This window comes from Streptomyces sp. NPDC042371, assembly GCF_056437465.1.
The window spans coordinates 223,925-685,297 of sequence record NZ_JBWKAP010000004.1 but is presented as its reverse complement, the minus strand read 5'-3'; the positions used below and the strand labels follow the sequence as shown (position 1 = coordinate 685,297).

Genomic DNA, 461,373 nt, shown 5'->3' with positions numbered 1-461,373 from the left:
TTCGAGGCGGGACCGCCGCAGTACGTCCCACAGCTCGTCCTCGCTCGCGCCGGGCCTGGCGAGGAGCAGGTTGTCGCGGACGGACTCGTGGAAGAGGTGACCGTCCTGCGTGACCATGCCCAGCGTGGCCCGCATCGACTCGGCGGACAGGTCACGCACGTCGACGCCCCCGATGCGCACGGCGCCCTCGTCGGTGTCGTACAGGCGCGGCAGGAGCTGCGCGATGGTCGACTTGCCCGCTCCGGAGGAGCCGACGAGTGCGACGGTCTGGCCGGGCTCGGCGCGGAAGGAGAGTCCGTGCAGGACCTCCTCGCCGCCGCGGGTGTCGAGCGAGGCGACCTCTTCGAGGGAGGCGAGGGAGACCTTGTCGGCGGCCGGGTAGCCGAACCGGACGTTGTCGAACTCGATGGCGACGGGCCCTTCGGGCACCGGCACCGCGGCCTCCTTCTCCTCGATGAGGGGCTTCAGGTCGAGCACCTCGAAGACCCGCTCGAAGCTGACGAGCGCGCTCATCACCTCGACCCGCGCACCGGCCAGTGAGGTCAGCGGCGCGTAGAGCCGGGTGAGGAGCAGTGCGAGCGAGACGACGGCGCCCGGCTTCAGCGACCCTTCCAGCGCGAAGTACCCGCCGAGGCCGTAGACGAGCGCCAGCGCGAGGGCCGACACCAGGGTGAGGGCGGTGATGAACGCGGACTGCGCCATGGCGGTGCGTACGCCGATGTCCCGCACCCGGTGGGCGCGTGCGGCGAACTCGGCGGACTCGGCACCTGGTCGGCCGAAGAGCTTGATGAGGGTGGCACCGGGCGCCGAGAAGCGCTCCGTCATCCGCGTGCCCATGGCGGCGTTGTGGTGGGCCGCCTCGCGCTGGAGCTTGGCCATCCGCGTGCCCATCCGGCGTGCGGGGACGACGAAGACGGGCAGCAGCACCAGCGCGAGCAGCGTGATCTGCCAGGAGAGCGTCAGCATGACGACGAGGGTCAGGAGCAGCGTGACGACGTTCCCGACGACGCCGGACAGCGTGTTGCTGAACGCCCGTTGCGCGCCGACCACGTCGTTGTTGAGACGGCTGACCAGCGCACCCGTACGGGTGCGGGTGAAGAAGGCGACGGGCATGCGCTGGACGTGGTCGAAGACAGCGGTGCGCAGATCGAGGATGAGGCCTTCGCCGAGGTTCGCCGACAGCCAGCGGCTCAGCAGGCCGATACCGGCCTCCGCGAGGGCGATCGCGGCGATGACCAAGGCGTAGCGCACCACGGTCGAGGAGTCGGAGCCCGATACGATGGCGGTCACGACATTGCCTGCCAGGACGGGTGTTGCCACGGCGAGCAGTGCGGTGACGATGCTCAGCAGCACGAACTGCCAGATGCGTCGTCGGTGGGGCCGCGCGAAGGTGCCGATGCGGCGCAATGTGGCCCGGGCGAAGGGGCGTCGGTCCTGCTGGGCGTGCATGACGCTGTACATCTGCGTCCATGCGGTCGTTTCCATGCTCATACAGGGAACGTTAGAACCTCAACTAAACTTGAGGTCAAGCCCCTGTCCATGCCGGGCAGTGCTTTCACCCGCCTTTCGCCGGTTCGCGCCTCTACCTGTCCGCCCCTTCGCCCGTCCACGTCGCGGCTAGCCGAGTTCGAGCGACGTGGTGCCGAAGACCCGTTCCGCGGCGAAGTCCCTGATGGGGCCCGTGTACATGCGGGCCGTGTCGAAGGTGGGCTTCATGCCGCGGGCCTCGGCTAGCGCCACGGCCTCGGGATTGGACTCGGGCACGTCCATCGCGACGGGCGCCCCGTCCGCGTCGGCCACCAGCGCGTCGAGGAGCGCCTCGGCGTCGGCGCGGGTGTCCGCGAAGAGCGGCCCGACACGGAGGGCGTCGCGGCCCCGGCGGATCACTCCGTACCCGGTCAGGCGACCGTCGACGATGCGGGCGAGCGCGCGGTGGCCCGGTCCGGCGAGCCAGGACTCCAGGAAGCGGGGCCGGTCCGCGGGCAGACATGCGCTGTCGTACGCCATGAGTGCCCGCAGGCCCGCCGCCTCGACGGGGCGCACGTACCGGTCGGGGACGTCGACCGCGGGCAGCGGGCCGATGTAGCGCAGCGTGCCGTGCCGCCACTCGAAGCCGGAGCGGCGGTAGTTGTCCTGCTGGTCCGGTACGCCGTCCAGGCCCACGACCCGGCTCCCGGCATGGGCCAGCCCCGCCCGCCAGGTGGCGAGGCCGAGGCCGCGGCCCCGGAGGTCGGGGCGGACCAGGTAGTGACCGAGAAAGGCGTAGTCGTCCCCGTAGTTGACCACGGAGATCGCGGAGGCCGGTTCGCCGTCGAGGCGGCCCAGGAAGAATCCGTCGGGGTCCTGCGCGTGGAACGAGGGGGCGTCGGCGAGGCCGGGGTTCCAGCCTTCGTCCGCCGCCCAGCCCGTCACCACTCGCCAGTCGTCGAGCGTCGCCCGTGAGATCACGAGCTGCCCGGGGGCCGAATCCTTCATCGTTGCACCCTTCTCGATCCGACACGGTGGGCCGTGGAGAACCGCACCGGGTGCATCCTGCCCGACCTGAGGTCAGCCGATGCCCGCCACATGGCGGTCCCGTGCGGCGCCCAGTCCGGCCACGACCTGCGGGACAAGGAGGACGAGCAACAGGACGAGCGGCACGGCCCAGCTGTGCGAGACGTCGTGGACGGCGCCGAGGAGGGTGGGGCCGGTGGCCGCGAGGATGTAGCCGAAGCACTGGGACATGCTGGAGAGCTGGGCCACGTGCCGGGCGTCGGGGGCCCGTTGCACGATGAACAGCAGCGCCAGGCTGATGGCCGCGCCCTGGCCGAGGCCGAGCAGCGTCATCCACAGGTAGGCGCCGCCGACCGGTGCGGCGAGCAGCCCCCCGAAGCCGAGCGCGCAGAGGACGGCGCCGAGCGCGGCCAGGGTGCCCGAGCGCAGCCTGCGGCCGACGATCACCGGCGCGAGGAAGGAGCCCGCGATGCCGAGCAGCGAGGAGAAGGAGAGCATCCAGCCCGCGTCACCCGGGGCCATTCCCGCGTCCTGGAACACGGTCGGCAGCCAGGCGGCGGCCGCGTAGTAGTTCAGGGACTGCAGGCCCATGTACGCGGTGACCTGCCAGGCCAGCGGGGAGCGCCACAGGCCGCGTACCGGGTGGGCGGCCTGCCGTGCCGCCGCCGCGCCGACCCGCGTGCGCGACCGGATCTGCGGCAGCCACACGAGCAGCGCGACGACCGCGAGCGCGCCCCAACAGGCCAGGGTGGTACGCCAGTTCATGCCACTGGACTGCTGCACGGGCAGCGTGACACCGGCGGCGAGGGCCGCCCCGCCGAACAGCGACATCGAGTAGAGGCCCGTCATCAGACCGGCCTTCGCGGGGAAGTCGCGCTTGATGAGGCCCGGCAGCAGGACGTTGGCGACGGCTATGCCCGCGCCGATGACGACGGTGCCCGCGAAGAGCGCGACGACCGAGTCGAGCAGACGCAGGGCCGTGCCCGCGCAGATCAGCACCATGGTGCCGAGCAGCGACCGCTCCATGCCGAGGCGGCGGCCGAGCCGTGGCGCGACGGGTGCGAGCAGGCCGAAACAGAGCAGCGGGAGCGCGGTGAGCAGGCTGGTCGCGGCGGCCGACATGCCGCTGTCGTCGCGGATGGTGTCAGCGAGCGGGGAGACGGCGACGAGGGCGGGGCGCAGGTTGAGGGCGAGCAGCACGACGCCGATGGCGAGGTGGAGCGCGTGGCGTCCGGCCGCCGGGGGCTGGGCGGGGGCCGGGCCCGGCGGCGCCTCGGTGGTGCTTTCGCGTGCGGCCTCGGCGGTCGCCGGTGCTGCCTCACTCATGTGCTGCTCCTGATTCGTTCCTGTCGCGCCCGGCTTCGGGGCCGGTGTGGGGCTGCTCGCGCAGTGCGGCCATGCCCTCGTTGAGGTGGGCGAGCACCGCGGCCTCTGCGGCGTCGGCGTCCCGCGCCTCGATGGCGTCGACGATCGCCTCGTGGCCTTCGAGCTGGTGGCGCACGGAGTCCGGGACGGGTGCGCCGATGACGGACTGGACCGTGGAGCGCAGGGCGTCGCTGAGGTATCCGTACAGCTCGGCCAGGACGCTGTTGTGCGCCGCGTCGGCGACCGTGCGGTGGAAGGCCATGTCCGCGTCGACGAACGCCGCCGTGTTCCCGCTCTCCCACGCCAGGCTGCGCTCGACGAGCGCGGCCCGCAGCGTCACGAGGTCCTCGTCGGTACGGCGCTCCGCGGCATGGCGGGCGGCGTCCCGCTCCAGGGAGGCACGGACTTCGTACGCCTCCAGGACGCCCGCACGGCGCAGCCTGCGCTGCACGGCCGCGCCGAAGTCGCTGTCCGCGCGCACATAGGTGCCGTCGCCCTGGCGGGGCTCCAGCATGCCGGTGTGCACGAGTGCGCGCACCGCTTCCCTGACGGTGTTGCGGCCCACGGCGAGCTGCTCCACGAGCAGCGGCTCGGCCGGGATCTTCTCGCCGACCTGCCACTCGCCGTCACTGATGAGGCTCTCCATCTGGGCGATGACGAGGTCGACGAGGTTGGTCCGTGCGGCGCTGCGCAGCGGCATCGGTCGGCACCTTCCCTCCTGAGGGCGCCCCCAGATCTCCGACTGTTTTCCGAGCGAAGACGCCAACCATGGGAACATCCCATGTTTCACAGACATGGGAACATCCCATGTTTTTGACTGTCAAACGAGGTGAGCGGACGCCGGACCCCCGGGAGCGGACGGAGGGCCCCGGCACTCCGCCGGATTCGCGGATTCACACCTGCGTCAGCACCCTCCATTGAAGGTTTTACCTGCCGAATTTGGTCTAGACCTTGACAGGTTCAGACCATTTTCGCTTGAGTCACGACACCCCCATCGGCGGCGCGGCCCCCGCAGACCACGCCGCCCATAAGGAGAGTTGGCATGATCAGACGCATCACCAGCTTCGCGGCCGCGCTCGCCGCACTCGGCGCGATGATCGTCCTCGGCCCGGCCGCCACCTCGGCGTCCGCCGCCGAGTGCGCCGCGCCGTGGAACTCCTCGTCCGTCTACACGGGCGGCAAGTCCGCCTCGCACAACGGGCACAACTGGACCGCCAAGTGGTGGACCCAGAACGAGGCCCCCGGCCGCTCCGACGTCTGGGCCGACCAGGGCACCTGCGGCGGCGGCACGGGCCCGGGCGACCCCGACCCGTCCGGCTTCGTCGTCAGCGAGTCCCAGTTCAACCAGATGTTCCCGAACCGGAATTCGTTCTACACGTACAAGGGCCTGACGGACGCGCTCAAGTCCTACCCGGCCTTCGCGAACACCGGCAGCGACACCGTGAAGCGCCAGGAGGCCGCGGCCTTCCTCGCCAACGTCAGCCACGAGACCGGTGGCCTGGTGTACGTGGTCGAGCAGAACCAGAGCAACTACCCGCACTACTGCGACAAGACCCAGCCCTACGGCTGTCCGGCGGGACAGGCCGCCTACTACGGCCGCGGCCCGATCCAGCTCAGCTGGAACTTCAACTACAAGGCCGCGGGCGACGCGCTCGGCATCGACCTGCTCAACAACCCGTACCTGGTCGAGCAGAACCCGGCCATCGCCTGGCAGACGGGCCTCTGGTACTGGAACACCCAGAACGGCCCCGGCACCATGACCCCGCACAACGCCATGGTCAACGGCGCCGGATTCGGCGAGACCATCCGCGCCATCAACGGCACCCTGGAGTGCAACGGCGGCAACCCCAACCAGGTCCAGAGCCGCATCGACCGCTACAAGGCCTTCACTCAGATCCTGGGCACCACCCCGGGCGCCAACCTGAGCTGCTGACGCCCCGGCCACACGGCCACCACGGCCATCTCCGAGCGCCGCACCCCTCCAGTGCGGCGCGACCCCGCCGCCGGGCGGGCCCGCACCCACGGGCCCGCCCGGCGCTCGGGCCTCCGTCAGTCCCGCTGCGCCACCAGCCGGAACACCGGATGCCGCGCCGCCTCGGCGGCGAACTCCTCGTCCGTCGACTCGTCCGTCACGTCGAAGTAGGGCCGGGTGACGGGCACTTCCCGCCAGTACTGACGCAGCACCGGCACGCTCTCGGCCGGTCCGAGCTCCACCACCCGTACGGTCTCCGACCTGCCGCCCCGACTGAGCCCGAGCTGCCCGGCCGCGCGCGCATTGCGCACCCACTCGCTCACCCCGTAGGCGGCGACGACCCACCGCTCGCCACCGGCCGCCATCACGTCGACCGGCGTGGAGTACACCCGCCCGGACTTCCTGCCGCGCACGGACAGGTTGTACCGGTACGCCTTGCCGATCCCGCGCCGGGTCATCGCGTGGAACACCCGGTTGATCATGCGCGTCCCGGCGTTCATGCGGTACGCCTTGGCCATCGCCCCTCCTCGTGTCGAACGGTCGGAGCCTACGACGTGCCGAGCGGCGCGCGGCTCCTACGCCGCGGCGAGCAACTGGGCGGCGGCACCCCGGGCCTGGCGCGCCGGTTCGGGCGAGCCGGAGATCGCGGCGGCCGTCATGGCCCCCTCCGCGAGCAGGACCAGCGGGCCGACGGCCGACGCGGCCCCGCCCGCGGCCCGCACGAGGCCCGCGAGGTAGTCGCGGAAGGCGTCCTTGTGCGCCCGGACGGTGTCGGCGACGGCGGGGTCCACCGCGCCGAGTTCGCCGAAGGAGTTGACGAAGGCGCAGCCCCTGAAGTCCGGCTCGGAAAACCATGCGTACAGCCAGTCGTAGACCGCGAGGACGCGCTCCTCGCCGCCCTCCGTCCCGCTCACTTCCACCTCGTCCACGTACGCGGCGAGCCGTCCGCGCCAGCGCCGGTCGCGGCGCTCCAGGCAGGCGAGGACGAGCTCCGTCTTCGACGGGAACACCTGGTAGAGCCGCTTGAGCGAGACGCCCGACGCGGTGCGGACCTGGTCCATGCCGACCGCCTGGATGCCGCGTTCGTAGAAGAGGGCTTCGGCGGCGTCGAGGAGCCTCGTCCGGGCTTCCGCGTGTTCCATGGGGTTCCCCGTCGGTCGAGAACGTGCGTTCTCACACCGTACACCGGCGCACGCAGGGCTTCGGCGCTCCCGCATCGTTGCGCGAGAACGTTCGTTCTCCTAGGGTGGCGCTCCTCGACGGAGAACGACCGTTCTCCCCGTACCGCAGGGAGCGAGCCATGACCACGACCACCACCCGGCCCCCCGTCCCGCCCTTCACCCGGGAGACCGCGATCGAGAAGGTCCGCCTGGCCGAGGACGGCTGGAACAGCCGCGATCCGCGGAAGGTGGCCCTCGCCTACAGCGAGGACTCCCGCTGGCGCAACCGCGCGGAGTTCGTCACCGGGCGCGCGGCCATCGTCGGCCTCCTGTCCCGCAAGTGGGACCGCGAGCTCGACTACCGGCTCATCAAGGAGCTGTGGGCACACGACGGCCCCCGCATCGCGGTGCGCTTCGCCTACGAGTGGCACGACGACTCCGGGCACTGGTACCGCTCGTACGGCAACGAGAACTGGGAGTTCGACGAGAACGGCCTGATGCACACCCGCCACGCCTGCATCAACGACCTGCCCATCAGCGAGAGCGACCGCCTCTACCACTGGCCGCTCGGCCGCCGCCCCGACGACCACCCCGGCCTCACCGACCTCGGTCTCTGAGCCCGGGAGCGCACCACGCAACCCGGGTGTTTGCCCCGCACACACGGGGCACCCGGTCGGCGACAGCGGTTCGGTCCCGCGCACGGCGCGGGACCGAACCGTCCGCCCGGGCGGCCGACTCCCGCATGCCCCCGTACGCATGTCGGCCTACGGTGGAAATCCCGGGGACGCATCGCGCGCGGCCGCACGGCCGCGCACCTCACTGGAGGCACGACATGACCCTCGCCGCTGGCGGAGCCACGTCACTGCTGTTGATCGTCGGCGTGGTGATCGTCGCCGTCCTTCTGTTCCTCTTCTGGTTCGGGAGGCGGCAGGTCGCCCGCCGCCCCGCCCCACCGCAGGAGCCCCAACCCCGCGCGGACTCCTGGGAGGAGCCCGACGAGCACCCCGACCACCACCGTCACGGCCGTCCTTCCGAGTCCCGCTAGGCCGCCCAGGCACCCCCGAGCCCGAGGAGGAACCGCATGCCCATCGCCACGGTCGACCCGGCCACCGGCGAGACCCTCGAAACCTTCGAGGCGCTCCCGGCCGACGAGATCCAGCGCCGTCTGGCGACGGCCGAATCGGCGTACGCCCGCCACCGCACCAGCGACTTCGCCGAACGCGCACGCCTGCTGAACCGCGCCGCCGACCTGCTGGAGGACGACACCGCGGACATCGCCCGCACCATGACGACCGAGATGGGCAAGCCGGTGAAGGCCGCCAGGGCCGAGGCGGCGAAGTGCGTCAAGGCCATGCGCTGGTACGCGGAGCACGCCGAGGCCCTTCTCGCGGACGAGCACCCGGCCCCGAACGACGTGAGCGACTCGGGTGCCTCCCGGGCGATCGTGCGTTACCGTCCGCTCGGCGTCGTCCTGGCCGTGATGCCGTGGAACTTCCCGCTCTGGCAGGTCGTCCGCTTCGCCGCCCCCGCCCTCATGGCGGGCAACGTCGCCCTGCTCAAGCACGCCTCGAACGTGCCGAGGACCGCCCTCTACCTCCAGGACCTGTTCACCCGCGCCGGTTACCCGGAGGGCTGCTTCCAGACGCTCCTGATCGGCTCGGGCGCCGTCGAGGACATCCTGCGCGACCGGCGGGTGGCCGCGGCGACCCTCACCGGCAGCGAGCCCGCCGGGCGCTCGGTGGCGTCCGTCGCGGGCGACGAGATCAAGAAGACCGTCCTGGAGCTGGGCGGCAGCGACCCGTATCTCGTGCTGCCGAGCGCCGACGTCGAGCGTGCCGCCGCGACCGCGGTGACCGCCCGGGTGCAGAACAACGGTCAGTCCTGCATCGCCGCCAAGCGTTTCATCGTGCACGCCGACGTCTACGACGCCTTCCGCGAGCGGTTCGTGGCCGGGATGCGCGAGCTGACCGTCGGCGACCCGATGAGCGAGGACACCGATGTGGGTCCGCTCGCGACCGAGCAGGGCCGCACGGACCTGGAGGAGCTGGTCGACGACGCGCTGGGCGGCGGCGCCACCGCGCTGTGCGGCGGGCAGCGGCCCAAGGAGCAGGAGCGGGGCTGGTACTACTCCCCCACCGTCCTCGCGGACGTCACCCCGCAGATGCGGATCCACCGCGAGGAGGCGTTCGGTCCGGTGGCCACGCTGTACCGCGTCGCGGATCTGGACGAGGCCGTGGAGCTGGCCAACGACACGCCGTTCGGCCTGAGTTCCAACGTGTGGACCCGAGACGACGCCGACGTCGAGCGGTGCGTACGCGATCTCCAGGCGGGCGGCGTGTTCTTCAACGGCATGACCGCATCCCACCCGGGACTGCCCTTCGGCGGCGTCAAGCGTTCCGGCTACGGCAGGGAGCTGTCGGGCCACGGCATCCGTGAGTTCTGCAACGCCACGACGGTCTGGCACGGCGCGTAGTCGTGCGCGTGGTCGTGGAGTGAAAGCCCGTCGTGGCGTGAAAGCCCGGACCCCCGCGCCCCGCGGGGGTCCGGGCGGCTCACGCCGACAGCAGCGAGTCGTCCAGGGGCCTGGCGCCCGGCAGCCGGTACCCGGCCGCAACGACCGCCGCGTCGACATCGCTGGTGCCGGTCGCCAGGCACAGGCTGTAGGCGACGTCCTCGTACGCCTGGCGGCTCTCCGCACTTCCCTGGTCGGCCCTGAGCAGGGCCAGGGTCTTGTACCGCGCCAGCAGGTCTTCGAGGACTACGGGGTGCGCCAGCAGCACGAGAGGCCTCCACGGGGGTCGGGTGCGACGTTCGCTCTGCCTTCCGGGTGCCCGCCCGCGACGCCTCGAATCACGGGCAGCGCCTCCGTTTGTCGTCCCGGCGGTTCGTGGTCAGACTCGATGCTGTGGACGCCTCGAACAGCAAGGCCACGGAGACCCACGACAACGACCGCCGCGAGACCGAAAGCGAGCGCGCCGACCGCCGGTGGGCCGAACTGATCCAGGAAGTGCGGGTGGCGCAGACCGGTGTGCAGATCCTGTTCGGCTTCCTCCTGACGGTCGTCTTCACGCCCCGGTTCGCCGAGCTCGACGACACCGACCGGACCATCTACATCGTGACGGTGATCCTCGGCTCGACGGCGACGGGCGCCCTCATCGGTCCCGTGTCGTTCCACCGCATCGTCGCGGGGCGCAGGATCAAACCGCACGCGGTGGTGTGGGCGTCCCGGCTGACCCTCGCCGGGCTGGTCCTCCTCCTCGGCACCCTGACGGCGTCGCTCCTCCTCGTGCTGCGGGTCGCCACCGACAACACCGTGGTGCCCTGGCTGGTGGCCGGCGTCGTCGCCTGGTACCTGCTGTGCTGGTTCGTGCTGCCCGCGTGGGCGCGGCACAAGCACACGTCGGCGGACTGACTCCGGACCGATCCGACCCGCCCCGCCAGACGCCGCGATCAGGTGTGGATCAGGCCAGCCGGGGCACTCAGTGCCGGAACCCAAGCAGGCAGCAAATCCGCATCGTTCCCATTAAGTCACCATGAGGCATGTTCCAGGTGGTGGCCGACGGTGGACGGGCGGAGTGTAGAAGGAGGACCCCCTGGTGAAGTTCCCGCCGACGGGAGATGCCGCATGAGCACGCACACGCGGACGCCCACACCCACCCCGGCACGTACCGGACGTACGACTCGCCCGACAGGCCGGGCACGTCTGATCACCCTGCCCGGCGTGTACGCACCGCAGCACGACACCGAACTGCTGGCCCGCGCCCTGCACCGCGAGCGCATCGGTGGCGGCACTTCCGTACTGGACCTGGGAACCGGCTCGGGGGCGATCGCCGTGACAGCGGCCCGGCAGGGGGCGCGGGTGACGGCCCTCGACATCTCCTGGCGTGCGGTCGTGACCACCCGCGTCAACGCGTGGCTCTCCGGGCAGTCGGTCACCGTCCGCCGCGGCGACATGACCCGTGGGATGCCGACGGACCCGTACGACTTCGTGGTCAGCAACCCGCCCTACGTACCCTCTCCTTCCCCGCTGCTCCCCCGGCGCGGCGCGGCGCGGGCGTGGGACGGCGGACCCGTCGGCCGTGCGGTCGTGGACCGTGTCTGCGACGCGGCTCCCGGCGCCCTGCGTCCCGGTGGCGTCCTCCTGATGGTGCACTCCGCGCTGAGCAACGTGGATGCCACCCTCGAACGGCTCGCGGACCGGGGCATGGCACCGGAGGTCGCCGACCGGGAGTTCGTGCCGTTCGGGCCGGTGCTGCGCTCCCGCGAGGCGTGGTTGCGCCGCCGCAGCCTCCTCGAAGACGGCGAGACCTGCGAGGAGTTGGTGGTGATCCGTGCCGAGCGCCGCTGAACGCCCCCGCCGCGTCACGGTCGACCACGAAGGGCCGCTCCTGGTGGAGGGCCCGGTGGAGGTGGTCGGCGACGACGGGACCGTCTCCGTCTCCTCGCGCTTCGCCGTGGCCATCTGCACCTGCCGCCGCAGCCGTACGTACCCGTGGTGCGACACGAGCCACCGCCGCCGGGTGCGGCAGCACGAGGACGAGCCGTCACCTTCGGACACCGAAGAACCGGAGGCCTCCGCATGACGGCTCCCGCCGCCGAATCGCGCCGCCGGAGCCCGGAGCTGCCCTCTCCGCGCGGTGATCTGTCCCGCGCGGTCATCGCCGCGCTCAGGGACGGAACCCCCGTGCCCGAGCCGCGGGACGCGCAGGATGCCGACGCGTACGGGGACGACCTCCAGCTCGCCCTCTACGTCCTCTACGAACTCCACTACCAAGGGTTCTCCGGAGTCCCCGACGACAGGGAATGGGACCCGGCCCTGCTGGCCCTGAGCCACGTCCTGGAACAGCGCTTCCTGGGCGCCCTGCACACCGACGTGCCCCCGAGTGACGACGCCGAAGGGGCGCTGGCCGCGCTGCTCGTGGAGCCCGTCGGGCACGACGACGCGAGCGTCAGCCACCATCTGCGGCGCGACGGAGAGGCATGGCAGCTCAGGGAGTACGCGGCGCTGCGCTCGCTCTACCATCTGAAGGAAGCCGACCCCCACGCCTGGGTCATCCCGCGGCTGCACGGCAGGGCGAAGGCGGCGATGGCGGCGATCGAGTACGACGAGTTCGGCGCGGGCCGTGCCGAGGACATCCACGCCCGGCTCTTTGCCGAGCTCATGGCCGACCTCGGCCTCGAGACGTCCTACGGCCACTACCTGGACTCCGCACCCGCCGAGGTCCTCGCCACGGTGAACCTCATGTCCCTGTTCGGCCTGCACCGCGCCCACCGCGGGGCGCTCGTCGGGCACTTCGCCTGGGTCGAGGTGACGTCGTCGCCCGGTTCGCGGCGGCTGGCCGAGGCGCTGCGCAGGACCGGCGCGGGACCGGCGGCGCAGCGCTTCTACGACGAACACGTGGAGGCGGACGCCGTGCACGAGCAGGTGGTCCGACGGGACGTCGTCGGGGGTCTCCTCGCCGCCGAGCCCGGCCTCGGGGCGGACGTCGCCTTCGGCGTCCGTGCCACGGGATTCCTGGAGGACCGCCTCGGCACCCGCCTGCTGCAGGCGTGGCGGCAGGGGCGCAGCGCTCTCCTCGTCCCGTTCCCCGGTCCGCCCGGCGCCGCATCTGAGTGAGTGTCAGCCGCCCTCGACGCCGGTCGCGGTGTGCGTACCCGACCGGCTTCGAGTGCGTGTCCGAGACGCGGACGCATCCCCGGTCGGGGGATTCCGCACGCAGCCGCCGGTGTCCCGTTCAGTCGTCCTCGTGCTCCCCGGGCGGCGCCCCGCGGTCCGCCCCGGTCAGGCGCAGCTGCACCTCGACCTCCTGGTCTCCGGACGCCGTGCCTGCGGCCGTCACGACGAAGGCCGACGCGAGGGCCGCGCGCAGCCGGGACACCGCGACGGGACCGCCCTGCAAGTCCGCGGTGACCGAGCCCGCGAGCAGGACGCCCGGCACGGCGTCGGGACTGTGGTCGGCGAGGAAACCGCCGGTCCAGACCTCGGGCCACGGCTCCCCTGTCTGGCGTGGCGCGTCGGCCCCGCGGTCGGAGGGGAAGTGTCCGCGCAGCACGTTGAACACGGTGTCCGCGTCGGCCGGGGAGCACTCGCCGAGGGCCACCTGCACGAGGTCCGCGGACGGGGGTTGCGGCGATTCCGGGTGCTCCCCGGCCGTCCGGCGCGTCACAGCTCCCCCAGCGCGGGCAGGAGCTTCTTCTCGGCCCATTCGATGAAGGGGCGCTGGTGCTCGCCGCCCACCTGGACGAGGGCGATCTCCGTGAAGCCCGCGTCGGCGTAGGGACGTACGGCTTCGACGAAGTCCTCGACGTCGTTCCCGCACGGGATCTGTTGCGCGATGTCCTGAGGGGTGACGAACTGCGTGGCACCGGCGAACCCCGAGGGTCCGGGCAGCTCGGAGTTGACGGGCCAGCCGCCCACCGACCAACGGAACTGGTCGTGGGCGCGGGCGACGGCGGCGTCCTTGTCGGTGTCGTAGCAGACGGGCAGCTGGCCCACCCGGGGCTTGCCCCGGCCTCCGTGCCGGTCGAAGGAGTCGAGCAGCTCGGATTTGGGCTCGGTGGCGATGACGAGGTCGGCGTGGCGTCCGGCCAGCGCGCAGGAGCGCTCGCCGGAGACGGCGATGCCGATGGGCGGCAGTTCGTCGGGCACGTCCCACAGCTTGGCGTTCGACACGTCGAAGTGGGTGCCCTGGTGGTTCACGTTGTCGCCGGTGAAGAGCGCGCGGATGATGTCGACCGCTTCTTCGAGCATGTCGATGCGGACGCCCGCGGAGGGCCAGCCCGCACCGACGATGTGCTCGTTGAGGTTCTCGCCCGAGCCGAGCCCCAGCCGGAAGCGGCCCTCGGAGAGCAGCTGCATCGTCGCGGCCTTCTGCGCCACCACGGCGGGGTGATAGCGGACCGTCGGGCAGGTCACGTACGTCATGAGGGGGATCCGCGAGGTCGCCTGCGCGGCCGCCCCGAGCACGCTCCATGCGTACGGGGAGTGCCCCTGCGAGTCCAGCCACGGAAAGAAGTGGTCAGAGGTGACCGAGAAGTCGAACCCCGCTGCCTCCGCCGCGACCAGGTCGTCGACGAGCGCGCGCGGACCGGCCTGTTCAGTCATCATTGTGTAGCCGATTTGCACCATAAATAATCGGTTTGCCGAACTGTTCCCGCTGAAACCTCTGGCGGTCCGCCGCTCCACCGTACGGCTGGGGGCGCGGTACGGGGGTAGAGGGAACGTCAGCCCCAAACCAGCAAGGAGGCGGTCCCCTTTGCGCACTGTAGGAGTGGAGGAGGAGCTCCTCCTGGTCGACCGGGAGAGCGGCGAGCCCAGGGCTCTGTCCTCGGCGGTCCTGGCCCGGGCGGCCAGGGACACGGAGGTGCGCCGCCAGCCGTCGGCCCAGCAGCCCGACGACTACCGCGAGCCCGAGGAGGAGACGTTCGAGAAGGAGCTCCACGGCCAGCAGCTGGAGTTCGCCACGCAGCCGCGCACGAGCATGGACGACCTCGCGGAGGAGGTCGCCCGGTGGCGCGGGGACGCGGCGCGGCACGCGGGCGACGTGGGCGCCGCGGTCGCCGCCCTCGCCACCTCGCCGCTGCCCGTGAACCCCTCGGTGAACCCGGGCAGCCGCTTCCAGTGGATGGAGGAGCAGTTCGGGCTGACCACGCAGGAACAGCTGACGTGCGGCTGCCACGTCCATGTGTCGGTCGATTCGGACGAGGAGGGCGTGGCCGTCATCGACCGCATCCGGGCCTGGCTGCCGGTCCTGCTCGCGCTGAGCGCCAACTCACCCTTCTGGCACGGGAACGACAGCCTGTACAGCAGCTACCGCAGCAGGGTGTGGGGCCGCTGGCCGATGGCGGGCCCCACCGAGATCTTCGGCTCCGCCACCCGGTACGAGGAGCAGGTGGCGGAGATGGTCGCCACCGGCGTGCTGCGCGACCGGGGCATGGTCTACTTCGACGCCCGGCTCTCGCACCGCTACCCCACGGTCGAGATCCGAGTGGCGGACGTCTGCCTGGAGGCCACGTCGACGGTCCTGATCGCCACCCTGGCGCGAGCGCTGGTCGAGACGGCCGCACGCGAGTGGCAGGCCGACCGCCCACCTCCGGCACACGGCGTAGCCTCACTGCGCCTCGCCGCATGGCAGGCGGCCAGATCCGGCCTGGACGGCACACTGCTCCATCCGACGACCCTGCGCCCCGCACCGGTCGACGAGGTGGTGTGCTCGCTCGTCGACCACGTACGGGACGCCCTGGAGGACACCGGCGACCTCGGCCGGGTGCGCGGAACCACCGAGGACCTGCTGAAACACGGGAACGGGGCGCGCGTGCAGCGGGATCTGCTGCGGCGGACGGGCAGTCTGCGGGAGGTGGTGACGGAGTGCGTGCGCCGGACTCGTCCGGGGTGATCGGGTGGCAGGACGGGACGCGGCGACATACCCGAAGGCCAAGAACTTCCGCACCCCGTGATCACCCCCTGAGCTCCGGCCGCGGCGCCGACCGATTCCGCCGACCGGAGGCGGGGGCTGAGACGATCGGTGGCATGACACACACCAGGTTCCATATACACGTGTCCCCCGGTCGTGCCGTCACCCCTGAGGCACGGTGACTGCGCCCGCCGCCTTCCTCGGCGGCTCCGAGCTGTTCCGGCTCAGCGCCGAGGTGGCTCATCTCAATCACGGGTCCTTCGGGGCCGTCCCGGTTCCCGTCGCCCGGGTCCACCGGTGTCTGGCCGAGGAGGCCGCCGCGGATCCGGACGCCTTCTTCCTCGGCGTACCCGACCGGCTCGCCGAGGCACGTGGGCGGATCGCGGACCGGCTCGGCACCGATCCCGAGGGGGCGGCCCTCGTCACCAACGCCACCGAGGCCGCGGGGCTCGCGCTCGATGCGCTGCGGCTTGCGCCCGACGACGAGGTGCTGGTCACCGATCACGGCTACGGCACGGTCGTCGCGGCCGCGGCCCGCCGGGCCCGCGTCGTCACCGTCGCCCTCGACCCGGCGCTCCCCGACGAGGAGGCGGTGCGCAAGGCCGTGCTCGCCGGGCTCACCCCGCGGACCCGCGTCGCGCTCCTCGACCAGATCAGCTCGCCCACCGCCCGGCCCATCGCCACGCCCGCGCTCCTCGCCGACCTCGCCGAGCGCGGGGTGACCACGGTGGTGGACGGCGCCCACGCCCCCGGCATGCTCGCCGACCCGCTCGCAGGGGCCCCCGACTTCTGGTTCGGCAACCTGCACAAGTGGGGGTACGCCCCGCCGGGCAGCGCCCTGCTCGCGGTGGCCGCCGCGCACCGGAACCGGGTGCCCGCGCCCGTGCCCTCCTGGGAGGACGACCGCGGCTTCCCGCGCGCCGTCGAGTACCGGGCCACCGCCGACTACACGGGCCTGCTCGCCGCGCCCGAGGGCCTCGACCTCATCGCCTCGCTCGGAGCCGACCGCGTCCGTGCCCACAACAGCGCCCTCGCGGCGTACGGCGCCGAACTCCTCTCCGGGCTGCCGGGGCTGTCCCCGCTCCCCGCGGACGAGCGGCTGGCCATGCGGGCGCTGCGGCTGCCGTCCGGCCTGGCCCGCACCCCGGCCGAGGCGGCGGCCCTGCGCGAGGAGATCGCCGCCCGCCTGGGCTTCCGCGTCCTGATCTGGGCCTGGCCGGGCGGCGGTGGCATCCGCGTGTGCGGGCAGATCTACAACACGCCGGACGAGTACGAGAGGCTGGTGACGGCGCTGCGGCCCCTGCTCGACGGGCGTTGAGCCCCCCACCGGCGCAGGGTCAGCGTCGTCCGCCGAACTCCCAGTCGTGGACCTCGATGTCGGCGTACCGGCCCGGGGACAGGACGGCGCGTGCCGTGTCCGGGTCCGGGGCCCGGAGCAGCACCGCCGTACCCAGCCAGGTGGCGCCGTCGTCGGACAGCAGCGGCCCGTACGCGACCAGCTCGTCCCGGTCGGGCGGCACGGCGAGGTCGGCGAGTTCGGCGGACGGCTCCGGGGCGAGGCCGATCACCAGGTACCGGTTGCCGCCGGTCCTGCCACCGGGGAACTCCCACATGGTGCGCCCCAGCATGTTGCGCCACCGGCGCAGCAGCACGTCCCGGTACGCACCGGCCTGGTAGTTGGGCTCGTCGAAGGCGAACGCGCGGGCGGCGGCAGGGTCCGGCAGGTCGACGATGTGCACGCTGCCGGTGGGCGTCTCGCCGTCCTCGGCGAAGGTCGGGCCGCGGGCGATCAACTCCTCGGCATACCCGTCCATGTACGACCAGTGCTCCTCCCCCAGCTTCTCGCGCAAGGAGAGGGAGCCGGGCCGGTCGCGGTGGTAGCAGAAGAACTCCATGGGCGGAGACCTTGCCCAACGTACGGCGGCATCTCAAGCGGTTTCGGCGCCGGACGACGTACGGCAGATGCTGGTGAGCGGCGCCTCCGTGGTCCAGCCGAGCGATTCGTAGAGGCCGCGCCCCTCGACCGTCGCGCCGAGCACGCCGGTCCTGGCGCCCGCCCTGATCGCCTCGTTCGCCAAGGTGTGCATGACCGCGCGCCCCAGGCCCCGGCGACGGTGCGCGGGGGACGTCTCTATCTGGTCGAAGACGACGGCACCGGTGCGCGTGGGTCCTGCGGCCTGGCCGCGGGCGGCAAAGCCGCCGTCGGCGGCCAGGACGAGGACGCGGGCGACGTCGCCCCGGCTCCACGTGCGCACTTGGTAGCCGACGGGGACGTCCGCCGTGGACGGGCGCAGGGTCGTCGACATCAGGAAGTGGGGGTCGTCGATGGTCCAGCCGGGGGTGAGCCAGGGGGCGACGGTCTCCGCGGACGTGAACAGCTTGAGCCACGTGCCGGGAGCCGTGGCCTTCTCCAGGACCCTGCGGACGATCGCCTCGTCGGCGTCGGGCAGGACGTGCCGGGTCACTTGCTGGGGCAGGCCGACGTCGACCGTGAACCCCCAGGGCTCCTCCACCGGGGGCGCGGCCCCGCGTGAGATGACCCACCCGTCGACCCACGCCCGAACAATCCCGGTATCCACGCGACCTCCACACGTAACAGGTGCTGATCGAAACAGCACCTTACGCGTCAGAGGCTCCGGCCGCCCACGCCCCCTACTCCCCGTCCTCGTGCTCCTCGTTCTCGAAGTGCAGCGCGATGGAACGCAGCACATCCGCGGACGTCACGTCCGTACGCCCCTCGTCATGGACTTCGGCGAGCTGCGCGAAGGAGAGGGCGAAGGCGGACGTGATCTGCTCGATGACGGGACCCAGCTCCTGGCCCACCACCGCGGCGACCTCGATCGGCGTGGCGTCGGCGGGGATCTCGATGGGCGGCAGCATCTCCTCGAGCATCGCGCCCACCGCACCGCTGTTGTCGATCTCGCCGTCCGGGTTCTCGCGTGCCTGTCGGCGCATCTCAAGCGCCTCGGTCAGGATGCCGACGACTCTTTGCATGATCTCGCGCTGCTCCATGCCTCGAAGCCTAGACGCTGACGGATCACAGTCCCCCGAACAGCCACCCCGAATGCACCCGCGGGTCCGCAAGGTCATCTGGACCCCGAGCGATGGACACGACAAGATACGGTTGCCAAGCGGAAGCCAACTGGCTGTTTTTAACAGCCATTTGGCTGAAAATGCATGCCGTGGAAAGCCCACCGCAGCCTAGGGAAGCCAGGACGTATCGATGAGTACGGTGAGACAGGTCGGACCCCCGACGAGGTCTCGATGCGGCCACCGGCTCGGCTCCCCGGTCCCGCCCCCTGCCCGGTCGGCTCCCAGAGGCGTACGCCAACCCATGCGGCTCCTCTCGTAGTTGGCACCCGCTCCACCCCACCCGGCGGCCATGCGTGCCATGGCGGATCGCATGCACCGGGTGGCACCTCGGCCCGGACGTGATGTCGGCCACGGCCCGTCCCGCTCCGGCCGCAGTCACCCCGTCCAGTCGGCGGCACACGGCCGCCTCCCCCCTTTGACACCTTGAGGACGTGATGACAGACCTCATACAGGCCACCACCGTGGTGCCCTCGGTACTGGCCCTGGCCGCCGGCGGCACGGCCTGGCGGTTCTGGGACCAGCTCCGAGGCGAGCGCGCCGAGAACGGCCGCCTTCGCGGACAGGCCGAGGAGATCGCCAGACGGCAGCACGCCACCGAGCACGTGCTCGCACAGCTCGCCGGAGGCGTGATCCCCAGGCTGGGAACCGAGGCGGAGCGGCTGGGCACGGGCCACGGCGTGGACATCGAACTGCCCGAGGCCCTGGTGAACACCTCACTGGCGCAGCGGCTGACGGAGCTTGCCGATTCCGCGGCGCACACGGTGCGCAAGGTCCAGTACGACGCGCAGACCAGCACGAGCGCCCAGATCGCCGAGGCGCGCGAGGGCGCGCAGGGCGAGGCCTCCCGCGCGCGCCAGAGCGCCGAGGACTCCAGCCGGGCCGCTGTGCGTGCCGTCTCCTCCGCGATGGTGGGCATGGCCTCGAAGCTCAGCCAGCGGGTGAGCCAGGGCGTGCGGCGACACGAGGGCGGTGAGGCGTACGAGACGTTGGTCGGCATCGATCACCCCACGCAGCAGATGCTGCTCGTCGCCCAGAACTACGTGGTCCTCTCCGGCGGCAAGCTGTCGCGCCGCTGGCCCGCCACCCCGATGACCGATGTGGTGCGGGCCGCGATGGGCAGCATCGAGGAGTACGAGCGGGTCGAGCACCAGGAGCTGGGCGTCACGGTGACCAGCCGGGCGGTCGGGCCCATCGTCCACGCGCTGGCGGTGCTCCTGGACAACGCGGTGCGCTACTCCCCCTCCTCCGCCCGGGTGCACGTCGCCTTCCAGGAGGGGCACCACGGGGTATCGGTCATCGTCGACGACGCCGGTCTGCGCATGAACGAGGAGCAGTTGACGTGGGCCAGGGAGATCCTCACGGGTGTCCGCCGCGACGACATCAACCAGCTCGGCGCGCATCCGCAGACGGGTCTGCGGGCGGCGGCCGCCCTCGCAGGTGACTACGGGTTCCGGATCGACCTGGAGGCGCCGAACCCCTTCGGTGGCACGCGCGTGTACATGTTCATCCCCAAGAGCCTGCTGACCACGTCTGCCCCGCCCGCTCCCGCTCCCGCGCCCGTCTCCGTGCCCGCTCCCACGCCTGCGCCCGCACCCGTGCCCGTCGCCGAGCCCCCCAGGCGCACCACCGCCAGTGGGCTGGCCGTCCGGAGGCGGACGACCGCTGCCGCGAGCCCGCGCCCGTCGTCGTCCGAGGCCGGAGCGCCGGCGCCGGGGCGTCCCTCCATCGCCGCCGCCTGGGCGAAGGGCACGCGCAGCGCGCGCACCGAAGACCCGTCCACCACGCAAGAAGGAGCATGACCGTGACCACCGGCAACGAACTTGGCTGGCTGCTGGACCGCGCGCTGGGGTCCATCGACGGCGTCCAGCACGCGGTGCTGATGAGCTCCGACGGTCTGCTGCACTCCCGGACGGCCGGGATCGGACAGGACGAGGCGGAGAAGTTCGCGGCGATCACCGCGGCCGTCCGCGCCGCCGCGCTGGCCTATGACGAGGAGACCGGCGGCGGGGGCACCCGGCAGGCGCTGATCGAGCTCACCAACCACGTGGGGCTGATCACCCAGGCCGGCGGCAACACCATGCTGTCGGTGCAGACCAGCGGCCCCGATGCCGACATCGGCCTGATCACCCATCACATGCTGGAGCTGGCCCAGCGGGTGGGCCATGAGATGAAGGTCGCGCCGCGGCAGCCTTCCGAGCTCGGCCTGCCGACGAGGTGAGCGGGCCGCGGCGGGACCCGGACCTGGTCAGGCCCTACGTCCGTACCGACGGGCGCATTCACGCCGATCCGGATGTGCGCCTGGAGACCGTGGTGCTCGCCGCGAGCGGGTCCAAGGAAGGCCTGGGCGCGGACGCCCGGCGGGTGATGGGCCTGTTCACCCACTCCCAAGGCGGGGGCCTGGCGGTCGCGGACATCGCGGCCGCCCTGGAGTTCCCTCCTTCCACGGTACGCATCCTCGTCTCCACCCTCATCGACGAGGGCCTGTTGACCCGCCCTGTCGCCGCGGTTGAGGACCAACCACAAACCGATCTGCTCCAGGAGGTACTGCGTGGTCTCCGCGCCATCGTCTGACGGCCTCGTCTATGTGCCACGCGGCGTGACCCGGTCCGCGAAGATCGTGATCTCCGGGAGCTTCGCCGTCGGCAAGACGACGTTCGTGGGCAGCGCTTCCCAGATCCCGCCGTTGCGCATGGAGGAACGGATCACCGAGGCCAGTGCCGGGGTGGACGATCTGGCGCGCACCCCGCGGAAGACGACCACGACGGTCGGCATGGACTTCGGGCGCCTGCACCTCAGCGACGCCCTCGTGCTGTATCTGTTCGGCACGCCCGGCCAGGGCCGTTTCCGCCCCATGTGGGCGGGGCTGACCGAGGGGGCGCTCGGCGCGCTGGTCCTGGTCGACACCCGCAATCTGGAGGCCTCCTTCGAGATCCTCGCCCTCCACGAGGAGCAGGGCACGCCGTACGCCGTGGCGATCAACCTGTTCGACGGGGCGCCGCACTACGACCTGGACGAGATCCGTCAGGCCCTCGACCTGGACCCGCGCACGCCGCTGACGACGTGTGACGCGCGGGACGGCACCTCCAGCGTGCTGGCCCTGATCACCCTCTGCGAGTACCTGACCGAGTTGCACGCACCTGTTTTGGAGCCCCGCCCGTGACCAGCCCGACCACGATCGAAACGGCGCCCGAGCGCCGGATCGCCCTGCACGAGGCCGAGTTCGCGGCCGACCCGCACACCGCGTACGCACGGATGCGGGACGAGTTCGGGCCGTTCGTCCCGGTGGACCTCGTCCCCGGGGTGCCTGCGACCCTCGTCATCGGCTACGCGCAGGCCCGGCGCATCCTCAACGATCCCCTGCGGTTCCCGGCCGACCCGCGGGTGTGGGAGCAGTCCGTCCCCGCGTCCTGCCCGGTCCGCCCGATGATGGAGCACCGCCCCAACGCGCTGCGCTCGTCGGGTCCCGCGCACACCCGCTACCGCTCGGCGAACAGCTCCGCGATCAACGGCGTCGACCAGCACGAGCTGCGCACGCTGGTCGAGCAGGTCGCCGACGCGACGATCGCCGAGTTCCGCGAGGCCGAGGGGGCGGATCTGCTGACGCAGTACGCCTGGCCGATCGCCTTCCGCGTCCTGAGCGCCCTGCTCGGCTGCCCCGACGAGATGGGCCGCCGCATCGCCGACGGCATGGCCAAGATCTTCGAGGGCGTGGACGCCGCCAGCGGAAACCAGATCCTGTCCCAGGCGGTCGCCGACCTGGTGGACCTGCGCCACCGGCAGCCCGGCAACGACATCACCTCCCGGCTCCTCGCGCACGACGCGGCCCTCGACGACATCGAGATGGCCCACCAGCTCGTGACGCTCTACGGCGCCGGGATCGAGCCCCTCACCAACCTGATCGCCAACACCGTCCTCAAGGTCCTCACGGACGACCAGTTCTCCGGGGACCTGCACGCGGGAGGCTCCTCCGTCCGCGAGGCGCTCGACACGGTGCTCTACACCGACCCGCCGCTGGCGAACTACTGCATCAGCTATCCGCCGCACCCCGTCGACGTCGACGGGTTCCTGCTGCCCGCGCACCAGCCGGTCGTCATCTCGATGGCGGCCTGCAACAACGATCCCGCCCTCGGGGACCAGCGCACCGCGAGCAACCGCGCCCACCTGTCCTGGAGCACCGGGCCGCACGCCTGCCCGGCGCGCCCGCACGCCTACCTCATCGCCGAGACGGCCATCACCCATCTGCTCGACGCGCTGCCCGAGATGGACCTCGCCACCGCCCCCGAGGAGCTGGTCCGGCGCCCCGGACCGTTCCACCGGGCGCTGACCGCACTGCCCGTCCTGTTCCCCGCCTCCGCATCCGTCTGAAGGGACACACCATGGCCCTGTCCACGCAGCCGATCATCCTCGACCCCACCGGGGCCCGCGCACACGACGAGCACCGCCAGTTGCGGGAGCACGGCCAGGCGGTCCGGGTCGACATCCTGGGCGTGACCGCCTGGTCCGTCTCCGACCCCAAGCTGCTCAAGGAGCTGCTGACCAGCCCGGACGTCTCCAAGGACGCCCGTGCCCACTGGCCGGAGTTCACTGACACGATCCAACGGTGGCCGCTGGCCCTGTGGGTCGCGGTGGAGAACATGTTCACCGCCTACGGGGCCGACCACCGGCGTCTGCGGCGCCTGGTCGCCCCCGCCTTCAGCGCCCGCCGCATCACCGCGCTGAAGGAGAACATAGACACGGTCGTCACCGGCATCCTCGACCGCCTCGACGCCCTCCCGCCCGGCGAGACCGTCGACCTGCGCGAGCACCTCGCGTACCCGCTGCCCATCGCGGTCATCAGCCGGCTCATGGGCGTACCGGCCGAGCAGCAGGACGCGTTCCGCCGGGTCGTCGACGGCGTCTTCGACACCACCCTGACCGCCGAGCAGTCCGAGGCGAACACCAAGGCGCTCTACGAGGCCCTGCATCTGCTCATCAAGTCCAAACGCCACGAGCCCGGCGACGACATGACCTCCCTGCTCATCACCTCGCGCGACGAGGACGAGGAGGGCGGCATGTCGGAGGACGAGCTGCGCGACACCCTGCTGCTGATGATCAGCGCCGGGTACGAGACGACGGTCAACGTCATCGACCAGGCGATCACCCAACTGCTCACCCACCCCGACCAGCTCGCGCTGCTCCGGTCGGGCGAGGTCGACTGGAACGACGCCGTCGAGGAGACCCTGCGCTTCGAACCGGCGGTCAGGCACCTGCCGCTGCGGTACGCGGTGAACGACATCTCCCTGCCCGACGGGCAGATCATCCCCAAGGGAGAGGCGATCCTCGCGTCCTACGCGGCCGCCAACCGGCACCCCGACTGGCACGGTGAGAGCGCGGACGACTTCGACATCACCCGCACGGTCAAGGAGCACCTCGCCTTCGGCCACGGAGTCCACTTCTGCCTCGGCGCCCCGCTCGCCAGGCTGGAGGTCAGCACGGCCCTGAGCCTGCTCTTCGACCGCTTCCCGCAGCTCGAACTCGCCGTGCCCGTAGCGGAGTTGAAGCCGCTCGGCTCCCTGCTCAGCAACGGCCACCAGACCCTGCCCGTCCGCCTCAGGCCCACCGGCGCCTGAGGCGGACCGAGAGCCGGGGCCGGGCACCTTGCGTGCCCGGCCCCGGCTTCCTCACGCCGAAGCCCGTGAAGTCCGCGAACCCCGCGTACGGTCGACGCACCACGCGGTGAGGCCCACCAGCACGGCCGCCCCGACCGCGTAGACGGGCAGCCACAGGGTCGTCGTGGCGGACAGGCAGTCGGCGACGGCCGCATGGCTCTGGACCGCCTGCGCGTCGGCCAGGGCGGCGCCATCGCGACCGGCCAGATTCGCGAGCGCCGCCTCCGTCCGGATCCGCTCGTAGGCGCCGAGCGCCCCGCACCTGTCCCGCGTGCCCGGCATCGGGAAGAGCCAGGCCCAGCGCTGCAGCATGGGAGCCAGCGCGATCGACAGGCACAGGCCGACGACCAGTGAGTACGCCGCCAGGTTCCGCGCGTACGCGGCCCGCAGGCCCGGCACGTACCGCGGCAGGCGGTAGAAGCAGAAGATCACCGCGAGCAGCGTCGCCCCCACGTACGTGGCGAACCACTGCCAGGAGCCCTGCGCGAGTATCGCCGTCAGGACGGCGGCGAGTGCGATGCCGATGACTCCCGGCTGATCGGATGCGTCACTGTGATCGTCCACGGTCCCAGCATCCAGGGAAGGCACGCCCCCACCCCGAAGCCATACCGAACCGGCGCAAAAGGCTGCCCGGTCGGACGGTTGGGCGACGGACCTCCACCCCGCCCCCGCGAGACGGGAGTGACACGTGGTGTGCGGGGGTAGTGCGCGGTGGACCAGTGTGTGCAAGGAAAGGGCGACGACGCATGAACAGATACGTCTCCAAGGGCTCCGCGTGGGCGATCCTCGCGCTGAGCGCGGCCCTGGTGTCGACCGCGCTGGGCCCCACGGCGAACGCGGCGGCGCCGAAGGACGCGGGCGAAACCACGAAAACGGCGGCCGCCGCGCGTGAACGGGCTTGCCCCATCGTCTACTTCGACCTGGGCGAGACCCTCGTGCACACCGCCGACGACGGCAGCACCAGCTATCAGCCCGGTGCCGCCACCTATCTGCGTGCCCTGCGCGCACGCGGCATCCCGGTCGGCCTGATCACCAACGTGCCGTCCTCCTGGGGCGCGACCGACGCCGAGCGCGCCGCCAGGCTGCGGCAGGAGGTCGACTCCACCTGGCAGGGGTCGGCGCCCTTCGCGTGGCAGGACTTCGGCGACCGCGTCCTCACCCCGCGCACCGAGGCGGAGCGCAAACCGGCCCCCGCCCTCTGGCAGCGGGCGAAGGCGGGTTCGGGCCACTGCCGGGTCGTCTATCAGGCGGAGACGGCCGAGGAGGTCAGAGCTGCTTCCGCACTCGGCTTCGTGCCGTACCAGGTCGGCCGTCCGCACCGACCGGCGTTTCTCCCGGTGGGGCTGGTGGAACTCCTGGGCCTGCGCTCTCCCGCCTGACCATCCCGCTGCGCAGCAGCAGTTGGAAGACCCCGATCAGCACCGCGGTCGCGAGCGCGCTGTGCCACAGCAGGGCGTCCAGGCGCCCGGCGGCCAGATAGGCGCCCGCGGCGATCGCGGCCAGGGCACACACCGCGCGGTCCACGATGCTCTCGACGGAGAGCAGCGTGGCGCGCGGTGCGTCCGCGGGCACCGCGTCGTTCACCAGCTTGCGCTGGATGGGGTACGCGAAGCCGGTCCCGGCGGCGAACAGGCAGAGCAGCACGACGACGGCCCACGGCCCGCCGAACGTCATGGCCGCCAGGCTGGCCGCGAGCGCGAGGCTGAGGAGCGAGACCCAGGCGACCGGCGGCAGGCGGCGGCTCAGCCACTGCGGGCGGGCCGAGGCCACCGCCTCCGCGACCGTCATCGCCGCCATCACACCGCCGTGCGAGGCCTCCGCGATGCCGTGGTCGAGCAGGATCGGCTGGAAGAGGTTGACCTGGCAGATCCGGGAGAGCGTGAAGATCGCCACGCCCTGCACCATCACCAGGGCCAGCCACCGCGAGGAGGCGACACAGCGCAGCGCGGTGCCCGCGTCCCGCAGGAACGCGCCGCCCCCGCGCCCGCCGTCCGTCTTCTCCGTGCCGCCGTCCGCCCCCGCGAGGCGGGGCAACGCGACGGCGCACACGAGGGAGCCCGCCGCGCTCGCGGCGCTCAGCACGTACGGGGTCGGGTGCGCCACGGCCATCAGGGGCCCGACCAGCGGCCAGCACACGACCTTCGCCACCAGGCCGAGCGCCCGTGCGGTCCCCTCCGCCTTCAGATAGTGCTCGCCGCACTTCTCGGCGCGCAGACCGTCGTACAGGTAGGCGCTGGCCGCTCCCGAGGTGAGCGAGCGGCCCGCGGCGATGGCCAGGAAGTGGACGAGGAAGCCGGTGTACGAGGCGCTGACCACCGGCGCCAGGTTGGCCGCCGTCATGACCACCGCTCCGGCCCGCAGGCAGTTGCGGGTGCCGATCCGGTCGGCGATCAGACCGGTCGGGATCTCGAACAGGCAGAAGGCCACGTAATAGATGCTCTGGATGCCGAAGATCTGCCCGTCGGAGAGCCCGGCCGCCTTCTGGTAGGCGTAGAACACCGGCATCCACCACAGCAGGTTGAACAGCAGCTGGAAGCCGTAGTTGAGGTGGATGATGCGGCGGGCGGTGTCCGTGAGGCCGGTGGTGCCCGTCTTGCCGGAGGCGGCCCTCACAGCGCGTACGGGCGGATCTGGACCAGCCGGAAGTCGCCCCGGTCGGTCATCAGCCACTCGATGTCCAGCGGCCGGTCCACGTCGCTCGCGCTGAAGTGGGACTGCAGGAGCCGCCCGGTCAGGGACAGGTCGGCGAGCCTGGCGCGGGTCGCGGCGGAGAGCCCGTCGCCCCAGGAGCCAAGGGCGACGGTGCGGCCGCCGCCTTCCACGGTGTTGTACAGGTACTGCTGCGGCAGGACCGAACCGTCGACGACCTGCTCCGGGGAGCCGGGGGAACAGTTGAGGTAGACGTTGCGGAAGTCCTCGCGGCGGGTCGGATTGCAGGTGACAAGGACGCCGCCGAGCGAGGCGGGGACGTACTCCTGGATGATGACGCCCATGTAGGTGTCGTCCAGTGAGATGCCGACCTGGTGGCGCAGGCGCACGCTGCGGGACGAGAGCAGCGAGGCCCACACCTGGCGTACGGCGTCCAGGAGTTCGCCGGTGCCGTGGACGGTGGTGACGGAGTCGTAGACGCCCGCCGCGGAGAACCCCGGCAGGTCCTCGGCGTTGGACGAGGAGCGCACCACCAGGCGCCCGCGCGAACCGGCGGGGGCGGGAAATGCCTGGCTGAGCTGGCGGATGACCGACTCGGGGACGGGCGTCTGCCGGATCAGGTGCTGGAGTTGCAGGCAGAGCGAGTCCAGGACGTCGGTGGCGTCGAGTTCGAGTGCCATCTTGAGCTTGCCGATGCCCTGTTGCAGGACGGTGGACGAGGCCAGGAAGCGCTGCTGGAGCGCGAAGGGCAGCGCGACGCCGTTCGGGGCGCTCACCGCGTCGGCCACGAACTCGGCGGCCCTGGCGCGCAGTTCGCTCTCGGTGGGCGCTCCCGCGTGGAACGCGCTCAGGCCGAGGCGGGCCGCGAGGTGCCCGTAGAGGTGCTCGCGCGGCGGACGGGGCCGTCCGTAGAACGCGGTCAGGTCGGCCGTGCGGCTGTCGAGCACGTGGTGCAGCTCGCCGAGGTGGGCCGCCTTGGTGCCGTAGCGGTCGCGGTCGGTGCTGCGCAGCCGGTGCAGGGCCAGCACGGGGGCCTCTTCGAGCAGCGGCGGTTCGAGCCGTATGCGCTGCTGGTGCCAGGCCGGGGCGCGCAGCGCCGGTTCGTGGTCGAGGCGTTCGAGGGATATCTCGTCCTCGCGCACCCGGTAGCGGACCCATGCGCCGTCCAGGCCGTCCTTCTCGACGAGCTGTTCCAGGTCGCGCACGATGGCGTTGGGTATGCCCCAGCCCGAGGCGAGGACGTTGGTGTGGGAAAGCGGGGTGATGGGCGCGGTGTTGAGGAATCCGGCCACCCGGGGCACGTCGTCCGGCAGGCACGGCATGGCCACGATGTCCGCCCAGCCGAGCCCGTTCTCCGCCGCCGCGTACTCGTCGTGCGTGCGGAAGAACCGCAGTCGGCCGGTGGCCTCGCCGGGGTTGAGCGGTGTGCGGGCCCGGGAGCCGAAGAGCTCGTGACTGAGGATGCGCGGCACGCTCAGCTCGTTGATCGCCGCGAGCTCCTCCTCCTGCCCGTGGTTGGCGGGCTTGAGCAGCAGCGGGAGCCTGCCGTCGACGCGGGTGCGCACGAACTCGTAGAAGAAGGAGAGCAGTTCGCCGTGCATGGTGTCGGCTTCGGTCGTCTCCAGGACGAGGAAGGTGCGTTCGCGGCCTTCGGCGTCCTCGTCGGTGTGCAGGGAGAGCACACCGAGCAGGAAGCGGCGCCCGGGGTCCATGTAGACGGAGGCGTTGAACGCGTCGAGGTCCGCGTCGAGCGCGGTGAGGTCCATGCCGAGGATGCGGGTGGCGATGTAGTTGACGTGGAAGGGGTGCGCGGCGGTGTCGAGTAGGTGCCAGGTGTTCTCGGCACGGTCGACGACGACTTTGAGGTACGGATGCCCCGCAAGGACCCCGGAGAGGGTGCGGAAGAGCGGCAGGGAGAGGTTCTCTCCGACGACCGTGCGGTCGGTGGCCGGTTCGGCGGCGCCGGTGAGCAGGGGGGCGGTCATGCCGGGACCTCCTCGGGCCGGGCGGCGGGCAGCACCTGGGGCAGGGCGTCCACCAGGGCCTCGAAGTCGCGGAGCACGGTCCGCGGGGTGGCGGCGGAGAGCAGGCACAGGGCCGCCATGGTGTTGGCGCCCGCGGCCGGGTCGTACACCGGCACGACACTGCCGTCGGCGAGGGAACTCTCCGCGACCACCGAGAGCTCGCTGCCCCGGCTGAGGGGTATGTCCGCCGACACGGAGGGAAAGTCCCAGACCTTGCGGTCGTGCCAGGCCTCGCCGTCGCCGTCCACCGCGAGGACGACGAGGGAGCCCGCCGCGCCGCGCGCCCGCTCCGGGGTGAGGGCCTGCTCCGGCCACTCGACCGGGCGTCCGATGAGCTGGTCGACGAGCATGCCGACAAGGTCGAGTCCGAAGACCTCCTCGATCTGCGGCACGGTCATCGCGCCGCCGAACCGGGCGGCCGTCTCGATCAGCCACATGCTGCCGTCGGCGCCGAGCTTGATCTCGGTGTGGGTTCCGCAGTCGCGCAGGCCGAGGGCGTCGACCGCGCGACGCGCCAGGTCCACGATGCGGTCCTGGGCGTCCTTGGGCAGGAGGGCGGGGGTGATGCTCGCGCGTTCGGTGAACGGCTCGACCGTGGGCATCCGGCCGCTGAGGCAGACCGGGTGGAAGGTGCCGTCCGCCACGACGCCCTCGACGCTCACGTAGTCGCCCCAGCCGGGCTCGTCGAACCAGTCCGCGACGGTGCCGGTGACGATCTGCTCGACCACGAAGTCCGCGTCGGCTTCGGCCACGTGCAGTTCCGCGTAGCCGAGCTGGGCCGATTCGGCCATCACGTCGCGGGAGCGGGCCCAGGCGGCCGACGCCTCGTGCGGGGAGCGGATGATCTGGTGCGCGGTGGACCCGGCGCTCCAGGCCGCCTTGAGGAGCAGCGGTCCCGGCAGCTCACGGGCCGCCGCGTGCAGGTCCGCCTCGGTGGCGACGGGGCGGAACTCGGGCTGGGGCAGGCCGTGTCGGAGCCAGGTGCGCCGCATCAGCCGCTTGTCGCGGGCGAGCGCGGCGGCGTCACCGGCGCCCGCGAGGCCGAGCGCCTGGCACGCCTCGGCGACGGCCACGACCGCGTACTCGGAGAAGGTGAGCACCGCGTCCGCGCCGACGGCCTCGGCCCGCGAGACGATCAGGGACACCAGGTCGGAGGGGTGGACGTCGCCAGGGGTGTCGCCAGGCGCGTCGTCGGGTGTGACGACCGAGGCGCACAGTCTCCGGGCGGGGTCCGCCACGGCGGGAGGCAGAGCGCTGAGCGCCAGCAGGTGCACTTCCGCCCTCGCGGCCGTCCGGGACAGGACGTGACCGAGCGGCGGACCACCCTTGGCATGCACTAACAGCACCTTGCTCACTGAAGTTCGTCTCCATTCGTCGCGTTGTTACGGATCGCCGTATGCGTTCGGGATGCGCGGTTGATGCGTGGGTGACGCGTGGTCGCTCCGTGTCGAACCCGGGGGAATCCTCCGGTCCACGTAGCGGGGCGTGTTCACCCGCTTACTCAAGGGGACCAGGCGCCGGACGTCCGCGACGCCTCTGTGGACACCCGCGACTCAGGCAAATGCCTGAGTCTGCCCGCTCCCCGTCTGTGGCACTTCGGCCGAGAACGGGGCGTGTGCGAGGCGTGTACGGGATATCCAGAGCAATGTGACTGCGCGTCAGCCAGTCGTATACGGACGGAGACCGCTGTGGACCAGAGCCAGCACCCTGAAGAGGGCCCGACCCAGGGCAGATACGCGGCCTTCGCGGACCTCGTCGACCTCGCTCCGGCCGCCGCCTTCATACGGGACAGCGCCGGACGCTATCTGTGGGCCAACCACGCCTACGCGCACCTCTACGGCACGGTCCCGGAAGGCATCGTCGGCAAGTACATCGAGGACCTCGACGCGCCCGCGGAGGCCGACCAGTTCCGCGCCCTCGACCAGGAGATACTCAGCCGGGGCACACCGGTGCGCCACACCCTCGGCTACCGGCGCCACGACGGCAGCGCGGGCCGGGCGGTGGGCCACCGCTTCCCCGTACAGGAGAGCGCGCGGACCTGCGTCGCAGGGATCTACGTGGACGTCACGGATCATCTGCGCGCCACGGTCCAGTGGCAGGAGGCCGAGGAGAACCTGCAGGCCCTGCGTGACCACAGCGGACTGCCCTGCGCGCTGCTCTCCGCGAACGGGCGGGTCATCGAGGCGAGCGCGGCGGCCGCCGAACTGTTCCAGCTCAGCCCGCACGACCTGGTGGGCCGCCGCGCACACACGCTGCTCGCGCCCGAGCCCGACCTCGACCGGCTGCACCGCCGCTGGAAGGGCCTGATATCCCGCCGCACGAGACGGGTGGAGACATCCGCGGTGCTCGTGGACGCACAGGGGCTGCAGCGCCGCGCACAGCTCCACCTGACGACGATCGGGCACTCCGCCTCACGGGCCAGGCACGTCTGGGCCGTCGTCACGCACCAGAGCCTCGCCCACGAGGCCCATCCGTCGCTGACCGCCGCACAGATCCGCATCCTCTCGCTGCTTGCGGAGGGCAGCAGCAACAGCGACATCGCCACGTCGCTGAAGCTGTCCCGGCAGACGGTCGACTACCACCTCAGCCGGCTGCGGCACGTCCTGGGCGCGGCGACCCGGCCCGCCCTCGTCGCCCGCGCCTACGTCCTGGGCATCCTGGCGCCCCGCGCGTGGCCGCCGCGCTCGGCCACGGCGGCCCATCCGCTCAGCACGGTCTGAACTACGATTCCCTCAGCGGATGTTGACGTCGATGCACGCGTAGAAGGCGTTGGACGTGTCGCCGATGTTCCACACCGCGAGGATCTTGTGCCTGCCGGTGGAGTTGCCGAGGTCGACTTGGTGCGAGACGGTCGCCGGGGGCTGCTGGTTGTGGCCGTCGATGGTGGCCACCTTGGTGCCGTCGACGAAGTACTCGTAGTTCGCGGTGCGGTGCCGGGCGGTGAACGTCCACGTGAAGGTCTGCGTCCTGCTGACGTCGCTGACCTTCCAGCCCTTGCTGTCGTTGTCCAGCTCCGCGAACCGGGAGTTGCCGCCGCTGCAGCTGCGCAGCCCCTTGGGGCCCTCGACGCTCTGCGGTTCGTACTTGATGTCGCCGCAGGGCACCGTGCGCGCGGCGCACTGCGCCTGGCGGCTGGCGGGCGCGTTGACGTATCCGTGCGCGCTGGCCGAGCCGGTCGGCAGCGTGAGGGCGAGGATGGGCGCAAGCCCGGCCCCTATCGCTGCGGCTGTCTTCCGCTTCTTGTCCATGCGTACTCCTTCACGGGCAGGGCTTCATGGGGGTGCGCGGCGTGAAGTGCTCTCGTGGAGCGGGTTGAGCAGTGGGGCGGTGGGGCCGGAGGTTCACGGCTGCCGATTAGTCCAGACCATAGACTTCGGCCGGTCGCGGTCAAGATTGAATTCCGGCCACACCGCGGAGACCCGCTGCCTACGCTCCAGTTACACGACGGGGAAGTCGAAGTAGGCATCCGGGTAGGGCTCGTTCCGGAGGGTGTAGTGCCACCACTCGGAATCGTATGCACGGAAGCCGCACGTCTCCATGACGGACCGAAGGTGCCGACGGTTCCTCGCCTCGTCCTGCGTGATCCCTTTCGCCCCATGATGCGAAATGGAATCCATCAGGTCGTGGTCGCCGCCCATGGGAGCGAGCTCGCCCGTGGCCAGTTCAAAGAGCGTCAGGTCGACCGTGCTGCCCCGGCTGTGGCCCGACTTGGCGGCGACGAATCCCATCTCGAACATGTCGGTTCTGCCGATGTTCGGATAGTGCCGTGCCTTCGTCAGGCCGTCTTCCGGCTGTTCCGACCAGCGCAGGAAGCAGTCGACGGCGCGCTGTGGACGGTATCCGTCCCATAGCAGCAGGCCGAAGCCGATGGATTCGGCCTTCTCCCGGGCCAGTTCCAGGGCCGTGCACAGAGCCCGCGTGCCGACGATCCGGTTGGCCAGATACCCGTCCACCGGCTTTCCGGTGAAGTTGTCCCAGGTGGCGTACTTGGCGTCCCAGCGGATTCCGGACGCCACCTCGTCCACGAAGACGAAGTCCTCCTTCACCGGATTTTCCCTGTCAGCGCCAACGACACCACCCGGTCGATCACTTCACCGAGCGGAACCCCTGCGGCGGCCATCATCCTCGGGTAACGGCTGTACGACGTCATGCCCGGAAACGTGTTGACCTCGTTGAGGACTACCGTGCCGTCCTGCTTGAGGAACAGGTCCACGCGCGCGAGCCCCCTGCACCCCAAGGCGCGGTACACGGCCTTGGCGGTCTCCTGGACGAGCGAGCGCGACTCCGCCGGAATGTCGGCGGGAACGATGGCCGTCGAGTTGTCGGAGCCGGTTTCGGGCTCGTCCTCCTGATGGATGCGGAAGAACCCGTGCGAGAGGGCGATCCGGTCCACCTCGCCCACCATCAGGTCCAGTTCGTTCCCCAGCACGGCGCAGCCTATCTCGCTGCCGACGACAGTCTCTTCGATCAGCACCTTCGAGTCGTACCGCCTTGCGTTCTCCACCGCGCCCCGCAGTTCCGCTTCTCCGGACACCTTGGTGACGCCGAAGGACGACCCCGAGCGGGCCGGTTTCACGAAGACCGGATAGGTGAGCCGACCGGGATCGATGCTCTCGCCCGCCGTGAGGGTCCAGAAATTCGGCGTGGCGATGCCCGCGCTTCCGGCGACGACGTACGCAAGGGACTTGTCCATGCACAGCGCGGAACTCTGCACATCGCAGCCCACGTAAGGGATGCCGGAGAGCTCCAGCAAGCCCTGCATCGCGCCGTCCTCGCCGAGCTTGCCGTGCAGGACGGGCAGCACGACGTCCAGCGGGATCGTCTCGCATCGTCCCTGGTCCGAGTCCTGGACGAGGAGTCCGTGCACGCTGCTGTCCGGAGACAGCACAGCCGGACGGCAGTTCCCGCTCTCCCACTCCGCGTCCGGTCCTTCACAGAGATTCCAGGCGCCGTCCCTCGTGATGCCGATGTAGAACGGTTCGTACTTCTCCGCATCGAGGTTCCTTGCGACCTCCTGCGCGGACTTGACGGATATCGGGTGCTCTTCCGAACGTCCCCCGAATACGATCCCGACCTTCAACTTATCCATGCTGACCCCCACTTTCGAATGTCAAGCAGTTGATGATGGAGTTCTCGACGGTGTCGCTCAATGCGTGATCCGTGTAGTAGGCGATGTGCGGACTGATGACCACGTTCGGCAGTTCCTGCAGCCGCAACAGCGCCTTGCTTTCAATGGGCCTACTGCGACGGTCGGCGTAGAAGACGCCCTCCTCCCCCTCGAGGACGTCCAATGCGGCACCGCCCAAGGCGCCGCTCACCAAGGCAGACACCAGCGCCTCGGTATCAATCAGCGCACCCCGTCCCGTATTGATGATGTACGCGCCATGCTTCATCTGCTCCATACGCTCCCAATTCAGCAGATGGTGCGTAGCCGCGGAAAGCGGTGCGTGGAGCGTGACCATGTCGCTCTGCCGAAGCAGTTCATCGAGCGGCACGTATTCAGCGGCACCCTTGGGGTGATTGTCATGGGCGAGGACGCGACAGCCGAAGCCCCGCAGCCTGTCGATGACCGCAGCGCCGATGCGACCCGTCCCGATCACCCCTACCGTGAGATCGCGCAGCTCTTTCCCGCGCGCTTCACTCGGCCTGTAGTCGTGGAGGTCCGCGCGCCGGAGGACGGATTTCGCATCCCGCACCGCCATCAGCATCATCATCAGCGTGTAGTCGGCCACGCTGTCCGGCGAGTAGGTGACGTTCCCGACCGAAATGCCTACGTCACCTGCGTATTCCACATCGATGTGGTCGTACCCGATGCTTCGCGTGGAGATGTACGTGACACCGGCTTGCCCGAGCGCGAGCAGAGTGGAATTTGCGATGCGCGTCTTGTGGCCGACGCTGATGCATCGGCTTCCAGAGGCCAGTGCGATATTGGCTTCGGATACCGGCGCGTCCGTGATGGTCGGCGTCACGCCGAAGCAAGGCGCCAGCTCTCGGAACAAGACCGCCTCATCCGGGCCGCACCCATAGACGGTGATTCGGGACGGATCACTGTAGGTCATGCCTCCAGTCAAGGCGCCACGGTGTTGCCGGAACGTATGTGGTTTTCGATATGTTGGCGATACACCGCGGCGTTTTGACTGAGGCAATGACCTACAGGCAGACAACATGATCCCCCTCAGCCTCGGCGAGATCGCCGCAATCGTCGGCGGCAAGGTCGAGGGCGACAGCTCAGCGACCGCGCCGACCGTGACCGTGACCGCTCCCGCCGTGATCGACGGCCGCAAGGCCGTGCCGGGCGGCCTCTTCGTCGCCTTTCCCGGCGAGCACCACGACGGCCATGACTACGCAGGTCAGGCCTGCCGTGCCGGTGCGGTGGCCGTGCTCGGCTCCCGGCCCACACCGCTGCCCACCGTCGTCGTCAGGGACCCCCGGAGCAGCCTGCAGGCGCTCGCCTCCCACGTCGTCGCCCGGCTGCGCGACGGGCTGACCGTCATCGGGCTGACCGGCTCCCAGGGCAAGACCGGCACCAAGGACCTGCTGACCGCCGTGGTTTCGAGCGCGGCACCGACGACCGCCACCATCGGCTCGCTCAACAACGAGCTCGGCGTGCCGCTCACCATGTTGCGTGCCGACGCGGCCACCCGGTTCCTCGTCCTCGAAATGGGAGCCCGGCACATCGGCGACATCGCCCGGCTCACCGGCCTGGTCGCGCCCGACATCGGCGTCGTCCTCAACGTCGGCCGGGCCCACCTCGGCGAGTTCGGGTCGCGCGCCGCCATCGCCACGGCCAAAGGGGAGTTGGTGCAGGGGCTGGCCCCCGGCGGCACCGCCGTCCTCAACGGCGACGATCCCCGGGTAGCCGCGATGCGCTCGCTCACCGACGGTCCGGTGCTCACCTTCGGCCGGGCGGCACACGCCGACGTACGCGTGCTCGGCCTGACCCTCGACCGGCTCGGGCGGCCGACCTGCACGCTGCGGACCACCGACGCCTCGGCTCGCTGCGCGCTGCCGCTCGTCGGCGCCCACCAGGCTCTCAACGCGTCGGCCGCCGCGGCTGCGGGGCTGGCGGCCGGGGTGCCTCTCGACATCGCCGCGGCGGCGCTGGCCACGGCCTCGCTGTCGGAGTGGCGCATGGAACTGCGCGACCTCACCAGTGGCGCGATGCTGCTCAACGACTCCTACAACGCAGGGCCCGACTCCACCCGCGCCGCCCTGGACGCGCTCGCGGCGATCCAGTGCGGGCGCCGGATCGCCGTCCTCGGCGAGATGCTCGAACTGGGCGAGGCCAGTGCGGCCGAACACCGTGCCGTCGGGGCGTACGCCGCCGCCCGGGCCGATGCGGTCGCCGTGGTCGGCGAGGCCGCCCGGCCGATCGCCGACGGCGCGGGCGAGGGAGCGGTGGTGCTTGCCGACAACGACGCGGCCGTCGACTGGCTGCGCGGCCGCCTCGCCGCCGACGACGTGGTGCTCGTCAAGGCCTCCCGCGGGGCACGCCTCGACGAGGTCGCCGCCGCGCTCACCTAGCCGACCAGGCCGAAGTCACCCCAACTGCCGTGCTCATCCCGCGCCTTGGAACTCAGCGCCCGCGCCGCCTCATGTGGAGGTCGAAGGCCCGGTAGACCATCGGCCGCAGCGGCAGGTCCCACTCGCCGACGTACCGCACCGCCTGCCCCCCGGCGCCGACCTTGAACCGGATCAGTCCCACGTGCGCGTCGTCGGCGTCGAGGGTCGGGGTGATGCCGCGCAGGTCGTAGACGTCACAACCGGCCGCCAGGGAATCGCGGATCATCGCCCACTGGCAGGCGTTGGAGCCGCGCACCTCACGCTTCTCGGTGGCGGAGGCACCGTAGGCGTACACCGCATGGGCGCCGACGCGGACCAGAAGGGTGGCGGCGACCAAGTCGCCTTGGTGGTGGGCCAGATAGAGCTTGATCCGCTCGGGGTCCTCCGCGCGCAGCGCCGCGAACATGGTCTCGAAGTAGCGCAGCGGCCGGGGCGTGAAGCGGTCGCGCTCGGCGGTGTGGACGTAGAGGTCGTGAAACGCCTTCAGGTCCTCGCCGACCGTGACCTCGACCCCCTCCTTGGCCGCCTTCTTGATGTTGCGGCGCCAGAGCTGGTTCATGCCCCTGAGCAGGTCGTCCTCGGTCCTGCCCGCCAGCGGAACCTCGTACTTGAACTGCGGGTGCCCGACCCCGAAGCCGTCCTCCGGGTTCTGCGGCAGCCAGCCGCCGTCCCTGAGTCGCCCCGTCACGCGGACGCCGACCGGGTTGTCCCACTGGCTGGGCATGTCGGTGAGCCGCTCGATGCCCGGGTCGGCGATGCCCTCCTTGACCTGCGCGGCGCTCCAGGTGTTGGTGCACACCGACGGGCCGAGCCGGATCGCGAACGCGCCGCGCGACTTGAGGTACGACGCCAGCGGGTCGAGCCACGCGCCGAGATCGCCGGTCCAGTCGATGGCCGGGCCCTCGGCGAGGTAGGCCAGCGTGAACCGGTCGAACCGCGGCACCGGGCGGTGCAGGACGAGCCCGGCGCCGACCAGGCGCCGCCCGTCGAACCAGCCGAGCGACTCGCTGCGCCACTCGGTCTTGACGTGGGCCCATGCCGGGGTCTGCAGGAAGCTGACCGAGCGTTGGGTCCGCACGAACGCCAAGTGCTCCGCGGCGCTGATCGGTTCGACGGTCGGGCGCACGCCCGCTGCTCGTGCTGGTTCGCTGGAGGACATGCCGTCAGTCAAGGCGGGGCGGTGTTGTCGGCACGTATGCGGTTTTCGATACGCCGACGATATGCGGACGACGTGTACCGGTGTTCACCAGCTGATTCCGGCCGCCACCGGCAGGTGGTCGCTGCCGGTCTCCGGAAGCTGCCACGCGCTCGTCGGTTCCACGCCGCGGACCAGGATCTGGTCGATCCGCGCCACCGGGAACTTCGCGGGCCAGGTGAAGCCGAAGCCGTTCCCTGCCTCGTCCTGGACCGAGCGCAGCTGCGAGGTGATGCCGTGGAGCGCGCGGTCGTCCAAGGCGCCGTTCAGATCGCCGAGCAGCACCACCCGCTCGTTCCGCTCGGCGGCGAGGGCCGCGCCGAGCGCCCGGGCGTTCCGGTTCCGCGTGGCCGTCCCGAAGCCCCCCTCCGGGGTGACCCGTACGGACCCCAGGTGGGCCACGTACACGGCGAGGGGCCCCTGGTCCGTGGCCACCGTGGCGCGCAGCGCACGGATGTCGACCAGCTTCTCCGCGGCCGGCTTGGCTTCCCCCAGCGGCCCGACGTCCTGCTCGGTGTCGACCGGCCGGATGTCGGACAGCGGCAGCTTGCTCCACAGCCCGACCGTGCCCTGCACCGTGTGGTGCGGGTACGCCTTCGCGAGCTCCTTCTCGTACGTGCCCCTGGCCTGCTGCGAGATCTCCTCGATGGCCAGCACATCGGCACCGGAGTCCACCAGGTCGCGGGCGGTACCGACGGGGTCGGCGTTCTCCGCGGCGACGTTGTGGCTCGCCACGGTGAGGTCGCCGTCCGACTGGGCCTTGTCGACGAGCAGCCCGCCGAAGAGGCTCAGCCACACCGTGACCGGCAGCAGCAGCGCGGCCACCGCGGAGGCGGAGCGACGCCACAGCGCGACGGCCAGCAGCACGGGGACGAACAGGCCGAACCACGGAAGGAAGGTCTCCACCAGGCTGCCGAGGCCACCGCGGTCGGTGATCTGCGCGTGCATCAGCATGAGCAGCCCCAGCAGGAGCGCCAGCGCGGCGGTCACCTTGCCGTGCTGCCACGGCCCCGGCCCGGAGAGGGCGTGGATCGCCCGCTGCATGCGGGCCCGCGAGGCCCCGCCGATACGGCTGGTCCTGTCCGCCTCGGCCGCCTCGGCCGCCTCGCCCGTCGGGGCACCGGTGGCCGCCGGGCTGCTCTGCTCGATTTCGGCCGTGTCCAGCTGCGTCATCGCCTGTCCTCGCTCACTGCTGCATCCTCGGGTCCTGCGTGGGGTCGGCGTACATGCGCGGGCAGGCTCGGTCGTCGATCGCATCGGTGCTCAATTCGTAGTGCCATGGTTCGTTCCGGTAGATCTGGCACAGGCCGTACTCGGTGCCGTGCCCGGACAGCCACTCCGTCGCGTCGGAGCCCCCGATGTCGACCGCGTCCCCCGACACATGAGGAGACGTCGAAGCGGTGGCCACCCAGCGGGCGGCCTCGCGTTCGGATCCGTATTCGGAGACCGCATCGGCGAGCAGCCGACTCTGGTATTTCGGGGAGCGCCAGCCGCTGTTGACATGGAATTCGACTCCCTCGGCCGCGGCGGCGGTCGCTGCCCGGCGCAGGGCCTTGCGCAGTTCCGGATCGAGTTTGGCCACGGCCGGAATCGAGTCGTCGAAGACGGTCACGCCGTCGGGGACGACACCGTCGGCCCTGCCCGGGGCCGCGCGTTTCTCGCTGCCAGCCATGTCCGAGGGCGAAGCGGAAGGCGAGCGGGACGGGGACGGCGCGGGCGGCAGAGAAGGTCTGGACAGGGATGATCGGGTCGAGGACTTCGACGTCTGGAAGGCGAGGACTCCCGCCGTGATCATTGCTATGACGGCTGTCAGACCGCCGAGGACCAGCCAGCGAACCCGACGGGGCGTCGTTCGTGCTGATGCTGGGGTTCGAGTCATACCGCCAGTCAAAGCAAGACGATGTTGCCGACGCGTATGCGGTTTTCGATATGTCGACGATATGTGTCGGCTCGTATTCTGAAGAACATGCGTGTCTTGATCGTCGAGGACGAGCCCTATCTCGCAGAAGCCATCCGCGACGGCCTGCGGCTGGAAGCGATCGCGGCCGACATCGCGGGCGACGGCGGCACCGCGCTGGAGTTGCTCAGCTTCAACACGTACGACATCGCCGTCCTGGACCGCGACATTCCGGGGCCGTCCGGTGATGAGGTCGCCAAACGCATCGTCGCCTCCGGCAGCGGCATGCCGATCCTCATGCTCACCGCCGCCGACCGTCTCGACGACAAGGCCTCCGGGTTCGAGCTCGGAGCCGACGACTACCTGACGAAGCCCTTCGAGCTACGGGAACTCGCGCTCAGGCTCCGAGCACTCAACCGCAGGCGGGCCCACAGCAGGCCTCCCGTGCTCGAGATCGCCGGGCTGCGCCTCGACCCGTTCCGCAGGGAGGTCTACCGGGACGGCCGCTTCGTCGCCCTGACCAGGAAGCAGTTCGCCGTGCTCGAAGTGCTCGTCGCCGCGGAAGGCGGTGTCGTCAGCGCCGAGGAGCTGCTGGAGCGCGCGTGGGACGAGAACGCCGACCCGTTCACCAACGCCGTACGCATCACCGTGTCGGCCCTGCGCAAGCGGCTCGGCGAACCGTGGATCATCGCCACCGTGCCGGGCGTCGGCTACCGCATCGAGGCGCAGCAGCCGCGGACCGGGGACGAGGCGGCGGACCGTGCCTAGGGAGCGGTCCATGCCGAGGGAGCGGTCCGTGCCCAGGGAGCGCGGGATGAGTGTCCGTCTCAAGCTCACCCTGAGCTACGCCGGATTCCTCATGGTCGCCGGTGGCCTGCTGCTCGCCGCCGTGGGGGTGTTCCTCCTGCGACAGGGGTGGCTGCAGACCAACGAAGAGGGGGCGTGGAGGGTATCTCCGGGCACCGACTTCGTGCGCGGTTTCGCCCCGATGGCGGCCGTGGTCATGGCGTTCCTCCTGGTGTTCGGCCTCCTGGGCGGTTGGCTCCTCGCGGGCCGCATGCTCGCCCCGCTGGACCGCATCACCCACGCCACCCGCACGGCCGCGGCCGGATCGCTCTCGCACCGCATCCGGCTCCCGGGCCGCCAGGACGAATTCCGCGAACTCGCCGACACCTTCGACACGATGCTGGCGCAGCTCGAAGCGCACGTCGCGGAGCAGCGGAGGTTCGCGGCCAACGCCTCGCACGAACTGCGCACACCGCTCGCGATCTCGAAGACGCTGCTCGACGTCGCCCGCACCGATCCGAACCACGACAGCGGCGAAGTCATCGACCGCCTCACCGCGGTCAACACCCGGGCGATCGACCTCACCGAGGCGCTGCTCCTGCTCAGCCGTGCCGACCAGCGGTCCTTCACCCGCGAGCGCGTCGACCTGTCCCTCCTGGCGGAGGAAGCCACCGAAACGCTCCTCCCGCTCGCGGAGAAGCACGGCACCACCATCGAGACCGTCGGCGACATCGCCCTCACGACCGGCTCGCAACCGCTGCTCCTGCAGCTGACCATGAACCTCGTGCACAACGCGATCGTCCACAACCTGCCGGATCAGGGCACCGTGTGGGTGACTACCAGCGTCCGCCCCGGCACCGTGGTGCTCACCGTCGAGAACACCGGCGAGCGACTCGCCCCGGAGCTGGTCTCGACGCTCACCGAACCCTTCCAGCGCGGCACCGAACGGATCCACACCGACCACGTCGGCGTCGGCCTCGGCCTGGCCATCGTCAAGACCATCACCCGGGCCCACGACGGCACCCTCACCCTCGCCCCGCGCCCCGACGGCGGGCTCCGCATCACCGTGGAACTCCCCGCGAAATCCCCGTACGCCGACAGGTGAAGGGCGACCGGACGGCCGCATCCCCCCGCGCCACGGCCGTCCGGCCACATCCACTTCGGGCCACCGATGGACGGGGCCGAGGTGGAGCTTGTTCGTGCTCGCTCACGGACAAGGTTGGCTCAGCGGGTGACCGAGGGTCGACGTGATTTGGCCTAGCCCGAATAACGACATCTTGATCAGGCTCTGCGTATGCCGCTCCGTATCCACTTCACCGCCGCAGACCTGGCCCGCACCCGGCTGGCCGAGGGGCCTCGACCCATGCTGGAGCTGGACATCGCGTTGCGACTGCTCCAAGAGGGCAGCCATCCGAGCCGGTTCGGGGCCTGGCGCAGGCAGTCGCTGCGCCGTCTGTCGCCGAAGGTGAGGCGACTGTTCGAGCTGATCCCGCCGACGGGCTGGACCGTGGAGTTCCTCGACCACACCGCGGCCTGAGCGGCTGTTACGTGAGACGCCCGAAGAGGTGATTGGCCGGAGAGCCGGGATCGTCTCCGTAGAAGAACTCGGACGCGGCCCTGTGATACTCGGTCCGCGACAGGGCTCCTGAGCCGTCGAGGTCGAGCGCGTTGAACACCTCGGCGCACTCCTCGTCGGCGGCCCGTCCCGTGCTTCCGAAGATGTGCGTGAACTCGGTGAGGCTGATCGCGCCGTCACCGTCGACGTCGGCCAGATCGAAGAAGCGGTCGGCGACCGGCGCGAGCTCCTCGGGGTAGCGACCGCGATCGACGAACGCGGCGGCGAACGCCTCCGTCATCTCCGCCGAGGTCACCCTGTCGTCCTTGTCGGCGTCGAGGGGGGCGATCACGGACTCCCAGAACTGGTGCATGGTGTCGTGCATCCGCATGCCCTGAGGGGAGTCGGAGGCAACGCCCCTGGCCTGGAGGTAGCGGTCACTCATGAGGACGACGTCCTGCCGCGTTATCGCACCGTCGCCGTCGACGTCCGCGGCGCGGAACCATCGCTCGTACTTGCGTTTGCGCAGCTCATTCATAGGCGCAAGGTAAATCCGCGGCAGCGGTTGGGCCAGGTCGATTCCCGGTCGCCATAACCACCACCGGTGCCGTCGCCACTGTGAAGAAGTGAGGTCAGTGGGTACGCGGGCGACACCGCCGGAGTTCGGGCGTCGGCCTGCCGGTCACGAGTTCGTCCGCCACGAGCCTGCCGACGGTGGGCGCCAGCGCGACGGCGGAGTGCAGCACGGCGACGTAGACGGATCGGTCGCGTGTCGCATATCCAATGAGAGGTCCGTGGGCGGGTATGGGACGTCTGGCGGTCCGATAGCCCAGCAGACGGCACTGATCACTGCCACGGAAGGTCGCCCGCAGCCGCAGGAGCGCGTCGTACGCGGCCCGTTCACCGGGTGCGGCCCGGCCCGCACCGTGCGACAGAGGCAGCAGCAGCTCGCCGTCACGCACTTCCCGCACCTCCAGATCAGGTCGGGCCACGATGGTCCTGACCAGCCCCGGCGGTGCCGCGACCCGTACGAGGGTGGCCGGTGAGGCGGCAACGGGAAGATCGACCGGCAACGGCTCGCACAGCCCGGGGACGCTGGTACCCGCGGTGAGCACGACAGTTGCGGCGGCGTGGGGCCCGGTCGAGGACAGCACTCCCGCGACCCGTTCACCGGACATCCGCAACGAGGTGACGTCCGTTTCGTACCGCACGGTGGCTCCGTAGGCCCTGGCCGCGGCCACGAGTGCGCCGGTCATCGCCGTCGCGTCGACACCGGCGTCGCCGGGAATGTGGATGGCCTGGTCAGGAGGGTTCCGGAGGGCGGGCTCCAGAGCGGCGATGTCACTGCGCCCGACACGGAACTGTCCGGCTACAGGCCGCAACTCCTGCTCCGGCCCGCCGCCCCAGTTCAGCGAGCCGGTCCGGCGGAGGGTGACGTGGGGCAGCTCGGCCTCCAGGCGCCGGTAGTCCGCGAGCACGTACTGACGCAGATCCGCCGCTCCCCCTGGCTGGTCCCCGCCCGCCCCGCTGACCCAGGCGAAGGAGTCCGCGGTGACCCCGGAGGCGGGGCCCGGCCCCTGCTCGAGCAAGGTGACCGGAACGCCCCGACTCGCCAAGTGGTAGGCCACGGAGGCACCGACGATTCCCGCCCCGACAACTAGAACGTCTGGCATGAGGTCATCCTTTCGCCGGAAACGATCGAGGGGCCCATCCGGAAGGGCGCGTTGGTGGCGTGGACCGTCGCGCGCCCCCCCTCATGGCGGCGAACCCTGAACGTCCGCCTGTGAGATCTCCAGCAATGCCTCGTTCTCATACGCGTTCACATCGTCCACGTAAGGGGTCCCGCTTTCGCGCCGACTACAGGAAGTCACATGCGCGGTGAGGGTGTCATCGTGCAGCCCTCCCACCGACAGTGACACATAGCTGAACACGGGCCATTCAAACGTGCCCGGGACGGCCCTCAGCGCCGCGTGCGAGTAGCCGAGGCAACGACGGATGAGGAGCGCCCGGCGATTGGGGCCCGCCCGGGGAAGCCGGTGATCCGGGTGAAGTGCGGACGGCAGGGCGCGAGGCGTGCAGCCTCACTCAGCCGAGGTCGGACAGCAGGTCGTTCAGGACCGCCTCCTCCTCCACCCTGACGCCCGACTCCTCCAAGGCATCCGCCAGGTCCGGGTCCCACGGGGCCTCGGCTCGCGTGCCGGTGAGGGGCGGGCCGCCGGTCAGGGTGCGCGTCGCCGCACGGTAGTGGGCGACCGTGTAGCGCCATGGGCTCCAGGGGACATGGCGCAGCAACGCCGTGGCGATGCGTAGGCCACCCCAGTCGAAGTCCCCGTGGTAACGCAGGCGAGCGCCGTGTGCGTCAAGATGACGAAGGAGCGTGACGGCCGCGGCGGACGGCTGTCCTTGGAGACAGACCAACGGCGCGGAATCAGCACCGTGGCTGTCGGCGGCCGCGGCGAGCACAGCGGGGTTCTCGCAGATCCGGACCGTCGGCGGTGCGGCGTCGGGTGGGTGCCGGGTCAGCTGCCGCAGGGTCAGTACGACGGGCTCGCCCGCATCAGCCATCCAGTCCAGAGCCGGTGTGCCTCGCAGGTTCAGGGTGAGCACGGTGGAGGAGAGCGCGTCCCGCAACAGTCCCGCCGAAGCCCACGCCTCGCGACGCCACTGTGTACCTCTTCCGTCCGGGAAGCCGGTCAGGGCCCGGGCACCGGAGAGGGTCAGCGTGCAGAGCGGCGTTCCGTCATCCAGCGCGTGCGCGCCGTCGAGGAAACGGGACGCGAACGTGGGCAGCGCCACCGGCGGGTCCGCCGGCAGGGCACGCAGGGCCGTGGCCGCCTTACCCAGCAGGTCGGCTGCTGCGGCAGGGGTACCGGCGAGGCGCCGGACCAGCCCCTCACTCCGGATTCGGTCGACCCAGTTCCGGAGCGCGGGGATGTCTTCCGCGAGCGCGTCCACCGGTGCGTAGGCCTCACGCCATGCCCGCTCCTCCTCGGCACGGACCGAGCCGAGCAGCCGGACAGGGCCGGTGAGCGCGGTCAGGGCCGCCGCCAGCCCCGCCGGGCTGATGCCGGAGCGGCGCAGGAGTTCGTCCACCGCATCGAGGCGGATGGACAGGGACCGCCCGCTCCCTGGGGCGCGCCCCAGCAGCCTTTCAGCAGCGGATCGTTGCGCCTCGGTCGGCTCACTCAAGGACACCGAACCGGTGAGCGGCTGACCACGTTCCAGGCGTCGGTGCACCCGGTCGACCAGCCAGTCGAGTCCGGAGTCGCCCAGCAGCCTGCGCAGCCGTACATCGTCGACCGTCACGTCCTGGCCGGGGGTCAGCTCCACAGCGGCTCCGTGATGGACGCGTCCGCTCCTGCGCGTGACCGGGGCACTCGCTGGGGCTGGGGTCGCAACGGCTCCGCGCCCCGCGACCTCCGGGTACCGTCCCACTCCCAGCGCGTGACGAGCACCGCCGCGACCTCGTCGATCCGCGACAGCTGGGCGATGGCGATGCCGGGCACCTGGGGGTAGCAGGCCCACTCGCGTTCACTGGTCATGACGACGTCGAGGTCGAAGGCGTGCAGCAGGCCCAGGCACTTGGCGCGCGAGTCGTCGTCCACTCCCGCGAACGCCTCGTCGAGAGTGACCAGTCGCGGCGCGTAGGGGCTTCCCGCGCTCGCGTAGTGGGAAGAGGCAGCCGCGAACAGCGGCACGGAGACCGCAAGCACCCGCTCGCCGCCCGATGCGGGTCCCGTAGCCGGGACCCAGCGACCCTGCTGGTGCCGTTCGACCCCGAACTCGTGCCACGTCCGGTAGTCGAGAGCGGCGGTGAGATGCTCAAGCCAGCTGCCCGACGCGTCGTCAGTATGCTGCCGCGCGATTTGCTCCTGAAGGAACTCCCCCACAGCTCCACGGTCCTCAGCGGTCCACACGTCGGCCGACCTGCGCAGCCGGTCCCTGGCCTGGGCGAGCCCTGCGGGAGCCTTGCGGGATGCCCGCCAGACCAGGCGCAACCGCATGCCGGTGGAGGTCGGCCGCTCCTCCAGCTCTTCGTTCATGTCCCGTACCCGCCGTTCGGCCGCGCCGATCAGGTCCTGGAGCGTGCCTGCCACCTCGGTGACCAGGTGAGTCTCCAGGATGTCCCGTTCGCGCGCGGACAGAATGCGGGAGAGCTCGCCGACCTCGACAGCCAGCGCGTCGGCCAGTTCCGGTACGGCTCGTTCGCGGCCCTGGTAGACGATGTCGACGACCATGCCCTCTTCCACCATGCGGGCGGAGGCGCTGTGCCCGTGCCGGGACAGCGTGTCCTGGAGAGATTTGAGTTCCTCGCTGAGCCGGCGCTGCACTCGCTCCCACGCGCTGTCCGAGTCGTCGGTGGCGGACAGGTCCGCGTCGATGGCACGGGCCAGCGCGATGGCGGGGGTGGCTGCCCATGCGTCGCCGCCCGCGGCGGGCAGCTGGATATCGGGCAGCGCCACGGCCATCAGACCGGTTTCGGTGAACCGCTGGAGCGCGGCGATGGCTTCCGTGCGCGCCTCGGCGGCCTCCTTGAGCGCTTCGCGCAACTGCTCGATCCGGCCCTCGGCCTTACCGGCGGCCCGATCCGCCTCCGCATGACGGTTCCGGCTGAGGCGCTGCTCACGCTCACAGGTACGCAGCGCCTCAGCGGTCTCCGCGAGCATGCGCTGAAGTTCGGCGACGGCTGTGCCGACCGTGGCGTGCAAGGTCGTGAAGCGTTCATCGGCAACGGCCGCCGCGCGCTCCGCCTCCTTCGCACGGTCCACGAGTTCCGTGGCCCGCTCCGAGGCGCGTTCCGCTTCAGTACGTTCGTCCGCCGCCTGGCCTGCCGCCTCGCCGCGCTCACGCAGTGCGGGCCAGAGAGCGGCCAGGACCTCGGCGAGGAAGCCGAGCGCCTGACGCACCGCGGTCAAGCCCTCCTGCTCGGCGGGCAAACCCAGGTCCCCGGCGGTTCCTGCGAGGTCGGCTGCGGCCAACTCGGCACGCTCAGCCGCCTCTTGGAGGGCGGTGACCCGCTCCTCGCGCCGTTCGTCGATGCGGTGCAAGGAGTCGGCGCCAGCGCTCACGCGCGCGTGCGCCCGGGCAAGTGGGCCCTCGTCAGGTACGTCGGCCAGCTCGGCGTCAAGGATGCGGCGACGGGCGGCGAGGGTGGTAGCCAGCTCGACCACGACCTCCAACTGCTGCTGCAGCGAGTCGAGTTCGACACCGAGAACCGCGATACGAGATCGCCTGGCGGCCTCCCGCGCACCCTCGCCGATGTATTCGGCAGCGGGCTTGGCCCACCGGCCGGTGAGCGCACCGACCCGGAAGCTCCCGTCCAGCGCCACCCAGGTAGGTGCTTCTCCGCCCCGCTCATCGACCGCCGGGCCGGTCAGCCCTGCGCCGACCGACGCGAGCAGCCGTGCAACAGTGCCCTCGCCGACGGCCGCGGCCCCGGCATCTCCGTGGTCGACGGCCGGTCGCAACAACTCCGCGAGTGACGTTCCCCGTACCGGCCCCGGGACAGGCGCCAGGAGCACCTCGTGACAGTCGGCCGCGAGCAGCACACCGTCGGGGAGCACCCAGGCGTCCAGCATCCCGGAGGCTTCCAAGGCTGCCTCAAGACCGGCGCGGCACTCCTCGGGCACCTCGTCCCGGAAGTCCACCAGTCGCCACAAGGGGGCGCCCGTCAGCCCCTCACGCAGACCGGCACTGCGGGTATGGGGCGGCTGTGGCTGACGTCCTCCGCCGGCCTCCAGCGCCGCCAGCTCTCGCCGCACCCTGTCGGCCTGCTCGGTGAGGTCGGTGCGTCGTCCGCGGACCTCGGCAGCCTGCCCGGCCAGGTGCGCGGACGCTGCGCCGTGGGCGTGCGCGGCCGCCGTCCTCGCCGGGTAGGCGCCATCGAGATGGCCCACCCACTCCTGCAGCTCGTCCAGCATCCCCGGCTCGTCAGGAAACTCGAGCTCGCTCCAGTCACGAGCATGGTCACGAACCTCGTCGACCAGTGCCCGACCGGCTCGCTCCGCGTCCCGCTCCGCCCGGTCCAGCTCAGCCGCAGCGACGGCGCGGTCGGCATCGGTCTCATCGAGTCGGACGGCCTGCTTGCGCCGTTCCTCCGCAGCACGAGCGGATGCCTGCGCGAGGCCCTCCACATGAGTCAGAGCGCGTCGGCCCCGTTCCACGGATTGTTCGACGGAGTGCCGCAGTTCGCTCGGTTCGAGCCAGACGTCTCCGGGCAGGGCGACCCTGGCGTCGGCGGCGGCCTCGCACGCCTGCCGGTAGATGCCCTCGACGCCCTGCTCAGCCGCGCTCAGACGGTTCTCGGCGGCGCCGAGCCTCTTCAAACCCTTGGCACGCAAGCCGAGCGCCTGGTCCCGGTCGCCGCGCGCACGCTCTGCGGCGTGCGCGGAGCGTTCCGCCTCCTGATGCGCCTGGTCCAAGTCCCTGGCACTGCGCATCTCAGGCCCCTCGCGCAAGACGGCGTCCTGCGCGCGCAGCCTGCTCTGTCGCTCCTCCAGCATGCTGGTCGCCTCCGCGGCGGCCCGCCGCTCCTCCTCTGCCGTGGCCTGCTGGCTCTGTGCCTCCACAAGGTCCCGTTGCCGGTGCTCGTAGCGGGAGTGCTCGACGCGGGGCAGGCGGGCCCGGCGGCGGGTGGCGATCTTGGCGTAGCGCCGGTAGTGGTCCAGGAAGTCGGCTGCGGCACGCTCGGCAGCAGTGGCGGCGGCGAGCTCGGCCTTCTCCTCGTCCAGCGAGCGGAACGCCTCGGCCACGTCGGCGATGACGGCCTGGTCAACCGGGGGGAGGGCCTCGGTGAGCGCACGGGAGAGAGCTGCCTCGTTGGGCCGCTTGGACAACTGGGGCTGGCGCAGCTGGACGAGCAGGTCGACCAGAGCTCCGTACCGCTGCTCCCCGAGCCCGAAGAGAGCTTCGTCCACCGCTCTGCGGTACGTCTTGGCCTGGTCGTACACCATGCCCTGCCCGCCGATGGCCTCCACGAGGCGGTCCCGCGCGAGGGCCGTGCCCGTGGCGTCGACCAAGCTGAGGAACTCGTCCCCGGATGTGCCGGGGCCGTGCCGGACGCGCTGGCCGGTGACCGCGTACCAGTGCCGTGCGATACCGCGCCCGCTCACCGCTTTAAGTCCACACAGCAGCGTGCGGAAGTGGTTCTCTCCGCTGTCCGCGTCGAGCCTGCCGAATTCGATCCAGGTGTAGCCGAGGCGCTCGGAGTGCGGATGGTCACCGTCGAGCAGAAGGTTCCACTCCATCCGCTTGCCCGGATCGCCGTCCGGTTCGACCCGTCGCGGGCTCAGGTCAGCGTCGAGCAGGAAGGGCAGGGTGAGCGCCAGCACCTTGGACTTGCCGGTGCCGTTGTTGCCGCGCAGCAACAGACGCCCGTCGCGGAAGTGGAATTCCTCCACGTCGTAATGGAACAAATCGACGAGCCCGATCCGCAGGGGCTGCCAGCGGGCCCGGAGCGGCTCGGGAAGTGTGGTGGTCACTCCTGACCGGCCTTTCGTTGTGTCGGCGCGTGCCCGAGACCACGGTCGATCACGACCGGTTCACCTACCGCGTAGCGGGCCAGGGCGGGGCGGGGGACGGCGCCGTCGGCGGTACGGGCGACCAGGCCGAGAGCGGTGAGCCGAGCGATGGCTTGCTCCACGAGTTCGGCCTCCATACCCGGTTCCCGCGCCGACTTGGCCCAGAACCCGCCGTGCTCGGCGGCGAGTTCCCGTACGCGTTGAGTGAGCTGCTCGGTCGTGACCGGCCCGCCTGCCCTGGCCAGGAACTCCGCGAGCAGCAAGGTGATGTGGCCGTAGGTTCCCTGCTCGGGCATCCGTACATCAGTGAGGTCGTCCTCGGCATCGACCATGGCGATGCCTTCGGCCCGGATCTCGGGTATCAGACCTGTCAGGTCGGTCACGCGGGCGGTGAGGAACCCCCGCTGCCGCGTGAGATAGCTGAGTTCGGCGTCGCTCAACTCGTCGTAGTAGAGCACCGGGTCGTCCAGGAGTCTGCGGGTGAGTGTCTGCCGCACCGCGCGGAAGCGCAGCTCGTCGCTGTCGAGTGCGGTTTCGGCGACGAGGTGCGCGAGCCGTTCGGCGGGCGCCTCGGCCTGCACCGTGGAGGGGCCACGGCGCGTGGCGAGCAGCCCTGCCAGCACGCGCCGCTCGACGTCGTACAACACGTCGCCCGCTCCGTTCACATACGCTTCCTCATCTCCGGCGACCCGGCGCAGCACTCCGAGGCCGAGCAGGAGCCGTACGACCGCGGCGAGGTCGAGGCGCTCGTCCCTGCGGTCCAGGGTGAACTGGATACCTGCCGTGGCGAGCCGGGGGTCGGTGGCGTCGAGGACGACCTGATCGGCGAGACGGCCGAGGGCGATCTGCGACTCACCGCGCTCGAGGGCGGCCAGGGCCAGGCAGAGCAGGACGTAGCGACGGCGGGTGAACGGGGCGGCGGCGCGGGTCGTCTCGCGGGCCGGGTGCGTGGCGTCGTGGAGGACTCCGGGGATCTTGCGCAGCCGGGCGGTCTCGGCATCCGCATGGAGAGGCCAGCCAGTGTTGCGGTCGAACCACTCGCGGAGCTCCGAGGCATGCCGTCGTACGAGCCGGAACTCCTCCGCGTACCTGCCCTTGGAGAGGAGAAGGGGCTGTTTCAGCAGCGCGCGGGCGGCTTTGCGGAGCTCAGCGGCGTGTTGTCCGTCGAGCACCTCGGCCAGGGGCGTGGTCATCAGTCCATTTCTCCGTGCATCAGGCCATCGGTCAGGTCGACGATCTCGATGAGGTGATCGGGCCCGCGGAAGGTTCCGGACTGTGTGTGGATCTCCGCCGTCGAACCGTCGGCCAGCGCGCTGAGCCGGATCTCCATGGAGCCGTCATTGCTGGTGGCCACGGTGTGCCGCATGCCGGGGCGCCACGTGGCCAGTGCGTCTCCGAGCAGTTGGAGGAAGAGCCCGAAAGACAAGGGGTCGAGCTCGCCGAGCTCGGAGAGCCGGACGGTTCCGTCCGTGACGAGCCGTGCCCTGGCCGCGGCGGTCTCCGCGACCTGCTTGGCCGCCACCTCTGCCAGATGGCGACGCCGCTCCTCGCGGTCCTCGACTTTGCGGGGTTTGCCACGTCGCTCGTAGCTCCCGGTGCGGCGCAACTGCGGGCTGATCCGCAGAGGCTCGGCGGCGGCCCAGGGAGTGCCGGCGGGAACCGGTGCGGCCGTCCGTGCGGCCAGGGTGTCCGCGTCGATCGTGAGGTGACGGGCAGGATAGAGCCCGAAGGCGGCCCGCCACAGTCGGTGCCTCGACGCGTCGTCGGAGGCCTCGGCGAACCACCGGGCGAGCGTGCGGAAGTCAGCGGACCGGTCGGACCGCCCGGCCCGGCGCTCCCCCAGCACACGGACCACTGCCAGCATCTGCGGAATCGCCCCCAGGGCTCGGCTGCGCAGCAGACGGGCCTGCGATTCGCGTCCGTCGCGGGTGAGGAACCACGCCGCAAGACCGTCCCAGCGCCTGGCCCAGTGCGCGTAGGCCTCCCCGGTGGCGTGATCCCCCTCCTCGGGCGCCGCGTCGGCTGCTTCCCGCTTGGCCGCAGCCCTGAGGAGCACCTCGATCCTGCCGTGCTCCTCCAGGTCCAGGATCAGTTGGGCGATGCGCCCTCCCAGGGTGATCAGGTCCTGGATGAAGCGCTCCAGATACTGGATGAGCCGATCCTTGTAGGCGAGGAAGACTTCTTCCTCCACCTCATGCAGGTCGATGGTGCGCTGCAACGAGCCCATGAATGCACGTGCGTTGTCGGCAAGGGCGGCGAACCGGCTGGCGAGCGCGTCGAGCGCGAGATGCGTCTTGCCGGGATCCGGCTGCTCTTCGGCGGTGAGTACGAGGAGCGCTCGCAGTTGCGTGACGATGTCGTGCAAGGCGATGGCCTGGAGGGCGCCGCGCCGTCCGAGCGCTTCGTCGTACGTGGCAAGGGCCTCCTCGGCGGCTTCCCCCGCCTGTGTGAGCTGGTAGATGAACCGCTTGCGGTAGAAGTCCTCGACGGCGGTGACCCGGCCCATGTCGGGGTCGGCCCGCAGGTTCCCCCACACGACCAGCTTGTCCAGTGCCTTGACGACCCCGTCGAGCTCACCAGGCCGAACTTCACCAGGTAACGCTGCATGCACATCCTCGGGCCGCAGGTGCACGGCAAAGCGCTCTTTGGCCACGACGAACGCCCGCATCACGTGCCGATAGAGCACGGTGTTCTGCACGGTGAGATGGGCGAAGGGGCTGAACCCCTCTGGTTCACCGGCCGGAGCGGCGGCGGCAATGGCAGTCATCACCAGCCATTTTGTCGTGGCGGCAGCGCCCGAGGTTGCGGACCGAAGCACTTGGCTGATTAACGCCGACTCGCAAACCCGGAGCAGCACCCGGATGAGGCTGACGTCTGCCACGGAATCCGCCGGTCCTTCCACGCATGCGTCAGCTGAGCGCCAGAATCAGCTGGGCGGACGAATGCCGAAATACCCGGAGGCCAGGCGCCCTTTGCGGTCAGCGCATCCCCGCTCCCAGAATTACTCCCGAACACGAAGTAGGGGCCATCCGAAGATGGCCCCTACTTGCGACGTTTCCGTCGGGACGACAGGATTTGAACCTGCGACCCCTTGACCCCCAGTCAAGTGCGCTACCAAGCTGCGCCACGTCCCGGTGTGTTCGTCGCGGTGTGTGTTCCGCGTGATCACAGGTAGAACTCTACCCCACACCGAAGGGTGCTCCGTCCTGCGGTGACCGCCGTCAGGGACGCGCGACAATCGCCGTATGAGCTCTGCACCTGGACCGTACGACAGTGGCCGCGAGCGCGATCGTGACGAGGAAGGACGGGCCCGCAACCAGCGGCCCCGAGACGGGCTCGGGCGGCCGTTGCCCTACGGGGCCGACGGGGTGCCGCGGCAGCCGGAGGGTGTCGTGCGTACGCCCGAGGAGTCCGTGCGCGAGGCGCAGGCGCTGCTCGACGCCGGGCATCCCTTCCACGCGCACGAGGTCTTCGAGGACGCGTGGAAGTCGGGGCCCGAGGAGGAGCGCGCTCTGTGGCAGGGGCTGGCGCAGCTTGCCGTCGGCCTCACGCACTCGGCCCGCGGCAACACCAGGGGCGGGGCACGGCTGCTGTTGCGCGGGGCAGGGGCCGTTGCCGACTGGAGCGCGCGAGCCGGGCAGGAGCGGCCGTACGGGATGGGGGTCGCCGAACTGGTTACGTGGGCGGAGGCGTTGGCCGAGGTCCTTGAGCGGGAGGGAGTCGCGGTGGACGCGGCCGCTCACGCGCCGCGGCTGCGGGGTGCGGCGGAAGGATAGGGGGTAGGGGGCCCGGGGGGGGACGTCCCCGGAGGGGGCTTGGAGGCGTCAGCGCTCGCTCTCCCGCGTGGCCTGGCCAGCCCGCCCAGCCCGTCCGACCTGCGACGTGTGGAGTCATGCCGTGCCGCGCGGCGCGCCCCGCCGCGTGGGTGCCTCACCCCGCACCACCCCACCCCCCACCGTCACCGAACCGGCCTCACCCCACATGCACACCCCCCGCCCCGGTGTGAGGGTGGCCGTGTGACCACCACCGATCAGTCGGCCGCGGCCGTGCCCGCTCCCGCCGAGGCCCAGGCGCCGCCCGTTCTCGACCGGCGGCGACGGAACGTCGTCTTCGTGACGATCATGCTGGGCATGCTGCTCGCCGCCCTCGACCAGACCATCGTCGGCACCGCGCTGCCGACGATCGTGTCGGATCTGGGCGGGGCCGAGCACATGTCGTGGGTCGTCACGTCGTATCTGCTCGCGGAGACCGTCGCCACGGTGCTCGTCGGCAAGTTCGGTGACCTGTTCGGGCGAAAGGTCGTCTTCCAGGTCTCGGCGGTCATCTTCATCACCGGCTCCTTCCTGTGCGGCCTGTCGACGAACATGACGCTGCTCATCGCCTGGCGGGCGATGCAGGGCATCGGCGCGGGCGGCCTGATGGTCACGTCCATGGCGCTGATCGCGGATGTCATCCCGCTGCGCGAGCGCGGCAAGTACCAGGGCGCCATCGGTGCCGTCTTCGGCGTGTCCACCGTGATCGGGCCGCTGCTCGGCGGGCTCTTCACGGATCACCTGAGCTGGCGCTGGGCGTTCTACGTCAACGTACCCATCGCGATCGTCGTGGTTCTCGCGGCCGCCCGGACCATTCCCGTCGTGAAGTCGGCGGTGCGGCCGGTCATCGACTATCTCGGCATCGCGCTCGTCGCCGTGGGCGCGAGCGCGCTGATCCTCGCGACGAGTTGGGGCGGCAACCAGTACGCGTGGGGGTCGCCGACGATCATCGGCCTCTTCGTGGGCGGTCTCGTCGCGCTGGCGCTGTTCTGCGTCGTCGAGACGAGGGCCGCGGAACCGATGCTGCCGATGCGGCTGTTCGCCAACCCGGTCTTCACGGTCTGCTCGATCCTCAGCTTCATCGTGGGCTTCGCGATGCTCGGCGCGATGACGTTCCTGCCGACGTATCTGCAGTACGTCGACGGGGACTCCGCCACCATCTCGGGCGTGCGGACGCTGCCCATGGTGGTCGGGCTGCTCATCGCCTCCATCTTCAGCGGCAACGTCGTCAGCAAGACCGGTATCTATAAGGTCTTCCCGATCGTGGGAGCGCTGGTCATGGCGCTCGGGCTGTATCTGCTCTCGCTGATGGGGAGCGCCACCAGCACGTGGCTGGAGTCGCTGTACATGTTCGTGCTGGGCACCGGCATCGGTCTGTGCATGCAGGTCCTGACGATCGCCGTGCAGAACACCGTCGCGTACGCGGATCTGGGCACGGCCACGTCGGGCGTCACCTTCTTCCGTACGCTCGGCAGCTCGTTCGGCACCGCGGTGTTCGGCACGATCTACGCCAACACGCTGGCGCCGAACCTCAAGGACGGGGTCGCCGCGGCCGCGCGGGCGAGCAGCGGTGATCCGGTCGCCATCGGCAAGGCGGCACAGAACCCCGGCGGGCTGCACGAGCTACCGGCCGCCGCTGCCGCGCCCATCGTCAAGGCCTACGCGGACAGCCTGCACACCGTCTTCCTGTGGACGGTTCCGGTGGCGCTGCTCGGGTTCGTGGTGGCGCTCTTCCTCAAGCAGGTCGAGCTGCGCGACAGTGCGCGCATGGGCGCCCCGGACATGGGCGAGGGCTTCGCGCAGCCGAGCAGCGGCGACTCCGGGCACGTGCTGGAGCGGGGCGTCGCCGCCATCATCCGTAATGTCGGCATGTCCACCGCGCGCGGGATCATCCGGGACTCCGACACGCGCCTGGACATCGCGGGCGCCTGGGCGGTCATGCAGGTCGCGCTGTTCACCCGAATGGTCGGGCACGCGAGTCTGGGGCTGATCGCCGCCCGGCGCAGGATTCCGCCCGAGGTCCTGGTGCCCGTCTTCGACCGCATGGTCGAGGAGGGTTATCTGACCCGTACTGGCACGTACTTCTCGCACACGCCCGCCGGGGAGCGCGAGGCGGAGGTCATCTCCAGGGCGTGGGGCTCCTGGCTGGGCGAGGAAGTGAAGAAGGACATCGGGCGGCCCGCGGACAAGGAACTCGCCGCGGCGGTCGACGTCATCGCTAAGCGGCTGCTCGCGGAGGATCTGGAGCAGGGGCTCTCACCGGAGACGGCGGGCGCCAGGGTCAACGGGCGCTGAACGGGTGGCGGCGCGAACCCGTTGCTCAGCGCAACAGCAGTTGCAGGCCGCCGAGCACGGTCGCGCCGATCACCAGCTGCTCGAAGAGCCGCTGGTTGATGTGGTGCACCGTGTACTTGCCGAGGATCGCGCCCGGCACCACGAACAGCACCAGGGCCGCGTCCAGGAGCAGCGACCGGGCGTCGATCAGCCCGAGGCTCACGCTGAAGGGCACCTTGGAGGTGTTGACGATCAGGAAGAACCACGCGGACGTGCCCAGGAAGCCCAGCTTGCGGAAGCCCGCCGAGAGCAGATACATCGACATCACCGGGCCGCCCGCGTTGGCGACCATGGTGGTGAAGCCGCCCAGGACGCCGTAGGAGGGCGCTTTGAGGCGGCTCCCTCGTGAGCCCTCCGCGTCCTCCGCGCCCTCCGGGTCCCGGCGGGCCGACGACCTGCGGCGGCGCGCGATGGTGACGCCCGCCATGAGCAGCAGGATCGCCCCGATCGACGTACGCATCACGCCGTCGTCGGCCCACATCAGGAAGACCGTGCCCGCGACCACTCCCCCGGCGACGGCGGGGAACAGTCGCCAGAGGGTGGGCCAGTGGGCGTGCCTGCGGTAGGTGAGCACGGCGAGGACGTCACCCGCGATCAGGATGGGGAGCAGGACTCCGGTGGACGCGCGGGCGGGCAGCACGGCGGCGAACACCGCGAGGCTGATGGTGTTCGCCCCGCTGACGGCCGTCTTCGAGAAGCCGACGAGCAGCGCCGCCACGGCCAGCGCGGCGAACTGTGCCGCCGAGAGGTCCCAGCCCACGCCGCTCCTTCCGTACCCGATCCCATCAGGGGAATTCTTACGCGCCGTAGTGGGCGCGCAGTTCCCGCTTGAGCACCTTCATGCTCGGGCCGAGCGGGAGTTCGTCGGTGAATTCCACCAGGCGCGGGTACTTGTGGCGGCCCAGGTGCTCCTTGGACCACTCGATGATCGTCTCGGCGAGTTCGGGCGTGGCGTCGGCGGCCGCGACGACGACCGCGCAGATCTCCTCGCCGTGCACCGGGTCGGGCAGGCCGATCACGGCGGTCTGGGCGACGGACGGGTGGCGCATCAGGACCTCTTCGACCTCGCGCGGGTAGACGTTGAAGCCGCCGCGGATGATGACGTCCTTCTTGCGGTCGACGATGGCGAGGAAGCCGTCGGCGTCCTTGGTGCCGAGGTCTCCGCTGCGGAACCAGCCGTCGACCAGGGCCTCGGCGGTCGCCTCGGGGCGCCCGAGGTAGCCGGAGAAGACGTTGTGGCCGCGGATCACGACCTCGCCGAGCTCGCCGGTGGGCAGCAGTTCGACGCGGTCGTCGACATCGGCGCGGGCGATCTCCACGTCGACGCCCCAGAGCGGGTGGCCGATGCTCCCTGCCTTGGTGCCGAAGTCGGGCTGGTTGACGGAGGCGGTCGGGGAGGTCTCGGAGAGGCCGTACCCCTCGTACACGGGCGTGCCGAAGGCCTTCTCGAAGCGTTCGAGCACGGCGACGGGCAGCGAGGCGCCGCCGGAGATGCAGATCCGCAGCTTGGGCAACCGCTCCGCGGCCTCGGCCGCGGCCACCAGGCCCACGTACATGGTGGGGACGCCGTGGAAGGTGTTGACGTTCTCCGCGACCATCAGCTCGATGGCCCGCGCGGCGTCGAAGCGCGGGAGGAGTACGAGGGTGGCGCCCGCCCGCCAGGTCGAGTTCATGGAGACGGTCTGGCCGAAGGCGTGGAAGAGCGGCAGCGCGCCCAGGGCGGTGTCGTCGGGGCGGATGTCGTTGGCGTCGAAGGCGTTGACCGTCGCGTTCATGACCAGGTTGAAGTGGCTGAGCACGGCGCCCTTGGGGACGCCCGTGGTGCCGCTGGTGTAGAAGACGACGGCCGGGTCGTCGGCGTCGCGCGTGACGTAGGTGGTGAGGGGCTCGGTGGCGCCCGCCAGGGCCTCCAGCTCGCCCTCGGCGCCGAGCCGCACCATCCGCACGTCGGTCGCTTCGGCGGCCGCCGCGCCGGTCGCCGCCTGGGCCGGGTGGCAGAGGAGCAGGGTGGCGCCGCTGTCCCGCAGGACGTGCTCGACCTCTTCCGCGGAGAGCAGCAGGTGGACGGGGACGACGACGCCGCCCGCGGCGAGGATGGCGTAGTAGGCCTGCGGGAACTCGGCGGTGTTGGGCGCCATCAGGGCCACGCGGTCCCCCGGCCGCACACCGAGCTTCGCGAGGGCTGCGCCCTGGGCACGCGCCTCGCGCCACAGCTCCTTGAACGTGAGGCGCAGTTCGCCCTCGACGAGGGCGGTGCGGTCGGGGTGGCGGCGGGCGGGCTCGGCGAGGATCGCGGCAAGGGAGAGCGTGGCCATGAGGGAGGAGGCTCCGTTTCCGAGGGGCTTGCGGCTTGCGGCTTGCGGTGGGCAATAGGCGTTGGGCGGACTGTTCTCGGGGGCGGCGCACGCGCCCCGCCCCCTTCGTAGAGCGCGGCGGGCTGTCGCCGGTTCGGCCGCCTCCGAAGAGAAACGGCACACACCGGACCGCCACGGGGGCCGCGACCGGGGGAAACGGCACGCACCCGCTTCCCCCGGTCGCGGCCCCCGCGGCGACGACCGCCGTCAGTCTCGCTCGACCAGGAGCGCGCTGCCCTGCCCGACGCCCACACACATGGTGGCGAGGCCGCGCGTGGCTCCCGTGCGGCGCATCCGGTGCAGCAGGGTGGTGAGGATGCGGGCGCCGGAGCAGCCCAGCGGGTGGCCCAGCGCGATCGCCCCGCCGGTCGGGTTGACCAGTTCCGGGTCGATGCCGAGGGCGTCGACGCAGGCGAGCGCCTGGGCCGCGAACGCCTCGTTGAACTCGGCCTCCTGGAGGTCGTCGATGTGCCAGCCGACGCGGGCGAGCACCTTGCGCGTGGCGGGGACGGGGCCGATGCCCATGACGTCGGGGTGGACGCCCGCCGAGGCCCCGGCCGTGTACCGCCCGAGGGATTCGAGGCCGAGCTCGTTCAGGGCCTCCTCGCTGACGAGCAGCAGCCCGGCGGCGCCGTCGTTCATCGGCGACGCGTTGCCCGCGGTGACGGTGCCGTCCTTGCGGAAGACCGGTCGCAGGCCGCTGAGCTTCTCGTACGAGGTGTCCTCGCGCACGCACTCGTCCGTGTCGACGACGATGCCGTCCGGCCGCGTGACGGGGAGGAGTTCGTCGTCGAAGTGGCCGTCCTTGCGGGCGGCGGCCGCGCGCTGGTGGCTGCGGAGCGCGAAGGTGTCCTGGCGTTCGCGCGAGACGCCGTAACGCCCGGCGACCTCCTCGGCGGTCTCGCCCATCGCGAGGACGCCGTGCAGGTCCTTCATCCTCGGGTTGGTGAGGCGCCAGCCGAGGCGGGTGTCCGCGGTCTCCATGCGGTGCGGCAGCGCCTCGTCGGGGCGGGGCAGCACGAAGGGGGCGCGGCTCATCGATTCGGAGCCGCCCGCGAGGACGATGTCCGCCTCCCCGGCGGCGATGGTGCGCGCGGCGGTCGTGACGGCTTCCAGGCCGGAGGCGCAGAGCCGGTTCACGGTGGCGCCTGGCACGGACTCGGGGAGCCCCGCGAGGAGGGCGGCCATCCTCGCGACGTTGCGGTTGTCCTCCCCCGCCTGGTTGGCGGCGCCCCAGTAGATGTCGTCGATCCGGGCGGGATCGAGCTGGGGGATGTCGGCGAGGAGTCCCCGCACGACGCCCGCTGCGAGGTCGTCGGGGCGGACGGAGGAGAGGGCGCCGCGGAGTTTGCCGATGGGGGTGCGGCGGGCGGCGGCGAAGTGGACGGTGCGCACGATACGGCTCCGGATCGTTCTGCGGGTCACGCTGCTTCGGTTCTGCGGGTCACGCTGCGCAACTGGGTGGCTGGTGGCCGGGGAGCTGAGCCAGCGCATAAATTAGCGCTGCTAGTTTTGGAGTCTATGCGGGAGGCGGGGGCCAAGGGAAGAGGGACCTGAAGAGGGTCGAGGCAGTCGGCCGCTCGGCGCCTCCCGCCGGGCCTAGGGCCGTCAGCCGAGGGTGATCCGGACCGCGCCGCCCCTGGCGTCCACCCGTGCCGTCCAGCCCCCGGGCACCCGGAACGGCCGGTTCGGGACGGCCGGGCGGCGCGTGCGGGTGCGGTGCAGGGTCCTGCCGTCCTGTGTGATCACCAGTGTCGGACGCGCGACGAACTCGGTCGTGCGGAGGGTGAAGCCCGCCGCGGGCTCGTCCGGCGTCAGACGGTTCGGGGCGATCCAGGCGAGCGGGGCGGCGACCCGCAGCCGCACCGCCGCCGAGGGCCAGTCGCCGTCGGAGAGGTAGCGCCGCACCGCATCCGCCGCCATCGTCCCCTCACGCGCCACCGTGCGTGCCGGTTCGGCCGCGTGCAGCACGTTGCCGACCGCGAAGACGCCGCGCCCGTCCGTGCGGAAGGCGCCGTCGACCGCGGGGCCGCGCGTGCCGGGGTCCAGCAGGAGACCGGCGCGCCGGGCCAGTTCGTGGTCGGGGACGAAGTCCCCGGTGAAGACGACGGTGTCGCAGGCGACGTGTGCCGTCCGCCCGTCCCGGTGCCGGAGCCCGACCCCGGAGAGCCTGCCGCGGCCGAGGAGTTCGACCACGGTGGCGTCGGTGAGCAGGGGCACGCCGTGCCGCAGCCGCGCGTCGAGGGCGCGGGCCGGGCGCGCCTGGTGCCGCGGGTGCTCGGTGACCAGCGCGGCGACGGCGACCCCGGCGCGCCGCAGGGTGTCCAGGGCGGTGAAGCTCACCGGTTCCGCGCCGACCACGACGGCGCGCGTCCCGATCCGCTGCCGGTGGAGGTCGGCGGCCTGCTGGAGCTCGCCCGTGGTGTACACCCCCGCGGGCCGGGTGCCGGGCACCAGGCGTGCGGCGCGCGGGCGTTCGCGGGCCCCCGTGGCGAGGACGACCGCGCGGGCGGTGATGCGCTCCAGGCCACGGGGGCTCGTGGCGTCCACGGTGAGCGGCGCCGACCACGCGGTGACGCTGACGCCGGTCCGCAGCACGGCGCCGGTGCCGACGGCCGCCGCCACACAGCGCTCCGCGTACTGCGGCCCCGTCATCCCGAGGCGTCCGAAGCCGCCGTGCAGACAGTGCCGCGGTATGCCGCCCGCCTGCCGCTCCCGGTCCACCACCTCGACCTCGCCCACGCCCGACGCGGCGAGCCCGGCCGCCGTGGCGAGGCCCGCTGGCCCCGCGCCGACGACCAGCACGTCGACGATGCGCTCCCGCCTCATCCGGTACCCATTTCCGCACCCCGTTCGTAGAGTTCCCGCACCTCGGCACCGCAGTAGAAGCCCTGGCAGCGTCCGCTCCGCGCCCGGGTGCGGCGCCGCAGGCCGTCCGGGGAGCCGGGCGGGATCGTGGCCGCGAGGGCGTCGCGGATCTCGCCGCGCGTCACGCGCTCGCAGTGGCAGACGACGGCACCGTACGCCGGGTCGGCCGCGATGAGGTCGGCGCGCTGGTAGGGGCGGGGGAAGGCCTCGCCGAGGTTCGGCATGGAAATCGTCTCCAGATTGCGGGGTTCTGCGAGGTCCAGGCCGTTTCCGGCGAGGAGCTCCGTGACATGGGCGGCGATGGCCAGGGAAGCGGTGAGGCCGGTGGAGCGGATGCCGCCGACGGTGACGTAGCGCTGTTCCTTGTGGGCGCTGATGCGGTAGTCGTCGTGGTCGGTGGCGGCGCGGAGTCCCGCGTAGACCGCGGTGACCTCCTCGTCGAGCAGCTCGGGGAGGATCCGGCGGCCCTGCTCGCGCAGCGCCGCGATGCCCTCGGCCGTCGACCCGGTGGCCGCCTTGTCGTCCAACTCCTCTGCGGTGGGCCCGAGAAGAACGTTTCCGTACACGGTCGGGGCCACGAGGACGCCCTTGCCGAGCGCCGTGGGGACGGGCAGCAGGATGTGCCGCACCAGGTCGCGGGCGAACGTGTCGTAGACGATGAGCTGGCCCCGGCGCGGGGTGACGGTGAAGTCGTCGTGGCCGAGCAGCCGGTCGACGGTGTCGGCGTGCAGACCGGCTGCGTTGACGAGGTGCCGGGTCCGCAGGGTGCCGCGGCTGGTCGTCAGGAGGTGTGGGTCGCCCGTCGGATCGACCTTCTCCACACGGCAGTTGAGGAGGAGGTCCACTCCTGCGCGCACGGCCTGGGTGGCGTACGCGAGGGTGGTGGTCCAGGGGCAGATGATGCTCTCGCCGGGGACGTCGAGCGCGCCGAGGGCGCCGGGGCCGAGGCGCGGCTCGCGCGCCCGGACCTCGGCGGGGCCGATGACGCGTGCCGCGTCGTAGCCGTTGCGCTCCGCCTTCGCCAACAGGCCGGGCAGCGCATCGAGTTGCTCGGCGTTCCAGGCGACGAGGAGCGCGCCGACCGGCTCGACGGGAATCCCGGACTCGGCGGCGTACGCGGCGAGCAGCCGCTGCCCCTCGCGGACCAGGCGGGCCTCCAGGGAGCCGGGCACCGCGTCGAATCCGGTGTGCAGGATCGCCGTGTTCGCCTTCGACGTGCCTTCGCCGACGTCGTCGGCGGCCTCGACGAGCGCGACGCGCAGCCCTGGATACCGGGCCAGTTCGCGCGCGACGGCCGCGCCGACGACTCCCGCGCCGATGACGGTCACGTCGTACGTCACGTCCGGCGGCGCGCCACGCCTGGTCACCGTCATCAGGGCGTACGATCCAGGAGCGCCGCCACCGCCGAGCGGAACCCGGCGAGGCGTTCGGCCGCGAGGTCCGCGCCGATGCGCGGTTCGTAGACGGCGGCGGGCCGCCACTCGGGGACGGCTTCGGCGACCGCGAGGGCGGGGTCGAGGCCGATGCGGGCGACGGCGGCCGCGCCGAGCGCGGTGACGTCGGGCAACGCCGATACCTCGACGGGGAGTTGGAGGAGGTCCGCCTGGGTCTGCATGAGCAGGGCCGAGCGGGTCAGGCCGCCGTCGACGCGCAGGCTCGTCAGGGGCTCCCCCAGGTCGGCGGCCACGGCGTCGGCGAGCGCGGCGACCTGCGCGGCGATGCCCTCGCACAGGGCGCGCACCAGGTGGCCCGGGGTGGTGTCGAGGCCGAGGCCGGTGATCGAGCCGCGCAGGTCGCCGCGCCACCAGGGCGCCGCGAGACCGGCGAGCGCGGGCACGAAGGTGACGCCTCCGGCGTCGGGGACGGCCGAGCCCACGGGGTCGAGGTCCTCGGCGCCCGCTATGACGCCGAGGCCGGTGAGCCAGTGGACGGCGGACGCGGCGGTGTAGACCTGCCCGTCGAGGCAGTAGCTGGTCCGGCCCGCGAGGCGCCAGGCGACGCAGCTGACCAGTCCGGAGTCTCCGCGGCGCGGGCGCGGGCCGGTCTGGGCGAGCAGGAACGCTCCTGTCCCGTACGTGCACTTGGCGCTGCCCGGCGCGGTCACGTCCTGGGCGAGCAGGGCGGCCTGCTGGTCGACGAGGAGGCCGGTGAGGGGGATCTCGGGGCCGAACGCGGTGGTCGTGCCGTACTCTCCCGCCGCGTCGACAACCCGGGGCAGGTGTTCGTCGGCGAGCCCGTAGAGGTCGAGGGCCCGTGGTGACCAATCGACGGTGTCGAGGTCGAGGAGCTGGGTGCGGCCCGCCGTCGCGGCGTCGGTGACGTAGGCGCCGGTGAGGCGGTGGACGAGCCAGGCGTCGCTGGTCGTGACCACGCCGTGGCGGGTGCGGTGGCGACGTATCCACGCCATCTTGGGCGCGGCGAAGTAGGGGTCGAGCGGCAGTCCCGTGAGTTGCCTCAACTCCTCCGCGTGCTCGGCCAGTTCGGCGCAGACCGATGCCGCCCTGCGGTCCTGCCAGACGAGGGCTTCGGTGAGGGGCCGCCCGGTCGCCGGGTCCCAGGCGAGCACCGTCTCGCCCTGGTTGGCGAGGCCGACGGCGGCGACCGGTTCACCCGCGTCCGCCAGCGCCGCGCGGCCCGCGTCGACGACGGACGAGAACAGTTCGGCGGGGTCGACCTCGACCAGACCGCCGGGGAGGCAACGGGGGTGCACCGGAGCCGTGCCCGATCCGATCACGCCGCGCTCCGGGCAGACCACGAGGGCCTTGGTCCCGGACGTGCCCTGGTCGACGGCGAGCACTGGCCTTCGCGCCGGATCCGCCTCGTAGGTGATCACCGCGGAAGCCTGCTACAGGGTCCAGCAGGGCGTCAAGGGACCGACCGCCTTACAGGGGACGGTCGTTGAGGATCTTCTGGAAGAGCCGGTGGTCGCGCCAGGCGCCGTTGATGTAGAGGAAGGACGGCGCGACCCCGTACTCCTCGAAGCCGCACTTCGTGAGCACGCGCTGCGACGCGGTGTTGTGCAGGAGGGTGCCCGCCTCGACGCGGTGCAGGCCGAGTTGGGTGTCCGCGGCCTCGCAGACGTGCCGCGCGGCCGCGGAGGCGAGGCCGCGGCCCACGTGCTCCGCGTCGATCCAGTAGCCGAGGTTTCCGCTACGGGCCGGGCCGAGCACGATGTTCGACACGGCCGCGTGGCCGACGATCTCGGCGCCGCTCACGAGCACCCAGTGCGCCGACCGGCCCGCGCGTCCGTCCGCCAGCTGCACCTGGACCCGCTCGACCTGCCCTTCCTCGGTATAGAAGGCGGCGGACCTGTCCGGGTCCCAGGGGTCGAGGTGGTCGCGGTTGCGCCGGTAGGCACGGGCGAGCGGCGCCGCGTCGCCGAGCGCGACGGGCCGGATGAGGACGTCATTGGCGAGGTCGACCGCTCCACTGATCATGCGCCAATCGTACGAGTGGCCGACCCGGGAGCGTCAGCGTCCGCCCGCGACCCGAAGCACGGTGCCCGTCGCGTACGAGGCCTCGTCCGAGAGCAGCCAGGCGACGGCCGCCGCGATCTCCGACGGCTGCCCCGCGCGCCCCAGCGGAATGCCCGCCGAGAGCTTCGCGGGACGCTCGGGGTCGGCGTGGAACTCGGTCCAGATGACGCCGGGGGCGACGGCGTTGACGCGGATGCCGTCCCCGGCGACCTCCTTGGACAGACCGACCGTCATCGTGTCGACGGCGCCCTTGGCGGCGGCGTAGTGGACGTACTCGCCGGGGGCGCCGAGGGTGGCCGCCGCGGAGGAGACGTTGACGATCGCGCCGCCGCCATTGGCCTTCATGTCCCGCACCGCGCGCCGGGCGCAGAGCAGATATCCGAGTACGTTCACTTCGAGCGCCCGGCGCATGCCGTCGGCGTCGGCGTCGGCGAGGGGCCCGACGGGGCCGCTCACCCCGGCGTTGTTGACCAGGCCGGTGACCGGGCCGAGCTCGGCCGCGGTGTCGAAGAGGCGGTCGACGTCGGCCTCGTCGGCGGTGTCGACCTCGACGGTGAGGCAACGACGGCCAGCCTTGCGAACCGCCTCCGCGGCTTCCTCTGCGGCGGCCGCGTTCGAGCGGTAGCCGATGACGACGTCGTGGCCGTCCTCGGCGAGACGGGCGCTGACAGCGGCGCCGATACCGCGACTGCCGCCGGTGACGACGGTGACGGGGTGGTGCTGCACGGGGGACCTCCGGCTCTGGGTGGCTGCTGTCGCGCCGCCCGGACGCGGGGATCGCCCGCGTCCGGATCACGCCGTCATCCTACGAACCGGTGATCTTCGTCAGCGGCGAGGGGGCTCGGCCACGCGCACGAGCGTCGTACCCACCGTGTCGCGGCTCAGCCGCAGCCGGTTTCCCCGGGGCTGCCACTGGGCCGGTCCCCTGTGCTCCCGCAGAAGACGGCGCAGCCGCTCCGGGTCGTGGGTCCACACGGTGGCGGGGACGCCCCGGGTCGGACCGAGCACATGGAGGACGATCAGACCGTCGTCGCGGACGTCGTGCGAGGAGAGGAGCACGTCACAGGTGTCGAGCTCGTGGTCGTCGTGCTCGCGGGTGCCGTACGGGTGCGTCATGGTGCGCCTCCGGAGTCGTGGACCCCGGTGTCGCCGACCCCGGTGATCCGCCGTTCCCCGCGCACGTCGCACGGGGCGGGTCGTCACCCGGGGCACCCGCGACGGAGCGGGGTGCCGTCCAGCGAGCCGGGGCTTGACACTGGAACTCGTGACCCGCCCCGACCGTAACACGGGGCTACTGAGGCGTCGCCGGGATTACCGCGTCCTCCGGGGCGGCCGCCTCCGCGGGCAGGCTGTCCATGAACGAGCTGACCGAGAAGACCGCGTTGCCGGGTCCCGCGGGGCCGTAGCCGGGGGGCGAGGAGAGGCCGTTGGCCTCCATCGTGGCGCGGTAGGCCTCCAGGAGCCGCACGTGGTACTCCAGCGGCGCGCCCTGCGGGTTCGCCTTGCCGAGCGGGGTCGTGGGCTCCGGGCACCAGGTGGTGAAGCGGGGCGTGATGCCGCGCGACATGAAGTACTGCAGGCCCTCGACGGTGGAGTCGATCGCCTCGCCGACGGTCTTGAAGCCGAAGGGCTCCGCCATCTCCACGCCCGCCACGAAGTTCGGGATGACGTTGCGCGGCCCGAACACCTCGGCGGAGTCCAGGATGCGGCGGTGCCACTCGTCACGTCCGACGTAGCGCTCCTTGCCGGGGCAGTACCGCTCGAACAGGTACGGGTCCCACACCTCGTAGTTGGGGTGGTAGATCCGCACGCCGTAGTCGTGGAAGCGCTGGACGTCCTCCTTGGGCAGGGCCTGGGCGACGACCTTGCCGATCCAGCGGCCGGGGAAGCGCTCCTCGATGGCCTTCGCGTACTGGCCGTAGAAGTCGGCCTCGTCCTTGCCCTGGAGCCGCGTGGTGATGGCGCCGCCGGTGAGCGTGTACGCGGTGGAGGACTTCGCGGTGTCGTACTTGTCGATGATGGCGAGGGCTTCGAGGACCTCGTCCATCGGCTTCACGCCCGTGTAGGGACGCCCGGCCGCCTTCTGCTGGCGCCAGTTGTGGTTGATGTCGCAGTACTGGCACTCCTCCTTGGCGCCGAAGTACTGGCAGACCCGGAAGACCGTCAGGTAGATGAGGTAGCCCCACTGGATGGTGGGCGCCACCTCCATCACGGACTTGCCGTTCTCCAGCGTGTGCCGGTAGTAGTCCGGCATCGGGGGCAGGCCGACGTCGGAGATCCGCGCCCCGTCCAGGTACAGGCCGAGCACGCCGTTGTCGTCGGCGGCGACCCGGTAGGGCGAGGACGGGTTCACCCGCACGGAGACGACGGTGCGGCGCAGCTCGTAGGGGCCGCCGGTGAGGACGATCTCCTCCGGCGGGCGGCGCAGCGCGGCGGCGCCCAGTTCGGGGAGCGTGCCGTGGTCGAAGGAGAAGATGAAGTACGACTTCGGCTTGACCTCGCCCTTCTCGTTGTCGCTGAGCGCCGACTCGTCGAAGGCGATGCCGCCGCGCAGCAGATCCTCCTTGATCACGGCTTCCCGCGGCACGTGCGGGAACCGCTCCATGAGTGACTCGATGAGCTGGGTACGGCTCTCGCTGCGGCTTGGCATGGGCCGGGCACCTCGGATCCTGTTCGGTCGATCTGTCCCGTCCACGCTAATACCCGGCGGATCCGTTCCGGATCCGACTCCGGTCTCAGACCGGCTGCGCCGCAGGTCTAGGCTCCTGGTGGCATGCCCCCAGCCCTTCACCTCGACGAGCGCCGCCCGGTCCCCGGGCCGCCGCTGTCGGCGGCACGCTTCCCGGTGGCCCCACCGTCACGGCCGCCAGCGTCGCTCGCGCCCGTGTCCCCATCAGCGCCGGGCCTTCATCGCGACGTCCTTGTCCTGCCAGGCGTAGAGCGTTCCGTCGATCCGGGCGCCGGACCACGTGCCGCAGTTCCTGTCCGCCTTCGACGCGACGTCCGAGGGGAACCAGTCGGCCTTGAGCCGTGGCTTGCCCTGCGACTCGCCCTTGACGCACTGCTTGGGGAAGGTGCCGTCCGGCGTCGTGAACTTGATGATCCGGTCGTCGCCGGTGGTCGACATGACGTAGTCGATGTCGGTGGCGTCGTCGGGCAGCCAGCGCGGCACGGACTTCCTGTCGCTCTTCGCCGCGGCGCCGTCCTTGTAGGACGACTTCTCCTGGTGGTCGTCGAAGGGGTTGCTGGAGCCGCTGCCGCAGGCGGTCAGGGCCGCGGCGAGGGCGGCGGCGCCCAGCGCGCAGAGTGTCGTGCGGGCCGCGCGGGGGCGGCGGGGGTTCGGGCGGTGCGTGGTGCGAGGCATGGTGGTCGCGCTCTCCTGGGCGTCGGGGCCCGCTTACGCGGAGCCGGAGTGGCCCGCTTCCGCGGAGCCGGAGTGTCTGCCTCCACGCTCGCCGCCCCGGCCCCTCGCGCGCCTCGCCCCTTCGGTGGATCGCGCGGGCCCCGGTCAGGCTTTCGGCTGATCCACGGAATGCGACCTCATGCGTACATTCGGTACGTGGATGATCACCGCTCACCGCCCGGCGCGGCGCCCACCGGGCCAGGCCCCCACCCCGGCGGACCCGGCACCGGCGGACCAGGCTCAGACCCCCGAACCCGCACAGGCCCCCGTCCCGGCCCGGCCAGGGCGTTGCTGTTCGGCGTCCCCGTGGTGTTCCTGTGGCTCCTCGACCTGGTGTCGAGCCAGCCCGACGGTTCCTGGCTGCCCCTGGTCTCCGGGCCACTGGCCGTCGCCGTGCTGCTCGTGCGGGGCAACCCCCGCATCGAGGTACGGGCCGCCGCGGCGGCGCTGGTCTCCGGCGGGCTCACGCTCGGCCTGGCGCTCGGCCATGTCCAGGTGGGCAGCTGGGGGCTCCTGGAGTCCTTCGCGCTGCTCGCCCTGCTCACGGTCACCACGCGGACGGCCCGGCTGCCCGTCGGGTACGTCCTGTGTGCGCTGCTCACGCTCGCCGTGGCGGTGGCGCCCGTACGGACCGGGTTCGAGTCCGAGGCCGAGACCTTCGCGTTCATGCTCACGGTCGCGGCGGGCGGCGCGCTCGCGCTCGGCGGCTATCTGCGCTCTCTGGACGGCAGGCGGGCGCTCGCGGTGAGCGCGACGCAGGAGGAGGAGCGCCGCCGCATCGCCCGCGATCTGCACGATTTCGTCGCCCATCACGTGACCGGGATCGTCGTCCAGGCGCAGGCTGCGCGTGCCGTCCGCGAGACCTCTCCCGAGCAGCTCGAACCGCTGCTCGCCGGGATCGAGAAGGCCGGTACGGAGACGCTCGAATCGATGCGGCGGCTCGTGCACGTCCTGCGCGCGGAGCCCGGCGCCACGACCCGGCCCGCCGACCTGCTCACCGAACTGGCCGCGCTGGTCGCTGCCCACGGCGACGCCGCGACCCTGGAGGTCACGGCGCAGGTCCGCGCCGCCGCGCTCGCGCCCGAGGTCGAGACGTCCGTGCACCGCGTCGTCCAGGAGGCGCTCACCAACGTCACCCGGCATGCGCCCGGCGCCGGTGACGTCCGGGTGCGCGTGGCGAAGGACGCGGGACGGCTGGTGGTCGAGGTGTCCAACGGCCCGGCTCCCCACGACCGCGCCAAGGATCGGACCCCGCCGGGCGGCCGCGGCGGTCTCGGCCTGATCGGCCTGCGCGAGCGGGTCGCGGCGCTCGGCGGCGACCTGGACGCGGGGCCGCTGCCGGACGGCGGCTGGCACCTGCGCGCCGCGCTGCCGGACGGCGGCTGGCACCTGCGCGCCGCGCTGCCAGCCAGTTGAACAGCACGCTGTGCGGCACGGGCTGCCCGAAGTCCCTCGCGGCACCGGGCGGAGGACCTCCCGTTGGCTCGGCGGACAGCCGCCCGCCAGGGCGCATGCCCCCGGTCACGGACCCGCGCCCGGACCCCCCGCGGCGCTCGGTGGTGATCATGAGGGCGTGCGGAAGTGCCCCCTGGCACAGGCCGTCCGCGCAGGCGCGCCCCGGCCCGCCCTACTCTTCTCCCTCCCGGCCCGCCCTACTCTTCTCCCTGTGGAAGAAATGCCGCAGAACCACCGCCCCGCGAGCCAGGTGCGCGTCCTCATCGCCGACGACCAGGAAATGGTGCGGACGGGATTCCGGCTGATCCTGTCCGCGCAGCCGGGCATCGAGGTGGTCGGCGAGGCGGGCGACGGCGCCGAGTGCGTCGAGCTCGCCCGGCGGCTGCGGCCCGACGTGTGTCTCGTCGACGTCCGGATGCCGAAGCTGAACGGCCTCGAGGTGACCCGGCTGCTCGCCGGTCCCGGCGTCGTCGAACCGCTGCACGTCGTGGTCGTCACCACCTTCGACCAGGACGACTATCTGGACGACGCGCTGCGCGGCGGCGCGGTCGGGTTCCTGCTCAAGGACGCCGGGCCCGGGCTGCTCGTGGAGGCGGTGCGCGCCGCCGCCCGTGGCGACGCGCTGGTGTCCCCCGCCGTGACGCTGCGGCTCCTGGAGCGCATGGCGGGCCGGCACGGCCCGCACTGCGGCGCGGCGGCTGTCGGGCCCGCGCCCGAGGTGCTCTCGGAGCGCGAACTCGACGTGGCGAGGCGCGTCGCGCGGGGCCGGACCAATCAGGAGATCGCCGAGGAGCTGTGGATCTCCGTGGCGACCGTCAAGACCCATCTGGCCAACATCCAGACGAAGCTGGCCGTGCGCAACCGCGTGGAGATCGCCGCGTGGGCCTGGGAGTCGGGCCAGGTCGGCGGGCGCTGACCGCCCGGCCGACCCGGTGACCGCCCGGCCGACCGGAGCCCCCTCAGTCGACCGGTGACCCCCTCAGTCGACCGGCACCGACACCGGCACGCCACCACGTGCCGACGCGTACCCGGCCGCCACGACGCGCAGAGTGCGCAGCCCGCCCGCACCGTCGGCGACGTCCATGCCGTCCTCGCCGGGACCGTGCAGGAAGGCCCGCAGCATCCGCTCGTCCAGGTCGACGCCGAACGGCAACTCCGTGCCCTGCCCCCGGCGTTCGCTGAAGCCGTGCACCTTCTGGTCGAAGGCGTCCATCTCCAGGGTGGCCCGCTCGCCGACGACCGTGAGTTCCAGGCCGCCCCAGGAGTGGTGGGAGCGGGGGTGCGACCAGCTGCAGTCGATGGTGACGACGGCGCCGTTGGAGTAGGTCACGCTGACCAGGCCGCTGGTCTCGGCGTCGACCTCGCCGGCGTACAGGAGATTGTTGGTCTGCGCGTAGACCTCGACGGGCCTGGCCGCTCCGAAGAGGTCGTCGAGCAGGTCGGCGATGTGCACGGTGTGGTCCATGAGGGCGCCGCCGCCGGAGAGCGCAGGTTCGGCGAACCAGCGGCGGTCGCGGGTCGGCATGGAGCCGTTGTTCGCGCCGGACACCGCGAGGACCCGGCCCACGTCGCCCGAGGCGAGGGCGGCCTTCACGGCCGCGTAGGCCGGGCTGAAGCGCACCGGGTAGGCGACCGCGAGCCGCACCCCGGCGTCACGGCAGGCCGCGACCATCGCCTCGCCGTCCTCGACCGTGGCCGCCAGAGGCTTCTCGCACAGGACTGCCGCGCCGTGCGCGGCGGCGCGCTCGACCAGGGGGCGGTGCCGCGCGTTCTCGGAGCAGACGATCACCGCGTCCGGGCGCCAGGCGAAGGCTTCCTCGTACGTGTCCGCGTACGCGACCCGCGCCGCGTCGGCGAGCGCGCGGCCCCGCACCTCGCCGGGCGCCGCGAGGTCGGTGTCCGGATCGCTGCCGAGGACTTCGATGCCGGGCATCCGGGACAGCAGCCGGAGGTAGCTCGCCGCGTGGACGTGGGCGAACGACAGGACGGCGACCTTCATCGCGCTGCCTCCCCGATCTCGGTGCTCTCAGTGCTCTCAGTGGGCGCGGTGATCTCGATGACGCGGCCGGTGCGGCTCGACTCCACCGCGGCCTCGGCGATCCGCACGGCTTCGATGCCGTCGCGGGTGCTCACCCGTGGCGCGGGGCCGCCGTCGTGCCAGGACGCGGCGAACTCGCGGAGTTCGGTGAGGAAGGGGCTCTCGGTCATGGGGCTGGTCGGGATTCCCTCGTTCGCGGCGCGCACGCCCTGCGCGGTGATCCGGAAGCCGGGGACGGCGGTGGAGTCGTGGTGCAGGAGGCCGTCGGCTCCCGCGACCCGGAACGTCGTGCGGAACTGCTGGTCGGGCAGGCCCCACAGGCCGTTGATGTGGCTGATGGCGCCCGACGCGTGGGTGAGGACGGCCGACGCGGTGACGACCTCGGGCGGGGTGCCGGTGGCGTGTTCGACGCCGCGGGTCCGTGCGTGCACGCGGACCACGTCGCCCGCGACCCACCGGGCGATGTCGATGTCGTGCACCATCAGGTCCATGATGACGCCGCCGGACTGGGCGGGGTCGCCAAACCACGGGGCCCACTGGGGCCTGGCGCCGCCGCGCGTGAAGCGCAGGACGGCGAGTTCGCCGAGGTCGCCGCGGGTCACGGCCTGTCGCAGGGCCGCGTACGCGGGGAAGTAGCGCACCACGTGGGCGGGGTGCAGCCGTACGCCTGCCGCGTCGGCGGCGGCCCCGATCTCCTCGGCGTCGCGGGCGGTGAGGGCCAGCGGCTTCTCGCAGACGACGTGGCGGCCCGCGGCGACGGCCGCGAGGGCGAGTTCCTTGTGGGTGGGGGTCGGGGTGCAGACGTCGACGGCGCTCGCTTCGGCGAGGAGGTCATCGAGGTGGTCGAAGGACCGGACGTCGTACCCGCGCTCGGTGTACTCGGCCGCGAGTTTCTCCGCCGAGCCGTCGACGGTGTGCACGCTCACCCGGGCGCCGAGCGCCAGCCAGCCGGGCAGATGGGCGCGGGCGATGCCGCCTGCGCCGAGCAGGCCGATGTGAAGCGGTGGCATAGGGGAACCGCTGCCTTCCGTTGGGGGTGGGTCAGCTCTTGGAGCCGGACAGGGCGACGCTCTGGACGAAGTACCGCTGGAGGAAGACGTAGACGAGCAGCATCGGCAGGCTCGCGATGAGCGAACCGGCCATCATCACCGGGTAGTTGGTCTCGTACTGGCCCTTGAGGGAGGTCAGTCCCGCGCTGATCGGCATTTCCTGGGGGTCGGTGTTGACGACGAGCGGCCACAGCAGGTCGTTCCAGGACCACATGGCCGTGATGACGGCGAGGGCGGCCAGGGCGGGCCGGATCAGCGGCAGCATGATCGACCAGAAGATGCGGAAGGGGCCCGCGCCGTCGATGCGGGCGGCCTCCTCCAGCTCCTTGGGGAGCGTGAGGAAGAACTGGCGGAGCATGAAGGTGCCGAATGCGCTGAACATGCCGGGCAGGAAGAGCGCGGGGGTGGAGTTGAGCAGGCCGAGCGACTGGATGATGTCGTACTGCGGCAGGACGAGCAGTGAACTCGGCACCATCAGGACGGACAGGAAGAGCGCGAACAGGACGTTACGGCCGCGGAATTGCATGCGCGCGAAGGCATAGGCGGCGAGCGAGCAGAACACGAGCTGGCCGAGGGTGCGCCCGACGGTGTTGATCAGGCTGTTGGTGAGCATTTCGCGGAACGGCAGCGCGGTGAAGACCTCGTCGAAACTCGACCAGTTCCAGGTGTCGGGCAGGAACGTGGGCGGCACCCGTGAGGTCTCCGCGAGGGTCTTGAGCGCGGTGAGCAGCTGCCACAGGAACGGGAAGACCATCACGAGCGCGCCGAGGGAGAGCACGGCGTGGGTGGCCACGGATCCGGCGTTGAAGCGCTTTCGGGCGGCGGGTTCGACCGGCGTGTGTGCGGCAGGCGTGTCAGGCATAGTTCACCCACCTCTTCTGGATACGGAACTGGAGATACGTCAGGGCCGCGATGACCAGCATCAGCAGGAAGGCGAGCGCAGCCGCGGCGCCCTGCGCGTTCTCGATGAAGGCCCATTTGTAGAAGAGGCCGACGACGGACTGCGTATCGCCGATCGCGGGATTCTTCTCGGCCATCATGATGTAGATCAGGTCGAAGGTCTGCAGGGAGTTGATCATGCAGATGACGGAGGCGAAGAAGATGGTGGGGCTGAGCAGCGGGAGCGTGATGGTGAAGAACCGGCGCAGCGGCCCGGCCCCGTCGAGCTCCGCGGCCTCGTAGTAGTCCTGCGGAATTCCTTTGACGCCCGCCATGAAGATGACCAGGTAGTAGCCGGTGGTCGACCAGACCATCACCGTGCCGATCGCGTAGACGGCGGTGGAGGGGTCGGAGACCCAGTAGTTGCGGTCGATGCCGAACCAGCTCAGCATTTCGTTGAGGAGCCCGAAGTCGCCGTTGTAGAGCCAGTTCCAGACCAGGCCGACGGCGACGGGCAGCGTCACGAACGGCAGGAAGTACAGGGCGCGGTAGACGGAGACGCCGCGCAGTCCGCGCCGGTTCAGGAGGGACGCGACGACGATGGCGATGGGCAGTGCGGTGAGCCCGATGACGCTGTAGATCAGGGTGTTGCCGAGCGCCTGCCAGACGGTGACGTCCTTGACGACGCGCAGGTAGTTGTCGGTGCCTATGAAGGTGTGGCCGCCGAACGCGCCGAACTCGGTGAAGCTGAAGTAGAAGGTCTGCAGCAGCGGCCAGAAGTAGAAGACGGCGAAGCCGAGACCGAGCGGCGCGATGAACCAGTAGGCGGCGCGTTGGTTGCGGGCTCCCGGGCGTGCGCCCGACGCGGACGCGGGGCTGCGGCCGGCCGCCTTGGCGGCGGCCGTCGCGGGAAAGACACTCATCAGTCGCGTTCCTCCTTCAGGGCCCGGTCCATCTGCTCGCCCAGCGTGCGGGCGGCGCTCTCGATGCCGCCCTTGCCGCTGAACGCGGCGCCCAGCAGCGGGTATTGGAGGTTCTCCCAGACCGCGGTGTTCTTGGAGCTCGGGTAGGGAACCGCGTACTCCTCCATCTCGATGAAGTGCTTGAGGTCGAATTCCGGCATCGACTTGATCCAGGCGTCCTGCGTTCCCTCGTACGAGGAGATGGTGACGCCCGCCGCGGCCTGGATCTCGGCGGCCTCACGGCCCGCCATGAAATGCACGAACTTCCAGGCGGCCGCCTTCTTGTCGCTCTTGGCGGAGATGACGTTCGCGAGGCCGTGGATGATGGTGGCCCTGCGCCGCCCCTTGGGCAGGACGGCGATGCCGCCGTGGTCCTTGAGCGCGGGTACGGCGTACATCTGCCCCGCCATCGCGGAGAGGTCGTAATTCATGGCGACCTTCTCCGACCAGTAGCGCACGCGCCCGATGGACTCGACCATCGCGCTCTGCGGGGGTGACCAGCCACGGTCGATCATGTCAGTGAGGAAGCGAAGCCCCGAGATGGACCGTTCGTCGCCGAAGCCCGAACGGCCGTCCTCCAGGACATAGCCGTCGGCCGCGCACATGGTCGGATAGAACTTCATCTGCCGGTCCATCTCGGCGGCGAAGCCGTGCACGCGCTGTCGGGGATCGGTGAGTTCGGCCGCCGCGTCGCGCACGTCGTCCCAGGTCCAGGTCTCGTCCGGGTACTTGATGCCCGCCTTGTCGAAGAGCCGCTTGTTGTACCAGAGGCCGATGGTGTCGAAGTCCTTGGGCAGGCCGTACTGCGTGCCCCGGTAGGCGTAGAGCTTCACCAAGGCGTCCGGGTGGCGGTCCACCGGGGTGGCGTCGGCCTTGACGTGCCCGGAGAGCGGTTCGAGGACGCCGTTGGCCGCGTACAGCTGGAAGTTGACGGCGTTCATCCAGAACACGTCGGGTGCCGTGCCGCCGCGCATGGACGTCTTGAGAGTGGTCCAGTAGCTCGCCCAGGGCGTCAGCTGGATCCGCACGGAGATGTCCGGGTTCCGCTCCCGAAACGCGGCGATGACCTTCTCCATGCCCGGCACCTGCGCCGGGTCCCACATCCCGTACGAGAGCGTGGTCCTGCCACCGCTGTCCGTGCCGCCGCCCCCTTTGGAGCAGGCGGCGAGCAAGGGGGCCGCCAACGCCCCGCCGAGCAGAGTCCTTCTGCGCATGTGCGCCTTCGCCTCCCGATGAGTCGTCGGACGCCCCGCGGCCCGCCCGCGCGGGGGCGGGCGGGCCGCTACGGCGCCGTGTCCGCGAGCAGGTCCTCCTCCACTCGGTCGAGCGCCTTGCGTACGGCGCCGATGGCCACGTTCCGCTCGCCGAGCGTGCTCAGCGCGATCCGCGGGACGTGCAGGGTCATGGGGTGCAGCCGCTCCTGGAGCAGCGGCACGAGGTGGCGGCCGACGGGGGCCGCCCCGCCGGTCAGCACGATCAGTTCCGGGTCGACGGCGAGCGCGAGCGCCGCGATGCCCGGGGCGAGGCGGCCCGCGAAGTCCGCGACGGCTGCCAGCGCCCGTGGATCGGCGGTGTCCGCGGCGCGGGCGAGCGCGGCCACTTCGGACTCGCCGTCGCGCCGCGCGCCCGGCCACTTGAGGGCTTCCTGGGCGGTGCTCATGCCGAGCAGGGGCAGCATGCCGAGTTCGCCCGCGCCGCCACGCCTGCCCCGGTGCAGCCGTCCGCCGATGGTGAGGCTGCACGAGACACGGTGTCCGGTGAGTACGCAGACGACGTCAGCGGCGAGGGTGGCCGCGCCCTGCCAACGCTCGGCGAGGACCGCGAGGTTCACGTCGTTCTCGACGAGGGTGTGGCCCGGCCCGCCGTCCTGGAGCAGCCGTCCGAGGTCGACGCCCGACCACTCGGGCACCACCACGGAGGTGACGACTCCGCCCGTGTCGACCACGCCAGGGACGCCCACGCAGCGGGCGAGGACGGCGGCGCGGCGCGGGGCGTGGGTGTCCAGGAAGGTCTCCGTGGCGTGCCGCAGCAGGTCGAGGCGGGCGCTGCCGCCGAGCTCCGGGTCGATGTCGCGGCGCTGCACGGCCAGGACGGTGCCGCCCAGGTCGGCGAGGAGCAGCACCATTTTGTGGAGCCCTATGTCGGCGCCGAGCACGCATCCGGCCTCGGCGCGGAAGCGGAAGCGGCGTGCGGGGCGGCCCGGTGGGCGCTCGCCCGCCTCCTCCGCTGACTCGCCGACGAGCCCCCGTTCGGCCAGTTCCTCGACGGCTGCTTCCACGGTGGGCCGGGACAGGCCGGTGCTCGCGGCGAGTTCGGCGAGGGTGCGGGGGCTGCGGCGGTGCAGGGCGCGCAGCACGACGGTGGTGTTCAGCCGCCGCAGGGCGTTCAGATCGTGCCCCCGTGCCCCGTTCCGCATCAGTCCTCATCCCGATTCCGCGCGGCGGCAGCCCGGTTGACGGGCTGCGACGTCCGGCGCCCCGCCGAATTAGAGAGGAGACTTGCATATCCGAAGCGGTCCGGGAACCCCTGCGGCAACGGTCGGTCGAAGTGCGTTTCGAGCGTGTCGACCGGGGTGACACGGCGCAAGCGTGCAGATGCCATCGGGCGGACGGACGAGGCCGGGTGGACGGACGTGACCGGTTCGTGAAGATCCAGGTGGGGGTACGCGCGCCTGCTGTGTCGGGATGGGGCAGGATGACGTCCGCGCCGGGTGGAACTCCCGCACGGAGCCCCCGCCCCGGCGTGACCGCACTCCCCGGAATCGAGCAGGTATCACAAGGTGACGACACATCACATACGCCGCATTCAGGCGCCCTCTCCCCTGACGACGGGAGCGAACTGATGACCCGTACGCTCACACTGCACGACTGGATCATGGCCGGGATCGCGGTGGCCGCGGGCGTCGTGGCCGGGCTGCTGCTCCGTGCGCTGCTGCGGTGGCTGGGCGAGCGGGCCAGCAGGACCCGGTGGAGCGGTGACGACGTCATCGTCGACGCCCTGCGCACCCTCGTCCCCTGCGCGGCCATCACCGCGGGGCTCGCCGCCGCGGCGGGCGCGCTGCCCCTCGCGCCGCGCACCGGGCGCAACGTGACCATGACGCTCACCGCGCTGCTCATCGTGGCGGGCACGCTGACGGCGGCCCGGATCGTCACCGGCCTGGTCAGATCCCTGGCGCAGTCCCGCTCCGGAGTGGCCGGGTCGGCCACCATCTTCGTGAACATCACGCGGGTCGTCGTGCTCGCGATGGGCTTCCTCGTCGTCCTGCAGACCCTCGGCATCTCCATAGCGCCCCTGCTCACCGCGCTCGGCGTCGGCGGTCTCGCGGTCGCCCTGGCGCTGCAGGACACGCTCGCCAACCTCTTCGCGGGCGTGCACATCCTCGCGGCGAAGACCGTGCAGCCGGGCGACTACATCCAGCTCAGCAGCGGGGAGGAGGGTTACGTCGTCGACATCAACTGGCGCAACACCACGGTGCGTCAGCTCTCCAACAACCTCGTCATCATCCCCAACGCCAAGCTGGCGAGCACCAACATGACCAACTACAGCCGCCCCGAGCAGGAGCTGTCGATCATGGTGCAGGCCGGGGTGAGCTACGACAGTGACCTGGAGCAGGTCGAGAGGGTCACGATCGAGGTCGTGGACGAGGTGATGACCGACATCACCGGCGCGGTGCCCGACCACGAGGCGGCCATCCGCTTCCACACCTTCGGGGACTCGCGGATCAGCTTCACGGTGATCCTCGGCGTCGGGGAGTTCAGCGACCAGTACCGCATCAAGCATGAATTCATCAAGCGCCTGCACCAGCGCTACCGCGCGGAGGGCATCCGCGTCCCCGCCCCGGCGCGCACGGTGACCGTCCAGCAGGGCGAGCTGCCGCCGCCGCTGGGCATCCCGCACCAGCGGGACGCGTCGGTCTCCTCGCAGCTCCACTGACCGATCCGCGCTGGCCCGACTGGGCCGAGTGGCCGACCGCTCGGTGGCGGCTCCCCCGGACCCGTGTTCCACTCGCGGGCATGGGGCACGACCACGGTCCGTCCGCGGCGACGACGGGCGGCACGCTCAGCGGCACGTACCGCAACCGCCTGCTGTGGACCATCGGCATCAGCGCCTCGATCACCGTCATCCAGGTGGTCGGCGCCCTGCTGTCCGGCAGCCTCGCGCTGCTCGCCGACGCCGCGCACAGCCTGACCGACGCGGTCGGCATCTCCCTCGCGCTCGGCGCCATCACCCTCGCCCAGCGCGCACCGACGCCACGGCGCACGTTCGGCTTCTACCGGGTGGAGATCTTCTCCGCGGTCCTGAACGCGGCCCTCCTCGTCGCCATCTTCGTCTGGGTCCTGTGGTCGGCGATCGGCCGGTTCAGCGAGCCGGTGGAGGTCAAGGGCGGCCTGATGTTCGTGGTCGCGGTGGGCGGGCTCCTCGCGAACCTGGTGGGCCTGTGGCTGCTGCGGGACGCCAAGGACAAGAGCCTGAATCTGCGCGGCGCGTATCTGGAGGTGCTCGGGGACGCGCTCGGCTCGGTCGCGGTGATCGTGGGCGGCCTGATCATCCTGCTCACGGGGTGGCAGGCCGCCGACCCGATCGCCTCGATCGTCATCGGCCTGCTGATCGTGCCGCGGGCGTACGGGCTGCTGCGGGACTCCGTGCACGTCCTGCTGGAGGCGACCCCGCAGGACGTCGACCTCGGCGAGGTGCGGCGGCATCTCCTGGAAGAGCCTGGCGTGGTCGCCGTGCACGATCTGCACGGCTGGACCGTCACCTCGGGGATGCCGGTGCTCACCGCGCATGTGGTGGTCACGGAGGCGGCTCTCGCGAACGGGTACGGGGAGCTTCTGGAACGACTGCAGCGCTGCGTCGCGGGCCACTTCGACGTGGCCCACTCCACGCTTCAGCTGGAGCCCGAGGGACATTTCGAGGAGGGCGGGGCGCTGCACAAGTGAGCGAGGCGGGCCCACCCTGACTACTGGGCCGGTCCGCTCGGTCTGCCCGGGTGGCGCGCACCGAAGGCCGTCGCCACCGCCGCCCGCACCTCGGCCTCACCGGGCGCCCCGACGCCCCGTTCGGCGGCCATCTCCGCGAGCGAGGTCATCGCCGCACGGGGCAGCCCGCACGCGGTGAAGCGTGTGAACTCGTCCAGGTCGGACGCGATGTTGAGCGCGAACCCGTGGCCCGTGACGCCGCCGCGGATGCGCATCCCGATCGACGCCAGCTCGTCGTAGGAGTGCTCGAACTGCATCAGCATGCTGGACCGTGTGGTCATGTAGGTGCTGATGGCGCCGGGAAGACCGCCGAGCACCACGCCGACCAGACCGATGACCACTGTCACGTCGACTCCTCGTCCCCCGGACCCAAGAAGCCCAAGAAGCCCAAGAAGCCCAAGAAATGGCGCACCGAAATCGAGCCGCCACCAGGAAACAGGAAACGCCCCTCCCAGCGCGTCGATTCGCGCATATCCGAGGCCCGTTCCCTATGTTGATCCGACGTAGAGCGCACTGCCTGCCTCGCCCCCCTGAGCTCAACACCTGAACACGGAAGCCACATTGAAGTCGACCATGAAGCACCTCAAGCACGTCTCGGCCCTCTCCGGAGCCACCGCCGCCCTCCTGGTCCTGTCGACCGTCACCGCCGCCGCGACACCGACGCCGCCCGCACCGTCCGCACCTCACCCGACGCTCACCGCCAAGGCATCGGCGAGCAGCGTGCGGGTTTCCGAGGAGTTCCGCATCACCGGTGAGAGCCACGACATGCCGACCGGCACGCGCGTCACCCTGCAGCAGAAGCAGGGCGCGAAGTGGGTGCCGCTTCCGGCTTCGGTGAACACCACGCCCCAGGGGACGTACAACATGCGGGTGGTGCTGGGTCTGGAGGGTCCCAACGCGCTGCGCATGACGGGCGGCGAGGCCGTCTCGCCGGTCGTGAATGTCACGGTCCGGCCCTGAGCGCGCTGGCACTCTTTCCGTATGGGAATACATGATCAGTACGGGTTGACGCGGATCATCAACGCCAGGGGGACCTACACCCCTCTCGGCGTCTCGCGCAGCGACGGCAGGATCGCGGCCGTCGTCGCCGAAGCGCTGGGCGAGTTCTTCGTCATGACGGAGTTGCAGGACGTCGCGAGCGGGGTCATCGCCGGGGTGACGGGCGCGGAGGCCGGGGCCGTCGTGCACTGCACCTCCGCCGGCCTCACGCTGTCCGTCGCGGCGGCGATGACGGGGGATTCCGCGGAGCGCGTCGCCGCGCTGCCTGACAGCTCCGCCATGCCCGCGCGCGTGGTGCTGCCCGCCGGGCACACGGTCGACTACGGCCATCCCCTGCTGCAGGACATCCGGCTGGCCGGTGCCACTCCCGTCCCGGTGGGGACGGCCGCCGAGTGCTCCGTCGCGGATCTGGAGGAGGCCCTCGCCCACCCGGACACGGCCTGCCTCCTCCTCGTGTCGTCCCGGCTCGTCCGGGGCGCGGACATCCCCCTCGCCGAAGCCGTCGCCGCCGCGCACCGCCGCGGGGTGCCCGTCGTCGTCGACGGCGCCGCGCAGGATCTTCGGGTCGGGGAGCTCCTCGCCACCGGCGCCGACCTCGTGCTCGTCAGCGGGCAGAAGTATTTGGGGTCCCCCACGGCTGGCCTGGTGATGGGGCGGGCCGGGATGGTGCGTGCGGTGCGGGCGCAGGAGAAGGGCATCGGCCGCGCGATGAAGGCGAGCAAGGAGGCCGTACTCGGCGTGCTCGCCGCCCTCCAGGTGCGGCAGGAGCTGGACTTGGACGCGTGGCGGCGCGCGCAGGCGGACAAGGCCGCGCGGTTCGCGGAGCGGGCCGGTGCCCTGCCGGGCCTCGACGCGACGCTCGCCCCCGATCCGACCGGGCTGCCCTTCTCCCGCGTACGCCTCGCCGTCGACCCCTCGCAGGCGGGGCAGGACGCCGCCGCTCTGGCCTTGGCCCTGCAAGCGGGGTCTCCGCAGATCTGGGTCATGACGGAGGAACGGGAGGGGGCACGGGGGGAGACCGTTCGTGAGCTGGTTCTCGAGCTCGTTCCGCTCACGGGTGCGGAGATCGACGTGGTGCTGGATCGGCTGGCCGCCGCCCTTCCGCCGGGCGACTGAGCCGCCTCACCCCATCGCGGCTCGACCACAACTCCCTTGCATTGTGGGGCTGTTGAGGATGGCGGGGCTACTGTAGTTGTTGACGTTCACGTGGCGTCGCTCCCACGATGGAAGCCTCCCTGATGGGGAGCCCCACACTCTTCCGTGGAGGTTCTTGTGCGCTCGTCCTCATGGCTCGGCGGCCTCGCGGCCGCCGTGCTCACCCTGACCGCGCTCCCGGTCTCCGCCGCCCGCGCCAACGCCGAGCCGTCACCTCCACTGGAGATCCCCGCGGCCCAGCTCGCCGACGCCCTGCACTGCGGGACGGACCTCCAGGACATGCGCGCGGCCAGCGACAAGCCGACCGTCCTCTTCGTCCCCGGCACCGGCCTCAAGGGCGAGGAGAACTACGCCTGGAACTACATGGCGGAGCTCAAGAAGAAGGGCTACCAGTCCTGTTGGGTGGACTCCCCCGGCCGCGGGCTCAGGGACATGCAGGAGTCCGTCGAGTACGTGGTGTACGCGACGCGCGCGATCCAGGAGGCCACCGGCCGCAAGGTCGACCTCGTCGGGCACAGCCAGGGCGGGCTCCTGACGGCCTGGGCGCTGCGCTTCTGGCCGGACCTGCCCGAGAAGGTCGACGACATGGTGACGCTGGGCTCCCCCTTCCAGGGAACCCGGCTCGCCTCCCCCTGCCGCCCGATCGCCGAGGTCGCGGGCTGCCCGGCCTCTGTCCTGCAGTTCGCCCGTGACTCGAACTGGTCGAAGGCTCTCGGCGCCGACGGCACGCCCATGCCGGAAGGCCCCTCGTACACCACCGTCTTCTCCTACCTCGACGAGTCCGTGGTGGCCGACGGGCAGCCCGCGTCGCTGCCGGGCGCCCGTCGCATCGGCGTCCAGGACATCTGCCCGGGGCGGCCGTGGCCGACGCACATCGCCATGGTCGTGGACCAGATCAGCTACGACCTCGTCGCCGACGCGGTCGATCACTCCGGCCCCGCCGACGCCGCCCGCATCGACCGTGCGCACTGCGCCAAGGCGATCATGCCGCTCAACAGCGAGGAAGCCGTCAACGCCCTGCCCGGCCTGCTGAACTACCCGATCGAGCTGCTGATCCACAGTCAGCCCTGGGTGAAGGAGGAGCCCGCACTGCGCGACTACGCGCGATAGGCCCGCGGACCCGCACACGCACAGGCCCGCACACGCACAGGCCCGCTCACGCACAGGCCCGCTCACGCACAGGCCCGCTCACGCACAGGCCCGCTCACGCACAGGCCCGCTCACGCCGCGAGCGGGATGATCGTGCGGTACTTGCCGCCCGACGCCTGCCGCGGCGGCTCCTCCGCCCGCTCCACGGTGACGTTGTCCAGCTTGTTGTCGGCCAGGAGATGGGTCAGGCCGTCGTGAGCCTTCCGCCACACGTGGTCCGCGTCGGCGCCGGGGGCCCTGACCATGCGTACCCGCAAGGTCGCGGGCGCGGTCTGCTCGATCTGGAAGAGCTCGACGCCCGGCATGCGGTCGAACAGGCTGCTGAAGGCCAGCGGGGTGAGCCTGACGTCGTCGCCGCGGCGCGTCGGGAAGGTGAGGATGTCGCCGACCCGGCCCTGGACCCGGATCGCGGGCGACGGGGTACCGCACGGGCAGGGGTCGGGGCGGAGCATGACGCTGTCCCCGAGGTCGTAGCGGAGGAATGGTTGTACGCGATTGGCGAGGTTGGAGATCAGGACGGTGTGCGAGAACTCCCCCGGCGGGGTCGGCCGGTAGTCCTCGTCGACCGGTTCGAGCACGGCCCAGTCGTCGTTGACGTGGTACCAGCCCTCGGCGCAGCCGTGACTGAGGTACGTGCACTCCGTCGCGCTGTACATCGTGCGCACCTTGGCCCCGAAGGCCTGCGCGATGCGGTCGGTGTCGCTGTCGCTCATCGTCTCGCCCGCGGGCTCGATCAGCACCGGGTCGATGTGCAGGCGGCCCGCCTCCTGTTCGGCGGTGAGCAGCATGATCGTGCTGGCGTAGCCGATGACGAAGGCGGGGCGGTATGCGTTGAGTTGCGCGACCAGGTGTGCGAGCGGCTCGTGCACGGAGAAGGCGCGGAGCAGCTTGCTGCGGCCGCCGCCCTCCTGGGTCATGCGGGAGTATCCGGCGAAGCCGACGTAGTGCCCTTCGGTGGCGACGAGTTGGGCGAAGCGGCCGCCGTGCAGCACGGCCCTGGCGATGCCGAGCGGGCCGAGCCAGGAGGCGAGCGCCCGGGAGGAGACGGCCGAGGACACGTTCATGTACCGGTCGTCGAGCACGAACAGGCCGCGCCTGCCGCTGGTGCCCGAGGTGGTGGCCACCAGGTACCTGCCGAGGAAACGGCGGCCGATCAGACCGGGGTCGTCGGTGAACGCGCGGACCTTCTCGAAGGTGATGTCCCGGTCCGTCGCCCAGTCGTCGAAGCGGTCCATCAGCTTCTTCTTGTCGGTGACCGGCAGCAGCGTCGGGTCCTCGATCCGCTCGGGCAGGCCGCGGTAGAGCTCGCGGTAGTACGGCGACGCGGAGCGCGCGCAGGCCACCAGGTCGGCCAGTCGGTCGCCGCGCCGCCGCGCGACATCGGCCGCTCCCTGCTTGCGGGCCTTGCGGACGTCCCGCGTCAGCCACGCCATGCTCTCGGTCATCGTCCTGTACTCCTTCGGTGGCAGGTCCCGGCCCGCGGCCGGCTTGCCGGAGGGCAGCGGGCACCCATGCGTCGGCCTTCGCGGATGGCCCGCGGAACGGCACACCTTGAACAACGCATAGTCGCCCCAAAAGGTGACAACCCCGCTGGCGCGCCCGGGCCGGTCGAGTGGCCAGCTGCCGCCGGTTCACACGGGGCTGGATCCAGCCACTCGACTCCCGTTTCCCGCCCCCGCAGCCACCCCGCACAGATGCCGTCACGTGCGGCGCAGGCGCCTCAGAGACCAAATCAAGGCCAATCCCGACGAGCCGGGACGACAAGAAAACAACAAGCCACAATCGGAGTCCCGGCGAATCCGAGCGGCCGCCAGGCGCGGGAAAGAGATCGTTTCCGCTTGATGGCGCGAAGGTGGATAAGCGGTGCAGGCCAACGGCGGGGAAGAGAATCAAACCAATGGAGCGTAATGATCCCGCAAAGAATTGCGCGTTCATTGTCGAGCCCGCTTCCAGGGAACCTCGACCGGATCAAAAGCGCGGGCCCCGCCTGCACACCCCAGCAGGCGCACCCTCCTGACCTGCCACTGCGCCCGCCCCACCAGCCCCCCGGCCGCGTAACGCAATGTCCGCGCCCCTCCGAGGCCAGACTTCACCCGGTGCAATGTTAAGCATTCATATTGAAATTTACCCTAAACTTGCCGCCGCTGATTCGATCACACGAGAATCGCTGCATAAAGCATGGGGAATGTCTTATTCCGCCCTGTTGCCGACTTAGCGACGTTGCCCTTTAAACTTTGAGCTGTGCATGATCAGGAGCGGCTGTGTGATGCGGCGACACCGTTCCTGGCGAAGGGATAGATCTTGTCTGCCTCCCCCCCACCCCAAATGTCGGACCCCTGGATACGCTGTTTCCGGCCCCGGCCGGAAGCGGACGTCCGACTGGTCTGCTTCCCCCACGCGGGCGGCTCGGCCTCCTACTACCACCCCCTCGCGGTATCCCCCACCCTGCTCCCGGACGCCGAAGTCCTCGCGGTGCAGTACCCCGGAAGGCAGGACCGGCGCAGAGAGCGCCTCCTGGACGGCATCCCCGAGATGGCCGATCTGATCACCGAGGCACTCGCGCCTTACGACGACCGTCCGCTGGCCTTCTTCGGGCACAGCATGGGCGCGGTGCTCGCCTTCGAGGTCGCACAGCGGCTGAGCGAGCGGCCGGGCGGCCAGCCCTGCGGGCTCTTCGTCTCGGGCCGCCGGGCGCCGTCCCTCTACCGGCGGGGCACCGTACATCTCCTCAACGACGCCGAGTTGGTCGGTGAGCTGCGCAGGGCCGGGGGCACAGACCCGCGGTTCCTGGACGACGAGGAGCTGCTCGCCGACATCATCCCGGTCGTCCGCAACGACTACCGGGCGATCGAGCTGTACCAGTGGGCTCCGGCGCCCCCGCTGACCTGTCCCGTCACCGCCCTGGTCGGCGACCGGGACCCGCAGGCCTCGCTCGACGACGTGGAGGCCTGGCGGAAGCACACCGAAGGACCGTTCGGCCTCGAGGTCTTCTCCGGAGGCCACTTCTATCTCAACACGCACCAGCGCGGCGTCGCGGACGTCATCTCCGAGGCCCTCGCGGCCGGTGCGCGACGGCACGCAACAGCGAGGGGGAACGCTCAGTGAGGTACGAAATGCTGGGCCCACTCCGCATCAAGGACGACAGCAACTACGCCACCATCAATGCACAGAAAGTGGAGATCGTCCTCACGGTCCTCCTCATCCGCGCCGATCAACTCGTCTCCCTGGAGCAGCTGATGCGGGAGATCTGGGGCGAGGAACTGCCCCGGCGCGCCACCGCCGGGCTACACGTGTACATATCCCAGCTCCGCAAGTTCCTGAAGGTGTCGGGCACGGCGGGCAACCCCGTCGAGACCCGCGCGCCGGGGTACGTGCTGCACAAGAAGCCGGAGGACCAGATCGACGCCCAGGTCTTCCCCGAACTGGTCGACGTGGGAAGGTCGTTGCTCAGGGAGAAGCACTACGACGAGGCGGCCTCCTGTTTCGGGCAGGCGCTCGCTCTGTGGCGCGGCCCGATCCTCGGGCAGGGCGGGAACGGTCCGGCCGCCAACGGCCCCATCGTCGACGGGTTCTCGACCTGGCTGACCGAGATCCGCCTGGAGTGTCAGGAGATGCTGGTCGAGTGCCAGCTCCAGCTCGGCCGGCACCGGGAGGCCGTGGGCATGCTGTACGCCCTCACCGCGGAGAACCCGATGTGCGAGGCGTTCTACCGGCAGCTCATGCTGGCGCTCTACCGCTCCGAGCGGCAGGCGGACGCGCTGAAGGTGTACCAGTCGGTGCGCAAGACGCTCAACGACGAGCTCGGGCTCGAACCGGGGCGCCCGCTCCAGGACCTGCAGCGGGCCATACTCTCCGGCGACATGCACCTGATGTCACCACCCCTCGCGATGTCCGGCCACTGACCGGACATCGCGGTGCGGGTGGGCCTCACGGGGCGTACGTATGCGGAGGAGACGTACGTACTCAGAAGGCGCACTGAAGGTGCTTGATGCCCTCGATGAAGCTGGAGTCCAGCCTGCGGGGCTGCCCCACGGCACGAATGCGGGGCAGCGCCGCAAGCAACTCCCGGTACAGGACGGTGACTTCCATCCGGGCCAGATGGGCGCCGAGGCAGACGTGCGGGCCCACCGCGCCGAACGTGACGTGGGCGTTCGTCGCGCGCGTGATGTCGAAGCGGTACGGGTCCGGGAAGGTGCCCTCGTCGCGGTTGCCCGACCAGTAGAACAGGAAGATCCGGTCGCCCCTGCGGAACCGGTGGCCGTTCATGTCGCAGTCGCGGGTCGCGACGCGGCGCATCCAGTTGATGGGCGTGGAGACCCTGAGGATCTCCTCGACCGCGTCCTTCGCGTACGTGTCGAAGTCCGACAGCAGCAGCTGCTTCTGCTCGGGGTGCTCGGTCAGCAGCACCAGGGCGTGCGAGATCGCGTTCCTGGTGGTCTCCATCCCGGCGATGACCAGCAGGATGAAGAACGAGACGAGTTCCTGGCGGGTCAACTGCTCGCCGTCCGCCTGCACTTGCACCAGCTTGGTGATCAGGTCGTTGCCGGGGACCGCGAGCCGCTGCTCACGGAGCCCCGCGATGTAGTCGCCCAGTTCGCGGGACGCCTCGATCACCGCGCGCTCGGAGTCCGCCCGGTCGGGCACGTAGTCCGGGTCGAGCGGGCCCACGATCGTGTTGGACCGGTCGAAGAGGAAGTCGTGGTCCTCCTCCGGGATGCCCATCATTTCGCTGAGCACGGCGATGGGCATCTCCGCGGCCACGGGCCTGATGAAGTCGCCGGGACCGCGCGCGACGAGGTCGTCGATGATGCGCCGCGCGGTACGGGTCGCCACGGCCTCGAACTCGGGAATCATGTTGCGGCCGAACGAGCGCGAGACGATGCGGCGCAGCCGTGAGTGCCCCGGGTTGTCCATGTTGATCATCGAGCCGTAGTACTCGTCGAGCTCGGGCGGCAGGCCGATGATCGTGGTCGCACCGTTCGATGAGAAGTCCTGCGGCCGACGGCTCACCTCCACGATGTCCGCGTACTTCACCAGCGCGTGGTAACCGAAGGCCCAGGGCACTCCGGGCATGCTCTGCTGGATGAACGCCGGATGCGGCAGCTCGCGCATCTGCTCGAACAGCGCCACGCGTTCCTCGTACGGCCGCGCCCAGAACGACGGGTCGACCAGGTCGGGGAAGGTGGCGGCCGGCTTGCTATCCGTGATGGGCACGATGCCTCGCTTCGCGTTGTCCGGACCGACACCGGCACACCTTGGCAGGGCCGTCTTAAGCGCTCCTAAGAAGCACCTGCCGCGCCCGCCCGCACCTCCCACCAGTGACGACGGCCCGGGACGACGACGTACACAGCCGAGTATTAGGAGGGCTTTAGCGTCGTCGACGAGTCTGCGGTCCGGCGGGGTCCCGCCTGCCCGATGCTCACGCCGATCTCCCGGCTGCCCGGTCATCGAGTCAGGGGCGCTGCTGTTCTCGCGGAGAGGGGCGGTTGTCACCGGGATGGCGCACACCGAAGAGAAGCTTCTTGAATACCTCAAGCGTGTCACTGCGGACCTGCGTCAGACGGAACGCCGACTGCAGGACGTCGAGTCGGCGGGCCACGAGCCGATCGCGGTCATCGGCATGGCGTGCAGGCTGCCCGGCGGAGTCAGGTCCCCCGACGAGTTCTGGGACCTGATTTCCACCGGCGGCGACGCCGTCGCCCCGCTGCCCGGCAACCGCAACTGGGACCTCGACGCCCTCTACGACCCGGACCCCGAGAGCACCGGTACCAGCTACGTCCGCGAGGGCGGCTTCGTCGACGACGCGGGCGACTTCGACCCCACCTTCTTCGGCATCGGACCGAGCGAGGCCATGGCCATGGCGCCGCAGCAGCGGCTCGCCCTGGAGACGGCCTGGGAGGCCATCGAGCGCGCCGGTATCGACCCCCTCGCCCTGCGCGCAAGCGACACCAGCACCTTCATCGGCTGCGACGGCCTCGACTACGCCCTGGGCGCCTCCGAGGTACCCGAGGGCACCGCCGGATACTTCACCATCGGCAACTCCGGCAGCGTCACCTCGGGCCGCGTCGCCTACACCCTGGGTCTCGAAGGCCCGGCGGTCACGGTCGACACCGCATGCTCCTCGTCACTGGTCTCCCTCCACCTCGCCGCCCAGGCACTGCGCACGCAGGAGTGCTCGCTGGCGCTGGCGGGCGGTACGTACGTGATGTCGTCACCCGCCCCGCTGATCGGGTTCAGCGAACTGCGCGGCCTGGCCCCCGACGGCCGCTGCAAGCCCTTCTCCGCGGGCAGCGACGGCATGGGCATGGCGGAGGGCACCGGTGTGGTGCTGCTGGAGCGTCTGTCCGACGCGCGCCGGAACGGCCACAAGGTCCTTGCGGTGGTACGGGGTTCGGCTGTGAACCAGGACGGTGCGAGCAACGGCTTGACCGCCCCCAACGGTCCCTCCCAGGAACGCGTCATCCGCGCGGCCCTCGCCAACGCCCGCCTCTCTGCCGAGGACATTGACGCGGTGGAGGCCCACGGCACCGGCACCACACTCGGCGACCCCATCGAGGCCGGGGCCCTCATCTCCGCGTACGGGCAGGAACGCCCGGAGGACCGGCCGCTGTGGGTCGGCGCCGTGAAGTCCAACATCGGCCACACGCAGATCGCCGCGGGCGTGGCGGGCGTCATCAAGATGGTCCTGGCCCTGCAGAACGACCTGCTGCCCGCCATCCTCCACGTCGACGCCCCCTCGCCCCACGTGGAATGGGACGGCAGCGGGCTGCGCCTGCTGACCGAGCCGGTGAAGTGGCCTCGCGGCGAGCGGGCGCGGCGGGCGGGGGTGTCTTCCTTCGGCTTCTCCGGGACCAATGCGCATTTGATTTTGGAGGAGGCGCCGGAGGAGGAGGTGCGGGGCGAGGTATCCGGGGCCGGGGCTGATCCTTTGGTGGTGCCGTGGGTGGTTTCTGGGCGGACGCCTGATGCGTTGCGGGAGCAGGCGCGACGGTTGGGTGAGTTTGTAGCGGGCGATACGGAGGCGTTGGCGGGGGAGGTCGGGTGGTCGTTGGCGACGTCGCGGTCGGTGTTCGAGCACCGGGCCGTGGTGGTGGGCCGGGACCGGGATGCGTTGACGGACGGTCTTGAGGCGTTGGCTGCGGGTGAGGTGTCCGCGGATGTGGTGTCCGGGGCGGCGGCGTCTGCGGGTGCGGGGCCGGTGTTGGTGTTTCCGGGGCAGGGGTCGCAGTGGGTGGGCATGGGGGCCCAACTGCTGGATGAGTCGCCGGTGTTCGCGGCGCGGATTGCTGAGTGCGAGCAGGCTTTGTCTGCGTACGTGGACTGGTCGTTGCGTGACGTGTTGCGCGGGGACGGCAGCGAACTGGCGCGGGTCGAGGTCGTGCAGCCGGTGCTGTGGGCCGTGATGGTGTCGCTTGCCGCGGTGTGGGCGGATCAGGGGATTACTCCGGCTGCGGTGATCGGGCACTCGCAGGGTGAGATGGCTGCCGCCTGTGTGGCGGGGGCGTTGTCGTTGGAGGATGCGGCACGGATCGTGGCGGTACGCAGCGACGCGCTGCGGCAGCTCCAAGGCCACGGCGACATGGCTTCCCTGGGCACCAGCGCCGAACAGGCCGCCGAGCTGATCGGGGACGACCGCCCGGGCGTGACCGTCGCCGCCGTCAACGGGCCTTCTTCGACGGTCATTTCGGGTTTACCGGAGGAAGTGGCTGCCGTAGTCGCCGACGCGGAGAAGGCCGGGCTGCGGGCCCGGGTCATCGACGTCGGCTACGCTTCCCACAACCCCCAGATCGACCAGCTCCACGACCTGCTCACCGAACGCCTGGCCGACATCCAGCCCGTGCCGACCGACGTGGCCTTCTACTCCACCGTCACCGCCGAACGCCTTAACGACACGACGGCGCTGGACACCGCCTACTGGGTCACCAACCTTCGCCAGCCGGTCCGTTTCGCCGACACCGTCAAGGCGTTGCTGGCTGACGGCTATCGCCTGTTCATCGAGGCGAGCGCGCACCCGGTGCTGAGTCTCGGCATGGAGGAGACCATCGAGCAGGCGGACGCCACCGCCACCGTGATCCCCACTCTCCGCCGCGACCACGGCGACACCACCCAGCTCACCCGCGCCGCCGCCCAAGCCTTCACCGCAGGCGCCGACATCGACTGGCGGCGCTGGTTCCCGACCGAACCCACCCCACGTACCGTCGACCTCCCCACCTACGCCTTCCAGCACCAGCACTACTGGCTCGAACGCTCCGCCCGTGCCGGAAACACCCTCGGCTCCGAGCACAGCGCGGCCGAGACGCAGTTGTGGCAGGCGGTCGATGAGCTCGACCTCGGGCTGCTGGCGGAGACGCTGGCATCGGAGGAGGGCAGCGACGAGGCCGTGCGGGCGCTGGAACCCGCGCTGCCGGTACTGCAGGGCTGGCGACGTCGGCACCGGGAGCAGTCGACCATCGATTCCTGGCGCTACCGCGTCACGTGGAAGCACCACCCCGATGCCTCGGCACCCCAACTGGGCGGCGAATGGCTCCTGTTCATGCCTGACGACAAGGCGGAGCACCCCGCCGTACGAGCCACCGCGGAGGCGCTGGGTGAGCACGGCGCGTCCGCCGTCCGGCTACATCCGGTCGAAACCGGCCGGGTTCGGCGCGAGACGCTGGCCGCGGTGGACACGTCCGGGTGCGCCGGAATCGTCAATCTGCTGGCTCTGGACGAGCGACCGCACCCCGAGCACCCTGCCGTGCCCGCGGGACTCGCGGCGACCACCGTCCTGATCCAGGCCCTCGCCGACAACGGCACGACCGCCCCCCTGCACACCGTCACGCAGGGAGCCGTCTCCACGAGCGCCACCGACCCGCTCGCCCACCCCCTCCAATCCCACGTCTGGGGACTCGGACGCGTCGCCGCCCTCGAACACCCCCGCCTGTGGGCCGGGCTCATCGACCTACCGGCCCGCGTCGACCCCCACGCCCTCGCCCGCCTCGCCACCGCCCTCCTCCCGCAGGAAGAGGACCAGACCGCCATCCGCCCCACCGGAACCCACACCCGGCGCCTCACGCACGCCCCCGCGCCTGGCACCGCTGCCGACGTCACCTGGCAGCCCCGGGGCACCACCCTCATCACCGGTGGCACCGGCGGCATCGGCGCCGTCCTCGCCCGCTGGCTCGCCCGCGAGGGCGCCCCGCACCTGCACCTCACCAGCCGCCGCGGCCCGGACGCACCCGGAGCACGGGAACTCGCCGCCGAGCTGCAGGGGTTGGGCACCTCCGTCACCATCACCGCCTGCGACGTCAGCGATCCGCGCCAGCTCCGGGGCCTCCTCGACCGTACGCCGCCCGAGCACCCCCTGACCGCCGTCATCCACGCCGCGGGCATGACCGATCTGACGTCGATCACCGATCTGACGACGGCGCGCCTGGACGAAGTGCTCGGGTCGAAGTCCGATGCGGCCTGGAACCTGCACGAGCTGACGCGGGACATGGATCTCACGGCGTTCGTGATGTTCTCGTCCGGCGCCGGTGTGTGGGGCAGTGGCCAGCAGGGCGCGTACGGCGCCGCCAACCACTTCCTCGACGCGCTGGCCGCGCACCGGCGCTCCCAGGGCCTGGCCGCCACCTCGATCGCCTGGGGACCCTGGGCCGAGGCCGGTATGTCCGCGGACCCGGAGTCACTCTCGTACTTCAAGCGCTTCGGCCTGCTTCCGATCGGCCCGGACCTGGGCGTCAAGGCACTGCACCAGGCGGTCGGCGCGGGCGAGGCAACGCTGACGGTGGCGAACTTCGACTGGGCGAAGTTCACGCCGACGTTCACCGCGCAGCGGCCCAGCCCGTTCCTCGACGACCTGCCGGAGAACCAACGGGAGGCCGAACAGGCCGGTTCCGCGGCCGAGACCAGCGCGTTCCGCGAGGAGCTCGCGAAGACGCCCGCGTCGCAGCGGCACGGCTTCCTGGTCCAGCACGTCCGGACGCACGCGGCCGCCACCCTGGGCCGCACGGTGGAGGACATCCCGGCGGCGAAGCCGTTCCAGGAGCTGGGCTTCGACTCGCTGACCGCCGTGCAGCTGCGCAACCAGCTCAACAGCACGACCGGGCTCACGCTGCCCGCCACCGTGATCTTCGACCATCCCACCTCCGAGTCCCTCGCCTCGCATCTGCGCGGGCAGCTCGGCGGTGACGACGAGACCACCGGCGAGGGCAACGTGCTCGCGGCGCTCGACAAGTGGGACACGGCGTACGGCACGGCCGGGATGGACGAAGCGGCCCGTCGGCGCATCGTGGGCCGTCTGCAGGTACTGGTCTCCAAATGGAGCCCGGCGCAGGACGGCCCGGAGGACGGCGACTCCGCCCACGCCGACCTGGAGACGGCGAGCGCGGACGACATCTTCGACCTCATCTCCAGCGAGTTCGGGAAGTCCTGATCCCCGACTCCCCCGGCCCGACCCGGACCCCGCCCCCGACCTCACTCACCCCCCCACTCCCACCCCATCCACGTCCACGTCCACGTCCACGTCCCCCGTCACGTCGCGCCAAGGAGCCTGGGTCAGATGTCGAACGAGGAGAAGCTTCTCGATCACCTCAAGTGGGTCACCGCGGAGCTGCGCGAGGCCCGCCAACGGCTCCGCGACAAGGAATCCGCCGAGCCGGTCGCCATCGTCGGCATGGCCTGCCGCTTTCCCGGCGGCGCCCGGTCCGCCGACGACCTGTGGCGGCTCGTGCGCGACGGGGGCGACGCGGTCTCGGGGTTCCCCGACGACCGGGGGTGGGACCTGGAGTCCCTCTACCACCCGGACCCGGAGCACCCGGGCACCAGTTACGTGCGGGACGGCGCCTTCCTGTACGACGCGGGCCGCTTCGACGCCGACTTCTTCGGCATCAGCCCGCGCGAGGCCGTCGCGATGGACCCGCAGCAGCGCCTCCTCCTGGAGACCGCCTGGGAGGCGATCGAGCACGCGGGTCTCAACCCGCACGGCTTGCAGGGCAGTGACACCGGTGTCTTCACGGGAGTCAGCGCCCACGACTACCTGACGCTGATCAGCCAGACGGCCAGCGAGGTCGAGGGGTACATCGGCACCGGCAACCTCGGCAGTGTGGTGTCGGGCCGCATCTCCTACACACTGGGGCTCGAAGGCCCCGCGGTGACGGTCGACACCGCATGCTCGTCGTCCCTGGTGGCGATCCACCTGGCCGCACAGGCGCTGCGGCAGGGCGAGTGCTCGCTCGCGCTGGCGGGTGGTTCGACGGTGATGGCGACGCCCGGCTCGTTCACCGAGTTCTCGCGGCAGCGCGGACTCGCGCCCGACGGCCGGTGCAAGCCGTTCGCGGCCGCCGCCGACGGTACCGGCTGGGGCGAGGGCGCCGGAGTGGTGGCGCTCGAACTCCTCTCCGAAGCGCGCCGCCGCGGCCACGAAGTCCTTGCGGTGGTGCGGGGTTCGGCCGTCAACCAGGACGGTACGAGCAACGGCCTCGCCGCCCCCAACGGCCCCTCCCAGGAACGCGTCATCCGCGCCGCCCTCGCCAACGCCCGCCTCTCCGCCGAGGACATCGACGCGGTCGAGGCCCACGGCACCGGCACCACGCTCGGCGACCCCATCGAGGCCAGTGCGCTCCTCGCCACCTATGGGCAGGGGCGGCCCGACGACCGGCCGCTGTGGCTCGGCTCGATCAAGTCGAACATCGGCCACACGCAGGCCGCCGCCGGTGTCGCCGGTGTGATCAAGATGGTCATGGCCCTGCGCAACGACCTCCTCCCCACCTCGCTGCACATCGACGCGCCCTCACCGCACGTCCAGTGGGAGCAGGGCGGCGTACGGCTGCTCTCCGAGCCCGTGGAGTGGCGGCCGGAGCGCACGCGGCGGGCGGGCATCTCGGCGTTCGGCATCTCGGGGACGAACGCGCATCTGATCCTTGAGGAGGCGCCGCGGGAAGAGGCGGCTGCGGAGGGGGCGACGGTGGACGTTTCCACTCCCCCACCCGCAGCGCCGGGTGCGGTGGTGCCCTGGGTGGTTTCCGGGCGGACGTCCGATGCGCTGCGTGAACAGGCGGGCCGCCTGGGCGAGTTCGCTGGATCGTCCGGCGTCGGGGAAGCGGGTGCCTCGACGACCGAGGTCGGCTGGTCGCTGGCCACGAGCCGGGCTGTCCTCGAACATCGTGCCGTGGTCGTGGGGCAGGGCTCCGCCCAGTCGATCGCTTCCCTGGGGGCGCTGGCTGCGGGCGAGGCCTCCGCGGACGTGGTGACCGGGGTCGCGGGCGATATGGGTCCGGGGCCGGTGTTGGTGTTTCCGGGGCAGGGGTCGCAGTGGGTGGGCATGGGGGCTCAGCTGCTGGATGAGTCGCCGGTGTTCGCGGCCCGGATCGACGAGTGCGAGCAGGCTCTGTCCGCGTACGTGGACTGGTCGTTGCGTGAGGTGTTGCGCGGGGACGGGAGTGAGCTGGCGCGGGTCGAGGTTGTGCAGCCGGTGCTGTGGGCCGTGATGGTGTCGCTGGCTGCGGTGTGGGCGGATCAGGGGATTACTCCGGCTGCGGTGATCGGGCACTCGCAGGGTGAGATGGCTGCCGCCTGTGTGGCGGGGGCGCTCTCGCTGGAGGATGCGGCACGGATCGTGGCGGTACGCAGTGACGCGCTGCGGCAGCTTCAGGGCCACGGCGACATGGCTTCCCTGGGCACCAGCGCCGAGCAGGCCGCCGAGCTGATCGGGGGCGACCGGCCGGGCGTGACCGTCGCGGCCGTCAACGGGCCCTCCTCGACCGTCATCTCGGGCCCACCGGAGGAAGTCGCTGCCGTCGTCGCCGACGCAGAGGAGCGTGGCCTCCGGGCCCGGGTCATCGACGTCGGCTACGCCTCCCACAACCCCCAGATCGACCAACTCCACGACCTGCTCACCGAACGCCTGGCCGACATCCAGCCTGCGCAGACCGACGTGGCGTTCTACTCGACGGTCACGGCCGAGCGGCTCACCGACATGGCGGCCCTGAATACCGGCTACTGGGTCACCAACCTCCGCCAGCCGGTCCGTTTCGCCGACACCATCGACGCGTTGCTGGCCGACGGCTACCGCCTCTTCATCGAAGCCAGCCCCCACCCCGTCCTCAACCTCGGCATTCAGGAGACGATCGAACAGGCCGGTGTCACGGCCACCACCGTGCCCACCCTGCGCCGTGACCACGGAGGCCGCACACAGCTCACGCATGCCGCCGCGCAGGCGTTCGCGGTGGGGGCCGAGGTCGACTGGCGGCGCTGGTTCCCGGCCGAGCCCAGCCCTCGTACCGTCGGCCTGCCCACCTACGCCTTCCAGCACAAGCAGTACTGGGTGGAGCCGCCCGCGGCGGTGGCGTCCGGGGGCGGCGGGCACGATCCCGTCGAGGCCCGGGTCTGGCAGGCGATCGAGGACTTGGACATCGACGCCCTCGCCAGCAGTCTGGAGATCGAGGGGCAGGCGGAGACCGTCGGAGCGCTGGAGCCCGCGCTGCCCGTCCTCTCGGCCTGGCGTCGCCGTCACCGGGAGCAGTCCACGGTCGACTCCTGGCGCTACCACGTCACCTGGAAGCACCTGCCCGCCGCGGCAACGCCGGAGCTCGCCGGGACCTGGCTGCTGCTCGTGCCCGCCGCGCACACCGACCACCCCGCCGTCCAGGCGACCGCACAGACACTGGCCGCGCACGGCGGCGAAGTACGGCGTCACGTACTCGACGCCCGCGCCGTGGAACGTGCCGCACTGGCACAGGAGTTGCTCTCGGTGATGGGCGGGGAGCAGCACGCCGGAATCGTCAATCTGCTGGCCCTGGACGAGGAGCCGCACCCCGAGTTCCCTGCCGTGCCCGCCGGACTCGCCGCGACGACCGCTCTCGTCCAGGCCCTCGGCGACAACGGCGCCGACGTTTCCGTACGCACCCTCACGCAAGGTGCGGTCTCCACCAGCGCCACCGACTCCCTCACCAACCCCGTGCAGGCCCAGGTCTGGGGTCTCGGGCGCGTCGCCGCCCTGGAGTACCCGCGGCTGTGGGGCGGGCTCGTCGACCTGCCCGCTCGTATCGACCATCAGTCGCTGACCCGGCTGGCGGCGGCGCTCGCCCCTCAGGACGAGGATCAGATCGCGATCCGTCCCACCGGAGCCCACGCCCGCCGCCTCGCCCACGCGCCCGCCACGACCCCGAACAGTGGCCTGAGCTGGGAGCCCCGGGGCACCACCCTCATCACCGGTGGCACCGGCGGCATCGGTGCCGTCCTCGCCCGCTGGCTCGCCCGCGAGGGCGCCCCGCGCCTCCTTCTCACCAGCCGCCGCGGCCCGGACGCACCCGGCGCACAGGAACTCGCCGCCGAGCTCGAGGAGTTGGGCACCTCCGTCACCATCACCGCCTGCGACGTCGGCGACCGTGAGCAAGTGCGCCGCCTCGTCGACGGCGTCCCCGCCGAGCACCCCCTCACCGCCGTCGTGCACGCCGCGGGCGTACCGAACTACATCGGCCTCGGCGAGGTGACGGGCGCCGAGCTGGACGAGGTGCTGCGCCCCAAGGCGCTGGCCGCACTCCATCTGCACGAGCTGACAAGGGAGTTGGAACTCTCCGCGTTCGTGATGTTCTCGTCCGGTGCCGGTGTGTGGGGCAGCGGCCAGCAGGGCGCGTACGGCGCCGCCAACCACTTCCTCGACGCGCTGGCCGAGCACCGGCGCTCCCAGGGCCTGGCCGCCACCTCGATCGCCTGGGGACCCTGGGCCGAGGCGGGGATGGCCGCCGACCAGGCGGCGTTGACGTTCTTCAGCCGTTTCGGTCTGCACCCGCTCAGCCCGGTCCTGTGCATCAAGGCGTTGCACCAGGCACTCGACGCGGGCGCGACGACGCTGACGGTGGCGAACTTCGACTGGGCGCAGTTCACCTCGACCTTCACGGCGCAACGGCCCAGCCCGCTCCTCGCCGATCTGCCCGAGAACCGCAGGGCGAGCGCGCCCGTGGCGCAGGAGGATGCCACGGAGGCGTCGTCGCTGCAGCAGGAACTGACCGAGGCGAAACCGGCACAGCAGCGGCAGTTGGTGCTGCAGCACGTGCGCTCGCAGGCGGCGGCCACGCTCGGGCACTCGGACGTCGACGCCGTGCCCGCGACCAAGCCGTTCCAGGAGCTGGGCTTCGACTCGCTGACCGCGGTGGAGCTGCGCAACAGGCTGAACAAGAGCACCGGTCTGACCCTGCCGACCACGGTCGTCTTCGACCACCCCACGCCCGACGCGCTCACCGACGTCATCCAGGCCGAGCTGTCGGGCGACACGGCGTCCGCGGAAGCGGCGCGGACGACCGCTGCCGCCGCCGACGACGAGCCGATCGCGATCGTCGGCATGGCCTGCCGCTACCCGGGTGACGTCCGCTCCGCCGAGGAGCTGTGGGACCTGGTCACGGACCGCAGGGACGCCATGAGCGGCTTCCCCGACGACCGGGGCTGGGACCTTGAGGCGCTGTACAACCCGGACCCGGAGAGCCGCGGCACCAGCTACGTGCGCGAGGGCGGCTTCCTCTACGACGCGGGCGACTTCGACGCCGCCTTCTTCGGCATCAGCCCCCGCGAGGCCGTCGCGATGGACCCCCAGCAGCGACTCCTCCTGGAGACCGCCTGGGAGGCGATCGAACGCGCCGGGCTCGACCGCGAGGCCCTGAAGGGCAGCAACGCCGGGGTGTACACGGGCCTGACCATCTACGACTACCTGGCGCTCGTCGGTGAACGGCCCACCGAGGTGGAGGGCTACATCGGCACCGGCAACCTCGGCTGTGTCGCCTCCGGCCGGGTGTCGTACGTACTCGGCCTCGAAGGCCCCGCGATGACCATCGACACCGGGTGCTCGTCGTCGCTGGTGGCGATCCACCAGGCGGCGCACGCGCTGCGGCAGGGCGAGTGCTCGCTCGCCCTCGCGGGCGGCGCGACGGTGATGGCCACGCCGGGCTCCTTCGTGGAGTTCTCCCTGCAACGCGGGCTCGCCAAGAACGGGCGGTGCAAGCCGTTCGCGTCCGCCGCCGACGGCACGGGATGGGCCGAAGGGGTCGGCCTCGTCGTCCTCGAACGCCTCTCGGAGGCCCGGCGCAACGGCCACAACGTCCTTGCGGTGATCCGCGGTTCAGCCATCAACCAGGACGGTACGAGCAACGGGCTCACGGCACCCAACGGGCAGGCGCAGCAGCGCGTCATCCGGCAGGCCCTCGCCAACGCGCGCCTCTCCGCCGACGACGTCGACGCGGTGGAGGCGCACGGCACGGGCACCATGCTGGGCGACCCCATCGAGGCGAGTGCGCTCGTGGCCACGTACGGCAAGGAGCGGCCCGAGGACCGGCCGCTGTGGCTCGGCTCGATCAAGTCGAACATCGGGCACGCGCAGGCGTCGGCCGGTGTCGCCGGTGTGATCAAGATGGTGATGGCGCTGCGGAACGAGCAGCTGCCCGCCTCGCTGCACATCGACGCGCCCACGCCGCACGTCGAATGGGACGGCAGCGGAGTCCAGCTCCTGTCCGAGCCGGTCGCCTGGCCGCGCGGCGAACGCCCGCGCCGCGCCGGGGTGTCCGCGTTCGGCATCTCGGGCACGAACGCACACCTCATCCTGGAGCAGGCCCCGGAAGCGCCGGAGCCCGCGCCTTCCCCGTCGGACGCGGCCGACGCTCCCGCCGGAGTGGTGCCGTGGGTGGTCTCGGCGCGCGGCGAGGAGGCGCTGCGGGCCCAGGCCGCTCTACTGGCCGAGCGCGCGACGGCCGACCCCCAGCTGGTGTCGCCCCTGGACGTGGGCTGGTCCCTGGTCAAGAGCCGCTCGGTGTTCGAGAACCGGGCGGTGGTGGTGGGCCGGGACCGCGACGCGCTCCTCACCGGACTACGTTCCCTGGCGGCGGGCGAGCCGTCACAGGACGTCGTGGAAGGCGCTGTACAGGGCGCCTCTGGGGCGGGGCCGGTGTTGGTCTTCCCAGGGCAGGGGTCGCAGTGGGTGGGTATGGGGGCCCAACTGCTGGATGAGTCACCCGTGTTCGCGGCCCGTATCGACGAGTGCGAGCAGGCGCTGTCAGCGCATGTGGACTGGTCGTTGCGTGAGGTGTTGCGCGGGGACGGCAGCGAACTGGCGCGGGTCGAGGTCGTGCAGCCCGTGCTGTGGGCCGTGATGGTGTCGCTGGCCGCGGTGTGGGCCGATCAGGGGATCGTCCCGGCCGCCGTGATCGGACACTCACAGGGCGAGATGGCCGCCGCCTGTGTCGCGGGCGCGCTCTCCCTGGAGGATGCGGCGCGGATCGTGGCGGTACGCAGCGACGCCCTCCGCCAGCTGCAGGGGCACGGCGACATGGCCTCCCTGGGCACCAGCGCCGAACAGGCCGCCGAGCTCATCGGGGACCACCGGCCCGGTGTCAGCATCGCCGCCGTCAACGGACCTTCTTCGACTGTCATTTCGGGTTCACCGGAGGAAGTCGCTGCCGTCGTCGCCGACGCAGAGGAGCGCGGCCTCCGGGCCCGCGTCATCGACGTCGGCTACGCCTCCCACAACCCCCAGATCGACCAACTCCACGACCTGCTCACCGAACGCCTGGCCGACATCCAGCCTGCGCCGACCGACGTGGCCTTCTACTCCACCGTCACCGCCGAACGCCTCAACGACACCACGGCGCTCGACACCGGCTACTGGGTCACCAACCTCCGCCAGCCCGTCCGCTTCGCCGACACCATCAAGACGTTGCTGGCCGACGGCTACCGCCTCTTCATCGAAGCCAGCCCCCACCCCGTCCTCAACCTCGGCATGGAAGAAACCATCGAGCAGGCCGACATGCCCGCCACGGTGATCCCCACCCTCCGCCGCGACCACGGCGACACCACCCAACTCACCCGCGCAGCCGCCCAGGCCTTCACCGCAGGCGCCGACATCGACTGGACGGGATGGTTCCCGGCGGTTCCGTTGCCGCGGGTGGTGGATCTTCCGACGTACGCCTTCCAGCGGGAGCGGTTCTGGCTGGAGGGGCGGCGGGGGCTCGCCGGGGATCCGGCGGGGCTCGGGCTCGCCTCTGCGGGGCATCCGCTGCTCGGGGCCGCCGTGGAGCTCGCGGACGGCAGCAGTCATCTGCTGACCGGGCGCATCTCGCCGCGGGACCAGACGTGGCTGGCCGAGCACCGGGTCATGGACACCGTGCTGCTGCCCGGTTCCGCCTTCGTGGAGCTCGCGCTGCAGGCCGCGGTGCGCGCGGGCTGCGAGGAGCTGGCGGAGCTGACGCTGCACACGCCGCTCGCCTTCGGGGACGAGGGCGCGGGCGCGGTGGACCTCCAGGTGGCGGTCGGCTCCGTGGGCGAGGACGGGCGGCGGCCTGTGTCCGTCCACTCGCGGCCCACGAGTGAGGGCGAGGAGGCCGTGTGGACCCGGCACGCCGCCGGTGTGGTCGCTCCCGCGGGGCCGGTCGACGGGGACGTCTCGCTGGGCGGGGCCTGGCCGCCGCCCGGTGCCACACCCGTCGGCGGGCAGGATCCTTATGGTGAACTCGCCTCGTACGGCTATGACTTCGGGCCCGGATCGCAGGGGCTCGTGACCGCCTGGCGGCTCGGCGACGACCTCTACGCCGAGGTGGCGCTGCCCGAGGCGGAGAGCGGCGGGGCCGACCGCTATCAGGTCCATCCGGTGCTGCTCGACGCGACGCTGCACGCGCTGATCCTGGACGCGGTCACCTCGTCCGCCGACACCGACCAGGTGCTGCTGCCGTTCTCGTGGAGCGGGCTGCGGGTGCATGCGCCGGGCGCGGACAAGCTGCGGGTACGTATCGCACGTACCGCGCCGGACCAGCTGGCCCTGACCGCCGTGGACGACGGTGGAACGCCGGTCCTGACGCTGGAGTCGCTCACGGTGCGGCCGGTGGCCGCCCATCAGATCGCGGGTGCCCGTGCGGCGGACCGGGACGCGCTGTTCCGGCTCGTGTGGACGGAGGCGGCCGCGCGGGCCGATGCGGGTGGCGGCGGCGCCGTGCGTGCCGCTGTCGTCGCGCCCGCCGGGGAACCGCTGGGTGCGGCGCTCGCCGACGCGTTGTCCGGGGCTCCTGTGCGGGACACGTTCGCCGCGCTGCGGGACGGTGTGGCGGGTGGGGACGAGACACCCGATGTCGTGCTCGCCGTGTGCGCCACGCCCGGTGCGGGTGGCACACCTGGCGTGAGTGGTGCAGGTGATGCGAACACAGATGCGGCCGGGTATGCGCGGCTGGCCGCCGTGACCCTGCTGTCGCTGCTCAAGGAGTGGGTCGACGATCCCGCGTTCGCGGCGAGCCGCCTCGTCGTCGTCACCCGGGGCGCGGCCGCGGCGCGGCCGGGTGAGACCGTCGGTGATCTGCCGGGCGCGTCGCTGTGGGGTCTGGTGCGCAGTGCGCAGGCCGAGAATCCGGGGCGCCTCACGCTGCTCGACCTGGATGCGGTGGAGGCGGTGGAGGCTTCCCTCACGGCGCTGCCGGGCGTACTTGGCTCCGGGGAGCCGGAGTTGGCGCTGCGGGACGGGCGGGTGTTCGTGCCGCGGCTCGTACGTGATGACGCCTCCGCCCGACTCGCGCCGCCGGTCGGGGCGCCTACGTGGCGTCTCTCCGGGCATGAAGTGCCCGGGCCCGGACGGCAGTTGGCCCTGGTCGACGCGCCCGAGGCCCGGCGGGTCCTGAAGCCGCACGAGGTGCGGGTCGCGGTGCGGGCGGCCGCGCCGGACCCGGGGCCGCTCGCGGCGGGCCAGGTCGTAGGTGCAGGTGTCGTGACAGAGGTCGGCGGCGAGGCCGGTCCCGTAGCGGTCGGCGACCGGGTGATGGGCTTGTTCGCCGCGGTGGGGCCGGTGGGCGTCACCGATGCCGCGTTGCTCACGACCGTTCCGGCCGGGTGGAGTTGGGCGCAGGCGGCCGGATCCTTGGGCGCCTATGTGGCCGCGTACCACGTACTGGCGGATGTCGTCGTGCCGCGCGGCGGGGAAACCCTGTTCGTCGCGGAGGGGACCGGCCCCGTCGGGCGGGCGGTGACGCGCCTTGCGCGGCGCTGGCGTGCGGAGGTCGTGGACGGGGCGGCCGACGTCACCATCGGTCGTGACGGGAGGCTGGTGGTCGACCGGGCGGGCGCCCCGGACGGCGGGCAGGCGGTCGCGCCGCCCGAGCCCGGGCGCGTACGGGAGATCCTCGCCGAGCTGGCGGATTCGGCGGATCCGGCGGACCTGCCGGTCGCCGACGCCGTCGCCGTATCCGTCTCCGGCTCCGTCGCCCTCTCCTCGGAGTCGGCAGGGTCGAGTGGCGGCGGCCTCGTGCCTCTCGACGTCACCGCGTGGGACGTCCGGCAGGCCCCCGCCGCGGAGGCCGCCCCGCCCTCGGCGGGCACGACCGTGTACACCCTGCCCGTCGCCTTCGACCCCGAAGGCACCGTCCTCGTCACCGGCGGCACCGGGGCACTCGGCGCCCTGGCCGCCCGCCACTTGGTGGGCCGCCACGGAGCCAGGCATCTGCTCCTGTCCAGCAGGCGCGGCGCCGACGCGCCGGGCGCGCTGGAGCTGGCGGCGGACCTCTCCGCGCTCGGCGCGCGGGTCACCTTCACCACCTGCGACCTCGGTGACCGGGAGGCCGCGGCCGCCCTCCTGGAGTCGGTGGCGCCGGAGCACCCGCTGACCGCCGTCTTCCACTGCGCGGGCACCGTCAGCGACGCGGTGGTGCAGAACCTCACGGCCGAGCAGGTCGAGGAGGTAATGCGCGTGAAGGCGGACACCGCGTGGAACCTGCACGAACTGACGCGGGACGCTGACCTGTCCGCGTTCGTCCTGTACTCCTCGGTCGCCGGGCTCCTCGGCGGCCCCGGCCAGGGCAGCTACACGGCCGCCAACGCCTTCCTGGACGCGCTGGCCCGGCACCGGCAGGACGGCGGGGCGGCGGCGACCTCCCTGGCGTGGGGCTACTGGGACCTGGAGAACGGGATGTCGGGGCGGCTCACCGACGCCGACCGGGCACGCCACGCCCGGGCCGGTGTGGTCGGGCTCGGCGCCGACGAGGGCCTCGCCCTCCTCGACACGGCCTGGGCGGGCGGTCTGCCGCTGTACGCGCCGGTCCGCCTGGACCTGGCCCGGATGCGCAGGCAGGCCGAGAGCCGCCCCGCACCGGCGCTGCTGCAGGACCTGGTGCGCGGCGCCGGGAGCAGGAGCGGCGGCGGATCCGTCTCGGCGGGCGCGGCCGCGCTCCTCAAGGCGCTCGGCGCGATGTCCGACGCCGAGCGGGAGGAGGCGCTGCTCGACCTGGTGTGCACGCACATCGCGGCCGTCCTGGGATACGACGCGGCCACGCCCGTCAATGCGACGCAGGGGCTGCGGGAGCTCGGGTTCGACTCGCTGACCGCGGTGGAACTGCGCAACAGGCTCTCGACCGCGACCGGGCTGAAGCTGCCCGCCACGTTCGTCTTCGACCACCCGAACCCGGCGGAGCTGGCCGCGCATCTGGGCCAGGAGCTCGCGCCGCGCGCGGCGGATCCGCTCGCCGACGTCCTCGCGGAGTTCGAGCGGCTGGAGAACTCGCTCCTCGCGGTCTCCTCGCAGGACGGCACGGCACGGACCGAGCTGGCCGGGCGGCTGCGGGCCACGCTGGCCCGGCTCGACGTGCCGCGGGAGACAGCCGCCGAGGTCGCGGTGGCCGCGGTGGCCGCCCGCATCCAGGACGCATCGGCCGACGAGATCTTCGCGTTCATCGACCGGGACCTCGGCAGGGACAGCGGCAACGGACAGGGCAACGGACAGGCAGTGGAGGGACAGCGATGAACGAGTTCGCCCGCAAGAAGCGCGCCCTGGAGCACAGTCGGCGGATCAACGCCGGGGACCTGGACGCCGTCGTCGAGCTGTACGCGCCCGACGCCGTGGTCGAGGACCCGGTCGGCCTGCCGCCCCTGACCGGGCACGACGCGCTGCGCGCCCACTATGAGTTGCTCCTCTCCGCGCATCTGCGCGAGGAGGCGGCCGAGCCCGTCGCCGGTCAGGACGCCGCGCACGCGCTGATCCGGATCACCTCCGTCATGGACTACCTGCCCCTGGGGCCGCAGTACGCCGAACGGGGCTGGCTCAAGGCCCCCGACGCCCCGGAGACGGCGCGCATTCGGCGTACGGCGATGCTCGTGATCCGTATGGACGCGTCCGGCCTCGTCCGGCACCTGAAGTCGTACTGGGGCACATCCGATCTCACGGTCCTCGGCTGAACCGCAGGCCCGCGATGACTTTCCACAGGTCTGCCCACCCTTCCTGGAGGTGCCATGCCCGACGAGGCCGCGCGCAAGCAGATGGCCGTCGACTACGCCCAGCGGATCAACGCCGGTGACATCGAGGGCGTCCTCGACCTGTTCACGGACGACATCGTCTTCGAGGACCCGGTGGGACGGCCGCCGATGGTGGGCAAGGACGATCTCCGCAGGCACCTCGAACTGGCCGTCTCCTGCGGTACGCACGAGGTGCCCGAGCCGCCGATGACGTCGATGGACGACCGCTTCGTGGTGACGCCGACGACGGTCACCGTGCAGCGGCCGCGGCCGATGACCTTCCGCATCGTCGGCATCGTCGAACTCGACGAGAACGGGCTCGGCCGCCGGGTCCAGGCGTTCTGGGGAGTCACCGACGTGACCATGGACGGGCCCGCCGCCGACACCACCCACCCCGAAGGGATCCGCGCGTGACCACCACCCGACCCGCCCACGCCGTCGTACTGGGTGCCAGCATGGCAGGCACCCTCGCGGCCCACGTTCTGGCCCGCCACGTCGACGCCGTCACCGTCGTGGAGCGCGATGCCCTGCCCGAGGAGCCCCGGCACCGCAAGGGGGTCCCGCAGGGCCGCCACGCCCACCTGCTGTGGTCCAACGGCGCCCGCCTCATCGAGGAGATGCTGCCCGGCACCACCGACCGTCTCCTGGCGGCCGGCGCCCGCCGTCTCGGCTTCCCCGAGGACCTGGTGACCCTGACCGGGCAGGGGTGGCAGCACCGCTTCCCCGCCACCCAGTTCGCGCTGGTCGCCAGCCGCCCGCTGCTCGACCTGACGGTACGTCAACAGGCCCTGGCACCCGCGAACATCACCGTCCGGCAGCGCACCGAGGCCGTCGAGCTCTCGGGCAGCGGGAGCCGGGTCACCGGTGTCGTCGTGCGCGATGTGGACAGCGGGGCGCAGGAACCCCTCGAAGCGGACCTGGTGATCGACGCCACCGGCCGGGGCTCGCGCCTCAAGCAGTGGCTCTCCGAGCTGGGCGTGCCCGCCCTCGAAGAGGACGTGGTGGACGCGGGCGTCGCCTACGCCACCCGCCTCTTCACGGCCCCGCCCGGCGCGACGACCCACTTCCCCGCCGTCAACATCGCCGCCGACGACCGGGTGCGCGAGCCCGGCCGGTTCGGTGTGGTCTACCCCATCGAGGGCGGCCGCTGGCTGGCGACTCTCTCCTGCACGAGGGGCGCGCAACTGCCCAGCAGCGAGGAGGAGTTCCTCCCCTTCGCGGAGAACCTGAACCATCCGATCCTGGCCGAGCTCCTGCGCGACGCGGAGCCGCTCACCCCGGTCTTCGGCTCCCGTTCCGGCGCGAACCGCCGCCTGTATCCGGAGCGGCTCGACGCATGGCCGGACGGGTTGCTCGTCATCGGGGACTCACTGACCGCGTTCAACCCGATCTACGGGCACGGGATGAGTTCGGCCGCGCGCTGTGCCGACACGATCGACCGCGAGTTCCGGCGGAATCCGCAGGGCGGCGCGGGGTCCGCGCTGCTCCTCCAGAAGGCGATCGGCGCGGCCGTCGACGACCCGTGGATCCTGGCCGCGACCAAGGACATCGACTACGTCAACTGCCGTGTTTCCGCGACGGATCCGCGGCTCATCGGCGTCGACACGGAGCAGCGGCTGCGGTTCGCGGAGGCCATCACGGCCGCCTCGATCCGCTCGCCCAAGGCGTCCGAGATCGTCACGGACGTCATGAGCCTGAACGCGCCGCAGACCGAACTGGGCTCCAACCGCTTCCTGATGGCGATGCGCGCCGACGAGCGTCTTCCGGAGCTGACGGCTCCCCCGCTGAGCCCGGAGGAGCTGGCCGTGGTGGACCTGGATCCGGCCAAGATCACGCCCGCGGCCGTACGCTCCTGACGCGTCGCCGCCCCGCTGTACGGCCCCTGAGGGCCGTCGGTCATTCCCACCCCTAATAGCCAATGCGGAAGTGCGCCGTTTTTACAGTTCCCTTGATGTTCTGTTAAAAGCTGCCCTTGTCACAGACCTTGTTGAAGGGCTGAGCACTGGGCCAGAGTTCATGCCGCAGCGAGCCCCACGCTCGCTGCCAGGCAGGAACCCACCCCCCATTTTTCCGTATTACCGGAGAGTTCCTGCCTGCCATTCGGAAGGAATCAGTGTGTCGCATTCTCGTAGATACAGATTCGCCGCCGTGGCCGCTCTGCTCTCGACAGCAGTGGTCGTGGGAACCCAGGCCACGGCGCAGGCACAAGCACCGGCGACGGACTCCGCACCCGTCGCGCGCTACCAGCCCGAGATGGTGCGGGCGCTCGCCGCGTCGCTCGGTGTGAGTGAGAAGGCCGCGGCCGACCGGCTCGACCGGCAGGCCGCCCAGCAGGCCCGGCTCACCGAGCTGAGGAAAAGCGGGATATCCGAGGACGGGGCGTTCTTCGACGCCTCCGGCAAGCTGACCGTCAACGCCGACGACAGCGCCGATGTCACCGCCATCGAGAAGGCCGGACTCGACGCCCGCGTGCCCGCCCGCGGCCAGGACAAGCTCGACGGCATCAAGGCGCGGCTCGACGCCGCGGCCGACCGGCGCGCCCCCGCCGGTGTCGTCGACTGGTCCGTGGACCTGGCCTCGGACCAGGTCACCGTCAAGGTCAACAGCGACCGCGGGGCGGCCGCCAAGGCGTTCCTCGCCAAGGCAGCGACGTACGGCTCCGCCGTCAAGATCGTGCGGGACCAGGAGAAGCGCGTGCCGCAGGCCGCGATCTCCCCCGGCAGCAAGATGACGATCAACGACACCAACGGCTGGTGCTCCGTCGGCTACGGCGCCCACGACCGGTCCGGCAAGCAGTACCTCGTCAGCGCGGGCCACTGCGTCGCCGGTCTGCCCACCCTGCGCTACAACGGCACCGCGTTCGCCAAGGGCACCCACACCCGCTTCGCGGTCGGCACCAACAGCGTCGACATGGGCGTCGCCGCCATCGGCTCCGGTCACTCGATCACGACCAAGGTCGGCACCTGGGGCCAGGCGGGCAACGTGGCCGTGAACGGCAGCAGCCGCGCCTCGTCCGGTGCCGCGCTCTGCAAGTCCGGCGCGACCACCGGCTGGACGTGCGGCAAGGTCGGTTCGTACAACGTCTCCGTCACCTACGTCGACCAGAACGGCGGCCCCGACACGGTCGTCACGGGTCTCGCCACCTCCACCGTCTGCACCGAGGGCGGCGACAGCGGCGGCGCGTACATCTCCGGCAACCAGGCCCAGGGCATGACCTCCGGCGGCCCGGTGAACCAGCAGTGCACCGGGGGTGTGAACTCGCGCGGCTCCTCCTACTTCCAGCCGCTCGACGACGCCCTCTCTTACTACGGGCTGACCCTCAACACCAACTGACCGGCCTTCGGGGGAAGACCAGGGGCCGCCCACCGGCTAAGGTGGGCGGCCCCTGGTCGCCTGTGTGGCCTGAAACCACCGTTGAGCCGCGTTCATCGGAGCGAGGGATCGAGGACCCAAGAGCCGATGGTGCCTCCCGCCCGCCGAAAGACGCCATGCCGAACATCCCCCACGCCGAAGGGCCCGATACGACCTTCGCGACCGTGTTCCGTCAGGCCCTCCAACAACGTGGGCTGCCGCTGGAGCGCATACGCGACCACCTCAGGGCCCAGCAGATCACCGTCAGCCTCGCCACGCTCAGCCACTGGCAGCGCGGACGCAGCCAGCCGGAGCGCGCCCAGTCCCTGCGCGCCGTCGACGCGCTGGAGCCGCTGCTCAACCTCCCCACCGGCACCCTGCGCTCACTCCTCGGCCCGCACCGGCCGCGCGGCGGTCCCCCACCGCTCGACCCGACCGTCGCCCGCACGGTCTACGGCGAGAACTCGGACGTGGAACAGGCCCTCGGTGACGCGTTCCCGCAGTTCAACGAGGGGCTGCGACCGCTGACCGTCCAGGAGACGGTGAGCCTGGACGAGCACCGCTCCATTCACGAGACGTCGATCACCACCGTGGTGCAGGCCGTCCGCGACGCCGTCCAGCATCTGACCGTCGTCCACTTCCTCGACTCCCCGAAGGCGGGGACGGTCGACCTCGCCGTCCCGTTCGGGCCGCCGCCGCGCAGCCGGTTCCTGCCGGAGCTCGGCTGTGTGGCGGCCGACATTCCCCTCGGGCGGCAACTGGCCAGAACCGAGACCGCGGTGGTCACCTACACCCTCAGGGCCGCCTCGGACGTCTCCCACCAGCACGAGCGCCGCGTCACCACGGCGCTGCGGACCTACCTGCTGCAGGTCCGCTTCCACCCCCGGGCGCTCCCGACCGGCTGCTGGAGCTATCAGCGCGAGCAGATCGGCGCCGAACCCCGGCACCGTCGCCGCACCGCTGTCGACGCCTTTCACACGACCCACCTGCTGCCCACGCACTGCAAGCCGGGCGTCTACGGGATGGAGTGGGAGTGGCCGGACTGACAGCGGCGTTCGGCCGCCGGGGCTACAGCCCCATGTCGAGCGCCAGGCACGAGTAGTACTTCCACGAGCCCTCGGGGTGGTAGGCGCCGGGCTCCGTGCCGCTCCGACCGGTCGCCGCCGCCTCGGTCATGTCTTCGAAGCGGATGCGCTCGGGGAGGTGGCCGTAGCGCTCGTGACGTGCCGCGGCAGCGGCCGCGGTACTTGTGCCGACGAGTTCCTTGTCCATGGGAATCTCCACTTCGCTGTGCGAGTCGTCAGGCCGACCGTCAGGCGGTTCGTCACCACTCTAACCGGTGACGGGCATCGAAGGCGAGTAGCCTGCGCATAATCACGCGAAGCAGGAACCGACACCTGCTACGCTCCGAATTGACTTGGACCAACTCGAGCGAGGAGTCGCAGACGTGGTGGGTGAAGACGACATCTCCGGATGAGATCCGGATGTGACAGGCCAGCGGCCGGCACCATGAGTGCGCTGTCGGCGTGGCCCTCTTCGTCGTTCCCCCTTGCCACCCTGCCCAGGGCAGAGCTCTGTACTGCCCTCGACACCTCGAGGTTTCCTCCATGTCCTTCGACGCCGCCATCACCTGCTCGAACCTCTCCTTCGCCTGGCCCGACGACACCCCGGTCTTCAGTGACCTCTCCTTCACCCTGGCCACCGGCCGCACCGGCCTGGTCGCCCCGAACGGCTCCGGCAAGAGCACCCTGCTCAAGCTGATCGCCGGTGAGCTCAAGCCCGCCACCGGCTCGGTGTCGGTCGGCGGCACGCTCGGCCACCTCCCGCAGAGCCTCCCCCTGACCGGCACCCTCACGGTCGCCGAGGTGCTCGGCGTCGCCCCCGTCATCCAGGCCCTCAACGCCGTCGAGTCGGGTGACGTGAGCGAGGCCCACTTCACCACCATCGGCGACGACTGGGACATCGAGGAGCGCACCCGCGCCCAGCTCGACCGCCTCGGCCTGGCCGACCTGGACCTCGACCGTCGCCTGAGCACGCTCAGCGGCGGCCAGATCATCTCCCTCGGCCTCGCCGCCCAGCTCCTCAAGCGCCCCGACGTACTGCTCCTCGACGAGCCGACCAACAACCTCGACCTGGCGGCCCGGCACAAGCTCTACGCCGTCCTGGAGAACTTCACCGGCTGTCTGCTGCTGGTCAGCCACGACCGCCCGCTGCTCGACCGCATGGAGCGCATCGCCGAGCTGAGCGGGGACGAACTGCGCTTCTACGGCGGCAACTTCGGCGCGTACGAGGAAGCCGTGCGCGCCGAACAGGAGGTCGCCGAGAAGAACATCCGCAACGCCGAGCAGGAGCTGAAGCGCGAGAAGCGCGAGCTGCAGCAGGCCCGCGAGCGGGCCGACCGCCGCCAGAGCAACGCCGCCCGCAACCTCAAGAGCGCCGGTCTGCCCCGCATCTTCGCGGGCAACATGAAGCGCGGCGCGCAGGAGTCCGCGGGCCGGGCGGGCCAGATGCACGCGACCCGGGTCAGCGAGGCCAAGGCCAGGCTCGACGAGGCCGGACGCGCGCTCCGCGACGAACAGCGCATCACCCTCGAACTGCCCGACACCCAGGTACCGGCCGGGCGCAACCTCTTCCTCGGCGAGGGCATGCAGGTCCGGCACGCGGGCCGGGCCGTGTTCGCCGACGGCGGCGTCGACCTGGCCGTCCGCGGACCCGAACGCATCGCGCTGACCGGGCCCAACGGCGCCGGAAAGACCACCCTGTTGCGCCTGATCACCGGCGACCTCGCGCCGGACGACGGCGAGATCAAGCGCAACGACGGCCGGATCGCGTACCTCTCACAGCGCCTCGACCTGCTGGATCCGGACCGCACCGTGGCGGAGAACTTCGCCGCGTCCGCCCCTGAGCGGCCCGAGGCCGAGCGGATGAACCTGCTCGCCCGCTTCCTCTTCCGTGGCCCGCGAGCCCACCTGCCCGTCGGCGTGCTCTCCGGCGGCGAACGGCTGCGCGCCACGCTCGCCTGCGTGCTCTGCGCCGAACCAGCCCCGCAACTGCTGCTGCTCGACGAGCCGACCAACAACCTCGACCTGGTCAGCGCGGGTCAGCTGGAGAGCGCACTCGACTCGTACCAGGGCGCCTTCGTCGTGATCAGCCACGACGAGCGCTTCCTCACCGAGATCGGGGTGAACCGCTGGCTGCGCCTTGCCGACGGCACCCTCAGGGAGACCGGGGCGCCCGCGGTGTGAGCCGTCGGTGAGTGACCTGGCCCGCGCCGAGGCGCCACGCCCGGCGGGCCGACCACCGACCACCGACACCACAGGAAACGGCTCCCCATGCCCCATTCCCGTACCCAGGCCCAGCCCCGGACCCGGCCCCAACCTGCCCTGCTCGCCCATGAGATCGTGCGCAACCTCGGCGGGCGTCGCGTCATCGACGGCGTCTCCCTGACCGCCTCCCCCGGCCACCGCATCGGCCTGATCGGCGAGAACGGCGTCGGCAAGTCCACGCTGCTGCGGGTCCTCGCGGGCGCGGACGAGCCCGAGAGCGGCAGCGTCTCACGCCCCGCCGACCTCGGCTTCCTGCACCAGGAGATGCCCTTCGACACCGGATCGACCATCGCCGCGGTCCTCGACGAGGCGCTGCGCGAAGCCCGCGAGGACCTGGCGGAGCTCCAGCGGCTGAGCGAGGAGATCGCCGAAGCCCCCGAGGACACCCCCGGCCATCAGGAACTCCTCGACGCCTACGCCCGGCGTCTCGAACAGGCCCAGGACCGCGACTCATGGGACGCCGACCGCCGAGCCGCCCTGGTCCTGAAGGGACTCGGCCTGGGCGCGCTCGCGCACGACCGCACGCTCGGTTCACTGTCCGGCGGGCAGCGCGGCCGCCTCGCGCTGGCCGCGCTGCTCGTCCGGCGGCCGACGGCACTGCTCCTCGACGAGCCGACCAACCACCTCGACGACGGCGCCGCCGCCTTCCTGGAGGAGCAGCTGCGCGACCTGCCGGGCACCGTGGTGGCCGCCAGCCACGACCGCGCCTTCCTCGACGCCGTCTGCACCGACCTGATCGACCTCGACCCGGCGGTCGACGGCCCGGTCCGGTACGGCGGCAACTACACCGCGTACGTGAGCGCGAAGCGCGCCGAGCGGGAGCGCTGGGAACAGCGTTACGCCGAAGAGCAGGCGGAGCTGGCGCAGTTGCGGCACGCGGCGGGTGTCACCGCGCACCGGGTGGCCCCTGACCGGGGACCGCGCGACAACGAGAAGATGGGCTACGGCCACCGGGCGGGCCGGGTGCAGAGCCAGATCTCCCGCCGCGTGCGCAATGCCGCGCGACGCCTGGACGAGCTGGAGCGCGCCCAGGTGGCCGCGCCGCCGCGCCCTCTGCGGTTCGCTGCGGGGGCGCTGGCCGCCGCTCGGCCGGAGGAGGACTCGCAGCCGCTGGTCGCGCTGCGCGACGTACGGGTGCCCGGTCGGCTCGCGCTGGACGTCCTGGATGTGGCGGCGACCGAGCGACTGCTGGTCACGGGCGCGAACGGGGCGGGCAAGTCGACGTTGCTCGCCGTGCTCGCCGGGCGCCTCGCCGCCGAGGGCGAGGTACGCCGACGGCGCCATCTGACGGTGGGGCTGCTCACCCAGGACACCGTGTTCGACCGGCCCGACCGTACGGCCCACGACACCTACGCGCGGGCACTGGGTCCGGAGCGGGCCGAGGCGGTCCCGCTGGTCTCACTCGGCCTCGTACACCCGACCGACCTGGACAAACCCCTCGGCACCCTGTCCGTCGGGCAGCGGCGACGGTTCGCCCTGGCCCTGCTCGTGGCCCGTCCGCCCCAACTGCTGCTGCTCGACGAGCCCACCAACCACCTCTCCCCACGCCTCTGCGACGAACTGGAGGAAGCCATGGGCTCCGGCCCCGGGGCGATCGTCCTCGCCAGCCACGACCGCTGGCTCCGGCAACGGTGGCAGGGCCGCGCGCTCCGGTTGAGGGCGTAGCGGCGCGGCGGTGACCTTCGTTGCGGCTCGCGGTGGTCACCTGTCAGGATGGTGACGTGAATCTCGACCACGTCTTCGTCTGCGGACACCCGGCCCTCGACTTCGCGGCCACGCTCCGCGCGCGGCGCTCCGCCCGGTTCGAGATGTTCGTGACGCCGGACCGGCTCAATGCCTGGTACCTGGAGTCCGGGCTCGTGGACGCGATCACGCCCGGCGAGGAGAGTGACGTCCGGGCGGCGACGGCCGTACGCGAGGCGGTGTACCGGCTCCTCACCGACCGCCGCCTCGGCGAGGGCTTCGACCCCGAGGCGCTCGCCGTGCTCAACGCCGCCGCCCGCCGGACCCCCGTGACGCCTCAGCTCTCCCTGGCCGGGCGGCACAACGAGGCGACCCCCGAACAGGCCCTGGCGACCGTGGCCCGCCAGGCCGTCGAACTGCTCGGCGGCCCGGACGTCCCGTTGCTCAAGGAGTGCGGCAACCCCGAGTGCACACGGGTCTACATCGACCGCTCCCGCGGCATGCGGCGCCAGTGGTGCGGCATGGAGTCCTGCGGCAACAAGATCAAGGCCGCCGCGTACCGGGCACGGAAGAAGACGGGTGACCCGTCGGTCATCCCAGTACCGCCTGCAGATCCAGCCGCTTGACGTCGAGCTTCCGGTAGATCCTGGTCAGGTGCTGTTCGACGGTGCTGACCGTGACGTACAGCTGCCGGGAGATCTCCCGGTTGGTGAACCCGTCGGCGGCCAGCTCCGCCACGCGGCGTTCCGCTCCGGTCAGTTCGGCGTCGGGCTCGGCGTCCGGTTCGGGGTGGCCGGGGCGTTGCGGTGCCGCCGGGGTGGTCGCGGGCGGGGGCACGCTGCCCCAGCGCCGGGCCAGGAGCTGGGCCTTGCGGGCGAGCAGCCGCGCGCGTTCCGTCTCGCCCCCCGCCCGTGCGGCCGCACTCTGCTCGGCCACGGCCCGGGCCAGCTCGAAGGCGTCACCGGCGCCGCCGAGCACCGCCACGGCCTCGTCGAGCAGCTCGGCCCGGCCGGGAGCGGGAGAAGTGGCCGCCCGCAGGCGCAGCGTCATGCCCCAGGTGCGGCCGTCGGCGGGCGCGGGCAACGTCATCTGGTCGTCGACGAGTTGGCGGGCCAGGAGTGCTTCACCGAGGGCCAGGTACGCCTCGGCGGCGCCGAGCCGCCACGATTCCAGTGCGGGCAGGTCGATGCCCCAGCTGCTCATCCGCGTACCGCAGGCGTAGAAGTCGCACAGGGCCGCGTAGTGGCAGCCGGTGGCCAGGTGGTAGCGGCCCCGCGCCGCCAGGTAGTGCAGTCCGGTGCGGGTCTGGAACACCGCCTGGGGGACGGGCCGTTCGAGGAGGGCCGCCGCGCCGTCGACGTCTCCGAGGACCGCCTTCGCCTGTACGGCGGCTGCGAGCGGCAGGCCGATCGCGGCGCCCCAGCCCTTCGGGCCCAGCAGGTCGAGCGCGGTTCCGGCGCGCCGCTCCGCCGCGGCCGGGTCGCCCTGGCGCAGGTGGATGAGGGCACGCCACGCGGTGAACCATGCCTGCCAGGTGGGGCTGTTGCGTTCGTTGGCCTGGGCGATGAGCCCGTCGCACCAGGCCGCTGCCCGGTGCGGCCGGTCGCGGTAGGTCAGGGTGGCGAGGGCGGCGGTCTGGACGGCGAGGGTGCGGGGGCCGAGCCGGTAGCGGTTCAGGGCGCGTTCGGCTGCCTCGATCGGTTCGGCGGCCCCGGCTACCTCGATCGGTTCTGTCGGCTCTGTCGCGTCACGTTCGCCGCCGTGCAGGAGGTCGTTCATCAAGGTTCCCGCGCCTTGCAGTTCGGGGGTGACGGCGGGCGGGGCCGAGCGTTGCGCGGACAGGACGCCGGATCCCAGACGCTCCTTTACGTGGCCGGGGTAGAGGTAGGCGCCCCACAGCCACGGGGTGTCGAGGTCCGCGGCGTTCATGGACGGTGCGCCCGCCGGGCCCGGTCCGGTGAGCGCGCTGATCGCGTCCAGGCCTTCGTCGACCCGGCCGTGCCAGAGGAGGTGGGTGGGGAGGGGGGAGGTGCAGGTATCGGGGGTGGAGTCCGGGGTGGAGACTTGTGCTGAGGTCGGGTCGGGGAGGTGGCGCAGGACCTTCGCGGGGTCCAGGCGCCACTCCGCGTCGGCGAGCGCGCCCACGATCCCGTTCCGCTGCTCATGCCCCTCGCACCGCCGGAACGCGGCCCGCAGATATCCCACGCCCGTCTCCACCTGGTCGTCCTCCAGGGCGAGCCGAGCCGCCTCCTCGAACACGGGCACCGCCCACGGCGTGTCCGACCGGTCGGCGGCGACGAGGTGGGCGGCGACCTCGTCGGCCGGGGCGCCCTCCTCGTGCAGGAGGGCCGCCACCCGCCCGTGCAGCGCACGACGCTCCTCCGTCGGCATCCCGTCCAGGACCGCCGCTCCGAACTCCGGATGGCACAGGCGACCCTCGTGCAGCACCTCCGCGACGGTCAGTTGGTGCACGGCGCGAGCCGCGGAGGCCGCGTCCACGTCGAGGAGCCGACCGACCAGGGTCGGGGCGGCCTGCTCCCCCAACACGGCGACTGCCCCGGCGACTTCGGTCACCGGCGCCTCGTGCCGGTACAGGAAGCTGAGCACCGCCCGCCCGAACGCCTCGCCCGCACGGCCCGTCGACCGGTGGTCGTCGGCCAGTGCCCGTACGAGGAGCGGGTGGCCCGCGCTCATGCCGTGGACGACGGGCGTGAGGTCCTGGGCCGTCTCCTCGTCGAGATGCCGCGCCAGCACGGCTGCCACCCCGGCCTTCGACAGCGGCTCAAGGCCGATCCGCCGCAGCGCGGGCTCGTACAGGAACTCGCTGCCGAGCAGGGCGTTGCCCGCCTTCTGATGGACGTACTCGGTGAACAGCACATGGAGCCGCGGCGAGCGCAGCCTGCGCACGATGTGGAGCAGGCACTGCAGTGAAGCCCCGTCGGCGTGGTGGGCGTCGTCGACGGCGATCAGGACGGGCCGCTCGGCGGCCAGGCCGCGCAGCGCCTCGCACAGCCCGCGCAGCGCGGGCGAGGACGGAACGGGCGGGGCCGTCGCGGGCGGGGTCGTCACGAGCGCGGAGGCTGCCGCTTCGTCGCACCACGCCAGAGTACGTTCGACCGTCTCGGCGGGCAGTTCCGGACAGCCCCGCACCAGTTGCTCCAGGACTCCCAGCGGCAGGTCGCGCTCGGCGCGGCAGGCGGTGGCGGTCAGCACCGACGCGTCGGGCGCGACACGCTCCGTCCACGCCCTCAGCAGCGCGGTCTTGCCGGTGCCCACCGCACCGCCGAGCACCACCAGGCTGCCGCGGGTGTCCGCCGCGTCCTCGTACGCGCTCTGCAGGGCCGCCAGTTCCTCGGCCCGTTCCACCAGGTCGACCGAGCCGTGCCGGGCGACGCGCGTCACTGTGTGCCCCACTCGCGGTCGATCAGCGCGAACATGTCGTCGGCGCTCGCGGTCGACAGGTCCTCCTCCGTCTCGCCCTGCCCGTCCTCGTCGGCGGGTCCTGCCCCCGCCGCGGTGTCCGGTTGCTTCCACAGCAGGGTCTGCAGCCGCCGGATCAGGCCCTTGCGGCGGGGGTCGTCCACCGCGAGTCCGGCGAGGGCCTCTTCCAGGTCGTCCAGATGCCCGGCCACCGGGAGCTCGCCCGCGCCGCCGTCGGGCAAGACCCTGTCCAGCAGGTGTTCGGCGAGAGCGCGGGGTGTCGGGTAGTCGTAGACCAGCGTGGCGGGCAGCCGAAGCCCCGTGGCGACGCGCAGCCGGTTGCGCAGTTCCACCACGACGAGGGAGTCGAAACCCAGGTCCTTGAATGCCTTCTCCGGCTCCACCTCCCGCCCCGGCTCGTACCGCAGGACTCCGGCGACCTGTTCGCGGACCACGTCGAGCAGCTTCCCGGTCCGCTCCCGTACGGGCAGCGCGGCCAGCTCACGGCGCAGCGCCGACGCGTTCTCGGCGCTCTCGGCGCTCTCGGCGCTCTCCGACGAGGCGTCAAGGACCCGCCGGGCCGCGGGGACCTCTTCGAGCAGGCGGGTCGGCCGGGCCAGGGTGAACAGCGGCGCGAACCGCTCCCATTCGATGTCGGCGACCAGTGTGTGCCCCCGGCCGCCGTCGAGCACGCCGTGCAGCGCGCCGAGCGCCAGCTGGGGTGCCAGCGGCGGCAGCCCCTGGCGCCGGGACAGCCCGGCGGCGCTGCGCGCCGGGTCGCCGTCGTCCGGCAGATCCAGATCCCAGATGCCCCACCCCACGGAGACCGTCCGGGGGCCATCGGCGCCGTGCCGCTGCGCCAGTGCGTCGAGGTAGGCGTTGGCGGCGGCGTACGAGCCGTGCTCCCTGCTGCCGAGCGTGGCCGCCACGGAGGAGAAGAACAGCACGGTTTCCACGGAGCTGGTAGTGGTCAGGTCGCCCAGCTCCACGGCCGCGGCCGTGGCCGCGTCGAGCGCGTCGGGCGTGACGTCGGCGAGGGGCGCGAGCTCGCCCGGCAGGGAGGTGTGGATGACGGTCTGTATGTGTACGTCGGTCAGGTCGGCGAGAGCGCGGCTCGGGCTTTGGCTGCCGCCGCACGGGGCAGCAGCCAGCACCGTCAACTCGGCTCCTTGCGAAGCGAGTTCGGCATGGAGCTCGCTGTCCTGGCGGCTTCCGCGATCCTCCTCGGGGGCCGTGTCCAGGAGTACGACGTGTTCGGCACCGGACGCGGCGAGCCACCGCACGACCTGTTCCGTCAGTCGGCCGACGCCGCCCGTGACCAGGACGGCGCCCTCCGGCCGCCAGCTTCCGACGGCCTCGTCGCCGCCCGGCGCGTCGGGCACGAGACGACAGCCGAGGATCCCGCCGCGGCGCAGCGCCACCTGGTCCTCGCCGCTGTCCCCGCACAGCACCGCGCACAGCGCGGCCGGGTCGAGCGCGGCCGGGTCCGCGGGAAGGTCCACCAGACCGCCCCACAGCTCCGGGTGCTCCAGGGCCGCCACGCGGCCGATTCCCCAGACGGGGGCCTGTTCCGGCGAGACGACGGGATCGGTGTCGCCGCACGACACCGCGCCCCGGGTGGCGCACCAGAGGGGCACCTCGACTTCGGCGTCGAGGAGGCCGTGCAGCAGGGTCAGGGTGGTCGAGGTGCCGGTACCGGCAGCAGTATCCGTCCCGTCGCCGAGCGCCAGCAAGGAGAGCACTCCGCCGATCGGTGTGTCGTCGTCCGAGCACGTCGACCGCCACGAGCGGATCAGGTCCGCCAGATCCGTACGGCCGCAGCCCGGCCCGACCTCGACGAGACGCACCGGCATACCCGTCTCCTCCAGCGCCCGCACGCACGTACGCGACCAGGCGGCTGCCCCGCCCTCGGGGGCCAGGACCAGCCAGGCCCCGGTGCCCGGTGCTGATGCCTGGAGGTCGGCGCGCCGCCAGTCGACGCGGTACCGCCAGGCATCGACGGTCGACCGGTCGCGCCGCTCGCGCCGCCACGCGGACAGCGCCGGGAACACCGTCTCCAGGGCGGTCCTGTGCTCGTCGTCCTTGAGGTGCAGGGTGTCGCAGAGTGCCTGGACGTCCGCGCCTTCGACGGCCGCCCAGAACCCGGCCTCCTCACCATCCGCCGGAGACGGGGCCGCGGGCGCCACGACGTCGGACAGCCAGAACCGCCGCCCCTGGAAGGGGTACGTGGGCAGCTCGACGGTGCGGGGCGGCGGGTCGGCCGGGAAGAAGCCGGACCAGTTCACGGCGATTCCGGCCGTGTGCAGGCGGGCCATGGCCTGAGCGAAGGCGACGTCGTCCGGCAGGCCCGAGTGCAGGGAGGCGGTGACGAGGGGCTCGAACCCTCCCGTCGGGTCGGCGACAGCGTCGAGGGTGTGCTGGGCGGCGGTGGCCAGGACGGGGGATGGGCCCAGCTCCACGAACACGCTTGCGCAGTCGGCTACTTCGGCGATGGCGGGCTGGAAGAGGACGGCCTGCCGCACGTGCTTCGCCCAGTACTCCGGGGCGGTGATCTCCTCCCCCGCCTCCGCACCGGAGACATTGCTGATCAACGGGATCTTGGGGGTGACGGACTCCACGCCACGTATCGCCTCGGTGAACTCCGTCAGCATCGGCTCCATCAATGCGGAGTGGAAGGCATGGCTGACCGAGAGGGACTTGGTCTTGCGTCCCTGCTCCCGCCAGAGCGCGGCGACCTTCTCCACCTCATCCGCAGGGCCCGAAATGACAGTGGAGTCGGGGGTGTTGACCGCCGCGACACTCACATCCGAACCCTCCAGGCCCGCCGCCAACTCCTCAGGCGTGGCCTGCACCGCACACATCGCCCCACCCTCAGGCAACGCACCCATCAAACGGGCCCGCGCCCCCACCACCCGGCACGCATCCACCAGGCTGAACACGCCCGCCACATGCGCCGCCGCGATCTCACCGATCGAATGCCCGACCACCACATCCGGCCGCACACCCACCGACTCCCAGAGCCGCGCCAAACTCACCTGCAGCGCAAACAACCCCGCCTGCGCCCACATCGTGTGGTCCAACCGCTCTTGCAGGCCCTGGAACACGACTTCGCGGACCGAGCCTCCCAACTCTTCGTCCAGCAGGCCACACACCTCATCAAAGGCGGCAGCAAACACAGGGAACCGCTCATACAACCCGGCCCCCATCCCCACCACCTGACTGCCCTGACCACTGAACAGCCAGACCACGTCCTTCCCGGCACCGACCGGCGCCGGAGGCGGGCCCGCCAGTGCCGGATGCGGCTCCTCGGCCGCCAGCGCCTCAAGACCGGCCACCAGATCGGCGCGCTCCGCGCCCACGACCACGGCCCGGCGCTCATGCAGCGCACGCGTACTCAGCAGCGACCAGCCGACATCGACTGCGGTACCTGGCTGGTCGCCTTCCGGGGCCTGTTCGGCTAGAGCGAGAGCCAGACCGCGAGCCTGCGCCCGCAGTGCTTCACGGCTGCGGGCCGAGACCACCCACGGCACCACGAGATCCTGCCGGGGCTCAGAGTCTTCAGCGGCGGACGGCGTGGGCGCCTGCTCCACGATCAGGTGGGCGTTGGTGCCGCTGATGCCGAAGGAGGAGACGCCCGCCCGGCGGGGGCGGTCGGTCCGGGGCCACGGCACGGGGGCGGTGAGGAGCTGCACTCCTCCGCCCTCCCAGTCCACGTGGGGCGTGGGCCGGTCGATGTGCAGGGAGGCGGGCAGCTCTCCGTGGCGCATCGACATCACCATTTTGATGACGCCCGCGACGCCCGCAGCGGCCTGCGTGTGGCCGATGTTCGACTTCACCGAGCCGAGCCACAGCGGCCGGTCCGCCGGGCGGTCCTTCCCGTACGTCGCGAGGAGCGCGTGGCCCTCGATGGGGTCACCGAGGGTGGTGCCGGTGCCGTGCGCCTCCACGGCGTCGACGGCGTCCGGGGTGACGCGGGCGTTGGTGAGGGCCTGGCGGATCACCCGTTCCTGGGCGACGTCGTTGGGGGCGGTGAGACCGTTGCTCGCGCCGTCCTGGTTGACGGCGGATCCGCGTACGACACCGAGGACCTGGTGCCCGTTGCGGCGGGCGTCGGAGAGGCGCTCCAGGAGGATCAGGCCGACGCCCTCGGAGAATCCCGTGCCGTCGGCGGCCTCGGCGAACGGCTTGCAGCGGCCGTCCGGGGCCAGCCCCCGCTGGCGGGAGAACTCCACGAACGCCGTGGGCGTGGACAGTACGGTCACGCCGCCCGCCAGAGCCAGGCCGCAGTCGCCCTGGCGCAGCGCCTGACAGGCCAGGTGGATCGCCACCAGCGAGGCCGAGCACGCCGTGTCCAGCGTCACGGCCGGACCCGCCAGGCCGAAGGTGTAGGCGATGCGGCCGGAGATGACGCTGGAGAGGGTGCCCGTCGTCGCGTAACCCTCGACCTCCGGCGGCACCCGCCCACCGGACATGTGGTCCTGGCTGGACACGCCCGCGTACACGCCGGTGAGCGTGTCCCTGAGCGTGGCGGGATCGATGCCCGCCCGTTCGAACAGCTCCCAGGACACTTCGAGCAGCACGCGCTGCTGCGGGTCGGCGGCGAGCGCCTCGCGCGGATTGACGCCGAAGAAGTCGGCGTCGAAGCGCGCGGCGTCCCGGAGGAATCCGGCTTCCCGTACGTAGGTCGTGCCCGGGTGGTCCGGGTCCGGGTGGTAGAGGTTGCCCACGTCCCAGCCGCGGTCGGTGGGGAACTCCTCGATGGCGTCGCCCTGCGAGGCCACCAGGTCCCACAGCTGTTCCGGTGAGGCCACGCCGCCCGGGTACCGGCAGGCCATCGAGACGATGGCGATCGGCTCCCGCTGCCGCTCCTCCATGTCGCGCAGGCGCTGCCGGGTCTGCCCGAGATCCGCCGTCACGCGCTTCAGGTAGTGGCGGAGCTTGTCCTCCGTACCCGGATTGTCCTTCGCACCCGGCATGTCTTCTCCACTCCTGGTCAAGTCCACTCCTGGTCCAGTCCACTCCTGGTCAAGAGGGCAGTTCTCGGTCGATCAGCTCGAAGAGCTCGTCGTCCGACGCGGATTCGAGGTCGTGGTCGTCGCTCTCGACGGCGTCCCCACCGGTGTCGCCCGCCGTGCCCGTCGCACCCGTCGCGCTTCCTGTGTCGTCCAGGCGCCACAGCAGGCTCTGCAGGCGCGCCACCAGACGGCCGCGCGTGCCCTCGTCGTGCGCGTGCCCCACGATCACCGTCTCCAGCTTGTCCAGCTCTCCGAAGAGCGGCGCCGACGGGTCCGCCCCCGCGGGGCACAGCTGTGTGCGCAGCTCTTCGGCGATGGCCGACGGGGTGGGGTGCCGGAAGATGAACGTGGCGGGCAGGCGCAGGCCGGTCGCGGCGGACAGCCTGTTGCGCAGTTCGACCGCGGTGAGGGAGTCGAAGCCGAGGTCCTGGAAGGGGGCGTCGGCGCGCACCGCGTCGGTCCCGGCGTGCCCGAGGACGGCCGCCGCGTGCGTCCGCACCAGGTCGAGCAGGGTGCGGTGCTGCTCTTCGGCGGTGAGCGCGGACAACTTGCCCGCCCAGTCGATGTTCTGCCGGGCCGCCGTCGCGGCGGTCGGCCGTGCGGGTCCCCGGCCCCCGGCGAAAGCGCGGAGGAGGGCGGGGAGGGCCGTGACGGGTTTGCTCGCCAGGACGCGGGGGTTGAGGTCGGCGGCGACCAGGTGGGGGCGGCCGTGGCGGTGTGCGGCGTCGAGCAGGGCGAGGCCGTGGGCGGTGCTCATCGCCTTGACGCCGATGCGGCTCATCCGTGCGATGTCGGTGGTGCTGAGGCCGCCTGTCATGCCGCCCGACCCGGCGCCGGTCTCGGCGCCCGTCGCGCTGTCTCCCTTGCTCGCTCCCGTATCGGCGGAGGCTTCCCAGAGGCCCCATCCGACCGAGAGTCCTGCCTGACCCTGCGCCCGGCGGTACTGCATCAGCGCGTCGCAATAGGCGTTGGCCGCCGCGTAGTTGGCCTGCCCCGGGCTGCCGAGCGTCGCAGCAGCCGACGAGAACACCACGAACAATCCCAGACGCATCCCGCGCGTCGCCTCGTGCAGGTTCGCCGCGGCAGCCGCCTTCGCCGCCCACACCCGCGCCAGGCCCTCGGGCGTCTGCGCCGTCACCACCGCGTCCTCCAGCACACCCGCCGCATGCACCACACCGGTGAGCGGATGCGAGGGATCCGTCTTGCCCACCAGCTCCGCCACCGAAGCCGGATCGCCGACATCAGCCGCGACGACGCCTACCTCGGCACCCAACTCGGCGAGTCGTGTGACCAGTTCGCGGATCCCGGGGGCGTCGCGGCCGCGGCGGCTGGCCAGCAACAGATGCCGCACACCCCACTCCCGCACCAGGTGCTCGGCCACGACCTGCCCCAGCACACCCGTGCCACCAGTGATGAGGACGGTGCCGTCGGGGTCGAGCGGTGCCGGTACGTCGAGCACGAGCTTGCCGGTGTGCTTCGCCTGGCTCATGAACCGGAACGCCTCGCGTGCCCTGTCCAGCGGCCAGGAACGTACGGGCAGGGGGGCGAGCGCCCCTGACGCGAACTTCTCGCCCAGCTCTCGCATCATGACGTCGATGCGGTCCGGCCCGGCGTCGGTGACCAGGTCGTACACGGTGTACGTGACGCCCGGGTACTCCGCGGCCACGCCGTCGGGAGTCCTGAGATCGGTCTTGCCCATCTCCAGGAACCGGCCGCCCTCGCCCAGCAACCGCAGGGAGGCGTCGATGAAGTCGCCGGTGAGGCTGTTGAGTACGACGTCCACGCCCTGGTCGTCAGTGGCCTGCCGGAATGCATCCTCGAAGTCGAGGTCCCGGGAGGACGCACGGTGGGCGGCGTCGATGCCCATCTCCTCCAACACGGCATGCTTGGCCGGACTCGCGGTGGCGAAGACCTCCGCTCCGAGATGCCGGGCGATCTGCACCGCAGCCATCCCCACACCACCAGTCGCGGCATGGATCAAAACCCTCTCGCCCGCCTTCAACCCGGCCAGCTCCACCAACCCGTACCAAGCCGTCAGGTACGCGACCGGCATGGCGGCCGCCTGGCGCATGTCCCAGCCCTGCGGGACCGGCGCGACCATCCGCGTGTCCGCCACGGCCGTCGGGCCGAAGGAACCGTGGAGTACGCCCATCACGCGATCGCCGACCGACAGGTGCGTGACGTCGGGGCCGACCTCCGTCACGACACCGGCACCCTCGCCGCCCAGGCCGATCTGGCCAGGCACCATGCCGAGGCTGACCAGGACGTCGCGGAAGTTGATGCCAGCGGCGTGGATACCGAGGCGCACCTGGCCCGGTGCCAGGGGCTCCAGCACCTCGGGGTAGGCGACCGGCGCGACGCTCTCCAGCGTCTCGGCACTTCCCTTGTCCAGCCGCCAGGCGCGTTCTGCGGGCGCGGCGATGAGGGCGCCCCCCGTTGCACGGACCAGTCGTGGGATCAGCAGTACGCCGTCACGCAGGACGAGTTGGGGCTCGTCGAGGTCTTCGACGGCTTGGCGCAGGAGGTGCTGCGGCAGCGCGTCGATAGCTATGTCTGTGTCGAGGGCTATGTCTGTGTCGAGCAGGACGAAGCGGCCCGGGTTCTCCGACTGCGCACTGCGCACCAGGCCCCACACGGCAGCCGAGGACGCATCCACGTCACCGTCACCGTCACCGTCACCGTCACCGTCACCGTCACCGTCATCAGCCTGCGTAACCACCGCCCTCCGCGTCACCACGACAAGACGGGACTCGACCAACTCCGGCACAGTCAGGAACTCCTGCACCAACGCCAGCACCCGATCGGCAGCCGCCAGACCGTCACCGGCGGAGGCTTCGAGGGGCGCCAGCACCGCCCACGGCGCCTCATCAGCCGCCTCCGAATCACCCACTCCAGACACCACGTCGGCCAGGCCGACGCCGTCCGAGAGCGCGACCCAGCCGCCGCTGTCGGACACGTCTGCCTGCGGAGCCGGAAGCGGTGTCCAGTCCACGACGAACAGGCCCTCGTCCTGTACCTGTGCCTGTGCCTGTGCCTGTGCGGACTGCAGCTGCCCGATGTCGGCGGGGCGCAGCGTCACCGATCCCACGCTCAGGACGTTCGCCCCGGTGGCGTCGGTGACAAGTACCCGTACTTCCCGCTCGGTCTCGTCGTGCTCGCCGGGCGACAGCCGCACACGTACGGTGCCCGCTCCGGCGGCCCACAGGGAGACCTGGTTCCAAGTGAACGGCAGCCAGACCTTGCCGTCGTCCTGCGGCTGATGCTCGGACCAGTCGAGCAGCAGGGCCGGGTGGAGGGTGGCGTCGAGGAGGGCGGGGTGGATGCCGTAGCCGTCGTGCGCTCCGGCGGCCTCGGGGAGTACGACCTCGGCCAGGAGATCCTGACCGTGCCGCCACACTGCCTGCAGCCCTTGGAAGGCCGGACCGTACGCATAGCCCGCGTCGGCCACGCGCTCGTAGAAGCCCTCCAGGTCCACCGGCACGGCGCCCGCTCCGGGCCACGTACCGACCAGCCCGCCGTCCGTCTCAGGCTCGGCTTCCGGGGCGAGTACGCCGGTTGCGTGGCAGATCCACGAATCGTCCCCGCCCACACCATCCGTATCGGCATCGGAGCGACTGTAGACCTGAACGCCACGCCGCCCGTCATCAGCGGCCTCATCGACGACCACCTGCACCCGCAGACCCGACGCCTCAGGCACCACCACAGGCGCCTGCAACATCAACTCCTCCACCACCGCACAACCGACCTCGTCCCCGGCCCGCAGTACCCACTCGACCAGCGCGGCACCCGGCACCAACACCGCCCCGGCCACCTCATGATCAGCCAGCCACGAAGCCCCCGAACGCGACAACCGCCCCGTCAGCAGGCAACCACCCCGGTCCGCGAACTCCACCGCCGCACCGAGCAACGGATGCCCCGCCGCCACCAGACCCAGACCCGCCGCATCCCCACTGCCCACACGACCCGTCAGCCAGAACCGCTCCCGCTGGAAGGGGTAGGTGGGCAACTCGACAGTGCGGGGCGGCGAGTCGGCCGAGAACAAGACCGACCAGTCGACGTCCACACCGGCGATGTGAAGACGGGCCATCGCGTCCACGAACGCCTGCTCGTCGGGGCGTTCACCGGCGAGCGAGGAGACCAGGACCGGCTCGGGGCCCTGAGGATCGGTGATGTCGTCCAGGGTGTGCTGCGCGGCCGTGATCAGCACAGGAGCCGGACCCAGCTCCACGAACACACCCGCACGATCGGCCACTTCGGCGATCGCGGGCTGGAAGAGGACCGCCTGCCGCACATGCTTCGCCCAGTACTCCGGGGCGGTGACCTCCTCCCCCGCCTCCACACCGGAAACGTTGCTGATCAGCGGGACCTTCGGCGCCGTGAACTCCACGCCACGTATCGCCTCGGTGAACTCCGTCAGCATCGGCTCCATCAATGCGGAGTGGAAGGCATGGCTGACCGAGAGGGCCTTCGTCTTACGACCCTGCTCCCGCCAGAGCGCGGCGACCTTCTCCACCTCATCCGCAGGGCCCGAAATGACAGTGGAGTCGGGGGTGTTGACCGCCGCGACACTCACATCCGAACCCTCCAGGCCCGCCGCCAACTCCGCGGGCGTGGCCTGCACCGCACACATGGCGCCACCTTCCGGCAGCGCACCCATCAAACGGGCCCGCGCCCCGACCACCCGGCACGCATCTTCCAGGCTGAACACGCCCGCCACATGCGCCGCCGCGATCTCACCGATCGAATGCCCGACCACCACATCCGGCCGCACACCCACCGACTCCCACAACCGCGCCAAACTCACCTGCAGCGCAAACAACCCCGCCTGCGCCCACATCGTGTGATCCAACCGCTCCCGCGCACCCCGGAACACGACTTCGCGGACCGAGCCTCCCAACTCTTCGTCCAGCAGCCCACACACCTCATCAAAGGCGGCAGCAAACACCGGGAACCGCTCATACAACCCGGCCCCCATCCCCACCACCTGACTGCCCTGACCACTGAACAGCCAGACCACATCCCCGCCCGCGGCCACCGCGCCCTCGCGGGACTCCGTCAAGGTCGGATGCGCCTCACCGGCGACCAACGCATCGAGGCCTGCCAGCAGTTCGGCTCGCGCGTGTCCAGCCACCACGGCGCGCTGCTCGAACAGTGAGCGCGAGCGCAGCAGCGACCAGCCCACATCAGGCACCGACACAGCCTCGTCACCCGCCACCGCGTCCCGCAGACGCCGTGCCTGATCACGCAAGGCCTGCGGGCTGCGCGCCGACACGGCCCACGGGACCAGCACGCCCGCACCCTCCGGGCCAGCCTCCGACACCGCACCCACACCCGCAGGCTCAGGAACGTGCTCGACGATCACGTGCGCATTTGTGCCCGACGCGCCGAAGGAGGAGATGCCCGCACGACGGGGGCGCCCTTCTACCTCCGCCTCCGGCCACGGCACCGCACGCGCCGCCAGCCGAACCGCACCCGCATCCCAATCCACATGCGGCGACGGCTCATCCACATGCAGACTCGCCGGAACCACACCCCGCCGCATCGCCATCACCATCTTGATGACACCCGCAACACCCGCAGCCGCCTGCGTATGACCAATGTTCGACTTCACCGAACCCAGCCACAACGGACGCTCCACCGCACGCCCCTGCCCATAAGTAGCCAGCAGCGCCTGCGCCTCGATCGGATCACCCAGCGTCGTCCCCGTACCGTGCCCCTCCACCACATCCACATCAGCCGACACCAACCCACCACTGGCCAGCGCCTGGCGGATCACCCGCTCCTGCGACGGACCATTCGGCGCCGTCAGGCCATTGCTCGCCCCGTCCTGATTGACCGCCGAACCCCGCACCACCGCCAGAACCTCATGACCATGACGACGCGCATCCGACAACCGCTCCAACAGGAGTACGCCCACGCCCTCGCCCCAGCCCGTGCCGTCGGCCGCCGCGGCGAAGGGCTTGCAGCGGCCGTCGGGGGCCAGACCGCGCTGGCGCGAGAAGCCGGTGAAGACCTCGGGTGTCGCCATGACCGTCACGCCGCCCGCGAGAGCGAGGTTGCACTCACCCTGGCGCAGCGCCTGGGCAGCGAGGTGAATGGACACCAGCGACGACGAACACGCCGTGTCGACCGTCACCGCCGGGCCCTCCAGGCCCAGGGTGTAGGACACCCGGCCGGAGACGACGCTGCCGGAACCGGCCAGCATGGAGTAGCCCTCCAGCTGGGCGTCCTGGGCCAGGCCTGCGGCGTAATCGTGGTACATGACACCGACGTAGGTGCCGGTCAGGCTGCCCTTGAGCGTGGTCGGGTCGATGCCCGCCCGCTCGAACACCTCCCACGACGCCTCAAGCAGCAGGCGCTGCTGCGGGTCCATCGCCAACGCCTCACGCGGATTGATGCCGAAGAACGCCGCGTCGAAATCACCCGCGTCCGGGAGGAAGGCTCCCTCGTCGGCGTAGCTGGTGCCGGGGTGGTCCGGGTCGGGGTGGAAGAGGCGGTCGAGGTCCCAGCCGCGGCCGGTCGGGAACTCGCCGACCGTGTCCACGCCTGCCGCGACCAGGTCCCACAGCCCTTCGGGCGACGCCACTCCGCCCGGGTACTTACAGGCCATGGCGACGATCGCCACCGGGTCGTCCGTCGTGGCGGCAGGCAGCGCGACGGGCGCGGCGGGTGTAGTGGCCGCGCCGCCCAGGCGGGTGCAGAGGTAGGCCGCGAGAGCCTGGGGGGTGGGGTGGTCGAAGGCCAGGGTGGCGGGCAGGCGGAGGCCGCTGGCCGCCGAGAGGCGGTTGCGCAACTGGACCGCCGTGAGCGAGTCGAAGCCCAGGTCCTTGAAGTTGGCCTCGATGCGTACGTCGGACAGCGACCGGTGGCCCAGCACCGCCGCCACGCACTCGCGTACGACGTCGGTGACGACAGCCCGGCGCTCCGCCTCGTCCAGCCCCGCGAGACGCCGCTCCAGCGCGCCCTTGTCCACGGCGGCGTCGGCCGCCGCCTTCCGGCGGGTCCGGCCCGTGAGGTTCCGCAGGATCGCCGGTACGTCGTCCGCCGACAGTCCGCCCACGTCGATGCCCGCCGCAACCACGAGCGGCGTGTGGGACGCGGCGGTGCGCGCCGCGTCGAGGAGGGCGAGGCCCTGGTCGTCCAGCAGCGGCTTCACGCCGCCCGCGCGCAGCCGCGCCAGGTCGGCGTCGTCCAGGTGACGGGTCATGGCGCTGCCGCGCGCCCACAGACCCCAGGCGATCGACAGGCCGGGCAGGCCTGCCGCGCGGCGGCGGGCGACCAGAGCGTCCACGAAGGCGTTGGCTGCCGCGTAGCCCGCCTGGCCCGCGTTGCCGAGGACACCGGCCGCGGAGGAGAACATGATGAACAGGTCCAGCGGAAGGTCCGCGGTCGCGGTGTCCAGGTTGGCGGCGACGGAGGCCTTGGCGGCCCAGACCCTGGCGAGTTGGTCGGCGGTCTGCGCGGTGACCACGGCGTCGTCCAGGACACCGGCCGCGTGGATCACACCCGTCAACGGGTGCGCCGGGTCGACCGACGCGACCAGCTCAGCCGCGGCCGCCGCGTCCGTCAGGTCGGCCGCGACGATTCGGACTGCGGCGCCGAGGCCGGTGAGCCGGTCGGCGAGTTCGCGGGCGCCGGGTGCGTCGGAGCCTTGTCGGCTGACGAGCAGGAGGTGCCGCGCCGACCAGACGCTGACCAGGTGTTCGGCGACGAGGCCGCCCATCATGCCGGTGCCGCCCGCGATGAGGACGGTGCCGTCGGGGGCGAGGGGCGCGGTGTCCGGCGCGCCGGGTGCGGGCGCGGGAGCGTTGTCGGTGGCGGCTGCGCGGGCCAGGCGGGGGGCCAACGCCACTCCCCCGCGGACGGCCAGTTGGGGCTCGCCGGTCGCTAGGGCACCGGCGATGGCGGCCCGGTTCGCGCCCTCGCCTTCGCCCTCACCCTCGTCCGCTATGTCCAACAGGACGAATCGGTCCGGGTGTTCGGCCTGCGCGGCACGTATCAGACCCCACAGCGCTGCCGCGGGTACGTCGATGGCCGAGGTGGCGGTGGTCCCGTTGGCCGCGGCGTCCGCCGGTACCGCCACCGCGCCATGCGTGAGCAGTACGAGCCGGGTCTCGGCGAGACGCGGCTCGGCAAGCCAGTCCCGCAGCAGGCCCAAGACGCGCTCGGCGAGGACCCGGCCACGCGCGTCAACCGTCCCGGAGTCAGAGCCAGAGCCAGAGCCAGAGCCAGAGTCTGAGTCGGAGGTAGGAGCGATGGGCTCGACCATGACCGTCTTGGCGGCCGCCTCCCCCTCACTCAGCTCGTCCAGGGCGGCCAACAGGGCTGCCATGTCCGGGTAGCGGAGGGTGTTCGGACCTGCCCAGTCAGGTGCCTCGTCACCGAGCACCACCCAGTCGTCGCCGCTCTCCCCCACGGCCGACGCCAGGGGCACCGTCGTCCACTCCACGGTGAACAAGTTGGGGGTGACGCCGCCCGTCCGACCGGCCGAGCGCAGCCGTTCGGGGTCGGCGGGGCGCATGGCCAGGGAGTCGACGCTGAGCACGGGCGCGCCCGTGGCATCGGCAACCGTCACGCGCAGCGCGCCGCCGCCTTCACCCTGGCCCTCATCCTCGTCCTCGTACGGGGTCAGCCGCACCCGTACGGTGGCCGCGCCCGTGGCCCACAGGGACACTCCGTTCCACGCGAACGGGAGGCTGAGGCCCGTTCCGGCCTCTCCTGCGGAGGTGTCGCCCTCTCCCTCGCCGTCGAGGAGCAGTGCCGGGTGGAGCGCGGCGTCCAGCAGTACGGGGTGGATACCGAAGCCGTCCTCGGCTCCCGCCTGCTCCGGCAGCTCCACCTCGGCGAGCAGGTCCTGACCCTGCCTCCACACGGCACGCAGGCCCTGGAACGACGGACCGTACTCGTACCCTGCCGACGCGGCCTGCTCGTAGAGTTCGCCGATCTGTACCGGCTCGGCGCCCGTCGGCGGCCACTGTCCGCCCAGCCCGTCGGGTACGTCGCCGGTCTCGGGGCTCAGCACACCGGTCGCATGGCACAACCAGTCCTCGTCCCGGCCCTGCCCCTGGTCGGGCTCGGACGCGGACTCCGATTCGCTGCGCGAGAAGACACGCACCTCGCGTCGGCCGCCCTGCTCGTCGGCCGCACCCACGACCACCTGGACCTGAAGGCCCCCGGAGCCCGGCAGCGCCAAGGGCGCCTGGAGCGTCAGTTCCTCCAGCGTGGGGCAACCTGCCTCGTCGGCGGCCTGCAGCGCCCACTCGACCAGTGCGGCGCCGGGCACGAGCGTCGTACCCGCCACCGCGTGGTCGGTGAGCCAGTCGCCGCCACCGGAGGCCGACAGCCGACCCGTCAGTACGAGCGCACCGTCGGCGAGACCGAGTGCGGCGGGCAACAGCGTGTGCTCCAGCCGCCGCAGCCCCGCGGAACGCACGTCACCGACACCGTCCACCGGCAGCCAGTAGCTGCGGCGTTGGAAGGCGTAGGTGGGCAGGTCGACGGTACGAGGGGTGGGCTCGGTCGGGAACCAGCGCCGCCAGTCGATATCGGCGCCCGCTGCGAAGGCCTGGGCGGCGGCGCGGGTGAGCTGGGTGGTGTCGCCGTGGTCGCGGCGGAGAGTGGGGATCACGGAGGCGGAGACGTCCGCCTGCTCGATGGTCTCCTCCATGCCGAGACTCAACACCGGGTGCGCGCTCGCCTCGATGAACAGGCGGTAGCCGTCGGCCAGCAACGCGTCGATGGTGTCGGCGAAGCGGACCGGCTGGCGGAGGTTGGTCACCCAGTAGCCGGTGTCCAGGGCCGTGGTGTCCGCAAGGCGTTCGGCGGTGACGGTGGAGTAGAAGGCCACGTCGGTCGGCACGGGCTGGATGTCGGCCAGGCGTTCGGTGAGCAGGTCGTGGAGTTGGTCGATCTGGGGGTTGTGGGAGGCGTAGCCGACGTCGATGACCCGGGCCCGCAGCCCGGCCTTCTCCGCGTCGGCGACTACGGCAGCCACTTCCTCCGGTAAACCCGAAATGACCGTCGAAGAAGGCCCGTTGACGGCGGCGACGGTCACGCCCGGGCGGTCGTCCCCGATCAGCTCGGCGGCCTGCTCGGCACTGGTGCCCAGGGAAGCCATGTCGCCGTGCCCCTGCAACTGCCGCAGCGCGTCGCTGCGTACCGCCACGATCCGTGCCGCATCCTCCAACGACAACGCCCCCGCGACACACGCGGCAGCCATCTCACCCTGCGAGTGCCCGATCACCGCAGCCGGTGTAATCCCCTGATCCGCCCACACCGCAGCCAACGAGACCATGACGGCCCACAGCACCGGCTGCACGACCTCGACCCGCGCCAGCTCACTGCCGTCCCCGCGCAACACCTCACGCAACGACCAGTCCACGTACGCAGACAAAGCCTGCTCACACTCAGCAATCCGGGCCGCGAACACGGGTGACTCATCCAGCAGTTGGGCCCCCATGCCGACCCACTGCGACCCCTGCCCCGGAAAGACCAACACCGGCCCCGGCCCCACATCACCAGCCACAACCCCGGACACCACATCCGCGGAAGCCTCGCCCGCGGCCAGTGCCTCAAGTCCGTCGGCCAGCGCAGCGCGATCGGCTCCCACCACCACAGCCCGGTGCTCGAGGGCCGACCGCCCCGTGGCCAGCGACCAGCCGACCTCCGTGGGCAGCGCCTCCGTGTCGCCCGCCACGAACTCGCCCAGCCGCCGCGCCTGCTCCCGCAACGCGTCCTCGGACCGCCCGGAGACCACCCACGGCACCACCGCACCCGGCACCACCGCACCGGGCGCCGCTTCGGGCCTCGCCGCGTCGGCTTCCTCGGACGTGTCTTCAGGTGCTTCTTCCAAGATCACGTGGGCGTTCGTGCCCGAGATGCCGAAGGAGGAGACTCCGGCCCGGCGTGGGCGTTCGCCGCGCGACCACGGGACAGGCTCGGTGAGGAGACGTACTCCTCCGCCGTCCCACTGGACGTGCGGGGTCGGCTCGTCGACGTTCAGGGTGGCGGGCAGTAGTTCGCGCTGCAGGGCCATCACCATTTTGATGACGCCCGCGACGCCCGCCGCGGCCTGCGTGTGACCGATGTTGGACTTCACCGAGCCCAGCCACAGCGGACGGTCGTCCGCACGCTCCTTGCCGTACGTGGCGATGAGCGCCTCGGCCTCGATGGGGTCGCCGAGCTTCGTGCCGGTGCCGTGCGCCTCGACCACGTCGATCTCGGACGTGGAGAGGTGGGCGCCGGCGAGCGCCTGGCGGATGACGCGGCGCTGAGAGGGGCCGTTGGGCGCGGTGAAGCCGTTGCTCGCGCCGTCCTGGTTGATAGCCGAACCGCGAATCACGGCAAGGATGTTGTGGCCGTTGCGCCGAGCGTCGGAGAGGCGCTCGAGGAGGATCAGGCCTGCGCCTTCTCCCCAGCCCGTGCCGTCGGCCGCCGCGGCGAACGGCTTGCAGCGTCCGTTGGGGGCCAGGCCGCGCTGGCGCGAGAAGCCGGTGAACACCTCGGGCGTGGACATGATGGTGACGCCGCCCGCCAGGGCGAGCTCGCACTCGCCCTGGCGCAGGGCGTTGGCCGCCAGGTGCATCGCCACCAGCGAGGACGAACACGCGGTCTCGACGGTCACCGCCGGGCCCTCCAGGCCGAGCGTGAACGAGACCCGGCCCGACAGGACGCTGGGCGCGGTGCCCGCGTACCCCTCCGTCGCCTTGCCGCCCGCGTCACCCTGGGTCTGGTTTCCGGTGGTCGCGGCGCCGACGTAGACACCGGTGGGGCTGCCCTTGAGCGAGGCGGGGTCGATGCCCGCGCGTTCGAGGGCCTCCCAGGACGTCTCCAGGAGCAGGCGCAGTTGCGGGCTGCTGGCCAGGGCCTCGCGCGGGCTGAAGCCGAAGAAGTCGGAGTCGAACCGGTCGGCGGCGTCGAGGAAGCCGCCTTCGCGGACGTAGCAGGTTCCCGGGTGGTCGGGGTCCGGGTGGTAGATGCCCTCAAGGTCCCAGCCGCGGTCGGTGGGGAAGGGCGCGATGGCGTCGTCACCGGCGGCGACCAGGTCCCACAGGCCTTCGGGGGTCTCTATGCCGCCGGGGAAACGGCAGGCCATGCCGACGACCGCCACCGGCTCCTGCCGACGGTCCTCCACCTCGCGCAGACGCTGCCGGGTGTCGTGCAGTTCGGCGGCGACCCGCTTGAGGTAGTCGACCAGTTCCTCTTCACTCGCCATGAGAGTTCACCCAGCCTTCAGCGTGGTTGTCGCGCCGTGCACGGTCGGTTCACACACCCAGTTCTTTGTCGATGAAGTCGAGGACCTGGTCGGTCGTGGCAACCTGGAGCTGCTCCTTCGTACTGCCCGAGCCGGGCACGGCACTGGCCGCCTTCCACTTCGACAGGAGCGACTCCAGTCGGGACGTGACCGCGTCGGCGTCGAGGTGTTCGACGAGGGCGGAGGACAGGGCGTTCTCGAGTTTCGCGAGGTCACGGAGGAGCGGGTCGGTGGCCTCCTGCCCGGCGGGCGTGTCGCCGTCGGGAGCGAGTTGCGCGCCGAGGTGTTCGGCGAGATTGTCCGCGTCCGGGTGGTCGAAGACGAGGCCGGAGGGCAACCGGAGGCCGGTGGCGGCGGACAGCCTGTTGCGCAGTTCGACCGCGGTGAGCGAGTCGAATCCGAGCTCCTTGAAGGTACTGCCCGGTGTGAGGCTGTCCGTGTGGTGCCCGAGGACGGTGGCGGCCTGCTCCCTGATGAGCCGCACCAGCGTGTGGTGGCGGTCGGACGGCGGCAGGGCGGCGAGTCGGCCCGCCAGGTCGGCGGGCTGCCCGCCCGCCGTCGCGGTGGGCCTGCTCGCCCCGCCCTTGGTGGGGGCGGCGAGGGCGCGCAGCAGGGCAGGCCTGGTGTCGACGGGGTGCGTGGCCAGGGTGCGCAGGTCGAGGTTGAAGCCCACCAGGTGGGGGCGGCCGTGTTGGTACGCGGCGTCGAGCAGGGCGAGGCCGTGGGCGGTGCTCATCGCCTTGACGCCGATGCGTGCCATTCGGGCCACGTCGGTGGTGCTGAGGCCGCCTGTCATGCCGCCGGTGCCGGTGCCGGTGCCGGTCTCGGCACCCGTCTTGGCCCCTGTGGTGCTGTCTCCCTTGTCCGCTCCCGTGTCGTTGGAGGCTTCCCAGAGGCCCCACCCGACCGAGAGTCCTGCCTGACCCTGCGCCCGGCGGTGCTGCATCAGCGCGTCGCAATAGGCGTTGGCAGCGGCGTAGTTGGCCTGCCCGGGGCTGCCGAGCGTCGCCGCCGCGCTGGAGAACACGACGAACAGTCCCAGACGCATCCCGCGCGTCGCCTCATGCAGGTTCGCCGCGGCAGCCGCCTTCGCCGCCCACACCCGCGCCAGACCCTCGGGCGTCTGCGCCGTCACCACCGCGTCCTCCAGCACACCCGCCGCATGCACCACACCGGTGAGCGGATGCGAGGGATCAGTCTTGCCCACCAGCTCCGCCACCGAAGCCGGATCGCCGACATCGGTCGCGACGACGCCTACCTCGGCACCCAACTCGGCGATTCGTGTGACCAGTTCGCGGATCCCGGGGGCGTCGGGGCCGCGACGGCTGGCCAGCAGCAGATGCCGCACACCCCACTCCCGCACCAGGTGCTCGGCCACGACCTGCCCCAGGACACCCGTGCCACCAGTGATCAGCACCGTGCCCTCGGGGTCGAGGGCAGGCGGGACCTCAAGCACCAGCTTGCCCGTGTGCTTCGCCTGACTCATGAACCGGAACGCCTCCTGCGCCTTGCCCAGCGGCCAGGAACGTACCGGGAGCGCCTTAAGCCGATCTGAGGCGAACAACTCGCCGAGCTTGTCCAGCATCCGCCCGATGCGTTCGGGCCCGGCGTCGCCCACCAGGTCGTACACGCTGTACGTGACGCCCGGGTACTCCGCGCCCACCTCTTCAGGAGCGCGTACGTCGGTCTTGCCCATCTCGAGGAACCGGCCGCCCTCGCCCAGCAACCGCAGGGAGGCATCGATGAACTCGCCCGCAAGGCTGTTGAGTACGACGTCCATGCCTTGGCCGTCGGTGGCCTGCCGGAATGCGCCCTCGAAGTCGAGGTCCCGGGAGGAAGCACGGTGGGCGGCGTCGATGCCCACCTCCTCCAACACGGCATGCTTGGCCGGACTCGCGGTGGCGAACACCTCCGCCCCCACATGCCGGGCGATCTGCACCGCCGCCATCCCCACACCACCAGTCGCGGCATGGATCAACACCCGCTCGCCCGCCTTCAACCCGGCCAGCTCCACCAACCCGTACCAGGCGGTGAGGAAGGCCGCGGGCATACCGGCCGCCTGGCGCATGTCCCAGCCCCGCGGGACCGACGCGACCATCCGTGCATCGGCGATCACCACGGGGCCGTACGCGCCCTCGAACACGCCCATCACCCGGTCGCCGACCGACAAGTGCGTGACGCCGGGGCCGACCTCCGTCACGACACCGGCACCCTCACCACCCATGGCTCCGTATGCGGGAACCATGCCCAACGCGACAAGGACATCGCGGAAGTTGATCCCCGCGGCGTGCACCGAGACGCGGACCTGTCCGGGCGCCAGGGGTTCGAGTACCTCCGGGCAGGCCACTGCCGCCAGGTCGTCCAGCGACCCGTCGTTCACCATCCGCAGGCGCCAGGCCGCCTCGCCGGGCGGCGCGACGATGTCGGCGGAGCGGTGCGCCTGGGTGAGGCGCGGGATGTAGAACTGTCCCTTGCGAAGGGCGAGTTGCGGCTCGTCCAAGTCCTCGACGGCATGGCGCAGTACGGACTGCGGCAGCACGTCGTCATCGATGTCGAACAGGTCTGTGTCGAGGAGGACGAAGCGGCCCGGGTTCTCCGACTGCGCACTGCGCACCAGGCCCCACACGGCAGCCGAGGACGCGTCCACGTCACCGTGACCGTCACCGTCATCAGCCTGCGTAACCACCGCCCTCCGCGTCACCACGACAAGACGGGACTCGACCAACTCCGGCACAGCCAGGAACTCCTGCACCAACGCCAGCACCCGCTCAGCCACCGGCAACCCACCAACGGCAGAAACATCAACAGGAGCAAGCACCGCCCACGGCACCTGATCGCCCACCGCCGACACCACATCAGCGAGAACGGCACCGCCCGAGAGCGTGACCCAGTCCCCTCCCTCCCCCGCCTCGCCCAGAGGCGACGGAAGCGGAAGCGGCGTCCACTCGACGGCGAACAGGCCGCGTACGTCACGCTGTTGTGCGGCGGCGAGTTGCCCCGGCTTCACGGGACGCGTCCGCAAGGCGTCGACGCTGAGGACGAGCCCGCCGGTCGTGTCCGTGACCGTCACACTCACCCCGTGGTCGGCGTTCTCCCCGACCGGACGGAGGCGCACACGGACGGTCGTGGCACCTACGGCCCGCAGAGACACCCCGGTCCACGCGAACGGCACGTAGAGCTGATCGTCCCCGGCACCTTCCTCGAAGTGCGACGCGAGGAGAGGGTGCAGAGCGGCGTCGAGGAGAGCGGGGTGGATGCCATAGCCGTCGTGCGCTCCCGCGGCCTCGGGGAGTACGACCTCGGCCAGCAGATCCTGACCGTGCCGCCACACTGCCTGCAGCCCTTGGAAAGCCGGACCGTACCGGTATCCGTCCTCCGCGGCCCGCGCGTAGAAGTCCGCCTCGCCCAACGGCTCGGCACCGGCCGGTGGCCAGGCTCCGGTCATCTCGTCTGCGGCAAGGGCGATTTCGGGAGCGAGTACGCCGGTTGCGTGGCAGATCCACGAATCGTCCCCGCCCACACCATCCGTATCGGCATCGGGACGGCTGTAAACCTGAACGCCACGCCGCCCGTCATCAGCGGCTTCGTCGACGACCACCTGCACCCGCAGACCCGACGCCTCAGGCACCACCACAGGCGCCTGCAACATCAACTCCTCCACCACCGCACAACCGACCTCGTCCCCGGCCCGCAGCGCCCACTCGACCAGCGCGGCACCCGGCACCAACACCGCCCCGGCCACCTCATGATCAGCCAGCCACGAAGCCCCCGAACGCGACAACCGCCCCGTCAGCAGGCAACCACCCCGGTCCGCGAACTCCACCGCCGCACCGAGCAACGGATGCCCCGCCGCCACCAGACCCAGACCCGCCGCATCCCCACTGCCCACACGACCCGTCAGCCAGAACCGCTCCCGCTGGAAGGGGTAGGTGGGCAACTCGACAGTGCGGGGCGGCGAGTCGGCCGGGAAGTACAGGGACCAGTCCACGGCGACTCCGGCCGCGTGCAGGCGGGCCATGGCCTGAGCAAAGGCCACGTCGTCCGGCTGCCCCGGGTTGAGGGAGGCGGTGACGACAGGCTCGGCACCTTGCGAATCGGTGATGTCGTCCAGGGTGCGCTGAGCAGCCGTGATCAGCACAGGAGCCGGACCCAGCTCCACGAACACACCCGCACGATCGGCCACTTCGGCGATGGCGGGCTGGAAGAGGACCGCCTGCCGCACATGCTTCGCCCAGTACTCCGGGGCAGTGACCTCCTCCCCCGCCTCCACACCCGAGACGTTACTGATCAGCGGGACCTTCGGCGCCGCGAACTCCACGCCACGTATCGCCTCGGTGAACTCCGCCAGCATCGGCTCCATCAATGCGGAGTGGAAGGCATGACTGACCGAGAGGGACTTCGTCTTACGACCCTGCTCCCGCCAGAACGCGGCAACCCTCTCCACCTCATCCGCAGGACCCGAAATGACAGTGGAATCAGGCGTGTTGACCGCCGCGACACCCATATCCGAACCCTCCAGGCCCGCCGCCAACTCCGCGGGCGTGGCCTGCACGGCACACATGGCGCCACCCTCCGGCAGCGCACCCATCAAACGGGCCCGCGCCCCGACCACCCGGCACGCATCCACCAGCCCGAAAACACCCGCCACATGCGCCGCCGCGATCTCACCGATCGAATGCCCGACCACCACATCCGGCCGCACACCCACCGACTCCCACAACCGCGCCAAACTCACCTGCAGCGCAAACAACCCCGCCTGCGCCCACATCGTGTGATCCAACCGCTCCCGCGCACCCCGGAACACCACCTCCCGAAGCTCACCCGAGCCAACCCCCAACTCCCCTTCAAGCAGCCCGCACACCTCATCAAAGGCGGCAGCAAACACAGGGAACCGCTCATACAACCCGGCCCCCATCCCCACCACCTGACTGCCCTGACCACTGAACAGCCAGACCACGTCATCGCCCACCCGAGCCTCCGAGGAGGGCGGCCCGATCAGCGCCGAATGCGGCTCACCCGCCGCCAGCGCCTCAAGCCCGGCCACAAGATCGGCGCGCTCCGCCCCCACGACCACGGCCCGGCGCTCATGCAGCGCACGCGTACTCAGCAGCGACCAGCCGACGTCAGACACCGACACAGCCTCGTCACCCGCCACCGCGTCCCGCAGACGCCGTGCCTGATCACGCAAGGCCTGCGGGCTGCGCGCCGACACCAGCCACGGAACCAGCACACCCGCACCCTCCGGGCTGACCTCCGGGCCGACCTCCGACACCACACCCGCAGGCTCAGGAACAGACGAAGGAACGGACTCAACAATCAGATGCGCATTCGTCCCCGACGCACCGAACGAGGAGACACCCGCACGACGGGGGCGCCCCTCCACCCCCGCCTCCGGCCACGGCACCGCACGCGCCGCCAACCGAACCGCACCCGCCTCCCAATCCACATGCGGCGACGGCTCATCCACATGCAGACTCGCCGGAACCACACCCCGCCGCATCGCCATCACCATCTTGATGACACCCGCAACACCCGCAGCCGCCTGCGTATGACCAATGTTCGACTTCACCGAACCCAGCCACAACGGACGCTCCACCGCACGCCCCTGCCCATACGTCGCCAACAGCGCCTGCGCCTCGATCGGATCACCCAGCGTCGTCCCCGTACCGTGCCCCTCCACCACATCCACATCAGCCGACACCAACCCACCACTGGCCAGCGCCTGACGAATCACCCTCTCCTGCGACGGACCATTCGGCGCCGTCAGACCATTGCTCGCCCCGTCCTGATTCACCGCCGAACCCCGCACCACCGCCAGAACCTCATGACCATGACGACGCGCATCCGACAACCGCTCCAGCAAGAGCACGCCCACACCCTCGGAGAAGCCGACTCCGTCGGCCGCGGCGGCGTACGGCTTGCAGCGGCCGTCGGGTGAGAGGCCCCGCTGGCGCGCGAAGCCCGCGAACATGTCCGGGTCCGCCATGACCGTCACGCCGCCCGCCAGGGCGAGGTTGCACTCACCCTGGCGCAGCGCCTGGGCAGCGAGATGAATGGACACCAGCGACGACGAGCATGCCGTGTCGACCGTCACCGCCGGGCCCTCCAGGCCGAAGGTGTAGGCCACCCGGCCGGACACCATGCTGCCGGTGCTCGCGAGGTAGGCGTAGCCCTCCAGTTGGGCGTCGGCCTCGGGGAACGACTTGGCGTAGTCGTGGTTCATCAGGCCGACGTAGGTGCCGGTCAGGCTGCCCTTGAGCGTGGTCGGGTCGATGCCCGCCCGCTCGAACACCTCCCAGGACGCCTCAAGGAGCAGACGCTGCTGCGGGTCCATCGCCAACGCCTCACGCGGATTGATGCCGAAGAACGCCGCGTCGAAATCACCCGCGTCGGGGAGGAATCCGCCTTGGTCGGCGTAGGTGGTGCCCGTGTGTTCGGGGTCCGGGTGGAAGAGGCGTCCCAGGTCCCAGCCGCGGTCGGTGGGGAATCCGCCCATCGCGTCCGTGCGGGAGTCGAGGAGGTCCCACAGTTCTTCGGCGGAGCTGACGCCGCCCGGGAAGCGGCAGGTCATAGCGACGATCGCCACCGGGTCGTCCGTGTCGGTGTCGGTCGTCCCGGGGCGTCGGCGAGGGGTCACGGGCGCCGGTGCGGGCGCCGCCGTGCCTGCCAGGCGGTGGACGAGGTGGGTGGCGAGGGCCTGGGGGGTGGGGTGGTCGAAGATGAGGGTGGCGGGGAGCCGTATGTCGCAGGCGGCCGAGAGTCGGTTGCGGAGTTCCACCGCGGTCAGCGAGTCGAAGCCCAGGTCCTTGAAGGCGATATCGACGCTCACCCGGGCGGCGGAGCCGTGGCCGAGGACGGCCGCGACGTATTCGCGTACGACATCGGTGAGCAGTTGCAGACGTCCGTCCGCGTCGAGGCCCGCGAGGCGTGCCGCGAGCGCGCCGTCGGCGAGGCCCTCGGAGGCGACCCGCCGCCGTGTGGCGGGGGCGGTGAGCGTGCGCAGCAGTGGGGACAGGCCGTCGGTCACGGCGCGCGGGTCGAGGTCGGCGGCGACCACGTAGGCGTGGTCGTGGGCGCGGGCCGCGTCGAGCAGGGCCAGGCCGCCCTCGTCGGTCAGCGCGGCGAAGCCGGTGCGCTTCATGCGCGCCAGATCCGTGTCGCTGAGCTGCCCGGTCATGCCGCTGGTCGCCTGCCACAGGCCCCAGGCGATGGAGAGGCCCGCGAGTCCCTGGGTGCGGCGGTGCTGTACGAGGGCGTCGCAATAGGCGTTGGCTGCCGCGTAGTTGGCCTGGCCGGGGCTGCCGAGCGAGGCGGCCGCGGAGGAGAACACCGCAAAGAGGCCGAGCCTCATCTCCCGCGTGGCCTCGTGGAGCAGACGTGCCGCCGTCGCCTTCGCCGCCCACACCCGCGCGAGGCTCTCGGGCGTCTGCGCGGTGACCACGGCGTCGTCCAGGACACCGGCCGCGTGGATCACACCGGTCAACGGGTGCGCCGGGTCGACCGACGCGATCAGGGCGGCGACCGATTCCGCGTCTCCGACATCGGCGGAGGCGATCTGCACGGTTGCGCCCAACTCTGCTAGCTGGGACTGGAGTTCGTCGCTGCCCGGTGTTCGGTCTCCTCGTCGGCTTGCGAGGATGAGGTGGCGTACGCCCCACTCCCTGACGAGGTGTTCGGCCACCAGTCGGCCGAGTACTCCGGATCCGCCCGTGATGAGGACCGTGCCGTCGGGGTCGATCTCCTCGGTGCCAGGTGTCGCCTGCGAGCCGGGTGCTTCTCCGCCCTGCTCACCCTCTGCTCGGGTCAGTCGGGGTACTCGTATCTCGCCGCCGTGCAGGGCGAGTTGGGGCTCGTCCAGTTGTGCCGCGTCCATCGCCGCGGCGAGCGTGTCGTCGGGGCCGAGGTCGATCAGCGTGAAGCGGTCGGGGTTCTCCGACTGGGCGCTGCGGACCAGTCCCCATACGGCCGCGGCCGCGACGTCCACGTCGCCGCTCCCGGGGGTCCCGTCTTCGTCGTACGCCACCGCGCCTCGTGTCACCAGGACCAGACGGGAGTCGTGCAGCGGTGCGGCGAGCCAGGTCTGTACGAGGTCGAGGACGTGGGTGGCGAGGGCCAGGCCGTCGTCGGCCGGGTCGGGCTCGACGGGGGCGGCGACCAGCTGCGGCGCCGGAGCACCGGCCTCGACGGACGCCAAGAGGTCCGTGAGGTCCGTGAGGCTCGTGAGGTCCGCGGCGTTCTCACCAAGAGTCACCCAACCGTCGGGGGCCGCCTCCACGGGACCGCCCGCGTCCTGCGGAGGTGCGAGCCACTTCAGGTCGAACAGCCCGTGGCGTTCACGGGTGCCCGCCGCGGCGAGCCGGGCCGTGTCGGTCGGGCGCGAGCGCAGGTCGCGGACGGTGAGCACCGGGGCGCCCACGGCGTCGGCCACGGTGATCCGAAGGCCTTGGTCGATGCGCTCGCCGAGCAGGGTGAGGCGCACCCGGACCGTGGTGGCCCGTACGGCGTGCAACGCCACGTCGTTCCACGCGAACGGCAGCCAGACCGCCGCGGCTTCGGCGGGCGGCAGCAGCAGGGCCGCGGGCTGCAGGACCGCGTCGAGGAGGGCCGGGTGGATGCCGAAGCCGTCCGGGTCGCCTGCCTCCTTGGGCAGCGTCACCTCGGCCAGGACGTCCCTGCCGTGGCGCCACAACGCCCGTACGCCGCGGAACGCGGGCCCGTAGCCGTATCCGGTGCGGTCGGCCTGTGCGTAGAGCTCATCGGGGTCCGCGGGCTCGGCGCCCGCCGGGGGCCACGCGCCGTCCAGGGACTCGACCCCGGTCACGCCCCCGTCCGCGGAACCGGGCTCGCCCTGAGGCAGCTCCGGGCCGACGAGACCCGTCGCGTGGCAGGTCCAGGGCCGTGTCGACGCGAAGGCGTCCTCGTCATCGGGGCGGGAGAACAGCCGTACGTCGCGTCGGCCGTCGGAGGCGGCCGCGTCCACGACGACCTGGATCTGCAGGGCGCCGGTGTCGGGCAGGACGAGCGGTGTCTGGAGCGTCAGTTCCTCCAGGGCGGGGCAGCCCGCCTCGTCGGCGGCCCGCAGCACCCACTCCACCTGGGCGGCGCCGGGCACCAGCGCGTGACCTGCCACGACGTGGTCGTCCAGCCACGCGGCCGACTGCCGCGACACCCGGCCGCTCAGCAGGTGTACGTCGCCGCTGGCGAGGCCCACGGAGGCGCCCAGGAGCGGGTGCCCGGACGCGGCGAGGCCGAGCCCCGCGGGGTCGCCGGAGCCTCCGGCGGTGGGGGCGATCCAGAAGTCCTGGCGCTGGAAGGCGTAGGTGGGCAGGTCGACGGTACGAGGGGTCGGCTCCGTCGGGAACCAGCGCCGCCAGTCGACGTCGGCGCCCGCCGTGAACGCCTGGGCCGCGGCGCGGGCGAGTTGGGCGCTGTCGCCGTTGTCCCGGCGCAGGGTCGTGACCACCGAGGCGGACACTTCCGCCTGCTCGATGATGCTCTCCAGCGCCAGGTTGAGGACGGGGTGCGGGCTGGCCTCGATGAACAGTCGGTAGCCGTCGGCAAGGAGGGCTTCGATGGTGTCGGCGAAGCGCACCGTGCGGCGCACATTCTGCACCCAGTAGGCGGAGTCCAGGGCGGTGGTGTCGGTGAGGTGTCCGGCGGTGACGGTGGAGTAGAACGCGACGTCGGTGGCGGCGGGCCTGATCCCGCCCAGGCCCTCGGTGAGCTGATCCAGGATCGCGTCCAGCTGTGGTCCGTGCCCCGCGACGTCGGAGGCGACGGCGCGGGCCCGCAGTCCGCGCTCCTTGGCGTCGGCGACGACGGCTTCGATGCCCTCGGGCGGGCCCGAAATGACGGTGGAGGACGGCCCGTTGACGGCGGCGACGACCACCCCCGGGTGACCGTCGATCAGGTCGGCGGCCTGCTCCTGGCTCATGCCCAGGGACGCCATGCCGCCGCGCCCGGACAGCTGCCGCAGCAGGACGCTGCGGACGGACACGATGCGCGCCGCCTCCTCCAGGGAGATGGCGCCCACGACGCACGCCGCGGCTATCTCACCCTGTGAGTGGCCGACGACCGCGGCGGGTTCGATTCCCTGGTCGGCCCAGACGGCGGCGAGGGCGACCATGACGCCCCACAACACGGGCTGGACGATGTCGATGCGGGCCAGCTCGGACCCGTCCCCGCGCAGCACGTCCGTCAGGGACCAGTCGACGTACGCGTCCAGGGCCTGCTCGCACTCGGCGATGCGGGCCGCGAACACCGGGGACTCCTCAAGGAGCCGGGCACCCATGCCCACCCACTGGCCGCCCTGTCCGGGGAAGACCATGACCGGCCCGGGCCCCGTGACGCCGACCGCTGCGGACACCACGTCGGGCGAGGCCTCGCCGTCGGCCAGTGACCGCAGTCCGTCGAGGAGTGCGGCGCGGTCCGCGCCGACGACCACGGCCCGGTTCTCGAACACCGACCGCGTCGTGGCCAGCGACCAGCCGATGTCCGCGGGCGACGCCTGCCGCTGTGCGTCGTCGTCCACGTGCTCGGCCAGCAGCGCGGCCTGTGCCCGCAGCGCCTCCTCACCGCGTGCGGAGACCACCCACGGCACCACGGCGGGCTCGGATGCCTGCTCCGACGCCTCGGGAGCCGCAGGTTCCTCGGGTGCCTCCTCCAGGATCACGTGGGCGTTCGTCCCGGACATGCCGAAGGCGGACACGCCTGCGCGGCGCGGGCGTTCGCCGCGCGGCCACGCGACCGGCTCGGTCAGGAGCCTGACCGTGCCGGAGGACCAGTCGACGTGCGAGGTGGGCTCGTCGACGTACAGCGTGGCGGGCAGCAGTTCGCGCTGCAGGGCCATCACCATCTTGATGACGCCCGCGACGCCCGCGGCGCCCTGCGGGTGGCCGATGTTCGACTTGACCGAGCCGAGCCACAGCGGGTGGTCGTCGTCGCGTTCGCGCCCGTAGGTGGCGTGCAGCGCTCCGGCCTCGATGGGGTCGCCGAGCCTGGTGCCGGTGCCGTGGGCCTCGACCGCGTCGACCTCGGCGGCTCCCAGGCCCGCGTTGGCGAGGGCGGCGCGGATGACGCGTTCCTGTGAGGGGCCGTTGGGGGCGGTCAGGCCGTTGCTCGCGCCGTCCTGGTTCACGGCGGAACCGCGGATCACCGCGAGGACCTTGTGGCCGTTGCGGCGCGCGTCGGAGAGACGCTCCAGGAGGATCAGTCCCGCGCCCTCGGAGAAGCCCGTGCCGTCGGCCGAGGCGGCGAACGCCTTGGAGCGACCGTCGGGCGAGAGCGCACCCTGGCGGGAGAACTCCGTGAACGCGCCGGGCGTCGACATGATGGTCACGCCGCCCGCCATGGCCAGGTCGCACTCGCCCTGCCGCAGCGCCTGGGCCGCCAGGTGCATCGAGACCAGCGAGGAGGAGCACGCGGTGTCGACGCTGACCGACGGGCCCTCCAGGCCGAGGGTGAAGGAGATGCGCCCGGAGAGGACGCTCAGCGCGTTGCCGATGAGGAGGTGGCCCTCCACCGCCTTGTCGGGCTGCGCGCCACCGAAGCCGAGCACGCCCGCGCCGATGTAGACGCCGGTGGGCGTCAGCTTCAGTGTCGCCGGGTCGATACCGGCCCGCTCCAGGAGCTGCCAGGCCGTCTCCATCAGCACCCGCTGCTGCGGGTCCATCGCCAGCGCCTCGCGCGGGCTTATCCCGAAGAACGAGGCGTCGAAGCCGGGGGCGTCGTGGAGGAAGCCGCCGCGGCGCACATAGCTCGTTCCGGGGTGCTCGGGATCCGGGTGGTAGAGGCCCTCCAGGTCCCAGCCGCGGTTGGTGGGGAAGTCGCCGACGGCGTCGCCGCCCGCCGCGACCAGTTCCCACAGGGCTTCGGGCGTGCGGGTGTCGCCGGGGAAGCGGCACGCCATGGAGACGATGGCGATGGGTTCCTGGGCGCGCTCCTCCACCTCGCGCAGGCGCTGGCGGGCCTGGCCGAGGTCCACTGTGACCCGCTTCAGGTACTGACGGAGCTTCGCTTCCGTACTCGACGCTCCGGTACTCGACACTCCGGTACTCGACACTTCAGTACTCGACATCGAACGTCACTTCTCCATCAGCGAAGGGCACAGGGGAACAGAGAGGGCTCGGGAGAGGGATCAGGACAAGGCTCGGGAGAGGCCGCAGGTCACAGCTCTCGGTCGATGAACTCGAACATTTCGTCGTCGGACACGTCGTCGAGCGCGTCCAGGTCCGCCGCACTCGTCACGCCCGCCGCGCCCGACGTGGCACCGCCGCCGGTGCCGGGGCCCGAGCCGTTCAGCTTCGACAGCAGGGTGTTGAGACGCCTGGCGACCCGACCGCGCGCCTCGTCGTCGAGGGCGAGCGTGACCAAGGAGGACTCGATCCTGCCGAGTTCGTTGAGCACCGGGTCCGCGGCGTCCTTCAGGGGCTGCGGTGCGCCGTCGGGCGACAGCCGCTCCCGGAGGTGGTCGACGAGGGTGGCCGACTCGGGGTAGTCGAAGACGAGTGCGGCGGGCAGTTTGAGGCCGGTGGCCGCCGCAAGCCGGTTGCGCAGTTCCACGGCGGTGAGGGAGTCGAAGCCGAGCTCCTTGAACGACGTGTCCGGGCGGATGGAGTCGTGGTCGGCGTGCCCGAGGACGCCTGCGACGTTGCCCCGTACGAGGTCGAGCAGCAGACGGCGCTGTTCGGCGGGAGGCAGACCGGCGAGGCGCGCGGCGAGCCCGTCCGCCGAGGCCGCGGCGCCCGCGGCCGCGGTGCGGCGGACGCTCCTGGCTCCCGGGGCCGTACCGGCCAGGGCGCGCAGGAGTGCGGGCCGGGACGCGGCGGGCTGCGCGGCGACGGCGCGCGCGTCGAGGTCCACCGCGACGACGTAGGGGCGGCCGTGGGCGCGGGCCGCGTCCAGGAGGGCAAGGCCCTTCTCGGTGGTCAGCGGGGTGAATCCGGTGCGCTTCATGCGCGCGAGATCCGTCTCGCCGAGGTGCCCGGTCATGCCGCTCGCCGTCCGCCACAGGCCCCAGCCGACCGAGAGGCCGGTCAGTCCTCCGGCCCGGCGGTGCTGGACGAGGGCGTCGCAGTAGGCGTTCGCCGCGGCGTAGTTGGCCTGCCCCGGGCTGCCCAGCGTCGCTGCTCCCGAGGAGAAGACCACGAACAGGCCGAGGCTCATCTCCCGCGTGGCCTCGTGCAGATGACGTGCCGCGGTCGCCTTCGCCGCCCACACCCGCGCGAGGCTCTCGGGCGTCTGCGCGGTGACCACGGCGTCGTCGAGGACACCGGCCGCGTGGATCACACCGGTCAGGGGGTGCGCCGGGTCCGTCTTGCCGACGAGGTCCGCCACGGCGGCCGGATCGCCGACATCGGCCGCGACGACGGTCACCTCGGCACCCAACTCGTACAGCCTGGCGGCGAGTTCATCACTCCCGGGCGCCTCGGGACCACGCCTGCCCGCCAACAGCAGGTGTCGTACGCCCCACTCCTTGACCAGGTGCTCGGCCACCGCTCCGGCCAGCACCCCGGTCCCGCCGGTGATGAGGACCGTGCCGTCCGGATCGAGGGTGGGCGGGATCTCAAGCACCAGTTTGCCGGTGTGCTTCGCCTGGCTCATGAACCGGAACGCCTCGCGTGCCCGGCCCAGCGGCCACGTCCTGACCGGCAGCGGCGCCAGCACCCCGGACGCGAACAACTCGCCCATCTCCGCCAGCATTTCCCCGATCCGCTCGGGTCCCGCGTGCGGCACCAGGTCGAAGGCCCGGTACCACGCACCCGCATGGTCGGCCGCGACTCGGTCGGGATCGCGCTTGTCGGTCTTGCCCATGTCGACCATGCGCCCGCCCTCCGCGAGCAGCCGCAGCGAGGCATCGGTGAACTCCCCGGCCAGGCTGTTGAGTACGACATCCATGCCGCGCCCGCCCGTCGCCTCCCGGAAAACTCCCTCGAAGTCGAGGTCACGGGACGAGGCACGATGGTCCGCGTCGACACCCATGCCGTCGAGCACGCCGTGCTTGGCAGGGCTCGCGGTGGCGTACACCTCGGCGCCGAGGTGGCGGGCGATCTGGGTGGCGGCCATGCCCACGCCGCCGGTTCCGGCGTGGATGAGCAGGGACTCGCCCGCCCGGAGCCGACCGAGGTCCACGAGCCCGTACCAGGCCGTCAGGAACACCACGGGCACCGCCGCGGCCTCCTCCAGGCTCCAGCCGTCCGGCACCGGCACGACCATCCGGGCGTCCGCGACCGCCAGCGGGGCGAAGGCCCCCTCGAACAGGCCCATCACGCGGTCGCCGACGGCGAGCCGGGTGACGTCAGGACCGACCTCCGTCACATGCCCTGCACCCTCGCTTCCCGCGAAGGTGCCCTTGTCGGGATACATGCCCAACGCGATCAGCACGTCACGGAAGTTCATGCCCGCCGCCCGCACGGAGACCCGAACCTGACCCGGCTCCAACGGCACGAGCGCCTCCGGGGCGTCGATCACCGACAGGTTCTCGAGGGTTGCCGTGCCAGAGGTGCCGAGACGCCAGGCGGACGACCCGACCGGCGGGACGAGTTCCTCGGGGGCGCGTGCGGGGTTCATGCGGGGGACGAACAAGGCGCCCTTGCGGAGGGCGAGTTGCGACTCTTCGAGGACGGATACGGCGTGGCGCAGGGCGGGCTGTGGAAGCGGGTGGTCCAGAGGGTTGCCGCTGCCGTTCGCGTTCTGCACGTCAACGTCTACGTCGACGTCGAGCAGGACGAAACGCCCGGGGTTCTCCGACTGGGCGCTGCGCACCAGCCCCCAGGCGGCTGCGGCGGACGCGTCCACGTCGTCGTCACCGTCGGTGGCCACCGCCCCGCGCGTCACCACAAGGAGACGGGACTCGGCCAACTCTGTCGCTGCCAGGAACTCCTGAACCTGCGCGAGCACACGCTCGGCGACCCGCAGGCCGTCGCCGTCCGCAGCGGCCTTGACGGGAGCCAGCACCGCCCACGGCACGTCGCCATCGGCGGTCGACACCACCACATCGGCCGGTCCGGCACCGCCCTGGAGGGCAACCCAGTCGCCCCCCTCCACCGCTTCGGAGGGCGGCGGTACGGGAAGGGGGGTCCAGTCCACGGTGTAGAGCCCGTCGACACCGCCACGGGCCGCCGCCACCAGCTGGCCGGGGTCGGCCGCGCGAAGGGTCAGCGCGTCCACGCCCAGGACGGGCGCGCCGGTGCCGTCCGCGATCACGACCCTCAGGTCACGCTCGGCCGACTCCCCCTGCGGGGAGAGCCTGACACGGAGGTGGGTGGCCCCGTCCGCGCTCAGCGACACTCCGTTCCACGCGAACGGCAGCCACATCTGCCCGTCCTCGGGCCGGTCGAGGAGCATCAGTGGATGCAGGGCGGAATCGAGCAGCGCAGGGTGAATCCCGAACCCGCGGTGGGGGCCCGCCTGTTCGGGCAGCTCCACCTCGGCGAGCAGCTCGTTCCCGTGCCGCCACAGCGCCCGCAGCCCTTGGAACGCGGGCCCGTACTCGTACCCCACCTCCGCCGCCCGCGCGTAAAAGCCCTCGACGTCCACGGCTTCAGCGCCGACCGGCGGCCACTGCCCGCTCAACCCCTCTGACCGTGTGGGGAGTTCGGAGCTCACCACACCGACCGCATGGCACAGCCAGTCGGCGCCGCCCTCCTGATCAGGGCGCGCGTACACGCGTACGTCACGTCGTCCGCTCTGCTCGTCGAGCGCTCCCACGGTCACCTGTATCTGCAGGCCGCCCTTCTCGGGCAGCACGAGCGGCGCCTGCAGCATGAGCTCGTCGAGCATCGCGCAGCCCGCCTCGTCGGCGGCCCGCAGCACCCACTCGACCAGCGCGGCCCCCGGCACCAGCGCGGTTCCCGCCACGACGTGCTCGGCCAGCCAGGACGGGGCCTTGCGGGAGAGCCGTCCTGTGAGCAAGTACGAGTCGGCCTCCGCGAGTTCCACGCAGGCACCGAGCAGCGGGTGCCCGGCGGAGGCCATACCGAGATCGGCGGCGTCCCCGGTAAGTCCGGTGGGCTGCTCCAGCCAGTAGTGCTGGTGCTGGAAGGCGTAGGTGGGGAGGTCGACGGTACGTGGGGTGGGTTCGGTCGGGAACCATCCCGTCCAGTCGATGTCGGCGCCTGCGGTGAAGGCTTGGGCGGCTGCGCGGGTGAGTTGGGTGGTGTCGCCGTGGTCGCGGCGGAGAGTGGGGATCACGGTGGCGGTGGCGTCCGCCTGTTCGATGGTTTCTTCCATGCCGAGGTTGAGGACGGGGTGAGGGCTGGCTTCGATGAAGAGGCGGTAGCCGTCGGCCAGCAACGCCTGGATGGTGTCGGCGAAGCGGACGGGCTGGCGGAGGTTGGTGACCCAGTAGCCGGTGTCCAGGGCTGTGGTGTCGGTGAGCCGTTCGGCGGTGACCGTGGAGTAGAACGCCACGTCGGTCGGCGCAGGCTGGATGTCGGCCAGGCGTTCGGTGAGCAGGTCGTGGAGCTGGTCGATCTGGGGGTTGTGGGAGGCGTAGCCGACGTCGATGACCCGGGCCCGCAGCCCGGCCTTCTCCGCGTCGGCGACCACTGCGGCCACCTGCTCCGGCGGCCCCGAAATCACTGTCGAGGACGGGCCGTTGACGGCGGCGACGGTCACGCCCGGCCGGTAGTCCCCGATCAGCTCGGCGGCCTGTTCGGCGCTGGTGCCCAGGGAAGCCATGTCGCCGTGGCCCTGAAGCTGGCGGAGGGCGTCACTGCGTACCGCCACGATCCGCGCCGCGTCCTCCAGCGAGAGCGCACCCGCGACACAAGCGGCGGCCATCTCGCCTTGCGAATGCCCGATCACGGCAGCCGGGACGATCCCCTGATCCGCCCACACCGCAGCCAACGAGACCATCACGGCCCACAGCACCGGCTGCACGACCTCGACCCGCGCCAGCTCACTGCCGTCCCCGCGCAACACCTCACGCAACGACCAGTCCACGTACGCGGACAAAGCCTGCTCGCACTCGTCGATCCGGGCCGCGAACACCGGCGACTCATCCAGCAGTTGGGCTCCCATCCCCACCCACTGCGACCCCTGCCCCGGAAACACCAACACCGGCCCCGCACCCGCAGACGCCGCCGCCCCGGACACCACATCCGCGGACACCTCACCCGCAGCCAACGCCTCAAGACCGTCCGTCAACGCATCCCGGTCCCGGCCCACCACCACGGCCCGGTGCTCGAACACCGACCGCGACGTCGCCAACGACCAACCAACATCCCCCGCCAACGCCTCTGTATCGCCCGCCACAAACTCACCCAACCGCCGCGCCTGCTCCCGCAACGCATCAGGCGTCCGCCCAGAAACCACCCACGGCACCACCACGGGATCAACCCCGGACGAGACAGGACCAGCCAGGTCCTCCGGCGCCTCCTCCAAAATCAAATGCGCATTGGTCCCCGAGATCCCGAACGAAGACACCCCCGCCCGCCGCGCCCGCTCACCACGCGCCCACGGGACCGGCTCGGTCAACAGGCGTACACCGCTCCCGTCCCACTCCACGTGGGGAGTCGGTTCGTCGGCATGGAGTGTCGCGGGGAGTTGTTCGTGGCGCAGGGCCATCACCATCTTGATGACGCCCGCCGCACCCGCCGCGGCCTGCGTGTGGCCGATGTTGGACTTCACCGAGCCCAGCCACAACGGCCGTTCCTCCGGGCGCCCTTGGCCGTACGTAGCCAGCAGGGCCTGCGCCTCGATGGGGTCACCGAGCGTCGTTCCGGTGCCGTGGGCCTCCACGACGTCCACGTCATCGGGGCTGCGGCCCGCGCCCGCCAGGGCGGCGCGGATCACACGCTCCTGCGAGGGGCCGTTGGGGGCTGTCATGCCGTTGCTCGCGCCGTCCTGGTTCACGGCGGAACCGCGGATCACCGCGAGCACCTTGTGGCCGTTGCGGCGCGCGTCGGAGAGGCGTTCCAGGACGACGAGTCCGGCACCCTCTCCCCAGCCCGTGCCGTCGGCCGACGCGGCGAACGGTTTGCAGCGGCCGTCGGGGGCCAGGCCGCGCTGGCGCGAGAACTCGACGAAGGTGTTCGGGGTGGCCATCACGGTCACGCCTCCGGCGAGGGCGAGCGAGCACTCACCCTGGCGCAGGGCCTGGGAGGCGAGGTGCATCGCGACGAGCGAGGAGGAGCAGGCCGTGTCCACCGTGATGGCGGGGCCCTCCAGGCCGAAGGTGTACGCGACCCGGCCGGAGGCGACGCTCGGGGTGCTGCCGGTCATGATGCGTCCCTCGAAGCCGTCCGGCTTGCGGGCGAGGAAGCGGGAACCGTAGTCGTCGTACATGATCCCGGTGATGACGCCGCACGGGGTGCCGCGCAGGGTCGCCGGGTCGATGCCCGCGTTCTCGAAGGCCTGCCAGGCGGTTTCCAGGAGGAGCCGCTGCTGCGGGTCGGTGGCGGCGGCCTCGCGCGGGCTGATGCCGAAGAAGCCCGCGTCGAACCGGGCGGCGTCGTAGAGGAAGCCTCCTTCTCGGGTGTAGCTGTGGCCGACCCGGTCGGGGTCGGGGTCGAAGAGTCCTGCCGTGTCCCAGCCGCGGTCCTCGGGGAACGGTCCGATGGCGTCGGTGCCGGTGGCCACGAGGCGCCACAGTTGCTCGGGGGAGGTCACGCCGCCCGGGTAGTGGCAGGCCATGCCGACGATGGCGATGGGGTCGTCGTCGGTGGCGGTGGTGCGCGCCGAGGGTACGGGCGCGGCCGGGGAGGTGTGCGGGGCGGCGTCGGGGAGGTGGCCGCGGAGGTGGCGCACGAGGGCGGTGGGGCTGGGGTGGTCGAAGATGAGGGTGGCGGGCAGGCGGATGCCCGTGGCGGTGGAGAGGCGGTTGCGCAGTTCCAGGGCGGTGAGCGAGTCGAAGCCCAACTCCTGGAAGGCGCGGCCCAGTTCGAGGGTCTCAGGTGCGGGGTGGGTCAGCACGGTCGCGATCTGCTCGCGGACGAGGTCGCTCAGGGCGCGGTCCCGGTCGGCGGCGGACATCCGTGTCAGACGGGCGCTCCACGAGGTGGGGGCCGCCGCGTTCTCTTCGGCGGCGGCCTCGGCGGTGCGGGGCGTGCGGACCAGGCCCCGCAGGGCGGGCTGAAGGGCGCGGGCGGCGGCCTGGCCGCGCAGGACGGCGCGGTCGAAGCGGGTGGCGAGGACCGTGGGGTGCGGGGCCGTCAGGGCCGCGTCGAAGAGGGCCAGGGCCTGCTCGTCGGTGAGGCCCGCGACGCCGGTGCGGTGGATGCGGGCGCGGTCGGCGTCGCCGAGCCGGGCGGCCATGCCGCCGGACGCGGATTCCCACAGGCCCCAGGCCAGGGAGGTGGCGGCGAGGCCTTGGGCGCGGCGGTGCTCGGCGAGGGTGTTGAGGAAAGCGTTGGCGGCGGCGTAGTTGGACTGGCCGCCGTTGCCGAGGACGGAGGCGCCGGAGGAGAAGAGGACGAAGGCCGCCAGGTCCAGGTCGCGGGTGAGTTCGTGCAGGCTCCAGGCCGCGTCGGCCTTGGGTGCCAGGACGGCGTCGAGCCGGTCGGGGGTCATCGACGCGATGAGGCTGTCGTCGATGACGCCCGCGGTGTGGACGACGGCGGTGAGCGGGTGGGCGGAGGGGATGTCCGACAGGAGTGCGGCGAGCGCTTCGGGGTCGGTGATGTCGCAGGCGGCGACGCGTACATCGACGGCATCGTCCACGCCGTCTTCCACGGCATCGCCGCCGTCTTCCACGCCGTCGCCCGTCAGGTCGGCGCGCAGCTCCGCGACGCCTTCCGCCGCCTCGCCGCTGCGGCTCACGAGGAGCAGGTGGCGGGCGCCGTGCGCGGTGGCCAGGTGCCGGGCGACGGCCCGGCCGAGGCCGCCGGTGCCGCCGGTGATGAGGACGGTGCCGTCCGGGGCGAAGTGCGGCTCGGCGGTGTCCGTCGGGGGCGGGGTCACGGCGAGGCGCGGTACGAGTGCGGTGCCCGCTCGCAGCGCGAGCTGTGTCTCGGCGTGGGTGGTCGCGGCGGCCAGGGCGGCGGGCAGGGCGTGGCGTGAGGCGGGGTCCTGGTCGAGGTCGACGAGCAGGACGCGGTCGGGCTGTTCGGCCTGCGCGGCCCGGACCAGGCCCCAGAGGGGGGCGGTGGCCAGGTCGGCGGGGGCGTCGTCGGCGCGGGCGGTGACGGCACCCGTGGTGAGGACGACGAGGCGGGCGGTGGTGAGGGTGTCCGCGGTGAGCCATGCGCGCAGGAGGTCGAGGGTGTGTTGGGCGTGCGCGCGTACGCGGGCGGGGAGGGCAGCGGCTGCCTCCGCATCGCCATGGCCGGTGGCGTCGTCACTGCGGCCGGTGGCGTTTACCTGCCCGGTCGCGTCGCCCAGGCCAGTCGCAAGGCCCGGGCCGATCGCGTCACCCAGGCCGGTGACGTCCGCCCGGCCGCTCTCAGCGGGCATGGGTGCGAAGACGATGTCCGGTACGGGTTCGCCGTTCTCGACGGCGGCTGTCAGGGCGGCCAGGTCCGGGTGATGGTGCGCGGTGGGGGCCAGGCCCGAGTCGTCGGATCCGAGCACGGCCCAGGTGGCGGCGGGCGGCGCGGTGTCGGGCAGCGGCAGTTGCTGCCAGTCCAGGTGGTGCAGCGGGGGCGCCGCGGCGGGGTGGGCGGCACGCCAGCGGTTGGCGGGGACGATCCGCAGCTGGAGGGCGTCGATCGTGGCGACGGGGGCGCCGTGGGTGTCGGCCAGCGTCAGGCGCAGCCGGTCGTCGCCCTGGGGGCTGAGACGGACTCGCAGCCGGGTGGCGCCGGTGGCGTGGTGGCGGATGCCGCTGAAGGAGAACGGCAGCCGCACCGGGGCGTCCGTGCCGCTTCCGCTGTCGTGGTAGAGCTCGTCGACGGCGTGCAGCGCGGCGTCGAAGAGGGCCGGGTGGAGGGCGAACGCGGCCGCGTCGGCGCGCTGTTCGTCGGCGAGGCGTACGTCGGCGTACAGGTCGTCGCCGAGCCGCCAGGCGGCGTGCACGACGCGGAAGGCGGGCCCGTAGCTGTAGCCCTGGGCGTCGAGGCGGGCGTACAGCGCGTCCACGTCGAGGGCGGTGGCGTCGGCGGGCGGCCAGGCCGTGGCATCGAGAACAGGGGCGGAGGCGGGGGCGGGGGCGGGGGCGGGGGCGGGGGCGGGCGATTCGGTGGTGCGGCCCGTGGTGAGGATGCCGGTGGCGTGGCGGCGCCAGCCGTGCGGGTCCCCGGTCTCGCCCGTCTCGTCGTCGTCCGCCGCGTCGGCGGGCCGGGAGTGGATGGTGAGGGTGCGGCGGCCGGAGTCGTCGGGGGCACCGAGGGCGACCTGAACCTTGACGGCGTCGGCGCCCGCCCCACTCCCGGCTCCAGCGCCCTCACTGGAGTCATCGAGCAGCAGCGGCGATTCCAGGGTCAGGTCGTCGATGGTGTCGCAGTCGGCGTGCCGCCCGGCGAGCAGGGCGAGTTCGACGAATGCGGTGGCGGGCAGTGGTACGCCGCCCGCGATCGAGTGGTCGGCGAGCCACGGTTGCGTACGCAGGGACAGGCGCCCCGCGAGCAGGAGGCCGCCGCCGGCCTGCCGGATGACGGCGGGCAGGAGGGGGTGGCCGGTCTCCCGGAGGCCCGCGGCGCGGGCGGGGGCCGCGGCGTCGGGGGTGACGCGCCAGTACCTGCATCGCTGGAACCGGTAGGTGGGCAGCGGCAGTTGCTCCGCGTCGTCGGGGACGAGGGCGCCGAGGTCGGCGGGTTGCCCGTCGGTGTGGAGCGCGGCGACGGCCCCGAGCAGCGTGCGGGCCTCGTCGTGCCCGGAGCGCAGGGCGGCCACGACGACCGGCTCACCCGCACTCTCCCCGGCCTCCTCGCCCGTCCGGGCAGGGAGGCAGTCCTGGACCATGGTGGCGAGGACGGGATCGGGCCCCAACTCCAGGTAGCGCACGACGCCTTGGTCACCCAGAGTGCGCAGCCCGTCGTGGAACCGCACGGGGCGGCGCACGTGCCGCACCCAGTACTCGGGGTCGGCGAGCAGCTCCGCGTCGGCGAGGCGGCCGGTGAGGTTGGAGACGACGGGCAGCGTCGGCGCGTGGAAGGTCAGGGTGCGGGCCACGGCACGGAAGTCGTCGAGCATCGGCTCGATGAGCGGTGAGTGGAAGGCGTGGCTGACGTTGAGGCGCTTGGTCTTGAGCCCGCGCCCGCGCAGCGTCTGCTGGAGGTCCGCGACGGCGGCGGCGGCGCCGGACACGACGACGGCGGCGGGGCCGTTGACAGCGGCGAGCGAGAGGCTCTCCTCCCGTCCGGCGAGCAGCGGCAGTACGTCGTCCTCGGCGGCCTGCACGGCGAGCATCGCGCCGCCCGTGGGCAGGGCCTGCATCAGGCGTCCGCGGGCCGCGACCAGCGTGCAGGCGTCCGGCAGGGTGAGCACCCCGGCGACGTGCGCGGCGGCGATCTCGCCGACGGAGTGTCCCGTCAGATGGCTCGGGGCGATCCCGAAGGAGGTGACCAGGCGGTACAGGGCGACTTCGAGGGCGAACAGGGCGGCCTGGGTCACGCCGGTCCCGTGCAGTACGGCGGCCTGCGCGGTGTCGGCGGGAGCCAACAGGACGTCCCGCAGGGGCTGTTCGAGCAGCGGGTCCAGCTGGGCGCACGTCTCGTCCAGGGACTGCGCGAAGGCGTCAAAGGTGGCGTACAACTGGGCGCCCATGCGGGGGCGTTGGCTGCCCTGACCGGTGAAGAGGAAGGCGGTGCCACCGCTCCTGGCGGGGCCCGCGGCGCGGACGAGAGCGGGGTGGGTACGTCCGGCCGCGAGGGCGCCGAGTGCGGCGACACGCTCGTCGTGACCGGTACCGAGCACCACGGCGCGGTGCTCGAACAGGGTGCGGCGCAGCAGGGTGGCGGCGATGTCGGTGGCGGAGGGGTCGGTGACGGAGGGGTCACTATCGGCCGTGGAGCTGTCGGCGTGGTCGGCCTGGTCCACATGGGCGGCGACGTAGCCTCCCAACGCGTCCGCCTGGGCGCGCAGCGCGTCGGATGTGCGGGCCGAAAGCAGCCACGGCACCGGCGTCCGCCGCTCCTCGCGGGAGCCTGCGGCGCGGACGGCTCCCCCCGAATCCGCATCGGAATCGGAATCGGGATTGGCATCGGCGTCGGCCGGGGGCGCCTCCTCAAGGATGAGGTGGGCGTTCGTGCCCGAGATGCCGAACGAGGAGATGCCCGCCCGGCGGATCCGGTCGCCCTGCGGCCAGGCCACCGGCTCGGTGAGCAGGCGCACCGCGCCCGACTCCCAGTCGGCGTGCGGGGTGGGCTCGTCGGCGTACAGCGTCGCGGGCAACGTCCGGTGCCGCAGCGCCTGGATCATCTTGATGAGGCCCGCCGCGCCGGCCGCGCCCTGGGTGTGGCCGATGTTGGACTTCACCGAGCCGAGCCACAGCGGCCGGTCCGCGTGCCGATCCTGCCCATACGTGGCCAGGAGCGCGTCGGCCTCGATGGGGTCGCCGAGCCGGGTGCCGGTGCCGTGCGCCTCGACCGCGTCCACCTCCGCGGGCGAGAGCCGTGCCCCCGCGAGGGCGGCGCGGATCACGCGCTGCTGGGAAGGTCCGTTGGGGGCGGTGAGTCCGTTGCTGGCGCCGTCCTGGTTGACGGCCGAGCCGCGGATGACGGCGAGCACCCGGTGACCGGCCCGCCGCGCGTCGGAGAGGCGCTCCAGGACGAGGAGTCCGGCGCCCTCGGAGAACGCGGTGCCGTCGGCGTCGGCGGCGAAGGGCTTGCAGCGGCCGTCGGCGGCCAGGCCGCGCTGGCGGGAGAACTCGGTGAACACGTACGGGGTGGGCATGACGGTGACGCCGCCCGCGAGCGCCAGGTCGCACTCGCGCCGCCGCAGCGCGTGCGCGGCGAGGTGCACGGCGACGAGCGACGACGAGCAGGCGGTGTCGATCGTCACCGCGGGCCCTTCGAGGCCGAAGGTGTAGGCGAGGCGCCCCGAGAGGACGCTCGGGGCGCTGCCGGTGACGAGGTATCCCTCGGCGGCCGCGTCGATGTGCGGGGTGCCGAAGCCGGGCAGCGCCGCACCCGCGTACACGCCCGTGCTGCTGCCCTGGAGTGACTGCGGGTCGATGCCCGCGCGCTCCAGCGCTTCCCAGGCGCACTCCAGGAGCAGTCGCTGCTGCGGGTCGAGGACCGCGGCCTCGCGCGGGCTGATGCCGAAGAACTCGGGGTCGAACCGGTCGACGTCGTGGATGAACCCGCCCTCGCGGGCATAGCTCGTGCCCGGGTGGTCGGGGTCGGGGTGGAAGAGGCGCTCCAGGTCCCAGCCGCGGTTGTCAGGGAAGGCGCCCAGGGCGTTGCCGCCCGCGGAGACCAGGTCCCACAGGTCTTCGGGGGTGCGGACGCCGCCGGGGTAGCGGCAGGCCATCTCCACGACGGCCACCGGTTCCTGGTCGCGCTCCTCCGCCTCGCGCAGCCGCTGCCGGGTGGCGTGCAGGTCCGCGGAGACACGCTTGAGGTAGTCGACCAGTTTCTCTTCGCTCACCATGTGCGCTTTAGCTCCCCGCCCGTGATCGCGGGGTGTGCGACCGCGGCATGCGGCTCACACCCCGAGTTCGTTGTCGATGAAGTCCAGTACCTGCTCGGCGGTGGCCGTCTCCAGCTGGTCCACCGCGTCCTCGCCGTCCGCCGCGGCCGCGGCAGCCGTGGTCGCCGCGAAGCGGGCGAGGAGTGCCTCCAGGCGGGCCGCGACGGCCGCCTGGTCCAGGCCCTGCGCGACGGCGGCGGACAGGGCGTGCTCGACCCTGGCCACCTCCTGAAGGACCTGGGCGGTCATGTCACTGTTGGTGGCCCGTGTCCCGTCAGGGGCGAGCCGTTCGGCCAGGTGGGCAGCGAGCACGTGGGCCTGCGGGTAGTCGAAGACCAGGGCCGCGGGCAGCTTCAGGCCGGTCGCCGCCGCGAGCCTGTTGCGCAGTTCGACGGCGGTGAGCGAGTCGAATCCGAGCTCCTTGAACGGCGTGTCCACCTGCACCGCGTCCGGGTCGGCGTGTCCGAGGACCCCGGCCGCCTGGGTGCGGACCAGCGAGGTGAGGAGGTCCAGTTGTTCCTCGACGCTGAGGCCGTCGAGCCTGCCTGCCCAGTCCGTCGCCTCCCCGGCGGCGGCCGCGGTGGGGCGGGCGGCAGCAGGTGGTCCCGCGGCCGCCAGTGTGCGCAGTACGGCGGGGAGCGGGGCGTCGGAGGCGGCAGGGACGCGGGCGTCCAGGTCCAGGGCGAGCAGGTCGGGGCGCCCGTGGGCGCGTGCGGCCGCCAGGAGGGCGCAGCCGCGGGCCGCGGTGGTCGGCTTGATGCCGTAGCGGTCGATGCGGGCCCGGTCGGCGGCGGACAGCGTGCCGGTGAGGCCGCTGGTGGCCTCCCACAGCCCCCACGCCACGGAGAGACCGGCCAGCCCCTCCGCACGGCGGCGCGCGGCCAGCGCGTCGCAGTAGGCGTTGGCGGAGGCGTAGTTGGCCTGTCCCGGGGTGCCCATGGTGGAGGCGAAGGAGGAGAAGAGGACGAACAAGCCGAGCCTCATCCCCCTTGTGGCCACGTCCAGTTGGTGCGCGGCGGCGGCCTTGGCCGCCCACACCCGGGCGAGGCTTTCGGGGCCCTGCGTGCCGATCATGGCATTGTCGAGCACACCGGCGGCGTGGACGACTCCGGTGAGCGGATGCGCAGGGTCGATTCCGGCGATCAGTGCGGCGACGGCTCCCGGCTCGCTCAGGTCGACGGCGGAGAAGGCGACTTGGGCCCCCACCTCCTCTATACGTGCACGGAGTTGCTCGGTCCCTTCGGCAGCACCTCCGCTGCGGCTGACGACGAGCAGGTGCCTGCTCTCGCCGGTGCGTGCCAGGTGTTCGGCCACGGCGGCGCCGATGGTGCCGGTGCCTCCTGTGACGAGGACGGTGCCGTCGGGATCGAGCGGTGCCGGTACGTCGAGCACGAGCTTGCCGGTGTGCTTCGCCTGGCTCATGAACCGGAACGCCTCGGGCGCCCGCCCCAAAGGCCGTGCGGAGACGGGCAGCGGGACCAGCGTCCCGGCGGCGAAGAGCCCGCCGAGCAGGTCGAGCATCCGCCCGAGCCGCTCGGGCCCGGCGTCGGCGACCAGGTCGAAGGCCCCGTACGACACTCCGGGGTGCTCCAGCGCGACCAGTTCGGGTTCACGCGGATCGCTCTTGCCCATCTCGACGAACCGCCCGCCCTCGCCGAGCAACCGCAGGGAGGCGTCCAGGAGTTCACCGGTGAGGCTGTTGAGTACGACGTCCACGCCACGGCCGCCGGTGGTGCGGCGGACGGTGTCCTCGAACGCCGCGTCCCGGGAGGAGGCGCGGTGGGCGGCGTCGATGCCCATCTCCTCCAGCACGGCGTGCTTGGCCGGACTCGCGGTGGCGAAGACCTCGGCGCCCAGATGCCGGGCGATCTGCACCGCAGCCATCCCCACGCCACCAGTAGCGGCGTGTATCAGGACCCGTTCGCCCGCCGTCAACCCGGCGAGCTCGACCAGCCCGTACCAGGCCGTGAGGAACGCGGCCGGGGCGGCGGCCGCCTGTCGCGTGTCCCAGCCAGCCGGTACAGGGGCCAGCATGCGTGCGTCGGCGACGGCCCACGGGCCGAAGGCGCCCTCCTTCAGCATGCCCATCACACGGTCGCCCGCCGAAAGCCGGGTGACGCCCGGCCCGATCTCGGTCACCACACCGGCCGCCTCGGTGCCGGGCAGCGCGTCGGCGTCCGGATACATGCCCAGAGCGATCAACACGTCCCGGAAATTCACCCCGGCCGCATGCACGGCGACCCGGACCTGACCCGGCTCCAACGGACGCAGCACCTCGTCGCAGGCCACCGCCTCGACGGCGTCCAGCGTCCCGGACTCCCCACCCACGAGCCGCCACGCCCGCGCCCCGGGCGGCCCGGCCAACTCGGCCGACGCGTCGGCACGCGCCCACCTGGGCACGAGCACGCGGCATTCTCGTAGGGCGAGTTGGGGCTCGTCGGCGTCCGCCGCGCACCGCACAGCGTCCAGGATCTCCGCGCTCGCTGCGCGGTCGAGCGGGTCGTCGGTGTCGTGTGGACCGTCGATGTCGAGCGGACTGTCGGAGTCGAGCGGACTGTCGGTGTCGAGCAGGACGAACCGGCCCGGGTTCTCCGACTGCGCGCTGCGGACGAGGCCCCACAGGGCCGCGCCCGCCGGGTCCGGGGCGCCGCCCGGCACACCGGAGTCGTCATCGGGACCAGCCGCACCCCTGGTCACGAAGACCAGCTGAGCCTGCTCCAGACCGGGCACGGCCAGGAACTCCTGGACGACGCCCAGCACACGTCCTGCCAGGGCGAGTGTGTCCTCATGCGTCACGGCATGTGAAGTGTCCACGGGGGCCAGGACCACGGAGGGCGGGGTGGTGGCGGCGTCGGCGAGCCCGCGTACGCCTTCGGCACTCAGCCCGACGAGCGTCACGCAATCGGAGGCATCGGTCGCGCCGGGACCACCCACGGCCGCCGGGCCGGAAAGCGGCGTCCACCGCAGTTCGTACAGTCCGTCGGCGCCGGACCCCACCGCCGCCCGCACCTGCCGGGCGCTGGTCGACCGCAGCCGCAGCTCCGCCACGTCCAGCACGGGCGCACCGGCGGGATCGGTCACCGCCAGCGACACCGTCTCCTCGCCGCTCCCGCTCAGCCCACTGATCCTCACGCGCACGGTCGTGGCGTCCGTGGCCCACAGCGCCACACCGCTCCAGGTGAAGGGCAGCAGCACCTGCCCACTCGCGGCCCCGGCCCCCGAGGCTCCGGCCAGCCCTCGTTGTGCGAGCAGCGGGTGCAGGGCGGCGTCCAGCAGCGCGGGGTGGATGCCGAACCCGGCAGGCGGACCGGCCTGCTCGGGCAGCTCCACCTCCGCCAACAGGTCCTCACCCTGCCGCCACATCGCACGAAGTCCGCGGAACGCCGGGCCGTACTCGTATCCGGCGGCGGCGACGCCTTCGTAGAACTCGCCCACATCCACCGGTTCGGCCCCCGCCGGGGGCCACTCCCCGGCCTGCCGCGGCGGACGCGCCCCCGATTCCCGCCCGAGCTCGCCGACCGCATGACACACCCACGCGGCGGCGCCATCCTGCTCGGGCTCAGGACGCGAGTACACGCGTACGTCGCTCCTGCCCTGCTCGTCCGCAACACCCACGACGACCTGGACCTGGAGGCCGCCGGTTCCGGGCAGCACCAAGGGCGCCTGGAGCGTCAGTTCATCCAGCATGGCGGCGCCCACCTCGTCGGCGGCCCGCAACACCCACTCGACCAGCGCGGCCCCCGGCACCAGAACGGTCCCGGCGACGACGTGCCCGCCCAGCCAGCCACCGCGCTCGACGGAGACCCGGCCGTTCAGCACCACTCCCCCGTCGGCGAGCGCGACCGCGATCGGCAACTGCGCGTGCCCCGACCCGCTCGGCCCCTGTTCCCCGACGGCACGCTTCACGGTGTCGGCCAGCCAGTAGCGGCGGCGTTGGAAGGCGTAGGTGGGGAGGTCGACGGTACGGGGGGTGGGCTCGGTTGGGAACCAGCGCCGCCAGTCGACCTCCGCGCCCGCGGTGAAGGCCTGAGCCGCTGCGCGGGTGAGCTGGGCGGCGTCGCCGTGATCGCGGCGCAGAGTGGGGATCACGGTGGCGGAGACGTCCGCCTGCTCGATGGTCTCCTCCATGCCGAGACTCAACACCGGGTGCGCGCTCGCCTCGATGAACAGGCGATAGCCGTCGGCCAGCAACGCGTCGATGGTGTCTGCGAAGCGGACGGGCTGGCGGAGGTTGGTGACCCAGTAGCCGCTGTCCAGCGCCGTGGTGTCCGCAAGCCGCTCGGCCGTGACCGTCGAGTAGAACGCCACGTCCGTCGACACCGGCCGGATGTCGGCCAGGCGTTCGGTGAGCAGGTCGTGGAGCTGATCGATCTGGGGGTTGTGAGAGGCGTAGCCGACGTCGATGACCCGGGCCCGGAGGCCGCGTTCCTCCGCGTCGGCGACGACGGCGGCCACTTCCTCCGGGGGGCCCGAAATGACCGTTGAGGACGGGCCGTTGACGGCGGCGACGGTCACGCCCGGCCGGTCGTCCCCGATCAGCTCGGCGGCCTGCTCGGCACTGGTGCCCAGGGAAGCCATGTCGCCGTGGCCTTGGAGCTGGCGGAGGGCGTCACTGCGCACCGCCACGATCCGCGCCGCATCCTCCAGGGAGAGCGCGCCCGCGACACAGGCGGCAGCCATCTCACCCTGCGAGTGTCCGATCACGGCGGCCGGGACGACCCCCTGATCCGCCCACACCGCGGCCAGCGACACCATCACGGCCCACAGCACCGGCTGGACCACCTCGACCCGCGCCAGCTCACTGCCGTCCCCGCGCAACACGTCACACAGCGACCAGTCCACGTACGCAGACAGCGCCCGCTCGCACTCGTCGATCCGGGCCGCGAACACCGGCGACTCATCCAGCAGTTGGGCCCCCATACCCACCCACTGCGACCCCTGCCCCGGAAACACCAACACCGGCCCCGGCCCCACATCACCAGCCACAACCCCGGACACCACATCCACAGATGCCGCGCCAACAGCCAACGCCTCAAGACCGTCCGTCAACGCATCCCGGTCCCGACCCACCACCACGGCCCGGTGCTCGAACACCGACCGCGTAGTAGCCAACGACCACCCGACCTCCGTCGGCAGCGCCTCCGTGTCGCCCGCCACGAACTCGCCCAGCCGCCGCGCCTGTTCACGCAACGCTTCAGGCGTCCGCCCGGAAACCACCCACGGCACCACCACACCCGCACCACCGGCCCCGGACGCAACAGGACCAGCCACCTCGCCCGGCACCTCACCCTCAGGCGCCTCCTCCAAAATCAAATGCGCATTGGTCCCCGAGATCCCGAACGCGGACACCCCGGCGCGACGCGGATGGCCGGTCTCGGGCCAGAGGGTGGGCTCCGTGACGACCTCGACCGCGCCCGCGTCCCAGTCGACGTGCGGGCTGAGTTCCTCGACGTGGAGGGTGGCGGGCAGCACGCCGTTGCGGATCGCCATGACGGTCTTGATGACACCGGCGACACCGGCGGTGGCGTGCGTGTGGCCGATGTTGGACTTGAGGGAGCCGAGCAGGAGGGGCCGCTCACGGTGTCGGCCGTAGGTGGCGAGCAGCGCTCCGGCCTCGATGGGGTCGCCCAGCTTCGTGCCGGTGCCGTGCGCCTCGACCGCGTCCACCTCGGCGGGGGTGAGCCGGGCGCTGTCGAGGGCGGCGCGGATGACCTGTTCCTGTGCGGCGTCGTTGGGGGCGGTCAGTCCGTTGCTCGCGCCGTCCTGGTTGACGGCCGAGCCACGGATGACGGCGAGTACGTTGTGGCCGTTGCGACGGGCGTCCGACAGGCGCTCCAGGAGGATCAGGCCGATGCCTTCGGAGAAGCCGGTGCCGTCGGCCGCGGCGGCGAACGGTTTGCAGCGGCCGTCCGGCGCCAGCCCGCGCTGGCGGCAGAACTCGGTGAACATCAGCGGACTCGACAGCACGAGCACACCGCCCGCGACGGCCAGGTCGCACTCGCGCTGACGCAGTGCCTGGCTCGCCAGGTGGATGGCGACGAGGGAGGCGGAGCAGGCCGTGTCGACAGTGACAGCGGGGCCTTCGAGACCGTAGTTGTAGGCCACACGGCCGGAGATGACGCTGGTGAGGCTGCCAGTGGTGGCGTGTCCCTCGAACCCCTCCGGGATGCGCGGGAGTTGGGACATGTAGTCCTCGCTCGACACCCCCGCGTAGACGCCGGTGCGACTTCCCTTGAGGGAGACGGGGTCGATGCCGGAACGCTCGAACAGCTCCCAGGACGTCTCCAGCATCAAGCGCTGCTGCGGGTCCATCGCCAGCGCCTCGCGCGGGCTGATGCCGAAGAAGTCGGCGTCGAAGGAGCCCGCGTCGTCCACGAAGCCGCCGTGGCGCACATAGCTGGTGGCGTAGTTGGCCGGGTCCGGGTGGTAGAGCGCCTCCAGGTCCCAGCCCCGGTCGGTGGGGAAGTCCTCGATGGCGTCCTTGCCCGCGGCCACCAAGTCCCAGAGGTCCTCCGGCGAGGCCACGCCGCCCGGGAAGCGGCAGGCCATCCCGACCAGCGCCACCGGCTCGTGCCTGCGGTCCTCCTCCTGCACCAGGCGCCGACGCGTGTCGTGGAGCTCGGTGGTCACCCTGCGCAGATACTCGACCAGTTGCTCTTCACTCGCCATGGGGGGTCACCCGGCCTTCGGAGTGGGGGTGGCGCGCGAGGTGTCGTGCCCGACACCCAGCTCGTTGTCGATGAAGTCGAAGATCTGGTCGGCGGACGCGGCCTTGAGCCGGTCGGCGGCGCTGTCGTCGTCGCCCGCCGTGACGTTCGTGGTCTTCCAGCGGGCGAGCAGCGCCTCTAGCCGGGTGGTGATCTCGCCCGTCTCCCCTTGGGACAACTGGGCGGCGAGCGCGGCCAGGCTGCTCTCCATGCGGGTCAGGTCGCTCAGCACGGTGCCCGTGGCGGGTGGTCCGGACTGCGCCGCGGCGGCCGCCGCCCCGCCCCCGGCGGGCCGCTCGCTCCGGCCGCCGGTCAGCCGCTCGCGCAGGTGTCCGGCGACGGCCGTGGGGGTGGGGTGGCGGAAGACGAGGGCGGTAGGCAGGCGCAGGCCGGTGTCCTCCACGAGCCGGTTGCGCAGCTCGACTGCTGTCAGCGAGTCCAGGCCCAGCTGTTTGAACGTGGCGTCGCCGCGCAGCGCCTCCGGGTCGGTGCGGCCGAGGACCGCGGCGGCGTGGGCCCGTACGGCATCGGTGAGCAGCCGGAGTTGTTCGGCGGTGGACAGGGAGGCCAGGCGGGCCGACCAGTCCGTGGGGGGCCTGCGGTCGGCGGCGGTGCGCCGGGCGGGGGCCTGCGGTGCGGCCAGCGCACGCAGGGGCGCGGGCAGGGCGTCGGCGCCTTCGGAGGCCAGGGTGCGTACGGCAAGACGCACGCCGGTGAGCGGGGTGCCGCCGTGTGCGCGTGCGGCGTCGAGGAGAACGGGCAGTTGTGTGGGCTCGGTTCCCTTGATGCCGGGGGTGCCGGGGCTCGGCTCGGGGGGTGGGCCGTAGGTGAGGGACACGCCTGTCGTGTCGGCGGTGTGCCTGCGCAGGGCGAGTGCCTCGCGGAATGCGTCGGCTCCGGCGTCGGCCGTCGGCCGCGGGATGCCCAGGTCCGCGCCTGCCGGGGACAGTACGGCGAACAGGGCGAGCGGGAGGTGGGCCGTCGCGGCGTGCAGGGCGGCGGTGACACCGGCCCTCGCCGCCCACCCGTCGGCGAACGACCCGGGCGTCGAGGTCCCGGTGGCGTGGACGACCGCCGTGACGGGGTGGTCCCCGTCGACCGCCGCGACAGCTTCGGTCAGGGTCGTCGCCGGATCCGCGGGGTCGATGGCACCCAGGCGCACGGTGGCACCGATCTCTCGCAACTCCCCTACCACCAGGTCCAGTTCACCGGTCCCGGAGACGTAGCCCTCGGAGAGAATCAGGAGATGCCTGCACTGCTCGGTGCGTACTAGGTGTTCGGCGAACGCAGCGACCGGCGCGCCCGCCGAACCGACGAGCAGCACGGTGCCGTCCGGGTCGAGCGGCCGCGTTTCGTCCGTGGTGGACGCTGTCTTTGACGACGCGGTGAGGCGGGGCGCCAGGAATCGGCCGCTGCGCAGAGCCAGTTGGGGCTCGTGCGCGGCAAGCGCCGTGGCCACGGCCTGCTCCAGGGAAGCGTCCCCCGCCACGATGTCGGCATTCGTGTCGATGAGGAGGAAGCGGCCCGGGTGCGCGACCTGCGCCTGGTGGACCAGCCCGCGCACCGCAGCGGCCGCAGGTGCGGGCAGGGGGTCGTCACCCGTGGCGACGGCGCCGTGCGTGAGCAGCACCAGAGGGGTGTCGGCGAGCCGTTCGTCGGCGAGCCACCGGTCGATGAGCGCGGCGGTGCGCTGCGCCGCGGCCAGCGCCACGGCTGCTTCATCCGCTCCCGGGGCGGTGCCTGAAGTATCCATGTCGACGAGGACGACAGATGGAACCGGAGCCCCCGCCTCAGGGACAGCCTTCTCCACCGCCGATACAGACAGAGGAACAGGAGCAGGAACAGATTCCGCCACTGATACCGGCACCGTCACCGGCATCCACTGCAACGCATACAGATCGGACGACGCACGCCGCCCGGCCCCCCGCATCTCCCGCGCCCCTGCCGCGACCACGACCAGGCCCTCGCAGGTCAGCACCTCCGCGCCCGTCGGATCGCTCACGGCGACCTGCCAGGTCCGCCCGGCCCGTTCGGGCAGGGGCCCGTCGTCGTCCAGGGGCGAGAGGCGGACACGTACGGACGTCGCGCCGGTCGCCCAGAGGGACACCCCGGTCAGACTGAACGGCAGCCACACCTGGTCGTCCCCGGTCGGCGAATCGCCGAGAAGCGCGGGGTGCAGCGCGGCGTCGAGGAGAGCCGGATGGATGCCGAACCCGGCACCCTCCGGAGCCCCCTGGGGAAGTACCGCCTCGGCGAACAGCTCCGCGCCCCGCCGCCACAGGGCACGCAGCCCCGTGAAGGCAGGCCCGTAGCCGACGCCGGTCGCGGCGGCCCGCTCGTAGAAGTCACCCAGGTCGACCGGCTCGGCACCGGCGGGCGGCCACACCCCGTCCGAGGCGTCCGCGTCGACGACGCCCGTGGGCTCGGCGACGAGCTGTCCCGCCGCATGACACGTCCACGCCGCACCGCCCCCGTCGGGGGCATCCTCGTCATCGGGTCGTGCATAGACGTGAACATCGCGACGCCCGCCCTGCCCACTCTCCCCATCCTGCACGCCACCCTGCTCGCCCCGCGAGTCAGCCGGACCCACCACGATCTGCACCTGCACGCCCGCCGAGTCGGGCAGCACCAGGGGCGCCTGGAGCGTGAGGTCCTCGACGCCCCCGCAACCGGCCTCGTCGGCGGCGCGCAGCGCCCATTCCATGAGCACGGAGGCGGGCACGACGGCGGTGCCGAAGAGGGTGTGCTGGGCGAGCCAGGGGTGGCTGTGCCTGCTGATGCGACCGGTGAGCAAGTGCACGTCACCGTCGGCGAGTTCGGTGGCCGCGCCGAGGAGCGGATGTCCGGCCGCGGCGAGGCCGAGGGCCGCCGCGTCCTGGCTCCCGGCGGCGGCCTCCAGCCAGTAGCGGCGCCGCTGGAAGGCGTACGTGGGCAGTTGCAAGGTGTACGAGGACGACTCCGGCCCCGACGCTCCACCCGCGGGGAACCAGTTCTCCCACTTGACCGCACACCCGGCGCCGAAGGCCTGGGCCAGCGAGTGGGCGAAGCGGGAGAGGCCACCGTCCTCCCGCCGCAGGGTGGGGACGGTGACGGCCTCGGCCCCGGCCTCCTCGAAGGTTTCCTGCAGCCCGAGCGTGAGGACCGGGTGGCTGCTGGCTTCGATGAAGATCCGGTGTCCGTCGGCGAGGAGCGCGGTGACGGCGTCGGCGAACCGGACCGGGCGGCGCAGGTTCGTGACCCAGTAGTCGGTGTCCAGAGCCGTGGTGTCGATGCGGGTTCCGGTGACGGCCGAGTAGAACGCCACGGGGGCCTGGACGGGGCGGACGCCCGCCAGGATCCGAGTCAGTTCGTCGGTGATGCTGTCGACCTGCGGACTGTGCGAGGCGTAGTCCACGTCGATGACGCGACCCCGCAGCTCGCGCGCCTCGGCGTCCGCGACGACGGCGGCGACCTGCTCGGGCGGTCCCGAAATCACGGTCGACGAAGGTCCGTTGACGGCGGCTATGCCTACTCCGGGGTGGCCGTCGATGAGTTCGGCGGCCTGTTCCTGGCCCACGCCGAGGGAGGCCATGGCGCCCGCGCCGGAGAGGTGTCGCAGCGCCCGGCTGCGCAGCGCCACGATCTTGGCGCCGTCCTCCAGAGTGAGCGCCCCGGCCACGACCGCCGCGGCGATCTCGCCCTGGGAGTGGCCGACGACGGCGGCCGGGGTGACGCCCTGGTCGGCCCAGACGGCAGCCAGCGAGACCATGACCGCCCACAACACGGGCTGGACGACCTCGACCCGGGACAGTTCACTGCCGTCACCGCGCAGCACGTCGCTCAGCGACCAGTCGACGTACGGGGAGAGCGCCTGCTCGCATTCGGCGATGCGCGCCCCGAACACCACCGATTCCTTGAGGAGTTGGGAGCCCATACCGACCCACTGCGACCCCTGCCCCGGAAAGACCAGTACCGGTCCGGGGCCCGTGTCACCAGCGGCCCCCGACACCACGTCCGGCGAAGCCTCCCCCGCGGCCAGCGCCGCCAGACCGGCGGTCAGCGCCTTCCGGTCACGGCCCACGACGACGACCCGGTGCTCGAACACCGACCGCGTCGTGACCAGCGACCGGCCCACGGCCTCGGAGGACGCGGACGCGGCAGCGCCGACCGCCACGAACTCCCCGAGTCGGCACGCCTGTTCACGCAGCGCGGCACCGGTACGCCCGGACACCACCCACGGCACCACCACGCCCGACGAACCCGTACCCGTACCCGAGCCCACCTCGGGCGTGTCTCGCTCCGTGCCCCCGGACTGCTCTCCGGGCCCCTCTTCGAGCACCAGATGCGCATTGGTCCCTGAGATGCCGAAGGACGACACCGCGGCGCGGCGCGGACGGTCGCCGCGCGGCCAGCCGACCGGCTCCGTGAGCAGGCGTACCGCACCCGTCGACCAGTCCACGTGCCCGCTCGGCTCGTCGACGTGGAGGGTGGCGGGGAGCCGCTCGTGCCGCAGCGCCAGCACCATCTTGATGACACCGGCAACACCAGCAGCGGCCTGCGTGTGACCGATGTTCGACTTCACCGAACCCAGCCACAACGGACGCTCCACAGCCCGCCCCTGCCCATACGTAGCCAGCAGCGCCTGCGCCTCGATCGGGTCGCCCAGCGTCGTCCCGGTGCCGTGTGCCTCCACGGCGTCGACCTCGTCGGCCGCGAGCCGGGCGTCCGCGAGCGCGGCGCGGATGACGCGCTGCTGGGAGGGGCCGTTGGGCGCGGTCAGGCCGTTGCTCGCGCCGTCCTGGTTGACCGCGGAGCCCCGGATCACCGCGAGGACTTCATGGCCCTTGCGCCGCGCCGCGGAGAGGCGTTCGAGGAGGACGAGGCCCACTCCCTCGGCCCAGCCCGTGCCGTCGGCGCCCTCCGCGAACGGCTTGCAGCGCCCGTCGGGGGCCAGGCCGCGCTGGCGCGAGAACTCGGTGAACATGCCCGGCGTGGCCAGGACGGTCGCGCCCCCGGCCAGCGCCAGGTCGCACTCGCCGCGCCGCAGCGCCTGCGCCGCCAGATGGAGCGTGACCAGCGACGAGGAGCAGGCCGTGTCCACCGTCAGCGCGGGCCCTTCGAGGCCGAAGCTGAACGAGAGACGGCCCGATGCCACGCTGGGAGTGCTGCCGGTCAGCAGGTAGCCGTCGGTGGACTGGGACGGTTCGTGCAGCCGGGGGCCGTAGTCCTGACCCGTCATGCCGACGAACACGCCGGTGGGGCTGCCCTTGAGGGCCCGCGGGTCCAGTCCCGCCCGCTCGAAGGCCTCCCAGGCGCATTCGAGGAGCAGCCGCTGCTGCGGGTCGACGGCCAGCGCCTCGCGCGGGCTGATGTCGAAGAACTCGGCGTCGAAGTCGGCGGCCTCGTACAGGAATCCGCCCTGCCGCGTGGAGCTCGTGCCCGACCGGTCGGCGTCGGGGTGGAAGAGCCGTTCCAGGTCCCAGCCGCGGTCGGTGGGAAATGCGCCGATCGCGTCGGCGCCGCCCTCGACCAGCCGCCACAGGTCCTCCGGCGTACCGGCACCGCCCGGGTAGCGGCAGCTCATGGCGACGATGGCGATGGGGTCCTCGACCGGATCCCCGTCCGGTTCCACGTTCCGGCCCTCGTCCGACGCTGCCGCCCCCGTGAGCTGCGCTCGCAGGTGCGTCACGACGGCCAGCGGGGTCGGGTGGTCGAACGTGAGGGTCGCGGGGAGCGGAAGTCCGGTCGCCGTGCCGAGCCGCTCGCTCAGTTCGGCGGCGGCCATGGAGTCGAAGCCCAGCTGCTTGAAGGTGCGGGCGCTTTCGACCGTCGCCGAGGTGGCACCGAGCACGAGGGCCACCTGCTTGGCGACCAGGCCCAGGAGCGTGCGCTCCTGATCGGCGACGGAGAGCGCGGCAAGCCGCCCGCCGAGCTCGCTCCGCACGTCAGGTTCCGCCGCGCCCGGCGCCCCGGCCGGGGCAGAATCAGAAGACGAAGCAGGGGCAGGAGCTGCTGCAGCGGCAGACGCAGGCGGCACCGCTGCCACATCCGGCCAGTACCGCTCCCGCTGAAAGGCATACGTCGGCAGACCCCATCGGCCCGCGCCACCACGCACCTCGTACGCGCCAGTGAAGTCCACATCGGCGCCCCGCACATACGCCTGCGCCAGAGCCGCCATGAACGTGACCGCCTCATCGCGCCCGCGGCGGCACGCAGCCACCGCCACGGAACGCGGACGACTCGGGGCGCCGCCCGGATCCGCAGCGACGGGGAAGCACTCACGGGCCATCGCCGACAGCGGCGCGTCAGGACCGAGTTCGACGAACGTGGTCACCCCGCGCTCGCACAGCCCCCGCACCCCGGCCAGGAACCGCACGGGCTCCCGCGCATGCCGCGCCCAGTACTCGGGAGCGGCCTGCTCGCCCCCGTTCGCGGCCACGGGCTCGCCGGTGACGTTGGAGACGAGAGGGATGACCGGCGCGTGGAAGGTCAGGCCCGCGGCGACCGTGCGCAGCTCGTCGAGTACGGAGTCCATGTGCGGCGAGTGGAAGGCGTGGCTGACCTTCAGGCGACGGACCTTGCGGCCGCGCGCCTGCCAGGCGGCGGTCAGTTCCTCGACGGTGTCGCGGTCACCGGAGACCACGACGGAGTCGGGTCCGTTGACGGCGGCCACCGCCACGCGCGCCTCGTGCCCCGCGAGCAGCTCCGCCGCCTCGTCCGCGGTCGCCTGCCAGGCGGCCATCGCGCCGGGCGCCCGTACCGCCTGCATGAGCCGTCCACGGGCGGCCACCAGGGCGCTGGCGTCCGCCAGGGAGAGGACACCGGCCACGTGTGCCGCGGTGATCTCGCCGACCGAGTGGCCGAGGACGTAGTCGGGGGTCAGGCCGAAGGAGGCGGCGAGCCGGTACAGGCCCGTCTCGATCGCGAAGAGGGCGGGCTGGGTGTACGCGGTCTCGTCGAGGAGCGCCTGGCTCTCGGCGTCCTCGCCGAGGACGATCTCGCGCAGCGGGCGGTCCAGATGGACGTCCAGGGCCGCGAACGCCTCGTCGAGCGCGTCGGCGAAGGCAGGGTATGCGGCGTACAACTCACGTCCCATACCGGGGCGTTGTGCGCCCTGACCGCTGAAGAGGAAGGCCAGCTTGCCGTCGGCGTCCGCCTCGCCGCACACCACTCCGGCGGTCTCCTCGCCCGCGGCCAGCGCGTCCAGAGAGCCCAGGAGTTCGCCGGTGTCGCCGCCGAGCAGGACCGCGCGGTGGGAGAGGGGGGCGCGGGTGGTCGCCAGGGCGTGGCCGACCCGGGCGGCGTCGGGGGTGGGGCGGGCGGCGAAGTGTGTGCGCAGCCGTTCGGCCTGGGCGGTCAGCGCGGAGGCGCTGTGGGCGCTGACCGGCCACGGGGTCGACGACGGCCAGACCCTGGGACGTGCGGCGGCCGCGACCTCCCCACCCGAACAACCTCTGACGGGCTCCGCGCAAACAGGCTCCGCAGCCACCACAAGGTGACCGTTCGTGCCCCCCATTCCGAACGAGGACACCCCGGCGATCAGGGGCTGTTCGGGGCGCGGCCAGTCGGCCGTCTCCTGCTGGACGGCCAGGCCGAGGTCGGTCAGCGGGATGGCCGGATTGGGGGTGGTGAAGTTCAGGCTCGGTGGGAGCTGCCGATGGTGGATGCTCAGCGCCGTCTTGAGGAGTCCGACGATGCCCGCGGCGGCTTCGAGGTGGCCGACGTTCGTCTTGGCGGAGCCAACGGCGAGCGGCGTGGTGCGCGCCTGGTCCTGTCCGAGCGCGGCGCCGAGCGCGGCGGCCTCGATCGGGTCCCCGACGGGGGTGCCGGTGCCGTGCAGTTCGACGTACTGGACCTGGTCGGGCGTCACCCGGGCCCGGCTGCACGCCAGGCGCACCACGTCGCGTTGCGCCTGTCCGCTGGGCAGGGTGAGCCCGTCGGTCGCCCCGTCGCTGTTGACGGCGCTTCCGCTGATCACGCAGTACACCGTGTCGCCGTCGCGTCGCGCCGCCGCGAGCGGCTTGAGCACCACGAGTCCGCCGCCCTCGCCGCGGACGAAACCGTCGGCCCGGGCGTCGAAGGTGTGGCAGCGGCCCGTGGCCGAGAGGCCGCCGAAGCGGGCCTCGGCCAGCTCGGTGGACCGGGGCGAGCAGATGAGGTTGACGCCGCCCGCGAACGCGGCCTCGCACTCGCCGCGCCTGATGCTCTCGCAGGCCAGGTGCACGGCGACGAGCGAGGATGACTGGGCGGTGTCGACGGTCAGGCTCGGTCCTGCCAGGTGGTACGCGTACGAGATGCGGTTGGCCAGAATGCTGCGGTGGACTCCGGTCATGGTGTGGCGGGTGACGGCGTCCTGTCCGGTGCGGTTCAGGACGTCGGCGTAGTCGTCCCAGAGCGCGCCGACGAAGACTCCGGTGCGGCTGCGGGCCAGGGCGGGCGGCCTGATGCCCGCGTCCTCCAGCGCTTCCCAGCTCAGTTCGAGGAGGAGCCGCTGCTGCGGGTCCATCACCACGGCCTCGCGTGGGCTGATGTGGAAGAAGGGCGCGTCGAAGCCGTCGATCCGGTCCAGGAAGCCGCCGGGTCCGCGAAGGCCGGAATCGGCTTGCCGTTGTTCGGGCGGGGCGTCGCGCACGGCGCTCCTGCCCTCGCTCAACAGCTGCCAGAACGCCGCCGGGTCGGCTGCTCCGGGCAGACGGCAGGCCATCCCGACGACCGCCACGGGCTCGGGGCCCGCAAGGGGCTCGGCTCCCGCGATCGGCTCGGGTCCCGCGCTCGCGCCGGACGAGGACGTGGCCATCACGTCAGCTGCGTTCGAACGCGGAACAACTGGCTGCCAGAAAACATCAACGGCGCTCCCGGTCCGAAATCGGAGATCGCTTCGCGTACCGGGCTCATCGTGAGCGGGCTCTCTAAAGGCGAACCAAACCCCGGCTAGCCGTCCACCGCTTTAGACGGGCGCTATGGGCTGCGGCCAGCATCGGGTGCGCCGCGGGCACCGGCGGAGTGCCCGCGCGGCGGCGGACCGAGAGGGAGAGCGATGGACAGGGGCACGGCGCAGGCACCGCGGAACACGGGGGCCGGGGTGTGGTTGCGGCGGTACCACGATTCCTCGTCGGCACCGGTGCGGCTGGTCTGTTTTCCGTTCGCGGGCGGCTCGGCGAGCTACTGGTTCGGCCTCTCCGGGCTGCTCTCGCCCGGCATCGAGGTGCTGGCCGTGCAGTATCCGGGGCGGCAGGACCGGCACACGGAGCCGTGCCTTGAGTCGGTGGCCGGGCTCGCCGACGGTGTCGTGGCCCAACTGCCGTCCGACGGCGTGCCGTTCGCACTGTTCGGGCACAGCCTGGGCGCCATCGTGGCGTTCGAGGTGGCGCGGCGGCTGCGGGATCCTGGCGGGCCCGGTCTCCCGGTGCACCTGTTCGCCTCCGGCGGGCTGGCCAGGCCCTATCGTCCTGCCGGGCGGTCGGGGGCCCTCGGGGACGCGGACATCATGGCGCATCTGCGGGCGATGGGCGGCACTGACGAACGGTTCTTCAGCAGCCCGGAGCTGCAGGAGCTGATCCTGCCCTCGCTGCGGGCCGACTACCGGGCCGTGGCTTCGTACGAGGCACCGGGGCCGGAGCGTCTCGACTGCCCGATCACGGCGCTGATCGGGGATTCCGACGAGCGGACCTCGCCCGAGCAGGCCGCCACGTGGCGGGAGCGCACCGGTGCGGCGTTCGATCTCCGGGTGCTGCCCGGCGGTCACTTCTACCTCGACGACTGTCAGGAGCAGGTGGCTGCCGTGGTGACCGCGGCGCTGACGGCGGGCAGCGGCGGCTGACGCGTACACGTACGGCCCATGCTTCGGGACGGGCCCGGACAAGCCCCTGGCGTGCTCCGTCGAGGGAAGCCGGAGCACGCCAGGTTGGACCGGACGCGGCAGCCGGGGGACGGAGGCCGCGCGCGGTCGTGCTGCCCGTACGCGACAGCGGGGGACTGTCGCGTACGGCGTCTGGTCGGAAGGCGGACGCGAGGCCCGCCCCCTTCGGTCAGGGCCGCAGGTCTTCCAGGCAGTAGAGCGCCTCGTCCAGAGTGGCCGCGAAGTCCATCTCCGGGTCGTTCGCCCAGTCCAGGGAGACCTGCAGCATCACACCGAACAGGGCCCCGGTGTAGGCGCGGACCGCGGGGTCACCCGGGTCGCGCCCGGACCGCTTGGCCACCTGCTCGCTGAGGAGCTGCATGGTCTGGCTGATGTTGCCCAGGCTGGCCCCCCAGAGCTCCGGCTCGGAGAGGATGAGCACGAAGCGCTCGCGCTGCAGGGCCAGTTCCTGCTCGGTGATGTCCTTCAGCATCGACCTGATGGCCTGCCGCTCGGCCTGAATCGGCGTCAGGTCGGGCGACTGGGCCTGGAACATCATGGCGAAGGGCAGGTCGTAGTCGTGCGAGAAGACCAGGTCCTGCTTGGTCGCGAAGTAGCGGAAGACGGTGCTGGGGGCGACCTCGGCGGCTTCGGCGATCTGCTCGATGGTCGTGGCGGAGTAGCCCTGTTCCCTGAACAAGCGCACCGCCTCCCGCTGAATCGCGGCCTTTGTTCTGGCTTTCTTGCGTTCTCTCAGACCAGGCACTGTTTTGCCCTGGTCAGACTGCGTCTGCGGCTTCATGCTCAGATTCTGCGGTCTTGGCGGTGCTCTGACCAACCTGGCGGGGCAGCCACACCACCGCCAGCAGCACGCCGAGCAGTCCCAGGCCTCCGGAGACGACGAGCACCACGTCAAGGGCGTGGACGTACGCGGAGCGCACCGAGTCGGCCAGTCCGTTGGACTTCAGCGCACGGGCCACGGCGAGACCGCCGAAGACGGAGTCCTTGACGGCGCCCTGTGCCTGCTCGGGCACTCCGTCGAGGTCGAGCTTGCCGCGGTAGCCGGAGTTGAGGACGGAGCCGAGGATGGCCGCGCCGAAGCTGCCGCCGAGGGTGCGGATGGACTGGTTGACGCCGGAGCCGACGCCCGCGGTGTCCTCGGAGAGCGCTCCGAGTGCCGCGTCCATGGCGGTGGGCAGGGCGATGCCGAGGCCGAGGCCGTACGCCGCCGTCCATGCGGCTGCCAGGCCGGTGCCGCTGTTGATGTCGGTGGTGGCGCCGTAGAAGAGGGCGGCGGCCAGGAGTGCGAAGCCGATGCCGACCGCGGTCTTCGGGCCGAGGGCCTTGGCGACCTTGTTGGCGACGGTGACGCCGACGAGCAGACCGCCGACCATCGGCAGGAGCCGGAAGCCGCTGCCCATCGCGTCGGTGCCGAGGACCGCTTGGTAGTACTGCGGCATCGTGAAGAGCACGCCGAACATCGTGAAGTTGATGACCGTGCCGAGCATGGTGCCGGAGGTGAACCGGGCCGAGCGGAACAGCGAGAGGTCGACCAGCGGGTCGGCCACCCTCTTCTCCCAGAACACGAAGATCACGATGGCGAGGATGCCGCCGAGCGTCGGCACGAGCGTGGTGACGTCGGTCCAGCCCTTCTCGCCGCCCTGGATCACGCCGTACGTCATCGCGGCGAGCCCCACGCTGGAGAAGACGAGTCCGCCCACGTCGAACGGCTTGGCCTCCTTGGCCTTGGACTCGGGCAGCCAGGCGTACACCGCGAGGAAGGCGAGGATCACCACCGGCACGTTGATCAGGAAGACGGAGCCCCACCAGAAGTGGTTGAGCAGGTAGCCGCCGAGGATCGGGCCGAGCGGATACGCGAGCATCGCCGCACCGGCCACCGCTCCGATGGCCTTGGGTCGCTCCTCGTCGGAGAACATCACCGGCAGGAGCGACAGTGTGGTCGGCATGATCAGCGCGGCCCCCAGGCCGAGCACCGCACGCGCGCCGATGAACGCGCCGGAGGTCGTGGCGTAGGCACAGGCCAGCGAGCTGATACCGAAGATCACCAGAGCGGTGAGCAGCACCTTCTTGCGCCCGAACCGGTCACCGAGCATGCCCGCGGGGATCATTCCGGCCGCGAACACGAGCGTGTACGAGGTCACGAACCACTGCAGCTCGACGTTGTTCGCACCGAGATCGTCGGCCATGGCCGGCAGCGCCAGGCTCAGGATCGTCACATCGAAGCCCACGACCATCGAGGCGAGTACGAGAGCCCCGACGGCCCACCACCGCCGTGCACCCAGATCTGCTGACACGAGAGTCGACCTCCTAAAGAGAGCTCAATATCTAGTCGGAGCGTACTCTCATTTTTTATGTCGCGGTACCACCGGTTCCGTATGGAAGGCGTCAAGACTCGGGAGCCCCCCCCTACTAGGGGTGGCGGAGGGGGCCCTTAGGGGCTCTTGAGGGGCAGGGGTGGGGTTGTGACCCCCCGTGCCGCGCCGTGACGCTGAGGTCGTGACGAAGAACGCGACGACCAAGAAGCCCCCGACGGTGAACAAGACCGTCGCCCCCGAGCCCAGCGACATCGGCCACTACTACGACCACAAGGTCTTCGATCTGATGACTCAGCTCGGAGACGGCAACCTGCACTACGGCTACTGGTTCGACAGCGGCAGGCAGGAGGCCACGTTCGACCAGGCCATGGTCCAGATGACGGACGAGATGATCCGCCGCCTCGACCCCGCCCCCGGCGACCGCGTCCTCGACATCGGCTGCGGCAACGGCACCCCCGCCATGCAGCTGGCCCGCGCCCGTGACGTCGAGGTGGTCGGCATCTCCGTGAGCGCCCGCCAGGTCGAGCGCGGCAACCGCAGGGCGCGGGAGGCGGGCCTCGCCGACCGGGTCCGGTTCGAGCAGGTCGACGCCATGAACCTGCCGTTCGACGACGCGTCGTTCGACCACTGCTGGGCCCTGGAGTCCATGCTCCACATGCCCGACAAGCAGCAGGTCCTCACCGAGGCCCTGCGCGCGGTGAAGCCCGGCGCGCGGATGCCGATCGCCGACATGGTCTACCTCAACCCCGACCCGAGCCGCCCGCGCACCGCCACGGTCAGCGACACCACCATCTACGCCGCGCTCACCGACATCGGGGACTACCCCGGCATCTTCCGCGCGGCGGGCTGGACGGTCCTCGAACTGACCGACATCACCAGCGAGACCGCCAAGACGTACGACGGCTACGTCGAGTGGATCCGCGCCCACCGTGACGAGTACGTCGACATCATCGGCGTCGAGGGGTACGAGCTCTTCCTGCACAACCAGGCCGCCCTCGGCAAGATGCCCGAGCTCGGGTACATCTTCGCCACCGCGCAGCGCCCCTGACACCACGTCACCCGGCTCCGCTCCTCCACCCCAAGGGCCCGCCTGTGAAGAACCTCCGCATCCCCGTGTCGCAGACCGTCTCCCTCAACGTCAGGCACCGGCCCGCAGACGGACCGGGAGCCGCGGGCCGCCCGTTCCTGCTGCTGCACGGCATGCTCTCGAACGCCCGGATGTGGGACGAGGTCGCCGGACGGCTCGCCGCCGCCGGGCACCCGGTGTACGCAGTCGACCACCGCGGCCACGGCGAATCGGACGCGCCACCGGACGGCTACGAGAACGCGGCCGTCGTCACGGACCTGGTCGCGGCGGTCACCCTCCTGGACCTGCCCGGCGCCCTGGTGGCCGGGCACTCCTGGGGCGCGCACCTCGCGCTGCGCCTGGCGGCCGAACGCCCCGACCTGGTGGCCGGTCTGGCCCTGATCGACGGCGGCTGGTACGAGTTCGACGGGCCGGTGATGCGCGCCTTCTGGGAGCGCACCGCCGACGTGGTGCGGCGCGCCCAGGAGGGCACCACCAGCGCCGCCGACATGCGCGCCTACCTGAGGGCCACGCACCCCGAGTGGTCGTCCACCTCCATCGAGGCGCGCCTCGCGGACTACCGCGTCGGTCCCGACGGCCTGCTCGTCCCGCGCCTCACCTCGGAGCAGGTCATGTCGATCGTCGAGAGCCTGCAGCGCGAGGCGCCCGCCGACTGGTACCCGAAGATCGCCGTGCCGGTGCGGCTGCTGCCCCTCATCCCGGCCATCCCCCAGCTGTCCAACCAGGTACGCGCATGGGTGGCCGCCGCGGAGGCGGCCCTCGACCAGGTCAGCGTGCGCTGGTACCCGGGCTCCGACCACGATCTGCACGCCGGTGCCCCCGACGAGATCGCTGCCGACCTCCTCCTGCTGGCACGCGGTCTTCCGGCGCCCGCGAGAGCGCCGCGTCCCAGCGGCAAGGCAGGAGTTAGACCCGCTTAAGCAGCCGCGGCAACCCTGACAACGGCAGCGTGCGGCTCACGCCTGCCCACCTCGTCCCACCTGAGGCTTCACGCGCGAGAACAGGAAGGCTGACCATTCCCGTGGCGAACGAAGAGAAGCTCGTCGAATACCTCAAGTGGACGACCGCCGAGCTGCACCAGGCCCAGCAGCAGCTGCGCGAGCTCAAGGCCGCACAGCACGAACCGGTCGCCGTCGTCTCCATGGCCTGCCGCCTGCCCGGCAGCACCCGCACCCCGGACGACCTGTGGGACCTGGTGTCCGAGGGACGCGACGCCGTCACGGGATTCCCCGACGACCGCACCTGGGAGCTCCCCGAGGACCCCCCGTACGCGCAACTCGGCGGCTTCCTCGACGACGCGGCCGGTTTCGACGCGGGCTTCTTCGACATCGGCGCGACCGAGGCCGTGGCCACCGAGCCCCTGCAGCGCCTGATGCTCCATCTCGCCTGGGAGACCGTCGAGCGCGGCCGCATCGCCCCGCACACCCTGCGCTCCACGCTCACCGGCGTGTACGTCGGCGCCACCGGGCACGACTACGCGACGCGCCTGGACACCGCGCCCGACGAGCTGCTGCCCTACCTGGGCGGCGGCACGTCCGGCAGCCTCGTCTCCGGCCGCATCGCCTACGCGCTCGGCCTCGAAGGTCCCGCCATCAGCGTGGACACGGCCTGTTCGTCCTCCCTGGTCGCCCTGCACCTGGCCTGCCAGGCGCTGCGCCGCGGGGAGTGCGGACTCGCCCTCGCGGGCGGCGGCACGGTGATGTCGACGCCGCACACCTTCCATGCCTTCGCCCATCAGAAGTCCCTTGCGCAGGACGGCCGTTGCAAGCCGTTCGCGGCCGCGGCGGACGGCATGGGGCTGGGTGAGGGGGTCGGCCTGGTCCTCCTCGAGCGGCTCAGCGACGCGCGGCGCAACGGGCACCCCGTGCTCGCCGTCATCCGTGGCTCCGCGGTGAACCAGGACGGTGCGGGCTACGGCCTCGCGGCTCCCAACGGCCCCTCCCAGCAGCACGTGATCCGCGCCGCGCTCGCCGACGCCGGGCTCACCCCCGACCAGGTCGACGCCGTGGAGGCGCACGGGACGGGCACACCCATCGGCGACGCCATCGAGGTGCAGGCCCTCCTCGCCACGTACGGCGCCAACCGCTCCCCCGACCGGCCCCTGTGGCTCGGCTCGGTCAAGTCCAACACCGGGCACACGCAAGGGGCCGCCGGTACCGCGGCGCTCATCAAGATGGTGCAGGCGCTCAAGCACGACACCCTGCCCCCGACGCTCCACATCGACCGGCCCACCCCCCTTGCCGCCTGGAAGAAGGGCGCGGTCCGGCTGCTCACCGAGGCTGTCGACTGGCCGCGCCGCGACGAGCCCCGCCGGGTCGGCATCTCCGCCTTCGCCACCTCCGGCACCAACGCCCACCTCATCCTCGAAGAGCCTCCGACGCCCGACACGGCCGCCGACGCCGTCTCGCCCGCCCTCCCGGTGGCCTGGACCCTGTCCGCACGTACCCCCGAGGCCCTCCAAGCGCAGGCGAAGGCACTCGTCACGCACCTGACGTCCGCCGACCCCGCGCCCGCCCCCGTCGAGGTCGCCCATTCACTGGCCGTCACCCGCAGCCCTCTGGAGCACCGGGCCGTCCTCACCGGCACGGACAGTGCCGATCTCCTCGCCGTCGCCCGTGCCGTGGCCGCCGGGGACGACCATCCCGACCTGACCCGGACCCCCCTCGACTCCGCCGCGAAGAAGACCGCCTGGCACTTCGACGGCCTGCCTCCCGCCGACGCCACGTCGGCGGCGTCAGCGGTCGCCGACCTCCGCGCGGCCTTCCCGCTCTTCTCGACGGCTCTCGACGAGGCCCTGGCCCTGCTAGGCACCCACCTCGCCACGCCCCTCACCGCCGACCCGTCGGAGCCCCTTCACTTCGCGGTCCACACTGCACTCGCCCGCCTGCTGCTGGCGGCCGGGGTCCACGCCCACACGCTCACCGGCACCGGCGTCGGCCACATCGCGGCCGCATACGCGGCGGGCGTCCTCGACCTCGACGACGCGTGCCGCCTGGCCGCGGCCCACACCACGGCCACCGCCGAGGCACCGCCCACCCCCGAGGCGTACGAACCCGCCCTCAAAGAGCTGACGTTCCGGCCCGCGACGCTCGCGCTCGCCAGCACCGCCCCGGCCGACACGCCCGTCACCTCCCCCGGCTACTGGCACCACCACCTCACCGCCACCGCCCCCTCCCCCGGCCACGCCCCCGAGACCCACACACTCCTCGACCTGGGCACGTTCCCGCCGGACGCCTCCGCCGTGCGCACCGTCCTGACGGCGCTCGCGCGACTCCACACCTCGGGCGGCACGGTCGACTGGACGCCGCTCACCCGGCGCACGCCGCACCCGCGGACCCTCGACCTCCCGACGTACCCCTTCCAGGCCACGCGTTACTGGCTGCACGACCACACCACGCACACCGCGGTGTGACACACGGTGTGACACGTCAACACCCCACTCACACAGGAGCATTCATGACCAGCACCGACAACACGCCCGGCCAGGACGCCACCGAGCTGGAGAAGCAGCTCGCCGCGGCCAACCCCGAGGAGCGCGAGCGGCTCCTCACCGACACCATCCGCACGCAGGCCGCCACCCTCCTCAACACCACCCTGAGCGACGACAGCAACTTCCTCGAGAACGGCCTCAACTCCCTCACCGCCCTCGAACTCACCAAGACGCTGATGACCCTGACCGGCATGGAGATCGCCATGGTCGCCATCGTCGAGAACCCCACCCCCGCGCAGCTCGCCCACCACCTCGGCCAGGAACTCGCCCACACCACCGCGTAGACCCCCGGCCACCCCGAACACCCCCGCCCCCGGACGCGCGCGGCTCCCCGGGGGCACAAACACAGCCTGGCGAATATACGGTCCAGGTCATGATCACTCAGATAGTGACGCTGGTGGGTGTGCTGATCGGTGCCCTGACGTCCTACTTCTCCGTCACCATGGCCGAACGCGCCAAGCACCGGCGCGCGTTGGCGACACGCTGGGACGAGCGGAAGCTCAACACGTACATCGAGTACGCCGCGTGTGTGAAGGAAGTCGCCGACGCCTCGAAGTTCGCGCGCCTGGCCGAGGTGGGATCAGACGCGTTCGATCAGTTCATCGCGTCCATGGAAGAGGGAGAACGCAGGCGCTCGGCGCTCTTCGAAGCGCTGGTCCTGTTGGCCGCCCCGCAGGTCGTGTCCGCCGCGCACGAAGTAAACCTCGCGGTCTGGCAGATGGAGAAGCAGGCGCGGGCACACCAGCCCCCGCCCGTACGCGGCGACCTCCACGAGCGCCTCAACGCCTACCACGAGAGCGCACGCCAGGACCTGGGCATCAACGAGGAGGCGTGGCGCATCCCTTGAGTCCTAGGCCGTCTCCCGGTCGTCCGTCTCGGTCGCTACGGGGCCTCGTCGGGGTCCGTGATCCCGAGGTCGACACGCATGACGCGGCGCATCCTCCACAGGGGAGCCCACAACTGCTCCAAGGCCTCCCGGGCGGTCTCCAGGTTCTCCCCCTGCTGGGCCGTGCCCACGTCGAGACGCATCAACACGCCGTACGCATCGCCGAGATGACGGTTCGCGGTGCTGGCCGCCTCGGCCACACCGTCGGGCAGCACCATCTGGGCCTCCGCGTTCCGCATGCGCTGCTCACGGCGCGCCCGTGCCAGATCCGCCCGCAGTTCCTCGGTCACCTCACCCTTCTCCAGGGCGTGGAAGACGTTCGTCATCACGTTGGCCAAGTCGCGGGCACCGGCGCTGAGCGTGGCGTAGCAGGCGCGGCGCGCCTCCAGCCGAGCCTGCCGGGTGGCGTACTCGCGCTCGTCCTGTTGCAGCTGCCTGACGTGATCCAGTTCGCGGACCCTGGTCCGGTCGGCACTGCGCTGCGTGACCACGGTGGCGGCGAGGGTGCCGCCAATGCCCAGCACGGTGATCACGATCTGACTGATCGAGCTGTCCAACCCGGCCCCCTCCCTTCCCCGGTGTTCGGCTATCCCGCGTGCAGCCCCTGGTACTCGTGGGCCTCCGGCATGCCCCGCCCCTGTTCCTACGCGATCCGTGCGAGTTCGAGCAACTGCTCGGTCTGGTCGAGCTGATGCCGGAGACAGCCGCTCCACGCATCGTCGGCCTGATCGCGCCCGTGACCGTCGTGTCCGACTTCGAGGAGAGCCTCACCCGCACGGCGGCCTCCCGCTTCGGCCTCGCCGCCACCGTCTACACCGACGACCCCGACCACATCGCGGCAGCCGCACGCCTGCGCGTGGGTGTCGTCCGGATCAACCAGTGGCAGGGCGGCGGCCCCGAGCGGCTGTACGAACCCGCCCGCGACAGCGGCATGGGAGCCACCGGGGCCCGTGCCGCGTACGACGCGGCGACCCGGTCCGCCGCCGTGCACATCGCCGCCACCGCCCCGGCGGTCAGCCGATGACCGCCGCCAAGGAGGCCGCGGCGCGGAGTGTCCGCGCCGACCTGTACCTGATACGTGCGCGGTAGAAGCGCGCCTCACGCAATGCCGCCGCGGGGACGCGCCGCGCCTCGACACACACGCCGCGCCGCGTGGCACGCTGACCCCCGTGGATCCGTGATCGTCGAGGAGGTTGACCACGTGGCGCAGCAACAACCGGCGGAGACTGCCGGTGCCCCGGACATCCGCGCCGAGGAGAACCGGCTGCGCAAGGACCTCGGGTTCTGGGGTCTGACCGCGATCGGCTTCTCCAACATCCTCGGCTCGGGCTGGCTCTTCGCCGCCATGTACGCCGCCCAGACCGCAGGACCCGCGGCCCTGCTCTCCTGGATCGCGGCCGGTCTGCTCTGCGCCCTTGTGGCCCTGGTCATGGTGGAACTCGGCGCCACCAGGCCGGAAGGCGGCGGCACGGTCCGCTGGCCGCTGTACGCGAACGGCCGCCTTGTCGGCACGGTCGTCGGCTGGTCCGTGATGCTCTCCGTGGGCGGCACCGCGGCCGAGATCAGCGCGATCATGCAGTACGCCGCCCACTACGTGCCCGGGCTCTACGACGGCGGCAGCCTCACCGCGTCGGGTCTGGGCGTCGCCACCGCGCTGAGCGTGCTGCTCACCGCGCTGAACTGGTTCGCGGTGCGGATGTTCGCACGTATGAACAACCTCGTGACGGTGTTCAAGGTCGTCGTCCCGGTGCTCACCGTGGTCGCCCTGTTCCTTTCCGGCACCCACTCGGGCCGCCTCACGGACCACGGCGGGTTCGCCCCGTACGGTTACGCGGCCTGCCTCACCGCACTCGCCGGCGGCGGCATCGTGTACTCCGTGAACGGGTTCCAAGCCCCACTGGACTTCTCCGGAGAAGCCCGCAATCCACGCCGCAACGTACCCGCCGCCGTCCTCACCGGCATCGGCCTCGCGGTACTCGTCTACCTCGGGCTCCAACTCGCCTTCCTCTACACGGTGCCCGACTCGCTGCTCGCGCACGGCTGGCAGGGGGTCAACTTCGAGTCGCCCTTCGGTCAGCTCGCCCTCGTCCTCAACCTGCACTGGCTCGCCACACTGCTCTACGCCGACGCGGTGGTGTCCCCGGGCGGCTCCGCCTACGTGGGCGTCGCGATCGACGCCCGCCACACCTACGCCCTCTCGAAGAACGGCCTGCTGCCCCGCTTCTTCATGCGCATCGACCCTCGCTCCGGCATCGCGCGCCGCGCCCTGGTCCTCAACCTCGCGGTCATCATCGTGTTCATGCTGCCGTTCGGCGGCTGGCAGGACATCGTGAGCGTGATGGGGGACATGTACCTGATCATCTACGCCGCCTCTGCGGTGGCCGTGGCGTCCTTCCGGGCCCACGACCGGGAGCGTGGCGTACCGCTGGCGGACGGCCGCATGCCAGGGGTGCGCTGGATCGCGCCGGTCAGTTTCGCCGTGGCGACCGAGTTCATCTACTGGTCGGGCTGGGACGACCTGCGGCTCGCCCTGCCTCTCGTCCTTGCCGGTGTCCCGCTGTTCCTGCTGCAGCGGCGCAGGACGGCAGGCAGTCCCCCGGCCGAGGAACTGCGCCAGGGCGCCTGGCTCGTGTTCCACCTGGCGGCGCTCGCCCTGCTGTCGTGGCTGGGCACGTTCGGTGGCTCCGGGCATCTGCCCGCGCCGTACGACTCGGTCGTGGTGGGCGTCGTCGCCTTCGCGGTCTTCGGGTGGGCGGTGCGTTCCGGCGCCGCCCACCTCCGCATGAACCCCGCTCACTGAGCCGACTGCGTCTGTTCCGCCCAGGCTCGGGCGAACCGTTCCTGAACGGGGACCGGGGCGGTGACCGCTGCGGCGTCGTCCGCCGGAGCGCCGTCCGCCGGGGCGGGCGGCGCGGGGCGGGGCGCCTTCGCGGCGGTGAGTTCCTTGCGGACGGCGCGGTGGTGGTCGAGGGTCCAGGTGTTCCAGCGGCGGATCGTGCGGTCGGCCGGGCGGTCCAAGGCGTGCAGTTGGAGGTGGAGGGCCGCCGCGTCGCGGCGCACGCCGAGCGCCGCCGCGGCCTCTTCCACCAGGGCCGGGACGCTGAACAGCGGGTTGGTCTCGTACTGGCCCGGCGGGACCGGGGTGACGGCGGACCGGTCCGCAAGTCGGCGCAGGGCGGTGCGGAGATCGGCGGGAGCGTCGTCCGTGAGCCGGTCGACGAGGGCGCGGGCACCTGCCGAGGCCGGGTCGCCGACCGGGCGTTCGTTGAGCGCCCACGTGACGGCGGTCGCGGCGGCCCGCACCCCGTCGGCGTCCAGGGGCTCCGGGGTACGGCCGGTGAGCAGGGCGGTGGCCCAGCTCTCGGGGAGGCCGCGGTCCGCGGCGACGGCGGCGGCGTGGCTGCCGTCGTCGGCGTACGGGGCGGTGTCGAGGAGTCGGGTCCAGGCGGCGGCCGTCCGGTCCGCGGCGGCGGTCATCCCGCCGGGTGCCCACAGTTCGGCCGGGTCCGAGGGCAGGGCTGCCGCGAGCACGGCGCACCGGCCGACCCGACCGAGCCGCCCCAGAAGCCTTTCGTACGCCCAGACGGTGTCCTGGTCCGCCTTGTACGGCTTGGTGCGGAACAGCTTGCGGTGCTCGTCGTAGTCGTCTCTGCCGGGGAAGCCGTCGAGGACCAGGGCGGCGACCGGGCGCGGCACTCCGGTGCGCCAGCGGAACAGATCCACAGCCTCATCGGGCACCGGCAGCGGTCCATGCTCGGCGAGCAGGGCCAGCAGGCGGGCAGCCGGGTGGTGTCGTCGCCGGTGATGGTGTGGGTCTCGCACTCCTCGGCGTCGGCGGCGCGGTGGAGGAAGGGGGCGAGGCCGCTGCGGACCCGGCCGGAAGCGATCAGGGCGCCGCCTGCGCGGAGTTCGGCGATCCGCTGCTCGGGGGCGCGGCCGGTCCGCCAGCCGCTCTCGGCCTCGGCGAACGGCTGTCGGCTCCACACGCCGAGCAGGGCGGTGAGTGCCTGCCGCTCCGCGTCGGGGGTGGCGGCGGTGGCGACGCGCCAGGCCACCGCGTCGATCCGGCCGGTCAGCACCGCCCACTCGGGCGGGACGGCGGGCAGGGCGAGCACCCGGACCTCGTCCTCGATCTCGCCGCGCAGATACCTGCCGTCGGCGGCGACCGCGGTGAGGAGTGCGGGCTGGGGCTGCGGCGGCTGCGCATCGTAGGAACGCACTTCGGGCAGCAGGCCGCGCAGGGCGGGGGCGAGACGGGTGTCGGGTGCCGGGTCGGGCAGGTCGACGACCGGCCCTGACCGCATGACGGCGACCCGGTGGGACAGTTCCCTGCGGCGGCGCAGTACGTCGGCGGCGAGCCGGGCGGCGCGGTCGACGCCGTCCCGGATCCGCGGGTCGGCCACGCCGGGCAGGCGGTGGAGCGCGTCCTCACCGCTCCCGGGGTGCAGGAGCTGGCGCAGGTCGGTGTCGGCAACGGCCCGCAGGGCTTTGGATGATGCCTCGTCGCGGGGGACGAGGAAGTGCCAATAGGCGGGCGGCGGCATCGGCCCGGCCTGCTCGCCGAGGGTGGCGCGTTTCGGGGCGCGGTCACGGCTGCCGGGGAAGCCCCGTACCTGCCAGAGCAGGGAGTTGTCCGCGGCGGCGTGGCTGCGGACGGTGGTCTCGCCGGTCATGACGGCGTCCTCCCCGCCGAGGGGAAGAGCGAGGATGCCCCAGGGGCGGCGGCCCCAGCGGCTGCTGTGCCTTGATCGTGCCAGTCGGCACTGACAGGGCTGCTGTGGCCCCGACTTCACACGCGAGGCGCCCCGCCCGTACCGCTCCACAGAGGGGTGCCCACTGCCATGATGCAGACCATGACCATGACCCTCACCACCCCCCGTCGCATGTTCGAGCTCCTGGAGCCGATCTGCCTGGTCACCTTCTTCGCCGAAGAGTGCAACGAGGAGCTGGCGGCCCTGGGCCACCGCACCTACTGGGACGGCTACTTCGCCAGCCGCGCCGCACCGCTGGGGCGGGTCCCCGCACAGGTCGTGCACGCGGCGTTCTACAACTTCGCCGACGGGGAGGCCGCGCGGCACATCCCGAGCGCGTGGGAGACGATCCCGCCCGAGGCGTCCGTCGCCGCGCGGGAGCGGGGCAGCGCCGCCTCCGTACGACGGATCCTCGGCGCCGAGCTGGCCGACTCCCCGGGCCTGCTGCGCGCCGCCGACCTGACCACCAAAGCCGCGACGAGCGCGCCCACGGAAGGCCGCGTGATGTACGCCGGGATGCGCACCCTCCCGGTGCCGAGCGACCCGGTCGCCAGGCTGTGGCACTCCGCGACCATGCTGCGCGAGCACCGCGGTGACGGGCACATCGCCGCTCTCGTCGGCGCGCGCATCGGCGGCACGGAGGCGCATGTGCTCAGCGCACTGGACCTCGGGATCCACCCGCCGGAGTCGTTCGGCCGCATCCACCACCTGCCGAAGGAGCGGCTGGCCGCGGTCATGGAGGGCTTGCGCGAGCGCGGGCTCGTCGACGCCGAAGGCCGGTTCACCGAGGCAGGCCGTGAGACCAAGCAGCACATCGAAGCCCTGACCGACGAACTCGCCGCCGCGCCGTACGAGGCCCTCTCTCCCACCGAGCTCGACGAGCTGGTCACCGAGCTCGAACCGATCACCGCGACGCTGGTGGCAGCGGGGTCCCAGTGACGAGGAGCGACTTACGGGGCTCCCACGGGAGCGCATCCCGTTCCCGAATCCGCTCGGGAAAACGAAGTAGGGGCCACCCGAAGATGGCCCCTACCTGCGACGTTTCCGTCGGGACGACAGGATTTGAACCTGCGACCCCTTGACCCCCAGTCAAGTGCGCTACCAAGCTGCGCCACGTCCCGATGCCCGTCTGACCTGGGGTTTCCCCTGGCTGAACGCGCACCGAAACAATACCGCACTCCGACCCGTGATCGCTCACGCCTTTCCCGGTCGGGCGCCGGGCACGGATCGGAACAAGCCGCCCGGCCCCGGATCCCGGGCCCGGCGACGGGGCGGCGGGGGCAGCTCGCGTGACCCAGATCACCGGTCGCGGCCGCCGTCGTGCCCCACCCTCGCGCGCCCCACCGAGAGCGTCGGGCCGGACAGGACGGGGGCGTCCGCCCTGACCAGGCCGCTGATCGCCGGTATGGCGAACAGGGCGGCACAGACCGTCACCGTCATGACGCCGCCCGTGAGCAGCACCGCCTCCGCGCCGAAGGCGGCCGCCGCGGGGCCCGCGAGGGCCTGGCCCACGGGCAGCATGGCGAGGGAGCCCGCGACGTCGTAGGCATGGATCCGGTTGAGGACGTCCGGCGGGACCTGGGTCTGGACGCTCGTCGCCCACATCACTCCCCAGAAGGAGACGCCCGCACCCGCGACGGCCGCGCCCGCCGACATCAGCGGGACACTCAGCTGGGCGCCGACGGCGGTGGGGAAGGCGGCGTAGGCGACCAGGGCCACCGCCCCGGCCCTGAGCATGCGGCGGGGGCGCAGCCGCAGGGCCAGGAGGCCTCCGAGGACGGTGCCCGCCCCCAGGGCGGAGTTCACCAGGCCGTACGCGCCCGAGCCGTGCTCCTGGACGACGAGGGTCGCCACCAGCGGCACGGTCGGCCCCGTGGTCGTGATCATCAGCACGCTGAAGACGGCGATGACGCTCCACAGCCAGGTGCGGGACCTGAACTCCCGCCAGCCCTGCACGAGGTCCGCCCGGAAGCCGTTGCTGTGCGGCTGCGACCCCGGGCGTGCGGGCGGCAGGCGGAGCAGGAGGAGGCACAGGGCACTGAGTCCGTACGTGGCCGCGTGGGCGGCGAAGACGGCGCCGGGCGAGGCGAGGCCGACCAGGACACCGGCGGCGGCCGGACCCGCGAGGGACGCGGTCGACTCGGCCACGCGGATCGCGCCGTTCGCCTTCTGTACGTCGTCGGCGAGGCGCGGGACCGTGCTGGCGACGCCCGGCTGGAAGAGTGCGGCCGCCGCGCCGTTGACCGCGCCGATCGCGCAGATCTGCCACAGGACGACGTTGCCGGTGAAGAAGAACACCGCCGCGAGCGACTGGGTGCCGAGTCGGACGAGGTCGGCGCCGATCATGAGCAGGCGCGTGCTGAAGCGGTCGGCGAAGACCCCACCGAAGATCACCAGGCCCGCGAAGCAGACGGTCGTGGCCGCCATCGCGAGCCCGACCGCTCCGGCGCCGTGCCCCTGCTTCAGCAGTCCGGCGGCAAGAGCGACCGGCAGCATCGTGTCGCCGAGCTTGGCCACCGTGCGGGCCGCGAAGAACAGTCCGAAGTCGCGCGACCAGATGGGGCGGGCGGCCTCGTTGCCTCCCGCCGGTGCCTTCGATCCCCCTGGTATCCCCGGTTTCCCTTGTGCCCCCGAACCCGTCGGCACGCTCCCCCACCCCTCCCCTATGGCAACGGTGGGATCATGCCACGGAGCACAGACAGCGCTCTCTATAAATAGAGCTACGAATAAGTGCCGTCGGTGCTCCGCTCAGTGCCGTCAGTGCGCCGCGGGCGCCACTCCCAACTCGGGGTGCTCCTCCAGGAGTCGGGGCGGCGCCGCCTGGCGCCAGGAGTCGGCCAGGATGTCCGTGAGCTCGGCGGCGTCCAGGGCGGCAAGCCGCACCCGTACCCAGGCCGAGCCCGCCTCGTGGGCGGCGACCCAGAACTTGTCCGGCTCCGCGAGGACCAGCTCGTCACGCTCGACCTTCGGGCAGCGCACGGCGAACGACGTCTCGTCGTCGGGCACCGTCACGAACATCTTCCCGGCGACCCGGAACGTGGGCATGCTCCACGCGATCTTCTCCACCGTCTCCGGCAGGGCGAGCGCGATGCGGCGCACGTCGTCCGAGGTGACGCGGGCGCGGGATCTGGACTTCGACATGCCATGAACCGTAGCCAACGGCACTGACAACGCCACCGGCAGCGGCATCGGCATCGGCATCGGCATCGGCATCGGCATCGACGGTCACCCCGTGACACCCTCCAGCACTCAGAGCACCCGCTCGTCCAGCCACGCCGTCAGGTCCTCCTGGACCTCGTCGCGGTTGGTCTCGTTGAGGATCTCGTGGCGGGCTCCCGGGTAGCCCTTCCAGGTGAGGTCCTCGGCGCCCGCGTACCGGAAGTCCTCCAGGAGCTCGTTGACGAGGGTCATGCGCTGGTTGCAGGGGTCCTGCTCGCCGACGGCTATGTGGATCGGCAGGTCGGCGGGGGTGCGGGCGATGTTGCGCGGGTCGTTGACCTTCCGTACGGCGCGCACCCAGTCCAGAGAGAGGCCCGCGGAGAAGGCGAAGCCGCAGCGTTCGTCGGCGGCGTAGGCGTCGACCTCGGACTCGTCCCGCGAGAGCCATTCGAAGCCGGTGCGATGCTCGTACGGGTCGTTGAACGAGGCGAAGAGGTCGGGGACGTACGAGGAGGGGGCGGCTCGTCCGTGTTCGGCCACCTCGCGTTCCAGGCGGGTGATCGACCCCTCGATCTCGGCGCCGGGCAACGAGCGGAACGTGCCGGAGAGGATCACTCCGGCCAGTCCGTCGGCGTACTCCTGGGCGTAGTCCCGCGCGAGCATCGAGCCGAGGCTGTGCCCCAGGAGGAAGAACGGGGCGCCGGGGTGCAGCGTGCGCACCTGGTCGCCGATGGCCTTGAGGTCGTCGACGATCGCCCGCCAGCTGTCGGCGCCCTCGGGGCCTGCCGTACCGGACGTCACTCCGTAGCCACCGGTTGCCTGGGCGGTGGCGCCGTGGCCGCGGTGGTCGGAGGCGATCACTCCGTAGCCGTGCCCGGTCAGGTGGCGGGCGAAGCGGTCGTAGCGCAGGGCGTGTTCGGCGGCTCCGTGCGCGATCTGCACGTACGCCCGGGGCCTGCCGTCGGCCGGCAGCCAGGTGTACGTGGCGACGGGCACGCCGTCCGCCGCGTTGAGCACTCCCGCGGTGTACGCGGGGGCGGAGGCGGGAACGGAGGCGGAGGCGGAGGCGGTGGTGTCATCGGCTCGGTCGGGCATCGCGCGGGCTCCCTGGTGGGTACGGTCGGCGGTCTGCCGGGCAGCTTCCCCCGCGCGCGGGACGTCATGCGGCCCTTCCGCCCCTTTCGGCACGCCCGGTCCTTTCGGCACGCCCGGTCCTTGCGGCTCGCCCGGTCCTTTCGGCTCGCCCGATCCTTTCGGCTCGCCCGATCCTTGCGGCTCGCCCGATCCTTGCGGCTCGCCCGATCCTTGCGGTTCTTCCGGTTCTTCCGACCCATTGACCCTTCACGGAACCGGAACCTACCCTGAGTCCCGCGCTGTGAAAGCGCTTTCTAATCGGCGCTTTCCCGCACCACGCAACTCACCGCACACCCGGCGACCGGCAGCCGGCCATCAGCCAAGCCAGCCCAGGGAGCGCCATGAGTTCCATGAGTTCCGCGAGTTCCGCGGCTCCGAGGAGAGCGCCGAGAGGCGCACCGAGAGCCCTGCTCGTCTTCGTCGCCCTGCTCGCGCTCGTCGTGGGCCTCGGGATCGCGGCCCCGCCGCGCGCCGAGGCGGCCCCCGCCTTCCGTGTCCTGGTCTTCTCCAAGGTCACGAACTACCCCCACGGCTCGATCCCGGCGGGCATCGACGCGATCAAGAAGCTCGGCGGCGAGAACGGCTTCGAGGTCGAGGCCACGGACGACGCCGGGGCGTTCACCGACGCCAATCTGGCCCGCTTCCAGGCCGTCGTCTTCAACAACACCAACTCCACGCCCGAGAAGGGCGACCTGCTCGACGCGGCGCAGCGCGCCGCGTTCCAGAAGTACGTCCGGGCGGGCGGCGGCTGGGTCGGGCTGCACGCGGCGTCGGCGAGCGAGCGCGACTGGGACTGGTACGAGGGCCTGGTCGGGGCGATCTTCGACAAGCACCCCGCCGTCCAGAAGGGACGGGTCAAGGTCCTCGATCGCGCGCACCCGTCCACGAAGGGCCTTCCGGAGCTCTGGGAGCGCGAGGAGGAGTGGTACAACTGGCGCACCAATCCCACGGGGAAGGTGCACACCCTCGCGCAGATCAAGGTGCGCGACGGCGTCACCGGGCTCGACGAGGGCGCCGACCACCCGTGGTCCTGGTGCCAGAACTACGACGGCGGCCGCTCCTGGTACACGGCGGGCGGGCACGCCGAGTCGTCCTTCAAGGAGGAGGGGTTCCTCCAGCACATCCTCGGCGGCATCCAGTGGGCCGCGGGTGACAAGCCGGGCGACTGCACGGCCACCAAGACGGGCGCCTTCCAGCGCACTCCGCTGGCCACCGCGGACCTCGCCGACCCGTTCGAGCTGGCCGTCGCGCCGGACCGCAGGGTCTTCTTCGTACAGCGCACCGGAAAGCTGAAGATCATCGACCAGGAGACGCTCAAGGTCTCCACGGCGCTCGATCTCGCGTACACGCCGGAGATGACGAGCCAGTCGGACGGGCTGCTCGGTCTCGCGCTGGATCCGGATTTCAAGGACAACCACTGGCTGTATCTGCTGCACTCCGACAAGACGGAGAAGCGGATCAACCTCTCCCGCTTCACCGAGGCGGGCGGGAAGGTCGCGGCGTCGTCGGAGAAGCGTCTCCTTACGATCCCTACGTGGCGCGGCGAGGGCCGGGCCAATTCGCACATGGCGGGGTCGATCGCCTTCGACAAGAAGGGCGATCTGTACGTCGCGACGGGCGACAACACGGATCCGTTCGCGTCGGACGGTTTCGCGCCGATCGACGAACGCGAGGGGCGCCGCGCCTGGGACGCGCAGGGCACCGCGGGGAACACGAACGATCTGCGCGGCAAGATCCTGCGGATCACACCGAAGGACGACGGGACGTACGGCGTGCCGGAGGGGAACCTCTTCCCGCCCGGTACGGACAAGACGCGTTCCGAGGTGTACGCGATGGGGCTGCGCAACCCCTTCCGCATCACCACGGATCCGATCAGCGGCGCTCTGCTGATGGCCGACTACGGCCCGGACGCGAAGAAGGCGGTGGCGGACCGCGGCCCCGAGGGGACGGTCGAGTACGACCGGATCACCAAGGCGGGCAATTATGGGTGGCCCTACTGCATCGGCGACAACACGCCGTTCAACGACTACGACTTCGCGACGAAGACGTCGAAGGACAAGTTCGACTGCGCGAAGATCGTCAATGACTCGCCGAACAACACGGGCCTGCGCGAACTGCCGCCTGCCAAGGCCGCGAACGTCTGGTACGCCTACTCCGAGTCCAAGGAGTTCCCCGAGCTCGGCACGGGTGGCGGCGGCCCGATGAGCGGCCCCGTGTACGACTACGACGCGGCGAACCCGTACAAGACGAAGTTCCCCGAGTACTTCGAGGGGAAGTGGCTCGCGTACGAGCTGACCCGGCAGTGGTTCAAGACGTTCTCGATCCAGGAGAAGGACCAGTCGTTCTCCGACCCTCGCTTCCCGCCTGCCAAGAAGGGCGATCTTCAGTCCATCAACTCCGTCTTCTCCGACATGAAGTGGAATCAGCCCTTCGATGCCGACTTCGGTCCTGACGGGGCGCTCTACGTCATCGACTTCGGGCTGGGCAGCGGCACGGGCCGCGGCGGCAGCAACGAGGGCTCGGGCATCTACCGCATCGACTACGTGGCGGACGGCCGCCTCCCGGACGCCCGGGTCACCGCGACGCCTGACAACGGGCGCACGCCCCTCACCGTGAAGTTCTCCAGCGAGGGCTCGGGGCTGCCGGACGGCACACCCGTCACGTACGCCTGGGACTTCGACGGCAACGGCACGACCGACTCCACCGAGGCGAACCCGACGCACAAGTACACGACGAAGGGGCAGTTCACCGCCCGTCTGAAGGTGACCGGGCCCAAGGAGCTGAGCGCTCTCGCGGTACGGGACATCACGGTCGGCAACACACGGCCGGAGGTGACGATCCAGCAGCCGCCGAACGGCGGGACGTTCAGCTTCGGGGACACCATCCCGTTCAAGGTCAAGGTGACGGACCGGGAGGACGGCCGGATCGACTGCGAACGGGTCGTCGTGCAGTCCCAGTTGGGGCACGACACCCATCTGCACCCGCTGGACAACTACAAGGGCTGCGCGGGCGAGATCGTGACCGATGCCGGTGACAGCCACGGCCCGGGGCAGAACCTGTACTACGGCATCACGGCGCAGTACGAGGACAAGGGGGCGGGCGGCGTGCCCGCGCTGACCGGCTCCGCTTCGCTGACGCTGCGGACCTCCTACCGCGAGGCCGAGCACCGGACCGCCACGGGCGGCGCGCACGGCGGGGCGGACACGGGCGACCGCGCGGACGCGTCCGGCGGCAAGCGGCTCATCGAGATCGAGGACGGGGACTGGGTCTCCTTCGACCCGGTGCACCTCAAGGGCGTCGACTCCGTGACCGTGGGGGCGGCTTCGGGCGGTCTCGGCGGTGACGTCGAGTTCCGCGCCGGGTCTCCGACGGGCGAGCTGCTCGGCAAGGTGAGCGTGCCGAACACCGGCGGCTGGAGCAACTTCATCTCGCCGACCACCGAACTGGCCGCCCACGACGGCACGACGAAGCTGTACGCCGTCTTCACCAACCCCCAGTGGTCGTCCGACAAGCCCGACCTCCTCACGGTCGACTGGCTGCACTTCAACGGTCCCGGGGTCGAGAAGAACGCCGGTGCGAAGGTGACCGTCAAGGCGGCGCCGGACACAGGCCCCGCGCCCCTCGCCGTCAAACTCACCAGCACGGTGAAGCTCCCTGCGGGCCGCACCGCGGCCACGTACCACTGGGACTTCGGCGACAACTCCAAACCCGGCGGCACGGAGAGCGGCAGCGCCGAGCACGCGTACGCGCGCGCGGGGACGTACACGGCGCATCTGACCGTCACCGACGACAAGGGCGACACGACGACCGGCGCTGTCCGGATCACGGCGAAGTGAGGACGACCATGACCCCGACCGGATCTCCGAGCGCGTCTTCCGTCGACGGCGCCAGACGAGCCTTTCTCCGTACGTGCGTCGGTACGTCCCTGGGGCTCGCGGCAGCGGTCGGCGGGGCGCTGCCCGCGCGGGCGGCGGAGCGGGCGCACAAGCGGCGTATCCCGCGCGGCGGCATCGGAATGCACCTGTACACGATGCGCGACGTACTGGCGCGGGACTTCGCGGGCACCCTGGAGCAGCTCGCCGACATCGGCTACGCGACCGTGGGGGTGAGCGGCCGCCACGGGTACGACGCCGCCGGGATCCGGCGGATGCTCGACGCCGTCGGCCTGCGCGCCGTCCTGGAGCACGTCGCCTATCCGACGCTCACCGGCAGCGGGCTCCCCCAGGCGCTCGACGACCTGCACGCCTTGGGCGCCAGGTGGCCCGTGGTGCCGAGTCTGCCCGGCGCGCTGCACACGCCGGACGGCTTCCGGGAGGCGGCGCGGCAGTTCAACCTGATCGGGCGCGCCTCGCGCGAGACGGGGCTCGGCCCCGTGCTGTTCCACAACCACGGCACGGACCATGTGGTGGTCAACGGCACGAACCTGTACGACGTCCTCCTCACCGAGACCGATCCCGAGCTGGTCGGCTTCGAGCTGGACGTGTACTGGGCGGTGAAGGGCGGCGCCGATCCGGCGACGTACTTCCGGCGCCATGCGCACAGGTTCCCCGCGCTGCACGTGAAGGACATGGCGGCCGACGGCGGCTTCGCCGATGTCGGCTCGGGGACGCTCGACTTCGCCGCGATGTTCGCCCACGCGCGCGTGGGCGGTGTCCGGCAGTGGCTGGTGGAGCACGACTCCCCCGCGGACCCGTTCGCGACCGCGCGGAACAGCTACGCGTATCTGGCGGCGCTGCGCTACTGACGCGCCGCCCGCTCCGGCTCGGCGCCGGTCATCCGGCGCCGAGCCGCTTGTAGAAGAGGGTCGTCGCGTGGAGGGCTCCCGAGGGGTCCGTCGCGTAGTCGGGAATGGTCCCGGCCTCGGTCCAGCCCGCCCTGCGGTAGACGGTCTCGGCGGGGCTGCCGGTCTCGGTGTCGAGGACGAGGAGGGTCACGCCCGCCTCCGTCGCCGTCTGTTCCGCGGCGGCCAGGAGGGCGCGGGCGAGGCCCTGTCCGCGGGCCTCGGTGTGCACCATCAGCTTGGCGATCTCGGCGCGGTGGCGGCCGTTGGGCTTGTCGGTGAAGGCGACGCTGACGGTGCCCGTGATCCGTCGGCCGTCATCGCCCTCGCCGCGGGCCGCCCAGACGGCGAGGCTGCCCGCCTCGACGGCCTGGGCGAGTCCGTGCCACCAGGTGCGCGCCGCGGTCCGGTCCAGGTCCGCGAGGAAGCCCAGCGAACTGCCGCCCCGCACGGTGTCGAGCAGCAGCTCGGCCAGGTGACCGGAGGCATCACGGAGCCCGGCCGCGTCGAGGCGCTCCAGGCGCGGGCCGTCAGCCCTGAGGCCGCCCGTGGCCGGGCCGAGGGTCACCGGGCCACTGACCATCGGACCGCCGGGCACGGGCCCCCGGCCAGCAGGCCACTGGCCACCGGACCGCCGGTCACGCGGCCACAGGTCACCCGGCCACCGGTCACCAGCCCCCTGCGCACCGGAACACCGGCCACCGGACCGCCAGCCACCGAACCACTGCACACCGGACCACCGTTCAAGGCTTCACCACCACGAGCGCGTACCGCACCGCCTCCTCGCCCGCGCAGCGGAACCGCGACGCGCCCCACAGCCGGAAGCGCAGGCAGTCGCCGGTGCGCAGGGTGTGCGGCTCGCCCTGCACCGTGACTTCCAGGGCTCCTTCGAGCACCCAGATGTGCTGCTCCAGGCCGGGCACGGGCGGCCGGTCGTAGGCGATGTCGGCGCCCGGCTGCAGCCGTCCCTCGACCAGTTCGCCGCGCATCCCGGTGCGGGGCGGCGAGACGGCCCAGCGCATGAAGCCCGCCTCGTCGTCGGCCCAGACCGCCTGGTCGACGGCGCGCACCAGTTGGGCGGGCTCCGCCTCCACTTCGCTGAGGAGCTGCGACATGGTCCGTTCGTAGACGGCGCAGAGCCGGTTCAGGAGGGCCGCGGTGGGGCTGATCTCCGCGCGCTCGGCGCGGGACAGGGTGGAGCGACTGATCCCGCTCAGTTCGGCCAACTCGCCGAGGGACCAGCCGCGTTCGGCGCGCAGCTCGGACAGCCGGGCGGCGAGGCGCGCGTCGACTCCATCTCCGTCGTTTTCCATATTCGGGACGCTATCCCGGATATGGGATGGCCAACAAGGTCGCTGGTGTGTGGGCTGCGTCTCGGTCCGAAGGCGCGGAAGGCACGGAAGGCACGGGACGACGCGTCCCCCCGTTCCACTCTCAGTCGTGCGCCGACACCGCCCCCAGCAACCCCCTGACCCGCCCGGTCGCCTCGCGGAACTCGGTCGAGGCGAGGGTCTCCGCGTACCCCCGCTCCGGCTGCAGGCCGACCTCGATGACCTCCGTCACCGTGCCGGGGCGCGGGCTCATCACCACCACGCGGTCCGCCAGGTACACCGCCTCGGCGATCGAGTGCGTCACCAGGAGCACGGTGGTGCCGGTCTCACGCCAGATGCGGTTCAGCTCGACGTTCAACTGCTCCCGCGTCAGCGCGTCGAGGGCGCCGAACGGCTCGTCCATGAGCAGCACGGGCGGCTCGTGCAGCAGCGCACGACACAGCGCCACCCGCTGCTGCATGCCGCCGGACAGCTCGTGGGGGTAGGCGTCCTCGAAGCCGTCGAGCCCGGTCATCCGGATCAGATCGTCGCCGCGCGCGCGTGCCCACTCGGTGGGGAGCCTGCGCATCTCCGCCTGGAGGAGGATGTTGCGCCGCGCCGAGCGCCAGTCGAGCAGCGCGGCGCGCTGGAACACGTACCCGATGTCGGGCCGCGGCCCCCGCACCCGCTCACCGCCGAGGAGCACCTCGCCCGACGACGGCGACAGGAGTCCCGCGACCAGTTTGAGCAGCGTCGACTTGCCGCAGCCCGAAGGGCCGACGATCGCCACGAACTCTCCGGCGCCGATGTCGAGCGAGACGTCCCGCAAGGCGGTGACGTCCTTCTTCTTCGTACGGAAGCGCACGGCGACGTCGTCGATCCGCACGGCGGGCGCGGCCGCCGCGACGTCCTCCCGCGCAAGTCGGCCGGTCTTTCTGAGCGTCGCGTCGTTGGGCATGATCACCCCTTGATCCCCTTGGCCGAATCCCAGTACTCCGCAACGGACTTGGGGTTCTCGACCAGGCCCGCCTCGGAGAAGACGTCGATGGTCTGCTTCCAGTCCGCCTCGGTGTTGGCCCCCGGCGCCTTGCCCTTCGTGGCGTCGGTGTGGAGGAGCGTCAGGGTCGTCTTGAACTGTTCCGACAGGACGTCCTTGGGCGGGAGTTGTTCGGACGCGCCCTCCATCGCCGCGACCGCGGGGCCCGCCTTCTTCTCGGCCGTCGCCCACGCCTCACTGACCGCGGCGGTCATCCGCTTGGCCAGGTCGCCCCGGCCCTGGAGGGTCTTGCTGCCCGCGATCAGGCCGTTGGAGTAGAAGTTCAGGCCGTGTTCGGAGAAGCGGAGGTAGGAGACGTCCTTCTCGGCCTTGCTGCGCATGGTGGGGCCCTGATCGCTCGCGTACCCGAGCAACGCGTCCGTCTTGCCGGATATCACCGCCGCGATCTTGCCCGCGGGGTCGGTGTTCTGGACCTTGACGTCCGAGAGCTCCATGCCGTTCTTCTGCAGGAAGATCGGGAAGGTCTTGGTGAGCGCGTCGCCCGCCGTACCGGCGACCGTCTTGCCCTTGAGGTCGGCGGGCGACGCGACGCCCTCGGCCTCGAAGGACTGCACGGAGGCGGGCGTGGTCTGCAGGAACACCCCGAGGCTCTTCACCTTGACGCCCTGGTCGACACCGGCGAGCACGGCCGGTGTGTCGGCCCACCCGAAGTCGGTCTGCCCGGCACCGGTGGCCTGCACGGTCTTCTGGGACCCCTGCCCCGCCCTGATCTCCAGGTCGATGCCGTGTTCCTCGAAGATCTTCTGCTTCTTGCCGTAGTAGAACGGCGCGTGCTCGCCGTACGGGTACCAGTTGAGCGTCAGGGTCACCTTGTCCAGCTTCTTGCCGGAGGCGCTGGTGCTCGTCTTGTCGTCGTCACCGCAGGCCGTCGCGGTCGCCGCGACGAGCGCCAGGGGGACGAGGCCGGTGAGGAGTCTGCGCGCGTGCATGGGACGGCCCTTCTCGCGTACGGAGGACATGGCGGGGTGGGATCGGGGGCGGGCGCTGGGGGCTTCGGTGTGTGGCCGGGACTCAGTACGCGGTGGTCGCGGCCTGGTCCCTGCGGCTCGCGTGCCACGGGAGCAGCAGCTTCTCCGCGATCTCGACGAGCACGAACAGGACCACGCCGATCAGTGACATGACCAGCAGTCCCGCGAAGAGCATCGGGGTGTCGAGGTTGCCGTTGGCCTGGAGGATCACATAGCCGAGGCCCTCGTTCGCGCCGACGAACTCGCCGACGACCGCGCCGGTGACGGCGAGCGTGACGGCCACCTTCAGACCGGAGAAGAGGTGCGGGAGCGACGCCGGGAAGCGGATCTTGAGGAAGGTCTGCCAGGGCCGCGCGCCCATGGTGGCGGAGAGCTGCAGCATTTCGGGGTCCACGGCCTTGAGTCCGGTGACCATCGAGATGACGACGGGGAAGAAGGCGATCAGGACGGCGATGAGGATCTTCGGGGCGATGCCGAAGCCGAGCCAGACGACGAACAGCGGGGCGATCGCGATCTTCGGGACGACCTGGGCGAAGAGGAGGATGGGGTAGAGGGTCTTCTCGACGGTCGTCGAGGCGACCATCAGGACGGCGGCGAGGATGCCGACGGCCACCGCGATGACGAAGCCGAGCAGGGTCTCGTACGTGGTGACCCAGGTGTGCTGCCACAGGTAGTCGGGCTTGTCGATGATGACGTCGAAGGTGGCACCCGGCGAGGGCACCAGATAGGCCTCGACCATCTCGGTGGCGGCGATCACCCACCAGGCGGCGAAGCAGACGACCAGCAGCGCCAGGGGACGCCAGCTCTTCTCGGCGGCCTCGGCCGTACGCTGCCGGAGGCCCGGCCGTTGTCGATCCACAACACCCGCCGTCTTCACGGGAGTTGCTGACACTGTGCTCTGACTCACGGTGAACTCCCCTGACATTCCCTGGTATGCGGTGAACTTGGGAGGCAGTTGCGTGGACCGGCGGGGCCGGTGCGGAGCTCTGTGGTGCGGAAATCCCGGAAACCGCTTTCAGAAAGCGCCTTCAGAAAGCGCTTTCTGATAGACTGCCCGCCACGCTAATGACTGGCTGACCGCAGGGTCAATAGGTCGGACCTGAGTTTCGCGGCGCGCCACGGCCCTGGGGGGTGCGGTGAGGGAAGCCGAGCGCGGTCTGCACGTCACGCTGGACGCGGTCGCCAGGACCGCGGGGGTATCGTCCGCCACCGCGTCCCGCGCCCTGAACGGCACGGCCCGGGTCCGCGACGACCTGCGCAGCCGGGTCCTCGCCGCCGCGGACCGCCTCGGGTACATCCCCAACGCCCATGCGCAGGCCCTCGCCAGCTCCTCCAACAACACGGTCGGCGTCATCTGCCACGACGTGGGCGACCCTTACTTCGCCGCCATCGCGAGCGGCGTGATGGCCGCGGCGGCCGAGCGCGGGCTGCTCGTCATGCTGGCGAGCACGTTCCGCGAACCGGGGCGCGAGATCGCGTACGTCTCGATGCTGCGCGCCCAGCGGGCCCGCGCCGTGCTCCTCATCGGCTCGGGCTTCCAGGACGCTTCCTGGGAGCGGGAGTTGGCGGCCGAGCTGACGCCGTACGCCCGTGGCGGGGGCCGCGTCGCCGTCGTCAGCCGGCACCGCAGCCTGCGGGTGGACACGGTGCTGCCCGAGAACCGTGCGGGCGCGGCGGCCCTGGCCCGCGCGCTCCTCGGGCTCGGTCACCGGGACTTCGCCGTGCTCACCGGCCCCGAGCGCCTCACGACGGTCGCGGACCGGCTCGCGGGGTTCCGCGCGGCGCTGGCCGAGGCGGGCGTCGCGCTGCCGCAGGAGCGCGTCGTGGAGGGGGCGTTCACCCGGGACGGCGGCTATGCGGCCGCGCGGGAGCTGCTCCGCCGCGGCCACCCGCCGACCTGCGTCTTCGCGGTGACGGACGTGATGGCAGTCGGGGCGCTCGCGGCGCTGCGGGAGCGGGGTGTGCGGGTCCCCGACGACGTGTCGCTCGCGGGCTTCGACGACATCCCTCTCGTACGCGAGCTCACACCGCCGCTGACGACGGTGGCGCTGCCTCTGCCGCTGATGGGGCGGGCGGTGCTGGAGCTGGCCCTGCGGGAGCCGGTCGGGCGGCGGTCGCGGGTGGAGCGGGTGCGGGGCGAGGTGGTGCTGCGGGGAAGCACGGGGCGGTGCCCTTGAGGGGTCGGCGGCCTGCGCGCTCCGACTGCACGGCACGGCACCGCACGGCATCGGAATCTGCATCGTGAAATCTGAATCGCCGAAACCGGCCACGCCCGTAAAGGCGTGGCCGGTGGAATTCGGAAATGGCCATGGTGCGGAGATGGCCACCTGTTTACCGAGTCATCGACCCGTATTTACCCGAGCCATCGGCTCGAATTCAGCCGAGCCAATCACTGGTCACAGGATTTCGATGTCCTTCACCTTCGGCGGGCGGTGCGGGAAGGTGATGTCGGTCCACCGGTTGATGCGCACGGAGTCGCCATTGGCGTCGTAGTAGACCAGGTCGTTGTTGCCCGTGGAGATGCGGTCGACCCACCAGTTACCGAAACCGGTGCGGCCCTTGTTGGCGTAGCAGTCCACGCTCGAGCGGCCGTCGCCGCTGTGCGACCAGATCTTTAAGAAGTTCTCGCCGCCACGGCATTCGACGTGGTCGATGGCGAAGGCGTTGCCACTGGGCATCACCACGGTGAACGCGGCGGCCGCGGCGATCGCCACGGTTGCGGAGCGGGCGACCCTCTTGGTTTTCGACAGCACAAGTACTCCCTGATTTCGGGCCCGGGCACGGCCATTCAACGACCATTTCCGGGAAACGTTTTGCGCTTGCACGACGACGATCCTGTAGATCTCCTGTACATGGCAATCTTTGAAATGGCGCACGGCCGAAATACATCGCCCAATGTCCTAATCGGTGTCATTCAGGTGATTTGATGGCCCTTAGGGCCAAGAGTTCGGGCAGAACGGGCGAAGAGAGTGGGAATCAGATGGATCTGCAACTGACCGGAAAGGCTGCCCTGGTGACGGGAGCGAGCCGCGGCATCGGTCTGGCCACCGTGACGGCGCTCCTTGACGAGGGCATGCGCGTCGTGGCGGCGGCCCGCACGATCACCCCGGAGCTCAGGGCCACCGGAGCGACGGGCGTCGCGGTGGACCTGACCACGGCCGACGGGCCCGCCCGGCTCGTGGAGCAGGCCAGGTCCGAGCTCGGCGGGCTCGACCTCCTCGTCAACAACGTGGGCGGCGGGGACGCCGACGCAGGCTGGACGGGGGGCTTCCTGAGCTGCACCGACCAGCAGTGGTCCGACGCGTTCGACGTGAACTTCTTCGCCTCGGTCCGCACCACACGGGCCGCGCTGCCCCACCTCACCGCCGCCCGTGGCGCGGTCGTCAACGTCTCCTCCACCAGCGCCATAACCCCGCACGCCGGGCCGATCACCTACTCCACCGCGAAGGCCGCGCTGACCGCCTTCGGCAAGGCCCTGGCCGAGGAGTTGGGGCCGCGGGGCGTGCGCGTCAACACGGTCTCGCCGGGCCCCGTCCGCACGGCCATGTGGGAGAGCCCCGACGGCTACGGCGCACAGCTCGCCGAGTCCGTGGGAGTGCCCCACGCCCGGCTTCTGGACGGTCTGCCCGACACCGCGGGCATGGTCACCGGCAGGCTCGTGGAGCCGTCGGAAGTCGCCGCGCTCATCGCCTACTTGGGCTCGCCGGTCGCCGCCAGCATCACCGGGGCGGACCACGTCATCGACGGCAACTCGGTCAAGACGGTGTGACGCGAAGACGGCGCTGAGGAGGGGAAGCCGCGCTCAGCCCGCCGCCTCCCCCAGCGCGTCGAGCACCGGGCGGATCAGCGGGTGGTCCTCGGCGCCGCACCGCACCGCCGCGAACACCCGGCGCGTGGGAGCCGCGCCCTCGACGGGGCGCACCACCACGCCCGACACGTCCATGCCCCGCAGCGCCGAGCGGGGCACGAGGGCGACCCCCGCACCGGCCGACGCCAGTGCGACCACCGCACGGAAGTCGTCCGACCAATGTTCCAGCAGGGGTTGAAATCCGGCCTGTTCGCAGGCGAGGACGACCACGTCGTGGCAGGGGTTGCCCGCGAAGGGGCCGATCCACCCGTCCTTGGCGAGCTCGGCGAGGGCCACCCGTTCCGCGTCCGCGAGCCGGTGGCCGCGCGGGAGCACCGCGTCGAAGGGTTCGGCGTAGAGGGGGACGCGGGTGAGCCGCGGGTCGTCCGCGCCCGGCGCGCCCCGGTACTCGACGGCGACGGCCACGTCCACCTGCCGGTCCAGGACCATCGGCAGGCTCGCGTCGCCCTCCGCGTCCTGGACGCGGACCCGGATGCCGGGGGCGGAGACGGCGAGGCGGGCCAGGGCGGGGGCGACGACCAGGCCGATGCCGGTGGCGAAGGCCGCGACGGTCACGGTCCCGGCCTCACCGGTGCTGTACGCGGCGAGCTCGGCCTCGGCGCGCTCCAGCTGGGCCAGCACCGCGTTCGTGTGCGTGAGCAGGATTTCCCCGGCCGCCGTCAGACGTACGCCGCGCGCCGAGCGCTCGACGAGACGGTGGCCGGTCTCCTGCTCCAGGGCGGTGAGCTGTTGGGAGACCGCCGACGGGGTGAGGTAGAGCGCGGCGGCAGCCGCCGTGACCGTGCGGTGGTCGGCCACCGCACGGAGGATGTGCAGCCGCCGCGCTTCGATCATGCTGCCGATTCTCCCAAACCGGCAGCCGCCTCCGCACCACGGGCCCCCTCCGGAGCCTTGGGCGCGTCAGGCCTTGCCGGTCTCCTGCGCCAGCTCCGCCCGCGCGGCCACGAACGCGTCGACCGCGCGGTTCACGTCCTCGGTGGAGTGCGCGGCGGACAGCTGCACACGGATGCGGGCCTTGCCCTGGGGCACCACCGGGTAGGAGAAGCCGATCACGTACACGCCGCGCTCAAGGAGCAGCTCGGCCATGCGTCCGGCCACCGACGCGTCGCCGATCATGACCGGCGCGATGGCGTGGTCACCGGGCAGGATGTCGAAGCCCTCCTCGGTCATCCGCGAGCGGAAGAGGGCCGTGTTCGCGGCGAGGTGGTCCCGCAGGTCACCGGCCGACTCCAACAGGTCGAGGACCTTCAGGGAGGCCGCGGCGATCACCGGGGCGAGGGTGTTCGAGAAGAGGTACGGGCGCGAGCGCTGGCGCAGCAGGGCGACGATCTCGGCGCGGGCGGCGACGTAGCCGCCGGAGGCGCCACCGAGGGCCTTGCCCAGCGTGCCCGTGATGATGTCGACGCGGTCCATGACGCCGTGCAGCTCGGGCGTGCCGCGGCCGCCGGGGCCGACGAAGCCGACGGCGTGCGAGTCGTCGACCATGACCATGGCGTCGTACCGGTCGGCGAGGTCGCAGATCTCCGCGAGCGGAGCGACGTAGCCGTCCATGGAGAAGACGCCGTCGGTGACGATCAGCTTCCGGCGGGCGCCGCCTTCCACGGCCTCCTTCAGCTGCTGCTCCAGGTCCGCGAGGTCCCGGTTGGCGTAGCGGAAGCGGCGGGCCTTCGACAGGCGGATGCCGTCGATGATCGACGCGTGGTTGAGGGCGTCGGAGATCACCGCGTCCTCGGCGCCGAGCAGCGTCTCGAAGACGCCTCCGTTGGCGTCGAAGCAGGAGGAGTAGAGGATCGTGTCCTCCTGGCCGAGGAAGGCGGACAGGCGCGCCTCCAGCTCCTTGTGCACCTCCTGCGTGCCGCAGATGAAGCGGACGGAGGCCATGCCGTAACCCCAGCGGTCGAGCGCCTCGTGGGCGGCGGCGACGACGTCGGGGTGGTCGGCGAGGCCGAGGTAGTTGTTCGCGCAGAAGTTGAGGACCTCGCCAGGGCGGCCGCCCGAAGTGACGGCGACCGTGGCGGACTGCGGCGTGCCGATGACGCGCTCGGGCTTGTGCAGCCCGGCGGCGCGGATCTCGTCGAGGGTGGCCTGGAGGTCTTCGCGTACGGAGTCGAACATGCGGAATCCTTGAGGTCGGGGGGTCGCTGGTGTGGACGGCGCGGGGCGGACGGCGAAGGTCAGGCGGTCCAGTCGAGGATGACCTTGCCGCCGCGGCCGCTCGCCGCGTCGTCGAAGGCGGCCTCGAAGTCGCGGTGGCCGTAGCGTCCCGTGATGACGGGGGCCAGGTCGAGGCCGCCTTCGAGCAGCACCGACATCGCGTACCAGGTCTCGAACATCTCGCGGCCGTAGATGCCCTTGATGGTGATCATCGAGGTGACGATCCGCGACCAGTCGACGGCGAACTCCTCGGCGGGCAGGCCGAGCATGGCGATCTTGCCGCCGTGGGTCATGTTGGCGACCATGTCGCGCATCGCGCGCGGGTTGCCGGACATTTCGAGGCCGACGTCGAAGCCCTCGCGCAGGCCGAGCTCGCGTTGGCCGTCGCCGATCGTCGAGGTCGACACGTTCAGGGCGAGGCTGGCGCCGACCTTGCGGGCCAGCTCCAGGCGCTCCTCGCTGACGTCGGTGATCACGACGTTGCGGGCGCCCGCGTGCCGGGCGACGGCCGCCGCCATCAGGCCGATCGGTCCTGCGCCCGTGATCAGCACGTCCTCGCCGACCAGCGGGAAGGAGAGAGCCGTGTGCACGGCGTTGCCGAAGGGGTCGAATATCGCGGCCACGTCGAGGTCGACGGGGGTGCGGTGCACCCACACGTTCGACGCGGGCAGCGCCACGTACTCGGCGAAGGCGCCGTCCCTGCCGACTCCGAGGCCGACCGTGGCGCGGCACAGGTGGCGCCGCCCGGCGAGGCAGTTGCGGCACTTGCCGCAGACCAGGTGGCCCTCGCCGCTGACCCGGTCGCCGGTCTTGATGTCGGCGACGTCACGGCCGGTCTCCACGACCTCGCCGACGAACTCGTGCCCGACCACCAGCGGCGCGGTGATCGTCTGCTGTGCCCAGCCGTCCCAGGCCCTGATGTGCAGATCGGTTCCGCAGATCCCGGTGCGCAGCACCTTGATGAGGACGTCGCCGTGGCCGATGACCGGCTCCGGTACGTCCTTCAGGCTGAGACCCGGCTCTGCCTTCTCCTTGACCAGCGCCTTCAACGCCACGGCTCCCGTCGTACGTCGCTTCTTCCCCCGACGACACAGGAATCTTCCCTACGGGGGCGCCCCGGTCCATCGAGGATTTCTTAAGCGCCGCCGCAGCTTTCCTTCAGACCCGGCGAACCCCGGCGAAAAGGCGGTCCGGTCAGCGGGTCTGGCCGCGCTCGAAGTAGGCGATCAGCTCCGGGTCGAGGCCGGTGACCTCGCGGGGCGTCCCGCCGTCCCGCAGCGACTGCGTCGCCCGCACACCGGCCGCGACCGCCATGCGCGCCGCGACGGGTGACGTGTCGGTGCGCCCTCCCTCGCGTACGAAACGTACGAACTCGTCGATGAGCAGCGGGTCCGCGCCGCCGTGCCCGCCGTCGTCCTGCGCGTCCGGCACCGCGTACACGGCGTCGGCCTCGCCGCGGTAGCCCGACCGGCGCGCGTTCCACACCTTGACCGCTCCCCCGGGGCCGTCGCCGAAGTTCTCCAGGCGCCCCTCGTCGCCGATGACGGTGTAGTTGCGCCAGTAGTCGGGGGTGAAGTGGCACTGCTGGTAGGCGGCGAGGACTCCGTTGTCCAGGCGCATGTTGACCAGGGAGACGTCCTCGACGTCGATGACGGGGTTGAGGTCGCGCTGGGTGTGCGGCGGCCAGTGGCCGTCCCGGGTGAACCAGTCGTCCGTCTTCGGCTCGCCCTGCTCGCGGCGGTGCGGGTTGTCGCCGTAGACCATGAGGTCGCCGAGGGCCTGCACCCGGCTCGTGTAGCCGCCCGCGAGCCAGTGCAGGACGTCGATGTCGTGGGCGGCCTTCTGCAGCAACAGCCCGTTGGTGTACTGCCGTTCGGCGTGCCAGTCCTTGAAGTACCAGTCGCCGCCGTAGCCGACGAAGTGGCGCACCCAGACGGTCTTGACCGCGCCGATCTCGCCGCGCTCGATGATGTCGCGCATCAGGCGGACCACGGGCATGTGGCGCATGTTGTGCCCGACGTACAGGCGCGTGCCCGTCTCGTGGGCCGTGCGCAGGATCTCGTCGCAGGCCTCGACGCTCGTCTCCAGGGGCTTTTCGACGAAGACGGGCTTGCCCTCGCGCAGCGCCTCGCAGGCGAGCGCCGCATGGGTGTGGTCGGGGGTGAGGACGACGACCGCGTCCACGTCCGGGTCCTCGACGACCTTGCGGTGGTCGCTGGATATCAGCGCGCCGGGGAAGGCCACGGCCGCCTCGGCCCGGGCGGTGGCATCGGGGTCGGCGAGCGCGGTGACGCGGGCGCCCGCGTCCGGCCGGTGGGCGGTGCGGGCGAGCGAGCCGCGCAGTCCGTAGCCGAGAACGCCGAGACGGAGGTCGGTCATGGAACTTCCTTCGCTTGAGCCGGTGTTGCGGGTGCTGACTTCGGGGTGCGGGTGCCTGCCCCGGGGTGCGGGCGGGGCGGACGAGCTTGATCCTTATCTATCCGGCCCCGCCCGCCCCTGTCGAGGGGCCCGACGCCCCGGCTATGCCCGATGCCCCTGTTGTGGATGGACGAGCACGTGGGCGAGGGCGACGCGCCCGCTCCCCGTGAGCCTGATCCGCACGAACCTCGCCGACTCCTCCTCCCCGAAGTCCCGGAGCGTGGGGCGCAGCGCCTTCCCGGTGATGTGCCGGGTCGTGGCGTCGGCGAAGTCCGCGGTCCTCGCCAGCTGTACGTCGAAGTCCGCCGTGGCCGTCGACGCGCCGTTCCACACCTCGACCTGTCCGACGCGCCGCATGTCGCCGAGGTCTACCTGCCACCAGGCGCCCGGCTCGGCGAGCGTGCGGGTGTCGGTGGAGGTGTCGCCGTCGACGGCGTACGCGGCCGGGGCCTCGCCGTCCGTGGAGGACTGGGTCGCCCGGCCCGCGCGGGCCAGGTCCGGGCGCAGTTGTTCGGCGCCCTCCGGGCGGGCGCCCGCGCGCCGCGCCACGGCGAGCGCTTCGGCGGGCAGCCGGTCGAGTTCGGTGTGGTTGTCCCGCATCGTCGAGCCCGTGCCGCCGAGGGCGGGTGTGTCGGTGTCGGTCCAGTTGCCGGTGGCGTGGTTCTGGATGCCGTAGTCGGCCCAGTTGGAGACCCACTTGTAGCCGACGCGGGTCAGGACGTTCCCTTCGACGCGGATGTACGAGGACTGCTCGTCCAGGTAGATGCCGTTGCCGTCGCGTTCGGTGTTCCCGTACGCCGAGCGGTTGATGTAGTTGCCGGAGACGACCGTGCCGGGCTGGGCGCCCTGTGTGTAGATCGCGCCGCCGTCGTGCTGGTCGTGCTCGACCCGCATGACGTCGGTGATCCGGTTGCCGGTGACGCGGTTGTCGCGCAGGACCGATTTCCGTGCCTCGGGCTGGTTCCAGCCCCAGCCGACGGAGATCCCCGAGTAGGGCAGGTCGGCGAGGGTGTTGTGGTCGACGCTCAGCTCCGCCTCGTATCCGGCCCAGATGCCCACGGAGTCCGTGTACTCGACTCCGGTGCGGCGGACGGTGTTGTACGCGACGGTGTTCCGCTCCCCGGCCAGCTCGGGCCGTGGGTCGGGCTCGGTGTCGCCGATGTAGGCGGCGCCCGAGGAGAGGTCGGTGAAGCGGGAGCGGGTGACCGACGAGTCCTTGGTGCCCGCTTCGAGGACGACGCCCGCGCCGCCGAGGTGGGTGAACTCGGCGCGGCCGACGGCCACATGGCGGCCGCCCCGCACGGTGAGCGCCGCCGCGGGCTTGGTGTAGTGACGGCCCGCGTGATCGACGGGACCGGTGGCGCCGGTGAGGGTGAGACCGGCCTGCGTTCCTGCGTAGCCCTCGTCGGTGGCGGGCTGGTGGTAGGCGGCGTACGCGAAGCCGATGCCGTCGACGCGGACGTCGTGGGCGCCGTCGAGGACCATGAGTTGCTCGGTCACGGGGGTGACCACGTGGGCGCGGCGCGGGTCCTCACCGGCGCGCGGCAGGTAGGTGACGGTGCGGTCCTCGGCGTCCCACACGAACTCACCCGGCTCGTCGAGGAGTTCGCGGGCGTTCTCGAAGAAGGCGACGCCGTGGTAGCGGGCCGAGTCGACGGTGGTGGAGTCCCAGGCGGGGCCCGTGCGGTCGGTCCCGCTCGACGAGTTGGCCCAGCAGGGCTGCGCGAAGGTGATGCGGTCGCCCGCCACCCCGGTGATCCGGCAACGGTAGTTCCGCCAGCGAACCTTGACGACCGCTTCGGCTCCGGTCGGCCGCTTCCAGTGCGCAATGCCGGTGGCTTCGGCGCCCGTCATGCCGTCCTTCGTGACGTCGCAGGTGGCGGCGGCACAGGCCGCGCCCCGGGCCCGGACGGCGCGGCGGCCGTCGACGAAGAGCTGGCGGGGAGCGACTCCTTCGGGGACGGCCGCGGTCCAGGTGCCGTCGCGGCTCTTCGCCCAGCCCTGGACCGCGCGGCCGCCGGAGAGCACGGGGTGGGCGCCGGGAGCCGCGGTCCAGGTGACCGGGTGCCCTGCGCGCCCGGAGTCGGCGGCGCCGAGCTTCAGCGACGCATTCAACTCGTAGGTTCCGTCGGCGAGTTCGACGCGCACATCGCGCGCCTCGCTTCCGTTGAGGGTGCGCGCGGCGTCCCGGGCGCCGGTGAGCGAGCAGGGGCGTACGGCGTTGCAGGCGTCGCCGGTGCCGTGCGGGGCGGCGTGCAGGACGCGTGGTCCTGGCTCCGCGGCGGCCCCCGGGGCGGCCAGGGCGCCGAGCGCCATCGCGGAGGCGAGGGCCATGGCGAGAGCGCCGGGCCGACGTCTCAACAGCCTTGGACGCGCAGGCCAGTTACTCACTTGGCCACACCCCAGTCGGGATGCCCAGGCATCGGCGGGTTGTCGAGGTCGTAGAGCCAGTGGTGCAGGAAGGTCCCGGTGGACGGGTCCCCCGTCACCTTCACCGCGTTGTCGATGAAGTCCTGCGTGGCGGCGTTGCCGTGCCGGTGCTTCGTCAGCCACGCCTTCATGACGGCGTCGAACTCGTCCTGTCCGATCTGCTGCCGCAGGGCGTAGAGGGAGACGGCGGCGCCGTCGTAGATGTTGAAGCCGCCGAGCCCCGTCGGCTTGCCGGGCGGACCGTCGGTCTTGCGGACCGCGTCGAGCTTCTCGTACGCCGTCTTCATCTTCTCCTCGATGGGCTGGAAGCCCTTCTGATCCGCCCAGACGGCCGCGTAGAAGACGGCGGGCCCCTCATTCAGCCAGGCGTCCTGCCAGGTGGCGGGGGTGACGGAGTCGCCGAACCACTGGTGGGTCAGCTCGTGGACCATGGTGGTGGAGTAGGTGGGGCGCTCGAACCAGCCGGGGCCGAAGAGGGAGAGGGTCTGGTTCTCCAGCGCGTCGCCGTAGCCGTCGCGCACGATCTGCACGCCGTACGTGTCGAAGGGGTAGCGCACGCCGAGGGTCTTCTCCAGCCAGGCGAGCTGACCGCCGCTCTCCTCGGCGATGGGACGGTACTTCGCGAGCTGGTCCTCGGGCACGAGGTGGCGCAGCTTCACGCCGTGCGGGCCGCGCCCGTACAGGTAGGTCTGCTTGTTGACGGACATGCCCAACAGCTCCGGTGCCATCGGGGAGTTGAGGGAGAAGTCCCAGGTCTCCTTGGCGCCGGGGGCCTTGCGCCGGGCGGTGAGGTTGCCGTTGGCGGCGGGCGTCCAGCCTTTGGGCGCGGTGAGGTGGAAGGTCCAGGTGGCCTTGTCGGACGGGTGGTCGTTGACGGGCGCGAAGGTGTCGGCGCGCGACGCCTGGGCGGCCGATGCGAAGCCGCCGTCGGACATGTGGCGCCAGCCGGGCAGGCCGACGGGCTTCGTCTTTCCGTTGCCGTGGTAGGTGACCTCGACATCGAAGGAGCGGCGGTCGCGCAGTGCACGTGCGGGGGTGACCGTGAGCTCCTGGCCGGTCTTGCCCGCGGCGAGGGACCAGGTGGCGGGCGAGCCGTTCACCGTGATCCGGTCGATGGCGAGCGAGTCCACGTCGAGGTTGAAGGACGAGAGGTCCTGGGTGGCTCTCGCCCGGATCTTCATGGTGGCGGCGAAGTCGTACGTCACGGGCGTGAAGTCGAAGGAGAGGTCGTAGTGGCGGACGTCGTAGCCGCCGTTGCCGAGCGTCGGATACAGCGGGTCGCCCACGCCGTCCGAGCCGGGGGTGGGGGTGAGGGGTACGGCGTGGGCGGGGGCGGCGAGCGCGAGGGTGGCGGCCGCGGCCGCCGTCGCGATGGCGGCACGCACGGTTCGGGTCCTTTTCTCAGCCATGGGGCGGCAACGTAGTAATCGCTTACTGTCGCCGTCAACACCCTCGACCGACTGACCCCTTGGACATTTCCTCGCCGTCTCTCTGGCGCCGGAGCGAATCTCGGTACACGCTTACCGTCCCCCGAAGGGGCGCGGGGAACTCCGCGGCAAGCCACGGCGAACCCGCACCGCAAGGAAGGACGACCGAACATGGCAGACGCGTCGACGCACGGACACGGCCCTGCGCGACGGGCGACGATCATCGACGTCGCGCAGCGGGCCGGAGTCTCGTCGGCCACCGTCTCGCGGGTCCTCAACGGCAATTACCCGGTGGCCGGAGCCACGCGTGACCGCGTCCACGCGGCGGTGGACGAACTCGGCTATGTGGTCAACGCCCACGCCCGCGCACTCGCGGGAACCTCCAACCGCACCGTGGGCATCATCGTGCACGACGTCGTCGACCCGTTCTTCGCGCACATCGCCCGCGGCGTGGAGCGGGCCGCGTCCGAGGCGGGTCGGCTCTGCATGGTCTGCTGCACCCACGGCGACCCGCAGCGCGAACTCGCCTTCGTCGACCTGCTGCACGAGCAGCGGGCGAATGCGGTGGTCCTGGTGGGCGGCGCGCACCAGGACCGGTCGTATGCGCGCGAGGTGGCCCGCAGGGCTCGCGGTCTGCACGCGGGCGGGGCGCGGCTCGTGCTGTGCGGGAGGCCTTCGGTGGGGCACGGCGTGCCGACGCTGTCGGTCGAGTACGACAACGAGGGCGGCGCGTTCGCCCTCACCGACCACCTGCTCACGCAGGGCCACGAACGCATCCTCTACCTCGGCGGGCCGCCCCGCCTCTCCACCACCCACGACCGGCTCGCCGGGCACCGCAGGGCGCTGGCGCTGCGGGGTGTGCCGACGGTTCCCGAACTGGTGCACACCGGGGCGTTCAGCCCCGCCTTCGGTCATCGCAGACTGACCGAACTCCTCAGGTCCGGGCTGGAGTTCAGCGCGGTGTTCGCGGCCAACGACATGGTGGCCATCGGGGCGCTGCAGGCCCTGGAGGAGGCCGGGATCCGCGTCCCCGAGGACGTCTCCCTCGTCGGATACGACGACGTGCCCGCGGCCGCGACGCTGCGGCCGCGCCTGACCACCGTGCGGGTGCCGCTGGAGGAGATGGGGCGGCAGGCGGTGCGGATCGCGGTGCCCGACGCGGAGACCGAGGCGTGGCGGCCGCCCGCCGAGGGCGGGGTGCGGCTCGGCACGCACATCGTCGTCCGGGACTCGGTGGCGGGACGCGCGCGCCGCTGAAAGCGGTTAACCCGTGATGAGTGGGCGCAGAACCGTGGTCGGCGCAGAAAGAACGTAGAAAGATTCCGACCCCTCTTGCGCGCCATAGCAACCGCTTACATGCTGTCGCGGGATCGGCTCACCACATGTGCCCCGAAGCCTTCATGTGCCCCCGACACCTCTGGGAGTTCGCATGCCCACGCTGCCCACGCCTGTCTCCGACTCCACCGGGCCCAGCCGTCGCACGCTCCTCGCGGCGGGGGCGGCGTCCGTCGTCGTGCCGTCGGCGGCGAGCGGCACGGCGTGGGGCGCCGAGGCCCCGACCGGTTCCGAGGACGCCTACGACACCCTGCTCGCCCGCGCCGCCGCGCAGCTCACCGGCGGCGACTTCGACGCGGCGGACCCGGACTTCGCCGCCGCCCTCAAGACGCTGGACACCCAGGCTTCCGGCTGGTGGCGGCAGTTGGACCGGTCGGCGGGCAGGACCGCGCCGTGGGCCGACCTATCCCCCGCCTCCGACCCCGGCAACTTCGGCCAGAGCTACACCCGCCTGCGCACCCTCGCGACGGCCTGGGCCACACCCGGTACCTCGCTCAGCGGCAGCACGGAAACCCTCGACGCCCTGCTCGACACGCTGCGCTTCCTGCACACCACCGGCTACCACCCCGGCCGCCCGGAGTCCGGCAACTGGTGGTTCTGGGAGATCGGCGCGCCCCGCGCGCTGCTGGACACGTGCGTGCTGCTGCGGGCGCACCTCCCTGCCGACGACCTGTCCGCGTACACCGCGACGGTCGCGAAGTTCTGCCCCGACCCGGACCGACGCGCCAACACGCCATCCCTCGCCGAAACCGGCGCCAACCGCGCCGACAAAGCCGTCCTCGTGGCCCTGCGCGGCCTGCTCACCTGGGACGCGGCCACGGTCGCGCTGGCCCGCGACGGACTGTCCGACGTCCGGGACGGCGGCCGTAACAGCCTCTTCCAGTACGTCACTTCGGGCGACGGGTTCTACGAGGACGGGTCGTTCGTGCAGCACGGCTCCGTCGCGTACACGGGAACGTACGGCAGCGTCCTGCTCGGCAGCGCTGGCCAGCTGATCGCGCTGCTCACGGACTCCCCGTGGGCCGTCACCGATCCGAAGACGTCCGTGCTGTACGAAGCGGTGGACCGGACGTTCGCGCCGGTGGTGTTCGACGGGCTGATGATGGACGCGGTGCGCGGCCGGGCGATATCCAGGGAGAAGGCCAGGGACCACAACGACGGCGCGGCGACGCTCTCGCACGTCCTGCAGCTGGCGTCCGGCGCCCCGGCCGACTACGCGCGGCGCTGGCGGGCCATGGCCAAGGGCTGGCTCCGCCGCAACACGGCCACGCCCTACCCGAGCCTGGTGGGCATCCCTGCGCTGGCCCGTGCCAAGGCCGTCCTCGACGACGCCTCAATCCCGGCCGACGACCGGCTCACCGGGCACTTCGTCTTCGCGGACATGGACCGGGTGGTGCACCGCAGGCCCGGCTGGGCCCTCGCCCTGTCGCTCTCCTCGAAGCGCATCGCCGCCTACGAAGCGGGCAACGGCGAGAACCTGCACGGCTGGTACACGGGCGACGGCATGACCTATCTGTACGACGGCGACGACCTCGGCCGGTTCGGGGACGGCTTCTGGGCGACCGTAGATCCGTACCGCCTGCCGGGCACGACCGTGGACACCCGGGCCCGCGCCGACATCGGCTCGGGCGGCGGCACCGGCACGTACCGCCCGAAGAACGCCGTGGCGGGCGGCGCCGTCCTCGACGCACGTCACGGGGCGGCGGCCATGGAGCTGCTCGCCGACGGAAGCACGCTGCGGGCCCGCAAGGCGTGGTTCTGCCTCGACAACGTCGTCGTCGCGCTCGGCGCGGGCATCTCCGCGCGCGACGGGCGCACGATCGAGACGGTCGTCGAGAACCGCAATCTGTACGCCGACGGGCCCGCGCGGCGACTGACCGTGGACGGGCGGGTGCAGCCGGGGCACGACGGGTGGTCGGCGCGGCTGTCGGACACCCGATGGGCGCACCTGTCAGGCACCGGCGGCTACGTCTTCCCCGACCACGACGGCCGCGCGGCCGACCTGGGGCTGCGCGCCCTGCGCGAAACACGCGTCGGCGCGTGGCGGGACATCAACACCGGTGCCGACACGGGCGGCAGCACGTCGCCGGTGACGCGCCGCTATCTGACCCTCTGGCTCGACCACGGCGTATCCCCCGCCGACGCCTCGTACGCCTACGTCCTGCTGCCCGGCGCGAGCGCGGCCGCCACCGCGGTCTGGGCGCACGCCGGGCCCGTGCGGATCGTGGCCAACGACGTGACCGTGCAGGCGGTCGAGGCGCGGCGCGACGGGCTGCTCGCCGCGCACTTCTGGGCGCCCGGCCGGGCCGGGGGACTCTCCTCCTCCGGGGCCTGCACGGTCCTCGTGCGGCGCGGGCACGGGGGCGTGTCCGTGGCCGTCGCCGACCCCGGCCGCGCGGAGTCGACGCTCGACGTCGAGCTGCCCTTTCCGGTGCGCGGGGTGGTCCGTGCGGACGACACGGTGGCCGTCCGGCCGGGGAGGAGGCCCGTGGTCACCGTGCGGGTCGGTGGCTCGCGTGGGCGTACGCATGTCGCCGAGCTGCACTGAGCCCGGCCGTTCGGAGTAGGTCCCGTGTTTTCTGCAGGCGCGTCGTGGCTTGTCGCGCAACTCCCCGCGCCCCTTACGGGGCGCTCCCTCACCGACCGAAGGAGTGCACCCCATGAGATCCGCTCCCCTCCACCGTCGCACCGTCCTCGGCACTCTCGCCGCCGCCACCGGTGTCGCGCTGCTGCCCGGTACCGCCCGTGCGGCGCGGGGCGCCGTCGCCGTGCAGCTCACCGCCCGCGTCTCCGCCGAGTCGCAGCGGGTGCGGCTCGGGGCAGCCCAGCGCGCCAGTGACTTCTTCACCACGGGGACGTACGCGCCCGCGGGCACCGCGGTCACCGTCACCGTCTCCGCACCGGACGGTGTCCTGCCGACCCTGCACATCGGCATCCCCGACTACTACTCCACCCCCAACGCCCCGCGCGCCTATCCCCTGAAGGCCGGGACCAACACCGTCACCGATCCGCACGGCGGGCCCGTCCACGTCACGATGACGGGCAGCGGCGAGCGCGCCACGGTCACCTTCGGAGCCGGTTCCGTGCCCATGCCCACCTTCACGCACGGCTCGACCTCGGAGTCCTCCTTCCGGTCCCAGCTGGACTCACACACCGCCGCCGGATACGTGCAGCTCCGCTCCGCGCACGCCATCGTCACGCTGTCCCGCGCCACCGCACTGCAGTACCGCGCCGAGAACCATGCCGCGCTCCTCGACACGTACGAGCAACTCCTCGCGTCGCACGCGGTGTTCAGCGGACTGAGCGGCACCAGCGGCACGCACGCCCGCAATCCGCTGCCGTACCACTTCGTGAACGTCACCAAGGTCGCGTCGGGCGTGGGCGCGTACGCCACGCATGGGTACACCGGCTATCCGGGCGCCGCCATGAAGTACGTCGCGGGCGTGGACGGGCTGCGGACCGGCGGCTGGGGCATGTACCACGAACTCGGCCACCAGCATCAGCAGTTCGCGTACAAACCGGGTGCGCTCACCGAGGTCACCTGCAACCTCTACTCGCTCGCCGCGCAGCGCACGCTCGGCCAGGCGTCCCGGCTGCTCGTCAAGGACTCCGCGGGCAAGGACGTCTACGACCGGGCCTTCGCGGCCCGCGACGCAGGCAGCGACTACACGTCGCTCGACGTCTGGTCCAAGCTCGTCCCGCTGTGGCAGCTGCACCTCGCGTTCGGCACCGGCGTCTGGCCGCAGTTGCACAAGCTGATCCGCGCCGACAACCCCGCCGCCGCCACGGACGCGGACCGCTACGACCACCTCGCGGTGTACGCGAGCCGGGCCACCGGACGCGACCTCACCGGCTTCTTCACCGGCAAGTGGCGCTTCCCCGTCACCTCGGCAGGCACGGCCCGCATCGCCGCGCTCGGCCTGCCGAAGCCCACCGTCGACGCGAGCACCTACCGCGAATAGCGTCACCCGACCCGCACCCACCACCGAGGAGTCATCGACCCCATGCCCGCACCGCACCTGATCCTGCCGCCCACCGACCGCGTCCTGTCCCCGCTCACCGGCTGGACCCGGGCGCACTGGGAGGCGCTCGCCGACCGGCAGCTGGAGGCGCTCGTCCCGTACGCGACACCGGGGTTCGCGCAGTACCGGCTGCCCGGACGGAACAGCTGGTCGGGGGTCGTGTCGGACGGCCTGGAGGGGTACGCGCGCTCGTTCCTGCTCGCCTCCTTCCGGATCGCGGGAGCGGGCGGCGAGGCCGATCCCCGCCTCGTCGAGCGCTACGCGCAGGGCCTGGCGGCGGGCACGGACCGCGAGAGCGGCGAAGCCTGGCCCGAACTCACCGACTGCTCCCAGCAGATGGTGGAGGCCGCGTCCATCGCCGTCGGACTGCACGAGACCCGCCCCTGGATCTGGGACAAGCTCGACACCCGGGTCCAGGAGCGGGTGGTCGACTGGTTCTCCGGCTTCGTCGGCGGGAAGACCTGGGACAACAACTGGCGGCTGTTCCAGGTGGTGTCCGAGCAGTTCCTCGCCTCGGTCGGCGCCCCGTACAGCCAGGCGGACATCGACGGCGGCCTCGACCGCATCGAGGACTGGTACCGCGGCGACGGCTGGTACAGCGACGGCGACGGACGCAACTTCGACTACTACATCGGCTGGGCCATGCACCTGTACCCACTGCTGTGGGCCAGGATGACCGGCGGGGACGTCGGCGGCCGCGCCGAGGTCTACCGGGAGCGCCTCACCCGGTTCCTCACCGCCTACCCGCACTTCTTCGGCGGCGACGGCGCCCCCGTCCACCAGGGCCGCTCCCTCACCTACCGCTTCGCGACCGCGGCCCCCGTGTGGATGGGCGCCCTGGCCGACTGCACTCCCCTCGCACCCGGCCTGACCCGGCGCCTCGCCTCCGGCACGGCACGGCACTTCGTGGAGCGGGGCGTGCCCGACGAGCGGGGGCTCCTGCCGCTCGGCTGGTACGGGACGTTCCTGCCCGCGACGCAGGCCTACTCCGGCCCGGCCTCGCCGTACTGGGCGAGCAAGGGCTTCCTGGGCCTGCTGCTCCCCGCCGACCACCCGGTGTGGACGGAGCGCGAAGTGCCGCTCCCCGTCGAGGAGTCCGACCAGTACACGGCGCTCCCCCAGCCCGGCTGGCTGCTGCACGGCACCCGGCACGACGGCATCGTCCGCCTGGTCAACCACGGCAGCGACCACAACCTCCTCGAAGGCCCGGCCACGGACGACCCCCACTACGCCAAGTTCACCTACTCGACGGCGACCGCCCCGGAGACCGCCCCGCGCGCGTGGGAGCGCGCCGTCGACGGCCACCTGGCGCTCGTCGCCCCGGACGGCACGCCCTCGCGCCGCCTCCGCATCCACCCGCTGAGCTGCGAGGGCCGCGTGGCCGCCTCCCGCCACACGGCCCAGTACCCGGGCGGCGGCGAAGAGTTCCCCGTCGAGACGACGAGCGCGCTGCACGGCCCGTGGGAGATCCGCGTGCACCGCGTGCAGGCACCCGCGGGGGCGACCGTCCGCGAGGGCGGCCACGCGGTGGCGGACGAGACGCAGCCGCACGCCGAGTGCGGCCCCGGCTGGGCGCTCACCCGCACGACGACGGGCCTGACCAGCGCGGTCGTCGCCCTGCACGGCTGGGACGAGGAGGCGGGCATCGCCCGCGAGGTGGCGGCCAACGCGTACGGACCGCACTCCGCGACACCGTTCCTGACGTCCGTGGCCCACCCGGGCGGCCACAGCGTCCACGTCAGCCTGATCGCCCTGTCCCGGGACACGGTCGGCCCGCTCGCCCTGCGGGAGTCCATCACCTGCGCCGTGGACGGCGACACCGTCCACGTCCGCTTCCCCGACGGCACCGGACTCGTCCTGTGACCCGGATCGGTCCGTGTCCGATCCCGCCTATCGGGAGAACCCATAAATACCGCTTATGGGTGCATTAATAAGACACATCTACTCAGACAGGTCGCCGCCTTCGAGGCTGGGTCGCATCACCGCACGACGACATGACGGTGCGACAGCGCAACGAGGGATGACGTAGTGAACCTGAAGTACCTGGCCGCGATCGCCACCGCCGCCGCGATGGCTCCGGTGTTCCTCGGGGCCACGCCTGCGGCGGCGGACGAAGCCCTCGACTCGGCCGTGACGGTGCCTGAGCGGAGTCCGGAGGAGATACCAGAGGAGATACCCGCGGAGAACGGGCCGGTCCCGACCGAGGATGCGGCGGAGGGTTCCGAGCGTCCGGCCGACGCAACCGAGGAGCCCGCACCCCCCGCTGCCTCCCCCACCGCATCCCCTGCTCCGCGCAACGCGGAAATCCATACCCCTGCGCCCCCGAACGTCAGCCTGGAGGGAGTCCCGGACGCCGTCGAGGCGGGCGGCGACTGGATGAACTTCTCCGTCGTCATCGACAACACGTACGACGAGGGGCACGCCTGGAACCTCGACTTGGCTCTCAACACTGTCGGTCAGCACCTGTACGGGAACGACCTCCAGGTCCAGGTACAGGTCGACGGCGTCTGGCGCGACGCGGAGGTTACCAGCTCCCCTGAACTCGGCAACCTGGATCTCGATCTGCTGGTGGAGTTCCAGTTGCCGACGGGCCGGACCGTCGTCCCCCTCCGCATCCGCGCCTCGGCGGACGCGCCGCTCATCGACTTCTTCATGGGCCCGCGGGTCTATGACGAGGAGGTGCAGTCGGACGAAACCTACTGGGCGTGGTCGAAGATCATCGCTCCTGCCGAGAGCGGGGAGAAGCCGGGAGACGGCGAGAAGCCCGGGGGCGGGGAGAAGCCCGGGGACGGCGAGAAGCCGGAGGACGGCGAGAAGCCCGGCAGCGGGGACGAGCCCGGCAAGGAGGACCAGCCCGGTGCCGGTCACACGGGCAAGGACGACACGAGCGGGGGCGGCAACGCCACCGGCCCCACCGCGCCCGGCACTTCAGAGGGCGGCGCCCCCGGGGGCGGGAGCGGTGCCGTCGTGCCCGCTGCCGAGCACCCCGACGTGACCCGCGACGTGACCCGCGACGACACCGGCGAGACCGCCGCGGTCGGCTCCCTCGCCGCAACCGGGAGCGACGCCGGAACCGGCTGGATGGTCGGCGTCGGCGGCGCCTCGATCGTCCTGGGCACGGCCCTGGCCGCCGCGGCCCACAGACGTCGCCGCGCCACCCACTGAACGGCACGCGTCGAGGACGGCGGCCGGAACCGACGAGGAAGGATTGGGCGAGTGTTCGATCGGTGGGGTGTGTGGGATGTACTGCCGGAGAGCGCGCGGCGACGCTGGGCACTGGAACCCTTCGAGGGCGTGGGCCCGCTGCGTTTCGGGATGCGCCCCGACGACGTCACCGCGGCGCTCGGCGGCATCACGCAGAACCCCCAGCACCACACGCGTGCGGCTCTGTCGCGGGACCGGTACGGCACGGTCAAGGGGGAGTGCTGGGGGCTGGGGCTGACGTTCTACTACGGCCTGGATGAGCGGCTGCGGGGCATATCGGTCGATGCGCTGAAGGGCCCCCAGGTCTTCGCGGACGGCACGGCGCTGGTCGGCCGCGTGCCCTCGGAGCTCGAACAGTGGATCATCGGCCGTGCCGAGATCCGGGAGCCGTTCTCGGAGCTGTTCTACGTGAACCTCGGTGAACCGGGATCAGCGAGCCTCGGCGTGGTGGTCTGCGTCCAGCGGACGGGCGACCACCTGCTCACGCGCCCGGTGTTCCTCCCCGCCGAGGGCATGAACGCACCGCTGGACTTCCTCCCCTCCGAGGCATGGACGACTCACTGAGTACCGGAAAGCACCACGTCCACACCTCGTACGCCACCACCACTCGCCCCTCCTCGTACACGACGGGAGATCCGCCATGCGCGACACAGCCACGCACGCCATCTTCCTGGGCTACCGCACGGCGCCCGGGCAGCGCCCCGTCGACGTTCTGGTGACCGCCTCCCGCAGTGCCGAGGATCCCTGGTTCGTGCGCCTGTGCTGCATCGACGAGCAGGCCTGCGAGATCGCCACGTGGAGCTTCTCCCTTGGCGCCCTCTTCGACGGCCTGACCGACCCGGTCACCGACGAGGGTGTCACCGTCCAACCGGTCGGCTTCGCCCTGCTGTTCTCCCTGGGCGGCAGCCGCACCCGCCGCTCGGTCGTCCAGCTCGACCGGGCCGAGTTCGCCGCCTACCTCGTCCGTGTCTGCCTCTCCGACACCTGACCGGCCACGGAGATCCGTTCAGATACCGCCCGCCTCCCGCCGGTGGATCTGCTCGACCAGCTCCGCGGCCATCCGCTTGATCGTGTCGAGCCCCGCCGTGCCCCAGCGGCGCGGCTCGACGTCCACGACGCTCACCGTGCCGAGCACCGTCGCCGTGCGGTCGATCAGCGGCGCGCCCAGGTAGGAGCGGATGCCGGTCTCGTCCACCACGGGGTTGCCCGCGAACCGCGGATAGTCGCGGACGTCCTCCAGGACGAGGGCCTTGCGGCGCACCACCACATGCGGGCAGTACCCGTGGTCGCGGGGCAGATAGCGGCAGGCTTCGCCGTCCCGGTTGCCCGGAGCGTGCAGACCCGCGAAGAACTGCTGGGTCTCGTCGAGGAAGTTGACCATGGCGTACGGCGCGCCGGTCAGCTCGGCGAGCCGGTCCGCGAAGGCGTCGAAGGCCGGTTCGGAGTACTGCCCGATCCCGAGCCCGCGCAGCCGTCGCACCCGTGCGGGCGCCTCGTCGTCCACGGGGGTGAGCAGGAGGCGCCCGGTCGGGTCATGCATCACGTGTGGGCTCCGTAGCTGGCCGCCGGGGCGTGGTTGAGGAGGTGTTTGACGAGGATGAGGAGGGTCTGGATGCCGGAGCTGGAGATCCGTGCGTCGCAGCGCACGACGGGCACCTGCGGGTCGAGGTCGATCGCGGAGCGCACTTCGTCGGGCTCGTAGCGGTAGGCGCCGTCGAATTCGTTGATCGCCACGATGAAGCCCATGCCGCGCTGCTCGAAGAAGTCCACGGCGGCGAAGCAGTCCTCCAGGCGCCTGGTGTCGGCGAGCACCACCGCGCCGAGGGCCCCTTCGGAGAGTTCGTCCCACATGAACCAGAAGCGCTCCTGACCCGGCGTGCCGAAGAGGTACAGCACGTGTTCCGGGTCGAGCGTGATTCTCCCGAAGTCCATGGCGACGGTCGTCGTGGTCTTGTTCTCCACGCCCGACAGGTCGTCGGTGGCCTCGCTGACCGTGGTGAGCAGCTCCTCGGTACTCAGCGGCGCGATCTCGCTGACCGCGCCGACGAAGGTCGTCTTGCCTACCCCGAAGCCGCCCGCGACCAGGATTTTCAGTGCGGTGGGGAAGGGGTCAGAGCTGTCGTCGTAATCCATCGAGCACTGCCTCCAACAGGGACCGGTCAGTGGGGTTGTGGTAGAAGTCCGGGGCCTTCTGGGTGAGGGCCCCGCAGTCGAGGAGATCCGAGAGGATCACTTTGGCCACGACCGCGGGCAGCTTCAGCTGGGCCGCGATCTCGGCGACGGAGGCGGGTGCCTCGCACAGACCGAGTGCCGTGGAGTGCTCGGGCCCGAGGTAGCCGAGCGGTGTGGAGCCGGTCGCCATCACCAGGGAGAGCAGGTCGAGCTGGCTGGTCGGTCTCGTCCGTCCGTTGCTGACGGTGTAGGGGCGGACCAGCCGCCCCGCGGCGTCGTCGAGCCAGGGCCCGTCGTGCGGGGCCGCCATCGTCAGCGCCTCATTGACGCGGGTTCGCCGGCGGGTTGCCGGGGGGCGGTGATCAGATACGGGCGCACGCTCTTGACCAGCATCGCCATCTCGTAGCCGAGGACGGCCGCGTCCGCGTCGCGCCCGGCGAGCACGGCCAGACAGGTGCCCGAGCCCGCGGTGGAGACGAACAGGAGGGTGGAGTCCAGCTCCACGACGACCTGGCGGACGTCCCCGCCGTCGCCGAAGCGGATGCCCGCGCTGCGCCCCAGCGAGTAGAGCCCCGAGGCGAGGGCCGCCATGTGGTCGGCGCTGTCCGGGTCGAGGCCGTGCACCGACTTCACGAGTCCGTCGGAGGAGAGCAGCACGGCACTGTGCGTGTGCGGCACGCGCTGCACGAGGCCGCTCATCAGCCAGTCGAGATCGGATACATGGCCGGTCGGCGCATCGCTCGCCATGGTGGATCGACTCCTTGAGGTACAAACGTACGTAGGTCTGCGCAAGCAGCGGTGGTGGGCGCTGATCGGGCCCGATGTGCTGGTCAGCCGCCGTGTCCTTGCCCGTCGTGCGGGGCACCGGCCTGGTGCTCCCGCGGCGTGGGGTCGCGCGCGTCCTGCGCCTGGGCGAGGCCGATGCCGCGCTGGAACGCGGCCATCAGGCCCGGGTCGTGGCCGACGAGCTGGTCGCTCTCGGGCCGCGGCGAAGGGGAGTCCCGAAGCTGGGGTGCGATGTGTTCCTGGGCGCGCCGCTTGGGGAGCTGCGGTCTGCCGACCCGGCCGCGCACGGCGCCGTTGCGGGGCGTCGGCGGTGCCGCGGTGTGCTCGGCGGCCGCCTGCCGGTCCTCGGGCCTGATGCCGGGGGTGGCATCGGCGGGCGTCGGCCGGTCCTGGCGGGAGCCGCGCACGGGGAGGGGCACGTGCGCGGCGCCGTTCGCGGTGCGCGGGTGGAGCGGCACGGGGGTCGGCTGCGGGGCGGGGCGGTGCGGGGTGGTGCGGGGCTCCGGGTGGGCTTGGGACTGGGTGGGGTGGGGCTGCGGCTGGGACTGGGGCGACTGAGGGGTGGGGTCCGGCCAGGCGGGGACGTCGTCGTGCACGGGAGCACGCGTGTCGTGTACGACGGCACGCGCGCCGTCCCCCGCGGCCTGCCCCGCGTCCCCTGCGGCGCCCTTCGCCGCCGCCTCGGCCGCCGGGCGGCGGCGGGTGACCGGGTCGGCCTGCTGCTCCGCGCCCAACAGGTCCTGCGGCAGGATCAGTACGGCCTGGACGCCGCCGTAGATGTTGGTCTGCAGCCGCACCGCGACACCATGCCTGCGGGCGAGCGCGGAGACCACGAAGAGGCCGATGCGGCCGTCCTGCAGCAGGCTCGCGACGTCGACCTGGTCGGGGTCCGTGAGGAGGCGGTTCATCTTGTTCTGCTCGGTGACGGGCATGCCGAGGCCGCGGTCCTCGACCTCGACGGCGATCCCGGCGGTCACGAGGTTGGCGCGCAGCAGGACCTGGGTGTGGGGGGCGGAGAACACCGTGGCGTTCTCGACGAGTTCGGCGAGCAGGTGGATGACGTCGGCGACGGCGTGGCCGCGCAGGGTGCCCTCGATCGGCGGCACCAGCTTGACGCGGGAGTACTGCTCGACCTCCGCGATGGCCGAGCGCATCACTTCGGTCATGGAGACCGGGTTGCTCCACTGGCGGCGCGAGACGGCGCCGCCGAGCACGGCGAGGTTCTCTGCGTGCCGCCGGATGCGGGTCGCGAGGTGGTCGACGTGGAAGAGGCCCTTGAGGAGTTCGGGGTCCTCGACCTCGTTCTCCAACTCGTCGAGCAGGGAGATCTCGCGGTGCACGAGCGACTGCAGCCGCCGGGCGAGATTGACGAAGACCTCGACCTTCTGTTCGCTGCCCGCGTGGCTGGAGAGCTGTGAGGCCTGCACGACGGCGCCGACGGCGGCGTCCTGGGCGCGGTTCAGCTCCTCGGCGAGCTGGTCGAACTCGTCGCCACCTGACCTGAGACGGGCCGGTGCCCCGGAGGGCTGCGGCTGGTCGCCGCGGCGCAACTGTTCGACGACTTCACGCAGTTCGGCCTGGCCACGGGCGGTGGCGCGGCGCAGCGTGACGACCCGGTCGCGCACGGACTTGGCGGCGCGCTCGGCGGCGATGACGGCCGTCGCGATGGCGGCCAGGCCGACCAGGGCGGCCGCGGTGAGGACGGCGAGCAGGGCCGGGCCCGGCCGGGCGCCGGTCGAGCGCAGGGTGAAGAGCACGGCCGCGCAGGCGCTCAGGCCCACGGCGACGGTCGGCAGCACGGCGATGCGCAGGAGCTGCGGCCGTATGTGGGTCTCGGGCAGTGCGGCGGCGGTCCGGCTGCCCGGTCTGCCGTGCCGACCGCCCTCACGGCGGTCTGCGCGGGCGGCCGGTGCGCGTAGGTGAGACATCTGCGTCCTCGGTACGTTGCGACGAGGGTCCGGCGCTCGGCCCGACTCCCCTTTGCGGCGTGGTTGCGGCATCGCCGTGCCGGTCGGCAGGTCGCGACGTCAGCCCTGCGTCGTGATCCCTGCGTCGCCCGACGGCCACTCACGGTAGTCGGCAACGCATCACGTGCGGTGGGCAGTTGACAAAGTCTGCGGTGCAGCGTCCCGCTCTGGTATGACGCCTCGCACGTGGGTCCGATTCGCATCGCACGCAGGGACGATTCAAGTCCCGCCGCCGCGCCCCGCGTTCCTGCTGTAATAGCACTATGCATCTCAACCCTTACGGCCAGGACGCGGTGAAGCTGGCCGCCGAGCTGGCCAACCGCCGTCCGCGCAGCGCCGAGGAGCTTGCGGACCGCTGCCGCGCCGCCGGGCTGACGCTGGAGCACCCCGTCGCGCACGACGACCTGGCGCGCACCCAGGACACCCTGGACGCCTGGGAGAAGGTCGTCGACACCACCGCGGAGCCCGAGCGGGCCGCGCTGGTCAACGCCATGCTGGCGGCGGCCGCCGCCTATCCGCGGCTGACCGACCACGCGGACAGCGGCTGGCACCTGCACTACCGCGAGGAGCGCCAGCCGCTCGGCGACCTGCTGTTCTCACTGATCGCGGTGGGCACCGCGCTGCATCTGGCGGGGCGGGGCATGCACCGGCTGCGGCGGTGCGCCGTGACCGAGTGCGTCACGATCTTCGCCGACACCTCGCGCACGGGGCGGCAGCGCTACTGCTCCCAGCGCTGCGCCAACCGCGACGCGGTACGCAGACACCGCGCACGAGCCGCGTGAGCCACGTAGACCAGGCGTGCTATCCGACAGGCGCCGCCTCGGGCTCGCCGCTGCCCGACGGGTGCGCCCCGGTCCCGGCCGCGCCGTCCGCCACCGCAGGCTCCGGCCAGCCGTCCTCCGGCGTGATCGCGACGCCGCGCCACCAGGGCGCTTCCGGCACGGAGCCCGCCCCGGGCTCGAAGGGCTCGCCGGGGGTGGGCAGCGCGATGGCGGCACCCGCCCGGCGTGCCGCGGCCATGGTGCCCTCGCCCGGCTCCGACCAGGCGTGCGGGGCGAGGTTGAACGTCCCCCAGTGGATCGGCAGCAGCACGCCCCGCGGCTGGCCGCCCTGGAGGTCCAGGTGGGCCCGCACGCCCTCCTCGGGCGTCATGTGGATGTCGGGCCAGAAGTCGCTGTACGCGCCGATCTGGATCATCGTGGCGTCGAAGGGCCCGTGCTCGGCGCCGATCTCCTGGAAGCCGTCGAAGTAGCCCGTGTCGCCGCTGTGGTAGACGCGGTGCTCCGGCCCCGCCACCACCCAGGACGCCCACAGCGTGTGCTGCTGGTTGCGCAGGCCGCGGCCGCAGAAGTGGCGGGCGGGGGTGGCCGTGAGGGTCAGCCCCGCCACCTTCGCCGACTCGTGCCAGTCCAGCTCGCGGAGCCGGTCCGCCGGTACGCCCCACCGCTCCAGGTGGGCGCCGACGCCGAGCGGCACCGCGAACACCGTGTCCGTGCCGACGAGGGCCTTGATCGTGGGCATGTCCAGGTGGTCGTAGTGGTCGTGCGAGATCACCACGACGTCGACCGAGCCGAGCGCCGCCAGCGGCACCGGCACCGGGTGCAGCCGCTTGGGCCCCGCGAAGGAGAACGGCGAACACCGCTCACCCCACACCGGGTCGAAGAGGACCCGCTGCCCGTCGATCTCGGCCAGCACACTGGAGTGCCCCATCCAGGTGACCCGCAAGCCGCCGACCGGCGGCTTGGCGAGGTCGGCAAGGGTGGTGGCGTGCACCGGGACCGTTCCGGCGGGGCCGCGGCGTACGCGCTCCTCCTTGCGGAAGTAGATCTTGGCGAACTCCAGGGACGAACCGGTCGGCCGGGTCCGTGCCCCCACGGGGTTCTGGAAGGATCCCTCGGCCACCGAGAAATTCGGTGACCTGCGGATTCGGGCCAGCCGGGCACCCGCGGGATCCGCTCCGAAAGCAGCGGACCGCAGCGAGCGCAGCCCGGGGAACAGGGACCGGGACACGGGACCTCCTGAGGGGGGCGGATAGGCCTCCCCATTATGTCCACCGGCTCCGGCTGAGTCCTGCGGGGCACCGGTACACGGCGCCCCGCCGTCTCCAGGGCACCCGATCACCGAAGCTCGTACACCGCCGTCACCGAGACCTCGTCCTGGATCCGCCCCGGCGCCACCGGCACCCCCTCCTTCGAGAAGGAGGCCACCGGGACCGGCACCGGCCGGGGCCGCCCGCCGTCGCTCTCCTCCAGCGAGACCAGACGGCCCAGCCTGCGGCCGCTCAGCTCGGCGTACTGCGCGGCCTTGGCCCTGACGTCCTGGTACGCCGACTTGCGGGCCTTGGCGCGCAACGCCTGCGGATCCTTGACGTCGAAGGCCACCGAGTGGATGCGGCTCGCGTCGCCCGGCGCGTCCACGACCGCCTGGACCACGGCGCCGGTCTTCTTGATGTCGCGGATGGTGAGGGAGAACATCTGCGTGGCCCGGTAGCCGACCAGCTGCTCGTCCTCCCCCCTGGCCCGGTACTGGTTCGACTCGGCGTCCTGGTCCCGGTACACCGAGGTCAGCGACAGGTTCTCCGTCCTGATGTCGCGCTCGGCGACCCCCGCGGCACGCACCGCGGCCAGCAGCGCCTCGGCCGCGGCGCTCTGCTCGGTGAGCGCCTTGTCCGCGGTCGGCCGGGTGACCTCGATCCCCGCGGTGAGCACCGCGATGTCGGGCGCGGCCGAGGCGGCGCCCACCCCGGTGACGGTCACCGTCGCCGGGGCGGGGGCGGCAACGGCGGCCGGGGCCGCGGCGGGGGCGGCCTGGGCGGCGACGGCGGGGGCGCCCGGCAGCCCGAGAGCGGCGAGCCCCAGGACGAGGGCACTGACGGAACGTACGGAACGTACTGAGCGCATGACGAGGGTTCCTTCCGGCTGACCGTCCCTGCGGGGGGCGGTTCGCCGTCATCCCAGCACCGGCACGCCCGCGCGCCCCCGCGCCACTCCCGCTCTGTCACCTCACCGGCCGACTCCCCTTACGATGGCGGGCGTTCGCCCCACTATGCCGTCCAGCGCACCTCGGAAGAGCGGAGTGACCGGTTGCCAAGGTCGACGAGTTACGCGAGTGCCCACCGCGAGAGCCTCCTGCACCCGACGGCCTTCTGGGGCCGCGCCGCCGAGGCCATCGACTGGTACGTTCCGCCGGCCACGGTCCTGGATCCCGACGCGCCGTCCGCACCCCGGTGGTTCGCGGGCGGCGAGCTGAACACCTGCCACAACGCCCTGGACCGGCACGTCCTGGCCGGACACGGCGACCGCACGGCGCTGATCCACGACAGCCCCGTCACCGGCACCGTCCGCAGCCACACCTACCGCGAACTGCTCGACGAGGTCGCCCGGACCGCCGGGATGCTCACCGAACTGGGCGTCGGCAAGGGTGACACCGTCGTCCTCTATCTGCCGATGGTGCCGGAGGCGGCGGTCGCGATGCTGGCGTGCGCGCGCATCGGCGCCGTGCACTCCGTGGTGTTCGGGGGCTTCGCGCCGCCCGAGCTGGCGGCCCGCATCGACCACGCGCGCCCCAAGGTGGTGCTCTCGGCGTCCTGCGGCATCGAGGTGGACCGCGTCATCGCGTACAAGCCGCTCCTGGACGCCGCCCTGGACCTGTGCACGCACCGCCCGGACGCCTGCGTGATCCTCCAGCGGCCGCAGGAGCGGGCGGAGTTGCGCGCGGGGCGTGACATCGACTGGGCGGACGCGGTGCGCTCGGCACCCACAGCCGACTGTGTGCCGGTGGCCGCCACGGACCCGCTCTACATCCTCTACACCTCCGGCACGACGGGCTCCCCCAAGGGCGTCGTCCGCGACAACGGCGGCCACGCGGTGGCGCTGCGCTGGAGCATGGAACACATCTACGACGCCAGGCCCGGCGAGGTCTTCTGGACGGCGTCCGACGTGGGCTGGGTCGTCGGCCACTCGTACATCGTCTACGCGCCGCTGCTCGCCGGGTGCACCACGCTCCTGTACGAGGGCAAGCCGGTCGGCACGCCGGACGCGGGGGCGTTCTGGCGCGTCGTCGCGGAGCACAAGGTGCGCACCCTGTTCACCGCGCCGACGGCGATCCGTGCCATCAAGCGGGAGGACCCCAAGGGCACGCACGTCGCCGGGCACGACGTGTCGTCCCTGCGCGCCCTCTTCCTGGCGGGCGAGCGCCTGGACCCCGACACCTACCACTGGGCGCGCGAGCTCCTGGACATCCCCGTCGTGGATCACTGGTGGCAGACCGAGACAGGCTGGCCGATCGTCGCCAACCCCCTCGGCATCGAGGCGCTGCCCGCCAAGCCGGGCTCTCCCGGCAGGCCGATGCCCGGCTGGGACCTACGCGTCCTGGACGAGGCGGGCGAGCCGTGCCCGCCCGGCACGGACGGCACCCTGGCCCTGCGCCTGCCGCTCCCGCCGGGCAGCCTCACCACGCTCTACCGCGACGACGAGCGGTTCGCCGCCACCTATCTGAGCCGCTATCCCGGCCACTATCTGACGGGCGACGGCGGCCATCTCGACGAGGACGGCCACGTCTTCGTGATGGGGCGCCTCGACGACGTCATCAACGTCGCGGGGCACCGGCTGTCCACCGGCGCCATGGAGGAGGTGCTCGCCGACCACCCGGACGTGGCGGAGTGCGCGGTGGTGGGCGTCGCGGACGAGCTCAAGGGCGAGCTGCCGCTCGGCCTCGTCGTGCTGCGCCAGGGCGTGGACCGGCCCGCCGCCGAGGTCGAGGCCGAGCTGCGCACCCTGGTGCGGTCCCGCATCGGCGCCGTCGCCACACCGCGCCGCGTGGTGACCGTGCCGCGGCTGCCCAAGACCCGCTCCGGCAAGATCCTGCGGGGCACGGTCCGGGCCATCGCCGACGGCCGGGACTACACCGTTCCGGCGACGATCGAGGACCTCGGCGTCCTGGCCGAGATCACCGAGTCGCTGCGGGCGGGCGACCGGTGACCACCGTGCAGCACCCCGGGGTGGAGCTCTCGGCGCGAGGGATCGAACTCGTGCTGCCGGGTGGCGGTGTGGCGCTGTCCGGTATCGACGTGCCGACGGTGGGCCCCGGGCAGGTGCTCGGCGTCGCGGGTGGCAGCGGCGCGGGAAAGACGCTGCTCCTGGAGGTGCTCGCGGGGCTGCGGGTGCCGCGGGGCGGGCGGGTCTCGGTCCGGGCGGCGGCGGTGACCGGCGACACCGGCGACACAGCCAGGGAACGTGCGGGCGAGGGAGAGCCGCTGCGGTACGGGTTCGTGCCGCAGGACGACATCGTGCACCGCGCGCTGCCGCTGCGGACGGCGCTGGAGTACGCGGCCCGGCTGCGCGGCACCGATGCCGGCGATGTGCCGCTCGTCCTGGACGAGTTGGGACTCGGCGAGGCCGCCGGTCAGCCGGTGCGGACCCTCAGCGGAGGTCAGCGCAAACGCGCCAGCATCGCGATCGAGCTGCTCTCCCGGCCCCAGCTCCTCTTCCTGGACGAGCCGACCTCCGGACTCGACCCGCTCGCGGGGGCGCAGCTGACCAGGTACCTGGTCCGGCTTGCGGCGAGCGGCGTCACCGTCGTGTTCACCACGCACACGCCCGCCGATCTGCACCACTGCGACCAGGTGATGTTCATCGCGCCGAACGGCAGGCCGGGCCCTTCGGGCACCCCGGCCGAGCTGGCGCGGCTGTCGCCCGACGGCACCTTCGAGGCGCTCTACTCCATGGAGCTGCCAGGGGAGATGCCGTCGGCCAGTGAGGCGCCTCCCCGGGAAGAGCCGCCGGAACCCGCCGCCGCCCGCGCCCGCTTCTCCCCCGCGACCGGACGGCTGCGCCAGTGGGCCGTCCTCACCGGCCGCGATCTGCGGCTCCTGCGGCACGACCGGCTGACCGCCGCCATCACCATCGGGTCACCGCTCATCATCATCGCGATGTTCGCGCTGCTGTTCCGCCCGGGCGTCTTCGACCCCGACCACCCGGCACCGGCCGCCTCCGCGATGGTGCTGTTCTGGATCGCGTTCGGCGCGTTCTTCTTCGGGCTCGCCTATGGACTCCCGCAGATCTGCGGCGAGTTGGCCGTGGTGCGCCGGGAGCGCAGAACCGTCCTGCGCCTGTGGCCCTATCTGCTGGCCAAGCTCACCGTCCTCGGGCCCGTCCTGCTCCTCGCGGACGCGCTGCTGCTCGTGGTGCTGCGCGCGCTCGACCGGCTGCCGAGCGCCGACCTGTCCGTCCACGCCTCGCTGTTCGCGACGACGGCGCTGGCGTCGTTCGCCGCGCTCGCGCTCGGCCTGTGCTGCTCCGCCCTGGTCTCCGAACCGAGCCAGGCCGCGCTGGTGCTCCCGCTGCTGTGCTTCCCCCAGGTGCTGTTCTCGGGGGCGTTCGTGCCGGTGCCGAACATGGCGGCGGGTGGGCGCTGGATCAGTGTCGCGATGACCAACCGGTGGGCGTTCGAGGCGCTCGGCTCCGGGGCCGGTCTGGAGGAGCTGTGGCGGGGTGGCGGCGCGGAAGGGCGGACGCTGCTCGACTCGTACGGGGACAGTTTCGCGAGCCCGGCGTGGGTGGGCTGGGTGATCCTCGCCGGGTGCGCCGTCGCGCTGCTCTGCGCGGCCTGGCTGGTACTGCGGCGGCGCTGTCCGACGTCGGCGCACTGGCTCAGCACGTCAGACGGGGGGCCAGTGCGCCCCTGACCGGGGTGGCGGCGGCGAAGGTCTCGTACAGGAACTCTAGGAACCGGTCGATGTCCGCGGTGACGTTGGCGATGCCGGGCGAGACGCGCACCGCGCCGCCGGAGGGCAGGCCGAGCCGCCGGATGTATCCGTCGATGGTCGCGGCGCGCCACCGTCCCGTGCCGGTGCGCCGCAGCAGGCGCGGCGTGATGGTGAAGGCCTCCTCGCCCGCGCCCGGATTGCAGAAGCAGCCCGTGCGGACCGAGATACCGGCCGCGGCGCACTCGCGGGCCACGATCCGCTCGTCGACGACCCCGCCCTCGGTGTCCAGGACGTTGAGCGCGACCGTCCCGCCGCGTCCTTCGGTGCCGCGCGGGCCGTAGAGCTGCACGAGGGGTCGGCCGCCCGGGTGCCGGAGCGCGGAGAGACCCTGCAGCAGGCGTCCGGTCAGGCGGTTCACGTGTGCGGCCACGGCATCGGCGCCCACCCCGTCGTACCAGTCGAGTCCGGTGGCTATCTGCGGGACGGCGTGGAAGTCGGGGGTGCCGTCCTCGAAGGCCGCGGGCGCCTGGGCCATGCGGTGCCAGCGTGCCTGGGCGCTGACCACCTGGATCGTGCCGCCCGCGAACCAGGGGCGCCGCAGTCCGGCGAGCGCCTCGCGCCGGGCCACCAGGCTGCCCACGCCGGACGGATAGCCGAAGACCTTGTACCAGCTCGCGACGGTGAAGTCGGCGGGCACCCGGCGTAACGACAGCTTCCCGGTCGGCAGGTAGGCCGCCGCGTCGAGGAGCGTGTGCCAGCCCGCCGCCCGCGCCCGCGCCACCCACTCCAGCGGATGCCGTACGCCGCTGAAGTTGCTCTGCGCCGGATAGCAGAACAGCCCGCGGTGCCGTCCGGTGAGCGCCCTGCGCAGCGCCGCTCCGGAGACCCGCAGCTCGTCCCCCGCGAACGGCACGAGGCCCACTTTCGCGCGGGCGGCCCGCGCGAACTCCCGTACGCCGTTGACGGAGTTGTGGTTGTCCTGGGTGAGCAGCAGGGCTCCCGTGCGCCGGTGGAAGGGGTAGGCCTCGGCGACCAGCTTGACGGCCTGCGAGGCGTTCGCCGTGAACACCACCGTGTACTCGGCCGGATCCGCGTCAAGGAACCGCAGGACCCGGAGCCTGGCCTCCTCGATCAGCTCGGTCGACGCGATGGACGCGGGGCTCTCGGTGTGCGGATTGCCGAACGCCCGGCCGCTGAGCCGCGCGGCCTGCGCCTGCACGAGGCCGCGGGGTACCGGCGCGGCGCCGGTGTGGTCCAGATAGATCTGCCGCGTCTCGTCGAGGTAGCCGAAGTCCTCCGCGCGCAACCGCGCGAAGACGGCCTCACTCGTTCCGTTCTCCCTCACGCCACCCCCGTCCCGCACGCGCGACGCCATCGCGCGCGTACGTCTGTCCCCTGCACCTGTCCGCAGCGTCTGCCATCCGTCCCCGCCTGTCCAGACCACCCAGGACGGGCCATGGTTGTCGGGACGACTACGCGAGCGACCCGGTCCGCACACGCCGAAGGCGCCCCGGGAAGGGCGCCTTCGCTGTGCACAGAGCCGCCCGTCGGGCGGTTCGTCCACTCAGGGAGCGGCCTCGATCTGCAGCTTGAGGGCGTCGATGTTGCGGAAGCCCTTCGCCTCGACGTGGTCCCCCGAGCTCTCGCCCCGGATGCGGCGTCCGATCCAGGGCACCAGGTACTCGCGCGCCCAGTGGATGTCGTCGCGCCGCACCTCCAGCGTGCCGCGCGGCGGCAGCGGCGGCCACGCCTGGTCGGGGTCCGCGGGCACGTCGAGCCCGAGGACCTGCCCGGCGCGCAGCGCCACGCGCGTGTGGCCCTCGGCGGAGAGGTGCAGCCGGTCGCCGTCCCACGCCCTGCGGTCCTGGACGGTCTTGAGGGACCACAGGTCGAGGACGGGGCAGCCGTACCGGTCCGCGATGGCACGGACGTGCATGTTGTACGTGGCGATCTTGCCGCGCAGGTGCTTGAGCAGCGCCACGCCACGGGTGTCGAAGCCGGTGGTCACCATGACGGTGCCGACCGCCGACGAGAGGTCGGCGACGGCGCGCTCGAACCGCTCGGCGACCTCGTCGGGGTCGGTGCCGGGCCGGATGATGTCGTTGCCCCCGGCGCAGAACGTCACCAGGTCGGGGGCGAGCTCCTTGGCGCGCGGGAGCTGGTCCTCGACGATCTGGTCGAGGAGCTTGCCGCGGACGGCGAGGTTGGCGTACCGGAAGGTGTGCTCGGGCAGCCGGTCGTCCAGGAGGACCGCGAGGCGGTCGGCCCAGCCGACGAAGGTGCCGTCGGGGCCCGGGTCGCCCACGCCTTCGGTGAAGCTGTCGCCGACCGCTGCGTAGGAGCTGATTACGCCGTTGTTGATGGGGTGATTGATGAAGGTTGTCGACTCTGCGCTCACGAAGTCACATCCTTCACCTCCCTAAGTGACCTACGCCACCGTAGGGAGGGGTTGACGGTGCGTGAGATAAGCCACCGGTCAAGATTCACCCAATTTCGGAATAAGTATCAGCACTCCACGACGCCCAGGTCGGCCGCGTCGGCCTCCCTTTCCGGTTGACATGCAGCCATTCGGCTGCCAATCATGGAGATGCAGCCGTTCAGCTGCATTACTGGGGGTGGCGAATAATGGACGCGGCGTTCAAGGCGCTGGCCGATCCGAGCCGGCGGCAGCTGCTCGACCGGCTGCGGGACCACAACGGACAGACCCTGCGGGAGCTGTGCGCGGGCCTCGACATGGCCAGGCAGTCGGTGAGCAAGCACCTGGCCGTGCTGGAGGCCGCCGAGCTGGTGACCACGGTGCGGCAGGGGCGGGAGAAGCTGCACTACCTCAACGCCGCTCCGATCAACGCCATCGCCGAACGATGGATCAGCCGGTTCGACCGCGACCGGGCCAACGCCCTCGCGGACCTCAAGACAGCATTGGAGCAGCCGACCATGAGCACCGAAAGCGGCACCGACAGCAGCACCTTCTTGTACACCACGTACATCCGCACCACCCCGGAGCGGCTCTGGCAGGCCCTGACCGATCCGGCCTTCACCCGCAGGTACTGGGGCGTGAGCTTCGGCACCGACTGGACCCCCGGCTCCCCCATGACCTGGACCGAGACGGGAGCCACGACCGAGGACCCCGAGCAGGTCGTCCTCGTCCACGAACCGCACCGCAAGCTGGCGTACACCTGGCACACCTTCAGCCCGCAGTGGGCCGAGGCCAACGGCATCAGCGAGGAACTGCGCGCACGGCTCGCGAGCGAGCGCCGTTCCCAGGTCACCTTCGACCTCGAAGCCGAGGGCGACCAGGTGAAACTGACGGTCACCCACGAGTTCGACCGGACCGGCACGCTGCAGTCGATGTGCAGCCAGGGCTGGCCCGCCATCCTCTCCAGCCTCAAGACCCTCCTGGAGACCGGCGAGCCCCTCGCCTGAGCCGCTCAGGGGCTCCGCGGAGGGTTGATTGCCCCAGGAAGCCATGTCGTATCGTCGAAGGCGCACCCACCGGCGAGTCGCGCCGGACGCAGAGCCCGAGGAGAGCCCGTGACGCAGCAGTTCCCGCCGGCAGAACTGTCGGAGCCCGAGCTTGCCGGAGTGCGCAATTTCCGTGACGTGGGCGGGCTGCCGACGGTGGACGGCCGCCGCGTCGCCCGGGGCAGGCTCTTCCGCAGCGGTCACCTGGCGCATGCCACCGCCGCCGACGCCGCGTTCCTCTCCTCGCTGGGTCTGCACACGGTCTTCGACTTCCGCAACGAAGCCGACCAGCGCCTGGAAGGGCCGGACGTCGAGCTGCCGGGCGTGCGCAACGTGAACCTGCCGCTGACCGACCCGGCCGACGGCGCCGAGTTCTGGAAGATGGTGCGCGACGGCGACCTCGACCAGCTGCGCTCGATCCTCTCCGGCGGCCGCGGCGCCGACCGGATGGGGATCGCGTACCGGACGATCATCAAGGAGCGCACCGCCGAGCACAGCAAGGTGCTGCACGCGCTCGCCGAGGACAGCGTGCCCGCCCTGATGCACTGCGCTGCGGGCAAGGACCGCGCGGGCCTCTCCATAGCCGTCACGCTCCTCGCCGTCGGCGTGGAGCGTGATGCCATCGAGGCGGACTACCTCGAGTCGAACGTGAAGCACCGCCGCTACAAGGTGCACCGCTCGGACAGCTCGCCGAACGCGATGTCGCCCGAGGTCATGGAGCTCCTCGACCCGCTCTTCGACGCCCGCGCCGAGTATCTGGCGGCGGCGTACGAGACGATCGAGGAGACGTGGGGCGACGTGGACACCTATCTTTCCGTGGGCCTCAAGGTGAGCGCCGAGACCCGCGAGCGCCTGCGCGAGCGCCTCCTCGACTGAGCCCGACCGAGCGGCGGCTACTGGTTGTTCGCGCCCAGCTCGAACAGCAGGTAGAGGAAGGCCGCGAAGAGGTGGCCCACCGCCACATAGATGATCAGGCGGACCCAGAGCCCACGGGGCAGCTTCTCCTCCATGGTGTTGCGGGCGGGCCGCTCCGGCTGCACAGGTCCCTGCTCTTCCGGTTCCGTCATGTCGGGTCTCCCTGGGTGGGGCCACCGAGGCACAGCGCGGTGGCGGGGCTCTGCAGCAGTGTGTGGACGAAGAGGAGATCGGTGCCGCCGCGGTCGGCGGCGGCGATCCGGTGCGGGGTCAGCGAGTCGAAGTGCGCGCTGTCCCCCGGCGCGAGGGTGTGCGCGGTGTCCCCCAGGTGCAGCCGCAGCCGCCCCCGCAGGACGTACAGCCACTCCTCGCCGGGGTGGACACGCACGATGTCGCCCTGCGCCCCGTGCGGCACGTGCACGCGCAGCGCCTGCATGCCGCGGCCCGGGGCGCCCGCCTGCCAGTAGGTCCAGCCACCGGCTGCGGTCGGTTCCATGTCCGAGGCACGGACGACGGCGTCCCGGTCGGCGACCGTCTCGCCGAGCAGCTCCGAGACCGTCGTACCGTAGACACGCGCGAGCGTGAGCAGCATCGGCAGTGAAGGCTGGCGCTGCCCGGTCTCCAGGCGGGACAGATGGGCGGGCGAGAGCCCGGCGGTGCGGGCCGCGGCCTCCAGCGTGAGGGAGGCGCGGCGGCGCAGTTCACGCAGCTGGGGCGCCACGGCGGGGAGCGCTTCGGCCGCCTGGGGCGGCTCTACTGGCTCCGTGGGCTCGGCAGGGCTCATACCCTGATTGAGCCAGAGCCTTGCCTCTCGGGCAACTTTCTTGCCCGAGAGGCAAAAAGGGTCCTAGCGGTTCGCGACCGCCTGCTTCACCAGCGTCCTGCCGAAGTCCCACATCAGACCGCCGCCACTGTGCGCGTCGTCCATCACGGCGGTGAAGGCGGCCACGAAGCGGTCCACCTCCCGCTCCCCCACGGTCAGCGGCGGGATCAGCTTGATGACCTCCAGGTGGTCCCCGGAGACCTGGGTGAGGATCCGGTGCTTCTGCAGCAGCGGGACGACGACCATCTGCGCGAAGAGCCCCTTGCGGGCGGCCTGCAGCATCGCCCAACGGCCGCGCAGCTTGAGCGACTTGGGCCGCCCGAACTCGATGCCGATCATCAGCCCGCGGCCGCGCACCTCGCTCAGCAGCTCGTAGCGGTCGACGAGGGCGGCGAGCCGGGACCTGAGCAGCTCGCCCGTGACCGCGGCGTTCTCGACGACCTTCTCGTCCTCCATCACGGACAGGACGGCGAGCCCGGCCGCCATGGCCTGCGCGTTGGAGCCGAAGCTCGCCGAGTGCACGAGCACCCGGTCCATCGACGAGTAGACCTTCTTGAAGATCCAGTCCTTGCCCAGCGTGGCGCCGACCGGCACATAGCCGCCCGACAGCGCCTTGGCCACGCAGACCAGGTCGGGTTCGACGCCCTCCTCGTGCTGGTAGGCGTAGAAGTCGCCGGTCCTGCCGAGGCCGGTCTGCACCTCGTCGGCGATCAGCAGCGCCTTGTGCCGGTGCAGCAGCTCCTGGGCGGCGCGCAGATACCCGGGCGGCGGCTCGTGCACCCCCTTGCCCTGGATGGGCTCGACGATCAGCCCGGCGACGTCCCCCTTGGCCAGCTCCTTGCGCAGCGCGTCCAGGTCGCCGAGCGGGACCGCCGTGTCGGGCAGCAGCGGCGCGAAGCCGTCCCGGAACCCGTCCTCGCCGTTGACGGAGAGGGACCCCGTGGTGAGCCCGTGGAAGGCGTGCGCGCAGTAGAGCACCCGCGGCTTCCCGGTGGCGTACCGCGCGAACTTCAGCGCCGTCTCGACCGCTTCCGTGCCGCTGTTGCCGAAGAAGACCCGGTCCAAGTGCGGGCTGTGCTTGAGCAGTTGCTCGGCGAGCAGGCCGGGCAGCGGCTGGCAGTCGAAGCGGGTGAGGTCGGCGAGCGAGGCGTCGAGGACGTCGTGCAGCGCCTTGCGTACGACGGGGTGGTGCCTGCCGAGACCCATCACGCCGAAGCCCGCGAGCATGTCGAGGTAGTCGTTGCCCTCGGCGTCCCAGAAGTACGCGCCCTCGGCCCGCTCGTAGACCTTGTCGAAGCCGATGGTGTGCAGCATGCGCGGCAGTTGGTGGTTGAGGTGCCGGGCGTGCAGTTCGTACCGTTCGGCACCCCGCTCGGCGAGGAGTCTGCCGAGGTCGAACTCCTTGGCGTCCTTGGTGTCGAACTCCTTGGTCATACGCTGTACTCCTTGCCTGAACCCTGCTGGTCGGCGCCCTCCTTGGCGGTCAGCGAGGCGCTGATCCGGCCGGCGATCTCGACGGGGGTGAGCCCCAGATCGGCGAGGACCTCGCCCCTCTTGGCGTGCGCGAGGAACTGCTCGGGGATGCCGAACCGCCGTACGGGCACGTCCACTTCGGCCTCGCCGAGCGCGAGCGCGACCGCCGCGCCGACCCCGGCGGAGCGGCTGTTGTCCTCGACGACCGCGACGAGCCGGTGGCGTGCGGCGAGCCCGGGCAGCTCCGGGTCGACGGGCTTGACCCAGCGCGGGTCGACGACGGTGCAGCGCAGACCGCGCTCCCGGAGCAGCTCGGCGGCCTGCAGACAGACGGGCGCCATCACCCCGACCGCGACGAGCAGCACCTCCGCGTCCGGCTCCCGCAGCAGCACGTCAATGCCGCCGAGCCGGTCCACGGCGGGGATCGCGGGCCCCACCGACTCCTTGGGGAAGCGCAGGAGCGTCGGCGCGTCGTCGACGGCGACCGCCTCGCGCAGCTGCGCCCGCAGCTGGTCGGCGTCGCGCGGCGCGGCGATCCGCAGCCCCGGCACGACCTGGAGGATCGACATGTCCCACATGCCGTTGTGCGAGGCACCGTCGACGCCCGTGACCCCGGCCCGGTCGAGCACGAAGGTCACCCCGCACCGGTGCAGCGCGACGTCCATCAGGAGCTGGTCGAAGGCGCGGTTGAGGAAGGTGGCGTACACCGCGACGACCGGGTGCAGGCCGCCCGTGGCGAGCCCGGCAGCGGACACCGCGGCGTGCTGCTCGGCGATGCCGACGTCCCAGATCCGGTCGGGGTAGGCCGCCGCGAACTTCGTCAGGCCGACGGGGCCGAGCATGGCCGCGGTGATGGCGACGACGTCGTCGCGCTCGGCGCCGATGCGGACGATCTCGTCGCCGAACACGGAGGTCCAGGACGGGCCGTTGGACGGCGCGAGCGGCTCGCAGGTGAGTGGGTCCATGACGCCCACGGTGTGGAAGCGGTCCGCCTCGTCGGCGAGCGCGGGTTCGTAGCCGCGGCCCTTCTCGGTGAGGCAGTGGATGAGCACCGGGCCGTGGAAGCGTTTCGCACGTCGCAGCGCCGACTCGACGGCGCCGATGTCGTGCCCGTCGATCGGTCCGACGTACTTGAGCCCCAGGTCCTCGAACATGCCCTGTGGCGCGAAGGCGTCCTTGAACCCCTTCTTGGCGCCGTGCAGCGACTCGTACACGGTCTGTCCGACGACGGGGGTGCGCTGGAGGATGTCCTTGCCCCAGGCGAGCACGCGCTCGTAGCTGTCGGTGGTGCGCAGGGTGGCGAGGTGGTTGGCGAGGCCGCCGATGGTCGGGGCGTACGAGCGTTCGTTGTCGTTGACGACGATGATCAGCGGCCGGTTCTTCGCGGCCGCGATGTTGTTGAGCGCCTCCCAGGCCATGCCCCCGGTGAGCGCGCCGTCCCCGATGACGGCGACGACGTGCCCCCGCTCGCCGAGCACCTGCCGCGCCTTGGCGAGGCCGTCCGCCCAGCCGAGCGCGGTCGAGGCGTGGCTGTTCTCCACGATGTCGTGCTCGGACTCCTCGCGCGAGGGGTAGCCCGAGAGGCCGCCCTTGCCACGGAGCTTGGAGAAGTCCTGCCGCCCGGTGAGCAGCTTGTGCACATAGCTCTGGTGGCCGGTGTCCCACACGAGCCGGTCGACCGGCGACTCGAAGACCCGGTGCAGGGCGATGGAGAGCTCCACGACCCCCAGGTTGGGCCCGAGGTGGCCGCCCGTCCTGGCGACCGCGTGCACCAGGAACTCCCTGATCTCCCCTGCCAGTTCGTCGAGCTCGGCCCCGGAAAGTCCCTTCAGGTCCCGTGGCCCCCGGATGGTGTCGAGAATGGTCATGCTCGAGCCCCCTCTCTGGTTGTTCTCAGCTCACGGTGACGTCGGGCGCCCCCGACGGGACGCCGTCGTCCGCCATCTGCGCGGCGATCTTCATGGCCTCCTCGATGAGGGTCTCCACGATCCTGGCCTCGGGGACGGTCTTGATGACCTCGCCCTTGACGGAGATCTGACCCTTGCCGTTGCCGGAGGCGACGCTGAGGTCGGCCTCGCGCGCCTCGCCCGGGCAGTTGACGACACACTCCATGAGGGCGACGCGCAGCGGCACCTCCATGCCGTCGAGCCCGGCGGTGACCTCGTCGGCCAGCTTGTGGACGTCGACCTGGGCGCGCCCGCAGGACGGGCACGAGACGATCTCCAGGCGGCGCTGACGCAGGCCCGGCGACTCCAGGATCTTGGCGAGCAGCCGCTTGTCGAGCGAGCCCGCGTGCACGCCGATCCGGATGGGCGTGCCGGTCCGCGCGGCCGCCAGCGCGATGTCGCGGACCTTGTCGTCGAACTGCTTGATGTTGCCCGGGTTGACCCGGACCGCCGCACAGCCCGCGTCGATCGCCGCCTGCGTGGGGCACGCCACCCGCACGACCTCACAGCCGGAAGCCGTCAGCTCCGCGATCTGCTGCAGCGTCGCCCCGATGTCGGACGTACGCGTCGTCGTCATCGACTGCACCGAGACCGGCGCACCACCCCCCACGGCCACCGGTCCGACCTCTATGCGCCGCGAGAGGCGGCGCTCGGAGATCGGCCGGACCGGCAGCTCCGGGAGGCCCAGGGAAACGGGCTCTCCTGGGGTCACGACGTCACCCGCGGTTTCCGGAAACCGTCTCGCGGGCCGCACGGATGGACTCCTTGAGGGAACCCATGGTGGCAAGGACGGCGGTCGGCTCGTAGCCGCAGTGCGCCATGCAGTTGGCGCAGCGCGGGTCCTTGCCGCGGCCGTACTTGCTCCAGTCGGTCTCCTCGATGAGCTCCTTGTACGTGGGGACGTACCCGTCGCTCATCAGGTAGCAGGGGCGCTGCCAGCCGAAGAGCGAGTAGTTCGGGATCGCCCACGCCGTGCACGGGAAGTCCGCCTTGCCCTCCAGGAAGTCCAGGAAGAGCGGCGAGTGGTTCAGGCGCCAGCGCCGCCGGTTGCCGCCCGCGAAGGCCTTCTTGAAGAGCTCGCGGGTCTGGTCGACGCCGAGGAAGTGCTCCTGGTCGGGCGCCTTCTCGTAGGCGTAGGCGGGCGACAGCATCATCTCGTCGACCTCCAGCTCGTCATTGAGGTAGTTGAGCACCTCGATGATGTTCTGCGGAGTGTCGTTGCTGAAGAACGTCGAGTTGGTGGTGACCCGGAAGCCGCGCTTCTTGGCTTCCTTGATGGCCGCCACCGCCTCGTCGAACACGCCCTCCTTCGCGACGGACTCGTCGTGCCGCTCCCGCATTCCGTCGATGTGCACGGCGAACGCGAAATACGGCGAGGGCGTGAACTTCTCGATCTTCTTGCGCAGCAGCATGGCGTTGGTGCAGAGGAAGACGTACTTCTTCTTGGCCACCAACTGCCGCACGATCTCGTCCATATGAGGGTGCATCAGCGGTTCGCCACCGGCGATGGACACCATCGGCGCGCCGGACTCGAGCACGGCGCCCACGGCCTGGGCCACCGGCATGCGCTGCTTGAGCACCCCGGCCGGGTGCTGGATCTTGCCGCATCCCTCGCACGCGAGGTTGCACGCGAAGAGCGGCTCCAACTCGACAATCAGCGGGAACTTGTCCCGCTTGCGCAGCTTCTGTTCAAAGAGATACGTCGCGACCTTGATGGTCTGGCGCAGCGGCATGGCCATCTGGCTCACCTCCGAGGGAGCAAAGAAGAACGGTGCCATTCGAAAAAAGCGGGGAGCACGGCACGAAGAACGCGGAAAGCTGATATTCCACCGCGCACCGTGCCGATGCGGACGAGTTCGTGCTGTGGGGCATCCACGACCACCCGGACGGCCGCAACGGGCCGCTGCCCGGTGCGTACGGCACTGTGCAGCGTCGCGGCGGACTCCATGTCCACGGCGATGGCGCCGGTGGCCAGGAGATCGCCGCGCTCGTGACCGCGGACGACGTGGTCGGATCCGGTGAGCGGTCCGGTGTGCACGGTGCGGCCGGGCACGGCCCGCACCAGCTCCTGGACCAGCAGCCCGGTTCCCGTGCAGGGCGTGCTGCCGCGCGTGTCCCTGGTCTCCTCGGCGACGACCAGGTCGCCGGGGTGCATACCGGGGGCGAGTCCGGCACAGAAGCCGGTGGCCAGTACGGCCGCGTCGCGCAGGTTTTCCTTTCCGAGCGCACCGGTGACGGCGCGCTCGGCGTTCTGGGGGCCCATGCCGGTGCGCAGCACGGTCATGCCGCCCGGCGCGCCGTTGCGGTCGCCGGTGCGCAGGGCGAGGTGCTCGATGCCGAGCGCGCAGGCGATCAGCAGCGGCGCGGGGCCCGGCCGCGGGGCCGGGTTCCGGTCCATCAGCTGCCCTTGCCGAGGTCGGCGCCGGAGCCGCCCGCGAAGGGATCTCCGTTGACGTACCTGCCGAGGGCGGTGAGCGGGAACACCTGTCGGTACAGGTGGTAGTTGATGGAGAAGTCCCAGGGGAAGCCGGTGCCGGTGAAGTACGGCTCGTCCCAGGAGCCGTCGGCGAGCTGCGTATCGACGAGCCAGGCGATGCCGCGCTCCGCGGGCTTGGCCTCGCTCTCGCCCGCCGCAAGCAGGGTGAGCAGCGCCCAGGCGGTCTGCGAGGCGGACGACGTGCCGTGGCCCACCCAGCCCCGGTCGCGGTAGGAGCGCAGGTCCTCGCCCCAGCCGCCGTCGTCGTTCTGCACCGACTCGACCCACCGCACCGCGCGCCGGATCGCCGGGTGCGATGCGGGCAGCCCCGCCGTGACCAGCGCGGGCACCACCGACCCCGTGCCGTAGATGTAGTTGACGCCCCAGCGCCCGAACCAGGCGCCGCACTCCTCCTGTTCGGCGAGGAGCCACTCGATGCCGCGCCGGGTGCGCGGATCACGGGACTTCCCCTCGACGGCGAGCATCTCCACGACGTGTCCTGTGACGTCGGCGGAGGGCGGGTCGATGACCTCGCCGAAGTCGCAGAACGGCAGGCGGTTGGGGAAGGGGCTGGTGTTGTCGACGTCGAAGGCGCCCCAGCCGCCGTTCTTCGACTGCATGCCGAGGTTCCAGCGCACTCCGCGGTCGATGGCGTTCTCCAGGCGCGCCTTGTCGGGATGCGCGACCCGGCGCAGCGCGAGGGCGACTTCGGCGGTGTCGTCGATGTCGGGGTAGTTGTCGTTGTGGAACTCGAACGCCCAGCCGCCCGGCACAAGTCCCGGCCTGCGCACCGACCAGTCGCCGGGCCGCACGATCTGCTCGCCGAGCATCCAGTCGGCGGCCTTGACCAACTGCGGGTGGTCCGCGGGCACTCCGGCGTCCGCGAGCGCGATGGTGGCCAGGCAGGTGTCCCATACGGGCGACTGGCAGGCCTCGATCATCCGGGAGCCGTCCTCGCGCCACACGGCGAACCGGTCGAGCGAGGCGAGCCCGGCCTTCAGGACGGGGTGGTCCAGGTCGTAGCCGAGCAGGTGCAGCGCGATGACGGAGTAGACGGCGGGCGGCTGGATCCCGCCCCAGCAGCCGTCGTTCTCCTGCCGCTCGATGATCCAGCGGGCGGCGCTGTTCATCGCGGCCTTGCGCAGCTTGCGCGGGGCGACCTTGTGGTAGACGTGCAGCGCCTTGTCGAGCCGCTGGAACACGCCGTCCCAACTCGCCACGGGGGCAAGGGGCTTGACGGGGCTGGGGACGCGCGCGTCGGTGTGCAGCTCGTCCAGGGCGAAGGGCGCGGGACGCACCGGCCGCTTGGCGGACACGACGGTGAGCGGCACTATCGTCTGCCGCGCCCAGCAGCCGAAGTCGTAGATGTTGAGCGGGACCCACTTGGGGAAGTAGATGAGCTCCGGTGGGAGTTCCGGCAGGTCGTCCCACTTCCACCAGCCGAAGAGGGCGAGCCAGATCCGGGTGAAGACCCGGGCCTCGGCGATGCCGCCCCGTTCCCGGATCCACGCGGAGGCCTTCGCCATGTGCGCCTCGTCGGGCCGGTCACCGGCCAGGCGCAGCGCGACGTACGCCTCGATGGTCGTGGAGAGTTCGCCGGGGCCGCCGAAGAACGTGGCCCAGGTGCCGTCGTCACGCTGCTCGCCGCGGATGAAGAGCGCGGCGGCGCGGGTGGTGTGCTCGTCCCGGATGCCGAGGAACTGCCGCAGTAGGAGGTCCTCGGCGTCCATGGTCACATTGGTCTCGAGGTCGCCCTTCCACCAGCCCTGGGCGTCCTGCCGGGAGAGCAGGAAGTCGGTGGAGCGCTGCATGGCGCGCGCGGCGGCGTCACGCGGTGCTGCCGTCGTGGCGGTCGTATCGGTCAGGTCGACGGGTTCGGTGGACTGGCTGGCCGAGGCTGCGCGGGGCGTGGCCGCTCCGGTGCTTCCGTCGGTCGTCGCTGTCATGGCTTCCCCTTCGTGCAGTGCGATGGCTACGTCTGCTGTGGGTCCGCCGTCGGCCGACGCGTCACGCCGGCCGGCGACTGCCTGTGGGTCCGGGGGTCACCCCCCGGATAACCCGGATATCCGCGCGATGGTGATCATCTCTCTCGTACGACGACGAAATCGGCGAGCGCGACGAGTTGCGCCCGGATCCGGTCCGGCATCTGGACGTGGTCCAGGGCTTCGATGGCGATGGCGTGCTGGCGCCTGGCCTCCTTGGCGGTCCACTCACGGCCGCCCGCCTCCTCGATCAGGGCGGCGCGCGCGGCGAACTCCGACTCGGAGAAGTTCTCGAAGTCGCTGCTCTTGGAGTCGGCGGTGAGCAGTTCACCGAGCCGCTCGGACGCGGGACCACCCGCGGCGAGAGCGGCGACCACGGGCAGGGACTTCTTGCGCTGGCGCAGGTCGCTCCACGTCTGCTTGCCGGTGGCCTCCGGGTCGCCCCAGATGCCCAGCAGATCGTCCACGGCCTGGAAGGCGAGGCCGAGGTGGTATCCGTACTTCTCCAGCGTGTCGGCGGTGTGGTCGTCCGCGCCGCCGAGTACGGCACCGATGGAGACGGCGCAGGCGAGGAGGGCGCCGGTCTTCTTGCCCTCCATCTCCAGGCACTCCTCGACGGTGACCCGGTCGCGGTGCTCGTAGCTGATGTCCTGTGCCTGGCCGTCGATCAGCGCGCGCGTGGCGGTGATGAGGCGGCGGGTGGCGCGGCCCGCCTCGACGGTGCCGAGCTCCAGGAGGACCTCGTTGCCGAGCGCGAAGAGGGCGTCACCGACGAGGATGGCCTGTGCGGGGCCGTGCACCTTCCACACCGTGTCGCGGTGGCGGCGCTGCTCGTCGCCGTCCATCAGGTCGTCGTGGAGCAGTGAGAAGTTGTGCACGAGCTCGACGGCGACCGCGCCGGGGACGCCGACCTCGGGAGCCGCGCCCGCGGCCTCGGCGGAGAGCAGGGCGAGCGCGGGACGCACGGCCTTGCCACCGTCGCCGTCGGAGGGGTTGCCCGCCGCGTCGATCCATCCGAAGTGGTAGGCGGCCACGGTGTCCATGGGCGGTGCGAGACGGTCCACCGCGGCCCGCAGCACCGGGGTGGCCAGCGTCCTTCCTTGCTCGAGCAGTGAGGTCACGTCCACCGTGTCGGCAGCCGTTTTCTCGGCCGAGGGCACAGTCGGCACAGTTTCTCCTCTTGTTCCGGTGCTGTTTCTCTGGGGACCTGACCCCAGAAGGTCGAGCTTCACGCCGCCGCCTCCTCGAATGCGAAGAGGTGATCACGGGGGCGGTCGAGGGTGGAGAGGGCGGCCTCGGCCGCGCTGATGCCGCTGCGTACGGCGCTCTCCATGGTCGCGGGCCACCCGGTGGCGGTCCACGCGCCCGCGAGGTACAAGCCGCGGGCGTTGGTGCGGGCACCGGGGCGGAGCCTGCCGACGCCGGGGGTGGGCGCGAAGGTCGCCGTGCGCTCGCGGGTGACGAAGAAGTCCCGTACCTCCGCGCCGTGCGCCGCGGGCAACAGCCGCTCCAGCTCGGGCAGATAGCGTTCGCGCAGTGCGGCGACGGGCGCGTCGATCTCGTCCTGCGCGATCGACTGCGAGAGCGCCAGATACTGCCCCTCGGCCAGCCCGGAGGCCTCGGTCCGGTCGAAGACCCACTGCACGGGGGTGCCGATCGCGGCGAAGAACGGCCGCTTCAGCACCTTCCTGTCGTACACGACATGGATGTTCAGGATCGGCGCGGTGTCGATGTCGAGCAGCCGGTCGGGCTGGTCGAGCGCGCCGTCGGGGAGGAGGTCGTGCGTCTCGTGCTGCGGCACGGCGAGCACGACGGTTTCGGCCTCGATGGTCTCGCCGGGAACCTCCACGCGCCAACCGCCGTTCTCCGTACGGGAGATGGAGGTGACTCGTGCCTTTAGTTCCGTACGGACTCCCGCTGCGTCGAGCGCCTTGCGGGCCAGCGTGTCATGCAGATCACCGAGGGGCACCCGGGCCCAGCCGATGTCGGCGGCGCCCGGTTCCGAGAGCAGCCCGGTCTTGAACACCATCGCGGCGAGCCCGAGTGAGGCGTCGCCCGCGGCGGCGTTGAGCGTCGCGACGCCCACGAGGTCCCAGAGGGCCTCGATGGCGCGCGCCGACTGACCGTGCCGGGCGAGCCAGCTGCCGAAGTTCTGGCCGTCGAGCACGGGATCGGACGGGTCGAGCCCCTTGAGGGCGAGCGCCGCGCGCCCCACCTTGGCGCGCTCGGCGACCGACAGATGGGGATAGGTGGCGAGGCTCGCCGCGAGGTGCAGCGGCACGGGGAGCGCGGCGCGCCTGAGGCGCCCGAGCCGGTTGCGGTCGGCGTCGAGGACGGGCACGTCGAGACGTTCCTGCACGGGTGCGAGGTGTGCGCCTTCGATGCGGTCGAGGAACCATCGGTAGGCGGTGCAGCAGCGCAGATAGACGTGCTGTCCGTTGTCGACGGTGAGTGCGCCGCGCTGGAAGGAGAAGGCGAGGCCGCCGAGCCTCGGCCGTCCTTCGAGCAGGGTGACGCGCAGGCCCGCGTCGGCGAGCGCGAGTGCGGTGGTGACCCCGGCGAGGCCGCCGCCGACCACTACGGCGGCCGCCCCTGCGGAGCGGCCTTCGGCGTCCTCGATCAGCCCCTCGGGCTGCATGTCTTTCCTCGTCATGCACCCACCCCTTCGGCCGTTGCAGTCTGGGACGCGACCATGGAGCGGAGGGTTGCCCGCCGCTTTGCGAACGATGCCCCAACTGCCCCACGATCACTCCGGATGCGCATCACACACGCCTCCGGACGGTCTGTCGTGACACGTTCCGCGCGTCGAGACCGGACAGCCCGCGCACGGCGACGTACGCCTTCTCGCGCCCCGGCAGCGAGACACGGCCACGCAGGACCGCTTCCGGCTCCCGCTCGATGCGGTCGAGGAGCCTGCGGTAGATCCCGGCCATGGCGGCCACACAGGCGCCGCTGCGCCGGTCCAGCATGGGCAGCAGGCGGTAGCCCTCGGCGAACAGGGCACGCGCGCGGCGCACCTCGAAGTGGACGAGCCCTGCGAAGTCGGATCCGGCGGGCGGCTCTGAGCCAGAGAACCCGGCGGAGCAGCCGAACTTGGCGAGGTCGTCGGCGGGCAGGTACGTCCGCCCGTCCTGGGCGTCCTCGCGAACGTCCCGGAGAATGTTGGTCAGTTGGAGTGCGAGACCGAGCGTGTCGGCATACTCCGGCGCGCGCTCGGCGTGCAGCGCTCCCCGCTCCGTGCCGAACACCCCGAGCGAGAGCCGCCCGATGGCCCCGGCCACACAGCGGCAGTAGACCTTCAGGTCCTCCCACGTCTCGTACGTCTCACCGCGTACGTCCTTCAGGACGCCGTCGATCAGCTCGTCGAGGCCTTCCATCGGGATGGGGAAGTGCGCGGCGGCATGCGCGAGGGCGACGGCCACGGGGTCGGTGTCGTCCTCCTGGACCCCGCCCGCGCGGATCCGCGCGACCAGCGCCCGGGTGTCGTCGAGCCGCTCCGCCTTGACGTCCGGCGGGAGCGCGCCGTCGCCGATGTCGTCCACCCGCCGGGAGAGGGCGTAGAGCGCGGACATCGCACGCCGCTTGGGCGTCGGCAGCAGCCTGATGCCGTACGCGAAGTTGCGCGCCTGCTGGCCGGTCACGGCCTCGCAGTAGCTGTACGCGGCGAGCACCGACGCGGACACCTGCAAATCAGACTCCACGGCCCGGCTCACCCCTCTCCTCGCAGCACTGCACCCGCCTCGCGCAGCAAGCGCGGCTTCGTCGGCTTGGGTGGTCCGGGCAGGACGTCGTAACCGGCGGTGACGATCGCCCCGGCGGCCGCCCTCCCCCCTGCCACGAACCCGGCCAGCAGCAGCTTCAGCCTGCCGTGGACGCTACCCACCAGGGGGGTGCCTTCATTCAGCAGGCCGCGGGCGCGTTCCACTTCGAATGCGACCAGCGCGCGCGCCGACGCGCCCGCTGTCGGCAGGGCCAGATCTGACTCACTCACGTGGAACCGCTTCATGTCCTCGACAGGCAGGTAGATGCGGCCGCGCCGCAGGTCTTCGGCGACGTCCTGGATGTGCTCGACGATCTGCAGGCCGGTGCAGACGGCGTCCGAGCGGCGGACGCGCTCCGGGGTCTCCGTTCCCGTGATGGCCAGGACGAGACGGCCGATCGGGTTGGCGGAGAGCGCGCAGTACGCGACGAGGTCGTCGTACGTCTCGTAGCGCGTGATGAGCTGGTCCTGGCGGTTGGCCTCGATCAGCGCCAGGAAGGGTGCGGCCGTCAGAGTCCCGCGCCGGGCGGCCGGTCGCAGCGCCCGGACCAGCGGGTGGCCGGGTTCGCCGCCGTCGAAGACCTTGCCCAGGTCGGCCGCGACGGCGTCGAGGAGCGTCAGCGGGTCGTCCGCGTCGGCGTCCAGGCCGAGGTGACGGGCGTGGGCGGCCTCGGGAGCCAGATCGCCGTCACCGATGTCGTCGATGAGACGGACGACGCCGTAGACGGCCATCAGGTCGTCGCGCCAGCTCCGGGGCAGGAAGAAGGGTGCCACCGGAAAGTTCTCGTCCGCGGCCTTGGCGAGGACGGCGGAAGCATCGCGGAGCTGGAGATCATCCGTAGCCATTGCCGTCACATCTCCCGTTCTACACTGCCGACCCAATACATCCTATTTCGGACACGCCGCCCGGCTCTCTCCGAGGTGGGCCGTGCTCCGAGGCGGGGCGCCGCGCGATATCGCCCCACTTGCCGCGAATCAGCACCTGTACAGCTTACGTTGTACAACCCAACGCGCATCGTCGGGGTGTTCGGCGCATCACAACAACACACCGATTGACGTCAATCTTCCTTTACCGGCAGTGAGTTGGGAGCACCAAGTGGCTCCGGGGACACCATGTCACGACAGTGCCCCGCCAGGTTCCTCCAGGCGGGGCACTGCTGCCGAACGGGTGGTGGTCCGGTGGCTCGATCGGGCTACTTGCCCGTGAACTTCTCGTACTCCTTTATGACCTCGTCGGTCGGCCCGTCCATGCGCAGCTCGCCGCGTTCCAGCCACAGCACGCGGTCGCAGGTGTCGCGGATCGACTTGTTGTTGTGGCTGACCAGGAAGACCGTGCCCGCCTCCTTGCGGAGCTCGCGGATGCGGGCCTCGGAGCGCTTCTGGAACTTGCGGTCACCGGTGGCCAGGGCCTCGTCGATCATGAGGACGTCGTGGTCCTTGGCCGCCGCGATGGAGAAGCGCAGGCGGGCCGCCATGCCGGAGGAGTAGGTGCGCATCGGAAGGGTGATGAAGTCGCCCTTCTCGTTGATCCCCGAGAAGTCGACGATCTCCTGGTAGCGCTCCCTGATCTGCTCGCGGGTCATGCCCATCGCGAGGCCACCGAGGATGACGTTGCGCTCGCCCGTCAGATCGTTCATCAGGGCCGCGTTGACGCCGAGCAGCGAGGGCTGGCCGTCGGTGTAGACCTTGCCCTGCTCGGCGGGGAGCAGGCCCGCGATGGCGCGGAGCAGGGTGGACTTGCCGGAGCCGTTGGAACCGATCAGGCCGATGGCCTCGCCGCGGTAGGCGTTGAAGCTGACGCCGCGCACGGCGTGCACCTTGCGCACCCCGCGCTCCTCGCCGCGCCTGAGGATGCGACTCAGGGCGGACGTGGCGCTGCCCTTGCCCGTCTTCGCGCCGTTGACGCGGTAGACGATGTGCAGCTCGTCGGCGATGACGGTGGGGATGTGCCCCTTGCCGGCGTTCGCGTCGGGCTTGTCGCTCTTGTTGGGGGTCACGTCGTCAGCCACGGCCGTACCGCTCCTCCGCCTTCCAGAAGTACACGAACCCGACCGCGCCGATCAGCACGGCCCAGCCGACCGCGAAGGCCCACACGTGCGGCGGGAGGTACGAGGAGTCGTACTTGTCGATCATGGCGAAGCGGATCAGGTCCATGTAGATGGAGGCCGGATTCCACTGCAGCACGTCCCCGACCCAGCCGGGCACGTCCTTCTTGGTCGCGAGCATCGCGGGGATGCTGAACATGACGCCCGATGCGTACATCCAGGTCCGCATCACGAACGGCATGAGCTGCGCCAGGTCGGGCGTCTTGCTGCCCATCCGGGCGAAGATCAGCGCCAGTCCCATGTTGAAGACGAACTGGAGCACCAGCGCGGGCACCACCAGGAGCCAGGACAGGGCCGGGAAGATCCCGAACGCGCACATGATCAAGACGAGCACGATCATCGAGAAGAGCAGCTGCTGGAGCTGCTGGAGCGCGAAGGAGATCGGCAGCGAGGCCCGCGGGAAGTGCAGGGCCCTGACCAGGCCGAGGTTGCCGGAGATCGCCCGCACGCCCGCCATGACCGAGCTCTGCGTGAACGTGAAGACGAAGACACCCGTCACCAGGAACGGCACGTAGATCTCGTGCGGGATGCCCTCCCGGGCGCCGAGCAGGAGCCCGAAGATGAAGAAGTAGACCGCCGCGTTCAACAGCGGCGTGGCCACCTGCCACAGCTGGCCGAGCTTGGCCTGGCTGTACTGGGCGGTCAGCTTCGCCTGGGAGAAGGCGAGGATGAAGTGACGCCGTCCCCAGAGCTGGCGGACGTACTCGAAAAGTCCGGGCCGGGCGCCGCTGACGGTCAGACCGTACTTGGCGGCGAGGTCGGCCCGGGAGAGCCCGTCATCGGGCGACGGAGTCGACGGTGATGCTGTCACCGTGACCCCGCCGTCATGCGTTGTCTCACTCACGAGTGGAAACTTTCGTCTTCAGAAGCGCAGCCGGTCGGGCGTAGGCGTGGGCCAGGGACCGGGGTATGGCCCGAATGCTCTCAGACCCGAGCTTGTCAGATGACGGGAGGTCGGCCCAGTCGGGTCAGCCGCCACACCGTACGCCACTTCATGGGCCTGCGAGGGCCGCAGGGCGTGGTCCAGCCCTCCTTGAACCCGCCGAACCAGGCCTTCAGGGCCGGGCCCGAGGGGCGCCGGGCGAGGGTGAGGAGCATCCAGACACCGAGGTAGACGGGGACCAGCGGCGCGGGGAGGTTGCGACGGGCCAGCCAGACGCGGTTGCGGGCCACCATCCGGTGGTAGACCGCGTGCCGGGAGGGGGCCGTCGTGGGGTGGAAGAGGACCATGTCGGAGCGGTAGTCGATCATCCAGCCCGCGTTCAGCGCGCGCCAGGCGAGGTCCGTCTCCTCATGGGCGTAGAAGAACTCGCCGGGCAGCCCGCCGACCTCGGCGAGGACCTTCGTACGGACGGCGTTGGCGCCGCCCAGGAACGTCGTCACGCGCGAGGAGCGCATCGGGTCGGCGGCCCGCAGCCGCGGCACGTGGCGGCGCTGGGTCTCCCCCGTGTCCGGGTCCGCGATGCGGAAGCTGATGATGCCGAGCTCCCGGTCTGCGGCGAAGGCCTCGCGGCACAGCCGCGCCGTGTCCAGGGTGGCGAGCAGGCCGTCGTCGTCCAGGAAGAGCAGGATGTCGACGTCGGTGCCGCCCGGGCCGAAGGCCTCGATGCCGACGTTGCGGCCGCCGGGGATGCCGAGGTTCTCCGGCAGCTCGACGGTGCGCACGCCTTCGGGGACGTCGGGCACGGGGGCACCGTTGCCGACCACGACCACCTCGACCGGGTCGCCCTCCTGCTTGGCGACCGAGTCGAGGAGGGCGCGCAGCTCCTGCGGCCGGTTGCCCATCGTGATGATGACGGCGCCGACCTTGAGCTTCTCTGCCGGGGTGTTCACTTCAACCTGCTCGATACGAGGATGGACACGAGGTGGAGCAGGGTCTGCAGCAGCGCGATGCCCGCGAGCACGGCGACACCGAGACGCGAGAAGAACAGGTCGCCCCGCGCCTGGTCGACGAACGCGATGACCAGGATCAGCAGGGAAGCCTCGACCCCGAGGATCAGCCGGTGGAACTTCAGCGCAGCGGCGGCCCTGCGGGCCAGCGCCATGCCGGAGGAACGCGGCTCGGCCGCCGACTCCTTGACCGGCTCCTTGCCCGTCTGGTGGCGGGCGACGCCGACGAGGTCGGTCTCCGCCTTGATCAGGATCGCGCCGAGGGCGGCCAGGGTGCCGAGGAAGGCCCACAGCCAGTCGATGCGTCCCGAGCCCCAGATGTCGGCGGCGCGCAGACCGAAGCCGACCAGCACCGCGGCGTCGCACAGATAGGCGGCGACGCGGTCCAGGTAGACGCCCGCCATCGAGTACTGCTTCTTCCAGCGGGCGATCTCACCGTCCACGCAGTCGAGCAGCAGGTAGAGCTGGACCGCGAGCACGCCGAGCACGGCGCCCGTGATGCCCGGCACCAGCAGGGCCGGGGCGGCGAGGGCGCCGGCGACGGTCATCACGTAGGTCAGCTGGTTGGGCGTGACCTTCGTGTTCACCAGGTGCCGGTCGATGCGCAGGGAGACCTCGCGCATGTAGAGCCGGCCGGCCCAGTGTTCGCCGCTCCGTCGGTCCTTCACCCCCGGGGGGTGAACAACCGGGCGGAGCTCAGCTACCGATGGTTTTTGCATAGTCGGCGTATGCGTCCCTGATCTGGTCGGTGGACAGGTCGAGGTGTTCGAGGATCGTGTAGCGGCCCGGGCGGGTCTGCGGAGCGAACTCCACGACCTTGACGAACTCGTCCACGGTGAAGCCGATCTCCTCCGGCAGCACGGGCAGGCCGTGGCGGCGCAGCACCTGAGCCATGAACGCCGACTCCTCGCGGGCACCGCGCAGGTGCATCGCGAAGGCCGCGCCCAGGCCGCACTGCTCGCCGTGGCTGGCGGCGCGCTTGGGGTAGAGGAGGTCGAAGGCGTGGTTGATCTCGTGGCAGGCGCCGGACGCCGGGCGGGAGTCGCCCGACACGGACATCGCGATGCCGGTGAGGACCAGGCCCTCGGCCAGCACCTGCAGGAAGGCGTCGTCGCCGACACCGCCGGGATGGCGGAGCACGGCTTCGCCCGCCTGGCGGGCCATGGCGGCCGCGAGCCCGTCGATGTCCTCGCCGCGCTCGCGGGCGGCGAGCTCCCAGTCCGCGATCGCGGAGATGTTGGACAGGGCGTCGCCGATGCCGGAGCGGACGAAGCGGACGGGCGCCTCACGGATCACATCGAGGTCGATGACGACCGCGATGGGGTTCGGCACACCGTACGAACCGCGTCCCGCGTCGTTGTCGAGGGTCGCGACCGGCGAGCAGAGGCCGTCGTGCGACAGGTTCGTCGCGACGGCGACCAGCGGCAGGCCGACGCGCGCCGCGGCGAACTTGGCGCAGTCGATGATCTTGCCGCCGCCGAGGCCGACGATCGCGTCGTAGCGGCCCGACTTCTTGATGGCGTCGGCGAGCTTGATGGCGTCGTCGAGCGTGCCGCCACCGACCTCGAACCACTCCGCGCCGCCCAGCGAGGGCATCAGCCGCTCACGGAGCACCGCACCCGAGCCACCGCTGATGGCGATGGCGAGCTTGCCGGTCGACGAGCAGATCCGCTGGTCGGCGAGGACACCGGCCAGGTCGTCGATCGCCCCCGGCCGGATGTCGACGACGACCGGCGAGGGGATGAGCCTCGTCAGTACTGGCACGCGATCTCCCGGCCCTTGGCGAGGTCGTCGTGGTTGTCGATCTCGACCCACTTGACGTCGCCGATCGGGGCCACGTCGACCTTGAAGCCGCGGTTGACGAGCTCCTGGTAGCCGTCCTCGTAGTAGAGGTCGGGGTCGCGCTCGAAGGTGGTCTTCAGCGCGTCGGCGAGCTCGTCGGCGGCGGAGCCCTCGATGAGGGTGACGCCGATGTACTCACCGGTGGCCGTCGCCGGGTCCATCAGCTTCGTGATCTTCTGGACGCCCTTGGTGTCGTCCACGATGACCTTCATCTCCTCGTCGGCGAGCTGCTTCACCGTGTCGAGGGCGAGGATGATCTTCTGGCCGTTGCCGCGGGCGGCGAGCAGCGTCTTCTCGACGGAGACCGGGTGCACGGTGTCGCCGTTGGCGAGGATCACGTCGTGCTTGATGGCGTCACGACCGCACCACAGGGAGTAGGCGTTGTTCCACTCCTCGGCCTTGTCGTTGTCGATGAGCGTCAGCTTGAGGCCGTACTTCGCCTCCAGGTCCGCCTTGCGGTCGTAGACGGCTTCCTTCTTGTAGCCGACGATGATCGCGACCTCGGTGAGACCGATCTCGGCGAAGTTGCCGAGCGTCAGGTCGAGGATGGTGGTCTCACCATCGACGGGCACCAGGGCCTTGGGCAGGGTGTCCGTGTAGGGACGCAGACGCCTGCCGGCGCCTGCCGCAAGGACGAGGCCGATCATGCGGGTTCTCCTTCATCGTGTACGGCGGGTGCGCCCCTTTTCTCGGCAGCGACCCAGAAGCGGATGCTCTCGACGAGCACCACGAGTGCCACGGCCACGGCGAGTGCCGTGAGCGCGACGGTGAAATCTGCGGTGGGCAGCAGGGCAACGGCGAGCGCGACCACGAGGGTCCTGCCTTCTTGGCCGCCGATGGCCCGCACCAGCCAGCGCGGGGGCGCGCCGGTGCCGCCCTTGATGCGGTACACCGTGTCGTAGTGATGGTAGGCGACCGCCGACACCAGTCCGAAAGCCGCGGGCAGCGCCCCGTTCACATCGGCTTTGGCCGCCAGTACCAGGACCGTGCCGTATTCGGCGGCGCGGAAGAAGGGCGGCACCAGCCAGTCCAGGGGGGCCTTGAGAGGCCGCGCGAGCGCCAGGCCGGACAGGACCACGTAGATCACCGCGGCGACGACGACCCACGGGCTGCCGTACGAGGTGAACGCGGCGACCGCCACGACCGCGGCGCCGCCGAGGAAGGCGAGCACGGGTGCGGGCAGGATGCGTCCGCGGCGCCCGATGGCGGCGAAGGCGGAGGCGAGCGTGCCGTTGTCGGCGAGGTCGCCGAGTGCGTGGGCGGCGCGGTCGGTGCGGGTCGCCTTGCGGGTCAGCGAGCGCAGGACGCGTCCCGCGGTGGTGTAGCAGGCGGCGAGGGCGCAGCCGACGATCAGGACGACCAGGGTGATGCGCGGGGTGGTGACCGCGGTGAGCACGGCGATCATCGCCCAGCGCTCGCCGATGGGCAGCACTATCATCCGGCGCACCCAGACCGTCCACCCGACGCTGTCGAGCTTGTCCGAAAGGGCGGCGGTGGGGCTGGTGTTGGCGGCCGCGGCCGTGCTGGCCGTGCTGGCCGTGCTGTCGGAGTTCGCCTCGTTGAAGGAGAAGTCCACGACGTGCCGACAGGTCTGCAGCACCATGGCGCCGAGCGCGAGCGCCCACACGTCGTCGCCGTCGGCGTTGGCGGCGCCGAGCGCGAGGCCCGCGTAGTACGCGTACTCCTTGGCGCGGTCGAACGTCGCGTCCAGCCAGGCGCCGAGCGTCGAGTACTGCAGGGAGTAGCGGGCGAGCTGCCCGTCCGTGCAGTCCAGGACGAAGGAGAAGAGCAGCAGGAGGCCCGCCGCGACGAAACCGGCGCGCGTCCCGGTCGCCGCGCAGCCCGCCGCGATCAGGGCGGTGAGCAGCGAGGCGGTGGTGACCTGGTTCGGGGTGAGGCCCCGGCGGGCGCACCAGCGGGCGATGTAGCGCGAGTACGGGGAGATGCAGTACGTCGTGAAGAAGCCGTCCCGCGACTTGACCGCGGTGCGCAGGCGTACCGCCTCGTCGTCCACGGCGGCGACGGCCTGACGTGCCTCGTTCCGCGTCTGCGGGTCGTCGGGCACGGTGGCGACGAGGGTGCCGAGGTCGGGGCGGTGCACGTCCGTCGCGCCGGACTCCATCGCCGTGGCGATGTCGTCGGGGAGCGGGGCGAGCGTCATGACGCCGCCGGTGGCTCCGGTGCTCGCGGTGCCTGCGGTCGTCCGCAGGGCGCGCGTCAGTTCCGCGCGGGCCTCCGGCTTGGCGGTGACGGCGCCGGGCACCGTGGCGGCGGCGAAGCGGGGGTCGGTGAGTCCGAGGCGCAGCGCGTGGACGTGTCCGACGAAGCGGGCGTCGACGACGGCGACCCGCTGGTCACCCGGTACGGCGGCGAGCAGCGCCTCGGCGTCCGCCGCGTCGGAGGCGACCCGCACATCGAAGCCGAGGGACCGCAGATCGCCTTCGAGCGGCGACCCGGGGACCGGCTGACCGGTGAGGATGGCGGTCGACAGACGAACTCACTCCTTGAGTACCGGCGCGGCTCGCGCCGGGCACATGCGTAAGGGGAGCGCCCCTGGCCATGGCGGCCGGGCGGCACGTCGGCAGAGGCTATCGGATGATGGGAAGCGGGCGTTCATCACCCGTTCACGCCCCGATAAGGGCGGCCTGCGAGGGCCTCGGCCTTCGCGATCATCATGGTGGATGGGGGGCCGCGCCCACAAACCGCACCCCTGCCGGTGCCCGGCTTGCCCGTATAGCGGCACATGCCCCCGCACGGCGTGTGCGGGCGGTTCGCTTAGGGTGGGCGCCCATGACATGGCTGATCACAGGCGGAGCGGGTTACATCGGGGCACATGTGGCGCGGGTCATGGCCGGTGCCGGGGAGGACGTCGTCGTCCTGGACGACGTCTCGTCGGGGGTGCCGCAGCGGTTGCCCGCGGACATGCCCCTCGTGAAGGGGTCCTCGCTGGATGGGGACCTGCTGCGCCGGGTCTTCGCCGAGCACGACGTCACCGGTGTGGTGCATCTCGCGGCCCGCAAGCAGGTCGGGGAGTCGGTGGAGCAGCCGCTGCGCTACTACCGGGAGAACCTGGGCGGCCTCACGACGCTGCTCGAAGCGGTCGCCGAGGCAGGCATCAAGCGCTTCGTGTTCTCCTCTTCGGCCGCGGTGTACGGCAATCCGCCGGACGCGGACCTCGTGGGCGAGGACACGCCCTGCGTCCCGGTCAGCCCCTACGGCGAGACGAAGCTCGCCGGTGAGTGGCTGGTGCGGGCGGCCGGGCGGGCGCACGGCATCGGGACCGTCTGCCTGCGCTACTTCAACGTGGCGGGCGCCGCGGCACCCGAGCTCGCGGACACCGGGGTCTTCAACGTGATCCCGATGGTCTTCGACCGGCTGCGCCAGGACGAGTCGCCGCGGATCTTCGGCGACACCCACCCGACGCCGGACGGCACCTGCGTCCGTGACTACGTCCACGTCTCCGACCTCGCCGAGGCCCATCTCGCGGCGGCCCGTCGGCTCACGGAGGACACCAAGGGCGCCGCGGGCGATCTGACGGTGAACATCGGGCGGGGCCAGGGTGTTTCCGTACGCGAACTGATCACCGTCATCGGCGAGGTGAGCGGGGACACCCGTCCGGCGCTCGTCGAACCGGCCCGCGAGGGCGACTCCCCGCGCGCCGTGGCCGACGCCCGTCTCGCGGCGGCGGAGCTCGGCTGGACGGCCCGGCGCGGGGTGCGCGAGATGGTCGAGTCGGCGTGGGCGGGATGGTGTTTGCACCACCCGGAAGCGCGCCGCGGATGATCGTTCCGACGCCCTGACCTGCACCCCGTCCCCCAGTCGGCAACCGTTGCCATTTCCGCAGGTCAGCGCAGTGATAACGGTGTTCAGTACCGCGTTGCCAGATACCCCCCACCCGTAGTTCACTGTGGTCGCGCGACAGTGGAATGCACGCCGACGACGGATGCGGGAGGGCGGCTCAATGGGGGCTGGGCACGATCACGGACACACACACGGGGCACCGACCACGGGGACGGCGGCCAACGCCTACAAGGGGCGACTCCGTATCGCCCTGACCATCACGATCACGATCATGGTGGCCCAGATCGTGGGCGGGCTGATGGCGGACTCGCTCGCGCTCATCGCGGACGCGACGCACATGGCGACGGACTCGCTGGGCCTCGGCATGGCCCTGCTCGCGATCCACTTCGCGAACAGGCCGCCCACCGGGAACCGCACCTTCGGCTATGCCCGCGCGGAGATACTCGCCGCGCTCGCCAACTGTCTGCTGCTGCTCGGCGTGGGCGGGTACGTGCTGTACGAGGCGGTCCAGCGGTTCTTCACGCCCGCGGAGACCCAGGGCGACCTCGCCCTCTACTTCGGCATCTTCGGCCTCGTCGCGAACATGATCTCGCTCTCGCTGCTCATGCGCGGCCAGAAGGACAGCCTCAATGTGCGCGGCGCCTTCCTGGAGGTCGTGGCGGACACCCTCGGCTCGCTCGCGGTGATCGTCGCCTCGGTCCTGATCATGCTCACCGGCTGGCAGGCCGCCGACCCGATCGCCTCGCTCGTCATCGGCTTCATGATCGTCCCGCGCACGGTCAAGCTCCTCAAGGAGACCCTGAACGTGCTCCTGGAGTCGGCACCCAAGGGGGTCGACATGGCGGAGGTGCGGTCGCACATCCTCGAGCTGCCGGGCGTCGAGGAGGTCCACGACCTGCATGCCTGGACGATCACGTCGGGCATGCCGGTCCTCTCCGCCCACGTCGTGGTGAGCTCCTGGACCCTCGACGCGACCGGCCACGAGAAGCTGCTGCACGAGCTGCAGGGCTGCCTGGGCGACCACTTCGACGTCGAGCACTGCACCTTCCAGCTGGAGCCGAGCGGCCATGCGGAGCACGAGGCGAAGCTCTGCCACTGACGCCAGGACCGCCCGGATTCCCTTCACGGGTCCGTGCTCTTGTGGGACAGTCGACGGGAGGTTTCACAAACGCACTTGCTCCGGGGGAAAGCAGTGTCACATCCACGATCTCCCGCACCACCCGGCCCGCCACGGCCCGGCCACGACCCCGATCCGGGGGCCCGGCAGCGGCCGTTCTGGCAGATGGTCACCGCCGTCATCGGCGCGCTGGGCGCGGTCGCCGCGGCCGTCATCGGGGTCAAGGTCGCCGACGGCGGCGAGGAGAAGACGACCGCCGCCGCGCAGAGCACACCGCCCGCGCCAAGGCCGAAACCGTCCCAGCAGTGGAAGGACGGCAACGAGTTCTTCCTGAACGTACCGGCGCGGCCGTACGACCTCGACAGTCCCTGGGCACACATCGACCCACAGGTCTCCGGCTCGGACGTGCAGGTCGTCGGGACCGACAGGAACACCCTCGCGGTGCTGAACGGCGCGACGATGGCGGTCATCACCGAGAGCGGCAAGCCGACCGTCGAGGAGTGCCGGACCCGCGTCTCCGAGACCGAGATGAAGTCGGCCATCATCGAGATCGGGCAGTCCTACTGCTTCAGGACGACCGACGAGAACACGGTCCTGATGCAGGTCAAGCGCCTGCAGAACGATGAGAACGGCATCCGGCAGGTCGTGGTGGCCAACAGCTTCGCCGACGGCTAGCGGTGTCGGCGGTGTTAAAGCGGTCCGAGTAATCTGCGTTCTTGAGTTCCCCGGAGGTGGGTTGATGACTGTCGTGGCTGGCGCTGCTCTGCGCGGCGACATGTGCATCCCCACTTTCCGGGCACGCGTCTGACTTCTCCTACACCGCTCGTACGTCTCGTACGCCACTCGTACGTCGGGTCCGCGGGTCCTTCACTCAAGGATTTCCACGTTGACTGACAACACTTCCGTCGCCCATGCCTTCTTCGCCCTGCACCACGGGCTTCCGCGGCAGGGTCCCGGCTCCGATGCCACCACCAGGCGGCTGCTCTCCCTCGCGGGTGCGCTGCCCGAGCGGCCGCGCGTCCTCGACCTGGGCTGCGGCCCCGGCCGGGCCGCGCTCCTGCTCGCCGCCGAGGCCGGTGCCGAGGTGACCGCCGTCGACCTCCACGAGCCGTTCCTCGACGAGCTCCGGGCCGCGGCCGAGGCACGCGGCCTCACCGGATCGATCACCACCGTCAACGCCGACATGGGGGAACTCCCCTGTCCGGACGGTTCGTTCGACGTCCTCTGGGCCGAGAGCTCGGCCTACAGCATCGGCTTCGACACCGCGCTGCGCACCTGGCGGCGCCTGCTCGCCCCCGGCGGAGTGCTCGTCCTCACCGAGTGCGAGTGGACGGCCGCCGAGCCCTCCGCCACCGCCCGCGCCTTCTGGGAGCAGCACTACACGCTGCGCACCGGCGAGGCGAACGTCCGGGCCGCGACCGGCGCCGGGTACGCCGTGCTCGGCGTGCACCCGCAGCCCGAGTCCGACTGGGCGGAGTACTACGGGCCGCTGGCCGCACGCGCGGACGCGGCGGATCCGGGTGCTCCCGGCATGGCTGAGGCGCTGACCGCCACCCGCGAGGAGCTCGCGATGCGGCGTGACCACGGGACCGATTACGGCTACACCGGCTATGTGCTGCGGCCCGTGGACTCCTGGCCGACCCGCCCGGAGACCGCGGCCGACATCGCCGCCGTGCACGCCCTGAACACCGCCGCCTTCGAGGGCGGTGCGGAGGCCGATCTGGTCGACGCGCTGCGCACGGACGACGAGGCCTGGCTGCCCGGCCTGTCGTACGTCGCCGAGGCGCCCGACGGTTCGGTGGCCGCGCATGCGCTGATCACCCGCTGCCGGGTGGACGGGACACCGGCCCTGGCGCTCGCGCCCGTCGCCACCCTGCCCGAGTACCAGCGGACGGGAGCCGGTTCGGCGGTCGTGCGCGCCGTGCTCGATGCGGCACGCGCGCGTGGAGAGCGGATCGTCCTCGTGCTGGGGCATCCCTCGTACTATCCGAGGTTCGGTTTCAAGCCCGCTTCCGGGTACGGAATCCGGCCGGGCTTCGAGGTGCCCGACGACGCGATGATGGCTCTGGTCCTGAACGGATCCGACGATTCCGCGCAACTGCCGCGGGGCACGATCACCTATCCGGCTGCCTTCGGGGTCTGACCCGCCCCGCGTGTCCCGCCGTGCTCCGGCGCGGCAGGACATGCGGGTTCCGTTAAGTGCCCGCGGTGTCCGGAACGTACGGCAGACTTGGGGTTCGAAGACCGAAGCGAAGGATGCGTATGCCGATCACACCTGCCACCGCGGCGAACAGCTCGTCGAACGGCACCGGAGAAGCGATCTTGCTCGAACTCGTCGACGAGGACGGCAGGACGATCGGCACAGCGGAGAAACTCTCCGCGCATCAGGCGCCCGGGCAATTGCACCGGGCGTTCTCCGTCTTCCTCTTCGACGAGCAGGGCAGGCTGCTGCTGCAGCAGCGCGCCCTCGGCAAGTACCACTCCCCCGGAGTCTGGTCGAACACCTGCTGCGGGCACCCCTACCCGGGTGAGGCCCCGTTCGCGGCGGCCGCCCGGCGTACGTACGAGGAGCTCGGGGTCTCGCCCTCGCTGCTCGCCGAGGCGGGCACGGTGCGCTACAACCACCCGGACCCCGACTCGGGGCTCGTGGAGCAGGAGTTCAACCACCTGTTCGTGGGCATGGTGCAGTCCCCGCTGAACCCCGACCCGGCCGAGATCGGCGGGACCGCTTTCGTGACCGCGGCGGAGCTGGCCGAGCGGCACGAACGAGACCCGTTCTCCGCCTGGTTCATGACCGTGCTCGACGCGGCACGGCCCGCGGTCAAGGAGCTGACGGGCCCCTCGGCGGGCTGGTAGCCACCCACCCGCCGGGCGGTCAGCCGCCGTTGGGCTTCAGGGGCAGGGCCGCCCAGATGACCTTGCCCCCGCTCGCGGTGTGCTCGACGTCGCAGGCGCCGCCCGCCTCCCGCGTGATCTCGCGGACCAGCAGAAGACCGCGCCCGCCCGTCTGCCCGTGGTCCGCCACCAGGGCCGTCGGGCGGTAGGGGTGGTTGTCCTCGACGGACACCCGCACCCACTCGGCGCCGATCGCGACCTCCACGGCGAGCATCGGCGACAGCAGGGCCGCATGGCGCACCGCGTTGGTCACCAGCTCGGAGACGATGACCAGCAGGCCTTGGACCAGGTCGTCCGTCGCCGGTACGCCCTGCCGGGCCAGCAGGTCCCGCACCGCGTGCCGGGCCTGGGGCACGGAGGCGTCGACGGCGGGGGCGGTGAAGCGCCACACACCCTCGTACGGCACCGATCCGCCGCCCCTTGGGAGGGGGCGCTGCCCTCTCCCGTCGTTCCCCATCGTCCGGTCGCCGCCCTCGCGCTCGATTGTTGCCACACGTCGAGTGTTGAGAACGCGCTGGTCCGGACCGCGCCACTGACCAGAAGTCAGCGAGTATCGACGGGATTTGACCGCCTGGGTCGGACACCGTCAGCTGTGCGACTGGTCCTGCCCTCGTTGTTCCGCCTTGAAGCGTTCTTCAGGTTGTACGAGGCTGACGATCCGGCGGCCGCCGATTCCGGTGGCGATCAGGCCGAGGCCGTCGAAGAGCAGCGTCAGGGAGAAGAAGCACCCGATCACGTACTGACTGCTGCTGGGCCAACCGGCGAGGACCAGGATACCGATCAGCAGGCCGAAGGCACCCTGCAGCAGCGTCAGGGCGAACTGCGGGCCGCGTACGACCATGCTGCCGACCAGCCGGAACACACCGCCCGTCAGGAAGAGCAGGGCCGCGAACATGGTCAGCGCCTCCGCCGCCACGTCGGGCCTGCGGATGACCACGACGCCCGCCGCGAGGTTCAGCGCGGCGACCACGACGCCCAGCCAGAAGAAGCTGCTGCCCCGCGACTGGACGGCGTGCAGCAGGCCGACGATGCCGCCGATGAGCAGGAGCCAGCCGAACAGGAGCATCGAGGTCAGCGTGGCGACACCGGTGTAGACGAGGCCGACGAGTCCGGCCACGGCCAGGACCACGCCGAGCAGGGCGAGCCAGCCGAAGCTGCGGCTGACCGTCCTGGCCTCCGAGGCGGCCGTGTCGTCCCTGTCGTCGCTATCGTCCCTGGGTCCGGCCATCAGCGTCTCCCTCTCGCTCGGCCCCCTTCTTGATCGTACGTTCGAGGGGTGCGGATAGCATCCGGCGCATGGAGCCGCAGCTGAGCCACACCGTCACGGACGGCGTCGCCACCGTCCTCATCGACCATCCGGCCAAGCGCAACGCGATGACCGCCGACATGTGGCGGCAGGTGCCACCGCTGTTCGAGGGCCTCGGCGCCGACCCGGCCGTGCGCGCCGTGGTCCTCACCGGCGCGGGCGACACGTTCTGCGCGGGCGCCGACATCTCCACGCTGCGGGAGTCGCCCGGCACCGCGCAGGACCTCGCGGTGCGGGCCGAGGACGCCCTCGCGGCCTTCCCCAAGCCGACGCTCGCGGCGGTGCGGGGCTACTGCGTGGGCGGCGGCGCGCAGCTGGCGGGCGCGTGCGACCTGCGGTTCGCGGACGAGGGTGCCTCGTTCGGTGTCACTCCGGCCAAGCTCGGCATCGTCTATCCGGCGTCGTCCACGCGCCGCCTGGTGTCGCTTGTGGGGCCCGCCACCGCCAAGTACCTGCTCTTCTCCGGAGAGTTGATCGGCGCCGAACGGGCGCTGCGCACCGGCCTGGTGGACGAGGTGCTGCCGTCGGGCGAGCTGGACAAGCGGGTCGCCGAGTTCACCCGGATCCTCGTGTCGCGTTCCCTCCTGACACAGGCGGCCGCCAAGGAGTTCGCCACGGGCCGCACGGACCGGGACGCGTACTGGACGGAGCAGGCGCGCGGCAGCGGCGACACCGCGGAGGGGGTCGCCGCCTTCCTGGAGCGCAGGCAGCCGCGCTTCACCTACTGACCGAAGCGGCTCCCGGCCCGGAACTTCGCGACGATGTGCGCGGGCGCCTTCTCCGGGGACCCGGCGTCGTAGGGCGGCTGGGGGTCGTACTCGGTCAGCAGCTGTACGGTCTGCGCGTGCTCGTCGCCCGCGATCTTCCCGGCCAGGGTGAGGCCCATGTCGATGCCCGCGGAGACACCGGCCCCGGTGACGTACTTGCCGTCAAAGACGACCCGCTCCCCCGTCGACTCCACGCCGAGCCGGTCCAGCTCGGCCAGCGCGAGCCAGTGCGAGGTGGCGCGGCGGCCCTTGAGGAGGCCCGCGGCGGCCAGCGCGAGCGAGCCCGTGCACACCGAGGTCGTCCAGGTGGTGGTGGCGTCGACCGCGCGGAGCCAGCCGAGGAGCGCCTCGTTCTCCATCTGGTCGCTCTGGCCGGGGCCGCCGGGCACGACCACGATGTCGGGCCGCTGGACCTCGGCGAAGGACTTGTCGGCGACAAGGGCGAGGGAGCCGTTGTCGTCCCGCACGGGGCCCGCCTGCTCGGCCACGAAGACGGTCTCGGCGCCCGGGAGGCTGCTCAGGGTCTGGTAGGGGCCGATGGCGTCCAGGACGGTGAAGCGCTCGTACAGGGCGATGGCGATCTGCATGGTGTCCCTATCGGTGTGAGTGGGCGTGCCGGGTGGGTGCGTGGACCGGTGCGGCAAGTGCGGCCGGTGCGGGGTGGAAGCGGCGGCGGTACTCGGCCGGTGCCGCGCCGAGCAGCTTCACGAAGGCGCGGCGCATGGCCTCCGGGGTGCCGTAGCCGCAGGCGCGGGAGATCTCCTCGACCCCGTCGGAGGTGTCCTCCAGGAGGCGTCGGGCGTGTTCGATGCGGACCCGCTCGACGTACTTGCCCGGTGTGAGGCCGGTGTCCGCCTGGAAGGCGCGGGCGAAGTGGCGGGGCGAGAGGCGGGCGCGCGCGGCGAGCGCGTCGACCGAGAGGTCGTCGGCCGGGTGCTCGGTGATCCACTGCTGGACCTCGCGCAGCGGCTCGCGCCGCGCGGTCTGCGCGGCGAGCTGGACGCTGAACTGCGCCTGGTTCCCCGGGCGCCGCAGGAAGACCACCAGATGGCGGGCGACCGTGAGGGCCACCTCGCGACCCAGGTCCTCCTCCACGAGCGCCAGGGCGAGGTCGATGCCCGCGGTGACCCCGGCGGACGTCGCGACATGGCCGTCGCGCACGTAGATGGGGTCGGGGTCGACCTCGACGCCCGGGTGGTCCCTGGCGAGCCGTTCGCAGTACGCCCAGTGCGTCGTCGCCCTGCGCCCCTCCAGGAGCCCCGCCTCGGCGAGCCTGATCGCGCCGGTGCAGACCGACACCAGGCGCTCCGCGCGCGGGCCGTGCTCGCGCAGCCAGCCGGTCAGCTCCGGGGCCTGCCCGCGGGTGCCGAGGCCGCCCGGGACCAGCAGCGTGTGCGGCTCGGGAGCGTCGGCGAGCGTGGAGTCCGGGACCAGGGTGAGGCCGCTGGACGTGCGCACGGGCCCGCCGTCCAGGGAGGCGGTGCGGACTAGGTAGCCGCCCTTGGGGTCGGCCGTGCAGAGCCCGGCCCCCGTGAACACCTCCACGGGGCCCGTGACATCAAGGCTCTGGACGTCGTCGAAGAGCACGACCAGGACGATTCGCTGCGCCATGCCCTAGATTCTTCGCCCGGCCCGCGATGTCCGCAATGACAAAGACCCCACCTTTCCTGCCATCTCGCCGAACCATCTCACGCGCCACATACTGACCAGTAGGTAACGTGCACTCATGACCTCTTCGACGACTTCCTCCTCGTCCGCCGCACTGGAGTCGCGGGCCGGGCGCCGCTGTCACAACGTCCTCAACCCGCTGCACTCCGCGCACTACTTCTCGCCGGACGTGAACCGGGAGCTCAGCGGCCTCGGGATCACCCACCGCAGCGCCGTCAACTTCGCCGTGCGCGCGGCCGCGCTGGGCGCCGTCGGCCCCGGGACCGTGACCGCCGCCTTCTACAACTACAAGTACGAGCTCGTGGCCGCGCACGTCCCCGAGGTGTGGCGGACCGCCTCGCCCGAGGACATCCTGGCGGCGCGCCTGCGGGGCGTCGACACGACGCTGCGGCGGCTGCTCGGCGAGGAGCTCGTCGCCTCGCCGGAGATGGCGGAGGCCGCGGGCCTTGCGCTGCGTGCCACCGAGGCCTGCACCCGCGGCGCGCGCCCGCTGTACGCCGCACACGCCGACCTGCCCGTCCCCGAGGAGCCGCACCTCGCCTACTGGCACGCGGCGACGCTGCTGCGCGAGCACCGCGGCGACGGCCACCTCACCGTGCTGCTCGGCGCCGAACTCGACGGCCTCGAAGCCATGGTGAGCCACACGGCCACCGGCAAGGGCACCCGGCCGAAGTGGGTCTTCTCCACCCGCGGCTGGAACCAGGAGGAGTGGGACGCGGCGACGGACCGGCTGCGGGACCGCGGGCTGCTGGACGGCGAGGGCGAGTTGACGGAGGACGGCGTGGCGCTGCGCCGGGACATCGAGGCCGAGACGGACCGCCTCGACCGCGCGCCCTACGAGCACCTCGGCGCCGCGGGCATCGAGCGTCTGACCGAACTCGGCACCCTCTTCGTCGGCAAGGCGATGCAGGCCGGGGCGTTCCCCGCGGACCTGCTCGGCAAGCGCTGAGCGGGTGCGCGCCCGGCGTCCGCCGCCCGGCGCGCATGGCTTCGCGCGACCGAGGTACCCGTTCGTCCACCGGCTCCGCCGACCCCCGGCGGCGTCGGGGACGAAAGGGGAGTACTCATGTTCCGTGCCATCGCGGACGTCCTGCGCCAGATCGGCGCCGCCATCGCCACCGTCGTCACGCTGCCGTTCCGGGCACTGGCCCGGCTGTTCGGCGGAGCGTCCCGTTCCGCGGGGCGGGGCGGGCGGCGGTCGGGACACACGGGCCGGGCCAGCCGGGTCTGATCACCCTCTGTCGGCGCCACCTGCCACAATTGCCCGGCAACCTCAGCGAGAAGGCGGTACCGGAACGTGGCAGCTTTGAAGACGTCCACCCCAGCATCCATCGAAGGCAGGATCGCCGAGGAGCTCGGCGTACGGGAGCGGCAGGTGAAGGCCGCCGTCGACCTGCTCGACGGCGGCTCCACGGTGCCCTTCATCGCGCGCTACCGCAAGGAAGCGACCGAAATGCTCGACGACGCGCAGCTGCGCACGCTCGAAGAGCGCCTGCGCTACCTGCGCGAGCTGGAGGACCGGCGCGCCGCGATCCTCGAATCGGTCCGTGAGCAGGGCAAGCTCACCGACGAGCTCGAGGCGCGGATCCGGGAGGCGGACACCAAGGCACGCCTGGAGGACATCTACCTGCCCTTCAAGCCGAAGCGGCGCACGAAGGCGCAGATCGCCCGCGAGGCGGGGCTCGAGCCCCTGGCCGACGGGCTGCTCGCCGACCCGACCGTGGAACCGCAGGCCGCGGCCGCCGCGTTCGTCGACGCCGACAAGGGCGTCGCGGACGCGCAGGCCGCCCTGGACGGCGCACGGGCGATCCTCGCCGAGCGGTTCTCCGAGGACGCCGACCTGATCGGCGAGCTGCGCGAGCGCATGTGGGTGCGCGGCAGGCTCGCCGCGAAGGTCAGGGACGGCAAGGAGGAGGCGGGCGCCAAGTTCGCCGACTACTTCGACTTCGCCGAGCCCTTCACCGACCTGCCCTCGCACCGCATCCTCGCCATGCTGCGCGGTGAGAAGGAGGAGGTCCTCGACCTCGTCCTCGAACCCGAGGAGCCCGCCGCCACGCCGGGCACCCCGTCCTCGTACGAGGGCATCGTCGCCCACCGCTTCGACATCGCCGACCGCGGCAGGCCCGGCGACAAGTGGCTCCAGGACACGGTCCGCTGGTCCTGGCGGACGCGGATCCTCGTGCACCTCGGGATCGACCTGCGGCTGCGGCTGCGGACCGCCGCCGAGGACGAGGCGGTGCGGGTCTTCGCGTCGAACCTGCGCGACCTGCTGCTTGCGGCGCCCGCGGGCACCCGCGCGACGCTCGGCCTCGACCCCGGTTTCCGTACGGGCGTGAAGGTCGCCGTCGTCGACGCGACCGGCAAGGTCGTCGCGACCGACACGATCCACCCGCACGTCCCGGCCAACAAGTGGGACCAGTCCCTCGCGACGCTCGCGCGGCTCGCCGAGGAGCACGGGGTCGACCTGATCGCCGTCGGGAACGGCACGGCGTCGCGCGAGACCGACAAGCTCGCCGGTGAACTCATCACCAAGCACCCCGAGCTGAAGCTCACGAAGGTGATGGTCTCCGAGGCGGGCGCGTCCGTGTACTCGGCTTCGGCCTTCGCCTCGCAGGAGCTGCCCGACCTGGACGTCTCGATCCGTGGCGCTGTCTCCATCGCGCGGCGCCTCCAGGACCCGCTGGCCGAGCTGGTGAAGATCGACCCCAAGTCGATCGGTGTCGGGCAGTACCAGCACGACCTGTCCGAGGTGAAGCTGTCGCGCTCCCTCGACGCGGTCGTCGAGGACTGTGTGAACGGCGTGGGTGTGGACGTCAACACCGCCTCCGCCCCGCTCCTCTCCCGGGTCTCCGGCATCGGCGCGGGCCTCGCGGAGAACATCGTGGCGCACCGCGACACGAACGGCCCGTTCAAGAGCCGCAAGGGCCTCAAGGACGTCGCCCGGCTCGGCCCGAAGGCGTACGAGCAGTGCGCGGGCTTCCTCCGCATCCGCGGCGGCGACGACCCGCTGGACGCCTCCAGCGTGCACCCCGAGGCCTACCCCGTGGTGCGCAAGATGGTGAAGTCGGCGGGCGGGGAGGTCGGTTCGCTGATCGGCAACACGGCGGCGCTGCGCTCCCTGAAGCCGGACGCGTTCGTGGACGAGGTCTTCGGACTGCCCACGGTCACGGACATCCTGAAGGAGCTGGAGAAGCCCGGACGCGACCCGCGGCCCGCCTTCAAGACGGCGACCTTCAAGGACGGGGTCGAGAAGCTCTCCGACCTGGCCGCCGGAATGGTCCTCGAAGGCGTCGTGACGAACGTGGCCGCGTTCGGGGCGTTCGTGGACGTCGGCGTCCACCAGGACGGCCTGGTGCACGTGTCCGCCATGTCCAAGACGTTCGTCAAGGACCCGCGGGACGTCGTGAAGCCCGGCGACATCGTCAAGGTGAAGGTCATGGACGTCGACATCCCGCGCAAGCGGGTCTCGCTGACGCTGCGCCTCGACGACGAGGCGAACGCCTCCGGCGGGGACGGGGAGCAGCCGAAGCGGGGCGGGGGCCGTCCGCCTCAGCAGCGGCAGCGCGGCCAGGGCGGTGGTTCGGGCGGCGGTCAGGGCCGACGCCAGCAGGGCCAGGCGCAAGGTCAGGGCCAGGGGCAGCGGGGCGGTCGCGGGCAGAAGCCGCAGCGGCAGGGCCCGCCGCCCGCCAACGACGCGATGGCCGATGCGTTGCGGCGGGCCGGGCTGGTCGACCCGAAGCGGCGCTGATACGACGCCGTAGGACAGCGAGGGGTGGAGGTCAGAGTGGCAGTTCCGCCACTTTGCCCTCCGCCACCTCCAGGCGGCGCGTCACGCGGACCGCGTCCAGCATCCTGCGGTCGTGCGTGACCAGGAGCAGGGTGCCCTCGTAGGCCTCCAGGGCCGTCTCCAGCTGCTCGATCGCGGGCAGGTCCAAGTGGTTGGTCGGCTCGTCCAGGACGAGGAGGTTGACACCTCGGCCCTGGAGCAGCGCGAGGCCCGCGCGGGTCCGCTCGCCCGGGGAGAGCGTGGCCGCCGAGCGCAGCACGTGGTCCGCCTTGAGGCCGAACTTGGCGAGCAGCGTGCGGACTTCGGCCGGTTCGGTGTCGGGGACGGCCGCGCAGAACGCGTCCAGCAGGGACTCCTCGCCGTGGAACAGGGCGCGGGCCTGGTCGACCTCGCCGACCAGCACGCCCGAGCCGAGGGCGGCGTGGCCCACGTCCAGCGGCACGCGTCCCAGGAGGGCCGCAAGCAGTGTCGACTTGCCCGAGCCGTTCGCGCCGGTGATCGCCACGCGGTCCGCCCAGTCGATCTGCAGGGTGACCGGGCCGAGCGTGAACGTGCCCCGGTGCACCTCCGCGTCGCGCAGGCTCGCGACGACCGCGCCGGAGCGGGGTGCGGCCGCGATCTCCATGCGCAGCTCCCACTCCTTGCGGGGCTCCTCGACGACGTCCAGGCGCTCGATCATGCGCTGGGTCTGGCGGGCCTTCGCCGCCTGCTTCTCGCTGGCGTCGCTGCGGAGGTTGCGGCCGATCTTGTCGTTGTCGCCGCCCGACTTGGCCTTGCGGCGGGCGTTCTTGACGCCCTTGTCGGCCCAGGAGCGCTGCATCTGGGCGCGGCCCTGGAGCGCGGCCTTCTTGTCGGCGTACTCGTCGTACTCGTCGCGGGCGTGCCTGCGGGCCGTGTCGCGCTCCTCCAGGTACGCGTCGTAGCCGCCTCCGTAGAGGTTGATCTGCTGCTGGGCCAGGTCGAGTTCGAGGACCTTGGTGACGGTGCGGGTGAGGAACTCGCGGTCGTGGCTGACCACGACCGTGCCCGCGCGCAGACCGCGGACGAAGGACTCCAGGCGTTCCAGGCCCGCCAGGTCGAGGTCGTTGGTCGGCTCGTCCAGGAGGAACACGTCGTAGCGGGAGAGGAGGAGGGAGGCCAGTCCGGCGCGGGCCGCCTGGCCGCCCGAGAGCGACGTCATGGGCTGGTCCAGGCTCACGGCGAGGCCCAGGGAGTCGGCGACCTCCTCCGCGCGCTCGTCGAGGTCCGCGCCGCCGAGCGCGAGCCAGCGCTCCAGGCTGTTCGCGTACGCGTCGTCCGCGCCCGGGGCGCCGTCCACGAGGGCCTGGGTGTCCTCGTCCATGACGCGCTGGGCCTCGGCCACGCCGGTGCGGCGGGCCAGGAAGGCGCGGATGGTCTCGCCCGGGCGGCGCTCCGGCTCCTGGGGAAGGTGTCCCACGGAGGCGGTGGGCGGCGAGAGCCGCAGCTCTCCCCCTTCGGGGGCGTCAAGGCCCGCGAGCAGCCTCAGCAGGGTGGACTTGCCCGCTCCGTTGGCACCGACCAGACCGATGACGTCGCCTGGGGCGACGACGAGGTCCAGTCCGGCGAACAGGGTGCGGTCGCCGTGGCCGGCGGCGAGGTCTTTGGCGACGAGGGTTGCGGTCATCAGGGGGCAATTGTAGATCTGCGCGTGGGGCGGCCGGTGCGCCTGCCCGGCGGGGGCGCCTAGCGGGACGTGGGGCTGACCAGGACGTGCGTGGAGGTTCGGGCCACCACGTAGGCAGAGCCCTTCGTGGCCTTGGGGGTCAGGGGGACCTGGTGGCGCCCGGGCTCCAGGACCTCGTCGAAGACCTCGTGGATGTGGGTGCGGGACAGGCGGTCCATCCGGTACGCCGTGAGCTGGACCCGGCACGTCGATGTGACGTCCAGCTCCGCCGAGCGGGGACCGGCCGCGAGGCGGGTGAGGCGGCGCTGTTCCTGGGGGCTGCGGTCCAGGGCGTACTCGATCTGGGCGACCAGGAGCGGGATGATCGGGGCGAGGCCGTCCACATAGGCGACCGGGACGTCCGCGCCGTCGAAGACGGCGCGGACGGACTGCCGGGTGGCTTCGGGCACCGTGGGACCGAAGGCCACCGCCCCGTACGTGCGGAGTTCGTCGGGTGCGACACCCGTCGCGTCCGACGCGATCTCCGCGCCGATCCCGATCGTGCGGAGCGCCGCGGCGAGCTTGGCGAGGGTCGCCACCCGGGCGCCGATGAGGAGCACCCGGCGACGGGCCTGCGGGTCGTCATCCGCGAGCAACTGCCCCAGCGCCGCCCGGTATTCGTCGCCGTGGAAGCGGAAGGGCCCTATGCCGTGGTAGCCGTTGAGCTCCAGGTCGGCCCGTTCCGTGGTCTGCCAGGCGAAGTCGCGCCAGACGAAGTCGTCGGCGCCGTCGGCGCTCTTCTCGATCACGGCCGTGACCGCGCCGCACTCCAGGCCCTCGCACTCGGGGCAGCCGTATATGACGTAGCGCCCCTCCTCCAGCGGAGCCTGCGCCTCCAGGAGCAGTCGGCGGACATGGGCGGTGAAGATCGCCGGTGGAATGTCGGAGGCGAGCGGCGACACCGCGTCGAGGTCGGACAGTTGGAAGAGGAGGGGGCGGCCGTTGACGATGAAGTCGACGAAATCCCGGTGCACTTGGTAGTCACCGTTGGCGAGAACCCCACCGGCGCGCATGGCCGGTGCCAGACCGAAGGTCGCGTACTCGGCAGACATGCTGTGAGTATCCCCACCTGACGTGTGATGTGAGCACGGCATCGCACATTCCGATACGTTCCCGGGATGGCTGATGACGATGTGATCGTGGTGGGCAGTGGGGTCGTCGGGCTCACCACCGCGATCGTGCTGGCGGAGCTGGGGCGGCGGGTGCGCGTGTGGAGCCGGGAGCCCGCCGAGCGGACCACCTCGGCCGTTGCGGGCGGCCTGTGGTGGCCCTACCGCATCGAGCCCGCGGATTCGGCGGGCGAGTGGGCCCTGCAATCCCTCGTCGTGTACGAGGAGTTGGCGGGGCGCGGTCCGCTCACCGGCGTACGCATGGTCGAGGGCGTACATGCCGAGACGGGTCTGGACGAGTTGGGGGCGTGGGCCTCGCGGGTGGGCGGGCTGCGGGTCGCGGCACGGGCGGAGTACGCGGGACGCGGGTTGTGGGCGCGGCTGCCGCTCATCGACATGCCGGTCCATCTCGCCTGGCTGCGGGGGCGGCTGCGCGCCGCGGGCGGCGTCCTGGAGGAGCGTGCGGTCGGGCGGCTCGCGGAGCCTTCGGCCGAGGCGTCCGCCGTGGTGAACTGTTCGGGGCTCGGCGCGCGCGATCTCGTACCGGATGAAGGGGTGTATCCGGTGCGGGGGCAGCTCGTCGTGGTGGAGAACCCGGGGATCGAGACGTGGTTCACGGCCGCCGACTCCGCGTCGGCCTCGACGACGTACTTCCTGCCGCAGCCGGGCGGTCTCGTACTCGGTGGGACCGCGGAGGACGGCGACTGGTCGGCCGATCCTGACCCTGCCGTGGCGGACGCCATCGTCGCGCGGTGCGCCGCGGTGCGTCCTGAGATCGCCGGGGCCCGTGTCCTCGCGCACCGGGTGGGGCTGCGCCCGGCCCGGCACCGCGTACGTCTGGAGCGTGAGCGGACTCCGGAGGGCGGGGTGCTCGTGCACAACTACGGGCACGGCGGTGGTGGTGTGACGGTGGCCTGGGGTTGCGCCCAGGAGGCGGCGCGGCTGGTGGGCGCCGCCTCCTGAGGCGGCCGGTCAGCGGGAGGCGACCGGGTCGTTGTCCTGTTCCGGGCCGTCGCCGTCGTCGCTGGCGGGGCCGATCTGGAGCTCGAAGTCACCGTCGTGGTGCTCGTGGCCGGCGATGACGGCCTTCTCCAGGACCTCGGTGCCGTGCTCGCCGCGCACGATCAGCGGGTCGTGGCGCAGGTCCCGCATGAGGGCCACGCACATGCCGATCATCACGATGGTGAACGGCGCCGCGACCAGGATCGTGAGGTTGCGCAGGCCGGTGAGCGCGTCGTCCGAGCCGTCGCCGATCAGCAGCATGACCGCACCGACGGCGCCGGTCACGATGCCCCAGAAGACCACGACGAACCGGCCGGGTTCGAGGGCGCCCTTCTGGGAGAGCGTGCCCATGACGATGGACGCGGCGTCGGCGCCCGACACGAAGAAGATGCCGACGAGGATCATCACGAGCAGGCTGGTCACGGTGGCGATCGGGTATTCGTGCAGCAGGCCGAAGAGCTGGGCCTCCTGGGACATCTCACCCTTGAGCCCACCGCGGTCGGAGACGGTCATGGCGGTGCCGCCGAAGACCGCGAACCAGATGAGGCTGACGGTGCTCGGCACCAGGATGACGCCGCCGACGAACTGACGGATCGTACGGCCGCGGCTGATCCGCGCGATGAACATGCCGACGAAGGGCGTCCAGGAGATCCACCAGGCCCAGTAGAAGACCGTCCAACTGCTCAGCCAGTCCGCGACGCCCTTGCCGCTGGACGCCTCGGTACGGCCGATGAGCTGCGGCAGGTCGTTGAGGTAGGCGCCGATGGAGGTGGGCACCATGTCGAGGATGATGACCGTGGGGCCCGCGATGAAGACGAAGAGGACGAGCAGCCCGGCCAGCACCATGTTGATGTTGGAGAGCCACTGCACGCCCTTCTCCACACCGGAGATGGCGGACGCCACGAAGGCCAGCGTCAGCACGGCGATGATGACGACGAGCAGGCCGGTGCTCGCGTCGTCCATCCAGTCGAGGACCTCGATGCCGCTGCCGATCTGCAGGGCGCCGAGGCCCAGCGAGGCGGCCGAGCCGAAGAGCGTGGCGAAGATGGCCAGGATGTCGATGACCCGGCCCCAGGCGCCGTGTGCGTGCTTCTCGCCGATGAGCGGCTCGAAGACGGCACTGATGGTCTGTCGCCGGTTGCGGCGGAAGGTGCTGTACGCGATGGCCAGGCCCACGACCGCGTAGATCGCCCACGGGTGGAGCGTCCAGTGGAAGAGGGTGGTGGCCATCGCGGTCTCCATGGCCGCGGGCGCGTCCGCCGGGTCGGTGCCCGGCGGTGGCGAGGTGAAGTGGGCCAGGGGCTCGCTCACTCCGTAGAACATCAGGCCGATGCCCATACCGGCGCTGAACATCATGGCGACCCAGGAGACGGTGCGGAACTCCGGGTCCTCACCCTCCCGTCCGAGGGTGATCTTTCCGTACCGGCTGACGGCCAGCCAGAGCGCGAAGACGACGAACCCGGTGGCGGTCAGCATGAAGAACCAACCGCCGTTGTGCATCAGACCGTTGAGCATGTCCGTGGAGACATTCTCGAGCGAGTCCGTCGACACCGCGCCCCAGACGACGAACGCGAGCGTGAGCACGGCGGTGACGCCGAACACCACCCGGTCCGTCTGTGGGGATCGGCCGCCGTGGTGGGGCGCCATGATCTCCGACGCCCCTCCCCCGTCGTCCGCTTTATGCTGATCCTGCGTCACAAGTGACACCTTTCAAGGGGTCTGCATTGAGTCGAGACTTTGTTCTCCGTTACCCCCTACCACATGTGACGCACCTCTCACCTTTTCAACAGGCCATGTCGGGCGTACCTGTGACCATGTGATACGGCGCACGCTCGTCGAGCAGCAGCGGCACGAGGGCCCGCGCGGACTGCCGCAGCGGCACGTACGCGCCAGATTCGGTGCGCTTCACGGTGACTCCGTGCAGGGCAAGTTCGTCCTTGATGTCGCGGTACTGAGCGGCGCTCAGACGGTAACCGCAGGGCGGGTCCTGGATGATCTCGGACGGCTCGGCGGGGTCGTTGTCCGCGCCGCCGACGTAGACCGGGCCGCGGTCGCGGAAGCCCTCGGCGCGGGCCGCTCCGGTGGCCGCCTCCAGCGTCCCGCGGCGCTCGTCCGTGAAGTCGAGCAGGCCGCCGAGCGCGGAGCGTTGGGACGTCACGCGGCGCCGGTTGTTCAGCGCCTCGTCCCTCTTCTCCGCGTCCGTGAGGGGATCGACGCGGCTCTCGATCAGCAGCCCGGCGGCGTGCTTGATGCCGGACATGTTGCGCAGGATGCGCTCCTGGCCGTCGCCCGCGGTCTGCTTGATGGGGTCGCCGGTGACGGGGTCGGTCCAGATGCCGTACGTGCCCGTGCTGTACCCGTCGCCCTCGGCGGCCGGTCGCACGTACGCCTTCGACAGCGTCTGCGCCTCGCCGTGCACGGCCTCGTCGGTGTTGAGGTTGCGCGGCCAGAGGTCGAACAGGTCCTTCTCGTAGTACTTGGGAGTGGACCCGTACTCGTGCAGGTCGTAGATGACGTCGGGCTTGCGGTCCCTGATCACCGCGGCCATGGCGCGGGCCTCGGCGGTCTGCAGGGCGAGGTGGTCGCGGTTGATGTCGGTGCCGTCGGAGTTGCCGCGGGTGTCGGCGGCACGCCCGTCCGGATTGGCGGTCGGCACGACGAGGAGCGTGGTGCGGCTGAGGAAGCGTTTCGTCTTCTTGTCCTTCGCGTACGCCAGGTCGCGGATCGTGGACAGACACGCCTCGCGGCCCGACGGCTCGTCGCCGTGCTGGCTGCAGATCAGCAACACCGTGTTCTTCGCCGGGCGTTCGCCGATGCGCACCAGCTGCACGGGACGGTCCTGCTTGGTCGTGCCGATGCGGGCGACCGAGACCCGCTTCGTGGCCCGGTCCACGGTGGCGAGGAGGTCCTGTTCCTCGGGCTGCGTGGTCCAGCGCGCCCCGTTGGTCTCCTCGAATCCGGTACGGGGCGGGGTCGGCGTCGCCTGGGCGGGCGCCGTCAGGAGTGGCGCGGCGAGTGCGGCGGTGGCGCAGGCGAGCGCCAGGGAGCGGATACGCGGAGTCATGAAGTGCTGCCTCCCGGGACGGGGTTGATGCGACGCGGCGGGGCCACGCCGTCGAGACGGGATGCGCGGGGGATGACGTTTGCGGAGGTGGTGAACGCGTCCGCGCCGCCGACCAGGGGCAGTTTCGCCGAGGTGCGGGCCAGGTCGACGGTGAGCGTCGGGGTGTCGGCGGGGGGTTCGATCAGATTCCGGTCGGTGCCCGCCACGATCAGCGCGAGCCGGTGGCCCTTGGGCACGACGTGGTCGGTGGCGGCGAGGTCGAGGGTGATGGTGTGCGGCTTGCCCGGGGTGAGCGGGCGGCCGTGGCCTGCGTCGGCCCAGTTGCCGAGGTCGGCCCAGCCCCGGCTGAAGATCGTGTAGTCGACGTCGGCGGTCTTCGCGCGCGTCTCCTTGAAGCAGGAGCTGTCACCCGTGGTGCTCGCTCCCCAGCACGTGCGTTCGGGAAGGGTGGTGATGCCCTCGCCCGTGGCGGCGTAGTCCCGGATGGTGTCGGGGCCCAGGTCGACGAGGACCGCGGAGAGGTGCGCGGTGCGGGTCGTCGGGGTCGCGGTGACGGTCACCGTCGAGGAGCCGGACAGCCTGAGGTCACGGGCGAGCGGTTTGCTGGTGAAGCCCGCCTTGCCCGGTGTCGATGTGTCGATCTGCTCGGCCCAGGCCGTCTCGCTCAGGCGCGGGTCGTCGGTGAACGTCTCGGTGCCCTTGCCGGGCCGGATGCCGAGGGTGCCGACGCCCGGCGCCGTGCCCTTGGCGGGGCGGAGCTGGACGGCGCGGGTGCCGCGTGGCGGCCAGACGCGGTCGGTGCTCCAGCGGTCCGGGGCGCGCTCGATGTCGGCCATCGGCTCGCGGTCGACTCCGTTGTCGTAGCCGAGGAGTTCATGATCGAACCAGCGGTGCAGGGTGCGGACCCAGTCGGCGCGGCGGAAGTCGAACGGGTCGACGTGGCCGGTCTGGCTGAGCCAGATCTTGCGGTCGACGCCGTTCTCGGCGAGCGCGTCCCACCACTGGCCGAAGTGCTTGGTGCGGACGTTGAGGTCCTGCATGCCGTGGACGACGAAGACGCTGGCGCGCACCTTGTCGGCGTCCGGGACGTGGTCGCGCTCGCTCCACAGCGGGGTCCAGTCGCCGGAGCGGGGTGCCCCGTCGACCAGGCGCTGCTGCACGGCGCCGCAGCGGGCGCGGGCCTCGGGACTCTCCACGAGGTTCGCCAGCCGGTCGGGGCCGCTGCCGTAGAGCGGGGCGCCCTTGGCGAAGTAGTAGTCGTACCAGGAGGAGATCGCGCCGATCGGGACGATGGTCTTGAGGCCGCGCACTCCGGTGGCGGCCACGCCCTGCGCGACGGTCCCGTCGTAGCTCTTGCCGATCATTCCGGTGGCGCCGTTGGTCCAGGTGGCCTTCGTGCGCTCGCCGCCGGTGCGGCTGGTGTAGCCGTGGGCGCGGCCGTTCAGCCAGTCGACGACGGCCTTGGCGGAGCGGACGTCGGAGCGGCCGCCGACGTCGACGCAGCCGTCGGAGCGGTTCGTGCCCGCGAGGTCCACGGCGACGTAGCCGTAGCCGCGGGGCACGAAGTAGTTGTCGTAGTACAGCGGGAGCTGGACCGGGTCGCCGTTCTCGTCGTACGTCTTCAGCTGGCTCTCGTTGCCGCGTCCGCAGCAGGAGTAGTACGGGCTCGCGTCCATGATCACGGGTATCCGGCGGCCCGTGCGGTCGAGTTCACGGGGTCTGACTATGTCGACGGCGACGCGGTCGGCCTTGCCGTCCGCGTCGCCGTCGATCCCGATGTCGACCCATACGGATTCGCGTATCGCGTCCTCGTACGAGTACACGGGTCTGCTCTCGCCCGGTGTGCGCGGGGCCGGGGCGGCCCCCTGCGCTGCGACCGGGGACATGAGGGTGGCGATCAGGGCGGCGAGGGCCGCCGTCAGCAGTGTTCTCCACAGGATGCGGGTGCGTCGCGCACGTATCGGCATGGCGCGGAAGCTACACCGGTGAACTCCTGTGCGACAGAGGGCCGCACGCAGCAGCGACAGGTGCATGGGACATCCAGGCACATGTCGGCCGAATGGCAATCGTGTGACGTATGGGGCCATGGACATGACGCATGCGGAAGGGGCTGAATAGGCTCCACGTTCAAGACGAAAAGATGTTGTGCCCCTACGACTTGGAGCTCTTGTGCACCGCAGACTCATCGCCCCGGGCGCTCTCGCGGCCTCTCTCCTGCTGGCGATCCCGGCATCGGCAGCGGACTTCTCCCCCGGGGCCCCGGGCATCGGCGACCCCTATTACCCGGCGAGCGGCAACGGCGGATACGACGTCTCGCACTACGACCTGCGGCTGAAGTACCAGCCCAAGACCGACCTGCTCGAAGGCACGGCGACGCTCAACGCCCGCACCACGCAGGACCTCTCGCGCTTCAACCTCGACTTCGGCCTCAAGGTCTCCGAGGTGCGGGTCAACGGCAAGAAGGCGAAGTTCGCGAAGACCGGCGACCAGGAGCTGGAGATCACGCCGTCGGCCGGGCTGCCCAAGGGCACGCCGATCACCGTCGTCGTGCGGTACTCGGGCAAGCCGTCCGAGCTGAAGATCAACGGCTACACGGCCTGGCACCGCACGCCCGACGGCGGCGTCGCGGCGCAGGAGCCGGAGGCCGCCGTGTGGTGGTTCCCGTCCAACGACCACCCGCTGGACAAGGCGACGTACGACGTGTCGGTCTCGGTGCCGGACGGCACCCAGGCGATCTCCAACGGTGTGCTGCAGTCGCAGAGTTCCAAGCTCGGCTGGACCCGCTACAACTGGCGCTCCAACAAGCCGCAGGCCAGCTATCTCAGCACGCTCGCGGTGGGCAAGTTCGACATCACGACCGACAAGACGGAGTCCGGCCTTCCGGTCCTCAACGCCTACAGCAAGGACCTCGGCGACAACGCGGGCTCCGCGCGGGCCAGCATCGAGCGGACCACCGAGATCGCCGAGTGGCTCGAGACGCTCTACGGCAAGTACCCCTTCAACGCACTCGGCGGCTACGTCCCGAACGTGAAGAGCAGCTACGCCCTGGAGACCCAGACCCGGCCCTTCTACAGCCCCTCCGCGTTCGCGAACGGCTCCAACGCCTCCATCGTGGTCCACGAGCTGGCCCACCAGTGGTACGGCGACAGCGTCTCCGTGGACGGCTGGAAGGACATCTGGGTCAACGAGGGCTTCGCCCGCTACAGCCAGTGGCTGTGGTCGGAGAAGGAGGGCGAGGGCACGGGGCAGGAGCTGGCGGACTACGTGTACGCCCAGCACCCCGCCGACGACCCGTTCTGGACGGTCAAGCCGGGTGACCCGGGCCCGGACAACCAGTTCCACGGCGCGGTCTACGACCGGGGCGCGCTGGCCCTGCAGGCCCTGCGCAACGAGGTCGGGGACGACACCTTCTTCGCCATCCTCAAGGGGTGGCCGCAGAAGAACGCGTACGGCAACGCCAAGGTGAGCGACTTCGTGAAGTACGCGGAGAAGGTCTCGGGCAAGCCGCTCGCGGAGCTCTTCGACACGTGGCTCTACCAGCCGTCGCGCCCCGCGGCTCCCGCCGTGCGCGAGGCCGGGATCGCCCGGTCGGCGGCCGCTCCGGCCAAGCCGAAGTCGTGGAAGCAGATCGCGGCGACGAACGGCGTGCACGACCACGGGCACGATCACTGACGGTCTCATGCGCCGCGCCGTCGGGGCTGGTTCCCGGCGGCGCGGTGGCGCGCTTCTCCTCTCAGCGGGCCTCGGCGTACGCCTCCAGGATGACGTCCAGGACCGCGTCCGGTTCCCGCACCGTCGGGAAGTGGTCGCTGTGCGCGAGCCGCACCACGCGGCAGCCCGGAATGCGCTGGGCCATCGCCTCGTTCACGCGGACCACCTCCAGCTGGTCGCGCTCCCCGATGACCAGGGTGCAGGGGACGTCGAGCTCGCCGAGACGGTCGTAGGCGGGTGGGTCCGGCACGTGGTGCGGATGTACGGCGAACCACGCCGGGACCACCGCCTTGAGCAGCGCCGTCACCTCGGGGTCGGCGCCGGTGCCCGCCGCCGCGGAGACGCGCCGCATCATCGTCACGATGCCGTCCACGTCGCCCGCCTGGGCACGGCGGCCGACCTCGGCCATGAACTCGGGCGGGAGGAGATCCTCGGCCCCCGTGACGCCCGGGACGATCAGCGCGAGGCTCGCCACCCGCGCGGGGTCGCGGAGCGCCAGGCTGATCGCTGTCGCGCCGCCCATGCTGGATGCCGCCAGGACGGCCCGGCCCACGCCGTAGTGGTCCAGGACGGCGATCAGGTCCTCGACCAGCGAGAACGGAGCGGTCGGTGCGGGCGACCTGCCGTACCCCCGTGCGTCGTAGCGGATCACGCGGTGCCGCTCCGTGAGGCGCGGCAGGATGCCGTCCCAGATGCGGGAGTCGCCCACGCCCGGGTGCAGAAGGACCAGGGGGAGGCTTCCGCCGCCCGTGCCGCTCGGTTCACCCGAGTCGTGCGACCACACTTCGCCGTCTTTGACCGAGACCATGACGTCCATGGCTGCGAGTCTCCGGGCGCGGGGTCCTGGCCGCCAGTGCCGTCGGCGGACGAGGGCGTGAATGCGTACGGCTAGCGGCCGGAACCCGTTGGATCGCTTCCGGGGCCCGTCGGCGGGTCGGTGCGTCGGTCGGGGTGTCGGCCGGTGCGCGGGTCCGTGCCGGGGTCGATGCCCGACGCGGCACCCGACGCGGCGCCCGGTGTGACGCCCGGCCCCGCCGGAGGCCCGGTGAGCGGGTCGGCCGCGATGCGCCCCGCCACCTCGGACGCCCACTCGGAGATCTGGCGGCGCAGCTCGGCCTCCGCCTCGGCGCGCTCCGCCTCCCCCCGGGCCTGCCCGGTGGCCGCGGGGCCGCCGCCTTCCCGGCGCCCGCGCCCGTGCGCCTCCGAGAGCAGCATCGACGGCCTCGCTCTCCGACTGCCGGGCGGAGGGGGTTCCGTGGGGGCGAGGGCGCGCGCGACGCGGGGCAGGAATCGTGCGAGAAGGAGCCAGAGCGCACCGCACAGGACAGCGGCGAGCGCCAACTCCTCGGCCCTCGGGTTGACCGGCCCGAGTTCCAGGGGGATGAACTGCATGTCGGAGCTCTACCCGCTCATCCGTGCGCAACAACGCACACATGCAAGGCAGTTGTACGGAGAGGGTGCGGCCCTGGTCGGCGGCGGGGCGCCTCAGCCCCCGAAGTCGTACACGGTCACCGCGATCCCGCGCGCCCCCAGGCGCCCGGCTATGAGCGGCTCGATGCGGGACCACTTGCCTCCCGCGAGCCCGCAGCCGATGCGCGGCATGTGCACGGAGGCGCCGAGCTCCTCGGCCTTGTCCGCCAGGGCGGCGAGGGCCGTGTCGATCGCCTCGTACCGCACGGGGACGCCCTTGCTGCCGGTGCGCATGCCCCGCTGCCCCACCATGTTGGCGACCCACAGGCCGCGGCCGACGTCGACGAACTGGACGGCGCCCAGGCCGAAGTCGTTCTTCGCGCGCTGCCGGTGCCAGGCGCGGTACGCCTTCTCCGGCTCGGGCCAGCGGCGCGAGAGCGCGAGCACAAAGCCCTTCCCCCAGCCCCCGAGGTCGTTGCAGACGTGGGCGATCAGCTTGGTGCCCTTGCCGAACGGCGCGGTGGCGTCACCCCGGACATACGTGATCTCCGACATGACGCCACCGTACGGGCTGCCACTGACAGCCCAGGACCAACTGACAGCCCAGGACTAACGGTCCTGCGGCCCCGTGAGGCTCTGGGCCTCGCGCGCCACCTTGCGCCGGACGCCGAACCAGCCCGCGACCAGGGCCAGGCCCACGACCGGGATGAGGAACAGCGTCTTGCGGCCGACCTCGGCGTCCTTCCACATCAGGCAGAGGACGGCGAGCAGGAAGGCGATCGTCACGTACTCGGTGACACCGCTGAAGGGGAGCTGGAACTTCGGCCGGGTGATCTCGCCGCGCTTCGCGCTGCGCACGAAGGCGAGGTGGCAGACCATGATCGTGATCCAGGTGCCGATGATGCCGAGCGAGGCCACGTTCAGGACGATCTCGAAGGCCTTGCCCGGGACCACCTTGTTGAGGCCGACGCCGACGACTCCGAGGGAGGCGGTGAGCAGGATGCCGCCGTAGGGGACCTGGTTGCGGTTCATCTTGGCGGTGAACTTCGGGGCGGAGCCCGACATCGCCATGGAGCGCAGGATGCGGCCGGTGGAGTACAGGCCGGAGTTGAGCGAGGACATGGCGGCGGTGAGGACCACGAAGTTCATGACGTCGCCCGCGGCCGGTACGCCGATCTTGGAGAGGACCGTCACGAACGGGCTCTGGTCGGCCGTGTACATCACGCCGGGCAGCAGCAGCGCGAGCAGCACCACGGAGCCGACGTAGAAGAGGCCGACGCGCCACATGATCGAGTTCACCGCGCGCGGGACGATCTTGTGCGGGTCCTTGGTCTCGCCCGCCGCGACGCCGACCAGTTCGAGGGAGGCGTACGCGAAGACGACGCCCTGCATGACGATCACGACCGGCATCAGGCCGTTCGGCATGAGGCCGCCGTGGTCGGTGATCATGTTGAGACCGGGCGTCTCGCCGCCCACCTTGTGCTGGCTGGCGAGCAGCCAGATACCAATGATCATGAAGGCGCTCAGCGCGGCCACCTTGATGATCGAGAACCAGAACTCCATCTCGCCGAAGTACTTCACCGAGACGAGGTTCACCGCGAGCACGATCGCGAGGGCGATCAGCGCCAGCACCCACTGGGGTATGTCGGTGAAGAAGCTCCAGTAGTGCGTGTAGAGCGCGATCGCCGTGATGTCCGCGATACAGGTGGTCGACCAGTTGAGGAAGTACATCCAACCGGCGAAGAACGCGCCCTTCTCGCCGAGGAACTCACGCGCGTACGAGACGAACGAACCGGACGAGGGCCGGTAGAGGACCATCTCGCCGAGCGCCCTGACGACGAAGAACGCGAAGATGCCGCACACGAGGTAGGCAAGGGCGAGCGCGGGGCCCGCCGAGTGGAGGCGGCCGCCCGCCCCCAGGAAGAGGCCGGTGCCGATCGCGCCACCGATCGCGATCATGTTGACGTGACGGGCCTTGAGGTCCTTGCTGTATCCGGCGTCTCCCGCGTCCGCGGGGGCCTGGGTCGCATCCGTGCCGGGTGCGTCCAGGGTGGCCGAATCTACGGCTTCCTTGCTCACGTGGTGGATCTACTCTCTGGTGCCCGGAAGAGCTCCGGGGTCCGGATGTGCTCCGGCCCGCGCACCCCTGACGCGCGCGGACCGACGGGACACCTTCCCCCAGAGATCGCCCCCACGCGGTGGCGCACGTCACATAGCGGGACTTCTCACATGGTGGTCAAGGGGTGTACAGACCCTCGATGACCTGCATGTACTTGTCACGGATCACCCTGCGGCGCAGCTTGAGGGACGGCGTCAGCTCGCCGGTCTCCGGTCCCCATTCCTCGGTGAGCAGCCGGTAGCGCTTGATCTGCTCGGTGCGGTTCAGGCGCGCGTTGGCGGCCTCGACCGCGCGGGCCACCTCCGCAAGCACGGCCTCGTGGGTGGCCGGATCCCCCTCAATACCGCGCGCGACGGCCCAGGCCGGGGCCATCTCCTGGTCCAGGACGAGCAGCGCCACGAGATAGGAGCGGCCGTCCCCGTGGACGAGGGCCTGCCCTATCAGCGGGTGCTCCTTGAGCGTGTTCTCGACGAGGGCGGGCGAGACGTTCTTGCCCGTCGACGTCACGATCATTTCCTTCTTGCGGTCGGTGAGCCAGAGGTAGCCGTCCTCGTCGAGCCGCCCGATGTCCCCCGTGGCGAACCAGCCCTCCGTGTCGCGGGCGTCGTCAAGGCCTCCGTCGGGCCGCAGATAGCCGTCGAAGACGGTGGCGCCGCGCACGAGGATCTCGCCGTCCTCCGCGATGCGTACGTCGAGACCCTCCAGGGGGCGGCCGACCGAGCCGAGCCGGAATCCGGCGGGGCTGTTCGTCGTGACCACGCCGGAGGTCTCGGTGAGCCCCCACGCGTCCATGATCACGAGCCCGAATCCGGCCCAGAAGCGGGACACGTCCAGCGGCATCGGCGCGGAGGCACTCGCCGTCCACACGAGCCGGTCGAATCCGGCCAGTGCGAGCAGCGGATCGAGGACTTCCCGCCGGGCCCGCTCGTACGCATCCTGCAGTTCCGCCGGGGGCTCCTCGCCCCGCTCCCGGCAGGCGACGTGCGCGCGTGCCGTCTCGTTGGCGGCCTCGATGACCCGGCGCCGCTCCTCGGGCAGCCCGGCGAGCGCCGCCCGTACGGAAGCGGCGAGCTTCTCCCACACGCGCGGGACGCCGAAGAACTGGACCGGATGCAGCTCGCGCGCGGTGGCGGCCACCTGCGCGGGGTCGGCGCACAGGTAGACGTGCCCCGCGCGCAGCACCGGCAGGTAGATGCCGAGCAGGCGCTCCGCGATGTGCGCGAAGGGCAGGTAGCAGATGTGTCCGACGTGCTCGGGGAACTCGATGACGCCGTCCAGGGCGATGCCGCCGAGGAGCAGGTTCCGGTGGGTGAGGCGGACGCCTTTGGGGTCGCCCGTGGTGCCCGAGGTGTAGACGACGGTGAGGGCGTCGGTCGGGCGGTCCTCGCGCCAGGCCTTCTCGAAGGCGTCGGGGTCGAAGAGGCGGCTGCCGGTGGCGTGCAGGGAGCCGTACGTGCGGTGCTCGCCCGCCTCGGCGGCCTCCACGACGACGAGGCGTTCCAGCGGGGCGGTGTGGTCCGCCAGGAGGGGCTCCCAGCGCGGCAGTTCGCGGGCGCCCTCGACGATCGCGAAGCGGGCCCTGCTGTGCCGGACGATGTGCGCGACCTGCTCGGGGGCCGCGGTGGCGTACACGGTGACGGGGACGGCGCCGAGGTGCACCAGGGCGAGGTCGCTCAGCCAGTGCTCGGGGCGGTTGTTCATCATCATCAGGACGTGTCCGCCGCGCTCGACGCCGAGCGCGGCGTAACCGGCGGCGAGGACCGCGACCTTGCGCCGCGCCTCGCGCCAGGTGAGCGTCGACCACTCCTCCCCCACGCGCCAGGAGAGCGCCGGAAGTTCTCCGTGGTCCTCGGCATTGCGGAGCAGCAGGGCGGGGAGCGTGATGTCGGCGGGGTCCCCGGGGAGTCGCAGGATCGTGGTCATGACCGCCTCCTGGTGCCATCGATTGGGCCGGAGGGTTTCACAACACTGGTGTGCCAGCAATACTGTTGCACCGGATTGACGCACGAAGCGGGGAGACGTCCCCCGAGCCGACCGGGGAGGGATGGCGCCGCCAATGACGACCGACACCGAGGGCGTCACGACCGAGGCCGAGGAGCCGACGCTCACGGTCGACGAACTCGCCGCGCGCGCGGGGGTGACGGTCCGCACCATCCGCTTCTACAGCACCAAGGGACTGCTGCCACCACCGGTGATCGGCCCGCGCCGCGTCGGCCACTACGGCCAGGAGCACCTGTCCCGGCTCGCGCTCATCGAGGAGTTGCAGCACCAGGGCATGACGCTCGCCGCGATCGAGCGGTATCTGGAGCAGCTGCCCGCCGACCTGAGCGCGCACGACCTGGCCATCCACCGCGCCCTGGTGGCGTCGTGGGCGCCCGACTCGGCGGAGGACGCCCCGCGAGCCGAGCTCGAACGCAGGGCGGGCCGCCCGCTCGGCGACGAGGACCTGGACCGGCTCGCGGCGATGGGCGTGGTCGCAAGGACCCAGACCCCGGGGACGTACCGCGTGGACCCGGGCCTGCTGCGCCTGGGCGTGCAGCTCCTGGACGTACCCATCGCGCACGAGACGATCCTGGCGGCGCGCACGGTCCTGATGGAGCACACGCGCTCAGCCGCGCACGAGCTGTCCCGGCTCTTCCGCGACGAGGTCTGGGGGCCCTACCGCGAGCGCGAGTCGGACCCCGAGCACGTGGCGGCGATGCGGTCGCTCTCGGCGCACATGCAGCCGATGGTGGTGCAGGCGCTGGTGACCGCGTTCCAGCGCTCCCTCAAGGAGGAGCTGCGGGAGTGGCTCAAGGAAGGCTGAGCCCTTCCCCACGGGCCACTCCCCCACCGGCCACTCCCCCACCAGCCTCCGTCACACCTTGACGTGGACCGCCGTCGCGCTCGGCGTCTCGTCCCGCGTGGCCTGCGCAAGGCGCTCGGCGTAGACCTCGGACAGGGCTGCCAGGTCCTTCCGTCCGGCCGCCCGGCCCGCGGTGTCCCGCAGGTCGAGCGTGCCGATGTACTCGCCCTGGCGGATGACCATCGTGACGGTGTTCTGCTTCGCGGACGACTTGTACGCGTAGACGGTGCTCTCGTCGCCCTGCGGAGCGCCGTCGAGGGCCGCGACCTCGCGCTTGCTGTGCTGCACGTAGCTCTCCCAGGAGGCGAAGGCCCGCTCGGCGGCACGGGTGTTCCGGTACGCGATCAGGTCGTAGCTCGCGCCCTCGGCCTTGTTCGCGGTGAGGTACCCCACCCGGCCGTTGGCGACGGCTCCCTTGCACTTGCCGCCCGGGTCCTTGCACAGGGAGGGGGCCTTGGCCCGGGTGTGCAGTTCCGTGCCGACGTGGCGCAGGGCGGCGGGCATCGTGTCGAGGGGCGGCAGGATCTCCTGGGCCCGGCGCGCGGCGCTCAGCGACCCGGTACCGGTGCCCTTGCCGCCCGTGGCGCCGCCGACGGTCCGGCTGTGCGAGGAGGAGGATCCCCGCTTGTGCTTCTTCTTGTTCTTCTTGCCTCCGCAGCCGGTCAGGGCCAGCGAGAGGACCAGCACTCCGACGCCGACCGCACGCGTCGTTCCCCCGGTCGTGAACCGCACAGCGGTCACCCTTCAGTTGTCGTGATCATGACGTACGACAGCATACGACGCGACAACCATGCCTCCGGTTCCACCCCTGACCAGGCAGAACCGGAGGCACCCGGCGGGATCAGCCGTCGCTGAACTTCTCGCCGCTCTCCGCCTTTTCGACCAGCAGCGCGGGCGGCGCGAACCGGTCTCCGTAGCGCTCGGCGAGTTCACGCGCGCGTGCGACGAAGCCGGGCAGGCCGCCTTCGTAGCCGTTGATGTACTGCAGCACGCCGCCCGTCCAGCCCGGGAAGCCGATGCCGAGGATGGAGCCGATGTTGGCGTCGGCGACCGAGGTCAGGACGCCCTCCTCCACCAGGCGCACGGTGTCGAGCGCCTCGGAGAAGAGCATCCGCTCCTGCATGTCCTTGAACGGGATCTCGTGCCCCGGCTTGGTGAAGTGCTCGCGCAGCCCCGGCCAGAGCCCGGCGCGCTTGCCGTCCACGTACTCGTAGAAGCCCGCTCCCCCGCTCCTGCCGGGGCGCTCGAACTCGTCGACCATGCGGTCGATGACGGTGTCCGAGGGGTGGCCCGCCCAGGTGCCGCCCTCCGCCTCGACGGCCCGCTTGGTCTCGTTGCGGATCTTGCGGGGCAGGGTGAGGGTCAGCTCGTCCATGAGCGAGAGGACCTTCGCCGGGTATCCGGCCTGGGCCGCGGCCTGTTCGACGGACGCGGGCTCGATGCCCTCGCCGACCATCGCGACGCCTTCGTTGATGAAGTGCCCGATGACGCGCGAGGTGAAGAAGCCGCGCGAGTCGTTGACGACGATCGGCGTCTTGTTGATCTGGCGCACCAGGTCGAAGGCGCGGGCCAGCGCCTCGTCGCCGGTCCGCTCGCCCTTGATGATCTCGACGAGCGGCATCTTGTCGACGGGTGAGAAGAAGTGCAGGCCGATGAAGTCGACGGGCCGGGAGACGCCCTCCGCCAGCGTGGTGATCGGCAGGGTCGAGGTGTTGGAGCAGAGCAGCGCGTCCGGCTCGATGACGTCCTGGATCTCCTGGAACACCTTGTGCTTGAGCGAGGTGTCCTCGAAGACCGCCTCGATCACGGCGTCGCAGCCCGCGAGGGCCTGCGGGTCCGCGGCCGGTGTGATGCGGGCGAGCAGCGCGTCCGCCTTCTCCCGGCTCGTACGCCCCTTGGCCACGGCCTTGTCGCAGAGCTTCTCGGAGTAGCCCTTGCCCTTCCGCGCCGCCTCGGCCGACACGTCCTTCAGGACGACCTCGATGCCCGCGCGGGCACACGAGTACGCGATGCCCGCGCCCATCATCCCGGCGCCGAGCACGGCGACCTTGCGGACCTGGCGCGGCTCGATGCCCTTGGGGCGGTTGGCGCCGGAGTTGACGGCCTGGAGGTCGAAGAAGAACGCCTGGATCATGTTCTTGGCGACCTGGCCGGTGACCAGCTCGGTGAAGTACCGGGCCTCGATGGTCAGCGCGGTCTCGAAGTCGACCTGGGACCCCTCGACGGCCGCCGCGAGGATGTTGCGCGGGGCCGGGTAGTTGGCGCCCGCCGTCTGCTTCTTGAGGTTGGCGGGGAAGGCGGGCAGGTTCGCCGCGAACTTCGGGTTGGCCGGGGTGCCGCCGGGGATGCGGTAGCCGGGCTTGTCCCAGGGCTGCTGCGACTCGGGGTTGGCGTCGATGAAGGCGCGGGCCTTCTCCAGCATCTCCTCGCGCGTGGCGGCCACTTCGTGGACGAGGCCGTTCTCCAGGGCGCGCTTCGGGTTGTACTGGGTGCCCTGGAGCAGCACCTTCAGGAGCGCGTCGGTGATGCCCATGAGGCGCACGGTGCGGGTGACGCCGCCGCCCGCGGGGAGCAGGCCGAGGGTGACCTCGGGCAGGCCGATCTTGGAGCCGGAGACGTCGAGGGCGACGCGGTGGTGCGAGGCGAGGGCGATCTCGTAACCGCCGCCGAGGGCCGCGCCGTTGATCGCGGCGACGACGGGCTTGCCCAGGGTCTCGATGCGGCGCAGCGAGTTCTTGATGGCGGTGCCCGCGTCGAACGCCTCCTGGGCGTTCTCCGGGCCGACCTTGATCATGTCCTTGAGGTCGCCGCCCGCGAAGAAGGTCTTCTTGGCGGAGGTGTAGATGAACCCGCGGATGGCGTCCTTGTCGGCCTGGACGGCGGCCTCCGCGCGGTCGGCGATCGCCGCGATGGACTCCTTGAACGCCTGGTTCATGGTGTTCGCGGACTGGTTGGGGTCGTCCAGGACGAGGGTGACGACGCCGGTGTCGTCCTGTTCCCAGCGGATGGTGGTGCTCTCGGTCATGTCTTCTTCTCCGTGAAGTCTGATGTCGGGCGGTATCCGGGGAGGGCGGCGGAGGATCGTGGCCGACTGACCGCCGGTGGGGGCTGGTCGCGCAGTTCCCCGCGCCCCTGAAAGGCGCACTCCGTGCGCCTTCATGAGGCGCGGCGAAGCCGCTGCCTCAGGGGCGCGGGGAACTGCGCGAGGACGGACCACCGGCCCGCAGTCGGCAGATGTCGCCGAGCCCTACGGCGCTACAGCCGTTCGACGATCGTGGCGATGCCCATCCCGCCGCCCACGCACAACGTGGCCAACCCGTACCGGAGGTCCCGCCGCTCCAGCTCGTCCACGAGCGTGCCCAGGATCATCGCCCCGGTCGCCCCCAGCGGGTGACCGAGAGCGATCGCGCCGCCGTTGACGTTCACCTTGTCCAGGGAAAGACCCATGTCCTTGACGAAGCGCAGCACGACCGCGGCGAACGCCTCGTTGATCTCGACGAGGTCGATGTCGTCGATGGTGAGACCCGCCTTGGCGAGCGCCTTGCGCGTCGCGGGCGCGGGCCCGGTGAGCATGATGAGCGGGTCGGAGCCCGACACGGCCGCGGAGACGATCCGCGCGCGCGGGGTGAGACCGTAGCGCTCGCCGACCTCCTTCGTGCCGACGGCGACCAGCGAGGCGCCGTCGACGATGCCGGAGGAGTTGCCCGCGTGGTGGACGTGGTCGATCTGCTCGATCCAGTGGTACTTCTGCAGCGCGACCGCGTCGAAGCCGCCCAGGTCGCCGATGTCCTTGAAGGACGGCTTCAGCCTGGCGAGGGAGTCGGCGGTGGTGCCGGGGCGCAGGTGCTCGTCGTGGTCGAGGACGACGAGGCCGTTGCGGTCCTTGACCGGCACGACGGACCTCGCGAAGCGGCCGTCCTTCCAGGCCGCGGCGGCGCGCTCCTGCGAAAGGGCCGCGTACTCGTCGACGTCGCGCCGCGAGAAGCCCTCGACGGTGGCGATCAGGTCGGCGCCGATGCCCTGCGGCGCGAAGTCGGTCTCGAAGTTGGTCATCGGGTCGGCGAACCAGGCGCCGCCGTCGGAGGCCATCGGAACGCGCGACATGGATTCGACGCCGCCCGCGAGCACCAGGTCCTCCCAGCCCGAGCGGACCTTCATCGCGGCGAGGTTGACCGCTTCGAGGCCGGAGGCACAGAAGCGGTTCTCCTGGACACCGGCGACCGTGTCGGGCAGCCCGGCGGCGATGGCCGCGATCCGCGCGATGTCGGAGCCCTGGTCGCCGACCGGGCCCACCACGCCGAGGACGATGTCGTCGATGGCGGCCGGGTCGAGGTCGGGGAAGCGGGCCTGGATCTCGTGGATCAGGCCGACGACGAGGTCGATGGGCTTGGTCCCGTGCAGGGCGCCATTGGCCTTGCCGCGTCCGCGCGGGGTGCGGATCGCGTCGTATACGTACGCTTCGGTGGTCACGCGTGAGCCTTTCGGGGGTGTCCGGGAGGGTGTGGTGTCCGGAAGGGTGAGGGGTCCGGGAGGCCGGGGGTCAGCCAAGGAGGGAACGGCCGATGATCTCCTTCATGATCTCGGTCGTGCCGCCGTAGATGGTCTGGATGCGTCCGTCGGTGAAGGCCTTGGCGACGCGGTACTCCGTCATGTAGCCATAGCCGCCGTGCAGTTGCAGACAGCGGTCGGCGACGCGTTTCTGCAGTTCGGTGGCCCACCACTTCGCCATCGACGCATGCACGGCGTCGAGTTCCCCGTTCGAGTGATCGACGATGCACCGGTCGAGGAACGTACGGGTGACGGCGCACTCGGTGGCCATCTCGGCGATCTCGAAGCGGATGTGCTGGAGCTTGGCGAGCGGGCGCCCGAAGGCCTCGCGCTCCTTCACGTACGTCGTCGTGATGTCCAGGAGGTGCTCGGCGGCGGCGATCCCGGCGACGGCTATGCCCATGCGCTCCTGCGCGAGGTTCGTCATCAGGTGGATGAAGGCGCCGTTCAGCTCGCCGAGCAGGTTCTCCTTGGGGACGCGTACGTCGTTGAAGAAGAGCTCGGCGGTGTCCTGGGACTTCTGGCCGATCTTGTCGAGGTTGCGGCCCCGCTCGAAGCCCTCCGCGCCCCGCTCGACGACAAGGAGGGACAGGCCGTGGGCGCCCCCTTCGGGGGACGTCTTGGCGACGACCACGACGAGGTCGGCGAGGATGCCGTTCGAGATGAACGTCTTGGAGCCGTTGAGCACCCAGTGGTCGCCGCGGTCCTCGGCGGTGGTGCGGATGCCCTGGAGGTCGGAGCCCGCGCCGGGCTCGGTCATCGCGATGGCCGTGATGATCTCGCCGCTGCAGAAGCCGGGCAGCCAGCGCCGCTTCTGCTCGTCGGTGGCGAGGGAGGTCAGGTAGGGGCCGATGATGTCGTTGTGCAGGCCGAGCGCGAGTCCGGCGGCGCCCGCGCGGGTGAACTCCTCGGCGAGGACCGCGGAGTAGCGGAAGTCGTCATTGCCGCCGCCTCCGTACTCCTCAGGGACGGCGAGGCCGAGCAGCCCCTGCTTGCCTGCCGCGAGCCAGGCCTCGCGGGAGACGATGCCGTCCTTCTCCCACTGCTCGTAGTGCGGGAGCACCTCCTTGGCGAGGAAGGTGCGGACGGTCTCGCGGAACGCGTCGTGCTCGGCGGCGAAGATCTGCCGTTTCATCTGTACGTGGCCTCCTGGAGCCCTGTGAGAGAAGCTGCGAGCCCGGTCAGAGCCAGCCCTTGACGGTTGCGATCGACTTGGCGGGTTCGGGGCCGACCGGGATGACGTTGAGCATGGTGACGCCCGCCTCGCGGAAGGCCTCGACGCGCTCGCGTACGTAACCCTCGGGCCCGCACAGCGACATGAGCTCGCAGAACTCGTCGGGGACGGCCGCTTCGGCTTCCTTCTTCTTCCCGGCCAGGTAGAGCTCCTGGATGCGTGCGGCCTCTTTCTCGTAGCCGTACGCGACCGCGAGGTCGTTGTAGAAGTTCTTCCCCTTGGCGCCCATGCCGCCTACGTAGAGGGCGATCTGCGGGCGGGCGAGGTCGCGCACGGCCGCCGCGTCGTCGCCGATGGCGAGCAGTCCCCCGGCGACGGTCTCCAGCGGTGCGAGGGCCGGATCGCGCTTCTCCTTGCCCGCGGCGAGCGAGGCGCCCCACACCTGGTGGGCCTTTTCCGGCAGGAAGAGGGTGGGCAGCCAGCCGTCGGCGATCTCGGCGGTCATGCGGACGTTGGCGGGGCCCAGGGAGGCGACGTACAGCGGGACTTCGGGGCGCACCGGCCTGGTGAGGATCTTCAGGGGCTTGCCGAGCCTGCCGCCCTTCTCCGGAGGCAGCGGCATGTCCGTGATGCCGTGGTGGTCGATGACTTCGCGGCGCAGGATGCGGCGGGTCAGCTCGATGGCCTCGCGGGTGCGGCCGAGCGGCTTGTCGTACGCCTTGCCGTGCCAGCCCTCGACGACCTGCGGGCCCGAGGCGCCGAGCCCGATGATCGCACGCCCGCCGGAGACCGCGTCGAGTCCCGCGGCGGTCTGGGCGATGAGGGCGGGGGTACGGGAGTAGACGTTGAGGATGGCGGCGCCGATCTTCATGCGCTCGGTGCGCGCCGCCAGATAGCCCATGATCGTGGGCGAGTCGAAGCCGTACGCCTCCGCGACCCACACGGCGTCCAGGCCCGCGGACTCCAGGGCCGCGACGCTGTCGGCCGCTTCGCGCGGGTCGCCCGCGTAGGCGAGCGGTGCCGAGATCCGCATCAGTGGTCTTCCTCTTCGGTCGAGGGGCGCGCGAGGGCCGGTACGTCCCAGTCGTGGGCCACGTCGGCGGTGTCGGCGCCGGGCTGTGCGGGGCCGCTGCGGACCTGGGTCGGGGTCGCGGAGAAGCGGGGTGCGGGGGCGGGCTGGGTGATGCCGCCGTGGTCGGTGAAGGTGCCGCGGGCCGCGAGGTGCGGGTGTTCTGGCGCCTCGCGCAGGGACAGCACGGGCGCCACGCACGCGTCTGAGCCCTCGAATACGGCCGTCCACTCGTCGCGCGTACGTTCCTTGAAGCGGGCGGCGACGGCGTCGCGCAGCTCGCCCCAGCGGGCCAGGTCCTTGCGGGCGGGCGCGTCGTCGGTGAGGCCGAGCAGGGCGATGAACTCGTCGTAGAACTGCTGCTCCAGGGAGCCGACGGCCATGTAGCCGCCGTCCGCGGTCTCGTACGTGCCGTAGAACGGACAGCCGCCGTCGAGGAGGTTGGCGCCGCGGCGGTCCTGCCAGCCACCGGCCGCGAGCATGCCGTGGATCATCGTGGAGAGGTGGGCCGCGCCGTCGACGATGGCGGCGTCCACCACCTGCCCCTCGCCGTGCTCGCGCGCGTGGTGCAGCGCGGCGAGGATGCCGACGACGAGATAGAGCGAGCCGCCCGCGTAGTCGCCCACGAGGTTCGCGGGGATCGCGGGCGGCTCGTCGGGGTTGCCGATCATGCCGAGGGTGCCGGTGATCGCGATGTACGCGATGTCGTGTCCGGCGCTCAGGGCGAGCGGTCCTTCCTGACCCCAGCCGGTCATCCGGCCGTAGACCAGCTTCGGATTGCGGGCGCGGCAGTCGTCGGGGCCGACTCCTAGACGCTCGGCCACGCCCGGCCGGTAGCCCTCGATGAGGACGTCGGCGCGCTCGACCAGGTCGAGGGCGCGGGCCGCGCCGTCGTCCGCCTTGAGGTCGATGACGACGGAGCGTTTGTTGCGGTTGGTCACGTCGTACTCGGGGTTGATCGCGAGGCCGCCGCCGTCCGGCCGGTCGACGCGCACGACGTCGGCGCCGAGATCGGCCAGCAGCATGGCGGCGAACGGGCCGGGCCCGATGCCCGCCAGCTCCACCACGCGCACTCCGGCGAGCGGTCCGTGAACGCCCTTGCCCGGCACTGTCATTGAGCCCCCAGCACTGTGACACAACTGATGTAACACCAGTGATGCTAAGAACGTGTTCCACCGCGCACAAGCCCCTGACGAGCAAGCGCTTAGCCAATTCTGGCCCGCCCGACCACGGGACCCGTGCGGCGCCTAGCCTGAGTGCATGGATTCCGTACTGGTCAGCGCATGTCTGCGGGGAGTCCCGTGCCGCTACGACGGCCGCGACAAGGCCTCACCCGAGCTCGACGAAGCGGTGGCGGGCCGCGCGGTCGTGTCGTTCTGCCCCGAGGCCGCGGGAGGCCTGCCGACGCCGCGCCGCCCGGCCGAGCTCGTCGGCGGCGACGGCCACGACGTCCTGGACGGCACGGCCCGGGTGGTCGAGGACACCGGGCGCGACGTGACGGCGCAGTTCGTGGACGGCGCACAGCGCGCACTGGCCGCCGCGCGCCACGGCGGGTGCACGGAGGCGCTCCTGATGCCGCGCAGCCCTTCGTGCGGCCGCGGGGCGGTGTACGACGGGTCGTTCGGCGGCAGGCTCGTGTCGGGGGACGGGGTCACGGCGGCGCTCCTGGAACGGCACGGCATCACGGTGCGGACGGCCCCCGGGGCGTGAACGCGCCAGGTCGCGGTCACCTCCTGGAATCGGCGTCCGCCGCTCACGCTAGCCTCGGCCACCCACAACAGCACGGGGCCCACGACGGAGAGGTGCCATGACCGGTCGCATCAGCAAGGACAGCGAACGCGCATACGACATCGTGCTCTTCGGAGCGACGGGTTTCGTGGGAGTGCTCACCGCCGAGCATCTCGCCGCCCACGCCCCCGAAGGGGTGCGGTGGGCCATCGCCGGGCGCGACACCACGAAGCTGGCAGAGCTGCGGAAGCGGCTTTCCGCGATCAATCCGGCGTGCGCCGAACTCCCCCTGGTCCGCGCCGACGTGGCGGACCCCGCCTCCCTGCGGGACATGGCCACCCACGCGCGCGTGGTCGCCTCGACCGTCGGGCCGTACCTGACGTACGGACAGGATCTCGTCGCGGCGTGCGCCGAGGCGGGCACGGACTACGTGGACCTGACGGGTGAGCCGGAGTTCGTCGACCTCATGTACGTGAAGCACGACGCCCGCGCGCGGGAGACCGGCGCGCGGCTCGTGCACTCCTGCGGCTTCGACTCGGTCCCGCACGACCTGGGGGCCTACTTCACCGTGCAGCAGCTGCCCGAAGGGGTGCCGCTGCGCGTGGACGGGTTCGTCCGGGTGGGCGCGCGGTTCTCCGGCGGCACCTTCGCCTCCGCGCTCAACCAGTTCGGGCGGGGTCCGCAGATGCTGGCCGCCGCGAAGGACCGCCGACGGCACGAGCCGCGTTCGGTGGACCGCAAGGCGTACGCGCCGCCGGGCGCGCCCCGGTACGCGGGCGCGATCGGCGCGTGGGCCCTTCCCCTGCCGACGATCGACCCGCAGGTGGTGCAGCGCTCGGCGCGCGCCCTCGACCGGTACGGGCCGGACTTCCGCTACCGGCACTACGCGGCCGTGAAGACGCTGCCGGTCGCCCTTGGCGCCCCCGTGGCCCTCGGCGGCCTCCTCGCGGTGGCACAACTGCCGCCCGCACGGCGGTGGCTGTCCGCGCGCCTGAAGCCGGGCGACGGGCCGAGCGAGACGCGGCGGGCCTCGTCGTGGTTCTCGGTCAGGTTCGTCGGCGAGGGCGGCGGGAAGCGGGTGTTCACCGAGGTCTCGGGCGGCGACCCCGGGTACGACGAGACCGCGCGGATGCTGGGCGAGTCGGCGCTGTGCCTCGCCCTCGACTCCCTGCCGCCGACGGCGGGGCAGGTCACCACGGCCGTGGCGATGGGCGACGCGCTGATCACCAGGCTGCGGGCGGCGGGGCTCTCGTTCCGGGTCGTCGCGGAGCAGGAGACACGCGCTGAGCAGTAGGCACGCCCTATGGAGATGCCCCGCACGTTCCCGTGCGGGGCATCTCCATAGGGCCTGATGTGCGGGGGTCAGGCCACCGGCACCGGGTACGTCGGGTACTCCACCCCGGAGACGTACTGGACGACTCGGATGACCTGGCACGAGTAGCCGAACTCGTTGTCGTACCAGAGGTAGAGGATCGCGTTGTCGCCGTCGACCTTGGTGGCGCCCGCGTCGACGATCGAGGCGTGGCGCGAGCCGACGAAGTCCATCGACACCGCGTCGGGCGCCGTCGTGAAGTCGATCTGACGCTTCAGCGGCGAGTGCAGCGACACGTCGCGCAGGTGGTCGAGGACCTCTTCGCGGGTGGTCTCACGGCCCAGGCGCAGGCTGAGGATGGCGATCGAGACGTCCGGCACGGGCACCCGGATCGAGCTGCCGGTGATCGGGGCCTTGAGGTCGGGCAGCGCCTTCGCGACGGCGGAGGCGGCGCCGGTCTCGGTGATGACCATGTTGAGCGGCGCGGAACGACCACGGCGGTCGGCCTTGTGGTAGTTGTCCAGCAGGTTCTGGTCGTTGGTGAACGAGTGGACGGTCTCCACGTGGCCGCGCACGACGCCGTACTCGTCCGCCATCGCCTTGAGCGGCGGGACGATCGCGTTGGTGGTGCAGGAGGCGCAGGACAGGATCTGCTCGTCCGGCTTGATCGTGTCGTGGTTGACGCCGTGCACGATGTTCGGGACGTCGCCCTTGCCGGGGGCGGTCAGGACGACCTTGTCGATGCCCGGGCGCAGGTGCTTGGAGAGGCCCTCGCGGTCGCGCCACTTGCCGGTGTTGTCGACGAGGATCGCGTCCTTGATGCCGTACGCCGTGTAGTCGACCTCGGACGGGTCGTTGGCGTAGATCACCTTGATCTCGTTGCCGTTGGCGACGATCGTGCTGTTCGCCTCGTCGACGGTGATCGTGCCCTGGAACTGGCCGTGGATCGAGTCGCGGCGCAGCAGCGAGGCGCGCTTCACGATGTCCTCGGCGGCCCGCTCGCCGCCCCCGCGCACGACGATGGCGCGCAGGCGCAGGCCGTTGCCCGAGCCGGACTTCTCGATGAGGAGACGGGCGACGAGGCGGCCGATGCGGCCGAAGCCGTACAGGACGACGTCGCGGCCCTCGCTGCGCTCGGCCTTGTTGGCGCCGATGGCACCGGCGACGGCCTCCGCGGTGAACTGCTCGACGGTCAGTCCGCGGTCGTCGGCCTTGTGGGCCTCCGCCAGCAGGGCCAGGTCGATCTGCGACGGGCCGAGGTCCAGCGTGGTGAGGGCCTGCAGGAACGGCAGCGTCTCGGTGACCGAGAGCTCCTGACCGGCGATCTGCCGGGCGAATCGGTGGGTCTTCAGGATGCTGACCACCGACTTGTTCACCAAGGAGCGGCTGTGCAGCAGGACCGTCACGTCCCGCTCGCGGTGCAGCTTCCCGATGATCGGGATCATCGACTCCGCGATCTCCTCGCGGTGCTTCCAATTGGTGAACGAGTCGTCATTGACAGTCACAGGAGTATCTTTCGAGCTAGGCGGCGCTCATATGCTAACCCGCTCGCCTTTGCGCCTCTCAACCGGCTGCTTCCCGCAGCACGGAGCGGCACAGCGCGTCCGCGCGCCGCGTCGACTCCGGAAGCCGGTAGCGGGGCGTGAGCCGCAGGGCGTGCTCGCAGGCGTTGGACAGCGTCACCCGGTGTCCCGCCGAGACGAAGACCGGCTTCACGCCCTCCCGCGTGCGCAGCGCACGGCCCACCTCCTCCGCGCCGTCAAGCAGCGGCGCCGCGCTCCCCCGCGGGGCGGCCGGATCTTCGTACGAGAAGGCGAAGGGGTTCTTGGCGACGCCCATCGTCGGCAGTCCCGTCAGGACGCCGAGATGGCTCGCGAGGCCGAAGCGGCGCGGGTGGGCGATGCCGTAGCCGTCGCAGACGACGAGTCCGGGGTCGGACCGCAGCCCGGCGAGCGCGGTGAGCACCGTGGGGATCTCGCGGAACGCCAGCAGACCCGGCACATAGGGGAACGTCACCGTGCCGACCGCCGTCGCCTCCTCGACCACGTCGAGCGTCGCGGCGTCGAGGACGACGACCGCCGCGGCGACGATGTCCCGCTCGTCGTCGTAGGCGACGTCCACGCCGGTCACCCGCCCCGTGCCGGGTGGCGGGCCCGTTTCGTCGAGGACGACGCGGGTGCGCAGTTCGTCCTGGACGGCGCGCGCCGTCCGCTCGTCGGTGGGCCAGTCGGAGGGCGTCGCGTAGCTGGTCATAATGCCGGGCAGCCTAGTTGGCGCGGAATCACCCCTCCCCTCGGCCGACCGTCACGGTCGAGGACGACCGGCATTAAAGACGCGTAAAGATTGCCGGATTCCGGCAATGAACGGCTCGGGGCCGGTATGTCACGATCCCTCTGTACCGAGGTGGACGGCTCGACGGGGGAAGTGATCCGATGACGGTGTTTCTCGGTCTCGGCATCGCGGGAATCGTGCTGCTGACGCTCTCCCTCCTCCTCGACGGGGTCCTCGAAGGACTCTTCGGAGGAGCGGGCGCACTCGACGGGCTCTTCGACGGGCTCCTCTCCCTGCCGGTCATCGCCGGATTCGTGTCCATGCTCGGCTTCGGCGGGGCGCTCGTGCTCGGCACGACCGGCCTCGGCGCCGGTCCCGCCGCCGTCGCGGGAGCCTGCGCGGGGACCGGGGCGGGCTGGGTGACGTGGAAGCTCACCCGCGCCCTGATGCGCGACCAGACCGCCCCCACACCGCGCGGCAGCGACCTCGTGGGCACCGCGGGATCGGTGGTCACGGCGATTCCGGCCGACGGCTACGGCGAGGTGCTGCTGCACCTCGCGGGCCAACGCGTGAAGTACGCGGCCCGCAGCGCCACCGCCGTGGCGCGGGGCACCGAGATCTGGGTCGACGCCGCGCTGTCGCCGACCTCGGTGGCGGTCCGGCCCGTCGAACGCTGAGCGTCACCACTCATCGGCAATTCAGTCACACCAGTCACACCACTCACCAACCTTCGCAACCGATCTGCCGTCCCCGGGTGGCAAGGGGGGAATGCACCATGAGTCCAGTCCTGATCTCGGTCGTGGGAGTCGTCGTACTCCTCGTCCTGTTGGCGCTCGTCGTCATCACGCGCTACAAGGTCGCCGGGCCCAGCGAGGCCTTCATCGTGACCGGACGGCGCGGCAAGAAGTCCACCGATCCGGACACCGGCCGGATCATGACCGACAACAGCGGCCAGAAGGTCGTGGTCGGCGGTGGCGTCTTCGTCGTGCCGTTCGTGCAGCAGAAGTTCACACTCGACCTGTCATCGCGGCACATCCCGATAGCCGTGCGCGGCGCGGTGACGCTGCGCGGCGTGAAGGCGAACCTCGAAGGCGTCGCCATCGTCAAGGTCGGCGGCACCGAGGACTCGATAAGGGCCGCGGCCCAGCGCTTCCTCGTGCAGCAGAACGGCATCGTCGGCTTCACCCAGGAAGTGCTCTCCGGCGCGCTGCGCTCCATCGTGGGGCGCATGTCGGTCGAGGACATCATCCGGGACCGTGCCGCGTTCGCCGGTCAGGTCGCCGAGGAGGCCGAGGCCAGCCTGTCCGGGCAGGGCCTGGTCCTCGACGCCTTCCAGATCCAGGACATCACCACCGAGGGCTCCTACCTGGAGGACCTCGGCCGCCCGGAGGCCGCCCGCGCCAAGCAGGAGGCGGACATCGCCGAGGCCGTGGCGCGCCGGGCCGCCGAGCAGGCGCGGCTGAAGGCCGAGGAGGAGATCGCCGTCGCGCAGCGGACCTTCTACCTCAAGCAGGCGGAGATCAAGGCCGAGACGGACGAGGCGGCGGCGCGTGCGAGCGCCGCGGGACCGCTCGCCGAGGCGGCCCGGCAGCAGGACGTCCTCACCGAGCAGGAGAAGGTCGCCAAGCGCCAGGCGGCGCTCACCGACAGCGAGTTGGACACCCAGGTCCGCAAGCCCGCCGACGCCGCGCGCTACCAGGCGGAGCAGGAGGCGGAGGCCCGCAGGATCGGTCTGGTCAAGCAGGCCGAGGCCGACGCGGAGCGGGCTCGTCTCACCGGTGAGGGCGAGAAGGCGCACCGTGCCGCGCTGGCCGACGCCGTACGCCTGGAGGGTGAGGCCGAGGCCGCCTCGATCGGCGCGCGGGGTGCCGCGGAGGCCGAGGCGATGCGCAAGAAGGCCGACGCGTTCGCGCAGTACGGTGACGCCGCCGTCCTGCAGATGCTCGTCGAGGTCCTGCCGAGCGTCGTCGCCAAGGCGTCCGAGCCGCTGAGCGCGGTGGACAAGATGACGGTCATCTCGACGGACGGGGCGGGCCAGCTGTCCCGCACGGTCGCCGACAACGTCGCCCAGGGCGTCGAACTCCTCAGCTCCACGACGGGGGTCGACCTCGCCGAGCTCCTCAAGGGCATCACGGGCAAGGGCACGCCGGGCAAGAGCACGACGGCCGCCGTCCCCGCGTCCGCCGCCGCGTCCGCCTCCGTCAACGGCAAGATCGACGTCACCGACTAGGCGCCCGAGGGCGACTCCTCGCGGCCGCATACCCTTCGATCATGGACTGGGCACTGCGTTCCGCGGGGACGGCGGACATAGAACTCATAGCTGAACTGCGCGCGATCGTGATGCGGCCCGACCTGGCGCGTCTCGGCCGGTTCGATCCGCACCGGGTGCGGCAGCGGCTGCGGGACTCGTTCTCCCCGGAGCACACCTTTGTGATCGAGAGCGGCGGCGGGTTCGCGGGGTGCGTCACCCTGCGGCCCGCCGCCGACGGGCAGTGGCTGGAGCACTTCTACCTCGACCCGCGGCTGCAGGGACGGGGCCTCGGTTCGGCGGTCCTCGGCTCGCTCCTGGAGCGGACCGACGCCGAGGGCGCGACCGTCCGGCTCGACGTGCTGCAGGGCAGCTCCGCCCGGCGGCTGTACGAACGCCACGGGTTCGCGGTCGAGACGGAGGACCCGGTCGACGTCTTCATGGTGCGGGACGCCCGGGTAGCCTCGCGATCATGTTCATTCTCGAATTGACCTACACCGCGCCGGTCTCCGCCGTCGACGAGCAGCTCGCGGCCCACGTCGCCTGGCTCGACCAGCAGTACGAGGCCGGTGTCTTCATCGCCTCTGGCCGCAAGAACCCCCGCGACGGCGGCGTGATCATCGCCGTCGCGGAGGACCGCGCGGCCATCGAGAAGACCGTCGCGGAGGACCCGTTCACGGTGGCCGGGGTCTGCGAGTACCGCGTCACCGAGTTCTACGCGACGAAGACGGCCGACGCCCTGTCCGCGTACCGCGAGCAGCTCCCCGCATGAGGCCCTTCTAGCGCCGCCCCTCCAGGCGGGCGATCCGCCCCTTCTCCCCCGCGGCCCAGCAGCCCCGGTCGGGGGTGCAGTCCACGGTGTCGTACGACCCGGAGTCGACCGTCCGCCAGCTCCGCCCGCCGTCCGTCGTGACGTCGGTACCCGTCGGGCCCACCGCGAGGGCCGTGGAGCGGCTGTGCGGGAACCACGCCACGCCCGAGCGGTAGGCGGGCGGCGGCCGCCCCGCCGGGTCCCAGCTGCGGCCGCCGTCCCGGGTGACCGCCGCCGCCTTCGGCGAGGCCTGGTCGGCGCGGTAGTCGCCGCCCACCGCGATGCCGTGCGTACGGTCGCGGAAGGCGAGCCCGAAGACGCCGCGTGCGGGGTCGCCCGCCGGGATCGGCGCGTCGGTGGCCCGCCAGGTCAGGCCGCGGTCGGCGGAGTGCAGGACCCGCGCGCGGGACGCCCCGCCCGTGGCCAGCCACACGTCCCGCGGCCCCGATGCGACCAGGCACTGGCCGCTCGCCGCGAACCCCGCCTCGCCCTCCTGGGCGGCGGGCATCCCGGCGTCCGGCAGGACCTTCCAGGACCGGCCGCCGTCGGCGGTGGACAGGATGCGGAACCTGCCGTCGACGGGATCGCTCATCGCCAGGCCGTGGCGGCGGTCGAAGAAGGTCATGCAGTCGTAGAACGCCTTGGCGTCGGTGTTGCGGAACGACTCCGTCCAGCTGGCGCCGCCGTCTTCGGTGCGCAGCACCCGCGACGCCTCGCCCTCGCCGATGGCGAGCACCACCGCGCGGCGGCCGTCGAAGGCCTCGATGTCGCGGAACTCCAGATCGGCGGCGCCGGGCGGAGACACTTCGCGCCAGGTCTTGCCGCCGTTGGATGTACGCAGCACGGTCCCCTTGGTACCGGCGACCCACGCCGTGTCACGGCTGACCGCGGCGAGCCCGCGGAAGCGGGCGTCGGTGCCGCTGTCCTTGAGCTGCCAGCGCGGTTTCCGGTCCGGGTGGTGCGCGGCGCCGTCCGCCCCCGCGGCGCCCGGTGCCGCGAGGACGGTTCCGGCGAGCATCGCCCCGCACAGTCCCGTCAGTAGCATCCGCCTCGTCGACTTCGTCTTCCCCATGCCCCTCATGGCGGGCGAAGCTAGCCGACGCGCGCGGCCTCGTCCAGATGGCCTGAAGGTGTCCCCCATGGGGTGGTCACCGGGAACCGCGGGCCCCGCCAGGGTGTCGCGGTGACAGAGGTCACTCGCTCCGACCCACCCTCCGTGTGCACGGATTCCATCTTTCCTTCGTCTATCCAAGTGCCGACCCCAGTCGTCCAGCAGTCAGTGAGGGAGCAGGCGTTGTCCACCGTCATCGAGCAAGCCGTAGAGGCCCGCCTGGTCGCCGCCGCGCCGCGGATGCCCACCATTCCCGCCACGCTCCACTACGACCGGCAAGATCCGTTCGCCGTGCGCATGAGCTTCCCCGCTCCCGCGACTCTCGAGGGAATCGAGGTCTACTGGACCTTCGCCCGCGATCTCCTCGTCCTCGGCGTGGAGCGGGCGGCGGGCGACGGGGACGTGCGCGTGCGTCCGTACGGTTTCGACCGCACGGTCGTGGAGTTCCACGCCCCCGAGGGCACCGCGATCGTCCACATCCGCACCGGGGACCTCCGCCGCTTCCTGCACCGCACGATGGCGCTGGTGCCGGTCGGCCAGGAGCACCGGCACGTCGATCTCGACCAGGACCTGGCCGAGCTGATGCGGGACGCGTGCTGAGCTCGCCGTAGCCCCACTCCCCACGGCCGGGCACTCCCGACGGCCGAGGACTGCCGACAGCCGAGCTGCCCGGACTCAGCCCCCTCCGCCGCCGTTCGACGAGCGCGCCATCTCCGCAGCCGCGACCGCCGAGGCCAGCGCCTTGCCCAGGGCGCGCATCAGCTCGGTCAGCTCGGGCGACGCGCCGCCGCCGCGGTCCGTCAGCTCCGCCAGCCGGTCCTTGTACCGCCTGCGGTCCTTGCCGGTGGCGAACGGCCGGACCTTGCCGGTGGCCGCGCACATCACGAGGGCCGCCTCGCTCGCGGGCACCTCCGCGACCGGCTGGGTGCCGCGCAGCACCGTGCCCGCGTCGGCCTGCAGCGCCTCCGCGTAGCCCGCGCGCTCCAGCTCCCAGTGCCGGGTGGGAAAGACGCCGAGGACGCGCCTGCGCTCCTGGCGCAGATAGCCGTGGGCGGTGAGCTGGTCGCGCACCTCGTCCAGGGTGGTGCGGGAGCGGTACGTCAGCCAGCCGCGCCACTTGCGCGGCCGGGACCCCTCGATGAGTGCGGCCAGGGAGTCGAGCACCGTGTCGCCCGTGCGCGCGCCGACCACCGGGGTGACGATGCCGTCCGTCTCGACGACCACACCGCGCTGGGCCAGCTCCGCCAGCGCTCCTGCGCGGATGACGAGGTTCAGGTCGGGGCCGCCGGTGAACCTCTCCTTCTCGCCGCTCCAGGCCAGGAGCAGGAGCTTGGCGGGCAGGGACAGCGTGCCGTAGTGCACGGCGCCTCCTCGGTCGGCGGCCATGGAGCCGGGCGTGGCCTCACTGGCCTCACGATAAAACGTTGACGCGCCCCACGGCGCTCCGTACGGTGTATAGCGGTTCTGTTGCCGTCGATAGGAGTAGGACGTTGCTCGTCTGAGGTCATGAGACATCGCGTCACGCAGCTTTGACTGCCGTGCACGCCGTGTGCGACCTCGGCATCACGAGCCGTCCCGTCCCCCCGGCACAGGCCTTTTTCATTCTCCGGCCTCACCTCCGCCGCGGTGTCTCGAACGCGTTGCCCCTGACCACGCTTCACACCACGCAACCGCGAGGCCTGTATGTCTACCTTCCCCACCTCCATCAGCTGTACGTCGCTGTCCTTCGGCTGGCCCGACGGCACCGGCGTCTTCGACGGCCTCCAAGTGGCCTTCGGGCCCGGCAGGACCGGTCTCATCGGCGTCAACGGATCAGGGAAGTCAACCCTGTTGAAGCTCGTCGCCGGTGAGCTGACGCCGACCGACGGCGTGGTGCGCGTCGCCGGTGACGTCGGATACCTGCCGCAGAACGTCACCCTCGACACCGGTCTGCGCGTCGACGAGGTGCTCGGCATCGCCGCGACCCGCGCCGCGCTGCACGCCATCGAGGCGGGCGACGTGCGCGAGGAGCACTTCACCACGGTCGGCGACGACTGGGACGTCGAGGAACGCGCCGTCGCCACCCTGGATCAGCTCGGGCTCGGCCACATCGGCCTCGACCGCACCACGGGCGAGGTGTCGGGCGGCGAGTCGGTGCTGCTGCGCCTCGCCGCGCTGCTGCTGCGCCGTCCCGACGTACTGCTGCTCGACGAACCGACCAACAACCTCGACCTGTACGCCCGCAGGCGCCTTTACGCGGCCGTCGAGGCGTGGTCCGGCGTCCTGGTCGTCGTCAGCCACGACCGCGAACTCCTCGACCTCGTCGACCAGATCGCCGACCTCCGCGAAGGGGAGGTGAGCTGGTACGGGGGCAACTTCAGCGCGTACGAGGAGGCCCTCGCCGTGGAACAGGAGGCGGCCGAGCGCATGGTGCGCGTCGCCGAGACCGATCTGCGCAAGCAGAAGCGCGAACTGGCCGATGCCCAGGTCAAGTTGGCCCGCCGCAAACGGTACGGCCAGAAGATGTGGGACCAGAAGCGCGAGCCGAAGGTCGTCATGGGTAACCGCAAACGCGCCGCCCAGGAGTCGGCGGGCAAGCACCGCATCATGCACGAGGAGAAGCTCGCCGAGGCCAAGGAGCGCCTGGACGACGCCGTCGAGGCGGTGCGGGACGACGACGAGATCCGCGTCGACCTGCCGCACACCCTGGTGCACCCGGGGCGCACCGTCCTCACCCTCAGCGGCCTCGAACTCTGCTACGGCGCCCGCGTACAGGGCGAGTTCGAGCTGCGCGGACCCGAGCGGATCGCGCTGATCGGCCGGAACGGCGCGGGCAAGACCACACTCCTGCGCACCATCGCCGGAGAGCTGGCACCGGTCTCCGGCGAAGCCGTGACGCACGTGCCGATGCGCTTCCTGCCCCAGCGCCTCGACGTGCTCGACGACGCGCTGACCGTCGCCGAGAACGTGGCGGCGTACGCTCCCGATGCCACCAACAACCGCATCAGGGCGCGGCTGGCCCGCTTCCTGTTCAAGGGGGCCAAGGCCGACCAGCAGGCGGCGACCCTGTCGGGCGGCGAGCGGTTCCGGGCGGCGCTCGCGGCGCTGCTGCTCGCGGAGCCCGCGCCGCAGCTGCTCATGCTCGACGAACCGACGAACAACCTCGACATGGCGAGCGCGAAGCAGCTGTCGACGGCCCTGGACTCGTACCAGGGCGCACTGCTCGTGGCCAGCCACGACCTGCCGTTCCTTGAGTCCATCGGCATCACGCGGTGGCTGCTCCTGGACGGAGAACTCAAGGAGATCACTCAGGAAAAGAAGACAGAAGCTGTCGGGTATTCCGCATAGCTTCGATGCATGGACCAGGACAACCAGGACAAGCTCCAGGACACGCACCAGTACATCGCCATCGACGGAGCCCGTGAGAACAACCTCAAGGAAGTGAGCCTGCGCATCCCCAAGGGCAGGCTCACGGTCTTCACGGGCGTGTCGGGGTCCGGGAAATCGTCGGTCGTCTTCGACACGATCGCGGTGGAGTCGCAGCGCCAGCTGAACGAGACCTTCACCTGGTTCGTCCGCAACCGGCTGCCGAAGTACGAGCGGCCGCACGCGGACGCCATCGAGGAGCTCTCCCCCGCGATCGTCGTCGACCAGAAGCCGGTCGGCGGCCACTCCCGCTCCACCGTGGGCACGATGACGGACATCTACTCCGTGATCCGCGTGCTGTTCTCCCGGCACGGCACGCCGGGCGCGGGCTCCGCGGCGGCGTACTCGTTCAACGACCCCTCGGGCATGTGCCCGGAGTGCGACGGGCTCGGGCGCACGGTGCGGCCAGACTTCGACCGCATCCTCGACCCCTCCAGGTCCCTGGCGGACGGCGCGATCCTCTTCCCACCGTTCGCCGTGGGAACCTGGCAGGGCCAGACGTACACGAACACGCCCGACCTGGACACGCAGAAGCCGGTCGGCGAATTCACCGCGGCGGAACGGCAGTTCCTGCTGCGCGGCGGGCGCGCGAAGAAGAAGGTGAACGTCAACAACACGGGCGGCGCACGGGACATCGACTACGAAGGGCTCGCCGACCGCTTCGAGCGCCTCTATCTGAACCGCGACCTGTCCTCGCTCTCGCAGAAGACCCGCGACATGGCACAGGCCTTCCTGAACGAAGGGACCTGCCCGGCCTGCCACGGGGCCCGCCTGAACCCGGCGGCGCTCGCCACCCGCATCAACGGCCTGGGCATCGCCGACTGCACCGGCATGGAAGTCACCGACCTGATCGCGGAGTTGGGGCGCATCGACGACCCGGTGGCCGGTCCGATCGCGGCGGCGGCCGTGGCGGCCCTGGAGCGGATCGAGGCGATCGGGCTCGGCTATCTCAGCCTGGACCGCGAGACGTCCACGCTCTCCGGAGGCGAGGGACAGCGCCTGAAGATGGTGCGCCACCTCGGCTCCAGCCTCACCGGCATGACGTACATCTTCGACGAGCCGAGCGTCGGGCTGCACCCGCGCGACGTGGGACGCCTGAACGATCTCCTCCTGCGGCTGCGCGACAAGGGCAACACCGTTCTGGTCGTCGAGCACGACCCCGACGTGATCGCGATCGCCGACCACGTCGTCGACATGGGCCCGGCGGCCGGCACCGACGGCGGCCTGGTCGTCTTCGAGGGCACGCCGGACGAGCTGCGCCTGGCCGACACCCTCACCGGCCGCCACCTGCGGCACGCCACCGGCATCAAGGAGCACCCGCGCGAGGCCGTCGGCGGCCACTGGGTCAAGGACGCCGATCTGCACAACCTCAAGAACGTGAGCGTACGGGTGCCGACCGGGGTCCTCACGGCGGTCACCGGCGTCGCCGGATCCGGCAAGAGCACCCTGGTGTCGAAGGCGTACACCGAGGCGTACCCGGACGCCGTGGTCGTGGACCAGTCGTCCATCGGCATCTCGGGCCGCTCGACCCCGGCGACGTACCTCGGGATCATGGACACGCTGCGCAAGGTGTTCGCGCGCGAGACCGGGGCGAAGGCGAGCCTGTTCAGCTTCAACTCCCATGGTGCGTGCGAGCGGTGCCAGGGGCGCGGGATCATCTACAGCGACCTCGCGTTCATGGACCCGGTGACCACGACGTGCGAGGCGTGCGAGGGGCGCCGCTTCAAGGAAGAGGTGCTGCGGCTCACCGTCGGCGGCCGGTCCGTCGTAGACGTACTGGAGATGACGGCGGATCAGGCCCTGGAGTTCTTCGAGCGCTCCGGCGACGCGTCGGTCCAACGCCGACTGCGGGCCCTGCGGGACGTGGGCCTCACCTACCTCACGCTCGGACAGCCGCTGAGCACGCTCTCCGGCGGCGAGCGCCAACGCATCAAGCTGGCCACCCAGTTGCACCGCACGGGCACGACGTACGTCCTGGACGAGCCGACCACCGGACTGCACATGGCGGACATCGAAGGGCTGCTCGCGATGCTCGACCGGCTGGTCGACGCCGGGAACACGGTGCTCGTCGTCGAGCACAACCTCGACGTCGTCAAGCATGCGGACTGGGTGATCGACCTGGGCCCCGACGGCGGCAAGCACGGCGGGCGGATCGTCTTCGAGGGGACGCCCGCGCAGCTCCTGCGGGCCGAGGGTTCGTTCACGGCGGAACACCTCCGCGGCGCCCTGGGCGAGGACGGGCCGCGCGCTGCATGATGTTGCGGCACTGCCCGCCCGCGTGAGGAGAGCCGCCCGTGCCCAGCAAGAAGGCCCTGATCCGCCGCCCGAGTCCGCGCCTCGCCGAAGGCCTGGTCACCCATCTGCAACGCACTCCGGTCGACACGGGGCTCGCGGCGCGGCAGTGGGAGGCGTACGTGGAGGCGCTGACCGACCACGGCTGGGAGACCTTCGAGGTGGAGCCCGCCGACGCCTGCCCCGACTCGGTCTTCGTGGAGGACGCGGTGGTGGTCTTCCGGAACGTGGCACTGATCGCCCGGCCCGGCGCCCGGTCCCGGCGGGGCGAGACGACCGGCGTCGAGGAGGCGGTGGGCAGGCTCGGCTGCTCGGTGAACTGGGTGTGGGAGCCGGGCACGCTGGAGGGCGGCGACGTGCTCAAGATCGGCGACACGATCTACGTGGGGCGCGGCGGCAGGACCGACGCCGAGGGGGTGCGGCAGCTGCGGGCCGTCTTCGAGCCGCTCGGGGCGCGGGTCGTCTCCGTCCCCGTCACCAAGGTCCTGCATCTGAAGTCCGCGGTGACGGCGCTCCCCGACGGGACGGTCATCGGATACGAGCCGCTCGTCGACAGCCCCTCGCTGTTTCCCCGCTTCCTGCCCGTACCGGAGGAGGCGGGCGCGCACGTGGTGCTGCTCGGCGGCTCGAAACTGCTCATGTCGGCGAGCGCGCCCCGGAGCGCGGAGCTGTTCGCCGATCTTGGATTCGACCCGGTTCCGGTGGACATCAGCGAGTTCGAGAAGCTCGAAGGCTGTGTGACGTGCCTCTCAGTTCGGCTCCGCGAACTGTACGCCTGACCAGCAATGAGGCCTCAGTGGCGGCAGAGACAGGTGAGGGCCTGGCTCACCACCTCTTTACGGCGGGTTTAACCTACGGCAACGTAACCTACGACACCGTAGGTAGTGCACCGCTCGCACCGCCCGTCGAACTCTATGTACTCCCGTCCCCCTGGAGCCCCCGTGACGATCACCTCTCCCCACCTCGGCAGCACGGACAGCTGGACCGACGCCCGGCTGCTGTACGCGCTGGAGGAAGTGGTCGAGCAGGAACTCAATCGCCACCTGAAGGTGGCCAAGGACTGGATGCCCCACGAGTACGTCCCGTTCTCGGACGCCCGGAACTTCCCGGGCATCTTCGAGGACGGCGAGGCGTGGGAGAAGGGCCAGTCCCCGGTCACCGACATCGGCCGCATCGCCCTGGTGGTCAACCTGCTCACCGAGGACAACCTCCCCAGCTACCACCACGAGATCGCCTCCCTCTTCGGCCGCGACGGCGCCTGGGGCACCTGGGTGCACCGCTGGACCGCCGAGGAGGGCCGCCACGGCATCGTGATGCGCGACTATCTCCTCGCCTCCCGCGCCGTCGACCCGGACCAGCTGGAGCAGTTCCGGATGGCGCACATGAGCGAGGGCTTCGAGTCGGACAACCGCCACTCGATGCTGCACTCGGTCGCGTACGTCGCCTTCCAGGAGCTGGCGACCCGCATCTCGCACCGCAACACCGGCCACCAGTCGGGCGACCCGGTCTGCGACCGCATGCTGGCGCGCATCGCCACCGACGAGAACCTCCACATGGTCTTCTACCGGAACCTGCTCAAGGCCGCCTTCGAGCTCGCGCCCGACCTCACGATGCAGGCCGTGCGCGACGTGGTCGTCAACTTCCGCATGCCGGGCCACGGAATGCCGGGCTTCGAGCGGGCCGCCGCGCAGATGGCCATCGGCGAGGTCTACAACATGCGCATCCACCACGACGACGTGCTGCAGCCCGTGCTGCGCTTCCTGAAGGTCCTGGAGATCGACGGGCTGGGCCCCGAGGGCCTGCAGGCGCAGGAGGAGCTGGGCTTCTTCATGGGCGGGCTCGATGCCGAGGCGTCGAAGTTCGACGAGCGGCTGGCCGCGCGCAAGGCGCGGCTGGCGGCGCGCGGCGCCTGACCGCCACCCTGCTCAGCGGTCCTCGGTCACGGCCCTTCGTCGGCGCCCGGCAGGGGCCGGACGGTGAGGATCTGCTCCGCCCGGCCGACCGGGCCCGCGAGGTCGTGCAGCACGGAGCTCGTGACGCCCTGCCCCGTGGGACCGAAGGTGACGCTGGTGTCGAGTCCGACCCAGCGTCCTTCGGGCTGCCGGTGGAAGTGGGCCGTGAGGTCGACGTTCGGGTACATCCAGGCCGTGGGCGGCTGACGCACCGCGATGCCGTTGGCGGTGTCGAGGAGCGCGACGAAGGCGGCGAGCGGTCCCGTCGGCTGTCCCGCGACGAGATCGAGTCCGGTGGAGATCCACGCCGTCGTGCGGCCGGGCCGCGGGGGCGCGAGCGGACGGACGTCGAGCGAGGCGATGTACCCACCGGGCCAGGTCTCGGTCATCGGCCAGGACGCGAGCCCGTCGGGTGGTGTGAGCGCGTCCGCCCCGCCACCGGCGACCGCCGCGGTGTCGCCGGAGCCGAGCAGCCAGGCCCTGGCCCGCACCACGGGGCGGTCGGCGATGAGCACGACCGCTTCGAGCAGTTCGATGGTGCGGCCGGGACGTATGGTCTCCACCCGGATCTCGCACTCGTCCAGGGCGAGGCGCCCGAGGATGTCGAAGCTGATACGGGAGAGCACGAGGCCGTCGCCGACACCGCCGGGACGCGCGGCCAGGTGCCGGTCGATCGCGTGGGCGACGAGCCCGCCGAGCGGACTGAAGTGCTGTTCCGCGGGGTCCCACGCACCGCTCGCGTGAGCCGTCGGCTTGTAGCGGTGGTCATCGATGGGCTCGTAGTAGCTGCCGGTGCTCAACGGTGCGTACCTCTCGGGACTCGACGGGCTCGCTGGGATCAGGGGCATCAGGGGCATCAGGAGGCTCAGGGGGCGAAGACCGTGCTGGACAGGATCACATGGACGGCGGTGCCGCCCAGAATGCTCAACAGCGCGTTGCGCCGCCACAGATGGAGGCCGACGGTGACGGCCACGGCCACCACGGGAGCCAGGGCGCGCGGTTGTGTGAGCGGCAGATCGCGCAGGCAGTAGACGACCAGGATCAGCATCACGCCCGCGGGCATGCGGGTGCTGAGGTACTGGACGGTGCCGCTCTCGCGCAGCGGGGCGAGGGCCGCGAAGGGCAGGGCGCGCAGGGCCCAGGTGACGGCCGCGGTGACGATGACGGCGGCGATCGCGTAGGAAGCGTCAGGCATGGCTCTGCGTCCTCCGGGTGGCCAGGTGGCGGGCCAGGAGCCCGAGGGTGAACAGGGCGAACGCGGCCAGGAGCAGCTCGCCGGGGAAGAGCAGCCGGGCGAACAGGGCGCTGAACAGGGCGAGTACGGGCGTGGGCAGGTCGCCGCGCAGCTCCTTCACCGCCTCCACGGCGAGGACCGTGAACAGCGCGGTCAGCGCGAAGTCCAGGCCCCTGACGCTGTCGGGGATGAGCGAGCCGAGGAGCGCTCCGGCGATCGACCCCGCCACCCAGTACAGGTGCAGCAGGAGCTGCAGTCCGAGGATGCGTCGGCCCGGCCAGGAGCTCGCGCGCTCCCCCGAGGTCAGGGCGTACGCCTCGTCGCTGAGCGCGAAGGTGCCGTACGCCTTGCCGAGCCGCCCTTCGACGCGGTGCAGCGGGTAGGACAGCGAGTAGAAGACGTGCCGGACATTGACCATGAACGCGGTCGCGGCGATCGAGGCCAGCGGGGCGACGGCGGCGACCATGCCGATGAGCAGGAACTCGAACGAGCCCGCGTAGACGAGCGCGGCGGACAGGCCCGCCCACCACCAGTCGAGGCCGGACTGGGTGACCAGGGCCCCGAAGGCGAGACCGAGCGGCAGGAACGCGAGTCCTACGGAGGCGGTGTCGCCGAGCGCGGTCCGTAGCCCTGAGAAGGGCCGGGGGCTGGATATATCGGCGGGGGCAGGGGCGGGGACAAGGGCGTCGCCGACGACGGGTGGAGCTGTTCGCATGCCGACATTTTATAAAGATCCAAGCCTAATATGGTTGCTAATAGTGGCCCTACAATGACCTCGTGAGCAATGAAATTCGCCTCGATGCGCTGGACCACGAAATTTTGTTTCATCTGCGGCAGGACGGCCGCCTGACCAACGTCGAGCTGGCCAAACGCGTCGGCCTGACCGCGCCGCCCTGTCTGCGCCGGGTCAAGCGCCTGGAGGAGGCGGGCGTGATCGCCGGGTATCACGCCGTGATCGACACCGCGGCGCTCGGCCGGGGCCTCGAAGTCCTCATCGACGTCGAGGTCAGCGCGAACGACCGCAAGACCTATCTGGAGTTCGAGGAGGTCGTGGCCTCCTACGAGGAGGTCATAGAGGTCCGCCGCATGTTCGGCCGCCCCGACTACTTCATCCGCGTCGCCGTCGCCGACCACGCCGCCTACGAGGCCTTCCTCACCGGCAAGATCACCGGCCTGCCGTGTGTTCTGCGCGTGGACTCCCACCTGACGATGAAGACGGTGAAGCCGGGCCCCTGACCCCGGGCCCATGACCGGAGGACCCGATTTACGAACGCCTCTCGCGGTGCAACGGTGGGCGAGGGGGTGAACCCATGGCGCAGATGGCGCAGACCCATGAGTGGATGTTCTACGAGGTCATGTGGCGCAGCTGGGCGGGCCGGGCGACGGTGCCCTATCCCGTGCCGTGGTGGGCGCAACAGGCCTTCCGGCGCTGGAGCGACGACTTCGACTCGGGGACGTACGAGTCGAAGGAAGCCGCCCTGGCCTCCAACGCCCTGTACCGCTACTGGCACATGGTGGGCGTGAAGGACCACCGTCAGGAGTCACTGATCGGCCAGGCCGGTGAGATCGAGCCGGTCTACGACAAGTACTGCCTGTTCTTCTTCCTCTACGACCCGGCGACGGGCGCCCTGCACCTGCCGCAGCTGCCCGGCGACGGCACGGTGTCCCAGCGCATGGAGGCGCCGCACCTGCCGGTCGTCCTCACGGATTTCCGCGCCCCGGACGGCGTCGAGATCGTGCAGCGCACCTTCGCCACGGCCGTGGGCGCGCGGCAGCGCGATCTCGTGGTGACCCGGGTGACGGTGGGCACCGCGACCGGACAGCCGCGCGACGGCTGGCTGTGCGCGGCAGTGATGCCCGCGGGCCCGAGCGGCTTCCAGCGGCACGACCGCAACGGTCGGCAGATCACCGACCGGAGGCTGACGTTCCTGCGGCATCTGCCCGCGGAGAACCGGGTGGAGACGAACAGCGGCTGGGGCCCGGTGTTCGACACCGCGCCCGAGCAGTACGGCGTGTACGGCAACCCCGACTTCAGCTACGAACCCGCCTCGTATCTGGCGCACAGCCCGTTCCACGACCTGGTCAACGGCGGCAAGCTGAACGGCGCCGGGCAGGCGCAGGACCAGGTCGCGGGGTTGTGCAGCGCGGCGTTCGCGTGGCCGTTCCGGGTGATCGACGACGAAGTGTTCGAGCTGGATGTGCGGCTGCCCGTCGATCTGTACAGCGGGGCCGACGACCTGGCCGAGATCAGGGCCGTACCGGCCGGTGAGCTGGAGGAGGCCAACCGGGCGTTCTGGACGACGAAGCTGCTCGGCCAGGGACTGCAGCCGGAACTGCCGCGCACCGTCTCGCACTTGGCCGACCTGTTCCGCGAGTCGCGCTCGCAGTTGCTCATCCTCTCCGACCACGGGGAGATCCACCCCGGCCCCACGGTGTACGACTCGTTCTGGATCCGCGACTCGTCCGTGGAGGCCATCGCCTGTTCGCTGGTGGGGGACGGCGCGCTCGCCGAGCACCAGTTGGGCACGCACTACCCGCTGAAGTTCAACCGCGGCACGGGCCGGATCGGGCCCTGCGCCGAGTACGGCTTCTACGGCGGCCCGCACGAGCGGGACGACCGCGAATGGGACAGCAACGGCCAGGCGCTCTGGGCGATCGGCCGCTTCGACCGCACCAGGGGCCGCACCGCCGCGTTCGGCGCGAAGCTCTACACGCCGTACGTGATCGACGGCGCCCGGTGGCTGCGGGACAACCGCGACCAGTACGGGCTGCTGCACAGCGGCTGGAGCGCCGAGCACCTGGGCGAGCGCGACAAGCCGCACTACTGGGACGATCTGTGGGCGCTGGCCGGTCTGTACGAGGCGGCGCGGCTCGCGGAGCGCATCGGCTCGCCGGACGTGCCCGAACTGTGGGCGGCCTTCGACGACCTGAAGCGGGCGACGGCGGCCTCGGTGCGCTGGGTCCTGGCGGAGCAGCGCAGGCGCGGGGCCTGGGAGACGTACATCCCGACGGGGCCCGGCGACGTCGGCAGGCTCGACTCGACGATGATCGGCACGGCGGCGTTCTTCCATCCGCTGCGGCTGCACATGGGCAGCAAGCTCGGCACGGACATCGACGCGGCGGCGCGCTGCACGCTCGACACCATGTACGCCCACTTCGTGCGGGGCGGATACCGGCACGAGGCGGCGTGGAACGCCTACGGGCCCTACCTCACCACGCAGTTGGCGCACGCGTATCTGCTGGCGGGTGACCCGGCGCGGGCGGACGCGCTGCTCGGCTGGGTCGTCGGGGCCGCCTTCCCGCGGACCGAGGAGCGTGCGGTGGCGCTCGGCGCGTGGAACGAGCAGCACGCCTTCACCATCGCTTCGGACTTCCACGAGGTGCCGTCCCGGCACTGGTACATGGGCGACATCCCGCACGGCTGGGCCGCCGCGGAGTATCTGCTCCTGCTCCGCGACATCCTGCTGTTCGAGGCGGACGAGGACCGCGATCCGCATGTGTACATCGCGCCCGGCGTCCGTCCGCACTGGGTGCCGGACGGCGAAACGGTGGCCGTCGAGTCCGCCCCGACGCTGTTCGGCGCGCCCTTCGGCTACCGGCTCACGCACGACGCGGGCGACCGAACGGTGACGGTGGAGGTGACCGAGGCTCCGGATCGGGTGCGGTACGTCTATCCGTGCCGGTTCGGGTCCGTGCGGTCGGTGTCGGCGGACGGACGGGGACTGCCCGTCTCCGGTGACGACGTGCTTGTCCCCGCGGGGACACGGCAGTTCGTGGTCACGTACTCCTGAGAACGCCTCAGGACTCCTGGGAACACCTGAGAACCCGCGGGCTCCATGGTCACTGAGGAGCTCGCGGGTTCGGGGAATCAGGCGATCAGGCAATCAGGGCGGATCAGGCGCTGGGTTGGCGTCTGAGGGCGTACCGCTCCTTCTCGGAGAGTCCGCCCCATACGCCGAACCGCTCGTCGTTGTTCAGCGCGTACTCCAGGCAGGCCGTGCGCATGTCGCACATCTGGCAGATGTCCTTCGCCTCACGCACCGAGCTTCCGGGCTCGGGGAAGAAGAAGTCTGCTCCTGTCTGGGCGCACAGCGCCTGCTCCTGCCAGGCGAGTTCGGGCTCGGCTGTCATCTCGATCTGCATGACACCGATGCTGTCCCACCGCGCGAAACAACCGATCAACGAACGATCAACGAACGACTGGTCGGCTTCCGGGAGGCTGTGCCCGGCCGGTGGCCCCGGGGAGGACTGCCCGGCGGCGGGCACGGCGAAACCGCCCCTCGGCACCCGGTTCCAAACCGCATGACCGGGCGCCGAAGGCTACCGCCTGCCCCTGCCGCTGCCCTACTGGCCCTCTCCGGGAGACGACGGCTGCAGCACCGCGAACCTCGCGCCCGCCGGGTCCGCGAGCTTCGCGAAGCGGCCCACGCCCTCCATCGAAACGGGCTCCATGCGCACCTCGCCGCCCGCCCGCCGCGCCGTGGCCATGGCGGCATCGCAGTCGTCCACCTGGAAGTACGGCAGCCAATACGCCGTCTCCTCCGCGGGGTCGCTGTCCAGCGGCACGATGCCGCCGAACATGTCGTCCGGGGTGCCGTCCGCCGGGTGCACCATCGTGTACGAACCGCCGGGGAAGGGCGCCTCGGTGGTACCCCAGCCGAACACGGCGCCGTAGAACGCGGTGGCCGCGGCGACGTCCGGGGTGTACAGCTCGGTCCAGACCAGGCCGCCCGGTTCGTTCAGGACATCGAGGCCCTTGAGCTGCCCCTGCTGCCACACGGAGAACGGGACGCCCGCGGCGTCGGTGAGGCCCGCCATGCGGCCGAGGTCGAGGATGTCCACGGCCCCGAAGAGCGTGCGGCCACCTGCCTGTTCGACCGCTTTCACCGTGGCGTCCACCTCCGGCGTGCGGAAATAGAGCGTCCAGGCCGGTGGGGCTTCGTCGGCCGACATGGCCATGGCGCCCGCGGCGGTGCGGCCCGCGAGCTGATACTGGCTGTAGCCACCCACATCCGCGGCGCCCTGCTGGAGCTCCCAGCCGAACAGCTCGCGGTAGAACCCGCTGACGCTGCTCAGGTCCGGGGCGCACATGTCCACCCAGATGGGTGCACCTGTGACGAAACGGTTATTGAGCATGATCGACTCCTTTGTCGCATCTCGCTTCCGCATCCCTGAGTCTGGCACCCGCCACTGACAATCGGCCCACCCCCGCGCTCACGTCGTCATTTGATGAAGGGACAACATTTTTGAGAGCGCTCTCAGTCACAACTCTTGACGTCGCAATCGCCCGCCGAGACAGTGGTGCCCCCCACACAACATCCCCCCACGCAACCGCGCAGGAGACTTTCCGTGATATCGCGTCGAACGTTCCTGACCACCACGGCCGCCGCCGCGGGCGCCCTCACCTACCCCGTCTGGGGAAGCGCGCTCAGCCCCGGCGCCCAGGCGGGCGGCAAGGCCGCGCCCGCCACCTGTGAGCTGGCCCTCGCGAACAATTCGCTCCCCGGCCAGGTGCGCGCCTACGTCACCGGCCACGAGCAGGGCACCGACCGCTGGGTGCTGCTCAAGCCGGACGGCGGCGTCTACCGCCCCGATTCGCCCTCGGCGCCCCAGACCCCGCTGCCCGTCGACTGCGCCATCCCGCTCGGCGCCGCGGGCTCGGCCCCCAAGGTGCTGACCCTCCCCCAGATGTACGGCGCCCGCGTCTACTTCGTGCGCGACGACAAGCTGGACTTCTTCCTCAACCCCGGCCCCTCCCTGGTCGAGCCCGCCTTCGCGACCCGCGAGGACCCCAACTACGGCCGCACGTGGTCGTTCTGCGAGTTCACCTTCAACCCGCAGCAGCTCTACGCCAACATCAGCTACGTCGACCTCGTGACCGCGCTGCCCATCGGTCTGACCCTGGAGGGCGACGACAAGCACACCGTCGCCCCGCTGCCCGACGGCGCCGTCGACAAGATCGCCGCGGACCTGGCGGCGCAGACGGGGAAGGACGGACAGCCCTGGGACAAGCTGGTCATCCGCGGTGACAACGGTGAAGTCCTGCGCGTCATCTCGCCGCAGAACCTCATGGCGCCGTACTTCGACAAGCCGGACCAGATGCCGTTCCGCGACCTGTGGAACAGCTACATCGACAAGGTGTGGGAGAAGTACCGCGGCACGGACCTCAAGATCGACCTGCAGGGCGGCCGCGGCGTGTTCACCGGGCGGGTCCAAGGCGACGTCCTGACCTTCAACGGCGGCCACGCCTTCCCCAAGCCCACCTCGAAGGACATCTTCACCTGCAACCACGGCCCCTTCGCCAACAACCCGAACGACCCGGACGACAAGAAGGGCCTGCTCGCCCGGCTCGCGGCGGGCTTCAATCGAAGCATCATGCTCACCCACCCCGAGCAGCCGAACGGCACGAGCTCTGCGGACTACTACCAGGACCCGGTGACCAACCACTGGTCACGGGTGGTGCACGCCAACTCCCCCATCGGGTACGCGTTCCCGTACGACGACGTGCGCCCCGACGGACAGCCCGACGTGTCGGGAGCGGCGCACGACGGCAATCCGCGCCGCTTCACGGTGAGCGTGGGTTCCTAGCCCTCAGGGTCCAGACCCGTTACGCGGAGGCCCTGCGCACGAGTGACGTCGGCAGGACCACACCGGCCGGCTCGGCGGCGTGCTCCGCGCCTCCCCGGCCACGCAGCAGCATCCCGGCCATCAACCGGCCCATCTGCTCGATGTCCTGACGGACCGTCGTCAGCGGCGGCTCGGTCTGCTCGGCCACCGCAAGCATGTCGTCGAAGCCGACCACCGCCACGTCGTCCGGCACCCTCCGGCCCCGCTCCCGAAGCACCCGGAGGGCGCCGGACGCGGTCAGGTCGTTGGCCGCGAAGACGGCGTCCAACTCCGGTTCCCGGTCGAGGAGTTCCCTCATCGCGCGCTCCCCGCCCGCCGGGGTGAAGTCGCCCTCGGCGATCAGTCCCGGATCGACGTCGTCGGCCAGCGCTTCGCGGTACCCGTCGAGCCGGTCGACCGCGGAGGTCTGGTCGAGGGCTCCCGTGATGTGCGCGATACGGCCGCGCCCGAGACCGATCAGATGCCGCACCGCATCGCGCGCACCGCCCCGGTTGTCGCAGTCCACGTACGACGCACCGGGCTCGCCCTCCTCGGCCTGGGGCCAGCCGGGGCGCCCGCCGAAGACGGTCGGGAGGCCCGCGCGCCGGATGATGCCGGGCAGCGGGTCGTCCAGGTGCAGCGAGAAGACGAGGGCTCCGTCGACGTGTCCGCCCGCGAGATAGCGGCCGACCCGCTCGTGGTCGTCCCGCCCCTCGGTGAGCAGCAGCACCAGCTGGATGTCGTGCGCCGTCAATTCCTGGCTGATGCCGCGCAGTTGCAGCGCGAAGAACGGGTCGGCGAAGACCCGGGTCTCCGGCTCGGCGATCACCACGGCGACCGCGTCGTGGCGCCGCGTGACCAGGCTGCGGGCGGCGCGGTTGGGGACGTAGCCGAGCTCGTCGACCGCCCGCCGCACCTTCTCGGCGAGCACCTCCCGCACCCCCGGGTCCCCGTTGACGACGCGCGAGACGGTGGCCCTGGAAACCCCGGCGCGAGCGGCCACGGCCTCCAGGGTGGGGCGCGGTTCCTCGGTCACCTTCGGTCACTCCTCCCTGACGATGTCAGGAGGCATCTTCCCGTATCGGGGGCGAAGGGTGTGCGGGGAAGGCGGACGAATTCGATCAGCCTGTCTACTCCACCTCGATGCCGAAGTCCCGCACGAGCTCCTCCAGACCGCCCGTGTAGCCCCTGCCGCCGAGCACGAAGTCCCAGTCCCCGGTCGACCTGCGGCGGAACGAACCGAGCACCAGCGCGGTCTCGCGCGGGCGGCCGTCGGAGACCTCGAGGTTTCCGAGCTCGGTCAGTTCGGGGTCGAGCAGGCGGATGCAGGCGTCCGAGAACCCCGAGAGGTCGGCGTCCGGGTTGGTCTCGGGATCGACGGCGGCCACGAGCACGAGCCGGTCGGCCTCGTCCGGCAGCCCGTCGAAGGCGACGCAGACCGAGGCCTTGTCGGGTGCGGCGGCGGCGACGACGCGGACGGAACCGTCCGGGGTCTGCGGGTTGTTGTAGAAGACGAAGAAGTCGTCGCCGATGACACGGCTGCCGCGGCAGACGAGTGCGCACACGTCCAGCGCGACGCGGCCGGACCACGACATGCCCAAAACGTTGTAGTCGTCGGGCAGCCGGGTGTCCGGCGCCGAAGGGGCCGCCTGCGCCGCGCCATGCGGGGGCCCCTCGCCGAGCCGCCCGCGCAGACCGTGCCGATGCAGCAGATCGACGAGCTCGGCACCCGAGATCAGTTCCAGCGGCTTCCCGTTGGCGAACGTGTGGGAGCCGGGGCCGAACCCCGACGTCGTCACGAGGACACCCTTGTTGACCCCGGCGTCCTGCACCGTCCCGTACAGGTCGCGCACGGCGGTGGGCGGCACCGTCCTGCGGTAGCGCTTGACCTGAACGACCATCTTGCCGCCGCGGATCGGGGTGGGATCGAGGGCGTCGACGTCCACACCGCCGTCGTGGGAACGCGTCGTCGTCACCGCCTGCATTCCCATGGCCCGGAAGAGTTCGGCGACGAGGTTCTCGAATTCGACCGGATCCATCTCGTACAGATCGGGTTCCTCGTCGCCACCGTGGGCGATGACGCGGTTACCGACATCCTGCGGGCGTCGGCTCGGCCTGACCGAGGTGAATTGGTCGGGTCGCGCCGAGAGCTGCCCTCTCAGCCCGTCGGTGAGACAACTACCCGCGTCCACCTGTGCCAGATGCAGCTCGCGGAACGAAGAACGCGACGCCATCACGGTGGCGAGGAAGAAGCGGCTCGGCCGACCTGTCGTGGGGTCGTATCCGTCGACGAATCCGTTGAGGACCACGGAGTCGAGCGCACCGAACTCATCCGCGGCGAAAAGCTCGTGCAGCACCAGCAGCATGCACTGGGCCAGCACCTCGCGGTACAGCGCACGGCACTGTCCTGCCGGGCGGGCGATTTCCCTGTCCTGGTCGGTCCCGTACATGTACCGAACCGTTTTGATCACCGGGACAACGCTGTAGGAAGGCAGCTCCCAATCGAGCACCAGTTGACTGGCAACAGGGTCATAGGCGGCCGCGACCTGCCGCGGAAATCCCTCCGGCCATCCCATCGAAGCGTATAAAGCGGCGGAGAAGTACTCGACGACCGCATCGGGATCCCGCCGCCGCACTCCCTGGGTCACCGCGACGACGCCTGCGTTGTGCGCGCGCACCTCCGCAAGCTGACTGTCGGCCCACGCCTGGTACTCCCGCCGGTACGAGGCCAGCTGCTCCTGCCTGTGCGCCTCCGCCGCCTGGGCGGCGTCGCGGACACGCTCATAGCGCGCACGCGCTTCGGCCTGCGCCTGCACCCGTCGGCTCGCGGTCCATCCGCCCTGCGCCTGGTACTGATTCAGGTCCGGCAGCGGTACGGGCTGGGCCAATGGCCCCGGGGCGAAGGGCTGGACTTCCTCGGGCCGCAGGAGAGAGGAGGCCTTGAAGGGTTCGTCCCGACAGCCCGCGGCGAGGAACCCTCGCAGGGCCGCGACTTGTGCGTCCAGTTCCTCCGTGCGCCGCTGCGCCTCCGCCTGCCGGTACTCGCGATGGCTCTGGGCGGCGCGCCGCTGAAAGGCCCGTGCCTGCTGGGCCTCCTGTCTCCCCCGACTGGCTTCGGCTTCCGACTGGCGCTGCTGCTGCCGTTGCATTTCGGCCCACACGCCGACGAAACCGGTAGAACGACGACTCATGTGCTGCAGCCCCCCGGACATTGGCAGCCGAACGCGAACTGGTTGTCCCCACAACCAGTCGCAACAGAACGACTGTACCGAGCGACGGCCACGCCGCATATCCACTCGGCGAAGGCGGGCTTAGGCAGGCGGAGGCAGGCGGAGGCGGATGTCGGCAGGCGAAGCGCGCTGCGCATACCCTGCCCCCATGTTCAAGAAGCGGAGAGAACGCAAGCAGGCCGAGCTGCACGAGGAGCTGGGAGCTGCTCTGCGGGATCCGGACGCGGCGGTGCGGGCCAAGGCGGCGGTCGACGCCGCGGAGGCCGCCGATCTGGAGTGGGCGCTTCGGGAGCTGGCCTCGGCCGTGGCGCGCGAGCCGTGGACGGACGACTTCCACGAGACCGTGGTGGACGGCTTCTGCGCGGCGCTGCGCCGCGACGCCGCGGTCCGTCAGCGCGTGGAGGGGATCTTCGCCGGGCACCTGGACGACCCCGAGGGCTGCCTTCGGGCGTGGACCGGCTTCGTCGAGGAGATCGGCGGGCCCCCGGCCCCGCGGGAGGTCGGCGAGGACGTACGGGACGACATGCGGGCCCGCCTCACGTACCTGCGCGGCCAGGGCTGGACCCCGGAGGGGCTCGACGGCGCCGGACGGCCCGGCAGCTTCACGCGCGAGCTCGCGTTCGACTTCGCCGTCCTGCTGACGTCGCTCGTGGTGCGCAGGAACGAGCCGCTGCCCGCGGAGGACGCGGAGCGCGTCCGAGCCGAGACCCGCGCGATCCTGGAGCGGGCCCTGGCCACGGCCCCCGACAGCGACGTGCGTCTCGAACTGATCGCCCCCCTGTGCGACTCTCCCGACGACGAGGCGTGGACGGACCGCGCACGGCACGGCCTCCAGGTCGACGAGACGCTGGACCTCTGCATGAGCGCCGACGCCGCCCGGGCCACCCTGGGCGTCGAGACCCTGCACCACCAGGTCATGCGGGACGACCTGCTGCGGCGCGGGCGGACCCGCGAGGCCCTGGACCACCTGCTGGCCCGGGAGCAGGACCCGTTCGTCCTCAACCAGCTCCTCGGCTGCTACGTCCAGCTGCACGCCGCCGCCTCCCTCCCCGACCCGCCGGTGGACCTCTTCCTCGACCGGCTGCGCCACACCGACACCACCATCCGCTCCACCGCCGCGTTCGGCCTCGGACCGCTGACCCTCGGCACGCCGGAGGAGGGCCGGGTCGTGGACGCCCTCGTGGCACTGTTGGACGACGACCCCGAGGACGAGGTCCGGGGAGCAGCCGCCGAGAGCCTGGTGGGGCTGGACCGCGGCGAGGAGCCGGTCTCCCGGACGGTCTCCGACGCCCTGGAACGGCACGCCGACGCCTCTTCGCCGAAGATCCGGGCCGCCGCCCTCCAGCACGCCCTGGAGAACGGCGCCACGGACGCGTACGACCGGCTGCTGCGCGAGTTCGACTCCCCCGACGTGGACTGGAAGTTCCTGTCGGCCTATGAACTCGCCGCCATGGAAAGGGACTTCAGCCTGCCGGACGACATTCGCCCGCGTCTCGTCGAACGGCTGGAGCGGCTGGAGGCGACCGGATGGGCGGCTCGCTGCGAGGACCCGGAGGGCTATCCCGGCCCGGACGATCGTGCCGAGCTGCTGTCAGGGCTGCTGGAACGGCTCCGCGCCCGCGCCTGAGCCGCCGCGTCTAAGCTCCGCGCATGCGAGAAGACACCCCGGGGCTGGTCCACAAGGGCATCAACTACGACACCGGCACCAACTACTCCGAGAACGGCCTGTCACGCAAAGAGGCATCCGGCGACCTGATCCGGCAGCACATGTCGGTCATCCGGAACGATCTGAACTGCACCTCGGTCAGCCTCTTCGGCACCGACATCGGGCGGCTGACCGAGGCGGCCGTCGCGGCGCTCGACCTGGGACTGCACGTCAGCCTGCAGCCGCGCCTCATAGAAGCGGCGCCCGACGCGATGCTGGAGCACCTCGCGGCGGCCGCCGCTGCCGCCGAGGAGTTGCGGCAGCGGTACGGCAGGGTCGCCCTCACCCTCGGCTGCGAGCTGACGGTCTTCGGCTCGGGGATCATCCCCGGCGACACACACGCCGACCGGTCCGCCAAGCTGGCCGACCCCCAGTGGTGGCCGCGTTTCCCGGAGTTCAACGAGCAGCTGAACGACCTGCTCGGACGCGCTCGTGAGGTGGCACGGGCACGCTTCGGCGGCGAACTGACGTACGGAGCGGGTCTGTGGGAGGACGTGGACTGGGACGGCTTCGACCTCGTGGGGCTGAACTACTACCGCATGGCCTACAACGACACCGACTACGCCGAGGGCCTCCGGCGATTCCACCGGCACGGCAAGCCCGTCGTGATCACCGAGTTCGGCTGCTGCTCCTTCGACGGCGCCGCCGCGATGGGCCCGGCCGGTTACGGCATCGTCGACTGGTCGGCCGATCCCCCCAGGCTTGCGGGCTCGTTCACCCGCAACGAGCAGGTGCAGGCGGACTACCTGGCACAGCAGTTGGAGCTCTTCGCGGCCGAGAAGGTCCACGGGGCGTACGTCTTCGAGTTCATCGCGCCGAAGCCCCACTCGGCCGACCCGCGCCACGACTTGGACATGGCCAGCTTCGGTGTGGTCAAGGCGGTCGGGGACGGGTGGGAGCCGAAGGCCGCGTTCCACGAACTGGCCAGGTTCTACGGCTCCCACTGAGCCCGCGGCTGCGCGCCGCCCCCTCGGAACGGACCATCTAGTGGTGGGCGTGCTCCCCGGAGGCGGCATCGCTCGACGAGGGCTTCGACTGCGCCGACGGCTTCGAGGACGATTCCGATGACGACTTCGACTTCGGCGCCGCCGCATGGTGCGGCTCATAGTCCGGAATCGTCCCGTCCGCCTTCTTCACCAGGAACAGCCCCGCCATTCCCATGTCGGAGTGGCTCTGCACGTGGCAGTGGTACATCCACGCCCCGGCCCCCACACCCTCGCCCGCGATGACCTGGAAGCCGAAGGAGTCGCCGGGGCCCGTGATCTTGTCGTCGAGGATCTGGCTCGGGTCGTCGGGTCCTGTGAGCAGGCCCGTGCGGTTGTCCGCCCAGCGATGACCGTGCACGTGGAACGTGTGGTAGTACTCGCCGTGGGTGATCGAGACGAACTCGACGCGGTCACCCACGGTGGCCTCGAAGGCGGGGGTGTCGTGGCCCGCCTTGTTGTTGATCGTCATGTCGTTGAACACGATGGTGAACGTCTTGTCCGGCAGCAGATCGCCCTTGCGCCGCACGATCAACGCGCCGTAGAGGCCCTTTCGCACACCGCCGGTGCCGTGATCGGTGCCGACGACGTGGTCGTGGTAGTGCCAGTAGCCCGCGGTGCCGGGGCGCCAGGTGCCGTCCTTGCGGCGGCCCGGCGCGTGCGTGCGCCAGGTGTACGTGCGCTTGCCGCCCGGCTCGACGTGGCTCCTGGTGTGTCTCGTGCCGTCGCTGGAGATCTCGTAGTCCATGCCGTGCACATGCAGGCTGGCGTCCACGTCCATCGTGTTCTCGAACTCGATGTGCAGGGTGTCGCCCTCGTTCAGCTCGATGAGCGGGCCGGGTATGGATGCCTTGCCCTTCTCCAGGCCGTACCCCATCTGCCCGTCCGCGAGTTTCTCCGCGTACATCTTGATGCGCTTGACCTCGCCGCCCGCGGGCGCGGTCTTCGGCGGCGCCTCGGCCGTGCTCGCGTCGGGCGCACTCGCCACCGACAACGATGTCACCCCGGCCGCCGCTGCCGCGCCGCCGACGAGCATCCGACGGTTGAAGCTGCGCCTGTCCAGATCCCGTCGGTTCAGTCGGTCCATGACGAACTCCCCACTGCGGTACGGAGACTGACGGGGCGCAGGAGGCCCCCGAGACGGCCACACGGTATCGGCCGGATCTTTGTTTATCCACACGCAGGACAAAGTTGGTGCTATCGCGGTGATACCTATTGGCGCCGCGCGAAAAGAGGTCTAGCTTCGTCGGCGCTGTTGCTGTGACCGACGAGGGGTGGGTGTACTCATGCGGCGCACACCGCATCAAAGGCCCTTGACCGTACGAGGGTTGAGCAGAAATCGACGCAGACCGGACCGCAAGCGCCGGGCCTGGGCGGCCGCGCTGCTGTCCGGCGCCCTGGTCACCGGGGCGCTCTCCGCGCAGGCCGCTTCCGCGCGGCCGTTCCCCGAACCGCCGTTGACAACGATGTCCCTGCCCTCGCCGCCCGGCGGGGCCAACGTCAAGGTCCTGGTCTTCCACGGCTCGGCGGCGGGCGGCGACGAGTCCCCCGTCGTCAACGCCGGTATCGAGGCCATCGAGAAGATCGGGCAGACGGGCCCCGCGGCCCAGCGGTTCAAGATCGTGGCGACGGATGACGCGTCCGTCTTCACCGACGAGCGCAAGCTCGGCAAGTTCAACGCCGTGGCCTTCCTCACCGGCGGCGGTGACGTCCTCGACCCCGAGCAGGAGGCGGGCCTGGAGGCCTACATGGAGGCCGGAGGCGGCTTCCTCGGCATCCATGACGCGGCCCGCGCCGAGCCGTACTCGAACTGGTTCACCGGCCTGATCGGCGCCCGTCCCGCCGACGCGAGCCCGGCGGACGTGCAGCGCGCCACCGTCGAGGTGGGCGACCGCGAGAACCCGGCGACCAAGGACCTGCCCCTCCAGTGGAAGCGCCCCGACCGGTGGCTGAACTGGGCGAAGAACCCCTCGGGCGACGTCCACACGGTCGCCAGGGTGCGCGAGTCCACGTATCAGCCTGGCGCGGGCAAGAACGGCTGGGACCACCCCGTGTCCTGGTGCCGGGACTACGACGGCGGCCGCTCCTTCTACACGGGGATGGGCGGAACGGCGGCTTCGTACGACGAAGCGGACTTCCGCAGCCATCTGCGGGGCGCCCTGCTGTGGACCACCCGCATCGCGCGGGCCGACTGCCAGGCGACGATCAACTCCAACTACAAGGCGGAGCGGCTCACCCAGCCCAACCAGCCGGGCAAGAACGACCAGATCGGCGAGCCGCACGGGCTGGTCACCGCACCCGACGGCAAGGTCTTCTACATCGGCCGCGGCGGCGCCGACTCCTCGCAGCCGGTCGTCACCGACTGGAACAAGCCGGACGTCGGCAAGGGCACGGGCGAGATCCACGTCTACGACCCCAAGACCAAGAAGTCGACGCTCGCGGGCGCGCTGACCGTCTTCGGCAACAAGGGCGGCGGCGACGAGCTCATCAAGGTCGAGGAGGGGCTCCTCGGCATAGAGCTCGACCCGAAGTTCGAGCAGAACGGGTGGGTGTATCTGCACTACACGCCCCACTCGAAGATCAACCGCGAGACGCACATGGCCGAGCGCTACGTCTCCCGGTTCACGCTCGACCGCAGCACGGACAAGCTGGACATGGGCAGCGAGAAGGTGCTCCTGAAGTGGCCGGTGCAGATCCACAGCTGCTGTCACGCGGGCGGCGGGATGGCCTGGGACTCCAAGGGCAACCTCTACATCGCGACCGGTGACAACAACTCCTCGGGGTTCACCGACGGCTACTCGGGCAACAACCCGCAGCCGAACTTCAAGGGCGTCTCCTTCGCCGACGCGCGCCGCACCGCCGGTAACACCAACAACCTCAACGGCAAGATCCTGCGCATCCACCCGGAGGCCGACGGGACGTACACGCTCCCGCAGGGCAACCTCTTCACTGGCAAGGAGCCGGACGAGGGCGGCGGCAAGACGCGCGGTGAGATCTATGTGATGGGCGTCAGGAACCCGGCGCGCATCTCCATCGACAAGAAGACGGACACGCTGTACGCGGGCTGGGTCGGCCCGGACGCGGGCGCGCCGTCGACGACGTGGGGGCCCGCCAAGTACGACACGTTCGCGGCGATCACCCATGCCTCCAACCGCGGCTGGCCGTACTGCATGGGCAACAACCAGCCCTACCGCGACCGCAATCTGCCGGACCCGACGAAGCCGCTCGGCTGGTACGACTGCAAGAACCTCAAGAACGAGTCGCCCAACAACGACGGCCTGGTGAACATCCCGCCTGCCGAGCCGAACAACATCTGGTACTCGCCGCAGGGCGGCGGCGTCGACTACCCGCGCGACGCGAAGGGCGTGCCGAGCTACAAGACGGCGGAGCAGAAGATCCTCCTGCCGTGGCTCAAGGGCGGCGGCCAGGCCACGATGAACGGCCCGGTCTACCGCTTCGACGCGGCGAACGCGAGCGCCGACAAGTGGCCCTCCTACTGGGACGGCAAGTGGTTCGTCGGTGACTTCTACGACTCCGACCAGCCGCGGCACGCGGTGGTGACGGATCCGAAGACGGTCGGCAACGGCGGCCTGCCCGTCCACGCCGAATCGCTGAAGAAGATCATTCCGATCGGCAACGACGGCATCAAGAACCTCATGGACTGGAAGTTCGCGCCGGACGGCTCGCTGTACGTCCTCGACTACGGCCGCGGCTTCTTCACCTCGGACCCCAAGTCCGCGCTGTGGCGCGTGACGTACAAGGGCGGGGCGGCGACACCGGCCGCCGACGACCTGGCCAGGAAGGCGGAGTGATGCGTTCCCCCAGCTCTCGCACGATCGGGACCATACGGAAACGAAGACTGTACACAGCGCTGTTCGCCGCGCTCCTGATGGTGCTCGGCCTGACGTCGACGGCGGCGACGGCCCGCACCGACAACTCCGGGCTCTCCGCGCAGGCGCAGACGCTCAACTGGACCGCCGACAACGACATCACCAAGTACAAGTCGGCGCCCACCACGGCGGTGGCGGGCCCGACGACGATCGTCTTCGAGAACAGCGAGGCGACCGGCAACACGACCGGCATGCCGCACACGCTGACGTTCGACACCTCCGACCCGGAGTACAACAACGACGTCGCGCTGAACATCCTCGCCAACCCCAATGACGACAAGGGCGGCAAGCACACCGCCGAGGTGACGCTCACCCCGGGCCGCTACCGCTACCACTGCACCATCCCGGGCCACGGTTCGATGCAGGGCATCCTGGTCGTGACCGAGGGCGGCGGCGAGGACACCAAGGCGCCGGAGGCCTCGGCGAAGGTCGAGGGGACCACCAACGCCGATGGCGCGTACGTCGGTTCGGCGACCGTGGCCGTGACGGCGATGGACGAGGGTTCGGGCGTCGACAAGATCGAGTACGCGGTGGGGGCGGACGGCGCCTGGCAGCCGTACACCGCGCCCGTCGTCGTCGACCAGGTCGGCACCCACAAGATCCGCTACCGGGCCACCGACAAGGCGGGCAACGCGTCCGCGGAGAAGGCCGCCGACTTCAAGGTCGTCGCGCCGCCGACGGACGACAAGACGCCGCCGGAGACGTCGGCCACGGTGAGCGGCGAGAAGAACGACCAGGGGCAGTACGTCGGGATGGCGACGGTCACGGTGACCGCGTCCGACACCGGCTCCGGCGTCAACAAGATCGAGTACGCGATCGGTGACGGCGCCTGGACCGCGTACACCGCGCCGGTCATGGTCCACGAGGCGGGCGCCCACAAGGTCCGCTACCGCGCCTCCGACAAGGCGGGCAACCAGGCCGCCGAGAAGAGCGTCGAGTTCACCGTCGTCGCGCCACCCGTGGAGGACAAGACGCCGCCGGAGACGTCGGCGAAGGTCGAGGGCGACAAGAACTCGGACGGCGCCTACGTCGGGAAGGCGAAGGTGACGGTGACCGCCACCGACGCCGACTCGGGCGTCGACAAGGTCGAGTACTCCCTGGACGGCGGGCCCTACCTCGCGTACGGGGCGCCGGTCGTCGTCGACCGCGCGGGGCGCCACACGGTGGCGTACCGGGCGAGCGACAAGGCGGGCAACGCGTCCGCGGCGAAGACCGCCTCCTTCACGGTGGCCGAGGGCGGCGGCGTTCCTGCCCCCAACTGCCCCGAGTTCGACGAGCGGTTGACGGTGTTCGTGGGCACGGTCGACACGGGCATCCCGAACCGCGTCACGAACAACCGCTGCCGCGTGGGCGAGATGATCGAGGACGAGAAGGAGTGGACCTCGCAGGCGCTCTTCCTGAAGCACGTCAAGAGCGTCACGGACAAGCTCCTGAAGGCGGGTGAGATCGACCAGCGCGAGTACAACAAGATCAATCGCGCCGCCAAGCAGTCCGGCATCGGCAAGCCCGGCCAGACGGAGGGCTACCGCAAGCTCTTCGACGGCACCCAGGCGTCCCTGAACAAGTGGGAGCAGGTCGGGGGCGGCAAGTTCGGCCTGAACGCGGACGGTTCGATCACCAGCAGCACCACCGTCGAGGGCATGGGCATGCTGTGGTTCCCGCAGCGCAAGTACGGCGACTTCTCGCTGAAGCTCCAGTGGCGGGACGACGCGCCGGGCAACGGCAACGCCAACGGCGGCGTCTTCGTCCGCTTCCCGCAGGTCCACGACCACCCGGAGGAGTCACGTCCGGAGTGGGTCGCCATCAAGTACGGCCACGAGATCCAGGCACTGGACCGGCCTGACGGCGACATGTACAAGACCGGTTCGATCTACGGCTTCGACCGGGTGGGTCTCGCCGGTGCGGGCGTCACCCCGAAGGGCACGTGGAACGACTACGAGATCAAGGTGGTGGACCAGCACTACTCGATCTACCGCAACGGCGTCCTGATCAACGAGTTCGACAACACGGGCGGCCAGGAGTTCACGCCGCCGCGCGGCGACGACCCGGGCACGGACGGACGGCGTTACTCGTCCGGCTACGTCGGGGTGCAGGTGCACGGGGTCACGGATGTGATCTCGTACCGGGACATCAGGATCAAGGAGCTGTAGGCCCCAGCTTCTGCCGTGTTCCTCTTCGGCGCCCCCGCCCCGCCCGGGGTGGGGGCGCCGCTACGTGCACGGGGCACTTCGGGACCCCTGCGGGCCGGGCCCGCCGCTCACTCCTCGTGCTTCGCCCGGCTCGGCTGCACCCGCTTCGGCTCCCCCGGCATCTTCGGGTACTCCGGGGGATACGGCAGGTCGCCCAAGCCGTGGTCCCGCTCGTCCTTGTCCGCCAGGGCCAGGAGCGCGTCGAGCGAGTGGGCCTGGCCGTCCATGCCCGCGTGGAGGTCGCCGACCTCGGCGAAGCGTCCCGGCATGGTGGCGAGGTCGAAGTCCTCGGGGCGGGCGTCCTCGACCTCGTCCCACCGCAGGGGCGCGGAGACCGGGGCGTGCGGGCGGGCACGGAGGGAGTAGGCGGAGGCGATCGTGCGGTCCCTGGCCGTCTGGTTGTAGTCCACGAAGATCCGCTCCCCCCGCTCCTCCTTCCACCACGCCGTCGTGACCGCGTCCGGCATCCGCCGCGCGAGCTCCCGCCCGACCGCGATCGCCGCCCTGCGCACCTGGGTGAAGGTCCAGCGCGGCTCGATGGGCACGAAGACGTGCAGCCCGCGGCCGCCCGACGTCTTGGGCCATCCTTCGAGGCCGCCGAACTCGTCGAGCACCGCGCGGAGTTCATGGGCGGCCCGGACCGCGTCCGCGTAGTCGGTGCCGGGCTGCGGGTCGAGGTCGATGCGGAGTTCGTCGGGGTGGTCGAGGTCGTCGCCGCGCACCGGCCAGGGGTGGAAGGTGAGGGTGTTGTACTGGGCCGCCCAGATGGCGGCGGCCACCTCGGTGGGGCACATCTCGTCGGCGGTGCGGCCACTGGGGAAGGCGATGGTGGCGGTGGGGATCCAGTCGGGGTGGTTCTTCGGGACGCGCTTCTGGTAGAAGAACTCGCCCGCCGCCCCTTCCGGATAGCGCTGCAGGGTGGTGGGGCGGTCGCGGAGCGCGCGGAGGATGCCGGGGCCGACGGCCACGAAGTACTCGGCGACGTCGAGCTTGGTGAAGCCGCGCTCGGGGAAGACCACCCGGTCCGGGCTGGAGAGGCGCACCGTCCGCTCCCCCGTGTCGATCTCCACGGCTGCGCTCCTGCCCTTCGCTGCACCCATGCGAGCCACGCTAGGCGCCTCCGTCATTCTCCGCACATCGGGCCCCCGGGGGTCCTAGAGCCACCGCCAGGAGGTCTTTGGTCACCACCTGTGGGGTCTTCCGGCGGGTGGCCTCCGGCAAACGTCCTCGCCATCGCGTCGCTGCCGCTCCTGGCCGCGTACCTGGCCCGCGACGGAGCCACGACACCTGAGGGATTCGTGATCGAGACCCACGGCGCGGGCGGCCACAGCGCTCCACCCCGAGGCGCCCTGCGGCTCGACGCGGAGGGCGAACCCGTCCGATCGGCTACCGCTGCCCCGCCGAACCGGAGGCCGCCTTCCCTCGCAAGGGCGGCTCGGCCGCCGACACCGAGGGCCGCCTCTGCCTGTGCAACGGGCTGCTGGCCACGGTCGGGCTCGGCCAGCGCCACCCCTCCGGACGCGACGAACCACCGGTCGTCACCCTGGGCCAGGACCTGGATTTCCCGGCGGACCTGAGCCCGGGCGGCGGCGCCTACCGGGCCGTCGAGGTGGTGCAGTGGCTGACAGGACGGGGCCCGATTTCGCAGGTGGTCCCGCCTTCGGCAGGATGGGGGCCATGACCGAGATCCGCACCCCCCGCCTCATTCTGCGTCGCTGGCACGACGACGACCTCGCGCCCATGGCGGAGATCAACGCGGACCCGCGCGTCATGCAGTGGGTCGAGGGCGGTCCCGTGCATGACCTGGACGACACCGCGGAGGCCATCAAGCGCTGGGAGGAGGAGTGGGACGACGAGGGCTTCGGGCTCTTCGCCGTCGAGCTCCTCGCCTCCGGCGAGCTCGCGGGCTTCACCGGCCTTTACGTTCCCGAGTTCCTGCCCGAGGTCCTGCCCGACATCGCGATCGGCTGGCGGCTCGGCTCCCAGTTCTGGGGCCAGGGCTACGCCTCGGAAGCCGCGCAGGCCACCCTTGAGTTCGCCCTCCAGGACCGCGGCCTCGACCGCGTCATCAGCATCGACCGGATCGGCAACGAGGCCTCGGCCAACGTCGTACGAAAGCTTGGCATGGTCCCGGACCGCGAGACCACCCACCCGGTCTCCGGCCACCCGCTGCAAGTCCACTCCATCGACCTCACCGAGTACGAGGCCTGAACCGAGAACCGCCTCGGCACTGTCCGGGGCGTCGCTGACCTGGCCTTTCCGGGCCCGCGCTGAACAGGCGGACCGAGTGCACCCCGCATAGATTTGAACCATGGATCTGCCGGTGATGCCGCCCGTGAAGCCCATGCTCGCCAAACCCGTGAAGAAGATCCCGCCGGGTATGCAGTACGAGGCGAAGTGGGACGGGTTCCGTGCCATCGTCTTCCGTGACGGCGACGAGGTCGAGCTCGGCAGCCGCACCGGCAAGCCCCTCACCCGCTACTTCCCCGAGCTGGTGGCCGCTCTGCGCGAGCGGCTGCCGGAGCGGTGCGTGCTGGACGGCGAGATCGTGATCGCCAAGGAGGGCCGCCTCGACTTCGACGCGCTCACGGAGCGCATCCACCCCGCCGCGTCCCGCGTGGCGACGCTCGCCGAGCGCACGCCCGCCTCGTTCGTGGCGTTCGACATCCTCGCCCTCGCGGACGAGGCGCTGCTCGACGCACCGCTGGCCGACCGCCGCGCCCTGCTGGTGAAGGCGCTGTCGGGCGTCACCGCGCCCGTTCATCTGGCGCCTGCGACCACGGACCCCGACGTGGCGCAGGTGTGGTTCGAGCAGTTCGAGGGGGCGGGCCTCGACGGCGTCATCGCCAAGCCGCTCGACCTGCGCTACCGCCAGAACGAACGCCTCATGTTCAAGATCAAGCATGAGCGCACTGCGGACTGCGTGGTCGCGGGCTACCGCTTCCACAAGAGCGGTCCCATCGTCGGTTCGCTGCTGCTCGGGCTGTACGACGACGGGGGCGCCCTGCAGCACGTGGGCGTGTGCGCGGCGTTCTCGATGAAGCGCCGCGCCGAACTCGTCGAGGAGCTTGAACCGCTGCGGATGGAGTCCGCGGCGGGCCATCCGTGGGCATCCTGGGCAGACGAGGCGGCGCACGAGACGGCCCGCATGCCCGGCGCCCCGAGCCGCTGGTCGGGCAAGAAGGACCTGTCCTGGGTGCCGCTGCGCCCGGAGCGGGTCTGCGAGGTGGCGTACGACCACATGGAGAACGGGCGGCGCTTCCGCCACACGGCCGCCTTCCGCAGGTGGCGCGCCGACCGGGCCCCGGAGAGCTGCACGTACGCACAGCTGGAGCAGCCGGTGCGGCACGCCCTCGACGACGTACTGGGCTCGACGGGCTGACGGGCAGACGGGCAGACGGGCAGACGGGCAGACGGGCTGACGGGCTGACGGGCTGACGGGCTGACGGGCTGACGGGCGGGGCCTCACCGTCACGTCACACACCACACCGATCACGCCAATGTTCGATTCCGCTCCCACGCATCTTCCGCCCCTCCGAACGTGACCGTATGCTCCTGCGCCTGACACGTCAGTTACCGACGGTAAGGGGGGGCGGGGCATGGGGCACAGTCGTGCCGAGGGAAGCACGCGGCGGGGGTTCGTCGCGGGGGCCGCGGCGGTCGGCGGGGCGGCCGCGCTGGGAGTGGGAGCAGGGACACTGCCTGCTGCGGCAGCCGCGCCGGGAGCCGCGGACACGCCGCGGGGCAAGCCGTCCGTGGCGGTCCTCGGCGGCGGTGTCGCCGGGCTCACCGCGGCCCACGAGCTGGCGGAGCGCGGCTTCGCGGTCACCGTCTACGAACGCAGGGCGCTGGGCGGCAAGGCCCGCAGCATGGACGTGCCGAACAGCGCGAAGGGCAACCGCAAGCCGCTGCCCGGCGAGCACGGCTTCCGCTTCATCCCCGGCATTTACCACAACCTCCCGGACACGATGCGCCGCATCCCCTTCCCCGGGAACGCGAACGGCGTGTGGGACAACCTGATCGCACCCCGCGAGATGTCGTTCGCGCGCACCGGCCGCGAGGACATCCGGCTGCCGATCCCGTGGCCGGGCCACGATCCGGAGAAGCTCACCCTGGACGACATCCGACGGGCGCTCACCGCCCTGGTCGACACCGCGTCCAACCTCCCGGCCCACGAGGCCGCGTACTTCGTGAACCGCGCCCTCGTCTTCTTCACCAGCTGCGACGAACGCCGGGACGACGACTGGGAGTCGACGCCCTGGTGGGAGTTCACCCGCGCCGAGCGGATGTCCGAGGACTACCAGCGCATCCTCGTCATCGGTGTGACCCGCAACATCGTGGCGACCAAGGCCGAGGAGGCCAGCACCCGCACCGTCGGCACGCTCGGCGAGGCCTTCGTCCTCAACGCGCTCGGCCAGGGCGCGGACGGCCCGCCCGACCGCATCCTGAACGCGCCGACCAACGAGGCGTGGATCGACCCGTGGGTCACCCACCTCAAGTCGCTCGACGTGGAGTTCCGCATCGGCTGGACCGTGCGCGAGCTGGCGTTCGGCGACGGGCGCATCACCAAGACCGTCGTCGAGGACCCCGACGGCACACGCCGTGACATCACCGCCGACCACTACGTCCAGGCCATGCCGGTGGAGCACGCGCGCCGCACGTGGAGCGCCGCGATGAAGGCGGCCGACCCGCAGCTGGCGCGGTGCGACAAGCTGGAGACGGACTGGATGACGGGCATCCAGTTCTATCTGACGGAGCGCCCGCCCGTGGTGAAGGGCCACTTCAACCTCATCGACTCACCCTGGTCCCTGACCGGCATCGCCCAGGCGGGACACTGGCCCGAGCGGGACTTCCCTGCCGACTACGGCGACGGCGTCGCCGTCGAGTGCCTGTCGGTGGACATCTCCGAATGGGACAAGCCGGGGATCCTGTACGGCAAGACGGCCAAGCAGTGCACCCGCGAGGAGGTCGCCAAGGAGGTGTGGGCGCAGCTCAAGGCCGCCCTCAACGACACCGGCAGGACGGTGCTCAGCGACAGCAAGCTGCACTCGTGGTTCCTCGACCCGGGCGTCGACGGGCTCGGCACGCCGAACCCCACCAACGAGGACCAACTCCTGATCCACCCCGTGGGCACCTTCCACAACCGCCCGTCGGCCGCCACGAAGATCCCGAACCTCTTCCTTTCGGGCGACTACATCTCCGTGGACATCGACCTCGCGACGATGGAGGGCGCCAACGCGTCGGCCCGCCAGGCCGTCAACGCCCTGCTCAAGCAGGTGGGTTCGGAGCACGCGCCGTGCACGGTGACGCCGCTGTACCGCGTCCCCGAGGTCGAGGCCCTCAAGCGCCACGACCGCACCCGCTACCGGCTGGGGCTGCGCAACGCCCTCGATCTGGGCTGACCATCTCCCGCAGAACAACGTAGGGAGCGTTTCGCCCTGTGAGGGGATGCGGTTCCGGCCGCGTTCGGGGTAGGACTTCCGCATGAGACGGCGGACGCGTACACGGACCGGGACCGGGGCGGCGGTGGCGCTCGTGCTCGCCGCCCTGGTGTCCGGCTGCACGATCGAGCCCGCCGACGGCAAGAGTCCGTCGGCGGGAAAGGGCGGCGACGTGCTCGCCGTGAAGGTCGACAACGTCGGCCCGGCCCGGCCGCAGACCGGTCTGGACGCCGCGGACGTCGTCTATGTCGAGCAGGTGGAGGCGGGGCTCAGCCGGTTGATGGCGGTCTTCGCATCCCGCCTGCCGCCCGTCGTCGGCCCGGTGCGCAGCGCGCGCGAGACGGATCTCGAACTGCTGCGGCAGTTCGACCGCCCCGCGCTCGCGTTCTCCGGAGCGCAGTCCAAGCTCCTGCCGCTGATCGCCGACGCGCCCCTGCGGGCGCTGCCGCCCGGCAAGGCACCCGCGGGCGCCTACTACCGGGGCGGCGGGAAGCCCGCGCCGCACAATCTCCTCGTACGCCCGGACGCCCTGAAGGTGAATCCGCGTGCGGGCGCCTTGGCCGACGCCGGATTCCGGTTCGGCCCGCGCCCAGCGGGCGGCACACCGCAGACCACGCGGACGGTCCGCTTCCCCGCCGCACGCTTCACCTTCAACTGGGTTGAGTACGAGGGACGTTGGCGCATCGCGATGGACGGCGAGCGGGCGCGGACGTCCGGCGGCAAGGAGCTGAGCGCCTCGACGGTCGTCGTGCAGTACGTGAAGGTGCGGCCGTCGCGCTTCCACGACCGCTCGGGCAGCGTCTCACCGTTCACCGAGACGGTCGGCCAGGGTTCCGCGAGCGTCTTGCGGGACGGGCGCGCCTACAAGGCGCGGTGGAAGCGCCCGTCGGCCGAGAGCGGCACGGAGTTCACGACGGCCGACGGCCGTCAACTGCCGTTCGCGAAGGGGCAGGTGTGGGTCGTGTACGCGAAGGCTTGAGCGCCGTCAGTCCGCGCCGGGCCCCGCGGACGGTGCCGCGGCCGGTGCCAGGGGGTCACGCAGCTGCTCCGCCGCGTCCGCGACCCGCTGGATCAGGTCGAGGAAGACGGACTGCTCCTCGGCGGAGAGCGGGGCGAGGAGCACCTGGTTCATCCGGGCGGTCCGCACGGTCAGCCTGGCGTGCGTGCGCAGGCCCTCGTCGGTGACGCGCAGCAGGCAGCGGCGGCCGTCCCGCGGGTCGCGCACCTTGGCCAGCAGCTCCCGGCGGATCAGCCGGGCGACGACCTCGGCGATGGTGGACCGGTCGAGGCCCACCCGCTCCCCCACCGTGCGCTGGTCGAGGCCCGGTTCGGCGACGAGGGCGTTGAGGACGGCGTACTGCGGCGAGGTGATCTCCTCGGACACCATCGTGTTCCACAGGAGGTGATGCGCCTGTTGCAGCCGTCGGGCGAGGTGCCCGGGGTGGGTGGCGAGATCCACGGCCCGCATGGGTTCGCTCCCTTCAGATCAGTTTCCGTCGGTGCACTGAACGATATCTCCCCACCCCTCTCAACTAGCCACCTCTTGCAAGGTAGTTGTCATCAACCTATCCTCGCCGGAATAGTCAGTGCCCTGATCAATGAGGGATGTGAAAGGGGAGGCCGCGCGGATGGACAAGGTGGTGGCCACGGCTGCCGACGCGGTGGCCGACGTCCGTGACGGTGCGTCGGTCGCGGTCGGCGGATTCGGGCTGAGCGGCGTGCCGAACGAGCTGATCCGCGCACTGCACGCGTCCGGCGCGTCGGACCTGCGCGTCGTGTCCAACAACTGCGGGGCGATGGAATCGGGCCTCGCCGTGCTCCTGGCCGCGGGCCGGATCGCCCGCGTGACCGGCTCCTACATCGGCTCCAACAAGGAGTTCGCGCGGCAGTACCTCAGCGGCGAGCTGGAGGTCGAGATGATCCCGCAGGGCACGCTCGCCGAGCGGCTGCGGGCGGGCGGCGCGGGCATCCCCGCGTTCTACACCCCGGCCGGAGTGGGCACCCAGGTCGCCGACGGCGGGCTCCCCCTGCGCCACGACGGGCACGGCGGGGTCGCGCTCGCCTCCCCGGCCAAGGAGGTGCGGGAGTTCGACGGCATCCCGTACGTCCTGGAGCGCGGCATCCGTACCGACTACGCGCTGGTGCGCGCCGCCAAGGGCGACCGGCACGGCAACCTCGTCTTCAGCAGGTCCGCCCGCAACTTCAACCCGCTCGCCGCGATGGCCGGACGCGTGACCGTCGCGGAGGTCGAGGAGCTGGTGGAGCCGGGCGACATCGACCCGGACGCGGTGCACCTGCCGGGGATCTTCGTCCACCGGGTGGTGGCGCTCACCTCCGAGCAGGCGGCGGAGAAGCGGATCGAGCGGCGGACGGTGCGCGGCTGATGGCCTGGACCCGGGAGGAGATGGCCGCTCGCGCCGCGCGCGAACTCCGCGACGGCCAGTACGTGAACCTCGGCATCGGTCTGCCCACGCTGATCCCCAACCATCTGCCGCCGGGCGTGGAAGTGGTCCTGGAGTCGGAGAACGGCATCCTCGGCGTGGGCCCCTACCCCACCGAGGCGCAGGTCGACCCCGATCTGATCAACGCGGGCAAGGAGACCGTGACCGTGCTGCCCGGCGCCTCCTTCTTCGACTCGGCGCTCTCCTTCGGGATGATCCGCGGGGGCCACATCGACGTCGCCGTGCTGGGCGCGATGCAGGTCTCCGCGCGCGGGGACCTCGCCAACTGGGCGGTACCCGGCAAGATGATCACCGGGATCGGCGGGGCGATGGATCTCGTGCACGGCGCCCGCACCGTCATCGTCGTCATGACGCACACCGCGAAGGACGGCTCGGCGAAGATCCTCGACGAGTGCGCGCTGCCGCTGACCGGCATGGGCTGCGTCGACCGGATCGTCACCGACCTCGGGGTCCTGGAGGTGACGGGGCCCGGTCTAGAGCTGGTCGAGGCGGCGCCGGGCGTCACCGTCGAGGAGATCGCCTCGAAGACGGCGGCCGAGGTGCACGTCCCGGACGGCTTTCCGTCGTGAGCGCGCGCCGTCGGTGACATCGCGCTTCTCTGACACCGCCACTACCTCGTACGGAGCCACAAGAGATGACCCTCACCACTGCCGGAGCGGCCGCCGAACACCACCCGCCCCGCGACCATCCGCCGTACCGCAGCAGTCGGCTGCGCCACCCCAAGCGGCCGTTGGTCCCGCTGCGCGACCCGGAGGCGGTGGAGCTGAGCGGCCCCGCGTTCGGCGTCACCGACGTGGCCGCCCTGGACAACGACCTGACGCGGCAGCATCCGGGCGAGCCGCTGGGCGAGCGCATCACCGTGAGCGGCCGGGTGCTCGACCGCCGAGGGCGGCCCGTACGCGGCCAGCTCGTCGAGCTGTGGCAGGCCAACGCCTCGGGCCGGTACGCGCACCAGCTGGACCGGCACCCGGCACCGCTCGACCCCAACTTCACGGGCTTCGGACGCTGTCTGACCGACGACGACGGCGCGTACTCCTTCACGACCATCAAACCGGGCGCCTATCCGTGGCGCAATCACACCAACGCCTGGCGCCCCGCGCACCTGCACTTCTCCCTCTTCGGCACGGCGTTCGCCCAACGCCTGGTGACACAGATGTACTTCCCCGGCGACCCGCTCTTCCCGTACGACCCGATCCTGCGCTCCGTGAGCGACGAGTCGGCGCGGCAGCGCCTCGTCTGTGCCTACGACCACGACCTGTCCGTCCCCGAGTGGTCGCTCGGCCACCGCTGGGACATCGTCCTGGACGGCCCGTCCGCGACGCTCTTCGAGGAGGAGGACGACCACTGATGCCCGCTCCCACGCCCTCCCAGACCGTCGGACCCTTCTACGGCCATGCGCTGCCCTTCCCGCGCGGCGGCGAAGTGGCGCCCGCCGGGCACCCCGACACCATCACACTGCACGGTCACGTGTTCGACGGCGAGGGGCAGCCCGTGCCCGACGCGCTGATCGAGACCTGGCAGCCCGGCCCCGACGGCGCACGCGCGGGCGTCCCCGGCTCGCTGCGGCGCGACCCCGTGACGGGGCTGGTGGCGGGGCGGGACGGCGTCGCGTTCACCGGGTTCGGCCGGGTCCCGACCGACGCCGACGGGCACTGGGCCGTGCGGACGCTGCCGCCGGGCGGCGTCTCGTACATCTCGCTTGCCGTCTTCGCCCGCGGTCTGCTGCACCACCTGTACACACGGGCGTACTTGGTGGACGAGCCCGGGGACGCGCTGCTCGGCTCCCTCGACGTGGCACGGCGGGCCACCCTGATCGCCCGGAGCGAGGCGCCCCGGACGTACCGGTTCGACATTCACCTCCAGGGGGCCGACGAGACGGTCTTCCTCGATTTCGCGACGGAGCCCGCATGAGCGGCCTGTTCGCGCCGGGCCCGGCCGACTCGCCCGCCACCGTCGCAACCTCCGAGCTGGCCTTCCTGGAGGCCCTGCTGGCCGCAGAGGCCGCGCTGACCGACGCCCGTGCCGCAGTCGGCCTGACGCCCCCGGACGCGGCGGCCGCGGTGCGGGAAGCGGCCGCGGACGTCGGCCGGTTCGACGCGCAGGACATCGCCCTCCGCGCGCGGGAGAGCGGAAACCCGGTGATCCCGCTGGTGGCGGCGCTGACAGCGGCGGTGCCCGCCGAGGTGGCGCCCCATGTGCACCGGGGCGCGACGAGCCAGGACATCCTGGACACCGCACTGGTGCTGCTGTCCGCACGGACGCTGGACCTGATCCGCGCGGATCTGGACCGCACGGAGCGCGCCCTGACTCGCCTCGCCTCCGCGCACCGGGACACGGTCCTGCCGGGCCGCACCCTCACGCAGCACGCGGTCCCGACGACGTTCGGCCTGAAGGCCGCGGGCTGGCGCTCCCTGATCCTCGACGCGCGGGACCGTCTCACCCGTGTGCGTGCGAGCCTGCCGGTCCAACTGGGCGGCGCGGCCGGTACGTTGGCGGCCTTTCGGGCGGACGGGGAGTGCGGTCGCGGAGGCGGGGCGCTCACCGCGGCCTTCGCCCGCGAACTCTCCCTGCGCGCACCCGAGCTGCCCTGGCACACGCTGCGCACGCCCGTCGCCGATCTCGCCTCCGTCCTCGCGCTCGCCACGGGCGCCCTCGGCAAGGTGGCGGCCGACGTGCTCACCCTGTCCCGCACCGAGATAGCCGAACTCTCCGAGGGCGCGGGCGGTGACTCGTCCGCGATGCCGCACAAGGCCAACCCCGTACGCGCCACGCTCATCGCCGCTGCCGCCCGCCGCGCGCCCGGCCTCGCGGCCACCCTCTTCGGCTCGCTCGTCGCCGAGGACGAGCGTCCCGCGGGCGCCTGGCACGCCGAGTGGGAGCCGCTGCGGGACCTGCTGCGGCTGGCGGGCGGCGCGGCCCGGGACGGCGCGGAGCTCGTCGAGGGGCTGCGCGTGCACCCGGAGGCGATGCGCGAACACCTCGGCCTTACCGGCGGGTTGATCGTCTCGGAGCGGGTGGCGGCCGAGCTCGCACCCGTACTCGGCGGGGCCGCCGCGAAGCAGCTGCTGACCGGTGCGGCGGGGCGCGCCCGCGCCGAGGGCCGCACGCTCGCGGACGTCCTCGCCGAGGAGCCCGCTCTCCAGGACATCGACCTCTCCGCGCTCACCGACCCCGCCCACTACACCGGTTACGCCGGTGACCTCATCGACCGTGCCCTGGAGCGACGTTGACCATCGGACCGGGCGGCAGGCTGCCGCACCACACCGTCGAGGGCGCCGGGCCCCCGCTCTTCCTCGGGACCGCCCTGGGCACCTCCATGGCCCTGTGGGACGCCGTCGTACCCGAACTCTCCGCCGCCCACCGCGTCGTGCGCTGGGACCTGCCCGGCCACGGCGGCTCTCCCGCGGACCTGATCGGCCCGGGCGCGACGGTGGCCGACCTCGCCGAACTCGTCCTCGCGCTCGCCGACTCGCTCGGCATCGACCGGTTCACGTACGCAGGTGTCTCGCTCGGCGGCGCCGTGGGGCTGCACCTCGCGGCCCGGCACCCCGAGCGGGTGGTGCGGCTCGCCGTGCTCTGCTCATCGGCGCACTTCGGCGGGGACGGGCCGTGGCGGGAGCGGGCCGCGCTGGCGCGCCGCGAGGGGCTGGCCAGGCTGGCGGACTCCGCGCCGCAGCGCTGGTTCACGCCCGGCTTCACGGTGCCCCGCCTCGTGGCGGACCTGCGGTCGGCCGACCCCGGCGCGTACGCCGCGTGCTGCGACGCCCTGGCCGCGTACGACATGCGGGGTGCGCTCGCGTCGATCGGGGTGCCCACGCTGGCCGTCGCCGGGCGCGAGGACCCGGCGACACCGCCCGCCCACGCGCGGGAGATCGCCGAAGCGGTGCCGCACGCCTCACTGGTGGAGCTCGCGGGCGCCTCGCACCTGGCACCGGCGGAGCGTCCCGAAGCGGTCGCGGAGGCGCTGCTCGCGCACTTCGGGGGCTCGTAGAGACTCCGTCAGCGCGCCCCGTACACCCGCTGCGGCACCTCCGCGTCCGCGAGCAGCTTCAGCGCCGTCTCGCCCGCCTCCGCCGGGGTCCAGCGGGCGCCCCTGTCCGCGGTCGGGCCTGGGCGCCAGCCCTCCATGACGGTGATGCGGCCCGCCTCGGCCTCGAAGACGCGGCCGGTGATCCCCGCGGAGGCGGTGGAGCCGAGCCAGACGACGAGGGGGGAGACGTTCTCCGGGGCCATCGCGTCGAAGGCGCCGTCCTCGGGGGCGGCCATCGTGTCGGCGAAGGTCTGCTCCGTCATACGGGTGCGGGCGGCGGGCGCGATGGCGTTCACCCGCACTCCGTAGGCACCGAGTTCCGCGGCGGCGACGAGGGTCAGGCCTAGTATTCCGGCCTTGGCCGCGCTGTAGTTGCCCTGCCCGACACTGCCCAGGAGGCCCGCTCCGGAGCTGGTGTTGATCACGGACGCGTGCGGGGTGCGGCCCGCCTTGGCCTCGGCACGCCAGTGCGCACCCGCGTGCTTGAGGGGGAGGAAGTGTCCCTTGAGGTGGACGCGCATCACGGCGTCCCAGGCGTCCTCGTCGAGATTGACCAGCATCCGGTCGCGCAGGAAGCCCGCGTTGTTGACCAGGGTGTCGAGGCGGCCGTACGTGTCGAGTGCGGTCCGCACCAGGGAGGCGGCGCCCTCCGAGGTCGCGATGTCGCCGCCGTGCGCGACGGCGTCGCCGCCCGCCGCGCGGATCTCCTCGACGACCTCGTGGGCGGGCCCGCCTGATCCTCCCGACCCGTCGGGTCCTACGCCGAGGTCGTTGACGACGACCCGGGCGCCCTCGGCGGCGTACGCGCGCGCGTGGGCCCGCCCCAGGCCGCGGCCCGCACCGGTGACGAGCACGACGCGGCCTTCGCAGAGCCCGGACGTGGGAGTGGCGGCTGACGTCATGGCAGAACTCCTCGGTTGCGTTCAGTGGTTGACGGACGCCGCGGCCAGGAACGCGGGGCGTTCGCCGCCGCCGTGCAGCCGGAGCGCGGCGCCGCTGATGTACCGGGCACGGTCGGAGGCGAGGAAGACGCAGGCGTCGCCGACGTCGGAGGGGTCGGCGAGGCGGCCCAGCGGGACGGTGCGGGCGACTTGGGCGATGCCCTCCTCGTCGCCGTAGTGGAGGGCCGCGCTCTCGGTGCGGGCGAGGCCGAGGACCACCGTGTTGACGCGCACGGCCGGAGCCCATTCGACGGCCATGGTTCCGGCGAGGTTCTCCAGGCCCGCCTTGGCCGCTCCGTAGGCCCCGCTGCCGGGCGAGGGCCGGGTCCCGCTGACGCTGCCGATCATGGTGATGCTGCCCCCGACTTCCTGACGACACATCACCTCATAGGCGCCGAGGGAGGCGTGGAGCGGGGCGAGCAGGTTCAGTTCGACGATCTTCGCCTGGCGGGACGGAGTGGACTCGGCGAGCAGCCCGAACGGCGTGCCGCCCGCGTTGTTCACCAGACCGTCCACCGACCCGTGGTCCGCGGCCACTTGGGCGAAGAAGGCGGCGGCCGCCTCCGCGTCCCGCAGGTCGAGCGGCCTGAACTCGGCGGTCTCGCCCGCCTCTTCGACGGGCTCGTCCGGCGGCCTGCGGGCGCAGATCACGACCCGCGCCCCGGCGGCGAGGAAGCTCCGGGCGATTCCGGCACCGACGCCCCGGGTGCCGCCGGTCACGACGACCACCTGTCGTGTGTCAGTCATCGCTGCTACCTTTCCAACTAACAAATGTTTGGTTGAAGGCCTGTGGGTTGAAAGGTAGCGGATCGTCTGATGTCTGTCTCCACCTCCGCCCCGGACAAGGGCATCACCGTCGTCACCGTCGACTACCCACCCGTCAACGCCCTCCCGGTGCAGGGCTGGTACGACCTGGCGGACGCAATCCGAGCGGCGGGCCGCGCCTCCGAGACGCGCTGCGTCGTCCTCGCCGCCGAGGGCCGGGGGTTCAACGCGGGCGTGGACATCAAGGAGATGCAGCGCGACACCGGCCACACCGCGCTGATCGGCGCCAACCGGGGGTGCTACGAAGCGTTCTCGGCGGTGTACGAGTGCGAGGTGCCGGTCGTGGCGGCCGTGCACGGCTTCTGCCTGGGCGGCGGCATCGGCCTCGTCGGGAACGCGGACGCGATCGTGGCGAGCGAGGACGCCACCTTCGGCCTGCCCGAGCTCGACCGGGGCGCGCTCGGCGCGGCCACGCACCTGGCCCGCCTCGTGCCGCAGCACCTGATGCGCGCCCTGTACTACACCTCGCGCACCGCGACGGCCGCCGACCTGCACGCGCACGGCTCCGTGTGGCAGGTCGTCCCCCGCGCGGAACTGCGCGATGCCGCAATGGAGTTGGCCCGCGAGATCGCCCGCAAGGACGGCACGCTGCTGCGTTTCGCGAAAGCGGCGATCAACGGCATCGACCCCGTCGACGTACACCGCAGCTACCGCTTCGAGCAGGGCTTCACCTTCGAGGCGAACCTCAGCGGCCTGGCCGACCGGGTCCGCGACGACTTCGGTCAGCAAAGGACGCAAGGGACACAGGAGACGCAGGGAACGCAGGAGACGCAGGGGGAGGGCACGACATGACCGGCCAGAGGGACAAGACGATGACGCCCGACGAGATCGTGGGGCGCCTGGCGAGCGGCATGACGCTCGGCATCGGCGGCTGGGGCTCGCGCCGCAAGCCGATGGCGCTGGTGCGCGCGCTGCTGCGGTCCGACGTCACCGACCTGACCGTCGTCTCGTACGGCGGCCCGGACATCGGCCTGCTCGCCGCGGCCGGCCGGATCCGCAAGCTGGTCACGGCCTTCGCGACCCTCGACTCGATCCCCCTGGAGCCGCACTTCCGGGCGGCACGCGAGCGTGCGGACTTCGAACTCGTCGAGCTGGACGAGGCGATGTTCATGCAGGGCCTCACCGCGGGCGTCCAGCGGCTGCCGTTCCTGCCGATCCGCGCGGGCCTCGGCTCCGACGTCCTGCGCGTCAACCCCCGGCTGCGCACGGTCACTTCGCCGTACGAGGACGGGGAGGAGCTCGTCGCCGTGCCCGCCCTGCGGATGGACGCGGCCCTGGTGCACATGAACCGCGCCGACCGCTTCGGCAACGGCCAGTACCTGGGCCCCGACCCGTACTTCGACGACCTGTTCTGCGAGGCCGCCGACACCGCGTACGTCTCCTGCGAACGCATCCTCGACTCCGCCGAGCTCACCGCCCACGCCGCGCCCCAGACGATGCTGGTGTCCCGGCACACCGTGACGGGCGTGACCGAGACGCCGGGCGGCGCGCACTTCACCTCCTGCGTGCCCGACTACGGCCGCGACGAGCCCTTCCAGAAGGCCTATGTGACGGCGGCAGCCGACCCGGAGGCCTGGGAGGCCTTCCGGAGCCGCTTCCTCGCCGGTACCGAGAAGGACTATCAACTGGCCGTCCAGACCTGGCACAAGGAGCAGCGATGACACAGACAGGACGGATCACCGCCACCCGCGCCGAGTACTGCGTGATCGCCTGCGCGGAGGCCTGGCGGGCCGACGGCGAGATCCTCGCCTCCCCCATGGGCACGGTCCCGTCGGTCGCGGCACGCCTCGCCAAACTGACCTTCTCCCCCGACCTGCTGCTCACGGACGGCGAGGCCCTGCTGATCGGCGACGTACCCGCGGTCGGCGCGGCGTCGGCGGTGACCGAGGGCTGGCTGCCGTACCGCAAGCACCTGACGATGGTCATGGGCGGCAAGCGGCACGTGATGATGGGCGCGAGCCAGCTCGACCGCTTCGGCAACCAGAACATCTCGTGCATCGGCGACTGGGCCCGCCCCACGCGCCAGCTGCTCGGCGTGCGCGGCGCCCCGGTCAACACGCTCAACAATCCCGTGAGTTACTGGGTCCCGAGGCATTCCCCGCGCGTCTTCGTCGAGAAGGTCGACATGATCAGCGGCGTCGGGTACGACAGCGCGGCCGCGGCCGGGCCCTCCGCGACCCGCTTCCACGATCTCCGCCGCGTCGTCTCCGACCTCGGTGTCTTCGACTTCGGCACACCGGATCACGCGATGCGCGTGGTGTCCCTGCACCCGGGCGTGACGCTCGACCAGGTGCGCGAGGCCACCGGGTTCGCCCTATCCGTGCCGGACGACGGCGTTCCGCACACCCGCGAGCCGACCCCCGACGAGCTGCGGCTGATCCGCGACGTCGTGGACCCGCGTGGCCTGCGCGACCGCGAGGTGCGCGCGTGACCCCCACCCTGAAGACGGCGTTGACCGAGCTGACCGGTGTCCGGCATCCCATCGTGCAGACCGGCATGGGATGGGTCGCGGGCCCCCGTCTGGTCTCCGCGACCGCGAACGCCGGGGCGCTCGGCGTCCTGGCCTCCGCGACCATGACGGTCGACCAGCTCCGCGCGGCCGTCCGCGAGGTGAAGTCCCGTACGGCAGCGCCCTTCGGGGTCAACCTGCGGGCCGACGCGGGCGACGCGCGGGACCGTGTCCGGGTCATCATCGACGAAGGGGTGCGGGTGGCGTCGTTCGCCCTCGCGCCGTCCAAGGAGCTGATCGCCGAGCTCAAGGACGCGGGCGTGGTGGTCATCCCGTCGATCGGCGCGCGACGGCACGCCGAGAAGGTGGCCGCGTGGGGTGCGGACGCGGTGATCGTGCAGGGCGGCGAGGGCGGCGGCCACACGGGCGAGGTCGCCACCACGGTGCTGCTCCCGCAGGTCGTCGACGCGGTGGACATCCCCGTGATCGCGGCGGGCGGCTTCTACGACGGCCGCGGCCTGGTCGCCGCCCTCGCCTACGGCGCGGCGGGCGTGGCCATGGGCACCCGCTTCCTGCTCACCTCGGACTCGACGGTGCCGGACGCGGTCAAGGCCCGCTATCTGGCGGCTTCGGTCAAGGACGTCACGGTCACGACGCGCGTGGACGGCCTCCCGCACCGGATGCTGCGCACGGAGCTGGTGGCGGGCCTGGAGAAGTCGGGCAGGGTCGCCTCGTTGACGCGCGCGGTACGGCACGCGGCGGCGTTCCGGAAGCTCTCCGGGATGGGCTGGCGCCAGATGGCACGCGACGGCCTGGCGATGCGGCACGGCAAGGACCTGACGTGGAGCCAGGTGCTCCTGGCGGCGAACACGCCGATGATGCTGAGGTCGGCGATGGTGGACGGCCACCCTGAGGCGGGCGTGATGGCCTCGGGCCAGATCACGGGCCTGATAGACGACCTCCCGTCGTGCGCGGAGCTGGTGGAGCGCGTGATGGGGGAGGCGGACAGAGTTTTGGGTGGCTTAACTGCGGTGTCTCAGAGTCGTCAGGCGCAGGGTTTCAGCCCGTCCGGCGATTGAGGACCGGGGCCCGGGGCAGAGCCCCGAGACAGCACCCCGGTGCCGAGCACCGAGAAACCGCCCAGGGCCCAGGGGCCAGAACCCGTCAGCGGTGAACCAGCCCCAAATGATCCAACGCCCGATCCGCAAGCCCGTCCGCCCCGCACGTCCGTGCCAGGGCCAGACCGCGTTCCAGCTCCGGCACCGACTCCGCCGCGATGCCGTACTCGACGCGGGCGACCGCGTGTTCGTACGCGCAGGGAGACGCCTCCAGATACGACGCGGCCTTGCGGTACAGCGCGACCGCGCGCGTCCCGGTCTCCAGAGCCGCGGCGCACCGCAGCGCCTCACCGATCGCCGTGTCCGTACCGAACCGCTCGGCCTGCCTGCGGGCGTCCGAGACGAGGTGCGCCGCCCGCTTGGGGTCCTCGTGGGCCAGCGCGCGGGCGAGGTCGTACGCCCACGGCGCGAGGACGGTGTTGTACTGGCCGCGGGCGGTCAACGCCTTTGCCGTGGCTTCGAGTTCGTTGAGACCGTCCTTCGTGCGCCCGAGGGCGAGCAGGAGCCGACCCCGTACGGACGGCGCGTCGGGTACGTAGATCGTGGAGGCGGAGGGCGGCGCGAAGCCGTACTGGTCGGCGACGGCGCCCGCCTCCGTGACGTGGCCGCGCGCCAGCAGCGTGTCGATGAGCATGCTGGCCGCCTCCCAGTGCATGGGCAGGCCCTGGCCGACGCGGTCGGCGAGGCGCAGGCTCTCGCGCAGCGACCGCTCGGCGTCCAGCAGCCGTCCGCGCCTGCGGTACACATAGCCGAGGAAGGCGTGCGAGAGGGAGAGGTGTCCGCCGCTCCAGCCCGCGGTCTCGTAGGCCCGCACGGCCTCGGTGAACAGGCTCTCGGCGCGGTCGAGGCGGTCCGAGAAGGCGTACGACCCGCCGAGCATCAGGCGGAGCTCGAAGCTCCATTCCGGGTCGGTCCAGCCGAGTCCGGGCGCGAGGCGGCCGTTGACGAGCGCGCGGTCGCAGAGCTCCACGACCAGTTCGGCGCTCTCGCCGCGGGTCATGGCGTCGAAGGCGCGCAGGATCAGCAGGGCGCGCTCGGCGTTGTCGCGGCCCGCGAGGGGTCCGGCGAGCGTGGCGAGCCGCCGCGACCGTGCGGGCGAGTCCTCCTCGCCCGCGTGGATGCCCTCCCACATGTAGTGCACGGCTTGCAGGCGCAGCCGCGCGGGCCCCGGTTCGAGCCTGCCCGCCTCCTCGGCGATGGCCCGCAGGCCCTCTTCCAGCTGGTCGTTGTGGACGAAGGCCTGGGAGAGGCGGCAGACCGCGTCGACGCGCAGGTCCTGGTCGAGGCCGCGCATCGAGAGGGCCTCGCGCAGGTGCCCGATGGTGGTGGCGGGTGAGGTCAGCATGGTGGCGCAGCCGAGTTCGTAGAGCACGCGCGCGTGGATCTCGGGCAGCGGTGGCTCGCGCAGGGCCCGCTCCAGACAGCGGCGTGCCGCGTCGGGTGCGCCGACGGCGAGGTGTTCTGCGGCGGCCTCGCGCAGCTGCTCGACGAGCTCCGGATCGTCGTCCGGGTGGACTTCGAGGAGGTGCGGGGAGGCTGCCGCGGCGCCCCTGCCGTCGTGCGTGATGACGGCGGCGGCCACGCCGTGCATCGCGGTGCGGGTGGCCGACGGGATGGAGCGGTAGACGGTGCTTGCGATCAGGGGGTGGACGAATTCCAGGCCCTCGTCGCCGCTGACCAGGATGCGCGCCGTGCACAGGCACTCCGCGCAGCGTGCGGCGGTGTCGGGCGTCATTCCGGCGAGTGAGCCCGCCAGGTCGACGGAGATGGCGCTGCCGAGGATGGCGGCGGCCCAGGCGAAGCGGGTGGCGTCGGTGCCGAGGCCTTCGAGGCGGGCGACGAGGCCGCGGCCGCGGGCCGTGCGGTTGAGGGCGCGCAGTTCGTCGGCGGAGCTCTCGGACGGTTCGAGTTCGCTGTCCTGGACCTTGGCGAGGAGCTCGACGGATTCGTACGGATTGCCGCCGGTGACGGCCCAGACCTCGCGGCAGAACGGGGCGTCGGCGTGCTCGCCGACCGTCGCGCGGGTGAGGCCCGCCGCGGCCTCCGGGGTGAGGGCGCGCAGCGTGCTGAACGAGCGGGCCTCCGCGCCGATGGTGGCCAGGTGGCGTGCGCTGTCGCCGGAGGCCTCGCCGGGCCTGCGGGCGACCACGACGAGCACGGGCAGTTCCTCCAGGTGCTGGGCGAACGCCGACAGCCAGTGCAGTGTCTCCTGGTCGGCCCAGTGCGCGTCGTCGATGAGCAGGACGAGGGGCCAGTACAGCCGCGAGAGCCGGGAGACCGCTTCGACGAGACCGTCGCAGACGCCCTGTGGGTCGGCCTGGCGTCCGCCGGGCTCGGCTATGCCGAGGGCGGGGCCCGCGATGTCGTAGCAGTCGCCGAAGTACTCGCGCGCCTCGTCGGGGGTGAGGTGGACGAGTGCGGGCTGCAGCAGCTGTCGTACGACGTTGAAGGGAACGGAGGTGACCGTTTCCCCGCCGCGCGCGGACCAGACCGTGGCCCGGCCCTCCGCCATCCGGCGCACTTCGTTGAGCAGTGCGGTCTTGCCGATGCCCGCCTCGCCGCTGAATGCGAGCAGGCCGCCCGTCGTCGTCGAGTCCGCACAGAGTTCGTCGACGGCCTGGGCCACCGCGGCGAGCTCGACGTCGCGCTCCCACAGCGGGGCCCAGGCGGCTCCTCCGGGCCGTCCCTGCGTCATCGCGCTACCTCCCGGGGTCGCTCAATCGACGTACAGAAGTCGAGACTAGCCGGGTCGGGGCCGCCATGGAGCGCGGTCCGGGCAGGTACTCCCGCAACGAGTGAGGGAGAAGCCCCACCGGGGACGGTGCGTGTGCGTCCTCGGGTCCTTCAGAGGCGTTCGACGATGGTCACGTTGGCCTGGCCGCCGCCCTCGCACATCGTCTGGAGGCCGAACCTGCCGCCGGTGCGCTCCAGTTCGTGCAGGAGGGTCGTCATCAGCTTGACGCCGGTGGCGCCGAGGGGGTGGCCGAGTGCGATCGCACCGCCGTTGACGTTGACTTTCTCCGGATCGGCGCCGGTCTCCTTCAGCCACGCGAGGGCAACCGGAGCGAACGCCTCGTTGATCTCCACGAGGTCGATGTCGGCGATGCTCATGCCGGTCTTCTTGAGGGCGTACGCGGTCGCGGGGATGGGCGCGGAGAGCATCCGGATGGGGTCCTCGCCGCGCACGGAGAGGTGGTGGACGCGGGCGCGGGGCGTCAACCCGTGTTCCCGTACGGCCCGTTCGCTCGCGATGAGCAGCGCCGCCGCGCCGTCGGAGACCTGCGAGGAGCAGGCGGCGGTGATCGTGCCGTCGTCGAGGACGGGCCCCAGGCCCGCCATCTTCTCCAGGGTGGTGTCGCGCCGCGGTCCCTCGTCGGTGGTGACGTCTCCGTAGGCGACGAGTTCGCGGTCGAAGCGGCCCTCGTCGATGGCTCGGACGGCCCGTTGGTGCGAGCGGAGCGCGAACTCCTCCATGTCACGGCGGGATATCCCCCACTTCTCGGCGATCAACTGGGCGCCGTGGAACTGGTTCACGGGCCGGTCGCCGTAGCGGGCTCGCCAGCCCTCGCTGCCCGCGTAGGGGCCCTGGGTCAGGCCTAGGGGCTCGGCGGCCTGCCGGGATGCGAAGGCGATGGGGATCATCGACATGTTCTGGGTACCGCCCGCGACGACGAGGTCCTGGGTGCCGGACAGGACGCCCTGCGCGGCGAAGTGCAGGGCCTGCTGGGACGATCCGCACTGCCGGTCGATGGTGACGCCGGGCACCTCTTCGGGGAGTCCGGCCGCCAGCCAGCTGGTGCGCGCGATGTCGCCCGCCTGCGGTCCGACCGTGTCCAGGCACCCGAAGACGACGTCCTCGACGGCGGCGGGGTCGACACCGCTGCGCTCGACGACCGCCTTGAGCACATGGGCGCCCAGGTCGGCGGGGTGGACCTGGGAGAGGCCTCCCTTGCGCCTGCCGACGGGGGTGCGGACCGCTTCGACGATGTAGGCCTCGGCCATGACTGCGTACTCCTCGGTCGTGGCGCGCCGTGCGACGACGCGCCTGCTACGTGCGTACGGAGATGCCGTCCAGGACCATCGACAGGTACTGGCGGGCGATCTCCTCGGGGCTGTGGCCGCCGCCGGGGCGGTACCAGGACGCGGCGACCCAGACGGTGTCGCGCACGAAGCGGTAGGCGAGGCGGACGTCCAGGTCGTCGCGGAAGACGCCTTCCGCGACGCCGCGCTCCAGCGTCGTCAGCCAGGTCTTCTCGAAGCGCTGCTGCGATTCCGCCAGGTACTGGAAGCGCTGCTGGGCGACGAGGTGCCTGGACTCCTTCTGGTAGATCGCGACGGCGGCGCGGTGCCGGTCGATCTCCCGGAAGGACTCGGTGACGAGGGCTTCGAGCGTGGCGCGGGGGTCGAGCTGGGCCTGGAGCACGGTGTCGTACCCGTCCCACAGCTCGGTGAGGAAGGTGCGGAGGATCTCTTCGAGCATCGACTCCTTGGAGTCGAAGTGGTAGTAGAGGCTGCCCGCGAGCATGCCCGCGGCGTCGGCGATCTTACGGACCGTGGTCGCGTTGTACCCCTGCTCGGCGAAGACGTCGGCGGCGATGCCGAGCAGTTCGCGGCGCCGCTCGGGTGAGGGGCTCACCTGGGACTTCTTCTTGCCTGCGGGCTGTTTCGGACTGCCGACGGGCTGCTTCGGGTTGCTGGAGTGCTGCTTCGGATTCGACACACGGTCATTCTCCGCCTACGCGTGCTGGCTGCTGACCGAGACCGTCTCCCCCGTCATGTACGAGGAGTAGCCGCTGGCCAGGAAGACGATGACGTTGGCTATCTCCCAGGGCTCGGCGTGGCGCCCGAACGCCTCGCGCGCGGTGAGCTCTTCGAGGAGCTCGGGCGAGGTGACCTTGGCGAGGTGGGGGTGGAGGGCGAGGCTCGGCGAGACCGCGTTGACCCGGATGCCGTGGGGGGCCGCTTCGACCGCCGCGCACCGCGTGAGGGCCATGACGCCCGCCTTCGCCGCGGCGTAGTGCGCCTGGCCCGCCTGGGCGCGCCAGCCGAGCACCGAGGCGTTGTTCACGATCACGCCGCCCCGGCCCGCGGCCCGCATGCCGCGCAGGGCGGCGCGGGTGGCGCGGAAGGTGCCGTTCAGCGTGACGTCGATGACCTTGTCCCACTGCTCGTCGGTCATCTCGGTGAGCTCGGCGGTGCCGCCGAGGCCCGCGTTGTTCACCACCACGTCGAGGTGGCCGTGGCGCCGCTCCGCCAGCTCGAACAGCGCCTGGATCTGCGCCGCGTCGGTGACGTCGCACGGGATGCCGTCGATCCGGTCGGCGCCGAACTCGTCGGCGAGCGCCGCCACCGACTCCTTGGTGCGCCGGGCGTGGGCGTCGCCGATGACGATCCGCGCGCCCTCCTCCAGGAAGCGGCGTGCGGTGGCGCCGCCGATGCCCGCTCCGGCGGCTGCCGTGATCACGGCGGTGCGGCCCGCGAGCAGGTCATGTGCGGGAACGTAGGCGGGCGCATCCATGAGCTCTCCGATTCCGGCTCTCGACTCCTCTGCACCCCCAAGGTAATCTACCAAACACTTGTTAGGGAAGAGCGAAGGGGTGAGGCACCGATGGACCTCGACTTCACCGCCGAGGAGGGCGAGTTCAGGCAGCGGGCGCGCGCGTGGCTCGCCGCGCATGTGCCGCCCGCGCCCCTGCCCTCGCTGGAGACCGGGGAGGGATTCGCGGCCCACCGGGAGTGGGAGCGCACGCTCGCGACCGACCGCTGGTCGGTGGTGTCCTGGCCCGAGGAGTACGGCGGACAGGGCGTCGACATCGTCAAGTGGCTGGTGTTCGAGGAGGAGTACTACGCGGCGGGGGCACCGGGCCGGGTCTCGCAGAACGGCATCAACCTCCTCGCGCCCACCCTCTTCGACTTCGGCACAGAGGAGCAGCGCGCGCGGGTGCTGCCCGCCATGGCGACGGGCGAGGTGATCTGGGCGCAGGCCTGGTCGGAGCCCGAGTCAGGCTCCGACCTGGCGTCCTTGCGCTCCACCGCCCGTCGCACGGACGGGGGTTGGCTGATCAGCGGCCAGAAGACGTGGTCGTCGCGGGCCGCGTTCGCGGACCGTGCGTTCGGCCTGTTCCGCAGCGAGCCGCCCGCAACACACCCCGGCAAGCCGCACCGGGGCCTGACGTACCTGATGTTCCCGCTCGACGCGGACGGGGTGACGGTCCGTCCCGTCGGGCGCCTGGACGGCAAGCCCGCCTTCGCCGAGCTCTTCCTCGACGACGTCTTCGTGCCGGACGAGGACGTGATCGGCGAGCCGGGACAGGGCTGGCGGATCGCCATGTCCACCACGGGCAACGAACGCGGCCTGACGCTGCGCTCCCCCGGACGCTTCCTCGCGGCCGCGGACCGGCTGGTGCGGCAGTGGCGCACGCGGACCGATCAGGGCGGCCCGGCCGACACGACCGGCACTGCCGATACGGCGCTGCGCGACCGGGTCGCCGACGCCGTGATCGGTGCCCGTGCCTACGAGTTGTTCACCTGGGCCAACGCCTCACGGTTCGCGGCAGGCGAGACGATCGGCGCCGAGTCCAGCCTGAACAAGGTCTTCTGGTCGGAGTACGACATCGCGCTGCACGAGACGGCGCTCGATCTGCTAGGCCCGGAAGGCGAGTTGCTCGACGGCGAGTCGCTCGACGGTTCCCCCGCGGACGGCCCTGACTGGATGGAGGGATACGTGTTCTCGCTCGCCGGTCCCATCTACGCCGGGACGAACGAGATCCAGCGCGACATCATCGCCGAGCGGCTGCTCGGCCTGCCGAAGGGACGCCGCTGATGAGGTTCCTCCTCGACGACGGGCAGCGGGACTTCGCACGGTCCCTGGACGCGATGCTCACGGCGGCCGACACGGTGGCGGCCGCGCGCGCGTGGGGCGTCGGCGAGCACGCGCCGGGGCTGGCCGTGTGGGCACGGCTCGCGGACGCGGGCGTCTTCGCGCTGCCGGTCCCCGAGGAGTACGAGGGCGTCGGGCCGTTGCCCGTGGAGACGGCCGTCGCCTTCGTGGAGCTGGGGCGGCACGCAGTGCCGGGGCCGGTCGTCGAGACGGTGGCGGCCGCCGCGCTCCTGGCCCGCCTCGCCGAGACGGGCGAGCGGGAGCCCGCCAAGCGCTTTCTGCCCTCGCTGGCCTCGGGCGCGGCGAGCGCGACGCTGACGTTGCCGCAGGGCGGTCCGCTCGCCCTGGACGCGGACGCCGCCGACCTGGTCCTGACCGCGGTCGACGGTGAGTTGCGGCTCGCGCCCGGGCACGCGCGCGTGCGCCGGTCCCTGGACCCCGCGCGCCGCCTCGCCGCTCCCCTGCCCGGCGGGGAGCTGCTCGCCTCGGGGCCCGCCGTGACCGCGGCGGCGCGGCACGCGACCGCCTGGGCCGCGCTCGCCACGGCCGCGCAGTCGCTGGGCGTCGGCCTCGCGCTGCTCGACAGGACCGTCGCGTACGCCAAGCAGCGCGCCCAGTTCGGGGCGCCGATCGGGACGTTCCAGGCCGTCAAGCACCGGCTCGCGGACGTGCTGGTGCGCCTGGAGTTCGCGCGGCCGCTGGTGTTCGGCGCCGCGACGACCATGGCGCCGGGCGATGTCGCCGCGGCCAAGGTGTCGGCGGGCGAGTCCGCGTACGGGGCGGCCCGTGCCGCACTCCAACTGCACGGGGCGATCGGGTACACGGCGGAGTTCGACCTGTCCCTGTGGCTCACCAAGGCACGGGCGCTGCGGAGCGCATGGGGGGACCCGGGGGTGTGGCGGGGGCGGGTCCTCGCGGCGCACGAGTAACGCGCCGGAGGACGCACCGCGAGACGCTGCACCCCGTGCCGCGTTTCCGCGAACGCAAGTCGCCCGCGGCCCACGGGATGCGATGATCAAGGTCATTGGTGCGCCGACCGAGAAGGAGGCCCCACGTGCGCGTGATCGGGCTCATGTCAGGGACCTCGTACGACGCGATCGACGCGGCAGCCGCCGATCTGACGCTCGACGGCGACCGTCTGACACTCACCCCCCTCGGGCTGATCAGCCGTGGCTACGACGAGGGACTGCGCGCCGGGCTCGCCGCCGCGCTGCCGCCCGCCGCCACCAGCCTCGCCGATGTCTGCCGCCTGGACACGGGCATCGGGCGGGCGTTCGCCGCCGCCGCGGTCGAGGCGGACCGCGAGCTGTGCGACGGACGGGCCGAGCTGGTCGCCTCGCACGGGCAGACCGTCTACCACTGGGTCGAGGGCGGCCGGGTGCACGGCACGCTGCAGATCGGGCAGCCCGCGTGGATCGCCGAGGCGACCGGCCTGCCGGTGGTCTCCGACTTCCGCCCCCGGGACATCGCGGCGGGCGGCCAGGGCGCGCCCCTGGTCAGCCTGGTGGACCGGATGTGGCTGCGCGGCAGGCCCGGCACCCCCGCCGCGCTGAACCTCGGCGGCATCGCCAACATCACCGCCGCCGACGGCACCGCCTTCGACACGGGCCCCGCCAACGCCCTCGTGGACGCCGCGGTGCGCGAGGCGACGGACGGCCGCCTCGCGTACGACATGGACGGCGAACTGGCCGCCCGCGGTACGGTCGACGAGGGACTCCTCGCCCGGCTCCTGGACGAGCCCTACTACGCCCTGCCCGCGCCGAAGACGACGGGCAAGGAGCTCTTCCACCTGCCGTATCTGAGTACGGCGTTGAAGGGGTACGAGGCGCTGCCCGCCGAGGACGTCGTCGCCACCCTCACCCGCCTCACCGCCCGTACGGTCGCCGACGCCGTCCGCTCGGTGGGGGCCTCCGAAGTCATCGCCTCCGGCGGCGGGACGCAGAATCCGGTGCTGATGGCCTTCCTGCGTGCGGAGTTGGGCGCCCGGCTGCCGCTGCGCACGTCCGGCGAGCTCGGTCTGCCCTCCGCGGCGAAGGAGGCGTACGCCTTCGCCGTGCTCGGTTTCCTGACCCTGCACGGGCTGCCCGGCACCGTCCCCGCGAGCACGGGCGCCCGGCACCCGAGCGTGCTGGGTTCGATCACTCCGGGGCGGCGGGGGACGCAGTGGCCGCGGATGCCGGAGGAGGCCCCGGGGCCGGTGCGGCTCGTCGTCAACGGCCATGAGGATGTGGGCCGGTAGCGGACAGGCTCTGAGAGGGGCCGGATTGTGGCGCCCCTCTCATCCGCCTTTCACGCGGGGCTCATACGCTGGCGGCCATGACCCAGATGACTCCCCCGGGCTGGTACCCCGACCCCGGCCGGACCGCCGACGGTCCTCCCACCGAGCGCTGGTGGGACGGGACCTCGTGGACGGACCAGGTCCGTGCCACCGCCGACACCGCGGCACACCCGGCATACCCGACGCAGCCGACCGAGCCGACCCAGGCGGCTTTTCCGGCGTACCCCGGCCAGGCCCCGCCCCCGGCCCCCGCCCCGCGTCGCAAGCTGCGCGTGGCGATAGCCGCGGGCGTGGTGCTCGTCGTCCTCGCCGGGATAGGCGGGGGCGTGTACGCCCTGACCTCCGACGACGACGGTGACGGCGGCGGCTCCGCGGTCAGGGAGCCGTCGGCCGGTGTCCCGCAGGAACCGCAGGAACCGGGCTCCCCGGAGTCGCCACGGGCGCCCGGTTCGCCGGGCGCGCCCGACCCGCAGGCCCCTGAGCAGGACCCGGGCTTCGCCAGCGACGTGGTGAACGGCATCAAGATTCCCGTGCCGGACGGCTGGAAGGGCGGAAGCACGGAGTTCGGCGCCGGGGTGCAGACCGACCCGATCCCCTGCCCCGGCAACAAGAGCGAGCAGTGCACCCGCGGCAGCGCCTTCTCGCAGTCGGCCGAGCAGCTGAAGCTCGACGCCGAGACGCCCGAGGCGGCGGCCAAGGCGGACATCAAGAAGAACGCCAAGGCCGGGTACGGCGGCAAGACCTACGGCAGGATCACCTCGCACAAGGTGCTGGCCTCCGAGGCCGTCACCGTGGCGGGGCAGAAGGGCTACTACGTCCGCTGGGAGGCCGTCACGGAGAAGAGCGACGACGGGTACGTCGAGTCGCTCGCCTTCCCGTCCCCCGCCGACAAGTCGAAGATCGTCATCGTCCGCATGGGCATCGACGTCAACGACGAGGCCCCGTCGCAGTCCGCCATGGACAAGATCGCGAAGGGCATCAAGGTCGGCCCGGTCGGCGAGAGCGGCGGCGGGAACGGCCAGGACGTGTAGCGCGGCCACCGGACGTGCGGCCCCGCACACCACGGGGCCGGGCGGGGTTCCTCACCGCTCAGGAGGAACACCGCCCGGCCCGGGGGTGCGCGCCGCCCCCGTCCCCACGGTGCGGCGCGGGCGAGCCCGGGTCACGTCATCCAACCGGCCCCGGGCCCACGATCAAGTGAGGCCCAGTGCGGGGAGCACGCAGGCCTCCACGAAACGGGTCACGTACTCCTCGTCGGCGTACGCCCCCTCCAGGATCGGCCGGGCCCGCAGCACGCCGAACAGCTGCACCGAGAGGAACTCCACCGCCGGGTGTCCCTCGGCGATCTCGCCGCGCTCGACGCCCCGCCGGATGATCGCGGCCATGGCCTGCAGCTCCGGCTCGACCAGCGTCTCGCGCAGCACCCGCTGCAGGTCCGCGTCCTGCAGAACGGCATGACTGAGCGCCTGGACCAGCATCGTGTCGCGCCCCGACTGCTCGCCGGCCGCGCGGGCCGCCTCCCGCAGGTCCCCGGCGAGGCTGCCGGTGTCGATGCCCGCGAACCGCACACAGCGATTGGCGCGCAGCGCGGCGGCCACGAACTGGGGCTTGGTCTTCCACTGGCGGTAGAGCGTGGACTTGCTGCAGCGCGTGCTCGCGGCCACGCCTTCCATGGTCAGCGCCTCGTACCCGCACCGGCGGAGCTGGTCGAGGACGGCGTCGTAGAACTCCTGCTCACGCTCCGGCGTGATCTTCGAGCGGTTCGACGTCGACGTCATGACTCTTCTCCTGGGTACGGCGGCCGACCTGCGGGATCGGCACCTTTCGATACGCCAGTGTACCGGTACGCCTCCGTATCGGTACACTGGCGTATCGATGAGTGGGGCGATCCCTCACTCAGCACCGCACTACCCAGTCATCACGTAAAGGGGCCGGGGGATGGAATCCCGAACCGAGCCTGCCGAACGGGAGCCGGACATATCGGTCCGACCACCCCTCGTCCGCGAGCTCCTCCTCGTCGTAGGACTCTTCCTCGTCTACAAGTTCGGCAGGCAGCTCGCCAACGGCCACACCGGCGAGGCCTTCGACAACGCGCACGGCGTGTGGAACGCCGAGCGCGCCCTGCGCCTGCCCGGCGAGGGCGCCGTGCAGGACGCCCTGCTCAGCAGCGACACGCTGATCCACGTCGCGAACACGTACTACGCGACCGTGCACTTCCCGGCGACCCTGCTGTTCCTGGTCTGGCTGTATCTGCGCAGGCCCCGGCAGTACGTGTGGACGCGCCGGGTGCTCGCCGCGCTCACCGCGGCCGCTCTCGTGCTGCACCTCGGCTTCCCGCTCGCTCCCCCGCGGATGCTGGGCGCCGCGCACCTCGTGGACACGGCGCAGGTGTACGGGCCCTCGGTGTACGCCGCCAAGCCCGCGACCGACACCATGGCGAACCAGTTCGCCGCCATGCCCTCCCTGCACTTCGGCTGGGCGCTGATGGTCGCCGTCGGCATGATCGTCGCCACCTCGTCGCGGTGGCGCTGGCTGTGGCTGCTGCACCCCCTGCTGACCCTGCTCGTGGTGGTGGGCACCGCCAACCACTACTGGCTCGACGCGATCGCGGCGGCCGTGCTGCTCGGCATCGCGCTCGCGGTGATCCGCCTGCCCCGCCCCGGACGCTCACCGGTCGTGCGCCGCTCGGCGCCCGCACCGGAACTGATCACCTCGGGGGCGGGCCGATGAACGCCACACTGCTCGCCGTCGCCCTCTCCCTCGTCTCCGCGGCCGCGTACGCCGCCGCGGCGGTCGCCCAGGAGCGGCTCGCCTCCCGCGTCCAGGAGGGCGAGAGCGGGATCCTGCGGATGCTCGGCAGCGGCGCCTGGTGGTCCTCCGTCGGACTCAACGCCTCCGCGGCGCTGCTGCACGTGGCCGCCCTGAAGTACGGGCCGCTCACGCTGGTCCAGCCGCTGGGAGCGCTCACCCTCGTCGCCGCCGTGCCGCTCGGAGCGCGGCTCGCGGGGCGCCGCGTGACCCGTCTGGAGTGGCGCGGCACGGGGCTCACGCTCATCGGTCTCGGCGCGCTGCTGCTCACCGCGTCGGGACCGGCGCCCGACGACAGCCTGACCGTGCCCGAGGCGCTGACCGTCGCCGCCACGACCATGGCGGTCATCGGGCTGCTTTCCCGCCCCGGCACCCGCCCCGGACTGCGGCACGCGACCGCTTCCGGCTTCGCGTCGGGTGTCGCGTCGGCGCTCACCCAGACCCTGACGGTCGCCGTGACGGACCGCTCGGGGCCGCTGCTCAGCCCGCAGGTGGTCATCGTGGCGCTGCTGGTGGCGGCGCTCGCCGCCGGGGGCCTCCTGCTCTCGCAGACCGCCTACCGCGGCGGCCTCGGCGCACCCCTCGCCGTCGTGACGCTCGCCAACCCCCTCGCCGCCTCGGTGATCGGCGTAACCCTGCTCGGCGAGCGGCTGCAGGGCGGGATCGGCGGCATCCTCCTCGCGGTGGCGGGGGCGGGGGTGGCGGCGTACGGAGTCGTGGTGCTCACCCGCTCGCCCAGGGCCCCCACGCACGAGCCCGTCCCGGAGTACCTCGCCTCGATCCCGGGCCAGCCGGTGGAACCGGCCGCGCTGCATCTGTCGCGGCCCTGAAACGCAGAACGGCGCCGGTCGCCCCTACGGAGGGGGCGACCGGCGCCGTTGTCATGCCAGAGGGATCAGGTCACCCGAAGCCGCGGGCGTCCTGCTTCAGGGCCGTGTCCACGGTGAGCGCGGTCGCCACGACCAGGCTCAGGAGCGGCTCGGGCAGCTGGTAGTGGATCTGCAGGACGTAGTTGTCCGCCGTCGTGAACATCGTCTTGGCGAGGCCTTCCCAGGTCTTCGTGATCCGGGCGACCTCGTTGTCCGCGTGGTCGACGATCGAGAAGTTCCAGGCGCGCCAGTTCTCCGCCTTGATCGCGCCGACCTGCTGGCCGTTCACCATCATGCCGAAGTTGATCTTGCCGATCATGTTCTGCTGGACGATCTCGCCGATCGGCTGGCCGTCCGCGCGCTCGACGATGACCCGCGACTTCATGAACTTGCGGGGGCGGGTCAGCATCATCTGCGGCTGGCCGTACGCGTCGCGGATCTCCAGCTTGTGCGTCATGAACTGGTCGACGCTGGAGACGAAGCGGGCGACCTTCTTCAGCGTGCTCTGGCCGACCTGGACGACCGAGCCGAGCGTGTTGCCCGACTGGTCCATGACGCTGTACTCGTTCGTCAGCTCGATGAGCTTGGCCTTCTGGTTCACGACCAGGACCGGCTCCGTGAACAGCGTGCCGCCGCCCTGCGCGGACGGCGCGACACCGGCCTGCTGCTGCACCTGGCGCTGCACCTTGGCCGGGTCGGCCGCGGGCGCGCCCTGCGGGGCCGCCTGCGGCTGGCCGAACTGGCCCTGCAGCGCGTGGGTCTGCGGCTGGCCGAACTGACCCTGCGGGGCCTGCTGGCCCTGCGGCTGGCCGAACTGCCCCTGCTGCTGGGCGGCCGGAGCCTGCGCCTGCTGCGGGACCTGCTGGGCCTGGGCCTGCTGGGCCGGAGCCTGCTGCTGGCCGCCCTGTGGGGCCGGATTGGTGTGGTCCGTCCACTGGGAGCCGTCCCACCAGCGCAGCAGCTGGGGCGCGCCGTGCGGGTCCGGGTACCAGCCTGCAGGAGTGTTCGAATGCGTTGTCACCCGGGTGACCCTACCCCCCACATATGGGCCGCCCGCCAGTCCCTTGCGTCGTTGTGACCTCCGACTCACCCCGGGCCGCGGCACGCTCAGAACGCGACCTCCACCTCAAGGGAACCCGCCGCCTCCCGAAGCTCCACCGCACCGATCCTGCCCGCCGCCCGGACGTCGCCCGCGGCCGACGCGAAGTGGTCCAGGACCGCGCGCGGTGCCGTGACCGTCGCCCTCGCGACCTCCGCGCGCATCGAGAGGCGCGCCTGCGACTTGGCCCTGCGGACCGCCGCGATGGCCTCCGAGGCCGTGACGAGGACCGCCGCATCCCCCGCGTACCGCCGCGTCTCCGCCCCGCTCGGCCAGGCCGCACGGTGGACCGAGCCCTCCTGCCACCAGGACCGGACCTCCTCCGTGACGAACGGCAGGACCGGCGCGAAGAGCCGCAGCAGGACGTCGAGCGCCGTACGGAGCGCGGCCCGTGCGGACTCCGTGGCGGCGGCGTCGCCGTGGTCGCCGTACGCACGGGCCTTGACCAGTTCGACGTAGTCGTCGCAGAAGTGCCAGAAGAACTGCTCCGTACGCTCCAGGGCGCGTGCGTAGTCGAACGCCTCGAAGGCCGTGGTGGCCTCGTCGACGGTCGTCGCCAGCGCGGCGAGGAGGGCGCGGTCCAGCGGCTCCGTGACGGCGGACTCCGTGACGGCGGCCTCGGCGTCCGCGTCGCCCAGGCTCAGGACGAACTTGCCGACGTTCAGCAGCTTCGTGGCGAGGCGGCGGCCGATCTTCATCTGGCCCACGTCGAACGCCGTGTCCGTGCCGGGGCGGCCGCTCGCCGCCCAGTAGCGGACCGCGTCCGAGCCGTACTGCTCCAGGAGGTGGCCCGGCGTGACGACGTTGCCCTTGGTCTTCGACATCTTCTTGCGGTCGGGGTCCAGGATCCAGCCGGAGATCGCCGCGTGGCGCCAGGGCAGCGCGTCGTGCGCGGTGTGGGCGCGCAGGACCGTGGCGAACAGCCAGGTGCGGATGATCTCGTGGGACTGGGGGCGCAGGTCCATCGGGAAGACCCGTGCGAACAGGTCGGGGTCGGAGCGCCACTTCCCGGCGATCTGCGGGGTGAGCGACGACGTCGCCCAGGTGTCCATGACGTCCGGGTCGCCGGTGAAGCCGTGCGGCGCGCCGCGCTGTGCCGCCTCATAGCCGGGCGGGGTGTCCGCGCTCGGGTCGACGGGCAGGACGGCCCTGTCCGGGACGATCGGGTGGGCGTGGTCGGGCTGCCCGGCTGCGTCCAAGGGGTACCAGACGGGGATCGGGACGCCGAAGAACCGCTGGCGGCTGATCAGCCAGTCGCCGTTGAGGCCGCCGACCCAGTTCTCGTAGCGGATCCGCATGTGCGGCGGATGCCAGGTGAGCTCCGTGCCGCGGGCCAGGAGCCGGTCGCGCAGGGCAGCGTCCCGGCCGCCGTTGCGGACGTACCACTGGCGGGTCGTGACGATCTCCAGGGGCTTGTCGCCCTTCTCGAAGAACTTCACCGCGTGCGTGACGGCGCGCGGCTCGCCCTTGAGGTCGCCGCTCTCACGCAGCATCGCGACGACGCGCTCGCGGGCGGTGTGCGCGGTGGCGCCCGCCAGCTGCGCGTACGCCTCGACGGCGGGCGCGGTGGAGACGCCGCTCGGCGGTTCGGCGAGGAAGCGGCCGTCCCAGCCGATCACCGGCCGGGTTTCGAGGCGCAGTTCGCGCCACCACGTCACGTCGGTGGTGTCGCCGAACGTGCAGACCATCGCGATGCCGGTGCCCTTGTCGGGGGTGGCGAGCGGGTGTGCGAGGACGGGGACCTCGACGTCGAAGAGCGGTGTGCGGACCGTCGTGCCGAACAGCGGGCGGTAGCGCTCGTCGTCCGGGTGAGCGACCAGGGCGACACAGGCGGGCAGCAACTCCGGCCGGGTCGTCTCGATCAGGACGGGGGCCGTGGGCCCGGAGGTGTCGTCCGCCCGGTGGAAGGCCAGCCGGTGGTAGGCGGCGGGCCGGTCCCTGTCCTCCAGTTCGGCCTGCGCGACCGCCGTGCGGAAGGTGACGTCCCACAGGGTGGGCGCCTGCGCGAGGTACGCGTCACCGCGCCCGAGGCTCTCCAGGAACGCGTGCTGCGAGGCGGCGCGGGACTCGGCGTCGATGGTCTGGTAGCCGTGCGACCAGTCGACGGACAGGCCGAGGTGGCGCCACAGCTCCTCGAAGACCTTCTCGTCCTCGACCGTGAGCCGCTCGCAGAGCTCGATGAAGTTCCGCCGGGAGACGGGCAGCTGCCGCTTGCCGGGGGTCTCGGGCGGGGTGAAGTCCGGGTCGTACGGCAGGGCGGGGTCGCAGCGGACGCCGAAGTGGTTCTGGACGCGGCGCTCGGTCGGCAGCCCGTTGTCGTCCCATCCCATGGGATAGAAGACTTCCTTGCCGCGCATGCGCTGGTAGCGGGCGATGGTGTCGGTGTGCGTGTACGAGAAGACGTGGCCGACGTGCAGCGAGCCGCTGACGGTGGGCGGCGGGGTGTCGATGGAGAAGATCTCGTCCCGGCTCTTCGAGCGGTCGAAGGCGAATACGCCCGACTCGTCCCATCGCCGAGACCACTTCGCTTCGAGCCCGTCGAGGACGGGCTTCTCGGGGGCGCCTGCACGGCGATGGGTGGATGCCATGCCTCTGGATGCTATCCATGCGCGCCGACCGCAGGCGCCCCCTTTTTTCCCGGCTTACGTCTGCCGGGGCCCCGTCAGACGGTGATGATCGCCGGGTCGCTGACGCCCGCCGCGCCGGTCTCCACGTGACCGGCGAAGCGCCGCAGGAACCCGGCGTCGGCGTCGGACTTCACCGTCAGGTCGTACCAGCGCTTGCTGGCCCGCAGGTCGACGGTGTGCTCCACCGAGGAACCGGCCTTGACCTTGAAGGTCTGGCCCGCGCCGCCGTAGGCGTTGGTCACCGTGAGGTTCACATCGGCGCTGCCCGCGTTCTTCAGGGTCAGCTTGACGTTACCCGTGGTGCCGTCGTGGCGGGCGATCACCTCGGGACCGGCCTGCTTGCCCGGGCCCTTGAAGGTGCGCAGGAACCCGTTCGGACCGAAGACGGAGAGGTCGTAGGCGTCCTTGGAGTACTTCGAGTTCCAGGTGTCGGAGAGGGACTTGCCCGCCTCCGTGGTGTACGTCCAGGGGCCGTCGGTGCGGTTGGCGGAGCGCACGTGGAAGCAGACACCGGCCTTGGCGCCGCCGCTGAACGTGAGCGTGAACTTTCCGGCGGCGGGGTCCGCGGCGCCGTCCACCAGCGGGACGTACGGCAGCGCGCGGGCGGGCCGGGAGCCGGACTCCTGCTTGGGCAGCGCCGGGTTCGCGGGCGCCTTGGGCACGTAGTCGTCGTGGCGCTCCTTGTCCGGCGGCTCGTAGGCGGCCGTGTCGGGGAGCTTCGCCGGGTCGGTGTCCTTGCCGCTGAAGTCGAAGGCGGACGTGAGGTCGCCGCAGATCGCGCGGCGCCACGGCGAGATGTTGGGCTCCTTGACGCCGAAGCGCGTCTCCATGAACCGGATGATCGACGTGTGGTCGAAGACCTCGGAGTTCACGAAGCCGCCGGTGCTCCACGGCGAGACGACGATCATCGGCACGCGCTGGCCGAGGCCGTAGTGCCCGGCCGCGTAGCCCGCGCTGCCCGGGAAGTAGTCGAGCGTCGTGTCGACGGTGGACTTGCCCTGGTTGGCGTCCTTGGGCACGTACGGCGGGACGATGTGGTCGAAGTAGCCGTCGTTCTCGTCGTACGTGATGAACAGGGCCGTCTTCGCCCACACCTCGGGGTTGGAGGTGAGCGCGTCCAGGACCTGCGCGATGTACCAGGCGCCGTAGTTCACCGGCCAGTTGGGGTGCTCGCAGAACGCCTCGGGGGCGGCGATGTAGGAGACCTGCGGCAGCTTGTCGGCCTTCACGTCGGCCTTGAGGAGGTCGAAGTAGCCGTCGCCCGCCTTGGCGTTGGTGCCGGTGCGGGCCTTGTCGTAGAGCGGGTCGCCGGGCTTGGCGTTGCGGTACTTGTTGAAGTAGAGGAGCGAGTTGTCGCCGTAGTTGCCGCGGTAGGCGTCGTCGATCCAGCCCCAGTGTCCTGCCGCGTCCAGACCGTCACCGATGTCCTGGTAGACCTTCCAGCTCACGCCCGCCTGCTCCAGGCGCTCTGCGTACGTCGACCAGTCGTAGCCCGCCTCCTGGTTGCCGAGCACCGGGCCGCCGCCCTTGCCGTCGTTGCCGACGTGGCCCGAGAGCATGTAATAACGGTTGGGGTCGGTCGCCCCCATGAACGAACAGTGGTAGTCGTCGCAGACCGTGAACGCGTCGGCGAGCGCGTAGTGGAACGGAATGTCGTTCCGCTCCAGGTAGGCCATCGTCCGCTCGGTCTTGGCGGGAATCCACTGGTCGTACGCGCCGCTGTTGAACGCCTTGTGGCCACCGGCCCAGTCGTGGTCGAGGCCCGCGATGAACTGCATGCCGAGGTTCTCGGCGTCCGGGTGGAACGGCAGCACTTCCTTGCCGCCGTTCGGCTGCTGCCAGACCGGCTTGCCGTTCGGCAGGGTCACCGGGCGCGGGTCGCCGAAGCCGCGGACGCCCTTCAGCTTGCCGAAGTAGTGGTCGAAAGAACGGTTCTCCTGCATGAGCACCACGACGTGCTCGACGTCCTTGATGGTGCCGGACGCGCGCCTGGCGGGAAGGGACGCGGCGCGGGCGATGCTCTGGTTGAGCATGGCGAACGTCGCGGTGCCGCCAGCCAGCTGCATGAAGCGGCGCCGATTGAGTTCAGGCATGACTATTCCGACCTCGTGTTTTGTGGGGGACGCGAGCGGGGTGAAGTGTGCCAAGGGGAGCAAGCGATACGGAAGGGGCTGTGACGGGCGTGTGAAGAGAAGTCCAACCTCTCGTGGGCAGGACACAAGTCCCGGTCATTCAGGACGAACGTCACTCATTTGACATATAGGAATGCGCGTGACTGACTTGGCGGTGCGCCGATCAGTGGCGCGTTCTTCTCCGTCCCGCGAGCGCAAGGAGGTGTTCGGGATGAGTCCCGAAGGAAGTCCTTGCGTCAGCGGTGATCTTCACTGAGGCATCCCCTTCGAAGCTGCCTTCCACAGCCGGTGGCCATCTCCCCCGGGTGATGGGGCACTTTCATGGGTGATGACCTCTTTTTGAGGCCGGTGGCAGCTTTCCACCGCTTCTGAGGCGCTTTCCGCCGCTGTTTCCCCTTCTCCGTCGCACTGATAGTGCGGCGACGGCTCCGCCCGCCGACGGCACATCGCCCTCGGCACGCCGGAAAATTCTTCACCCCGCATTCACACATCCACGTCCTCGTGCCCGGGTCTGCCTCGTCATGCCCCGCACGGAGGGAGGTCTGCCATGAACAAGCTGATTCCCCAGGTACGCCTGGCCCCGCCAGGCGAGAACCCCCGCCCCGCCCCCCGTACCCGCAAGGCCGCCGAACTCGACGCCCGCACCCGCGAAGTCGGCGCCAGGCTCGCCGAACTGAGCGCGCGCCCCGCCAGCGACGTGCTGCGCGAGCTCAACGCCACCACCCGCGGCCTCCGTCAGGACCAGGTCCTTGAGCGCATCGAGCGGTACGGCGAGAACGCCGTCGCCCACGAGCGCGCACCGCACTGGTCCGTGCAGCTCGCCAAGTCCTTCTGGAACCCCTTCATCGGGGTGCTCGTCGTCCTCGCCGCCGTCATGTACTGGCAGGACCCGGCCGACCCCGACGTCTACATCCTGACCTCGATGGTGCTGATCAGCGCGCTGCTCCGGTTCTGGCAGGAGTGCCGCTCCACCCGGTCGGCCGAGGCACTCAAGAAGCTGGTCACCACCTCCTGCGCGGTCTCGCGCCGCTGGGGCGAAACCCCGGCCACCGAAGAGGTCCCGATGGAGCAGGTCGTCCCCGGCGACCTCGTGCGGCTCGCCGCGGGCGACATGGTCCCGGCCGACCTGCGGCTGCTCACCGCCAAGGACCTGATGGTCAGCCAGGCCGCACTGTCCGGCGAGTCGCTGCCCGTCGCCAAGGCCGACACGCGCGCCCACGACCTGGGCCAGCAGACCACCACGGACCCCGTGGAGGCCGACAACCTCTGCCTGATGGGCACGTCGGTGACCTCCGGCACGGCGACCGGCGTGGTCGTCGCGACCGGCGCGCACACCTACTTCGGCTCGATGGCGAGCGCGCTGACCGGCGATCGCCCGCAGACCGCGTTCGACGTCGGCGTGCGCAGGGTCAGCTTCCTGCTGATCCGCTTCATGCTCGTGATGGTCCCGGTCGTCTTCGCGATCAACGGCTTCACCAAGGGCGACTGGGACCAGGCCCTGCTGTTCTCGATCTCCGTGGCGGTCGGGCTCACCCCCGAGATGCTGCCGATGGTCGTCTCGGCGAACCTGGCGCGCGGTGCCGTCGCCCTGTCGAAGCACCAGGTCGTCGTCAAGCAGCTCAACGCGATCCAGAACCTCGGCGCGATGGACGTCCTGTGCACTGACAAGACCGGCACGCTCACCGAGGACCGCATCGTCCTCGACCGGTATCTCGGCACGCGCGGCGAGGAGGACCGCGAGGTGCTCGAGTACGCGTATCTGAACTCCCACTTCCAGACGGGGCTCCGCAACCTCATGGACCAGGCGGTCATCGACCGGGTCGACGAGGCCGAGGAGGTTGTCGTCGACCATCTCTTCACGATGATCGACGAGATCCCCTTCGACTTCGCCCGCCGCCGGATGTCCGTGGTCCTGCGCCGCAGCGACCTCTCAGGACCCGTCTTCGAGCACACGCTCATCACCAAGGGCGCGGTCGAGGAAGTCCTGGACCGGTGCGGCCACCTGATGGACCGCGGCGAGCGCGTGGCGCTCAGCCGGGAGCTGCGCGCCCAGGTCACGCACCTCACCGAGCGGCACAACCGGGAGGGCCTGCGGGTCCTCGCGGTCGCCGTCCGCACCTTCCCCGTCGACCCCGACACCGCCGAGCGCGAGACCTACTCGGTGGCCGACGAGACGGAGCTGACGCTCGTCGGGTTCCTCGCCTTCCTCGACCCGCCGAAGAAGGACGCGGCGGACGCGCTGCGCGCACTCGCCGAGAACGGCGTCGCGGTCAAGGTCGTCACCGGCGACAACGAACTGGTCGCCGCGCGCGTCTGCGCCGACGTCGGCCTGGACACCGGGGAGCTGATCACCGGCGCCACGATCGACCTGGTCGACGACGTCGAACTGATCGAACTGGCCCGTACGACCACGGTGTTCGCGAAGGTCAACCCGGTCCAGAAGGCACGGATCGTGCGCGCCCTGAAGGCCGACGGGCACACGGTCGGCTTCCTCGGGGACGGCATCAACGACGCGGCGGCGCTGCGCGAGGCCGATGTGGGCGTCTCCGTCGACACGGCCGTGGACATCGCCAAGGAGTCCGCGGACATCATCCTGCTGAAGAAGGACCTGATGGTCCTGGAGCAGGGCGTATTGATGGGCCGTCAGACGTTCGGCAACACCATCAAGTACATCAAGATGACGGCGTCGTCCAACTTCGGGAACGTCTTCTCGGTCCTGGTCGCCTCGGCCTTCATCCCCTTCCAGCCGATGCTCGCCATCCACCTCCTGGTGCAGAACCTCTGCTACGACGTCAGCCAGCTGGCGATCCCGTGGGACCGCATGGACAAGGAGTACCTGAGGAAGCCGCAGACCTGGGACGCGAAGGGCATCGGCCGGTTCATGGTCCGGATCGGCCCGATCAGCTCGGTCTTCGACATCACGACGTTCCTGGTGATGTGGTACGTCTTCCAGGCCAACTCCCCCGCACAGCAGACCCTGTTCCAGACGGGCTGGTTCGTGGAGGGGCTGCTGTCCCAGACCCTCATCGTGCACATGATCCGCACGCGGAAGATCCCGTTCGTCCAGTCCCGCGCCTCGCTGCCGGTGCTGGTGATGACGGGCGCGGTGATGGTCCTCGGCCTCTGGCTGCCGTTCTCCCCGCTGGCCACGGCGCTGTCGATGGAGAAGCTGCCGATGAGCTACTTCCCGTGGCTGTTCGGGACGCTGCTCGCGTACTGCGCGCTCACCCAGACGGTGAAGGGCTGGTACATCCGGCGCTACGGCAGCTGGCTGTAGCGGGCATCTTGCAAAGCTAGGTGCCGTGGGCAACCATGCACGGCATGACTGTGCGCGTCCACGGCACCTGCGCCCCCGGATTCGAGGGCGTGCGAGCGGAGTTCGAGCGGAGCTTCACCGAGCGCGACGAACTCGGGGCCGCCGTCGCGGCCACGGTCGGCGGCGAGCTCGTCGTCGACCTGTGGGGCGGCGACGCGGACCGGACCGGCACCCGCCGCTGGGAGCGGGACACCCTGGTCAACGTCTACTCCACGACCAAGGGGATGACGGCTCTCTGCGCCCATCTCCTGGTCGACCGCGGCGAGTTGGACCTAGACGCGCCGGTCGCGCGGTACTGGCCCGAGTTCGCCCAGGAGGGCAAGGCCGACATCCCGGTGCGCTGGCTGCTCAGTCACCGTGCCGGGCTGATCGCGCCGGGCGAGCCCATGGCGCCGGGCGCGGTGTACGACTGGGAGAAGGTGACCAAGGCGCTGGCGGCGACCCGGCCGTGGTGGCGGCCAGGCACCGCCCAGGGCTACCACGCGGTGACCTTCGGCTTCCTGGTCGGCGAGGTCGTGCGGCGCATCACGGGTGTCTCGCTCGGGACGTTCCTGCGCGCCGAGGTGACCGGGCCGCTGGACGCCGACGTGCACGTCGGCACGCCGGAGAGCGAGCACGGGCGGTGCGCGGACATGGCGCCGCCGGTCCGCGCGACGGAGGCGCCCGCGTCCCCGCCCGCCTCCTCTTCCTCTTCCTCGCGCACCGTGTTCGGTGAGGCGCCGAAGCCTCCCGTCAGCGGTCTGACGGACCATCCGATGGCGCCGGTCACGCTGGCGCTCCAGTACCTGCCGCTCGGCGACGTGAACGCCGCGGCCTACCGATGCGCGGAGATACCCGCGGCCAACGGACACGCCACCGCCCGTGGAATCGCCGCCGTGTACGCGGAGTTGGCGTGCGGGCGGCTCCTCTCGTCCGGCGCCGTGGAGCGGCTGCGCACCCGGCAGAGCGAGGACGACGAGCCGGATCTCGTCCTGCGGGCGGGCACGCCGCTCGCCGAGACCTGGCCGTGGGGCGTCGGCTACATGCTCAACCAGTACGGGCAGGCGGGCCCCAACCCCCGCGCGTTCGGGCACGGCGGCGCGGGCGGGTCGTACGCCTTCGCCGACCCGGAGAACGGCGTCTCGTACGCGTACACGATGAACCGCATGGGGGCGGGTACCTCGGGCGAGGATCTGCGCAGCATCCATCTGGTCGGAGCGCTGTACGAGGGACTGCGTCAACGGGGTTCTGTGCAGGGGCCGATGATGGGGGCATGACTTCACGCAGAAGAGCCGTCTTCTTCACGGGCGAATCGAAAGACCCCCGGTACGGCGAGGTGACCACCGGCGACGAACGGACCATGCTCGTCAGCTTCTTGCGGGCCCACCGCGAGACGCTGGAGATCAAGTGCCGTGGTCTGGAGGCGGAGTTGGACCGACGGTCCGTCGAGCCTTCCGCGCTGTCGCTGCTCGGTCTGGTCCGGCACCTCACCGACGTGGAGCGCCGCTGGTTCCGGCGGGACCTCGCCGGTCAGGACGTGCCGCTCCTGTACGCCACGCCCGACAACGCCGACGAGGACTTCGACGGAGCGGTGGCGGATCCCGGCGCGGTCGCCGCGGCCTGGGAGGCGTGGCACGCCGAGGTGGAGTTCGCCGAGAAGTTCGTCGACGAGGCCGCCGATCTCGATGTCGAGGGGCAGAACTCCTGGCTCGGCACGGTGTCGCTGCGCTGGGTGCTGCTGCACATGATCGAGGAGTACGCGCGCCACAACGGCCACGCCGACCTGCTCCGGGAGCGGATCGACGGGGCGGTCGGTCTCTGACCGGGTGAGGTCACGCCTCGGGGTGGTCGCCGGGCCCCCGGCCCTTGTCCGCGAGCTTGCTGGGTGACAGGTCCGTGGGGTCCTCCCCGGGTTCCAGCAGTGTGTTGGCAGGGCCGATGATCAGGGGGTCGGCCTTGCCGACGGCCTCCGTGTCCTTCGCCTCGTAGTCGAGCTGCAGCAGGAGGTGCCGCATGGCTTCGAGGCGGCCGCGCCGCTTGTCGTTGGTCTTCACGACGGTCCACGGGGCGTACGGCGCGTCCGTGGCCCGGAACATCTCGACCTTCGCGTACGTGTACGCGTCCCACAGGTCGAGCGAGGCGACGTCGGTGGAGGACAGTTTCCACTGGCGCACCGGGTCGACCTGCCGGATCGCGAACCGCGTGCGCTGTTCGGCCCGGGAGACGGAGAACCAGAACTTGATGAGGACGATGCCGTCGTCGGTGATCATCCTCTCGAAGAGCGGAGCCTGCCGCAGGAAGTGCTGGTGCTCGTCGGGGGTGCAGAACCCCATCACCGGCTCGACGCCCGCGCGGTTGTACCAGGACCGGTCGAAGAAGACGATCTCGCCCGCCGACGGCAGCTGGGCGGCGTACCGCTGGAAGTACCACTGTCCCGCCTCGCGCTCGGTGGGCTTGTCCAGCGCCACGGTCCGGGCACCGCGCGGGTTCAGGCGCTCGGTGAACCGTTTGATCGTGCCGCCCTTGCCCGCCGCGTCACGCCCCTCACACAGCACCGCGATGCGCAGCCCCTGGTCACGCACCGTCTTCTGCAGCTTGAGCAGTTCGATCTGCAGGATCCGCTTGCCCCGCTCGTACGCCTTGCGGTCCAGCTTCTTCGTGTACGGGTAGTTCTCCCGCCATGTCCGCAGGGGCCGCCCCTGCCGGTCGAGGAGCACCGGGCGCTCCGGGCGCGCCTCGTCCACCGAAAGCCCCTGGAGCAGATCGTCCTCGTTCCCGCCGGTCGGCACCACCGCACTGCCCTCTCCCTCGACGCCTCACCCGACAGCTTGCCCGCGCGACCACGGATCAGCACCCGCTGTCGCGCCGGGAACCTCCGTCGGGAATAGCCGGGGGATCTTGATGGTCATTCCTGATGGAACATCGATGAGCGGGATGGTGAGGGATCCAGATGCCCAAGGCTTACGCATTCACCCGACACGGGGGTCCCGAGGTGGAAGCCTTCCTCGACCTCGCGATACCGGAGCCGGGTCCCGGGCAGCTGCTCGTCGCGGTGCGCGCGGCCGGTGTCAACCCGGTCGACTGGAAACTGCGGGCGGGCAAGCGGCGCCCCGGGCAGGCGCCGATGGCCGGTCACGAGGTGCTCGGCAGCGAGGTCGCCGGGGTCGTACGGGGCGTGGGGCCCGGCGTCGAGGGGTTCGCGGTCGGCGACCCGGTCTTCGGCAATCCGGTCACCGGCGGGTACGCGGAGTTCACGCTGGTCCCCGCCGACATCGCCGCCCACAAGCCGGACACGCTCTCCTACCCGGACGCGGCCACGCTGCCGGTCGCGGCGGCGACCGCGTACGACGGGCTGCGGCAACTGGATCTGCCCACCGGTGCGACGCTGCTGATCACGGGCGCCGGGGGCGGCGTCGGGGTGGCCGCGGTCCAGATCGGCAGGCACTTCGGGCTGCGGGTGGTGGGCACGGCGAGCGCGGGCAAGCAGGAGTTCGTCGAGTCCCTCGGCGCCGTCCACGTGCCGTCCGGCCCCCGGCTCGCCGAGCGCGTGCGCGAGGCGGTGCCGGGCGGTCGCGTCGACGCCGTCTTCGACCTCGTGGGCGGCGCGGACCTGGCCGAGGTGGCGGAGCTGCTGACCGACCGCGGGAAGCTGATCACGGCGGCGGCCAAGGAGACCGTGGCCGAACTGGGTGGCGCGCCGGTGGTGCGGGCCCGCACGTCGGCGGTCCTGGACGAGGTCGCACTTCTCGCCGTCGCGGGCGTACTGCGTCCGCACGTGACGGCGACGTACCCCCTGGACCGCGCGGGCGACGCGCTGCGCGCGGTGGAGGGCCGCCATGCGCAGGGCAAGGTCGTGATCGAGGTCGCGGCATGACGGCGCTGACGGAGGCGGAAGGCACCGGGAATGCCGGTGTCGTGGCGGAGGCCGCGCGGGTCCCGCACCCCCTCGACAATCCCGCCTACGCCTCCCTCACCGGCCCCCACGCGCATTTCGCCGAGTGGCACGGCCGCGTGGTGCGGTATCCGGTCGACGTGTCGCCGTGGCTCGCGCTGCCCGACGGGGTGACGGCCGCCGACTGGGCGGATCTGGCCGCGTTCGCCGGGGCCGGGGCCGAGGTGCCGCTACTCGGGACGACGGTGCGCCCGCCCGACGGGTGGGAGCCGACCTTCGACGTGCCCGGCGTGCAGTTCGTGGACGGCGGGGTCGCCGCCGCGCCGGACCCCGAGGCGGTGCCGCTCGGACCCGCCGACGTGCCCGAGATGCTCGACCTGGTCGCGCGCACGGAGCCGGGCCCGTTCGAGCCCCGCACCGTCGAGCTCGGCACCTATCTGGGCATCCGTCGCGGGGGCGCCCTCGTCGCGATGGCCGGGGAGCGGCTGCACCCGCCGGGCTGGACGGAGATCAGCGCGGTCTGCACCGACCCGGCGCACCGCGGCCAGGGCCTGGGGGCCCGCCTCGTCCTCGCCGTCGCGCACGGCATCAAGGCCCGCGGCGAGACGCCGTTCCTGCACACCTCGGCGGAGAACCCCGCCATCCGCCTCTACGAATCGCTCGGCTTCCGGCTGCGGCGGACGACCGCGTTTCGCGGGGCGCGCGTGCCCGGGCAGCCGACGGCCGGGGAAGAATGAGGGGCCTGTTCCGCCTCCGGCATCGCGCTGCTCGTGGCCCCGAAGCCTGAACTAGACCGCCCGGGGATCCACCAGCTGGAGCGAGAGCGTCGCCGACGGCTCGGCCAGGCCCGGGCCGCCCGCGGCCGCCCAGGCCACTATCCCGTCGAGCGACGCGTCGTCCGTGACGAAGCCGACCCAGGCCGCACGGCCGCCCCGCCTGCGCCCCTCGTGCGAAGGCTGGACCACGACCAGATTGGCCTGGCCGCACGGCCCGAGGCAGTCGCTCGTACGCACCGTGAACCGCCCGCGCGAGGCCGCCGCCGCGGAGCGCAGCCGCTCCAGCTGCCACTCGTGGTCGATGCCGGGGTTCTTGCGCGCGTCGCCGCAGCAGCAGCCCCGGCACACGACGAGCGTGCAGGGGCGGCGGGCGGCGGCACCGATGGAGACGACGGGACTCATATGGTGATCATCTCAGGTACGCGAGACCGGGATGCACCCCCCGGTAGCCGTCCACGAGGCGCCGCGCCACGGCCACCGAGTCGACCAGCGGATGCAGGGCGAACGCCTTGACGGCGGTGGCCGACGAGCCGCTGTCCGCCGCCGCGAGCACCTCGCGCTCGACCGCCTTGACCGCGCACACCAGGCCGGTGGCGTGGCCCGGCAGCGGGGACACCGCCATGGGGTGGGCGCCGTTGGCGTCGACGGAGCACGGCACCTCGATGACGGCGTCCGCGTCCAGCGCGGAGAGGGTCGTGCCGTTGCGGACGTTGAGGATCAGCGTCGCCTGCTCGTCCCGCGCGACGGCCCGCATCAGGGCGAGGGCGACCTGTTCGTAGCCGCCGGACTCCAGGTCCTGTTCGGCCCGCTCCCCCGCGCCCGCCGCTTCCCTGTTCTCCGCCATGTACGTCGCCTCGCGCTCGGCGCGGGTGGCGTCCCAGGTCCTGAGCGCGGGAGCGTCCGTGCGCCGCATCTCCTCGTAGAATCGGGCCTGTTGGTCGCGGAGGAAGGCGCCGCGGGTCTGCTCGGCGTCCTGGTAGGCGCGTACGGCCTCGCGGTTGAAGTAGTAGTAGTGCAGGTATTCGTTGGGGATCGAACCGAGCGACTGGAGCCACTCCGTGCCGAACAGCCTGCCCTCCTCGAAGGAGCCGAGGAGCGCCGGGTCGGCGAGCAGCCGGGGCAGCTCGTCGCGGCCGCCGATGCGCAGACCGCGCAGCCAGCCGAGGTGGTTGAGGCCGACGTAGTCGATGAACGCCTCGTCCGGGTTGCCGCCGAGCACGCGCGCCACCCTGCGGCCGAGGCCGACGGGCGAGTCGCAGATGCCGATGACGCGGTTCCCGAGGTGGCGGGACATGGCCTCGGTGACCAGGCCCGCGGGGTTGGTGAAGTTGATGACCCAGGCGTCGGGGGCGAGCCGGGCGACGCGGCGGGCGATGTCGACGGCGACGGGCACCGTGCGCAGACCGTAGGCGATGCCGCCCGCGCCGACCGTCTCCTGTCCGAGGACGCCCTCGTCGAGGGCGACGCGCTCGTCGGCGGCGCGGCCCTCCAGGCCGCCGACCCGGATGGCGGAGAAGACGAAGTCGGCGCCGCGCAGCGCCTCGTCGAGGTCGGTGGTGGCGGTGACGGCGGGCGCGTCCGGGATTCCGGCGGCCTGTTCGGCGAGGACGCGGGTGACGGCGCCGAGCCGTGCCACGTCGAGGTCGTGCAGGACGACGTCGGTGACACGGCCCTCGGCGCGGTCGCCGAGGAGGGCCCCGTACACGAGCGGCACGCGGAATCCGCCCCCGCCGAGAATTGCCAGCTTCACGTCTGAACCGCCTTCTGTCGGGCTTCTTTCGGCTTCTTTCGGACTGGTACCGCCGGTGTTCACGTTACGTACCTCATCGGGCTTCGCGTTGTGTACATCGCCGGGGCGCACGTTACGTACGATGACGCCGCAGCGTCCCGACCCCCCACGGAGGTAGCGCCCGATGACCGTCTGGAAGGCATCAACCGCCCTGTTCGGCGCCGTCACCCTGGCGGTGATGACGGGCGGCGGCGCCGCTGCCGCGCCCGCGGCGCCCGGTGGCTGGCAGGAGTCAGGCACCTCGCACGTCAACTCCCTCACGGGCAGCCAGGGCCTTGCGAGCCGCGCCGACGGCGGCCTCCTCTACCGGGGGCTCGCCTCGATACCCCTGGACCTGCGCATGAAGGGCTGGGGGCACATAGGCGACCCCGACATCGCGAACGGCCACACCTTCGATGCCTACCAGGGCGGCGACGACGCGAAGTCGAAGATGTTCGCCGTCACCACCCCGGACGGGAAGCGCCACCTCTACGAGCACAAGCTCGACGCGGGCGAGAAGCTCAACAACTCCTTCGCGGCCGTCTCCCCCGACGACCAGTGGCTGGTGTCCGGCGAGTGGGGCGACCAGAACCGCCTCCAGGTCTTCCCCGCGCCGCTCCTCAACTCCTCGACCCCGCCCACCGGCGGCGCGCTCCCCCAGGCCGGGCAGATCACGCTCGACAAGCCGGTGCGCGACATCCAGGGCTGCGACTTCGTCTCCGACACGCGTCTGGTGTGCGCCTCGAACGACGCGTCCAAGGAGCTGTTCCCCGAGGACCGCCCGGTCCTCCAGGTCGACCTGGCGCGGCCGCTCGACGGGAAGCCGGTGACCGGCCGCGTCGCGAGCCTCTTCGCCGCGCCGCAGCGCAGCATCTGCTCCGGCTCGTTCGAGACCGAGGGCATCGACTACGACTCCGCGCGCCGCACCCTGCGCGTCGAGGTGGTGCCGCCCGCGCCGTGCCTGGTGACGACGGCGGTGTACGCGTACAAGCCCACGACCGGCTGAGCACACACGCCCCGTCCGCCTGACGGACAGCACGTGTGGGGCGCCGCCAGGCAGGGGAAGGTCGTGATCATGACACAGCACGACCAGGTGACCGCCGCCGTCCCCGGCCATGAGCGGCGCCCGATACGACAGTTGCTCGCGGCGTCGGTCGGCAATGCCGTCGAGTGGTACGACTGGTACGCGTACACGTTCCTCGCCACGTACATCGCCGACCAGGTCTTCCCCAAGAGCTCCGGCAATTCGCTCGTCCCCCTGCTCTCCACCTTCGCCGTCTTCGCGGTGGGCTTCTTCATGCGGCCCGTCGGCGGCCTGCTCATGGGCGCGGTCGCCGACCGGCGCGGCCGCCGTGCCGCACTGACCGTCACGATCCTGCTCATGGGCGGCAGCAGCCTGCTGGTCGGCCTGACCCCGACGTACGCGGCCGTCGGCGTGCTCGCCCCGGTCGTCCTCGTACTCGCCCGGCTGCTCCAGGGGCTCTCCGTGGGCGGTGAGTTCGCCGCGTCGACGACCTTCCTCGTCGAGTCGGCGGGCCCCGGACGGCGCGGCCTCTTCTCCAGTTTCCAGTACGTCTCCACGAGCGCGGGCCAGCTCGCCGCGTCCGGCGTCGCGGCGCTCCTCGTCGCCACGCTCTCCGACGGGCAGATGGACGGCTGGGGCTGGCGGCTGCCCTTCCTGGTGGGGGCGGCGCTCAGCCTGGTCGGCTTCTGGATCAGGCAGGGGGCGCACGAGACCCACCGGGCGCCCGCGAAACCGGACGACCGGCCCGGTCTCTTCGACGCGCTGCGGCACCATCCGCGCCAGTCCCTGCTGATCTGCGGCATCACCGCGGGCGGCACCATCGCCTACTACACGTGGACGTCGTACCTGCCGACGTACGCCGAGCTGAACACGGACATCAGCAAGAGCCAGGCGCTCCTCGCGGGCACGGTCTCGCTCGCGTTCTTCGCGCTGCTCCAGCCGGTCGGCGGGCTGCTCTCCGACCGGGTCGGGCGCAGGCCGCTGCTGCTCTTCTTCGGCATCGGCTTCGCCGTCCTGAGCGTGCCGCTGCTCAAGTCCCTCACCGGGTCGTTCACTTCGCTGCTGCTCGTGCAGTGCGCGGGCATGGTGCTGCTCACCGGCTTCACGTCGATCTCGGCGGCGGTGAACGCGGAGGTGTTCCCGGCGCGGGTGCGGGCCGCGGGGATCGGCTTCCCGTACTCGCTCACCGTGGCCCTCTTCGGCGGCACGGCCCCGTACATGGGCACGCTGTTCAAGGAGATCGGCTCTCCTGGGCTGTTTCCCGTGTACGTGGCCGTGCTCTGCGTTGTCTCCTCGGCGGTTTATCTGCGGTTGCCTGAGACGGCACGGGTGCCACTGGAACGGTGAGTTCTTCGTCTGCCGGTCCGTCGGGACTGATCCCGCAGTTCCCCGCGCCCCTAAGTGGTCCGGGGTACCTCGGCGATTGAACGGCCTGCCCAGTCCGGGGCCGGTTCCGTCAAGGCCTCCAGGCGTGCGCGGATCTCCGCCGGGAACGGCACCGCGCGGCCCGCGTTCTGGTCGACGTGGAGCGCGAGCAGTTCGGTGGTGGCCACGGGGGCGGCGTCCGGCGCCGGTTCGTCGCCCTCGTCCTCCACCACGTACATCTCGTGCGTGAAGCGTGCCTTCTTGGCGTCCGCGCCCAGCAGGCGGGTGCGGACGGCGAGATGGGCTCCTTCGGAGACATCGTTCAGGTACCGGACGTGCGCCTCGACCGTGTACAGGGAGCAGCCGGTGGACTCGCGGTAGCCCGCGTGCAGGCCCGTCTCGATCATCATGGCGTCCGTGGCGTAGCCGAAGACGAGGACGTAGAAGGCCTCGCTCATGTGGCCGTTGTAGTCGATCCACTCGGGGCGGACGCGGTGGCGGGCCAGGGGCAGGGGCTGGACCTCGGGCTGGGTCTGGGACTCGCTCACTTGTTGCCTCCGTTCAGGCGGCCCGTGGCGCGCAGGACGTCGATGACGCCCTGGTCGCGCTCGGCGACGAGGTCCGCGATGGTGCGGCCGTCCGCCGCGTCGTCGCAGCCCGCGACCACGGCGTCGTACAGCTTCCTGTCGAGCTCGGGGGCTTCGAGCCGCGTCCAGGGGGACTTCAGGGACGGGCCGAAGTGGTCGAGCATGTGGGCCATGCCGCCCTCGCCGCCCGCGAGCGCGAAGGTGAGCATCGGGCCCATGAACGCCCAGCGCAGGCCGGGGCCCTCGGTGATGGAGTCGTCGATCTCCCGCACGGTGGCCTCGCCGTTGGCGACCATGTGCAGGGCCTCGCGCCACAGGGCTTCCTGGAGGCGGTTGGCGATGAAGCCGGGGACTTCGCTCTTCATGGTGATCACGGACTTGCCCGCGACCTCGTAGAAGCGGGACGCCCACGCCACTGCGTCGGCGTCGGTCCGCTCGCCGCCGACGACCTCGACGAGGGGTATCAGGTACGGCGGGTTGAAGGGGTGCCCGACGACGAGGCGGCCCGGGGTCGCCGCCTCGGTCTGCATGTCGGTCATCGGGTAGCCGGAGGTGGAGGAGGCGATGACGACACCGGCGGGGGCTGCGGCGTCGAGGCGCGCGAGCAGGTCGCGCTTGAGCTCCAGCTTCTCGGGGGCGCTCTCCTGCACGAACTGGGCGTCGGCGACGGCCTCTTCGAGGGTCGCGGTCACGGTGAGGCGGTCCTGCGAGGCGCCCTCGGCGAGCCCGAGTTGGGTGAGCGCGGGCCAGGCGGCCTCGACGAGGCGGCGCAGCTTCTGTCCGGCGTCGGGGGCGGGGTCCCAGGCGGTGACGTCGTAGCCACGGGCCAGGAAGTGGGCGACCCAGCCGCCGCCGATGACTCCGGCGCCGACGCAGGCGACGCGGCGTACGTCTTCAGGGGCGGTGTTGCTCATGGTGATGTCCTCTGTGGGGGTGCAGGTGTGGGGGTACCGGGGTGTGAGGAGGTCAGTCAGGAGCGGGGCTTCAGGCCGAGCTTCTGGCGGGCCTCGTCCGGGGTGGCGACGCGCGAGCCGAGGTTCTCGGTGATCTGGACGGCGCGCTCGACGAGCTGGGCGTTCGTCACCTTGTTGCCCTTGCCCAGGTAGAGGTTGTCCTCCAGGCCGACGCGGACCTGGCCGCCGAGCAGGATGGACTGGGCGACCCACGGCATCTGCATGCGGCCGAGCGCGAAGCTGGCCCACTGGGCGCCTTCGGGAAGCATGTTGACCATGGACTGCAGGACGCCCGGGTCGGCGGGGGCGCCCCACGGGATGCCCATGCAGAGCTGGAAGACGGTGGGGTTGTCGAGGAGGCCCTCGGCGAGGAGCTGCTTGGCGAACCACAGCTGGCCGGTGTCGAAGATCTCCAGCTCGGGGCGGACGCCGAGCTCCTGGATGCGCTTGGCGCCCTGGCGGAGCATGTCGGGCGTGGAGATGTAGAGGTTGTCGCCGAAGTTGAGGGAGCCGCAGTCGAGGGTGCAGATGTCGGGGAGGAGGTCCTCGACGTGCGGGAGGCGGTCGAGTCCGCCGACAAGGTCGGTGCCGGGCAGCTCGCCGAGGTCCTGCAGCGGCAGGATGGGGTCGATGACGAGGTCGCCGCCCATGCCCGCCGTCAGGTTGATGACGACGTCGGTGCCGGTCTCCTTGATGCGCTCCACGACCTCGCGGTACAGGCGCGGGTCGCGGGAGGGCGCGCCGGTCTCGGGGTTGCGGACGTGGATGTGCACGACGGCGGCGCCCGCGTCGGCGGCCTCGACCGCGGAGGTGGCTATCTGCTCGGGCGTGACGGGCACGTGCGGGCTCTTGTGGACGGTGTCACCGGCACCGGTCAGGGCGGCGGTGATGATCACGTTGTCGTTCACGGGCATGCTGAACTCTCCCTCGGGGGTGGGGTGTTGTAAGAGGTCTTCGACGAGCTGTCAGTGCGCGGTCAGCGTGGCGTCCACGTAGGCCACGAGGGACTCGTGCATGTCGTCCGGGCTCGCGCCGGGGCTGTCGGGCGCCGAGGCGAGGACCTGCGTGGCGAGGCCGTCGATCAGCGCGGTCAGGCGCAGCGCGGCGGCCTCGGGGTCGGCGAGCCGGAAGACGCCTTCGGCGATGCCGCGGCGGATGACGTCGGCGACGGTGGTGCGCCACTGCCGGTAGTAGTCGGCGTGCAGCCGCCCCATGGCGGTGGAGCGGGCGGCCTCCGCCCACAGGTCGAGCCAGACGCTCCACTGCCAGCGCTGCTGCGGGGTGCGGGGGATCTGCAGCTCGATCAGCTGGCGCAGCTCGTCCGCGGTGTCGGCGGCGTCCGCGATCCGGGCCGCGCGGCGCGCGGTGTCCTCGTCCATGCACCAGCGCACCGCGGCTTCGAGGAGGTCGTCGCGGCCCGGGAAGTGGTAGTGGATGGCGGCGGTGCTGGTGTCGCAGGCCGCGGCGATGTCCTGGACGCGGACGGCGTGGAAGCCGCGCTCCGCGATGAGCCGGACGGTCTCGCGGACGATCTGCAGGGGGCGGCCGCCCTCGGGCGCCACGGCGCGCTCGCGCCGCACGGCGGGCTCCGGGGGCCGGACGGCGCCGAGCAGCCAGCCCGCGTCGACCCCGCCCGTGTCCGCGATGCGGGCGAGCTCCGCGGCCGTGAAGCGCCGGGTGCCGCCGAGCGACCGGGAGAGCTTGGAGGGGTCCATGACGATGCGGCGGGCGAATTCGCGCTGGGTGACACCGGCGTCGGCGATCACCTTGCGGACGCGGTCGGCCACCTCGGGGTCGTACTGCATGGTCGGCGACCCTACCCGCGCGTTGCGGCGAACGCAACGCGCGGGCGGCGCTTCTCTCCGAGATTAACCAGTTCATACCGCGACACCGGGTGGGAATTGCGATTCTGACTGACGGATCAGTCGGAGGCGTCATGCCGCTCCCACACCCCGCCGACGAAGTCGTCGAGGAACGGGTCGGCGATCTTCACGGGTCCGCGCCGGTGGTGCTCGGCGAGGTCGACGGTGATCTTCGCGATCCGCGCGGCGACCTCGTCCATCGCCTCGCGCTCCCGCCGCGGCGCCTGGCCCCACAGCTCGGTGGCGTCCAGCCAGCGGTCGGCATCGTGCGGGAACTGCCGGTCGGGAACGCCGGAGCGCAGGGCGGCGGGGGCGAGGGGCGCCACGAGGGCGGTGAGCGAGAGGAACGCGACACAGGCTCGGACGCTGCTTCTGATGACGTGCGGCCCGCAACCTCCAGGTGGCGTTGTACGTACGTTGGTGGTGCCTTTCGGTCGAGGTCGGTGGGGGGGCCGCGGGGGTCAGTCGCGGGTGTGTTCGCGGTACAGGTCGAGTGCGCCGTCGAGGTCCAGGGCGAGCACGGTGCAGAGCGGGTCGAGGTGGTCGTCGGTGAGGTGCACGTACTCCCAGCCGGGTACGTCGCCGAGGCCGCCGACCCGTTCGTGGCGCACCTCGGTGTCCCTGCCGAGCACGCGCGCCGAGCGCACCGCGTTGCGGACGCCGCGCAGGACGACGTATTCGTTGGGCCGGTCGAAGAGGAAGAGGTAGAGGGTGCGGCGGTCGGCGGAGAGCGTGGACGGCCCGTAGAAGTGGCCGTGCGGCAGGCCCCGCACCGTCCCGTACACGGCGTCGGCGTGCCGCCCCGTCCACTCCCCCAGCGCTTCGAGCCGTTCCGTCTGCTCGGGGAGCAGCGTGCCGTCGCCCTTCGGGCCGATGTCGAGCAGCAGGTTGCCGCCGCCCCCGATGGTCTCGACGAAGATGCGGATCAGCTGACGCGGGGACTTGTGGCGGGTGTCCTGCGGCTGGTAGCCCCAGGAGTCGTTGACGGTGAGGCACAACTCCCAGGGCTGGGAGGGCGGTTCGATCGGCACGCCCTGTTCCGGCGTGGCGTAGTCGCCGTGTCCGGTGAGGCGGCCGTTGACCACGGTGTGCGGGCTGAGCGCGGCGATCTCCTCGGCGAGCTCGGCCATCCGCCACTGCTCGGCGCTGCGCTCCCACTCGCCGTCGAACCACAGCAGGTCGGGCTCGAACCGTTCGAGCAGCTCCCTGACCTGGACGCGGTGGAAGGCGAGGAACTCCGCCCAGCGCTCCGGCGATTCGTCGCCCGCGACCGGCATGGAGTAGGGGTTGCCGCGCTCGGCCGGGCCCTGCCCTGCGGGGCGCACGGTGGCGTAGTCCGGGTGGGACCAGTCCAAGTGCGAGTAGTACAGGCCGACTTTGATGCCGCGGGCGCGCAGTGCGGCGACGTAGGGGGCGATGAGGTCACGGCCCGCAGGGGTGCGTTTGACGACCGACAGGTCGTTCGCGGCGGTGTCCCCGAGGGCGACGCCGTCGTGGTGCTTGGCGGTCAGGACGGCATAGCGGGCGCCCGCGCGGACGAACAGGTCCGCCCAGTCCTCGGGGTCGTACCGCGCCGCGGTGAATCCGTCGAGCTGCGCCATGTAGCGGTCGTAGGGCACCCGTCCGTCGAAGAACGACCAGGACTCTGCCACTCCGTCCACGCTGTAGATCCCCCAGTGCAGGAAGATGCCGAGCTTGGCGTCGCCGAACCAGGGCTGGATCACGGGTGGTTCTCCCTCGGTGGGTGGTTCCCGGTCGCCGGTAAGGAGCGCGAGCAGGCTAAGTCGCTCAAGGTTCCGGGGACAAGAGGTCGGAGGTCTTCTCACCCTCTTCTCCACGAGTCGTCTCCACGGCTCCTCGTGACGCTCCTCGGAACACGCTCAGCACGCTCAGTACTCTCATCGGATGGAACGTCATGAACGCGTCGCGGGAGCCGTCGTCGGGCTGGCCGTGGGGGACGCGTTGGGCGCTCCCTTCGAGTTCGGGGACGAATGCGCGTTCTCCGCGCACTTCCCGGCCGCGGGCGGCGGGCGCGGCGGCGAGATGTGCGGGGGCGGCGACACGGACACCGTCGCGGCGGTCACCGGGGCCCTGGCGGGTGCCCGGTACGGGCTCGGTGCGATCCCCTGCCGCTGGACCGAACCCCTCCACGTGCCGCTGCCGGGGGCGGCCGCGCCCGCCCGGGTGCTGCGCCTCGCGGACCTGGTGGAACTCGCCGAGCGGCTCGACTCGGGGAACCGCGCGGCCACATGAGGCACTCTTTCTTCTGTGTCGCACGCATCTTCGCTTCCCCCACCGCGCCCACCGCTGCCCGCACCCGGCCACATGGTCGTGTGCGGCGGTGACAACGTCCTGGCCCACCGCCTCGCCGCCGAACTCCGTGGCGTCTACGGCGAACAGGTCGTCCTCGTCCTGCCGCCCGGCGGCGGCGAGCCGAGTCGGCTGACGGGGCGGGCCCGGACGACCGCACTGATCGGACGTATCACTGCCGCGGTGTCACGCACCACCGGCACTGGGAACGGGTCCGCGCACGGCAGCGGGAGCGGAAACGGGCAGGGCAACGGTGAGGGCGGCGCGGCGGATCTGCCGCGGACCCTGGAAGCCACCGAGCTCACCGACGACGTCCTCGTCGACGCGGGCGTCCCGCAGGCCGCCGCGCTCGCGCTGATGCATGACGACGACGAGACCAACATCCGCACGGCGCTGGCTGCGCGACGGCTCAACCCCCGGCTGCGCCTGGTGATCCGGCTGTACAACCGCAAGCTCGGCCAGCACGTGGAGGAGCTGCTCGACCAGGCCGCCGCCGTGGCGGGCCTGGCCACCACCGACGCCAGCGTCACCGTCCTGTCCGACGCCGACACCGCGGCGCCCGCCCTCGCGGCCACCGCGGTCGCGGGGACCAGCAAGGTCGTGCACGCCGACGGGCTGCTGCTGCGCGCCGTGGAGCGCACCCCTCCGGCGCCGGGCCAGGTGGCGCCGCGCGGCCTCGCCACGCTCGCGCTGCTCTCGTCCACCGCCAACGACCCTGCGGGATCGGAGGGTTCCGACGACGCGGGCGTCGGCGCGGGGCCCCGGCTGCTGCCCGACGACAATGCCGTCACGGCCTCTCCCGGGCGGGGCGCGCTGGTCCTGGAGGCCGTCTCGTACTCGGGGTCCGCCCCGCTGCCGCCCGGGTTCCTCGCGGGGCGCGGGGTGCCGCTGCGCGAGCTGTTCTCGCGGCGGCTGCGCTGGTCGGTGGCCGGGTTCGCGGCGGCCGTCCTCGGCATGGCCATCGCGTCGATCGTCACCACCAAGGACACCACCCCGCTGCACGCGACGTATCTGACGCTCCTCGACCTCTTCTCGATCAACGACCCGGCGACCGAAGGACCGATGAGCCGTCAGGTCCTCCAGCTCCTCGCGGGCCTTGTCGGGCTGCTGCTCCTGCCGATCCTGTTCGCCGCCGTCCTGGAGGCCCTCGGCACCTTCCGCACCGCGTCCTCGCTGCGCCGCCCGCCGCGCGGCCTCTCCGGCCACGTCGTCCTGCTCGGCCTCGGCAAGATCGGCACCCGGGTGCTCGCCCGGCTGCGCGAGCTGGACATCCCGGTGGTGTGCGTGGAGGCCGACCCCGAGGCCCGCGGCATCTCCCTGGCCCGGCGCCTGCGCGTGCCCACCGTGATCGGCGACGTGACGGAGGAGGGTGTCCTGGAGGCGGCCAAGGTGCACCGCGCCCACGCACTCCTCGCGCTGACCAGCGCCGACACCATCAACCTCGAAGCGGCGCTGTACGCACGGTCGGTGAAGCCCGATCTGCGGGTGGCGCTGCGGCTGTACGACGACGAGTTCGCGACCGCCGTCTACCGCACCCTGCGCGCCGCGCACCCCGGCGCACTCACCCGCAGCCGCAGTGTGTCCGCGCTGGCCGCGCCCGCCTTCGCCGGGGCGATGATGGGCCGCCAGATCCTGGGCGCCCTGCCCGTCGAGCGCTCGGTGCTGCTCTTCGCGGCCCTCGACGTCTCGCTCCAGCCGCAGCTCACGGGCCGCAAGATCGCCGAGGTGTTCCGTCCCGGGGCGTGGCGCGTCGTCGCACTGGAGCGCTCGTCGGACCAGGAATCCGGGCTCTCCTCCGGCCTGGAGTGGGAGCTCGACCCGGACTACCAACTGCGCCCCGAGGACCGTGTCGTCCTGGCGGCCACCCGTCAGGGGCTCGCCGAACTCCTCGCGCGCAGACCGCTTCCCGCCCAGCCCTGAGAAGCTGTTCCCACCGGGGCGGCAGGGCGCCCCGGGGCAGGCGCGAAGGGGGACGGAGCGATCGTTGCCACGGGAGTGCAGGGGCAGCCCGAAAGGCTCGACGGGCTGCTGCGGGAGGTGCGCCGTCAGGCCGGGGGCAAAGCCGAGCCGGACATACGCAGGGTGCTCGACTGGCTGCACCGGCAGACCGGCGCCCACGTCGCGCTGGTCGCCCACGACACGCGCACGGTGGAGTCGGCCACCGCGGGCTTCCCTTCAGGGGTGTTGCGCCCGATCGCGCCGCTGCTCGCGCGCTTGTGCGCCGGGCAGCTGGCCTCGGCCGTGACCCAGGCCGAAGGGCTGCACGTGCGCTGTGAGGGCATCGGGCCCCACGGGCCGCGCCCGGTGCTGGTGGTGGCCGGTCCCGTGGAGCCCGCCCCGGAGACGGCCGCCCTCGTCCCCCACACCAGCAGCGTCCTCGCCATGCTGCGCCAGGCCGGGGACAGCGATCGGAGCATGCGCGACTACCAGCGCAAGGCACGGCAGTTGCGGCTCGCCGTGCTGCACGCGCTGATGGCCGGAGGGCCGGTGCTGGCCCGTCGGATGACCGGTGGTGACGTGCCGCCGCTCCTTGAGGCGCGACGGCTGCGCATCCATCTGCTGCGCTGCCCGTCGGCCGACCGCGACCGCATCGCGCGGATCCACCAGGACCCTTCCGGCTACCACGGCCGGGACATCGTGGTGCACTGCCCGGCCTTCAACGAGCATCTGATCTGCCTGGTCGCCGACGACGAGGAGGACGGCGCCCCGGGCGGCCGGGCCCGGCCGCCCGGACTGGGCGAGACCCTGATCCGTCTGGTCAGGGACAACCCGCGCTATGCGCTGGGCATCAGCGGCGCGCACCCCCTCGGGGCGACGGCCGAGGCCTACAGCCAGTCCGCCCACGCCCTGGCCGCCGCCCGCGCCGCCCCCGGCCGCGTGGCCTTCTACCACGGCCAGACCTCGCTGCAGAGCCTCCTGCCCCGGCAGCCCGCGGCCCGCTGGGCCCGCACGCTCCTGCAGCCGCTGGACTCGGTCCCCAGGGCCAGCGCCGACATCACCCGCCTGGCCATGACCGCGCCCCGGTCCGGTGTGGCGCGTCTGCTCGGCCTCAGCCGCAACACCGTCACCGCGCACATCAGACAGGTGGAACAGGCCCTGGGCCAGGACCTCACGGACGTCCGGTGCCATGCCGCCGTCCACCTGGCCCTCGCCCTCAGCGGCTCCGCCCCCGACCCCGACCCGGCAGCCGACGACCGCCAACCACCGCCCGAGCTGGACGACTTGCTGGCCGCCGAAGCCGCGGCCGCCTGGGCCCAGACACTGCTGCGCCCCCTGCACGCCCGCCACCGGCGCACGCTCCAGGCCTGGCTCGACACCGACACCGACGCCCAGCAGGCCGCCCTCCGCCTGGGCATCAGCCGCAACACCGTCCGGGCCCACCTGCGCGCCGCGGAGGCCGCCCTGGGCGTCGACCTCCTGACCCACGGCACCGGCATCCCCGACCTCGTCCACGCCCTGCGCATCCTCGAGCTCCGGCTGCGCTGAGCACCGTGCACAACCGGGGCCCACCGTTGCGCACCGTGCACCATGGCCGCGAACTGCCCGGCCTCCTAACGTCTGTGGTGCCCGGAATCACGGAAGGGGGCGCGAAGTGATCGAACACCACACGCAGAAGCCCACCACACCGGCCAGGCGCACGATGGCCCGGAGCCTCGGCCTGGCCGCGCTCGCCGCCGCCATGGCGATCCCGATGGTCGCGGCAAGAAGGGCACCCGCCCTTCGCGAGCCTCCGCGTCATCAGCCCCGGCACAAGGGATCACGAACTGCGTTCGCAGGCGCGACGGCCTGTGCACAGATCTCGCCCAACGACCCGTGCGGGGGACGGGTCGTTGGGCGCCCGCCCGTCACCCCTCGACGGGCGGCACCGGCAGGACCTGTCGCAGGTGGGGGTCCGGGTGGAAGTCCCTGCGCCACTCGCGCGGGTAGCCGACCGACGCCTCGATGTGCGGCACACCGTCGTGCACGGTGGTGCGCGGGATGTGGAGGTGGCCGTAGACGACGGCGGCCGCCTCGTACTTGACGTGCCAGTCGGCCGAGCTCTCGGTACCGCACCACAGGGCGAACTCGGGGTAGCGCAGGATGCGGGTGGGTTCGCGCAGCATCGGCCAGTGGTTGATCAGGACCGTGGGCAGGCCCTCCGGGCGCTCGGCGAGCCGCTCCTCGGTCTGCTTGACCCGGGCGCGGGACCAGTCGTCACGGGTCGCGTACGGGTCGGGGTGCAGGAAGTACTCGTCCGTGCAGACGACGCCCGACTCGTGGGCGACCGCCAGCGCCTCCTCCTTCGTGTGCGTGCCCTCGGGGCGGAAGGAGTAGTCGTAGAGGAGGAAGAGCGGGGCGACGACGACCGGGCCGCCGGGTCCGCGCCACACGGGGTAGGGGTCCTCGGGGGTGGCGATCCCCAACTCCCTGCAGAGCCCGACGATGTGCTGGTACCTCGCATCGCCGCGCAGCTGGACCGGGTCGTCCTTGGGGGTCCACAGTTCGTGGTTGCCCGGCGACCACACCACCTTGGCGAAACGTCCGGCGAGCGTGCGCAGCGCCCACTCGATGTCGGCCATGCGCTCGGCGACGTCGCCGGCGACTATCAGCCAGTCCCCGTCCGATTGTGGCCGAATGGTCTCGACGTACTTCCTGTTCTCCGCGTACGCCACGTGCAGGTCGCTGATCGCGAGCAGCTTCGGGGTCTTCTCGGATGCCATCACGTTGCGAGGCTAACCGAGCCGGACCGCGGCGCGGCCGCCGAGTCTCAGCGCAGCTCGGCGACGCGCCGCGCCAGCGCAGCTCCGCGTTCCGCTCGACCTCCTTGGTCCCGGGCTCGAACTCGGTGTCGCCGCCCTCGTCGCGCATGCGGTTGCGCATCGTGGCGCCCGCTTCCAGGCGCCGCCTTCAGTGGTGATCGCCCTCACCTCGCCGGACAGCGAGGTACTCCTCCGGCGTCGCCTTGGGCACCTGCGCCTTGGGGCCGTACATGGCGCGGGCCAGCCGCGCGCGGATGCGTTCGGCCGGGCGGACCTTGCGGACGACGCCGTTGGCGTCGACCACGGGGCCGATCTCGTAGGGCCGGGGCTGTTCGTGGGCGGTCAGGCGGTACAGCTCGGCCTGCGGGAGCCGTTCGTGGACCTCGACGTACTCGCCGTGCGGGAGGCGTTTGACGGTGCCGGTCTCCCTGCCGTGCAGCACCTTCTCGTGGTCCCTGCTCTGCAGTCCGAGGCAGATGCGGTGCGTGACGAGGAAGGCGAGGACGGGCACGACGAAGGCGCCGATGCGCACGAACCACGTGACGCCATTGATGGAGAGATGGAAGTGGGTCACCCACAGGTCGTTGCCGCCACCGACCATCAGCACGCCGAACAGCGCCAGCCAGGCGACACCGAGGCCGGTGCGCACCGGAGCGTTGCGCGGCCGGTCCGCGATGTGGTGCTCCCGTCGGTCGCCCTTGACCCAGGACTCGATGAACGGATAGACGCCGATGGCGAGGAGGATCAGCGGGAAGAGCATGAAGGGGATGAAGACACCCAGGTTGAGCGTGTGACCCCAGGCGTTGATCTCCCACCCCGGCATCACCCGGATGAGCCCCTCGGAGAAGCCCAGGTACCAGTCGGGCTGTGCGCCGGTGGAGACCAGGTCGGGACGGTAGGGGCCCATCAGCCAGACCGGGTTGATGGTGGCAAGACCGCCCATGATCGCGAGGACGCCGAAGACGAGGAAGAAGAAGCCGCCCGCCTTGGCGATGTACACGGGCAGGAGCGGCGCCCCGACCACGTTCTTCTCGGTTTTGCCAGGACCGGCGAACTGGGTGTGCTTGTGGTAGAAGACCAGGATCAGGTGGACGACGACGAGCCCCAGCATGATGCCCGGAAGCAGCAGGATGTGGATCGGGTAGAGCCGCGGGATGATGTCGTCCCCCGGGAACTCTCCGCCGAAGAGGAAGAAGGAGAGGTACGTCCCGATGACGGGGGTGGCGAGGATGGCGCCCTGTGCGAAGCGGATGCCGGTGCCGGAGAGCATGTCGTCGGGGAGCGAGTAGCCGGTCAGTCCGGTGATGATGCCGAGGAACAGCAGGGTCCAGCCGAACGTCCAGTTGAGTTCGCGCGGTTTGCGGAACGCGCCGGTGAAGAACACCCGCATCATGTGCACGAGCATCCCTGCGACGAAGACGAGCGCGGCCCAGTGGTGGATCTGCCGGATCAGGAGGCCGCCGCGCACCTCCATGCTGATGTCCACCGTGGATTCGTACGCCCTGGTCATCAGGATGCCCTTGAGCGGCACGTACGACCCGTCGTACGCCACTTCGGTCATGCTCGGATCGAAGAAGAGGGTCAGATAGGTGCCGGTCAGGATGAGGATGATGAAGCTGTAGAGGCAGATCTCCCCGAACATGAACGACCAGTGGTCGGGAAAGATCTTGCGCATCTGGCTCTTGGCCAGGGAGTTGATGCCGAGTCTGCCGTCCGCCCAGTCGGCGATCCGCTCTCCTTTGCCGAGCCGTACAGGTCGTGCACTCGTCGTCCCGGTGCGCTCGATGCGTCCGCTCATGCGACTCCCTTTCAGGCGGTTCCAGGGTAGGTCGCACGGGTGACGGTTCCAACAGCTGTGTAACTGACAAATCAGCCCTCGGGTGTCAACCGGTGCAATCGCAGGGCGAGTTGGATCTCCAGGGTGCGGGCGGGCGTGTTCCAGTCGTCGCCGAGGAGCCGCGCCACGCGTTCCAGGCGCTGCACCACCGTGTTCACGTGGACGTGCAGGGCGGTCTTGGCCTTGGTGAGGCTGCGGTCCTGCCCGAAGTACGCCTCCAGGGTGCGCACCAGGTCCGTGCCGCGTTCGGCGTCGTAGTCCAGGAGGGGACCGAGCGTCGCCCTGACGTAGCCGCCCAGGTCGGCCTGTTCGCCGATGAGCAGCCCGACGAAGCCGAGGTCGGCGAGGGCCGCGCCGTGCCCGGTGTGGCCGAGGGCCCGCAGCGCGGAGAGGCAGCGCAGGGCCTCGGCGTGCGCGGCGGGCAGCCCGGCGGGGCCGGTGGCCGGGCCCGCGGCGCCCACGGTGACCGGGGCGCTCACGGTCTGGCCCAGCGCGGCGGCGAGCGCGGCGGCGTCGCCGCCCGGGGTCATGGCGGGGGCCACGATGACCACGTTGTCGTGGTGCAGCCCGGCCAGACCGCTGCGGGTGCGGGCGGTGCGGTGTGCGGCGGCGAGCAGCCGCGGCCGGGGCGCGCTCTCGCTGTGGGCGACGAACACCGCGTGTGGCCGGTCGAGCCGGACGCCGAGGCGGCGGGCGCGCCCGGCCAGGCCGACGGGGTCGCCGGAGGTGGCGAGCAGGTCGCCGAGGAGCTCGCCGCGCACCCGGTCCTCGGTCTCGGCGACCGACCGGCGCAGCAGCAGGAGCAGCGCGGTGACCACGCCCGCCCGCTCGAACAGCCGCCGGTCGGTGTCGTCGAGTCCGGCGCGTCCGGTGAGGGCGATGCTGCCGAGGAGTTCGGGCCCTGCGAGGACCGCGCAGACCCAGGTGCCGTCCTGCGGGACGGCGCGGCCGCTGGTGCGCGAGGCGGCGACGGCGGGGGCGGGCGGCGGCAGGGGTCCGGTGCCCGTGCGGGCCAGTTCGACGCCGTCCGCGTCGTGGATGAGGGCGCCGCCGTCGAGGAGGGCCGCGATGCCGTCGGCGACCTCGTCGGCGCCGCCGCCGCGCAGCACGAGGTCGGTGAGCTGGTCGTGGGCCTGCTCGGCGCGGCGCATGGCCTTGCTGTGCGCGCGGATGGTCTCGGTGGCGGCGTTGAGGTCGACGAGCGCGGCCCGGGTCTCTTCGAGGAGGCGGGCGCCGTCGATGGCGATGGCGGCGTGGTCGGCGAGGGAGGAGAGCAGCACGATCTCCTCCCTCGCGAACTCGCGGGCCGCGCGGTCGGCGGCGTACAGCACGCCGATGACGCGCGAGCCGAGGCGCAGCGGCACGCCGAGGATCGCCCGGAGCCCCTCTTGGAGGACGGCGCTGTCGATGGCGTCGGTGTGGTGGAAGCGGGGGTCCTGCTGGTAGTCGCCGGTGACGTAGGGGCGTGCGGTCTGCGCGACGAGGCCGCCGAGCCCTTCGCCCATGCCGAGCCGCAGTTGCTGGAAGGCGGCCGCGACGCTGCCGTCCGTCACGCGCATGTAGGTGTCGCCCGCGGTCTCGTCGTTGAGCGAGAGGTACGTGACGTCGGTGCCGAGGAGCAGTTTGGCGCGGCGCACGATGGCGCGCAGTACGGCGTCCGGGTCGCGCAGGGCGGCCAGGTCGCTCGCGGTGTCGAACAGGGCGGTGAGTTCGGCCTCGCGGCGGCGGTGCGTGCCCAGGGTGCGGTGGATGCGCAGTGAGACGTCGGTGGCTTCGTCGAGGGCGGTGAGGCCGTCGGCGGTGGCACCGGCCTCGCGGGCGCGGGCCGCGGGGCGCGCGAAGTCCTCGGCGGGCGCGCCCCGGTCGAGCAGGTCGAGCAGGGTGCGCAGGCCCGCCTGGGGTTCGGCGTGGCCCGCGCCCTGGGTGGTGGGGAGCATGGGGCGATGGTCTCCCGGCGGGGTGGGTGCGGTCGATGGCCTGCTCCGGATCCGGTACGGACCGTCGTGGGGCGGGGTCAGCCGCCGAGGGGGACGGAGCCCTTGCGTTCCGGTGCCGGGCGGGGCGCGGGTCCCGCGGTCTCGTCCGCCGCCAGGTCGCGCCCCCTGGTCTCCCTGGCGAAGTGCACGGTGACGGCGGTGACGACGGCGGCCGCGCTCATGTAGAGGGCGATGGGGAGCGCCGATTCGTAGTCCTTGAGCAGTTCCACGGCGATGATCGGGGCGAGCGCCCCGCCGATGATGGACGCGAGCTGGGAGCCCATCGAGGCGCCCGAGTAGCGGACCTTGGTGTCGAACAGCTCGGAGATGAACGCGGCCTGCGGCCCGTACATGGCGCCGTGGAAGAGCAGCCCGACGGTGACCGCGAGCGCGATGACCGGGAACGAGCGGGAGTCGACGAGCGCGAAGAAGGCGAAGGCCCACCCCGCCATGCCGAGCGCGCCGATGAGGGTGACCGGGCGGCGGCCTATGCGGTCGGAGAGCGCGCCCCACAGCGGGATGGTGACGAAGTGGAACGCCGACCCGATGAGCACCGCGTTGAGCGCGTCGCTCCTGGGCAGGTCGAGGTGGACGGTGACGTAGACGAGGACGAAGGCCGTGAGGATGTAGTAGGAGATGTTCTCGCCGAACCGGGTGCCGATCGCGGTGAGCACTTCGCGCCAGCTCTTGCGGAACACCTCGACGACGGGCGGCTGTTCCTCTGCCCCTGCGGCCGCGGCGGCCTCCGCCTTCCGCTGTGCCTCCAGGAAGACGGGCGACTCGGTGACGGAGATGCGGATCCACAGGCCGATCATCACGAGAACGCCGGAGAGCAGGAACGGCACGCGCCACCCCCAGGCGAGGAAGGCCTCTTCGGACTGGACGGCGGCGAGGAGCGCGAGGACGCCGGTGGCCAGCAGGTTGCCGCCGGGTGCGCCCGCCTGGGGCCAGGAGGCCCAGAATCCGCGGCTCTTGTCGCCGCCGTGCTCGGAGACGAGCAGGACGGCGCCGCCCCATTCGCCGCCGAGGGCGAAGCCCTGGACGAGGCGCAACACGGTGAGCAGGACGGGCGCGCCGACGCCGATGGTCGCGTGGGTGGGGAGGAGGCCCATCGCGAAGGTGGCGCCGCCCATCATCAGCAAGCTGATGACGAGCAGTTTCTTGCGGCCCATCCGGTCGCCGTAGTGCCCGAAGACGACTCCGCCCAGGGGGCGTGCCGCGAAGCCCACCGCGTAGGTGAGGAAGGAGAGCAGCGTGCCGACCAGGGGGTCGCTCGACGGGAAGAAGAGGCTGTTGAAGACCAGCGCGGCGGCCGAGCCGTAGAGGAAGAAGTCGTACCACTCGATGGTGGTGCCGACGAGGCTCGCGGCCACGATGCGGACGATGCCGGCGCGGGCGGGCGGAGCGGTTCCTTGCGAGGCCATGTGCACCACTTCCAGGAGTTCTGCGGGGACGCTTCCGTACCGGCACAAGGTAGGAAACCGCAGATCAGTGGCGTATATGGCGGAGCACCATGGTTGTGCTCCCGGTGGTGTGACCGGCCACCACGAGGGGTGCAAGATCGGACAGAAGTTACTTTTTGGTATGGCGTGACTTCCCACGCGGCTCGCAGTAGAACTCGTTTCGATTCAGCCAAGAGTGAGGAAGGTCACATGAGCACTACACCCAAGCGTAGCCCTGCTTCTGACGGCCTGTCACGTCGAAGATTTGTCGCAGGAACGAGTTCTATTCTTGGCGCCGTCGCCCTCGCGGGGCACGCCACCCAGGCCCACGCCAGGGCGGCCACGGCAGCCCCGATCGCCGACGGCGCCGCCGTCCCCGCGCTGGTGATCGGCTCCGGATACGGCGGCTCCGTCGCCGCGCTTCGGCTCGCCGAGGCGGGCGTCGACGTCCAGCTGATCGAGATGGGCAAGGCCTGGGACACCCCGGGCTCCGACGGCAAGATCTTCGCCAACACCACGAGCCCGGACATCCGTTCCTACTGGCTCCGCACCAAGACCAAGCAGCCCATCAGCAACTTCCTCGGGTTCCCGCTCGACAAGAACGTCCCGCTCCACACCGGGATCCTGGACGCCGAGGAGTTCGGCGGCATCATCGTCTACCAGGGCCGCGGCGTCGGCGGCGGCTCACTGGTCAACGGCGGCATGGCGGTCACGCCCCGGCGCGAGAACTTCGGCGCCGTGCTGCCCACGGTCGACGCGGGCGAGATGTACGGCACCTACTACCCGCGCGCCAACGCGGGCCTGGGCGTCAACACCATCGACCCCGCCTGGTTCGAGACCGCCGAGTGCTACCAGTACGCACGAGTCGGCCGCAAGCACGCACAGCGCTCCGGCTTCGGGTTCGTCTTCGTGCCCGACGTGTACGACTGGGACTACATGGAGAAGGAGCAGGCGGGCACCGTCCCCAAGTCGGCGCTCGCGGGCGAGATCCTCTACGGCAACAACTACGGCAAGAAGTCCCTGCAGCAGACCTATCTCGCCCGCGCCAAGGCGACCGGGCGCGTCACCATCTCGCCGCTGCACAGGGTCACTTCGGTCACCCCGGCAGCGGGCGGCGGCTACACCGTCACCATCGACCAGATCGACACCAGCGGCACCACCACCGCCACCAAGTCCGTCACGGCCGACAAGGTCTTCTTCGCCGCGGGCAGCGTCGGCACCAGCAAGCTCCTGGTCAAACTGAAGGCCACCGGCGCACTGCCCCGCCTCAACGGCGAGGTGGGCAAGGGCTGGGGCGACAACGGCAACGTCATGTGCGGCCGCGCCAACCACCTGTGGGACGCGACCGGCAAGCTCCAGTCGTCCATCCCCACGGCGGGCATCGACAACTGGGCCGCGGGCGGCGCCTTCGCCGAGGTCGCGCCGCTGCCCACCGGGATCGAGACGTACGCCTCGTTCTACCTCTCGATCACCAAGAACCCGCACCGCGCCGAGTTCACCTGGAACGCCGCGGCGAACCGGGCGGAACTGAACTGGCAGACCGCCTGGAAGCAGCCGTCGATCGACGCGGCCAAGACGATCTTCGACAAGATCAACGCGAAGGAGGGCACGATCTACCGGACCGACCTCTTCGGCACGTACAAGATCTGGGGCGACCACCTCACGTACCACCCGCTGGGCGGTGCGGTGCTCGGCAAGGCCACCGACAACTACGGCCGCCTGACAGGCTATCCGGGGCTCTACGTCATCGACGGCGCCCTGATCCCCGGCAACACCAGCGTCAACCCGTTCGTCACGATCACGGCGCTCGCCGAGCGGAACATCGAGAAGGTCATCGCGACCGATCTGTGAGCACCGCTCCGTTCCACGAGCACCGTTCCGTTCCGTGAGCGCCGTTCCGCACGCGGTCAGGGTTTGGGCAGCACGCACACCGTGTCGAGGCCGAGCACGTGATTCAGTCGGCCGAAGGCGAGCCACGACCCGATGCTCATGCTCAGTTCGACGATCTCGGCCTGGCTGTAGTGCGCGGTCATCCGCGCCCAGAACGCGTCGTCCAGGTTGTGATGGTCCAGGGCGTACCGCTCGGCGTACTCCGCGGCCAGCCTCGTGCGGTCATCGAAGGAGTCGGTGGTGCGCCACTGGGTCACCGCGTCCGCGAACCCCTCGTCGACCTTCTCGCCGTCGCGCTCGGTGCGCCAGTCCAGGCAGAACACACAGCCGTTGATCTGGGCGACGCGCAGCCGCGCGGCCTCGAACTCGCGCAGGCCCAGGGTCGTGTGGGCGTACACCGCAAGCGAGAAGTTGGATGCCGCCGTGCCGATCCCGGGGACCATGTCGCCCCACACGTAGGGGATCGCGTCCTGTCCCTCGGGGATGTCGATGCGCAGGGAACCACTCATGGGTCACTTCCTTCCCAGTCGCCCCGCTGCCGGGCGCAGCGGGACGTCGAGCGCGTCATAGAGGCCCGGTTCGGCGTCCACGAGCCAGTCGACGGCGTTCACCAGGCGGCCCACCGCCGTGGCGTTGCCGCCCGCGGAGCGGTTCTCGCCCTCGTCGGTGGCTTCCACCGTGACCTCGATGCGCGGCCTGCCCTCGACGATCACGCGGTGGGCGCCGTCGCCGCCGTCGGGCGGGCTCGGCCAGTCCGGCGCGCAGGACGGGTGGATGCGGGTGACGTGCTCGATGACGATGCGGGGCTCGCCGCCGACGATGCCCTGCACCTCGAAGCGGACCGCGCCCTGGGTGCCCGCGGCGAACTCCCCCATGGTCCGGGTGCGCACCGTGACGTCGAGCGCCCGTCGCTCCAACGTCTCGCGCATGTCGTCGAGTTCCACGCCGAGCGCTCTGGCCATCAGCCTGATCTGCCCGCCCCACACCATGGTCGGCACGGAGGGCGCGAGCATCAGCGGCTCGTACTCCATCGGGTGCCCCATGCCGATCAGATGGCGGACCGAGTCCTCCTGGTCGTACGTCGAGTAGTCGAAGACCTCCTGGCAGCGGATCGCGTCGACGGTGGAGCCGAGCCCACTGACCAGCAGCGGCAGGACGTCATTGCCCCAGCCGGGGTCCACGCCGGAGACGAAGAGCGAGCCGCCGCCGTCCGCGACGGCCGCGAGCACCGGGTCCCTGAACTCCGGTGGCGCGCTGCGCTGGTCGTAGAGCGCGTACAGCGCGGGTGTGACGACCACGGCGCCCGCCCGCACCGCCCTGACGACGTCGGCGAGCGCCTCGTCGGGTCGCAGGTCGCCGGAGGCCGCGTACACCACGGCCCGCGGCCCCGCGGCGAGGACCGCCTCGACGTCATCGGTCGCGGACACCCCCAACGTCCGCCCGAGCCCTGCCAGTTCACCCGCATCACGGCCCACCTTCGCCGGGCTGTGCACCAGCACGGCCGCGAGGGAGAGCTCGGGATGGGCCTCGACGGCACGCACGGCCGCACGGCCCACGTTGCCGGTGCCCCAGACCACCGTGGGAATCATGCGCGGAGGGTAGCGAGGGGCGTCGACGGTTGACAGAGGCGCGGCCCGACAAGAAAAGATACGTCCCCTTCCGCACCGCTCCGAAGTCCCCTACCGCCGGTAAGCTTTACTCATGCTCCTCGGGCGTTCCGCGGAATGCGCTCGTCTTCTCGCTCTCATCGACAAGGCACGCGGGGGCGAGAGCGGCGCCCTGCTCATCCGCGGGGAAGCGGGCATCGGCAAGACCAGCCTCGTCAGTTACGTCGCCGAGCAGGCCGACGACCTGATGCGGCTCGGCACGCGCGGCGTCGAGGTCGAGTCCGACCTCCCCTATGTAGGCCTCGCCGATCTGCTCCGCCCCGTCCTGCACTTCCTGGACCGCATACCCGAACGGCAGGGCGCCGCGCTGACCGGCGCGCTCGCGCTCGGGCCCGCCGTCGCCCAGGACCGCTTCGCGGTGGCCGCGGGCACGCTCAGCCTGCTCGGCGCGCTCGCCGAGGAGGGCCCGGTCCTGGTCACCGTCGACGACGCGCACTGGCTCGACCCGTACTCCCTGGACGCGCTCGCCTTCGCCACCCGCAGGCTGAGCCGCGAGGGCGTCGTCGTCCTGTTCACCGCCCGCGAGGAGCTGGAGGAGGCCGCGTCGCGGCTGGCCTCCGTCGAGACGTTCACCCTCACCGGGCTCGACCCCGAGTCCGCACACCGGCTGATCGCCGAGGAGGGCACCGCCCAGCTCACCGCGCAGGAGGCGGCCCGGCTGCTCGCGGAGGCCCGCGGCAACCCCCTGGCGCTCATCGAACTCCCCGCCCTCCTCGCGGGCAGCGGCGCCGACGACGACGGGGAGGGTTCCGGCGCGCCCCTGCCCATCGGCGAGATGCTGGCCCACACGTTCGGCAGCGCCGTGGCCCGCCTGCCCTCCGAGGCGCAGGACGCGATGCTGCTGCTCGCCGTGCTCGGCACGCGTCCGCTTGCGGGCACCGAGGCGGCGCTGCGGGCGCACGGCCTCAGTTACGAGTCGCTGGAGGCCGCGGAGGACGCGGGCCTGGTCGTCGAGGAGCGGGACGGGTACGCCTTCAGGCACCCACTGGTGCGCTCGGCGGTCTACCACGGCGCGACCCCCGTGCGCAGGCGCCGCGCCCACCACGCCATCGCCCGCTCCCTGCAAGGAGCGACCGCCCCCGCCCTGGAGCAGTACGCCTGGCATCTGGCCGCCTCCGGTGCCGAGCCGGACGAACACGTCGCGTCCCTCCTGGAGAACGCCGCGTCCGGAGCCCCCGAGACCCTCGCCTACCCGCTGGCCTCCCGGCTGTACGAACGGGCCGCGCGCTTCACCCCGGAGGGGCAGCGCAAGGCGGAGCGGCTGCTGTGCGCGGCCCGCGCCTCGCAGGCCGCGGGCTCGCTGAACGAGGCGGCCGCCATCCTGGACCGCGCCCTGGAGCACGCCGAACAGCTCGGCACACAGCTCGACATCCGCCAGCTCCGCTGCTATCTGGACGTGCAGCGCGGCCGTCCGACGCGCTCGCGCGAGCTGCTCAGGTCGGCCGTCGACGAGGCGGAGAAGGTCGACCCGGCGCTCGCCGCGGTCATGCTCGGCGGCATCGCGCTGACCGAACTGGCCGTCGGCGACCTCACCGCGGCCCGCGGCACCTCGGCCGCGGCGATGGAGCTCGCCGACTCCGCGCACGAGACGCTGCTGCCCGTGCGTCTCCTGCGCACCCTGGTGCTGCTCCTCGGCGGGGACGCCGAGGCGGGCCGCGCCCTCCTGCGGGAGCTGGCCGAGCCCCTCGCCTCGCCCGACCCCGCCTTCCCCTATCCGCTCGCCGGGGTGGGCGGCCTGTGCCACCTCGCGGCCGAGGAGCTCGACGAGGCGCACAGCATGCTGGACCGGGCCGCGTACACGGCGCGCGGTTCCAGCGCGGTGGGGCTGCTCTCGCACCTGCTGTGCACGCTGTCCGTCGTGGAGTTCTGGCGGGGCCGCTGGACGCTGTCGCTCGCCCACGCCGACGAGGCGGTGCGGCTCGCGGAGGCCAGCGGGCAGCTGATCGAGGTGTCGCGCGGGCTGGCCGCCCTGGTCAAGACCGAGGCCGTCCTGAACCGCGAGGAGGACTGCCGAAGGCACGCCGCGAAGGCCATGGAGTGGGCGGGCTCCGCCGAGCTGCCGATGGACGCGGCGCGGGCGCTCGGCGGGCTCGGCCTCCTGGAGCTCGGGCTCGGCCGGTTCGAGGAGGCGGTGCACCACCTGGAGGAGGTGCGGGCGTTCTCGCAGCGGCACGGGCGGGGCGACGGCCTGTATCTGACGTGGGCGGCGGACCTCGCGGACGCGTACGTCCATCTGCACAGGACCGACGACGCACGCGAGGTCCTCGACGTCCTGGAGTACGAGGCGGGCCGCGGACACCGCCCGGTCACCGCGGGGGCGGCGGCCCGGTGCCGCGGACTGCTGGAGCCCGGGGATCCGGAGGCCGCTTCGCGCCATATGCGGCGCTCCCTCGCGCTGCTGTCCGAGCGTCCGGTGCCCTTCGAGCGGGGGCGGACCGAGTTCGCGTGGGGCGAGCAGTTGCGCAGGCAGGGCAGGCGGAGCGAGGCGCGGCGCCTCCTGGAGCGGGCCCTCGCCACGTTCCAGCGGCTCGGCGCGGCGGGCTGGGCGGCGCGGGTGGCGGCCGAGCTGCACGCCGCGGGCGGCACCGAAGTGCGGCCCGAGCGGGCGCCCCTGGAGCGGCTCACCCCGCAGGAGCTGCAGGTCGCGCTGGTGGTCGGCCGGGGTCTTACCAACCACGAGGTGGCGGAGCGGCTCTTCTTGAGCGTCAAGACCGTCGAGTTCCACCTGAGCAACATCTACCGCAAGCTCGACGGGGTGCACCGCAGGGCGCAGCTGGTCCGCCTGCTCGCTCAGGCCTCCGAGGCCTCCGAGACGGCCGGGGTGGTGTCCGGGGGCGCGGGCGTCCCCGACGCCTGACCGTCCGGATCCCGCTCGCCCAGGGCCCATTCGAGGACGGCCATGGCGCCGCTGAGCTTCATCGACGCCTGCGTCCAGGCCACCGACCGCGGGCCGTCGAGGACCGCGCCGGAGACCTCTTCGCCGCGGTGCGCGGGCAGGTCGTGCAGGAACAGGGCGCCGGGGCGGCGCGTCATGAACTCCTCGTCGACGTGGAACGGCCGGAAGCGTTCGCGCCATGCGGCGTCGGACCTGCTGCCGCCCGTGGTCTGCCAGCGGGTCGTGTAGACGACGTCGACGCCGGTCGGCAGGGAACGGGCCGAGTCGCGGTGGGTGAGGGTGGCGCCGTTCCGGGCGGCGCGCTTCCCCGCCGTCGCCCGGAGGGTGTCGGGCAGGCCGTATCCGCGCGGGCAGGCGAAGGTGGCCTCGCAGCCGGGGATGCCGGACAGGGCGAACGCGAGCGCCGTCGCGGTGGCGTTGCCCTCCCCCACGTAGAGGAGCCGCAGCCCGTCGAGGTTCCCCAGGGTCAGCCGCAACGTGGCGAGGTCGCAGAGCCCTTGGGAGGGGTGTTCCTCCGGGGTCATCGCGTTGATCACGGGCAGGTGTCCGTGGCGGGAGAGCCGCCGCAGGTCGTCCAGGGGGCCCGCGGGGCGGGCGACGAGGCCGTCCAGCATGCTCCCGAGGGACCGCCCGGTGTCTTCGACGGACTCGCTCCCCGATGGCTGGAGGTCGCCCGGTCCGTAGGCGACGGGGCTGGCGCCGAGGCGGACGGCCGCGACGGTGAAGGCGGTCCTGGTGCGGGTGGACGGGCGGGCGAAGAGGACGCCGACCGCGGCTCCGGCCAGCGGGCGCGCGTGGGCGGCGCGGTCGTGGTGCAGTGCCACGGTCCGCTCCGCGAGCCGGGTGACGGTCGCCACGGGCAGGTCGGCCAGGGAGAACAGGCCGGTCTCGGGGACCTGGGGCGGGGCGCCGCGCGAGAGGGCTGCGGCCGGGGGCGTCATCGGCCGTCCCGGGCGGGCGGTCGCGGGCGGTCCGGTCCCTCGGTGAGCAGCTCCGCGGCGGCGAACGCCTCGGCCGCGCACGGCTCTTCGAGCACTCCGGTGTTGCGGAAGAGCCGTACGGTGTGCCGCGCCGTGGCCCGCAGCGCGCCCTCGCGCCGCCGGGTGCGGTAGCTCTCGGCGATGACCTGCCGCACGGAGTCGGGCCCGAGGCCCGCCACGGTGAGGGCGGCGCCCACCGGCCGCAGGTCGGGCGCGAGGGCGGCGCCGATCAGCCCGGGCAGACAGCGGGCCACGCGCCGCTTGAGCGGTGCCGACAGGTCGCTCCACAACTGCTCGAAGAAGCGCGAGAAGTACGCGTGGTGGTGGCCCTCGTCCCGTGCGTGGTCGCGGACGACGTCCCGCACGACGGGCAGCACCGCGCGGTCCTTGGGCACCTTCTCCAACGCCGAGGGTACGAGCGTCTCGGCGACGACGACCTGCAGCAACTGCGCGAGCACCGGTTCGCCCGCGAGGAGTTCCGAGCCGATGCCGTCGAGCTGGCGCAGGAACGGGTCGAAGGCGTAGGGCAGCGGCGGGATGCCCGTCGCCGCGGCGACCTGCTCGACGACGTCGAGGCTGGCGAGTGCGTGGTAGCCCTCGTCGCAGTAGATGCGGTAGGCGTCCAGGCGCACCGCGGCGGGCAGCGCGAGGCCCGCCCGGCCGTCCGCGATGCGCTCGGTGGCCCGGTTGACCACGCGGGTCTCGAAGTGGGCGGTGAACGTCAGGTACTGGTACAGGTGCCGGGCGAGGAGTTCGTGGCGGCGCCGGTCGGGCAGTGCGGCGACCAGGGGGTGGGTCCAGTACGGCACCAGGCGGGGCGGGAAGAACCGGGTCGCGGGGTCCAGCGGTCCTGTCACGGTCCGGTGCGGGCCGCTGCGCACGCCCGACCTCTCGTACCAGTCCCGCCGTTCAGGGGGTTCGGGCCGCTCGGAGGGTTCGGGGTTCGTCATCTCTCCTCGGGTTCAGCGCGGTCGGCAGGGGCGGGGCGGCGGGGCTCGTGCCGGGTTCGCGACGAGCGCGTACGACAAGGCCGTAGGCGGTCCGGTGCTCGACCGGACCGCCGGGGTTGAACCGCCCGGATTCCGGGCCCCCCGCACGCCGTCGCCCGGCGACCCACAGCCTCGACGGCAGCAGCGGAGCGTGCCCGTGCACGGAGACGTTCCGCACCCGAGCGGGGGTGCCGTCGGGCACCCCCGCCCCCCGCCCTCGCGACGGTCGCTCCCCCGATCCTGAGCGGACCACCCGTTCGTACACCCCCGTAGTACGTCCGGTCACCGGATCTCTTTTCCCCCATCGGTGTTTTCAGGTCCGCCGCGGTTCCGCGACCGTGGGTATACCTTGGCCCCCTCGCGCGGGCGCGGTCGACCGTGAAAACCCTGGAGTCCGGGTCCGAGGGCCGGGGTGGGCGGCCGGGGCCCGAGGGGCGGGCGGGGCGGGCGGGACGTACGGCCCCGTGGCCGGGGGCTTCTCGGGAGCGGTCAGCCGGTGGTTCCCTCGTTCAACCAGTTGGCCGGTCGGGTGAACCCAGGGTTTTCCTCGGGGAGTCCGGGGCGCTCAGCTCGCGCCCCATCCGCCGTCCACGGGAAGCGAGGCGCCGGTGACGTAGCCGGTGTGGGGGCCACAGAGCCAGAGGGCGACGGCGGCGACTTCCACCGGTTCGATCAGCCGTTTGATCGCGGCGCGGTCGAGGAGGACGTCCGCGACGACGTCCTGCGGCGCGATGCCGTGCACGGCCGCCTGGTCGGCGATCTGGCCCTCGACCAGCGGGGTGCGGACATAGCCGGGGTTGACACAGTTGCTGGTCACCCCGTGCGTGGCGCCTTCCAGCGCGGCGACCTTGCTGAGCCCCTCCAGGCCGTGCTTGGCGGCGACGTACGCGGACTTGAACGGGCTGGCCCGCAGCCCGTGCACGCTGGAGATGTGCACCGCCCGGCCCCACCCCCGGCCGTACATGTGCGGCAGGCAGTGCTTGAGCAGGAGGAAGGGCGCGGTGACCATCAGCCGTTGGAGCTGCTCGAAGCGGTGGGGGTCGAACTCCTCGATGGAGGCGACGTGTTGGGTGCCCGCGCTATTGACCAGGATGTCGACTTCGGTGGGCAGGCCGGGGATCGCGCCCGCGTCGGTGAGGTCCACGGCGTGCGGGACACCGCCGACGGAGTCGGCCACCGCCTTGGCCGAATCCGCGTCGACGTCGACGACGTGGACCAGGGCACCGGCGGCGGCGAACGCCTCGGCGCAGGCCCGCCCGATGCCGCTCCCGCCGCCGGTCACCAGGGCGGCCCGGCCGGTGAAGTGTTCGCTCGTCATGCCCGGAACGCTCGTCATACCCGGAACGCTAAAGAAGCGGGGGCGGGTCCTCCCATGGTCGCGGGCACCACAGTGCGGGGCAGCGGGGTGTGGGCGAGCGCTGCACGGGACGGGCGCCGCCCCAGGAGGCCGCGTACCGCGGCGAGGTGACAACCGCGGGTTGACGCCCTTTCAACTGTCAACCTACGGTTGCCACATGACGCATTCCTCAAGCGCCACACCGCCTCCCCCCGTCCGCCTCGACGACCTCATCGAGGCCATCAAGAAGGTCCACACGGACACCCTCGACCAGCTCACCGACGCCGTGATCGCCGCCGATCACCTCGGGGAGGTCACCGACCACCTCATCGGCCACTTCGTGGACCAGGCGCGCCGCTCCGGCGCCTCCTGGACCGACATCGGCCGGAGCATGGGCGTGACCCGCCAGGCCGCCCAGAAGCGGTTCGCCCCGAAGAAGCAGGGCGAGCAGCCGGACCTCGACCCGAGCCAGGGCTTCAGCCGCTTCACCGAGCGGACGAAGAACACGCTGATGGCCGCGCACAACGAGGCCAAGGCCGCCGAGCACGCGGAGGTCCACACCGCGCATCTGGTCCTCGGCCTGCTCAGCGAGCCCGACGCCCTGGCCGCCCGGGCGATCCTCGCGCAGGGCGTCTCCCTGGACGACGTCCGTCACGCGGCCGCCGACGTGCTGCCCGCGACGGCCGCCGAGGTGCCGGAGCTCGTGCCCTACTCCGCCGACTCGCGCAAGGTGCTCGAGCTGACGTTCCGCGAGGCCCTGCGCCTGGGGCACAACTACATCGGCACGGAGCACCTGTTGCTGGCCCTCCTGGAGCACGAGGACGGCGCGGGACCGCTCACGGGCCTCGGCATCGACAAGGCCGCGGCGACCGCCTGGATCACCGAGACCCTTCGGGCACTCTGATCCGTACTCGACGGATTTCTGCCTCTTGACGCCCAACGAGCTGTTGCGCTAGGGACGTTCGCCGCCTCCTGCGCCCACAGGCTCATCGGCCCCCGGCACGCGGCATTCCGCCACGTCGAGCGCCCCAGGAGCCGCCCGTCGAAGTGCTTGAAGTCCTCGACTACCACGCCGGACCGCCCCTCGAACAGACCGGCATCCCTGATTCCGCCATAAACTCTGCACTTGTCTAGACCCATTGACAGCCTTTGTGGCGCTCCCTAATGTCCCCAACACCGCTAGGAGAACGACACCACACATCGATCAAGCGTGGGGGGTTCGTGAACAGCACACCCGGTTCCGGCGACATTAAAATGGCAGCTCCCCACAATCGTGAAGGCCTGCCCATCGTCAGCCTCGATCAGGCCCACTCACCACAGAAGGTCCTGGCCCACGGTGAATTGCTGCGACGTTTCGTGGCGGGCCAGGAGATCAAGCCCGTGCACATGCGGATCGGCATCATGGGCGCCTGCAATATGCGGTGCAATTTCTGCAACTTCCACTCTCCCAACGAGGAGCAGTTCTACGACCTGTTCTCGTTCAAGGACTCGATCGCCACCGACAAGGCGGTCACGCTGCTCCGCGAGTTCGCCGAGAACGACGGCCGGGCCGTGACGTTCTGCGGCAGCGGCGAGTGCACGATCCACCCCGGCTATGCGGAGATCTGCCGCGCCGGGCACGCGGCAGGGCTGCGGATCGGGCTGATCACCAACGGCTCGCGCCTCGGCCGCCCGAAGGTCGCCGACTGCGTCGCCGAGACGCACACCTGGGTCCGCATCGGGCTGAACGCGGGCACGGAGACCACCTTCGACGACATCACGCGGGACCGCGAGCAGACGTTCTCGAAGTTCATCGGCTCGGTCGGCAAGCTCCGCGAGAACGCCGTCGACCCCGACTTCCGCATCGGCTTCAACTACGTGATCACCCTGCAGAACTACCGGGAGATCCTGGAAGCGGCCCGTATCGCCCATGAGTCCGGCGCACATTACGTGCGTTTCGAACCCGAGTTCTACAGCGCACTCGGCCACGAAACCATCGAATCCGTGATGCCGGAGATCTCCGAATCCCTCACCCGTGCCGCCGAGCTCTCCACGGAGGCCTTCGAGGTGTCGGTCCCCAAACTGGACCGCGGCCCGATGGACCAGGTAGAAGAGGTCGAGGGCGACTTCGAGCACTGCCACTACAGCCGATTCGTCACCGCCGTCGGAGCCGACGGAAATCTCTACCCGTGCCCGCAGGTGCACCTCAACAGCCGCTATCTCATCGGCAACGTCGTCGAACAGGGATATGGGGACGTCCTCGAAGGCGGCCCGCGCGCCGAATGGGAGGCGTCCAACCCGCGCAGGACCGACCTCTGCAAGTCGTGTTTCTACCGGCCGCAGAACGAGCTCCTGGAACTCCTCAAGCGCGGTCAGATCAAACTCGACGAGGCCCTGGACGCCTACGCACTGGAAGTGCCGAGCACCCTGCACGGCGACTTCGTCTGAGCCGCGCATGCAACTACGTCACCTCCGCGGGCTCCTCGCCGTCGAACCGGCCCTGCGGTACGCCAAGAGCGCCGAGGAGCATGCCGTGCGGGCCCGCAGGGTGCGCGACGTCGTCGAGCGGCTGGCCCGTGTCGAACGGGCCCCGCTCGTCACCGCCGAAAGCACCCCGGCGGTACGCGACGGCCTGCACCGCGAGCGGCTCCTGCTCGAATCCCCCGTACGCGGCTCCTTCCACGGCACCCTCCTCGCCCCGCCGGACGCGGCACCCGGCCCCGCCGTCCTCGTCCTCGGCGGCAAGAACGCGCGCCTCGACCAGCTCACCGGAGACGTGCCGCCGGACCATCCCGACCGCAACGTCGCCGAGCAGCTGGCGCGGGCCGGGTTCGTCACGCTCTCCTTCGACCACGGCATCGGCGGCGCGCTGGACGCCGGGCGCAGGGCGGGCAGGGACGAAGGGACGCTGCTGGCCCACGCGTTCACGCTCACCGGCCGCTCCCTCCTCGGCGCCCTCACCGGCGACGCCCTGGGCGCCCTTGACGTCCTCGCCGCGCACCCGCTCGTCGATCCGCGCCGCGTCGGCCTCTTCGGCCACAGCCTCGGCGCGGCGGTCGCCCTGCACACGGCGCTGCTCGCCGGGCGCCCCGGCATCCCGCTCTGCGCGGCGAGCCACATCGGCAGCTACCCGGCCCTGTTCGAGAGGCTGTTGACCGGCCACGAAGGAGCGGTGCTCCCCGGCATCCTGGAGTACGCCGACCTGCCCGACCTGTACGGCACCCTCGCCCCGGCCCCGCTCCAGCTCCAGTACGGCACGGCCGACAGCTACCTTGACCCCGTCGACGCCCGGGCGGCGGCCGACGCGGTGCAGGAGGCGTACACGGCCGCGGGAGCCGATGCCGAGGTCCACGAGCTCGCCATGGGACACGGCACCCACGTGGGCCACGCGGCGGACTTCTTCACCCGCACGCTCACCGAGGGACCGCCCCTCGAAACCGGCGTGCCCGCCCAGCGCATCCACTTCGAGGTCTCCGACCGGCGCGCCGTGCTCGACCGCGTCGATGCCGCACTCGCCTCGGGCATCCTCACGCAGGGCCCGCAGGTGGCCCGTTTCGAGGAGCTCGCCCGCCCCTGGACCGGCGTGGACACCGCGGCGGTCGCGTCCGGCTCCGCGGCCCTGGAGATCGCGCTGCGCATCATCGGCGTGGCGGGCCGCACGGTGCTCGTACCGGTCAACACGTTCTTCGCCACCGCGGCCGCGGCCGTGCGAGCCGGGGCGGCCGTGCGCTTCGTCGACATCGAGCTCGACGGCCTCGGCCTGGACCCGGACGCCCTGCGCGCCGCCCTCGACCGGCACCACGACACCGCCGCCGTGCTGCCCGTCCACATCGGCGGCATCGTCTCGCCCGCCCTCGAAACGGTGCTCGCCCACTGCCGCCAGCGCGGCGTCCCCGTGGTGGAGGACGCGGCGCACGCCTTCGGAGCCACCCTCGACGGGCACCCGGCAGGGAGCTTCGGCCGGTTCGGCGCCTTCTCGTTCTTCCCCACGAAGGTCGCGGTGAGCGGCGAGGGCGGTCTGCTGACCTCCGCGTCGGCGGACGACCTGGAGCAGGTGCGGCGCTGGCGCGATCACGGCAAGTGCGCCCAGGGCTCCACGCTGCACGACCGGCCCGGCGGCAACTGGCGGCTGAGCGAACTGCACGCCGCCGTCGGCACGGTGGACCTGGAGCGCTTCTCCGGCACGCTGGCCGCCCGCCGGGCGATCGCCGCCCGGTACGACGCGCTGCTCGCCGACGTGCCCGGGATCCGCCCGCACGCCGTGCCCGCCGCGGCAGGCAGCAACTACTACAAGTACCTCGCCTATCTGGATCCCGACGGGCCGCTGGACCGTCCGCTCCTGAAGAAGCTCCTGCGGGAGCGGCACGGCGTGTCGCTGGCCGGAGAGGTCTACGACCACCTGCTGTGCGACCACCCGCAGTTCGCGGCCCAGCGCCAACTGGACGCGGCGGGCGGCCCGTTCGAGCGGGCCCGCTGGTTCGCGCGGCACCACGTCGCGCTGCCGCTGTATCCGTCCCTCACGGAGACCGAACAGATCCGGGTGGTCGCCGCACTCCGCAGCGAGCTGCCGTGACCGGCGCGACCACCGTGATCTCCGCCTTCCGCAGGGGCGAGTGGCGGACATCGCTGGACCGGGCGCCACTGACGGGACCGGCGGGCAGGGAGCTCGCCATGGTGCCGGAGATCGTCGCCGACGCGGACCGGCGGCACTGGGACGCAGCCCTGCCCGGCCTGCCGCTGCTCACCGGACGCCGTGAAGTCCTGCTCACCGCCTTGGAGTTGTTCGACAGCGGCACCCTCACCGTCGGCGGCATCGGCGAGCAGAGCGCCGAGGCCTTCCGCGTGGCTCTGTGGGAGAGCGCGGGGCTGCCGGGCCCGCTGGTCGACCGGTGGTGCGCGATGCTGCGTGACGGCGTCCTGAAGAAGGATGACGCCCCGGAGCCCGACGACGCTCTGGCGCTGGTCGCGCTGCCGGGCAACACCTTTACCTGTCTGGACGCGGTCTGTGACCAGGCCGAGCGTTCGGCGGGGGTGTGGCTGCGGCCGAGCCGACGCGAGCCGCTCTCCGCGGCCCGGCTCGTCGCCGCCCTGCTCGCGGCGGGCTGGCCCCGGGCCCGCCTCGGCTTCTACCCCGGCGAACAGCGCGCTCTACAGGGCCTGTTGCGGCTCACGGACCGGCACGTCGTCTACGGCGGCGCCGGGCTCGCGGCCGCCGTCCGCTCCTCCCCCGCGCTCACCCTGCACGGCCCGGGCCGTGGCTGCGCGCTGGTGCCCGCCGGCCTGCCGACGGACGACGCCCTGGCCTGGCTGCTGCCGTTGATCGCGGCCGATTCGGGGCGCTTCTGCAGCAACGTACGGACCGTCGTCTGCGAGGAGCCCGACGCCGCCGAGTCCCTGGCCCTGAGCCTCGCCGCCGCGCTCGACGCCCTGTCGCCGTTCGGGGCGTGGCCGCTGACCGCCTTCCGTGAGCCGGGCGCGGCAGAGACCGTGACGCGTGGCATCCGCGAACGCCTCCACCCCGGCGACCGCATCCTGACCCGCCGTCCGCCGGTCCTGCGCAGCACGACGAACGACGTCCACGCACTGCCGCACATCGCCCTGCTCGACGGCCACTTGACGGTGTTCAAGCCCCCGCATCATCCGCTGATCGGCCATGAGGTCCCCTTTCCCTTCGCCGCCGTCCTGAGCGCCTCGCCGCAGGCCGCGCGGGCCATCGCCGCCGACTCCCTTTTCGTGTACCGCCCAGCGAAGTGAGGCCCGCATGACCACCGCCTTCGGCACCCTGCCCGACAGGCTGCGCGAGCGCGTCCCGGAGCTCGGCATCGACCTCGACACCTGGACGCGCCGCATGATGCGGTGGCACTTCGAACCGGAGACCGGCAGCCCCTTCTGGGTGGCGCGGCGCGAGAAGCTCGGCTTCGACCCGGTGGAGGACATCGGCGGCTTCGCCGACCTGGACCGCTTCGGCCTCTTCGACAAGGCCGAACTGCGCGCCGCGAACGCCCGCGACCTGCGCCCCCGCGGCTACCACGACCGGCCCTTCCGGGTCTTCGAGACCGGCGGCAGCACGGGCGCGCCCTGCCGGATCGTCAACGTCACGCGCCTCGCGTACGACGTGGAGATCTACCGCACCGTGCTGGAGGCGCGCGGCGTGGCGGGCGGCGACGTGCTCGCGATGACACCGAGCGGGCCGCACGCGTACGGGCACTTCGTGGAGGGCCTCGCGGACAGCTGGCGCGGCGCCGTGCACTCCATCGACTTCGATCCGCGCTGGGTGAAGGCCGCACTGCGCTCGGGCGGTGAGGCCGACACCTACACCGCCCACCTGATCGACCAGACCCTCGCCCTGCTCGCCGCCGAGCATCCCTCGCTGCTCTTCACGACGTCGCGGCTGCTCGTGGAGCTCGCGATGCGGCTGCCCCGGCCCCTGCACACGTACGGCATCCGCGCGGTCTGCACCGGCGGCACCTCGTGCACCGCCGCCGAGGCCGAGTTCCTGCGCGAGGAGCATCTGCCGGGCGTGCAGTGGATCGACACGTACGGCAACACCCTGGTCGGCCACGCCCTGCAGGCCGACGCGGCACCGAGTACGTCCGCCGTGCCGGGAGCGTCCGCCGTACCCGGCGGCACCGGGCACTCCTACCATCTGCCGCCGCCCTTCGCGGTGCTCAAGGTCGTCGACCCCGCCGACCCGTGGCACGAGGTCGAGGTCGGGCAGCGCGGCCGTGTGCGCACCACGACGCTCCTGGAGGACCTCTTCCTGCCCAACCTCCTGGAGCGGGACAGCGCGGTCAGGACAGGGCCGCACCCGTGGTTCCCCTGGGACGGGGTGGCCGCCGTGCGGCCCTTCCTGGACTCCGGGGCCGCCGAGGAGGCGGTGGAAGGCGTCTACTGACCGGTCCCGTCGGCCGGTCCACCGACCCGAAGGATCGAGGGACACGCATCGTGAACCTGTCGTCGAACGGCGTACCGATACCCTTCACGCCGGAACTCTTCGCCCCCCTGCGCCCCAGCGCGGACCTGCTGGAGCCCAGAGACGCCGACGCGCTGCGGGAGCGGCTGCACGCGGACGGCTATCTGTACCTGCCGGGCCTGCTCGACCGCGCGGAGGTGCTGCGGCTGCGCGGCCGGTACTTCTCGCTCTTCCCGCCGGGGCTGCTCGCGCCGGGCAGCGGGCCCGAGGACGGGGTGTTCTCCGGCCGCGTGCCCGAGGGCGTCCCGCACTACGGAGTGGCGGGGCACCCCGCCTACGCGTTCGTGCGCTCGGCGCCCTTCCACGACTTCGTGGCCAACCCCGTCCTGTCCACGCTCGCCGCCCAACTCCTGGACGCGAAGGCCGAGATGCTGCCGCGCCGCATCCTGCGCCACTTCCACCGCGGCACGCGGCGCGCCTCCCGCGCCCATGTCGACTTCGACTACATGGACGAGGGTTCGCCGCGCGTCGTCACCCTCTGGATCCCGGTCGGCGACTGCCCGACGCCGACCGGCCCGCTGGTCTACCTGGAGGGCTCACACCGGCTGCCGCCCGAGGAGTACGCCCCGCTGCGCGACATCACCGACCGCCCCGGCGACCGGCGGCAGATCTGCCACGACCTGGAGCTGACCGCCCGCACGCTCGACCGCCGCTGGCTGTACGCGGACTTCGCGGCGGGCGATGTGATGGTGCACCTGCCCCGCATCATCCACGCGTCCCTGGACACGACGACGGATGCCATGCGCCTCTCCGTGGACACGCGGTTCATCCACTCCGGCGACAGCCCGGACCCTCGCTGGCTCCGCCCCTGGTCGGCGGACGACGGGGCGTGAGCCGCCCCGCCCCACACCACCCCGCCCCGCACCGCCTCATCCCCACGGCCTCACCGGCCGTCCGCCCGCCGCGTCCGACCGCTCCGCCGCCACGATCACGTCGTCGACCAGGCGGGCCTCTTCCACCGGGCACACCGGGTCCCGCCCCGTCGCCACGGCGTGCGCGAAGTCGGCGAGCAGGGGCTGGTGGGGGTTGGCCGCCGGGGGGAGCAGGGACGGCGGCCCCGGGGGTGCGTGCATGCGGCCCGAGTCCAGTGGAGCGAGCGTCACCGTGCGGCCGCCCCCGGTCAGCCGGACGAGGTCCACGGGCGGGCCCTCGCCCCACTCCACGAGACAGTGCGCCTGCAGACCGGAGCGCCAGGCCAGGGTGAGCTCGGCGCGCCGTTCCGCGCCCTCCGGGAAGCGCCCGCCGAGCCGGGCGGTCAGCTCGTGCGGCCGCCCGAACAGGTGGAGCAGCAGGTCGATCCGGTGGCTTCCCGCGTCCGCGAGGACCCCGCCGCCGGACAGGGCGGGGTCGGTGCGCCAGCGCATCGGGTCGTCGGGTCCGGGCGCGAAGGCGCAGCGGAAGCGCACCTCCACCCGGTCGGGCGTCCAGTCGTCGAGCTCCTCGCGCAGCCGTCGCACGGTGGGCGCGAGCCTGCGGTAGTAGGCGACTCCCGCGCACCGCCCCGCCGTGTCGAGCGTGGCCCCCGTGCCGAGCCCACCGGCGAGCGGCTTCTCGATCAGGACGGGCAGGCCCGCTCCGAGCACGGCGCGGGCGAGCGGCACGTGATGGACGACGGGAGTGGCGATGTACACGGCGTCGACGCCGGACAGCAGCACGTCGATGTCGGTGCCCGAGCCCGCGACGCCGTGGTGCTCGGCGGTGCGCGCGGCGCGGCGCGGGTCGCGGCCCCAGAGGGCCACGGGCTCCTCGCCGAGCGCGTGCAGGGCAGGCAGCACGCGGCGCGTCACGATGTCGCCGTATCCGGCGATGCCCCACCTCACGCGGCTCTCCTCCGCCCGCTCAGGGGACGATCGCCACCTTCAGCGTCTCGGGCGGCGGACCGTCGTAGGGGGCCTGCTCGGCGTCCGGGTAGAGGGCGCGGCTCGCGGAGAGCTGCTCCATGGCCTTGGGCAGTTCGTCGAGCGGGTACGTGTGCGTGTGGAGGTCGGGCAGGCGCAGGGCGTCGGTGCGGCGGTGGGCGAGGCGTTCGGCGACGGCGAGGGCTTCGGCGCGCGCGGTGTCGAGGGGTTCCGCGGAGCTGTGCACGCGCAGGCCCTTGCGCTCCCAGGTGACCAGGTCGACGGTGACGTGCGTGTCGACGTGGTGCGTGCCGAGGAGGACGACGAGGCCGTTCTGGCGTACGAGCCCCACGCAGGCGTTGAGCGTCGTGGGGGTGCCCACCGCGTCGACGGCGACATCGAAGTCCGCGCCGACGGCGGCCAGTTGCTCGGGGCCGCCGTCCACGCGCCGGATCGCGTCGGCGCCCGCCGCGGAGGACCGTTCGAGCCGCCAGTCGTCGAGGTCGACGGCGACGACCTCGGCCGCGCCGCGCGCCACCGCGACCCGCAGCGCCATCTGCCCCACGGGCCCCTGCCCGACGATCACGACGCGGTCGCCGAGCCGGATGCCGCGAGTGGCGTGCACCGCGAGCGGCAGGAGCTGCAGGAGCGCGCCCTGCTCGAAGGGCACCTCGTCGGGCAGGGCGCCCACGGATATCTCGCGGGCCAGCGCGAACTCGGCGTACCCGGTGGTGAGCGGGGTGCGCACGAAGACCCGCTGGCCGGGCACCACGCGCCGCACGCCCGCCCCGGTCGCCTCGACGACCCCGGAGATCTCATGGCCGAAACAGCCCTGGGAGCAGTGGTCGCGCAGCCCGTAGTAGTGGAAGTAGGCGAGGTCGCTGCGGTTGCAGACCGTGCAGGCCCGCACCCGGACCAGGACCTCCGAGGGGCCTGGCTCCGGCACCGCCACGTCCGTGACCAGCCTGATGTCGCGCCTGCCGACGAGTTCGTACCTGCGCATGGACTCTCTTCCCTTCAGCGGATGCGACCTGCGGAAGTTCCAAGGATTCCCCAACTCGCGCCCCATCATGGTGGATTCGCCCGGCTCGACCGGTTCCGACTCCTTGACAGCCCGGTTTGGTACGAGCCAATATCCACTATCCGATTGGCCTGGACCAATTGGCAGGAGTCCCGCCGCACATTCCGTGCACCATACGTCCCACGTACCCGCAACTTCGGAGGTCGCGCCATGGCACCGAGCAGTGACCCGACTCTGGAGCGCCTCGCCAACTCCGTGCTGCAGCCCGGATTCGAGGGCACCACGGCCCCCTCCTGGCTGCGCCGCAGGATCGCCGAGGGCCTGGGCTCCGTCGTACTGTTCGCGCGGAACATCGAGACGCCCGAGCAGGTCTCCCGGCTCACCTCGGACCTGCGCGCGGAGAACCCCGACCTGATCGTCGCCATCGACGAGGAGGCGGGCGACGTGACGCGCCTGGAGGCGTGGACCGGCTCGTCCCGGCCCGGCAATCTCGCCCTCGGCGCCGTCGACGACATCGACCTGACCGAGCGCGTGGCCCACGACATCGGCCGGGACCTGCACGCCGCGGGCGTCTCGCTCAACTTCGCGCCCAGCGCCGACGTGAACTCCAATCCGCTCAACCCGGTGATCGGCGTACGCTCCTTCGGCTCCCGCACCGACGTCGTGTCCCGCCACACGGCCGCCTGGATCCGCGGTCTGCAGCAGGCCGGTGTCGCCGCCTGCGCCAAGCACTTCCCCGGCCACGGCGACACGGTCGTCGACTCGCACTTCGGCCTGCCCCAGGTGCAGGGCTCCGCCGAGGAGATCGCGCTCACCGCCCTGCCGCCGTTCATCGCGGCGATGGAGGCGGGGGTACGCGCCGTGATGACCGCGCACCTGCTCGCCCCCGCCTACGACCCGGACCTACCCGCGACCCTCAGCCACCGCATCCTGGTGGAGCTGCTGCGCGGCGAGCTGAACTTCGACGGTCTGCTGGTCACGGACGGCATCGAGATGGGCGCGGTCACCGACCGCTACGGCATCGACGGCGCGACGGTCAAAGCGGTGGCCGGTGGCGTGGACGCGGTGTGCGTGGGCGGCGAGAGCGCCGACGAGGCCACGTTCGACCTGCTCTCCACCGCGCTGGTGAAGGCGGTCATCGACGGCACGCTGCCCGAGGCCAGGCTCGTCGAGGCGAGCAGGCGCGTAAGGGACTTCGCCGCCTGGTCCGGCGAGCGGTCCCGGGCCGTCGCCCGCGCGGCGGGGCCCACCGACATCGGCCTGGTCGCGGCCCGCCGTGCCGTGCGGGTCCACCACCGCTCCGGCACGGCGAACGCGGCACTCCCCGTCGCGGGAGTGCCGCACGTCGTGGAGCTGTCCCCCACGATGAACCTGGCCGTCGACGGCCACACCCCCTGGGGCGTCGCCGTACCGCTGCGCGACCTGCGCCCCGGCACCACGTCCGTCCGCCTGACCGAGCCCGAACTCGCCCACGCCGGGGACCTCCTCGACCGCGAGGCCCTGACCCCGGCGACGGGCCGCGCCCTGGTGGTCGTGGTCCGTGACGCGGCTCGGCACCGCTGGATGACCGACACGCTCAACCGCATCCTGCGGTGCCGCCCCGACGCCCTCGTCGTGGAGATGGGCGTCCCGGCGGGTGACGCACTCGGCGCCACCCACCTCATCACCCATGGTGCGACCCGTGTCTCGGGCATCGCGGCGGCGGAACTCCTCGCAGGGGGCGGACTCACCCCTTCAGCGGCCCCTCACAACTGAAGTCGGCGCTGCCCGCGCGGCCGTCGGACCAGATGTCGACCTTGCCGAACGAGCAGTTCATGTCGGCCAGGTTGTTGTCGCCCGCCGAGGACCGTTCGAGGAGGAAGTAGTCGACCGTCTCCGACATATCCTTGAACACGGCGTCGGTGTCGCCGGACGCGCTGAGGTTCGCGGTGATCCGGCCCGTGCAGGTGTACCGCGGACGCTCCGGCGCGCCGTTCGAGCGGCAGTCGGGCGTGATGCCCGTCGTCGCCGCGACGGAGGCGCGGACCTGGTCGGCGGTGGTGTCGCGGAGCTCGGCGAGCGGCACGTACTTCGTGTCGGGCACGAAGAGGTCGTCGACGTGCGCGATCTGCTTGTCGAGGAAGGCGTCGTACTGGCTCTGCAGTCCGCCGTCCTTGCCGAGCCGGTCGCGCCAGGCGTCGAAGCCCGCCGGGTTGTCGGCCCGCAGATATCCGTACATCTCCTTGAGCAGGCCCGGACGTTCGGACCACAGGAACTCGAAGAACGTACCGGCGTAGTTGTAGAACCGGAAGCCGTCGCCGTCATACGTGGCGTGCAGGAGCCGGTCCACGGTCATCCGCGGTCCGCCGTTCGCCGTGTCGGCGATGATGCCCTGGACCAGTGACTTGCGGACCTTGATGCCGTCGTCACGGGTGGCGCCGTCGAAGAACTCGGCGGTGCCCTCGTCCATCGCGGTGGTCCGGTCGCCCTGGTACCACGGGCCTTCGCCGAAGAATCCGGGCACGGCCCAGCGGCCGTTGAGGTAGTGCGTGTACTCGTGGCGGAAGAGCTCCTCCAGCGTCAGCGTGGAGTCCTGCGGGACGCGCCGCTGGTAGGTGTAGAAGGTCGCGCCGCGCTCGATGTAGACGCCGCCGTTGTTGGTGTCCATCCCGGTGAGCAGCGGGTGGTAGTTCTCGTAGTCGGCGCGCGAGGCGTAAAGGACCGTCGTCAGCGTGGTGTTGGGGTCTCCCGCCAGCGGCTCCTCGGTGCCGACGACCCGGTGGAACTGCGCCTTGACCTGCTTGCTCGCGTAGTAGAGCTGGTCGACGGTGCCCCGCTCCAGTGCCGTGCGGACCTTCATGCCGCCCTTGTCGTACGTGTAGGTCCGCGGGAAGAGTCGGCGCTCGATGTCGGCCTTGCACACCTTGTAGGGGGCGCAGGCGTCAAACTCGTTCAGCCAGGTGGCGACCTTCGCCCAAGGGGCGCTGCCCTCACCGAAGTTGCGGACGACGACGGCCACGAGCCCGCCGAGGCCGGAGACGATCTCACTGGTGAGCCCGTCGATCTGGCCGAACCTGCCGTACTCGCTCAGCGCGTCGCGCACCACCCAGGCGTTGGCGGTGCCCTTGAGGTGGGTGTAGCCGCCGAAGGCCTTGAAGGCGGCGCGGTAGGAGGTGTCGGCCTTGACCGCGGCGTGGAAGGCGGCGTCCTTGTTGCCGGGGTATACGCCGAGGTAGCTCAGGGAGAGCGCGGCGAGCGTGGAACCGGCCCACGAGGCGTCCTTCGCCGTGTCGGGGTGCTTGGCGTCCATGGTGGTCAGCACCCGCTTGATCAGCGGGAGTTGGTGCTGGCGCAGGCCCGGCGCGCTCGCCGCGTAGAGCGCCTCGCGCAGCGACTCGGCGTTGCTCCGGGTCACGTCGAAGGTGCGGCCCGCCGAACCGAAGGCGTCGACGGCGCGCCGCATGGCGTCCACGGTCGGCGCGTCGGTGACGTCGATCTCGTCGTGTGAGAAGTCCTGGTAGGCGACGGCGTGCAGATACGTGAGCATCTCCAGGAGGTTGCTGCCGTTCTTGCCGTCGTGGGCGGCCGCGAGCCTGGAGATGCGGCCGGAGACGGCCTGGACGTGCGCGTCCGACATGACGGGGGCGAGTCGCGCGTCCCAGGTCCAGATGAGGGTGCGCAGACAGCCGTCGGCGGTGACGGCCGGGTCGGCGAGGAAGTCGGCGAACTTCTCGGGCGAGAGTCCGGTGACGCCGTCGAGGGTGCAGGGCACGGCTCCGGCTCGGGGCGCCGCGGCCCCCGGCTTCGCCTTCGGTTTCGGGGTGCGGGCGCCCGGGACGCGGCCGTCCTTGAGCCCGCCGGGCGCCGGAATCTTGTAGGTGTTCGGCTTCGGGGCCTTCGCCCGGTGGTCGACCACGTCCAGGGGGTTCGGAGCGGCGGGTGCGGACGGCGCGGCGGCGGCGCGGGGCTTCGCGGCCGCTGCGGAGGAGGACTCGGCCGCGTATCCGAGCTGGACGGCCGAGGCGCAGAGAGTCGCCGCTATCGCGCCGGCGAGCACGGATCTCTGCAGGGTGCGTAGACGTATATGGGACACCGATTGCTCCTGTGTGGGAGGTGGGGGCGTGAGGTGCTGTCCATGTGGGGCGGCCAGCGTCAAATGGCCGTCACGCGACGGTGGTTGAGGGGTAGCCTCTCGGCCACCGATGCGTCATGTGATGCGTAACGTAGTAATGTGATATTGCACTGACAACCCCTCAGGACACATCAACCGCACCGGAGTTCGGAAACGCCCCCGGCCTCAGGTGCCGTCGGCGGCTCCCGTGCCCGGCTCGCGCAGCGTGCGCAGGAGGAGCCAGCCGAGTGCGGGCAGCACGATCAGCGGGGCGAGGGCCGTCCGCAGGGAGGCGGCGTCCGCGACCGCCCCGATCAGCGGGCTCGCGAGGCCGCCGATGCTCACGGTGAGCCCCAGGGTCACGCCGCTCGCGGTTCCCATGCGCCGCGGCAGGTAGTCCTGCCCGAGGGTGATGTGCAGCGAGAACGGGACGTACAGACCGGCCGAGGTCAGCACGACGAAGACGTAGAGCGGCGGCCCGGGGACGAGGACGACTCCCGCCACCGCGAGGACCGCCAGGGCGTACGACCACCGGACGACGGGGAGGCGGCCGTACCGGGCGGCGAGCCGTCCGCCCGCGACGGTGCCGATCGCGCCGCCGAGGTAGAGGACGAACAGGGCCACGGTGCCCGAGACTTCACCCCCTCCGGTGCGCTCGCGCACGTACAGCGCGATGAACGTACTCAGCCCGGTGAAGACGATCGAGCGGCAGACGACGGCGCCGGACAGCTTGAGGAAGGACGGCCAGTCGTCCTCGGCGACCGGACCGGCACCCTGCCCCTTCGGTGCCGCCGTGTCCCGGGCCCTGACTCCCCGCAGCGCCGCCACGCACAGCACCGCCCCCGCGAGGGCGGGGACGACCAGGAGCGGGGAGGCGCGCAGGCCGCCCGTGGCGACGATGGCGGAGACCAGCAGGGGCGCGGTCGCGAAGCCGACGTTGCCGCCGAGCGAGAACCAGCTCATGGCGGTGTGGCTGCCCCGGCTCGCCTGCCGGGCCACGCGCGCGGCCTCCGGATGGTACGCGGCGACGCCGATGCCGGACACGGCGACGACCACCAGCGTCACCAGGTAGTTCCCGCCGACCCCCGCGAACGCGACTCCGGCCCCGCCCACCACGGTGCTCACCGGCAGCAGCCACGGCATGGCCCACTTGTCGGTGAGCGCGCCGAACAGCGGCTGCACGACGGAGGAGAGCAACGAGGCGGCGAGCACGATGCCGGACGCGGCGGCGTAGGTGTAGGCACGCTCGGAGACGAAGTACGGGACGAGGGCGGCGATGGCCCCCTGGTAGACGTCCACGCAGGCGTGGCTGAGGGCGAGGAGGGTGATGGGGCGGCGGGGGGATTTCGCGGTGGGCGGGGTTCGGTGGGGTGGGGCCGCTTCGGGTGGGGCGGCTAAGGGTGGAGTGGCTGGAGGCGGGGTGACTGAGGGTGAGGTGACTGGAGGCGGGGTGACTGAGGGTGGGGTGACTGAGGGCTCATGGGTCGGCACCGCCTCATCGTCGCCACGCCCCGCCCTGGCCCGCTTCCGATAAAGTGCCAACCTGTGCCGAAAATCCGCCACACCCCCGAAGCACCCACCGCCACCCGGGCACTGTCCCCCGGCGAGCGCATCGACGCCCATCGCCACGACGACCACCAGATCGTCTACGCGGGCTCCGGCGTCGTGGCCGTCACCACCGACGCGGGCACCTGGTTCGCGCCCGGCACCCGGGCCATCTGGGTCCCCGCCGGATGCGTCCACGCACACCGCGCCCACGGCCACCTGGCCCTGCACCTGCTCGGCCTGCCCGCGGACACGAACCCGCTCGGCCTCGGCGCCCCGACCGTGCTCGCCGTCGGCCCGCTCCTGCGCGAACTGATCCTCGCCTGCACCCGGACGCCGCGGGACGAGTCCCCGGAACGCGGACGCCTGCGTGCCGTGCTCCTCGACCAGCTGTGCGCCTCACCCCAGCAGCCCGTACAGCTGCCCACGCCCTCGGACTCCCGCCTCGCGGCCGTCTGCGACCTGCTGCACGCCGACCCCGCGGACCCGCGCGGTCTGGCCGAACTGGCCGCGGAGGCGGGCGCGGGCGAACGCACCCTGAGCCGCCTCTTCCGCCGCGAGCTGGGCATGACGTTCCCGCAGTGGCGCACCCAGTTGCGCCTTTACCACGCACTGCGCATGCTGGCCGACGACATGCCGGTCACGGCGGTCGCGCACCGGTGCGGATGGTCGTCCACCAGCGCGTTCATCGATGTGTTCCGCCGCGCGTACGGCTATACGCCCGGTACGCATCACCGCCGCGACTGAAGGCGACAACTCCCCTTCGTGCACGACCTCTTGGCAGCGCCAGTGCCATGTGAAATATTACTGCCGTGCTCACGAGACACCTGTCCGAACGGCCACACCTCTCACACGCCGCCCGCCCCGCAGACCTGATCATCGTGGGGGCAGGCGTGGTCGGCGCCGCATGTGCCTACTACGCCACCCGCGCCGGGCTCCACGTCACCGTCATCGACCGCGGCCCCGTCGCGGGCGGCACCACGGGGGCGGGCGAGGGCAACCTCCTCGTCTCCGACAAGGCCCCGGGCCCGGAACTCGAACTCGCGCTGTACTCAGCCCAGTTGTGGCAGGACCTGGCCGCCGAGCTCCCCTCCCTCATCGAGTACGAGACGAAGGGCGGCGTGGTCGTCGCCTCGACCGAGCCCGCACTCGCCGCCCTGCGCGACTTCGCCGCGGAGCAACGGCACGCGGGCGTCGAGGCCACCGAGGTCCCGGCCGACCGCCTCGCCAACCTCGAACCACATCTCGCACCGGGCCTGGCGGGCGGCGTCCACTACCCGCAGGACGCCCAGGTACAGCCCGCCCTCGCCGCCGCACACCTGCTGCGGGCGGCCGCCGACGCCGGGCGCCTCACGGTCCGACTCGGCGAGGAGGTCACCGCGGTCCTCACCGGGACCAAGGGCGAGGTGCGGGGCGTCCGGACGCGGCGGGGCGAGGTGTGCGCACCGCACGTGCTCAATGCCGCCGGTACGTGGGGAGGCGAACTCGCCCGCCTGGCGGGCCTGGAGCTGCCGGTGCTCCCCCGCCGCGGCTTCGTCCTCGTCACCGAACCGCTGCCGCGCGTGGTGCACCACAAGGTGTACTCCGCCGAGTACGTCGCCGACGTCGCGAGCGGCTCGGCGGCGCTGCAGACCTCCGCCGTGGTGGAGGGCACTCCGGCGGGCCCGGTGCTGATCGGGGCGAGCCGGGAGCGGGTCGGCTTCGACCGGACCCTGTCGGTGGAGGTCCTGCGCCGCCTCGCGGGCCAGGCGGTACGCCTCTTCCCCGCCCTGGCCCAGGTCCGCGCGATCCGCACGTACGCAGGGTTCCGCCCCTACCTCCCGGACCACTTCCCGGCGATCGGCCCCGACCCGCGCCTCCCCGGCCTGCTGCACGCCTGCGGCCACGAGGGAGCGGGCATCGGCCTCGCCCCGGCGACCGGCGCACTGATCGCCGCCATGCTGACGGGCGATGAACTCCCTCTGGACACCCGCCCGTTCGCGCCGGATCGCTTCGCACGAGAGGAGGCAGCCCGATGAAGCCGACCGATCTCGTGGGAGCCTCCCCCGAGGCGACCTTCACGATCACCTTCGACGGCCGCCGACTCGACGCACTGCCGGGCCAGTCGATCGCGGCCGTGCTCTGGTCCGCGGGAATCCTCGCCTGGCGGACCACCCGGGGCGGCGGGCGGCCGCGCGGGGCGTTCTGCGGCATCGGCCAGTGCTACGACTGCCTCGCGACCGTCAACGGCCACCCCAACCGGCGCGCCTGCCTGGTCACTGCCCGCCCCGGCGACACGGTCACGACGCAGGAGGGGAACGGTCATGCCGGGTTCGACGACTGAGGGGAGCGAGGCGTTGCCCGAGGGCGTGCCTGACGAACCGTACGATCTTGCGGTGCTCGGTGCCGGTCCGGCAGGCCTCGCCGGTGCCGTGACCGCCGTCGAACTCGGTCTGTCCGTAGCCCTGTTGGACGCGGCGGCCCAACCGGGCGGCCAGTTCTACCGCCACCCCGCACCCGCCACGGGCGCCACCCGCCCTGAGGCCCTGCACCACGACTGGCCCGCATTCGCCGACCTGCGCGACCGCCTGCGGAACGACAACGTCACCTGCCTCTTCGGCCACCACGTCTGGACGGTGACGCGCGAGGCCGAGAACCACTGGACCGTCCACGCCCTCACGGGCGGCCACGGAGAACTCGAAGACCCCAGTGAGGAGGGGCAGCGCCCGGTGAGTGTGAGGGCCCGCGCGATCCTCCTCGCGACCGGCTCGTACGAGCGGCAACTCCCCTTCCCAGGCTGGACCTTGCCCGGCGTGGTCGGCGCGGGCGGCGCCCAGGCCATGCTCAAGTCCGGTCTCGCCCTGCCCGGCAAGCGCGTGGTCGTCGCGGGCAGCGGCCCGCTCCTGCTCGCCGTGGCCGCCTCGCTCGTCACGGCCGGGGCCGAGGTGCCCGAACTGCTCGATGCCTCCTCGTACTTCGGATACGCACGCCACCCCCGCACACTCGCCGTCCAGCCCCACAAGGTGACGGAGGGCGCGCACCACGCCGGAGCCCTGCTGCGCCACCGGGTACGCCTGCGCACGCGCCACGCGGTCACCGAGGCACACGGCAAGGACCGCGTGGAAGCGGTGACGGTCTCCCGCCTCGACCGCGCATGGCGTCCGATACCGGGAACGGACCGTCGCATCGACTGCGACGCGCTGGCCGTCGGCCACGGCCTGGTCCCGCAGATAGACCTGGCCACCAGCCTGGGCTGCGCCACCCGGCAGGCGGTCGACGGCACGCACGCGCTTGCGCTCGGCCCGCTCCAGGAGACGTCGCTGCGCGGCCTGTGGGCGGCGGGCGAGACATCAGGGATCGGCGGAGCACAACAGGCAATGGCGGAAGGCGAATTGGCCGCGCTTGCCGTCGCGGCCCGACTGACCGGCCGACGCCCCGGCCCACTCTCGCGCCTACGCTCCCTACGGCGCCGCCGCGACCACATGAACGCCTTCGCCGACGTCATGGCCGCCGCACACGCGCCGGGCCACGGCTGGACGCGGTGGCTCTCCGACGACACCGACGTCTGCCGCTGCGAGGAGGTCCCCGCGGGCCGCATCCGCGAGGCCGTCACGGACTACGGCGCCCGGGACACGCGCTCCGTGAAGCTCCTGACCCGGGCGGGCATGGGCTGGTGCCAGGGCCGGATGTGCGGCTGGGCCGTGTCCTGCCTGGCCTCACCCTCGCCCTCACCTGACCCTCACCCTTCAAGCCCCGACCGACGCCCACTGGCCACACCGGTGCCACTCAACGCCCTGGCCGCCCTGCCCGCCCTGACCGCCCTGGAGCCGCAACCTCACCCCCACCCCCACCCCCAACCTCAACCCCTCACCCCTCCCGCACTCCCTCCCCACCCGACCGAAGGGCAGCCGTCATGACCGCCGGACACTGGACCACCGACCGCCCCTGGCGCGGCATCATGGTCGCCACCGCGCTCCCCCTGCGCGACGACCTCTCCATCGACTACGACGCCTACGCCGAGCACGTCGGCCACCTCATAGGCAACGGCTGCGACGGCGTCGTGCCGAACGGCTCCCTGGGCGAGTACCAGACCCTCACCGACGACGAGCGCGCCCGCGTCGTCCGTACCGCCGTCGAGGCAGCGGGCGACGGGGCCCGCGTGATGCCCGGCGTCGCCGCCTACGGCAGCGCGGAGTCCCGCCGCTGGGCCGAACAGGCCGCGGAGGCGGGCTGCGGCTCCGTGCTCCTCCTGCCGCCGAACACCTACCGCGCCGACGAACAGTCCGTGCGCTCCCACTACGCCGAGGTCGCCAAGTCCGGCCTGCCCGTGGTCGCGTACAACAATCCCCTCGACACCAGGGTCGACCTGACCCCCGACCTGCTGGCCGGGCTGCACGGCGACGGCACGGTTGTAGCCGTGAAGGAGTTCACCGGCGACGTCCGCAGGGCGTACGAGATCGCCGAACTCGCCCCGGACCTCGACCTGTTGATCGGCGCGGACGACGTCCTGCTCGAACTCGCCCTGGCGGGTGCCGTCGGCTGGATCGCCGGATACCCGAACGCCTTCCCCGCCACCTGCGCTGAGCTCTACGACGCCGCCTGCGCCCACGACCTGGAGACCGCGCTGCCCCTCTACCGGTCGCTGCACCCGCTCCTGCGCCAGGACTCCAAGACGGAGTTCGTGCAGTCCATCAAGCTCTCGATGGACATCGTGGGCCGCCGCGGCGGTCCGACCCGCCCCCCGCGCTCCCCGCTGTCCGGAGCCACGGAGTCGCTGGTGCGGTCGGCCACGGAAAAGGCGATGGCCGCGGGCCACCGCTGAACCCAATCAAGAGTCTCAACCGGAGGGAAAGGGGCCCATGCGCACCCGTCACGTCTTCCACGCCGTCGACTCGCACACCGAGGGCATGCCCACCCGTGTGATCACCGGCGGTGTCGGGGTGATCCCCGGCGCCACCATGGCCGACCGCAGACTCCACTTCATCGAGCACCTGGACCACCTGCGCACGCTCCTGATGTACGAGCCGCGCGGCCACTCCGCGATGAGCGGCGCCATCCTCCAGCCCCCGACCCGGCCCGACGCCGACTACGGAGTCCTCTACATCGAGGTGTCCGGGCTCCTGCCGATGTGCGGCCACGGCACGATCGGCGTGGCGACGGTCCTGGTCGAGACCGGCATGGTGCAAGTGACCGAGCCGGTCACGACGGTCCGTCTTGACACTCCGGCGGGCCTGGTCGCCGTCGACGTACGGGTGACCGACGGTGCGGCCACATCGGCGACGCTCACCAACGTTCCCGCGTTCTGTGTAGCCCTGGACCGCAAGATCGAGGTGCCGGGGCACGGCACGGTGACGTACGACATGGCCTACGGCGGAAACTTCTACGCCTTCGTCCAACTCGACGCGCTGGGGCTGCCGTTCGACCGCTCCCGCAAGGACGACCTGCTCGCGGCGGGGCTCGCCGTCATGGACGCGATCAACGCGTCACCGGACCGCCCGACGCACCCCGAACAGCCTGACATCACCGGGGTCAAGCACGTCTACCTGGCCGCGCCCGGCTCGGACGCCCGTCGGTCCCGGCACGCGATGGCGATCCACCCGGGCTGGTTCGACCGCTCGCCGTGCGGGACGGGCACGTCCGCACGCATGGCGCAGCTACACGCCCGCGGCGAGCTCCGGCTGGACCGCGACTTCGTCAACGAGTCGTTCATCGGCACGGAGTTCACGGGTCGGCTGGTGGAGGAGACCGAGGTGGCGGGGATGCCCGCGGTCGTTCCCCGGATCACCGGACGGGCCTGGGTCACGGGCACCGCCCAGTACTTCCTGGACCCCGACGACCCGTTCCCCGCGGGTTTCCTCCTCTGAGCCCCACCAAGCCCCCCGGCTCTTCCGCCAGGGTCCCCACGCCTCCACCTGGGAGTTTCCTCGCCACCCGGCCCCCAACTGGCAACGTGACATTGTACTTTGGTGATCCGCGCGGGCGCGGGTACCACCGGAGGGGACACCATGGGGCACCTGAAGCAGAAGAACCTCATCACCACCAGGGAGCGGCTGCGCGACCAGGTCGGCCACGCCCTGCGGGCCGCCCTGATCTCCGGCGAGCTGCGCCCCGGCGAGATCTACTCCGCGCCGGGCCTCGCCGAGGACTTCGGCATCTCGGCGACTCCGGTGCGCGAGGCGATGCTCGACCTGGCCCGCGAGGGTCTTGTCGAGCCCGTCCGCAACAAGGGCTTCCGGGTCACCGAGGTCAACGAACGCGATCTCGACCAGTACACGGAGATCCGCGGCCTGATCGAGGTCCCCATGATCGGGCGGATCACGCGCACCGCGGTCAGGGAGGACCTGGAGGTGCTGCGTCCGGTTGCCGAGGAGATCGTGCGCGCCGCCCGCGACCACGATCTCATCGCCTACCTGGAGGCCGACCGCCGCTTCCACCTGTCGCTCCTCGCCCTCTCGGGCAACGACCGTCTGGTCGAGACGGTCGGCGACCTCCGAAAGCGCTCCCGCCTCTACGGCCTGACGGCCCTGGACGAGCGCGACCAACTGACCCCGTCGGCGGAGGAGCACATCGAGCTTCTGGACCTGATGCTGGCGGGCGACGCCAAGGGCGCGGAGAAGTGCATGGCGCGCCACCTGGGCCACGTGCGCTCGCTGTGGGCCACGACCTGAGGCGCGGCGAGGCACTGATCCCCGCCCATCCCCTCCATCAGCCGAAGTCGTCGGGGACGATGCGGAGTTTCTGCGCGATGCGGACGAGGGCCTTCTGGTCGGCGGTGTTGAGCGAGTCGAGGACCATGCGGCGCACGGCGCGCAGGTGCGTGGGCGCGGCCAGCCGCACGATGTCGAAGCCGGTGTCGGTGAGTTCGGCGAGGGTGTAGCGGCCGTCGGCCGGGTCGGGCGACCGTACGACCCAGCCGCGCCGCTCACAGCGTTTGACGACGTTGGAGAGGCGGGAGAGCGACCCGCTGGCGAGGAAGGCGAGCTCTCCCATCCGAAGCGTGCGCTTCGGGGCCTCGGAGAGGTGACTGAGCACGAGGTACTCGAACAGGGTGAGGTCGTGCTCCTGCCGCAGCGGCGACTCCAGCTTGCCGGGCAGCCTGGCACCCCCGGCAGCCTCCCGCACATCGGAGCATCCCTCCCTGATGACTCGCGGCCATTTGGTCGGAACGGTACCGTCCAAATGTTAGGCTCCCCGCCATGCAGCCCGGAGACCGTGAGAAGAGGAAGCCCACCGGTGCCGCGGTGCTCCAGTTGGAGTTGACGGAAGCAATCGTCGACATCGCCCTGGACGAGCTCGCGGCAAAGGGTTTCGGACGCTTCTCGATGGAAGCTGTCGCCAAACGCGCCGGGGTGGGAAAGAGCGCGCTCTACCGTCGCTGGCCGTCCAAGAGCGCGCTGGCGGTTTCCGCCCTGTCCCAGCTCAGCGTCCCGCTCGCGGAGACTCCCGACACCGGATCGCTGCGGGGCGATCTCCAGGCCGTGCTCACCGCGGTTCTGGCCTGGCTGAACGACCCCAGGTTCGGTCGGATCCTCCCCGACATGGTCGCCGAGGCACTGCGCAACGAAGAACTCGCCGAAGCGCTCACCGCGAATGTTGGAGCCCCCCGACGCGAGAGAGGCGAAGCCCTCATCGACCGGGCGGTCGCCCGGCGGGAACTCCCGGAGGACGTCGATCGCGAACTCATGCTCGACCTGTTGGCCGCTCCGATCTTCTGGCGACTGACAGTGCGTCGCATGCCCGTGGGCCAGGAGTTCCTGGACTCGCTCGTCGACATGCTGATCCGTGCGCTGGGAGCGCACCCGGAGACGCCCCGCCAGTAATCCGCACGTGCGGCGCAGCACCCCGCCCGACCGCTCGGCCCGAAGGCCTGGAGACACAGAAAACCGGTGAGTCGTAACGACTCACCGGCATCTCGTGAAAGCTTCTGGACGATCTCGCGAACCGTCCGCCACTCTGTGCTCTGCTCTGTGTCCGAGGGGGGACTTGAACCCCCACGCCCGATAAAGGGCACTAGCACCTCAAGCTAGCGCGTCTGCCATTCCGCCACCCGGACTAGGTGTCTGCCGCCGTGCGGTGTGTTCCCCGCGGCGACATGGACAACAATACCAAGGTTTCGGAGTGCCTTTCACCTGCGTATCCGCACGCCGACCACGGGATGCGCGGCTCCCCGCACCACCCCGCCTACAGTCTCACCATGAGTGACGGGTTGATTACCGGCGGGACCGGAAGGCTCGGCGACGTGAAGGTGCGCCGCCCCCGGATGCTGTCCCCTCTCCGCGAGCATCTGCGGGACACCATGTGGTTCGCGCCGACCGCGGGGCTGCTGGGGGCCATCCTCTTGTGGTGGGTCGCGGCGGAGCTGGACTCGGAGATCGTCGCGGCGCTGCAGGACTCCGGGGAGTACGACCAGATCAAGGACCTGATGGGGATCGCCGACGACGCGAAGGCGGTGATCAGCACCATCGGCAGTGCCATGATGACCTTCATCGGCGTCGTCTTCAGCATCTCCCTCGTGGCCGTGCAGATGGCCAGCGGCCAGTTCAGCCCGCGGGTGGTGCGGTTGTACGTACGGTCCCGCATCACCAAGATCACGCTCACCGTCTTCATGGCGACGTTCCTCTTCTCCCTGCTGACGCTCACGTCGTTCGACAGCGAGCGGGACCCCCGCCTCCTGACGAGCGTGCCGCTGGTCGAGGCGGTGCTCGCGATGGCGATGGTGCTGCTGAGCCTGCTGTTGTTCGTGGCGTATGTGAACGGGACGGTCCGGATGATGCGGATCGGCTTCGTGATCGACAGGATCGCCCGCGAGTCCTTCCGGGTGGCCGTGAAGCAGCCCACGGAGCTCCCGGTGGACACGGAGCAGCTCGGGCCGGAGACCGCCCGGGTCAAGCATCTGGGCCGGGCGGGCGTGCTGCGGGACGTGAACATCGCGCGGGCCGTGCGCGCGGCCCGACGGCAGGGGGTCGTACTGCGGCTGATCCCCCGGATCGGGGACTTCGTGGTGCCGGGGACGCCCGTGTTCACGGTGCACGGCGGGACGGCACCGTCCCGGCGGGCGCTCAGCTACACCGTGTCCGTGGGCGTGGAGCGCACCTTCCACCAGGATCTCGCGTTCGGCCTGCGACAACTCTCCGACATCGCTCTGCGTGCCCTGTCCCCCGCGGTCAACGATCCGACGACCGCCGTACAGGCCCTGGACCGCATCGTGCAGTTCCTCGCGTCGATCGCCCCCTATCCCCTGGGCGCGCTCGGACACCGGGACCGGCGCGGGGCGCTGCGACTCGTGCAGTCGGTACCGGACTGGACCGCCCTCGCCGATCTGGGCTTCACCGAGATCAGAGGAGCCGCGATCGGCAACCCCCAGGTGACCCGCCGCATGCTCGCCGGGCTCGACGACCTGCTGCTCCTCGTCCCCGAGGAACGACGCGAGCCCCTCCTGCGACACCGCGAGCTCCTCGCCCAGGCCGTGGAACGCTCGGTACCGGAAGCGGCGGACCGCACGTTCGCATTGCTGCCCGACCGCCAGGGGATCGGCTGACCGGGACCAGGTGGTCCGGGCCAGCCGCAGGCACGGGCGCCGGTAAACGCGGTCCGTCGCCCCGTCACACCACGCGATGGCTGCTAGGAAAGTTCCCCGGCAGCTGCTCGCCCGCAGGCCCCTGCGTGACGGCACGGACCAGCGGCTCACCGCCCACGAACGCGCCGCGCCAGGACGCGCCGAACCCGCCGAAGAGCTCCTCGCGGTCGCCTCGCGAGCGTGGCTTGCCCCGGCCTGTCTTGAGGGCACGGATCTGGGGCGCAAGGCGTTCGTACGTGGCCGGCTCGTCGGCGGAGAGCGTCGCGACGAGCGCGCCGTTCGACGCGTTCAGGGCGGCAAGGAGCTCCGCCCCGGTGTCGACGAGGACGATCGTGCCGACGGGGCCGAACGGCTCCGCGTGGTGCAGGGGTGAGGACGGTGGCGGGTTGAGGAGCGTGACCGGGTGGAGGTAGGCGTCCGTGTCCTGGCCCGGCAGGAAACGTCCCGTGTCCTCGGCGCCGCGGTACAGCGGGACGGCACCCCGGTCCACGGCTTCGGAGACCTGGTCGGCGAGTTCCTTGGCCTTGGCGGCGGTGTTGCCGTCCAGGCGGACGACCAGGGGCCTGGTCAGCCGGACCGTCTCCAGGGCCTGGACGATGCCGTCGGCCACGGCGTCGCGGGCGGTGATGCCGCCGAAGACGTTCACGAAGACGGACCTCACGGAGGGGTCGGAGAGGATGACGGTGAGGCCATCCGCCATGACCTCGGCGGAGGCGCCGCCTCTGATGTCGAGGTAGTTGGCGGGGCGGGCGCCGCAGCCGGCGACGACGTCGAGCGCCGACATGACGAGTCCGGCGCCGTTGCCGATGATGCCGACCTCGCCGTCGAGCTTCACGTAGTTGAGGCCCTTGGCCGCGGCGGCCGCTTCCAGTTCCTGGTCGTACGTCTCGGGCTGTGCGCCCCACCGCGTCTGACGGAAGCGGGCGTTGTCGTCGAGCGTGATCTTCCCGTCGAGGGCGAGGATGTCGCCGCCGTCCGTGCGGACGAGCGGGTTGACCTCTACGAGGAGGGCGTCCTCGTGGATCAGAACGCGCCAGAGTTTGACCAAGGTGTCGGCCGTTTCGGGTGGGAGGCCCGCGGCGGCAGCGATGTCGGCGGCCTTCTCCTGTGTCACCCCTTCCGCGGGGGCGATCGGGATGCGTGCCACCGCTTCGGGGAGGTCCGCCGCCACCTCCTCGATCTCGATGCCGCCTTCGGCCGAGGTGATCGCGAGGAAGCGTCCGGCGGCCCGGTCCAGTACATAGGAGACGTAGAACTCTGCCGCGATATCCAAGGGTTGAGTCACCATCACGGCGCGCACGGTGTGGCCCTTGATGTCCATGCCGAGGATCTGGCGTGCGGTGATCTCCGCCGCCGCGGGGTCCGCGGCGAGCTTCACCCCGCCCGCCTTGCCTCACCCTCCGGTCTTGACCTGGGCCCTGCCCACGACGCGGCCGCCGAGGCGTTCCGCGGCAGCCCGTGCTTCCTTGGCCGTGTGGGCGACCTCGGCATGCGGCACCAAGATGCCGTGGTCTGCGAAGAGTTGCCTTGCCTGGTGCTCGAAAAGATCCATTTCGGCTCCTGACCGCTGCGTCCGACCGGGGTGTCCCCTGACGGCCAAAAATGGCGCACGCCTCCTGGACACCGCTCACGGGATGCGGGATAACAAGCTTCATACAGTATTCGTCGACTGTATGCAATTTACTGCGAGGGCGCCCCGAAAGCGTGCGAGCGCACTCCAACTCCCCTACGAAGGGACAGGACTTCGCCATGCCCGACGACACCAGCCAGAACGACATCTCCGGTGGACACCTGGTCGCCAAAGCACTCAAAGCGGAAGGCGTGGAGGTCATCTACACCCTCTGCGGCGGCCACATCATCGACATCTATGACGGCTGCGTCGACGAGGGCATCGACGTCGTCGACGTGCGGCACGAGCAGGTCGCGGCCCATGCGGCCGACGGCTATGCGCGCGTCACGGGCAAGCCCGGCTGTGCGGTGGTCACGGCGGGCCCCGGCACGACCGACGCCGTCACCGGCGTGGCGAACGCCTTTCGCGCGGAGTCCCCCATGCTGCTGATCGGCGGCCAAGGCGCCCACACACAGCACAAGATGGGGTCCCTCCAGGACCTCCCGCACGTCGACATGATGACGCCGATCACGAAGTTCGCCGCGACGGTGCCGGACACCGCGCGCGCGGCCGACATGGTGTCCATGGCGTTCCGCGAGTGCTACCACGGTGCCCCCGGCCCGTCCTTCCTGGAGATCCCCCGCGATGTCCTCGACGCCAAGGTTCCGGCCGACAAGGCCCGCGTCCCCAAGGCCGGGCACTACCGCGCCTCCACCCGCTCGCCCGGCGACCCCGAGGCCGTCGAGAAGCTCGCCGACCTTCTCGTGCACGCGGAGAAGCCCGCGATCCTGCTCGGCAGCCAGGTGTGGACGACCCGGGGCACCGAGGCCGCCATCGAACTCGTACGCACCCTCAACGTCCCCGCCTACATGAACGGGGCGGGCCGCGGCACGCTGCCGCCGGGAGACCCGCACCACTTCCAGCTCTCCCGGCGCTACGCCTTCTCCAACGCCGACCTCATCGTCATCGTGGGCACGCCCTTCGACTTCCGCATGGGATACGGAAAGCGGCTCTCCCCGGATGCCACCGTCGTCCAGATCGACCTCGACTACCGCACCGTCGGCAAGAACAGGGACGTCGACCTCGGCATCGTCGGGGACGCCGGACTGGTCCTGAAGTCGGTCACCGAAGCGGCGTCCGGACGCGTCAACGGCGGAGCCTCCCGGCGCAAGGAATGGATCGACGAACTCCGTGCCGCCGAGCAGACCGCCGTGGAAAAGCGCCTGCCGCACCTGAAGTCCGACGCCTCGCCCATCCACCCGTACCGCCTGGTGAGCGAGATCAACGACTTCCTTACAGAAGACTCGATCTACATCGGCGACGGCGGCGACATCGTGACCTTCTCCGGTCAGGTCGTCCAGCCCAAGTCGCCCGGCCATTGGATGGACCCCGGCCCGCTCGGCACCCTCGGTGTCGGCATCCCCTTCGTACTCGCCGCCAAGCAGGCCAGGCCAGACAAGGAAGTGGTGGCGCTCTTCGGAGACGGCGCCTTCAGTCTCACCGGCTGGGACTTCGAAACCCTCGTGCGCTACGACCTCCCCTTCGTCGGCATCGTCGGCAACAACTCCTCGATGAACCAGATCCGTTACGGCCAGCAGGCCAAGTACGGAAAGGAGCGCGAGCGCGTCGGCAACACCCTCGGCGATGTCCCCTACGACAAGTTCGCCCAGCTGCTCGGCGGCCACGGCGAAGAGGTCCGCGACCCCGCCGACATCGGCCCGGCCCTGCGCCGCGCCCGCGAGTCCGGCAAACCCTCACTCATCAACGTATGGGTCGACCCGGACGCCTACGCCCCCGGAACCATGAACCAGACCATGTACAAGTGAGGAGCCCTGACGGCCATGACCAAGGCTCTCGAAGGCATTCGCGTCCTCGACATGACACACGTCCAGTCCGGCCCCTCCGCCACCCAGCTGCTCGCCTGGCTCGGCGCCGACGTGGTGAAGCTGGAGGCGCCCTCCGGGGACATCACGCGCAAGCAGCTGCGTGACCTTCCCGGCGTCGACTCCCTGTACTTCACGATGCTCAACTGCAACAAGAAGAGCATCACCCTCAACACCAAGACCGAGCGCGGCAAGGAGCTCCTGACCGAGCTGATCCGGCGGTCCGACGTGATGGTGGAGAACTTCGGCCCCGGTGCCGTGGACCGGATGGGCTTCACCTGGGACCGCATCCAGGAGATCAACCCGCGCATCGTCTACGCCTCGATCAAAGGCTTCGGAGAAGGCCCCTACACCAACTTCAAGGCCTACGAAGTAGTCGCCCAGGCCATGGGCGGCTCCATGTCGACCACCGGCTTCGAGGAGGGCCCACCGCTCGCCACAGGCGCCCAGATCGGCGACTCCGGGACCGGCATCCACGCCGTCGCGGCGATTCTCGCCGCCCTCTTCCAGAGGGAGAACACCGGTCGCGGCCAGCGCGTGAACGTGGCGATGCAGCACGCCGTGCTGAACCTGTGCCGGGTCAAGCTGCGCGATCAGCAGCGGCTCGCGCACGGGCCGCTCGCGGAGTACCCGAACGAGGACTTCGGGGACGAGGTCCCACGCTCCGGGAACGCCTCTGGCGGCGGACAGCCCGGGTGGGCCGTCAAGTGCGCTCCCGGCGGCCCGAACGACTACGTGTACGTCATCGTGCAGCCCGTGGGCTGGCAGCCGCTCACCGAGCTCATCGGGCGTCCCGAGCTGGCCGAGGACCCCGACTGGGCGACTCCGGAGGCGCGGCTCCCCAAGCTCGGCAAGATGTTCCAGCTCATCGAGGAGTGGTCCTCGACCCTGCCCAAGTGGGACGTACTGGAGCGGCTCAACGCGCACAACATTCCCTGCGGCCCGATTCTCTCCACCAAGGAGATCATCGAGGACGCCTCACTGGTCGCCAACGAGATGGTCGTCGAGGTCGCGCACCCCGAGCGGGGCACCTTCACCACGGTCGGCTCCCCGCTGAAGCTCTCCGACTCCCCCGTGGACGTGCACAGTTCACCGCTGCTGGGCGAGCACAACGAACAGGTGTACATCGGCGAGCTCGGCCTCGGCGACGAGGAAGTCCGTCTGCTCAAGTCGAACGGGGTGATCTGAGTGATGGCCGAAGACCGCCTGCTGAGGGTGCGCACGCTCCTCGACGCGGTGCGCGCCGAAGGACGTACGTCGCTGACCGCCCCCGAGGGCAAGGTGATCGCGGACGCCTACGGGATCGCCGTACCGGGCGAGGAGCTGGCGACCGACGTGGACCAGGCCGTGGCGCACGCCTCCCATTTCGACGGCCCCGTCGTCATGAAGATCGTCTCCCCGGACATCCTGCACAAGACCGACGCGGGCGGCGTGGTGGTCGGTGTGGAGGGCGCCGCCGATGTCCGGGCCGCCTTCCACCGCATCGTCGAGAACGCCCGCGCGTACGCACCTCAGGCCCGTATCGAGGGCGTCCAGGTACAGGAGCTGCTGCCGGGCGGTCCATCGGCCCAGGAGGTCATCGTGGGGGCGGTGACCGACCCGACCTTCGGGAAGATCGTCGCCTTCGGGCTCGGCGGAGTGCTCGTGGAGGTGCTCAAGGACGTCACCTTCCGCCTGGCGCCCGTGGACGCCGACGAGGCGGTCTCCATGCTCGACTCGATCCGGGCGGCGGAGATCCTTCGCGGAGTGCGCGGCGCGCAGCCGGTGGACCGGTGGGCCCTCGCCGAGCAGATCCGCCGGGTCTCACGACTGGTCACCGACTTCCCGGAGATCGCCGAGGTCGACCTCAACCCGGTGGTCGCCACACCGCACGGCGCGGTCGCGGCGGATGTCCGCATCATCCTCTCCGAAGGAGCACCCAAGGCGCGGCGCACCTACACGCGCGCGGAGATGCTCGCCTCCATGCGCCGACTCATGCGGCCCCGCTCCGTCGCGGTCATCGGCGCCTCCAACGAGGCGGGGAAGATCGGCAATTCGGTGATGCGCAACCTCATCGACGGCGGCTTCTCCGGAGAGATCCATCCGGTGAATCCCAGAGCCGATGACATCTTGGGCCGCAAGGCGTACGAGAGTGTCACGGACGTTCCGGGCGAGGTGGATGTGGCGGTCTTCGCGATCCCCGCCAAGCTCGTCGCGTCAGCCCTGGAGGAGGTCGGCCGCAAGGGCGTACCCAATGCGGTCCTGATCCCCTCCGGCTTCGCGGAGACGGGCGAGCACGCCCTCCAGGACGAGATCGTGGCCATAGGCGAACGGCACGGCGTGCGGCTCCTCGGACCCAACATCTACGGCTACTACTCGACGTGGCAGGACCTGTGCGCCACGTTCTGCACCCCGTACGACGTGAAGGGCCCGGTGGCACTGACGAGCCAGTCGGGCGGCATCGGCATGGCGATCCTCGGCTTCGCGCGGACCACGAAGACAGGGGTTTCGGCGATCGTCGGGCTCGGCAACAAGTCCGACCTGGACGAGGACGACCTCCTCACGTGGTTCGGCGAGGACCCCCAAACACAGTGCATCGCCATGCACCTGGAGGACCTCAAGGACGGCCGCGCCTTCGTGGAGGCCGCGCGCGCGACCGTCCCGAAGAAGCCGGTCGTGGTCCTCAAAGCAGGGCGCACGGCCGCGGGAGCCAAGGCCGCCGGCTCGCACACGGGCGCGCTCGCCGGAGACGACGCCGTGTACGACGACATCCTCAGGCAGGCGGGCGTCATCCGGGCGCCGGGGCTCAACGAAATGCTCGAGTACGCGCGCGCGTTGCCGGTGCTGCCCACCCCCAAGGGCGACGACATCGTCATCATCACCGGCGCCGGCGGCTCGGGCGTGCTGCTCTCCGACGCGGTGACCGACAACGGCCTGCGGCTGATGGACATCCCCGAGGACCTGGACGCGGCCTTCAAGGCGTTCATCCCGCCTTTCGGGGCCGCGGGGAACCCCGTGGACATCACGGGCGGCGAGCCGCCGTCGACGTACGAGGCGACGATCAGGCTCGGTCTGGAGGACCCGCGCATCCACGCCCTCGTGCTCGGCTACTGGCACACCATCGTGACCCCGCCCATGGTCTTCGCCGAACTGACGGCCCGCGTGGTGGCGGAGTTCCGCGCGCGCGGCATCGAGAAGCCCGTGGTGGCATCGCTGGCGGGCGACGTCGAGGTGGAGGAGGCCTGCCAGTACCTCTTCGAGCGGGGAGTCGTGGCGTACCCCTACACGACCGAGAAGCCGGTCGCCGCGCTCGGCGCCAAGTACCGGTGGGCGCGGGCGGCCGGGCTGTTGGGGGGCGGTCGATGAGCGCTACGGACGGAAACGCTGCCTGATCTTCGTCTGCGTCGTCCTCGGCCTGGCGCGGTACGGCATCCTGTGGGCCGCCGAGATCTAGAACCTCCCGCTCTTCCTGATCTTCTCCAGCATCTCCGGCTTCGGCGGCGCCATCATCCCGATGTTCGCGGCCATGACGGCGGACTACTTCGGCGAGAACAACAACGCCGCCAACTACGGCCTGGTCTACAGCTCGAAGCTCGTTTCCGGGCTCCTTGGCTCCGGCATGGGGGCCGTAGTGGTGAGCCACTGGGGGCCACACCGGCGCATTCACCCTGGCCGGCTCGATATCCCTGTTCGCCGGATTCATCGCGCTCTTCCTGTCGCAACCCGGCAGGCCGAATTCCAAGAACATCAGCCCCAATCCGCAACCTCTCGGTGAGGAGATGGCTTGACATGACGGCGGAGCCCATCGCCGGACCCAACGCGTCGGCCGATCACGACGCGCCGTACAGAGAGCTCAAGGACGCGCGCGGGCGCGTCTACCGCATCGGCGAGAGCGACCGGGAGATCCTCGGCCGCCCCCGCTGGACGATGGTGGCGCTGCCCTGGGTGGCCATGCTCGCCATCAGCGTCTTCGAGTACGCCTTCGGAGCGGCCGAGGACACCCTGTCCGCCGCTCACCACTGGACGTCGTCGAACACGTTCTGGGTGCTCAGCGTCTGGATCTTCTTCCAGGCCGGGGTCTCCTTCCCCGCGGGCAAGCTGCGCGAGAAGGGCATTCTGACCAGTAGGGCGGCCATGCTGACGGGCTCGGTCCTGTCGCTGCTCGGCTTCGTCAGCCTCAGCCACGCCCCGAACGTGGCAGCCGCCATGGTCGGCTTCGGCCTGCTCGGCGGCGTCGGGTCCGGACTGATCTACTCGACCTGCGTGAACATGGTCGGCAAGTGGTATCCCGAGCGACGCGGCGGCAAGACAGGCTTCGTCAACGGCGGGTTCGCCTACGGAGCGGTGCCGTTCATCTTCCTGTTCTCCTACGGCTTCGACACGTCCAACTACCGCACCGTGCTGGACCTCGTCGGCTTCTACGTGCTCGCCGTGACGCTGGTGGCGGGGCTGTTCTTCAAGGATCCGCCGAAGAACTGGTGGCCTGCCGAGGTGGACCCGCTGCGGCGCGGCGGCGACCCCCGCACCGCGGTGGCCCTGGCGAAGAACCCGCCCGCTGTCCGGCAGTTCACTCCCGGAGAGGCACTGCACACCGGCGTGATCCCCCTGATGTGGGTGTGCATGCTCTGCTGCGCCGGAGTGTCCATCTTCGGGATCTCCTTCCAGGTTCCCTTCGCGAAGGAGATGGGCTTCGGGCCACTCATCGCGGCATCCTCGATGGGCGTCATGTCGGTGATCAACGGAACGGGCCGCGGGGTGGTCGGCTGGCTGTCGGACCGTCTGGGCAGGCAACCGACCCTGACGTACGTCTGTCTGGTGCTCGCGGTGGCGCAGTTCGGCGTGCTGTGGGCCGGTGAAATCGGCAGCCAGCCCCTGTTCCTCGTCTTCGCCTTCCTCTCCGGCTTCGCGGGCGGCGCGTTCTATCCCCTGTTCGCGGCCCTGGTACCGGACTACTTCGGAGAGAACAACAACGCCTCCAACTACGGCATGGTGTACAGCGCGAAGCTCGTGTCCGGGCTGTTCGGCGGTGGTATGGGCGCGATGGTCGTGGACTCCTGGGGGTACATCGGCGCCTATGTGACCGCAGGTGTCGTGTCGCTGATCGCGGCAGGCCTCTCCTTGCTGCTGCGGCAGCCGGAAGCACCACGCGTGCGTGGAGTTCTGGTCTAGCGGCCCCCGGCCGCTCGTGGATGGGCCCTCCCGCCGCCGCGCAGGAGGGCCCATCCACGCCGTCATGCGATCAGTCGCCGCACCGGCCGGAGCGCAGCGAGTGCAGGTGCTCGCTGGACTTGCGGGCGAAGGCATACGACTCGACCGGGTTGTCGTGCTCGGTCTGCCAGTGGTGGTAGCGCCGGCCCTGGTGGGTGCGCGCGGTCACCTTTGACAGGAACTTCTTGTAGTCGATGTCGCCGTCGCCGACATCCGTCATGCGATAGCCGTCGCGGGTGCTCTCGTCTCGGATGCCGTCCTTGACGTGGAACAGGGGATAGCGGTGGGGCTGCTTCAGTACGTAATCGAGCGGGTGGAAGGGGGCCGGGGTGCCGTCGACCCGCTTGCCGAAGCGGAACTGGGCGCTGAACGCCCAGTAGATGTCCATCTCCAGGTAGACGAAGTCGGGGTCGGTCTCGGCAAGGAGCACGTCGTAGAGGCGGACCTTCGGCTTGTCGGTGGCGAAGGAGAACTCCTCGGCGTGGTTGTGCTGGTAGAACTTCATGCCGCGCTTGCGGGCCGCTTCGCCGTACGTGTTGAAGTCCTCCGCCGCACGCTTCCAGGCGTCGACCGTGGTGCCGTAGCGGAAGGGGCCCGAGGCGGTGCCGATGTGCTTCAGACCGAGGGCCTCCGCCTCGTCCAGGACCTTGGTGAGGTTCTGCGCGAAGGTGTACGCGTTGGGATTGTTGTCGTCGTAGTAACCGACGTGGGACCCGATGGGATTCAGGCCGTGGTCGCGAGCCAGCGCCTTGAGCTGGGCGAGGGTGATGGCGCCCGCCGAGCCCTGGGTGTATCCGGCGAATTCGATCTCGTCGTATCCGTACTTCTCCAACTCGGCGAAGACGGGCGCGAATCCGACGGTGGAAACCTTGTCGCGCAGGCTGTAGAGCTGGATGCCGAGGCGCCCCGGCGGCAGGACGGGATGGCCGTGCCCCTTGCCTGCGGCCGCTGAGGCGCTCGGGGCCGCCGAGGCAGTGGGGGCGGCTGCCCCGACGAGCGCCGCGGCGGTGGCTCCGGCGGCCACACCGAGCGCGCCGCGTCGGCTGAGTCTGCGGGCGAGTTCAGGATCGGTGGAGGTCGGCTTGCGGCTCATGCGGTTCTCCTCGTGGGCATCAGGGGCGCGTCAGGGATGGGTTCGAAGAACGGATCAGGGATCGCTGAGGGTCGGGCCCTGATGGCAGGGCCCGAGCTGTCTGGTTCAGTGGAGATCAAGCAGATTCAGCGACGCGGGTCAGTGGACATCACCGCAGACCCGCGAGGTCGAGCAGGAGCGATTTCACATCGGTGGCCGCGACGCGGCCGCTGACGGCGCGGGGGGTGGAGCACAGAATGAGCGGACTTTCGTCCTCGCTCGTGGGCAGGCGGCCATGGCTGCCGCGAATAGGTGACGGATCCAGGGGCACGACCGCCATGCGATAGCGCATGCCGAGCTTCTTGCGGGCCAGCGCGCCCGCGGCCTTGACGCGGACGTACGGGTCCTGGGGGTCCATGAAGAGCTCGACGGGGTCGTAGCCGGGTTTGCGGTGGATCTCGACGAGCTGCGCGAAGTCGGGCGCGCGGGCGTCGTCGAGCCAGTAGTAGTACGTGAACCAGGCGTCCGGCTCCGCGACGGCGACGAGTTCGCCGGAGCGCGGATGGTCCAGGTGGTGGTCCTTCTTGCCTTCGTCATCGAGGAGTTGCTCGATTCCGGCGACGTCCGCGAGGGCGGCGCGGGTGGCGTCGAGGTCTTCCGGGCGGCGGACGTAGATGTGGGCGATCTGGTGGTCGGCGACGGCGAAGGCCCTGGATGCCATCGGGTCGAGGTACTCCATGCCGTCCTGGGTGTGCACCTCCAGCAGACCTGCGCGGCGCAGCACCCGGTTGATGTCGACGGGGCGGTTCACCCGGGTGATGCCGTACTCGGACAGCGCGACGACGGTCCTGCCCTCTGCCTTCGCGTCGTCCAGGAGCGGCGCGACGGTCGCGTCGAGCTCGGCGGCCGCACGGAAGGAGCGCGGGTCGTCGGGGCCGAAGCGCTGCAGGTCGTAATCGAGGTGAGGGAGGTAGCACAGGGCGAGGTCGGGGTGGCGGGTGTCGATGATGTGCCGGGTGGCGTCCACGATCCAGCGGCTGGACACGATGTCGGCGCCGGGGCCCCAGAAGTGGAAGAGGGGGAAGGTACCGAGTTTCTCGGTGAGTTCGTCGTGGAGGGCCGGGGGCCGGGTGTAGCAGTCGGGTTCTTTGCGGCCGTCGGCGTAGTAGACGGGGCGGGGGGTGATGGTGAAGTCGGTGTCGGCGCCCATGGCGTACCACCAGCAGACGTTGGCCACGGTGTAGCCGGGGTGTGCGCGACGGGCCGCGTCCCACAGCTTGTCGCCGGAGACCAGCCCGTTGTGCTGACGCCACAGGAGTACGTCGCCGAGCTCACGGAAGTACCAGCCGTTGCCGACGATGCCGTGCTCGGCGGGGGTGGTGCCGGTCAGGAAGGTGGACTGTGCGGCGCAGGTGACGGCGGGCAGGACGGTGCCGAGCGGCGCTCTGGACCCGGCCTGGCCGAGCGCTTTGAGGTGCGGCATGTGGTCGAGAAGGCGCGGGGTGAGGCCGACGACGTCGAGGACCAGCAAGGGGGTCGGGGTCATGGGAGTTCCTTGAGGCCGAGGTCGGTCAGGAGGTCGCGGGCGAGGGAGAGTTCCGCGGCGATGCCCTCGGCGAGCTGGGGGCGGCCGCGCGGGCGCAGCGCGGGCGGGAGGGCCTGCCAGGTGTAGGTCTCGACCTCGAGATGGCGGGTGAGGGGGACGGGCCCGCCGACGAGCCGGGTCAGGACGTCCTGGAGGACGGGGAGCGTGGAGGTGAGGGGCGCGGCCGGGGCCGCGTGGAGGGGGACGTGGAAGTGGGCGCGCCAGGGGGCGGTGTCGGGCAGCGCGTCGGTGGTGAGTGCTTCGCCGAGGTCGTCCGTGCCGCGCAGACCGGCTCCGGTCAGGGTGCGGGTCTGGTGGAGGAAACGGGGTTCGTCGAAGGCGGCGAGGGCTTCGCGTACATCGGGGAGGTGGGGGTGTTCGGCGTGGAGCGCGGCGGACAGCTGCGACTTGACGACGGGGACGCCTGCGGCGGCGAGGGCGTCGAGGGCGGTCTGCGGATCTTCGAAGGAGGTGGCGAGGTGACAGGTGTCGACACAGACACCGATGCGGTCGTGGCCGACCGCGGTGAGGGGAGCGATGGCGTCGGCGGTCGTCTCGACGGTGCAGCCGGGCTCGGGTTCGAGGCCGATGCGGATGGAGCGGCCGGTCAGCTCGGCGAGGGCGTCGAGGCGTTGGGCCAGCGCGGTGAGGGCCGTTCGAGCGGTTTCGGCGCGCGGGGCGTCGAAGGGGGTGCGCCAGGCGAGCGGGAGCGTGGAGATGGTGCCTTCGGTGACGTCGTCGGGGAGCAGCGCGGCGAGCAGCCTGGCCAGGTCGGTGGTGTGGCTGAGACGCTCCGGATCGGTCCAGTCCGGCTTGTACACGCGGTACTTGACCTGTTCCGCGCCGAATCCTTCATAGGGGAAGCCGTTGAGGGTGACGACTTCCAGGCCGCGCCGGTCGAGTTCGGTGCGCAGGCCTCGCAGCGCCGCGGGATCGGTGATGAGGGCGCTTGCGGCGTCCTTGGCGAGCCACAGACCGATGCCGATGCGATCTCTGCCGAGCCGTTTGCGCACGGGCTCACAGTGGTCGCGGAGCTGGGCGAGCACGCCGTCGAGGGTCTCGGCCGGGTGGACGTTGGTGCAGTAGGCGAGGTGGACGGTGGAGCCGTCGGGGTGCCGGAAGCGCATGGGTCACGCCCCGCCGCGCAGGATGGAGTTGCCTTCGTGGGTGGCGGCGCCCGGTTCTCGCACGTCGAGCTGGAGGCGGCCGCTGAGCCCGTAGAACGCCACGGGGTTGCGCCACAGCACGAGATCGACGTCGTCCTCGTCGTATCCGGCGGCCAGCATGGCGTCGGCGACCTTGCGGGTCTTGAGGGGGTCGCTCCTGCCCCAGTCGGCGGCGGAGTTGATCAGCACCCGGTCGGGCCCGAAGTCGCGCAGGATCGCGACCATCCGTTCCTCATCCATCTTGGTATCGGGATAGACGGAGAAGCCCAGCCAGCAGCCGCTGTCCTTGGCCTCCTTGACGGTGGTCTCGTTGAGGTGGTCGATCAGGACGCGGTCCAGGGGCAGGGCGGACTCGCTGATCACGTCGATCGTGCGGCGCAGGCCCGTGAGCTTGTCGCGGTGCGGGGTGTGCACGAGAGCGGGCAGCTCGTGGTCGGCGGCGAGCTGCAGCTGGGTGGCGAGCGCCGCGTCCTCGGCCGGGGTCATGGAGTCGTAGCCGATCTCTCCGACGGCGACGACGTTGTCCTTGACGAGATAGCGGGGCAGTTCGTCGAGGACGGGGGTGCAGCGGGGGTCGTTCGCCTCTTTGGGGTTCAGGGCGATCGTGCAGTGGTGGGCAATGCCGTACTGGGCCGCGCGGAAGGGTTCCCAGCCGAGGAGGGAGTCGAAGTAGTCGAAGAAGGAGGTCGGCGAGGTGCGTGGCTGGCCGAGCCAGAAGGCGGGTTCCACTACGGCGCGGACACCGGCGGCGTACATCGCCTGATAGTCGTCGGTGGTGCGGGACGTCATGTGGATGTGGGGGTCGAAGATGCGCATCAGGACTCCTACTCCTCGCCGGTGAGAGGGCCCGCGGGGGCCGAGAGGGGCTCGGGGGACTCGGGGGCGGTCAGACGCAGGGCGCGGTGCAGGTCGCCGGGGACCGCGCGGCCGGCCGCGGACCGCTCGGCCGCGTAGTCGCCGAGCATCCGGGCCAGTTCGACGTCTCCGCGGGCGCGCCTGGGGAGGTCGGCGACGGCGTCCACCGGGACACCGGTGAACAGGCACTTGAGGACGGCGTGACGCCAGTCGTGCGAGGCGAGGTGCGCGGCGGCGTAGGGGCCGACGGCTGCGGCGACGAGGCTGGTGTCGTTGGTGCGCAGGGCGTCCTCGACCAGCGGCAGGGCGTCGGGGCCCGCCACCAGGTGGGGCAGTGCCTGCAGGACGGCTCGGCGTTCGGCCGCGGTGCCCTGGGCGTAGACGCGGGCGAGGGTGTCCGGGGTGGCGTTCGCGGCGTGCAGCAGCAGGATGCGGGCGTCGTCGGCGTGGCCGGGGCCGCAGCGGCGTCCGGCCTCGGCGAACCTCAGCTCCCACGTGGGGCTGGGCCCCGGTCCGTCCCGCTCGGGTCGTCCTCCGTGGGCGGCGGCCTCGGCGGTGGCCTGGTCGAGCCAGGCGCGGGCAGCTCCGCCCAGGTCGCTCTCGAGGTGGGTGCGGAGGGCGGCGATCTCGGAGGTGTCGGTCACGGGGTACCTCCTTCGACACGGGCAGGGGCAGGGACAGAGACGGGGGCAGCGACGGGCACGGAGGCGGAGGTGGGGGCAGGTCCGGCGGCTGCGGTGACCGGGACGGCGGCTTGTGCCCGGCGCAGGAAGTCGATGGAGCGGGTGGCGAGTTCGGGGCCCGCGTGGGAGTGGCGGGGCAGTTCGACGACGGTCAGCCCTTGGTAGTCGGCGGCGGCGAGTGCTGCCAGGACGGGCGGGAAGTCGATCTCTCCGTCGCCGAAGGGCAGGTGCTCGTGGACTCCGCGGCGCATGTCCTCGATCTGGACGTGCCGCAGCCAGGGGGCCGCGGCGCGAACGCAGTCTGCGGGAGGGAGGGGTTCGAGGCACTGGCAGTGGCCGATGTCGAGGGTGAGGCCGAGGAGTCCGGGGTCGGGGTCGTCGAGCTCGTGGCGCAGGTGGTGGAAGTCGGCGAGGGACGAGAGGAGGTGGCCGGGTTCGGGCTCGACCGCGAGCGGGACTCCGGCGCCCGACGCGGCGTCGAGTACGGGGCCGAGTGCGTCGGCGAGGCGCCGCCACGCAACGTCGTCCGAGGTGCCTGCCGGGGTGATGCCGCTGAAACAGTGCACGGCGTGGGCGCCCAGGTCGGCGGCGACCTGGACGGCGCGGATCAGCAGACGGCCGCGCTCGGCCCGGCGTTCCGGGTCGGGGTCGAGGAGGGAGGGGCCGTGCTTGCGGCGCGGGTCGAGGACGTAGCGGGCGCCCGTCTCGATGGTGACGGTGAGGCCGAGGCGGTCGAGCTGGCGGGCCACATGACGGGTGCGGGAGGCGAGATCAGGAGCGAGGGGGTCCAGGTGCATGTGGTCGAGGGTCAGGCCGACGCCCGCATAGCCGAGGTCGGCGAGGAGGCCAAGGGCGTCGTCGAGGCGGAGGTCGGTGAGCCCGTTGGTGCCGTAGCCGAAGCGGAGCCCGTCGCCTTGCCGCGCGTCGACCTGGTGGGGGTGCTGTGGGGCTGTTCCGCATGTTCCGCTCATGTGACGCTCACCTTCCGTGCGAACTTCCGGGCGGCGGGGGCGAGGGCGACGGTCAGCAGGGCGGTGCCCGCCGCTCCGGCGCGGGCGGCGAGCGCGGCCTGCAGCGGGATCATGGCGCGGATGCCGCCGCCGACGGCGCGCTGTGTGAGGGGAGGTGACGGATTGAGGGCGGCGTGGAAGAGGGGCTTGGCGGCGGTGCCGACGTAGGCGAGCGCGAGGGTGCCGCGGAGGGCCTGTCGGCCGGAGGAGACAGCGGTCCGGAGGTCGTGCCCGCCCAGGTCCGGAGAGCGGACCTGCTCTCCCCCACCACCGACGCCAACCCCTTGGCGGCCCCTGGAACCGGTGCCGAGGCCTGGGCGGGTGGTGCCGATCAGTCGGGCCAGTGCCGTCGTCGTTGCCAGTGCGGCCAAGGGCGCGGCTGAGGAGCCGCCCTGGGCCTCGCGGCGGGAGACCACGGTGACGGCGAGGGTGTGGGCGGCGAGGGCAGCGGCCGAGGGTCCGGCGGCACGGGCGCGGGCGCGCGAGCCCCGGCCCCGGCTCTGGCTCTGGCTCTGGCTCTGGCTCTGGCTCTGGCTCTGGCCGACCGTGGCGGTCGCGCCGAGGAGCAGGTCGAGGCCGCGGGCGGCGGCCATGGCTGCCGGTCCTGCGGGGGTGTGTTTGAGGCCCAGGTCGTAGGCCCACACCGTTGCGGCCAGGGCTCCCGCCATGGCGAGGGACGGGCGGCCCGCGCGGGAGGCGAGGGCGAGGCCCGCGGCGGTGAGGGCGGTTGCCGCGGTGAGGGCGGCGGGTGGGGCGATGCGGCCGGACGGCAGGGGGCGCTCGGGGCGTTCGACGGCGTCCTCGGCACGGTCTGCCCAGTCGTTGAGGGCCATACCGGCCTCGTACAGGCAGAGGGAGGAGCCGATGGCAAGGAGGGTGCGGTGGTTGGGACGCAGGCCGGTCGCCGCCGCTCCGGCGAGCGCGTCGCCGGGGACGGTGAACAGGGCGGGGACACGGAGGAGTTCGACCCAGGCTCGGGAGGCGCTCCTAGTGTGCGCGGCGGTCCCGGTGTTCATATGGACTCGCCTTCCAACGGGCCGCTTTCCGACGGGCCGCTTTCCGGGGCACGGTCAGTCCGCCCGGTGGGGGCGCCTCCGCCCATCCGCTCCGCGAAGTCCAGCAGTGCCGCGTACTGCTCGCCCAGGGCCGCGGGGGCGCCCGCGTCGGGGTCCTTGAAGTAGAAGGCGAGGGCGGGCAGGGGGCCGGAGAGGCCGCGTTCGTGGGCGCGGGACGTCAGGCGGGCGAGGTCCAGGATCAGGGGGGCGGCGAGGGCCGAGTCGCAGCCCTGCCAGGTGGTCTGCAGGACCATGCGGGTGCCGAGGAAGCCGTCGAAGGCGATGTGGTCCCAGGCCGTCTTCCAGTCGCCGAGGGAGGGGACGTCGTCGATGTGGACCTCGCCCTCGGGGGCAGCGCCCAGCGTGTCGGCCAGGACGCGTTCCTTGCCCGCGTTCTTCGCCGCGGCGGCCGCGGGGTCGGCCAGGGCGGCGCCGTCCCCGCCGCCGAGGAGGTTCGTGCCCGACCAGGCGCGCACGGCGAGTGCTCGTTGCGCGAACATCGGGCCGAGCACGGAGCGCAGCAGGGTCTGGCCGGTCTTGCCGTCCCGGCCCGCGTAGGGAAGGCCGGAGGTACGTGCCGCCTCGGTGAGATGGGGGTGGTGCAGGCCGGTCGAGGGGGTGAAGTTCACGTAGGGGCAGCCTGCGCGCAGGGCGGCGGCCGCGTAGAGGGAGCTGGCGGGGAGGCGTTCGGCGCCGTCCTCGGGGAGTGGTTCGGTCGAGGCGACGTTCACCACCACGGCGCAGGCCAGTCCCCGGCGACGTACGAAATCGCGGAGGTCGGTGGTGAAGGCGTCGATCAGTTCCTCGTCGCTGCGGGCGTCGCCCGGTTGCGGTCCGCCGGGACGTATCTCGGTGTCGGCGGCGGCGAGTTCGGCGTGTACCGCCGAGGGGAGGCCGTGCGGCAGGACGCCGCCCGCGGCGAGTTCCTCGGCGCGTTTGGGCAGGGGGCAGCTCGTGGTGTCGTGTCCGCCGAAGACGAGGGAGGACAGCGCGGGCAGGCCGCGGTCCATGAAGGGCGCGGTCTCGGTCACCATCCCGGTGGGGGCGTGGAGTCCGGCGGTGATCGCCGCGCAGCCCGCCACGGCCGTGGTCGCGACCGAGCCGCGGGCCCCGATCAGCCATACGCCGACGGGCCCGCCGGGCGGCGTCCCGAGGGGAGGAGTAGAGGGCGCAGATGTAGAGGTCGCGGATGTGGACACGGCTGCCTCCTGCCATGACTCAAGAGCTCGGGACACGACTCGGGAGCTCGCGGAACGTGAGTGCGGTGCAAGACGGCGGGCGGAGGTCCGGCGTCCTCCGCCCGCCGCCGTCTAGCGACCCGCGCCCGACCCGGTCGGGGCGGGTGGGCCGGAGCGGTGTGCCGACGGGCCGTCCGTCAGCTGGTCCTTGGTCGGCTGAGTTGCGGTCGGTTGATCCTTGGTCCGCTGTCCCTTCCCCGGGCGGCCCTTTGCCGGGAGGTCCTTCAGTCGGATGTTCCGGAAGGAGACCTCATCGGCGTCCCCGTGGTTCTGGATGCCGATGTGGCCCTGTCGCAGGCTCCGGGCCGGGTCGGTGTTGGTGAAGTCGTTGATCTGCACCCCGTTGAGGTAGACGCGAAGGCGTTCGCCCTCGACGCGGATCTCGTAGGTGTTCCACTCCCCCGGCGGGTTCAGCGCCTTGTCGCGCTTCTTCAGGTCGGCGGAGCGGAAGCCGTAGACGGAGCCCGTGGTCTTCTCGGGGACGTCCGTGGCGTCGATCTGGATCTCGTAGCCGTTGTTCACGGCCGACCAGGGGTCGTCGGAGGGCGGGAAGCCCACGAAGATCCCCGAGTTGTCGTCGCCCCGCATCCGCCAGTCGAGCTTGAGGGAGTAGGAGCCGAGTTCGCGCCGGTCGTACCAGAGCATGCCCATGCCGCCGACGGTCTTGAGCGTTCCGTCCCCCTCGTTGAGTTGCAGGGAGCCGGGGCCTGCCTGCTTCCAGTCCTCCAGGGAGGAGGCCTCGCCGTCGAAGATCGGCGTGTAGCCCTTCTCCGGCCTGCAGTCGGCCTGGGCCGCGCCGACGGCCCAGCGGATGCCGCCCAGCAGGTGCTGGCGGAAGGCAGGTTCGGCGAACGACTCCTTGGTGTGGCCACCGCCCGTGTAGAAGGAGCGGCCGCCCTCGTAGTTCTGGCACCAGGCGATGGGGTGGTCGCCGGACATCGTGCCGCCCGTGTACGACGACTCGTCGAGGGAGGCGAGCACGCGGGCCCGGTCCCGGGGATTGGCGCGGTAGTTGTACCACTCGTCGGTGCGGTCCCAGCTTCCGGTGCCCAGGTGGGCGGTGGCCGGGTGCGCGTGGTCCTCGACGTGGACCTTCGCGGGCTGGATCGCGGGGTGCGACTGGAAGTAGGCGCCCGCGAGCCCGCCGTAGAAGGGCCAGTCGTACTCGGTGTCGGCGGCGGCGTGCACGCCCACGTAGGCGCCGCCGTCGCGGATGTACTGCTCGAACGCCCTCTGTTGGTCGGCGTTCAGGACGTCGCCGGTGGTCGAGAGCCAGACCACGGCGTCGTACCGGGCCAGGTTGGCGGCCGTGAAGGCGCCCGCGTCCTCGGTCGCGTCGACGGTGAAGCCGTTCGCGGCGCCGAGTTCCTTGACGGTGTCGATACCGGTGGGAATCGAGTCGTGCCGGAAGCCTGCGGTCTTGGAGAAGACGAGGACCTTCTCACCGGCCTTCTTCGGCGACTCGGGCTTGGAGGCCGCGGGGCCCGACACACAGCCGATGAGCAGGGCGGCCGCGGCCGTCGCGGTGGCCAGCCGTACAGATGCGCGCATGTGCTGACCCCTCTCAGCTCGTCGTGAAGGTGAAGTCGTCCAGGTCGTAGAGCGCTCCCGAGCCCTTGCCCTTGAAGACCAGGAAGAGCGTCGTGGTCTTCGTCGGCGGCTTGGCGATCGCCGTACTGACGTCCTTGTACGTCTCCCAGCCACCGGTCGGCGCCACCTTCGCGCTGCCCAGCAGCTTGCCGCCGACGGATCCGCTGCGCACCTCCAGCGTGCCCCCGGATCCGGCCGAGGCGACGCGCGCGGTCAGCTTGGTGGCGTTGCCGAGGACGTACGGCTTGAAGGAGACCCAGTCGCCGTTGTTGATGTCGCCGACGGTCTTGCCGCCGTGCGCCGGGGTGTGGTTGACGACGGAGACGCCCTTGGAGTCGTTGTAGTGCTCACCCTGGCGGTGCTTGGGCTGGACGACGTTCTGGTCGTGGGTGGTCAGCGCGGGCTGGCCGTTGGCGCCCTTGTCGGTGTACTCGGCGTCGAAGACCCCGAAGATGTTGGCGTTCGGGTCGTGCTCGCCGTCGGCGGAGGTCTGGATGGTGCCCTCGCAGCCGTTGGCCGAGGTGACCGGGTGGCCGTGGCTGTCATGGCCGAGAATGTGGGTGACCTTCACCTTGGTGCAGTCGATCGTGCCGTCCTCCGGGTCGGTGACCTTCACTTTGAAGGGCACCTTGTCGCCGAAGGTGAACAGCTGGCCGTCGCCGGGAACCTCCAGGGTCACCTTGGGCGCGGTGTTGCCGACGGTGATGTGCGCGCTGGCGGAGCCGGCGCGTCCGGTGGAGTCCTTCACGGTCACGGTCGCCGTGTAGACGCCGTTCTTCTTGTACGTGTACGTGGGGTTCTGCTGCGTCGACTTGCCGCCGTCGCCGAACTCCCAGGCGTAGGTCAGCGTCCCGCCGTCGGCGTCCGTGGCCTTCGAGGTGAACTTCGTGCGCAGCGGGGCCTGCCCGCTGGTCACGGACGCGCTCGCCTCGGCGACCGGGGAGTGGCCCTCGGTGGCGTTCTCGATGCGGAAGAGTCCGGAGTTCTCGTCGCCGCCGAACCAGGCGGTGCCGTAGTCGAGGACGTACAGCGCGCCGTCGGGGCCGAACTCCATGTCCATCACCTGGGTGCCGGTCCACGGGAACGGGTTGATCTTCGAGACCGTGCCGTCCGCGCCCTGCTCGATGCGCTTGATCCAGCGTCGGCCGAACTCTCCGGCGAAGAAGTCGCCGTCGTAGGCCTCGGGGAACTTCACCGGGGAGGTGTTCGCCGCGTCGTAGCGGTAGACGGGGCCGCCCATCGGGGACTCGGAACCGCTGCCGAACTCGGGCACGGAACCGCCGTCGTAGGGAATCCAGGCCTCCTGCGCGGGCGGCAGGTCGGTCAGGCCCGTGTTGTGCCGCGAGTCGTTCTTCGGGGCCGCGCAGTCGAAGGCGGCGCCGGAGGTGCCGGTCGCGAAGTCGTAGTCGATGTAGGGGTCGTTCTTGCCGGTGCAGAACGGCCAGCCGAAGTTGCCCGCCTTGGTGACCCGGGCGAACTCGACCTGTCCCGCGGGGCCGCGCTTGGGGTCGGCCGCGCCCGCGTCGGGCCCGTAGTCACCGACGTACACGGTGCCGGTCGGCTTGTCGACGCTCATCCGGAAGGGGTTGCGGAAGCCCATCGCGTAGATCTCGGGGCGGGTCTTCTCGGTGCCCTTGGCGAAGAGGTTGCCGTCGGGGACGGTGTAGCTGCCGTCCTCGGCGACCTTGACGCGCAGGATCTTGCCGCGCAGGTCGTTGGTGTTGCCCGCGCTGCGCCGCGCGTCGAAGGCGGGGTTGCGGTCCGCGCGCTCGTCGATGGGTGTGAAGCCGTCGGAGGCGAAGGGGTTGGAGTCGTCGCCCGTCGACAGGTAGAGGTTGCCGTCCTTGTCGAAGTCGATGTCGCCGCCGACGTGGCAGCAGGTGCCGCGGCTCGCGGGGACGTCGAGGACCTTCTTCTCGCTGGCGGCGTCCAGGGTGCCGTCGGCCTTCAGGACGAAGCGGGAGAGGCGGTTCACGCCGTCGAACTTCTTGAAGTCCTCGGCCGTGCCGGTCTCCGGGGCGTCGCCCGCGGGGGTGTCGAGGGGCGGCGCGTAGTAGAGGTAGATCCCCCGGTTCTCGCTGAACTTCGGGTCGATGCCGACGCCCTGGAGGCCCTCTTCGTCGTGCGTGTAGACCGGTATCTTCCCGGCGACCTTGGTGTTGCCCGACGCGTCCGTGAGGCGGAGCGTGCCGTCTCGGGAGGTGTGCAGGACCGAGCGGTCCGGGAGGACGGCCAGCGTCATCGGCTCGCCCGTCTCCGGCTCGCCCTTGGCGAGGGTGACCTGCTGGAAGTCCTCGGCGACGGGGGCGGCCTTCGCGGGCGGTTCGGCGGGCACGGCACCGGCGTGCGGTACGGCGAGGGTCAGGGTGGCGCCGGTGAGTACGGTGCCGGTGAGCAGGGCAAGGGTTCTGCGGAGTCTCGGGCGTTTGCTGTGCACGGAAGTTCCTCCGGAGGGGGACGGTCGTACGGGGTGAGTGCGCCGTGCGCCGGGGTGCGCCGTCACCCCGGACCATTCATGTCCTGTACACCTCAAGGACGGTAGCCACGTTCGTCCCGGGCGGAAAGCCCTTGTGCATGACGGAAGTTGAACTTTTTCCTGTCAATGGACAAACGTGGCATGAGACGGACTGGCCAGTCGGTCCGGTCAGCCGGTCCGGTCGGAGCCGCCGAACGCCGCGTCGAAGGACGCGCTCGGAGCCTCGAAATCGAACGCCTTCAGGTGCGTCAGCGCCTCCGGCGCACCCTGCAGGCGGTCCATGCCCGCGTCCTCCCACTCCACGGAGACCGGCCCCTCGTACGCGATGGAGCGCAGCATCCGGAAGACGTCCTCCCAGGGGACCTCGCCGTGGCCCGCCGACACGAAGTCCCAGCCGCGGCGCGGGTCGCCCCATGGGAGGTGCGAGCCGAGGCGGCCGTTGCGGCCGTCCAGGCGGCGCCGGGCCTCCTTGCAGTCCACGTGGTAGATGCGGTCGCGGAAGTCGTAGAGGAACCCGACCGGGTCGAGGTCCTGCCACACGAAGTGCGACGGGTCGAAGTTGAGCCCGAAGGCGGGGCGGTGTCCGACGGCCTCCAGGGCCTTGTGCGTGGTCCAGTAGTCGTACGCGATCTCCGAGGGGTGCACCTCGTGGGCGAACCGCACGCCCTGCGCGTCGAAGACGTCCAGGATCGGGTTCCAGCGCTCGGCGAAGTCCTCGTACCCGCGCTCGATCATCGACTCGGGGGCCGGTGGGAACATCGCGACCAGGTGCCAGATCGAGGAGCCCGTGAAGCCGACGACCGTGTCGACGCCGAAGGCCGCGGCCGCCCGCGCGGTGTCCTTGATCTCGGCGGCCGCCCGCTGTCGTACCCCCTCCGCCTCGCCGTCGCCCCAGATGCGGGCGGGCAGGATCGCCTGGTGCCGCTCGTCGATGATGGCGTCGCAGACGGCCTGGCCGACGAGGTGGTTGGAGATCGCCCAGCACTTGAGCCCGTACTTGTCGAGCAGCGCGTGCCGCCCGTCCAGGTACGACGGGTCGGCGAGCGCCTTGTCGACCTCGAAGTGGTCTCCCCAGCAGGCGAGTTCGAGGCCGTCGTAGCCGAAGTCGCGGGCAAGGGAGCAGACCTCTTCGAGCGGAAGGTCGGCCCACTGGCCGGTGAAGAGCGTGAACTGCCGTGGCATGACCAGGCCTCCTCAGAGCGGGAATCGGGGCGAGAAACGGGGCGAGAAACAGGGCGGGAATCGCACGGGCATCAGGCGGGCACGGGCGTGTACACGGAGTTCTTCGCCGCGCTCTCCTCCACCGCGGCGAGCACCCGCTGCACGGAGAGGCCGTCGGCGAAGGAGGGTTCGGGCCGCGCCCCGGTGCCGATGGCGTGCAGCAGGTCGCGGGCCTGGTGCACGAAGGTGTGCTCGTAGCCGAGGCCGTGGCCCGGCGGCCACCAGGCGTCCACGTACGGGTGGTCGGGCTCGGTCACCAGGATGCGGCGGAACCCGGACGACGCGGCGGGCTCGGTGTGGTCGTGGAAGGAGAGCTCGTTCAGACGCTCCAGGTCGAAGGCCAAAGAGCCCTCGGAGCCGTTGAGTTCGAGACGCAGGGCGTTCTTGCGGCCCGCCGCGAAACGGGTCGCCTCGAAGGAGGCGAGGGCGCCGGAGGGGAACCGCCCCGTGAAGACGGCCGCGTCGTCGACGGTGACCGTTCCGAGCCTGCTGCCACCCGCCGCGGTGAGCCCGCTGGACGCCCCTTCAAGGAGGGGCCGTTCGCGCACGAAGGTCTCGGTCAGCGCCGACACTCCCGCCACCGGCTCCCCCACCAGGTACTGCGCGAGGTCGACGATGTGCGCGCCCAGGTCGCCGAGCGCCCCGGATCCCGCCCGGTCCTTGCGCAGCCGCCAGGTGAGCGGGAACGACGCGTCCACCAGCCAGTCCTGAAGGTACGTCAGGCGTACGTGCCGCAGCGCCCCGAGCCGCCCTTCGGCGACCATCCGCCGGGCGAGCGCGAGCGCGGGCACCCGGCGGTAGTTGAAGCCGACCATGGCCACCTGGCCGCGGGCGCGGGCCCGTTCGGCGGCCTCGGCCATCGCCTCGGCCTCCTCGACGGTGTTCGCGAGGGGCTTCTCGCACAGCACGTGCTTGCCCGCCTCCAAGGCGGCGACGGCGATCTCCGCATGGCTGTCGCCGGGCGTGCAGATGTCGACGATGTCGACGTCGTCCCGGGCGATCAGGGCGCGCCAGTCGGTCTCGGCGGCGGCCCAGCCCAGCCGGTCGGCGGCGGCGCGCACGGCGCCGCCGTCGCGGCCGCAGACGGCCGAGAGCACCGGCCGCACCGGCAGGTCGAAGACGCGCCCCACGGTGCGCCAGCCCTGTGAGTGGGCGGCGCCCATGAAGGCGTAGCCGACCATGCCGACGCCCAGCGGCCGCTTCTCCGCGGGCCCGGGATCGGCCACGGCACCGGCCCCCGGCTGGGAATCGGCACCGGCCTCGGTTTCCGTCTCACGCATGCGGTAATCCTCCTCGTCGACGCTCAGTGGGGGGTGCGGGCGTGCGCATCACTTGAAGCCGGTGGACATGTACTGGCCGACGTTCTCCTTGTCGACCACGGCCGAGTAGCAGGTGACGAAGGACGGGATCTCGAACTCGGCCATGCCGTTGATGCCCTTGCCCTGGCCGAGGGCGCGCGCGAGGTCGATCGCGGACGCGGCCATGGTGGGCGGGTAGAGGACGGTGGCCTTCAGGACGCTGTTGTCCGCGTCGATGGCCTGCATGGCGGAGAGCGCGCCCGCGCCGCCGACCATCAGGAAGTCGTCGCGGCCAGCCTGCTTGATGGCGCGCAGGGCGCCCACGCCCTGGTCGTCGTCGTGGTTCCACAGGGCGTCGAAGTTCTTCTGGGCCTGCAGCAGTTGGGACATCTTCGACTGTCCCGACTCGACGGTGAAGTCGGCTGCCTGCCGGGCGACCTTCTTGATGTTCGGGTAGTTCTTGAGGGCGTCGTCGAAGCCCTTCGAGCGCTGCTTGGTGAGCTCCAGGTTGTCGAGGCCCGCCAGCTCCACGACGCGCGCGTTCTTCTTGTCCTTGAGCTTCTCGCCGATGTACTGCCCGGCGCTCAGGCCCATGCCGTAGTTGTCGCCGCCGATCCAGCAGCGGTAGGCCTGCGGGGAGGCGAAGACGCGGTCGAGGTTGACGACGGGGATGCCCGCCCGCATGGCCTTCAGGCCGACCTGGGTGAGGGCCTTGCCGTCGGCGGGCAGGACGACGAGGACGTCGACCTTCTTGTTGATCAGCGTCTCGACCTGGCCGATCTGCGCCGCGGTGTCGTTGGAGCCCTCGGTGGCCTCCAGCGTGACGTCCGAGTACTTCTCGGCCCGCTTCTTGGCGTTGTCGTTGATGGCGTTGAGCCAGCCGTGGTCGGCCTGGGGGCCCGCGAAGCCGATGGTGACCTTCTTGCCCGGCTTGTCGTCGGCGACCTGCTGCGACTTTTCGTCGGCGCCGTCGCCCTTCGACTCGTTGCTGGTGCAGCCCGTGACGAGGGCTCCGGTGGACAGCGCGGCGGCTCCGAAGAGGAGTCCTCTGCGGCTCGTGTGGGATGGCATGAGTGAACCCCTCGGGTCAGGAAGTGGTGGCCGTACGTCGTTGGACGAGCACCGCGGCGACGATGATCGCGCCCTTGGCGATCTGCTGGGTCGCGGTTTCCAGGTTGTTGAGCGCGAAGATGTTCTGGATCGTGGTGAAGATCAGCACGCCGAGCACGGAGCCCGTGATGGTGCCGCGGCCGCCGGTGAGCAGGGTGCCGCCGATGATCACTGCCGCGATGGCGTCGAGTTCGTACAGGTTGCCGTTGGTGTTCTGGCCGGAGCCGGAGAGGATGATCAGCAGGAAGGCCGCGATGCCGCAGCACAGGCCGGAGAGCAGATACAGGTAGAGCCGCTGCCTGCGGACGTCGATGCCTGCAAGCCGGGCCGCTTCCGCGTTGCCGCCGACGGCGACCGAGCGGCGGCCGAAGGTGGTGCGGTTCAGGAGCAGCCAGCCGACCACGGTGACGGCGGCGAAGACCAGGACAAGCGGCGGGATGCCGAGGATGTACGAGTCACGCTCGCCGAGCTTCAACACCCCTTCGACGGTGACCATTTGGGTCTTGCCGTCGGTGATCTGCAGGGCGAGGCCGCGACCCGCAGCCAGCATGGCGAGGGTGGCGATGAACGGCACGATCGCGCCGTACGCGACGAGCAGGCCGTTCACCAGGCCGCACCCCATGCCGACGATCACGGCAGTGAAGAGGATGCCTGCGAAGCCGAAGTCCTGGGTGGCGACCGTCGTCGCCCACACCGAGGCGAGCGCGACGATCGCGCCGACCGACAGGTCGATGCCGCCGGAGATGATCACGAACGTCATGCCGACGGTGACCACGCCGATGACGGACGCCTGGGTGAGGATCAGCTGGACGTTGTCGGTGTCGAGGAACGAGTCGGGCTGGGTGATGCCGCCGATCGCGATCAGCACGGCGAGCACGCCGAGCAGCGAGAGCGTCCGCACGTCGGCGCGGGCCACCGCGGCGCGCCACGGGCTGCCGCCGTCTGCGGGGGTGCTCTTGTGGGTGGCGGCCTCGGCCGCCGGGGCTGGCTGGGTCATGCCGCCGGGCTCCCTTCAAGGACGAGGTCGAGTACGCGGTGTTCATCGAGTTCACGGGCGGGGGCGGTGTGGACGACGCGGCCCTCGCGGAGCACCAGGACGCGGTCGGCGAGGCCGAGCACTTCGGGCACTTCGCTGGAGACGAGCAGCACGGCCAGGCCTTCGTCGGCGAGGCGGCGGATGACCGCGTACAGCTCGGCGCGGGCGCCGACGTCGACGCCGCGGGTCGGCTCGTCGAGCAGCAGGACGCGGCAGCCGCGCAGCAGCCAGCGGGCCAGGACGGCCTTCTGCTGGTTGCCGCCGGAGAGGGTGCGGACAGGGGCCGTGGGCTGGTCGGGGCGGAGCGAGAGCTCGCGCGTCGCCGCACGTGCGGCCTCCCGTTCGGCGCCCCGGTCGAGCCAGCCGCCGTACGAGAAGCGGGACATGGAGGAGACCGACACGTTGCGGGTGACGGACTCCAGCATGAGCAGGGCCTGCGCCTTGCGCTCCTCGGGGGCGAGGCCGAGCCCCGCACGGACGGCGGCCCGGACGCTTCCGGGGCGCAACGTCGCTCCATCGACGGCCACTTGGCCCGTGCTGGGCTTGCGCGCGCCGTAGATCGTCTCCAGGATCTCGGAGCGTCCCGAGCCGACGAGTCCGGCGAGGCCCACGATCTCGCCGGGGCGCAGATCGAGGTCGATGGGTTCGAACTCGCCGTGCCTGGAGAGGCCGCGGACGGTCAACACCGGTTGCGCGGTGGGCGGTTCGACGGGCCGGTCGGGGAAAACGTACTCGACATTGCGGCCGGTCATCAGCGCCACGACGTCCTTGGTCGGCGTGGACTCCGCGGGGAGTCCGCCCGCGACGGCACGGCCGTCCTTGAGGACGGTGACTCGGTCGCCGATGCGACGGATCTCCTCCAGCCGGTGGGAGATGTAGACCACGGCGACACCGTCGGCCGTGAGGTCGGCGACGATGCGGAAGAGGTTGTCGACCTCGTCGGGGTCGAGGGCGGCGGACGGCTCGTCCATGACGATGAGGCGCACCTCGTGCGAGAGCGCGCGGGCCATCGAGACGATCTGCTGCTGGGCCGCGGAGAGCTCGCCGACCAGTCGGCCAGGATCGATCTCGGCATGCCCGAGTCGCTTGAGCAGAGCGGCAGTTGATGCCCGGGCGGCCCGGCCGCGGACCACGAATCCGGCGGCGGTCGGCTCATGCCCGAGATGGACGTTCTCGGCGACGGAAAGACCTTCCACCAAGTCGAGTTCCTGGTAGATGGTGGCGATGCCGAGCCGCATGGCGGCGATCGGCGAGCGCAGCGTGGTGCGCTCGCCGCGCCAGGTGATCTCGCCGCCGTCGGGCTGGTGGGCGCCGGCGAGGACCTTGATGAGGGTGGACTTCCCGGCGCCGTTCTGGCCGAGGAGGCAGTGCACCTCCCCGGCCTGGACCTGGAGGTCGACGCCGTCGAGGGCACGGACTCCGGGGAACGACTTGGTGATGCCGGACATGGTGAGCAGCGGTGGTTCTTGTGCCATGACGGTTCCCCTCGGCGGCGATCGCAGCAGGGCAGGGCGGATTCAGGGCAGGCTGATGCAGGGCAGGGCGGAGCCGGTTGTGTGGTGCGGGCCGGAACAGCGCAGGGCGGAGCAGGGCGCTGTGCCGGATGAGGTGGCGCTACGTTCCGTGCGTGGCGTACGTGGTGTACGTGACGGTCAGGCCGGTGAGAAGAGGTGGTCGCTGATGAGGCGGGCGCCGCCGATGACTCCGGCGGTGGGGCCCAACTCGCCCAGGACGATGGGGAGGTTGCCGGTCGCCAAGGGCAGCGACTGGCGGTAGACCTGGGTGCGGATCGCGGCGAGCAGCGTGTGGCCGAGGCCGGTCACACCGCCGCCGATCACCACGAGGCCGGGGTTGAAGAAGCTGACGAGGCCCGCGATGACCTGGCCGGTGCGGTTGCCGCCCTCGCGGATGAGGTCGAGTGCGGTGGCGTCACCCGCGGCTGCGGCCGCCGCGACGTCGACGGCGCTGAGCCGTCCCGCCTCGTCGAGCCGCGTGGCGAGCTCCGCCGAACGTCCCTCCCTGGCCGCCTCCTCGGCGTCGCGGGCGAGCGCCGCGCCGCTGAAATAGGCTTCCAGGCAGCCCTTGTTGCCGCAGGCGCAGGGGCGTCCGTCCGGTTCGGACTGGATGTGGCCGATGTCGCCGGCGCTGCCCGTCGTACCGCGGTAGACCTCACCGCCGACGACGATGCCGCACCCTATGCCCGTGCCGATCTTGACGCAGAGGAAGTCGGCCACGGAGCGTGCGACGCCCGCGTGCTGCTCCCCCATCGCCATGAGGTTCACGTCGTTGTCGACCATGACGGGGCAGCCGAGGTCCTGACTGAGGGCCTCCCTGACGGGAAAGCCGTCCCACCCCGGCATGATCGGCGGGGCGACCGGCACGCCCTCCGGGAAGCGGACGGGACCCGGGACGCCGATACCGGCGCCGTCGAACCCTTCCGCGAGCCCGGAGGCCTTGAGCTTGGCCGCCATGGCGAGGACCTGCTCGAAGACCGCGACCGGGCCTTCGCGCACGTCCATGGGCTGGTTGATGTGGCCGAGGACCTCCAGCTCGGCGTTGGTCACCGCGACGTCGACCGAGGTCGCGCCGATGTCCACGCCGAGGAAGCGGAGGGCCGGGGCCAGGCGGATGTTGTGGGAGCGGCGGCCGCCGCGCGAGGCGGCGAGTCCGTCAGCGACCACGAGTCCGGTCTCCAGGAGCCGGTCGACCTCCACAGCCAGTTTGGACCGCGAGAGATCGACCTGATCGCCCAGCTGGGCGCGGGAGTTGGGTCCTCCGTCACGCAACAGGCGCAACAGCCGCGCCTGGTGCGTGTTGGCGGGTCGAGCCGTCATACGTCTCACGCGCCCCTCCCCGCCTCATCGGGCTTCCCATGCCGTTGCCCGCGGGCTGGTGCGCGGTTGTCGCCGACGCCTTCGCCTCAGGGCTTCTTTCAAGCTTTCGAGGGGAACGTAGCAGTGCCTGCCGGGACTGGGAAGAAGTTGCGCGGGAATTACCCATGACTTTCTCCAGTCACAGGACAAAGGAGTCTGGAGGTCTGCGGCTACGCGGGCTGCCGGAGCATGCACCAGGTGCGCGGGCCGTTGTCCGGCAGCGGGACGTCCGCCGTGACGGTGAAGCCGAGGCGCTCGTAGAACGCCACGTTCTGTTCCGTCGAGGTCTCCAGGAAGCAGGGGAATCCGGCACGGTCGGCGGCGTCGAGGCCGGGTCTGATCACCGCGCCGCCGAGCCCCTTGCCCTGCTCGTCCGGGTCGACGCCGACCGCGGCGAGATACCAGGCGGGGTACCGGGGCCGGTACGGCTGGAGCGCGCGGTCCGCCGACGCGAACCAGGGCGCGCGGTCGCCCGCGAGCTCGCCGACGAGCGGGCCGATCGCGGCGAAGCCGGGCCCCGGGTCCCGGTCAGGGGTGGTCCACACGGCGACGGCGCGGCCCGCGCCCGCGACCCAGACCCGTCCGTAGACCATCCCGATGCGCTTGAGGAAGAGCTCCTGGAAGCGGCGAACCCGCTGGTGGTGGTCGTCGGCCGCGACGACGTGCCGGGTGAAGGGATAGTCGGCGAAGGCCCTGGCGAGGGTGTTCACGGCCACCGGCATGTCTTCGCCGATCGCGGGGCGTATGCGGTGGTGCGTACTCATCTCGCTCCTCCCGGTCTGCCGACGGTACTTGGCGTGTGCATCGCGCACCCGGCTGCTCGACGTGGTCCCCGCGCCGCCTGACGGTGGAGTCGAAGGGCGGCTCGTGGGACAGACGACGCAGACCCAGGCGGTGCTCAGCCCTGGTCGCGCTGGTGGTACGTCTGCCTGGTGTGCTCGGTGTGGGCCCGCATGACGTCCGTTGCGCGGCGCTCGTCGCGCTCGGCGATCGCCGCGATCAACTCGCGGTGCTCCAGCCAGGACTGCCTGCCGCGCTGCCGGGCCACCGGCGTGTAGTACCAGCGGACCCTGCGGTCCACCTGCCCGGCGAGCTCGGCGAGGACCACGTTTCCCGCGAGTTCCATCACCTTGGCGTGGAAGGCGGCATTCAGGGTGACCACCTGGTCCACGTCACCGTCGGCCACGGCCTGCTCGCCCCTGGTGCAGAGCGCGTCGAGCTCCGCGATGCCCGCGAGGCCGGCGTTCGCGGCGGCGAGCCGGGCGGCCTCGGCCTCCAGCAGGGTGCGGACGGTGAGGAGTTGGTCCGCCTCCTCCTCGGTGGGCTCGTGCACGAACGCGCCCTGGGCGGGCCGCAGGTCCACCCACCCCTCGGTGTTGAGCCGCTGCAGCGCTTCGCGCACCGGCTGCCGCGAGACGCCGAGGTGCCCGGCCAGCTCGCTCTCGACGAGGTGCTGGCCGGGCTGCAGCGAACGGGTCGTGATCAGTTCGAGCAGGGCCTCGTAGACCCGCTCTCTGAGCGGACCCGGCCGTTCGAGCTTGGGCACCGCCCCCGGCGGCAGTCCTGTGGACAACATCGCGGCCCCCTCCTCGAAGATTGCCTTTTGTCTACAGTCTACGAGCTACAGGGGCCAGCACCAGGGGGAGTTGGGCCGATCACACAGCGGTACGTGACTCTTTCATGGGCGCAGCACGACGTCACGGGCACCACGCGACGTCACGGGCACCGCACGACCTGCCCCGCGTACGAGAGGTTGCCGCCGAAGCCGAAGAGCAGGACCGGGTCCCCGGAACGGATCTCGCCGCGCTCCACGAGCTTGGACAGCGCCATCGGGATGCTGCCCGCCGAGGTGTTGCCGGAGTCGACGACATCGCGCGCGACGACCGCGTTGACCGCGCCGATGCGCTCGGCGAGGGGCTCGATGATCCGGAGGTTGGCCTGGTGCAGGACGACCCCGGCGAGGTCGGCAGGGGTGAGCCCGGCGCGCTCGCAGGCCGCGCGGGCGAGCGGGGGCAGCTGGGTCGTCGCCCAGCGGTAGACGCTCTGGCCCTCCTGCGCGAAGCGGGGCGGCGTGCCCTCGATGCGCACGGCATTGCCCATCTCGGGCACCGAGCCCCAGAGCACGGGGCCGATGCCGGGCTGCTCGTCGGGCCCGCACGTCTCCAGGACGACCGCGCCCGCGCCGTCGCCGGTCAGGACGCAGGTGGTGCGGTCCGTCCAGTCGGTGACCTCGGACATCTTGTCCGCGCCGATGACCAGGGCACGGGTGGCCGCACCGGCCCGCAGGGTGTGGTCGGCGGTGGCCAGCGCATGGGTGAAGCCCGCGCACACGACGTTGAGGTCCAGGGCGGCCGGTCCCGGGACGCCGAGGCGCGCGGCGACCCGTGCGGCCATGTTCGGCGAGCGGTTGATGGCCGTGGAGGTGGCGACCACGATGAGGTCGATCGCCTCGGGGGTCAGGCCCGCGGCGGCCAGGGCCTTGCCGCCCGCCTGCGCGGCCAGCTCGTCGACCGGCTCCTCCGGGCCCGCGATGTGGCGGGTGCGGATGCCCACCCGGGACCGGATCCACTCGTCGCTGGTGTCGACCTTGGCCGTCAGTTCCTCATTGGTGAGGATCCTGGCGGGCTGGTAGTGGCCGACGGCGGCGATGCGCGAGCCGTGCATGTACGGGTCCCCCTTGTGCCGAAGATACGGGACCCTCCAGTTTGGTCAGCGACTCACGAGTAACGATGCACGTAATGCGACAGGAAAGGAGCGCAGGGTTTGGATGCTTCTCATGATCTGGTCACCCTCTGAAGAGCTGTGTGACCTTGTGTACGAGTTCATAGACCCCGTATCCGAGCGGGATACCCACCCAGAGCCAGGCGAACACGGTCAATGCGCGGCGATTACTTGGCGGTGTGCTCGGCGGTGTGGTCATCGGCGGCCTCCCTCGGGACGGGGATGTGGTGGCGGGGGTGGACGGGCCTGACCAGCTCGTTCGCGACGAAGCCCACGACGAGGAGTCCGATCATGATCGCGAAGGAGAGGCCGTAGAGGCCCGAGCCGTGCTTGCCCGCCTCCTCCTGGTGGTCGGCGACCCGGTTCACGATCAGCGGTCCGAGGACGCCCGCCGTCGACCACGCGGTGAGCAGCCTGCCGTGGATGGCGCCTACCTGGTAGGTGCCG

Annotated in this window: 341 protein-coding genes, 3 tRNA genes, 5 pseudogenes and 1 riboswitch (2 of these 350 only partly in view); of the genes and pseudogenes, 151 read left to right on the top strand and 198 right to left on the bottom strand. The window is 71.5% G+C overall.

What is annotated here, in order from left to right; translation table 11 throughout:
* The 4 genes from AC068B_RS15890 to AC068B_RS15875 all read right to left on the bottom strand — a co-directional run.
* On the bottom strand, positions 1 to 1,491 hold the 5' portion of the coding sequence (locus tag AC068B_RS15890) for an ABC transporter ATP-binding protein (RefSeq protein WP_478672022.1). 411 nt of this gene lie to the left of the window's left edge; the window shows 1,491 of its 1,902 coding nt (coding positions 1-1,491); it begins with the start codon at positions 1,489 to 1,491; its stop codon lies off the left edge, out of view.
* A gap of 126 nt (positions 1,492 to 1,617) precedes the next feature.
* Entirely contained in the window at positions 1,618 to 2,475 is an 858-nt protein-coding gene (locus AC068B_RS15885) for a GNAT family N-acetyltransferase (protein WP_478672021.1), read from the bottom strand.
* A gap of 72 nt (positions 2,476 to 2,547) precedes the next feature.
* Entirely contained in the window at positions 2,548 to 3,819 is a 1,272-nt protein-coding gene (locus tag AC068B_RS15880; protein WP_478672019.1) for a CynX/NimT family MFS transporter, read from the bottom strand.
* Complete coding sequence (locus AC068B_RS15875) at positions 3,812 to 4,558, bottom strand: FadR/GntR family transcriptional regulator (RefSeq protein ID WP_478672018.1); 747 nt, start codon at positions 4,556 to 4,558, stop codon at positions 3,812 to 3,814. Before AC068B_RS15875 ends, AC068B_RS15880 begins: the two co-directional genes overlap by 8 nt.
* A 342-nt stretch (positions 4,559 to 4,900) precedes the next feature.
* On the opposite strand from AC068B_RS15875, the gene AC068B_RS15870 reads away from it, so the two are divergent.
* Entirely contained in the window at positions 4,901 to 5,791 is an 891-nt protein-coding gene (locus tag AC068B_RS15870; RefSeq protein WP_356260089.1) for a glycoside hydrolase family 19 protein, read from the top strand.
* A 116-nt stretch (positions 5,792 to 5,907) separates the two neighbouring features.
* Here AC068B_RS15870 and AC068B_RS15865 read toward each other — a convergent pair whose 3' ends face one another.
* Both AC068B_RS15865 and AC068B_RS15860 read right to left on the bottom strand, forming a co-directional pair.
* Positions 5,908 to 6,348 carry a nitroreductase/quinone reductase family protein gene (locus tag AC068B_RS15865; RefSeq protein ID WP_478672017.1) on the bottom strand — a complete coding sequence of 147 codons (441 nt, stop codon included), beginning with the start codon at positions 6,346 to 6,348 and terminating at the stop codon, positions 5,908 to 5,910.
* Between the two features lie 57 nt (positions 6,349 to 6,405).
* Complete coding sequence (locus AC068B_RS15860) at positions 6,406 to 6,972, bottom strand: TetR/AcrR family transcriptional regulator (RefSeq protein WP_478672016.1); 567 nt, start codon at positions 6,970 to 6,972, stop codon at positions 6,406 to 6,408.
* Positions 6,973 to 7,130: 158 nt separating this feature from the next.
* Between AC068B_RS15860 and AC068B_RS15855 the strand changes: the two genes are divergently transcribed.
* From AC068B_RS15855 to AC068B_RS15845, 3 genes are all read left to right on the top strand, one after another.
* A complete protein-coding gene (locus tag AC068B_RS15855; protein ID WP_478672015.1) occupies positions 7,131 to 7,607 on the top strand; it encodes a nuclear transport factor 2 family protein in 477 nt (158 codons plus the stop codon).
* A gap of 215 nt (positions 7,608 to 7,822) precedes the next feature.
* Entirely contained in the window at positions 7,823 to 8,035 is a 213-nt protein-coding gene (locus tag AC068B_RS15850; RefSeq protein ID WP_478672014.1) for a DUF6479 family protein, read from the top strand.
* A 36-nt stretch (positions 8,036 to 8,071) separates the two neighbouring features.
* Positions 8,072 to 9,463, top strand: coding sequence for an NADP-dependent succinic semialdehyde dehydrogenase (locus tag AC068B_RS15845; RefSeq protein ID WP_478672013.1), 1,392 nt, complete (start codon positions 8,072 to 8,074; stop codon positions 9,461 to 9,463).
* A 79-nt stretch (positions 9,464 to 9,542) separates the two neighbouring features.
* Here AC068B_RS15845 and AC068B_RS15840 read toward each other — a convergent pair whose 3' ends face one another.
* On the bottom strand, positions 9,543 to 9,770 hold the full coding sequence (locus AC068B_RS15840) for a DUF5133 domain-containing protein (RefSeq protein ID WP_478672012.1): 228 nt from the start codon (positions 9,768 to 9,770) through the stop codon (positions 9,543 to 9,545).
* A gap of 125 nt (positions 9,771 to 9,895) precedes the next feature.
* Here AC068B_RS15840 and AC068B_RS15835 point away from each other — a divergent pair, with 125 nt between their 5' ends.
* The 4 genes from AC068B_RS15835 (at position 9,896) to AC068B_RS15820 (ending at position 12,607) form a co-directional block, all read left to right on the top strand.
* Positions 9,896 to 10,402: a DUF6328 family protein gene (locus AC068B_RS15835; protein WP_478672011.1), complete on the top strand. Its 507-nt coding sequence runs from the start codon at positions 9,896 to 9,898 to the stop codon at positions 10,400 to 10,402.
* Positions 10,403 to 10,615: 213 nt separating this feature from the next.
* Complete coding sequence (locus AC068B_RS15830; RefSeq protein ID WP_478672010.1) at positions 10,616 to 11,338, top strand: HemK2/MTQ2 family protein methyltransferase; 723 nt, start codon at positions 10,616 to 10,618, stop codon at positions 11,336 to 11,338.
* Positions 11,322 to 11,573, top strand: coding sequence for a CDGSH iron-sulfur domain-containing protein (locus AC068B_RS15825; RefSeq protein ID WP_478672009.1), 252 nt, complete (start codon positions 11,322 to 11,324; stop codon positions 11,571 to 11,573). The genes AC068B_RS15830 and AC068B_RS15825 overlap by 17 nt, the downstream gene beginning before the upstream one ends.
* Positions 11,570 to 12,607 carry an iron-containing redox enzyme family protein gene (locus tag AC068B_RS15820; RefSeq protein ID WP_478672007.1) on the top strand — a complete coding sequence of 346 codons (1,038 nt, stop codon included), beginning with the start codon at positions 11,570 to 11,572 and terminating at the stop codon, positions 12,605 to 12,607. The genes AC068B_RS15825 and AC068B_RS15820 overlap by 4 nt, the downstream gene beginning before the upstream one ends.
* Positions 12,608 to 12,725: 118 nt before the next feature.
* Here AC068B_RS15820 and AC068B_RS15815 read toward each other — a convergent pair whose 3' ends face one another.
* Together AC068B_RS15815 and AC068B_RS15810 are read right to left on the bottom strand one after the other, a co-directional pair.
* Entirely contained in the window at positions 12,726 to 13,157 is a 432-nt protein-coding gene (locus AC068B_RS15815) for a hypothetical protein (RefSeq protein ID WP_478672006.1), read from the bottom strand.
* Positions 13,154 to 14,119: an LLM class F420-dependent oxidoreductase gene (locus AC068B_RS15810; protein ID WP_478672005.1), complete on the bottom strand. Its 966-nt coding sequence runs from the start codon at positions 14,117 to 14,119 to the stop codon at positions 13,154 to 13,156. The genes AC068B_RS15815 and AC068B_RS15810 overlap by 4 nt, the downstream gene beginning before the upstream one ends.
* 127 nt (positions 14,120 to 14,246) lie before the next feature.
* Between AC068B_RS15810 and AC068B_RS15805 the strand changes: the two genes are divergently transcribed.
* Both AC068B_RS15805 and AC068B_RS15800 read left to right on the top strand, forming a co-directional pair.
* Complete coding sequence (locus AC068B_RS15805; protein ID WP_478672004.1) at positions 14,247 to 15,386, top strand: glutamate--cysteine ligase; 1,140 nt, start codon at positions 14,247 to 14,249, stop codon at positions 15,384 to 15,386.
* 196 nt (positions 15,387 to 15,582) lie between these two features.
* Positions 15,583 to 16,722 (top strand): aminotransferase class V-fold PLP-dependent enzyme, encoded by a 1,140-nt coding sequence (locus AC068B_RS15800; RefSeq protein ID WP_478672002.1) that lies wholly within the window; start codon positions 15,583 to 15,585, stop codon positions 16,720 to 16,722.
* Between the two features lie 19 nt (positions 16,723 to 16,741).
* Here the strand turns inward: AC068B_RS15800 and AC068B_RS15795 are convergent, their stop codons facing one another.
* From AC068B_RS15795 to AC068B_RS15785, 3 genes are all read right to left on the bottom strand, one after another.
* On the bottom strand, positions 16,742 to 17,299 hold the full coding sequence (locus AC068B_RS15795) for a YciI family protein (RefSeq protein ID WP_478672001.1): 558 nt from the start codon (positions 17,297 to 17,299) through the stop codon (positions 16,742 to 16,744).
* Between the two features lie 33 nt (positions 17,300 to 17,332).
* Positions 17,333 to 17,983 carry a GNAT family N-acetyltransferase gene (locus tag AC068B_RS15790; protein WP_478672000.1) on the bottom strand — a complete coding sequence of 217 codons (651 nt, stop codon included), beginning with the start codon at positions 17,981 to 17,983 and terminating at the stop codon, positions 17,333 to 17,335.
* Positions 17,984 to 18,056: 73 nt separating this feature from the next.
* The gene (locus tag AC068B_RS15785; protein WP_356260048.1) at positions 18,057 to 18,416 is read right to left on the bottom strand and encodes a hypothetical protein; all 360 of its coding nucleotides are present in this window, start codon (positions 18,414 to 18,416) and stop codon (positions 18,057 to 18,059) included.
* A 515-nt stretch (positions 18,417 to 18,931) separates the two neighbouring features.
* On the opposite strand from AC068B_RS15785, the gene AC068B_RS15780 reads away from it, so the two are divergent.
* The 6 genes from AC068B_RS15780 to AC068B_RS15755 are packed head-to-tail and all read left to right on the top strand — an operon-like array spanning position 18,932 to position 24,106.
* Entirely contained in the window at positions 18,932 to 20,296 is a 1,365-nt protein-coding gene (locus tag AC068B_RS15780) for an ATP-binding protein (protein ID WP_478671998.1), read from the top strand.
* A complete protein-coding gene (locus tag AC068B_RS15775) occupies positions 20,293 to 20,715 on the top strand; it encodes a roadblock/LC7 domain-containing protein (protein WP_356260043.1) in 423 nt (140 codons plus the stop codon). The genes AC068B_RS15780 and AC068B_RS15775 overlap by 4 nt, the downstream gene beginning before the upstream one ends.
* Complete coding sequence (locus AC068B_RS15770; protein ID WP_478671997.1) at positions 20,712 to 21,068, top strand: DUF742 domain-containing protein; 357 nt, start codon at positions 20,712 to 20,714, stop codon at positions 21,066 to 21,068. The genes AC068B_RS15775 and AC068B_RS15770 overlap by 4 nt, the downstream gene beginning before the upstream one ends.
* Positions 21,046 to 21,657 carry a GTP-binding protein gene (locus tag AC068B_RS15765; RefSeq protein ID WP_478671996.1) on the top strand — a complete coding sequence of 204 codons (612 nt, stop codon included), beginning with the start codon at positions 21,046 to 21,048 and terminating at the stop codon, positions 21,655 to 21,657. Before AC068B_RS15770 ends, AC068B_RS15765 begins: the two co-directional genes overlap by 23 nt.
* Positions 21,654 to 22,862: a cytochrome P450 gene (locus AC068B_RS15760; protein ID WP_478671995.1), complete on the top strand. Its 1,209-nt coding sequence runs from the start codon at positions 21,654 to 21,656 to the stop codon at positions 22,860 to 22,862. The genes AC068B_RS15765 and AC068B_RS15760 overlap by 4 nt, the downstream gene beginning before the upstream one ends.
* Positions 22,863 to 22,873: 11 nt before the next feature.
* A complete protein-coding gene (locus AC068B_RS15755) occupies positions 22,874 to 24,106 on the top strand; it encodes a cytochrome P450 family protein (protein WP_478671993.1) in 1,233 nt (410 codons plus the stop codon).
* 51 nt (positions 24,107 to 24,157) lie between these two features.
* Here AC068B_RS15755 and AC068B_RS15750 read toward each other — a convergent pair whose 3' ends face one another.
* Positions 24,158 to 24,709 (bottom strand): hypothetical protein, encoded by a 552-nt coding sequence (locus AC068B_RS15750; protein WP_478671992.1) that lies wholly within the window; start codon positions 24,707 to 24,709, stop codon positions 24,158 to 24,160.
* Positions 24,710 to 24,891: 182 nt separating this feature from the next.
* Between AC068B_RS15750 and AC068B_RS15745 the strand changes: the two genes are divergently transcribed.
* Positions 24,892 to 25,524 carry an HAD family hydrolase gene (locus AC068B_RS15745; protein ID WP_478671991.1) on the top strand — a complete coding sequence of 211 codons (633 nt, stop codon included), beginning with the start codon at positions 24,892 to 24,894 and terminating at the stop codon, positions 25,522 to 25,524.
* On the opposite strand, the gene AC068B_RS15740 is transcribed toward AC068B_RS15745, so the two are convergent.
* Genes AC068B_RS15740 through AC068B_RS15730 form a run of 3 tightly spaced genes read right to left on the bottom strand, consistent with a single transcriptional unit; the run spans position 25,412 to position 30,164 of the window.
* Positions 25,412 to 26,758: an MFS transporter gene (locus AC068B_RS15740; RefSeq protein ID WP_478671989.1), complete on the bottom strand. Its 1,347-nt coding sequence runs from the start codon at positions 26,756 to 26,758 to the stop codon at positions 25,412 to 25,414. The genes AC068B_RS15745 and AC068B_RS15740 overlap by 113 nt on opposite strands.
* Positions 26,755 to 28,779: a PEP/pyruvate-binding domain-containing protein gene (locus AC068B_RS15735; protein WP_478671988.1), complete on the bottom strand. Its 2,025-nt coding sequence runs from the start codon at positions 28,777 to 28,779 to the stop codon at positions 26,755 to 26,757. Before AC068B_RS15735 ends, AC068B_RS15740 begins: the two co-directional genes overlap by 4 nt.
* Positions 28,776 to 30,164, bottom strand: coding sequence for an ATP-grasp domain-containing protein (locus AC068B_RS15730; RefSeq protein WP_478671987.1), 1,389 nt, complete (start codon positions 30,162 to 30,164; stop codon positions 28,776 to 28,778). Before AC068B_RS15730 ends, AC068B_RS15735 begins: the two co-directional genes overlap by 4 nt.
* A gap of 342 nt (positions 30,165 to 30,506) precedes the next feature.
* Between AC068B_RS15730 and AC068B_RS15725 the strand changes: the two genes are divergently transcribed.
* Positions 30,507 to 31,538: a PAS domain S-box protein gene (locus tag AC068B_RS15725; RefSeq protein WP_478671985.1), complete on the top strand. Its 1,032-nt coding sequence runs from the start codon at positions 30,507 to 30,509 to the stop codon at positions 31,536 to 31,538.
* A 12-nt stretch (positions 31,539 to 31,550) separates the two neighbouring features.
* Here the strand turns inward: AC068B_RS15725 and AC068B_RS15720 are convergent, their stop codons facing one another.
* From AC068B_RS15720 to AC068B_RS15705, 4 genes are all read right to left on the bottom strand, one after another.
* Positions 31,551 to 32,066 (bottom strand): lytic polysaccharide monooxygenase auxiliary activity family 9 protein, encoded by a 516-nt coding sequence (locus AC068B_RS15720; RefSeq protein ID WP_478671984.1) that lies wholly within the window; start codon positions 32,064 to 32,066, stop codon positions 31,551 to 31,553.
* 189 nt (positions 32,067 to 32,255) lie between these two features.
* The gene (vanX, locus tag AC068B_RS15715; RefSeq protein ID WP_478671983.1) at positions 32,256 to 32,864 is read right to left on the bottom strand and encodes a D-Ala-D-Ala dipeptidase VanX; all 609 of its coding nucleotides are present in this window, start codon (positions 32,862 to 32,864) and stop codon (positions 32,256 to 32,258) included.
* Positions 32,861 to 33,907, bottom strand: coding sequence for a D-alanine--(R)-lactate ligase VanA-Sc (gene vanA-Sc, locus AC068B_RS15710; RefSeq protein WP_478671982.1), 1,047 nt, complete (start codon positions 33,905 to 33,907; stop codon positions 32,861 to 32,863). Before vanA-Sc ends, vanX begins: the two co-directional genes overlap by 4 nt.
* Complete coding sequence (locus AC068B_RS15705; protein WP_478671981.1) at positions 33,900 to 34,877, bottom strand: D-isomer specific 2-hydroxyacid dehydrogenase family protein; 978 nt, start codon at positions 34,875 to 34,877, stop codon at positions 33,900 to 33,902. Before AC068B_RS15705 ends, vanA-Sc begins: the two co-directional genes overlap by 8 nt.
* A gap of 106 nt (positions 34,878 to 34,983) precedes the next feature.
* On the opposite strand from AC068B_RS15705, the gene AC068B_RS15700 reads away from it, so the two are divergent.
* Positions 34,984 to 36,342, top strand: coding sequence for a UDP-N-acetylmuramoyl-tripeptide--D-alanyl-D-alanine ligase (locus AC068B_RS15700; RefSeq protein ID WP_478671980.1), 1,359 nt, complete (start codon positions 34,984 to 34,986; stop codon positions 36,340 to 36,342).
* Between the two features lie 52 nt (positions 36,343 to 36,394).
* On the opposite strand, the gene AC068B_RS15695 is transcribed toward AC068B_RS15700, so the two are convergent.
* From AC068B_RS15695 to AC068B_RS15685, 3 genes are all read right to left on the bottom strand, one after another.
* Positions 36,395 to 37,540: a lipid II:glycine glycyltransferase FemX gene (locus tag AC068B_RS15695; RefSeq protein WP_478671979.1), complete on the bottom strand. Its 1,146-nt coding sequence runs from the start codon at positions 37,538 to 37,540 to the stop codon at positions 36,395 to 36,397.
* 84 nt (positions 37,541 to 37,624) lie between these two features.
* Positions 37,625 to 38,749: an endonuclease/exonuclease/phosphatase family protein gene (locus AC068B_RS15690; protein ID WP_478671978.1), complete on the bottom strand. Its 1,125-nt coding sequence runs from the start codon at positions 38,747 to 38,749 to the stop codon at positions 37,625 to 37,627.
* 13 nt (positions 38,750 to 38,762) lie between these two features.
* Positions 38,763 to 39,248: a M15 family metallopeptidase gene (locus AC068B_RS15685; RefSeq protein WP_478671976.1), complete on the bottom strand. Its 486-nt coding sequence runs from the start codon at positions 39,246 to 39,248 to the stop codon at positions 38,763 to 38,765.
* A 294-nt stretch (positions 39,249 to 39,542) separates the two neighbouring features.
* On the opposite strand from AC068B_RS15685, the gene vanR-Sc reads away from it, so the two are divergent.
* The 3 genes from vanR-Sc (at position 39,543) to AC068B_RS15670 (ending at position 41,796) form a co-directional block, all read left to right on the top strand.
* Complete coding sequence (gene vanR-Sc / locus AC068B_RS15680) at positions 39,543 to 40,241, top strand: VanSc-type vancomycin resistance response regulator transcription factor VanR (protein WP_478671975.1); 699 nt, start codon at positions 39,543 to 39,545, stop codon at positions 40,239 to 40,241.
* 46 nt (positions 40,242 to 40,287) lie between these two features.
* Positions 40,288 to 41,364 (top strand): sensor histidine kinase, encoded by a 1,077-nt coding sequence (locus AC068B_RS15675; protein ID WP_478671974.1) that lies wholly within the window; start codon positions 40,288 to 40,290, stop codon positions 41,362 to 41,364.
* Positions 41,365 to 41,553: 189 nt separating this feature from the next.
* Entirely contained in the window at positions 41,554 to 41,796 is a 243-nt protein-coding gene (locus AC068B_RS15670; protein WP_478671973.1) for a hypothetical protein, read from the top strand.
* A 7-nt stretch (positions 41,797 to 41,803) separates the two neighbouring features.
* On the opposite strand, the gene AC068B_RS15665 is transcribed toward AC068B_RS15670, so the two are convergent.
* From AC068B_RS15665 to AC068B_RS15635, 7 genes are all read right to left on the bottom strand, one after another.
* Positions 41,804 to 42,352, bottom strand: coding sequence for an EF-hand domain-containing protein (locus AC068B_RS15665; protein WP_478671972.1), 549 nt, complete (start codon positions 42,350 to 42,352; stop codon positions 41,804 to 41,806).
* Positions 42,353 to 42,446: 94 nt separating this feature from the next.
* The gene (locus AC068B_RS15660) at positions 42,447 to 43,487 is read right to left on the bottom strand and encodes an NAD(P)/FAD-dependent oxidoreductase (RefSeq protein ID WP_478671971.1); all 1,041 of its coding nucleotides are present in this window, start codon (positions 43,485 to 43,487) and stop codon (positions 42,447 to 42,449) included.
* 412 nt (positions 43,488 to 43,899) lie between these two features.
* The gene (locus AC068B_RS15655) at positions 43,900 to 45,144 is read right to left on the bottom strand and encodes a TIGR02679 family protein (protein WP_478671969.1); all 1,245 of its coding nucleotides are present in this window, start codon (positions 45,142 to 45,144) and stop codon (positions 43,900 to 43,902) included.
* Positions 45,135 to 49,295 carry a TIGR02680 family protein gene (locus AC068B_RS15650; RefSeq protein WP_478671968.1) on the bottom strand — a complete coding sequence of 1,387 codons (4,161 nt, stop codon included), beginning with the start codon at positions 49,293 to 49,295 and terminating at the stop codon, positions 45,135 to 45,137. Before AC068B_RS15650 ends, AC068B_RS15655 begins: the two co-directional genes overlap by 10 nt.
* Entirely contained in the window at positions 49,292 to 50,527 is a 1,236-nt protein-coding gene (locus tag AC068B_RS15645; protein WP_478671967.1) for a TIGR02678 family protein, read from the bottom strand. Before AC068B_RS15645 ends, AC068B_RS15650 begins: the two co-directional genes overlap by 4 nt.
* A complete protein-coding gene (locus tag AC068B_RS15640) occupies positions 50,527 to 52,101 on the bottom strand; it encodes a TIGR02677 family protein (protein ID WP_478672100.1) in 1,575 nt (524 codons plus the stop codon). The genes AC068B_RS15645 and AC068B_RS15640 overlap by 1 nt, the downstream gene beginning before the upstream one ends.
* Positions 52,102 to 52,394: 293 nt before the next feature.
* Positions 52,395 to 52,468, bottom strand: a tRNA-Pro gene (locus AC068B_RS15635).
* A 111-nt stretch (positions 52,469 to 52,579) separates the two neighbouring features.
* On the opposite strand from AC068B_RS15635, the gene AC068B_RS15630 reads away from it, so the two are divergent.
* Positions 52,580 to 53,110 (top strand): DUF309 domain-containing protein, encoded by a 531-nt coding sequence (locus AC068B_RS15630; protein ID WP_478671966.1) that lies wholly within the window; start codon positions 52,580 to 52,582, stop codon positions 53,108 to 53,110.
* A gap of 240 nt (positions 53,111 to 53,350) precedes the next feature.
* Complete coding sequence (locus AC068B_RS15625) at positions 53,351 to 55,441, top strand: MDR family MFS transporter (protein WP_478671964.1); 2,091 nt, start codon at positions 53,351 to 53,353, stop codon at positions 55,439 to 55,441.
* Positions 55,442 to 55,466: 25 nt separating this feature from the next.
* Here AC068B_RS15625 and AC068B_RS15620 read toward each other — a convergent pair whose 3' ends face one another.
* The 11 genes from AC068B_RS15620 to AC068B_RS15570 form a co-directional block, all read right to left on the bottom strand.
* Positions 55,467 to 56,240 carry a sulfite exporter TauE/SafE family protein gene (locus AC068B_RS15620; RefSeq protein WP_478671963.1) on the bottom strand — a complete coding sequence of 258 codons (774 nt, stop codon included), beginning with the start codon at positions 56,238 to 56,240 and terminating at the stop codon, positions 55,467 to 55,469.
* A 37-nt stretch (positions 56,241 to 56,277) separates the two neighbouring features.
* A complete protein-coding gene (locus tag AC068B_RS15615) occupies positions 56,278 to 57,795 on the bottom strand; it encodes a long-chain-fatty-acid--CoA ligase (protein WP_478671961.1) in 1,518 nt (505 codons plus the stop codon).
* 246 nt (positions 57,796 to 58,041) lie between these two features.
* A complete protein-coding gene (locus tag AC068B_RS15610) occupies positions 58,042 to 59,229 on the bottom strand; it encodes a thiolase family protein (RefSeq protein ID WP_478672099.1) in 1,188 nt (395 codons plus the stop codon).
* 213 nt (positions 59,230 to 59,442) lie between these two features.
* Positions 59,443 to 60,663 (bottom strand): NAD(P)/FAD-dependent oxidoreductase, encoded by a 1,221-nt coding sequence (locus AC068B_RS15605; protein ID WP_478671960.1) that lies wholly within the window; start codon positions 60,661 to 60,663, stop codon positions 59,443 to 59,445.
* Positions 60,660 to 62,075 (bottom strand): FAD-dependent oxidoreductase, encoded by a 1,416-nt coding sequence (locus AC068B_RS15600; RefSeq protein WP_478671959.1) that lies wholly within the window; start codon positions 62,073 to 62,075, stop codon positions 60,660 to 60,662. Before AC068B_RS15600 ends, AC068B_RS15605 begins: the two co-directional genes overlap by 4 nt.
* Positions 62,075 to 63,535, bottom strand: coding sequence for an FGGY family carbohydrate kinase (locus tag AC068B_RS15595; RefSeq protein WP_478671958.1), 1,461 nt, complete (start codon positions 63,533 to 63,535; stop codon positions 62,075 to 62,077). The genes AC068B_RS15600 and AC068B_RS15595 overlap by 1 nt, the downstream gene beginning before the upstream one ends.
* 49 nt (positions 63,536 to 63,584) lie before the next feature.
* Positions 63,585 to 64,139: a GNAT family N-acetyltransferase gene (locus tag AC068B_RS15590; RefSeq protein WP_478671957.1), complete on the bottom strand. Its 555-nt coding sequence runs from the start codon at positions 64,137 to 64,139 to the stop codon at positions 63,585 to 63,587.
* Positions 64,140 to 64,172: 33 nt separating this feature from the next.
* Positions 64,173 to 64,904 carry an SDR family NAD(P)-dependent oxidoreductase gene (locus AC068B_RS15585; RefSeq protein ID WP_478671956.1) on the bottom strand — a complete coding sequence of 244 codons (732 nt, stop codon included), beginning with the start codon at positions 64,902 to 64,904 and terminating at the stop codon, positions 64,173 to 64,175.
* Positions 64,905 to 65,003: 99 nt separating this feature from the next.
* Positions 65,004 to 65,294, bottom strand: a complete 291-nt coding sequence (locus AC068B_RS15580; protein WP_478671954.1) for a hypothetical protein — start codon at positions 65,292 to 65,294, stop codon at positions 65,004 to 65,006.
* Between the two features lie 44 nt (positions 65,295 to 65,338).
* Positions 65,339 to 65,448: riboswitch (SAM riboswitch) on the bottom strand.
* 21 nt (positions 65,449 to 65,469) lie between these two features.
* Complete coding sequence (locus AC068B_RS15575) at positions 65,470 to 66,828, bottom strand: radical SAM protein (RefSeq protein WP_478671953.1); 1,359 nt, start codon at positions 66,826 to 66,828, stop codon at positions 65,470 to 65,472.
* 243 nt (positions 66,829 to 67,071) lie between these two features.
* Entirely contained in the window at positions 67,072 to 67,542 is a 471-nt protein-coding gene (locus AC068B_RS15570) for a hypothetical protein (protein ID WP_478671952.1), read from the bottom strand.
* A 195-nt stretch (positions 67,543 to 67,737) separates the two neighbouring features.
* On the opposite strand from AC068B_RS15570, the gene AC068B_RS15565 reads away from it, so the two are divergent.
* Both AC068B_RS15565 and AC068B_RS15560 read left to right on the top strand, forming a co-directional pair.
* Positions 67,738 to 68,997, top strand: a complete 1,260-nt coding sequence (locus AC068B_RS15565) for a sensor histidine kinase (protein WP_478671950.1) — start codon at positions 67,738 to 67,740, stop codon at positions 68,995 to 68,997.
* Positions 68,998 to 69,256: 259 nt separating this feature from the next.
* Positions 69,257 to 69,952 carry a response regulator gene (locus AC068B_RS15560; protein WP_478672097.1) on the top strand — a complete coding sequence of 232 codons (696 nt, stop codon included), beginning with the start codon at positions 69,257 to 69,259 and terminating at the stop codon, positions 69,950 to 69,952.
* A 63-nt stretch (positions 69,953 to 70,015) separates the two neighbouring features.
* Here AC068B_RS15560 and AC068B_RS15555 read toward each other — a convergent pair whose 3' ends face one another.
* The 6 genes from AC068B_RS15555 to AC068B_RS15530 form a co-directional block, all read right to left on the bottom strand.
* Positions 70,016 to 71,035, bottom strand: a complete 1,020-nt coding sequence (locus AC068B_RS15555; RefSeq protein ID WP_478671949.1) for a Gfo/Idh/MocA family protein — start codon at positions 71,033 to 71,035, stop codon at positions 70,016 to 70,018.
* A complete protein-coding gene (locus AC068B_RS15550; protein ID WP_478671948.1) occupies positions 71,032 to 72,084 on the bottom strand; it encodes a Gfo/Idh/MocA family protein in 1,053 nt (350 codons plus the stop codon). Before AC068B_RS15550 ends, AC068B_RS15555 begins: the two co-directional genes overlap by 4 nt.
* Before the next feature lie 31 nt (positions 72,085 to 72,115).
* A complete protein-coding gene (locus AC068B_RS15545) occupies positions 72,116 to 72,985 on the bottom strand; it encodes a carbohydrate ABC transporter permease (protein ID WP_478671946.1) in 870 nt (289 codons plus the stop codon).
* Positions 72,978 to 73,925: a carbohydrate ABC transporter permease gene (locus AC068B_RS15540; RefSeq protein ID WP_478671945.1), complete on the bottom strand. Its 948-nt coding sequence runs from the start codon at positions 73,923 to 73,925 to the stop codon at positions 72,978 to 72,980. Before AC068B_RS15540 ends, AC068B_RS15545 begins: the two co-directional genes overlap by 8 nt.
* Positions 73,925 to 75,178, bottom strand: a complete 1,254-nt coding sequence (locus AC068B_RS15535; protein WP_478671944.1) for an ABC transporter substrate-binding protein — start codon at positions 75,176 to 75,178, stop codon at positions 73,925 to 73,927. Before AC068B_RS15535 ends, AC068B_RS15540 begins: the two co-directional genes overlap by 1 nt.
* 68 nt (positions 75,179 to 75,246) lie before the next feature.
* On the bottom strand, positions 75,247 to 76,380 hold the full coding sequence (locus tag AC068B_RS15530) for an ROK family transcriptional regulator (RefSeq protein WP_478671942.1): 1,134 nt from the start codon (positions 76,378 to 76,380) through the stop codon (positions 75,247 to 75,249).
* Positions 76,381 to 76,805: 425 nt separating this feature from the next.
* Between AC068B_RS15530 and AC068B_RS15525 the strand changes: the two genes are divergently transcribed.
* Positions 76,806 to 77,897, top strand: a complete 1,092-nt coding sequence (locus tag AC068B_RS15525) for a mechanosensitive ion channel family protein (RefSeq protein ID WP_478671941.1) — start codon at positions 76,806 to 76,808, stop codon at positions 77,895 to 77,897.
* 80 nt (positions 77,898 to 77,977) lie between these two features.
* Positions 77,978 to 78,904 (top strand): cation diffusion facilitator family transporter, encoded by a 927-nt coding sequence (locus tag AC068B_RS15520; protein ID WP_478671940.1) that lies wholly within the window; start codon positions 77,978 to 77,980, stop codon positions 78,902 to 78,904.
* Between the two features lie 20 nt (positions 78,905 to 78,924).
* Here AC068B_RS15520 and AC068B_RS15515 read toward each other — a convergent pair whose 3' ends face one another.
* Positions 78,925 to 79,290 carry a lipoyl protein ligase domain-containing protein gene (locus tag AC068B_RS15515; protein ID WP_478671939.1) on the bottom strand — a complete coding sequence of 122 codons (366 nt, stop codon included), beginning with the start codon at positions 79,288 to 79,290 and terminating at the stop codon, positions 78,925 to 78,927.
* 226 nt (positions 79,291 to 79,516) lie between these two features.
* On the opposite strand from AC068B_RS15515, the gene AC068B_RS15510 reads away from it, so the two are divergent.
* The 3 genes from AC068B_RS15510 to AC068B_RS15500 all read left to right on the top strand — a co-directional run bounded on the left by AC068B_RS15510 (position 79,517) and on the right by AC068B_RS15500 (position 82,207).
* Complete coding sequence (locus AC068B_RS15510; RefSeq protein ID WP_478671938.1) at positions 79,517 to 79,903, top strand: hypothetical protein; 387 nt, start codon at positions 79,517 to 79,519, stop codon at positions 79,901 to 79,903.
* Between the two features lie 21 nt (positions 79,904 to 79,924).
* Positions 79,925 to 81,058 carry an aminotransferase class V-fold PLP-dependent enzyme gene (locus AC068B_RS15505; protein WP_478671936.1) on the top strand — a complete coding sequence of 378 codons (1,134 nt, stop codon included), beginning with the start codon at positions 79,925 to 79,927 and terminating at the stop codon, positions 81,056 to 81,058.
* A 156-nt stretch (positions 81,059 to 81,214) separates the two neighbouring features.
* Positions 81,215 to 82,207, top strand: a complete 993-nt coding sequence (locus AC068B_RS15500) for an esterase/lipase family protein (RefSeq protein WP_478671935.1) — start codon at positions 81,215 to 81,217, stop codon at positions 82,205 to 82,207.
* 110 nt (positions 82,208 to 82,317) lie between these two features.
* On the opposite strand, the gene AC068B_RS15495 is transcribed toward AC068B_RS15500, so the two are convergent.
* Complete coding sequence (locus AC068B_RS15495) at positions 82,318 to 83,691, bottom strand: phenylacetate--CoA ligase family protein (protein WP_478671934.1); 1,374 nt, start codon at positions 83,689 to 83,691, stop codon at positions 82,318 to 82,320.
* Positions 83,692 to 84,571: 880 nt separating this feature from the next.
* Between AC068B_RS15495 and AC068B_RS15490 the strand changes: the two genes are divergently transcribed.
* Complete coding sequence (locus AC068B_RS15490; protein ID WP_478671933.1) at positions 84,572 to 85,351, top strand: thioesterase II family protein; 780 nt, start codon at positions 84,572 to 84,574, stop codon at positions 85,349 to 85,351.
* 8 nt (positions 85,352 to 85,359) lie between these two features.
* A complete protein-coding gene (locus AC068B_RS15485) occupies positions 85,360 to 86,148 on the top strand; it encodes an AfsR/SARP family transcriptional regulator (protein ID WP_478671932.1) in 789 nt (262 codons plus the stop codon).
* A 61-nt stretch (positions 86,149 to 86,209) separates the two neighbouring features.
* Here AC068B_RS15485 and AC068B_RS15480 read toward each other — a convergent pair whose 3' ends face one another.
* On the bottom strand, positions 86,210 to 87,460 hold the full coding sequence (locus AC068B_RS15480) for a cytochrome P450 (protein ID WP_478671930.1): 1,251 nt from the start codon (positions 87,458 to 87,460) through the stop codon (positions 86,210 to 86,212).
* Positions 87,461 to 87,743: 283 nt separating this feature from the next.
* Here AC068B_RS15480 and AC068B_RS15475 point away from each other — a divergent pair, with 283 nt between their 5' ends.
* The 7 genes from AC068B_RS15475 to AC068B_RS15445 all read left to right on the top strand — a co-directional run bounded on the left by AC068B_RS15475 (position 87,744) and on the right by AC068B_RS15445 (position 108,864).
* Positions 87,744 to 92,660: a type I polyketide synthase gene (locus AC068B_RS15475; RefSeq protein WP_478671929.1), complete on the top strand. Its 4,917-nt coding sequence runs from the start codon at positions 87,744 to 87,746 to the stop codon at positions 92,658 to 92,660.
* Between the two features lie 126 nt (positions 92,661 to 92,786).
* The gene (locus tag AC068B_RS15470; protein WP_478671928.1) at positions 92,787 to 103,979 is read left to right on the top strand and encodes a type I polyketide synthase; all 11,193 of its coding nucleotides are present in this window, start codon (positions 92,787 to 92,789) and stop codon (positions 103,977 to 103,979) included.
* Positions 103,976 to 104,410 carry a nuclear transport factor 2 family protein gene (locus tag AC068B_RS15465; protein WP_478671927.1) on the top strand — a complete coding sequence of 145 codons (435 nt, stop codon included), beginning with the start codon at positions 103,976 to 103,978 and terminating at the stop codon, positions 104,408 to 104,410. Before AC068B_RS15470 ends, AC068B_RS15465 begins: the two co-directional genes overlap by 4 nt.
* 54 nt (positions 104,411 to 104,464) lie before the next feature.
* Positions 104,465 to 104,881, top strand: a complete 417-nt coding sequence (locus tag AC068B_RS15460) for a nuclear transport factor 2 family protein (protein ID WP_356259879.1) — start codon at positions 104,465 to 104,467, stop codon at positions 104,879 to 104,881.
* Positions 104,878 to 106,323 (top strand): NAD(P)/FAD-dependent oxidoreductase, encoded by a 1,446-nt coding sequence (locus AC068B_RS15455; protein WP_478671926.1) that lies wholly within the window; start codon positions 104,878 to 104,880, stop codon positions 106,321 to 106,323. Before AC068B_RS15460 ends, AC068B_RS15455 begins: the two co-directional genes overlap by 4 nt.
* A gap of 259 nt (positions 106,324 to 106,582) precedes the next feature.
* Positions 106,583 to 107,800, top strand: a complete 1,218-nt coding sequence (locus AC068B_RS15450; RefSeq protein WP_478671924.1) for a S1 family peptidase — start codon at positions 106,583 to 106,585, stop codon at positions 107,798 to 107,800.
* A gap of 155 nt (positions 107,801 to 107,955) precedes the next feature.
* Entirely contained in the window at positions 107,956 to 108,864 is a 909-nt protein-coding gene (locus tag AC068B_RS15445; protein WP_478671922.1) for a hypothetical protein, read from the top strand.
* Between the two features lie 22 nt (positions 108,865 to 108,886).
* Here AC068B_RS15445 and AC068B_RS15440 read toward each other — a convergent pair whose 3' ends face one another.
* Complete coding sequence (locus AC068B_RS15440) at positions 108,887 to 109,090, bottom strand: hypothetical protein (RefSeq protein WP_478671921.1); 204 nt, start codon at positions 109,088 to 109,090, stop codon at positions 108,887 to 108,889.
* Positions 109,091 to 109,425: 335 nt separating this feature from the next.
* On the opposite strand from AC068B_RS15440, the gene abc-f reads away from it, so the two are divergent.
* From abc-f to AC068B_RS15425, 3 genes are all read left to right on the top strand, one after another.
* The gene (gene abc-f / locus AC068B_RS15435) at positions 109,426 to 111,063 is read left to right on the top strand and encodes a ribosomal protection-like ABC-F family protein (protein ID WP_478671920.1); all 1,638 of its coding nucleotides are present in this window, start codon (positions 109,426 to 109,428) and stop codon (positions 111,061 to 111,063) included.
* Positions 111,064 to 111,150: 87 nt separating this feature from the next.
* Complete coding sequence (locus AC068B_RS15430; RefSeq protein WP_478671918.1) at positions 111,151 to 112,809, top strand: ABC-F family ATP-binding cassette domain-containing protein; 1,659 nt, start codon at positions 111,151 to 111,153, stop codon at positions 112,807 to 112,809.
* Positions 112,810 to 112,865: 56 nt separating this feature from the next.
* Positions 112,866 to 113,453 carry a CGNR zinc finger domain-containing protein gene (locus AC068B_RS15425; protein WP_478671917.1) on the top strand — a complete coding sequence of 196 codons (588 nt, stop codon included), beginning with the start codon at positions 112,866 to 112,868 and terminating at the stop codon, positions 113,451 to 113,453.
* On the opposite strand, the gene AC068B_RS15420 is transcribed toward AC068B_RS15425, so the two are convergent.
* The 7 genes and pseudogenes from AC068B_RS15420 to AC068B_RS15390 all read right to left on the bottom strand — a co-directional run bounded on the left by AC068B_RS15420 (position 113,419) and on the right by AC068B_RS15390 (position 173,508).
* Positions 113,419 to 116,241 carry a helix-turn-helix transcriptional regulator gene (locus tag AC068B_RS15420; RefSeq protein WP_478671916.1) on the bottom strand — a complete coding sequence of 941 codons (2,823 nt, stop codon included), beginning with the start codon at positions 116,239 to 116,241 and terminating at the stop codon, positions 113,419 to 113,421. The two genes, AC068B_RS15425 and AC068B_RS15420, sit on opposite strands and share 35 nt — an antisense overlap.
* Positions 116,226 to 121,178, bottom strand: a pseudogene (locus AC068B_RS15415) (type I polyketide synthase); the annotation flags it as partial. The pseudogene AC068B_RS15415 and the gene AC068B_RS15420, both read right to left, overlap by 16 nt.
* Before the next feature lie 94 nt (positions 121,179 to 121,272).
* Positions 121,273 to 133,476: an SDR family NAD(P)-dependent oxidoreductase gene (locus tag AC068B_RS15410; protein ID WP_478671914.1), complete on the bottom strand. Its 12,204-nt coding sequence runs from the start codon at positions 133,474 to 133,476 to the stop codon at positions 121,273 to 121,275.
* 49 nt (positions 133,477 to 133,525) lie between these two features.
* Positions 133,526 to 145,591 (bottom strand): SDR family NAD(P)-dependent oxidoreductase, encoded by a 12,066-nt coding sequence (locus AC068B_RS15405; protein ID WP_478671913.1) that lies wholly within the window; start codon positions 145,589 to 145,591, stop codon positions 133,526 to 133,528.
* 89 nt (positions 145,592 to 145,680) lie between these two features.
* Positions 145,681 to 157,986, bottom strand: a complete 12,306-nt coding sequence (locus AC068B_RS15400; RefSeq protein WP_478671912.1) for an SDR family NAD(P)-dependent oxidoreductase — start codon at positions 157,984 to 157,986, stop codon at positions 145,681 to 145,683.
* 54 nt (positions 157,987 to 158,040) lie between these two features.
* Positions 158,041 to 164,694 (bottom strand): SDR family NAD(P)-dependent oxidoreductase, encoded by a 6,654-nt coding sequence (locus tag AC068B_RS15395; protein WP_478671910.1) that lies wholly within the window; start codon positions 164,692 to 164,694, stop codon positions 158,041 to 158,043.
* A gap of 6 nt (positions 164,695 to 164,700) precedes the next feature.
* The gene (locus tag AC068B_RS15390) at positions 164,701 to 173,508 is read right to left on the bottom strand and encodes a type I polyketide synthase (RefSeq protein ID WP_478671909.1); all 8,808 of its coding nucleotides are present in this window, start codon (positions 173,506 to 173,508) and stop codon (positions 164,701 to 164,703) included.
* 240 nt (positions 173,509 to 173,748) lie between these two features.
* Between AC068B_RS15390 and AC068B_RS15385 the strand changes: the two genes are divergently transcribed.
* Positions 173,749 to 174,531, top strand: a complete 783-nt coding sequence (locus AC068B_RS15385; RefSeq protein ID WP_478671908.1) for a thioesterase II family protein — start codon at positions 173,749 to 173,751, stop codon at positions 174,529 to 174,531.
* A 208-nt stretch (positions 174,532 to 174,739) separates the two neighbouring features.
* Here the strand turns inward: AC068B_RS15385 and AC068B_RS15380 are convergent, their stop codons facing one another.
* The gene (locus AC068B_RS15380) at positions 174,740 to 175,255 is read right to left on the bottom strand and encodes an acyl-CoA-like ligand-binding transcription factor (RefSeq protein ID WP_478671906.1); all 516 of its coding nucleotides are present in this window, start codon (positions 175,253 to 175,255) and stop codon (positions 174,740 to 174,742) included.
* A gap of 73 nt (positions 175,256 to 175,328) precedes the next feature.
* Positions 175,329 to 176,864, bottom strand: coding sequence for a DHA2 family efflux MFS transporter permease subunit (locus AC068B_RS15375; RefSeq protein ID WP_478671905.1), 1,536 nt, complete (start codon positions 176,862 to 176,864; stop codon positions 175,329 to 175,331).
* Between the two features lie 202 nt (positions 176,865 to 177,066).
* Between AC068B_RS15375 and AC068B_RS15370 the strand changes: the two genes are divergently transcribed.
* The 5 genes from AC068B_RS15370 to AC068B_RS15350 all read left to right on the top strand — a co-directional run bounded on the left by AC068B_RS15370 (position 177,067) and on the right by AC068B_RS15350 (position 182,309).
* A complete protein-coding gene (locus AC068B_RS15370; protein ID WP_478671904.1) occupies positions 177,067 to 177,933 on the top strand; it encodes an SAM-dependent methyltransferase in 867 nt (288 codons plus the stop codon).
* A 44-nt stretch (positions 177,934 to 177,977) separates the two neighbouring features.
* On the top strand, positions 177,978 to 178,892 hold the full coding sequence (locus tag AC068B_RS15365; protein ID WP_478671903.1) for an alpha/beta fold hydrolase: 915 nt from the start codon (positions 177,978 to 177,980) through the stop codon (positions 178,890 to 178,892).
* Between the two features lie 101 nt (positions 178,893 to 178,993).
* A complete protein-coding gene (locus AC068B_RS15360) occupies positions 178,994 to 181,384 on the top strand; it encodes a type I polyketide synthase (RefSeq protein ID WP_478671902.1) in 2,391 nt (796 codons plus the stop codon).
* A gap of 44 nt (positions 181,385 to 181,428) precedes the next feature.
* A complete protein-coding gene (locus tag AC068B_RS15355) occupies positions 181,429 to 181,746 on the top strand; it encodes an acyl carrier protein (protein ID WP_478671901.1) in 318 nt (105 codons plus the stop codon).
* An 89-nt stretch (positions 181,747 to 181,835) separates the two neighbouring features.
* Complete coding sequence (locus AC068B_RS15350) at positions 181,836 to 182,309, top strand: hypothetical protein (protein ID WP_478671900.1); 474 nt, start codon at positions 181,836 to 181,838, stop codon at positions 182,307 to 182,309.
* Between the two features lie 35 nt (positions 182,310 to 182,344).
* Here AC068B_RS15350 and AC068B_RS15345 read toward each other — a convergent pair whose 3' ends face one another.
* Positions 182,345 to 182,905 carry a hypothetical protein gene (locus tag AC068B_RS15345; protein ID WP_478671899.1) on the bottom strand — a complete coding sequence of 187 codons (561 nt, stop codon included), beginning with the start codon at positions 182,903 to 182,905 and terminating at the stop codon, positions 182,345 to 182,347.
* A gap of 38 nt (positions 182,906 to 182,943) precedes the next feature.
* Between AC068B_RS15345 and AC068B_RS15340 the strand changes: the two genes are divergently transcribed.
* A complete protein-coding gene (locus AC068B_RS15340; protein ID WP_478671898.1) occupies positions 182,944 to 183,372 on the top strand; it encodes an aldehyde dehydrogenase family protein in 429 nt (142 codons plus the stop codon).
* Between the two features lie 240 nt (positions 183,373 to 183,612).
* Positions 183,613 to 185,148, top strand: coding sequence for an APC family permease (locus AC068B_RS15335; RefSeq protein WP_478672096.1), 1,536 nt, complete (start codon positions 183,613 to 183,615; stop codon positions 185,146 to 185,148).
* Here AC068B_RS15335 and AC068B_RS15330 read toward each other — a convergent pair.
* Both AC068B_RS15330 and AC068B_RS15325 read right to left on the bottom strand, forming a co-directional pair.
* Entirely contained in the window at positions 185,142 to 185,879 is a 738-nt protein-coding gene (locus AC068B_RS15330) for a hypothetical protein (protein WP_478671897.1), read from the bottom strand. The genes AC068B_RS15335 and AC068B_RS15330 overlap by 7 nt on opposite strands.
* Positions 185,822 to 187,021 (bottom strand): hypothetical protein, encoded by a 1,200-nt coding sequence (locus AC068B_RS15325; RefSeq protein WP_478671896.1) that lies wholly within the window; start codon positions 187,019 to 187,021, stop codon positions 185,822 to 185,824. The genes AC068B_RS15330 and AC068B_RS15325 overlap by 58 nt, the downstream gene beginning before the upstream one ends.
* Positions 187,022 to 187,201: 180 nt before the next feature.
* On the opposite strand from AC068B_RS15325, the gene AC068B_RS15320 reads away from it, so the two are divergent.
* Entirely contained in the window at positions 187,202 to 188,038 is an 837-nt protein-coding gene (locus tag AC068B_RS15320; RefSeq protein WP_478671895.1) for an SCO6745 family protein, read from the top strand.
* A gap of 108 nt (positions 188,039 to 188,146) precedes the next feature.
* On the opposite strand, the gene AC068B_RS15315 is transcribed toward AC068B_RS15320, so the two are convergent.
* The 4 genes from AC068B_RS15315 to AC068B_RS15300 form a co-directional block, all read right to left on the bottom strand.
* Positions 188,147 to 188,220 (bottom strand) — tRNA-Pro (locus AC068B_RS15315).
* A gap of 178 nt (positions 188,221 to 188,398) precedes the next feature.
* Entirely contained in the window at positions 188,399 to 189,709 is a 1,311-nt protein-coding gene (locus tag AC068B_RS15310) for an MFS transporter (protein ID WP_478672095.1), read from the bottom strand.
* A gap of 147 nt (positions 189,710 to 189,856) precedes the next feature.
* The gene (locus AC068B_RS15305; RefSeq protein WP_478671894.1) at positions 189,857 to 190,240 is read right to left on the bottom strand and encodes an MmcQ/YjbR family DNA-binding protein; all 384 of its coding nucleotides are present in this window, start codon (positions 190,238 to 190,240) and stop codon (positions 189,857 to 189,859) included.
* 108 nt (positions 190,241 to 190,348) lie between these two features.
* The gene (locus AC068B_RS15300) at positions 190,349 to 191,353 is read right to left on the bottom strand and encodes an alpha/beta fold hydrolase (protein WP_478671893.1); all 1,005 of its coding nucleotides are present in this window, start codon (positions 191,351 to 191,353) and stop codon (positions 190,349 to 190,351) included.
* 389 nt (positions 191,354 to 191,742) lie between these two features.
* Between AC068B_RS15300 and AC068B_RS15295 the strand changes: the two genes are divergently transcribed.
* On the top strand, positions 191,743 to 195,228 hold the full coding sequence (locus AC068B_RS15295) for a ThuA domain-containing protein (RefSeq protein ID WP_478671892.1): 3,486 nt from the start codon (positions 191,743 to 191,745) through the stop codon (positions 195,226 to 195,228).
* An 8-nt stretch (positions 195,229 to 195,236) separates the two neighbouring features.
* The gene (locus tag AC068B_RS15290) at positions 195,237 to 196,136 is read left to right on the top strand and encodes a sugar phosphate isomerase/epimerase family protein (protein WP_478671891.1); all 900 of its coding nucleotides are present in this window, start codon (positions 195,237 to 195,239) and stop codon (positions 196,134 to 196,136) included.
* 28 nt (positions 196,137 to 196,164) lie between these two features.
* Here AC068B_RS15290 and AC068B_RS15285 read toward each other — a convergent pair whose 3' ends face one another.
* The 5 genes from AC068B_RS15285 to AC068B_RS15265 form a co-directional block, all read right to left on the bottom strand.
* Positions 196,165 to 196,740, bottom strand: a complete 576-nt coding sequence (locus AC068B_RS15285) for a GNAT family N-acetyltransferase (protein WP_478671890.1) — start codon at positions 196,738 to 196,740, stop codon at positions 196,165 to 196,167.
* Positions 196,741 to 196,915: 175 nt separating this feature from the next.
* Positions 196,916 to 197,485 carry a helix-turn-helix domain-containing protein gene (locus AC068B_RS15280; RefSeq protein WP_478671889.1) on the bottom strand — a complete coding sequence of 190 codons (570 nt, stop codon included), beginning with the start codon at positions 197,483 to 197,485 and terminating at the stop codon, positions 196,916 to 196,918.
* Positions 197,486 to 197,606: 121 nt separating this feature from the next.
* On the bottom strand, positions 197,607 to 198,440 hold the full coding sequence (locus tag AC068B_RS15275) for an ABC transporter ATP-binding protein (protein ID WP_478671887.1): 834 nt from the start codon (positions 198,438 to 198,440) through the stop codon (positions 197,607 to 197,609).
* Positions 198,441 to 198,442: 2 nt separating this feature from the next.
* Entirely contained in the window at positions 198,443 to 199,468 is a 1,026-nt protein-coding gene (locus AC068B_RS15270; RefSeq protein WP_478672093.1) for an ABC transporter substrate-binding protein, read from the bottom strand.
* An 82-nt stretch (positions 199,469 to 199,550) separates the two neighbouring features.
* Positions 199,551 to 200,432, bottom strand: coding sequence for an ABC transporter permease (locus AC068B_RS15265; RefSeq protein WP_478671886.1), 882 nt, complete (start codon positions 200,430 to 200,432; stop codon positions 199,551 to 199,553).
* Between the two features lie 211 nt (positions 200,433 to 200,643).
* Here AC068B_RS15265 and AC068B_RS15260 point away from each other — a divergent pair, with 211 nt between their 5' ends.
* Positions 200,644 to 201,684, top strand: a complete 1,041-nt coding sequence (locus AC068B_RS15260) for a LacI family DNA-binding transcriptional regulator (RefSeq protein ID WP_478671885.1) — start codon at positions 200,644 to 200,646, stop codon at positions 201,682 to 201,684.
* 219 nt (positions 201,685 to 201,903) lie between these two features.
* Here the strand turns inward: AC068B_RS15260 and AC068B_RS15255 are convergent, their stop codons facing one another.
* Positions 201,904 to 202,260 carry a beta/gamma crystallin domain-containing protein gene (locus AC068B_RS15255; protein WP_356259718.1) on the bottom strand — a complete coding sequence of 119 codons (357 nt, stop codon included), beginning with the start codon at positions 202,258 to 202,260 and terminating at the stop codon, positions 201,904 to 201,906.
* Between the two features lie 227 nt (positions 202,261 to 202,487).
* On the opposite strand from AC068B_RS15255, the gene AC068B_RS15250 reads away from it, so the two are divergent.
* Positions 202,488 to 203,276 carry an SDR family NAD(P)-dependent oxidoreductase gene (locus tag AC068B_RS15250; protein WP_478671884.1) on the top strand — a complete coding sequence of 263 codons (789 nt, stop codon included), beginning with the start codon at positions 202,488 to 202,490 and terminating at the stop codon, positions 203,274 to 203,276.
* A 33-nt stretch (positions 203,277 to 203,309) separates the two neighbouring features.
* Here the strand turns inward: AC068B_RS15250 and AC068B_RS15245 are convergent, their stop codons facing one another.
* The 6 genes from AC068B_RS15245 to AC068B_RS15220 all read right to left on the bottom strand — a co-directional run bounded on the left by AC068B_RS15245 (position 203,310) and on the right by AC068B_RS15220 (position 211,786).
* The gene (locus tag AC068B_RS15245) at positions 203,310 to 204,209 is read right to left on the bottom strand and encodes a LysR family transcriptional regulator (protein ID WP_478671883.1); all 900 of its coding nucleotides are present in this window, start codon (positions 204,207 to 204,209) and stop codon (positions 203,310 to 203,312) included.
* 66 nt (positions 204,210 to 204,275) lie between these two features.
* Entirely contained in the window at positions 204,276 to 205,490 is a 1,215-nt protein-coding gene (locus AC068B_RS15240) for a glycine C-acetyltransferase (RefSeq protein ID WP_478671881.1), read from the bottom strand.
* Positions 205,491 to 205,549: 59 nt separating this feature from the next.
* Complete coding sequence (tdh, locus tag AC068B_RS15235) at positions 205,550 to 206,578, bottom strand: L-threonine 3-dehydrogenase (RefSeq protein WP_478672092.1); 1,029 nt, start codon at positions 206,576 to 206,578, stop codon at positions 205,550 to 205,552.
* 145 nt (positions 206,579 to 206,723) lie between these two features.
* Positions 206,724 to 207,908, bottom strand: a complete 1,185-nt coding sequence (locus tag AC068B_RS15230) for a Gfo/Idh/MocA family protein (protein ID WP_478671880.1) — start codon at positions 207,906 to 207,908, stop codon at positions 206,724 to 206,726.
* A gap of 141 nt (positions 207,909 to 208,049) precedes the next feature.
* A complete protein-coding gene (locus tag AC068B_RS15225) occupies positions 208,050 to 210,281 on the bottom strand; it encodes a galactose-binding domain-containing protein (protein ID WP_478671879.1) in 2,232 nt (743 codons plus the stop codon).
* A gap of 53 nt (positions 210,282 to 210,334) precedes the next feature.
* Entirely contained in the window at positions 210,335 to 211,786 is a 1,452-nt protein-coding gene (locus tag AC068B_RS15220; protein WP_478671877.1) for a M1 family metallopeptidase, read from the bottom strand.
* Positions 211,787 to 211,975: 189 nt separating this feature from the next.
* On the opposite strand from AC068B_RS15220, the gene AC068B_RS15215 reads away from it, so the two are divergent.
* From AC068B_RS15215 to AC068B_RS15185, 7 genes are all read left to right on the top strand, one after another.
* Positions 211,976 to 213,061: a LacI family DNA-binding transcriptional regulator gene (locus AC068B_RS15215; protein WP_478671876.1), complete on the top strand. Its 1,086-nt coding sequence runs from the start codon at positions 211,976 to 211,978 to the stop codon at positions 213,059 to 213,061.
* A 172-nt stretch (positions 213,062 to 213,233) separates the two neighbouring features.
* Entirely contained in the window at positions 213,234 to 215,687 is a 2,454-nt protein-coding gene (locus AC068B_RS15210; protein WP_478671875.1) for a polysaccharide lyase 8 family protein, read from the top strand.
* A gap of 112 nt (positions 215,688 to 215,799) precedes the next feature.
* Positions 215,800 to 217,101, top strand: a complete 1,302-nt coding sequence (locus AC068B_RS15205; RefSeq protein WP_478671874.1) for a M60 family metallopeptidase — start codon at positions 215,800 to 215,802, stop codon at positions 217,099 to 217,101.
* Positions 217,102 to 217,143: 42 nt separating this feature from the next.
* Positions 217,144 to 219,024 (top strand): DUF2264 domain-containing protein, encoded by a 1,881-nt coding sequence (locus AC068B_RS15200; RefSeq protein ID WP_478671872.1) that lies wholly within the window; start codon positions 217,144 to 217,146, stop codon positions 219,022 to 219,024.
* Between the two features lie 165 nt (positions 219,025 to 219,189).
* Positions 219,190 to 220,326: a hypothetical protein gene (locus tag AC068B_RS15195; RefSeq protein ID WP_478671871.1), complete on the top strand. Its 1,137-nt coding sequence runs from the start codon at positions 219,190 to 219,192 to the stop codon at positions 220,324 to 220,326.
* A gap of 51 nt (positions 220,327 to 220,377) precedes the next feature.
* Entirely contained in the window at positions 220,378 to 220,929 is a 552-nt protein-coding gene (locus AC068B_RS15190) for a hypothetical protein (RefSeq protein WP_478671870.1), read from the top strand.
* A 76-nt stretch (positions 220,930 to 221,005) separates the two neighbouring features.
* Entirely contained in the window at positions 221,006 to 221,353 is a 348-nt protein-coding gene (locus AC068B_RS15185) for an SsgA family sporulation/cell division regulator (protein ID WP_478671868.1), read from the top strand.
* Positions 221,354 to 221,371: 18 nt separating this feature from the next.
* On the opposite strand, the gene AC068B_RS15180 is transcribed toward AC068B_RS15185, so the two are convergent.
* The 5 genes from AC068B_RS15180 to AC068B_RS15160 form a co-directional block, all read right to left on the bottom strand.
* Complete coding sequence (locus AC068B_RS15180) at positions 221,372 to 221,908, bottom strand: GAF domain-containing protein (RefSeq protein ID WP_478671867.1); 537 nt, start codon at positions 221,906 to 221,908, stop codon at positions 221,372 to 221,374.
* Positions 221,905 to 222,498 (bottom strand): GTP-binding protein, encoded by a 594-nt coding sequence (locus tag AC068B_RS15175; protein WP_306335782.1) that lies wholly within the window; start codon positions 222,496 to 222,498, stop codon positions 221,905 to 221,907. The genes AC068B_RS15180 and AC068B_RS15175 overlap by 4 nt, the downstream gene beginning before the upstream one ends.
* The gene (locus tag AC068B_RS15170; protein WP_478671865.1) at positions 222,476 to 222,847 is read right to left on the bottom strand and encodes a DUF742 domain-containing protein; all 372 of its coding nucleotides are present in this window, start codon (positions 222,845 to 222,847) and stop codon (positions 222,476 to 222,478) included. The genes AC068B_RS15175 and AC068B_RS15170 overlap by 23 nt, the downstream gene beginning before the upstream one ends.
* A 2-nt stretch (positions 222,848 to 222,849) precedes the next feature.
* The gene (locus AC068B_RS15165; protein ID WP_356259690.1) at positions 222,850 to 223,284 is read right to left on the bottom strand and encodes a roadblock/LC7 domain-containing protein; all 435 of its coding nucleotides are present in this window, start codon (positions 223,282 to 223,284) and stop codon (positions 222,850 to 222,852) included.
* An 83-nt stretch (positions 223,285 to 223,367) separates the two neighbouring features.
* A complete protein-coding gene (locus AC068B_RS15160; RefSeq protein ID WP_478671864.1) occupies positions 223,368 to 225,251 on the bottom strand; it encodes a sensor histidine kinase in 1,884 nt (627 codons plus the stop codon).
* A 302-nt stretch (positions 225,252 to 225,553) separates the two neighbouring features.
* On the opposite strand from AC068B_RS15160, the gene AC068B_RS15155 reads away from it, so the two are divergent.
* Entirely contained in the window at positions 225,554 to 226,072 is a 519-nt protein-coding gene (locus tag AC068B_RS15155; protein ID WP_478671862.1) for a CGNR zinc finger domain-containing protein, read from the top strand.
* A gap of 19 nt (positions 226,073 to 226,091) precedes the next feature.
* Here the strand turns inward: AC068B_RS15155 and AC068B_RS15150 are convergent, their stop codons facing one another.
* Positions 226,092 to 227,300, bottom strand: a complete 1,209-nt coding sequence (locus AC068B_RS15150) for an MBL fold metallo-hydrolase (protein ID WP_478671861.1) — start codon at positions 227,298 to 227,300, stop codon at positions 226,092 to 226,094.
* A 107-nt stretch (positions 227,301 to 227,407) separates the two neighbouring features.
* Positions 227,408 to 228,190 carry an SIMPL domain-containing protein gene (locus tag AC068B_RS15145; protein ID WP_478671859.1) on the bottom strand — a complete coding sequence of 261 codons (783 nt, stop codon included), beginning with the start codon at positions 228,188 to 228,190 and terminating at the stop codon, positions 227,408 to 227,410.
* A 183-nt stretch (positions 228,191 to 228,373) separates the two neighbouring features.
* On the opposite strand from AC068B_RS15145, the gene AC068B_RS15140 reads away from it, so the two are divergent.
* Both AC068B_RS15140 and AC068B_RS15135 read left to right on the top strand, forming a co-directional pair.
* Positions 228,374 to 230,269, top strand: coding sequence for a propionyl-CoA synthetase (locus tag AC068B_RS15140; protein ID WP_478671858.1), 1,896 nt, complete (start codon positions 228,374 to 228,376; stop codon positions 230,267 to 230,269).
* Positions 230,266 to 231,975, top strand: a complete 1,710-nt coding sequence (locus AC068B_RS15135; RefSeq protein ID WP_478671857.1) for an ABC transporter permease — start codon at positions 230,266 to 230,268, stop codon at positions 231,973 to 231,975. Before AC068B_RS15140 ends, AC068B_RS15135 begins: the two co-directional genes overlap by 4 nt.
* Here AC068B_RS15135 and AC068B_RS15130 read toward each other — a convergent pair.
* Both AC068B_RS15130 and AC068B_RS15125 read right to left on the bottom strand, forming a co-directional pair.
* Positions 231,941 to 233,341 (bottom strand): aminotransferase class V-fold PLP-dependent enzyme, encoded by a 1,401-nt coding sequence (locus tag AC068B_RS15130; RefSeq protein WP_478671855.1) that lies wholly within the window; start codon positions 233,339 to 233,341, stop codon positions 231,941 to 231,943. The genes AC068B_RS15135 and AC068B_RS15130 overlap by 35 nt on opposite strands.
* 219 nt (positions 233,342 to 233,560) lie before the next feature.
* Positions 233,561 to 234,394, bottom strand: a complete 834-nt coding sequence (locus AC068B_RS15125) for an SGNH/GDSL hydrolase family protein (RefSeq protein WP_478671854.1) — start codon at positions 234,392 to 234,394, stop codon at positions 233,561 to 233,563.
* A 227-nt stretch (positions 234,395 to 234,621) separates the two neighbouring features.
* Between AC068B_RS15125 and AC068B_RS15120 the strand changes: the two genes are divergently transcribed.
* The gene (locus tag AC068B_RS15120; protein WP_478671852.1) at positions 234,622 to 235,419 is read left to right on the top strand and encodes an ArsR/SmtB family transcription factor; all 798 of its coding nucleotides are present in this window, start codon (positions 234,622 to 234,624) and stop codon (positions 235,417 to 235,419) included.
* A 108-nt stretch (positions 235,420 to 235,527) separates the two neighbouring features.
* Entirely contained in the window at positions 235,528 to 236,334 is an 807-nt protein-coding gene (locus AC068B_RS15115) for a tyrosine-protein phosphatase (protein WP_478671851.1), read from the top strand.
* A gap of 17 nt (positions 236,335 to 236,351) precedes the next feature.
* On the opposite strand, the gene AC068B_RS15110 is transcribed toward AC068B_RS15115, so the two are convergent.
* The 19 genes from AC068B_RS15110 to AC068B_RS15020 form a co-directional block, all read right to left on the bottom strand.
* Complete coding sequence (locus AC068B_RS15110; RefSeq protein WP_468565036.1) at positions 236,352 to 236,468, bottom strand: DUF6126 family protein; 117 nt, start codon at positions 236,466 to 236,468, stop codon at positions 236,352 to 236,354.
* Positions 236,469 to 236,521: 53 nt separating this feature from the next.
* Complete coding sequence (locus AC068B_RS15105) at positions 236,522 to 237,157, bottom strand: helix-turn-helix domain-containing protein (RefSeq protein WP_478671850.1); 636 nt, start codon at positions 237,155 to 237,157, stop codon at positions 236,522 to 236,524.
* A gap of 63 nt (positions 237,158 to 237,220) precedes the next feature.
* Positions 237,221 to 238,630, bottom strand: coding sequence for an aspartate aminotransferase family protein (locus tag AC068B_RS15100; RefSeq protein ID WP_478671848.1), 1,410 nt, complete (start codon positions 238,628 to 238,630; stop codon positions 237,221 to 237,223).
* Positions 238,627 to 240,537 (bottom strand): 1-deoxy-D-xylulose-5-phosphate synthase, encoded by a 1,911-nt coding sequence (gene dxs, locus AC068B_RS15095; RefSeq protein WP_478671847.1) that lies wholly within the window; start codon positions 240,535 to 240,537, stop codon positions 238,627 to 238,629. The genes AC068B_RS15100 and dxs overlap by 4 nt, the downstream gene beginning before the upstream one ends.
* Before the next feature lie 25 nt (positions 240,538 to 240,562).
* Entirely contained in the window at positions 240,563 to 241,327 is a 765-nt protein-coding gene (locus AC068B_RS15090; protein WP_478671846.1) for a flavodoxin-dependent (E)-4-hydroxy-3-methylbut-2-enyl-diphosphate synthase, read from the bottom strand.
* Positions 241,328 to 241,331: 4 nt separating this feature from the next.
* Positions 241,332 to 242,354: an adenosyl-hopene transferase HpnH gene (gene hpnH / locus AC068B_RS15085; protein WP_478671845.1), complete on the bottom strand. Its 1,023-nt coding sequence runs from the start codon at positions 242,352 to 242,354 to the stop codon at positions 241,332 to 241,334.
* 5 nt (positions 242,355 to 242,359) lie between these two features.
* Positions 242,360 to 243,013, bottom strand: coding sequence for a phosphorylase family protein (locus tag AC068B_RS15080; protein WP_478671843.1), 654 nt, complete (start codon positions 243,011 to 243,013; stop codon positions 242,360 to 242,362).
* A complete protein-coding gene (gene shc / locus AC068B_RS15075; RefSeq protein ID WP_478671842.1) occupies positions 243,013 to 245,037 on the bottom strand; it encodes a squalene--hopene cyclase in 2,025 nt (674 codons plus the stop codon). The genes AC068B_RS15080 and shc overlap by 1 nt, the downstream gene beginning before the upstream one ends.
* Positions 245,038 to 245,171: 134 nt before the next feature.
* Entirely contained in the window at positions 245,172 to 246,305 is a 1,134-nt protein-coding gene (locus AC068B_RS15070; protein ID WP_468564943.1) for a polyprenyl synthetase family protein, read from the bottom strand.
* Positions 246,302 to 247,801 carry a hydroxysqualene dehydroxylase HpnE gene (gene hpnE / locus AC068B_RS15065; protein WP_478672090.1) on the bottom strand — a complete coding sequence of 500 codons (1,500 nt, stop codon included), beginning with the start codon at positions 247,799 to 247,801 and terminating at the stop codon, positions 246,302 to 246,304. The genes AC068B_RS15070 and hpnE overlap by 4 nt, the downstream gene beginning before the upstream one ends.
* Positions 247,802 to 247,835: 34 nt before the next feature.
* The gene (gene hpnD / locus AC068B_RS15060) at positions 247,836 to 248,786 is read right to left on the bottom strand and encodes a presqualene diphosphate synthase HpnD (protein ID WP_468564942.1); all 951 of its coding nucleotides are present in this window, start codon (positions 248,784 to 248,786) and stop codon (positions 247,836 to 247,838) included.
* Positions 248,783 to 249,679: a squalene synthase HpnC gene (gene hpnC / locus AC068B_RS15055; protein ID WP_478671840.1), complete on the bottom strand. Its 897-nt coding sequence runs from the start codon at positions 249,677 to 249,679 to the stop codon at positions 248,783 to 248,785. The genes hpnD and hpnC overlap by 4 nt, the downstream gene beginning before the upstream one ends.
* A gap of 347 nt (positions 249,680 to 250,026) precedes the next feature.
* The gene (locus tag AC068B_RS15050; protein WP_478672089.1) at positions 250,027 to 250,830 is read right to left on the bottom strand and encodes an ABC transporter ATP-binding protein; all 804 of its coding nucleotides are present in this window, start codon (positions 250,828 to 250,830) and stop codon (positions 250,027 to 250,029) included.
* 4 nt (positions 250,831 to 250,834) lie between these two features.
* Positions 250,835 to 251,782 carry an ABC transporter permease gene (locus AC068B_RS15045; RefSeq protein WP_478671839.1) on the bottom strand — a complete coding sequence of 316 codons (948 nt, stop codon included), beginning with the start codon at positions 251,780 to 251,782 and terminating at the stop codon, positions 250,835 to 250,837.
* A 95-nt stretch (positions 251,783 to 251,877) separates the two neighbouring features.
* On the bottom strand, positions 251,878 to 252,723 hold the full coding sequence (locus AC068B_RS15040) for a glycosyltransferase family 2 protein (RefSeq protein WP_478672088.1): 846 nt from the start codon (positions 252,721 to 252,723) through the stop codon (positions 251,878 to 251,880).
* A 44-nt stretch (positions 252,724 to 252,767) separates the two neighbouring features.
* Positions 252,768 to 253,547: a CDP-alcohol phosphatidyltransferase family protein gene (locus AC068B_RS15035; RefSeq protein ID WP_079074470.1), complete on the bottom strand. Its 780-nt coding sequence runs from the start codon at positions 253,545 to 253,547 to the stop codon at positions 252,768 to 252,770.
* Positions 253,525 to 254,592, bottom strand: a complete 1,068-nt coding sequence (locus tag AC068B_RS15030; protein WP_478671838.1) for an iron-containing alcohol dehydrogenase family protein — start codon at positions 254,590 to 254,592, stop codon at positions 253,525 to 253,527. Before AC068B_RS15030 ends, AC068B_RS15035 begins: the two co-directional genes overlap by 23 nt.
* Positions 254,580 to 255,317, bottom strand: a complete 738-nt coding sequence (locus AC068B_RS15025) for a phosphocholine cytidylyltransferase family protein (RefSeq protein ID WP_478671837.1) — start codon at positions 255,315 to 255,317, stop codon at positions 254,580 to 254,582. The genes AC068B_RS15030 and AC068B_RS15025 overlap by 13 nt, the downstream gene beginning before the upstream one ends.
* Entirely contained in the window at positions 255,314 to 257,161 is a 1,848-nt protein-coding gene (locus AC068B_RS15020) for a DUF5941 domain-containing protein (RefSeq protein WP_478672087.1), read from the bottom strand. Before AC068B_RS15020 ends, AC068B_RS15025 begins: the two co-directional genes overlap by 4 nt.
* A 299-nt stretch (positions 257,162 to 257,460) precedes the next feature.
* Between AC068B_RS15020 and galE the strand changes: the two genes are divergently transcribed.
* The 5 genes from galE to idi all read left to right on the top strand — a co-directional run bounded on the left by galE (position 257,461) and on the right by idi (position 262,444).
* Entirely contained in the window at positions 257,461 to 258,453 is a 993-nt protein-coding gene (galE, locus tag AC068B_RS15015) for a UDP-glucose 4-epimerase GalE (RefSeq protein WP_478671835.1), read from the top strand.
* Between the two features lie 178 nt (positions 258,454 to 258,631).
* Positions 258,632 to 259,570: a cation diffusion facilitator family transporter gene (locus tag AC068B_RS15010; protein WP_478671834.1), complete on the top strand. Its 939-nt coding sequence runs from the start codon at positions 258,632 to 258,634 to the stop codon at positions 259,568 to 259,570.
* 93 nt (positions 259,571 to 259,663) lie between these two features.
* A complete protein-coding gene (locus AC068B_RS15005; RefSeq protein WP_478671833.1) occupies positions 259,664 to 260,263 on the top strand; it encodes a hypothetical protein in 600 nt (199 codons plus the stop codon).
* Positions 260,264 to 260,474: 211 nt separating this feature from the next.
* A complete protein-coding gene (locus AC068B_RS15000; protein ID WP_478671832.1) occupies positions 260,475 to 261,731 on the top strand; it encodes a GNAT family N-acetyltransferase in 1,257 nt (418 codons plus the stop codon).
* 119 nt (positions 261,732 to 261,850) lie between these two features.
* A complete protein-coding gene (gene idi / locus AC068B_RS14995) occupies positions 261,851 to 262,444 on the top strand; it encodes an isopentenyl-diphosphate Delta-isomerase (protein WP_356259614.1) in 594 nt (197 codons plus the stop codon).
* 19 nt (positions 262,445 to 262,463) lie between these two features.
* Here the strand turns inward: idi and AC068B_RS14990 are convergent, their stop codons facing one another.
* Entirely contained in the window at positions 262,464 to 262,976 is a 513-nt protein-coding gene (locus AC068B_RS14990; protein WP_478671830.1) for an ATP-binding protein, read from the bottom strand.
* 93 nt (positions 262,977 to 263,069) lie between these two features.
* Entirely contained in the window at positions 263,070 to 263,711 is a 642-nt protein-coding gene (locus AC068B_RS14985; RefSeq protein ID WP_478671829.1) for an HdeD family acid-resistance protein, read from the bottom strand.
* Between the two features lie 68 nt (positions 263,712 to 263,779).
* On the opposite strand from AC068B_RS14985, the gene AC068B_RS14980 reads away from it, so the two are divergent.
* A complete protein-coding gene (locus AC068B_RS14980; RefSeq protein WP_478671828.1) occupies positions 263,780 to 264,517 on the top strand; it encodes an enoyl-CoA hydratase/isomerase family protein in 738 nt (245 codons plus the stop codon).
* Here AC068B_RS14980 and AC068B_RS14975 read toward each other — a convergent pair.
* Positions 264,511 to 265,143 (bottom strand): DJ-1/PfpI family protein, encoded by a 633-nt coding sequence (locus AC068B_RS14975; protein ID WP_478671827.1) that lies wholly within the window; start codon positions 265,141 to 265,143, stop codon positions 264,511 to 264,513. The genes AC068B_RS14980 and AC068B_RS14975 overlap by 7 nt on opposite strands.
* Before the next feature lie 7 nt (positions 265,144 to 265,150).
* Positions 265,151 to 266,167 carry a GlxA family transcriptional regulator gene (locus tag AC068B_RS14970; RefSeq protein ID WP_478671825.1) on the bottom strand — a complete coding sequence of 339 codons (1,017 nt, stop codon included), beginning with the start codon at positions 266,165 to 266,167 and terminating at the stop codon, positions 265,151 to 265,153.
* A gap of 115 nt (positions 266,168 to 266,282) precedes the next feature.
* Between AC068B_RS14970 and AC068B_RS14965 the strand changes: the two genes are divergently transcribed.
* From AC068B_RS14965 to AC068B_RS14955, 3 genes are all read left to right on the top strand, one after another.
* Complete coding sequence (locus AC068B_RS14965) at positions 266,283 to 267,173, top strand: SCO6745 family protein (protein WP_478671824.1); 891 nt, start codon at positions 266,283 to 266,285, stop codon at positions 267,171 to 267,173.
* 117 nt (positions 267,174 to 267,290) lie between these two features.
* Positions 267,291 to 267,455 carry an LPFR motif small protein gene (locus tag AC068B_RS14960; RefSeq protein ID WP_478671823.1) on the top strand — a complete coding sequence of 55 codons (165 nt, stop codon included), beginning with the start codon at positions 267,291 to 267,293 and terminating at the stop codon, positions 267,453 to 267,455.
* Between the two features lie 66 nt (positions 267,456 to 267,521).
* The gene (locus AC068B_RS14955; RefSeq protein ID WP_478671822.1) at positions 267,522 to 269,972 is read left to right on the top strand and encodes a Tex family protein; all 2,451 of its coding nucleotides are present in this window, start codon (positions 267,522 to 267,524) and stop codon (positions 269,970 to 269,972) included.
* 31 nt (positions 269,973 to 270,003) lie between these two features.
* Here AC068B_RS14955 and AC068B_RS14950 read toward each other — a convergent pair whose 3' ends face one another.
* Together AC068B_RS14950 and AC068B_RS14945 are read right to left on the bottom strand one after the other, a co-directional pair.
* Positions 270,004 to 271,656: an ABC-F family ATP-binding cassette domain-containing protein gene (locus AC068B_RS14950; protein ID WP_478671821.1), complete on the bottom strand. Its 1,653-nt coding sequence runs from the start codon at positions 271,654 to 271,656 to the stop codon at positions 270,004 to 270,006.
* A 59-nt stretch (positions 271,657 to 271,715) separates the two neighbouring features.
* On the bottom strand, positions 271,716 to 272,747 hold the full coding sequence (locus AC068B_RS14945; protein WP_478671820.1) for an oxidoreductase: 1,032 nt from the start codon (positions 272,745 to 272,747) through the stop codon (positions 271,716 to 271,718).
* Positions 272,748 to 272,813: 66 nt separating this feature from the next.
* On the opposite strand from AC068B_RS14945, the gene AC068B_RS14940 reads away from it, so the two are divergent.
* Positions 272,814 to 273,767, top strand: coding sequence for an NAD(P)/FAD-dependent oxidoreductase (locus AC068B_RS14940; RefSeq protein WP_478671819.1), 954 nt, complete (start codon positions 272,814 to 272,816; stop codon positions 273,765 to 273,767).
* 9 nt (positions 273,768 to 273,776) lie between these two features.
* On the opposite strand, the gene AC068B_RS14935 is transcribed toward AC068B_RS14940, so the two are convergent.
* The 3 genes from AC068B_RS14935 to AC068B_RS14925 form a co-directional block, all read right to left on the bottom strand.
* Positions 273,777 to 275,453 (bottom strand): BCCT family transporter, encoded by a 1,677-nt coding sequence (locus AC068B_RS14935; protein ID WP_478671818.1) that lies wholly within the window; start codon positions 275,451 to 275,453, stop codon positions 273,777 to 273,779.
* A 136-nt stretch (positions 275,454 to 275,589) separates the two neighbouring features.
* Positions 275,590 to 276,870 carry a M14 family metallopeptidase gene (locus AC068B_RS14930; protein WP_478671816.1) on the bottom strand — a complete coding sequence of 427 codons (1,281 nt, stop codon included), beginning with the start codon at positions 276,868 to 276,870 and terminating at the stop codon, positions 275,590 to 275,592.
* A complete protein-coding gene (locus AC068B_RS14925) occupies positions 276,867 to 278,837 on the bottom strand; it encodes a Xaa-Pro dipeptidyl-peptidase (RefSeq protein ID WP_478671815.1) in 1,971 nt (656 codons plus the stop codon). The genes AC068B_RS14930 and AC068B_RS14925 overlap by 4 nt, the downstream gene beginning before the upstream one ends.
* 202 nt (positions 278,838 to 279,039) lie before the next feature.
* On the opposite strand from AC068B_RS14925, the gene AC068B_RS14920 reads away from it, so the two are divergent.
* Complete coding sequence (locus AC068B_RS14920) at positions 279,040 to 280,542, top strand: M1 family metallopeptidase (RefSeq protein ID WP_478671813.1); 1,503 nt, start codon at positions 279,040 to 279,042, stop codon at positions 280,540 to 280,542.
* A 61-nt stretch (positions 280,543 to 280,603) separates the two neighbouring features.
* Here AC068B_RS14920 and AC068B_RS14915 read toward each other — a convergent pair whose 3' ends face one another.
* The 5 genes from AC068B_RS14915 to AC068B_RS14895 form a co-directional block, all read right to left on the bottom strand.
* Positions 280,604 to 281,398 (bottom strand): alpha/beta fold hydrolase, encoded by a 795-nt coding sequence (locus tag AC068B_RS14915; protein WP_478671812.1) that lies wholly within the window; start codon positions 281,396 to 281,398, stop codon positions 280,604 to 280,606.
* A gap of 71 nt (positions 281,399 to 281,469) precedes the next feature.
* Positions 281,470 to 281,973 (bottom strand): hypothetical protein, encoded by a 504-nt coding sequence (locus AC068B_RS14910; RefSeq protein ID WP_478671811.1) that lies wholly within the window; start codon positions 281,971 to 281,973, stop codon positions 281,470 to 281,472.
* Positions 281,974 to 282,066: 93 nt separating this feature from the next.
* Positions 282,067 to 282,546 carry a macro domain-containing protein gene (locus AC068B_RS14905; RefSeq protein ID WP_478671809.1) on the bottom strand — a complete coding sequence of 160 codons (480 nt, stop codon included), beginning with the start codon at positions 282,544 to 282,546 and terminating at the stop codon, positions 282,067 to 282,069.
* 54 nt (positions 282,547 to 282,600) lie between these two features.
* The gene (locus AC068B_RS14900; RefSeq protein ID WP_478671808.1) at positions 282,601 to 284,070 is read right to left on the bottom strand and encodes an amino acid permease; all 1,470 of its coding nucleotides are present in this window, start codon (positions 284,068 to 284,070) and stop codon (positions 282,601 to 282,603) included.
* Positions 284,071 to 284,227: 157 nt separating this feature from the next.
* Positions 284,228 to 286,033 (bottom strand): AMP-dependent synthetase/ligase, encoded by a 1,806-nt coding sequence (locus AC068B_RS14895; RefSeq protein WP_478671807.1) that lies wholly within the window; start codon positions 286,031 to 286,033, stop codon positions 284,228 to 284,230.
* A 133-nt stretch (positions 286,034 to 286,166) separates the two neighbouring features.
* On the opposite strand from AC068B_RS14895, the gene AC068B_RS14890 reads away from it, so the two are divergent.
* Positions 286,167 to 286,916, top strand: a complete 750-nt coding sequence (locus tag AC068B_RS14890; RefSeq protein ID WP_478671805.1) for a MerR family transcriptional regulator — start codon at positions 286,167 to 286,169, stop codon at positions 286,914 to 286,916.
* Positions 286,917 to 286,967: 51 nt separating this feature from the next.
* On the opposite strand, the gene AC068B_RS14885 is transcribed toward AC068B_RS14890, so the two are convergent.
* The 6 genes from AC068B_RS14885 to AC068B_RS14860 all read right to left on the bottom strand — a co-directional run bounded on the left by AC068B_RS14885 (position 286,968) and on the right by AC068B_RS14860 (position 294,861).
* Positions 286,968 to 287,687 carry a hypothetical protein gene (locus AC068B_RS14885; protein WP_478671804.1) on the bottom strand — a complete coding sequence of 240 codons (720 nt, stop codon included), beginning with the start codon at positions 287,685 to 287,687 and terminating at the stop codon, positions 286,968 to 286,970.
* A 109-nt stretch (positions 287,688 to 287,796) separates the two neighbouring features.
* Positions 287,797 to 289,980, bottom strand: coding sequence for a 3-hydroxyacyl-CoA dehydrogenase NAD-binding domain-containing protein (locus AC068B_RS14880; protein WP_478671803.1), 2,184 nt, complete (start codon positions 289,978 to 289,980; stop codon positions 287,797 to 287,799).
* A gap of 230 nt (positions 289,981 to 290,210) precedes the next feature.
* Entirely contained in the window at positions 290,211 to 291,425 is a 1,215-nt protein-coding gene (locus AC068B_RS14875; RefSeq protein WP_478671802.1) for an acetyl-CoA C-acetyltransferase, read from the bottom strand.
* 70 nt (positions 291,426 to 291,495) lie between these two features.
* On the bottom strand, positions 291,496 to 292,638 hold the full coding sequence (locus tag AC068B_RS14870) for an acyl-CoA dehydrogenase family protein (protein WP_478671801.1): 1,143 nt from the start codon (positions 292,636 to 292,638) through the stop codon (positions 291,496 to 291,498).
* 46 nt (positions 292,639 to 292,684) lie between these two features.
* Entirely contained in the window at positions 292,685 to 293,710 is a 1,026-nt protein-coding gene (locus AC068B_RS14865; protein ID WP_478671800.1) for an LLM class F420-dependent oxidoreductase, read from the bottom strand.
* Complete coding sequence (locus AC068B_RS14860) at positions 293,710 to 294,861, bottom strand: CaiB/BaiF CoA transferase family protein (protein WP_478671799.1); 1,152 nt, start codon at positions 294,859 to 294,861, stop codon at positions 293,710 to 293,712. Before AC068B_RS14860 ends, AC068B_RS14865 begins: the two co-directional genes overlap by 1 nt.
* A 145-nt stretch (positions 294,862 to 295,006) precedes the next feature.
* Here AC068B_RS14860 and AC068B_RS14855 point away from each other — a divergent pair, with 145 nt between their 5' ends.
* The gene (locus AC068B_RS14855) at positions 295,007 to 295,456 is read left to right on the top strand and encodes a 2-thiouracil desulfurase family protein (RefSeq protein ID WP_356259547.1); all 450 of its coding nucleotides are present in this window, start codon (positions 295,007 to 295,009) and stop codon (positions 295,454 to 295,456) included.
* Positions 295,457 to 295,553: 97 nt separating this feature from the next.
* Complete coding sequence (locus AC068B_RS14850; protein WP_478671798.1) at positions 295,554 to 296,768, top strand: saccharopine dehydrogenase family protein; 1,215 nt, start codon at positions 295,554 to 295,556, stop codon at positions 296,766 to 296,768.
* Positions 296,769 to 296,836: 68 nt separating this feature from the next.
* Here the strand turns inward: AC068B_RS14850 and AC068B_RS14845 are convergent, their stop codons facing one another.
* Both AC068B_RS14845 and AC068B_RS14840 read right to left on the bottom strand, forming a co-directional pair.
* Complete coding sequence (locus AC068B_RS14845) at positions 296,837 to 298,291, bottom strand: glyceraldehyde-3-phosphate dehydrogenase (RefSeq protein ID WP_478671797.1); 1,455 nt, start codon at positions 298,289 to 298,291, stop codon at positions 296,837 to 296,839.
* Positions 298,292 to 298,349: 58 nt separating this feature from the next.
* Positions 298,350 to 299,039 (bottom strand): endonuclease V, encoded by a 690-nt coding sequence (locus AC068B_RS14840; protein WP_478671795.1) that lies wholly within the window; start codon positions 299,037 to 299,039, stop codon positions 298,350 to 298,352.
* Positions 299,040 to 299,218: 179 nt separating this feature from the next.
* On the opposite strand from AC068B_RS14840, the gene AC068B_RS14835 reads away from it, so the two are divergent.
* The 4 genes from AC068B_RS14835 to AC068B_RS14820 all read left to right on the top strand — a co-directional run bounded on the left by AC068B_RS14835 (position 299,219) and on the right by AC068B_RS14820 (position 302,077).
* On the top strand, positions 299,219 to 299,734 hold the full coding sequence (locus AC068B_RS14835; RefSeq protein ID WP_478671794.1) for a hypothetical protein: 516 nt from the start codon (positions 299,219 to 299,221) through the stop codon (positions 299,732 to 299,734).
* Positions 299,735 to 299,832: 98 nt separating this feature from the next.
* Positions 299,833 to 301,287, top strand: a complete 1,455-nt coding sequence (locus AC068B_RS14830) for a flotillin family protein (RefSeq protein WP_478671793.1) — start codon at positions 299,833 to 299,835, stop codon at positions 301,285 to 301,287.
* 41 nt (positions 301,288 to 301,328) lie between these two features.
* Complete coding sequence (locus AC068B_RS14825; RefSeq protein ID WP_478671791.1) at positions 301,329 to 301,796, top strand: N-acetyltransferase family protein; 468 nt, start codon at positions 301,329 to 301,331, stop codon at positions 301,794 to 301,796.
* Positions 301,778 to 302,077: a YciI family protein gene (locus AC068B_RS14820; protein ID WP_356259529.1), complete on the top strand. Its 300-nt coding sequence runs from the start codon at positions 301,778 to 301,780 to the stop codon at positions 302,075 to 302,077. Before AC068B_RS14825 ends, AC068B_RS14820 begins: the two co-directional genes overlap by 19 nt.
* A gap of 7 nt (positions 302,078 to 302,084) precedes the next feature.
* Here AC068B_RS14820 and AC068B_RS14815 read toward each other — a convergent pair whose 3' ends face one another.
* Positions 302,085 to 303,188 (bottom strand): WD40/YVTN/BNR-like repeat-containing protein, encoded by a 1,104-nt coding sequence (locus tag AC068B_RS14815; RefSeq protein WP_478671790.1) that lies wholly within the window; start codon positions 303,186 to 303,188, stop codon positions 302,085 to 302,087.
* Positions 303,189 to 303,410: 222 nt separating this feature from the next.
* Between AC068B_RS14815 and ssgD the strand changes: the two genes are divergently transcribed.
* Positions 303,411 to 303,827, top strand: coding sequence for a spore wall synthesis regulator SsgD (gene ssgD / locus AC068B_RS14810; protein ID WP_468564898.1), 417 nt, complete (start codon positions 303,411 to 303,413; stop codon positions 303,825 to 303,827).
* A gap of 75 nt (positions 303,828 to 303,902) precedes the next feature.
* On the opposite strand, the gene AC068B_RS14805 is transcribed toward ssgD, so the two are convergent.
* On the bottom strand, positions 303,903 to 304,613 hold the full coding sequence (locus tag AC068B_RS14805; RefSeq protein ID WP_478671788.1) for a GOLPH3/VPS74 family protein: 711 nt from the start codon (positions 304,611 to 304,613) through the stop codon (positions 303,903 to 303,905).
* A 297-nt stretch (positions 304,614 to 304,910) separates the two neighbouring features.
* Here AC068B_RS14805 and AC068B_RS14800 point away from each other — a divergent pair, with 297 nt between their 5' ends.
* The 4 genes from AC068B_RS14800 (at position 304,911) to AC068B_RS14785 (ending at position 310,837) form a co-directional block, all read left to right on the top strand.
* Complete coding sequence (locus tag AC068B_RS14800) at positions 304,911 to 306,554, top strand: ABC-F family ATP-binding cassette domain-containing protein (protein ID WP_478671787.1); 1,644 nt, start codon at positions 304,911 to 304,913, stop codon at positions 306,552 to 306,554.
* A 9-nt stretch (positions 306,555 to 306,563) separates the two neighbouring features.
* Positions 306,564 to 308,888: an ATP-binding cassette domain-containing protein gene (locus tag AC068B_RS14795; RefSeq protein WP_478671785.1), complete on the top strand. Its 2,325-nt coding sequence runs from the start codon at positions 306,564 to 306,566 to the stop codon at positions 308,886 to 308,888.
* 38 nt (positions 308,889 to 308,926) lie between these two features.
* Positions 308,927 to 309,703, top strand: a complete 777-nt coding sequence (gene ddaH / locus AC068B_RS14790; RefSeq protein ID WP_478671784.1) for a dimethylargininase — start codon at positions 308,927 to 308,929, stop codon at positions 309,701 to 309,703.
* Between the two features lie 162 nt (positions 309,704 to 309,865).
* On the top strand, positions 309,866 to 310,837 hold the full coding sequence (locus AC068B_RS14785) for an acyl-ACP desaturase (RefSeq protein WP_478671783.1): 972 nt from the start codon (positions 309,866 to 309,868) through the stop codon (positions 310,835 to 310,837).
* A gap of 26 nt (positions 310,838 to 310,863) precedes the next feature.
* On the opposite strand, the gene AC068B_RS14780 is transcribed toward AC068B_RS14785, so the two are convergent.
* The 3 genes from AC068B_RS14780 to AC068B_RS14770 all read right to left on the bottom strand — a co-directional run bounded on the left by AC068B_RS14780 (position 310,864) and on the right by AC068B_RS14770 (position 312,825).
* A complete protein-coding gene (locus AC068B_RS14780) occupies positions 310,864 to 311,676 on the bottom strand; it encodes a thioesterase family protein (protein ID WP_478671782.1) in 813 nt (270 codons plus the stop codon).
* A 65-nt stretch (positions 311,677 to 311,741) separates the two neighbouring features.
* Positions 311,742 to 312,071 carry a branched-chain amino acid transporter permease gene (locus AC068B_RS14775; RefSeq protein ID WP_478671780.1) on the bottom strand — a complete coding sequence of 110 codons (330 nt, stop codon included), beginning with the start codon at positions 312,069 to 312,071 and terminating at the stop codon, positions 311,742 to 311,744.
* On the bottom strand, positions 312,064 to 312,825 hold the full coding sequence (locus tag AC068B_RS14770) for an AzlC family ABC transporter permease (protein ID WP_478671779.1): 762 nt from the start codon (positions 312,823 to 312,825) through the stop codon (positions 312,064 to 312,066). The genes AC068B_RS14775 and AC068B_RS14770 overlap by 8 nt, the downstream gene beginning before the upstream one ends.
* A 62-nt stretch (positions 312,826 to 312,887) precedes the next feature.
* Here AC068B_RS14770 and AC068B_RS14765 point away from each other — a divergent pair, with 62 nt between their 5' ends.
* Complete coding sequence (locus tag AC068B_RS14765) at positions 312,888 to 313,346, top strand: Lrp/AsnC family transcriptional regulator (RefSeq protein ID WP_468564890.1); 459 nt, start codon at positions 312,888 to 312,890, stop codon at positions 313,344 to 313,346.
* 74 nt (positions 313,347 to 313,420) lie between these two features.
* Positions 313,421 to 315,901: a hypothetical protein gene (locus AC068B_RS14760; RefSeq protein ID WP_478671777.1), complete on the top strand. Its 2,481-nt coding sequence runs from the start codon at positions 313,421 to 313,423 to the stop codon at positions 315,899 to 315,901.
* 103 nt (positions 315,902 to 316,004) lie between these two features.
* Here AC068B_RS14760 and AC068B_RS14755 read toward each other — a convergent pair whose 3' ends face one another.
* Both AC068B_RS14755 and AC068B_RS14750 read right to left on the bottom strand, forming a co-directional pair.
* Complete coding sequence (locus AC068B_RS14755) at positions 316,005 to 316,253, bottom strand: WhiB family transcriptional regulator (RefSeq protein WP_356259491.1); 249 nt, start codon at positions 316,251 to 316,253, stop codon at positions 316,005 to 316,007.
* 201 nt (positions 316,254 to 316,454) lie between these two features.
* Positions 316,455 to 317,246, bottom strand: a complete 792-nt coding sequence (locus AC068B_RS14750; protein WP_478671776.1) for a VOC family protein — start codon at positions 317,244 to 317,246, stop codon at positions 316,455 to 316,457.
* 213 nt (positions 317,247 to 317,459) lie between these two features.
* Between AC068B_RS14750 and AC068B_RS14745 the strand changes: the two genes are divergently transcribed.
* Positions 317,460 to 318,698 carry a glycoside hydrolase family 64 protein gene (locus tag AC068B_RS14745; RefSeq protein WP_478671775.1) on the top strand — a complete coding sequence of 413 codons (1,239 nt, stop codon included), beginning with the start codon at positions 317,460 to 317,462 and terminating at the stop codon, positions 318,696 to 318,698.
* A gap of 19 nt (positions 318,699 to 318,717) precedes the next feature.
* Here AC068B_RS14745 and AC068B_RS14740 read toward each other — a convergent pair whose 3' ends face one another.
* The gene (locus AC068B_RS14740) at positions 318,718 to 319,752 is read right to left on the bottom strand and encodes a LacI family DNA-binding transcriptional regulator (protein ID WP_478671774.1); all 1,035 of its coding nucleotides are present in this window, start codon (positions 319,750 to 319,752) and stop codon (positions 318,718 to 318,720) included.
* Between the two features lie 94 nt (positions 319,753 to 319,846).
* A complete protein-coding gene (locus tag AC068B_RS14735) occupies positions 319,847 to 321,907 on the bottom strand; it encodes a restriction endonuclease (protein ID WP_478671773.1) in 2,061 nt (686 codons plus the stop codon).
* A gap of 187 nt (positions 321,908 to 322,094) precedes the next feature.
* Between AC068B_RS14735 and AC068B_RS14730 the strand changes: the two genes are divergently transcribed.
* Together AC068B_RS14730 and AC068B_RS14725 are read left to right on the top strand one after the other, a co-directional pair.
* Positions 322,095 to 323,573, top strand: a complete 1,479-nt coding sequence (locus AC068B_RS14730) for a HEAT repeat domain-containing protein (protein ID WP_478671772.1) — start codon at positions 322,095 to 322,097, stop codon at positions 323,571 to 323,573.
* A gap of 23 nt (positions 323,574 to 323,596) precedes the next feature.
* Positions 323,597 to 324,598: an abortive infection protein gene (locus AC068B_RS14725; protein WP_478671771.1), complete on the top strand. Its 1,002-nt coding sequence runs from the start codon at positions 323,597 to 323,599 to the stop codon at positions 324,596 to 324,598.
* 37 nt (positions 324,599 to 324,635) lie between these two features.
* Here the strand turns inward: AC068B_RS14725 and AC068B_RS14720 are convergent, their stop codons facing one another.
* Positions 324,636 to 325,697 (bottom strand): multicopper oxidase domain-containing protein, encoded by a 1,062-nt coding sequence (locus tag AC068B_RS14720; protein ID WP_478672085.1) that lies wholly within the window; start codon positions 325,695 to 325,697, stop codon positions 324,636 to 324,638.
* A 223-nt stretch (positions 325,698 to 325,920) separates the two neighbouring features.
* On the opposite strand from AC068B_RS14720, the gene AC068B_RS14715 reads away from it, so the two are divergent.
* Both AC068B_RS14715 and AC068B_RS14710 read left to right on the top strand, forming a co-directional pair.
* Complete coding sequence (locus tag AC068B_RS14715; protein ID WP_478671770.1) at positions 325,921 to 328,446, top strand: ThuA domain-containing protein; 2,526 nt, start codon at positions 325,921 to 325,923, stop codon at positions 328,444 to 328,446.
* Positions 328,446 to 330,674: an OmpL47-type beta-barrel domain-containing protein gene (locus AC068B_RS14710; RefSeq protein ID WP_478671769.1), complete on the top strand. Its 2,229-nt coding sequence runs from the start codon at positions 328,446 to 328,448 to the stop codon at positions 330,672 to 330,674. The genes AC068B_RS14715 and AC068B_RS14710 overlap by 1 nt, the downstream gene beginning before the upstream one ends.
* 107 nt (positions 330,675 to 330,781) lie before the next feature.
* Here AC068B_RS14710 and ligD read toward each other — a convergent pair whose 3' ends face one another.
* Complete coding sequence (ligD, locus tag AC068B_RS14705) at positions 330,782 to 331,813, bottom strand: non-homologous end-joining DNA ligase (RefSeq protein WP_478671768.1); 1,032 nt, start codon at positions 331,811 to 331,813, stop codon at positions 330,782 to 330,784.
* Positions 331,814 to 332,390: 577 nt separating this feature from the next.
* On the opposite strand from ligD, the gene AC068B_RS14700 reads away from it, so the two are divergent.
* The 4 genes from AC068B_RS14700 to AC068B_RS14685 all read left to right on the top strand — a co-directional run bounded on the left by AC068B_RS14700 (position 332,391) and on the right by AC068B_RS14685 (position 337,133).
* Positions 332,391 to 332,924, top strand: a complete 534-nt coding sequence (locus AC068B_RS14700) for a GNAT family N-acetyltransferase (protein WP_478671767.1) — start codon at positions 332,391 to 332,393, stop codon at positions 332,922 to 332,924.
* 100 nt (positions 332,925 to 333,024) lie between these two features.
* A complete protein-coding gene (locus tag AC068B_RS14695) occupies positions 333,025 to 334,095 on the top strand; it encodes an ATP-dependent DNA ligase (protein ID WP_478671766.1) in 1,071 nt (356 codons plus the stop codon).
* Positions 334,096 to 334,312: 217 nt separating this feature from the next.
* Positions 334,313 to 336,115, top strand: coding sequence for a hydroxysqualene dehydroxylase (locus AC068B_RS14690; RefSeq protein ID WP_478671764.1), 1,803 nt, complete (start codon positions 334,313 to 334,315; stop codon positions 336,113 to 336,115).
* 82 nt (positions 336,116 to 336,197) lie between these two features.
* On the top strand, positions 336,198 to 337,133 hold the full coding sequence (locus AC068B_RS14685) for a DUF3048 domain-containing protein (RefSeq protein ID WP_478671762.1): 936 nt from the start codon (positions 336,198 to 336,200) through the stop codon (positions 337,131 to 337,133).
* Positions 337,134 to 337,139: 6 nt separating this feature from the next.
* Here AC068B_RS14685 and AC068B_RS14680 read toward each other — a convergent pair whose 3' ends face one another.
* Positions 337,140 to 337,622, bottom strand: coding sequence for a MarR family winged helix-turn-helix transcriptional regulator (locus tag AC068B_RS14680; RefSeq protein WP_478671761.1), 483 nt, complete (start codon positions 337,620 to 337,622; stop codon positions 337,140 to 337,142).
* A 160-nt stretch (positions 337,623 to 337,782) separates the two neighbouring features.
* Between AC068B_RS14680 and AC068B_RS14675 the strand changes: the two genes are divergently transcribed.
* The 6 genes and pseudogenes from AC068B_RS14675 to pcaD all read left to right on the top strand — a co-directional run.
* A complete protein-coding gene (locus AC068B_RS14675) occupies positions 337,783 to 338,538 on the top strand; it encodes a CoA transferase subunit A (protein WP_478671759.1) in 756 nt (251 codons plus the stop codon).
* Entirely contained in the window at positions 338,538 to 339,185 is a 648-nt protein-coding gene (locus tag AC068B_RS14670; RefSeq protein ID WP_478671757.1) for a CoA transferase subunit B, read from the top strand. Before AC068B_RS14675 ends, AC068B_RS14670 begins: the two co-directional genes overlap by 1 nt.
* Positions 339,186 to 339,250: 65 nt before the next feature.
* Positions 339,251 to 339,964 (top strand): protocatechuate 3,4-dioxygenase subunit beta, encoded by a 714-nt coding sequence (gene pcaH, locus AC068B_RS14665; protein ID WP_478671755.1) that lies wholly within the window; start codon positions 339,251 to 339,253, stop codon positions 339,962 to 339,964.
* Entirely contained in the window at positions 339,964 to 340,527 is a 564-nt protein-coding gene (gene pcaG / locus AC068B_RS14660; RefSeq protein WP_478671753.1) for a protocatechuate 3,4-dioxygenase subunit alpha, read from the top strand. The genes pcaH and pcaG overlap by 1 nt, the downstream gene beginning before the upstream one ends.
* Positions 340,524 to 341,846, top strand: coding sequence for a 3-carboxy-cis,cis-muconate cycloisomerase (pcaB, locus tag AC068B_RS14655; RefSeq protein ID WP_478671751.1), 1,323 nt, complete (start codon positions 340,524 to 340,526; stop codon positions 341,844 to 341,846). The genes pcaG and pcaB overlap by 4 nt, the downstream gene beginning before the upstream one ends.
* A pseudogene (gene pcaD, locus AC068B_RS14650) lies at positions 341,843 to 342,601 on the top strand (3-oxoadipate enol-lactonase); the annotation flags it as partial. The gene pcaB and the pseudogene pcaD, both read left to right, overlap by 4 nt.
* Before the next feature lie 14 nt (positions 342,602 to 342,615).
* Here the strand turns inward: pcaD and AC068B_RS14645 are convergent.
* Both AC068B_RS14645 and AC068B_RS14640 read right to left on the bottom strand, forming a co-directional pair.
* On the bottom strand, positions 342,616 to 343,548 hold the full coding sequence (locus AC068B_RS14645; protein ID WP_478671749.1) for an SDR family oxidoreductase: 933 nt from the start codon (positions 343,546 to 343,548) through the stop codon (positions 342,616 to 342,618).
* Positions 343,549 to 343,569: 21 nt separating this feature from the next.
* A complete protein-coding gene (locus AC068B_RS14640) occupies positions 343,570 to 344,334 on the bottom strand; it encodes an SDR family oxidoreductase (RefSeq protein WP_478671747.1) in 765 nt (254 codons plus the stop codon).
* Between the two features lie 69 nt (positions 344,335 to 344,403).
* On the opposite strand from AC068B_RS14640, the gene AC068B_RS14635 reads away from it, so the two are divergent.
* From AC068B_RS14635 to AC068B_RS14620, 4 genes are read left to right on the top strand one after another with little or no spacing between them, the layout of a single operon-like run.
* Positions 344,404 to 345,204 carry an enoyl-CoA hydratase family protein gene (locus AC068B_RS14635; protein WP_478671745.1) on the top strand — a complete coding sequence of 267 codons (801 nt, stop codon included), beginning with the start codon at positions 344,404 to 344,406 and terminating at the stop codon, positions 345,202 to 345,204.
* Complete coding sequence (locus AC068B_RS14630) at positions 345,201 to 346,073, top strand: CoA transferase subunit A (protein WP_478671743.1); 873 nt, start codon at positions 345,201 to 345,203, stop codon at positions 346,071 to 346,073. The genes AC068B_RS14635 and AC068B_RS14630 overlap by 4 nt, the downstream gene beginning before the upstream one ends.
* Complete coding sequence (locus tag AC068B_RS14625; protein ID WP_478671741.1) at positions 346,070 to 346,843, top strand: CoA-transferase subunit beta; 774 nt, start codon at positions 346,070 to 346,072, stop codon at positions 346,841 to 346,843. Before AC068B_RS14630 ends, AC068B_RS14625 begins: the two co-directional genes overlap by 4 nt.
* An 8-nt stretch (positions 346,844 to 346,851) precedes the next feature.
* Positions 346,852 to 347,940 (top strand): NAD(P)H-dependent flavin oxidoreductase, encoded by a 1,089-nt coding sequence (locus AC068B_RS14620; protein WP_478672084.1) that lies wholly within the window; start codon positions 346,852 to 346,854, stop codon positions 347,938 to 347,940.
* Positions 347,941 to 348,025: 85 nt separating this feature from the next.
* On the opposite strand, the gene AC068B_RS14615 is transcribed toward AC068B_RS14620, so the two are convergent.
* From AC068B_RS14615 to AC068B_RS14600, 4 genes are all read right to left on the bottom strand, one after another.
* Positions 348,026 to 350,674, bottom strand: coding sequence for an ATP-binding protein (locus tag AC068B_RS14615; RefSeq protein ID WP_478671740.1), 2,649 nt, complete (start codon positions 350,672 to 350,674; stop codon positions 348,026 to 348,028).
* Positions 350,675 to 350,823: 149 nt separating this feature from the next.
* The gene (locus AC068B_RS14610) at positions 350,824 to 351,981 is read right to left on the bottom strand and encodes an acetyl-CoA C-acetyltransferase (protein WP_478671738.1); all 1,158 of its coding nucleotides are present in this window, start codon (positions 351,979 to 351,981) and stop codon (positions 350,824 to 350,826) included.
* A 46-nt stretch (positions 351,982 to 352,027) separates the two neighbouring features.
* Positions 352,028 to 352,615, bottom strand: a complete 588-nt coding sequence (locus AC068B_RS14605; RefSeq protein ID WP_478672082.1) for a TetR/AcrR family transcriptional regulator — start codon at positions 352,613 to 352,615, stop codon at positions 352,028 to 352,030.
* A 99-nt stretch (positions 352,616 to 352,714) separates the two neighbouring features.
* The gene (locus tag AC068B_RS14600; RefSeq protein WP_478671736.1) at positions 352,715 to 353,497 is read right to left on the bottom strand and encodes an SDR family oxidoreductase; all 783 of its coding nucleotides are present in this window, start codon (positions 353,495 to 353,497) and stop codon (positions 352,715 to 352,717) included.
* Between the two features lie 90 nt (positions 353,498 to 353,587).
* Here AC068B_RS14600 and AC068B_RS14595 point away from each other — a divergent pair, with 90 nt between their 5' ends.
* The 4 genes from AC068B_RS14595 to AC068B_RS14580 all read left to right on the top strand — a co-directional run bounded on the left by AC068B_RS14595 (position 353,588) and on the right by AC068B_RS14580 (position 358,168).
* On the top strand, positions 353,588 to 354,802 hold the full coding sequence (locus tag AC068B_RS14595) for an acyl-CoA dehydrogenase family protein (RefSeq protein ID WP_478671734.1): 1,215 nt from the start codon (positions 353,588 to 353,590) through the stop codon (positions 354,800 to 354,802).
* Positions 354,802 to 355,788, top strand: coding sequence for an acyl-CoA dehydrogenase family protein (locus AC068B_RS14590; RefSeq protein WP_478671732.1), 987 nt, complete (start codon positions 354,802 to 354,804; stop codon positions 355,786 to 355,788). Before AC068B_RS14595 ends, AC068B_RS14590 begins: the two co-directional genes overlap by 1 nt.
* Before the next feature lie 125 nt (positions 355,789 to 355,913).
* Positions 355,914 to 357,098 (top strand): anhydro-N-acetylmuramic acid kinase, encoded by a 1,185-nt coding sequence (locus tag AC068B_RS14585; protein WP_478671731.1) that lies wholly within the window; start codon positions 355,914 to 355,916, stop codon positions 357,096 to 357,098.
* A gap of 77 nt (positions 357,099 to 357,175) precedes the next feature.
* The gene (locus tag AC068B_RS14580) at positions 357,176 to 358,168 is read left to right on the top strand and encodes a DUF2510 domain-containing protein (RefSeq protein WP_478671730.1); all 993 of its coding nucleotides are present in this window, start codon (positions 357,176 to 357,178) and stop codon (positions 358,166 to 358,168) included.
* Positions 358,169 to 358,330: 162 nt separating this feature from the next.
* On the opposite strand, the gene AC068B_RS14575 is transcribed toward AC068B_RS14580, so the two are convergent.
* Positions 358,331 to 358,915, bottom strand: coding sequence for a TetR/AcrR family transcriptional regulator (locus AC068B_RS14575; protein ID WP_478671729.1), 585 nt, complete (start codon positions 358,913 to 358,915; stop codon positions 358,331 to 358,333).
* 160 nt (positions 358,916 to 359,075) lie between these two features.
* Between AC068B_RS14575 and AC068B_RS14570 the strand changes: the two genes are divergently transcribed.
* Positions 359,076 to 359,867: a phosphatase PAP2 family protein gene (locus AC068B_RS14570; RefSeq protein ID WP_478671728.1), complete on the top strand. Its 792-nt coding sequence runs from the start codon at positions 359,076 to 359,078 to the stop codon at positions 359,865 to 359,867.
* Positions 359,864 to 360,775, top strand: a complete 912-nt coding sequence (locus AC068B_RS14565; RefSeq protein ID WP_478671727.1) for a DMT family transporter — start codon at positions 359,864 to 359,866, stop codon at positions 360,773 to 360,775. Before AC068B_RS14570 ends, AC068B_RS14565 begins: the two co-directional genes overlap by 4 nt.
* Before the next feature lie 70 nt (positions 360,776 to 360,845).
* Here AC068B_RS14565 and AC068B_RS14560 read toward each other — a convergent pair whose 3' ends face one another.
* The 3 genes from AC068B_RS14560 to AC068B_RS14550 form a co-directional block, all read right to left on the bottom strand.
* Entirely contained in the window at positions 360,846 to 361,835 is a 990-nt protein-coding gene (locus AC068B_RS14560) for an LURP-one-related family protein (protein ID WP_478671726.1), read from the bottom strand.
* A gap of 86 nt (positions 361,836 to 361,921) precedes the next feature.
* Positions 361,922 to 364,501, bottom strand: coding sequence for a valine--tRNA ligase (gene valS, locus AC068B_RS14555; protein WP_478671725.1), 2,580 nt, complete (start codon positions 364,499 to 364,501; stop codon positions 361,922 to 361,924).
* A gap of 74 nt (positions 364,502 to 364,575) precedes the next feature.
* Positions 364,576 to 366,633 (bottom strand): phosphocholine-specific phospholipase C, encoded by a 2,058-nt coding sequence (locus tag AC068B_RS14550; RefSeq protein WP_478671724.1) that lies wholly within the window; start codon positions 366,631 to 366,633, stop codon positions 364,576 to 364,578.
* Positions 366,634 to 367,219: 586 nt separating this feature from the next.
* Here AC068B_RS14550 and mgtA point away from each other — a divergent pair.
* Genes mgtA through AC068B_RS14535 form a run of 3 tightly spaced genes read left to right on the top strand, consistent with a single transcriptional unit; the run spans position 367,220 to position 371,789 of the window.
* Complete coding sequence (gene mgtA / locus AC068B_RS14545; RefSeq protein WP_478671723.1) at positions 367,220 to 369,949, top strand: magnesium-translocating P-type ATPase; 2,730 nt, start codon at positions 367,220 to 367,222, stop codon at positions 369,947 to 369,949.
* 44 nt (positions 369,950 to 369,993) lie between these two features.
* The gene (locus AC068B_RS14540) at positions 369,994 to 371,244 is read left to right on the top strand and encodes a serine hydrolase domain-containing protein (protein WP_478671722.1); all 1,251 of its coding nucleotides are present in this window, start codon (positions 369,994 to 369,996) and stop codon (positions 371,242 to 371,244) included.
* A complete protein-coding gene (locus AC068B_RS14535; protein WP_478671721.1) occupies positions 371,241 to 371,789 on the top strand; it encodes a DinB family protein in 549 nt (182 codons plus the stop codon). The genes AC068B_RS14540 and AC068B_RS14535 overlap by 4 nt, the downstream gene beginning before the upstream one ends.
* Before the next feature lie 10 nt (positions 371,790 to 371,799).
* Here AC068B_RS14535 and ppk2 read toward each other — a convergent pair whose 3' ends face one another.
* Positions 371,800 to 372,759 carry a polyphosphate kinase 2 gene (gene ppk2, locus AC068B_RS14530; RefSeq protein ID WP_478671719.1) on the bottom strand — a complete coding sequence of 320 codons (960 nt, stop codon included), beginning with the start codon at positions 372,757 to 372,759 and terminating at the stop codon, positions 371,800 to 371,802.
* Between the two features lie 158 nt (positions 372,760 to 372,917).
* On the opposite strand from ppk2, the gene AC068B_RS14525 reads away from it, so the two are divergent.
* Both AC068B_RS14525 and AC068B_RS14520 read left to right on the top strand, forming a co-directional pair.
* A complete protein-coding gene (locus AC068B_RS14525; RefSeq protein WP_478671718.1) occupies positions 372,918 to 373,841 on the top strand; it encodes an NADP-dependent oxidoreductase in 924 nt (307 codons plus the stop codon).
* Entirely contained in the window at positions 373,838 to 374,596 is a 759-nt protein-coding gene (locus AC068B_RS14520; RefSeq protein WP_478671717.1) for a GNAT family N-acetyltransferase, read from the top strand. The genes AC068B_RS14525 and AC068B_RS14520 overlap by 4 nt, the downstream gene beginning before the upstream one ends.
* 51 nt (positions 374,597 to 374,647) lie before the next feature.
* Here AC068B_RS14520 and AC068B_RS14515 read toward each other — a convergent pair whose 3' ends face one another.
* Together AC068B_RS14515 and AC068B_RS14510 are read right to left on the bottom strand one after the other, a co-directional pair.
* Positions 374,648 to 375,037 (bottom strand): (2Fe-2S) ferredoxin domain-containing protein, encoded by a 390-nt coding sequence (locus AC068B_RS14515; protein WP_478671716.1) that lies wholly within the window; start codon positions 375,035 to 375,037, stop codon positions 374,648 to 374,650.
* A 7-nt stretch (positions 375,038 to 375,044) separates the two neighbouring features.
* A complete protein-coding gene (locus AC068B_RS14510) occupies positions 375,045 to 376,385 on the bottom strand; it encodes a 6-phospho-beta-glucosidase (RefSeq protein WP_478671715.1) in 1,341 nt (446 codons plus the stop codon).
* Positions 376,386 to 376,548: 163 nt separating this feature from the next.
* On the opposite strand from AC068B_RS14510, the gene AC068B_RS14505 reads away from it, so the two are divergent.
* Together AC068B_RS14505 and AC068B_RS14500 are read left to right on the top strand one after the other, a co-directional pair.
* On the top strand, positions 376,549 to 377,409 hold the full coding sequence (locus tag AC068B_RS14505) for a hypothetical protein (RefSeq protein ID WP_478671714.1): 861 nt from the start codon (positions 376,549 to 376,551) through the stop codon (positions 377,407 to 377,409).
* 69 nt (positions 377,410 to 377,478) lie between these two features.
* Complete coding sequence (locus AC068B_RS14500; protein ID WP_478671713.1) at positions 377,479 to 378,774, top strand: MFS transporter; 1,296 nt, start codon at positions 377,479 to 377,481, stop codon at positions 378,772 to 378,774.
* A 50-nt stretch (positions 378,775 to 378,824) separates the two neighbouring features.
* Here AC068B_RS14500 and AC068B_RS14495 read toward each other — a convergent pair whose 3' ends face one another.
* The 6 genes from AC068B_RS14495 to AC068B_RS14470 form a co-directional block, all read right to left on the bottom strand.
* Positions 378,825 to 379,340, bottom strand: coding sequence for a thioesterase family protein (locus tag AC068B_RS14495; RefSeq protein WP_478671712.1), 516 nt, complete (start codon positions 379,338 to 379,340; stop codon positions 378,825 to 378,827).
* Entirely contained in the window at positions 379,337 to 380,293 is a 957-nt protein-coding gene (locus AC068B_RS14490) for a 3-hydroxyacyl-CoA dehydrogenase NAD-binding domain-containing protein (RefSeq protein ID WP_478671711.1), read from the bottom strand. The genes AC068B_RS14495 and AC068B_RS14490 overlap by 4 nt, the downstream gene beginning before the upstream one ends.
* 56 nt (positions 380,294 to 380,349) lie before the next feature.
* Positions 380,350 to 381,246 carry a beta-keto acid cleavage family enzyme gene (locus AC068B_RS14485; protein ID WP_478671710.1) on the bottom strand — a complete coding sequence of 299 codons (897 nt, stop codon included), beginning with the start codon at positions 381,244 to 381,246 and terminating at the stop codon, positions 380,350 to 380,352.
* A 51-nt stretch (positions 381,247 to 381,297) separates the two neighbouring features.
* Positions 381,298 to 382,137 (bottom strand): TetR/AcrR family transcriptional regulator, encoded by an 840-nt coding sequence (locus tag AC068B_RS14480; RefSeq protein ID WP_478671709.1) that lies wholly within the window; start codon positions 382,135 to 382,137, stop codon positions 381,298 to 381,300.
* Positions 382,138 to 382,253: 116 nt separating this feature from the next.
* The gene (locus tag AC068B_RS14475; protein ID WP_478671708.1) at positions 382,254 to 382,520 is read right to left on the bottom strand and encodes a hypothetical protein; all 267 of its coding nucleotides are present in this window, start codon (positions 382,518 to 382,520) and stop codon (positions 382,254 to 382,256) included.
* Between the two features lie 135 nt (positions 382,521 to 382,655).
* Positions 382,656 to 383,915: an alpha-L-fucosidase gene (locus tag AC068B_RS14470; protein WP_478672081.1), complete on the bottom strand. Its 1,260-nt coding sequence runs from the start codon at positions 383,913 to 383,915 to the stop codon at positions 382,656 to 382,658.
* A 331-nt stretch (positions 383,916 to 384,246) separates the two neighbouring features.
* On the opposite strand from AC068B_RS14470, the pseudogene AC068B_RS14465 reads away from it, so the two are divergent.
* The 3 genes and pseudogenes from AC068B_RS14465 to AC068B_RS14455 all read left to right on the top strand — a co-directional run.
* Positions 384,247 to 384,447: pseudogene (locus AC068B_RS14465) on the top strand (ADP-ribosylglycohydrolase family protein); the annotation flags it as partial.
* Between the two features lie 72 nt (positions 384,448 to 384,519).
* Positions 384,520 to 386,424: a potassium channel family protein gene (locus tag AC068B_RS14460; RefSeq protein ID WP_478672080.1), complete on the top strand. Its 1,905-nt coding sequence runs from the start codon at positions 384,520 to 384,522 to the stop codon at positions 386,422 to 386,424.
* Positions 386,425 to 386,499: 75 nt separating this feature from the next.
* The gene (locus AC068B_RS14455; RefSeq protein ID WP_478671707.1) at positions 386,500 to 387,990 is read left to right on the top strand and encodes a helix-turn-helix domain-containing protein; all 1,491 of its coding nucleotides are present in this window, start codon (positions 386,500 to 386,502) and stop codon (positions 387,988 to 387,990) included.
* Positions 387,991 to 388,349: 359 nt separating this feature from the next.
* Here the strand turns inward: AC068B_RS14455 and AC068B_RS14450 are convergent, their stop codons facing one another.
* The 4 genes from AC068B_RS14450 to AC068B_RS14435 form a co-directional block, all read right to left on the bottom strand.
* Positions 388,350 to 389,204 carry a metallophosphoesterase family protein gene (locus AC068B_RS14450; RefSeq protein WP_478672078.1) on the bottom strand — a complete coding sequence of 285 codons (855 nt, stop codon included), beginning with the start codon at positions 389,202 to 389,204 and terminating at the stop codon, positions 388,350 to 388,352.
* A gap of 187 nt (positions 389,205 to 389,391) precedes the next feature.
* Positions 389,392 to 391,041 (bottom strand): cytochrome bc1 complex cytochrome b subunit, encoded by a 1,650-nt coding sequence (qcrB, locus tag AC068B_RS14445; RefSeq protein ID WP_478671705.1) that lies wholly within the window; start codon positions 391,039 to 391,041, stop codon positions 389,392 to 389,394.
* Between the two features lie 71 nt (positions 391,042 to 391,112).
* Complete coding sequence (locus tag AC068B_RS14440) at positions 391,113 to 393,017, bottom strand: helix-turn-helix domain-containing protein (RefSeq protein ID WP_478671703.1); 1,905 nt, start codon at positions 393,015 to 393,017, stop codon at positions 391,113 to 391,115.
* A 77-nt stretch (positions 393,018 to 393,094) separates the two neighbouring features.
* A complete protein-coding gene (locus AC068B_RS14435) occupies positions 393,095 to 394,480 on the bottom strand; it encodes an MFS transporter (protein ID WP_478671702.1) in 1,386 nt (461 codons plus the stop codon).
* Positions 394,481 to 394,708: 228 nt separating this feature from the next.
* On the opposite strand from AC068B_RS14435, the gene AC068B_RS14430 reads away from it, so the two are divergent.
* Positions 394,709 to 396,349, top strand: a complete 1,641-nt coding sequence (locus AC068B_RS14430; RefSeq protein ID WP_478671700.1) for a GMC oxidoreductase — start codon at positions 394,709 to 394,711, stop codon at positions 396,347 to 396,349.
* Positions 396,350 to 396,405: 56 nt separating this feature from the next.
* Here the strand turns inward: AC068B_RS14430 and AC068B_RS14425 are convergent, their stop codons facing one another.
* Both AC068B_RS14425 and AC068B_RS14420 read right to left on the bottom strand, forming a co-directional pair.
* Positions 396,406 to 396,897 (bottom strand): carboxymuconolactone decarboxylase family protein, encoded by a 492-nt coding sequence (locus AC068B_RS14425; protein WP_468564770.1) that lies wholly within the window; start codon positions 396,895 to 396,897, stop codon positions 396,406 to 396,408.
* 3 nt (positions 396,898 to 396,900) lie between these two features.
* A complete protein-coding gene (locus AC068B_RS14420) occupies positions 396,901 to 397,977 on the bottom strand; it encodes an NAD(P)H-dependent amine dehydrogenase family protein (protein WP_478671698.1) in 1,077 nt (358 codons plus the stop codon).
* Positions 397,978 to 398,089: 112 nt separating this feature from the next.
* On the opposite strand from AC068B_RS14420, the gene AC068B_RS14415 reads away from it, so the two are divergent.
* Positions 398,090 to 400,912: a helix-turn-helix transcriptional regulator gene (locus AC068B_RS14415; RefSeq protein WP_478671697.1), complete on the top strand. Its 2,823-nt coding sequence runs from the start codon at positions 398,090 to 398,092 to the stop codon at positions 400,910 to 400,912.
* Here AC068B_RS14415 and AC068B_RS14410 read toward each other — a convergent pair.
* From AC068B_RS14410 to AC068B_RS14400, 3 genes are all read right to left on the bottom strand, one after another.
* A complete protein-coding gene (locus AC068B_RS14410) occupies positions 400,846 to 401,892 on the bottom strand; it encodes an ornithine carbamoyltransferase (RefSeq protein ID WP_478671696.1) in 1,047 nt (348 codons plus the stop codon). The genes AC068B_RS14415 and AC068B_RS14410 overlap by 67 nt on opposite strands.
* Complete coding sequence (locus tag AC068B_RS14405) at positions 401,889 to 402,881, bottom strand: diiron oxygenase (protein WP_478671694.1); 993 nt, start codon at positions 402,879 to 402,881, stop codon at positions 401,889 to 401,891. The genes AC068B_RS14410 and AC068B_RS14405 overlap by 4 nt, the downstream gene beginning before the upstream one ends.
* A gap of 604 nt (positions 402,882 to 403,485) precedes the next feature.
* On the bottom strand, positions 403,486 to 404,256 hold the full coding sequence (locus tag AC068B_RS14400; protein ID WP_478671692.1) for an SDR family oxidoreductase: 771 nt from the start codon (positions 404,254 to 404,256) through the stop codon (positions 403,486 to 403,488).
* Positions 404,257 to 404,434: 178 nt separating this feature from the next.
* Here AC068B_RS14400 and AC068B_RS14395 point away from each other — a divergent pair, with 178 nt between their 5' ends.
* The 6 genes from AC068B_RS14395 (at position 404,435) to AC068B_RS14370 (ending at position 412,041) form a co-directional block, all read left to right on the top strand.
* Positions 404,435 to 405,160: a Clp protease N-terminal domain-containing protein gene (locus tag AC068B_RS14395; protein WP_478671690.1), complete on the top strand. Its 726-nt coding sequence runs from the start codon at positions 404,435 to 404,437 to the stop codon at positions 405,158 to 405,160.
* 350 nt (positions 405,161 to 405,510) lie between these two features.
* On the top strand, positions 405,511 to 406,683 hold the full coding sequence (locus AC068B_RS14390) for a radical SAM protein (RefSeq protein WP_478671688.1): 1,173 nt from the start codon (positions 405,511 to 405,513) through the stop codon (positions 406,681 to 406,683).
* A 7-nt stretch (positions 406,684 to 406,690) separates the two neighbouring features.
* Positions 406,691 to 408,808, top strand: a complete 2,118-nt coding sequence (locus tag AC068B_RS14385) for a DegT/DnrJ/EryC1/StrS family aminotransferase (RefSeq protein ID WP_478671686.1) — start codon at positions 406,691 to 406,693, stop codon at positions 408,806 to 408,808.
* Positions 408,805 to 409,989, top strand: a complete 1,185-nt coding sequence (locus AC068B_RS14380; protein ID WP_478671684.1) for a hypothetical protein — start codon at positions 408,805 to 408,807, stop codon at positions 409,987 to 409,989. The genes AC068B_RS14385 and AC068B_RS14380 overlap by 4 nt, the downstream gene beginning before the upstream one ends.
* Positions 409,990 to 409,996: 7 nt before the next feature.
* The gene (locus tag AC068B_RS14375) at positions 409,997 to 411,130 is read left to right on the top strand and encodes an acyl-CoA synthetase family protein (RefSeq protein ID WP_478671683.1); all 1,134 of its coding nucleotides are present in this window, start codon (positions 409,997 to 409,999) and stop codon (positions 411,128 to 411,130) included.
* Between the two features lie 50 nt (positions 411,131 to 411,180).
* Positions 411,181 to 412,041, top strand: a complete 861-nt coding sequence (locus AC068B_RS14370; RefSeq protein WP_478671681.1) for a phytanoyl-CoA dioxygenase family protein — start codon at positions 411,181 to 411,183, stop codon at positions 412,039 to 412,041.
* A 36-nt stretch (positions 412,042 to 412,077) separates the two neighbouring features.
* On the opposite strand, the gene AC068B_RS14365 is transcribed toward AC068B_RS14370, so the two are convergent.
* The gene (locus AC068B_RS14365; protein WP_478671680.1) at positions 412,078 to 413,028 is read right to left on the bottom strand and encodes a Gfo/Idh/MocA family protein; all 951 of its coding nucleotides are present in this window, start codon (positions 413,026 to 413,028) and stop codon (positions 412,078 to 412,080) included.
* Between the two features lie 19 nt (positions 413,029 to 413,047).
* The gene (locus AC068B_RS14360; protein WP_468564744.1) at positions 413,048 to 414,049 is read right to left on the bottom strand and encodes a zinc-dependent alcohol dehydrogenase; all 1,002 of its coding nucleotides are present in this window, start codon (positions 414,047 to 414,049) and stop codon (positions 413,048 to 413,050) included.
* Positions 414,050 to 414,277: 228 nt separating this feature from the next.
* Between AC068B_RS14360 and AC068B_RS14355 the strand changes: the two genes are divergently transcribed.
* The gene (locus tag AC068B_RS14355; RefSeq protein ID WP_478671678.1) at positions 414,278 to 415,822 is read left to right on the top strand and encodes a glycoside hydrolase family 3 protein; all 1,545 of its coding nucleotides are present in this window, start codon (positions 414,278 to 414,280) and stop codon (positions 415,820 to 415,822) included.
* On the opposite strand, the gene AC068B_RS14350 is transcribed toward AC068B_RS14355, so the two are convergent.
* Positions 415,794 to 418,139, bottom strand: a complete 2,346-nt coding sequence (locus AC068B_RS14350) for a collagenase (protein WP_478671677.1) — start codon at positions 418,137 to 418,139, stop codon at positions 415,794 to 415,796. The genes AC068B_RS14355 and AC068B_RS14350 overlap by 29 nt on opposite strands.
* Positions 418,140 to 418,343: 204 nt before the next feature.
* Entirely contained in the window at positions 418,344 to 419,486 is a 1,143-nt protein-coding gene (locus tag AC068B_RS14345) for an MFS transporter (RefSeq protein WP_478672077.1), read from the bottom strand.
* Between the two features lie 216 nt (positions 419,487 to 419,702).
* On the opposite strand from AC068B_RS14345, the gene AC068B_RS14340 reads away from it, so the two are divergent.
* The 7 genes from AC068B_RS14340 (at position 419,703) to AC068B_RS14310 (ending at position 426,349) form a co-directional block, all read left to right on the top strand.
* The gene (locus tag AC068B_RS14340; RefSeq protein WP_478671675.1) at positions 419,703 to 420,449 is read left to right on the top strand and encodes an AraC family transcriptional regulator; all 747 of its coding nucleotides are present in this window, start codon (positions 419,703 to 419,705) and stop codon (positions 420,447 to 420,449) included.
* 65 nt (positions 420,450 to 420,514) lie between these two features.
* Positions 420,515 to 421,720, top strand: coding sequence for an NAD(P)/FAD-dependent oxidoreductase (locus AC068B_RS14335; protein ID WP_478671673.1), 1,206 nt, complete (start codon positions 420,515 to 420,517; stop codon positions 421,718 to 421,720).
* Positions 421,717 to 422,025, top strand: a complete 309-nt coding sequence (locus AC068B_RS14330) for a (2Fe-2S)-binding protein (protein WP_478671671.1) — start codon at positions 421,717 to 421,719, stop codon at positions 422,023 to 422,025. Before AC068B_RS14335 ends, AC068B_RS14330 begins: the two co-directional genes overlap by 4 nt.
* Complete coding sequence (locus AC068B_RS14325) at positions 422,006 to 423,598, top strand: FAD/NAD(P)-dependent oxidoreductase (RefSeq protein ID WP_478671669.1); 1,593 nt, start codon at positions 422,006 to 422,008, stop codon at positions 423,596 to 423,598. Before AC068B_RS14330 ends, AC068B_RS14325 begins: the two co-directional genes overlap by 20 nt.
* Positions 423,595 to 424,503, top strand: a complete 909-nt coding sequence (locus tag AC068B_RS14320; RefSeq protein WP_478671667.1) for a dihydrodipicolinate synthase family protein — start codon at positions 423,595 to 423,597, stop codon at positions 424,501 to 424,503. Before AC068B_RS14325 ends, AC068B_RS14320 begins: the two co-directional genes overlap by 4 nt.
* A gap of 37 nt (positions 424,504 to 424,540) precedes the next feature.
* Positions 424,541 to 425,545 (top strand): proline racemase family protein, encoded by a 1,005-nt coding sequence (locus AC068B_RS14315; protein WP_478671665.1) that lies wholly within the window; start codon positions 424,541 to 424,543, stop codon positions 425,543 to 425,545.
* A 141-nt stretch (positions 425,546 to 425,686) separates the two neighbouring features.
* Positions 425,687 to 426,349, top strand: a complete 663-nt coding sequence (locus AC068B_RS14310; protein ID WP_478671663.1) for a GntR family transcriptional regulator — start codon at positions 425,687 to 425,689, stop codon at positions 426,347 to 426,349.
* A 37-nt stretch (positions 426,350 to 426,386) separates the two neighbouring features.
* On the opposite strand, the gene AC068B_RS14305 is transcribed toward AC068B_RS14310, so the two are convergent.
* Entirely contained in the window at positions 426,387 to 426,803 is a 417-nt protein-coding gene (locus tag AC068B_RS14305) for a MarR family winged helix-turn-helix transcriptional regulator (RefSeq protein WP_478671662.1), read from the bottom strand.
* Between the two features lie 74 nt (positions 426,804 to 426,877).
* On the opposite strand from AC068B_RS14305, the gene AC068B_RS14300 reads away from it, so the two are divergent.
* A complete protein-coding gene (locus tag AC068B_RS14300; RefSeq protein WP_478671661.1) occupies positions 426,878 to 427,501 on the top strand; it encodes a TetR/AcrR family transcriptional regulator in 624 nt (207 codons plus the stop codon).
* Between the two features lie 148 nt (positions 427,502 to 427,649).
* On the opposite strand, the gene AC068B_RS14295 is transcribed toward AC068B_RS14300, so the two are convergent.
* Positions 427,650 to 427,734 (bottom strand) — tRNA-Leu (locus AC068B_RS14295).
* A 141-nt stretch (positions 427,735 to 427,875) separates the two neighbouring features.
* On the opposite strand from AC068B_RS14295, the gene AC068B_RS14290 reads away from it, so the two are divergent.
* A complete protein-coding gene (locus AC068B_RS14290) occupies positions 427,876 to 429,219 on the top strand; it encodes a DUF2254 domain-containing protein (RefSeq protein ID WP_478671659.1) in 1,344 nt (447 codons plus the stop codon).
* A gap of 64 nt (positions 429,220 to 429,283) precedes the next feature.
* Here the strand turns inward: AC068B_RS14290 and AC068B_RS14285 are convergent, their stop codons facing one another.
* Positions 429,284 to 430,042, bottom strand: coding sequence for an aldehyde dehydrogenase family protein (locus AC068B_RS14285; protein WP_478672076.1), 759 nt, complete (start codon positions 430,040 to 430,042; stop codon positions 429,284 to 429,286).
* Positions 430,043 to 430,300: 258 nt separating this feature from the next.
* A pseudogene (locus tag AC068B_RS14280) lies at positions 430,301 to 430,810 on the bottom strand (ATP-grasp domain-containing protein); the annotation flags it as partial.
* Positions 430,811 to 431,007: 197 nt separating this feature from the next.
* Here AC068B_RS14280 and AC068B_RS14275 point away from each other — a divergent pair.
* The 5 genes and pseudogenes from AC068B_RS14275 (at position 431,008) to AC068B_RS14255 (ending at position 437,898) form a co-directional block, all read left to right on the top strand.
* Positions 431,008 to 432,693 carry a thiamine pyrophosphate-binding protein gene (locus AC068B_RS14275; protein WP_478671658.1) on the top strand — a complete coding sequence of 562 codons (1,686 nt, stop codon included), beginning with the start codon at positions 431,008 to 431,010 and terminating at the stop codon, positions 432,691 to 432,693.
* A gap of 15 nt (positions 432,694 to 432,708) precedes the next feature.
* Complete coding sequence (gene frc, locus AC068B_RS14270; protein ID WP_356259252.1) at positions 432,709 to 433,938, top strand: formyl-CoA transferase; 1,230 nt, start codon at positions 432,709 to 432,711, stop codon at positions 433,936 to 433,938.
* Between the two features lie 3 nt (positions 433,939 to 433,941).
* A complete protein-coding gene (locus AC068B_RS14265; RefSeq protein ID WP_478671656.1) occupies positions 433,942 to 436,095 on the top strand; it encodes an acetate--CoA ligase family protein in 2,154 nt (717 codons plus the stop codon).
* A pseudogene (locus tag AC068B_RS14260) lies at positions 436,058 to 436,517 on the top strand (MFS transporter); the annotation flags it as partial. The gene AC068B_RS14265 and the pseudogene AC068B_RS14260, both read left to right, overlap by 38 nt.
* A gap of 1 nt (position 436,518) precedes the next feature.
* Positions 436,519 to 437,898 carry an OFA family MFS transporter gene (locus AC068B_RS14255; RefSeq protein WP_478671655.1) on the top strand — a complete coding sequence of 460 codons (1,380 nt, stop codon included), beginning with the start codon at positions 436,519 to 436,521 and terminating at the stop codon, positions 437,896 to 437,898.
* Positions 437,899 to 437,968: 70 nt separating this feature from the next.
* Here AC068B_RS14255 and AC068B_RS14250 read toward each other — a convergent pair whose 3' ends face one another.
* From AC068B_RS14250 to AC068B_RS14150, 21 genes are all read right to left on the bottom strand, one after another.
* Positions 437,969 to 439,030, bottom strand: coding sequence for a sugar phosphate isomerase/epimerase family protein (locus AC068B_RS14250; protein ID WP_478671654.1), 1,062 nt, complete (start codon positions 439,028 to 439,030; stop codon positions 437,969 to 437,971).
* Between the two features lie 148 nt (positions 439,031 to 439,178).
* Positions 439,179 to 440,555 (bottom strand): alkaline phosphatase family protein, encoded by a 1,377-nt coding sequence (locus tag AC068B_RS14245; protein WP_478671652.1) that lies wholly within the window; start codon positions 440,553 to 440,555, stop codon positions 439,179 to 439,181.
* Positions 440,552 to 441,721 carry a metabolite traffic protein EboE gene (gene eboE / locus AC068B_RS14240; protein WP_478671650.1) on the bottom strand — a complete coding sequence of 390 codons (1,170 nt, stop codon included), beginning with the start codon at positions 441,719 to 441,721 and terminating at the stop codon, positions 440,552 to 440,554. Before eboE ends, AC068B_RS14245 begins: the two co-directional genes overlap by 4 nt.
* A 3-nt stretch (positions 441,722 to 441,724) precedes the next feature.
* Entirely contained in the window at positions 441,725 to 442,576 is an 852-nt protein-coding gene (locus AC068B_RS14235; protein WP_478671648.1) for a TatD family hydrolase, read from the bottom strand.
* 8 nt (positions 442,577 to 442,584) lie between these two features.
* Positions 442,585 to 443,259, bottom strand: a complete 675-nt coding sequence (locus tag AC068B_RS14230) for an EboA domain-containing protein (RefSeq protein ID WP_478671647.1) — start codon at positions 443,257 to 443,259, stop codon at positions 442,585 to 442,587.
* Positions 443,256 to 444,269, bottom strand: coding sequence for a sugar phosphate isomerase/epimerase family protein (locus AC068B_RS14225; protein WP_478671645.1), 1,014 nt, complete (start codon positions 444,267 to 444,269; stop codon positions 443,256 to 443,258). Before AC068B_RS14225 ends, AC068B_RS14230 begins: the two co-directional genes overlap by 4 nt.
* The gene (locus tag AC068B_RS14220; protein WP_478671644.1) at positions 444,266 to 445,324 is read right to left on the bottom strand and encodes an SCO3242 family prenyltransferase; all 1,059 of its coding nucleotides are present in this window, start codon (positions 445,322 to 445,324) and stop codon (positions 444,266 to 444,268) included. Before AC068B_RS14220 ends, AC068B_RS14225 begins: the two co-directional genes overlap by 4 nt.
* The gene (locus tag AC068B_RS14215; protein WP_478672074.1) at positions 445,321 to 446,481 is read right to left on the bottom strand and encodes an inositol-3-phosphate synthase; all 1,161 of its coding nucleotides are present in this window, start codon (positions 446,479 to 446,481) and stop codon (positions 445,321 to 445,323) included. Before AC068B_RS14215 ends, AC068B_RS14220 begins: the two co-directional genes overlap by 4 nt.
* A 192-nt stretch (positions 446,482 to 446,673) precedes the next feature.
* Positions 446,674 to 448,152, bottom strand: a complete 1,479-nt coding sequence (locus AC068B_RS14210) for a ThuA domain-containing protein (protein WP_478671642.1) — start codon at positions 448,150 to 448,152, stop codon at positions 446,674 to 446,676.
* Between the two features lie 13 nt (positions 448,153 to 448,165).
* Positions 448,166 to 450,628: a PQQ-dependent sugar dehydrogenase gene (locus AC068B_RS14205; RefSeq protein ID WP_478671640.1), complete on the bottom strand. Its 2,463-nt coding sequence runs from the start codon at positions 450,626 to 450,628 to the stop codon at positions 448,166 to 448,168.
* Between the two features lie 207 nt (positions 450,629 to 450,835).
* Positions 450,836 to 451,849 carry a sugar phosphate isomerase/epimerase family protein gene (locus AC068B_RS14200; protein WP_478671637.1) on the bottom strand — a complete coding sequence of 338 codons (1,014 nt, stop codon included), beginning with the start codon at positions 451,847 to 451,849 and terminating at the stop codon, positions 450,836 to 450,838.
* Positions 451,850 to 451,920: 71 nt separating this feature from the next.
* Positions 451,921 to 453,168 (bottom strand): Gfo/Idh/MocA family protein, encoded by a 1,248-nt coding sequence (locus AC068B_RS14195; protein WP_478671635.1) that lies wholly within the window; start codon positions 453,166 to 453,168, stop codon positions 451,921 to 451,923.
* Between the two features lie 48 nt (positions 453,169 to 453,216).
* A complete protein-coding gene (locus AC068B_RS14190; protein WP_478671633.1) occupies positions 453,217 to 454,257 on the bottom strand; it encodes a substrate-binding domain-containing protein in 1,041 nt (346 codons plus the stop codon).
* A gap of 16 nt (positions 454,258 to 454,273) precedes the next feature.
* Positions 454,274 to 455,293 (bottom strand): ABC transporter permease, encoded by a 1,020-nt coding sequence (locus tag AC068B_RS14185; RefSeq protein WP_478671631.1) that lies wholly within the window; start codon positions 455,291 to 455,293, stop codon positions 454,274 to 454,276.
* Positions 455,290 to 456,807, bottom strand: a complete 1,518-nt coding sequence (locus AC068B_RS14180; RefSeq protein WP_478671629.1) for a sugar ABC transporter ATP-binding protein — start codon at positions 456,805 to 456,807, stop codon at positions 455,290 to 455,292. The genes AC068B_RS14185 and AC068B_RS14180 overlap by 4 nt, the downstream gene beginning before the upstream one ends.
* Positions 456,808 to 456,984: 177 nt before the next feature.
* Positions 456,985 to 458,166, bottom strand: coding sequence for an ROK family transcriptional regulator (locus tag AC068B_RS14175; RefSeq protein ID WP_150187180.1), 1,182 nt, complete (start codon positions 458,164 to 458,166; stop codon positions 456,985 to 456,987).
* 209 nt (positions 458,167 to 458,375) lie between these two features.
* Positions 458,376 to 458,969, bottom strand: coding sequence for a GNAT family N-acetyltransferase (locus AC068B_RS14170; RefSeq protein WP_356259204.1), 594 nt, complete (start codon positions 458,967 to 458,969; stop codon positions 458,376 to 458,378).
* Between the two features lie 134 nt (positions 458,970 to 459,103).
* Positions 459,104 to 459,781: a GntR family transcriptional regulator gene (locus AC068B_RS14165; protein ID WP_478671626.1), complete on the bottom strand. Its 678-nt coding sequence runs from the start codon at positions 459,779 to 459,781 to the stop codon at positions 459,104 to 459,106.
* A gap of 140 nt (positions 459,782 to 459,921) precedes the next feature.
* The gene (locus AC068B_RS14160; RefSeq protein WP_478671625.1) at positions 459,922 to 460,869 is read right to left on the bottom strand and encodes a beta-ketoacyl-ACP synthase III; all 948 of its coding nucleotides are present in this window, start codon (positions 460,867 to 460,869) and stop codon (positions 459,922 to 459,924) included.
* A gap of 121 nt (positions 460,870 to 460,990) precedes the next feature.
* A complete protein-coding gene (locus tag AC068B_RS14155) occupies positions 460,991 to 461,125 on the bottom strand; it encodes an MFS transporter small subunit (RefSeq protein WP_468564668.1) in 135 nt (44 codons plus the stop codon).
* Positions 461,094 to 461,373, bottom strand: the final stretch of a protein-coding gene (locus tag AC068B_RS14150; RefSeq protein ID WP_478671622.1) for an OFA family MFS transporter. The gene runs 1,055 nt beyond the window's last position; 280 of the gene's 1,335 nt are visible here — the last part of the coding sequence; its start codon lies beyond the right edge, outside the window; its stop codon occupies positions 461,094 to 461,096. The genes AC068B_RS14155 and AC068B_RS14150 overlap by 32 nt, the downstream gene beginning before the upstream one ends.

Coding starts and splice junctions, on each gene's coding strand:
- AC068B_RS15270 (WP_478672093.1), bottom strand. CDS start 199,468: ATGCACGCGCGCAGACTCCTCACCGGCCTCGTCCCCCTGGCGCTCGTC.
- AC068B_RS14165 (WP_478671626.1), bottom strand. CDS start 459,781: ATGTTGTCCACAGGACTGCCGCCGGGGGCGGTGCCCAAGCTCGAACGG.
- AC068B_RS15490 (WP_478671933.1), top strand. CDS start 84,572: ATGTCGGACCCCTGGATACGCTGTTTCCGGCCCCGGCCGGAAGCGGAC.
- AC068B_RS14245 (WP_478671652.1), bottom strand. CDS start 440,555: ATGACCCCGACCCCCTTGCTGGTCCTCGACGTCGTCGGCCTCACCCCG.
- AC068B_RS14410 (WP_478671696.1), bottom strand. CDS start 401,892: ATGACGCCCCCGGCCGCAGCCCTCTCGCGCGGCGCCCCGCCCCAGGTC.
- AC068B_RS14930 (WP_478671816.1), bottom strand. CDS start 276,870: ATGACTCCGCGTATCCGCTCCCTGGCGCTCGCCTGCGCCACCGCCGCA.
- AC068B_RS15545 (WP_478671946.1), bottom strand. CDS start 72,985: ATGCCTGACACGCCTGCCGCACACACGCCGGTCGAACCCGCCGCCCGA.
- AC068B_RS14625 (WP_478671741.1), top strand. CDS start 346,070: ATGACACAGACAGGACGGATCACCGCCACCCGCGCCGAGTACTGCGTG.
- AC068B_RS14645 (WP_478671749.1), bottom strand. CDS start 343,548: ATGACGTCAGCCGCCACTCCCACGTCCGGGCTCTGCGAAGGCCGCGTC.
- AC068B_RS14155 (WP_468564668.1), bottom strand. CDS start 461,125: ATGACCACACCGCCGAGCACACCGCCAAGTAATCGCCGCGCATTGACC.
- AC068B_RS15575 (WP_478671953.1), bottom strand. CDS start 66,828: ATGCCAAGCCGCAGCGAGAGCCGTACCCAGCTCATCGAGTCACTCATG.
- AC068B_RS14570 (WP_478671728.1), top strand. CDS start 359,076: ATGGAATCCCGAACCGAGCCTGCCGAACGGGAGCCGGACATATCGGTC.
- AC068B_RS15755 (WP_478671993.1), top strand. CDS start 22,874: ATGGCCCTGTCCACGCAGCCGATCATCCTCGACCCCACCGGGGCCCGC.
- AC068B_RS14590 (WP_478671732.1), top strand. CDS start 354,802: ATGAGGTTCCTCCTCGACGACGGGCAGCGGGACTTCGCACGGTCCCTG.
- AC068B_RS14730 (WP_478671772.1), top strand. CDS start 322,095: ATGTTCAAGAAGCGGAGAGAACGCAAGCAGGCCGAGCTGCACGAGGAG.
- AC068B_RS14540 (WP_478671722.1), top strand. CDS start 369,994: ATGACTGTGCGCGTCCACGGCACCTGCGCCCCCGGATTCGAGGGCGTG.
- AC068B_RS15705 (WP_478671981.1), bottom strand. CDS start 34,877: ATGACCTACAGTGATCCGTCCCGAATCACCGTCTATGGGTGCGGCCCG.
- AC068B_RS14360 (WP_468564744.1), bottom strand. CDS start 414,049: ATGCGCAGGTACGAACTCGTCGGCAGGCGCGACATCAGGCTGGTCACG.
- AC068B_RS14320 (WP_478671667.1), top strand. CDS start 423,595: ATGACCGCCGGACACTGGACCACCGACCGCCCCTGGCGCGGCATCATG.
- AC068B_RS14940 (WP_478671819.1), top strand. CDS start 272,814: ATGGCTGATGACGATGTGATCGTGGTGGGCAGTGGGGTCGTCGGGCTC.
- AC068B_RS15445 (WP_478671922.1), top strand. CDS start 107,956: ATGCCGAACATCCCCCACGCCGAAGGGCCCGATACGACCTTCGCGACC.
- AC068B_RS15290 (WP_478671891.1), top strand. CDS start 195,237: ATGACCCCGACCGGATCTCCGAGCGCGTCTTCCGTCGACGGCGCCAGA.
- AC068B_RS14435 (WP_478671702.1), bottom strand. CDS start 394,480: ATGGCCTCGCAAGGAACCGCTCCGCCCGCCCGCGCCGGCATCGTCCGC.
- AC068B_RS14190 (WP_478671633.1), bottom strand. CDS start 454,257: ATGCCATCCCACACGAGCCGCAGAGGACTCCTCTTCGGAGCCGCCGCG.
- AC068B_RS15185 (WP_478671868.1), top strand. CDS start 221,006: ATGCGCGACACAGCCACGCACGCCATCTTCCTGGGCTACCGCACGGCG.
- AC068B_RS15860 (WP_478672016.1), bottom strand. CDS start 6,972: ATGGAACACGCGGAAGCCCGGACGAGGCTCCTCGACGCCGCCGAAGCC.
- AC068B_RS15820 (WP_478672007.1), top strand. CDS start 11,570: ATGACGGCTCCCGCCGCCGAATCGCGCCGCCGGAGCCCGGAGCTGCCC.
- AC068B_RS15485 (WP_478671932.1), top strand. CDS start 85,360: ATGCTGGGCCCACTCCGCATCAAGGACGACAGCAACTACGCCACCATC.
- AC068B_RS15850 (WP_478672014.1), top strand. CDS start 7,823: ATGACCCTCGCCGCTGGCGGAGCCACGTCACTGCTGTTGATCGTCGGC.
- AC068B_RS15405 (WP_478671913.1), bottom strand. CDS start 145,591: ATGTCGAGTACTGAAGTGTCGAGTACCGGAGTGTCGAGTACCGGAGCG.
- AC068B_RS14770 (WP_478671779.1), bottom strand. CDS start 312,825: ATGCGAACAGCTCCACCCGTCGTCGGCGACGCCCTTGTCCCCGCCCCT.
- AC068B_RS15540 (WP_478671945.1), bottom strand. CDS start 73,925: ATGAGTGTCTTTCCCGCGACGGCCGCCGCCAAGGCGGCCGGCCGCAGC.
- vanR-Sc (WP_478671975.1), top strand. CDS start 39,543: ATGCGTGTCTTGATCGTCGAGGACGAGCCCTATCTCGCAGAAGCCATC.
- AC068B_RS14960 (WP_478671823.1), top strand. CDS start 267,291: ATGTTCCGTGCCATCGCGGACGTCCTGCGCCAGATCGGCGCCGCCATC.
- AC068B_RS14415 (WP_478671697.1), top strand. CDS start 398,090: ATGCTCCTCGGGCGTTCCGCGGAATGCGCTCGTCTTCTCGCTCTCATC.
- AC068B_RS15775 (WP_356260043.1), top strand. CDS start 20,293: ATGACCGTGACCACCGGCAACGAACTTGGCTGGCTGCTGGACCGCGCG.
- AC068B_RS14440 (WP_478671703.1), bottom strand. CDS start 393,017: ATGCTCCCCACCACCCAGGGCGCGGGCCACGCCGAACCCCAGGCGGGC.
- AC068B_RS15720 (WP_478671984.1), bottom strand. CDS start 32,066: ATGGACAAGAAGCGGAAGACAGCCGCAGCGATAGGGGCCGGGCTTGCG.
- AC068B_RS14490 (WP_478671711.1), bottom strand. CDS start 380,293: ATGAGCAACACCGCCCCTGAAGACGTACGCCGCGTCGCCTGCGTCGGC.
- AC068B_RS15685 (WP_478671976.1), bottom strand. CDS start 39,248: ATGGCTGGCAGCGAGAAACGCGCGGCCCCGGGCAGGGCCGACGGTGTC.
- AC068B_RS14525 (WP_478671718.1), top strand. CDS start 372,918: ATGCCCAAGGCTTACGCATTCACCCGACACGGGGGTCCCGAGGTGGAA.
- AC068B_RS14515 (WP_478671716.1), bottom strand. CDS start 375,037: ATGAGTCCCGTCGTCTCCATCGGTGCCGCCGCCCGCCGCCCCTGCACG.
- AC068B_RS14830 (WP_478671793.1), top strand. CDS start 299,833: ATGAGTCCAGTCCTGATCTCGGTCGTGGGAGTCGTCGTACTCCTCGTC.
- AC068B_RS14775 (WP_478671780.1), bottom strand. CDS start 312,071: ATGCCTGACGCTTCCTACGCGATCGCCGCCGTCATCGTCACCGCGGCC.
- AC068B_RS14550 (WP_478671724.1), bottom strand. CDS start 366,633: ATGCCTGAACTCAATCGGCGCCGCTTCATGCAGCTGGCTGGCGGCACC.
- AC068B_RS15395 (WP_478671910.1), bottom strand. CDS start 164,694: ATGGCGAGTGAAGAGCAACTGGTCGAGTATCTGCGCAGGGTGACCACC.
- AC068B_RS15600 (WP_478671959.1), bottom strand. CDS start 62,075: ATGACGGTGACCAGGCGTGGCGCGCCGCCGGACGTGACGTACGACGTG.
- AC068B_RS14725 (WP_478671771.1), top strand. CDS start 323,597: ATGCGAGAAGACACCCCGGGGCTGGTCCACAAGGGCATCAACTACGAC.
- AC068B_RS15675 (WP_478671974.1), top strand. CDS start 40,288: ATGAGTGTCCGTCTCAAGCTCACCCTGAGCTACGCCGGATTCCTCATG.
- AC068B_RS14860 (WP_478671799.1), bottom strand. CDS start 294,861: ATGACAGTGCCGGGCAAGGGCGTTCACGGACCGCTCGCCGGAGTGCGC.
- AC068B_RS14800 (WP_478671787.1), top strand. CDS start 304,911: ATGTCTACCTTCCCCACCTCCATCAGCTGTACGTCGCTGTCCTTCGGC.
- AC068B_RS15325 (WP_478671896.1), bottom strand. CDS start 187,021: ATGACCGGCGAGACCACCGTCCGCAGCCACGCCGCCGCGGACAACTCC.
- AC068B_RS15160 (WP_478671864.1), bottom strand. CDS start 225,251: ATGTCTCACCTACGCGCACCGGCCGCCCGCGCAGACCGCCGTGAGGGC.
- AC068B_RS14815 (WP_478671790.1), bottom strand. CDS start 303,188: ATGGGGAAGACGAAGTCGACGAGGCGGATGCTACTGACGGGACTGTGC.
- AC068B_RS14670 (WP_478671757.1), top strand. CDS start 338,538: ATGGCCTGGACCCGGGAGGAGATGGCCGCTCGCGCCGCGCGCGAACTC.
- AC068B_RS15525 (WP_478671941.1), top strand. CDS start 76,806: ATGACCCGTACGCTCACACTGCACGACTGGATCATGGCCGGGATCGCG.
- AC068B_RS15355 (WP_478671901.1), top strand. CDS start 181,429: ATGACCAGCACCGACAACACGCCCGGCCAGGACGCCACCGAGCTGGAG.
- AC068B_RS15870 (WP_356260089.1), top strand. CDS start 4,901: ATGATCAGACGCATCACCAGCTTCGCGGCCGCGCTCGCCGCACTCGGC.
- AC068B_RS15205 (WP_478671874.1), top strand. CDS start 215,800: ATGAGATCCGCTCCCCTCCACCGTCGCACCGTCCTCGGCACTCTCGCC.
- hpnC (WP_478671840.1), bottom strand. CDS start 249,679: ATGGCTACGGATGATCTCCAGCTCCGCGATGCTTCCGCCGTCCTCGCC.
- AC068B_RS15220 (WP_478671877.1), bottom strand. CDS start 211,786: ATGGCTGAGAAAAGGACCCGAACCGTGCGTGCCGCCATCGCGACGGCG.
- AC068B_RS14505 (WP_478671714.1), top strand. CDS start 376,549: ATGACCGTCTGGAAGGCATCAACCGCCCTGTTCGGCGCCGTCACCCTG.
- AC068B_RS14690 (WP_478671764.1), top strand. CDS start 334,313: ATGGGGCACAGTCGTGCCGAGGGAAGCACGCGGCGGGGGTTCGTCGCG.
- AC068B_RS14805 (WP_478671788.1), bottom strand. CDS start 304,613: ATGGCCGCCGACCGAGGAGGCGCCGTGCACTACGGCACGCTGTCCCTG.
- AC068B_RS15240 (WP_478671881.1), bottom strand. CDS start 205,490: ATGTTCGACTCCGTACGCGAAGACCTCCAGGCCACCCTCGACGAGATC.
- AC068B_RS15785 (WP_356260048.1), bottom strand. CDS start 18,416: ATGGAGCAGCGCGAGATCATGCAAAGAGTCGTCGGCATCCTGACCGAG.
- AC068B_RS14395 (WP_478671690.1), top strand. CDS start 404,435: ATGACGCATTCCTCAAGCGCCACACCGCCTCCCCCCGTCCGCCTCGAC.
- AC068B_RS14825 (WP_478671791.1), top strand. CDS start 301,329: ATGGACTGGGCACTGCGTTCCGCGGGGACGGCGGACATAGAACTCATA.
- AC068B_RS14630 (WP_478671743.1), top strand. CDS start 345,201: ATGACCGGCCAGAGGGACAAGACGATGACGCCCGACGAGATCGTGGGG.
- AC068B_RS15165 (WP_356259690.1), bottom strand. CDS start 223,284: ATGGCGAGCGATGCGCCGACCGGCCATGTATCCGATCTCGACTGGCTG.
- AC068B_RS14685 (WP_478671762.1), top strand. CDS start 336,198: ATGAGACGGCGGACGCGTACACGGACCGGGACCGGGGCGGCGGTGGCG.
- AC068B_RS15640 (WP_478672100.1), bottom strand. CDS start 52,101: ATGACTGCCATTGCCGCCGCCGCTCCGGCCGGTGAACCAGAGGGGTTC.
- AC068B_RS15745 (WP_478671991.1), top strand. CDS start 24,892: ATGAACAGATACGTCTCCAAGGGCTCCGCGTGGGCGATCCTCGCGCTG.
- AC068B_RS14425 (WP_468564770.1), bottom strand. CDS start 396,897: ATGAGTGGTTCCCTGCGCATCGACATCCCCGAGGGACAGGACGCGATC.
- AC068B_RS15385 (WP_478671908.1), top strand. CDS start 173,749: ATGGACAGGGGCACGGCGCAGGCACCGCGGAACACGGGGGCCGGGGTG.
- AC068B_RS15410 (WP_478671914.1), bottom strand. CDS start 133,476: ATGGCGAGTGAAGAGGAACTGGTCGACTACCTCAAGCGGGTCGCCGCC.
- AC068B_RS14985 (WP_478671829.1), bottom strand. CDS start 263,711: ATGGCCGGACCCAGGGACGATAGCGACGACAGGGACGACACGGCCGCC.
- AC068B_RS14220 (WP_478671644.1), bottom strand. CDS start 445,324: ATGAACACCGGGACCGCCGCGCACACTAGGAGCGCCTCCCGAGCCTGG.
- AC068B_RS15080 (WP_478671843.1), bottom strand. CDS start 243,013: ATGGACCGGAACCCGGCCCCGCGGCCGGGCCCCGCGCCGCTGCTGATC.
- AC068B_RS14760 (WP_478671777.1), top strand. CDS start 313,421: ATGGCGCAGATGGCGCAGACCCATGAGTGGATGTTCTACGAGGTCATG.
- AC068B_RS15735 (WP_478671988.1), bottom strand. CDS start 28,779: ATGACCGCCCCCCTGCTCACCGGCGCCGCCGAACCGGCCACCGACCGC.
- hpnH (WP_478671845.1), bottom strand. CDS start 242,354: ATGGCCATGCCGCTGCGCCAGACCATCAAGGTCGCGACGTATCTCTTT.
- ligD (WP_478671768.1), bottom strand. CDS start 331,813: ATGGGTGCAGCGAAGGGCAGGAGCGCAGCCGTGGAGATCGACACGGGG.
- AC068B_RS15440 (WP_478671921.1), bottom strand. CDS start 109,090: ATGGACAAGGAACTCGTCGGCACAAGTACCGCGGCCGCTGCCGCGGCA.
- AC068B_RS15535 (WP_478671944.1), bottom strand. CDS start 75,178: ATGCGCAGAAGGACTCTGCTCGGCGGGGCGTTGGCGGCCCCCTTGCTC.
- AC068B_RS15175 (WP_306335782.1), bottom strand. CDS start 222,498: ATGGATTACGACGACAGCTCTGACCCCTTCCCCACCGCACTGAAAATC.
- AC068B_RS14480 (WP_478671709.1), bottom strand. CDS start 382,137: ATGCAGTACGACCCCGAGGTGGCCGACCGCGTCCGCAAGGTGATCGCC.
- AC068B_RS14565 (WP_478671727.1), top strand. CDS start 359,864: ATGAACGCCACACTGCTCGCCGTCGCCCTCTCCCTCGTCTCCGCGGCC.
- AC068B_RS15460 (WP_356259879.1), top strand. CDS start 104,465: ATGCCCGACGAGGCCGCGCGCAAGCAGATGGCCGTCGACTACGCCCAG.
- AC068B_RS15550 (WP_478671948.1), bottom strand. CDS start 72,084: ATGCCACCGCTTCACATCGGCCTGCTCGGCGCAGGCGGCATCGCCCGC.
- AC068B_RS15200 (WP_478671872.1), top strand. CDS start 217,144: ATGCCCGCACCGCACCTGATCCTGCCGCCCACCGACCGCGTCCTGTCC.
- AC068B_RS14675 (WP_478671759.1), top strand. CDS start 337,783: ATGGACAAGGTGGTGGCCACGGCTGCCGACGCGGTGGCCGACGTCCGT.
- AC068B_RS14890 (WP_478671805.1), top strand. CDS start 286,167: ATGACGACCGACACCGAGGGCGTCACGACCGAGGCCGAGGAGCCGACG.
- AC068B_RS14485 (WP_478671710.1), bottom strand. CDS start 381,246: ATGCCCGTGAACGACAACGTGATCATCACCGCCGCCCTGACCGGTGCC.
- AC068B_RS15795 (WP_478672001.1), bottom strand. CDS start 17,299: ATGGAGTTCTTCTGCTACCACCGCGACCGGCCCGGCTCCCTCTCCTTG.
- vanA-Sc (WP_478671982.1), bottom strand. CDS start 33,907: ATGGATAAGTTGAAGGTCGGGATCGTATTCGGGGGACGTTCGGAAGAG.
- AC068B_RS14285 (WP_478672076.1), bottom strand. CDS start 430,042: ATGTCGGCGCTCGACGTCGTCGCCGGCTGCGGCGCCCGCCCCGCCAAC.
- AC068B_RS14595 (WP_478671734.1), top strand. CDS start 353,588: ATGGACCTCGACTTCACCGCCGAGGAGGGCGAGTTCAGGCAGCGGGCG.
- AC068B_RS15505 (WP_478671936.1), top strand. CDS start 79,925: ATGGGAATACATGATCAGTACGGGTTGACGCGGATCATCAACGCCAGG.
- pcaG (WP_478671753.1), top strand. CDS start 339,964: ATGCCCGCTCCCACGCCCTCCCAGACCGTCGGACCCTTCTACGGCCAT.
- AC068B_RS14980 (WP_478671828.1), top strand. CDS start 263,780: ATGGAGCCGCAGCTGAGCCACACCGTCACGGACGGCGTCGCCACCGTC.
- eboE (WP_478671650.1), bottom strand. CDS start 441,721: ATGCGCTTCCGGCACCCCGACGGCTCCACCGTCCACCTCGCCTACTGC.
- AC068B_RS15155 (WP_478671862.1), top strand. CDS start 225,554: ATGCATCTCAACCCTTACGGCCAGGACGCGGTGAAGCTGGCCGCCGAG.
- AC068B_RS15145 (WP_478671859.1), bottom strand. CDS start 228,190: ATGCGCTCAGTACGTTCCGTACGTTCCGTCAGTGCCCTCGTCCTGGGG.
- AC068B_RS14910 (WP_478671811.1), bottom strand. CDS start 281,973: ATGCAGTTCATCCCCCTGGAACTCGGGCCGGTCAACCCGAGGGCCGAG.
- AC068B_RS14635 (WP_478671745.1), top strand. CDS start 344,404: ATGTCTGTCTCCACCTCCGCCCCGGACAAGGGCATCACCGTCGTCACC.
- idi (WP_356259614.1), top strand. CDS start 261,851: ATGCCGATCACACCTGCCACCGCGGCGAACAGCTCGTCGAACGGCACC.
- AC068B_RS14710 (WP_478671769.1), top strand. CDS start 328,446: ATGCGTTCCCCCAGCTCTCGCACGATCGGGACCATACGGAAACGAAGA.
- AC068B_RS15555 (WP_478671949.1), bottom strand. CDS start 71,035: ATGAAGGTCGCCGTCCTGTCGTTCGCCCACGTCCACGCGGCGAGCTAC.
- AC068B_RS15690 (WP_478671978.1), bottom strand. CDS start 38,749: ATGACGCAGCTGGACACGGCCGAAATCGAGCAGAGCAGCCCGGCGGCC.
- AC068B_RS15245 (WP_478671883.1), bottom strand. CDS start 204,209: ATGATCGAAGCGCGGCGGCTGCACATCCTCCGTGCGGTGGCCGACCAC.
- AC068B_RS15630 (WP_478671966.1), top strand. CDS start 52,580: ATGAGCTCTGCACCTGGACCGTACGACAGTGGCCGCGAGCGCGATCGT.
- AC068B_RS15875 (WP_478672018.1), bottom strand. CDS start 4,558: ATGCCGCTGCGCAGCGCCGCACGGACCAACCTCGTCGACCTCGTCATC.
- dxs (WP_478671847.1), bottom strand. CDS start 240,537: ATGACCATTCTCGACACCATCCGGGGGCCACGGGACCTGAAGGGACTT.
- AC068B_RS14715 (WP_478671770.1), top strand. CDS start 325,921: ATGCGGCGCACACCGCATCAAAGGCCCTTGACCGTACGAGGGTTGAGC.
- AC068B_RS15605 (WP_478671960.1), bottom strand. CDS start 60,663: ATGAGGCGGGAGCGCATCGTCGACGTGCTGGTCGTCGGCGCGGGGCCA.
- AC068B_RS15590 (WP_478671957.1), bottom strand. CDS start 64,139: ATGATCAGTGGAGCGGTCGACCTCGCCAATGACGTCCTCATCCGGCCC.
- AC068B_RS14500 (WP_478671713.1), top strand. CDS start 377,479: ATGACACAGCACGACCAGGTGACCGCCGCCGTCCCCGGCCATGAGCGG.
- AC068B_RS14225 (WP_478671645.1), bottom strand. CDS start 444,269: ATGAGCGGAACATGCGGAACAGCCCCACAGCACCCCCACCAGGTCGAC.
- pcaH (WP_478671755.1), top strand. CDS start 339,251: ATGACCCTCACCACTGCCGGAGCGGCCGCCGAACACCACCCGCCCCGC.
- AC068B_RS15025 (WP_478671837.1), bottom strand. CDS start 255,317: ATGATCGGCCTCGTCCTTGCGGCAGGCGCCGGCAGGCGTCTGCGTCCC.
- mgtA (WP_478671723.1), top strand. CDS start 367,220: ATGAACAAGCTGATTCCCCAGGTACGCCTGGCCCCGCCAGGCGAGAAC.
- AC068B_RS14950 (WP_478671821.1), bottom strand. CDS start 271,656: ATGACCGCAACCCTCGTCGCCAAAGACCTCGCCGCCGGCCACGGCGAC.
- galE (WP_478671835.1), top strand. CDS start 257,461: ATGACATGGCTGATCACAGGCGGAGCGGGTTACATCGGGGCACATGTG.
- AC068B_RS15510 (WP_478671938.1), top strand. CDS start 79,517: ATGAAGCACCTCAAGCACGTCTCGGCCCTCTCCGGAGCCACCGCCGCC.
- AC068B_RS15225 (WP_478671879.1), bottom strand. CDS start 210,281: ATGGCCCTCGCCTCCGCGATGGCGCTCGGCGCCCTGGCCGCCCCGGGG.
- AC068B_RS14185 (WP_478671631.1), bottom strand. CDS start 455,293: ATGACCCAGCCAGCCCCGGCGGCCGAGGCCGCCACCCACAAGAGCACC.
- AC068B_RS14535 (WP_478671721.1), top strand. CDS start 371,241: ATGACTTCACGCAGAAGAGCCGTCTTCTTCACGGGCGAATCGAAAGAC.
- AC068B_RS15120 (WP_478671852.1), top strand. CDS start 234,622: ATGGACGCGGCGTTCAAGGCGCTGGCCGATCCGAGCCGGCGGCAGCTG.
- AC068B_RS15810 (WP_478672005.1), bottom strand. CDS start 14,119: ATGGTGCAAATCGGCTACACAATGATGACTGAACAGGCCGGTCCGCGC.
- AC068B_RS15670 (WP_478671973.1), top strand. CDS start 41,554: ATGCCGCTCCGTATCCACTTCACCGCCGCAGACCTGGCCCGCACCCGG.
- AC068B_RS14275 (WP_478671658.1), top strand. CDS start 431,008: ATGCCCGACGACACCAGCCAGAACGACATCTCCGGTGGACACCTGGTC.
- AC068B_RS15695 (WP_478671979.1), bottom strand. CDS start 37,540: ATGTCCTCCAGCGAACCAGCACGAGCAGCGGGCGTGCGCCCGACCGTC.
- AC068B_RS15560 (WP_478672097.1), top strand. CDS start 69,257: ATGCCGCAGAACCACCGCCCCGCGAGCCAGGTGCGCGTCCTCATCGCC.
- AC068B_RS14265 (WP_478671656.1), top strand. CDS start 433,942: ATGGCCGAAGACCGCCTGCTGAGGGTGCGCACGCTCCTCGACGCGGTG.
- AC068B_RS15250 (WP_478671884.1), top strand. CDS start 202,488: ATGGATCTGCAACTGACCGGAAAGGCTGCCCTGGTGACGGGAGCGAGC.
- AC068B_RS15845 (WP_478672013.1), top strand. CDS start 8,072: ATGCCCATCGCCACGGTCGACCCGGCCACCGGCGAGACCCTCGAAACC.
- AC068B_RS15615 (WP_478671961.1), bottom strand. CDS start 57,795: ATGGCCACGCTCTCCCTTGCCGCGATCCTCGCCGAGCCCGCCCGCCGC.
- AC068B_RS14170 (WP_356259204.1), bottom strand. CDS start 458,969: ATGAGTACGCACCACCGCATACGCCCCGCGATCGGCGAAGACATGCCG.
- AC068B_RS14915 (WP_478671812.1), bottom strand. CDS start 281,398: ATGGACGTCATGGTCTCGGTCAAAGACGGCGAAGTGTGGTCGCACGAC.
- AC068B_RS15830 (WP_478672010.1), top strand. CDS start 10,616: ATGAGCACGCACACGCGGACGCCCACACCCACCCCGGCACGTACCGGA.
- AC068B_RS14735 (WP_478671773.1), bottom strand. CDS start 321,907: ATGAGTCGTCGTTCTACCGGTTTCGTCGGCGTGTGGGCCGAAATGCAA.
- AC068B_RS14840 (WP_478671795.1), bottom strand. CDS start 299,039: ATGACCAGCTACGCGACGCCCTCCGACTGGCCCACCGACGAGCGGACG.
- AC068B_RS14235 (WP_478671648.1), bottom strand. CDS start 442,576: ATGCGCATCTTCGACCCCCACATCCACATGACGTCCCGCACCACCGAC.
- AC068B_RS15865 (WP_478672017.1), bottom strand. CDS start 6,348: ATGGCCAAGGCGTACCGCATGAACGCCGGGACGCGCATGATCAACCGG.
- AC068B_RS15465 (WP_478671927.1), top strand. CDS start 103,976: ATGAACGAGTTCGCCCGCAAGAAGCGCGCCCTGGAGCACAGTCGGCGG.
- AC068B_RS15305 (WP_478671894.1), bottom strand. CDS start 190,240: ATGTCGAAGTCCAGATCCCGCGCCCGCGTCACCTCGGACGACGTGCGC.
- AC068B_RS15390 (WP_478671909.1), bottom strand. CDS start 173,508: ATGGCCACGTCCTCGTCCGGCGCGAGCGCGGGACCCGAGCCGATCGCG.
- AC068B_RS14575 (WP_478671729.1), bottom strand. CDS start 358,915: ATGACGTCGACGTCGAACCGCTCGAAGATCACGCCGGAGCGTGAGCAG.
- AC068B_RS14855 (WP_356259547.1), top strand. CDS start 295,007: ATGGATTCCGTACTGGTCAGCGCATGTCTGCGGGGAGTCCCGTGCCGC.
- AC068B_RS14325 (WP_478671669.1), top strand. CDS start 422,006: ATGCCGGGTTCGACGACTGAGGGGAGCGAGGCGTTGCCCGAGGGCGTG.
- AC068B_RS15470 (WP_478671928.1), top strand. CDS start 92,787: ATGTCGAACGAGGAGAAGCTTCTCGATCACCTCAAGTGGGTCACCGCG.
- AC068B_RS14865 (WP_478671800.1), bottom strand. CDS start 293,710: ATGCGGATCTCGGCACCGCTCGCCTACGCGGGCGACCCGCGCGAAGCG.
- AC068B_RS15320 (WP_478671895.1), top strand. CDS start 187,202: ATGACCATGACCCTCACCACCCCCCGTCGCATGTTCGAGCTCCTGGAG.
- AC068B_RS15885 (WP_478672021.1), bottom strand. CDS start 2,475: ATGAAGGATTCGGCCCCCGGGCAGCTCGTGATCTCACGGGCGACGCTC.
- AC068B_RS14880 (WP_478671803.1), bottom strand. CDS start 289,980: ATGACCGAGAGCACCACCATCCGCTGGGAACAGGACGACACCGGCGTC.
- AC068B_RS15295 (WP_478671892.1), top strand. CDS start 191,743: ATGAGTTCCGCGAGTTCCGCGGCTCCGAGGAGAGCGCCGAGAGGCGCA.
- AC068B_RS15780 (WP_478671998.1), top strand. CDS start 18,932: ATGACAGACCTCATACAGGCCACCACCGTGGTGCCCTCGGTACTGGCC.
- AC068B_RS14210 (WP_478671642.1), bottom strand. CDS start 448,152: ATGCGCGCATCTGTACGGCTGGCCACCGCGACGGCCGCGGCCGCCCTG.
- AC068B_RS15880 (WP_478672019.1), bottom strand. CDS start 3,819: ATGAGTGAGGCAGCACCGGCGACCGCCGAGGCCGCACGCGAAAGCACC.
- shc (WP_478671842.1), bottom strand. CDS start 245,037: ATGACAGCGACGACCGACGGAAGCACCGGAGCGGCCACGCCCCGCGCA.
- AC068B_RS14385 (WP_478671686.1), top strand. CDS start 406,691: ATGCAACTACGTCACCTCCGCGGGCTCCTCGCCGTCGAACCGGCCCTG.
- AC068B_RS14400 (WP_478671692.1), bottom strand. CDS start 404,256: ATGACGAGCGTTCCGGGCATGACGAGCGAACACTTCACCGGCCGGGCC.
- AC068B_RS14450 (WP_478672078.1), bottom strand. CDS start 389,204: ATGGCATCCGAGAAGACCCCGAAGCTGCTCGCGATCAGCGACCTGCAC.
- AC068B_RS15855 (WP_478672015.1), top strand. CDS start 7,131: ATGACCACGACCACCACCCGGCCCCCCGTCCCGCCCTTCACCCGGGAG.
- AC068B_RS14835 (WP_478671794.1), top strand. CDS start 299,219: ATGACGGTGTTTCTCGGTCTCGGCATCGCGGGAATCGTGCTGCTGACG.
- AC068B_RS14795 (WP_478671785.1), top strand. CDS start 306,564: ATGGACCAGGACAACCAGGACAAGCTCCAGGACACGCACCAGTACATC.
- AC068B_RS14680 (WP_478671761.1), bottom strand. CDS start 337,622: ATGCGGGCCGTGGATCTCGCCACCCACCCCGGGCACCTCGCCCGACGG.
- AC068B_RS14905 (WP_478671809.1), bottom strand. CDS start 282,546: ATGTCGGAGATCACGTATGTCCGGGGTGACGCCACCGCGCCGTTCGGC.
- AC068B_RS14430 (WP_478671700.1), top strand. CDS start 394,709: ATGAGCACTACACCCAAGCGTAGCCCTGCTTCTGACGGCCTGTCACGT.
- AC068B_RS15530 (WP_478671942.1), bottom strand. CDS start 76,380: ATGCGGAACGGGGCACGGGGGCACGATCTGAACGCCCTGCGGCGGCTG.
- AC068B_RS15570 (WP_478671952.1), bottom strand. CDS start 67,542: ATGCCTCGCACCACGCACCGCCCGAACCCCCGCCGCCCCCGCGCGGCC.
- abc-f (WP_478671920.1), top strand. CDS start 109,426: ATGTCCTTCGACGCCGCCATCACCTGCTCGAACCTCTCCTTCGCCTGG.
- AC068B_RS14175 (WP_150187180.1), bottom strand. CDS start 458,166: ATGACGGCTCGACCCGCCAACACGCACCAGGCGCGGCTGTTGCGCCTG.
- AC068B_RS15100 (WP_478671848.1), bottom strand. CDS start 238,630: ATGACCAAGGAGTTCGACACCAAGGACGCCAAGGAGTTCGACCTCGGC.
- AC068B_RS15230 (WP_478671880.1), bottom strand. CDS start 207,908: ATGACCGACCTCCGTCTCGGCGTTCTCGGCTACGGACTGCGCGGCTCG.
- AC068B_RS15105 (WP_478671850.1), bottom strand. CDS start 237,157: ATGAGCCCTGCCGAGCCCACGGAGCCAGTAGAGCCGCCCCAGGCGGCC.
- AC068B_RS14820 (WP_356259529.1), top strand. CDS start 301,778: ATGTTCATTCTCGAATTGACCTACACCGCGCCGGTCTCCGCCGTCGAC.
- AC068B_RS14290 (WP_478671659.1), top strand. CDS start 427,876: ATGAGTGACGGGTTGATTACCGGCGGGACCGGAAGGCTCGGCGACGTG.
- AC068B_RS14195 (WP_478671635.1), bottom strand. CDS start 453,168: ATGCGTGAGACGGAAACCGAGGCCGGTGCCGATTCCCAGCCGGGGGCC.
- AC068B_RS14520 (WP_478671717.1), top strand. CDS start 373,838: ATGACGGCGCTGACGGAGGCGGAAGGCACCGGGAATGCCGGTGTCGTG.
- AC068B_RS14695 (WP_478671766.1), top strand. CDS start 333,025: ATGGATCTGCCGGTGATGCCGCCCGTGAAGCCCATGCTCGCCAAACCC.
- AC068B_RS15280 (WP_478671889.1), bottom strand. CDS start 197,485: ATGGAAAACGACGGAGATGGAGTCGACGCGCGCCTCGCCGCCCGGCTG.
- AC068B_RS14580 (WP_478671730.1), top strand. CDS start 357,176: ATGACCCAGATGACTCCCCCGGGCTGGTACCCCGACCCCGGCCGGACC.
- AC068B_RS14640 (WP_478671747.1), bottom strand. CDS start 344,334: ATGACTGACACACGACAGGTGGTCGTCGTGACCGGCGGCACCCGGGGC.
- AC068B_RS15035 (WP_079074470.1), bottom strand. CDS start 253,547: ATGCAAAAACCATCGGTAGCTGAGCTCCGCCCGGTTGTTCACCCCCCG.
- AC068B_RS14970 (WP_478671825.1), bottom strand. CDS start 266,167: ATGGCGCAGCGAATCGTCCTGGTCGTGCTCTTCGACGACGTCCAGAGC.
- AC068B_RS14420 (WP_478671698.1), bottom strand. CDS start 397,977: ATGATTCCCACGGTGGTCTGGGGCACCGGCAACGTGGGCCGTGCGGCC.
- AC068B_RS14850 (WP_478671798.1), top strand. CDS start 295,554: ATGACCGGTCGCATCAGCAAGGACAGCGAACGCGCATACGACATCGTG.
- AC068B_RS15430 (WP_478671918.1), top strand. CDS start 111,151: ATGCCCCATTCCCGTACCCAGGCCCAGCCCCGGACCCGGCCCCAACCT.
- AC068B_RS15475 (WP_478671929.1), top strand. CDS start 87,744: ATGGCGCACACCGAAGAGAAGCTTCTTGAATACCTCAAGCGTGTCACT.
- AC068B_RS14160 (WP_478671625.1), bottom strand. CDS start 460,869: ATGCACGGCTCGCGCATCGCCGCCGTCGGCCACTACCAGCCCGCCAGG.
- AC068B_RS14310 (WP_478671663.1), top strand. CDS start 425,687: ATGGGGCACCTGAAGCAGAAGAACCTCATCACCACCAGGGAGCGGCTG.
- AC068B_RS14355 (WP_478671678.1), top strand. CDS start 414,278: ATGGCACCGAGCAGTGACCCGACTCTGGAGCGCCTCGCCAACTCCGTG.
- AC068B_RS15300 (WP_478671893.1), bottom strand. CDS start 191,353: ATGCCCGACCGAGCCGATGACACCACCGCCTCCGCCTCCGCCTCCGTT.
- AC068B_RS15645 (WP_478671967.1), bottom strand. CDS start 50,527: ATGACCACGCCCCTGGCCGAGGTGCTCGACGGACAACACGCCGCTGAG.
- AC068B_RS15520 (WP_478671940.1), top strand. CDS start 77,978: ATGGGGCACGACCACGGTCCGTCCGCGGCGACGACGGGCGGCACGCTC.
- AC068B_RS14600 (WP_478671736.1), bottom strand. CDS start 353,497: ATGGATGCGCCCGCCTACGTTCCCGCACATGACCTGCTCGCGGGCCGC.
- AC068B_RS14755 (WP_356259491.1), bottom strand. CDS start 316,253: ATGCAGATCGAGATGACAGCCGAGCCCGAACTCGCCTGGCAGGAGCAG.
- AC068B_RS15110 (WP_468565036.1), bottom strand. CDS start 236,468: ATGGAGGAGAAGCTGCCCCGTGGGCTCTGGGTCCGCCTGATCATCTAT.
- frc (WP_356259252.1), top strand. CDS start 432,709: ATGACCAAGGCTCTCGAAGGCATTCGCGTCCTCGACATGACACACGTC.
- AC068B_RS14460 (WP_478672080.1), top strand. CDS start 384,520: ATGGTCGTGTGCGGCGGTGACAACGTCCTGGCCCACCGCCTCGCCGCC.
- qcrB (WP_478671705.1), bottom strand. CDS start 391,041: ATGAGCGGACGCATCGAGCGCACCGGGACGACGAGTGCACGACCTGTA.
- AC068B_RS14700 (WP_478671767.1), top strand. CDS start 332,391: ATGACCGAGATCCGCACCCCCCGCCTCATTCTGCGTCGCTGGCACGAC.
- AC068B_RS14300 (WP_478671661.1), top strand. CDS start 426,878: ATGCAGCCCGGAGACCGTGAGAAGAGGAAGCCCACCGGTGCCGCGGTG.
- AC068B_RS15400 (WP_478671912.1), bottom strand. CDS start 157,986: ATGGTGAGCGAAGAGAAACTGGTCGACTACCTCAAGCGTGTCTCCGCG.
- AC068B_RS15265 (WP_478671886.1), bottom strand. CDS start 200,432: ATGTCAGGGGAGTTCACCGTGAGTCAGAGCACAGTGTCAGCAACTCCC.
- AC068B_RS14750 (WP_478671776.1), bottom strand. CDS start 317,246: ATGCTCAATAACCGTTTCGTCACAGGTGCACCCATCTGGGTGGACATG.
- AC068B_RS14405 (WP_478671694.1), bottom strand. CDS start 402,881: ATGACGAACCCCGAACCCTCCGAGCGGCCCGAACCCCCTGAACGGCGG.
- valS (WP_478671725.1), bottom strand. CDS start 364,501: ATGGCATCCACCCATCGCCGTGCAGGCGCCCCCGAGAAGCCCGTCCTC.
- AC068B_RS15210 (WP_478671875.1), top strand. CDS start 213,234: ATGCCCACGCTGCCCACGCCTGTCTCCGACTCCACCGGGCCCAGCCGT.
- AC068B_RS15495 (WP_478671934.1), bottom strand. CDS start 83,691: ATGACCGAGAGCATGGCGTGGCTGACGCGGGACGTCCGCAAGGCCCGC.
- AC068B_RS15040 (WP_478672088.1), bottom strand. CDS start 252,723: ATGGGCAACCGGCCGCAGGAGCTGCGCGCCCTCCTCGACTCGGTCGCC.
- AC068B_RS15170 (WP_478671865.1), bottom strand. CDS start 222,847: ATGGCGGCCCCGCACGACGGGCCCTGGCTCGACGACGCCGCGGGGCGG.
- AC068B_RS15700 (WP_478671980.1), top strand. CDS start 34,984: ATGATCCCCCTCAGCCTCGGCGAGATCGCCGCAATCGTCGGCGGCAAG.
- AC068B_RS14965 (WP_478671824.1), top strand. CDS start 266,283: ATGACCTCTTCGACGACTTCCTCCTCGTCCGCCGCACTGGAGTCGCGG.
- pcaB (WP_478671751.1), top strand. CDS start 340,524: ATGAGCGGCCTGTTCGCGCCGGGCCCGGCCGACTCGCCCGCCACCGTC.
- AC068B_RS14375 (WP_478671683.1), top strand. CDS start 409,997: ATGACCACCGCCTTCGGCACCCTGCCCGACAGGCTGCGCGAGCGCGTC.
- AC068B_RS14330 (WP_478671671.1), top strand. CDS start 421,717: ATGAAGCCGACCGATCTCGTGGGAGCCTCCCCCGAGGCGACCTTCACG.
- AC068B_RS14945 (WP_478671820.1), bottom strand. CDS start 272,747: ATGTCTGCCGAGTACGCGACCTTCGGTCTGGCACCGGCCATGCGCGCC.
- AC068B_RS14975 (WP_478671827.1), bottom strand. CDS start 265,143: ATGCAGATCGCCATCGCCCTGTACGAGCGCTTCACCGTCCTGGACGCC.
- AC068B_RS14180 (WP_478671629.1), bottom strand. CDS start 456,807: ATGGCACAAGAACCACCGCTGCTCACCATGTCCGGCATCACCAAGTCG.
- AC068B_RS15215 (WP_478671876.1), top strand. CDS start 211,976: ATGGCAGACGCGTCGACGCACGGACACGGCCCTGCGCGACGGGCGACG.
- AC068B_RS14870 (WP_478671801.1), bottom strand. CDS start 292,638: ATGAAACGGCAGATCTTCGCCGCCGAGCACGACGCGTTCCGCGAGACC.
- AC068B_RS14895 (WP_478671807.1), bottom strand. CDS start 286,033: ATGACCACGATCCTGCGACTCCCCGGGGACCCCGCCGACATCACGCTC.
- AC068B_RS14200 (WP_478671637.1), bottom strand. CDS start 451,849: ATGCCACGGCAGTTCACGCTCTTCACCGGCCAGTGGGCCGACCTTCCG.
- AC068B_RS14615 (WP_478671740.1), bottom strand. CDS start 350,674: ATGACGCAGGGACGGCCCGGAGGAGCCGCCTGGGCCCCGCTGTGGGAG.
- AC068B_RS14250 (WP_478671654.1), bottom strand. CDS start 439,030: ATGAGCCGCAAGCCGACCTCCACCGATCCTGAACTCGCCCGCAGACTC.
- AC068B_RS14255 (WP_478671655.1), top strand. CDS start 436,519: ATGACGGCGGAGCCCATCGCCGGACCCAACGCGTCGGCCGATCACGAC.
- AC068B_RS15275 (WP_478671887.1), bottom strand. CDS start 198,440: ATGCCCAACGACGCGACGCTCAGAAAGACCGGCCGACTTGCGCGGGAG.
- AC068B_RS15660 (WP_478671971.1), bottom strand. CDS start 43,487: ATGCCAGACGTTCTAGTTGTCGGGGCGGGAATCGTCGGTGCCTCCGTG.
- AC068B_RS14390 (WP_478671688.1), top strand. CDS start 405,511: ATGGCAGCTCCCCACAATCGTGAAGGCCTGCCCATCGTCAGCCTCGAT.
- AC068B_RS15665 (WP_478671972.1), bottom strand. CDS start 42,352: ATGAATGAGCTGCGCAAACGCAAGTACGAGCGATGGTTCCGCGCCGCG.
- AC068B_RS15350 (WP_478671900.1), top strand. CDS start 181,836: ATGATCACTCAGATAGTGACGCTGGTGGGTGTGCTGATCGGTGCCCTG.
- AC068B_RS14315 (WP_478671665.1), top strand. CDS start 424,541: ATGCGCACCCGTCACGTCTTCCACGCCGTCGACTCGCACACCGAGGGC.
- AC068B_RS15010 (WP_478671834.1), top strand. CDS start 258,632: ATGGGGGCTGGGCACGATCACGGACACACACACGGGGCACCGACCACG.
- AC068B_RS14610 (WP_478671738.1), bottom strand. CDS start 351,981: ATGGCCGAGGCCTACATCGTCGAAGCGGTCCGCACCCCCGTCGGCAGG.
- AC068B_RS15580 (WP_478671954.1), bottom strand. CDS start 65,294: ATGACGCACCCGTACGGCACCCGCGAGCACGACGACCACGAGCTCGAC.
- AC068B_RS14935 (WP_478671818.1), bottom strand. CDS start 275,453: ATGGCGCCCCACCACGGCGGCCGATCCCCACAGACGGACCGGGTGGTG.
- AC068B_RS14925 (WP_478671815.1), bottom strand. CDS start 278,837: ATGCCGATACGTGCGCGACGCACCCGCATCCTGTGGAGAACACTGCTG.